Below are 398,627 nucleotides of genomic sequence, written 5' to 3'. Positions count from 1 at the left end.
GTGATGCTGATAATCTTTTTGACTATCAGTCCGTACTCACAAGCACCCACACGAATTGCTTGATTCGATTTGTTAAAGAGCGTTTGGTTAAGAGCTTTTCGTCTCAACCGAGGCGCGCATTCTACGCTTTCCTCAGAGCCTGTCAAGCGTTTATTTTGAAGTTTTTTGCGAGAAACTCGTTTAGCTTCAAACACTTGGCTCGCTTCGATCTCTCGTAGCGGGAGGCGAATAATACAGCGTTTAGAAGCGCTGTCAACCACCATTTCAACCGCTATCGATCAGATGACCGAAGCACCTCCAGCACTACCTGGATTAAGCAACTCATTGAATTTCAAGGAGTTTCTCGTTCCGACTACGCTGGAAGTGGGGCGCATTATAAGGGGATTCGAGAGGGCGTCAACCTTTAATTACAAGAAAATGACACATAGACGGTAGTGGCTAGATAAAGCGTAAGGATGGTTTGACGTGATCTTCTAGCACCTAAGAAGCCACCCTTCCCCGCCGCCCCATGATTCGAGGCACGCGCCGCGCCACCGCTGGCACCCGCAGCACCATCAACAAGACCCCGATGGCTGCATAGATCGCCCACTCACGGAGATCGGAGCGCACGATCCACAGGAAATGCAGCAGGCCCAACCCGAGAATCACATAAACCAGCTTGTGCAGTTGCTTCCAGCGTGCGCCCAAGCGCCGCTGGCTGTAACGATTGGAAGTCACCGCCAGCGCCAGCAAACCCAGGAAGCCGAGGGCACCCACAATAATGTACGGCCGCTTGCGCAGCTCGACGGCAAACTGCCCCCAATCCAGCCCCAGGATAAAGAACAGGTAGCAAAGGAGGTGCAAGACGATATAGGCAAAACACCACAATCCCAGCTGCCGACGCACAACGATCCAACCCGACCACCCCGTCAGCTTCTGCAGCGGCGTCATGCTCAGCGTGATCAAAAGGAAGATCAACGCCCCCAGCCCAAGCCGATCCATAAGGATCTTCCCCGGGTCCGGTCCAAGCAGGTTCATGGCCGCTTCATACAACCACCACAGCGGAAACAGGCATCCGACGATAAAGATCGCCAGGCGCAGCCAGGGATAACGCATCAATAGTTCTTCCGCAGGTCGAGGCCAGCGTACAGCGACGCCACTTCATCGGCGTAGCCATTGAACATCTGTGTCTGTCGCACATTGGGGCTGAACAGGCCGCTGGGCAAGCGCCGCTCGCGCGCCTGGCTCCAACGCGGGTGATCGACCTCAGGGTTCACGTTGGCATAGAAACCATATTCATCAGGCGCAAGGCTCTCCCAAGTGGTGCGCGGCCGTTCGGTCACCAGGCTGATTCGCACGATCGACTTGATGCTCTTGAACCCATACTTCCACGGCACCACCAGCCGCAGGGGCGCACCGTTCTGGTTGGGCAGCTCCCGCCCATACATGCCGACCGCCAGGATCGCCAGGGGATTCATCGCCTCGTCCAGGCGCAAGCCCTCCTCATAAGGCCAATCGATCAAGGCGAAGCCCGAACGCTGCCCCGGCATGTTTTGCGGATCCTGCAGGGTCTCGAACCGCACATAGCGCGCCTTCGAAGTCGGCTCAACCTGCTTGAGCACCTGGGCCAGGGGAAAGCCCAGCCAGGGGATGACCATTGACCAGGCCTCCACGCAGCGCAACCGATAGATACGCTCTTCAAGCGCGTAGGGTTTGACAAAATCTTCCAGCGCATAGCGCCCGGGCTTGCCAACCTCGCCATCGACCACCACCGACCAGGGCTCGGTCTTCAGGCTCCCGCCATTGGCGGCTGGGTCGCCTTTATCAGGCCCGAACTCATAGAAGTTGTTGTAATGCGTGGCATCCTTGAAGGGCGTTATCGCCTCGTCTTTTACCGTCACGGCTTGCCAACGCGTTTCAGCCAGCTTGCTGGTGAACCAGGCCGGCGCGTTGCCTGCCTCGACATCTGCGTAACGCGACGCTTGGGCCGCGCGCGCGGCAAAGGGCATCGCCCCCAGCGCAACGGCGGCCATGGAGCCACCCAGCAGGGTACGACGGGAAAGGTAGATGCTTTCGGGCGTGATCTCCGATGCCTTGCAATCGGAAGACCTGGGAAGCTTTATAAGCATGACGGCTCCACAGCACTGGTTAGCGGATGTACCAGTAAGACTATGGAGCCGCAGGGTTATTCCATCATTAAATCATTCAAGATTTACGATGGCGGCCTTTGAGCAGGAACTGGATCGGGCCGGAAGCGGCGTAGGCGAGGAAGATCAGCAGCAGGATGCGCGGCGGATCGCTGAATACCACGGCAAACACCAGCACCACCGCCAGGATCGCCACGAACGGCACACGCCCCTTGAGGTCGAGCTCCTTGAAGCTGTTGTACTTGATGTTGCTGACCATCAGCATACCGGCAGCGGCAACCAGCAGTGCCACCAGGAACGACAACTTGGACCCCTGGATGCCATAGTCGCTGAAGGCCCACACGGTGCCGGCCACCACCCCAGCGGCAGCCGGGCTGGCCAGGCCGATGAAGTAGCGCTTGTCAGCAGTCCCGACCTGGGTATTGAAACGCGCCAGGCGCAGCGCGGCGCCAGCGACATAGATGAAGGCGACCATCCAGCCGACCTTGCCCATATCGCCCAGCGCCCAGCCGAAGGCCAGCAGGGCCGGGGCCACGCCGAAGGCGACCATGTCCGACAACGAATCGTACTCTGCCCCAAAGGCGCTCTGGGTGTTGGTCATGCGGGCGACGCGGCCATCGAGGCCGTCGAGCACCATGGCCACGAAGATGGCGATGGCGGCAAAGGCAAAGTACTTGCTCGCCTCGCGCGGGTCGCCAGCACTGAGGGCGCTCTGCGCGCTCATCGAGTTGATGATGGAGTAGAAACCGGCAAACAGGTTGGCGGTGGTGAACAGGTTGGGCAACAGATAGATACCGCGATGGCGCACCTTGCGCCCTTCGGCATCATGCCCTTCTTCAACGTGCTCATCGACAGGTAGCAGGCTTTCGGCGTCGGAGGGCTTGTTCGGCTCTTCGGGACGTTCGCTCATGGAGGGTACCTTGCAACAGGATGGAAAATGTTCGACACGGGCCCGCGAAACAGGTTCTGACGGCAGGCCACTGGTCTGCTTTATACCAGAAGCTGAATGCCAGAACGAAAAAACGCGGCCGAAGCCGCGTTTTTCATCATTCGATAAGACTCAGTTCTTGGTCTTGTCGACGATTTTGTTAGCCGAGATCCACGGCATCATCGAACGCAGTTGCTCGCCGATGACTTCGATACCGTGAGCGGCGTTGTTGCGACGCTTGGCGGTCATCGATGGGTAGTTGGTGGCGCCTTCGGAGATGAACATCTTCGCGTACTCGCCGTCCTGGATGCGCTTCAGAGCGTTGCGCATGGCCTTGCGGGATTCTTCGTTGATGACTTCGGGACCGGTGACGTACTCACCGTACTCGGCGTTGTTGGAGATCGAGTAGTTCATGTTGGCGATACCGCCTTCGTACATGAGGTCGACGATCAGTTTCAGCTCGTGCAGGCACTCGAAGTAGGCCATTTCCGGCGCGTAGCCAGCTTCGACCAGGGTTTCGAAACCGGCTTTGACCAGCTCGACGGTACCGCCGCACAGAACGGCCTGCTCACCGAACAGGTCGGTTTCGGTCTCGTCCTTGAAGGTGGTTTCGATGATGCCGGTACGGCCGCCACCAACGCCCGAAGCGTAGGACAGGGCGACGTTCTTGGCGTTGCCGGAGGCGTCCTGGTAGATAGCGATCAGGTCAGGGATACCGCCGCCTTTGACGAACTCGGAACGCACGGTGTGGCCCGGGGCCTTCGGCGCGATCATGATCACGTCGAGGTCGGCACGTGGAACGACCTGGTTGTAATGGATCGAGAAACCGTGGGAGAAGGCCAGGGTGGCGCCCTTCTTGATGTTCGGCTCGATTTCGTTCTTGTACAGAGTGCCCTGGAACTCGTCCGGGGTCAGGATCATGACCAGGTCGGCAGCAGCGACGGCGGTGGCAACATCGGCCACTTTCAGGCCGTGGGCTTCAGCCTTGGCAACGGTAGCCGAACCTTTACGCAGACCGACGGTAACGTCTACACCGGAGTCTTTCAGGTTGCACGCTTGAGCGTGGCCCTGAGAACCGTAACCGATGATGGCGACTTTCTTGCCCTGGATGATGGAAAGGTCGCAGTCTTTATCGTAGAAAACTTTCATGAAATACCCCTGGTTATATCTCGGCCCCTATGGAGCCATCGCTAATTTTTGAATTCAGATGCTGAGCACTTTGTCGCCACGGGCAATGCCGGTGACGCCACTGCGCACGGTTTCGAGAATCGATGCAGTGCCGATGGCCTGGATGAAGCTGTCCAGTTTGTCGCTGGTACCGCTGAGCTGCACGGTGTACACGCTGGCGGTAACGTCGACGATCTGGCCACGGAAGATGTCCGTGGTGCGCTTGATCTCGGCACGCTGGGCACCGGTGGCCTTGACCTTGACCAGCATCAGTTCACGCTCGATGTGAGCGCTTTCCGACAGGTCGACAAGCTTGACCACTTCTACCAGCTTGTTGAGGTTCTTGGTGATCTGTTCGATCACTTCATCATGGCCAACGGTGGTCAGCGTCAGACGCGACAAGGTCGGGTCTTCGGTAGGCGCCACGGTCAGGCTTTCAATGTTGTAGTTGCGCTGGGAGAACAGGCCGACCACGCGGGACAGAGCTCCGGGTTCGTTTTCCAGCAGCAGGGAAATGATGTGCCGCATATCAGGTACGCTCCGTCTTGCTCAGCCACATGTCACGCATCGAGCCATCCTTGATCTGCATCGGATAGACGTGCTCGGTACGGTCGACCGCGATGTCGATGAACACCAGGCGGTCCTTCATCGCGAAGGCTTCCTCGAGCTTGGGCTTGAGGTCCTTCAGGCTGGTGATGCGGATACCCACATGGCCATAGGCCTCGGCCAGCTTGATGAAGTCAGGCAGCGACTCGACATAGGAGTGCGAGTGGCGGCCGTTGTAGGCCATGTCCTGCCACTGACGGACCATGCCCAGCACGCCGTTGTTCAGGTTGACGATCTTCACCGGCAGGCCGTACTGCATGCAGGTGGACAGCTCCTGGATGTTCATCTGGATGCTGCCTTCGCCCGTCACGCAGGCCACGTCCTGATCCGGGAAATTGAGCTTGATGCCCATGGCCGCGGGGAAACCGAAGCCCATGGTGCCCAGGCCACCGGAGTTGATCCAGCGGTTCGGCTTGTTGAAGCGGTAGTACTGCGCCGCGAACATCTGGTGCTGGCCAACGTCGGAGGTGACGAAGGCATCGCCGTTGGTCACTTCGCACAAGGTCTCAATGACGGTCTGCGGCTTGATGACGCTGCCGTCGCCCTTGTTGTACGGGAACAGGTCGCCATTACCGCGCCATTCGTCGATCTGCTTCCACCAGGCTTCGGCCGCGGCCTTGTCTGGCTGCTCGCCGATTTCCTTGAGGATGCCCGGCATCTCGCTCAAAACGCTGTCGACCGGGCCCACGATCGGCACGTCGGCCTTGATCATCTTGGAGATCGACGCAGGGTCGATGTCGATGTGAATGATCTTGGCATTCGGGCAGAACTTGGCCGGGCCATTGACCACGCGGTCATCGAAGCGCGCGCCGACTGCGAAAATCACATCGGCATTGTGCATGGCCATGTTGGCGGTGTAGCTGCCGTGCATGCCGAGCATGCCCAGGAACTGGCGGTCGGTACCCGGGAAGCCGCCAAGGCCCATCAGGGTATTGGTGACTGGCAGGTTCAGCGACTTGGCGATTTCGGTCAGCGCTTCGGAGCCGCCACCGAGAATCACACCGCCACCGGCATAAACGATCGGACGCTTGGCAGCCAGCAGCATCTCGGCAGCCTTGCGGATCTGGCCGGAGTGGCCACGCACTGCCGGGCTGTAGGAGCGCAGCTTGACCTTCTTCGGATATACGTATTCGAACTTCTCGGCCGGGTTGGTCATATCTTTTGGAATGTCGACCACGACCGGGCCTGGACGGCCGGATTGCGCCAGGTAGAAGGCTTTTTTCAGGATTTCAGGGATCTCGGTGGCATGTTTGATCATGAAGCTGTGCTTCACGATCGGTCGCGAGATGCCGATCATATCGGTTTCCTGGAAGGCATCGGTACCCACCATGGTGCTAGGCACCTGGCCGGACAGGATGACCATCGGAATCGAGTCCATGTAAGCGGTGGCAATACCGGTGATGGCATTGGTCGCGCCCGGGCCGGAGGTTACCAGCACCACACCGGCCTTGCCGGTGGCGCGGGCGTAGCCATCCGCCATATGGGTAGCGGCCTGCTCGTGACGAACCAGGATGTGCTCGACTTCCGGTTCTTTGAACAGGGCGTCGTAAACATGCAGGAGAGCACCACCAGGGTACCCGTAGATGTGCTTAACGCCTTCGTCACGCAAGAAGCGGACGACCATCTCAGCGCCAGATAAAAGCTCCACGTTGTTCACCTCTAAAACGCCAGAATACCGTCCCTAGTGGACGGGTCTTAATAGGTTTACTGCCAAGCAGAGCATGAGCGAACGTCAGCACTGACTGAGCAAGTATTGGGAGCGCCCCAGAGTGTTGCGGGGTTATCCCACCCAGCGCGAGGTAACGCGTTGCGGGGTGTAACAGGTCGGCGCGGGTGTGCGCCTCATGATCTGCTTAGCGGGTCTGCTTCTGGCAGTCCCTCTAAAGCGGAATCTGGATTCTTGTGATTTGGCGGCTACAAGTCAAGAAAAATTATTGCCAATTTTTCCTAAAGATGAATTCCAGCCACCACTAAAAACCGACACTGCAGCAGAAAAAATAACATTTACACAAAAAAGGGCCACAATCTGCGGCCCTTGAAGGAAAAATAGAAGAAATCAGGCTCAACTCGCGATCAATCGATCGAACTCTGCCAGCAGGCGCCGCAACTCACGACTCTGCTCCGGCCTGTCGACGAACACCGTCTCGGCCATCACCAGAATGCCCGAGGCGTTGGGCAGCGGTTGACCCAGCTCGATGATGATCTTCATGCGCGGCAGGAAGATCCACTGCAACCACTGCTCGAAGCTCATGCTGTCGACCGCAAAAGGCACCGTGCTGGCCAGCGCCTCATCGCTTGGCGGCTCGTCAGCCCACCACCCCTGCACGATCAACTCACGCTCGATGAGCAGCAGGTGGTCAGCGACATCCAGAATGCGCTGCTCGATCATCACGAGTTGACCCGCGCTTTCTGCCGGGCCAACGCGGCGCCAGCGCTGTCGCCCTGCTTCTCACGAGCCTGGGCGATGGTGTTCCACAGCTCGGCCTGAAGGTCAGGACGGCCATTGGCGTAAGTCAGGGCACGGCGCGCCAACTGCTCGGCCTGTGCTGCATCGCCTTGGGACAGGCGCACCTGCGCCAAACGGAACAGTACCTGCGGCTCGCGCGGGGCGATGCGTTGGGCGCGCTCCAGGCTCGAGGCTGCACCGTTGAAGTCGCCGCTGCCCTGTTGCGACTGGGCAGTGGTCAACAGGGCCAGCACCGGACCATCGAGCTGCTCGTCAGCCGACAGCCCACCGGATGCCGCACTGCTGCGCGGAATGCCGGTTGGCGCGCTGGCAGCGGCCGAGGCACTGTTCATCGACGCGATGTCGAACGGTTCGTCGGCGATCGGGTTGGGGTTGGTCTCCATCGGCGCAGAGGTGCCGGGGCCAGGGGTAATCGGCGTGGTGCTGATCGGTGCCACGCCACTGCCTGCTGGGAACGTCTGGATGCCCGTGGCACCGGCGCCTTGCGGAATCATCACGGTCACGCCGGAGTCCTCGGGCAGGGTTTGCGCTTGCGACGTGCCGTTGTTGATGCCGGCCGCCGAGCGGTTGGCCGTCACCCGTTCGCTGTTGGACACTCGTGTGCTCGAGTCCACGACCGGGATGTTGCCACGCTGAACGCTGGAACAGCCCTGCAGCACCACCAGTGCCGTCACGGCAGGAAACCACCACTTTTTCACTTCACACCTCATCAATGCTGCCAGGGCTTAATTCATCCAGCCTTTGACCCAGTCCATGACCGATTCTGCCGGATTTTGCTCGCCACCGCAGATTGCGCCGGCGGGCGGTTCGCTGCCGCGAATATACGGCATCTGCACCGCTCCCGGACAGCTTGCGTCGGAGCCCTGCCCGCTGTAGGGGTCGATCCAGGCCTGTACCACGTTGTCTGGTTGCGGCATGTCCAGCGGCAGCGGGTCAGCCTTCTTCATGAAGCTGGTCCACACCTGCAGGGCACCGGTGGCACCGGTGAACGGCGTCTTGCCGTTATCGTCACGGCCCATCCACACCACCGCCAGCAGGTCCTGGCTGAAGCCAGAGAACCAGCTGTCACGCGAGTCGTTACTGGTACCGGTCTTGCCCGCCAGCGTCAGCGACCTGGGCAACACGTTGTACACGGAGCGGCCGGTACCTTCGCGCATCACCCGCTGCATCGCGTTCTGCACCAGGTAGATAGAGCCCGGGTCGAAGGTCTGCTGGATCTGGAACGGGTAACGCTTGAGCGGCTCACCTTCGGCGGTAAGCACACTGCGGATGCCGCGCATCGGCGTATTGAAGCCGCCGTTGGCGATGGTCTGGTACATCGTAGCCACCTGCATCGGCGACATGCCACCGGCCCCCAGCAGCATTGCCGGGAACGGCTGCCAATCGACATTGACCCCGAGCCGGCCGATGGTCTTGATGACGTTGGGCACACCTACTTCCAGGCCGATCTTGGCGGTCGACAGGTTGTAGGAGTTGGCCAGCCCCTGGTACAGGTAAATGGTGCCATGCGGGCGGCGATCGTAGTTCTGCGGGCGCCACACTTGGCCATTGGCGCCCTTGACCGAAAACGCCTCGTCCTGCACCCAACTGGTCAGGGTGTACTTGCTCGGCTGCTCCAGCGCGGTGAGGTACACCGCAGGCTTGACCAGCGAGCCAATCGGCCGCACGGCATCGATGGCACGGTTGAAGCCGGCGAATCCGGCCTGACGACTGCCGATGAGTGCCTGCACCTCACCGGTTTCCGGGTTGGTCACGACCATCGCCGATTCGACCTCGTCCGCGCCTTTGCGCCCTGCCAGACGCTTGAAGGTCTCATTCATCGAGGTTTCGGCCTTCATCTGCAGGATCGGGTCGAAACTGGTGAAGATGCGCAGGCCTTCTTCAGTAAGGTCCTCGTCGCGATAGTCCTGGCGCAGCTGACGCTTGACCAGGTCGAGGAAGGCCGGGAACGAACTGTCGGCCAGGCTGCCCCGCTTGGTCACGCCCAGCGGCATCTTCTTGGCCGCATCGACCGCCTCCTGGCTGGCAACGCCCTGCTCGGCCACAAGGTCCAGGACCAGGTTACGCCGCGCCAGGGCCCGTTCGGGGTGGCGACGCGGGTTGTAGTAGGACGGCCCCTTGACCATGCCCACCAGCAAGGCGATCTGGTGCAACTTGAGTTCCGACAGCGGTTGGCTGAAGAAGAACTGGCTGGCCAGGCCAAAGCCATGCACGGCGCGCTGGCCATCCTGGCCGACGAAGACCTCGTTGAGGTAGGCCTCGAGAATTTCGCGTTTGTCGTAGTGCAGCTCCAGCAGTACGGCCATCATCGCTTCGGTCAGCTTGCGGCTGAGGGTGCGCTCGCTGGTCAGGTAGAAGTTCTTCACCAACTGCTGGGTCAGGGTACTGCCACCCTGGCGCATGGTACCGGCGGAGGTGTTGACCCACAAAGCACGCGCGATGGACTTGGGCGACACGCCGAAGTGGCTGTAAAAGTCTCGGTCTTCGGTTGCCACCAGGGTTTCGAGCAAGTACGGGGGCACCTGATCGATCTTGATCAGGATGCGGTCCTCAAGGTTCTTCGGGTAGATGCCGCCGATCATCAACGGCTCGAGGCGCACCACATCCAGCTTGGCATTGTTGGCGCCGGACAGCCCGGCAACGTAGTCGCCGGAGAAGCGCACACGCACGAACTGCGCGGGTTCCATCCCCTCATAGAACTGGAAGCCGCGGGTGTTGAGGTCGACGGTATTACCGTTGACAGCCGCAGCGCCCGGGCCATTGGCCGCGCTTTCTCGACGGTAGCCGAGGGCATCGAGTTCGGTGAGGAAGTCGTTCTTGCTCAGCTTCTGGCCGACGAACAGCTCCAGCGGCCGGGCGTATACCTTGGCCGGGATGGTCCAGCGCTTGCCGGAGAACTTCTCCTGGACGACAGCATCGAGGTAAACCGCGAAGCCGGCAACGATCACCAGGCCGACCAGGCTGAGCTTGAACGCCCAGCCCAGCCAGGCGCGCGAGCGGCCGGTCGGGCGTTTCTTAGGGGTACGGGAATTTCGGGTTCGAGTCATGGCGGCGGATTATACGCACTTTGTAAAGGCTGGGCAGGCGCCCTCTGGCGGTATGCAGGGACGGCACCATTGACCATAATGGCGCCTTCGAATTCCCTGCCCCCGGAAGGATTTCCCGTGAGCCAAGCCTTGATCACAGCGTTGCAGAACCCCGCCCTTTACCCTCACCCCGTGGACGGGTTCCAACTCATCGAGACGCACATCTCCTGGGTCCTGCTTACTGGCGAATACGCCTACAAGATCAAGAAGCCGATGAATTTCGGCTTCCTCGACTTCACCGGGCTCGATCAGCGCCAGCATTTCTGTAACGAAGAGTTGCGCCTGAACCAGCGCCTGACGGACGGCCTGTACCTGGAAGTGCTGCCGATCACTGGCAGCGCCGAAGCCCCGCAGCTTAGCGGTGAAGGCGCTGCGATCGAGTACGTACTGAAAATGCGCCAGTTCCCGCAGGGGCAGATGCTCAACACCCTGCAGGCCAACGGCGAACTCAATGCTGGCCACATCGACCAGATGGCCCGACAGATCGCAGAATTCCACCTGCAGACTCCGAAAGTGCCCGCCGAGCAGCCATATGGCTCACCTGAAAGTGTCATGGCCCCGGTCGAGCAGAACTTCGAGCAGATCCGCCCGTTCCTCAGTGACAAGGCCGACCTGCAGCAGCTGGACAACCTGCAAGCTTGGGCGCGCAGCAGTTTCGAGCGCCTTGAGGGCCTGTTCGCGGCGCGCAAGGCCAATGGCTTCACCCGCGAATGCCACGGCGACATTCACTTGGGTAATGCCACCGTGATCGATGGCAAGGTGGTGATCTTCGACTGCATCGAGTTCAACGAACCGTTCCGCATGACCGACGTCTGGGCCGACACCAGCTTCCTCGCCATGGACCTGGAAGACCGCGGCCTGAAATGCCTGGCGCGGCGCTTCGTCAGCCAGTATCTGGAGCTGACCGGCGACTATGAAGGCCTGGAAGTGTTGAACTTCTACAAAGCCTACCGAGCCCTGGTCCGCGCCAAGATCGCCCTGTTCAGCATGCCGGCCAATGCCGATGGCGTGCAGCGTGCCACCAGCCTGCGCACCTACCGCAACTACGCCAACCTGGCAGAAAGCTACAGCGCCATCCCTTCGCGCCTACTGGCCATCACCCATGGCGTGTCGGCCGTAGGCAAGAGCCACGTCGCCATGCGCCTGGTCGAAGCCTTGGGCGCTGTGCGCGTGCGCTCGGATGTGGAGCGCAAGCGCTTGTACGGTGAACAGCAACAAGCCCAAGCAGGCCAACTGCAAGCGGGCATCTACGACAACGATGCCAGCACCGCCACCTACCAGCGCCTGCACCAGCTTGCCGCGACCATCCTGCGCGCAGGTTTCCCGGTAGTGCTCGATGCTACCTACCTCAAGCGCGAACACCGCAAAGCTGCCGCCGAAGTCGCGACCGATACCGGCGTGCCATTGCTGATCCTCGATTGCCAGGCACCTGAGGCGGTCATCGCCAGTTGGCTGGAGCAGCGCCTGGCGGACAACAACGACCCGTCGGACGCCACCCTGGAAGTGGTCAAGGCGCAGCAGGCCAGCCGTGAGCCGCTGGATGAAGTGGAACGGCAGCAGAGCACGCGCGTTGATACTCAGGATGCCAGCAGCATGGACCAGGTGATCGATCAGATCCGCCAGCGTTTGCCAGGCCTCTAAAATCAGCTCGATTCGGGCCGGCTGGTGGTCGGCCCGAACACCTCCCCCCGGCGCAAACCGGGCATCTCGTCGCCCCCGATGGCAAAAGGCCGCGCATTTTCCAACCCCCGCTACACTCCTCTCTGACCTGCTCGCGATTTATCCCCTAATACCCGTTCAGCCATCGCCAGGAGGCTCGATGAACGATGAATTGCAGCATCTGAAGAATCTTGGAAAGACCTCCGCGCAGTGGTTACATGCGGCCGGTATCCACAGTGCATCGGATTTGCGTCGGCTCGGCGCGGTAGGTGCTTACCAGGCCGTGAAAACCCGAGGGTTCCGGGCGTCGAAGGTGTTGCTGTACGCCATTGAAGGCGCACTGCTGGACATGCACTGGAACGATTTGCCGGCCGAGCGCAAGCAAGCGCTCAATCAACAACTCGATGCGAAATGCCCTACGCAAAAAAATGCGAAATAAACATCAGATGGGGATTGACTCGATAATGAGAATCGTTATGATTATCACAACTAGTCGCGAGACTGGTTGGATAAGCTGAAAGCCCCTGGTTCGGACTCTCAGATTATCTCCTCATCAGGCTAATCACGGTTATTGACCCGGCATTTTTTGCCGGGTCTTTTTTTTGCGGCTTGCCACTGCCTCCGAACCGCCCGCACGCCTACTTACGCAACGGTGCGCAATAATCCTGCTCCGGCATCGCCGCCGTGTACCAGACGTAGTCTGCCATCCCCGCGTCGACCTGCTGACCAATCTCGGCCAACAACAGCACCTTGCTCTGCCCCTCTGCCCCCAGGTCGGCGAGGTGCAACGGCACGCCCAAGTCCTTGCGTACGTGGAATGCACCGGCCAGCAACAGGGCAGGCTGCGGCGCCGAGAGCAGCCGCTGGGCAATGCGCCGGTCACGTTGTTGCTGAACGGCCAGCATGGCCGGCAACTGGCTCACGGGGAGCAAATCACAGTGCCCGGCCCTCACCTGCTCGAGCAATGCTGCCGTCACCTGTGGCGCATTGGACTGCGCCCCCGGCACCGGCGTCGCCAGGCGATAGGCCTGGCGCATTTCGCCAACCGACAGGTTGGCGGCCAGAAGGGGAACATGGCTGCCCAATGCTTCACGTACGATCGGCCCGTACAGCTGCCAGTCCCAGCCCTCCTGCCACGCCAGGGCCTTGGGCAGCTCTTGCGGCAATGTGGCCTGGGCTTGAACCGCATCGACCCGAGCCTGCTGCTCCGGTTGCAGCATTTCCAGAAGCAGGCTGCCCTGGGGGCGCCGGGCCTGCATGGCGCGGATCAACCAAAGTTGCAAGGCGTGATGGTCTGCGTTGTCATGCTTTTCGCCTACCAGCACTCGCGGTACGCCAGCCAGGTCCTCCACCAGCTGTTCAGGGCTGATGACCTTGCCGCTGGCCAGATCGTGGATTTGCCCCAGTTCTGCGCGGTCACGCCCTTCGCTACTCTGCCAGGCGGGTAGCGGCGGCACGCTGGCTTGGCAGCCTCCCAGCGCAAACAACACGCCCAGCAGCGCGCCAGACAGTAAGCAATGATGCATGAGCAACGCCTCCTAGCGGGTGATGATCAGCGGATGCCCCCGTTCCGGATGGGCCTGTACCAATACGTCTATGCCGAACACGGCCTTGAGCGCCGCGGGGGTCAACACCTCCTGCGGCGAGGCCAGAGCATGGGCACGGCCCCCTTCGAGCAACAGAATACGATCACAGTAGCGCGCCGCCAGGTTCAGGTCATGCAGGATCACCAATACCGCTGCGCCGCGGTCGGCAAAACTGCGCACAGCTTGCAAGGTGGTGTGCTGGTGCAAGGGATCGAGCATCGAGGTCGGCTCGTCAAGCAGCAGCGTAGCCCCCTCCTCACCCGGCCACAGCTGCGCCAGTACGCGGGCCAGATGCACACGTTGCCGCTCCCCGCCCGACAACGCCAGGTAACTGCGCCCCAGCAGGTGGCAGGCATCTGCTGCATGCAGCGCTGCCTCAACGATCTCAGCGTCACGCACTTGGCCGCTGTCATGCGGCATTCGCCCCATGCCGACCACTTCCTCGACCCTGAACGCAAAGCCCAGGCTGGACACCTGCGGCAACACCGCCAGGCACCTGGCCCGCGCCTGCCCGTCCCAGCTGGCCAACGGCCGGCCCTGCAACGTCACGCGCCCTTGCCCGGGCGCCAGTTCGCCACACAGCACGCCCAGCAGGCTGCTCTTGCCTGCACCATTCGGGCCGAGCACACCCACCACCTGGCCCGGATGCATTTGCAGATTGAGGTCATGCAGTACTTCATTCCCACCACGGCGCAGGTAAAGGCCCTCGACTTGCAACATCAACTGCGCCCTCTGATCAACAAAACCAGGAAAAACGGCGCACCGATAAAGGCCGTGACGATACCGATCGGCAACTCGGCCGGCGCCAGCGCCAAGCGCGCCACCAGGTCGGCAAGCAGCATCAGCACGCCGCCAGCCAATAGCGATGCGGGCAACACCACGCGGTGATCAGGCCCGGCCAGCAAGCGCACCAGGTGCGGTACCACCAGGCCGATGAAGCCGATAAGCCCCGCCGCCGCCACGGCCGCGCCCACACCCAGGGCCGTGCAGAACACCATCTCGCGCTTGAGCCGCTCCACCTCGATACCCAGGTGCCGCGCCTCGGACTCGCCCAGCAGCAAGGCATTGAGCGCCCGCGCCCGGCGCGGCAACCACAGCGCGACGCCTGCGGCCACGATCAGCAACGGCCACAGCCGGTCGTAGCTGGCACCGTTGAGGCTGCCCAGGTTCCAGAAGGTCAGCGTACGCAGGGTGGCGTCGTCGGCCAGATAAGAAAACAGGCCGACCGCCGCGCCCCCCAGCGCGGTCATGGCTACACCGGCCAGCAACATTGTGGCCACATTGGTCTGCCCATCGCGCCGCCCTAGGCGATAGACCAGCGCGGTGACCGCCAGGCCGCCGATAAAGGCGCACAGTGACAATAAGTAAGGCGCAAAAGCCTCAGGCAGGCCGCCAAACCAACTGCCGCCAACGATAGCCACTGCAGCGCCCATGGCTGCACCGGCGGATACGCCCACAAGCCCAGGGTCGGCCAGCGGATTGCGAAACAACCCCTGCATGGCCACACCGCACAGCGCCAGCACCGCCCCCACTGCCAAGCCCAGCAGCGTGCGTGGCAGGCGAATCTGGCCCAGGATCATTTCGGCCTGCTGCAGGCCTTCGCCGTCGATGCGCAGCCCCACTAACCGCAGGCCCGCGCGCAAGGTATCGAACAGCGGCAAGCTCACAGGGCCCAGGGCGAGGGACAGCCATACCGCCAACAGGCACAGCAGGCTCAGGCAGATAATCAGTGTACGTGGCTGCACGCGCTGCTTCATTGCGTGAGGCTGACCTTTGCCGCCGGGTAGAAGGCGGCCGCCAGGTCTTGCAGGGCCTGCGGCAAGCGCGGGCCAAGGCCGCCGACCAACAGGGTCGGGTCAAGTTGCACCAGGCGCTGGTCGCGTACCGCTCGGGAGGCGGTCAACGCCGGGTTTTCCTTGAGCAGTGCCTGCAGGGCCTGGTCGCCGACCAAAGCGCGATCGGAGAACACCACGACATCGGGGTCCAGGGCCGCCAATGCTTCATTGGAGAAGTTCTTGTATCCCTGATGCTCGGCCAGGTTTCGCCCACCTGCCTGACGCAGCAGCCAGTCACCTGCGGTGCCCTGCCCGGCAATCAGCGGTTTCGCCCCCGCGTGGCCGACCAGCAACAGCACACCCGGCGCTTTGTGGCTGGCCTGTGCCTGCTTGACCTGCATCTGCAACAGCTCAAGCTGCTGATGATAATCAGCGGCGAGTTGCGCGGCCTTCTGCTCGGCGCCGAGCAAAACACCCAGCTGCTTGAGGTTTGCATCCACGGCGGCGAGGTCCGCCTTGCTGGAGAGCAGCTCCACCCGAACGCCGGCTTTGCGGATTTGCGCAAGCACAGGTGGCGGCCCCATCTCTTCTGTGCCGACCAGCACATCCGGGCGCAGGCTGAGAATGCCCTCGGCGGACAACTGGCGCTGGTAACCGATACTTGGCAGGGCCTTGAGCGACTCAGGATGCTGGCTGGTGGTATCCACACCCACCAGGCGCGGCTCGCCGCCCAGGGCGCTGACCCACTCGCTCAATGCGCCGCCAGCACTGACCCAGCGCTGTGGCAAATCGGCGGCCAGCGCCTGGGTGGAAGCGACCAGGGCTGCGCACAAGGCAAACAAGGCAGCGGGACGACGCATCATCGGATTCCTTCTGAAGGCGAGCCACACGCCTTGTGGCGAACGGCGGAACTGCGCACCATAGACAACCGGGCGCAGCGATTGCGCGCAATTTGATAATTATTCGCATTGGCACGTCAAGCCATCACATGTCTCACGAGTTTTCCTGCACATGCACTTCCTTTGTACTTCCGCAGCGCTGGCCGAGGGCCATAGCCGCGCCTTCAGGGTAGACGGCATCGAACTGTTCGGCGTGCGTCGCCAGGGCCAAGTGCATCTGTATCGCAACCGCTGCCCGCACCGGGGGATCCCCTTGAACTGGCAGGCGGACGCATTTCTCGATGACAGTGCAAGCCTCATTCACTGCGCCCATCACGGTGCGCTGTTCCTGATCGAAAATGGCGAATGCGTGGCGGGCCCCTGCGAGGGTGACGCGCTGCAGGCCCTGGACTGCCTGGAAGACAGCCAGGGGATCTGGCTCAGGGGTTGACCAACACCGGTAGCGGGCGGTCGATGACGATGTGCCCGGCATCCAGGCGCACGCCATAGGCCAGCACCTCTACCCCATCCGCCACGGCGGCGCGCAGCGCCCGGGCATAGGCTGCATCGATCTCGTCGGCCGGACGCACCGCCTCGATGCCCGTCAGGTTCACGCAGTACAGCTGCACCGCACGTATACCTTGCCGGGCCAGCGCCGCAAGTTCGCGCAGGTGCTTGGCACCGCGCTGGGTGACAGCATCCGGGAAAGCGGCCACTGCCGTATCCGGGTACCCCAGTGTCACGCTCTTGACCTCGACATAAGCCGGCCCGTGGTCGAACTCCAGGCGAAAGTCCACGCGGCTGCCCTCTTCACCGTAGGCCACCTCACGCTTGAGTGCAGTGAAGCCCGCCAGCTCTTGGATCACGCCCGCGCGAAGCGCTTCCTCGACCAGCGCGTTGGCCCGCCCCGTATTGATACAAGCCAGCCGCCCCTGAGGCGTCTCGCTGATTTCCCAGGTGCCCGGCAACTTGCGCTTGGGGTCGTTGGAGCGACTGAACCAGACCTGCCCGCCCTCACGCATGCAATTGAGCATGGAGCCCGTGTTGGGGCAGTGGATGGTCAACTGCTCGCCATTGGCCAGCTGGATGTCCGCCAGGAACCGCTTGTAGCGGCGCAGCAGCCGCCCTTGTTCGAGTGGAGGAAAGAACACCATCAGCCCTGCCAGCTCCGCAAGCCACGGGCGATGCGCTGGACCGCCTCCTCCAGCCGCGGCAGGCTCTGGGTATAGGCAAAGCGCACATGATGGCCTGCCAGGTGGCGGCCGAAGTCCAGGCCCGGCGTGAACGCCAGGTGCTCGGTTTCCAGAAAATGCTGGCAGAAAGCAAAGGCATCGCCGCCAAAGGCACTGATGTCGGCATATAGATAGAACGCGCCCTGCGGCTCCACGGCAATGCCAAAGCCCAGTTCGCGCAGGGCGGGCAACAGGTAGTCGCGACGGCGGGCAAACTCGGCGCGGCGCGCTTCGAAAATTGCCAGGGTTTCAGGCTGGAAACAGGCCAGTGCGGCGTGCTGGGCCATGCTTGGTGCGCTGATGTACAGATTTTGCGCAAGCTTTTCCAGATCGGCCACGGCCTCAGGCGGTGCAACCAGCCAGCCAAGCCGCCACCCGGTCATGCCGAAATACTTGGAAAAACTATTCAGGACGAATGCCGAATCATCCACTTCCAAGACGCTTGGCGCGTCCATGCCGTATGTCAGCCCGTGGTAGATCTCGTCCACTACCAAGTGGCCATTTCGTTCGCGGGTGGCCCTGGACAAGCTGGCCAGCTCATCACGCTCCAGCACGGTACCGGTGGGATTGGCTGGCGAGGCGACCAGGGCACCGACAGTGTCCTGGTTCCAGTGCCGGTCAACCAGATCGGCGGTCAGTTGATAGTTCACCTCAGGCCCGACAGGTACCAGTTGCGCCCCCCCTTCGACCAGTCGCAAGAAGTGGCGGTTGCAGGGGTAGCCGGGGTCTGCCAACAGCCAGTGCTTGCCGGGGTCGACCAGCAGGCTGCTGGCCAGCAGCAGCGCGCCAGAGCCCCCCGGGGTGATCAGAATGCGTTCGGGGTCTATCGCGACGCCATAACGCTGGTCGTAAAAGCCGGCAATCGCCTCACGCAGGGCCGGCAGGCCACGCGCGGCGGTGTAGCGGGTATGCCCGGCGGCCAGCGCCGCCTGGCCTGCTTCGACGATAGGCGCGGCGGTGGTGAAGTCCGGCTCACCGATTTCCAGGTGAATCACATCATGACCGGCCGCTTGCAGCTCGTTGGCCCGCGCCAGCAACGCCATGACATGGAAGGGTTCAATGGCGCGGCTGCGCGCACTGTAGTGGTGGGCCATTACCTTCTCTCAATTGGGTCTAAACTGGTGATTCTACCTTTGCACAGCACCGAACGTACGCCCCATGGCGCTGTCAACACGTAGGATCGGGCGGGCTAGCGCACCCCCGATCTATCTGGTAAGTTCGGCGGCTCGCAGTCGCAGGGCCGGCGGGTGCCGGAGATGGAGCATCCTGCGCATTGGATCAGATGAGTAAGAGGCGGTCTATTCATGTCCACCGTAGAAAAGCAAAAAACCGGTCAAACCATGTACGGTGTCGCGCCCTATAATGAGACCAAGGGCGAAGAGTACATGGGTGAGCCCATGAAGAAGCACTTCACCACGCTTCTCAACGCCTGGAAAGGCGAGCTCATGCAGAGTGTGGATCGCACCGTAGACCACATGAAAGATGAAGCTGCGAACTTCCCGGACCCGGCCGACCGTGCCAGCCAGGAAGAAGAATTTGCTCTTGAGCTGCGCAACCGTGACCGCGAGCGCAAGCTGATCAAGAAAATCGACAAGACCCTGCAGAAGATCCAGGACGAAGAGTACGGCTGGTGCGAATCGTGCGGCATCGAAATCGGCCTGCGTCGCCTGGAAGCCCGCCCCACCGCGGACCTGTGCTTCGACTGCAAGGAAATCGCCGAGAAAAAGGAAAAGACAGTCGGCAAAGGCTGATCCTTCTCTCCTCCGAACGGGGCGCATCATGCGCCCCGTTTTATTTTCAGAAACACCACTGCCCATGAACGACTCGCGCTACATCGGACGCTTCGCCCCCACCCCCAGCGGTTTTCTGCACTTCGGCTCGCTGGTGGCCGCCCTGGCCTCCTGGCTTGACGCCCGCGCGGTCAATGGCCGTTGGCTGCTACGCGTGGAAGACACCGACCCGCCACGGGAAATGCCCGGCGCCCGTGATGCAATCCTGCAGACCCTGGAGCGCTATGGGCTGGAATGGGATGGCGAGGTGGTCTTCCAGAGCCAGCGCCACGACGCTTACGGCGCGGTGGTAGACCGCCTGTTCAACATGGGCCTGGCCTACGCCTGCACCTGTTCGCGCAAACAGCTCGAAGGCTACAACGGCATCTATCCAGGGTTTTGCCGCAACGCCGGGCACGCGCGCGAAGGCGCCGCCATCCGCCTGCGGGTGCCTGAGCTGATCTACCGCTTCAAAGACCGTGTGCAAGGGGAGTTCCAGCAACACCTTGGCCGCGAGGTGGGCGACTTCGTGATTCAGCGCCGCGACGGGTTGTATGCGTACCAGCTGGCAGTCGTACTGGACGACGCCTGGCAAGGTGTTACCGACATCGTGCGCGGGGCCGACCTGCTCGACAACACGCCGCGCCAGCTGTACTTGCAGGAATTGCTGGGCTTTTCCCAACCGCGTTACCTGCACATTCCATTGATCGTGCAACCTGATGGGCACAAGCTGGGCAAGTCATACCGTTCACCGCCGCTTGAGGCTGATCAGGCAACGCCGTTGCTGTTGCGGGCGTTGCGCGCATTGGGCCAGGAAGCCGACCCTCAGTTGCTGACGGCAACGCCCGCTGAAGTATTGGCCGTGGCGCGCCAGCGCTGGCAGCCAGAAGCCATTGCACAGCGAACAACGGTGCCCGAGGCTGATTTGAAGTGAAGCGTCACCGGCCCTAGCGCCGGCAAGCCGGCTCAACCGTTACTGTGCGCTACCTCGCGGCCAGCTGGCGCCAGGGCGAAATCGGGCAACCCACGTCTCAAAAACAAAAGCCCAATAATTTCAAACCCTTGGCGAACACCACCGATTCCCGCTAGCATCGCTCCAACCATTTGCGCCAATAATAAGTCCAAGCCCGCAGCGCCCAACCATCGAGGCCAGCATGTACATCTATCGTTTGGTCCTGCTTCTGGTCGTGGGGATCTACCTGTTCTCCCCGGCCATCATGGACTGGTGGATCGAACCGACCGGCGCCTGGTATCGCCCTTACCTGCTCTGGCTGATCCTGATCGTCGTCACTTTCATCCTGCAGAGCCAACGAGATGCCGATGAGCTTTAGCCTGACCCAGATGATCCTGATCAGCGCCGGGTACCTGATGGTGCTGTTCGGTGTGGCCTGGATCAGCGAGCGTGGGTTGATACCCCGTTCGATCATTCGCCACCCGCTGACCTACACCCTGTCGCTGGGCGTCTACGCCAGTGCCTGGGCTTTCTACGGCTCGGTGGGCCTGGCCTATCAGTATGGCTACGGCTTCCTCGCCTGTTACCTGGGCGTCTCCGGCGCCTTCCTGCTGGCGCCTGTGCTGCTTTATCCGATCCTCAAGATCACCCGCACCTACCAATTGTCGTCATTGGCCGACTTGCTGGCCTTTCGCTTTCGCAGCACCTGGGCCGGTGCGCTGACGACCATTTTCATGCTGATCGGTGTGCTTCCCTTGCTGGCCCTGCAAATTCAGGCAGTGGCCGACTCGATCAGCATTCTCACCGGCGAACCGGTCAAGGCACGCGTGGCCTTTGCCTTCTGCGCACTGATCATCCTGTTCACCATCTTCTTCGGCTCGCGCCACATCGCCACGCGCGAAAAGCATGAAGGGCTGGTGTTCGCCATCGCCTTCGAGTCGGTGATCAAGCTGCTGGCGCTGGGCGGCATTGGCCTGTACGCCCTGTACGGCGTGTTCGGCGGCCCGCACGGGCTGGAAGTCTGGCTGCTGCAGAACCAGACCGCCCTGGCCGCGCTGCACACCCCGCTGCAGGAGGGCCCATGGCGCACCCTGCTGCTGGTGTTCTTCGCCTCGGCCATCGTCATGCCGCACATGTACCACATGGCCTTCACCGAAAACCTCAACCCGCGCTCCCTGGTCAGCGCCAGCTGGGGCCTGCCGCTGTTCCTGCTACTGATGAGCCTGGCCGTGCCGCTGGTGCTGTGGGCGGGCCTGCGCCTGGGCGCCAGCACCAACCCCGAGTACTTCACCCTGGGACTTGGGATCGCCGCCAACAACAAGGCGCTGGCACTGCTGGCCTATGTCGGCGGGCTGTCCGCCGCCAGCGGCCTGATCATCGTCACCACCCTGGCCCTGTCGGGCATGGCGCTCAACCACCTGGTGCTGCCGCTGTACCAGCCGCCGGCCGAAGGCAACATCTACCGCTGGCTGAAATGGACCCGCCGCGCACTGATCGTCGCCATCATCACCGCCGGCTTCATGTTCTACCTGAACCAGAACACCCACCAGAGCCTGGCCAACCTGGGCATCGTCGCCTTCGTCGCCACGTTGCAGTTCCTGCCGGGGGTGCTGTCGGTGCTGTACTGGCCAACCGCGAACCGCCGCGGCTTCGTCGCCGGCCTGCTGGCCGGCACCCTGGTCTGGATGGTGACCATGCTGCTGCCCCTGCTGGGCAACCTGCAGGGCTTCTACATCCCACTGCTGGACATGATCTATGTGCTCGACGACACCAGCTGGCACATGGCAGCGATCGCCTCCCTGGCAGCCAACGTACTGTTGTTCACGCTGATTTCACTGTTCACCAACGCCAGCAGCGAGGAAGTCAGTGCCGCCGAAGCATGCGCGGTGGACAACGTGCGCCGGCCCCAGCGCCGCGAGCTGCATGCAGCCTCACCGCAGGAATTTGCCACCCAACTGGCCAAGCCACTGGGTGCCAAGGCTGCACAGAAGGAAGTCGAACAAGCCCTGCGCGACCTCTACCTGCCGTTCGACGAGCGCCGCCCCTATGCTCTGCGCCGCCTGCGTGACCGCATCGAGGCCAACCTCTCGGGCCTGATGGGGCCGAGCGTGGCCCAGGACATGGTCGAAACCTTCCTGCCCTACAAGTCTGGCAACGAGAACTACGTCACCGAAGACATCCACTTCATCGAAAGCCGCCTGGAAGATTACCACTCGCGCCTGACGGGCCTGGCTGCCGAACTCGATGCCTTGCGCCGCTACCACCGTCAGACCCTGCAGGAGCTGCCCATGGGCGTCTGCTCGCTGGCCAAGGACAAAGAAATCCTGATGTGGAACAAGGCCATGGAGGAGCTGACCGGCATCGCCGCCAAGCACGTGGTCGGGTCGCGCCTGGTAACCATCGATGAACCTTGGCGCGGCCTGCTGCTGGGTTTCATCAACGTACCCGATGAGCACTTGCACAAGCAGCGCCTGGCACTGGACGGCCAGCCGCGCTGGCTCAACCTGCACAAAGCGGCCATCGATGAGCCCCTGGCACCTGGCAACAGCGGGCTGGTGTTGCTGGTCGAAGACCTCACCGAGACACAGGCCCTGGAAGACAAGCTGGTGCACTCCGAACGCTTGGCCAGCATCGGCCGCCTCGCTGCGGGCGTGGCCCACGAGATCGGCAACCCGATCACCGGCATCGCCTGCCTGGCGCAAAACCTGCGCGAGGAGCGCGAAGGCGACGGCGAGATCATCGAATTGTCGAGCCAGATCCTCGAACAGACCAAACGGGTGTCGCGCATCGTGCAGTCGCTGATGAGCTTTGCCCATGCCGGCGGTAGCCACCAGAACAGCGAAGAGCCGGTGTGCCTGGCCGAAGTGGCCCAGGATGCCATCGGTCTGCTGGCGTTGAACCGGCGCAATTTCGAAGTACAGTTCTTCAACCTCTGCGACCCCGACCACTGGGCAGAGGGGGATCCTCAGCGCCTGGCCCAGGTGCTGATCAACCTGCTCTCCAACGCGCGCGACGCGTCGCCGCCCGGCAGCGCCGTGCGGGTACGCACCGAGGTCAGCGAGCACACCGTCGACCTGATCGTCGAGGACGAAGGCAGTGGGATTCCGAAGAACATCATGGACCGCCTGTTCGAACCTTTCTTCACCACCAAGGACCCTGGCGAGGGAACCGGACTAGGGCTCGCTCTGGTCTATTCCATCGTGGAAGAGCATTATGGGCAAATCACCATCGACAGCCCGGCCGACATCGAACGGCAACGTGGCACCCGGATCCGCGTGACCCTGCCCCGGCATGTCGTAGCGACGTCCCCTGAAATTCGAGACCGTCGAGAGAATTGAATCAATGCCGCATATTCTGATCGTCGAAGACGAAACCATCATCCGCTCGGCCTTGCGTCGCCTGCTCGAGCGGAACCAGTACCAGGTCAGCGAAGCCGGCTCGGTGCAGGAAGCCCAGGAACGCTTCAGCATTGCCACCTTCGACCTGATCGTCAGCGACCTGCGCCTGCCCGGCGCGCCGGGTACCGAGTTGATCAAGCTTGGCCAAGGCACCCCAGTGCTGATCATGACCAGTTACGCCAGCCTGCGCTCGGCGGTGGACTCGATGAAGATGGGCGCGGTGGACTACATCGCCAAGCCTTTCGACCACGACGAAATGCTCCAGGCGGTGGCGCGTATTCTGCGCGACCGGCAGAGTGCACCGGCACCCGCCCCAGTGGCCGAGCCACGCAGCAACGGCAAGGCAGCCCCTGCCGACAAAGGCGCTCCGGCATCGGCCAACGGCGAGATCGGCATCATTGGCTCGTGCCCTCCCATGCAGGACATGTACAGCAAGATCCGCAAGGTGGCGCCGACCGATTCCAATGTGCTTATCCAGGGCGAGTCCGGTACCGGTAAGGAACTGGTAGCCCGTGCCCTGCACAACCTGTCACGGCGCGCCAAAGCGCCGATGATCTCGGTGAACTGCGCGGCCATCCCCGAAACCTTGATCGAGTCGGAACTGTTCGGCCACGAAAAAGGGGCATTCACTGGTGCCAGCGCAGGGCGTGCCGGCTTGGTGGAAGCGGCAGACGGCGGCACCCTGTTCCTCGATGAGATCGGTGAACTGCCGCTGGAAGCCCAGGCCCGTCTGCTGCGGGTGTTGCAGGAGGGCGAAATCCGCCGGGTGGGTTCGGTACAGTCGCAAAAAGTCGACGTGCGCCTGATTGCCGCGACCCACCGCGACCTGAAAAACCTGGCCAAGGCTGGGCAATTCCGTGAAGACCTTTATTACCGCCTGCACGTGATCGCCCTCAAGTTGCCAGCGCTGCGTGAGCGCGGCAGTGACGTCAACGAGATCGCCAGCGCCTTCCTCGCCAGGCAGAGCGCGCGCATCGGTCGGGACGATTTGCACTTCTCGTCTGAAGCCGAGCAAGCCATTCGTCATTACAGCTGGCCGGGCAACGTGCGCGAACTGGAGAACGCCGTAGAGCGTGCGGTGATTCTAAGCGAGAGCGCGGAGATATCGGCCGAACTGCTGGGTATCGACATCGAGCTGAGCGACATGGACGATGACGACGCGCTCGACAACGCGATGGCCGCGGGCGCTGCCAACAACGCCAGCCATGAGCCGACCGAGGACCTGTCGCTGGAAGACTACTTCCAGCATTTCGTGCTCGAGCACCAGGACCATATGACCGAAACCGAACTGGCCCGCAAGCTCGGCGTCAGCCGCAAGTGCCTGTGGGAACGCCGCCAACGCCTGGGCATACCGCGCCGCAAGAGCAACGCTACCAGCGAATGAGCGACTCCTATGGAGCGCCGCCCGCGCGGCGCTCCATTGCATGGACGCGCAACAGCCTCTGTGCCCCTGGTAACAATCGGCCCCCGCAAAAATCTGTTACCTAACCTTTTCGCCGTAACAGTTCCCGAGGCGTACGGTAACGAAATCTCGTCATTCCCCACCGGCCAGCCTCTCGTCAAACCCGTCAAACCATTGATTTCATTGGGTTTCTCAAAGTTGGCACGCCACCTGCTATATGTTCAGTACAAGAACAATAACAAGCACTGCAACTCAGAATAAGAACAAGACGAAACGGCTCACGCACAATAAAAACAAGACGGCGGAGGCGCAGCTAACTGATTCTTTTGGAGAGGATGCGTGTTTGGGGCTTGCCCCACGACCAGGCAGAGAACAACAAAAACTGCACTAAAAAGCAGCGCCTGAACTGGTTGGATCGATTGATCAGCATGACATCAGCGGCCAAAGCAATCCGTTTGCTCTTAACCCCTGGATTGGGGGTCGTCCACAAGCTTTGAGATTTGTGGGCAGGGCACTCAACAAAAACAAGAAGCCCGGCATAACAACAATAAGAGCACGCAACGACTTCTTGGGGAGCTTAGGCTCCCCTTGTCGTTTCTCCCCTTCTGGCAGTCCATCCTGCTACCGCCTACACCATCCCCCGAGTAAATGCTAGAATCCCCGCCCATCATGCGGCCATTCTCCTATTCTTGGCCGAACATTCCTTCACACAGTGCATCCCATGCTGAAGAAGCTGTTCCAGTCTTTCCGCCCTCCCGTACCGGGCCAGCACCACAAGCGCACCACGCCTGAGGTGATCAACAAGAGCCAACACTCGCTGCAGCGCCACCAGTTCAGCCGCCATGCGGTGAATATCGTCGAGCGCCTGCAAGGCGCGGGCTACCAGGCCTACCTGGTCGGTGGTTGCGTGCGCGACCTGATGCTGGGCATCACGCCCAAGGACTTCGACGTCGCCACCAGCGCAACACCTGAGCAGGTACGTGCCGAGTTCCGCAATGCGCGCATCATCGGCCGTCGCTTCAAGCTGGTTCACGTGCATTTCGGCCGTGAAATCATCGAAGTCGCGACCTTCCGTGCCCCTCACTCCGAAGACGACCAAGGTGACAGCCACCGCTCGTCGCACAATGCCAGTGGCCGCATTCTGCGCGACAACGTATACGGCAGCCTGGAAGAGGACGCGCAACGCCGCGACTTCACCATCAACGCCCTGTACTACGACCCGGTCAGCGAACGCATCCTCGATTACGCCAACGGCGTGCATGACGTACGCAACCGTCTGCTGCGCCTGATTGGTGACCCGACTCATCGCTACCAGGAAGACCCGGTACGCATGCTGCGCGCGGTGCGTTTCGCCGCCAAGCTCGACTTCGGCATCGAAAAGCACACTTACCAGCCGATCCGCAGCCTGGCGCCGCTACTGCGCGAAATCCCGCCTGCGCGGCTGTTCGAGGAGTGCCTCAAGCTATTCCTGTCCGGGCAAGGCGCCATCGTCTTCGAGATGCTGGTAGACCTGGCGTTGTTCGAGCCGCTGTTCCCGGCCAGTGCGCATGCACTGGAAGAGCGCCCGACCTACACCCATACCCTGATCAGCCAGGCCCTGAGCAACACTGACCTGCGTATCAAGCAAGGCAAACCGGTGACCCCGGCCTTCCTGTTCGCCGCCCTGCTCTGGCCAGCACTGCCAAGCCGCGTTCTGCACCTGCAAAACCAGGGCGTGCCGCCGATCCCGGCGATGAATGGCGCAGCCCACGACCTGATTGCCGAACAGTGTGCACGCATTGCCATTCCAAAGCGTTTCACCCTGCCTATCCGCGAGATCTGGGACATGCAGGAGCGCCTGCCGCGCCGCAGCGGCAAACGCGCCGACGTGCTGCTCGACAACCCACGCTTCCGCGCCGGCTACGATTTCCTCCTGCTGCGTGAGAGCGCAGGCGAAGAAACCGATGACCTCGGCCAGTGGTGGACCGATTACCAGGACGCCAACGACGCCGAGCGCCGCGAGATGATCCGCGAGCTGGGCAGCCGCGATGAAGGCACCGGCGCCGGCCCACGCAAGCGCAAGCGCAGCTCCAGCAAGCGTAAACGTGGTGGCGATGAGGCGTTCGAGTGACCACTCGCGCCTACATCGGCCTTGGCAGTAACCTGGATGCGCCTGCCGAGCAACTGGGCAACGCCCTGCAGGCGCTGGACCGGGTGGCGAACACCCGCCTGGTGGCAGCGTCTGCCCTGTACACCAGTGACTCCCTGCTGCCTGGCCAGCCGCGTTACACCAACGCCGTCGCTGCCCTGGACACCTCACTCGCCCCCCTGGACCTGCTGGACGCCCTGCAAGCCATCGAGAACGAACAGGGCCGTGTACGCAAGGAACGCTGGGGCCCACGCACGCTCGACCTGGACATCTTGCTGTTCGGCGACCATGTCATCGATGTGCCACGCCTGCAGGTGCCGCACTACCACATGCATGCCCGCCCCTTCGTGCTATACCCACTGGCCGAGCTGGTGGCAGACGATTTTCACCTGGCCGACGGGCGCCCGCTTGCCCAGTTGCTCCAAGCCTGCCCGTTCGTTGGCCTGGAACGCCTGTAGCCCAGGCGCTGCGGCCTTTCTCCAAGGGCGGTAACGCCAGTAACACCCTGTTAGTAACAATGCGGTAACAGGGTGATTGACTTCCCCCACCTCGCTCACGACTATAGGCGTCCCGTGTGGCACCAAAGTGCCGCATACCCGTATTTAGGCCCGGACGGACCTGTGCCCCGAACATCACGCGCGATGATGTGCCGCTCCGGAAGATGACTACACGCGTTGTTGGCGGTCGTTTTTCACAGCGCCTGAACGAGGATTTTCCTACATGCCTGACGTAACCCTGACCACCCTGCACGGCCTCAAGGCCAAGGGTGAAAAGATCACCATGCTGACCTGCTACGACGCCACCTTTGCCAAGGCTGCCAGCCAGGCCGGGGTCGAAGTGTTGCTGGTGGGCGACTCCTTGGGGATGGTCCTGCAGGGCCATGACAGCACGCTGCCCGTCACCACGGCGGAAATGGCCTACCACACCGCCTGCGTCAAACGCGGCAACGAGGGTGCGCTGATTCTTGCCGACCTGCCGTTCATGGCCCACGCCACCCCCGAGCAGGCCTTCGCCAACTGCGCCATGCTGATGCAGGCTGGCGCCCACATGATCAAGCTTGAAGGCGCTGCATGGTTGGCCGAGACCATTCGCCTGCTGGCCGAGCGCGGCGTGCCGGTGTGCGCCCACATGGGCCTGACCCCGCAAACCGTCAACGTTCTGGGCGGTTATAAAGTGCAGGGGCGCCAGGAAGCCCAGGCCCGGCAGATGCGCGCTGATGCCATCGCGCTGGAACAGGCCGGCGCCGCCATGCTGCTGCTCGAATGCGTACCTGGCGAACTGGCCGCCGAGATTACCCAGGCCGTGAGTATCCCGGTGATCGGCATCGGTGCCGGCAGCGCCACCGACGGCCAGGTGCTGGTCCTGCACGACATGCTGGGCTTGTCCCTGAGCGGCCGGGTGCCGAAGTTCGTGAAAAACTTCATGGTCGGCCAGCCAGACATCGCGAGCGCACTTGCCGCCTACGTCAAGGCGGTCAAAGACGTGAGCTTCCCAGCGACTGAGCACGGATTCAGCGCATGAACACAGTCAATACCGTCGGTGAACTGCGCGCGGCCATCGCCCGCGCCCGTGGCGAGGGCAAGCGTATCGGCTTCGTGCCAACCATGGGCAACCTGCACAGCGGCCATGCTGCGCTGGTGACCAAAGCGGCCCAACGTGCCGACTTCGTCGTTGCCAGCATCTTCGTCAACCCGCTTCAGTTCGGCGCCAACGAAGACCTCGACAAGTACCCTCGCACCCTTGCCGCCGACCAAGAGCGCCTGCTCCAGGCGGGTTGCGATCTGCTGTTCGCGCCTACTGTGCAAGAGATGTACCCAGACGGCATGGCCGTGCAGACCCGCGTCAGCGTGCCGAACCTCTCCGAAGGCCTGTGTGGCGCAAGCCGTCCGGGGCATTTCGAGGGCGTAGCGACCGTGGTCAGCAAGCTGTTCAACATGGTGCAGCCTGATCTCGCGGTATTCGGCGAAAAGGACTACCAGCAACTGGCGGTGATCCGCGCCATGGTGCGCGACCTGAACATGCCGATCCAGATCATCGGCGAGCCGACCGTGCGCGCCGAAGATGGCCTGGCGCTGTCGTCACGCAATGGTTACCTGACGGCCGAGCAGCGGGCTACCGCGCCGGTGGTCTACCGCACGCTCAAGCACATCGGGGACGCCATCAGCCGTGGCCAACGCGACTTTGCCGCGCTGGTTGCCGAGGGCCAGGATCAGCTGGCAGCAGCCGGCCTGCGCCCGGACTACCTGCAGGTACGCCATGCGCTGACCCTTCGCCCAGCGATGATCGATGACCGTGACCTGGTGATTCTGGTTGCCGCCTACCTGGGGAACACGCGGCTTATCGACAACCTTTATGTGCACCTTGACGAACCGACCGCGTGACGCCGAGGGGCTGCACTGCAGCCCCAAATTCCCCTCCCCGCCCCATTCCCTGCGCGCAACCAATGCCTATAATGATGGCCTGCCTGAACCTGGCCGTGACGCCCCTGTCCAAGGCCACACCTACGCAACAAGGAATTCTGCGCAATGGCGTATTACCGGACACCCCATGATGTTACGGCCCTGCCAGCCTGGCAGGCCCTTCAGCAGCACCGCGACGCCATGCAGGATTTCAGCATGCGCGAAGCCTTCGCCGCCGACCCCAAGCGCTTCGATGAATTCTCCCTGAGCTGCTGCGGCCTGTTCCTCGACTACTCGAAAAACCTGATCAACGAACAAAGCCGCGACCTGCTGGTGCAGTTGGCCGAACAAGTCGGCCTGCAGGATGCGATCAAGTCGATGTTCAGCGGCGAAATCATCAACGCCTCCGAAGGCCGCCCGGTGCTGCACACCGCCCTGCGCCGCCCGGTGGGTGACAAGCTCAGCGTCAACGGCGTCAACGTGATGCCCGAGGTGCACAAGGTACTCAACCAGATCACCGAGCTGGTGGGGCGTATCCATGACGGGCTATGGCGTGGCTACAGTGAGAAGCCGATCACCGACGTGGTCAACATTGGCATCGGCGGCTCTTTCCTGGGCCCAGAGCTGGTTTCCGAGGCGCTGCTGCCCTACGCCCAGCGAGGCGTGCGCTGCCACTACCTGGCCAACATCGACGGCAGTGAATTCCATGAACTGTCGGCCAACCTGCGCGCCGAAACCACCTTGTTCATCGTCTCGTCCAAGTCGTTCAACACCCTCGAGACCCTGAAGAACGCCATGGCCGCACGTACCTGGTACCTGGCCCAGGGCGGTTCCGAAGCAGAGCTGTATCGCCACTTCATCGCCGTTTCCAGCAACAAGGCTGCCGCCGTGGCCTTCGGTATCCGCGAAGAAAACATCTTCCCCATGTGGGACTGGGTCGGCGGGCGCTATTCGCTGTGGTCGGCCATCGGCCTGCCGATTGCCCTGGCCATCGGGACCGCCAACTTCAAGGAACTGCTGTCGGGTGCCTACACCATGGATCAGCACTTCCAGACCGCGCCGTTCGAGAAGAACATGCCGGTGCTGCTGGCCCTGCTGGGCGTCTGGTACGGTAATTTCTGGGGTGCCCGCAGCCACGCGATCCTCCCCTACGATCACTACCTGCGCAACATCACCAAACACCTGCAGCAGTTGGACATGGAATCCAACGGCAAGAGCGTGCTGACCGACGGTACGCCAGTGAAGACCGATACCGGCCCGGTCATCTGGGGTGGCGTCGGCTGTAATGGCCAGCACGCCTACCACCAGTTGCTGCACCAGGGCACCCAGCTGATCCCGGCCGACTTCATCGTCCCGGTGGTGAGCTTCAACCCGGTCGCCGACCACCATCAGTGGCTGTACGCCAACTGCCTGTCGCAAAGCCAGGCGCTGATGCTGGGCAAGACACGTGAAGAGGCAGAGGCCGAATTACGTCAAAAAGGCCTGAATGAAGCCGACATCGAAAAACTCGCGCCGCACAAGGTGATCCCGGGCAACCGCCCGAGCAACACCCTTGTGGTCGAACGCATCAGCCCGCGTCGCCTTGGCGCGCTGGTGGCGATGTATGAGCACAAGGTGTTCGTGCAGAGCGTGATCTGGGGCATCAACGCCTTCGACCAGTGGGGCGTGGAACTGGGCAAGGAGCTGGGCAAGGGTGTCTACCAGCGTATCGTCGGCAGCCTGGAAGACAGCGCCGAAGACGGTTCCACCCAGGGCCTGATCAACTACTTCCGCGGCCGTCACCGCGGCTGACCGATGCCGGCGTCTTCGTGGCCCGCCCGCGAAGACGCCGGCACAGGTTGAACACCTGTTCCAGCTACACTGTCCAATCGAATAGCCGTTGCAGTCCACCGCCCCGACAAGCGCAAAGGACCACCTGCCATGTTCGATATCCGCGACTATCCCCAGGCCCTGGCCGTCAGCCAGTCCGCCAGCCTCTCTTCCGACGACTACAGCCGCCTCTACCGCCAGTCGGTCGAAGACCCCGACACCTTCTGGGCAGAACAGGCCAAGCGCCTGGACTGGATCAGACCGTGGTCCAGCGTACAGCACTGCGACCTCAAGACCGGCGAAGCCCGTTGGTTCGAAGGTGGCCAACTGAACGTCAGCTACAACTGCATCGATCGCCACCTGGCCCAGCGCGGCGCGCAGACCGCCCTGTTGTGGGAAGGCGACGACCCCGCGGACTCCAAGGCCATCACCTATCACGAGCTGCACCGCCAGGTCTGCCGCTTGGCCAATGCGCTCAAGGCACGTGGCGTGCAGAAAGGCGACCGGGTATGCATCTATATGCCGATGATCCCCGAGGCCGCCTACGCCATGCTTGCCTGCACGCGCATTGGCGCGATTCACTCGGTGGTGTTCGGCGGCTTCTCGCCGGATGCGTTGCGCGACCGCATTCTCGATGCTGACTGCCGCACCGTGATCACCGCCGATGAGGGCGTGCGCGGCGGCAAACGCATCCCGCTCAAGCAGAATGTCGACAAGGCATTGGCCAGTTGCCCAGACGTCAGCAGCGTATTGGTAGTACGCCGTACGGGCACCGACGTCGCCTGGAGCGAAGGCCGCGACCTCTGGTACGACCAGGCGACGGAAAACGCGGGTGACGACTGCCCACCTGAACCCATGGAGGCCGAAGACCCGCTGTTCATCCTTTACACCTCCGGCAGCACCGGTAAGCCCAAGGGCGTGCTGCACACCACTGCCGGTTACCTGCTGCAGGCCGCCATGACCTTCAAGGTGGTGTTCGACTACCGTGACGGCGAGGTGTTCTGGTGCACCGCCGACGTGGGCTGGGTCACCGGCCACAGTTACATCGTCTATGGCCCGCTGGCCAACGGCGCGGTTTCACTGATGTTCGAGGGCGTTCCCAACTACCCTGACAGCTCCCGGTTCTGGCAGGTGGTGGACAAGCACAAGGTCAATATCTTCTATACCGCACCCACCGCCCTGCGGGCACTGATGCGTGAAGGCTCTGGCCCGTTGCAGGGTACGTCGCGCAAGAGCCTGCGCCTGCTCGGTAGCGTCGGCGAGCCGATCAACCCAGAGGCGTGGGAATGGTACTTCGAGCAAGTCGGCCAAAAACGCTGCCCTATCGTCGACACCTGGTGGCAGACCGAAACCGGCGGCATCATGCTCACCCCGCTGCCCGGCACGCAGAAGCTAAAGCCCGGTTGTGCGACCCAACCCATGTTCGGTGTGCAACCGGTGCTGCTGGATGACAAAGGCAAGCTGATCGAAGGCCCCGGCGCCGGCCTGCTGGCGATAAAGGCCAGTTGGCCGGGGCAGATCCGCAGCGTCTACGGCGACCACCAACGCATGGTAGACACCTACTTCAAACCCATGCCCGGCTATTACTTCACCGGCGACGGCGCCCGCCGCGACGCCGATGGCGACTACTGGATCACTGGCCGCATCGATGATGTGATCAACGTTTCCGGTCACCGCATCGGCACCGCCGAAGTGGAAAGCGCCTTGGTGTTGCACGAAAGCGTCGCCGAGGCCGCAGTGGTCGGTTACCCCCATGACCTCAAGGGTCAGGGGGTGTATGCCTTCGTGACGACCATGAATGGCGTGACGCCGGACGATGCCCTGCAGGCCGAACTGCTGGCACTGGTCAGCAAAGAGATCGGCAGTTTCGCCAAACCCGAGCTGATCCAGTGGGCGCCGGCCTTGCCCAAGACCCGCTCGGGCAAGATCATGCGGCGTATACTGCGCAAGATTGCCTGCAACGAGCTCGACACCCTGGGCGATACCTCGACCCTGGCTGACCCGAGCGTGGTGCAGGGGTTGATCGACAAACGCCTCAACCAATAGCCGGCGGCAGCTGTTCATGGCCGCCCTGAACGACAGGTCACCATGGAAGCCCTACGCCGCCGCATCGAAACCCAGGTCATGAGCCTCACCGGGCTGGCCCTCGGCCAGCTCGACCTGGAATCCCCCAAAGGTGACCCTGGCCTGTTCGGCCCGCACAGCATGAGCTGGCGGGTGCACGGCGACTTCCCCAGCATGCTGGTTGGCGGTATCAGCGCCCTGATGCTGCAACTGCTGCACCCGCTGGCACTGGCGGGGGTGTGGGATCACTCCAACTTTCGCCAGGACCTGCTCGGCCGCCTGCGCCGCACCAGCCAGTTCATTTCGGGCACGACATTCGGCTCGACCCGTGATGCCGAATGGCTGATCGACAAGGTCCGCACCATTCACCTGCAGGTCACCGGGACATCGCCCGATGGCCGTCCATACGCTGCCAGCGACCCCGACCTGCTGACCTGGGTCCACGTGGCCGAAGTCAGCAGCTTCCTCGCCGCCCACCTGCGCTATCGCGACCCGCAGCTGTCGCGCGCCGAGCAGGATGGCTATTACGATGAGATCGCCCTGATCGCCGAACGCCTCGGCGCCCGCAATGTACCCCGCTCATGCCAGCAGGTTGACGAGTACCTGCAGCGTATGCGGCCTCAATTGCACTGCGACGCGCGCAGCCTGGAAGTGGTCGAGATCCTGCTTCAGGCCCCAGCCCCGAGCCGACTTGCCGAGCCGGTTGGCAGGTTGATGCTGCAAGCGGGTATCGACCTGTTGCCGGACTGGGCCCAGGCCATGCTCGGCCTGCATCAGAGCCCGTTGCAGCGGCGCATGATCCGTATGGGACTCAACCGCACCGCCCCCGTGCTGCGTTGGGCCATGCGTGACGGTTCGGCGCATCGCGCCAGAAGGCGTATGGGGATCGAGTGAGCGCAAATGCCCTCGCCCCGGCGGAACCGATTTAACCTGCCATACTCCAAGCTCTCCTGCCTGGACAGACGAAGCGACACATGTACAAAGGATTGACTCGCGCCCTCGGCGCCCTGTTGGCTCTGGTGGCCCTCTACAGCCTGCTTGGCTTTCTAATCGCGCCTGGCGTTGCCCTGCGCATCGCCAACCAGCAGCTGGCGCAATACGCCACGCTGCCGGCGCACATTGAGCGCATAGAACTCAACCCGTTCAGCCTCGAACTGACGCTGTGGGGCCTGCAGATCGGCGAACCGGGCAAGGAACAGGTAGGCTTCGAGCGGCTGTATGCCAACCTGGCGCTCGACAGCCTGTGGAGCGGCGCCCTGCACCTGCAGGCGGTCGAACTCGACAAGCCCCGCAACGAAGTGCTCTTCGCCAAGGACGGTACGCTCAACCTCACCCAGCTTTTCAAGCTGCCGGCCAGCGAACCCAAAGCTGACGAGCCTGCATCGGATCCGTTCCCCTTGCGCATCGGCAGCATCAAGCTCAACGCTGGCTACCTGCATTTTGCCGACCAACGCCCAAGCGAGCCGATCGAATTCGTCTACGACGACATGAACCTGGAGCTGAAAAACCTCAGCACGCTGCCGAACGACAACGCCGACATGACGTTGGTGGCACTGGGCCCTAACGGCGGGCGCATCGACTGGAACGGCACCTTGAGCCTGGCGCCTATAGCGTCCGAAGGCACACTGAAAATCACCGACGGCAAAATGAAGCTGTTCTGGCCCTACGTTCGCGACGCCGTGCCGCTGGTGCTGGAGGACGGCGTGGTCAACTTCGACACGCACTACAGGCTCAACCTGTCCAAGCAAACCGAGCTGTTGCTGGACAACACCTCGGTACGTGTCGCGCCATTCGCCATAAAGGCGCCGGATGGCCGTCCATTGGTCCGCCTGGTGAGCCTCGATGTCAGCGAAACCCGCATCGACCTGGCCAAGCAGCTGGTGACCGTGGGCAAGATCCGCAGTGAAAAACTGGAAACCTGGGCCGCCCTGGAGCCGGACGGCCAACTCGACTGGCAAAAACTCTTCGCCAGCCAGCCGGCCAAGCCCACGCCCAAGGAAAAGGCAGAGCCGGCCGCCGCAGCACCGGCCCCCAACGACGAGGCAGCAAAGCAGCCGAGCAAGCCATGGCAAGTGCTACTCAAGGACGTTCAGCTGCGCAATTATCAGGTGCACCTGGCCGACCGCAGCCAGAAAGAGCCGGTTGCGCTGGACGTTGGGCCGCTGAACGTCGACATGCAGGGCTTCGACAGCCTCAACCAGTCGCCCTTCACCCTCAAGCTCGACACCGGCATTGGCAAGCAGGGCAAGCTGCAGGCCAGTGGCGAGGTCAACCTGGCGCCGGTCAGCGCCAGGCTCGACGTCAGCACACGCGACATCGATCTGCGTATTGCGCAGGCCTACATCAACCCGTTCATCCGCCTGGAGCTGCGTAGCGGCATGCTCGCCAGCGACCTCAAGGTCGACCTCAAAGGCACCGAGCCACTGGCCTTCACCGTGGCCGGCAAGGCGCAGGTCAACCAGTTGCACACCCTGGACACCATCAAGAACCGCGACTTCGTCAAATGGCAGCAGGTGAATGTCGACGGCCTGGCCTATGTGCACGGCGATACCCTGTCGATCGATAAGGTAACCCTCCTGCAGCCCTATGCCCGCTTCATCATCAACGAAGATCGCAGCACCAACGTGGATGACCTGCTCATCCCGCAGCCTGCCGATGCCCCCGCGCCAAACGAAGCCAAGCCGGCCAGCCCCGCAGGCAGCAAGCCGCTGGGCATCCGCATCGGGCAGATCAGCATCAACGATGGCTCAGCCAACTTCGCCGACCTCACCCTCACACCTAACTTCGCCACGGCCGTCCAGCAAATGAACGGCCAGATCGGCACCATCGACAACCGTAAGCCGGCGCCAGCCAAGGTGGACATCAAGGGTAAAGTCGACCGTTACGCACCCGTTACCATCAAAGGCGCGCTCAACCCGTTCAACCCGCTGGCCAGCCTTGATATCGCCACCAGCTTCAAGCGCGTCGAGTTGACCACGCTGACGCCCTACTCCGGCAAGTTTGCAGGCTTTCGCATTCGCAAGGGCCGCCTCAACCTCGACCTGCACTACCTGATCACCAACGGCCAGCTCAAAGCCGAGAACAAAGTGGTGGTCGAACAGCTGCAACTGGGGGAAAAAGTCGATAGCCCGGATGCGGTCGACCTGCCCATCCGCTTGGCGGTTGCGCTACTCAAGGACACCGAAGGCAAGATCTCGATCGAACTGCCAGTGACCGGCGACCTCAACAACCCGCAGTTCAGCGTCATGCCAATCGTCTGGCAGACCTTGCGTAACCTTGTACTGCGGGCGGCTCAGGCACCGTTCAAATTCATCGGCGGGCTGATCGCTGGCGGCGGCTCACAAGACCTCGGCAATGTATCGTTCGCCCCAGGTTCCAGCGAGCTCAATGGCGATGCGCAATCGGCCCTGAACAAACTCGCCTCGGCGCTCAAGGAGCGCCCTGAACTGCGCCTGGAAATCGAAGGCACCAGTGCCCAGAGCAGCGATGGCCCACTGCTCGCTCAGCAGCGCCTGGAGCGGGAGTATCAGGCCATTTGGTACAAGATTCTGCAACGCCGTGGCGACAAGGTCCCGGCCAACGCGTCCATGCTGGTGGTCGACGACAGCGACAAACCTGCCATGCTCGAAGGCATCTACCGTAGCCGCCTGAAACAGCAACCGCCGGCCGACTGGGAACAACTCAGCCGCGAGGAGCGCACCACCAAGCTGCGCGAGGCGGTACTCAAGTCATGGGCCGAAAGTGCCGCATTGCTGCGGACCCTGGGCCAGGAGCGGGCCAGCAGTATCAAGGACTACCTGGTCGACAAGGGCAAGCTTGAGGATGACCGGGTCTACTTCATCGATACCACGCTGGGGCAGGCTGAATCAGATGGTCGGGTGATTACGCCGTTGCACCTTGATGCTGAGTAATCCCTGCCAGCTGCACCGGCCCCAAAACATCCACAACCTGAATTCAGACCAACCGCTGCCCCGACACCGTCGGGTGGTACAGCGGCTGCACCTTGTTGCCTGCCGGGTCCAGCAAGTGGAAGCTGCGCGCGCCATCCCCATGATTGAAGGGCCGGTCCAGCAGCGTCACCCCGCAGGCCTTGAAGTACTGATACCAGGCCTCCAATTCCTCTACGCTGTCGACGATGAACCCATAGTGATCCAGCGTCTGCAGGCCATTGGCAGCGCCTGCCCCCCGCCCCAGCGACAGGTTGTCGTTACCGCAGGTCAAGTAGACCAGATCCTCGTTGGCCCGATTCAATACCTCCATGCCGAGCACATCGACATAGAAGCGCTCGCATTCTTCAAGGTTGGGCACCAACAGGGCGATATGGCGCAGGCCATTGAGGCGACCGGGGCGTGCAGGTAAATCAGACATTGGCTGGCTCCATTTTTGTATACAATTCAGAGTTGAATTTAAAACAAAAGGAGCCTCATGTGTACAGTCTGTTCATCAAGACACGGGTCAAGCCGGGTTGTGCCGAACTATTTCTCACTGCCATCAAGGTAAACGCTGCCGCTTCCGTTGCCACAGAACCCGGCTGCCTGGTATTCGATGTGTTACAGGATCGAGTCGACCCCGAGGTGATCTACCTCTACGAAATCTACCGCGATGACAAGGCGTACGAAGCGCATACCCAGACCCCGCACTTTCGTGAGAGCCGGCCGCTTGTGGAGCCACTGATCGCTGAGCAGGTGTGTTTCGAAGGCGATGTCGTCGCGCGCAATCCGGTGAATTGAGCGCTAATGAAAAGCCCCGGCCGAGGCCGGGGCTTTTTTTAAAGGTGGCCAGGTCCTTCTGGCCGACGGGACATTCCTTATTCGGACTTCAGGCCATCAGCCATGACGCTCTTGACGCCCTCGATGTTCTTGGTAATGCGTACTGCTTCTTCTTTCTGAGAGTCGGTGACCTTCACGTCAGAAGACAGCGAAACCACACCTTGGCTGGTTTCGACTTTGATGTCAGAGCCTGGCACGCCTTTTTCAGTCATCAGGTCAGCTTTGACTTTGGTAGTGATCCAAGTGTCGGAGCCTTCCTGTTGCATGTTGTCCACAGTATCGTTGGCAGCCAACATGACTGGAGCCTGAACTGGCTCTGCGGCGAACGCGCCACCAGCCATGGTCAGGGTCAGAGCGGTAGCAGTAGCGGCAGCAATGGCGAACTTCTTCATGTGAGTCACTCCTGTTTTTCGAAAGGTCTGCGCCGTATGTCCTGGCGGCAGATATGAAGGTAGTTGCACGGGCTGTGCCAGGTTCTGAGATTTATTTTTTCCCTTGAATATCAACAACTTATACAAATCGCGAAAAGCGGCTGATCGTGCAAATTGCAACCTGCGAGGTAAATCTGCGTGCAAGATGCAAGTGTGCAAAAGGTTCCCGGCAGGCCATAAAAAAAGGGCCCGCTAGGGGCCCTTTTCATACAGCGTTGCTGGTCGCTTAGACGCCCGAGGCCTTGGCCGCGGCAACGTCTTTGATCGACAGTTTGATACGGCCGCGGTTATCCACGTCCAGTACCAGTACTTCGACTTCCTGACCTTCTTTGAGGATATCGGTCACTTTCTCTACGCGTGCATCGCTGAGCATGGAGATGTGCACCAGACCATCCTTGCCAGGCAGGATGTTGACGAAGGCGCCGAAGTCGACGATACGCTCGACCTTGCCCACGTAGATCTTGCCAATCTCGGCCTCGGCGGTGATGCCCAGAACGCGCTGACGCGCTGCTTCTGCAGCTTCTTTGGTTTCGCCGAAGATCTTGATCGAGCCATCGTCTTCGATATCGATCGAAGCCTTGGTCTCTTCGCAGATGGCGCGAATGGTGGCGCCGCCTTTACCGATGACGTCACGGATCTTGTCGGTGTCGATCTTCATCGCGATCATGGTCGGCGCGTTGGCCGACAGCTCGGTACGCGACTGGCCAATGATCTGGTTCATCTGGCCGAGGATGTTCAGGCGCGCTTCCAGGGCTTGGCCCAGGGCGATTTCCATGATCTCTTCGGTGATGCCGTTGATCTTGATGTCCATCTGCAGTGCGGTAACGCCTTTGGCAGTACCGGCAACCTTGAAGTCCATGTCGCCCAGGTGGTCTTCGTCACCCAGGATGTCGGTCAGGACAGCGAACTTCTCGCCTTCCTTGACCAGGCCCATGGCGATACCGGCCACAGGTGCCTTCATCGGTACACCAGCGTCCATCAGTGCCAGGGAAGCACCGCAGACCGATGCCATGGAGCTGGAACCGTTGGATTCGGTGATTTCCGACACGACACGGATGGTGTACGGGAACACGTCAGCGGCAGGCAGCATGGCCTGTACAGAACGGCGGGCCAGGCGGCCGTGGCCGATTTCACGACGGCCAGCACCGCCCATGCGGCCACACTCACCCACCGAGAACGGCGGGAAGTTGTAGTGCAGCATGAAGGGGTCTTTCTTCTCGCCTTCCAGGGTGTCCAGCAGCTGGGCGTCACGGGCAGTACCCAGGGTCGCGACGACCAGGGCCTGGGTTTCACCACGGGTGAACAGTGCCGAACCGTGCGTCTTCGGCAGAACGCCCACTTCGATGTTCAGCGGGCGTACGGTCTTGGTGTCACGACCATCGATACGCGGCTTGCCGTTAACGATGTTTTCGCGAACGGTGCGGTATTCGATCTCGCCGAAGATTTCTTTGACTTCGCTGGCCGAAGGCTGGCCTTCTTCGCCGGAGAACTTGGCGATCGCCTGGTCACGCAGCTCGCCCAGGCGCGCATAGCGGTCGGCCTTGACGGTGATGGTGTAGCCCTGGGAAACCGCTTCGCCGAACTCAGCGCGAATGGCGTTGAACAGCTCGGTGTTGGCAACGGCAGGTTTCCAGTCCCAGGTCGGCTTGCCGGCTTCGGCAGCCAGCTCTTTGACAGCCTGGATAACGGCCTGGAATTCGTCGTGGGCGAACAGTACAGCGCCCAGCATCTGGTCTTCGGTCAGCTCTTGAGCTTCCGATTCAACCATCAGTACGGCGTCGGAGGTACCGGCAACGACCATGTCCAGGCTCGAGGCAGCCAGTTGCTCGTAAGTCGGGTTCAGCAGGTAGCCAGTGCTTTCGTGGAAGGCAACACGGGCAGCGCCGATCGGGCCTTCGAACGGGATACCGGAGATGGCCAGGGCAGCCGAGGTACCGATCATCGCAGCGATGTCCGGATCGGTCTTCTTGCTGGTCGACACCACGGTGCAGACGACCTGGACTTCGTTCATGAAGCCTTCAGGGAACAGCGGGCGGATCGGACGGTCGATCAGGCGCGAGGTCAGCGTCTCTTTCTCGGAAGGACGGCCTTCACGCTTGAAGAAGCCACCCGGGATCTTGCCGGCGGCGTAGGTCTTTTCCTGGTAGTGGACCGACAGAGGGAAGAAGCCCTTGCCTGGATCGGCCTGCTTGGCACCGACTACGGTCACCAGCACGGTGACATCGTTGTCGACGGTAACCAGCACGGCGCCGGTTGCCTGACGGGCAATGCGGCCCGTTTCGAGAGTAACGGTCGATTGACCGAACTGGAATTTCTTGATTACCGGGTTCACGGTTTCCTACCTTTTTTCAGTGGCTCTGGGGGAACTGGTTTCTTGCGAATTCTTGGGCAGAACAGGGAATCGGCCCCATTGACCGTCCAGATACAACACGAGGCTGGGAGCCTGGCGCCGGGCGGAAAAACCGCTCAGCGTTGCCAGGCTGCCAACCTCGAAGATACGCGTGACGTGTCCGACGCAAACGCTGCCAAGCAGCGCTGGCGAAGCATGCAACACGCCATGCACACCACTGACCAGGCCGCTATTAGCGACGCAGGCCCAGGCGACCGATCAGGGCGCTGTAACGAGTGGTGTCTTTGCCCTTCAGGTAGTCCAGCAGCTTACGACGCTGGTTAACCATACGGATCAGGCCACGACGCGAGTGGTGGTCTTTACCGTTGGCCTTGAAGTGGCCTTGCAGCTTGTTGATGTTCGCGGTCAGCAGAGCGACCTGAACTTCCGGGCTACCAGTGTCACCAGCAGCTTGCTGGAAGTCGGTAACGATTTGAGCTTTTTCTTCAACGCTGAGGGCCATTTGGCTTCTCCTGATAACGGAACCCGCAAGCGGGTCCAATAGGCCAGGGACAAATCCCTGTATTAATAAAAAAGGTGTGACCGTGCCTACTGACAGCCACCCTTGTATCCGCGGGCCACAGCAAAAGCCGAAGCCCCCGGTTTCGATCATTCCGATCGAATCAGTCGACGCGGCGCAATACGCCCGTCTTCGCTCACCTCACCGATACCGATGAAACGACCATTGTGATCCTGTACCCGGACCATGCCAAATTGCGGCGCGTCCGGCGCACGTACCGCCTGGCCATGCAGCCAGTAGAACGCGCTGTGTTCGGACAGGCCAATCAGCGGCCAGTCCTGCAGGCCACTGTCCGAAGGCATGAGGAAGCGATCGAGCGCTTCCTTACCGCCATCGGCGTGGGCCTGTTCAAGTTCTTCGAGGGTCACGGTCTGGGCCAGCTCGAAGGGCCCGGCGTGGGTCCTGCGCAGCTCGGCAACATAGGCGCCACAGCCAAGGGCCTCGCCGATATCCTCCACCAGGGTGCGAATATAGGTGCCTTTGCTGCATCCTACGCTCAGCCGTGCTCGTGTACCTTCGCACTCGAGCAACTCCAAGCGGTTAATAGTAACAGAACGCGCCTCGCGCTCCACTACCTCTCCTGCACGCGCCAGCTTGTAAAGCGGCTGACCATCACGCTTGAGCGCCGAGTACATCGGCGGTATCTGGCTGATCGGGCCGCGAAAACGTGGCAGCAGCGCCTCGATGTCGGCACGACCAACGGTCACCTCACGGGTTTGCAGGACCTCGCCTTCCGCATCGGCAGTATTGGTAGTCTGCCCCAGCTGCATGACGGTTTCGTAGCCCTTGTCGGAATCGAGCAGGTACTGCGAAAACTTGGTCGCTTCGCCGAAGCACAGCGGCAGCACGCCAGTAGCCAACGGGTCGAGGCTGCCAGTGTGGCCGGCCTTTTCCGCGTTGAGCAACCAGCGCACTTTCTGCAGTGCGGCGTTGGAAGTGAAGCCAAGTGGCTTGTCCAGCAGGATGATGCCGCTGACGTTGCGGCGGATACGTTTGACCTGGGCCACCGGTTACTCCTTGGTGTCCTGCTCGTCGCTATCCTTGTGCAGGCGGTCTTCGGCCACTGCACGCTCGATCAGCGCCGACAGATGCACACCGCGGCTGACGCTTTCATCGAAATGGAAGTGCAACTGCGGCACGCTGCGCAGCTGCATGGAGCGGCCCAGGTGCAGGCGCAGGAAGCTGGCTGCGCTGTTCAGCGCCTTCAGCGACTGCTGAACGGCGTCCGGGGTTTCTTCACCCATGACAGTGATGTAGACCTTGGCGTGGCCCAGGTCGCGACTGACGTCCACGGCAGTGATCGTCACCAGGCCCACGCGTGGGTCCTTGACTTCACGGCGGATCAGCTCTGCCAGCTCACGCTGCATCTGATCACCGATACGTTGGGTACGGCTGTATTCTTTGGCCATTCTTGCTACCTGTAACTTAAAGCGGCAAACGCCCGGTCAGGCTGAAGCCTGACCGGGCGCTACCTACTGAGGGGCTGCCCACCGCCCTGGGGCGGGGGCTGAGACCCTGCTCGCCCTTAAAGGGTACGAGCAACCTGGACTTTCTCGAAGACTTCGATCTTGTCGCCGACCTTGACGTCGTTGTAGCTCTTGACGCCAATACCGCACTCCATGCCCGAACGGACTTCTGCAGCGTCGTCCTTGAAGCGACGCAGCGATTCCAGCTCGCCTTCGAAGATGACCACGTCGTCGCGCAGTACGCGGATCGGACGGTTGCGGTACACGGTACCTTCGATGACCATACAGCCAGCGATGGCGCCGAACTTCGGCGAACGGAACACGTCACGCACTTCGGCAACGCCCAGGATGTTCTCGCGGACATCGCTGCCGAGCATGCCGGTCAGGGCCTTCTTGACGTCTTCGATGATGTCGTAGATCACGTTGTAGTAACGCATATCCAGACCTTCCTGCTCGACGATCTTGCGCGCACCGGCATCGGCACGCACGTTGAAGCCGAACAGCACCGCATTGGACGCCAGCGCCAGGTTGGCATCGCTCTCGGTGATACCACCGACGCCGCCACCGATCACGCGAACCTGAACTTCGTCGTTGCCCAAGCCGCCGAGCGAACCCTGCAGTGCTTCCAGGGAACCGCGCACGTCGGTCTTGAGGACGATGTTGAGGGTCTTCTTCTCTTCCTGACCCATGGTCTCGAAGATGTTTTCCAGCTTGCCGGCGTGAGCACGAGCCAGCTTGACCTCGCGGTACTTGCCCTGACGGAACAGAGCAACTTCGCGGGCTTTCTTCTCGTCGGCGACCACGGACAGCTCGTCACCGGCTTCCGGGGTGCCATCCAGGCCAAGAATCTCGACCGGGATAGACGGGCCGGCTTCCTTAACAGGCTTGCCGTTCTCGTCCAGCATGGCACGCACGCGGCCATAGTTGGAGCCGCACAGGACCATGTCGCCCTGACGCAGGGTACCGTCCTGAACCAGGATGGTAGCCACCGGGCCGCGGCCCTTGTCCAGGCGCGATTCAACCACCACACCACGACCAGGCGCGGTCGGAGTGGCCGTCAACTCGAGCACTTCGGCCTGCAGCAGTACGGCTTCGAGCAGTTCGTCGACACCGGTACCCATCTTCGCCGAAACCTTGACGAACGGCGTGTCACCACCCCATTCCTCGGAGGTCACGCCTTCGACGGACAGTTCGTTACGGATGCGATCGAGGTCTGCACCAGGCTTGTCGATCTTGTTCACCGCAACCACCAGCGGGACGCCAGCTGCCTTGGCATGCTGAACGGCTTCACGGGTCTGTGGCATCACGCCGTCGTCCGCCGCCACCACCAGGATGACGATGTCGGTCGCCTTGGCACCACGGGCACGCATCTGAGTGAACGCAGCGTGGCCTGGGGTATCGAGGAAGGTGACCATGCCGCGGTCGGTTTCCACGTGGTAGGCACCGATGTGCTGGGTGATACCACCGGCTTCGCCAGCGGCAACCTTGGCACGACGGATATAGTCGAGCAGCGAGGTCTTGCCATGGTCAACGTGACCCATGACGGTAACCACCGGTGCACGCGACTCGGCCTGGCCTTCGAACTTCAGCGATTCGGCCAGGGAATCTTCCAGGGCGGTATCGCTGACCAGGGTGACCTTGTGGCCCAGCTCTTCTGCGATCAGCTGAGCGGTTTCCTGGTCGAGCACCTGGTTGATGGTGACCGGAGTACCCATCTTGAACATGAACTTGACGACTTCAGCGGCCTTGACCGACATCTGCTGCGCAAGCTCCGAGACCGTGATGGTCTCGCCGATGGTCACGTCACGGATGACCGGACCAGTCGGGTTCTGGAAGCCATGCTGGTTGCGCTTCTTCAGCTTGCCCTTGCCACCACGACCACGGCGAGCGCCATCGCTCTCTTCGTCGGTGGTGCGCGGAGCGGCACGAGGGGTCGGAGCCTTTTCCTTCTCCTTCACCTTGACCTTGATCGACACACGTGGCGCCTCGCCACGGCGACGATCGTCATCGCGAGTGCGGCTTTCGTTGCGACGGGTCTCGTCCTTCTTGCGCTCGGCAGCACGGGCTGCAGCGTCTTCGGAAGCAGGCGCGTCAGCGACGACCGGTGCGGGTGCCGGAGCTGCAGCTGGAGCGGCGGGTGCCGGCTCGGCCTTGGCAGCTGGAGCAGCGGCAGCAGTGGCGTTCGCGTGGCGACGAGCCTGCTCTTCGTTGCGCTGGCGCACGTCGGCGTCGACCTTGTCACGCGCGGCGTTTTCAGCCGCACGGCGCTCGTCCTGCTCACGTTTCTGCTCAGCCTGAATCTCTTCAGGGCTGCGCTGAACGAATACTTTCTTCTTGCGTACTTCTACGCTGATGCTTTTGCTACCGGCGACACGCAGGGTGCTGGTGGTCTTGCGCTGCAAGGTAATCTTGCGCGGCTCTTCCGCCTTGCTCTTGTGGCTGCTCTTCAAATGGGTCAGCAGAGTCTGCTTCTCATTGTCGGTCACTACCTGACCGGCGTCGGTGTGCGGCAGACCTGCCTCACGCATCTGCTGCAGCAGGCGCTCTACCGGTGCCTCGACCTCTTGGGCCAGTTCTTTCACCGTGACTTGCGTCATGCACTTCTCTCCTCAGGCCGCGCCTAATTACTCGAACCAGTGGGCTCGGGCGGCCATGATCAACTTGCCGGCACGCTCTTCGTCGATGCCGTCGATGTCGAGCAGGTCGTCAATCGACTGCTCGGCCAGGTCTTCGCGGTTAACCACGCCGCGCACCGCCAGTTCCGCCGCCAGGTCCTTGTCCATGCCCTCAAGGGAGAGCAGGTCTTCGGCCGGATGGGCGTCTGCCAGTTTTTCTTCGGTAGCGATGGCCTTGGTCAACAAACGGTCCTTGGCTCGAGCGCGGAGCTCATTGACGATTTCCTCGTCAAAGCCATCGATGTTGAGCATTTCTTCCAACGGTACGTAGGCAATTTCTTCGAGGCTGGTAAAGCCTTCGTCGACCAGCACTTGGGCCAGCTCCTCGTCGACTTCCAGTTCCTCGATGAAGTTGCGCAGGATGTCACCGGTTTCCGCCTGCTGCTTGGCCTGGATATCCTTCTCGGTCATCACGTTCAGGGTCCAGCCGGTCAACTGACTGGCCAGGCGAACGTTCTGACCACCACGGCCAATGGCCTGGGCCAGGTTGTCCTCGGCAACGGCGATGTCCATGGCATGGGCATCTTCGTCAACGATGATCGCCGCGACTTCAGCCGGCGACATGGCGTTGATGACAAATTGCGCCGGGTTCTCGTCCCACAGGACGATATCCACACGCTCGCCACCCAGCTCGCCGGATACGGCCTGGACGCGCGAACCGCGCATGCCGATACAGGCACCCTGCGGGTCGATGCGCTTGTCCTTGGAGCGGACGGCGATCTTGGCACGCGAACCCGGATCACGGGAAGCGGCCATGACTTCGATGAGGCCTTCGGCGATTTCCGGCACTTCGATGCGGAACAGTTCGATCAGCATCTGTGGCGCGGTGCGCGACAGGATCAGCTGCGGACCGCGGTTCTCGGTGCGGATTTCCTTGAGCAGCGCACGCAAGCGCACGCTGACCCGGAAGGTCTCACGTGGAATGATGTCTTCGCGAGCCAGCAGCGCCTCGGCGTTGTTGCCCAGGTCGACGATGACGTTGTCGCGGGTAACCTTTTTGACAGTGCCGGAGATGATCTCGCCAACGCGTTCGCGGTAGGCATCGACCACCTGGGCGCGCTCGGCCTCACGGACCTTCTGCACGATGACCTGCTTGGCGGTCTGGGCGGCGATACGACCGAATTCGATGGACTCGATCTTCTCCTCGATCACGTCACCCACTTTGGCTTCAGGGTGAGTTTCGTGAATCTTGGCCAGCCAGGTCTCGATCGCCGGATCGTCCAGATCGGCTTCGTCGACCACGGTCCAGCGACGGAAGGTCTCGTAGCTACCGGTGTGGCGGTTGATTTCCACACGCAGATCGACTTCGTCTTCAAAACGTTTTTTGGTTGCAGTGGCCAGAGCCACTTCCAGCGCTTCGAAAATGACGCCGGGCGGTACACCTTTTTCGTTGGATACCGATTCAACAACCAGCAGTACTTCTTTGCTCATCGTACGCCTCGCCTTGCGCAAGCCATTGGGCCCGGATAGTCCGCCGGGCCCGGCACGTCTCAGTCAAAACTGGGAATAATATTGGCCTTGTCGATCGAATCGATCGGCAACAGAAACTCGTGAGTGTCCACCTGGACCACCACATCCTGCTCCTCCACACCGCGGAGAAGGCCCTGGAAGTTACGACGACCTTCGAAGGGCGTACGCAGCTTGATCTTCACTTGTTCGCCGGCATGCGAGGCAAACTGTTCCAGCGTGAACAGCGGGCGATCCATGCCTGGAGAGGACACCTCAAGGGTATATTCACTGCTGATCGGATCTTCCACATCAAGAATGGCGCTGGCCTGACGGCTGACCGCTTCACAGTCCTCCACCAGGATGCCGCCTTCCTTGTCGATATAGATGCGCAGTACCGAATGCTTACCCTGGGAAACGTACTCGATCCCCCAGCATTGATAGCCCAGACCCTCGACCACCGGGGCCAACAAGGCCTGCAACTGTTCTAGCTTGCTCGACACCTGAACCCCCTCGTGCATGCTGTGCAAATAAAAAATGGGCGAAGCGCCCATCCCTGAAAGCGCCGTTGGACAACGACGCCGTAAACTGTTCGGCTAGCAAAAAGCCCCTGAAAAGGGGCTCCGCTGAAGCTGGTTGCGGGGGCTGGATTTGAACCAACGACCTTCGGGTTATGAGCCCGACGAGCTACCAAGCTGCTCCACCCCGCGACAAAGCTGGGGCGAAAGTATAAGACTGAACCCGTCGCTGGGTCAATCTAACCTCCACCTGCAAGAAAGCCCGCTAAAGCGGGCTCTCAAGCTTTAATTGGTACCGAGAAGGGGACTCGAACCCCTACACCCTATGGGCACAACCACCTCAAGGTTGCGTGTCTACCAATTCCACCACCTCGGCAATATTACTTCTTGAAACCCGTTACTTCTGCTCTTCGGCTGGAGGAGGTACGTCACCCGCTGGGGTGGTTTCGCTCTTCTGCTCCTGGAGCACCGGTACATCATCATTTACTGCCGGCTTTGGCTGTTGCACTTCCAAGACCGCTGGATCCGGAAGTCCCGCCTGACCAAGCTGGTGAGCTTGTTGCTTGGCGAAGTATCCTAACCCAAGTGCTGTCAAAAAGAAAGTGGCAGCAAGTATAGCAGTGAATTTACTCAGGAAGGTAGCAGAACCTTGGCTTCCGAACACAGTATTTGAAGCACCTGCGCCGAAAGATGCACCTGCTTCCGCACCCTTACCCTGTTGCAACAGTACCAGCACTACAAGCGACAGCGCTGCCAACAGATGAAAAACAACGATAACTGTTTCCAGCATTTGTTCAGTTTCCTGCGGCGCGACAAATTGCACCGAATTCGTCTGCGTTCAGGGATGCTCCACCAATGAGCCCCCCATCAATATCCGGCATGCCGAACAGTTCGGCCGCATTGGCCGCCTTCACGCTACCGCCGTAGAGAAGCTGCACATTCTGCGCAACTTCGGCGTCCTTCGCTGCCAACTGCCTACGGATGGCGGCATGCACATCCTGAGCTTGTTGCGGCGAGGCCGTCAAACCTGTACCGATGGCCCATACAGGCTCATAGGCAATTACTGCATTGGCAAAAGCGGCAATACCGAACGCGTCGATAACACTGCTTAGTTGACGCCCAACAACTTCTAGCGTCTGGCCCGCTTCGCGCTCTTCGAGAGTTTCCCCTATACAGAGCACCGGCGTCAAACCACTTTTCTGAGCAGCTGCAAACTTGCGATTAAGCACTTCTTCACTTTCACCGATAACCTGGCGACGTTCGGAGTGGCCAATCAACACCAACTTGCAACCCGCTTCAGCCAACTGACTCGGTGCAACTTCACCGGTCAGCGCACCCTGTTCGGGCTGTACTGCAGAATTCTGTGCTCCGACGATGATTCCTTTGCCTTGCAGGCCATCAACGACTTGATTGATGAACAGGGCCGGAGGAAAAACCGCGACTTCGATACCGTCGGGGATGAGCATATTGCCCAAGCCCTGAGTCAGCTCAGCGACGCTGGCGCGGGTACCGTGCATCTTCCAGTTACCAGCTACCATGGGGCGACGCATGCTTTACCTCGTCGGTCAAAGTGGGCGCAGATCTTACCCAACCAGATCTGCGCTGGCAAGCCCAATTCAGACACAAACTTCAGCGACCAGCTTGGCCAGGGCTTCGGCATGCGTGCGCACCTGGCTTTCGTCGTCACCTTCAACCATCACCCGCACCAACGGCTCGGTGCCCGACTTGCGCAACAGCACACGCCCACGCCCCGCCATGTCGTCAGTGACCTTGGCACTGGCCTCCTTGACGGCCGGATGCTCCAGGGGGTCGACCTTGCTCGCGCCAAAGCGCACATTGATCAGCACCTGCGGGCACTTGCGCAAGGCCTGGCGAGCCTGCGCCAAGGTCTCGCCGCGGCGCTTGAGCGCCAGCAGTACCTGCAGTGCGGCAATGATCGCATCACCGGTGGTGGTGTGGTTGCAGCACACGACATGCCCAGAGTTTTCACCCCCCACCAGCCAGCCGCGCTCGAGCAGCTCGGCCATGACGTAGCGGTCGCCAACCTTGGCCCGCACGAAGGGTATGTCCAGGTCCTTGAGCGCAAGCTCCAGGCCCAGGTTACTCATCAGCGTACCGACCACACCACCCTGCAACTTGCCCCGCTCGTGCAGGTCCCGGGCAATGATGAACAGCAGCTCGTCGCCATCGACGATCGCGCCGGTATGGTCGACCATCAACACCCGGTCACCGTCACCATCGAAGGCGATACCCAAGTCGGCGTGGCCGACCAGTACTGCCGCCTGCAGCGACTCGATATGGGTCGAACCGCAGTTTTCATTGATGTTCAGGCCGTCAGGCTGCGCATGCAGCACCGTCACGTCGGCACCCAGCTCACGGAACACGCTCGGCGCGACTTTGTAGGTCGCCCCATGGGCGCAGTCCACCACCAGCTTGAGGCCTTCGAAACCGGTGCTGGTCGGCACACTGCTCTTGCAAAACTCTATGTAGCGGCCAGCGGCATCGTTGATGCGCGAAACCTTGCCCAGCTTGCTGGAGTCGACCACCGTCATCGGCTGGTCAAGAAGCTCCTCGATCATCAGCTCGATTTCGTCGGGCAGCTTGGTGCCCTGGCCCGAGAAGAACTTGATACCGTTGTCATCGTGCGGGTTGTGCGAAGCACTGATGACAATACCCGCTTCAGCATGGAAGGTACGGGTCAGGTAGGCGATGGCCGGGGTCGGCATCGGCCCGAGCAGCAAGACGTCAGCACCTGCAGCAGAAAGGCCCGCCTCGAGCGCGGACTCGAACATGTAACCGGAAATACGCGTGTCTTTGCCCACCAGCACGCGGCAGTTACCTTGCTTGCGGAAGGCCATGCCCGCCGCCCAGCCCAGCTTGAGCATGAAGTCGGGGGTGATCGGGTATTCGCCGACGCGGCCACGGATGCCGTCGGTACCAAAGTATTTTCTGCTCATAGGGACTCCAATGTTCTTATTCGGCGTTCTGTACCGCAGCGATCATGCGCACCACATCGGCGGTCTCGGCCACATCATGGACGCGCAGAATGCTGGCACCCTTGGTCATGGCCAATGCCGCAAGCGCGAGGCTGCCGTACAGCCGCTCGCCGACCGGACGATCCAGCGTCAGGCCGATCATGCTCTTGCGTGAAACCCCCACCAGCAACGGGCGACCGAGGCTGTAGAGCGCTTCCATATGTTTGAACAGGCTCAGGTTATGCGCCAGTGTCTTGGCGAAGCCGAAACCTGGGTCCAGGATGATGCGTTCGGCACCGATTCCCGCCGCTGCGCAAGCCGCCATCCGCTGTTCAAGATAGCGCGTTACGTCAGCAGTCACATCCTCGTAATGCGGGTCGTCCTGCATGTTCCCCGGCTCACCGCGCATGTGCATCAGGCACACCGGCAGCCCGGTATCTGCCGCGGCATCGAGGGCACCATCACGTTCCAGTGCACGCACGTCGTTGATCAGGCCAGCACCGAGGCGGGCCGACTCACGCATGACGGCAGGCGTGGAGGTATCGACCGAAATGACCACATCAAGGCGACTGTTGATCGCCTCGACCATAGGTGCCACACGCTCGAGCTCCTCGGTGACCGACACCGCACGGGCACCCGGGCGAGTCGACTCGCCGCCGATGTCGATCAGCGTCGCGCCTGCCGCAACCATGGCTTCTGCATGACGCAGGGCCTCGTCGCGCTGACTGAAGCGCCCGCCATCAGAGAAGGAATCAGGGGTGATATTGAGGATACCCATGACATGGGTACGGGACAAATCAAGAACCCGGTTGCCGCAAGGCAACCGGGTCGGGTACAGCTTAGAGCTCATAGATGCCCTTAGTGTTGAGCCGCTGGGCCGCCGATCGGCGATTCAGGGCGATCATTCTGGGCAGCAGGCGTGCCCGAAGTCTTATCGTCGTCCCAGTCACGCGGTTCGCGAGGCGTACGACCGGACATGATGTCGTCGATCTGGTCGGCGTCGATGGTCTCGTACTTCATCAGTGCTTCGGCCATGGCGTCGAGCTTGTCGCGGTTGTCGGTCAGCAGCTGCTTGGCAGTGGCATAGCACTGGTCGATGATGCTGCGCACCTCCGAATCGATCAGCTTGGCAGTTTCACCGGAAACACTGGCGTGCTGGCTACCGGCGCTGCGGCCGAGGAAGACCTCGCCCTCTTCTTCGGCATACATCAGCGGGCCGAGCTTCTCGGACAGGCCCCACTTGGTGACCATGTTCCGGGCAATCTGGCTGGCGCGCATGATGTCGTTCGAGGCACCGGTGGTGACGCCGTCGAAGCCCAAGGTCATTTCCTCGGCGATACGGCCACCGTACAGCGAGCAGATCTGGCTGATCAGCGCACGCTTGGACAGGCTGTAGCGGTCTTCTTCGGGCAGGAACATGGTCACACCCAGGGCGCGACCGCGCGGAATGATCGAGACCTTGTAGACCGGGTCATGCTCAGGCACCAGACGACCGACAATGGCGTGACCGGCCTCGTGGTAAGCGGTGTTCTGTTTTTCCTTCTCGGACATGACCATGGTCTTGCGCTCGGCGCCCATCATGATCTTGTCTTTGGCCAACTCGAACTCTTTCATCTCGACCAGGCGCTTGTTGGAGCGGGCCGCGAACAGCGAAGCTTCGTTGACCAGGTTGGCAAGGTCAGCACCGGAGAAGCCTGGCGTACCGCGGGCAATGACCGCCGGGTTGACGTTTTCGCCGATCGGCACCTTGCGCATGTGGACCTTGAGGATCTGCTCACGACCACGGATGTCCGGCAGGCCGACCACCACCTGGCGGTCGAAACGGCCAGGACGCAGCAAGGCCGGGTCCAGTACATCCGGACGGTTGGTGGCGGCGATGACGATGATGCCATCGTTCATTTCAAAGCCGTCCATCTCGACCAGCAACTGGTTGAGGGTCTGCTCACGCTCGTCGTGACCACCGCCCATGCCGGCGCCACGGTGGCGACCAACGGCGTCGATCTCGTCGATGAAGATGATGCATGGGGCGTGCTTTTTGGCCTGCTCGAACATGTCGCGCACACGGCTGGCGCCCACACCGACGAACATCTCGACGAAGTCCGAACCGGAGATGGTGAAGAAAGGCACCTTGGCTTCGCCGGCAATGGCCTTGGCCAGCAAGGTCTTACCGGTACCCGGTGGGCCAACCATCAACACGCCACGCGGGATGCGCCCGCCCAGACGCTGGAACTTGCCCGGGTCGCGCAGGAACTCGACCAGCTCGCCGACTTCTTCCTTGGCCTCGTCGCAACCTGCGACGTCGGCCAGGGTGGTCTTGACCTGGTCTTCGGACAACAGGCGCGCCTTGCTCTTGCCGAAGCTCATCGGCCCGCCCTTGCCGCCTGCACCGCCCTGCATCTGGCGCATGAAGAACATGAACACGGCGATGATCACCAGGATCGGGAAGCTCGCCACCAAAAGCTGAGTCCAGATGCTCTGCTGCTCAGGCTGCTTGCCTTCGACGACCACATTATTGTCGACCAGGTCGCCGATCAGGCCGTTATCGGTAATGGCCGGGCGAACGGTCTTGAAGCTGTCGCCATCGGAGCGCTTGCCGGTAATGATGTAGCCATCGACGGTAACACGCTCGACCTTGCCATCCTTGACCTGCTGGATGAAGTCGGAGTAGTTGAGGGTCTGCGGCTCGTTAGGGCTGGAGAAGTTGTTCATCACCGTCACCAGGACAGCTGCGATGATCAACCACAGGATCAGATTCTTTGCCATGTCGTTCAATTCGCTACCCTCTGAGGCCGGCGCACGACGCAGCCGTGCCTCGCATGATATTCATCGCCCTAACTTACTACATTACCTACGCAACCGCAGGCACCGTCTGTAACCCTTTGTGAAATCTAGACTACACGAAGTTCGGACAATCCAGACGGGGCGGCCGATTGGAAATAACTATCGACCACCCCGCAGCACGCCATTCAAGCGCCCTTGAAACCCCTACCCAGCAGGTACTGTTCACGCGAGCGGTCCCGCGAAGACGACGGCTTGCGCATCTGCACCTTGTCGAACTTGGTGCGAACATCCTTCAGGTACATGTCAAAGCCTTCGCCCTGGAAAATCTTGATGAGAAAATCACCACCGGGCTTGAGTACACGTGTTGCCAGGTCCAGGGCCAACTCACAGAGGAACATCGCACGTGGCATGTCCACTTCAGGCGTACCACTCATATTGGGGGCCATGTCGGAAATCACAAGGTCTACGTGCGAATCACCGACCGCGTCGAGAATCTGTTGCAGCACTTCATCCTGGGTGAAGTCGCCCTGAATGAAGGTAACGTCAGGGATCGAGTCCATTTCCAGAATGTCGGAAGCGATCAGGCGGCCTTGGCCACCAATCAGACGACTGGTCACCTGCGACCAACCGCCAGGGGCTGCGCCGAGGTCGATCACGCTCATGCCGGGACGGATCAGGCGGTCCTTCTCCTGGATCTCCAGCAGTTTGTAGCTTGCGCGCGAACGGTAGCCATCCTTCTGCGCCTGCTTAACAAAAGGGTCGTTAAAATGCTCTCGCAGCCAGTTGGCGCTGCTTTTGGAACGTTGTACCACGGGGCACCTCGATGATATGCGTCGTGTTTGACTGGGCGGAGCCACAGGCCCTCGGGTAAAATGCCCGTCAATTTTACAGAATCAGACGGAAAGGGTCAGATTATGCCGCTCAATAACGAGCAGAAGAAGCAATACAAATCCATTGGTCATGACCTGAAACCGGTCCTGATCGTTGCTGGCAACGGTTTGAATGAAGGCGTGATCGCTGAACTGGACCGCGCCCTGGCCGACCATGAGCTGATCAAGGTCGAAATTCGCTCGGAAGATCGCGAAGAGCGCGCCGAGACCATCGCAGAGCTGTGCAAGCAAGGCCGCGCCGAGCTGGTGCAGACCATCGGCAAGAAAGCGCTGATCTACCGCAAGAACCCGCAGCCGAACAAGCAGCTGTCCAACATCCACCGTTACAAGTAACGGTGGCGCCGCTCAGTGGCGCGCTTGACGCGCCCTGACCGGTACCGGTTGAGCGACCAGCACGATGCCGGAAAACCCCAGCACCAGGAAACAGAACATCTGCCAGCGCTCGCCGACCGAGATACCGTAGCGCAAGGTGTAGTACCCCACGCAGGCCGCAAAGCCCAGCAACAGCATCTGGCCACGGAATTGCCGCCACCAGGCAGCCAGGCCATCGACCCTCGCCAGCACCGCCAGCTGCGTCAGCAGCCCGAGCATCGCCACACCTATCAACCAACGGTCGATCTGCCCGGCGATGTCCTGTACCAGCAAGGGCGCCAGGCCACTGACCTTGAGCGCAGGCACCAGCCCCACATGGAACACCCAAAGGCCACCGACCCAGAAAACCTGGGCCAGCTGCCAGAGGATCCCCTCAAGGGATGGCGCCCGCTGGCGCCGGTCAGATGTGCTTGACTTCGACAATCTCGTACTCGACCGAGCCGCTTGGCGTCTTGACGACGACAGTATCACCTTCTTCCTTGCCGATGATGGCACGGGCGATCGGTGCGCCACTCGAGAGCTTGCCTTGCTTCACGTCGGCTTCATCCTCGCCAACGATCTGGTAGCTCACCTCTTCATCGGTTTCAGTGTTGGCCAGCACCACAGTAGTACCGAAAATCACCTTGCCGGTGTGAGGAATAGTGGTCACATCGATCACTACCGAGTTCTGCAGACGGCCTTCGATGTCGCGGATACGCGCCTCGACCATGCCCTGCTCCTCACGGGCGGCATGGTATTCGGCATTTTCCTTGAGGTCGCCCAGTTCGCGCGCTTCGCCAATGGCCTGACTCAGGCGCGGGCGCTCGGTCTTGCTCAGGAACAGATGTTCCTCTTCCAGGGCGCGAGCGCCCTGAACGGTCATCGGATACTTGGTAATGCTCATGCTTTAAGTCCTGCATGCAGATCCTGCAAGCGACGAACGGTCTTTTCAGGGCCGAATTTCAGCGCTTCGCAGATGGCTTCACCAGCCGCAATGGTCGTGGTGCAGTAGATCTTGTGCTGCAACGCATTGCGGCGAATCGAATAGGAGTCGGCAATCGACTGACGGCCTTCGGTGGTGTTGATGATCAACGACACTTCGTCGTTCTTGATCATGTCGACCACGTGCGGACGACCTTCGGTCACCTTGTTCACGCGGCGCACTTTCAGGCCCGCCGCCTCGATGACCTTGGCAGTACCTGCAGTAGCGACCACTTCAAAGCCCAGGGCGATCAGGTCGCGGGCAACGCCAGCCACTTGCGGCTTGTCGTCGTCACGTACGCTGATGAACGCGGTACCGCCCGTTGGCAGCACTTCGCTGGCACCCATCTGGGCCTTGGCGAACGCTTCACCGAAGCTGTCACCGACACCCATGACTTCACCCGTCGATTTCATCTCAGGGCCGAGGATCGGGTCAACCCCCGGGAACTTGGCGAACGGGAAGACGGCTTCCTTGACGCTGTAGAAGTTCGGGATGATTTCCTGGGTGAAGCCCAGCTCTTTCAGGGTTTTGCCAGCCATGACGCGGGCAGCGATCATCGCCAGGGAGGTGCCGATGCACTTGGACACGAACGGCACGGTACGCGAGGCGCGCGGGTTGACTTCGATCACGTAGATCTTGTCGCCCTGCAAGGCCAGCTGCACGTTCATCAGGCCAACCACGCCCAGCTCCAGTGCCATCTTGCGCACCTGGTCGCGAACCTGGTCCTGCACGTCCTTGCTCAGCGAGTAAGGCGGCAGCGAGCACGCCGAGTCACCGGAGTGAACACCGGCCTGTTCGATGTGCTGCATGATCGCGCCGATGACAACGTCGGTGCCGTCGCAGACCGCATCCACATCCATCTCGATGGCGCAGTTGAGGAAGTGGTCGAGCAGTACCGGGCTGTCGTTGGACACCTGCACCGCTTCACGCAGGTAGCGCTTGAGCTCGTCCAGTTCGTAGACGATCTCCATCGCGCGGCCGCCCAGTACGTAGGACGGGCGCACCACCAGCGGGTAACCGATACCGCCCGCGGCACGGATGGCTTCTTCTTCGCTGCGCACGGTGGCGTTTGGCGGCTGCAGCAGGTTCAGGCGCTGAACCATCTGCTGGAAGCGCTCACGGTCTTCGGCACGGTCGATGGCGTCCGGGCTGGTACCGATGATCGGTACGCCGGCCTCTTCCAGGGCGCGCGCCAGTTTCAGCGGGGTCTGGCCGCCGTAGTGGACGATGACGCCCTTGGGCTTCTCGACGCGGCAGACTTCCAGCACGTCTTCCAGGGTCAATGGCTCGAAGTACAGACGGTCGGAGGTGTCGTAGTCGGTGGAGACGGTTTCCGGGTTGCAGTTGACCATGATGGTCTCGTAACCGTCTTCACGCAGTGCCAGTGCCGCGTGCACGCAGCAATAGTCGAACTCGATGCCTTGGCCGATACGGTTCGGGCCGCCACCCAGGATCATGATCTTGTCGCGGGTCGACGGGTTGGCCTCGCACTCTTCCTCATAGGTGGAGTACAGGTAGGCGGTATCGGTGGCGAACTCGGCAGCGCAGGTGTCGACGCGCTTGTAAACCGGGAACACTTCCAGCTTGTGGCGGTGACGGCGCAGGTTCTTGTCGGTGATGCCGAGCAGCTTGGCCAGACGCTGGTCCGAGAAGCCCTTGCGCTTGAGGCGCAGCATGTAGTCCTTGTCGATCGCCGACAGGGCCAGGGTCTTGACCTTCTCTTCTTCCTTGATCAGGTCTTCCATCTGCACCAGGAACCACATGTCGATGCCGGTCAGGGCAAAGATCTCTTCGCAGGTCATACCCGAACGCATGGCGTCAGCCACGTACCAGATACGCTCGGCGCCCGGCACGGTCAGCTCGCGCTTGAGGATGCTGGCGGCTTCAGGGCTGGCCAGGTCGACTTTCGGGTCCAGGCCGCAAGCACCGACTTCCAGGCCGCGCAGGGCTTTCTGCAGGGACTCCTGGAAGGTACGGCCGATGGCCATGACTTCACCCACGGACTTCATCTGGGTGGTCAGGCGGGCGTCGGCTTTCGGGAATTTCTCGAAGGCGAAGCGTGGCAGCTTGGTGACGACGTAGTCGATCGACGGCTCGAAGGACGCCGGGGTACGGCCGCCCGTGATGTCGTTCTGCAGTTCGTCGAGGGTGTAACCAATGGCCAGCTTGGCGGCGATCTTGGCGATCGGGAAGCCCGTTGCCTTGGAAGCCAGCGCCGAGGAACGCGAAACACGCGGGTTCATTTCGATCACGACCATGCGGCCAGTGTTCGGGCAGATACCGAACTGCACGTTGGAACCACCGGTTTCAACGCCAATTTCACGCAGCACCGCCAGCGAGGCGTTGCGCATGATCTGGTATTCCTTGTCGGTCAGGGTCTGCGCTGGCGCCACGGTGATGGAGTCACCGGTGTGCACGCCCATCGGGTCGAAGTTTTCGATCGAGCAGACGATGATGCAGTTGTCCTTTTTGTCGCGGACCACTTCCATCTCGTACTCTTTCCAGCCGATCAGCGATTCGTCGATCAGCAGCTCTTTGGTCGGCGACAGGTCCAGACCACGGGTGCAGATTTCTTCGAACTCTTCACGGTTGTAAGCGATACCACCGCCGGTGCCACCCATGGTGAACGACGGGCGGATGATGCAGGGGAAGCCAAGCTTCTCAAGGACCGCATTGGCCTCTTCCATGCTGTGGGCGATACCGGAGCGCGGGCACTCCAGGCCGATGTCCTTCATGGCCTTGTCGAAGCGCGAACGGTCTTCGGCCTTGTCGATGGTGTCGGCGTTGGCACCGATCATCTCTACGCCGAACTTCTCCAGCACGCCGTGGCGCTCCAGGTCCAGGGCGCAGTTCAGTGCGGTCTGGCCACCCATGGTCGGCAATACGGCGTCCGGGCGCTCTTTTTCGATGATCTTGGCCACCGACTGCCACTTGATCGGCTCGATGTAGGTGGCGTCGGCCATGGCCGGGTCGGTCATGATGGTGGCTGGGTTGGAGTTCACCAGGATGACGCGGAAACCTTCCTCGCGCAGGGCTTTACAAGCCTGGGCGCCGGAGTAGTCAAATTCGCAGGCCTGGCCGATCACGATCGGGCCAGCGCCGAGAATCAGGATGCTTTTGATGTCTGTACGTTTTGGCATGGTGGTCACTCAAATCCGGGGTCAGTCGGCAAGCCGCTTTGAACAATCTGGGTCAGGCGCGGCCGGGCGCGGCAGGTGCCGGCCCGGGGCCTTGAAGCAGGATGCTCAGCGGCGCTTGGCCATGGCATCGGTGAAACGATCGAACAGTGGCGCGACGTCGGTCGGGCCCGGGCTCGCTTCAGGGTGGCCCTGGAAGCTGAACGCGCTCTTGTCGGTACGCTCGATACCCTGCAGGGTGCCGTCGAACAGCGACTTGTGGATGGCGCGGACGTTACCCGGCAGGGTGGCTTCGTCTACGGCGAAACCGTGGTTCTGGCTGGTGATCATGACCACGCCGGTGTCCAGGTCCTGGACCGGGTGGTTGGCACCGTGGTGGCCGTGGCCCATTTTCACGGTCTTGGCGCCGGAGGCCAGGGCCAGCAGCTGGTGGCCGAGGCAGATGCCAAACACCGGGATCTCGGTTTCGAGGATCTCTTTGATCGCCTGGATGGCGTAGTCGCATGGCTCCGGATCACCAGGGCCGTTGGACAGGAACACGCCGTCCGGGTTGAGCGCGAGCACTTCGCTGGCCGGGGTCTGGGCAGGCACCACGGTCACGCGGCAGCCGCGGGCGACCAACATGCGCAGGATGTTCAGCTTGACGCCGTAGTCGAAGGCGACAACGTGGTACGGCAGCTCGGAGGCTTCGAGGGTCGGGTGGCTGTCGGTTTTCAGCTCCCACACGCTGGAGCGCCACTCGTAACGCTCCTTGGTGGAAACGACCTTGGCCAGGTCCATGCCCTTGAGGCCGGGGAAGGCGCGGGCCGCGGCGATGGCGGCTTCTTCGCTGATGTTGTCACCAGCCAGAATGCAGCCGTTCTGAGCGCCCTTTTCACGCAGGATACGGGTCAGGCGACGGGTGTCGATGCCGGCGATGGCAACGACATTGTTGGCCTTGAGGTAGTCAGGCAGCGACTGGGTGTTACGCCAGTTGCTGGCCAGCAGCGGCAGGTCACGGATGACCAGGCCGGCGGACCAGACGCGGTTCGACTCGGCATCTTCCGGCGTGGTACCGGTGTTGCCAATGTGCGGGTAAGTCAGGGTAACGATTTGCTGCGCGTAGGAAGGGTCTGTAAGGATTTCCTGGTAGCCGGTCATAGCGGTGTTGAATACCACCTCACCAACGGTCTGACCGTCGGCTCCGATGGCTTCACCGCGAAAAATACTGCCGTCGGCAAGGGCGAGTATGGCTGGCTTTGTCAAGAAGACCTCCCGTAAATCAAGCATGAAAGGGCGATCGCAGGTTGCAAAAAAGCGGAGTGACGTATGGACACGTCACCCCGCTTTTATGTGCTGAATTCAATTCGCTGCGCGCTTTTAGTGGACACACTAAAGCTGTAGCTTACAGAAAAGTGCTTTTTTGGTCTACCGCAAATGTGCCTCTAAAACACATGATTGCGACAGGGGGTGCCTTGCACCCCATCGCCGGCAAGCCGGCTCCCACATGTTGGACTGCACCAACCGGAAGGTTTGCAATCCCCTGCGGGAGCAGCTGCGTCGCTCAATTTCCAAAAGCCAACGCAACCCCTCGTGGTGGCAGCTGCCTTGCTCAACCCTAAAAGCCCACACAATCCCTTGTGGGAGCCGGCTTGCCGGCGATAGGGCCATCACAGTCGCTGCAAGACTCAGCGCAATTCCAGCACATCCTGCATGTCGTACAAGCCCGCCTCACGCCCATCCAGCCACAGCGCGGCACGCACCGCACCCTTGGCGAAGGTCATGCGGCTGGAAGCCTTGTGGGTGATTTCCAGGCGCTCACCTTCTGCGGCGAACAGCACGGTGTGATCACCGACCACATCGCCGGCACGCACGGTGGCGAAGCCGATGGTCTTGCGATCACGCGCCCCCGTCTGGCCCTCACGGCCATACACCGCCACTTCCTGAAGGTCACGGCCCAGTGCGTTGGCCACCACCTCACCCATGCGCAGCGCAGTGCCTGACGGCGCATCGACCTTGTGCCGGTGGTGCGCCTCGATGATCTCGATGTCGACATCATCGCCCAGCACCCGCGCGGCCATGTCCAGCAACTTCAGGCTGAGGTTGACGCCTACGCTGAAGTTGGCGGCGAAGACGATCGGGATGTCCTTGCCCGCCTCGGCCAACAGCAGCTTCTCGTCGCTGGTGAAACCAGTGGTGCCGATGATCATGGCCTTGCCATGCTTACGGCAGAACGCCAGGTTCTTCAGGGTCACCGAAGGGTGAGTGAAGTCGATCAGCACATCGAAATCGTCGGCAACCTTGGCCAGGTCATCCGACAGCGGCACACCGATACGGCCAAGGGCCGCCAACTCACCGGCATCCGCCCCGACCAGCGAGCTGTCTGGGCGATCGATCGCCGCGGTCAGCCCGGCACCTGGGGTTTGCTGCACAGCTTCGATCAGGGTTTTGCCCATCCGCCCTGCCGCGCCCATCACTGCAATACGTCGCATAGCCTGTTCCTTGTCAGAGATCGCCGAAGAAGCGCTTCACGCCATCGAACCAGCCATTGGCCTTGGGCGAGTGGGAGCTGTCGCCTTCGAGCGAGTCGCGCAGCTCTTCGAGCAGTTCACGCTGGCGACGGCTGAGGTTGACCGGGGTCTCGACCGCAACGCGGCACAGCAGGTCACCCGCACCACCACCACGCACCGGTGCCACACCCTTGCCACGCAGGCGGAACTGCTTGCCGGTCTGAGTGCCTTCCGGGATCTTGAGCTTCACACGACCATCGAGGGTCGGCACTTCCAGCTCGCCACCCAGAGCGGCATCGGTATAGCTGATGGGCACTTCGCAGTAGAGGTGCTTGCCGTCACGCTGGAAAATCTCGTGCTCACGCACGTTGATCACCACGTAAAGGTCGCCAGTCGGGCCACCGTGAGTGCCCGCTTCGCCTTCGCCGGACAGGCGGATACGGTCACCCGTGTCGACGCCGGCTGGCACCTTGACCGACAGGGTCTTGTATTCCTCGACGCGGCCTTCACCGTGGCAAGCATTGCAAGGGTCGGTGATGATCTTGCCCTGGCCATGGCAGCGTGGACAGGTCTGCTGCACAGAGAAGAAGCCCTGCTGCATGCGCACTTGGCCAATGCCGCCGCACGTCGGGCAGGTCGATGGCGTAGAACCCTTCTTCGCACCGCTGCCGTCACAGGACTGGCAATTGACCAGCGTCGGCACACGAATACTGACCGTGGTGCCGCGCACGGCTTCTTCCAGGTTCAGCTCCAGGGTGTAGCGCAGGTCGCTGCCGCGCGCAGCGCCACCACGACCACCGCCACGCCCACCACCGAAGAAGTCACTGAACACATCGCCAAAGATGTCGGAGAAGTTGGCGCCACCAAAGCCTGCACCGCCGCCACCCATGCTCGGGTCGACACCGGCGTGGCCATACTGGTCGAACGCGGCCCGCTTGCTCGCATCAGACAGCACTTCGTAGGCCTCGTTGGCCTCCTTGAACTTGTCTTCGGACTCTTTGTCGCCCGGGTTGCGGTCCGGGTGGTACTTCATCGCCAGGCGGCGATAAGCCTTTTTCAGGTCTGCTTCACTGGCGCCGCGCTCGACACCCAGGACCTCATAATAATCACGCTTGGACATAGGTCATTTGCACCTTGTTGGGCGTTCGGCATCCGCGCCGCGCCGTCAGCACCCGCCTGAAGACCCGATGCGGCCCAGACAAATGCTGTAAAAAATTCTCGAATTCCAGATACGCCAACGCGGGAGCAAGCCCCCGCGCGGCGACATCCTACCAGCTCACCGCCAAACGACGGTGAGCTGGCCGACAACATGCAACGATTACTTCTTGTCGTCGCCTTTCACTTCTTCGAACTCGGCGTCAACCACGTCATCGTGCTTGGCTTCCGGTTCGGCCTGCTGCTGAGCGCCGCCCTGAGGCTGTTCGGCCGACTGCTCGGCGTACATCTTCTGCGCTACCGGCGCGGAGACCTTGGACAGCTCCTCGACCTTGGCATCGATGGCAGCCTTGTCGTCGCCTTTGACAGCGGCTTCCAGGGCAACCACGGCCGCTTCGATGGCAGTCTTCTCTTCGGCAGTGACCTTGTCACCGGCGTCAGCGACCATCTTGCGGGTCGAGTGAACCAGCGCGTCACCCTGGTTACGGGCAGCGGCCAGCTCTTCGAACTTGCGGTCTTCCTCGGCATTGGCCTCGGCGTCACGCACCATTTTTTCGATCTCTTCGTCGGACAGACCGGAGTTGGCCTTGATCACGATCGACTGGGTCTTGCCGGTGGCCTTGTCTTTGGCGCCGACGTGCAGGATGCCGTTGGCGTCAATGTCGAAGGTCACTTCGATCTGCGGAACACCACGCGGTGCTGGCGGGATGTCAGCCAGGTCGAACTTGCCCAGCGACTTGTTCTGCGAGGCTTGCTTGCGCTCACCCTGCAGCACGTGAATGGTCACTGCGCCCTGGTTGTCGTCAGCAGTCGAGAACACCTGCGACTTCTTGGTCGGAATGGTAGTGTTCTTCTCGATCAGCGGGGTCATCACGCCGCCCATGGTTTCGATACCCAGGGTCAGCGGGCTGACGTCCAGCAGCAGCACGTCTTTCACGTCACCGGCCAGTACGGCACCCTGGATGGCAGCGCCCATGGCGACTGCTTCGTCCGGGTTGACGTCCTTGCGAGCTTCCTTACCGAAGAAGTCGGCTACGGCCTTCTGAACCAGCGGCATACGGGTCTGGCCACCGACCAGGATCACGTCGTCGATCTTGCTGGCGTCGATGCCTGCGTCTTTCAGGGCGATGCGGCAAGGCTCGATGGTACGGTTGACCAAGTCTTCGACCAGCGACTCCAGCTTGGCGCGGGAGATTTTCACGTTCAGGTGTTTCGGACCGGTCGCGTCTGCAGTGATGTACGGCAGGTTAACGTCGGTCGACTGGGCCGAGGACAGTTCGATCTTGGCCTTTTCCGCGGCTTCTTTCAGACGCTGCAGGGCCAGAGGGTCGTTCTTCAGGTCCATGCCCGACTCTTTCTTGAACTCGTCGACGAGGTAGTCGATCAGGCGCATGTCGAAGTCTTCGCCACCCAGGAAGGTGTCGCCGTTGGTGGCCAGTACTTCGAACTGGTGCTCACCGTCGACTTCGGCGATTTCGATGACCGATACGTCGAAGGTACCACCACCCAGGTCATAAACGATGACGGTGTGGTCGCCCTTGGCTTTGTCCATGCCATAGGCCAGCGCAGCAGCGGTCGGCTCGTTGATGATGCGTTTTACGTCCAGGCCCGCGATGCGGCCGGCGTCTTTGGTGGCCTGACGCTGGCTGTCGTTGAAGTAGGCCGGAACGGTGATGACCGCTTCGGTGACTGGCTCGCCGAGGTAGTCTTCGGCAGTCTTCTTCATCTTTTTCAGGACTTCGGCGCTGATCTGCGGCGGCGCCATTTCCTTGCCGGAAGCTTCGACCCAGGCGTCACCGTTGTTAGCCTTGACGATCTTGTACGGCACCAGCTTGATGTCTTTCTGCACGACATCTTCTTCGAAGCGGCGGCCAATGAGGCGCTTCACTGCGAACAGGGTGTTGTGCGGGTTGGTGACGGCCTGGCGCTTGGCCGACTGGCCAACCAGGATTTCGCCGTCATTGGCGTAGGCCACGATCGAAGGGGTGGTACGCGCACCTTCGGCGTTTTCGATGACCTTGACGTTACCGTTTTCCAGAATGGAGACGCACGAGTTGGTGGTCCCCAGGTCGATACCGATGATTTTGCCCATGTTTACTCTCCCGAAACTTGAATTTGGTTGCAGCGACTACTTTGGCCAACTGCGGTAATACTTGAAGGCTTGACACCTAGATGGGGATGCCCCGACGGATTTCAAGCCTTTTCATCGATCGAAGGCTGCGGCGCGCTCGGCGCCTTGCTGACCACTACCATGGCAGGGCGCAGCAGGCGGCCATTGAGCAGGTAGCCCTTCTGGAACACGTTCAGCACGCTGTTGGGCTCTACCTCGGCGCTTTCCTGCATGGCCATGGCCTGATGGTGCTCGGCGTTGAACGGCTGGCCGTGCGGGTCGATGGCTTCGAGGTTGTAACGCTTGAGGGTGTCCTGGAACATCTTGAGGGTCAGTTCGACGCCTTCACGGATCTTCTTGACCTGTTCATCCTCAGCGCTGGAGTGCGCCAGGGCCAGCTCAAGGCTGTCGATCACAGGCAGCAGGTCGCCGGCGAATTTTTCCAGGGCGAACTTGTGCGCCTTCTCGACATCCTGCTCGGCGCGGCGGCGCACGTTCTGCAGGTCGGCGACGGCACGCAGGGACTGATCCTTGGCGGCGGCCAGCTGCTCCTCGAGCTCTTGAACGCGGGCGCCGTTATCCACTGCACCTGCCTCTTCGGCGTTAAGGTCTTTCTCATTCAGCTGTTCGTCAGCCATGGGGTCTCTCCTCCGCAATCTCTGTAGTACGAGCAAAGCTCGCCGTGTCTGCCGGCTATATGGGGCCGGAAAAATCAGCTTCAAGGGGCAAAGCGGTTTTGGGTCGACGATGGAAACTGCGAGCAGGCATTGGCAGGGCCGAAAAAAGTACTGTATAAATAACCAGACCTGACTTTTCGGGAGCCGCCCCATGCTGGTGCACCTGTCCATTCACAACTACGCCATCGTCGAACACCTCGATCTCGAACTCGCCCGCGGCATGTCCGTCATCACCGGCGAAACCGGCGCAGGCAAATCGATCATGCTCGACGCCCTCGGCCTGGCCCTGGGTGATCGTGCCGACAGCGGCGTGGTGCGCCCTGGCGCAGACAAGGCGGACATCCTGGCCACCTTCGACCTGGTGGATATCCCCGAAGCGCACACCTGGCTGGCCGATCGCGACCTGGACGACGGCGGCCCGTGCATCCTGCGCCGCGTGATCACGGCCGAAGGCCGCAGCCGCGGCTACATAAACGGTACGCCCTGCCCGCTGGGTGACCTGAAGGCGCTCGGTGAACTGCTGATCGACATCCACAGCCAGCATGAGCACCAGTCGCTGCTCAAGACCGACACCCACCGCCGCCTGCTCGACGAATATGCCGGTGCCATCGACCTGTCCCGTCAGGTTCAGCTGGCCGCCAAGCGCTGGAACCAGACCCGCCTGGAGCTGGAGCACCTGTCCAACTCCGGCGATGAGCAGCGCGCCCGCCACCAGCTGCTCAGCTATCAGCTCGAAGAGCTCGACAACCTTGGCCTGGGTGAGAACGAACTGGAGCAGTTGGAACAGGAACACAAGAACCTCACCAACGCCGAGGCCCTGTTCGGCATCTGCCGCCAGGTCATCGACCAGTGCAGCGAAAGCGACTCGGGCAATGTGCTCGGCGCCCTCACCTCCAGCCTCAACCGCCTGGGCGCCGCAGCCAATACGCCCAAGGCACTGGGTGAAGCCGCCAACCTCATCGCCAGCGCACAGATCCAGATAGAAGAAGCCGTAGGCGAACTCAACCGCTTCCTCGACAACTTCGACGCCGACCCCATGCGCCTGCAGGCCCTGGAAGAGCGCCTCGACACCATCTACACCCTGGCACGCAAACACCGTGTGCACCCGACCGAACTGCCCCACCTGCAGCAGCAACTGCTTGAGGAGCTCGAAGGCCTGAATGCCAGCGACGAATCCATAGAGCGCCTGGGTGAGGAACTGTCCGCCTATGCCAAGCATTATCAGGAAAAGGCAACCGAGCTGAGCGCCTTGCGCCAACAGGCCGCCAAACAGCTCGCCGTCGCGGTCGAACAAGAGATCCAGCGCCTGGGCATGCCTGGCGGGCGGTTCTGCATCGAACTCACACCCAACCAAAGCAACGACCTGTCGCCACACGGCCTTGAGCAGATAGAACTGCTGGTCAGCGCCAACCCCGGGCAGCCGCTCAAAGCGTTGGCCAAAGTGGCCTCGGGCGGTGAACTGTCACGGATCAGCCTGGCGATTCAGGTCATCACGGCGCAAACCTCACGCATCCCGACGCTGGTCTTCGACGAAGTTGATGTGGGTATCGGTGGGCCGACGGCCGAGATCGTCGGCCAGCTGTTGCGCCGCCTCGGTGAACGCGGCCAGGTGCTGACCGTCACCCACCTGCCTCAGGTCGCGGCGCAAGGGCATCATCATTTGTTCGTGCACAAGGTGCGCAACAGCGACACAACGCACACTGCCGTGGCCAACCTTGGCAAGCGCGAGCGGGTCGAGGAGGTGGCGCGGATGCTGGGCGGTATCGACCTGACCAAGGAATCGCTGGCGCATGCACGCAAGATGGTGGTGTCCGGCAAGGCGTGAGGCTGCCTGCAGCCGGCTCCAGCAGTTATCCCTGCGGCACAAAGCACAAAGGCGACCCTAGGGTCGCCTTTGCTGTCCATAACGACCGAAATCGTTACTTTTTCTTACGCACGTAGAGGACCAGGTTGTGGTCCACCAGCTCGTAGCCATGCTCGGCCACGATCTCTTTTTGGCGCCGCTCGATTTCGGCATCCATGAATTCGATGACTTCACTGGTCTCCACGTTGACCATATGGTCGTGGTGACCGCCGTCCGCCAGCTCGAAAACTGCGTGACCGCCATCGAAGTTGTGACGCACCACCAGCCCAGCAGCCTCGAACTGGGTGAGTACGCGATAAACGGTTGCAAGACCGACGTCCTCGCCAGCCTCCATCAGCGCCTTGTAGACATCCTCGGCGCTCATGTGACGTTGCTCGGTCGAATCGAGCATCTGAAGGATCTTGACTCGAGGCAGTGTCACCTTGAGACCGGCTTTGCGCAGTTCGCTATTTTCAACCATGGTCAGCTTTCTCGCCGATGCTGCTTCGCAGCTTCTCTTAATACGGGTATGATCGGGGTTTACGTTGTCCAGCCAAGATAGTGGAAGTCGCCCACCGATGCAAAACAACACCAAGCACTTGCTAACCAGCCTCACCTTCGTGGGACTGCTCGCACTCGCCGGTTGCTCGTTTCCCGGGGTTTACAAAATCGACATCCAGCAGGGCAATGTCGTTACGCAAGACATGATAGACCAATTACGCCCCGGAATGACCCGCCGGCAAGTAAGGTTTATCATGGGCAACCCTCTGCTCCAGGATACTTTCAACACCAATCGTTGGGACTACCTGTACAGCCTGCAGCCTGGTGGCGGCCAACGCCAACAGGAACGCATGAGCATCTTCTTCAATGACAGCGACCAGCTGGTCAGCCTGTCTGGCGACTTCATGCCAGGGGTGAGCCGCGACCAGGAAATCCTGGGCGGCAGCAGCGATACCACTGTCAGCCCGGCCACCGAGCCAGGCCAGCCAGCATCGCAGCCGGAAGAGAAGCCGGCCAAGCCTGGCTCTGTGGAAGAATCCATCCAGCGCGAGATCGACACCATCCAGACCACACCGGTGCCGACACCCGCCCCACTGGATACTTCGCCACAATAAATTGCAGGCGAAAAAAAGCCCGGATCATTCCGGGCTTTTTTGTGCCTGGTGGCTTGGCAGCATCAGCTATTGAGCTGCTTGGCACGCTGGCAGAACGCATCCACCAATGTATTGGCAGCCTGATTGAAAAGCGGCCCCAAGGTGGCCCGCACGATCGGCCCGGCGTAATCGAAGGACAGGTCCAGGCTGATCTTGCAGGCTTTTTCGCCCAGCGCCTTGAACACCCAGACGCCATGCAGCTGGGTGAACGGCCCTTCCTCCAGGTTCATCTCGATGGACTGCCCCGGCACCAGCACATTGCTGGTCACGAACTGCTGGCTCATCCCCCCTTTGGCCACCTCAAGCTTGGCCCGCATATGCGTGTCACTGGCTTCGAGCACCGTCGAGGCCGAGCACCAGGGCAAAAACTGCGGGTAGCTGGCTACATCATTGACCAGGTCGTACAGCGCCTGGGCAGGGTACGGCAGCAGGGCGGAGCGTTGAATATGGGTAGTCATCCAGGCGTCACTTCCAAGGCTGGGTGGCGGGCTTCGCAGCGTGCCAAAAACAGAACCTGTGCGTAAGACAGGGCCTGTATTGTCCGGTATTCATTGCGGTGGCTCAAGCGCACCGAAATCCCGTAGCCGACCACGTGGTGACTTGCCTATAATGCCGCCCCTATGGCTAAACAAAAGAAACATCCGACCGGGACCATCGCGCAAAACAAAAAAGCGCGACACGATTACTTCATCGAACACAAGTTCGAGGCCGGGCTGGTCCTGTCCGGTTGGGAAGTAAAAAGCCTGCGGGCCGGCAAGGCGCACCTGACCGACAGCTACGTGCTGCTCAAGGATGGCGAAGCCTGGCTGTTCGGCAGCCACATCACCCCGCTGACCACTGCCAGCACCCACGTCATCGCCGACCCTATCCGCTCGCGCAAGCTGCTGCTGAACAAGCGCGAGCTGGAGCGTGTGGAAGCTGCGGTGGCGCAGAAGGGCTACACCTGTGTGGCCCTGGCGCTGTACTGGAGCAAGCACCTGATCAAGTGCGAGATTGCGCTTGGCAAGGGCAAGAAGGAATTCGACAAGCGCGACACCGTGCGCGAACGCGATTCCAACCGCGAGCTGCAGCGTGCGGTGCGCAACAAGGGCAAGGAAGACTAAAGGCTTCTTCGCTTTGTAGCGCCTCTATCGCCGGAAAGCCGGCTTTCACAGGCAGCCCACTGGCTTCAGGTCAGTGACGCGCCTGTGGAAGCAACTGTCTTGCTCGACTGCTAAAAGCTGGCGCAACCCCTGTGGAAGCCGGCTTGCCGGCGATGGGGGCCACGAACTTCAGCGCCCGCTGCGCCGCTCTGCCCGCGCTACGCGCTGGGCTTCGTTCTGCGCCTCTTCCAGCACCTCCTGCACATACAGAATGTGCCGGCTGGACACCTCCCGCGCATCGTCCGCCCTGCCTTCGACAATCGCCTGATACAACTCACGGTGCTGGCTGATCAGCATGTCCCGCGTCTCGGTGCGCTGCTGGTACATGCCCCCGATATTGGTCACCACATTGCGCTTGAGCAGGTCGAACAGCCCGCGAATGGTATGCAGCAGCACAGCATTGTGGCTGGCCTCGGCAATCGCCAGGTGGAAGCGCGCATCCGCTGCCCCCTCCTCTGCCCGGGTAACCTGGTCAGCCCGGGCATAACAGTCCTGCAGGGTGTCGAATGCAGCCTTGAGCCGGGCGCGATCAGGCTCGGTGGCGCGCTGGGCAGCGTAATAGGCGCATGACGCCTCCAGGGTATGACGGAACTCCAGCAAATCGCGCTGCGCTTCGGCGCTGTGCTCCAGCAGTTGCAGCAACGGGTCGCTGAAGGTTGAGCCGAGCGATTCGGCCACATAGTTACCACCCCCCTGCCGGCTGACCAACAATCCCTTGGCCACCAGCTTCTGGATCGCCTCGCGCAGTGAGGGGCGCGACACACCGAACTGCTCGGCCAGGGCGCGCTCGGCCGGCAGCCGCTGGCCCGAGGTCAGCGTGCCTTCGAGAATCATCCCTTCCAACCGGTCGACGATGTCGTCGGACAGGCGCCGCTGGCGGACCTGATCAAAAACCATCACATGCTCTCCACAAACCCCCGGCAAAATTCAGGGGGCGTCTATTCTCGCCGATCCACGCCACGCCGACACCCATCAGGCGACGTTTTTCAAACCCCATCAGCCGCCCGCTCATCGGCACACGACCAAAGTTTTGCACAGGACAAATTGACACACCCATCACAGCGCTTTTAACCTAGCGTCCAGCCATTGTAAATTGGTCTTACCAATTATCCAATGCCAGTGCCTGACCAACAACAATTAGGGGCCACCCCATATGCAAACCTGGCAACAACTCTATTCCCCGCTCGGTAGCCTTGGCCTGTCCGCATTGGCGGCGGTCATACCCATCGTGTTCTTCTTCCTGGCCCTCGCCGTGTTCCGCCTCAAAGGCCACGTCGCCGGCAGCATCACCCTGGGATTAGCCATGCTGGTAGCGATCTTCGCCTTCCAGATGCCGGTCGACATGGCCCTCGCTGCCGCAGGCTATGGCTTCCTCTACGGCCTCTGGCCAATCGCCTGGATCATCGTTGCCGCGGTGTTCCTGTACAAGCTCACCGTCAAGAGCGGCCAGTTCGAGGTCATCCGCAGCTCGGTACTGTCGATCACCGACGACCAGCGCCTGCAGGTGCTGCTGATCGGCTTCTGCTTCGGGGCCTTCCTCGAAGGCGCGGCCGGCTTCGGCGCCCCCGTGGCAATCACTGCCGCCCTGCTGGTGGGCCTGGGCTTCAACCCGCTGTACGCAGCCGGCCTGTGCCTGATCGCCAACACCGCCCCAGTGGCGTTCGGCGCCCTGGGCATCCCGATCATCGTCGCCGGCCAGGTGACCGGCATCGACGCCTTCCACATCGGCGCCATGACCGGCCGCCAGCTGCCGCTGCTGTCGTTGTTCGTGCCGTTCTGGCTGGTGTTCATGATGGACGGCCTGCGCGGCGTCAAAGAAACCTGGCCTGCAGCCCTGGTGGCCGGCCTGAGCTTCGCCGTCACCCAGTACTTCACCTCCAACTTCATCGGCCCGGAACTGCCAGACATCACCTCGGCCCTGGCCAGCCTGGTGGCCCTGACCCTGTTCCTGAAAGTCTGGCAACCCAAGCGCTCGTTCGCCGAAGCCAAAGGCAGCGTCGGCGCCGCCGTGGTCAGCAGCGGCGGCAGCCAGCCGAGCCCTTACAGTTTTGGTGAAATTTTCAAGGCCTGGTCGCCATTCCTGATCCTCACCGTACTGGTCACCATCTGGACCCTGAAACCGTTCAAGGCAGCATTCGCCCCGGGCGGAGCGATGTACAACTTCGTGTTCAACTTCGCCATCCCGCACCTCGACCAACTGGTGATCAAGACCGCGCCGATCGTCGCCGCGCCGACCGCCATGCCAGCGGTGTTCAAGCTCGACCCGATCTCCGCCACCGGCACAGCGATCTTCCTGTCTGCACTGATCTCCATGGCCGTGCTGAAGATCAACTTCAAAACTGGTCTTACCACTTTCAAAGAGACCTTCTGGGAACTGCGCTGGCCGATCCTTTCCATCGGCATGGTCCTGGCCTTCGCCTTCGTCACCAACTATTCGGGCATGTCTTCGACCATGGCCCTGGTCCTGGCCGGCACTGGCGCTGCGTTCCCATTCTTCTCGCCGTTCCTGGGCTGGCTGGGTGTGTTCCTCACCGGCTCGGACACCTCGTCCAACGCCCTGTTCGGTTCGCTGCAGGCCACCACCGCCCACCAGATCGGCGTCAACGACACCCTGCTGGTAGCGGCCAACACCAGCGGCGGCGTGACCGGCAAGATGATCTCGCCGCAGTCGATCGCCGTGGCCTGCGCAGCCACCGGCCTGGTTGGCAAGGAGTCCGACCTGTTCCGCTTCACCGTCAAGCACAGCCTGTTCTTCGCCACCATCGTCGGCCTGATCACCCTGGTCCAGGCCTACTGGCTGACCGGCATGCTGGTTCATCACTAAAGTGAAAGGGGCCGGGCGCCAGCGAGCGCCCGGCGTCTCCTTCAACCCACGCTGCGAGAATCCATGATCATTTCCGCCTCCACCGACTATCGCGCCGCGGCCCAACGCAAGCTGCCCCCCTTCCTCTTCCACTATGCCGACGGCGGCGCGTACGCCGAGCACACCCTGCGCCACAATGTGTCGGACCTTGCCGGCATCGCCTTGCGCCAGCGGGTGCTCAAGAACATGTCCGAACTGAGCCTGGAAACCCGGCTGTTCGACGAAACTCTGAGCATGCCCGTGGCCCTGGCCCCGGTCGGCCTCACCGGTATGTACGCCCGCCGCGGCGAAGTGCAGGCAGCCCGCGCGGCAGCCGCCCACGGCATCCCGTTCACCATGTCTACCGTGTCGGTCTGCCCGATCGAGGAAGTGGCGCCGGCGATCGACCGGCCGATGTGGTTCCAGCTGTATGTGCTCAAAGACCGCGGCTTCATGCGCAACGCGCTGGAGCGGGCCAAGGCTGCCGGGGTCAAGACCCTGGTGTTCACCGTCGACATGCCGGTGCCAGGTGCCCGCTACCGTGATGCCCACTCCGGCATGAGCGGCGCCAATGGGCCCATGCGCCGCGTGTTGCAGGCCATGACCCACCCCGAATGGGCCTGGGACGTTGGCGTGATGGGCCGCCCGCACGACCTGGGCAACATCTCCAAATACCGCGGCAACCCCACCGGCCTTGCTGACTACATCGGCTGGCTGGGTAACAACTTCGACCCGTCCATTTCCTGGAAGGACCTGGAATGGATCCGCGAGTTCTGGGACGGCCCGATGATCATCAAAGGCATCCTCGACGCCGACGACGCACGGGACGCGGTCAAGTTCGGGGCCGACGGCATCGTCGTCTCCAACCACGGCGGCCGCCAACTCGACGGCGTGCAGTCCAGCGCCCGCGCGTTGCCGGCGATTGCCGACGCCGTCAAAGGCAACCTGAAAATCCTCGCCGACTCCGGCATCCGCAGTGGCCTGGACGTGGTGCGCATGATCGCCCTGGGTGCAGACACCGTGCTGATCGGCCGCGCCTTCCTCTGGGCCCTTGCCGTGCACGGCCAGGCCGGGGTGAAGAACCTGCTCGAACTGTTCGAAAAGGAAATGCGCGTGGCCATGGTACTCACGGGCGCCAAGTCGATCAGCGATATCAGCCGCGACTCGCTGGTACGCGAACTGGGCGCTTGAGCGCCTGCACAAACACCGCCTGTATGACCGGGGCACGCGGCGCGCCAGACGCCGTGGCCCCGTGAGGAGATAGCATGAGCCTGCCCGCCGCGTTCCTGCGTGATGCCGAGCGCCTGATACCCGCCGACCGCCGTTTCGACGACCCTACGTCCACCCTGGCCTTTGGCACCGACGCCAGTTTCTACCGCTTGATCCCCAAGCTGGTGGTGCGTGTGGAGTCGGAAGACGAAGTGGTCGGGCTGCTGCAGCTGGCCCAGCGCGAGCGCGTGCCGGTAACCTTCCGCGCCGCGGGCACCAGCCTGTCCGGCCAGGCCATCAGTGACTCGGTGCTGATCGTGCTCGGCGATAACTGGGGCAGCAAAGAGATCCGCGGCCAGGGCGAACAGATCCGCCTGCAACCCGGGGTCATCGGTGCCCAGGCCAACGCCTGGCTGGCCCCTTACGGGCGCAAGATCGGCCCGGACCCGGCCTCGATCAATGCCTGCAAGATCGGCGGTATCGTTGCCAACAACGCCAGCGGCATGTGCTGCGGCACCGCGCAAAACACCTACCACACCCTGGCCGGCCTGCGCCTGGTGCTGGCAGACGGCACGCGCCTGGACAGCGAAGACCCGGCCAGCGTTGCCGCCTTTGAAAGCAGCCACGCCGAACTGCTCGAAGCGCTGGCCCGGCTTGGCCGCGAAACCCGCGCCAACACCGAACTGGCAGACCGCATCCGGCACAAATACCGGCTGAAGAACACCACCGGCCTGTCGCTCAACGCCCTGGTGGACTACGACGAGCCGCTGGATATCCTCCAGCATTTGCTGGTGGGCTCTGAAGGCACGCTGGGCTTCATCAGCGCTGTCACCTACGACACCGTGCCCGACCACCCGCACAAGGCCAGCGCGCTGCTGGTGTTCCCCAGCGTAGAAAGCTGCTGCCGCGCGGTGACCGTGCTCAAGCGCCAGCCAGTGTCCGCCGTGGAGCTGCTCGACCGCCGCAGCCTGCGTTCGGTGCAGAACATGCCGGGCATGCCGCTGTGGGTAAAAGGCCTGTCGGACAATGCCTGCGCGCTGTTGATCGAGTCCCGCGCTGCCAGCCAGAGCCTGCTGCACGAACAACTGCAACAGGTCATGGCCTCCATCGCCGAATACCCGCTGGAACAGCAAGTGGACTTCAGCGAAGACCCGGCGGTGTACAACCAGCTGTGGAAGATCCGCAAAGACACCTTCCCCGCCGTCGGCGCCGTGCGCCAGACCGGCACCACGGTGATCATCGAAGACGTCACCTTCCCCGTCGAGCAACTGGCCGAAGGCGTCAACCGCCTGATCCAGCTGTTCGACAAGCACCACTATGACGAAGCGATCATCTTCGGCCATGCGCTGGAGGGCAACCTGCACTTTGTCTTCACCCAGGGCTTCAACAGCGCGCAGGAAGTGGCGCGCTACCAGGCCTTCATGGATGACGTGGCGCAACTGGTGGCCGTAGAGTTCGGCGGCTCGCTCAAGGCCGAGCACGGCACCGGCCGCAACATGGCGCCGTTCGTGGAGCTGGAGTGGGGGCATGACGCCTATCAACTGATGTGGACGCTCAAACGCCTGCTCGACCCCAACGGCATTCTCAACCCCGATGTGGTGTTGAGCGAAGACCCGGACATCCACCTGAAAAACCTCAAGCCGCTGCCTGCCGCTGACGAGATCGTCGACAAATGCATCGAGTGCGGCTTCTGCGAACCGGTCTGCCCATCCAAAGGCCTGACCCTCAGCCCACGCCAGCGCATCGTCATGTGGCGTGACATTCAGGCGAAAAAACGCGCCGGCATCGATACCCGCGCCCTGCTGCAGACATACCAGTACCAAGGCATCGACACCTGCGCCGCCACCGGCCTGTGCGCCCAGCGCTGCCCGGTCGGCATCAACACCGGCGAGCTGGTGAAGAAGTTGCGCAGCCAGGCCGCCGAGCATGCAAAGGCCGCCGACTGGCTGGCCGAACACTTCCACACCACCTTGGCCGGCGCCCGCCTGACCCTGACCGCCGCCAACACTGCGCGCAAGCTGCTCGGCGCCCCGCGCCTGGGCCGCCTGAGCGCCTCGTTGAGCAAAGCCAGCAAAGGCCGCCTGCCGCAATGGTCCCCGGCCATGCCGCAACCGCTGCGCAGCGTAAGTTTTGGCCCAGCGAGCAACGATGCCCGGCCACGGGTGGTGTACCTGGCGGCGTGCGTGTCGCGGGTGATGGGCCCGGCCTATGCCGACCGCGAGCAAAGTTCACTGCTGGACAAAACCCGCGCCCTGCTGGAAAAGGCCGGTTACCAGGTGGTGTTCCCCGGCAACGCCGACAGCCTGTGCTGCGGCCAGCCGTTCGCCTCCAAAGGTTACCCCGAGCAAGCGGAGCACAAGCGCCAAGAGCTGATCAACGCACTGCTGCACGCCAGCCGCGGCGGCCTGGACCCCATCTACTGTGACACCAGCCCCTGCACCCTGCGCCTGGTACAGGACCTGGGCGACACCCGCCTGGACCTGTACGACCCGGTGCGTTTCATCCGCACTCACTTGCTGGACAAGCTCGAGTTCACCCCACAGGACGAGCCGGTGGCCGTGCACGTGACCTGCAGCACCCAGCACCTGGGTGAAAGCCAGGCACTGATCGACCTGGCACGGCGCTGCAGCACGCAGGTGGTAATCCCGGAAGGGATTCACTGTTGCGGCTTTGCCGGTGACAAAGGCTTTACCACACCCGAGCTGAATGCCCACTCACTGCGCAGCCTGAAGGACGCGGTGCAGCATTGCAGCGAAGGGATTTCCACCAGCCGAACCTGCGAGATCGGGCTGTCCAGCCACAGCGGCATCGATTACCACGGGCTGGTCTACCTGGTAGACCGCGTCACCCGCCCCCGCACCCTCTGACCTGCCCGCTGATTCGCCGGCAAACCCCACCCCGGTTGTAGCAACTGTCTTGCTCAACCTCTAAAAGCCGGCGCGATCCAGGTGGTGGGCTTGCCGGCGATCGAGGGCGCAGCCCTCGCCCAAGCCCTCCAGAAGTAAGACATTTCCTAACCTGCAACCAAATGCTTCTGGATTAAATGCCTTGGGATTTATCCTACGACCGCCGCTGCCGTTTCGCCGTTGTTGCTCACCACCATCGGGGCTAACTTCCCTGGGTCGTTTTCGAACGACAGGGTGTGAGAACCCCGTAAACATGACAGCAGCCTCGTAATGGCGGCCCTGCGTGGGCAGACTTCGGTCTGGCCGGATTTCCCATGTTTACCGGTTTCTCACCCCACGCATGGCTGCCACCCAATCCCGTGAGAAAGGATCGCGTAGCAGCGCCTGTTGAGTAATCAAACTGGGATCTGCACCATGAAAAAAATCGTACCCGACCCACCTCGCTCCAAACTCCTCACCAACCCATACTTCTCCATCCACACCGACATGCCCCCTCCAGACGCCCTGGCCCACGCCAGCGAACTGCTGCGCGGCGTCGCCGAAACCATCGATGAACACTGCCGCACCCACGCCGGCGAACCGGGCCTGTGCATGCTCAGCAACGCCGAGCACGCCTGCGAAACATCCAGAGCCCTGATCGAGCATGCCTTGACTGGCCTCTACAACGCGCAAAGGCCGAGGTGATTCAATGAATGACGCATTGAAAGATGTCACCACCGCCGGCAGGGAAACCTTCGACCTGTTTCGCCTGCAACCGGGCGTGCCTTTCGAGCACGCCTTCAGCCAGCTCTCAGTACTGCTCGGCTGCATCCGCCACCTCACCACCGAGGCCGAGATGGAAAACGACCGCAAGGCCGGCAGCGCCGCCCGCATCCTGAGCGAAATGGCCAAGGCCCTGATCGACGACATCGAGCTTGGCCTGAACAAATCCCACTGATACCACCGGGCCGCTCCGCGGCCCATTCAGCGGAAACACCCCGCCACACACCATCATGTCGCCAAGCCAGCACACCGATTGAACCCTCGGCAAACCCCAGTAGTCCATCCTTACAGGCCCACCTCCCAGAGGCCTTCAAGGAGACACCCATGAAAGGTACCGCGCTTTCGGCCCTCTTCGCGGCCGCTACCCTCCTGGCTTCACCGGTGTTCGCTGCTGACGACCTCTGCGCCCTCAACATGCAGAAGATCGATGACGCCATGGCTACAGCTGGCGCCACTTCCGAAGGCCTGGACAAGGCCCTTAACGAAGACGTCGACAAGGCCAAGGCCGCGCAGGCAGCGGGCGACACCAAAGAATGCATCGCCATTTCCACCAAAGTGCTGCAGCGCCTGGAGAAAACCGACAAGGGCAGCGGCACGGCCGGTGGCAGCGGTAGCTAAGCTTTGAGCGGGCGGCAAGAAGCCGTTGTCGACGCCGCCCGCGCAAAGGCGTATACTCAGCGGCACGTGCCGAAAGGTACGTCAGCTAGAGCTGAGTGTGGGGCCGATTAGGATTCGACGCCGGTAGCGAAACTCTAGGTGCATGCCGAGTTGGTAACAGAACTCGTAAATCCACTGTTGCAACTTTCTATAGTTGCCAATGACGAAAACTACGAGGGTTACGCTCTCGCTGCGTAAGCAGCTGAGCCCGCTCTCCTGGTAGCTTCGGCTCCAGCAATCATCAGGGGATGCCTGTAAACCCGAAATGATTGTCATACAGAACAGGATCGTCGTGTAGCACGTTGGGGGCAAAGCGACTAAAACTTACCCAACTCGTCCAAAGCACCCTGCCCGTCGGGCGGCTGCGGATTAACTCAATAGACACGGCTAAGCATGTAGTACCGACAGCGGAGTACTGGCGGACGGGGGTTCAAATCCCCCCGGCTCCACCAAATCCTAAAAAAGAAGACGCCTTTGGGCGTCTTTTTTTGTGCCTGAATTAATCAGATCACACCTGCTTGACGTTACAGATCGTTTCGAAATGCAGCGAAAAACTCAGATTTATCCCCTTTCCTGTAGTCCATTTCCCAAAGATACTCTCCAACCCTGTTTTCCGTTGCGGACGCTTTTTCAGGGTCTTAGTCTCGGTGCGTCGTTGCACATCAACGGCATGACTTTGACAGGTCGCGACGGTAAACAACAAAACGGCTCGTCGTTATGGCAGCTGTACGTGCGGGCACGCTTGCGTGCGCCGGAACTTGTTGTTTCCGCCGGTCTGTCAACCCGCGTACAGCTGCCACCCTCTGTTTGACAGCAGACGGTGACGGCCCTGAAATGGAAGCAATCATGTTGAAGATAGTTCCCGATCCACCCCACCTCCTCCACTCCCTGGAAGACACGCTGATGATGGCCGCCGACTACGCCCTGTGCGCCGAAGTCGTCGCCCAGCAGGCAATGCTGATGCAGCCCAAGTCACCAGTATCGTTGTTAATCATGACCTCAATGCACGAGCTCGAGACGCTACGCAAATTGCTCGAAGCGGCGCTGATCCAGATCCAGAAACCCGCCGATCCGCAAACGCTGCACTGATCCGCATCATGACCTGCCTGGCCTGACTCTCCCGCACGGCGATGCACTTGTAGGAGTCCGGCTTGCCGGCGATAGGGCCAGGCCAGGCAACTACGACTTCAGGGAGATCAAACAGTGACCACCGAAGAAACCAAATTCACCGTCGGCAAAACCACCTTCTTCCAAGGCGAAAACCAGACCCACGCCCTTTTCCGCATCGAAGCCGGCATCCCATGCCAGGCCGCCCGCGAACAGGCCTCGGAACTGATGGGCTATGCGCGCGACCTGAGTATCGACGGGCTGATGGAAGACAAACCACAGCTGCTCTGGGCCTCGCACTACCTCTGCGCCCTGGCAAAGGCCCTGCTCGATGATGCCGAGCTGGGCATGATGAAAACTTGAATGCAATCCTAAGTAGGTTAAGCGTAAGCGCTCCATGAACCCTACATTCAAAGCGCTTACCTGATCCCCGATGCTGTGCTCCCCATTTCTTTCTGGAGCTCGCCGACCATGATGCGACCCGACGCCAAAGTCGAAAACGTGTACCTCTACCCCAAGCCCGTCGACTTTCGAAAATCCATCGATGGCTTGGCCGCGCTGGTCGAACTCGATATCAAGGTGGCGGTGTTCGACTCAGTGCTTTTCGTCTTCCTCAACAAGCCGCGCAATCGCGGGAAAATCCTGTATTGGGAGCGCAACGGCTTCTGCCTCTGGCTCAAGCGCCTGGACTCCGAACGGTTCAAAACCTCACCCGATCCGACTGACGTCGCCATTGTCCTGACCGTTCAGGAACCTGTTCTGCTCAAGCAACTGCTTGAGCAGATGATCAACGAGCGCGCGTCCGACAAGGGCAAGATCGTTCATCTCGAAGAGGAAGTTGCGCTGTTGCGCCAGCGCTTGTTCGGGCGCAAGACCGAGCAGACTGGCGATGCAGCGACACCACAGTTGCCACTCTTCGACGAAGCGGAAAGCCTGGCCGAGCCCTTGGATGAGGCTGACGACGAAGAAGTCGTTGCGCCAACCAAACGCCGTGGCAAGCGCAAGCCGCTGCCAACTGATTTGCCGCGTATCGAAGTTGTCCACGAACTGCCCGAGCATGAACTGACCTGCGCTTGTGGCTGCCGTAAACATGCCATCGGTGAAGAAGTCAGCGAACAGCTTGAAATCGTCCCGATGCAGATTCGCGTCATCAAACATGTTCGCAAGGTGTACGGCTGCCGGGACTGCGAGTCAGCGCCCGTGACGGCGGACAAACCCGCCCAGATGATCGAGAAAAGCATGGCCAGCCCTTGTGTGCTGGCCATGCTGCTGACCACCAAATACGTAGACGGCTTGCCGCTTCACCGCTTCGAAAAAGTGCTGGGGCGTCACGGTATCGATATCCCGCGTCAAACCCTGGCACGCTGGGTGATTCAATGCAGCGAGCACTTTCAGCCGCTGCTGAATCTGATGCGCGAAAGCCTGTTGAACAGTCGGATCATCCACTGTGATGAAACACGTGTGCAGGTGTTGAAAGAGCCGGGGCGTGAGCCCAGCAGCCAATCCTGGATGTGGGTACAAACCGGCGGCCCACCTGATCGACCGGTGATCCTTTTCGACCACGCCACCAGCCGAGCGCAGGAGGTGCCGGTGCGCCTGCTGGACGGCTATCGCGTCTATGTCATGACCGACGACTACGCCGGTTACAACGCGCTGGCTGCACAGGACGGACTGGAGCGATTGGGCTGCTGGGCGCACGCGCGCTGCAAGTTCGTCGAAGCGCAGAAAGTACAGCCCAAGGGCAAAACAGGACGCGCTGACATCGCATTGAATCTGATCAATAAGCTCTATGGCGTGACGACGAAGATCGTAAGGTTGCCCGCATGGAGCGCAGCCTACCATTGCTGACTCAGCTGAAAAACTGGGTAGAGAAAACGCAACCTCAGGTCACGACGCAGAATGCCTTTGGCAAGGCCATCGGTTACTTGCCCAGCAACTGGAGCAAATTGGAACGCTACGTCGAGCACGGCTACTTGCCGATGGACAACAACGCAGCCGAGCGTGCGATCCGCCCGTTTGTCATCGGAAGAAAGAACTGGTTGTTCAGTGACACGTCCAAAGGTGCCACTGCCAGCGCACAACTTTACAGCTTGGTAGAAACGGCCAAAGCCAACGGCCAAGAACCCTATGCGTGGCTGCGCCACGCACTGGAACGCCTGCCGCAGGCGTGCTCAGTAGAAGACTACGAAGCGCTACTGCCATGGAATTGCACACCTCAAATACACAGCTAGGTGCGCTGCCCATCTTTGGTTATGCGGGGTTCATGGAGCGCTTACAATTCGGTGATCGGCTGAGACATGCGCCCCGACCGCTCCCGTGACACGGTGCGCTGCAGATCAATCTGGCCAAGTGCTTTTTGGAAATGGGTGCCGCTCAGCGCGGGCGTGTAATGGGACGGAGCCTGCATGACAGGCAAGTCCGTGAACGTTAACCAGGGTATAGCCGTGAATGAACTCCAAATAATGTCCCTGCTTGTGGGTAAATGTTTATGCCGTTTGAATGGTGAGACCCGTTGTTGCAGCTCCACCATGAAAGCCCCGCTTTGCGAGGCTTTTTTAATGTTCGCCAACTGAGAGAGGGTCTACCTGGTAGGCTCAAGAAGTTGAGACACCACCCCAGCCTACGATGCAACTCTTAGTATTAGAGCAACACTCGGAAATGCCTCTTGTCGGCGTCCGACGATTTGAGGATACGGTATTCCATGCCACTGGCAACGGCGATCTGCTGGGCGAAGTCCTTTTTGGCCTGCACCACAGCATCTTCGATCTGGTTGTCGGCCTTCACCTCGACGATGACGTACTTCAGGCTGCCATCCGGCTCTTCGCGCTGGAAGATGAAGTCCGGGTAATAGCTACGCACGGTGCGCGAATCGGGGTCGATGTACTGGATGAAGAAATCGGACTGGCCATGGGTCAGCATCCCGGTGAAGTAGATCTTCTTCACCTGCTGCTCCCGCAGCAGATCCCAGAACAACCAATTCTCTGAACCGGAATCGAAGCAGTAGGTGTCGAGGTGGAAGCTCTTGGCGCGCTCCTCGTCTTTGATCTGTGCGTCGTGCATCCGCACAATCTTGTCCTTGGACGCTGACATTTCGTAGTAGCCGTTGGCAGGGATCTTGATCAGATCGACCTCGTAATCGTCCTTCTTTTCGTACTCGTCAAGATCGAAGAGCAGACGAAACAGACGAGGGATGATTTCGTCATATAGCAACTCGTTAAACTCGTTAGTGATAGCCACCAGTTCGGAGATTCCTTCTTTCGTCGTCTCTAGCAGCTCCTCGATCTCCAGTGGGCTTCGGTTGAGATAACGCGACACCTCGGCCACCAACGTCATAGGCGAGAAAGCGCGCTTATCACGGCGAGCAGTAAGGTCGAAGGTTCGACCACCGGACGCACGCATAGCATCGGTGGCAGTAAGACCGTCTTGCTGAGTTTCAATAAGTCGGTATTTTTCGATCAACTCGTTCCATTTCTGTCGGCTGGAACGCTCAGGCATCAACTCCTGCCCCTTAACCAGTTGCTTCTCACGCATCTGATAGAGCTTGCGCACGCGTGCTAGCTTGATCTTGACCGAGGGTTCCACGACACGCACTTCCACGCGTTCCTTGTCCTTACCGACCTTTTGCAACTCGTCAGCGCTGATGCGGAAGTTCTGCTGCAGTTCGTTATTGAGCGTGTTGAGGTTGTCGTCTGAAAGGAAGACGTGACCTGTGTGCTGGGCCTCGCCGATGGCACGCAAACAACGCATGGTTGCCTGCAGCACGAACACCTTGGACTTAGGCTCACGGAAAAGCCCGACCCCGAACAACGAGCGACAGTTCCAGCCTTCACGGCCTTTGTTGACCAGAAGAATAAACTGCTTTTCCGAGCCTTCAGTGTCCAATCGATTGAACTCACGGATGTCGTCGTTGGTAGTGATTTTGCTATCACCCACGTTGACCAAGATGCGCGAGGTTGGGATGCCATGTTTGAGCAGAACACGCTCGACGGCTGGCTTCAGCTCTCTTGTTAGTTCTTCCACTGTAGCAGCGAAGAATGCCAGCTTGGGCAGCAAGCCTTCCGGACGCAGCTCGCCAGACTCCTTCAGGAAGCTCTCGATGGCGATGTCGACAAATTCGTCGGTGCGAGTATTGGAATAGCCGTGAAGTGTCACCTTCTTGAGGAATCCCTTGTCGATGGCCTCCTTCAGGCCATAGGCGTAGACAACCTCAGGCAGCACTTCGCGCCCCACATAAGGCGTACCAGTGTAATTATAGCAAGCCACCACTCGCGTACCCGCCGCATTCAGACTGGCTGCCAGGATGTCGATGGTGGTGCGTAGGCTAGTGTCCGTTTCCTTTGCGCCAACTCCCATATCCTTCGCAAGCGTCTTGCCGAAGGCGTGGTGGGCCTCGTCAACGTAAATACCAAGCTGTTCCAGGCGGCGCAATTTTTCGAAGCGCTGGTTGGTGGTCAGCTCGCCCTCCTCCTCCGGCTGATCAAAGTTGTAGAGATCGGCGGCATCTGCATAGACGCCGTTTGCAGATAGCGTTTCCCCCGTGGCACCAAACAGCTTATCAACTGAGGTTTTTTCCTTATGCTTACGCTTGAGGATGATCTTCTGCGTGTTGGAAACGATGATGTTGAAGCGCGAGCGATCCAGCGTGTCCAGCGAGGTGCCCGCTTCTTCGAGATAGTGGAAGCGCAGGTGGGTAGTCAGGAAGTGTACGTACTCCGGCGGCACCACGCGGGTGAGGTCGAAGGCTTCGATTTCCTTGAGCGACTGCAGCACCGTCTTGTCCGGCGCGAATACCAGAGCGTTATGGCAGTAGTGCGCGTCCTTAGGAAATTTATTTGCCAGCAAGAACTCGTAGAATACACAGGTGGCCATCAGAATGGTTTTACCGGTGCCCATCGTCAGCGCGAAGATGTAGTTAGGGTAGGTGCGCGAGTTCTTGCGCATCTTCTCGAACAGCACCTTGTACGAGTTCAGCTCGAGCTCGTCGGACTCACCAAACGAAAACATCTCCTGCCCGGCAGTGCCGTGGAAGGAGCCAAACTTGCGGCCCTCGAACTTACCGCTGCGCTCGTACCACGCCTTGAAGATTTCCTCGACCTTGGCATTGCCGAGAAACTCCTTCAAGAAGACGTAGGTTTCTAACGCCTCGAATTGCGGCTGACGTAGGAAGGCCTTGGGGTTCTTCTCCGGGTTGTTGAAGTCGAGGTACTTGCGCGTCAGCTCGCGGTAGCTCTGACGCAGCTTGCCGCGATTGTCCCGATGGAACTGCCAGAGAAAGCGGAAGAAGGCAAAATCTAGCGACGTACTGGTGCTGCTGGCCGACTTACTGCTGGCTTTGGTGGCTGAGTGTTTAGTCGCCATAGCTCACACTCCCTTCCCACGATTCCGACAACAGGTCGGAGATCTTCACACGGATGGTACCTGCATCCTCCGGCACCTTGTACGTACCCTTGACCAGATCGTTCTTGCCAGGAATGTCTACCACTGCCGGTTGGAGTACTGCGCCATCAAAATTCCAATCGATCAGCACCGATTCGACCAACTCTTTCCAGTCATCGGCAGCCTCCTTCTGTAGCGAGAGCTTTTGCAGCAGATTCATCGGGTAGAAGCGCTCAATCACCAGCTCGCCGTTCTTGATGGCCAGTTTGGCCTGTGAGTCGCGCTTGAACTCCAAGTCGGCCTTGTCGCGCAGGATATCCACCACCTCGACGTCGATCTTGAAGGGACGGGCGGCCAGCTCCAGTTGCGCGGACAGGTCTGGCTCGTGGCCCATGCATACAAGGGTGATCTTCTCTACAGGTCGATTCGGCGACTCGTTCTGCTTTCGCTCCCAGGCCTTGTAGTCAAAGCCCGCGATCAGCTCGTTCAGGTCGGCGCGGGTGGCGATGCGGTTGACCGGCATGATCTTGACCATGCGCCCGTCCTTTTCTCCGTCGAACACAGTACTGAACTCCAGCTTCTGAACTTCCAGAGCATCGATCAGCAGTTCCTTGGCCTGAACGGGGTTGCGGAAAACGTCGTAATGATTGACGTTGTAAAACTCAAACCCAGTAAAAAATTTGGCCTCGCCGTTATGGTCTTTCTGACGCAGCTTATCCGCCACTCCAATTAGGCGTTTAGTCGTCGTCTGGATCGCACCGAGGTTGATGTCCGCGCCAATGAAGCGGCGACCAAGTCTCAATGAAACTGCTTGCGTTGTTCCCGACCCCATAAAGCAGTCAAACACAAGGGAGTTTGGGTTTGAGGACGATTTGATTATGCGCTCTAGTAGTTCCTCAGGCTTCTGAGTCGGATAATCCTCAGATTCCAATGAGTTGCTAGACAATGCGACAAAATCAGTCCAAATGGACTGCAACTCAACGCCGGGCATGTCATCAACGTATTGGATGGCATTGGGTCGTCCTTCACCATCTCTTGCCCAGCGGATTCGCCCCTTAGCTTCAAGTTCATCGAGCGCCTTCAAAGGGCTTTTCTTGGCTTCGTCGCTCAGAAGATGCTCAAGAAACGATGGCACAGCCCAGTGCCTACCCTTGCCAACGGTACTAGGGTTTAAGCCCTTCCAGGTTGCACCTGACTCACCGCTGCGCAAGCCGGGGGCGGTAATAGGACTTTCACGATACAACTTGCCCGCTTCATCTGGCTTGAAGTTGGACTCAAGATATTCCTTGCTATACGCGGTGTATTGCTGATTCCAAACGTACTTGGGCGTCTTTGTGTAAAAAAGGACTGAATCGTGAATGTGGTTGTATGCGCCGCTACCCGAGCGTGCAGTTGTTCTTCGCCAGACAATTTCATTCTGGAAATTTGACGCTCCGAATATTTCATCCAGGGTCAATTTCAAGGCATGGGAGCGACGATAGTCGCAGTGGACGTATATCGAGCCATTCTCAGCAAGAAGTTCTCGAAGAATCGCGAACCTCTCGTACATGAATTGCAAATACTCGTCGTTTGTCCATATATCTCCGTATTGTTTTTCCTCAAAGGAGTTCTGATCGTTCTCGACCGTCTGCCCCTTGAGTTTAATCTTTTTCTTGTAGTCTGCCCTTGAGTCAAACGGCGGATCGATATAGATCAGGTCAACTTTTCCACGGAACTCCTTCAACAGGTGACTCATCACCTGCAGGTTGTCACCCCAAAAAACTTTGTTGCGCCAGCCGTCCACTTCTTCGCCGTGGACTTCCTTCAGTTGCGCCGGGTAATACTGCGTCGAGGTGAATGGGCGCTTACCGCGCCAGTTGAGCATCGGGTAACCTTTGATCGGCTCGAACTCGTACTTCTCGACATTGGTGGTGTCTCCATCTGGCGTGGCCAGTCGCAGGCTTTCCTGCGCAGGTGTGGTTTTACTCACTTCTCGTTATCCCTGAATTTCCAACTCTTGTTGTCGCAGTAGGCACGCATGTCGCAGCTCTGACACAGCTTGGCTGGGCGTTCGGCGATGGCGTAGTCCTGCCGCTCAATGCGCGCGACGATGTTGTCGAAGCGCGCGATGGTCTTCCCGATGGAGTGGTCGTCCTTGTTGAACGACACATATGGATTCCCGCCACCTTCACCGGTGTAGTACAGATGCATCCGGCTGACCTTCTGACCTGTGCGCTCTTCCACCAGGTGGGCGTATACCTCCAGCTGATGCTGGTACTGGCGCAGGCGCTTCCGATCCTTCTCCATGTCAGGCTTCTTCTCCGACTTGAAGTCAATGATCTCGACCGTGTCATGCTCGCCTCGGATCAGATCGACGCTACCTTTCAAGATGTACTGATCCTTGATGAGAGAGATCTCGACCTCGGCCTCCTTGATACGATCCCAGTTGCCGTGTTCTCGCTCGTAGTAGCTCAAGACGTGCAACAACGCCGCCTGTTGCGAACTGGGCCCAAGGTAGACTCGCTCCTTCTTGGATAGCATCGCATAGTTGGTTGAGAACCAGCCTTTGATGGCGTCGAAAGAAACGGAGCCTTCCTCGCCGCGCAGCACGGCTTTGTGAATGTCCTCGATGGTCTGGTGCACCAGTGTACCGAAGAGCATCGGGCTCTCGCGGATGGGTGTGAATTCTAGTTCTTTGAAGAAGCGGTACTGTTCGGCGCAGTTCTCGAACACAGTAATGTGCGAGGTGAACGAGTATTCGCGCTTGAGGCTAATCTGCTTCACTGCCTCGTAAGTCAGTGCCGCGAGATCAACGTCACGCCAGCTGGGCAGCTCGTAGAACAGCCGCTCGAAGTATTTGGACGGCGACTTGCCGCGTCCTTGTTTCTCCTGCGCGGCCAGCACCAGCAGGTTCTGGGCACGTGAGAAGGCGGTATAGAATAGCCGCCAGAAGTCGAACTTCTTGATGTGGTCGAGCGGCTCGAAGCGTTCCTTGGACAGGTAGCCGCCGTCTTCCAGCAATACATCGAGCGCGCTGTACTGTTTGCGCGGCACCGCCTCCAGCGAGCCACAAACCACCACCGGAAATTCCAGGCCCTTGGATTGATGGATGGTGAGGAAGGAGACGCAGCCCTTGGGCGCGTACTCGGCTTCGTCCTCGTATTCGCCGATGCCGCCATCCTGTAGGAAGCGCAAGAACTGGTTGAACAGATCACGTAGGTTCTTCTCCAGCCACTCGGGATTAAGCACGCTGACAAAGTGCAGGTACTCGAACTTGGTGAGCAGCTTGGAGAACGTGCCGAGGTTGCGCGCCGCGCGCCCCTTGTCCACGCCTTGCACGGCCCCATCCGTGAGGAAGCGCGAGAAGAGCGGGAACTGCAGCAGTTGGTAGAACAAGCCGGAGAAGGCATAGTCGGTGTTCTGCGTGAGTACGGCGTGGCGCTTGGCCAGCGGGCGCGCCCAGTCCAGCAGCGCTTTGTTCTCAGGCTTGCGCAGCTCGTCAATGAAGGGCTTGAAGCACTGGTGGTCGTAGTAGTCCCAGATGGGCAGCGTAACGCCTTCGGCCCACGCCCGCACCTTAGGGAACTGTGGGAACAGAAATATCAGCGCGCCAATCATCAGGCGGATTTCCTCGCGCTCGAAGAACATGTTCGAGCGGGGCGAAAACACGGGGAGGCCTTGCGCTTCGAGAAAGCGCGCCAGCGCCACCACCTTGTCGTTCTTGACCGAGCGGAACAGAAAGGCCACCTGATTCCAGTCCGCAAGCTGGCCGGAACCCTTGAGGCCGTTGAGGAAGGCCAGTACCTCGGCGTGCCAATTGGTGGTGTCGCCGCTGTCATCCTTGGCGGCCAACCGCACCGCCGTGGCCATCTCAGGGAAATCGTCCTCGCGCGGGATAATCTGCTTGGCGAAGCGGAACACCCGAGTGCCGTCGTCCCAAACCTGCTCCTTCATCCACTCATTGTAAAAACGGATAATGTCCGGGTGCGAGCGGTAGTTGACGGTGAGCTTGACCTGCTTACACTGGCCGTCGTTGAACAGCGCAGGGAACTCCAGAATGTTGCGGATGGTGGCCCCGCGAAAGCGATACAAGCCCTGGTCATCGTCCCCCACCACGCACAGATTACGACGCTCGCCCGCCAGCAACAGAAGGATGCGTTCCTGAATGGTGTTGGTGTCCTGGTACTCGTCCACCATCAGGTGAGTGAGCTTGTCGCGCAGTTGCGCCAGCACCTCGGGGCGCTTTTCCAGCAGTTGCAGAGCCTCGTACTGGATGCCGGAAAAGTCCAGCGAGTTGTGCTCGTTGAGCAGCTCCTGATACTTGGCAAAACAGGTGGCCAAGGCGCGGATTTCCAATTCCGGTGCCACCGCCAGCGTGGCTCCATCGAGCGCCTCCTCGCTGACCTTGTTGAGCCACTTGAGCAGACTCTCCGATTGCGCCCAGCGGCCCGTCTGGTCATGGCCCATGACAAGCTGAGCGCCTGGTAGCTCGCGGAAGTCTTTGATGTGCTGGTAGAGGAAGTACTGCTGATCGAACTGGTCGAACAGTGTGAAGCTGCGCTTGAGCCGGGTGAACTCGCGGTAGTCTTCCAAGAGCCGTAGGCAAATGGAGTGGAAGGTGCCGAGATACATCTCGTTCAGGTTGAACTGGATGTTCAGCTCGGCCAGCCGATTGGAGATGCGAGTAGTGAGCTCGCGCGCGGCCTTGTCGGTGAAGGTGACAACCAACAGCGACTCGGGGGCGACTCCCTTGTGGGTGATGAGATAGACGATACGCTCTACCAGCGTGAAGGTCTTGCCAGCCCCAGGCCCGGCAATGATGAGCACCGGACCATCGGTAGCCAGAATGGCTTCAAGCTGCTGGGGATTGGCCTTGGACTGGAGGGCGGTGGCGTTGGAGGTCATTCAGCCCCCTCGTCATACTCCACTGTCGATTTGCCGATGCGGTTGGCAATCCACTTGTCCAGGTCACTGCGCCGAAAGCGCCACGTACCACCGAGTTTAAAGGCCGGGAGCTTACCGCTCGCGGCCAGGCGATAGACCGTGCGCTTACCTGCCTTCAAAAAGGCAGCAACCTCGTCAATCGTGAGGATCTCGTCTGGCTGGTCGCTCATCGGCTTTCCCATTTCATTTGCAGAGTGTTTGGTTTCTACCACATCTTGTCATTTTATTCCCAGATTGTGCAGACTTGTGCAAACTTGGCATCGGAAAGATGCCTGACCGAGAGGGAACAGCGGTGGCATCGAACTACGAGGCAATTTGCGAGGAAAACCGGGAGAGCTACGGCACCAAAGGCGCTCAAAAATCCGGGAGGCTAGCCGCTGGGCTTTACGACGACCGCACGCACTTCATCTTCGAATTGCTGCAAAACGCCGAAGACGCCCTCGGCAGGCGCAGAGACTGGCACGGGTCGCGCAAGGTTGCCTTCACTCTAGATTCGACCCGCCTATCGCTCTCCCACTTCGGCAAGCCGTTCGACGAGGCTGACGTCCGAAGCGTCTGCGACATAGCTGAGAGCACTAAGAACGAGTCCTCGATTGGCCGCTTCGGCCTTGGCTTCAAGTCCGTCTATACCGTCACCGATCTTCCGGAGATCCACTCTGGCGATGAGGATTTCGCTATTGAGAACTACGTCTTTCCCAAGCGAATGCCACGGTTGGCGCGCGCGGCGGATGAAACTCAGATCGTCCTGCCCCTGAAACCCGAGGACACGAGCGCAGCCCAGGACATCACAGCAGGGTTTCGCCACTTGGGCCCAGGCGCGCTGCTGTTCCTGCGTCACATCGACGAAATCAACTGGAGCGTCGAAGGCGGCGCCTCCGGGTTCTACCTGCGCAACAGCCCAGAAACGCTTGGACCCAATGTTCAGCGCATCACGGTAATCGGCAACGAGGATGATCGCTCCGAAGTCGATCAGAACTGGCTGGTGTTCCACCGCGACGTGTTTTCTGCCGAACAGCAAAAGATCGGACGGGTAGAAATCGCCTTCTCGCTGATCGCAGTGAAGGACGCTCCCGGCCGCTGGGCAGTGCAGCCACTGGCCAAGTCACCATTGGTGGTGTTCTTCCCGACCGTGGTTGAAAGCCACCTTGGCTTTCTTGTGCAAGGCCCGTACCGCACCACGCCCAGCCGCGACAACATCCCACCCGGCGAGCCGTGGAACCAACATCTGGTCAAGGAAACATCCAGCTTGCTGGTGGAAGCAATGCGCTGGATGCGGGACAAGGCCATGCTGGATGTCTCGGCGCTTCGGTGTCTTCCACTTGACCGCGAGAAGTTCCCACAAGATTCGCGGTTCGCGCCGATGTTCGATGCCGTCCAGCAGGCATTTCAGAAGGAGGCGCTGCTTCCCACATTCGACGGCGGGCACGTTAGCGCCGATCAGGCCAAGCTGGCGCGCACACAAGATCTGCGCGAGCTGTTCAGCCCCGAGCAGGTTGCAGCACTGTTCGACTCGGAGGTCGCCGCTTGGTTGTCTGGCGACATCACTCAGGACAAGGCACCCGAGATTCGCCATTACCTGATGCGTGAACTCGACATCGACGAAATCACGCCAACAAAGCTGGTGCCAAGCCTAAGCAAGTCATTCCTTGAGGCTCAACCTGATGAGTGGGTATTGCGGCTGTACGAATTCCTGAGCGGCCAGGAGAAGGCTCTGCGTCGCAATCTCGACACTGTACCACTCATCCGCCTTGATGATGGCAGCCACGTTGTCGCCCGCGAGAACGGGAAAAGCAAGGCATTCTTGCCAAGCGCTATTGCCACCAGCTTCCCGACGATGCGCCGCGCTGTGTGCGCGACACCCGAGGTGCGATTGTTCCTAATTTCCCTGGGCATCACCGAACCCGATCCAGTGGATGACGTGATCTGGAACCTCCTGCCGAAGTACCAGCAAGACGAAGTGGATGTAGACGACGATGCCTACGCTGCAGACATCGAGCGCATCTGTACTGCCTTCAGCACTGACTCGGCCAGTCAGAAGGAAAAACTCCGTTCAGCCTTGCGCGATACCAACTTTGTAATGGCGGTCGACACCGGCGATGGTAAAGCGTATGTCGCCAAGCCCGGAGAAATCTACATCGCCACCGACCGCCTGCAGCAGTTATTCGCCGGCGTGCTGGACATCCTGATCGTCGACAACGCATACGACTGCTTGCGCGGTGAAGACATCCGCGACCTGCTGGTGTCGTGTGGCGCAAGCCGCTACCTCATTTCGCAAGCAATACCATCGGGGCTGGGGCATGCCGAGAAAGTGCAGATTCGCCGTGAAGCAGGCCTTGAGCGCGCAAGCTGGGAAGACCAACCAGAAGACTTCACTCTTCGCGGGCTGACGCAGTTGCTGGAGTTCTTGCCCTCTCTGAGGCCAGAGGAGGCATCAGCCAGAGTGAAGGTGCTGTGGGAGGCGTTAGCTGACCTTGAGGCGCGCGGCACTGCTGCCTTCTACGGATCCTATAAATGGGGCTATTTTCACGAGACAAAGACCGTCCGATTCGACGCCACCTTCATCCGGACGCTCAATCAGGTCGCCTGGGTGCCAGACGTCGACGGGAAGCTCTTACCTCCGGGGCTCGTAGTGTTCGATACCCTTGGCTGGAAGCCCAATCCCTTCCTACTGACTAAGATCGCCTTCAAGCCGCCGATCATCGATCAGTTGGCCAAAGAGGTGGGCATCGACCCGGCGATTCTCGATCTACTACGAAGAGATCCCGCTATCGTTGCTGAGCTGGCAAATCGATTGAGCACCACACCAATACCAGAGCGCGAACCATCAACAGTCCCCGAGCCCGAGGCCGACGAACCATCCGACGGCGACGTGTACGACGATGCGAAAGACCTGTACGGCGACGATATGCCAGATATCCCACCCGGCACATCTGATCCCGATGGTGACGACGGCGTGGGCAGTGGTGCGGGACGCGGCGGCCAAGGCCGTACTGGTAGCGGTACACGGCGCGGCAACGACCAAGGCAATGGAGGCGCAAACGGTGGCTCAGGTGACCACGGCGCGCCTGGCGGTAAAGGAAGTGGAAATGGCGGTGGCTATGGTAAAAGGACGCCCGGCCAGCCCGGGGCACGTCCCTTCATTTCCTACATCGGCGCACATCCGGATGACGATGGCCCAGATCCCGATGACCTCGATCAGGTGGCGCGAATGCAGATCGAAGGGCACGCCATCGACCTAATCATTCGCCTTGAGCCGAAATTGTGCCGCACACAGGACGGCAACCCCGGTTTTGACCTTTTTGAGGCCGACAGCAGTGGCAGGCAGATTCGATGGGTAGAAGTGAAGTCGATGACCGGCAGCCTACGAGATCGGCCCGTGGGGTTGTCACACACGCAATTCGACTGTGCCCGTGAAAAAGGCGATGCGTATTGGTTGTACGTGGTCGAACACGCGACCGATACAGGACAAGCGCGCGTGCTCCGAATTCAGAACCCCGTCGGTCACGCCAAGACGTTCACGTTCGATCGGGGGTGGAGCGAAATCGCTCAAACGAGACTTCCAACTTAAACGATTCGAGATGGGGTTTGCGGAGCAGGCGACTGAGCTTAAGTGCACTTTCTGTTCAGTTGCCCCTCAAACCCCATTTTCTGAAGCTACGGCGTCCACCTCTAAGACCTCAACCTGACAGACAGAGCGCTTAGCGTACGAAAATTTCCATTTTCTCTTTTCGCCCCACAAAGGTTATATCGGTACTGGATGAAAACAACAGTCGATGGGGTCGCGGCACTCTACGGGTGGCAAGTGTCCCATCGAGTCCAGAATGGGCCATGCGGTGCAGCCTCATGAGCCAGAGTTACACGATTCAATCCATATTTTTGTCCGAGCTACAGCCTTTGGCGTATCCCGCACCCCATCCCCAACTATTCTAACAATCCAAGCCACCAACCCCGCCCTCCCCCCTTGGAGAACCAACCGTGCCCAACGCAGGAAGCGCTCCCCACCACCCCGGCGCAGTAATCTGGCTAACCGGCCTCTCCGGCGCAGGCAAATCCTCCCTAGCAAACGCCCTAGCCCTACGCCTAAACCAACTAGGCCACCCCTCCTACGTTCTCGACGGCGACGCCCTGCGCCACGGCCTAAACGCCGACCTCGGCTTCTCCCCCGCTGACCGCCATGAAAACAACCGCCGTACCGCCGAGGTAGCAGCACTATTCGCCGATGCCGGCCTAATCTGCATCACCGCGCTCATTTCCCCCTACCGCGCCGACCGCGCTGCGGCGCGCCGGGCGTGCAAAACCGGGTTCCATGAAGTGCATGTCAAAGCAGACCTAGCCACCTGCGAAGCGCGCGACCCGAAGGGCCTGTACCGCCGGGCACGGGCGGGGGAGCTGAAGGATTTCACAGGCATCGATGCCCCCTATGAAGCACCGCAGCACCCCGAGCTGGTATTGGATACCGCTGGCACCACGCTGCAAAGGGCGCAGGACCTGCTGCTGGATTATGTCCTCGAGCAGGTCCTAGCCCCCCAAGGGCTCACGACCCCGGCGTGATCTCGCCTCGCTGCCAGCGGGCTTCGCTGTTGCCCAGGGCCTGGGCGATGTCGGACAGTTTGTCGGACGGCAAAGTTGCCGGCAGCGGGTCAAGGCCGGCGCTGGCGAACAGCTGGCCGTAGCTGTTGCGCAGCTCGGCGTAGGCCAGGTCGCGGCGCAGGTCTGCCTGCAAGGCGTTGAGCTCACCCTGGATCAGTTCCAGCTCGCCAATACCTTGGGCCTGATGGCGGTTGCGCAGCTGTTCGACGATCTGTTGATCGAGGGCGACCATCTGCTGGCTGGTGGCGAACTGGCGACGTGCTTCGCTGTAGTTGGCGTTGGCCACGTACAGCTGGGCCAGGATGGCCATCGACATGGCTTGGCGGCGTGCCTCGACCACCTGCTCCCCTGCCTTGGCCACATCGATCGACGCTGGGCCGGACAGCACGTTGAACAGGTTCCAGGTGACCTTCACGCCGTAGTCGGCCCAGTGCTGGTTGGTCAGGAAGCTGTTGCTGTCGTAATGGCCGCCAGCGGAGAACTCCAGGCCCGGCAACATGCGCAGCATCGACTTGCGCACCTCGGCGGCGCTGATGCGTGCCTGGTAGTCCTGCTCGCGCAGTTCCGGGCGGGAGGCCAGGGCCTGCTGCTCAAGGCTGTCCAGCCCGACCTTGAGTTCGGGCACGCTGTAGTCGTCGCTGGCGGCCAAGGTCAGGTCGGTGCCCGGCGGCAGGTTGATCAACGCGCCGAGCTCGGTCTTGGCCAGCGACAGGGCACGGCGTTGTTCCTCCAGCTGGCGGGTGGCTTCGATCAGCGAGCGCTGGTAGTTGAGCGCCTGGATCTGGTCGCCGATGCGCTGTTCGCCCATGCGCTGGCTGTTGTCACGCGCCTGGTCCACCCGCACCATCAAGGCGTCGATCTGCTTGAGCAGGCGCTCGGCAGCCACCGCCCGCCAGTAGGCCGAGCGCACGTCCTGGATGATGGTCTGCACCACCTTGCGCCGGCGTTCCTGCACGATCAGGCGCTGGTCGCCCTGCTGTTTGGCGCTGACATAGCTGACGCCGAAGTCCAGCACGTTCCACACCATGGTCAGGTCCGCCACGTCGCGGTCGCGGTCCTGGGAGGTGGAGGGTTCCAGCGACTGGGTGTTGGTCAGCACGCTGCGGCTGCTGGCGGCGCTGGTGTTGCTGCGCCCGGCATAGCCTGCCGACATCGCCATGCGTGGCAGCATGTCGAATGTGGCCAAGTCGACCTGGCGCTGGGCCAGGGCTTCTTCCATCACCTTCAGCCGCGCTTCCAGGTTGTACTTGACCGCGCGGGCCATTGCCTGGTGCAGGGTCAGCGGACCTTGCAGTGCCTCCTGGCCCTTGAACATGCTGGCCAGGTCGTCACGCGCGCGCTGTTCGCTGACGCTGCGCTCGATCGGCTGGGTCTTCACGGCACAACCTGTCACCGCCAGTGCCAACATGCTGATCGCAAATATCCTTGATGCCTTGCTCATCCCCACCGCCCCCTGGTACTGCTTTTTGATATCCATTGTGTTGTTATCCGCCATGGCTCCGGCTCACGCCTCGGGCATGGGTGCCTTGATCTGTCCGAGCGCCAGCGCCAGCTCCCTGACCTGGCGCTGCTCGCCCTCCTTGAAAGCTTGCAACTGCTGCCCCAGCGTCGGCGCGCCTGCCTGGCCCTCGCCGCCCTGGCGCCAAGGGTTGCCGCCACTGAGCTCATACTGGCCGCCGTCGTCCGGCAGCGTCTTGTCGAAAATATTGGCCAGGCTGCTGGCGCCGAACACGCTGGCATCTCCACCGCCAAAGCCGAGGAAACCGCTGCCGCTGCCGTTGCCGATGGCGGAGCCGCCCTGCTGCCCTGCGAACACCTGGGCAAGGTAGCTGGGCGCCAGGGCACCCTCGCGGATAAAGATGCTGCCCAGCGGCGGCAGCCCACCGCCAACACTCGGCACTTCGAACAACGGTACTGGCAGCAGAGGTGACTGGAACGCCGAGAACGCTGGCGCCGCTGTGCCGGGCAGGGGCAGTGGCTGGCCGCCGAGGCTTGGCGGCGTGGTCGGGTAGGCCAGGAACTGCGTGTCAGCGCCCGTGCTCTGCAGCGCACTGCCCTGGCCGACGAAACCGCCCTCCAGCCCGTTGCCCGCCATGTCACTGATACCCGTGCCGCTGTTGTTCAAGGCCAAGGCCAGGCTGCCACTGCCGGCAACCCCCACGGCATTCACCTGCCAGGTGCGGCTGTCGATCTGCACCAGTGATTGCAGGGTGCCGCTGGCGTTGCCGCTCGCTACCAGTTGGAAGTCGCTCAAATCGACGCCGCGAACCGCTTCACTGAAGGTCACCATAAAGCCCTGGCTACCGCTGCCATTGACAGGCATTGGCACGATCGACTCGACGCTCGGCAAGCGGGTATCGACGATGACGCCCGTGCTGTCGCCAACCGCCCCCAGCCCTGGCTGCAAGGCATTGCCGGCAGCGTCGTGCAAGGTCGCGCCATTGGCGGCCAGCCCCACAACCTGGATGCCGTCGGCATCGTTGTCGCCAGCCTGGATGCGGTACTGGAACACCAGCGTCGGCGTGCCGGAGCCAGCGACAAAATCGGCATACACCGTACGCCCGCCCACATCCAGTGCCAGCTGCGGTGTGCCGTCGACAATCACCGCTTCGCTGGTATCCACCACGAAGGTCAGGGTATCGCCGGTGTTGTAATGCACGCCCACCGGCACGCTGACGCTAGTCACCGTGGGGGCGTCATTGTCGACGGTGTACACCGCGCCGGTCAGGCCGCCCGTGAGCACGTTGCCGGCCACATCGCTGATGGCGGTGCCAGATGCCTTAAGGTTCAAGCCCAGGGTACCGCTGCCGCTGACACCGCTGGCGGTGATCTCGTAGACGCCATCGCTTATCTGCCGCAGGCCGCTGAGCGTCGCGCTGGCGGTACCGCTGGCGATCAGACTGAAGTCTGCCAGGTCAACGCCGTTGACGCGTTCGCTGAAGGTGACGGTGAAGCGAACGCTCTGGGCGTTGCTCGGGGATGGGTCGAGGGTGACGATGCCGACGGCTGCCGGTGCCAGTGTATCGACCAGCACCGTGCTCGTGTCGGCGATGCCATTCAAGGCCAGGTTCATGGCATTACCCTGGGCATCGCTCAGGGTGGCGCCGTTGGCCGACAGGCCGGTCACGCGGATGCCATCGCTGTCATTGTCGCCGGCCTGGACGATGTACTGGAACACCAGGGTCGGCGTACCAGCGCCGGCTATCAATTCGGCGAACACCGTGCGCCCGCCAACGTCCAGCGCCAGGCGTGGCGAACCGGCCACCTGCACTGCTTCACTGGCATTGACCACGAACACCAGCGCGTCGCCGGCGTTGTAGGAAACGCCGGCCGGCCCACCGACACTGGTCACGCTGGGGACGCGGGTGTCGATGGCGTAGTTGTTGGAAATGCTGCTGCCCACACCGGCGTTGCCAGAGGCCGTGGCAACTACGCCACTGTTGTCCAGAGACACGAGGTTGCTGGTGTCTTCGACATTGCTGGTCGGTGTCAGGGTCGCGGTCCAAGTGATGCCACCGTCCTGGCTGCTCAGGTTGCTCAGCACGCCATTGGCCGCGCTCATGTCAGCCAAGGTAAACCCGCTGACCGCTTCGCTGAACGTGATGGTCACCAGGCTGGACTCGCCCGCCCGCAACGCATTGTCGGCCACCACGATGGTGGCGGTGGGCACAATGGTGTCGACCGCGTAGTTGCCCGAGGACGTGGTGCCGCTGCCAAGGTTGCCGGCCAGGTCGGCGATGCCTGTGTTGGCCAGGGTGATGACATTGGTGGCGTCCCGCACACCCACGGCCGGGGTGAAGGTGGCTGTCCAGGTGATGCCGCCGTCGGTGCTGGAAACCGCGCTCAAGGTGCCATTGGCAACCGTCAGGTCGGCATTGGTGAAGCCTGTCACCGCTTCGCTGAAGGTGATGGTCACCTGGCTGGTTTCGCCGAGGGTCAGGTTACTGTCGGCAACCACGATGGTGGCGGTCGGGCGCAGGCTGTCGATGGCGTAATTGTTCGAATCGGTGGTGCCGGTACCTGCGTTGCCCGCCAGGTCCGCCACGCCGGTGTTGTCCAGGGTGATCAGGTTGCTGGTGTCGCTGATGCCGGCTGAGGGTGTCAAGGTCGCCGTCCAGGTCAAGCCACCGTCGCTGCTGGCGAGCCCGCTGAGGGTACCGTTGGCCACGCTCAGGTCGGCCAGGCTGAAGCCGACCACCGCCTCGCTGAAGGTGATGGTCACCAGCGACGTCTCGCCAAGCGCCAGTTGGCTGTCGGCCAACACGATGGTTGCCGTCGGGCGCTGGGTGTCGATGGCGTAGTTGTTCGAATCGGTAGTGCCGACACCGGCGTTGCCGCTCTGGCCGGCCACGCCGGTATTGTCCAGGCTGATCAGGTTGCTGGTGTCGGTGACATTGCTGGCGGGGGTGAAGGTGGCGGTCCAGGTGATGCCGCCATCGCTGCTGCTCACCGCACTCAGGGTACCGTTGGCCACGGTCAGGTCGGCATTGCTGAAGCCGCTCACCGCCTCGCTGAAGGTGATCGTCACCAAGCTGGTTTCGCCAATGCTCAATGCAGTCTCGGCCACCACGATGGTGGCGGTAGGGACGATGGTGTCGACCGAGTAGTTGCTCGAAGAAGTGGTGCCGGTGCCAAGGTTGCCGGCCAGGTCGGCGATGCCCGTGTTGGCCAGGGTGATGACATTGGTGGCGTCCCGTACACCCACGGCCGGGGTGAAGGTGGCTGTCCAGGTGATGCCGCCGTCGGTGCTGGAAACCGCGCTCAAGTTGCCATTGGCAACCGTCAGGTCGGCATTGGTGAAGCCTGTCACCGCTTCGCTGAAGGTGATGGTCACCTGGCTGGTTTCGCCGAGGGTCAGGTTGCTGTCGGCAACCACGATGGTGGCCGTCGGGCGCAGGCTGTCGATGGCGTAATTGTTCGAGTCGGTGGTGCCGGACCCTGCGTTGCCCGCCAGGTCCGCCACGCCGGTGTTGTCCAGGGTGATCAGGTTGCTGGTATCGCTGATGCCGGCTGAGGGTGTCAATGTCGCCGTCCAGGTCAGGCCACCGTCGCTGCTGGCGAGCCCGCTGAGGGTACCGTTGGCCACGCTCAGGTCGGCCAGGCTGAAGCCGACCACCGGCTCGCTGAAGGTGATGGTCACCAGCGACGTCTCGCCAATCGCCAGTTGGCTGTCGGCCACCACGATGGTTGCTGTCGGGCGCTGGGTGTCGATGGCGTAGTTGTTCGAATCGGTGGTGCCTACACCGGCGTTGCCGCTCTGGCCGGCCACGCCGGTATTGTCCAGGCTGATCAGGTTGCTGGTGTCGGTGACATTGCTGGCGGGGGTGAAGGTGGCAGTCCAGGTGATGCCGCCATCGCTGCTGCTCACTGTGCTCAGGGTACCGTTGGCCACGGTCAGGTCGGCATTGTTGAAGCCGCTCACCGCCTCGCTGAAGGTGATCGTCACCAGGCTGGTTTCGCCAATGCTCAATGCAGTGTCGGCCACCACGATGGTGGCGGTAGGGACGATGGTGTCGACCGAGTAGTTGCTCGAAGAAGTGGTGCCGGTGCCAAGGTTGCCGGCGAGGTCGGCGATGCCCGTGTTGGCCAGGGTGATGACATTGGTGGCGTCCCGTACCCCCACGGCCGGGGTGAAGGTGGCTGTCCAGGTGATGCCGCCGTCGGCACTGGAAACCGCGCTCAAGGTGCCATTGGCAACCGTCAGGTCGGCATTGGTGAAGCCCGTCACCGCTTCGCTGAAGGTAATGGTCACCTGGCTGGTTTCGCCCAGGGTCAGGTTACTGTCGGCAACCACGATGGTGGCGGTCGGGCGCAGGCTGTCGATGGCGTAATTGTTCGAGTCGGTGCTACCGGACCCTGCGTTGCCCGCCAGGTCCGCCACGCCGGTGTTGTCCAGGGTGATCAGGTTGCTGGCGTCGGTGACATTGCTGGTGGGCGTGAAGAGGGCGGTCCAGGTGATGCCACCGTCTGAACTGGCAACCGCGCTCAGGGTGCCGTTGCTCACCGTCAGGTCGGCATTGCTGAGGCCGACCACCGCCTCGCTGAAGGTGATGGTCACCAGCGATGTCTCGCCAATCGCCAGTTGGCTTTCGGCCACTACGATGGTTGCGGTCGGGCGCAGGGTGTCGATGGCGTAGTTGTTCGAATCGGTGGTGCCGAAGCCCGCGTTGCCACTGCTCTGGCCCACCACACCGCTGTTGTCGAGGGTGATCAGGTTGGAGGTATCGGTGACATTGCTGGCGGGCGTGAAGGTGGCGGTCCAGGTGATGCCGCCGTCGCTGCTGGAGAGCCCGCTCAGGGTGCCGTTGGCCACGGTCAGGTCAGCAGTGGTGAAGTCGTCTACCGCCTCACTGAAGGTGATGGTGACCAGGCTGGTCTCACCGATACGCAGGGCCGAATCGCTGACCACGATCGTCGCCGTGGGTTGCAGGGTGCTGACCGTGTAGTTACTCGAGTCGGTGGTGCCGCTGCCAGCATTGCCGGCCAGGTCGGTCACGCCGTTGTTGGCCAGGGTGATGACATTGGTGGCGTCCTGCACGTTGATCGACGGCGTGAAGGTGGCCGTCCAGGTGATGCCGCCGTCGCTGCTGGACAGCCCGCTCAGGGTGCCGTTCGGCGCCGACAGGTCGGCCAGGGTCAAGCCGGACACCGCCTCGCTGAAGGTGATGGTCACCGTGGTGCTTTCACCTACGTTCAGCGCAGTGTCGGCCATCACGATGGCTGCAGTTGGGCGCTGGGTGTCGATGGCGTAGTTGTTCGAGCCGGTACTGCCAGTGCCGGCGTTGCCAGCCGTGTCGACCACGCCGGTATTGTCCAAGGTGATCAGGTTGCTGGTGTCGGTGACATTGGCAGCGGGCGTGAAGGTGGCGGTCCAGGTGATGTTGTCGCTGGTGCTCAGGCCGCTGAGCGTGCCGTTCTGTACTGTGAAGTCGGCCAGGGACAGCCCGGAGACGGGTTCATTGAAAGTGATGGTGACGGTGCTGGTGTCGCCAATGGCCAGGTTGCTGTCGGCGACCACGATGGCCGCGACCGGCCGCACGGTGTCGATCGCGTAATTATTGGAGTCGGTGGTGCCGCTACCGGTGTTGCCGGCAGCGTCGGTCACGCCGGTGTTATCCAGGCTGATCAGGTTAGTGGCGTCGGTGACATTGCTGGTGGGCGTGAAGGTGGCGGTCCAGGTGATGCCGCCATCGCTGGTGCTCACCGCACTCAGGGTGCCGTTGGCCACGGTCAGGTCGGCATTGCTGAAGCCGCTCACCGCCTCGCTGAAGGTGATGGTCACCAGGCTGGTTTCGCCAATGCTCAAGGCAGTGTCGGCAACCACGATCGTCGCTACCGGGCGTTGGGTATCGACGCTGTAGTTGTTCGAGTTGGTGGTGCCGGTGCCGGCGTTGCCAGCACTGTCAGTGACCCCGGTGTTGTTCAGGGTAATGAGGTTGGTGGCATCGGTAACGTTGCTGGTCGGCGTGAAAGTCGCCGTCCAGGTGATGCCGCCATCGCTGCTGCTTACCGCGCTCAAAGTACCGTTGGCCACGCTCAGGTCAGCAGTGGTGAAGCCGCTTACCGCCTCGCTGAAGGTGATCGTCACCAGGCTGGTCTCGCCCGCGCGCAAGGCATTGTCTGCGACGACGAGGGTGGCGGTAGGGCGCTGGGTATCGATGCTGTAGCTCGGCGACACGGTGGTGCCACTGCCAGCATTGCCCGCCAGGTCAGCGACGCCGGCATTGTTCAGGGTGACCGCCGCACTGGCGACCGTGATGTTGGTGCTCGGGGTGAAGGTAGCCGTCCAAGTGAGGCCACCATCACTGCTGCTCACTGCCGACAGGGTACCGCCCACCACCGTGAGGTCAGCATTGCTGAAACCCGTCACGGCTTCGCTGAAGGTGAAGGTCACGGTCGCTGTATCGCCGACTCTCAGTGCGGTGTCACTGAGGCTGATGGTAGCGGTGGGCGGCACGGTCTCGCGGACAGTTACCTGCACCGTGGCGGTACCGGAGGTAGCCCCATCGCCGTCGCTGACGGTTAGCGAAACCGCCCGGCTGGCCTGGCCGATGCCATTGCCGGCATTGCCGTTGTCATACGTGATACTGCGCACCAGCGCCTGTACCGCCGCGGCGGTGGCATTGGCGTTGAAGGTCACCACCAGGCTGGCGCCGCCTGTGCCGCCGGCCACGGTGCCGATGGCCACGCCGCCGTAACTCACGGTATTGCCACTGAGGCCGATCTGCCCGGCGCCGTTACCCACGCTGCGGATACCCAGGGTGTCTTCGCCGGCTACGCCATTGGCGCTGACCGAGGCGGTAAGGTTGCCACCGCCAAAATCAGCCGAGTCGCTGTCGCTGACCGTGGCATTGCTACCCGCGTCGAGCAGTATCGCGCCGTTGCCTTGGGTGAATTCCGCGCTGTCGCCATTGAGGTTACCGATTACCGGGGCGCTGTTCTGCGGCAGCACGGCCACCGAAGCGGTACGCGTGGTACTGCCCATGTCATCGTTGACGCTGACGGTCACGGTGCGGGTGCCCGTGGTATAGGCCGCCGCCGCGTTGCCATAGGCCACCGATGCCAGCACTGCCCGGTACTGGGCCAGGGTGGCGACACCGCTGAGGGTCAGCACGGCGCTGCCCGAGCCGCTGACAGTGATGCCGAACCCGGCAGCCGTGGCGATCTGCGCTGCGCTGAGCGACAAGGTTTCGTTGGCGCCATCGGCCACACCGCTCAGCGACAGGGAGGCCCCGCTCACCTGGGTGTCGCCGTCAGTCTGGGTGAGGGAGATGTTCGGCACGATCGCCACTGCGGTGCCGGTGAAGTTCACCGTGCTGTCGTTGCCGCCAGTATTGGTGTCCAGGTCGACCACCGGTGGCGCCGAGTACAGTACCTCGTAGGCACCGATATCCACACCGCCCCCGCGAGGCCGCTCGAAACCGCGCAAGTCGGTGGCCGGCGCACCGCTGCTGGTGCCTTGGTCAATGGCATTGCTGGCCGTGGAGGCCAGGCGGTAATCACCCCCGGCAGCATTGACGAAGTTGACCGTGGTGCCGATCAGGTTGGTGATGCTGGTGTAGCTGCTGCCGGTGACGGCATCGGCCGCAGCGCCGTTGACGGTGTTGCCGGTGAGGATGGAGTTCTGCACCGTGATAGTGCCGCCCTGGCCATTGACCCAGCCAAGGCCCGCGGAGGTGATGCTACCGGTACTGGTATTGAGAAATACGTTATTGGCAATGGTGCTGTTGACGATGTTGACCGAACCACCCGCGTTGTTCAGGACGATCACTGCCCCCCCGGCGACGGTGCCGGTCGCAGCGTAGGTGCCGGTGTTGTTGTAGATCGCCACGTTTTCCAACACATGGTTGTTGGCGCCACCCAAGCGCACCAGCGATGACATCCCGGTGGCCCCGACAATACTGCCGCTGTTGTCATGAATGGTGGTGTTGCGCACCACTACCGCGGAGCCGACAGTGGTCGCCGAGTTGATCACTGCACCGGCGTTGTTCTGGAAGTTCGAATCTTCAATGGTGATCGAACCACTGTTGGCACGGATCGCGCCACCGACGAGGTTGCCCGAGAACTCACGAAAATCAAGGTTGCGCACCGTCAGCACGCCGCCGCTGTTGCTCTGCAGCCCCGACGCCTCGGTCGCATCACGCACGCCGTTGTTGTTGACGTCGCCACTGAGGATGATGTCGCCTCGGCCGTCGCCATCCACATCACCGTTGATGGTGATGTTGCTGGTGACCAGCAACGCCGAAGCGGTGGACCAGCGGATGGTCTGGCCACTCAGCGATTGATGGAACACGATGATGTCGCTGCCACTGCCAGCGGCAGAGCCGTCCACCGAGGCGTCGGTGTTGGCGGCCTGGATCGCTTCGGCCAGCGAGACCAAGCCGTTGGCCTGAACGGACGAGGCATCGGTGTCGGTTACCGTGATGGTCGCCAGCGACGTATTGAACGCCGTCAGGTCACCACGTTGCACGCCAACGCCCGTAGCGACCACGCCGGAGACGGTTTCCAGTTCCCAATCCTCGCCGGCGCGGTTGCCGGTCGAGTCGGCAGACGCGCCTACATCGGCGCCGCTCAGCCTTGCCACTTCATCGACGAACAGCTGGCCATCACTGCCCTGGCCGGTGTTGCAGGCGAAAAAGCGGATGTCGCCACCCTCGGCCAGGCTGGCACCGATGCGCGCCAGGTCGGCCTGATGGCTGGCCAGCTGGTTGGCCCAGATGGCGTTGCCGGCCAGGTACACATAGCCGCTGTCGCCGTGGCTGATGATGTCGATGGACGTGACATCGGTACGGCCGTCGAGGTAATCAGCGATCTGCTTGAAACCGTCCTTGCCGTTCTCCAGCACCACCACCTCGACCCCGGCGGGCAGGCCGGCGATGAGCTTTTGGTAGTCACTGACGGCGGAGTCGACGAACACCACTTCGTGGCGCTCGGCGGCCAGGGTAGCCGGCGCCGTCGCGGGTGCGGCCTGCTGCGCGCTTTCGTGGCTGGCGCTGTCCTTTGTGCTGGCCGTATCGCTGGCGGTGGCGGTGTCCTTGCTGGTGGCCGTGGCAGTGGCTGCCTCTGCGGCCTGGGCGCCCTGGTCGGCGACCACGGCCACCGAAGCATCGAACATCATGCGGGGTTCCAAGGCCTGAATCAGGCTCGGCCGGCTCATGGAAACGCTGGGGTTTTGGTTCTTCTTGTTTCGCTTCCAGAATGTCATGCCGACCTCATTCAGCCCTTGGGCTGGTTGATCCTGTCACTGCGCCAGGCAATGGCGCATCCTTGTTGAAAACCCTGTTGCACCGCGGGGCGCCGAGATGCCCCCGCAGTGCACTGCACTGCCTTGACTCAGTTACGGCTCGGGAAGATGCCTTCCAGGGCGATGATGAAGTTCATGCCCAGGTAGGGGTTCTGCACAGACACCGGCAGCGAGCCACCACCGAGGTTGACGGTGGTTTGAGGCACCGTGACGTTGAACGGCTTGAGGCTGGTGTTGGGCGTGTCACTGGAATAGATATCCGCCGCCGTCCCTGCACCCGAACTGTCAAAAGACTTGGCCAGCACGTTGCCAGACGAAGGTGCCGAAGCGTTGGCATCGCCTTCCACCGCCGGTATGGCCACCGAGACGGTCTGCGCAGGGATCATCGCCTGCTGCATCGGCATGTTCGGCTGCAACAGCGTGACCTCGTTGGCACCGGCAGCTTCACCCTGCACCACGTTGTCCAGGCCTGGCCCGGTGCCGAAACCGATTGGCCCGCGGCCGCGCAGGTCGGGCAGGGCGAAGGTGGTGCGGCCATCACCGCCATACGTGGTGCCCAGCAATGAGAATAACGCGGTGTTCTGGGCAATGCTCATCAACTGGCCTTGGCAGAATGCCCAGCCGCGTGGCGCGAAATTGCCTGCGAACATCTTGATCTCACCGAGAAACGGATCCATTTGCTGCTCTCCTATGACTATCTGCAAGGCGGACCGGGCGGCCCGTTAAAGGGGTTCAGGAACGATGCATCTTCAGGTACAGGCCATTGTCCTCGACCACTTCGAAGCCACCGCGCTGGTACAGGCGCACGGCCGGGCTGTGGGCAATGACGTGCAAACCGGCGCTCTGGCCCTGGCGGTCAGCCTGTGCCAGCCACTGGCGCAGCAGACGTGTGCCGATACCCTGGCCCTGCCAGGCGGGCAACAGGGCCATATCGATGATCTGCAGGTGGCTGTCGGCCCAGTGCAGGGATGCACGGCCGATACGTTCGTGGGCGGTTTCGATGATCAGAAAGCAGGCGTCGGGGTACTGCGCCTGGTAATGAAGGTGCTGGGCACGCCACTGCTGGTCGAGAAAATGCTCGATCGTTGCCTGGTCCCACGCCAGCGCGGCCATTTCGGCGGCCCGGGTGGTAGCGTACAAGGCACGCAGAAACACTTGGTCAGCGTCCACCACGGGGCGCAGAAGCACTTCAGATGTCGACATCGAGTCACGCTTCCCTGCTGTAGTTACCCCTTGGTGGGGGGCACATCCAAGTGAATTGTCCTACACGATGGCGTTGAGCGTAGTCGATTGTCGGGGCAAATCGCCACTACCGAACAGGGCGATTTACACACTTTTCTCAAACAGCTGTTCCAAACCTTTTGACGCCAGTTTTCAGGCGTTATGCAAGCGTATGAATTCCAAGCAGTTATAGGGTTCCAACGCCCATTGACGCACACCTTCAAGCACGTGCTCGCTGGCTTGCGCTCGCTTGCGCTGGCTGTCAGCACTGAAGTTCATGCCCGGTTGCTTGGCGTCGAATGCGGCCACTTCACGCAACGACGGCACATCGCCCGGCATCACGCCGACCACTGGGGCCAGGCGCCCCCAGATGGCCTCAGGCAGTTCACTGTAGTTGACGGCAATGCCGCCATGCTCCCGGCATAGCTGCAGGCCGGCCTTGAGGATCTCGCCCACTACCCGGCAGGTGTATTGCACCGTGTCCATGCCCTCGGCGCTGCCCAGCAAGGTGTCCAGCGCCGACGTGCCAAGCAGGCCCGGCACCCGGTGCATGCCGGCCTGGCGCAACTGCGAGACAACGATCTCCAGCGGGTCGCGATAGAGGAAGATCCGCGGCACGTCGGGGTAAAGTTCGGCCAGCAAGGGCGCCTCGAACACGTTCCAGGCATCGAGCTTGATCACCAACCGGCGCTCCTCACCTTGGCGCCGCTGGCCGTAGGCTGAAAGCAGCGCGCGCACGCCTTCGGCCTGCCAGTGCCTGGCCTCTGGGTCCTGCAGCGGTGCCCTGAGCAGGTTGTCCAACGGTGGCGGCTCGCTGAGCACGATGTTGTGCGCCTGGCTGGCCATCAGTTGTGCGATCAAGGTGGAGCCACAGCGCGAGGCATGGAACACCAGCACCGAAGGCGCCAGGCCTGGGCTGCTCTCCTGCCAGTCCAACAATGCTTGCAAGTTAGTGTTGCGGCGCAGGGCCTGGTTGAACGGCAGGCGCAAGGCCTGATCGACGTCGTCTCGGAAAAACGGCCTGGTCAGCGGCTGCTGGCCAAACCAGCACCAGTCCAGGCGCCACTCACCCTGCTCACGCCACAGGCGAATGGGCATCCAGCCGTGAAAACTGCCCGAGGCATTCAGATTCGCCATTGATCGCTCCATGCTTGCTTGCCTTGGCGCATGGCACTGAGCACCTCGGCTTCGGAAAACACCAGGCCCAGGGGTGCGCCAAGGGCAATGGCCGCTGCCACGAAGGCCCGTGGGTCGTCCAATACCTGCAGCTTGGCTGCCAGGGCAGGGTCATGCGCCACGTGCTCACGGAAGCGCTCGAATGCCTGTGCTGCCCGCCCCGGGCTCAAAGCCGGGGTCAGCGCCCGCCCTTGGGCGATCAACCCGAGCAGCCAGGTGTCGGGCAAGCAGTCGAGCACCAGGTGGATACGCTCACCGGGGCCGGGGTTGTGCACCCGATGCGCACGTGACAGGTCGACGAACCAGCACTCGCCCGCCTGCATGGGGACCTGCAGGCCGTCGACGATAAACTCAACGCCAGGTGGGCTCAGCAGTGGCACATGCAGGCGCAGGCAGCCGCCAGGGCGCCCCAGGTCTGGGTCGCGGTGCTCGTGAATTCGCGCGCCCTCCCCCAGGCGCAGCAGGCGTGCGGCCTGCAGTGTCGCGCGAAATGGCGCCAGCGCGGCCTGCCACGCCGTCTCCTGGTGCCACCAGGCCAGCTTCACTGGCGCGCCGCGGCCGGGTGCGAGCGGCACAGGGGCATCCTCGGCACTGACCAGCGCCACACCGCTCCAGTCGCCCTCGTGATAACCACGGTTGAAATGCGCCTGCCAGGCCCCTGCCTGCACCCGTGCCAGCGCCTGCAGCAATGCCGGCAGGTCGATGGCAAGCGGCAGCCGGGAACATAGCGGCAGCGAGACTTCGCTCATGACTGCTCCTTGCGGTGAATTCGCCCTAGAAACCACTTTCGCGCACGCCCAAGGCCGCCAACCGGCGCCAGGCCGCGCCCAGCAGCGACTCGCGGGCGCCTTCGAGCACCACCACCCCACGCAACGGCTGGGCCACATCAGCCACGTCCACCCGCGGGCTCAGGCGCACCCCGTACTGCGCCTGCAGCGGCTGGGCACGTTGTTGCCCATCGCGGCGCACGGCCACCGGGCCATGCCGGTCAGACGCCAGCGCCTGCAGTTCCAGCGCGGCAACGCCGGTAGCGTCTACCTGCTCCACGCGCACGGGCAAGGCCGCCCGCGCCGGGTCATCGGCAATGAAGCGCCCTTCACTGCCAGCGGCCACGCGCCACAAATCGGCCTCGCCCAGGTAACCACGCAGGCGCACCCCCGGTTCGACCACCCGCCCCAGGGGCTGGCCGGTATTGACCCACTGCCCCGCCTGCAAGTCCCTGGGCATGTCGCGCCACACGCCCGCCGCCGGCGCGCGCAACTGCAAGCGTTCACGCTGGGCAGCCAGGCCCCGGTACTCGGCCACTGCCTCGGCCAGTTGCTGCTCGAGCACCCCGGCATCACTGGCGGTGGCGCTGCGCCCGGACTGACGGCGCAACAGCAACTGCAGAATGTCTATTTCGCGGCGCACGATCTTCAGGCGCGAATCCAGGTCAGGCGATTCCAGCTCCAGCAGCAACTGCCCCTGGGCGACCGTCTGGCCATCGTGCACCTGCAACTGCTTCACCCGCGCCGCCACCGGCGCATGCAAGGCGCTCACCCGCGATGCCTCAAGCATCGCTGGCACCTCCACGGCACCGCGCCAGGGCACGGCCAGCAGCGCCAACAGCAGCATCAACCCCAGGCCCAGCGCCAGCGTCTTGCGCGGCTGGGCCTGGTCACGGCGCAGCCACCACTGCTGCAGCTCTTTGAATACCGGCAAGCCGATGAACCACACCAGTTCCACCAGCATCAGGAAAATACCCAGCACCTTGAAGAACAGGTGATACACCGCCAGGGCGATACCAAAGAACAACAGTGCACGCCATATCCAGGCGCCATAGCCCCAGATCAGCAGGCGCTTGCGCATCCGCGGTGGCCACGGCTCCGGCATCGTCTCGCCATAGCCGAACAACGCCTCACGCAGGCGCCACCGGCACAGGGCGAAGGCGCGTTGCTGCAGGTTTTCCACCCCTAACAGGTCACTGACCAGAAAGTACCCGTCAAAGCGCATGAACGGGTTCAGGTTGACCAGCAAGGTGGTGATCCACGTGGCACTGGCCAGCATGAACGCTGCGGTGCGCAGCGGCCCATCGGGCAGCAGCGACCAGGCCAGCAGCGCCAACACCGCCAGCACCAGTTCAGCGAACACCCCACCTGCATCGATCAGCAGCCGTGAGCGCCGGTCGCTGACGCGCCAGGCATCGCTGACATCGGTGTAGAACATCGGCAGCAGCACCATGAACGCCAGCCCCATGCTCTGCACACGGCAGCCGGCGCGCTTGGCCATGTAGGCATGGCCGAACTCGTGGCAAAGCTTGGCCAACGCCAGGGCCAGGCCAAAGGCGAGCATGCCGCCGAGGCTGAACAGGTGCGGGAACGTGGCGATGAAGCGCGACCAGTCGCGAATCACCAGGAACAGGCCAAGCACCAGCAGCGCCGGCAGGCCAAAGCGCAACAGCCAGCCACCATGGCGTTCGAGCAGCGGCCAGGTACGGTTGAGAAAGGCATCCGGGCGCCACAGCGGGATGCGGAAGAACAGGTACTGGTGCAACGCTTTCTGCCACAGGCCCTGTTGGCTGGCGGCTGCCTTCACGGCATAACTCTGGCGCTGCTTGGGGTCGTTGGCGCTGAGCAGGTCGTGGTGGCCGAGAAACGCCAATAGGTCCTCCACCTCCTGGGCCTCCAGAGGCAGGCCCGGCTCGGCATTGGCAGCTGCCAGCACCCGTTGCGGCTCACCCAGCGGCCAGTGGCGAAGCAAGCGCACCGCGGCCGCGCCTAGCTTGAAATAACGGCCGCGCAATGGGTCGGCCAAGGTCCATTGCGGGGCACCGTCAAACGCCGGTGCCGCAGGCGAGAGCTGCAGGTCCGCACGCAGCGCCGGCAACATTACAGGCCCAGCCCTTGGCGCAGGGCCGCCAGAGGCCGGCGCAGCAGGTAATAGGCCAACGGCGCGCGTTCGCCGTACAGTTTGGCAGTACCGCGCAGGCCGATGCGTGGTGAGGCCTCGACGAATGACGCATCCAGCCGGTAGGCAAGCTGCCCGGCGGCGGTGGTCTGGGCCTCGTAGGCGGCACGTTCGAGCTTCGCCACGTGCCGGTGCAGGGGGTCGCTGTCGAGGAACAGCGCCACCTCGGCCCCCGGCTGCAGGGCGATGGCATCGCCGACCGGCAACTCCAGGCGCAGCTCGGCCTGCTCGGGGTCGGCCAGTTGCATCAGGCGCTCGCCGGTCTGTACCGGTTTGCCGGTCCAGCGCTCTACATCGGCGAACACCGCAATGCCGTCACGTTCGGCGCGGATTTCGCTGCGCGCCAGCAACTGGCGGGCATAGTCGAGCTCGGCGCGTTTCTGTTCGACGCGAGCGGCCAGCAAATCCAGGCGCGCGCTGGAGTCGGCATCGGTAAAGGCGCGCTGGGTACTGACCTTGAGTTCGGCCTCCGCCACGCCCAAGGTACGTGCGGCCACATCGGCCTGGGCCTTGAGGGCGGTGGCATCGAAGCGCACCAGCAAATCCCCGGCCGCCACACGCTGGTTAGGCTTGACCAGGAACTCAGCCACCACACCCTCCAGCGGCGCCGCCACCACCCAGCCACCACGCGGCACCACCTCGGCCGGCGCCAGCACCGACTGGCGCACCGGCAGCAACAGCACCAGCAGGGCGACCGCCAGCACGGCCAGCAAGCGCCGCCGCGGCCAGCGCAGGCGCCATGGGCGCACCGGGTTCAGGGCCTGCCAGGCATGCGCATAGGTTTCCCCCAGCTGCACCAGCAAGGCCTGCTCGGCGGCGTTGAACGCTTGCTCGCGGGCCAGCCACAAGCCGCCGAAGGCTTCACCCTTGCGGTCGTGCAACGGCAACCAGAAGGCTTGCCCTGCCGACAACGCCTGCCAGTCGGCGAGTATCTGGGCATCCAGCACGCTGGGGTCGACTTCACCGGCCTGCCCGGCGACACCGGCAGCCTGCAGCTTGCCCACGGCACGTTCGACAAAGGCCACGAACGGCGCATTGGCTTCCACCACGCTGATGCCGGTCAGCGCCTGCACCTTGCCGGCGATCAGTAACGCAGCATGGCGAAAAGCAAACATCGGCTGGCCGTCGTTGACCATGGCATAGGCCAACTGCTCGCTACTGCTGGCCTGGCGCGCCTGGCGCTGGAGCCCCAGAAACAAGGCAAAGGCGCGCTCCGCCGTACCATGGGCAGCGGCGGTCATGGCTGCTGCGCAAAGTGGGCCGTACCGCTCATGCCCGCCAGCAAACCGTGGGTGTCGGTGGGCAGTTCGCCGATCAGCAGCAGCGTCTGGCTGCCTTCATCGATTCGCGCGCCCACACGCTTGACCGTGGCCCCCAACGGCTGGCCGGTTTCATCCGGGGTGAACTGAAAGCTTTGCCCGGGCTTGAGCCTGGCCAGCCAGCGCGAAGGCACCAGCAACTGGATTTCCAGCGAACGGTTGTCCACCACCTCCAGCAGCGGGGCGCCGTTGGCGACGCTTTCGTGGGGCTGTGCACGGCGCTGTACCACTCGCCCGTCGAACGGGGCGGTGACCACACAGCGTTTGACCTGCACCTGGTAGACCTGGGCTTCGGCCTGGGCCTGGGCTTGCTTGGCCTCAGCCAGCGACACCTCGAACTGCCCCACCGATTTCAGTGCGGCGAGTTGCCGGTTGTGGTTGAGCTCTTCGCGGCTTGCGCGCACCGCCGCCTGGGCGGCATTGAGCTGGGCCTGGTAGGCCGAGCAGTCGAAGCGCGCCAGGGTGCTGCCCTTCTTGAAAGCCTCGCCATCGGCATATGGCATCTCGACGATGCGCCCGGCCAGCTCACTGGCCAGCACGGCCTGATGACGCGCACGCAACACGCCACGGGCGCTTTGCTCGGCGCCTGCATCGCTGGCGCTCGGCGCATCCAGCAGCGGGTCGGCGGGCGCCTGCGCGGCCAGTGCCAATGGCAGGTGCAACATACTCAAGGCCAAAGCCAGTCGAATCCCACGACACATGTTGCACACTCCCTTGCGAGCTGGATGAGCGGAGTGTACGAAAAAACTGATGGCACGGATACATCACACCGATGGAGCCCCCAGCGGCCGGTCGACCCGGCCACTGGGGCGGTGTGGAAGCCGTTGCTCAACCGAGCGAGCGCGCTCCGGCCAGTTGCCGCTGGTGCCCGCGCGTGGTGACGATGCCAAGGAAGGAAATGAAGATCGCCAGGCCCAAGGTCGAACTCACCTCCGCCCGATGCTCGGGCGTATACATCATCACCGCCAACGCCCCGGCAATGAAAATGATCACCGCCCAGGTCAGCCAAGGGAACAGCCACATACGGAACTTCAGTTCCGCGTTTTCACGCTCCAGGCGGCGGCGCATGCGCAGCTGGGAGATGGCGATGACCATGTACACCAGCAGCGCAATCGCGCCAGAGCTGGCCAGCAGAAACTCGAACACACCCTTGGGTGCGAAATAGTTGAGGATGGCGATGGCCGCGCCGATCAGGGTGCTACCGAACACGGCAGCGCGTGGCACGCCGACCTTGGAGGTCTTGTTGAGGAAGGCCGGTGCATCACCGCGCTTGGCCAGCGAGTACATCATCCGCGAAGCGATATAGATCGACGAGTTCATGCAACTGGTCACGGCCACCAGCACCACCAAATCGACCATGAAGGCGGCATTGGGGATGTTCATGATTTCCAGCGCACGCTGGTAGGAACCCACCACCGCAAGCTGCGGGTCGTTCCACGGCACGATCGAGATGATCACGAAGATCGACAGGATGTAGAAGGTGCTGATGCGCCAGATCACCGAACGCGTGGCCTTGGCGATGTTGCGCGACGGGTCGCTGGATTCGGAGGCGGCAATGGTCACCGCTTCGGTGCCGATGAAGCTGAACATCACCGTGATGAACGCACCGATCACGGCAGACCAGCCGTTGGGCGCAAAGCCGCCGTAGGCGCTCATCAAGCCGCTCAAGCCGCTGACTTCGCGGTTGGGCAACCAGCCCATCAGGGCGGCAAAGCCCAAGCCGATGAAACAAAGGATGGCCGTGACTTTGAGAATGGCGAACCAGAACTCGAACTCACCGTACTTGGCCACGCTGAACAGGTTGGTGCACGCCAGCAGCAGCACGGACGCGAGGGCGAAGATCCAGCTGTCCACCTGGGGGAACCAGGCGTTGAGCACATGCCCGGCGGCCAGTGCTTCGATCGGGATCACCAGCACCCAGAACCACCAGTACAGCCAGCCGATGGTGTAGCCGGCCCAGCGGCCGATGGCCTGGTCGGCATAGGTGGAGAACGAACCGGTATCGGGATGCGCGACGGCCATTTCGCCGAGCATGCGCATGACCAGCACCACCAGGGTCCCGGCCACGAAGTAAGAAATAATGGTAGCTGGCCCGGCCGCCGCGATGGCGTGCCCGGAACCGACGAAAAGACCGGCACCGATGATGCCCGCGATGGACAGCATCGTTACATGACGTGGCTTGAAACCTTGAGCAAGGTTGCCATCAGTTCCCACGGTGTTCATTGATGTTGTTCTCTTTTTGCTGACACAAGGAAGGACGGGCAGGCGTAGGCGAAAATATCTCCTTTGGATTCAATGAGTCGACACCACTGTTGTTGATTTTTGGGGCGCATCACAGCGCTGGGCGTCAGTGCGGTTCGGGGTTCATTTAAGCCGCCTGAGGCTGCGGCAAATTACACGAGAACGCCCCGCAACTGTTCGATCACGACAGCGCTTTCCCCTAGGCGTCAGATGTCGTGAATGGCATGCCCAGACACGCCTGATGGCCATTTGAGGGTTTTGTTTTTCATCTGAATATGCGTAGCCGGCGCACAAAAAAAAGGCCCCGGTCGCCCGGGGCCTCTGCTGCTCAGGCGTCTGCCTACGCCTGCCCCGTCCGTTCAAAGCGGCGGGCCAGCAACAGGTAAGCGAGGATCCCCAGCACGCCATGGGCGGCTACGAACCAGAGTGCGTTGTGGAAGGAGCCGGTGCTGGCCACCACATAGCCGATCACCAGCGGGGTGACGATGCCGGCAATGTTGCCGATGCCGTTGAACACGCCACCGCACAGGCCAACCATTTTCTTCGGCGCCACATCCGACAGCACCGCCCAACCGACGGCCGCCAGGCCCTTGCCGAAGAACGCCAAGGTCATCAGGGCGATGACTGCCGTTACCCTCGCCGTAATTGGCCAGCACCAGGGTGGTGGACAACGCCATGCCTCGAAAGCAGTGGGGTCCTTGTGGGGCCGGCTTGCCGGCGATGGGGCCCTGAGCCTTAGCGCACCAGGCACGGCCGCTTGTTATCGAACGTCCAGCCCGGAATCAAGAACTGCATCGCCACGCCATCATCCCGCGCGCCCAGGCCCATGCTGCGGTAGCACTCATGGGCCTTGGCCAGTTGGTCTTCATCCAGCTCAACACCCAGCCCTGGCCGCTCCGGCACGCGCACATGGCCGTCGACGATGCGCAGCGGGTCGCGGGTAAGGCGCTGGCCGTCCTGCCAGATCCAGTGGGTATCGATAGCTGTGATCTCGCCCGGCGCCGCCGCGGCCACCTGGGTGAACATCGCCAGTGAAATGTCGAAGTGGTTGTTCGAGTGCGAACCCCAGGTCAGGCCCCAGTCATTACACATCTGCGCCACCCGTACCGAACCCTGCAAGGTCCAGAAGTGCGGGTCGGCCAAGGGGATGTCCACCGATTGCAACTGGATCGCGTGGCCCATCTGGCGCCAGTCGGTGGCGATCATGTTGGTGGCGGTAGGCAAACCGGTGGCACGGCGGAACTCAGCCATCACCTCACGCCCCGAATAGCCGTTCTCGGCGCCGCACGGGTCTTCGGCATAGGCCAGCACGTGGTGCTTGTCACGGCACAGCGCGATTGCCTCTTTCAAGGACCAGGCGCCATTGGGGTCTAGCGTGATACGCGCTTCGGGGAAGCGCTCGGCCAGCGCAGTCACCGCCTCCATTTCCTCTTCACCACGCAGCACGCCGCCCTTGAGCTTGAAGTCGCTGAAGCCATAGCGCTGCTTGGCAGCCTCAGCCAGGCGCACCACGGCGTCAGGGGTCAGTGCCTTGTCGTGACGCAGGCGGAACCAATCATCATCGGCCTCGGCCTCGTTGCGGTACGCCAGATCGGTCTGCTGGCGGTCACCGATGTAGAACAGGTAGCCGAGCATCTTCACCGCCTCGCGCTGCTGGCCTTCGCCGAGCAGCGCGGCCATGGGCACATCGAGGTGCTGGCCGAGCAAGTCGAGCAGCGCCGATTCGATGGCGGTCACCGCATGCACGGTGATGCGCAGGTCGAAGGTCTGCAGCCCGCGCCCGCCCGCATCGCGGTTGGCGAAAGTCTGGCGCATGGCATTGAGCACACGCTGGTAGTGGCCGATGGGCTGGCCGACCACCAGGCTACGGGCATCTTCCAGGGTCTGGCGGATCTTCTCGCCGCCGGGCACTTCGCCAAGGCCGGTGTTGCCGGCGCTGTCACGCAGCACCACCACGTTACGGGTGAAGAACGGGCCATGGGCGCCACTGAGGTTGAGCAGCATGCTGTCATGGCCGGCAACCGGGATCACGCGCAGGTCGGTGACCACTGGGGTGCTGGTGTGGAGAGCGGGAGTCTTCTGCATGTTCATGGTTGTTGTCTCGCAGTCATCAGTGGGTCTGGCCCAAGGCCGAAGGGGCCTTGAGGTCATGTGAGGGGATACCCTTTGGGCGGGTGCGCACGAAGAACACTGCAATGGCCGCCAGCACCGAGGTCACGGCCAGGCCGTAAAGGCCGCCCTGGATCGACCCGGTCTGCTGCTCGAGCAAGCCGAAGGTGGTGGGCGCGACGAAGCCGCCCATGTTGCCCACCGAGTTGATAAGGGCGATCACCGCCGCAGCGATGCGCGCGTCCAGATAGCCTTGGGGGATCGGCCAGAACAGCGACGAGGCCGACTTGAAACCGATAGCGGCAAAGCACACCGCGACAAAGGCGAACACCGGCCCGCCCGTGGTCGACATGAACATGCCGATGGCGGCGATCACCAGGGCAGCAGCCACCCAGGCCTGCTGGAACTTCCAGCGTGAGGAGCCAGCGGCGAAGGCGTACATGGCCAGGATCGAGATCAGCCACGGGATGGAGTTGAAGAAGCCGACCTGCAGGTCGCTCAGGTCGCCCATGCGCTTGATGATGCTGGGCAACCAGAAGGTCGCAGCGTAGATGGTCAGCTGGATGCAGAAGTAGATCAGGCAGAACAGCACGATCTGGCGGTCCTTGAGCAGGCTCCAGGACGATACCTTGACGGTGCCGATGGCCTCGCGCTCACGTTGCTCGCGGTCGATGGTATCGACCAGCGCGTCCTGCTCGACCTTGCTCAGCCACTTGGCGTCGTGCGGTTTGGAGTCGAGCCAGAAGAACACGAAGAAGCACAGCGTGACCGAAGCCATGCCCTCGATGAACAACATCCACTGCCAGCCATGCATGCCCAGGCCCTGGATCTGCATCAACGCCCCGGCCAGGGGGCCGGAGATCAGCGAGGCCAGCGCCGAGCCGCTGAGGAAGATGGCAATCGCCTTGCCGCGTTCGGCGTCTGGCAGCCAGCGGGTGAAGTAATAGATCACCCCAGGGAAGAAACCGGCCTCGGCAACACCGAGCAAAAAGCGCAGCACGTAGAACTGGGTTTCGTTCTGCACGAAGGCCATGGCCGTGGCCACCAGCCCCCAGGTGAACATGATGCGGGTCAGCCACAGGCGGGCGCCGACGCGCTGCAACAGCATGTTCGAGGGCACTTCGAACAGCGCATAGCCGATGAAGAACAGCCCGGCACCAAAGCCATAGGCCGCAGCGCTGATGCCCAGGTCGCTTTCCAGGTGAGGCCGGACGAAGCCGATGTTGACGCGGTCGAGGTAGTTGACGATGAACATGATCACGAACAGCGGCAGCACATGGCGCTTGACCTTGGCCACGGCACTGGCCAGCACGTCGTTGCCGTTACGGGCAGACGGATCGAGGGTGTCGTTCACTTGTGTATCTCCCACTAATTGTTTTTGTGCGGGTCGAGGTGGTCTGACATGACAGTGGGCAGAGCATAGGCGCGGCGAAGTTGTACGACAAGATGGTGATTGTCGTTAAAAACGCAAAATACAAGCTGATAAAACCAGCAAAAGCATCGATTCAACATCGAAAATCAATTTCGAGCTGACTCCTGGCCGCGAAAAAACCGGCAGAAAAAAAATTTATCCGCTAACTTGTCGTACAAGCTAACTCGATAACCGGATCAGCCTATGCCCCAGCAACCCCGCAAAACTGGCCACAGCCGGGCCCACGACCTGGTCTCCAGCCTGACCCAGCAGATCCTGCTGGGCACCATCAAGCCGGGCGACAAGCTGCCGTCGGAAAACACCCTGGTGCGCGAGCACGGGGTCAGCCGCACCGTCGTGCGTGAAGCCCTGTCGAAGCTACAGGCCTCGGGCCTGGTGGAGCCGCGCCACGGGATTGGTACGTTCGTGATGGCGCGCCCGGCGCAGGCCGGGTTGCGGGTGGGCGTGGAGAATGCTGCCAGCGTGCGCGACCTACTGGAACTGCGCATCGGCCTCGAAGGCCAGGCAGCCGCCCTCGCCGCCGTGCGCCGTAACGACCAACACCTGGCACGCATGCGCCAGGCGCTGGACGATTACCAGGACCTCGCCGCGGCCGGTGACAGCTGCATCGAAGCGGACCGCCGCTTTCACCTGCTGATCGCCGAAGCCACCGGCAACCTGTATTTCAGCGAGATGATGGCGCAGCTGGGCAATGGCCTGATTCCACGCAACCGCATGGCCATCGCCGAGCGCGCCGGGGCCAACCTGGCGCGCCATGCCTACCTGGCCAACCTGGAACATGAGGCAATTCTCAACGCCATCGGCCGGCAAGACCCGGATGCGGCGCGGGCGGCGATCTGCCTGCATCTGTCCAACAGCCGGGACCGCTTGTTGCCGGACTGAGGCCGGCGGTTACCAGGTCAGGCAGATCTTGCCGAAGTGGCGGTTGCTCTCCTGGTAGCGGAACGCTTCGACGATCTGTTCCAGCTCGAAATGCTTGTCCACAACAGGCAGCAAGCCGTTGGCGTCGATCGCCCGAACCATCGCCTGCTGCTGCGCGCGGCTACCCACCAGCACACCCTGCAGCCGGATCTGCCGAACCAGCGCCTGAACCAGCGGCAGCTGCCCGGCGACACCGGTAAGAATGCCGATCAATGACACATGGCCGCCGATCCGTGCGGCAATCATCGACTGCTCCAGCGTCGCCGGCCCGCCCACCTCGATCACATGATCGACGCCACGGTTGCCGGTAAGCTCACGTACCTTCTCACCCCAGGCCGGGGTGCTCTTGTAGTTGATCAGGTGGTCGGCGCCGAGGGCCTTGAGGCGTTCGAGCTTGGCATCGCTGGATGAGGTGGCGATGACCGTGGCGCCTGCCAGCTTGGCGAACTGCAGGGCGAAGATCGATACGCCGCCGGTGCCCTGCACCAGCACGGTGTCACCTGGCTTGAGGTGGTCGTCGCTCATCAGCGCACGCCAGGCCGTGAGGCCGGCGGTCGTCAGGGTGGCGGCCTCGGCGTGGCTGTAGCCCTTGGGCGCGAGGGTGAAGGCGGTCGCGCGGGCGGTGACCTGTTCACGAGCGTAGCCGTCGATGCCGTCGCCCGGCACGCTGGCGAAGCCTTCGACCAGTGCCTGGCCATCGAGCCAGTCCGGGAAGAAGGTGCTGACCACGCTGTCGCCTACCTTGAACTCACTGACGCCCGCCCCGACAGCGGTCACTTCGCCGGCGCCATCGGCCATGGGGATGCGCCGCTCGTTTGGCCCCCACATGCCGCTGACCACGGCAAAGTCGTGGTAGTTGAGGGAGCTGGCGTGCAGGCGCACGGTGATCTCGCCGGGCTTGGGCGCAGCTGCCTCGCAAGTGCCGACTTCGACCTTGTCGTAGCCGCCGCCGGGTTGCACGTAAATGGCTTTATGGGTCATGGCTGGTTCTCCATTTGAGGAAAAGACTGGGGGTGAGCATAGTCAGTAACGGCACCATCGCCGGCAAAGCTGTGCCATGCACCGCAGCGCTCAGCAGCAGTGCTCGACCGACCGCAAACTCAGCCCAGCAACGCCCGCAACGCCCGGCAGTCCGCCGCATGCCAGTCCGCCAGTTCCGGCCAGGGGTTATCCGGCAGGTTCACCAGCACCGTGCGCGCCCCGGCCGCTCGCCCGCAATCCAGGTCGAAGCGGTAGTCACCCACCATCACCAGCTCGCTCGGCGCCACACCCCAGGCACTGGCGATCTTCAGCAAACCATCTGGGCTGGGCTTGGGCGCCGCCTCGTCACGACCGAGCACGTGCTCGACGGCAAAGCAATCCGCCAGGCCTATCGCCTCGAGCGTGACATGCGCCAGCTCACGCGCATTACGGGTAAGAATGCCCAACCGGCACCCACGCCCGGCCAGCTCCCGCACCAGCTCCACGGCACCGGTCGCTGCAGTCGAGGCAACCGCCAGGTCGCGCTCGTGCTCCAGCAGCCAGGCGTGCTTGGCGGCCGCTTGTGCCGCAGGCAATGCCGCCAGGTGGGTGAGGATGTCATCCTCGGCCGGTATCTCCAGCGCCTCCCGAATCGCGGCAAAATCGTGCACCGCCACGGTGAGGGTGCCGTCCATGTCGAACACCCAGTGGCGGATATCGGCCAGGCTCATGCCCAGTCCTTGCGATGACGGATCAAACCTTCCTGCGAAGACGACGCCACCAACTGCCCCGCACGGTTGTAGATACTGCCCCGGCAGAACCCACGGGCATTGCCGGCCCAGGGGCTGTCGGTGGCGTACAGCAGCCACTCATCGGCGCGCAGGTTGGCATGGAACCACAACGAGTGGTCGAGGCTGGCGATCTGCATGTCGCGCTGCCACACCGATTTGCCATGGGGCTGCAGCGAGGTGGTCAGCAGGCCGAAGTCCGAGGCATAGGCCAGCAGGTACTTGTGCAGCGCCGGCACGTCCGGCAGGTTGCCGTCGGCGCGGAACCAGGCGTACTTCACCGGGTCGCCGGGCTTGGGGTTGAACGGGTCACGCTCGGTGACCGGGCGTATCTCGATCGGCTTGGCGCACAGCACCTTGTCACGAATGCGCTCAGGCAGGTGGTCAGCCATGGCGCGGGCCAGTTCGACCTCGCTCGGCAGGTTCTCTGGCCCGACCACATCAGGCATCTGCGCCTGGTGCTCGAAACCTTCCTCGTCGTACTGGAACGACGCACTGCAGGTGAAAATGGTCTGGCCCTTCTGGATGGCCGTCACGCGCCGGGTGCTGAAGCTGCCGCCATCGCGCACACGGTCGACCGAATAGACCACCGGCAGGCTGGCATCGCCCGGGCGCAGGAAGTAGCCGTGCAGCGAATGCACATGACGCGCGTCCTCGACCGTCTGGCTAGCCGCCGACAGTGACTGGCCCAGCACCTGGCCACCGTACAGCTGGCGGAAGCCCAGGTCCTGGCTGCGTCCACGGAACAGGTTCTCCTCGATCGATTCGAGGCTCAACAGGTCGACCAGGTCGTCCAACACATGACTCATCGGGGGTTCTCCTAGCAAGGCATCACAGCTCTACGGCGCTTTCATGAAGGCAAATGATACAGGGTTTGTCATCGGCACCGCGCATGACCGCTCATTCAGCGCGCAGGGTCTGCTCCCAGCGGGGCCGGTCGATGCGGTAGAGCACGTGGGGCCGCAGCGGGTGCCCCTCGGGCAGGCGTGGGTGGTCGAAGCTGCCTTGCAGGTCCTGCACCATGCCGATGGCCTGCATGACCTTCTGCGACGGCAGGTTGGCCTCGGTCGTGAACGACACCACCTCCTCCAGGCGCAACTGGGCGAACGCACACCGCAGGCAGGTCCACGCCGCCTCGCTGGCAAAGCCCAGGCCCCAGTGCCGCCGGGCAAGGCGCCAGCCGATTTCCACGGCCGGGGTGAACGGCGCATCGAAGTTGACGTTGAGCAGGCCGGTCATGCCAATGAAGGCGCCACTGTCCTTGCGCTCCAGGGCCCACAGGCCGAAGCCGTATTCGTTGAAATGGCCGCGGATCCTGCCGATCAGTGCCGCCGCCTCCAGCCGCGTCATGGGCGCTGGAAAATAACGCATCACCTGCGGGTCGGCGCTCATGGCGGCGAACTCGCGCAGGTCGTCGTCATGCCATTGGCGCAACGCCAGGCGGGCGCTTTCCAGTTCAAGGATGGGGGTCATGGGGCGTGCTCCGGTTTTGCCGTGCTACAGGTTCAAGCGTAGGCGCGGCACAGCACTTTTACCCACAACCCAACAACTGGCAAGATCAGCACTGGCCCCGATTGCGAACCCACCATGCCGTTGCCGCTGATCTACCACGATGACTACAGCCCGGAGTTTCCACCCGAGCATCGCTTCCCCATGGACAAGTTCCGCCTGCTGCGCGACCACCTGGTCGAGAGCGGGCTGACCACCGACCAGGCGTTGCTGCGCCCGGAAATCTGCCCCAACGACATCCTCGCCCTGGCCCACGACCGCGACTACATCGAGCGTTACATGCACGGCGAGCTGTCGCGCGAGGACCAGCGCCGCCTGGGCTTGCCTTGGAGCGAGGCCTTGGCGCGGCGCACCGTGCGTGCGGTGGGCGGCTCGCTGCTGGCCGCTGAAATGGCGCTGCAGCATGGCCTTGCCTGCCACCTGGCCGGCGGTACCCACCACGCCCACCATGACCACCCTGCCGGTTTTTGCATCTTCAATGACCTGGCCGTGATCAGCCACTACCTGCTCGAGGCCGGGCGGGTGCACCGGGTACTGATCTTCGATTGCGATGTGCATCAGGGCGACGGCACCGCGCGCATCCTGCAAGACACCCCGGACGCCATCACCGTGTCGTTGCACTGCGAGCAAAACTTCCCGGCGCGCAAGGCCCAAAGCGACTGGGACATTCCGCTGCCGCGGGGCATGGGCGATGCCGCCTACCTGAAGGTGGTGGAAGACGCGCTCAACTACCTGCTGCCGCTGTATCAACCCGACCTGGTGCTGTATGACGCCGGGGTGGACGTGCACAAAGACGATGCCCTTGGTTACCTGCAGCTGACCGATGCTGGCTTGGCTGCGCGCGACGAACATGTCATGCGCCACTGCCTGGGGCGGGATATCCCGGTAGTCGGGGTGATCGGCGGTGGCTACAGCAAGGACCGGCAAGCGCTGGCGCGGCGCCACGGCATCCTTCACCACAGCGCGGCCAAGGTCATCAGTTGTTCACAATGACTGTGGAACCGCTTGTGGATAAGCTGAGTGAAAGCGGCTGCAGCCCAATGCCCGCGTGGCCTGCAGCAGGCTGATCATTTTTTGTTCAGTGCTTCCCTATGCCCTGCTGCGCTAGAATGGGCAACTTTTCCACAGCCCGTCACCCACCATGCCCGATCTACACCCCGCATCCCCTCCCCTCGCCGTTGTCATCGGCGCGGGCCCTGCCGGTTTGATGGCCGCCGAAGCGCTGGCCCAGCAAGGCCTAGCCGTGCAGGTGTTCGACGCCATGCCATCGGTGGGTCGCAAGTTTCTGCTGGCAGGTGTCGGCGGCATGAACATCACCCACTCGGAACCTTATCCACAGTTCGTTGCTCGGTATGCCGAGCGCCAGGACGCGATTGGCCGGCTGCTGCAGGACTTCGATGCCGATGCCCTGCGCCAGTGGATTCACGGCCTGGGCATCGAAACCTTCGTCGGCACCTCGGGACGGGTGTTCCCCACCGACATGAAGGCCGCGCCGTTGCTGCGCGCCTGGCTCAAGCGCCTGCGCGACCGTGGGGTAGTTATCCACACCCGCCACCGCTGGCTAGGGTGGAATCTCGATGGCACCCTGCGGCTCGGTTATCCACAGGGTGAATTGAACATCAAGGCCGACGTGCTGGTACTGGCGTTGGGTGGTGGCAGCTGGGCCAGGCTTGGCTCGGATGGCGCCTGGCAGCCCCTGCTGGCCGAGCGGGCTGTGGATATCTCACCGCTGCAGGCGAGCAACTGCGGTTTTGAAGTGGCAGGCTGGAGTGCGCTGCTCAAGGACAAGTTCGCCGGCGCGCCGCTAAAGAACATTGCCCTGAGCGTACCCGGTAAGGCGCCGCGCAAAGGCGAGTTCATCCTCACCGCACAGGGGGTCGAAGGCAGCCTGGTGTATGCCTGGTCGGCACCGCTGCGCGAAGCCATCAACCAGAAAGGCCAGGCAACGCTGCTGCTCGACCTGCTGCCGGACAAGCCTGTGGACAAAATTGCCCAGGCCCTGGCCAAACCGCGCGGTTCACGGTCGATGGCCAAGCACCTGCATAGCCAGCTGGGCATCGACGGGGTGAAGGCGGCACTGCTGCGTGAACTGACCGATCAGGCGACGTTTGCCGATATGGCTGCGCTGGCGCGAGCGATCAAGGCACTGCCGATCACGCTGGTACGCACCCGGCCGCTGGACGAGGCGATCAGCAGTGCCGGTGGCGTGCGCTTCGAGGGGCTGGATGAGGGTTTGATGCTCAAGGGTATGCCCGGGGTGTTCTGCGCCGGCGAGATGCTGGACTGGGAAGCGCCGACCGGGGGGTACCTGTTGACGGCGTGCTTTGCCAGTGGGTTGCGGGCCGGGCGGGCGGCGGCCGAGTGGCTGGCGCGTTCTGCCTGACAGGGTGCGGGGCCGCTTGGCGGCCCCAATACCTCAGGGCTTGCGCTTTTTCGGGCCGGTGTTGAAGCTCGGCACTTTGCGCACCGCCTTGACCGGAGCCTCGTCGCCACTGTCCATCCAGCGCCCCAGCCCGCGCTTGGCACTGTTCTCTTTCGGCTTCTTGGGCTTTTTCGGCTTCTTGATCACCTGGCCACTGGCATCGGTCATCGGCACCCGGTGATCGGGGATGAAGTCCGGTTCTTCGTGGCGCGGCAAGGTCTGGCGAATCAGCGTCTCGATCGTAGCCAACTGCTGCACTTCATCAGCGCACACCAGCGAGATTGCCTCGCCCTTGTTACCCGCACGCCCGGTGCGGCCAATACGGTGCACATAATCCTCGGCGACGATCGGCAGGTCGAGGTTGACCACCAACGGCAGGTCGTCGATGTCCAGGCCGCGGGCGGCGACGTCGGTGGCGACCAGTACCTGGACCTCACGGGCCTTGAAGCTGTCCAGCGCGCGCTGGCGCGTAGCTTGCGGGCGGTCGCCGTGAATGCCGTCGGCGTTCACCCCCTCGCCCAGCAGCCGTTCCACCAGTTGGTCAACGCCGTTGCGCGTCTTGGCGAACACCAGTACCTGTGTCCAGCGCTGCTTGCGCAGCAGATGGCAGAACAGGTCGACCTTGCGCTTCTTGTCCACCGGCACCAGCCATTGCTTGACCGTGGTGGCAGCAGCGTTGCGGGGGCTGACCTCGATGCTCAGCGGGTCATTGAGCGCCAGCCCTGCCAGCATGCGGATCTGGTCGGAGAAGGTGGCGGAGAACAGCAGCGTCTGGCGCTTGCGCGGCAGTGCCGCGTACACCGACTGCAGCTCTTCGGCAAAACCCAGGTCGAGCATGCGGTCAGCTTCGTCCAGCACCAGGGTTTGCACCTGGTTGAACTTCACCGCGTTCTGGCGGAACAGGTCGAGCAGGCGCCCCGGGGTAGCCACCAGCAGGTCGACGCCACGACGCAGGCGCATCATCTGCGGGTTGATGCTGACCCCGCCATACACAGCGTAGGTGCTCAGCGGCAGGTTTTCGGCATATTCGCGCACGTTGTTGTGCACCTGCTCGGCCAGTTCGCGGGTCGGGACCAACACCAGCGCACGGATCGAGTTGCTGGCGACCTTTTCCCCTTCCAGGGCCAGGCGCTGCAGCACAGGCAGTGCAAAGCCTGCGGTCTTGCCGGTGCCGGTCTGCGCCGCGGCCATCAGGTCGCGGCCGGCCAGCACGGCGGGGATGGCCTGGGCCTGGACCGGGGTTGGGGTGGTGTAGTCCAGTTGCTGCAGGGTGCGCAGCAACGGTTCGATCAGGCCGAGTTTGGCGAAATTCATGGCAATACCGTCAGGGGGTTCAGCGAAGGCGGCAAGTTTACCGCAACACCCCGGCCTACTTGCAGGTTTCGCCTTCAAGCGATGCAGCAGGCAGCGCGGGCTTGCGCCACTGCGGCAGGCCGATCAGCACCACGGCGCTGATGATCACCGCCATCGCCAGGCATTCCTCTGCGCCGATCTGCTCACCGGCAAAGACGATACCAAGCAACACCGCCACCGCCGGGTTGACATAGGCATAGCTGGTGGCCGCCGCCGGGCGCACATGCTTGAGCAGGTACATGTAGGCGCTGAATGCCAGGATCGAGCCGAACAACACCAGATAAGCCAATGCTCCCCAGCCTGCGGCTGTGGGCATCTGGGTCATGCGCTCGCCCGACAGGGCGCTGCCCAGCAACAATACCGCGCCACCGACCAGCATCTCGGCCGCACTGGCCATGGGGCCCTGGGGCAGCGGCAGGCTCTTGCTCCAGACCGACCCGAACGCCCAGGCGGCAGCCGCAAACAGGATCAGCGCCGCCCCGATGGGGCTGGCCTGCAGGTTAGAGCCCAGGTTGAGCAGGCCGATGCCAACCAGCCCCAGGACGATGCCCGCCCACTCCAGGCGCGAATTGCGATGGCCGAACAGCAGGCCAAACACCAAGGTAAACAGCGGCACCGTGGCCACGGCCAGCGCAGCGACGCCAGAGGCAACGCCAGCATGCTCTGCAACCGTTACGCCACCATTGCCGCAACTGAGCAGCAGAAAACCCACCGCACCTGCCGCACGCCATTGCGGCCAGGTCGGCGCCGGCACCCCGCGCCAGCGCAAAAACCCATAGAGCAGGCCCCCGGCGATAAGGAATCGCACCCCGGCCATCAGCATCGGCGGCCAGGACGCCACACCGATGCGGATGAAAAGGTAGGTGGAGCCCCAGACCAGGTACAAGGCCAGGAAGGCACCAATCAGCACTATCGGGAAGCGGCGGAAGGCAGGCATGGCAAAACTCGAAATCCGTTTACGGGGGAATGAGTTTAGGGAGCCTCGCCGCCAAGATTAAGTTACAAAACAGGATTAATTGGGCGGCACAATTTGCGTCATGGCAGGGGCATGCGGCGCATGGCGCTCAGGCGCCAGCAACCCTCAATGCTTCAACAGCAAACGCCCTTCGATCGGCACATAGCGGCTGGCCGCTCTTATCAGCGACATGGCGGTCAAACCCGGCACGCCGTAGACCACCGCCTCGGCGCCATGGCGCTGAATCACTCGCTCCAGCAGCAGGTCGAAATCACCATCACCCGAAGCCAGCACCACCTGGTCGACACGGCTGGCGGCATCGATCACATCCAGGGTAATCCCCACATCCCAGTCACCCTTGGCCGAGCCATCGCTGCGCTGGATGAACGGCTTGAGGCGCACGTCGAAACCAAGGTTGCGCAGGATCTGCTGGAACTGCTGCTGTTTGCTGTCCCCGCGGTCGATGGCATAGGCCACCGCCTCGACGATCTCACCCTCGCGGCTGACTTCAGACCACAGCGCGGTGTAGTTGAAGTGGCAGCCATGGGCCTGGCGCACGGTGTAGTAGAGGTTCTGCACATCGGCGAACAGTGCGATTTTCTTCACTACATACCCTCGGCTGAGGAGGCGCAGTGCGCCCCCGGAAATGCCAGCAGTATGCCAGAGCGATCAGACGAAGGTGTCGTCGTCCGAGAAAAAGCCGCCATCATCGCTGCCGTAATCGGTATCGGCGTACCCACCTTGATCAGCGCCCCAGCCACCGTTGTCGGCCACCTGCTGCTGCGCGTCCTGGTCATTCCAGCCACCGGTATCACTGGCCGGCGCCGGCTCTTCCTTGATCACCTCGACCACCTCTTCAGGCTGCGAATGGTGGTTGAACAGGCTGCTGATGCCTTGTGCCAGCAACACACCACCGGCCACCCCGGCAGCGGTCTGCACCGCACCGCCAAGGAAGCTGCTGGCACCACCCCGAGCCGGCGCGGCGCCAAAACCCGGTTGCGCAGCCTGCGGCTGGGAGAAACCCGGTGCATTCGGCTCACGCCAACCGCCTGCCGAAGCGACCGGCGCGGCAGGCCGCTGGGGCTGCTGCGATGCTTGGGCAGGCTGGGGGTTACGCCCGCTGTTGCCAAAGATGCTGGAGAGGAAGCCACCACTGCTGGCGCTGCTGTTGCGAGAAGCCTCTGCCTGGGCACGAGCCTGCTTGAGCTCGGCTTCCAGTTGCTTGTTCTGCTCATCCAGGCGCTTGAGCGCAGCCTCCTGAACCAAAATCGCCTGGGCCATGTAGTAAGGCGCCGCCGGCTGCTCGCGCAGGTGTTCCTCGATGCGCGCCTGGGCCTGGGCATCACGCGGCTGGCTGGGGTCTTCGGCTTGTTTGATGCGGCCAAACAGGCCATCGATCAGGGTTTGCTCTTCAGTGTTCATTGGCTACCTCATGGGAAGCGGGACATCGGACATGTCAAAGATGGGGCGCGCAGGCAGCGGATTCAATCACTGGCACGGTGAAACTTTTTTCAGCAACTGGCTGCTCTGGGCTAAAGTTAGGCCCCTGCTTTTACTGCCATGCGATGTTGACCGATGAATCCGCTGAGCGTTTTTCGCGACTCCCTGTACTTCTTCCGCCGCCACCTGGCAAACATCATTGCGCTGTGCTTGCCGCTGATCGTACTCGAAGCCCTGGTGACCCAACTGATGATGCGGCAACTGGGCGACCAGGCCTCACTGTCCTACAGCATGCTGGTGAGCCTGCTGTTCTATCCGCTTTACAGTGCAGCGCTGATTCTTTACCTCGATACCCGCAGCAACGGCCAGGACATCCCCAAGCGTGAGCTGTTTGCCCGCGCCATGCAGCTATGGCCGCAGATGGCACTGCTGATCATGATCAGCTCGCTACTGATCTTGGCGGGGCTGATGCTGCTGGTCTTCCCGGGGGTCTGGATCATGATCAACCTGGTGTTCGCCGAGTACCTGCTAGTGCTGCGCGGCCTGCCGGTGGTGCAATCGATGCGCGAAAGCGCACGCATGACCACTGGGCATTTCATGCGCATCATGCTCTGCGTGTTTGGGGTGCTGGCACCGATCTGGCTGATCGACGGGCTGCTGCTGATTGCCTTCCCCGAGCCGGCTCCCGCCTTGGAGCTGGCCACGGCCAGCCTGCTCGGCTTCCTGCAGTTGTTCAGCACCGTGGTGCTGTACCGCCTGTTCATGCTGCTGGAGAGCAAGAGCGACACCTGAAGGAAAGCGTTCAGACTCCAGCGTGGCCTGCCCGGGAGATTAAGGTGCCGATCCCACCCACCTTGGAGGTTCGCACATGGACCCGGAAATTCAGAGCAGGTACGCCAGGTCGTTCAGTGGCCATCTGTACGCAATGGCCACCGACAGGTATGTCCCCCTTCGCTTGAGCACCCGCCGCGACAAATGGCACTGGGGGATCACACCGCAGGACGACTGGCTCATGGCTGGGGGCGACCAGGCCTCCATACGCCTGGACTTCACCTTCGACTCGAGCACGCAAGACCGTCTGCACCATCACATCAGCCTCAGCGGCCCGGCACAGCCCCCCAAAAAGCTTGGCCTGAGCCTGAACGGATACCTGGGCTTCTACCAGCGGGCAGAAGTCACCGATTACTGGAAGATCGAACCGCTGGAGCTCACGGAACATGGCTTGATCTGCTACCTGCGTGATCACCAGGGCTACCGTGCCGGCGCGATCGCGGACACCCCTCATCACAGCAGGCATCCCATGTACCTGATCAACACGAAAGAGGGCGAAACGCTCACGTTCCTCCTCCAGCAGGCTGCCTGAGCCTTGGTCGTCAGCTACCAGGGGGCGTCCGGTCCAGTAGGTTCATCACCGTGGCGGGCGGCTCTGTTGGGCCTGCCCGTAGCGGCGTAGCAGTTGGTTGATGCGCGTCTGGTAGCCCGCGCCCTGGCCCCTTGAACCACTCCAGCACATCGGTATCCAGGCAGAATTGGCGGCACCGGCAAGGTGCGTATGGTGTAGCAAAATGGCTGGGGTTTAAGGGCCGGCAAACAGCGTGAAAACCGCACCGATTTAAGGGGAGCCGCCGGCCAGAGGGTCAAGTCCTTCGCCAGCGGCCTGAGCGCTGGCAGCATTAGCCGAGAAGTAGCAGAAAGATAGCAGCCCGATAGTTGAGAGATAGCAACAGATAGCCGATAGATAGCAGCCAGATAGCACAAAAGAAAGCAGTTCGGACGGCGTGATGCAGGCATGAGGCAAGAATAATGCGCCGATGATGCAAAACGGCTGCTGCCAGCCTGACTGGAACAGTCATCGGGGCTAATTAACTAAATCTGTCCCCTTTTTCGCTGCAGGACTGAACGTTTCGCCACCGTCGCCGCCGATTACTACCCGCCATTGGCGGAACGATCCCACGCCAGCGACCGCACCATCCCCGGCATCACGCTGCGCGGCCTGTGGCTGCAACGGGCTGGGTTCGAGGTCAACGAGAAGATACGGAATCGGGTTATGCAGGGCTGTTTGGTGATTACGGCGGAGTGAAATAAATAGCCCCGGCACTGCTGGGGCTATTTTTGTATATGCAGAGTCTATCAAGAGATTAGACGAGATAAGGATAATCGCGTCCCTACCACCCGCCTTTAGAATAAAGAAAAAACCTGCCACCTCTTTATTAACTTATCCAAGAAATCTGATCTTCATCTAAATAATATAGCCCCTCAAGCCTCCCTGAAACTTGAGGCAGTTCGAGAAGAGGATCTGAAATATATGAAATAGGTAAAACTACCCTCAGCTCTTGAGCCCTTGCAGAATAGTCCCCCCAAGAGGGCTTAACCATCCCGTTCCAGAATGTAACAGAGGAGCCATCTTCAAGAAGAATAACGGGCTTTAAGTACTCAACTTTCCCACTATCATCCCAGTACAGATAGCCTAAGTAACCAGAACCATCCGCCCCAACAAAACTAGCCCGAACAATTATTTGAGCGTCAACACAAGCCTCCTTCTCAAGGAGAGGGCGGACTGTCAGCTCATCTTCTACAGACTCATCCATGGGAAAGTACCAAATACCAAAATAAGCAAGGTCATCAATAGCCAATTCATAAACTTGTTTATCAGCCATATTCATATACCTATTTAATCAGATGTTTGATTGAATCAAACAATTCGGGCCGTCCTATATCGCCGTAGGCTTTCTGCAACCCGGAGCTTATTTGCTCAGGAGTATACGTAGCCGGCTTACCCCCCTACCATGGGAGGCAAATACTTACTTATAGCCTTATGCATCGCATCAGGGTTCACCTTCCCAGTATGGGAGTACTGGGTAATTAGAGTCGCAGGATGATCCAGCATGTCATTCTTCGTATACCCCAGCATCTTGCCTAAATATTGAGGCAAGGTGTGATGCGCTTGGAATCCTTTATTTAACCCCTGTAGCTCTCGATAAGTAGGGCTAATTACGTCAGGTATAACCTGACCAGTTGCTTTTGGACCACTAGCAACCTTACCTAAAATCAAAGCCGTCGCTAACTGTACGACATTCTCACGCGTAGCACCTTCATCGACAAGCTTGATGATCCCTGGCACATCCACTGGCGCCAACGTCGAGCCGAGCAACCCATCCTGACGGGCCCGCTCATTGATTTGCTCTTCACTTAACCCTTGCTGCGTCCATTGCGCAATCAGCTCACTCGATCTGATCGCCTTCACATACTGGTTCGCGAGCACGCCCATCGGCGACCAATCCGCGCCCGACAGCGCATACACATCAAGGAAGCTCGCGTCCGGGTCGCTCTTCTGCGCATCCACGGCCCCTTTCATCATCGCAAGGGCGTAATCCGTTACCAGAAGGTCGTATTCCGCTTTGCTCAGCCTGCCGCTCTGGTACAGCTCAACGAGCTTTTCCCCAGCCTGTTTATCCTGCTGCCGGTACGCATCACGAATACCAGTCTCGCAGTCGCCATTGCCTCCACAGGCTTTGAACCGCTCATGCAGCTCATCAACACTGCCAATGCCAGCAGCCTTGAGCTTTTCATACAGCGCCCGGCTGGCTGTATCCAGGCGTTCAATGCCGTACTTGTTCGCCAACAGGTTGTTTTCAACCGCATTGCGGCCCGCGCCAGCACCTGCAATGGCCGCCGCGCTGTTGCCTTCCACCAGCCCACCGGAAAGCCCGGCAGCCAGCGTCGACAGCGCTGAGACGGTCTGCTTCTGCTCCTCACTGAGAGCGTTGCTGTCGCTGGTGCCATACAATTGCTGGGTGATCAGGCGTGCAGCCAGTTCTCCTCCAGCCGCACCAGCTGCGCCGGCTACCGCCGAATTGCCCTGCGTTTGGGCGACGACGGCACCCAGCACGGCGTGGGCCATGACGTTGAGTGCCTCATTGTCGCCAGTGGATTTCTTGATCACCTGCGCAAGGTAAGGCGCCGATGCGCCTGCCAGCGCCGAACCAATATCACCACCTGCCAGCCCTTGCAGTGCCGCTGTCACCGCCTGAGTCACGCGCTGGTAATCACCACTGGTGCCGTACTTGCCCATGATCCGCTGGTAAGCATCGGTAGCGACCAGCTTCTCTTGATAGTTCTTGCGGTCCTGTTCGCTCGCCCCTTCACCCGGTGCTTGGATCCCGCCCGCCTCAAGTTCCGCACGCGCCTCTTTGTCGGCCTTGAGCTGGCCCTCGGTGCGGACGATGTCCGAAACCTGGGTGCCAATCTCGCCAATCAGCTGCACTTGCTGCAAGCGCCGTCGCTCTTTCTCTTTATCGAAGATCGGGCTGATGCTGCCATTGGCATGCTCGGCGTCATGACTGAGGCTAGCGACATCCTGCTTCTGCTGGCCCGGGTCGCGGATTTCCAGAGTGCCTTCGGAAATGGCCGAGGATGTGGTACCGCTGGCACTGCCATCGTGGTTGTAGGCGATCAGCGTGCCGCTTGGCATGTTGCTGGTGAAACCCGACGAAGCACCGTTGCCGCTACTGACGCTGGCACTGGCCATCTGGCTTTTGAACTGGGCCTGGTTCTCGATATCGCTCCAGCCCAAGGTACCGGTGCTCAGGCGATTTTTGTCGGCCTGCGCGGTGCTCGCAATGACACTGCCATCGAGCTGCGTGTGCTTGCCAACATCGATCTGGTAACCACCCTTACCGGCGAACAGCCCGGTCTGTTCCTGCACGCTCTGATAATTGGAGTCGAGTTTATTCTTGCTGACGCTGAGACTGCCGCTCGCTCCGCCCGCACCGATGATGGTGACGCTCAAGCCACCGCTGACATTGGTTTGCTTGGACTTGTAATTGTCGGTGTCCTGCAGGCTTTGCAGCGTCAGGTCACGCCCCACGTCGCCGGTGATCTTCGCGGCGTTGACTTGCGCGCCTTTGAGCGCAGTATCACGCCCGCTGAGGAGGGTCGCCTCATTGCCGGCGTCCAGCGTGGTTTCGGTCCAGGTCGTGCCATTGCCTTTCTCGTTACCAACACCCTTGTTGCCACTGGCGAAGATGCTGAGACCCGCGTTGCTGGAACCCACACCGATACTGATACCAACGGCCCCACCGCCGCTGCTGTTCTTGCCATCCGTCGCCTGGGGTGCTGAGCGGCGCCGCACTGGCCACGTGGACACAGGTGACGAGCCAGGCACACAGCAGCCAGCCAAAGACACGCTGAGCCACAGAGGGGGAAAACATGCTCGATCCTTCGAAAGCAAGACGGCGATGCGAAAAAGCTGGCGACACTAAAGAGCCATCATCCTGACGTTAAACAAACGGCGACATGCGGTACCTGTTTCGCCAGCAGGGCACCTGAAAGCAGGGCGTTCAGGTACCGCGCGGTTTGGCCCGCGCGGTTGCCTCAGCCACAAGCGGGTCGTCGGGCCAGTAATGCTTGGGGTATCTACCCTTGAGGTCCTTCTTCACCTCTGCATAGGTGGTGCGCCAGAAGTTGGCCAGGTCCTGTGTAACCTGCACCGGCCGCCGTGCTGGCGACAGCAGGTGCAGCTTGACCTGCTGGCGACCTTGGGCGATGCGCGGCGTGTCAGCCAGGCCGAACAGCTCTTGCAGGCGCACGGCGAGGATTGGCGGGTTTTCACTGTAGTCGAGGCGGATACTCGACCCTGATGGCACAGCCAGGTGCGCTGGCGCCCATTCGTCCAGGCGCTGGGGCAGCGGCCAGGGCAACAGGTTACGCAAGATCGACGGCAGGTCCAGAGCGGCGAAATGGCTCAGCCGCGACACCTTGCCCAGATAAGGCTGCAGCCAGTGCTCCAGGCTGGCCAGCAGCGCCTCGTCGCTTAGGTCCGGCCACTCGCTATGGCCGTCTTTTTCCAGGTCAAGCTGGCGCAACAGCGCTATGCGCGCCTGCCACTGGCGCAACTCTGGCGTCCAGCTCAGCAGGTTCAGGCCTTTGCGCCGCACCAGGCCCAGCAGTGCCTTGGCGCGGGCCTCATCATTGAGCCCAGGCAGCGGTTCACGGCTAAGTACCAATTCGCCGACCTTGGTCTGACGCTCGGCACGCAACACCTGCTCGCGCTCGTCCCAGTCGAGAATGTCGACACGCTCGACCTGCTCGGCCAGCACCTCGTCGAGCAGTGCCGGGTCGAATTCGGCAGCCAGGTAAATCCGCTCCTCCCGCTGCCCCTGGCGGCTGCCCAGGTCGGCGATGACCAACCACGGGCATTTCATCAGTGCATCGGCCTCGGCGAACAAGGCAGCACGGCCGTTGGCCAGGCGATACTCGGCCCCGCCTTCGCGACGTTGCTGGGCAACACGGTCGGGATAAGCCAACGCCAGCAGGGCGCCGAGCCAGCGTGGATGCTCGGGATCGGCAACCGCTGAGCTGGCCTTGCCGCGCAGCAGCCCCCGGTACTGGCGGGCCAACTGTCGGGCACGCTGCACACTGCCCTGGCCGTCACGGCTGACCTTGCTGTCACCGCTGATCAGTGCCAGCCGGCTATGCAGGTCGGCGCCACCTGCGCGCTGGATGTCGCGCTCGCCCAACAAGGCGGCGACATCGCAGGCCATCGCGGCCAAGCCCAGGTCATGGCCGCGCAGCAGCAGATGAGCGATACGCGGGTGGGCCGGAAGCTCGGCCATGGCCTGGCCGTGTTCACTGAGGTTTTCGCGGGTGCCCATCTTGAAAGCGCCAAGCCGCGCGAGCAGGTCTTGCGCCTGGGAATAGGCCGCCGCTGGCGGCTGGTCCAGCCAGCGCAACTGGTCAGGCGTAACCCCCCATCGACCAAGCTGCAACGCCAGGCCAGCAAGGTCTGCCTGGAGGATTTCGGCACTGCCATGTGCTGCCAACTGATCGTGCTGGGCCTCTGACCACAGGCGGTAGCACACGCCCGGTTCAAGGCGCCCGGCACGGCCAGCCCGTTGGGTCGCACTGGCGCGGGAGATACGCTGGGTGTCCAGGCGCGTCATGCTGCTGCCAGGGTCGAAACGCGGTACCCGGGCAAGGCCGGCATCGATCACCACGCGTACGCCGTCGATGGTCAGGCTGGTCTCGGCGATGTTCGTGGCCAGCACGACCTTGCGCAGGCCCTGGGGCGCCGGATCGATGGCGGCACGCTGGGCATTGAGGTCGAGTTCGCCATGCAAGGGGCAAAGCAGAATGTCCGGGCGCTCGGCCAATGACGCCTGCAAACGTTGGTGAACCCTGCGGATCTCAGCCTGGCCGGGCAGGAACACCAACACACTGCCAGGCTGATCGGCCAAGGCCTCTAGCACACAGTCCACCACACGTGGCTCGATGAATTCCCCAGGCTGGGACGGCCGCCCCCAACGAATATCAACCGGGTGCATGCGGCCTTCGCTGCTGATCACCGGCGCGTCGTCGAGCAGCCGGGACAGGCGCTCGCCCTCCAGGGTTGCGGACATCAGCAGAATTTTCAGCGGCGGATCATCGCGCAGCAGTTCACGGCCATTGAGACTCAGCGCCAGGGCCAGGTCGGCATCCAGGCTGCGTTCGTGAAACTCATCGAAGATCAGCAGCCCGACACCCTCCAGCGCAGGGTCTGCCTGCAACCGGCGGGTCAGGATACCTTCGGTGACCACCTCGATACGCGTACCGGGCCCGACCTTGCTGTCCAGGCGAATGCGGTAGCCCACGGTTTCGCCGACTTTTTCACCCAGCTCGCTGGCCAGCCGTTCGGCCGCCGCGCGTGCGGCCAGGCGGCGGGGTTCCAGCATCACGATGGTCTGCCCGGCCAGCCAGGTTTCATTCAACAGCGCCAGCGGCACACGGGTGGTCTTGCCGGCGCCGGGCGGGGCCTCGAGCACCGCTTCGTGACGGTTTTCCAGGGCGTGGCGCAAAGCTGGCAGGGCAGCATCGATTGGTAAAGAAATCATGGTGGTCCTCGAACAGTCTGGCGAGTATAACGGCGAACCCAGCCTGCTCTATCATGGTCTTAGCATCAGGTGCCGGCGTATCGTCCACCTTGTGGCAACTTTCTTCGGAGATTCAAATGCGCATCCCATCCCGCGTCATCGGTGGCGCCCTCATCGCCACCTTGCTGACCCAGCTGACGGCCTGTGGCACGCTGTTCTACCCTGATCGCCGCGGGCAGATCGAAGGCAAGGTCGACCCGGTAATCGTCGCCCTCGATGCCATCGGTATTCTGTTCTACGTGATCCCAGGCCTGATTGCCTTCGGTGTCGACTTCGCCACCGGCGCCATCTACTACCCCGGGGGCACCACGGCACAGGTAGCGCCAGAGAAACTGCGCGAGGCCATCAAGCCCGATGGCAAGGTCGACAACCTCAAGCTGCAAGCCATTCTCGAAAGCGAACTGGGCCAGCGCCTGCCGCTGGACGACCCACGGTTGATCCAGCATCGCGGCAGCGTCGAGCAACTGGCAGCGTTCGGCCTGGTGCCGGCAGCCTGAAACCTGCAAGGAAGCCCCCCACGGCATGATCACCTCGGCTGAAAACGAGCGCCTGCTACGCCTGGTCACCCGCGCGTCGCTCGCGGTGGCCAGCATCCTGGTGCTGAGCAAGGCCGTGGCCTGGTGGTTGAGTGGCTCGGTCAGCTTGCTGGCCGGGCTGACCGATTCGGCGCTGGACGCGGTCGCCTCGTTCCTCAACCTGCTCGCGGTGCACTATGCGCTGCGCCCGGCTGACGATGACCATCGCTTCGGCCACGGCAAGGCAGAGGCCTTGGCAGGCATGGCCCAGGCCGTGTTCATCGGTGTGAGTGCGGTACTGATCGGGGTTCAGGCCGCCGAGCGTCTGCAATCGCCACAACCCTTGGGTGATACCGCCATCGGCATCGGCGTGATGCTGCTGTCGTTGGTACTGACGCTCGCTTTGCTGGCGCTGCAACGCAAGGTCATTCGCTTGACAGGCTCAACGGCGGTGCGTGCTGACTCGCTGCATTATCGCTCTGACCTGCTGCTCAATGGCAGCATCCTGCTGGCCTTGCTGCTGGCGCGTTACGGCTGGCCGCAACTGGACGCGCTGTTTGGCCTGGGTATCGCGCTGTACATCTTGTGGAGTGCACTGCAGATCGCCCGGGAAAGCACGGCAATCCTGATGGACAAGGAACTGCCCGGCGACATCGGCGAGGGCATGGTCGAACTGGTGCTGGGCATTGCCGGGGTCAAGGGTGTGCATGACCTGCGCACCAGGGTGTCGGGCAATCAGTGGTTCGTGCAACTGCATCTGGAACTACCAGGGCAGTTGCCGTTGCACGAAGCACATGCCCTGTGCGTACAGGCTTCTGAGGTCATCCGCCAGGGTTATCCACAGGCGGATGTGATGGTGCATGCCGACCCCGTCTGAAGGTCAATTGATGCTGTAGCCCCGGCCACTGAAACAGGCCCCCAGCGCCCGCCGATAGTGGTCTGCAACGTTGGCCGGGGGTGCGCTGGGTGCGGTGGCGGGGTCGAAGTTGGACTCGCTCACCGCCCACCGGTGACACTGGTAGCGGTCCTGGTCCTGTTGCTCCTGGCCTTGCCCGTGCATTGGGTAGGCCACCACATCGTATGCAGTGCTTGAAGGGGCTTGCGCCACCGGGGCCGGTGCGACGGCAGGGGGGCTGACCACCACGTACTCGCGGCTGTCTGCCAGGTACTGGTAATACGTATCGGCAACCAGGAAAAGCAGGGCACCCCCGACCCACACTTCACGTGCATAGGAGGGCAGGTAGCCGACCCGCACCCCGTAAGGCGGGGCGACCACGATGTAGCTGCCGCCCTGCGGTCGGTACCAGTAACCGCCCGAGTAGAAATAGTCCTGCCCACGGTACGGCACTTTCCAGTAGCGGTCCGGGAAACGCTCGACTCTGTGCCCTGGGCGATACTGCGGCCCCGGCCCCCAACCATTGCCATGGCCATCCGGCCGCCCCTGCCAGTCGCCACCCGGCCGTTGCCCAGGGCCGCCGGCCTCCCAGTGCCGGTAATCGGCATTGCGCCGGGGAATATCCTGATAGTAGCCCTGGCGGGCGGGCTGGGTCTGATGCACTTCATCGCGCGAGTTGAGCGGCGAGCGGCCTTCGTAACTGCCGTTGGGGTCCTGCCGGCCATTGCCACCATGCCCATCGTCAGGGCCTTGAGCCATGGCCCCCAGACAGATGCTCACGCCAAGCAAACCAACACCTGCCAACTGCCAGATGCGCGACTTCATGTTGTTCCTCACGGTAAAGATAACGGCACGCTGCCAGTCTACCGCGCCTGTAACGGACAAACAGATGAAATCGCGGCCATGAAAAAAGGGAGGCCTTGTGGCCTCCCTTTGAGAATTGTCGTCCGTGCTCGGCACTTGTGGCGCCGGCTCACCTCATACGCTCTTGTGGAGGTACGTAGCCCGGGGGCCTGGCGGATCCTGTTGGATGGCTGGCCGCGACCGCCCGCCTAGGGCGCGTCGCCGTGGACTGATGTCCGGGCAGTGATTCTGTTGATAAAGATACGTGACAGGGGGCGGCAGCGGATTGCGAAGATTGCTCAGATAAATAGCACTTGCGCAATTTTTAACCCTGGATCGATAATTCACCGCAATACGATCAGAAAAGGCCTTTTCCATGAGCAAGCTTGACCGCTACGACCTGAGCATCCTCGCCGAATTGCAGCGCGATGCGCGCATTTCCAACCAGGAGCTGGCCGAGCGTATTGGCCTGTCGCCCTCCCCCTGCTCGCGTCGGGTCAAGCAACTGGAAGACGACGGCTATATCTCGCGGCAAGTCGCCCTGCTAGACCGGAAAAAGCTCGGCCTGAGCCTGACGGCTTACGTGCTGATCGGCATGGACCGGCACACCCCGGAGCGTTTCGAGGCCTTCGAGGCGGCCATCCGCAACTTGCCACAGGTGCTCGAATGCAGCCTTGTCACCGGCATGGACGCCGACTATCAGCTAAAGGTGGTGGTACCGGACATGGATCACTACCAGAAGCTGCTCCTGGGCAGCCTGACCCGCATCGAAGGCGTCACAAGCGTGCGCTCGAGCTTCGTGCTCAATCAGGTGCTGGCGAGCACCGAACTGCCCCTGACCCACCTTCGTTGATTGGCTGCTGAGCCTGCCTGGAGAACACTGATGGATCCGGCCGTATTCGAAGAGTGGATGATGATCACCCTGGTCACCGTGTTGATCGGTTTCATGGGTTTCATCGTTTGGGACCTGGCAAAAAAATCCAAGGCCGGGCGGTTTGGCACGATGATCCTGTTCTTCGTGCTGGGGCTGGGGGTGCTGGCCTTTATCATCAAGACCGTGGTCGTGGGGATTCTGGAAGGGGTGTAGCGCCCTCCCAAGCCTGATCACCGGCAAGCTGGCGCCCATGGATGCCAAGGCCTGCGCATGTTCTGCAGGGCCCTCTTGCCGGCGATGATGCCAGCGAGCATTAAAGCTTGGCCGGCACCTCGCGCCAACACCCCTGCTCCAGCCCATCCAGCGCCCAGTCACCGATCCGCACACGCACCAGGCGCAAAGTCGGCAAGCCGACCGCCGCAGTCATGCGCCGCACCTGGCGGTTACGCCCCTCGCGAATCACCAGCTCCAGCCAACTTGTGGGCACGCTCTTGCGAAAGCGGACCGGCGGGTTGCGCGGCCACAGTTCGGGTTCCTCCAGGCGCCGAGCTTCGGCCGGCAAGGTCGGCCCGTCATTGAGCTCTACACCCTCGCGCAACCGCTTTAGCTGCTCATCGCTGGGCTCGCCTTCCACCTGCACCCAGTACGTCTTGGCCAGCTTGTGCTTGGGGTCAGCGATGCGGGCCTGCAAACCGCCGTCGTTGGTCAGCAGCAGCAAACCTTCACTGTCACGGTCCAGCCGACCGGCCGGGTAAATGCCAGGGATATCGATGTAATCCTTGAGCGTGGCACGGCCATCGCCGTCGCTGAACTGGGTCAGCACATCGAACGGCTTGTTGAACAGCACCAGGCGCGGCTCGGCCGGCGGTGCCTTGGGCTGGCGCCTTGGGCCGGCGGGCCGCGCCTTGGGGTGGCGCGGCTTGGAACGGGGTGGCAGTGGCATGGATCCTCAGCGGAACGGCGGCTCATCGAAGCTGCGCAGTTTACGCGAGTGCAGCGAGTTGAGCTCGGTGCGCAGCAGGTCGAGGGCGGCAATGCCGATCTTCAAGTGCTGGCTGACCGCGCGGTTATAGAAGGCATTGGCCGAACCGGGCAGCTTGATTTCGCTGTGCAGCGGTTTGTCGGACACGCACAGCAAGGTGCCGTATGGCACCCGCAGGCGATACCCCTGGGCGGCGATGGTACCGCTCTCCATGTCTACCGCCACCGCTCGCGACAGGTTGATCAGTGGCCGTTCCTGGGCCCAGCGCAGCTCCCAGTTGCGATCGTCGTAGGTCAGTACGGTGCCGGTGCGCAGGCGCTTCTTCAACTCCTCGCCACGCTCGCCGGTCACCTGGGCTGCCGCCTCCTGCAGCGCCAGCTGCACCTCGGCCAGGGCCGGGATGGGGATGTTCGGCGGCACCACCCGGTCAAGAATACCGTCGCGGCGCATGTAAGCGTGCGCCAGCACATAGTCACCGATGGTCTGCGACTGGCGCAGGCCCCCGCAGTGGCCGATCATCAGCCAGCAGTGCGGACGCAGCACGGCCAGGTGGTCGGTGATGTTCTTGGCGTTGGACGGGCCGACACCGATGTTGACCAGGGTGACGCCGTCACCGTCAGCGGCGATCAGGTGATACGCCGGCATCTGATAGCGGTGCCAGACCACGCTGGCCACCAGGGCCTGCGCCTCACCGTGGTCCATGCCTTTTTCGATCGACACATTGCCCGGCAGCACCATGCGCACGAAGCGCGGGTCGTCACGCAGCTGTTCAAGGCCGTGACTGATGAACTGGTCGACATAGCGGTGGTAGTTGGTCAGCAGGATCCAAGGCTGCACATGGCGCCAGTCGCTGCCGGTGTAGTGCACCAGGCGGCGCAGCGAGAAGTCCACGCGGGCAGCGTCGAACAGCGCCAGCGGCAGGGTTTCGGCACTGCCCCAGTCGCACAGGCCGTCGGCGATGTCGTCAGTGGCGGCAGACAGGTCGGTGCTGGGGAATACCCGCGCCAGCTCGGCGGCAGTGATGCCGCTGCCCGCCAGCTCATCGCCCTGGTCGACCACATAGGGGTACGGGATGTTCTGTTCGCTGACACCGACCTCGACGGTGACGGTGTAGTCCTGCATCAAGGGGCGCAGCTGCTCGAGCAGATAGCCCCGAAATGCCGCAGGCTGGGTGACCGTGACGCTGTAGGTGCCCGCCACCTGCACCTTGGCATAGGCACGGGTGGTGGCGGCGACTTCGCCGTGGCTGTAGTAGGTCAGGCGCAACGCCGGGTAGCGGTAGACGGCGCGCTCGTCGGCGTCCGGCTCGGTGCGGTCTTTCAGGTAACGCTTGAGGGCCTGGCTGAGGGCCCCGGTGGCCTGTTCATGCAAGGCCGCCAGACGGTCGACGGCCTGTTCGGGGGTATCAACGACTACAAAGGCTTGGCTCACACTGTGCTTCCTGTCTGGACATGCATGTCAGCCATCTTGCCTGCCTTCGCCAGTAAAAACATCCCCTGTCAGCCGGGCCAGCCAGGCGTGGCCCGTGCAACCAGTGCCTGAACATCGGCGCCCCGCGGCAACGCCCCGTAAACGCGGCCGCCGCCGGCCAGCCGGCTGCCGATGAAGGCATCGCTGACAGAGCTGTTGCCCGCCTCCAGCAACAGCTTGGCCTGCAGCGCCAGGGCGATGTCCTCGGTCAGCTGCCGGGCACGATACTGGATGTCACTCGTATCGGTGAACGCACCCTTGAGGTTGCCGATGTGCGCGGCCAGCCGTGGATCGCCATGGCCATCGCCCAGTTCAGCGAACAGCGCATCGAGCACACCCGGCTCCTTGGACAGTGCCCGCAGCACATCCAGGCACTGGACGTTGCCTGAGCCCTCCCAGGTGGAATTGACCGGTGCTTCGCGGTACAGGCGCGGCAGGATGCTGTCCTCGACATAACCGGCACCGCCCAGGCACTCGGCAGCTTCGTTGATCATCGCCGGCGCGCGCTTGCAGATCCAGTACTTGCCCACCGCCGTGACCAACCGGGCGAAGTGCGCCTGCTGCGGGTCATCGAGTTGCTCCAGCGCTTGCCCCATGCGCAGGCTCAGGGCCAGGGCCGCTTCGCTTTCCAGCGCCAGGTCGGCAAGCACGTTCTGCATCAGCGGCTGCTCGCTCAGCACCCGGCCGCCGACCTTGCGGTGTGCGCAGTGGTGGGTGGCCTGGGTCAAGGCCTGGCGCATCAGGGCGCTTGAGCCGACCATGCAGTCGAAGCGGGTCATGGCCACCATCTCGATGATGGTCGGCACGCCCCGCCCCTCCTCACCGACCATCCAGGCCAGCGCGCCACGGAACTCCACTTCGCTGGAAGCATTGGAGCTGTTGCCAAGCTTGTTCTTCAGGCGCTGGATGTAGAACTGGTTGCGGCTGTCATCCGGGCGATGGCGTGGCAACAGGAAACAGCTCAAGCCTTTGTCGGTCTGCGCCAGTGTCAGGAAGGCGTCGCACATTGGCGCCGAGCAGAACCATTTATGCCCAACCAGCTCGTAGGCCTGACCCGGCCCCGGGCTGCCGACAGGATAGGCGCGGGTGGTGTTGGCGCGCACATCGGTACCGCCCTGCTTTTCTGTCATGGCCATGCCGATGGTCACGCCCGCCTTGTGGCGATCGCCGACGTTGCGCGGGTCGTATTCGCGGGCGAGAACCTTCGGCAACCAGTACTCGGCCAGCTCAGGCTGCAGCCTGAGCGCCGGCACAGCGGCAAAGGTCATGGTCAGCGGGCAACCGGTACCGGCTTCTGCCTGGCTGTGCAGGTAAGTCATCGATGCCCGGGCTACATGGGCACCGGGGCGCGGCTCGGCCCAGGGTAACGCGGGCAGGCCGTGCTCGACGGCCGTGCGCATCAGCTCGTGGTAGGCGGGGTGGAACTCCACCAGGTCGATGCGGTGACCATAGCGGTCATGGCTGCTGAACACCGGTTTGTTCGCGTTGGCCAGAAAGCCCGCGGCCATCAGCGGCCCACCGGCCAAGGCACCATAGGCATCGATCCGCGATTCGGCCCAGCCGGCCCCGAAACGCCGCGACCACTCCTGCAGGGGCAGGTCCAGGCGGTACAGGTTGGCACCGTCGAGCGATGGCGGCTGGTTGGTGACTTCGTGGGTTTCAGCGTACTGGTGCAGGTTCATGGGGAGCTCCTGGAGGCCGTGTAGGGCTGAGAAGTCCAGTGAAGCACTCACTGCTGGGCAGACAAAGTGACAATAGTGACTAAACGTGTGATTTGAATTGCCCGGAGGGGTCACCCGGTCAACTGTGGGCGGGCCGAGCAGAGGGCGCAGTGCAACCCCTGGCAGGGGCTACACCGTTGTGCCATCAGAGCCTTGAACTGCCCGACACCGCCCTCCCCGCCGGGATCTGCACCTGCGCTATCGCCACTTCCAGGCTCAACTCGAACCGGCTACCCAGCCCCCGCGTAGACTCATGCACCAGCTGGCCGCCCAGCACCTCGCCCATCTGCCGGCAGATCGACAGGCCAATGCCCAACCCGCCATATCGACGGGTCATCGAGCCATCGACCTGGAAGAAGCGCTGATACAGGATCGCCTGGTCCAGGTCATCGAAGCCGATGCCGCTGTCACTGACGGTGAAGGTCAGCGCTAGGCTGCCTGGCCCAAGACGACGGCCACGCACCTGGATCATCACCCCACCCTGGTGGGTGAACTTGAGGCCGTTGTCCACCAGGCACCCCAGGCAACGCGACAGTTTGTGCGCATCGCCCAGCAGTTCGTCCGGCAGCTCGGCGGGGATGTCCAGGCTCAGGTACAGCCCCTTGCCCAGCGCCGTTCCGGCATAGCCGGCCCGCAGCTCCTGGAGCATGCGCCGCAAGCTGAACGGCGCCGCCTGCACGCGCAGGCGGCCGGCCTGCAACTCGGTGAGGGTGAGAATATCGTCGACCATGTCCATCATGTTCTGCGCAGAGCCCACCGCCGTGCGGTGGTACTGGGCCATCTCGGCGCTCAGCGGCAAGGTGTGCATCAGCTCCAGCGAGCCGATCACACCGTTCATCGGGGTGCGCAGTTCGTGGGTGATCGTGGCGAGGAACTCATCCTTCAGATGGTTGCTCCTGGCCAACTGCTGGTTCAATTGTTCCAGCGTGCGCCCGGTATCACGCAGGGTCTGTGCCTGCTGCTCGCGCATGCTGTTGATACGATCGGCCAGCGCCAGGGACAGCAACGCCACTTCCAGCGCCGCACCGAGCTGGCTGGCATACATGGTCAGGAACACATTGGGCAGGTAACCCAGCACCATCAGGGTATTGACCAGCCCGCCCAGCAGGAACGCCGTCCAGGCAATGATGAACCAGCGCGCCACCCGCAGGCCGCGCACCCAGGCATAGAGCCCAGCGGCGAAAATGCTGACGGTGAACAGCAGGGCCAGTACCGTGGCCATACGCAAGGCGATGCCATAGGGCATGCTCACCGCCAGCAGCATCACCAGCACTGCCCCGAGCATCAATAACTGCAGCAGGCGGTCGAACCCTCGGCTGATCGTGCCCAGGCGCAGGAAGTGGCGGGCGAACTGGCAACCGAACAAGCCGGCCGCACCGATGAACAGCGGCGTGGCGGCATTCGCCCACCAGGGGCTGTCCGGCCAGAAGTACGCCACCCCTGCGCCGTTGACCGACACCTGGTAGAGGCCGAACGAGGCAATATAGAGGATGTAATAGAGGTAGCTGACGTCCCGCACGCTGAGGAAGATGAACAGGTTGTACACCAGCATCACCAGCAAGACCCCGTAGATCATCCCCAGCATATACAGGCGAGTGGGCTGCTCTTCCATGTAGGCCTCGGCAGACCACAACGCCAATGGCGCCTGTACCGAGCCCTGGCTGTGCAGGCGCAGGTACACGATGGTCGCCTGGTTGGGCTGCAGCGGCAGTTCGAACAGGTAGTTGTTCTGGAGGATCTGACGGCTGGCGTAGGGCAAGGCATCGCCGGTACGCTGTGCCAGGCGGTAGGTACCATCGGCACCCGGCAGATAGAGCTCGAGGTGATCCAGCGGCGGGTACGCCAGCTCCAGCAACCATTGGCGCGGTGCGGCGTTCGCCGAGGCCAGGTAACGCAAATCGACCTTGAGCCAGAACACCGAAGTCGAATAGCCGGCGTTCAGCACGTGTTCATGGTGTGGGCGAAAACGGTTGGCGAAGGTGGGCGCGGTAACCTGAGCGATGCTGGCGCTGCCATTGCGGTCTTCATAGACCTGCATGGTGCTGCCCAGCGACAGGTACCGGGTGGAGTCGTCGAAATCGACCGCAGTGGCCATCACGGGCAAGCAGCCCAGAAGCAAAATCAGCAAATAGCGCATACGGCCCCAGCATGGCGTGTGCGGACACGTCGCAATGGCCCCCTATCCCTATGAGACGACGAATTCCGGCAAAGCCCGTTTATCGAGTTATCCGAGCACTCTAGCATAGCTTTGAAGGCTGGCAACGGGCCATCTTGATTTAGGCTAAAAAGGCTCTAGATCGATACTTTCAGGCCATGAAGAAGCCAAAAGCTGACCAATCGATCAACAAAAACCGTTTGTAGGACGATCCGTACAAATGGGTTTGGTGGTAAGCTCGCCGACCATGAATACCTACAGCTCCCGCCCCGTTGTCCTCTGTCTCTCCGGCCACGACCCAAGTGGCGGTGCCGGCTTGCAGGCAGATATCGAAGCCCTGATCGCCCAAGGCTGTCATGCCGCACCCGCGGTGACCGCCCTGACCGTACAGGATACCGTCAACGTTTCCGACTTCCGCGTGCTCGACCGTGAGTGGGTGCTGGCCCAGGCCAATGCCGTACTGGCCGACTCCACGGTCGCCGCGGTCAAGCTGGGCATGCTCGGCTCGATCGAAATGGTCGATACCGTCGCCGAACTGCTCATTGCCCACCCACACCTGCCGGTGGTCTGCGACCCGGTGCTGCGCGCCGGTGGCGGTGGCCGGCTGGGCAAGGACGAGGTCGGCTATGCCGTGCGCGAGCGCCTGTTGCCGCTGGCCGCCATTGCCACACCGAACCTGCCCGAGGCACGCATCCTTGCCGAGCTGCCTGACGGTAGCGCAGACGAGTGCGCCGAAAAATTGCTGCCGTTCTGTAAACACCTGCTGATCACCGGTGGCCACGGCGACGAAGAAGAAATCCACAACCGCCTGTACAGCCGCGATGGCCAGCGTCATACCTGGACCTGCCAGCGCCTGCCTGGCAGCTACCACGGCTCGGGCTGTACCCTGGCCAGCACGTTGGCCGGCCGCCTGGCCTTGGGCGAACACCTGCAAAGCGCAGTGCGCAGTGCCCTCGACTACACCTGGCGCACCCTGCGTGACGCCGAGCAGCTGGGCAAGGGCCAGTTCGTCCCGCGCCGCCTGCCCCTGGATTTCTGCTCCTGATACGAGGCTTTCTGATGAAGCTACGCGGTCTGTATGCAATCACCGACAGCCAGCTGCTCGCCGGCCGTTTCCTGTCCCATGTCGAGGCGGCACTGGAAGGCGGCGTGCGCCTGCTGCAGTACCGCGATAAAAGCGATGATGACGGCCGCCGACTGCGCGAAGCCCAAGCATTGCTCAAGCTCTGCGAACGCTACGGCACCGAGCTGGTCATCAACGACGATGCCGAACTGGCGGCGCGCCTGGGCGTCGGTGTGCACCTGGGGCAGACTGACGGCCCCTTGACCCCGGCCCGTGCCCTGCTGGGCCGCCAGGCCATCATTGGCTCGACCTGCCACGCCAGCCTCGACCTGGCCACCCAGGCCGCCAGCGAAGGCGCCAGTTACGTTGCCTTTGGCCGTTTCTTCAATTCCGTGACCAAGCCCGGTGCACCCGCCGCCGATGTTGGCCTGCTGGCGCAGGCCCGGGCCCAGGTCAAACTGCCGATCGCCGTGATCGGCGGCATCACCCTCGACAACGCCGCCCCTCTGGTCGCCCACGGTGCCGACCTGCTGGCGGTGATCCATGGCCTGTTCGGTGCCGACAGCGCGCAGGAAGTCACTCGCCGCGCCCGCGCCTTCAACGCCCTGTTCGCTTCCTGATTTCAAGAGAAGATCCCATGTCCCGTTCCGAATCCCTGTTCGCCCAAGCCCAGAAGCACATCCCAGGTGGCGTCAATTCGCCGGTCCGCGCCTTCAAGAGCGTCGGCGGCACCCCGCTGTTCTTCAAGCATGCCGAAGGCGCCTATGTCGTCGACGAAGACGACAAGCGCTATGTTGACTACGTGGGTTCGTGGGGGCCGATGATCCTCGGCCACGGCCACCCACAGGTGCTCGACGCGGTGCGCAACCAGTTGCAGCACGGCTTGTCCTACGGCGCGCCGACCGCCATGGAAACCGAGATGGCAGACCTTGTCTGCTCGCTGGTGCCCTCCATGGAAATGGTGCGCATGGTCAGCTCCGGCACCGAAGCCACCATGAGCGCGATCCGCCTGGCCCGTGGTTACACCGGCCGCGACGCCATCATCAAGTTCGAAGGCTGCTACCACGGCCACTCCGACAGCTTGCTGGTCAAGGCCGGCTCCGGCTTGCTGACCCAGGGCGTGCCAAGCTCGGCAGGCGTGCCAGCGGACTTCGCCAAGCACACCCTGACCCTGCCGTTCAACGACATCGCTGCTGTCGAGAAGACCCTGGCCGAGGTCGGCCAGACCGTAGCCTGCATCATCGTCGAGCCCGTGGCCGGCAACATGAATTGCGTACCGCCAGCGCCTGGCTTCCTCGAAGGCCTGCGCGAGCAGTGCGACAAGCACGGCGTGGTGTTGATCTTCGACGAAGTGATGACGGGCTTCCGGGTCTCGCTGGGCGGCGCCCAAGGCTACTACGGCATCACCCCGGACCTGTCGACCTTCGGCAAGATCGTCGGCGGTGGCATGCCGGTCGGCTGCTTCGGCGGCAAGCGCGAGATCATGGGCTGCATCGCCCCGCTGGGCCCCGTGTATCAGGCCGGTACCCTGTCGGGTAACCCGCTGGCCATGGCCGCAGGCCTGACCACGCTGAAACTGATCAGCCGCCCAGGCTTCCACGACGAGCTGAGCGACTTCACCAGCCGCATGCTCGACGGCCTGCAGCAGCGTGCAGATGCCGCTGGCGTGCCGTTCGTGACGACCCAGGCAGGTGCCATGTTCGGCCTGTACTTCAGCGGCGCCGACGACATCGTCACCTTCGATGACGTGATGGCCAGCGATGCCGAGCGCTTCAAGCGCTTCTTCCACCTGATGCTCGACGGTGGCGTCTACCTGGCACCTAGCGCCTTCGAGGCCGGCTTCACCTCCATCGCACACGGTGACAAGGAGCTGCAGATCACCCTGGACGCGGCTGAGCGGGCATTTGCCGCACTGAAGTAAAGCGCGGCCAGAGCGCTTCGCCGGGCAATCGGGCGAAGCGCTCTGGCAATAAATGCCCGGCCACACCCGCAACTTTCCCCACCGGCACATAAATTCGAGTAAAACTTTGTAAGGTTGGCGCTGCTTATCCCATAATGTGCCACCAGAGACATTGGCCGTAGCTTTGCAGAGGTATGTCGATCCCCATGAACCGCACCGGCCGCGCCCTTGCCCTGGGCTGCCTGTTGCTTCTTCAGCCCCTGCTGGCACTGGCGGAGGGCGGTAACTCGTTGCTGATTCCTGCAACGGGGCGCTGCACGCTCAATGTCCAGCCAGAGGACCAGCAAAACGCCCTCAAGGCTTGCGAGCAGATGGCGGCGACCGGGGACGCCCAGGCGCAGTACGAACTGGGTGAGTACTACTACACGCAAACCCCCAAAGACCTGAAACTGGCCCTGGACTGGTTCGAAAAAGCCTCGCTGCAAGGCCATGCACAGGCCCAGTACCGCCTTGGCGGCATGTTCTTTCATGGCGAAGGGGTCGAGGCTAACAACGTACAGGCCTACATCCTGCTGAAAATGGCGGCGGTCAACGGTGCAGAGGATGCGCTGGACATGGCCGACGAAGTCACCGAGCAGATGCCCCGCGATGAACTGGAGCATGCCACCCAGGTACTCGGCCAGATCTTCCGCAAATACCTGCTGGAACTGCAAAGCGCCGAAGGGCGCACGCCGTTCTCGCCACTCCCCTGATCCGCGTTACTTCTCTGGCATCGGCACAGGGAACGGCATCACATTGCCAGTTCCTTTGGCTTCGCTGATCTTGGCCGTGCCCAGGCGCTCCACCTCGTCGATGCGCACGATCGAGTGCATCGGCACGAAGCTGCGGATCACACCTTCGAACTGGTTCTTGAGCTTTTCTTCACTCGGGTCGACGACGATCTGGGTGCGCTCACCAAAAACGAATTCCTCGATTTCCAGGAAGCCCCACAGGTCGCTCTGATAGATCTGTTTGGCATACATCTCGAAGACCTGCCCCTGGTTGAGGAAGATCACTTTATAGATGGCGGGTTCGCGTTTGCTCATGTTTGCCGGGATAACACATGCGTAAGAAAAGGCGCGCATCATAACAGACAGGCCCGTTGATCTGTGCTGCCGATACCGTTGAACGTTTCAGTGCTTTCGCCCCTGCCCTTCAAGGGTTATTCTTGGGTTCACCATCATTGCCGTCGAGCGGCCAAAAACGACCTTGAACGCACCCATACAACCTCATCGCTTCATCCTCGAACCCTTCGAGGCCCACCGTTTCGCCAACCTGTGCGGCCAGTTCGACGAGCACTTGCGCCTGATCGAACAACGCCTGGCCATCGAGATCCGTAACCGCGGCAATCAATTCGAGCTGATCGGCGAACCCAAGACCACCTCTGCTGCCGAGCAACTGCTGCGCCGCCTCTATCGCGAGGCCAAGGCCACCGAGCTGTCGCCGGAAACCGTGCACCTGTACCTGCAGGAATCGACCGTCGAGAACATCGAAAACCCGGCAGTCAACGAGGTCAGCGTTTCCCTGCGCACGCGCAAGGGCAACATTCGCCCGCGCGGCGTCAACCAGCAGCGTTACGTCAAGGAAATCCTGGGCAACGACATCAACTTCGGCGTAGGCCCGGCCGGTACCGGCAAGACCTACCTGGCCGTGGCCTGCGCCGTCGATGCGCTGGAGCGCGAGCAGGTGCGCCGCATCCTGCTGGTGCGCCCGGCGGTCGAGGCCGGCGAAAAGCTCGGCTTCCTGCCTGGCGACCTGGCCCAGAAGATCGACCCGTACCTGCGCCCGCTGTACGACGCCCTGTACGAAATGCTCGGCTTCGAGCACGTGGCCAAGCTGATCGAGCGCCAGGTGATCGAGATCGCCCCGCTGGCCTACATGCGCGGCCGTACCCTGAACAACAGTTTCATCATCCTCGACGAGAGCCAGAACACCACGCTCGAACAGATGAAAATGTTCCTGACCCGCATCGGCTTCGGCTCCACTGCGGTGATCACCGGCGACATCACTCAGGTCGACCTGCCACGTGGCACCAAGTCGGGCCTGGCGCATGTGATCGAGGTGCTCAAGGACGTTCCGGGTATCAGCTTTACCCACTTCCAACCCAAAGATGTGGTTCGTCACCCACTGGTGCAGCGCATTGTCGAGGCCTATGACCGCTTCGATGCCCGCCAGGCCAAGCCCGAGGCGCCCGGCAAAGATGCTTGAACTTGACCTGCAACGCGCCACGGATGCCGCCACGCCTGACGATGCCGCTTTGCGCGCCTGGTGCGAACTGGCCTTGCGCCAGCGCAGCGCCGACTCGGAAATGACCATCCGTCTGGTCGACGAAGCCGAAGGCCGCGAGCTCAACCATACCTACCGGCACAAAGACTACGCGACCAACGTGCTGTCGTTCCCGGCCGATGTGCCCGATGAACTGCTCGATATCCCGCTTTTGGGCGACCTGGTGATCTGCGTGCCAGTGGTCGAGCGTGAGGCTGCCGAACAGGGCAAGTCGCTGCAAGCGCATTGGGCGCACCTGGTCATCCACGGCTGCCTGCATCTGCTGGGCTACGACCACATCGAAGACGATGAAGCCGAGGAAATGGAAGCGCTGGAACGGGAATTGCTGGCAGATCTGGGTCACCCCGACCCGTATGCCGACGATGAAAACGATTCAATCACACACTGATACTGCAAGGATCACGAGAACCGCCATGAGCGAAGATCGATCGAGCAACGGGCAGAAGTCCTGGCTGGGTAAACTGACCCAGGCTTTTGCCCATGAGCCGAAAAACCGCCAGGAGCTCCTTGAGCTGCTGCGCGAAGCCCATCAGAACAAGCTGCTCGACAGCGAAGCGCTGACCATCGTCGAAGGCGCCATTCAGGTCGCCGACCTGCAGGTACGCGACATCATGGTGCCGCGTTCGCAGATGATCAGCATCAAGGCTACCCAGTCGCCTCGCGAATTCCTGCCCGCCGTCATCGACGCCGCGCACTCGCGTTACCCGGTGATCGGCGAAAGCCATGACGATGTGCTCGGGATCCTGCTGGCCAAGGACCTGCTGCCGCTGATCCTCAAGGAGAACGGCGACAGCTTCAACATCAAGGACCTGCTGCGCCCGGCCACGTTCGTGCCCGAGTCCAAGCGCCTGAACGTACTGCTGCGCGAGTTCCGCGCCAACCACAACCACATGGCCGTCGTCATCGACGAATACGGCGGCGTGGCGGGCCTGGTCACCATCGAGGACGTGCTCGAACAGATCGTCGGCGACATCGAAGACGAGCATGACGTCGAAGAAGACAGCTACATCAAGCCCCTGCCCAGCGGCGACTTCCTGGTCAAGGCGCTGACCCCGATCGAGAACTTCAACGAGTTCTTCGACAGCGAGTTCTCCGATGATGAGTTCGACACGGTTGGCGGCCTGGTGATGAGCGCTTTCGGCCACCTGCCCAAGCGCAACGAGACCACCGAGATCGGTACCTACAAGTTCCGTATTCTCAATGCCGACAGCCGGCGGATACACTTGCTGCGCCTGACCCCGATCACCCGCTAAGGACAAACATGCGTTGGATCACCCGCCCCGGCTGGCCCGGTAACCTGCTGGCCTTGGCGGCCGGCGCCTCTACCCTTCTGGCCCTGGCGCCATTCGACATCTGGCCGCTGGCGCTGCTGTCCATCGCGGTGCTCTACCTCGGCCTGCGCGAGTTGACTCCGCGCCAGGCCATGTGGCGCGGCTGGTGGTTCGGGTTCGGCCTGTACGGCGCCGGCACCTGGTGGATCTACGTCAGCATGAACACCTACGGCGGTGCCTCGCCGCTGCTGGCGATCGTGCTGCTGCTGGCGTTCTTCGCCGCCCTCGCCTGGTTCTTTGCCCTGCCCACCTGGCTGTGGGCCCGCTGGCTGCGCCGCAATGAAGCCCCCTTGGCCGATGCGCTGTGCTTTGCCGCCCTATGGCTGCTGCAAGAGGCCTTCCGTGGCTGGTTCCTGACCGGCTTCCCTTGGCTGTATGCCGGTTACAGCCAACTGGACGGGCCGTTGGCCGGCCTGGCGCCGCTGGGCGGCGTGTGGCTGATTTCGTTCGCCCTGGCCCTGAGCGCGGCGCTGCTGTGCAACCTGCCACGTCTGCGGGCGCGCCCTTCGTTCCTCGCTGTCGGCGTCGTGTTGCTGCTGGCGCCTTGGGTCGTCGGCATGGCCCTCAAAGGCCACGCGTGGACCAAGCCTGCGGGTGACCCACTCAAGGTCGCGGCCTTGCAGGGCAACGTCGAACAAGAGCTGAAATGGGACCCGGCCCACATCGACGCCCAGCTGGCGCTGTACCGCGACATGAGCTTCAGCTCCAAGCCGGTGGATCTGCTGGTTTGGCCAGAGACAGCGGTGCCGATCCTCAAGGACCAGGCCCAAGGCTACATCGACGTGATGGGGCGTTTTGCAGCCGACCGGCATTCGGCGCTCATCACCGGCGTGCCTGTGCGCGAGGTGGTGCATCAGCAGCGCCGCTACTACAACGGCGTGACCGTGACGGGCGAAGGCGACGGCACCTACCTCAAGCAGAAGCTGGTGCCTTTCGGCGAGTACGTGCCACTGCAGGACATGCTGCGCGGGCTGATCGAGTTCTTCAACCTGCCCATGTCGGACTTCGCCCGCGGCCCAGAAGACCAGCCACTGCTCCAGGCCAAGGGTTACCAGATTGCCCCGTACATCTGCTACGAGGTGGTCTACCCCGAATTCGCGGCGGGCTTGGCCGCGCGCAGTGACCTGTTGCTGACCATCAGTAACGACACCTGGTTCGGCACCTCGATCGGCCCGCTGCAGCACCTGCAGATGGCGCAGATGCGCGCGCTGGAAGCAGGCCGCTGGATGATCCGCGCCACCAACAACGGCGTCACCGCCCTGATCGACCCGTTTGGCAGAATCACGGCCCAGGTTCCGCAGTTCCAACGGGCTGTGCTGTATGGCGAAGTGGTGCCGATGCAGCAACTGACGCCATATCTGCAGTGGCGTTCGTGGCCGCTGGCGATTGTCTGCGCCTTGCTGCTGGGTTGGGCACTGCTGGCCGGGCGCATAGCCAAAACCGTCTGATCAGCTGATACAAGGCCGCTCCCGGAAATGGCCGGGAGCGCCTTGATTCAATAGAACAACCGGTACCCCGCCAAGCCTGCCACTTCATTGAGCAACTGCCCGCTCTGCCACATTGCCCGGCTTTCCGGCAGCAACCCGGCGAACGGCCGCGCATGGTCCCGCCCCAGGAACCCCACCGGTGCCGGCACCACCTCGAACCCCGCCTGCTCGAAGCTCCAGCGCGAACGCTGCATGTGCCACGCCTGGGTCACCAGCACCACACGCTCAATACCCAGAGGCTTGAGTAATTGCGCGCTGAATTGGGCATTTTCCCAGGTGGTCCGGCTGGCCTCTTCCTTCCATTTGACCTCGACAGCAAAATCTTCACGTAGCCGATCTGCCATCAACCGCGCCTCACTCGGCGGCGTACCGTAGTGCAAACCGCCGCTGGTCAGCACCGGCAGTCCCGACGCCTTGGCCAGCCGCGCGGCAAAACGCATGCGCTCGAGCGCCGTTGCCGAGGGCTGGTCCTCACCGCCCCACGCCGGATCGCCACGTTCACGCCCCGCGCCCAGCACGACGATGGCATCGGCCCGCTGCGCCAGGCGGGCCCAATCGCCGGGTGCCAGCGCAGGCTCGGTTTCCAGCAGGCGCGCACCTTGCTGCACCACCAGTGGCAGGCTCATCAGCCACAACCCACCCAGCCCCAGCACGAAGCACAGCGCGGCCAACCGCGGGCGCCTGGCGCGCAGCCACCAGGCGGCGAGCAACAGCAGGAACAGGACGCCCGGCGGCATCAACCATTGTTTGATGAAAAATCGAATCGGCATTGGCTACACCTCCTTGGCAGGCGTGCAGCCTATGAGGATCGGCGCCGGTCAACAAGTGCGCTGCCGGCGTCGATCAGGTGGAGTGTTTATTGAATTACCGGGGCGCGATGGCCTGCGCCGGGCGTCCTGAACGGCTAGCGATGTGGCAGCGTCCGGGGTGTCGCCGTCTTGGCGGGGCGTTTCTTGTCCTTGAGCCAGATGATCTTCGCCGATGTCGGCTCCGCCTGCGGGTAACTACCGGCGCAGGCATTACGGCGTCCCGGGACTGAGTCCAGGTAAGCCTTGATCACTTCGAACTCTGCATGGCTCAGGCCACGCAACTCCAGTTCGGCTGGCATCTCGTCGCGCAATCGTACCGATGTTCTGGCCACTTCCAGGGCCAGGCCAAGACGGTCGATCAGGCGTTCGTAAAGCTCCGGTTTGGTTGCGGGTAGCTGCGTTTCTCCCATCCGTTCACCTCATTGAAGGTAAGAATATCTCCCCCCACACCTGAGCTTAGCGCTGCTTCCAAAAGCAGCCGGGTGCAGCGACCAGCGGCCATTCTCAATCAGGGTTTCCCACGATGCGCGGCGCTACTGTATGCTACGGCGTTCACTCTCACGACACCGGAGTGCCGGACGCAGCGAGGTTCCGCTGCCTGGAACAAGGTCTCTTCTCTCTCAGCCAAAAGTAGCCATGCACGAACAATACACGCCCCGTGATATCGAAGCCGCCGCCCAACATTTCTGGGACGAGCAACAGTCGTTCGCTGTTACCGAACAGCCAGGCAAAGACACCTACTATTGCCTATCGATGTTCCCGTACCCGAGCGGCAAGCTACACATGGGCCACGTGCGCAACTACACCATCGGCGACGTGATTGCCCGCTACCAGCGCATGCTGGGCAAGAACGTCCTGCAGCCAATGGGCTGGGACGCTTTCGGCATGCCCGCGGAAAACGCGGCGATGAAAAACAATGTCGCCCCGGCCAAGTGGACATACGAAAACATCGACTACATGAAGACCCAGCTCAAAAGCCTGGGCCTTGCCATCGACTGGGCACGTGAAGTCACCACCTGCAAGCCGGACTACTACCGCTGGGAACAGTGGCTGTTCACCCGCCTGTTCGAAAAAGGCATCATCTACCGCAAGAACGGCACCGTGAACTGGGACCCGGCCGACCAGACCGTGCTCGCTAACGAGCAGGTCATCGACGGCCGCGGCTGGCGTTCGGGCGCGCTGATCGAAAAGCGCGAAATCCCCATGTACTACTTCCGCATCACCGACTACGCCGACGAGTTGCTCGAAAGCCTCGACGAACTGCCGGGCTGGCCTGAACAGGTCAAGACCATGCAGCGCAACTGGATCGGCAAGTCGCGCGGCATGGAGGTACAGTTCCCCTACGATCAGGCCAGCATCGGCCACGAAGGTGCGCTGAAGGTCTTCACCACCCGTCCGGACACCCTGATGGGCGCCACTTACGTCGCCGTTGCCGCCGAGCACCCGCTGGCTACCCAGGCCGCCCAGGGCAACCCGGCGCTGCAGGCATTCATCGACGAGTGCAAGAGCGGCAGCGTTGCCGAGGCCGACATGGCCACCCAGGAGAAGAAGGGCATGCCCACTTCCCTGCTGGTCGAGCACCCCCTGACCGGTGAAAAACTGCCGGTTTGGGTCGCCAACTACGTGCTGATGCATTACGGCGACGGTGCCGTGATGGCCGTGCCGGCCCACGACGAGCGCGACTTCGAGTTCGCCCACAAGTACAACCTGCCGGTCAAGGCGGTGGTGCGCACCAGCGCCGGCGATGAAGTCGGCAGCGAATGGCAGGCTGCCTACGGCGAGCACGGGCAACTGATCAACTCCGGCGAGTTCGACGGCCTGGACTTCGCCGGTGCCTTCGACGCCATCGAGGCGGCCCTGATCCGCAAGGAACTGGGCAAATCCCGCACCCAGTTCCGCCTGCGCGACTGGGGCATCAGCCGCCAGCGTTACTGGGGCTGCCCGATCCCGATCATCCACTGCCCGTCCTGCGGCGATGTGCCGGTGCCGGAAGACCAGTTGCCGGTCACCCTGCCAGAGAACGTGGTACCGGACGGCGCTGGCTCGCCGCTGGCGCGCATGCCTGAGTTCTACGAGTGTAGCTGCCCGAAATGCGGTACCGCGGCAAAGCGTGAAACCGACACCATGGACACTTTCGTCGAGTCGTCCTGGTACTTCGCCCGCTACGCCTCGCCGAACTACGACAAGGGCATGGTCGATCCGAAAGCCGCCAACCACTGGTTGCCGGTCGACCAGTACATTGGTGGTATCGAACACGCCATCCTGCACCTGCTTTATGCGCGCTTCTTCCACAAGCTGATGCGTGACGAAGGCCTGGTCACCTCCAATGAACCGTTCAAGAACCTGCTGACCCAGGGCATGGTGGTCGCCGAGACCTACTACCGCGTGGCCAGCAACGGTGGCAAAGACTGGTTCAACCCGGCCGACGTCGAAATCGAGCGCGATGCCAAGGCCAAGATCATTGGCGCACGCCTGAAGACCGACGGCCTGCCGGTAGAAATCGGCGGCACCGAGAAGATGTCGAAGTCGAAGAACAACGGCGTCGACCCGCAATCGATGATCGACGCCTACGGCGCCGACACCTGCCGCCTGTTCATGATGTTCGCCTCGCCGCCTGACATGAGCCTGGAATGGTCGGACTCCGGCGTCGAAGGTGCAAGCCGCTTCCTGCGCCGTGTCTGGCGCCTGGCCCAGGGCCACGTCAACCAGGGCCTGCCGGGTAAACTGGACCTCGCTGCGCTGAACGACGAGCAGAAGGTCATCCGCCGTGCCATCCACGCCGCGATCAAGCAGGCCAGCACCGATGTGGGCCAGTACCACAAGTTCAACACCGCCATCGCCCAGGTGATGACCGTGATGAACGTTCTGGAGAAGGCCCCCCAGGGCACCGAGCAAGACCGTGCGCTGCTGCAGGAAGGCCTGGAGGCCGTCACCTTGCTGCTGGCCCCGATCACTCCGCACATTTCCCACGCGCTGTGGAACGCGCTGGGCCATGAGCAAGCCGTGATCGATGCTGGCTGGCCGGTTGTCGATGAAAGCGCTCTGGTACAGGACACCGTAACCCTGGTGGTCCAGGTCAACGGCAAACTGCGTGGCCAGGTAGAAATGCCTGCGGCCGCCAGCCGCGAAGAAATCGAAACCGCCGCCCGCAACAACGAAAATGTCCTGCGCTTCATCGATGGCCTGACCATCCGCAAGGTCATCGTAGTGCCAGGCAAGCTGGTCAACATCGTCGCCAACTGATGGCAACGCTCACCTGCAGCCAGTGCGGGTGGGCGGTATCAGCCCACAAGGGAGCAACAACATGATCAAACGCAATCTGCTGGTATTGGGCCTGGCCATCATGCTCAGCGCCTGCGGTTTCCAGCTGCGCGGCACCGGCACCTCCGAGCTCAGCGTCAAGGAAATGGACGTCAGCGCACGTGATGCCTACGGCCCGACCGTGACGCAACTGCGCGACGTTCTGGAGCGCAGCGGCGTCAACCTGCACACCGGCGCGCCGTATCGCCTGGTACTGACCAACGAACAGCAGACCCAGCGCGCAGCGTCCTACGCCAGCAGCAACCAATCTGCCGAGTACGAACTGACCACCGTGCTCAGCTACAGCATCCTGGGCCTGAACAACCTGGAGCTGATGAGCGACAAGCTGGAAGTGCGCAAAATTTATGTGCGCGACGGCGGCAACATCACCGGCTCCGACCAGGAAGCCTCCATTGCCCGCGAAGAAATGCGCCGCGAGCTGGTCAACGCCATGGTCGTGCGCCTGCAAATGCTGACGCCGACGCAGCTGGACCAGTTGCAGCGCGATGCCGACGAACGTGCCAAGGCCGAAGCCGCTGCGCTGGAGGCCGCGCGCAGCCAGCAGGCAGAAACGCCGCAGCAATCGCCTCTGGAAATTCCGGGCAACTAAGCCCGTGCGGGGCACCCCGGTGCCCCGCCTGTTTCCGATGAAACTCGCCCCCGCCCAACTCAACAAGCACCTGCAAGGCGCACTGGCCCCGGTCTATGTCGTCAGTGGCGATGATCCGCTGCTGTGTCAGGAAGCTGCCGACGCCATACGCAATGCCGCGCGTCAGCAGGGTTTTGACGAGCGCCAGGTGTTCAGCGCCGACGCCAGTTTCGACTGGGGCACCTTGCTTCAGGCCGGTGCCAGCCTGTCCCTGTTCGCCCAACGCCGGCTGCTGGAGCTGCGCCTGCCCTCGGGCAAGCCTGGTGACAAAGGCGCTGCGGCGTTGATGGAATACTGCGCCAACCCTGCCGAGGACACGCTGCTGCTGGTCAGCCTGCCCAAACTCGATGGCAGTGCGCAGAAGACCAAGTGGGGCAAGGCCCTGATCGAGGGCAACCATTGCCAGTTCATCCAGATCTGGCCGGTGGATGCCCAGCAGTTGCCGCAATGGATCAACCAGCGTTTGGCACAGGCCGGCCTTTCGGCCCAGCGTGATGCGGTCGACCTTATCGCGGCACGTGTCGAGGGCAACCTGCTGGCTGCCGCTCAAGAAATCGAAAAGCTCAAATTGCTCGCCGACGGCAGCCAGGTCACCGTCGAGACGGTGCAGGCAGCCGTTGCCGACAGCGCGCGTTTCGACGTGTTCGGCCTGGTCGATGCCATTCTCAATGGCGACGCTGTGCATGCCCTGCGGATGCTCGAAGGCCTGCGCGGCGAAGGGGTAGAGCCACCCGTGATTCTCTGGGCGCTGGCGCGCGAACTGCGTCTGCTGGTAGGGCTTTCGCAGCAGTTCAGCCAAGGCGTGCCCTTGGACAAGGCCTTCAGCCAAGCCCGCCCACCTGTGTGGGACAAACGCCGGCCACTGGTCAGCAAAGCCCTGCAGCGCCTGTCGGCGCAGCGCTGGGCGCAGCTGCTGCAAGATGCCCAGCGCATCGATGCGCAGATCAAGGGCCAAGCCGAGGGTTCACCCTGGACCGGGCTGTCACGCTTGTCATTGCTCATGGCCGGGCAGCGATTGGCTCTACCGCCTGAGTGACGCCAGGGTTGGGGCTGCTTTGCAGGCCCGAATCTCAAACCATTGACACAATCAATTGGCCCCGGCTGCTGCACAGGCCTAGAGTCCGCCCGAAACCCAACCGGCCCGGGAACCCCGCCATGAGCAAAAAGCCGAAGAAACAAGGCCACAACAAGGCCAAATCCATCGTTGCCCAACCCTTGTTCCGCTGCCGCCAGGAACGACCAGACAAGGGTAAAGGCAGCTACCGCCGCGAAGCCTTCCAGTCGAAAGATTGGGAGGCTTCTTACTTTTTGGCCGCATGAAAGCATCGAAAGCGCAGGCATGATATGGTCGACACCTGACCTGAAATTCTGGATCTGTGCATGCCCTTCAGTCTTACCCCCCGCCGGAAATCCCGCCAACTGCTCGCGGCCTCCAGCTTGATCCTGCTCGTCGCCTGCGCGGAAAAACCCACCGCCGCCGACGCCCTGCCGCTGGCCCCCGCCCAGCCTGCGCCGGTAGTGACTTTGCCCAGCGCTACGCCCGACGTCAGCACTGAAATTCAGCCGCTGCAAACATTTGCCCAGTGGCAGGCCGGCTTCCGCCAGCAAGCCCTGCAGGCTGGCATCTCGGCAAGCACCTTCGATCGTGCGTTTCTTGGCGTGACGCCTGACATGGATGTGATCAAGGCAGACCGCAGCCAGCCCGAATTCACCCGCCCAGTGTGGGAATACCTGGAAGGTGCGCTGTCGCCACTGCGAGTACGCAATGGCAAGAAACTGCTTGAGCAGAATGCCGAACTACTGGCCAGCCTCGAACAGCGCTATGGCGTAGACCGTCAGGTCCTGGTCTCGGTCTGGGGCATGGAGAGCAACTTTGGCCAGTTCCAGGGCAGCAAGTCGGTCATCCGCTCGCTGGCTACCCTGGCGTATGAAGGCCGTCGCCCGCAATTTGCCCAGGATCAGCTGATTGCCGCGCTGCAGATCATCCAGCACGGCGACATCCAGCCGGAGGCCATGCGTGGCTCCTGGGCCGGCGCCATGGGCCAGACCCAGTTCATCCCCACCACCTACAACACCCATGCGGTGGACTTCGACGGTGACGGCCGCCGCGATATCTGGAACAGCACTCCGGATGCCTTGGCATCGACTGCGCATTACCTGCAGAGCTCCGGCTGGAAACGCGGTCAGCCATGGGGCTTCGAGGTTCAGGTACCGGCAGGCTTCGACTTCTGGTTAGCCGATGGCGCGTTGCGCAAACCCGTCAGTGAGTGGTTGCAATTGGGTGTGAAACTGCCGGCGGGCACAAAACTGCCGATGGGCAGCAACGACCTTTCCGCGGCCCTGCTGCTGCCGGCCGGCGCCCGTGGCCCGGCCTTCCTGGTGCTGGATAACTTCCGCGCCATTCTCAAGTACAACAACTCATCGTCCTATGCGTTGGCCGTGAGCTTGCTGGGCGATCGCTTCTCGGGCTGGGGCTTCATCGCTGGCAGCTGGCCGAAGGATGATCTGCCGCTGAGCCGTAGCGAGCGCATGGAATTGCAGAACCTGCTGAACGCCAACGGGCATGATGCGGGCAACCCCGATGGCATCATCGGCGCCAATACCCGCAAGGCCATTCGCAATGCGCAGCAGGGTTTTGGCTGGCCAGCGGATGGGTACCCGACGCATAAGTTGCTCGATAGCCTGCGTCAACGCTGATAAACCAGGGGGCGCTTTGCGCCCCTGCAACCTCACGCTTTGAACAGGTCCTGCGCCAATACCAGGCGCTGCGCCTCGCTGTCCAGCACCACCTCTGCCCCCAGCGGTAAGCACACATTCGGATCACAATGCCCGCTGCGCCACCCTGCCAGCACCGGCACGCCCAATGGCCGGAAAATATCTTGCAACAGGGGCGTCAGCGCCGCCACGGTGATCCCGGCGAAATCCCCTACCAGCACCCCTTTGACCCCATCCAGCTTGCCTGCCAGGCGCAATTGGGTCAGCAGGCGGTCCACCCGGTAAAGTGGCTCGTTGACATCCTCGATGAACAGGATGCAGCCGTTCGTATCGATCTGCGCCAGCGTTCCCAGGGTCGCGCCCAGAATCGACAGGTTGCCGCCCAGCAGACGCCCACTGGCAACACCAGGTACCACGCAACTCAAGGCAAATTCGGCCGGGTGCACGATGGCGTCGCCCTCCCCTAACGCGCCACTCAGTTGCGCGATCAGCGACGACTCGGTCGGCGCCAGCTTCGCGCCGAGCAGGTCAGCGTTGAGCATCGCCCCATGAAAGCTGATCAAGCCGCTATGGCGGTAGATAGCTGTGTGCAGCGCGGTGATATCGCTGTAGCCGATCAGCGGCTTGGGGTTGCGCCGGATCAGATCGAAGTCGAGCTGATCGAGCAGGCGCATGCTGCCATAGCCACCGCGCATGCACAGGACCGCGTCGATGTTCGGGTCAGCGAAGGCATCGTGCAGATCCTGTAACCGCTGCTGATCAGTGCCCGCCAGATAGCCCTCGGCCTGCCCCACTCCAGGGTAGATACGGCAGCGATAGCCGCGCTCGGCAAACCACTGGCCAGCCTTTTGCGCATCCAGCCTTGCCGGCCCGGCCGGAGCGACAATGGCAAAGCAGGCGTTGCCCGGCAATGCGGCGGGCAGGCGGTGTTCAGACGTTTCGGCGCAATTCATCGCAACTCCTTGCAGCGCTGGGCACAAAAACAAAAATGCCGATGCCGCCTTTCAGCGTGCATCGGCATGTACGGCTCAAACCAGGATCAGAGCTTGATCTTGGCTTCGTGAGCCTGCTGGTCGGCATGGTAGGACGAACGCACCAACGGGCCCGATGCAACGTTCTTGAAGCCCATCTTGTAGCCTTCCTCGGCAAACCAGGCAAAGGCGTCTGGGTGCACGAAACGCTGCACTGGCAGGTGGCTGCGCGACGGCTGCAGGTACTGGCCGAGGGTGAGCATGTCGATGTCATGCTCACGCATGCGGTGCATCACTTCGATCACTTCTTCGTCTGTCTCGCCCAGGCCGAGCATCAGCCCCGACTTGGTCGGTACGTGCGGCACCATCTGCTTGAACTTCTGCAGCAGGTCCAGCGACCAGTCGTAGTCCGAACCAGGGCGTGCGGCCTTGTACAGGCGCGGAACGGTTTCAAGGTTGTGGTTGAACACATCAGGCGGCTCTTGCGCGGTGATCTCCAGCGCCACATCCATCCGGCCACGGTAATCCGGCACCAGGGTTTCCAGCTGTACGCCCGGCGACAGCGCGCGGATCTCGCGGATGCAGTCGGCGAAATGCTGAGCACCACCGTCACGCAGGTCATCGCGGTCCACCGAGGTGATCACGACGTACTTCAGGCGCAGGTCGGCGATGGCAACAGCCAGGTTTTTCGGCTCGTCGAGGTCCAGCGGTTTCGGCCGGCCATGGCCGACATCGCAGAACGGGCAGCGCCGGGTGCAGATGTCGCCCATGATCATGAAGGTGGCAGTACCACCGGAGAAGCACTCACCCAGGTTCGGGCAGGAGGCCTCTTCGCAGACGCTGTGCAGCTTGTGCTTGCGCAGCAGTTGCTTGATGCGGTCTACCTCGGGGGAAACCGGGATGCGCACGCGGATCCAGTCGGGTTTCTTCGGCAGCTCATCGGTAGGGATGATCTTCACCGGGATGCGCGCCACCTTGTCGGCACCACGCAGCTTGACCCCAGCTTCCACCTTCTTCGGCGCGGGGCGCGGGGTGGCATCCTGGGTAGGTATCAGGTTCGGCACGGCTTCTTGCACAGTTGTCATATTCAGTCGATTCCGCCCGTCAGGGTCGTCTGCTCAGCATAGTCGAGGTGCTTGACCAGCTGTCCGCGCAGCCTTGTCCTGACCTCGTCGAGTTCGATCGGGCCTGCCAGGTCACGCAGCTGGGTCATGGCCAGCCCCGCATACCCGCAGGGGTTGATTCGGCGGAATGGCGCAAGGTCCATGTCCACGTTCAGAGCAAGGCCGTGAAAAGAACGGCCATTGCGGATTCGCAGGCCGAGGGAGGCGATTTTCGCTCCGTCGACATAGACACCCGGCGCATCGGGCTTTGCCGCCGCGTTGACACCGTAACTGGCAAGCAGCTCGATCAGCGTCTGCTCTATACGGCTGACCAGTTCGCGTACACCAAAGCCCAGGCGGCGCACATCAAGCAGCAGGTAGGCAACCAATTGCCCGGGGCCATGGTAAGTCACCTGGCCCCCTCGATCGGTCTGCACCACCGGAATATCGCCCGGTACCAGCAGGTGCTCGGCCTTGCCGGCCTGGCCCTGGGTGAAAACAGCGGGGTGCTCTACCAGCCAGACTTCGTCCTGGCTGTCTGGGCTACGCTGCTCGGTGAAGCGACGCATGGCTTGCAGCACCGGTTCATAGGGCTGCAGGCCAAGCTCGCGAAAACCGAGGCGAAGGGACATCAGAGCACCATTTTCACAATGCCGGTCGCACGCAGGGCGCTGTTTATATCGTGCAGCTGATTTTCGCTCTCGGCAACGATATGCAACTGCACCGTGGTGTACTTGCCTTCCTTGCTCTGGCGCTCGGCCAGCGTGGCAAGGTCGACTTTGGCATGCTTGCTCAGTACCTCGATCACCATGTCCTTGAAGCCGACAACGGTGTCGCCGATGACCTTGATCGGGTAATCGGCGCAGGGGAATTCGATCTTGTGCGACTTGACGTCAGGTTCGCTCATGGCGGAAACGGCCTCGTAAGCCGTGGCAACAACAACGCCCCCGCTGGATTACAGGGGCGTGCAGGTCACGTATCAGTTGAACAACCCGTAGAAGAATAGACGGATGCTATCCCACATACGACGGATGAAACCACCTTCCTCGACGCCATCGAGGGCGATCAGGTCGGCGCTGTGAACCACGTTATCGTCCAGTTTGACTTCCACTTTGCCGATCACGTCACCTTTGGCGATCGGTGCAGTGAGTTGTGGGTTCATGGTCATCGAAGCCTGCAGACGCTTCATCTGGCCTTTAGGCATGGTCAGAGTCAGGTCGTCGGCCAGCCCGGCTTTGACGATGCTGGTGGCGCCTTTCCAGACCGGGGCCTGGGTCAGTTCGGTGCCTTTCTGATAGAAGGTCTGGGTTTCGAAGAAGCGGAAGCCGTAAGTCAGCAGCTTCTGGGTTTCGGCAGCACGGGACTGCTCGCTGTTGGTGCCGAACACGACCGCAATCAAACGCTGACCGTCGCGTACAGCCGAAGCCACCATGCAGTAGCCGGCTTCTTCGGTGTGGCCAGTCTTCAGGCCATCGACCGTCTTGTCACGCCACAGCAGCAGGTTGCGGTTTGGCTGCTTGATGTTGTTCCAGAGGAACTCTTTCTGCGAATAGATGGCGTAGTGAGCCGGGTCGACGTTGATGATCGCGCGCGCCAGGATGGCCATGTCGTGGGCCGAGGAGTAGTGGTCCGGGTGCGGCAGGCCGGTCGGGTTCATGAAGTGGCTGTTGGACATGCCCAACTCGGCGCCAGTCTTGTTCATCATGTCGGCGAAGGCATCTTCGCTGCCCGCGATGTGCTCGGCCAAGGCGACCGATGCGTCGTTGCCCGACTGGATGATGATGCCATGCAGCAGGTCACTGACGGTGACCTGGCTACCGACCTTGATGAACATGCGCGAACCACCGGTACGCCAGGCGTTCTCGCTGACGGTGACCGGGTCGTTCTCGCCGATCTGGCCACGGCGGATGTCCAGGGTGGCGATGTAGGCGGTCATCAGCTTGGTCAGGCTGGCCGGCGGCAGGCGCTCGTCGCCGTTGTTTTCGACCAGCACATTGCCGCTGGACGCGTCCATGAGTACATAGGACTTGGCTGCCAGTTGCGGTGGTGCCGGCATCATCTGCTCTGCCGCAAAGGCAACAGGCGTGATCATCAGCAGTACGGGCAGGCAAAGTCGTTTGGCAAGGTTGGTGATGTTCATCCGTCTCTCGAAAATCGCTAATGGTCTGAGATGTTCCCTGGGCCACGTCGTGTGCCCAGCGCCAGTCAGTCTAGTTTTTGCGGCTCGGGGCCGAGCCCACGAAGTGCGGCTTTGTGTCGCTGCGGGCAAAAGCCGACATTGTACATGGCCGCGCGCGGCAATTCATGACAAAACAGACAGCTCGAGCTGCAAGCTGCAAGCTGTAAGCTGTAAGCTGTAAGCCAAGGCGACGCGCACCGGGCTTCTTCTTGCAGCTTGAAGCTTGAAGCTTGCAGCTCGAAGCTTGCAGCTCGCACCCGCGGTCAGTCTGTGACCAGCTTGGCCTGGCCAAGGTTCGCCAGGCGAATGCTGTCCTGCGCCTGTTGGATTTCGCCCTGGCTGCTGATCGGCCCAAGGCGCACGCGGTGCAGGGTCTGCTGGTTACGCACGATGGAGCTGATAAACACCGGTGCGCTGACCATGGTGCTCAGCTTCGCACGCAACAGCTCGGCCGCATCCGGGTTGGCGAAAGCGCCCACCTGCAAGAAGCTGCCACCGTTGCCTGCCGGCACATTGTTGCCACCCACCTGCACAGGCACTACCGGCGCCGCGTGTTGCTGCGCCGGCGGCGACCATTGCTCGACACGCCCGGTGCTGGCCGCAATCGCCTGAGTCTGGGCTACCTGAGGCTCTTTGAGCATCAAGGGCGGCTGCTGGCCACGCTCGGCCCACCATTTCTGGGGATCGATGCCTTCGACCCGCACGTGCGCGGTGCCGTTCTCGGCATAGCCGAGCTTCTTGGCAGCGGCATAGGACAGGTCGATGATGCGGTCGGAGTAGAACGGGCCACGGTCATTGACCCGCAAGATCACGCTGCGCCCGTTGGCAAGGTTGGTCACCCGTACATAGGCAGGCAGCGGCAGGGTCTTGTGGGCTGCGCTCATGCCATACAGGTCATAAAGCTCACCGTTGGCGGTGTTCTGCCCGTGGAACTTGGTGCCGTACCACGAGGCGGTACCTTCGGCACGGTAGTTGCGGAAGTCCTGCATCGGGTAGTAGGTCTTGCCCAGCACCGTGTAAGGGTTAGCCTTGTAGTTGCCGGTGTGCACGGTCGGCGTCGCGTCCGGGATCTTGTTCACATCCACGTCCCACCACGGCGCACCGTCCTTGTGAGCACGGTTGATATCCAGGCCGGGCTGCGCACGAACCACATTGCCGCTTTTCTGTGGGGTCGGCCGGCTGGAGGAACAACTGACCAGCAGCATGCCGACGGCCATGCAGGCCAGCAACTTGAAGGTATTGGCAGATTTCATTGCGCGCATTACTTGACGCCCCGTGCTTGGACCAGCTGTTCCGAAAGCTGATGCACCGCCATGGCATACATCACGCTGCGGTTGTAGCGAGTGATCGCGTAGAAATTCTTCAGGCCCATCCAGTATTCAGGCCCGTTTGCGCCTTCCAGCCGGAAGGCGGTCACTGGCAGATCACCGCGCAACGCATCATGACTCGACCAGCCAAGCGCCTGCAACTGTGCGACGGTCTTCACTGGCTCGATGCCCGTGGTCAGGCCTTCGTCTGCACGCGCGCCACTGACCTGGGCCCGGCTGACCACGCCCTGCCCGGCCACCCAGCCGTGCTCTTTGAAGTAGCTGGCGACACTGCCGATGGCATCGTCGGGGTTGTTCCAGATATTGATGTGGCCATCGCCATCGAAGTCCACCGCGTAGTTGCGAAAGCTGCTCGGCATGAACTGCGGCAAGCCCATGGCACCGGCGTACGAACCTTTGAGAGTCAGCGGGTCGAGCTGCTCTTCGCGCGCCAGCAGCAGGTATTCACGCAGCTCCTTGCGGAAGAACTCGGCGCGCGGCGGGTAATCGAAGCCCAGGGTCGACAAGGCATCGATCACACGGTAGTTACCAGTGTTGCGGCCAAAAAAGGTTTCCACGCCGATGATCGCGACGATGTACTGCGCCGGCACGCCGTACACCTGCTCCGCCCGGGCCAGCACCGCTTCATGCTGGCGCCAGAAGTCCACACCGCGGGCGATGCGCGCGTCGGTGATGAACATCGGCCGGTAATCCTTCCACGGCTTTACCCGCTCGGCCGGCCGCGATATGGCGTCGAGGATCGATTGCTTGCGCTGCACCTCGCGGAACACGCCCATCAACTGCTCGCTGGCAAAGCCGTAGTCGCGGCTCATCTGGCCGACGAATTCGGCCACCTCAGGCGAGCCGTCGTAATCGCCGGCATGGGCCTGCTGGACAGCGGCGAACAGGCCCACCGCGCCGACCCACGGCGCAAAACGGGCAGCCCAGTTACGCACTGCTTGCATCAAATTCTTCACCTTTTTCAAACCTGTGCGATCCATTTACGGTGCGTATGGATCGACATCAAAACGCCAAACGCTGACAGCAGCGTCACCAACGAAGTTCCGCCATAGCTGATAAAGGGCAGCGGCACGCCCACCACGGGCAAAAGGCCGCTGACCATACCGATATTGACGAACACATAGACAAAGAAGGTCATGGTCAGGCTGCCTGCCAGCAGCTTGCCGAACAGGGTCTGCGCCTGAGCGGTGATCATCAGGCCACGGCCGATCAACAAGAGGTAAACGACCAGCAGCAGGCAGATGCCGATCAGCCCGAATTCTTCGCCGAGCACGGCGATGATGAAGTCGGTATGGCTCTCTGGAAGGAAGTCCAGATGCGACTGGGTGCCCAGTAGCCACCCCTTGCCGAACACACCACCCGAGCCGATGGCGGCCTTGGACTGGATGATGTTCCAGCCGGTGCCCAGCGGGTCGCTTTCAGGGTCGAGGAACGTCAACACGCGCTGTTTCTGGTAGTCGTGCATGACGAAGAACCACATGGCCACCGCCACAGGCACGGTCGCCGCCAGCACGCTCAGGATCCAGCGCCAGCGCAGGCCGCCCATGAACAACACGAAGGCGCCGGAGGCAAGGATCAGCAACGCCGTACCCAGGTCGGGCTGGCGGACGATGAGAATGAACGGTACGCCAATCAGCACCAGGCTGATGGCCACGTGTTTCAGATGAGGCGGCAGGGTGCGTTTGGACAGGTACCAGGCGATGGTCGCGGGCATGATGATCTTCATGAACTCCGAGGGCTGGAAGCGGATTACCCCGGGTATGTTGATCCAGCGCGTGGCGCCCATGGCGTTATGGCCCATGACGTCCACCACGACCAACAGCAGCACCCCCGTGAGATAGGCAAGAGGCACCCAGCGCGCCATGAAGCGTGGTTCAAGCTGGGCGATGACGAACATCGACACCAGCCCGATACCGAATGAAGTGGCCTGTTTGAGCAGCAAGTCCCAGTTTTTGCCACTGGCAGAATAGAGCACGAACAGGCTGCCCGCGGCGAGGATCAACAGGATGACCAGCAAGGGGCCGTCGATGTGGATGCGCTGCAGGAAGCTGGCGCGTCGACGCATTACGTCCTCGCTGGAGAGCATGCGGTCGAAATTGTTCTTCACGGGGCCGTTTCCTGGGCGACAGTGGCAGGAGCGAACTCGGACTTGAGCCGACCGTTCTCGTCGAGCAGCCAGGCGTCCATGATCTGCCGCACCACGGGTGCGGCGACACCGGAGCCGGACTCGCCGTTCTCGACCATCACCGAAACCACGATCTTAGGATCGTCGGCCGGGGCGAAGGCGACGAACAACGCGTGGTCGCGGTGGCGCTCCTGAATTTTGTTGCGGTCGTATTTCTCGCCCTGCCTGATCGCGACCACCTGCGCGGTACCGCTCTTGCCGGCAATGCGGTACTGGGCACCGGCCGCAGCCTTGCGCGCAGTACCGCGGGCGTTGTGCATCACCTGCTCCATGCCGTGGGTGACCTTGGCCCAGTCGGACTTGTCACGCAGGATGATGTTTTCCATCGGGTTCGGGTCCACGGGCGGCTGACCTTCGATGGTCTTGGCCAGGTGCGGACGGTTCCAGACGCCCTTGTTGGCGATCAGCGCGGTGGCCTGGGCCAGTTGCAGCGGCGTTGCCTGCATATAGCCCTGGCCGATGCCCAGAATCAGGGTTTCACCGGGGAACCAGGCTTGGCGGCGGGTGGCGCGCTTCCATTCCCGCGACGGCATCAGCCCGGCCGACTCCTCGAACATGTCCAGGGCAACCTTCTGCCCGATGCCGAACTTGTTCATGTAGGTAGAGAGCCGATCGATGCCCATCTTGTGGGCAAGATCGTAGAAATAGGTGTCATTGGAGCGCATGATTGCGGTATCCAGGTCGACCCAGCCATCACCACTGCGGTTCCAGTTACGGTATTTGTGGTCGTAGTTGGGCAGTTGGTAGTAGCCCGGGTCGAACACCCGACTGCCGGCATTGACCACACCGCTGTCCAGGCCGGCGATGGCAACCGCCGGCTTGATGGTCGAGCCAGGCGGGTACAGGCCGCGCAGTACGCGGTTGAACAGCGGCCGGTCGATCGAGTCGCGCAACTCGGCGTAGGCCTTGAAACTGATGCCGGTGACGAACAGGTTCGGGTCGAAGCTCGGCTGGCTGACCATTGCCAGCACTTCGCCGCTACGCGGGTCGAGCGCTACCACCGCACCACGGCGCCCACCCAGGGCGGCTTCGGCAGCTTCCTGCAACTTGATGTCCAGGCTCAGGACGATGTCCTTGCCAGGTTTCGGGTCGGTACGCTTGAGCACCCGCAGCACGCGCCCGCGGGCGTTGGTCTCGACTTCCTCGTAACCGACCTGGCCATGCAGGTCGTCTTCGTAAAAGCGCTCGATGCCGGTCTTGCCGATATGGTGGGTGCCGCTGTAGTTCACCGGGTCAAGGCTTTTGAGCTCTTTCTCGTTGATCCGCCCGACATACCCTACCGAATGGGCGAAATGCGCCCCTTGCGGATAATGCCGCACCAACTGGGCGACCACTTCGACGCCAGGCAAGCGGAACTGGTTGACCGCCACGCGGGCGATCTGCTCTTCGTTCAGCTCGAACAGGATCGGCACTGGCTCGAAGGGCCGTCGCCCCTGCCTCATGCGCTTTTCGAACAGCGCACGATCGTCGGCTGTCAGCTCCAGCACTTCGACGATCGTATCCAGCACTTGCTGCCAATTGCCGGCACGTTCGCGGGTCATCGACAAGCTGAAGCTGGGCCTGTTATCGGCGATGATCACCCCGTTGCGATCGAAAATCAGCCCGCGAGTCGGCGGGATCGGTTGCACGTGCACCCGGTTGTTTTCCGACAGCGTCGAGTGGTAGTCGTACTGGATGATCTGCAGGTAGTACAGGCGTGCGATCAACACGCAGACAAGCAGCATGACCGCCACGGCGCCGACCACGACGCGGTTACGCACCAGGCGGGCGTCTTTCTCGTGGTCCTTGAGGCGGATCGGCTGCGACATCGGACTGCTTAATGGCTCATTTGTGGTAAGGGTGCCCGGACAACACGGTCCAGGCGCGGTAGATCTGCTCGCCGATGAGTATCCTTACCAACGGGTGCGGCAAGGTCAGCGGCGACAGCGACCAGCGTTGCTCGGCGCGCGCACAAACCTCAGGCGCCAGCCCTTCCGGGCCGCCCACCATCAAATTCACCGTACGCGAGTCCAGCCGCCAGCGGTCCAGCTCGGTAGCCAATTGCTCGGTACTCCAGGGCTTGCCGTGAACCTCGAGGGTAACGATGCGCTCCCCCGGCTGCACCTTGCTCAGCATGGCCTCACCCTCCTGACGAATCAGGCGGGCGACGTCGGCATTCTTGCCTCGGGTATTGAGCGGAATTTCCACCAGCTCCAGCGACAGCTCCTGGGGCAGGCGCTTGGCATATTCATGCCAGCCTTCCTCGACCCACTTGGGCATGCGCGAGCCGACCGCGATCAGGCGCAGACGCACGACGCTTCCTTATTCCCGGTCTTTGAGCTTGTCGGTGAAGTAGTCGCTGGCGTTTTCCGGGCTGTGGTGCTTGGCATCGGCGGCACGGCTCTGCTCGGCACCCAGCCACAGGCGCTCCAGGTCGTAGAACTGGCGGGCAGCGGCGGTCATCATATGCACGATGACGTCGTTCAGGTCCAGCAGTACCCAGTCGCTGTCGCCCTTGCCTTCTTCGCCCAGCGGCTGTGCACCTTCTTTCTTGACCGTTTCACGGACCTTTTCCAGCATCGCGTTGATCTGGCGATTGGAGGTACCCGTGGCAATGATCATGTAGTCGGTCAGGCTGTGTTTGTCGCGAACGTCGATGACCTGGATATCCTGGGCCTTGACGTCTTCCAGCGCGCTGATGGTCAGCTTGACCAGTTCTTCGCCGTTGATTTTCTGCTTGCTCATATAAAACTCGTTCAACTCGTTGGATGAGGCGCCCACAGGGCACCGTCAGTTAGGCGCACGATACAGTTCATGCGCCTCGATGTAGGCCAGTACGGCGTCCGGCACCAGGAACCTCACCGACCTGCCGCTGGCCAGCAGCTGTCGGATCTGTGTAGCCGACACCGCAAGCGGTGTCTGCCAGACGAACGAAATACTACCCGCCGGGCCGGACATGGCGGTGGGATCGCTCTCCGAGCGCGCGGCCAACAGGTTGCGCAGCTCGTCAGGGGGTTCAACGTCAGCATCCGGGCGTTGCAGTACCAGGATGTGACAGTGTTGCAGCAGCTCTTCCCAGCGGTGCCAGCCAGGCAAGCCGCAGAAGGCATCCCAGCCCAGCACCAGAAACAGCTGGTCATCCGCGCCCAGTTCGGCGCGGACCGACTCCAGCGTGTCGATGGTATAGGACGGTTTGTCGCGCTCAAGCTCACGGGCATCGACGCTCAGGCGCTCGACACCTTGCACGGCCTCACGCACCATCGCCAGGCGGTCTTGGGCGGCCACTTGCGGGGTGTCGCGGTGCGGCGGCCGGGCATTGGGCAACAGGCGCAGTTCTTCCAGCCCCATGAACTCGGCGACCTCGAGCGCGCTGCGCAGGTGGCCGATGTGCACGGGGTCGAAAGTACCGCCAAGAATGCCGATGCGCCGGACTGCCTGGGCCTTGCTCAACTCAGCAGGACTCCTGGCCGCGCAGCTGGCCATCGCCGATCACTACGTACTTCTCGCACGTCAGGCCTTCCAGGCCGACCGGCCCGCGGGCATGCAGCTTGTCGGTGGAAATGCCGATTTCCGCGCCCAAACCGTACTCGAAGCCGTCGGCAAAGCAGGTCGGGGTGTTGAGCATCACCGAAGCCGAGTCCACCTCGGCCATGAACTGGCGGGCCTGGCCCTGGTGTTCGGTAATGATCGAATCTGTGTGGTGCGAGCCATAGTGGTTGATGTGCTCGATCGCCTGCTCCAGCCCGTCGACCACCCGAATCGACAACACGGCGTCAAGGTACTCGGTGTGCCAGTCGTCTTCGCTGGCCGGCTTGGCCGCGATCAGCTCACAGGTACGCGCGCAGCCGCGCAGTTCGACGCCTTTTTCCTGGAAGCGGCGGGCCATTTCCGGCAGGAAACCTTCAGCCACACGCTGGTCGACCAGCAAGGTTTCCATCGCACCGCAAATACCGTAACGGTACGTCTTGGCGTTGAAAGCGACACGCCAGCCCTTGTCCAGGTCGGCATGCTCGCCGACGTAGACGTGGCAGATACCGTCCAGGTGCTTGATCACGGGCACGCGGGCATCGTGGCTGATGCGTTCAATCAGGCCGCGGCCACCCCGGGGCACGATGACATCGACGAACTCAGGCATGCTGATCAACGCGCCAACCGCCTCACGGTCGGTGGTCTCGACCACCTGCACCACTGCGGCCGGCAGGCCGGCCTCTGCCAGGCCACGCTGAATGCAGGTGGCGATGGCGCGGTTGGAGTGAATGGCCTCGGAGCCGCCGCGCAGGATGGTGGCGTTGCCAGACTTCAGGCACAGGCTGGCGGCGTCGATGGTCACATTGGGGCGCGACTCGTAGATGATTCCGATCACCCCCAGTGGCACGCGCATCTTGCCGACCTGGATACCCGACGGGCGATAGCTCATGTCGCGGATGGCGCCGACCGGGTCCGGCAGGCTGGCCACCTGGCGCAGGCCGGTGATCATGCCGTCGATACGCGCAGGGGTCAGGGCCAGGCGGTCGAGCAGGGCAGGCTCCAGACCATTGGCACGGCCGGCGGCCAGGTCCTGTTCGTTGGCTGCGGCAAGCTCGGCACGCGCAGCGTCCAGTGCATCGGCAGCAGCCTGCAGGGCGCGGTTTTTCTGCGCAGTGCTGGCGCGGGCGATCACCCGGGAGGCCTGGCGAGCGGCGCGACCCAAACGGGTCATGTAGTCAAGAACGGACTCAGTCATGGGTTCGGTGTCTTGGCGAAGGGGAAATCGGCTGATTATAACTGCCGCGCAGGTATACGCCCAGCGGCGGGTGGCGGATGGTAGAAAATGGCAGACAAGAATCTGTAGGAAAGATGTAACCGCTCTTATCGAACTGTCTTGGTTCAGCCTCGATTAAGCCAATCATTGCTATCATCCGCGCCCACACCACCACGAATCGCCAGCATGCCAGACACGCCCTCCTGCCCTGCCCGCGCCTTGCCCGACAGCTTCTTCGACCGGGACGCCCAGGTCTTGGCCAAAGCCCTGCTCGGCAAGGTCATCCGCCATCGGCACGGCGACCTGTGGCTGGCCGCTCGGATCATTGAAACCGAGGCCTATTACCTGACGGACAAGGGCAGCCATGCCTCGCTTGGCTACACAGAGAAACGCCGGGCGCTGTTTCTCGATGGCGGGCATATCTACATGTATTACGCCCGCGGAGGCGACTCGCTCAATTTCAGCGCACACGGCCCGGGCAATGCAGTGCTCATCAAGTCGGCCTACCCCTGGGTGGACGCCCTTTCCGATGCCAACAGCCTGGCGCAAATGCAGTTGAACAACCCCGACGCCAGCGGCAAGCTGCGCCCAGCCGAACGCCTGTGCGCCGGCCAGACATTGCTGTGCCGGGCCTTGGGCCTGAAGGTGCCGCAGTGGGATGGCCAGCGCTTCGACCCTGAACGCCTGTACGTGGAGGATTGTGCGATCGCCGTACCCAAAGTGGTCCAGGCCGCGCGCCTGGGTATCCCCCATGGCCGCGATGAGCACCTGCCGTACCGTTTCATCGACGCCGAATACGCCCGCTTCTGCACCCGGAACCCGCTGCGCCGGGGCCAAGTCGAAGGGCAAGACTATTTCATTCTCGAACAAGGAAGCTGAACCATGGGCCAATGGCTCGACAGCCTGACCGGCTGGCTCAGCGCCAACCCGCAGTGGCTTGGCGTGGCAATTTTCCTGGTGGCCTGCATCGAATGCCTGGCCATCGCGGGCATCATCGTGCCGGGTACGGTACTGCTGTTTGCCGTCGCAGTATTGGCCGGCAGCGGGACTTTCAGCCTGGGCGAAACATTGCTGCTGGGGTTCCTCGGTGGCCTGCTCGGTGACGCCCTGTCGTACACGATCGGCAAGTACTTCCACCAGAACATCCGCCGCCTACCCCTGTTACGCCACCACCCGGAATGGATCGGCAGCGCTGAAACCTACTTCCAGCGCTACGGCATCGCCAGCTTGCTGGTTGGCCGTTTCATCGGCCCGCTGCGGCCGATGCTGCCGATGGTCGCGGGCATGTTCGACATGCCGTTGCCGCGTTTCATCGCGGTCAGCGTGCTGGCCGGTGCCGGCTGGTCGGTCGCCTACCTGTTGCCGGGCTGGGCTACCGGGGCGGCCATGCGCCTGCCATTGCCGGAAGGGTTCTGGCTGGATGCAGGCATCATCGCAGGCTCGTTGGCAGTGCTGATCGGGCTGAGCCTGAACAGCAGCGTGCGCGACCAGCGCCACGGGACGCGGCTGATCGCCGGCTTGAGCTTTTTGGCGTTGGCCGGCGTGTTTCTGGGGTGGCCGTATTTTCACGAGTTCGACCAGGGCGTGATGACCCTGGTGCAGGAGCATCGCAGCCAAGCGGTGGACGGCACCGTGGTGCTGGTGACCCGCTTGGGCGATTTCCGCACCCAATTTTTCCTGGGCGGGCTGCTCACCGGCCTGCTGCTGCTCGCCCGGCAGTGGCGGCACGCACTGTTCGCCGGGGGCGCCTTGATGGGTACGGCCATTGCCAATGGCTCGCTGAAATGGCTGTTCGCGCGGGCGCGACCGGAGGTACTGACCGATCCCTTGACCAGTTACAGCATGCCCAGCGGGCACAGCTCGGCCTCGTTTGCGTTCTTTCTGGTAATGGCCGTGCTGGCCGGGCGGGGCCAGCCGCCACGCTTGCGCCTGACCTGGGTGATGCTTGGGTGCATTCCGGCGCTGGCGATTGCCCTGTCGCGCGTGTACCTGGGAGCGCATTGGCCGACCGACATTCTGGCCGGGGCCTTGCTGGCCTGCTGCGTCTGCGCGCTCAGCCTGACGCTGGTGCAACATCGCCAGCCGCTCAATGCATTGCCACAGCGGGTATGGTGGCTGGTATTACCGGCGTGTATCGCGCTGTTGGCTTTTTTTGCCCTACACGCGTTGCCGCTGGCCCTGGAGCGTTATCAATACTGACATTGGCTGGACGGCCCTATCGCCGGCAAGCCGGCTCCCACCGGGATCGCGCCAGCTCTTGGAAGTTGAGCAAGCCAGTCGCTGCCACAGGTAAAGCGCAGGCCCCAAGAGCAGCGCGGTCGTGGTGGGAGCCGGCTTGCCGGCGATAGGGCCATGAAAGCAACCCGCCTCGATCAGGCAAACAACTCCCCCTGAATCCGCTCCAGCAGCCTCTGGATTTCCGCCAGCCGCTCCGACGGCGAGTCGATCGCCAGCAAGTCCAGCTTGTCCTCCTCCATGAACGGCAGCAGATAAGCCAGCTGATTGGCCAGTGCCTGGCGCCCCGCGACATCACGAGGCATGTCCAGTGCCTCGACCATCGGGTGCTCACCCAACGCCACCAGCAGGGCCAGCAGGTCATCGTCCTGATCGGTCAGCGGGCTATCCGCCTGCTCCGCCAGCCAATTCACCTCGCCCAGCAACAGCTGGTCTTTCTGCACTTCGGTCTGGCTCAGTTCGAAGCGCCGCACACCTTCGACCCGAATACCCAGCAGACCATTGTCCTGCTGAACAAAATCACGGATCAGCGCCTCGCACCCGATCGATGCCACCACAGGTGGCGCCTTGCCGACCTGCTCGCCTTCGACGATGCACACCACACCAAAGCCTGTGCCCTGCTTCATGCAGCGGCCAATCATGTCCAGGTAGCGGGCTTCGAATATCTGCAAATCCAGCAGGCAACCGGGAAACAACACAGTATTGAGGGGAAACAGCGGTAGCGTCATCACAACTCCTCAAGCCACCAGGCTGACCGCCAACGGCAGGAACACCGCCGTGGCCACCCCCATCAGGCTCATCGCCAGTGCGGCAAACGCGCCACACTCGTCACTTTCCTGCAAGGCCACCGAGGTACCCACGGCATGCGCGGTCACGCCCAGGGACATGCCACGCGCCTCGGGGCTATGCACGCCAAAACGGCTCAACAACGCCGGGCCGAAGATGGCCCCGATCACCCCGGTGATCAACACGAACACCGCCGCCAGCGCCGCCACACCACCAATTTGCTCGGCCACGAGCATGGCAATCGGTGAGGTCACCGATTTCGGCGCCATGGTCATCAGGATCATATGTTCAGCGCCGAACCACCAGCCCAGCAACAGGCAGCAGAGCGTAGCGAACAGGCCTCCGATTACCAGCGTAGTAAATGTCGGCCAGAACAGCTGACGGATACGCCGCAGGTTGAGGTAGAGCGGCACGGCCAACGCCACCGTGGCCGGCCCCAGCAGGATGTTCATGATCTCGGTGCTCTTGCGGTACTCGCGGTAGTCGATACCACAGACCAGCAACACACCGATCACCAAGACCATCGACACGAGTACCGGCTGCAGGAAAATCCAGCGTGTTTTCTCGTAGGCGGCCAGTACGAGCTGGTAGGCCCCCAGCGTGATACCAATGCCAAACAGCGGATGGTGGACAACCGCATCGAGCGCGCCCTGCCAGTCGAGGATCATGGCTGCTCCCCGCGCTTGCCCTGGCGATGCATGAGTTTCTGCATCAATACACCAACAAACACCAAGGTGGCCAGGCAGGAGATCAGAAGAGCGCCGGCGATGGCCCAGAAGTCTGCAGCGATAGCCTTGGCATACACCATCACACCGACTGCTGGCGGTACCAACAGTAGCGGCAGGTAGCGCAACAGGCTGCTCGCCGCCTCGTTCAAGGGTTTGCCGACCTCACCGCGGGCCATGAGGAACAACAACAAGAGCAACAGACCAATGATCGGCCCGGGCAGTATCGGCACCAACAGATGATTGAGCGCCGTACCCAGCAGCTGGAACAGCACCAGCCAGGTCAAACCACGCAGCAGCATAAGGATCTCCTTTGGGCATGCCGGCCATTATAAGCACGCGCAAGCCTATGGGCAGGCATTCGCCACGATGCTGGCAACTTGACTGTCATTGCGCACCGTGCTGATCTTGCACTCTCGTACCAAATGACAACCTGGAGAGTCGCGATGCCCTATGTACCGGTTACCGAGCTTTCGCAGTACGTTGGAAAGGAACTGGGACGTTCCGACTGGCTGAAGATCGACCAGCAACGCATCAACCTGTTCGCCGAAGCCACGGGCGATTTTCAATTCATCCATGTCGACCCTGACAAAGCGGCCAAGACACCGTTCGGCTGCACCATTGCCCACGGTTTCCTGACCTTGTCGCTGATCCCGAAGCTGATGGAAGACATTCTGGTGCTGCCTGAAGGCCTGAAGATGGTGGTCAACTACGGGCTCGACAGCGTGCGGTTCATTCAGCCGGTGAAAGTCGACAGCAAGGTGCGCCTGAAGGTGGACCTGGGTGAGGTGATCGAGAAGAAACCTGGGCAGTGGTTGCTCAAGGCCACCGCGACACTGGAGATCGAAGGTGAGGACAAGCCGGCCTATATCGCCGAGCCGCTTTCGCTCTGCTTCGTCTGATCGTTTTCGGGGCCGCCACGCGGCCCCTGCCATGGCTGTCTCATCCGCCCCATTGTGCGGCATACTCGGCATAACTTTTGCCCGGATTCGGCCATGCGTGCTCTGTTACCTCTCACCCTTACCCTGATGCTCGCTGCCTGTGGCGATGGCGAATCGCTGTTGCCACCGGACGCGCGCCTGCCCGACGGCGGTCGCTACAGGGGCCAGGTGGTCGACGGCCTGCTGCAAGGCGAAGGGCGCATCGACTACCCCAACGGCAGCTGGTACGCCGGCGGCTTCAAGGATGGCCAGTGGCAGGGTCAAGGCGAGTGGCATGGCAGCAATGGCGAAATCTATCGTGGCCAGTTCGCTGCCGGCCTGTTCCAGGGCATGGGCGATCTGACCACCCCCGGCAGCCATTACGCCGGCACCTTCAGCCACGGCCGACGCGACGGCGAAGGCACGCTCAAGCAGGCCGACCAGACCTACCGCGGCCAATTCAAGGACGATCAGTACCATGGCGCGGGCGAACTCGAACTCGCCGATGGCAGCCGTTATCAGGGCGAGTTCGCCAGAGGCAAGCCCAACGGTGCCGGCGTACGCAGCGATGCCAGCGGCAATCAGTTCAGCGGCCGCTTCGTCGACGGTCTGTTGCAGGGCAGCGGCACCTACGAAAGCGTCGATGGCGAGCAATATATCGGCGAGTTCAAGGACAATCGCCTGGAAGGTCGTGGCCGCTATGAAAACGCCGAAGGCGATGTGTGGATTGGCGAGTTCAAGGACGGCTCGCTGCTTGGCGAAGGGGAAATGCTCGGCAGCGATGGCAGCCACTACAAGGGCAGCTTCGTCGACTGGCGCCTGGCCGGCCAGGGCAGCCTGCAACTGCCCGATGGCAGCCACTATGTCGGCGGCTTCGAAAACGATGCCTACCAGGGCCGGGGCAAACTGACCCTGGCCAGTGGCAAGGTGCAAAGCGGTTACTGGGTCAATGGTGTGCGTGTTCGCGACCACAACGGCAAATTGCTTCCCGACCCGCTGGAACTGGCGCTGCTCAATCAGGGCAAGCTGCTGGAGCAGGCGCTGGCCCGCGTACCGCGCTCCACGCCGCCGATTGAGCTGTATAGCCTGGTGGTCGCGGGTGACGGCCAACAGAGTGTGTTTCTGCGCGAGGCCGATTACGTCAGCAATCTGTTGAAGGTGCGGTTCGGCGCCCATGGCCAGATCACCCTGGTCAACCACCGCGACCAGATGTCCTCAAGGCCCATGGCAACCCGCGAGAACCTTACCCGCGCCGCCCGCACACTGGCCGAGCGCACCGGCCCGCAGGACCTGGTGTTCATCTACCTGACCAGCCATGGCAGCCAGGACCACCAGTTGGTATTCGACCAGCCACGCCTGCAGCTTGCCGACCTGTCCGCCGACGAACTGGCCAGCGCCCTGGCGCCGCTCAAGGAACGCGACAAGGTAATCGTCATCTCCGCCTGCTATTCCGGGGGTTACATCGCCCCGCTCAAAGATGAGCGGACAATCATCATGACGGCCGCTCGGGCCGACAGGGTGTCATTCGGCTGCTCGGAAGAGGCTGATTTCACCTATTTCGGCGAGGCTCTGTTCGCCCAGGCGCTGAACCAGACCGACGATCTCGAACAAGCGTTTGAACTGGCGCGCAGCAGTGTTGCCGAACGGGAGAAGCGGGAAGGTTTCGAAGCCTCCGAGCCACAGATCTGGGCACCGCCAACCGTACTGGCACATTGGCAACGCCTGCGCCAGCAGCAAGCTGAAAAAGCCTTACGCAATGCCGCACAAGCGACTTCGCAGGGGCAGGAAAAAAGGCCCACCCCGCACTAGACTTGTGTGTAACACAGGAGAGACATCATGTACTTGACGCCTCAGCATGTCCTGCTTGCCGGAGCCACGGGCCTGACGGGTGAACACCTGCTTGACCGCCTGCTCAACGAGCCCACCATCAGCCGCGTTCTGGCACCCACCCGCCGCCCCTTGGCCGAACATCCACACCTGGAAAACCCGGTCGGCGACCCTGCGGTGTTTTTACCGCAGTTGGCCGGGCGCGTGGACATCGCTTACTGCTGCCTGGGGACTACCCTCAAGCAGGCCGGCTCCGAACAGGCGTTTCGCGCCGTCGACCTGGACATGGTGGTGGCCTTCAGCAAGCGGGCCCGGGAGATGGGGGCGCGCCACCTGCTGGTGGTCAGCGCGATCGGCGCCGACCCCAAATCGTCGATCTTCTACAACCGGGTCAAAGGCGAGATGGAAGAGGCACTCAAAGCGCAGGATTGGCCACAACTGACGATTGTCAGGCCTTCGCTGTTGCTGGGCGAGCGTATCGCACCGCGCCTGGGAGAGCGCCTGGCGTCGCCGTTTGCGCGGTTGATGCCGGGCAAGTATCGGGGGATCGAAGCCTGCACATTGGCGCGAGCGCTGTGGCGCCTGGCGCTGGAAGAAGAGGACGGGATTCGGGTTGTCGAGTCGGATGAGCTGCGTAGATTGGGCAAGAAATAGCGCCCGCCTGTAAGGCCCTGTCACCGGCAAGCCGGCAATGGGGCCATTACAGACCGCCAGTGGCCTGGAAACCGATCCCGGCAGCCGTCAGCAACGATAATGGCAGGAGCAGGGTATCGAGCAGCATGCTGCCTGGCAGGTCCAACCGTGGATACGCCGGCGCCTGAGCCCCGAAATGGTCCTCTGGGCAGCACCCGCCATTGATCACGTACAAGTCCAGCCGGGTGCCGGCATACACCACTGGGGCGCCCGGCTTGTTGGCATCCAGCGTCCGCACCGTGGCACAGCCGTCGAGCAGCAGGACGGCCAGCACGGCAGGCAAAGCCCGCCTCAATCATCCGCCCCAAGATGATGTTCGCCCCAGCGCGGCAACATGTCCTGTGGGATGTTCAGCAGGTTGAGAATGCGCGCCACGACGAAGTCGACCAGGTCATCGATGGTTTGTGGCTGGTGATAGAAGCCCGGCGCCGCCGGCAAGATCACTGCCCCCATCTGCGAGAGTTTGAGCATGTTCTCCAGATGGATGGTCGAAAATGGCGCCTCCCGCGGCACCAGGATCAGTTGGCGACGTTCCTTGAGGGTTACGTCGGCGGCACGTTCGATCAGGTTGTTGCAGGCCCCGGTGGCGATGGCCGACAGGGTGCCGGTCGAGCACGGCACCACTACCATGGCCGCCGGTGCGCCGGAGCCCGAGGCCACCGGCGACATCCAGTCCTCCTTGCCATACACGCGGATCTGCCCATCGGCAGCGCCGGTGTACTCGGTGAGAAAGGCCTGCATGGCCTGCGGCTTGGGTGGCAGCAGTACGTCGGTCTCGGTGGACATCACCAATTGCGCGGCCTTGGAGATGAGAAAATGCACCTCACGGTCTTCGCGCACCAGGCAATCGAGCAGGCGCAAGCCATACTGCGCACCGGAGGCGCCGGTCATGGCCAGGGTGATGCGTTCCGGCCCGCTCATTTCAGGGCCTCGGCCAGCTTGCCGTGCAGGCCGCCAAAGCCGCCGTTGCTCATGATCACCACATGTGTGCCCGGCCGCGCCTGGCCCTTGACCCGCTCGATGATCGCCTCGAGGCTGTCGGCGACCACGCTTGGCACCTTGCACTGCGCTGCGGTCGCTGCCAGGTCCCAGCCCAGGTTGGCGGGCGCATACCAGACTACCTGGTCGGCATCATTGACGCTTTCTGGCAGGCCGTCACGGTGCGCGCCGAGCTTCATGGAGTTGGAACGAGGCTCGATGATGGCGATTACCGGCGCCTCGCCCACCCGCTTGCGCAGCCCGTCCAGGGTAGTGGCGATGGCCGTCGGATGATGAGCGAAGTCGTCGTAGATGGTCACGCCCTGCACTTCTGCGACCTTCTCCATGCGCCGCTTGACGCTCTTGAACGCGCTCAGGCCATCGATGCCCATGGCCGGCACGACCCCCACATGACGGGCAGCGGCCAAGGTTGCCAACGCGTTGGCAACGTTGTGCTGGCCAGTCAGGGCCCAGTCCACGATGCCTTGCGCCTGGCCCTCGAACAGCACTTCGAAGCGCGAGCCGTCGGCACTGAGCAGGCGCGCCTGCCATTGGCCACCCTCGCCGGTGGTCTGCACTGGCGTCCAGCAGCCCATGCCGATTACCCGCTCCAGCGCCTGCTCTGTGGTCGGGTGGATCACCAAGCCTTCGCTCGGGATGGTGCGCACCAGGTGATGGAACTGCCGCTCGATGGAGGCCAGGTCCGGGAAAATGTCCGCGTGGTCGAACTCTAGGTTGTTGAGAATGGCTGTGCGCGGATGGTAGTGCACGAATTTCGAGCGTTTGTCGAAGAAGGCGCTGTCGTATTCGTCGGCTTCCACCACGAAGAACGGCGTATCGCCCAAACGTGCCGAGACCGAGAAGTTCTGCGGCACGCCGCCGATCAGGAAGCCAGGGCTCATGCCGGCATGCTCCAGGACCCAGGCCAGCATGCTGCTGGTGGTGGTCTTGCCGTGAGTACCGGCCACGGCCAGCACCCAACGCCCCTGCAGCACATGGTCGGCCAGCCACTGGGGGCCAGAGACGTAAGGCAGGCCTTTGTTGAGCACATACTCCACTGCAGGGTTGCCCCGCGACATGGCGTTGCCGATCACTACCAGGTCAGGTGCCGGGTCCAGCTGGGCCGGGTCGTAGCCCTGAGTCAGCTCGATGCCCTGGGCCTGGAGCTGGGTACTCATCGGTGGATAGACGTTGGCGTCCGAACCGGTCACACGGTGGCCAAGCTCCTTGGCCAGCACCGCCAGCGAACCCATGAAAGTGCCGCAAATACCGAGAATATGAATGTGCATGGTCGACCTCGCAAAACTTCGAGGCAGGGTAGCCCAGGGCGCGGGAAATCGCACCCGCTGTTTCGCTCAGACGCCCCTGGCGATGCCGTGTTTGCGCAGTTTTCGATACAAGGTATTGCGGCTGATATTCAATTGCTCGGCGACACGGGTCAGGTGCCAGCGGTTTGCCTCCAGTGTGGATAACAGGGCTTGGCGTTCGGCATCCTCCAACCGTCCCGGCCTCATCGCCGGCAAGCCGGCTCCCACAGGGGGAGTGCAAGCCTCTTGGGTGGTGCCAGCCTCTTGGGGGGTGCCAACCTTGTGGGTGGTGCCAGACTCTTGGGGGGCGCTGCAGCTTTTGCCTGCTTTTTTGAGGATGACGGCGGGAAGCTCGCCACACTCGATACGCCCGTGCTCACACAATGCCACCAGCGTACGCAGCACATTGCGCATCTGGCGCACATTGCCCGGCCAAGCATAATCCAGCAGCGCCTGGCGGGCGCTTGGGTCGATTTCGATGGCCTGGCCTTGCGCTTCCTGGCGCAACAGGAAATCCAGCAACTGAGCCTTGTCACTGCGCTCACGCACCGCCGGCATTGCCACTTCCAGTCCGTTGAGCCGGTAATACAAGTCCTCGCGGAAGGTGCCTTGCTCCACCCGCTCCAGCAAATCTCGGTGGGTAGCACTGACGATGCGCACATCGACCGCTTGCGGCTCACCACCGATCGGCACCACCTGACGTTCTTCCAGCACCCGTAGCAGACGGGTCTGCAGCGCCAGCGGCATGTCACCGATCTCGTCGAGCAACAAGGTGCCGCCATCGGCCTGCAGCAGCTTGCCGCGCATGCCTTCCTTGCGCGCTCCGGTAAAACTGCCGCCGCGGTAACCGAACAGCTCACTCTCTATCAGGCTTTCGGGAATCGATGCGCAGTTGACTGCCACGAACGGTTTGCCGCGCCGTTGGCTAGCCTGGTGCACGGCCTGGGCAAAGGCTTCCTTGCCACAACCGGTTTCGCCCGACACCAGCAGTGGCACATCACGCTCGAACACCCGCAGCGCCCGCTGGAAATCACCCTGCAGCGCCGGGTCCATCAGGCAAATGCCCGGGGCCGCCTCAGGCCGGGCTTCGGGCAAACCAGCCGGCACCGCCCACACCGGCGCCTTAGCCTGCCCGCGCAAGCTGGCAAATACCTGACGACCATCTCGTGTATACAGCGGCCAGGCCGGGCTGCCCGTGGGCATGGCGCGGCTGAAGAGCTCATCAGGGTTACAGGCAAAGAACATGTCCAACGGCTTGCCCAGTACCCCGCCCCGGACAGTGCCCAACAGGTTGAGGGCGCTCTGGTTGGCCGCGCAGATACGGCCATCGGCGCCGAACGCCAGCAGCCCTTCGCTGAACAACCCCACCGACTCGGCCTGCAGGTGAAAGCGCAGCAGCCATTGCTGCTCGAAGTGGCGCAGGAAGTAACAGCTCTCGATCATCTTTGCCGAAAGGTTGACCAGCGCCATGGTATGAAACTGGCTTTGGCGCGAAACATCCGGCCTCGCCGAGGACACATCGAGCACTGCCAGCAGTTCGCCGTGAGGGTCGAACACCGGGCTGGCCGAACAGGTCAGCCCGGTGTGCCGGCCGCGAAAATGTTCGTTCTGATGGATGGTCAGGGCTTGGCGCTCCACCAGGCAGGTGCCGATGCCGTTGGTGCCCTCGCGCGCTTCGCTCCAGTCAGCGCCCAACCACAACCCTGCACGTTCGAAGATGCGCCGCTCGCTGGGTGCAGTGACACAGTTGAGGATGACACCGCGCGCATCGGTCAGCAGCACCGCATGCCCGGCACCGGATAACTGCTGGTGCAGGCTGTTCATTTCACTGTCGGCGATTTTCAGCACCTGGTTCAGGCGCTCACGGCTTTCGAGCAAGCGGCCGTGCTCCAGCACAACCGGCGCGGCAAGCACCTCGGGATCCAGATGGTAGTCCTCCAGGCATCGCAGCCAGGAGCGGGCAATGGACGGATCGCTGCCGGCCCCCCCGGCTTCGCCGTGGGCAACGGTATGCACTTGCTGGGCATGACGACTGAGGTGGTGGCTCTGCATTGGTTTTTGTTCTCCGCAGATAGAGCGTCCTGCCAGCATCCTCCACCCGCCCGGGCTTTGCAATGTGCCGCAATCAAGCGTGTCGCAAACGGTACAAAGTGTCACCCAGCGCGTGCCGTTCCCGGTACAGCGCCCGCTGCAGGCCCCTCAAGAAATCGCGCAAGCCATTGATTCAACTAGCCCTCCCCACGCTGGCCCAACCTTTGCTCTACGCTTTCCAACTCCTCAACAAACACAATTAACCAGGAGACACACCATGCGTTATGCACATCCCGGTACCGAGGGCGCGAAGGTTTCCTTCAAGAGCCGCTACGGCAACTACATCGGTGGTGAATTCGTAGCTCCGGTCAAGGGGCAGTATTTCGACAACACCTCCCCGGTCAATGGCAAGCTGATCGCTGAATTCCCCCGCTCCACTGCCGAAGACATCGACAAGGCCCTCGACGCCGCCCACGCTGCCGCCGATGCCTGGGGCCGCACGTCGGTACAGGACCGCTCCAACATTCTGCTGAAGATCGCCGACCGCATCGAGCAAAACCTTGAAGTGCTGGCCATCACCGAAACCTGGGACAACGGCAAGCCGGTCCGCGAAACCCTCAACGCCGACATCCCGCTGGCGGTCGATCATTTCCGCTATTTCGCCGGCTGCATACGCGCCCAGGAGGGCGGTGCCGCCGAGATCAACGAAAACACCGTGGCCTATCACATTCATGAGCCACTGGGCGTGGTCGGGCAGATCATCCCGTGGAACTTCCCGATCCTGATGGCCGCCTGGAAACTGGCACCGGCCCTGGCCGCTGGCAACTGCGTGGTGCTCAAACCAGCCGAACAGACGCCGCTGGGCATCACCGTGCTGGTCGAGCTGATTGGCGACCTGCTGCCGCCCGGCGTGCTCAACGTAGTCCAGGGCTATGGCCGCGAGGCCGGCGAGGCGCTGGCCACCAGCAAGCGCATCGCCAAGATCGCCTTCACCGGCTCTACCCCGGTTGGCTCGCACATCATGAAATGCGCCGCCGAGAACATCATTCCGTCTACTGTCGAGCTGGGCGGCAAATCGCCGAACGTGTACTTCGAAGACATCATGCAGGCTGAGCCGAGCTTCATCGACAAGGCCGCCGAAGGCATGGTGCTGGCGTTCTTCAACCAGGGCGAGGTCTGCACCTGCCCGTCACGCGCACTGGTGCAAGAGTCGATTTACCCGCAGTTCATGGAAGTGGTGATGAAGAAGGTGCTGCAGATCAAACGCGGCGACCCGCTCGACACCGACACCATGGTCGGCGCCCAGGCGTCGCAACAGCAGTTCGAAAAAATCCTGTCGTACCTGCAGATTGCCCAGGACGAGGGCGCCGAGCTGCTGACCGGCGGCAAGGTGGAGAAGCTGGAGGGGGCGCTGGCCACGGGTTACTACATCCAGCCGACACTGCTCAAAGGTACCAACAAGATGCGGGTGTTCCAGGAAGAAATCTTCGGCCCGGTGGTGAGCGTCACCACTTTCAAGGACGAAGCTGAAGCACTGGCCATCGCCAACGACACCGAGTTCGGCCTTGGCGCCGGTGTATGGACCCGCGACATCAACCGCGCCTACCGCATGGGCCGCGGCATCAAGGCGGGCCGCGTATGGACCAATTGCTACCACCTGTACCCGGCACACGCCGCGTTCGGCGGGTACAAGAAGTCCGGCGTAGGCCGTGAAACCCACAAAATGATGCTCGACCACTACCAGCAAACCAAGAACCTGCTGGTGAGCTACGACATCAACCCGCTGGGCTTCTTCTAAGCGGCAAGCGGCAAGCTGCAAGCTGCAAGCTGCAAGAAAAAGCGAGTACACCGCCGACCTGCTTTTTCTTGAGGCTTGCAGCTTGAAGCTTGAAGCTGCTTGAAGCAGCTTGCAGCCCCATGGCTCGCTTCCTGCAGTACCCATCACCAAGGGCCGGAACCCTTCCGGCCACCAAGAAAAAGAACAGGTGAAACTATGCCAAGCGATCAATCTTCCGGCACACCGGCAGGTGCTTCCGTCGATTTTGAAAAAGTCGGTTCGGACTACTTCCAGCAGCGTGAACTGAAAAAAGGGGCTGCCGGCTGGGTCCTGCTGGTGGGCCTGGGCGTCGCTTACGTGATCTCCGGCGACTATGCCGGCTGGAACTTCGGCCTGGCCCAAGGCGGCTGGGGCGGCATGTTCCTGGCCACCCTGCTGATGGCCACCATGTACTTGTGCATGTGCTTCTCGCTCGCCGAACTGTCCTCGATGATCCCAACCGCCGGAGGCGGCTACGGCTTTGCCCGTAGCGCCTTCGGCCCGTGGGGCGGCTTTCTGACAGGCACGGCGATCCTCATCGAGTACGCCATCGCGCCGGCAGCCATCGCGGTGTTCATCGGCGCCTACTGCCAGTCCCTGTTCGGCATTGGCGGCTGGATGATCTACCTGGCGTTCTACATCGTCTTTATCGGCATCCACATCTTCGGTGTGGGTGAAGCGCTGAAACTGATGTTCATCATCACCGCCATCGCCGCCATCGCCCTGGCTGTCTTCCTTGTGGGCATGGTGCCCCATTTTGATGCAGCCAACCTGTTCGACATCGCCCAGACCGACGCGGTCGGCGCCAGCAGCTTCCTGCCGTTCGGTTATGTCGGCGTGTGGGCGGCAATCCCTTACGCGATCTGGTTCTTCCTGGCGGTAGAAGGCGTGCCGCTGGCAGCCGAGGAAACCAAGAACCCGAAACGTGACCTGCCCCGTGGCCTGATTGGCGCCATGCTGGTGTTGCTGGCCTTTGCCCTGCTGATCCTCGTGGTCGGCCCGGGCGGTGCGGGCTCCGAAGCGCTCAAAGCCTCCGGTAACCCACTGGTAGAAGCGCTGTCCAAGGCGTATGGCGGCTCCACCTGGATGGGCGGCTTCGTCAACCTGGTTGGCCTGGCCGGCCTGATTGCCAGCTTCTTCTCGATTATCTATGCCTATTCGCGGCAGATCTTCGCCCTTTCCCGCGCGGGCTACCTGCCGCGCAAACTGTCTGAAACCAACAAGAGCAAGGCACCGGTACTGGCCCTGATCATCCCCGGCATCATTGGCTTCGCCCTGTCACTGACCGGCCAGGGCGACCTGCTGATCCTGGTTGCGGTGTTCGGCGCGACGCTGTCTTATGTACTGATGATGGCCGCGCACATCACCCTGCGCATCCGCCGGCCCAAGATGGAACGCCCCTATCGCACCCCGGGTGGCATCTTCACCTCAGGCGTAGCCCTGGTGCTGGCCTGTATCGCCGTGGTTGCAGGGTTCCTGGTCGACCCACGGGTGGTGATTGGCGCTGCAGTGATCTATGCAGTATTGATTGCCTACTTTGCGTTCTACAGCCGCCACCACCTGGTGGCGGGCACACCGGAAGAGGAATTCGCCGCGATCCAGAAGGCCGAAGAGGCCCTGCACTGATCGCCGACACCTGCCGCGGGCACGCCCGCGGCACTCTGGAGATTCTGTATGGCAAGTTTCGTACACACGGTAGGCCACCTGGTCTACCGTTTCGACAGCCTCAAGGACGTGATGGCCAAAGCCAGCCCCGCACGCTCCGGGGATTACCTGGCTGGCGTTGCCGCCACCAACGACGGCGAGCGGGTGGCGGCGCAGATGGCACTGGCCAATATCCCACTCAGCCACTTCCTCAGCGAAGCGCTGATCCCTTACGAGCAGGATGAAGTGACCCGTCTGATCATCGACACTCACGACGCCCAGGCCTTCGCCCCGGTCAGCCACCTCACCGTCGGTGGCCTGCGTGACTGGCTGCTCAGCGACGAAGCCAACGAAGACAGCCTGCGCGCCCTGGCGCCAGGCCTGACCCCGGAAATGGCCGCTGCAGTCTCGAAGATCATGCGCGTACAGGACCTGGTGCTGGTGGCGCAGAAAATCCGTGTGGTCACCCGTTTTCGCGGCACCATGGGCTTGCGCGGGCGCCTGTCGACCCGCTTGCAGCCCAACCACCCTACCGACGAGCCGGCCGGGATTGCCGCCAGCATTCTCGATGGCTTGCTGTACGGCAACGGCGACGCCATGATCGGCATCAACCCGGCCACCGACAGCACCGCCTCGATCTGCGCGATGCTGGAAATGCTCGACGCCATCATCCAGCGCTATGACATTCCCACCCAGGCCTGTGTACTGACCCACGTCACCACCTCCATAGAGGCAATCAACCGCGGCGTGCCGCTGGACCTGGTGTTCCAGTCGATTGCCGGCACCGAGGCAGCTAACGCCGGCTTTGGCATCAACCTCAACGTGCTTCAGGAAGGTTACGAAGCCGGGCTGTCGCTCAAGCGCGGCACCCTCGGGCAGAACCTCATGTATTTCGAAACCGGCCAGGGCAGCGCCCTGTCGGCCAACGCTCACCACGGCGTCGATCAGCAAACCTGTGAAACCCGCGCCTATGCCGTGGCCCGTCACTTCAAGCCGTTTCTGGTCAACACCGTGGTCGGTTTCATCGGCCCCGAGTACCTGTACAACGGCAAGCAGATCATCCGTGCCGGCCTGGAGGACCACTTCTGCGGCAAACTGCTGGGCGTGCCGATGGGGTGCGACATCTGCTACACCAACCATGCCGAGGCCGATCAGGACGACATGGACACCCTGCTGACCCTGCTGGGTGTGGCCGGGATCAACTTCATCATGGGCATCCCCGGTTCCGACGACATCATGCTCAACTACCAGACCACCTCGTTCCATGACGCGCTGTATGCGCGCCAGACCCTGGGCCTCAAACCTGGGCCTGAGTTCGAGGCATGGTTGCAGCGCACCGGCATCTTCACCCAGGCCGATGGCCGAGTGCGCTTTGGTGACAACCTGCCACCGGCGTTCCGCCAGGCCTTGGCGCAACTGTCATAGAGGTGACCATGGATCAGACACCCACCCCCGAAAACCCTTGGCTGGCCCTGCGCAACCTGACCCCGGCGCGTATCGCCCTGGGCCGCAGCGGCATCAGCCTGCCAACCGGCGCCCAGCTGGACTTCCAGTTCGCCCACGCCCAGGCCCGCGATGCCGTGCACCTGGCGTTCGACCACTGTTCCCTGGCCGAACAATTGAAGCAGCGCGGCCGTGACAGCCTGGTTCTGCACAGCGCTGCCAGCGACCGCCACCAGTACCTGCAACGCCCCGACCTGGGGCGGCGCCTGAACGAGCACTCGGTGGAGCAGCTGCGCCAGCACGCCCAGGCCAACCCTGGCGGCTGCGACCTTGCCATCGTGGTGGCCGACGGCCTCTCGGCACTGGCCGTGCATCGCCATACCTTGCCGTTCCTGGCCCGTTTCGAGGAACAGGCCGCCGCCGATGGCTGGACCAGCGCACCGGTGGTGCTGGTGGAGCAAGGCCGGGTGGCCGTGGCCGACGAAGTGGGCCAACTGCTGGGGGCGCGCATGACCGTGGTGCTGATCGGTGAGCGCCCCGGGCTCAGTTCACCCGACAGCCTGGGCTTGTATTTCACCTACGCGCCAAAGGTGGGCCTGACCGACGCTTACCGCAACTGCATCTCCAACGTTCGCCTCGAAGGCCTGAGCTACGGCATGGCCGCCCACCGCCTGCTATACCTGATGCGCGAGGCCTGCCGCCGACAGCTGTCTGGTGTGAATTTAAAGGACGAAGCGCAGGTCCATACCCTCGACAGTGAAAACACCCCTGGCCAAAAAGGTAATTTCCTACTCGGTGAAGGGTAAAAAACATGTCACGGACGGCGGATTGCGCTTCTAGCCTGCATTGGGCAGCATGCTATTGAAAGCTGCTGGCATTTCGCTGTTTCCCAAATGGACTCTGAGGGCCGCACATGCGCATCATCAAGGCAACCCTGGAACACCTCGACCTGCTCACCCCGCTGTTCGTCCGATACCGTGAGTTCTATGGGCAACTGCCCTACCCGGACAGCTCGCGCAAATTCCTGGAAACGCGCCTCAAACGCGACGAATCGGTCATCTATCTGGCACTGCCGGACGATGACGATGCCAAACTGCTGGGCTTCTGCCAGTTGTACCCGAGCTTCTCGTCGCTGTCGCTCAAGCGGGTGTGGATTCTCAACGACATCTATGTGGCCGAAGACTCACGGCGCATGCTGGTGGCCGACCATCTGATCCGTGAGGCCAAGAAGATGGCCAAGGACACCCAGGCCGTGCGCATGCGGGTTTCGACCAGCGCCAACAACGAGGTAGCGCAGAGGACCTATGAATCCATCGGTTTTCGCAAAGATACCGAGTTCGAAAGCTACATTTTGCCGATCAGCCAAGACTGACCCGTGCTGGCCCGAGCGCCGGCTGGCCGGCGATCGGGCCAGTAAAGGCCGCCTCAGTAACCCCCCGCTACAAACTCTCCGGGCATCCTCGCCACTTGGCCGTATAATGCCCGCTCCTGGCATGTCTGAAAATTTACCCTACCGCTAGTCCGCTCGCCCGTCGCTGCGGGTCAAGAACACAGGTGCTGTACATGGATTTCAACCCGCTGGACCTCATCCTGCATCTCGATGCCTACCTTGATCTGCTGGTCACCAATTACGGCCCCTGGATCTACGCGATCCTGTTCACCGTGATTTTCTGCGAGACCGGGCTGGTGGTGATGCCCTTCCTGCCGGGTGATTCCCTGCTGTTCATCGCCGGCGCCGTGGCCGCCGGTGGCGGCATGGACCCGGTACTGCTGGCCGGCCTGCTGATGGCCGCGGCAATCATGGGTGACAGTACCAACTACGTGATCGGGCGAACGGCAGGTGAACGGCTGTTCAACAAACCCAATTCGAAAATCTTCCGCCGCGACTACCTGCAGCGCACCCATGAGTTCTATGAACGCCATGGTGGCAAGACCGTGACCCTCGCACGCTTCTTGCCAATCCTGCGTACCTTCGCACCGTTCGTCGCTGGCATCGCCCACATGCACTACCCGCGTTTCCTGGCCTTCAGCGTTGCAGGCTCGCTGCTGTGGGTCGGCGGCCTGGTGACCCTCGGCTACTTCTTCGGCAACGTGCCGTTCATCAAGCAGCACCTCTCGCTGATGGTGGTCGGCATCATCTTCCTGTCGCTGGTGCCGATGGTCCTGGGCCTGCTGCGCGGCCGCCTGGGCCGCACCGCCAAGGCACACTGACCAACGCCATGTGGTCCTTCAGCGCCTGGCGGCGCAAGCGAACCCTGGCGCGCTACCCGGTCGACCCACAGCAATGGCAGGCGATCCGTGAACGCCTGCCGATGCTCGATGGCATCAGCGACGACGAAGACCGTCGGCTCCGTGATGCGTGCATCCTGTTCCTGCTCGACAAGCACCTGACCACCCTGCCCGGCGTCGAGCTGGATGATCAGCAACGCCTGTTCCTGGCTGCCCAGGCTCAACTACCGCTGTTGCACCTGGGGGACCTCAACTGGTACCAGGGCTTTCACGAGATCATCCTCTACCCGGACGACTTCAAAAGCCCCCAGCGCCACCGCGACGCCAGTGGCGTGGAGCATGTCTGGGATGGTGAACACAGCGGCGAGGCGTGGCAGCAGGGCCCGGTGATCATGGCCTGGGCCGGGGTGCTGGCCAGCGGCGGCTGGGAAGCCTACAACCTGGTGATCCACGAGCTGGCGCACAAGCTCGACATGCTCAATGGCGATGCCAATGGCCTGCCACCGCTGCACAGCGACATGCAGGTCGAAGCCTGGGCCACGGCCATGCAGCAGGCGTATGACGACCTCAACCGCCAGCTGGACGCCGACCCTGAAGCGCAAACGGCCATCGACCCTTATGCGGCCGAAAACCCGGCAGAGTTCTTCGCCGTCACCAGCGAGTACTTCTTCAGCGCGCCCGACCTCTTGCAGCAAGCTTATCCACAGGTGTACCGGCAACTGTCGCTGTTCTACCGCCAGGACCCTCTGGCGCGCCTGACGCGGTTGCAGGACGAACACCCTGACTACCGCCAAAGCCCCACCTGATGCGCCCGCGCATCAGGTGGGGCGTGGCATGCCCTGGCCGAATGTGCCTATAATCGCCGCCACTTTTTTGATCAAACACGGGGGCACTGCCCAATGAGCTACAGCAAGATTCCGGCTGGCAAAGACCTGCCGAACGACATCTACGTCGCCATCGAGATCCCGGCCAACCACGCGCCGATCAAGTACGAAATCGACAAGGACAGCGATACCCTGTTCGTCGATCGCTTCATGGCGACCCCGATGTTCTACCCGGCCAACTACGGCTTCATTCCAAACACCCTGGCCGACGACGGTGATCCGCTGGACGTGCTGGTGGTTACCCCTTACCCGGTCGCCCCTGGTTCGGTCATCCGTGCCCGCCCGGTCGGCGTTCTGAACATGACCGACGACGGCGGCGGCGACGCCAAGGTCATCGCTGTGCCGCACGACAAGCTGTCGCAGCTGTATGTCGACGTCAAGGAATACACCGACCTGCCAGCGCTGCTGATCCAGCAGATCGAGCACTTCTTCGCGAACTACAAAGATCTCGAGAAGGGCAAGTGGGTCAAGATCGAGGGCTGGGAAGGCGCCGACGCCGCCCGCGCCGCGATCACCAAATCGGTTGCTGCCTACAAGGGCTGATACCGTTTGCATCAAGCCCCGCTTCGGCGGGGTTTTTTGTGCGTGCCGCAGTGGCAAAAAATCCTACAAGGTCCTAATCCAGGGTCCTACACCTAGGCGCTTTTCGTACACGTCACGTCAACACCTGGTTCGTATCCCTACTGGCACACCGCCGGTACACTCCGGTGCATGAAAACCTCCGGTGACCGCCTCAAGGCCCTCCTCCACGAGTGTGGCTTGACCCCTGCCGATCTCGCCGCCCAGCGTGGTTTGACGGCCCAGCACGTGAACAACTGGTTCAAGCGCGGCATTCCCCTGGCTCGCCTGGACGAACTTGCCGACCTGTTCTGCGTACATCGGCGCTGGCTGCGCTGTGGCGAAGGCCCCAAACACCCCAGTTCGATCCTGCGCAGCCGCGCCCTGCAGCCCGCCTCTGATACTGGTAATGCGCTCTCCTTGCTGTCGACCCAGGCTACCCGGCTCTTGCAGGTGCCATTTCAGCAAGTGCACGACGGCAAGCTCGTCGCGCTGGAGGGCAAGTACCTGCAACTGCCGCTTGAAGCGCTGCAGGCCTTGGGCGTTGGAATGGATAGTGTCGTTTGCCTGGCCATGCCAAGCCAAAACATGGCGCCGTGGGTTCCATCCGACGCGATAGTGGCCATTGACGTCAGCCAGACCCGGGTCAAGGACGGTGAAACCTATGCCCTGCTGCACAATGGCACCCTCCGGGTGAACAGCCTCAGCCTCGGCCACAACGGCACCTTGTGCCTGCACAGCCACGACAGGCGCAACTACACCGTGGAACGCTTCACCCCGGCCCAGCGCCAGGCACAGCACTTGGAGATACTCGGCTGGGTGTTCCACTGGTCGCATTTTTGCCGGCAACGCCCTGAATGAAACACCCTGTGCCATTTTTTGCTGGGCATCCTGAGCAGGCCCTTGTATGCTACGCGCCACATTCAGCCCCGACCGGCGCAAGCCGCAGGCCAGAGGGCTCGGCAACGTTTCACACGAACGTTCGCCATCTTTTTCAGGCCTTTGATGGCCATCCAGTTAAGGCGGTTGCGGCTTACCATAAATTAGCCGGAAGCGTCCCCAAGAAGCCGGCCACAAGCCGGCTTTTTAATGCCTGCTCTTAATGCTTCATGCCCAGCTCGGCACCATCCATCAGCGCCTTGGCCATGGCACTGAGGTAATGCGAAGCCCAGATCATCATGGGTTTTTCATCCATCAGGCCGTTTATGGTCGAACCTGGTTGTGTCAGTGGTCATTCTTCAATCTCCTTAAAATTTGCGCTGGCCGGCCCGGCCTCATCGCCGGCAAGCCGGCGATGAGGCCGGTGCAAGCGGCAAATCTTCCAAGCCCTAATGCAAGGTCCGAGGGCCTGTAGGCATCTGCACCTGGATCAGCGCCGACTCGAGCAAAACCCGTAACGCCTCCATTTCATGCAGCGAGGTCATCATCAAAACCGATGCCGGTGACTTGGGATGCAGCAGCAGTGCCTGGTGCACAACGGTCGTGGCGCACAGCGCATAGTCCGTGGCCTGGATCAGGGTGTCTTCAAGGGAATGGGAATCGCGGGGCGGATCGGGGACAATTTTTAGCATGATGTAATCTCGTCTGTGTCCTCATGGACCACCACGACATCACTTGCATTTGATGGGTGGTGGCTGCGTGCAGGCTGCAAGACCGGACAGACGAAAACCGGCAGATCCGAAGATCTCCAGCACGCAGCCACCATTGGCCGAAGCTGCCGACACGCGGCACTCCGGATAGCGCTGAATTCGTCTGCGGGCTTGCAGGCCCGGTCGCTGATTTGGCAACGACGGGCCCAGACTAGGCCGCAGAGAAAAGCACCGCAATGCCGAAAAGGCGGGAACAAGCTATTTCAGAAATGGACTACAAGCAACGGTAAAAATCTGACAATTTCCTGGAAAGTACGTCAGAAATCATAACGCGCGCCAACCATCATGCTGCGCGAAGGCCCATAGAAGTTGAACGTCGACGTCGACCCCACCCGCGACAGGTAATCACGGTCCAACAGGTTGTTGACGTTAAAAGTGGCCGTCAGCTGCGAGGTAACCGGGTACGACAGCATCGCATCCACCGTGGCGTACCCCGGCGCATCGATGCGCACGCCGCCGTTCTCGGAATGGAAGTTGCTCATCGCCGAGACGCCACCACCAATGGCCAGCCCGGTCAACGGCCCTTGGCTGATGGTGTACTTGCTCCACAGCGACGCCTGGTTGCGCGGCATGATGAAGAAGGTGGTTTCGGCATCACCGTCGAGGGTTTCGGTTTCCATCCAGGTGTAGCCCGCCAGCAGCTCCCAGTTCGGCGTCAGCTTGCCGCTGACTTCCACTTCGGCACCCTTCACGCGCGTCTTGCCCGATGCAACAGAAAACCCGGTGTCTACGCCATCCTCGTCATAGTCGGTGCTGGCGCGGTTCTCGTCGGTCAAACGGAATACCGAGACACGGGTATTGAGGTCGCCGCCAAAGTAACTGCTCTTGAGGCCAAACTCATACTGCTCGCCTTCACGCGGCTTGAGCACCCGGCCATTGCTGTCGGTGTCTGACTGCGGCTTGAATACCTGCGAATAGCTGGCATACAGCGCATGGGTATCGGTCAGGTCGTAGACGACGCCACCGTATGGCGTGAAGCGCCCATCCACGCGCTTGTTGTCATCGACAGTCGAACCCGTGCTCAGGGCGGTGGTGTAGAAATCACCGCGATACCAGCTGAAGCGGCCACCAGCAATCAGCGCCAAACGCTCGACCGGGCGGAAGGTAACCTTGGAGTACAGCCCGTACTCTTCCTCCTGCATGCCGGTTTCGGTGCTGTAGTTCGGCGACGGTTTGGCGAACTGGGTCGGCGAGTAGCTGCCGACGTTGATGCCCCCCAGGTTGGTGGTGCCGTTGAGGTACTCGGTGTCGTAGTTCTTGTAGTCGGTACCCACCACGAATTCGCTGACCTGGCCGAAGGTTTCGAACGGCTGGCTGTAGCTGGCGTCCAGCGAGTAGGTGTCTTGGGTGAAGTCCCGGGCACTGGCACGCTCGGAGTTGGCACCGGTGGTGGCATTGGTGGCGGTAAAGGCATAGAGGTAGTCGGTGTCGCGGTGCGAGCCACGGGCGGCGATACGGCCATAACCACCGTTGTCGAAGCGGTGCGTCAACTCGGCAACCAGGTCGGTGGTCTTGCCGTCGAAGTAGTTCCAATCAGCGCCGAGGAACTTCGAATGGCTGAAGTCCGGCACCTCACCAGCCAGGGTTGCCGGGTAGCCGTTGTGCGGGGTGATGTTCTTCACTTCGTGAATCAGGCCGAATGACAGCTGGGTGTCGTCATCAAGGTCGATATCCAGCGCGCCGTAGTAGCTGTTGCTGGTGTTGGCGTTGTAGTCCACCTCGCCATTGGTGTCATCCCGCGAGGCCACGAAGCGCCCACGCACCCGGCCTGCATCATCCAGCGGCCCGCCCAGGTCGATTTCTTCGTGGTTGGTGTCCCAGGTGCCGTAGCTGGCCTCGACGTGGCCCTGGAATTCGGCGGTCGGGCGCTTGCGCACCATGTTGACGATACCGCCAAGCTCGCTGGTGCTGCTGAACAACCCCGCCGGGCCGCGCATGATCTCCACACGATCGAAGGCCGCCAGCGACGGCACGGTGCCGAAAATACTGGCCATGGGCGCCGGCAGGCCATCGATGTTGAACTCGCTGTACTCGTAGCCACGGGCATAGATCGACGAGCGCCCGCTGTCGTTTGTCAGGGTGCGCAGCCCAGCGGTGTACTTGGCCAAGTCATCGAGGTGCACGAACTGGCGGTCTTTGACGTAGTCCTGGGTGTAGACGGTGACCGACTGCGGTATTTCCTTGAGTGACGCGGGGGTCTTGGTGCCGACGGTGGCAGCGTCGACGCTGTAACCGCCGGTTTCTTCCGAAGGCAGCATGTCGTACAGGCGGTTGCCTTCGATAGTCAACGCCGGCAGGTCGAGCGAGCTGACCGCAGCGACCTCATTGGCTACCGTTTCGGCCAATGCCGAGAATGAAAACGGCGCCAACAACCCCAGCATCAGCCAGCCCCGCGCCCGTCGCGGGCTCCCCACACCTTTGAAACTGCTCATGGCACACCTTCGCCCAAATGATATTGAATCGCAAACGACATACGTTGCTTTTTGCGAACGATACCGGACGAAAACGGGGGGTGCAGCAGGATTAACCTTCTTAACACATGCGCCCGCCACGGGGTGATTGCCCTTAGCCTGCATGCAATGGGATGATCGCCAACTGATACGAATTCTCATTAAAGACCGCCCATGCCAACCTCACTCCTGCTCGTCGAAGATGACCCACGCCTGCGTGAGGACCTCCAGCGCCACTTCCTGAAGCGGGGCTTTCTGGTCAACGCCTGCGCCACGGGCCCGCAGGCGTTGAACGCGGTGCAACACGATGGCTTCGATCTGGTATTGCTGGACATCATGCTGCCTGGCCTCGACGGCCTTAGCCTGCTCGACGAATTGCGCCGCCAGCAGGCAGTGCCGGTGATGCTGATGTCGGCACTGGGGGCCGAGCAGGACCGCATCAGTGGCTTTACCCGGGGCGCGGACGACTACCTGCCCAAGCCCTTCAGCCTGGCGGAACTGGACGCGCGGGTCGATGCCCTGATGCGCCGGGTGGCCTTTGACCGCAGGCCGGTAGCAGCAACCGACGCCGGCGAGGTGATGCTCGACCATGACCATCAGGATGTCGTTCACCACGGCAAGGCTGCCGGGCTCACGGGCTCTGAGTTTCGCTTGCTGGCCACCTTGAGCGCCCACCCCGGCGAGGCGTTGAGCAAAGCCTTTCTCTACCAGACCGTACTGCACCGCGCCTACACCCGCCTGGACCGCGGGCTGGACGTGCATGTATGCAACCTGCGCCGCAAGCTGGCAGATATCGGTGCCCAGCATGTCCAGATACAGGCCGTACGTGGCCAAGGGTACATCCTGGTCGACACGGAACGCCTGTGATGCGCCGCCACCCCTTGCTGTGGAAACTGGCCGCGCTGCAAGTCAGCTTCTGCCTGTTACTGACCTGGCTTATCTGGACCTGGGGCCTGTCGGTGGAGCGCAGCAGTTATTTTCTGTCCCAGGCCGACCAGGATTATCTGGCGCGCTATGCGCAGCAGGCTGAACAGGCCTGGCAGCAAGGGGGGGCGAGCGGGGCCGAGGCCTTTCGCAAACACCTGCAGCACGCCGAGAACACCTGGGCAGCACTGATCGGGCCGCACCTGCAAAGCCTCGGCACCACGCCGTTGAATGCCGACGAGGCCAGCCGCCTGACCTTCATGCGCAAGCCTGACTGGCCGATGAGCCGGCGCCTGCAGGATGAGCTGCCCTACGTCAGCATCGAGTTCCCGCTGCATCCAGAGCGCGGCCGCCTGGTAATGCAACTGCCCGAGCGCCTGTTACCCACCGGCCTGACCCCCTGGACCCACGTCATCACTCACGGCGTAGCACCCACACTGCTGGCGCTGTTACTGGGCCTGGCGATCTATCGGCATCTGGTGGCACCGCTCAACCGCTTGCGCGACCGCGCCGACGCCTTGCGCGCAGACGACCTGGACAGCCCTGGCCTGCCCCTGCAGGATCGCCGCGATGAATTAGGCGAACTGGCGCAGGCCTTTGAACACATGGCCGGGCGCCTGCGCCAAAGCCTGGAGCAGCAACGCTTGCTGCTGCGTACCCTGTCGCACGAACTCCGTACGCCCCTGGCGCGGCTGCGCATCGCCCACGACAGCGATCTGTCACCCGCGCAGTTGCGGGCGCGCCTGGGGCACGAGGTCAACGACATGCAGAAGCTGCTCGAGGACACCCTGGACCTCGCCTGGATGGACACTGAGCAACCACAGTTACGCACCGAACCGGTACTGATGCTTTCCGTGTGGGAAGCCTTATGCCAGGACGCCTGCTTCGAGAGCGGCTGGGACCGTGCTCGGCTACCCTGCTCGCTCGGCGTCGAATGCGTGGTGCAGGCCCATCTGGACAGCCTGGCCCAGGCACTGGAAAACCTCATGCGCAATGCCATCCGCCATTCGCCTGCCGATGGCCGGGTCAGCCTCGATGGCTGGCGTGAGGGCGACTGCTGGCACCTGCGCCTGAGTGACCAAGGCCCGGGCGTGCCTCACGCTGAACTCGAACGCATCTTCAAGCCTTACCAGCGCTTGCCCGACAGCGGCGCAGGGTTCGGCCTGGGGCTTGCCATCGCCCGCCGCGCGGTCGAACTGCAAGGCGGCAGGCTGTGGGCCAGCAATGGTCACCCCGGGCTTTGCCTGCACCTGTTGCTGCCGGCTGCTTCGCAATGTTTAGAAAGTTAATGCGCTTTACGCTCAATCAGGACTGATTATCATCTGAGCCCTTCCGCCTTGCGCTCCTTGCAAAGCATTGATGAGGCGCCTGATGAGCAAGATCACCCTGTCCCTGGCATTGGCGCTGGCCCTTACCGCCCCGGTTGCCCTGGCACAGCCGCAACGCGAGCAGCAGATGGACACTTCACTGCTGCAGCGCCAAGACCTGGCCTACCGCTTCAGCCACCTGGACCTGGACTCGGCCGATGGCCAGCGCCATTACCGCTTATGGATCGGCAAGCCGCAGCGCCCGGCACCCGCCGCAGGTTACCCGGTGTTGTGGATGCTCGACGGCAATGCCGCACTCGGTGCGCTGGACAGTGCGTTACTGGGCAGACTCGCAGCGGGCCAGGCACCGCTACTGGTGGCGGTTGGGTACCAGACCGAGCAGCGCATCGAGCGAACAGGCCGCACCTACGACTACACACCGGCAATCCCCGGGCTTGCAGAACAGCGCGACCCGCTGACCCACCTGCCCAGCGGTGGCGCGGATGCATTCCTGGATTTGCTTACCGAACGCATGCGCCCGATGGTGGCCGGCGTGGCGCCCATCGACCTGCAACGGCAGACCCTGTGGGGGCACTCGTATGGCGGCCTGGCAGTGTTGCATGCAGTGTTCACCCGGCCTGGAGCGTTCAGCCACTATGTGGCAGCCAGCCCATCGTTATGGTGGCACGACGGGGCGATCGTTCGCCAAGCGCAGACATTGCAGGAGCGCATGGGTGATAACCACCCGACGCTCTTGCTGATGCGCGGCAGCGAGGAGCCGGTGAGCCCGCGGGCACCGCTGCAAGGCGATGTGGAGCGGCCGATGCGAGAGCTGGCGGCGGACCTGGCCAAGGTGCCGGGGTTGCAGGTGCGTTTCGAGCGATTGACGGGGGTTGGGCATGGGCCGATGCTGCCGGCTTCATTGCAACGCGTAATCGAGGATATGTCTCGCTAAGCTTCGCCGCATCAGTAATGGCGGGCTTGCCGCCGGCAATCTGGGGCATATCCTCGAAGCCGTTGCATGAGCCGATCACCCCTGATACGCCGAAGGTCGCAGATCATCGGCTTGTCAGCAGGGTGGCACTGTGCGGTATGCTTGCCCGGTCTTCAGGGCGGGGTGAAAGTCCCCACCGGCGGTAAATCGAAAGATGAGCCCGCGAGCGCCCCGGCCATGCCGGGGGTCAGCAGATCTGGTGCAACTCCAGAGCCGACGGTCATAGTCCGGATGAAAGAAGGCGTCAGGCAAGGGCCATCAGGGCGCCCTTGCGCGCGCATTTTGTTCGCCCCGAGACGTTCATCGATCATTCACGAGGAGCGTTTCATGTCCCCCAAGCATCACCAGCAATTCCCCAATGTGTCCGCTGCCGTCGCCGCCTTCCAGGCCGGCCGTCCCGTACTGCTGCTCGACGATGACGACCGCGAGGACGAAGCGGACATCGTTGCCGCCGCCGAAAACCTGTCGCTGCAGACCATGGCCATGATGATTCGCGATTGCAGCGGCATCGTCTGCCTGTGCCTGGACGAAGCCACCGTCGATGCCCTGCAACTGGCACCGATGGTGCCGAACAACCAGGCTCGCCACGGTACTGGCTTCACCGTGACCATCGAAGCGGCTGAGGGTGTGAGCACCGGCGTTAGCGCGCAGGACCGTATCACCACCATCGAAGCAGCCTTGCGCTCGACGGCCGAGCAACGGCATATCGTCAGCCCCGGCCATGTATTCCCGCTGCGGGCGCGTGATGGCGGGGTGCTGACCCGTCGCGGCCATACCGAGGGCTCGGTGGACCTGGCTCGCCTGGCGGGCCTGCGCCCGGCAGCGGTGCTGTGCGAGCTGATGAACCCCGACGGCAGCATGGCCCGCGGCGAGCAGGTGGCGGTGTATGCCCGCCAGTACAACCTGCCAGTGCTGACCATCGCAGAGCTGGCCCGTTGCCGCGAGGCGATGCTGGAGCGGGAAGCTGTGCCAGCCTGATCGATCGACGGGGCCGCTTCGCGGCCCAATCGCCGGCAAGCCGGCTCCCACTGGGCCGCGGCAGTTCTTGAGGCTTGCGCCGTATTTGTGGGAGCCGGCTTGCCGGCGATTGGGCCGGGAAATTCACCCTCAAGTTTGCTCCCCCCGCCCCGCTCTGCTAGTGTCGCGCCGTTCTGTACAGCCTCCGAGACCCGTCGCCATGGCCCGCAAAAAAGCCTCCATCGATTTCGAGCAATCCCTCGCCGACCTGCAAACCCTGGTCGAACGCTTGGAGAACGGCGAGCTGTCGCTGGAAGACTCGCTGGCCGCCTTCGAGCAAGGTATCGCCCTGACCCGCGATTGCCAGGGCGCCCTGGCCCAGGCCGAGCAGAAAGTACAGATACTGCTCGAACGAGACGGCGAGCTCGCCGCTCAGCCCTTCGATGCGGAGCCTGAGGCATGATCGGTGCCTACCAGGCCAGTAGCCAGGCGCGCGTCGATGCGGCCCTCGAACCCCTGTTCATCGCGCCCACCAAGGAGCTTGAGCGGCTATACGCCGCGATGCGCTACAGCGTGATGAACGGCGGCAAGCGCGTGCGCCCGCTGCTCGCCTATGCCGCCTGCCAAGCGCTGGGGGCAGCGGCCGAGCAGGCCAACGGCGCCGCCTGCGCAGTGGAGCTGATACACGCTTATTCGCTGGTGCATGACGACCTGCCCGCCATGGACGATGACGACCTGCGCCGCGGCCAGCCGACCACCCATAAAGCATTCGATGAAGCCTGCGCGATCCTCGCCGGCGACGGCCTGCAGAGCCTGGCCTTCAGTGCACTGCTCGACCCACGGCTGAGCCCGCAGCCCGACGCCATCCGCCTGGCCATGGTCCAGGCCCTGGCCAAGGCTGCAGGCCCTGCCGGCATGGTCGGAGGCCAGGCCATCGACCTTGGCTCCGTAGGCGTGAAGCTGGACCAGCAGGCCCTCGAGTTCATGCATCGGCACAAGACCGGCGCACTGATCGAAGCCAGCGTGCGCCTGGGTGCCTTGGCCAGCGGCCGCGCCGAGCAGGCGCAACTGGACGCCTTGCAGGTTTATGCACAGGCCATTGGCCTGGCATTCCAGGTGCAGGACGACATCCTCGACGTGGAAAGCGACACCGCCACCCTCGGCAAGCGCCAGGGTGCCGACATCGCCCGTGACAAACCGACCTACCCGGCCCTGCTTGGCCTGGAAGCGGCCAAGGCCTATGCGATCGAACTGCGCGACCAGGCGCTGGTCGCACTTGAAGGGTTTGGTGAAAACGCAGAACCCCTGCGAGCGTTGGCGCGCTACATCGTCGAACGCCGCCATTAAGCACGGCTTCGAACCCGCACACAGGGGGCGCGCCACCTCTGGTTGAATGGGCACTTTACCCACAATGGGGTAAACTGCCGCGTCTTAACATCTATAACGACTCGCCTGATGCCCACGACGTTTCAAGAGATCCCCCGCGAACGCCCGGTCACGCCGTTGCTCGACCGCGCTGACACGCCTGCCGGCCTGCGCCGGCTGGCCGAAGCCGACCTCGAGCACCTGGCCGACGAGTTGCGCCAGGAGCTGCTCTACACCGTGGGTCAGACCGGTGGGCATTTTGGCGCCGGCCTGGGCGTGATCGAACTGACGATCGCCCTGCACTACGTCTTCGACACCCCGGATGACCGGCTGGTGTGGGACGTCGGCCATCAAGCCTACCCGCACAAGATCCTCACCGGCCGGCGTAACCGCATGCTGAGCCTGCGCCAGAAGGACGGTATCGCCGCCTTCCCGCGCCGCAGCGAGAGTGAGTACGACACCTTTGGCGTCGGCCACTCCAGCACCTCGATCAGCGCCGCACTGGGCATGGCCATTGCCGCCCGCCTGCAGAACAGCGCGCGCAAGTCGATTGCCGTGATCGGCGACGGTGCCCTGACGGCCGGTATGGCGTTCGAGGCGTTGAACCATGCCCAGGAAGTCGACGCCGACATGCTGGTCATCCTCAACGACAACGACATGTCGATCTCGCGCAACGTTGGCGGGCTGTCCAACTACCTGGCCAAGATTCTTTCCAGCCGCACCTACGCAAGCATGCGCGAGGGCAGCAAGAAGGTGCTGTCGCGCCTGCCGGGTGCCTGGGAGATTGCCCGTCGCACCGAGGAATACGCCAAAGGCATGCTGGTGCCCGGCACCCTGTTCGAAGAGCTGGGCTGGAACTACATCGGCCCGATCGATGGCCACGACCTGCCGACCATGATCGCCACCCTGCGTAACATGCGTGACCTCAAAGGCCCGCAGTTCCTGCACGTGGTGACCAAAAAAGGCAAAGGCTTCGCGCCGGCCGAGATCGACCCGATCGGCTACCACGCCATCACCAAGCTCGAGCCTGCCGACAAGCCGGCCGCACCGAAGAAGGCCAGCGGGCCGAAGTACTCGGCGGTGTTCGGCCAATGGCTGTGCGACATGGCCGCTGCCGACAACCGCCTGGTGGGCATCACCCCGGCAATGAAGGAAGGCTCGGACCTGGTGGCCTTCAGTGAACGGTATCCCGAGCGCTACTTCGATGTGGCCATCGCCGAGCAGCACGCCGTCACGCTGGCGGCGGGCATGGCCTGCGAAGGCAGCAAGCCGGTGGTCGCGATCTACTCGACCTTCCTGCAGCGCGCCTACGACCAGTTGATCCACGACGTGGCGGTACAGAACCTCGACGTGCTGTTCGCCATCGACCGCGCCGGCCTGGTCGGCGAAGACGGCCCGACCCACGCAGGCAGCTACGACCTGTCGTACCTGCGCTGCATCCCGGGCATGCTGGTAATGACCCCCAGCGACGAAAACGAACTGCGCAAGATGCTCAGCACCGGCCACCTGTACAACGGCCCGGCCGCCGTACGCTACCCACGCGGCACCGGCCCCAACTCGCCGATCAGTGGCGACCTGGACCCGCTGGAAATCGGCAAGGGTGTCGTCCGTCGTCAGGGCGAGAAGGTCGCTTTGCTGGTGTTTGGCGTGCAATTGGCCGAAGCCCTGCAGGTCGCCGAGCAAATCAACGCCACCGTGGTCGACATGCGCTTCGTCAAGCCGCTGGACGAAGCGCTGGTGCTGGAGATGGCAGGCAGTCATGACCTGCTGGTAACCCTCGAAGAGAACGCCATCATGGGCGGCGCCGGGGCTGCCGTGGGTGAGTTCCTGGCCAGCCAGGGGGTGGTAAAGCCGCTGCTGCACCTGGGCCTGCCGGATATCTATGTCGAGCACGCCAAGCCTGCGCAGATGCTGGCTGAATGTGGGCTGGATGCAGCCGGCATCGAGGCGTCTGTGAAGGCGCGCATGGCCAGGCTCGGCCTGTAATTCCCGCGGCCGCCTTGCGGCCCATCGCCGGCAAGCCAGCTCCACAGGTATTGCGCTGAACCGAAGAACAGCGGGGTACGCGTGGCAGCCGGCTTGCCGGCGATTGCTATGGTAATGCCAATGAAAATCCCAACCCTTACCGCTACCCTGCTCTGTCTTCCGGTCCAGCTGCTGGCCGCCGAACGCGACGACGCCCTGAAGCTCCCCGACATGCTGATCAGCGCCAACCGCCAGGCCGAATCACGCACCGCCACCAGCGCAGCCAATACCGTCTTCACCCGCAGCGACATCGACCGCCTGCAACCGACCAGTGTCACCGACCTGCTCGCCCGCGTGCCCGGCGTGCAAGTCGCGCCCACCGGTGGCCGTGGCAGCCTGCCGGGTATTTTCATCCGCGGCACCAAAACCGCGCAGAGCCTGGTACTGGTCGACGGTGTGCGTATCGCCAATGCCACCTCCGGCGACAGCGGCCTGCAGTTTATCGACGTCGACCAGATCGAACGTGTCGAAGTACTGCGCGGCTCACGCTCGGCGATCTACGGCAGCGATGCCATCGGCGGCGTGATTCAGATCTTCACCCGCCGCAGCAACGGCCAGGGCCTGCAGCCGCGCCTGCGCATGGCGGCAGGCACCGACCAGACCTGGCAACGCAGCCTGGGCCTGTCCGGCGGCGACGGCGCGACCCGGTTCAACCTGGGCGCCAGCCTGGACGAAACGGCAGGCATCGACTCGACCGGCCCATCCTTCGCCAGCGACGGCGATCATGACGCCTACCGCAACACGTCGTTCAACCTGAGCCTGAGCCACACGTTTGGCGAACGTTTCGAAGCCGGCTTGAACCTGCTCGACAGCCGAGGCCGCAGCGAGTACGACAATCCATTCGGCGGCTTCGACCCGGTCACCTTCGAAAGCTTCGGGCAAAAGCCCTACACCGAATTCAGCGTCAGCAGCTTGGGCACGTACTTCGACGCTCAGCTCAATGACCTGTGGCATTCGCGCCTGGAGCTGGGCCATAGCGAAAATCGCGACGACAAGCGCGACAAACTCAGTGATGAGCGCTCGGTGTTCAACACCTATCGCGATCAGGTCACTTGGCAGAACGACCTGTCCCTGAGCGAGCGGCAGAACCTGTTGATCGGTGGCGACTGGTACGAAGACCGCGTGCACGCCAGCACCGATTTCAGTGAAGACAGCCGCTGGAACCGCGCCGCCTTCATCCAGCATCGCTTCCACGGCGAGCACCTGTCTACCGAACTGGGCGTGCGCCGCGACCAGAACCAGCAGTTTGGCGGCCAGACCACGTGGAGCGGTAGCCTTACCGTGCCGCTGAATACCCACAACGATGTGCTGCTGTCTTACAGCGAAGGCTTTCGGGCCCCGACCTTCAACGACCTGTACTACCCACAGTACAGCAACCCGCAGCTGGACCCGGAGCACTCCAGAAGCTACGAGCTGCAATGGCGCAGCCAGCTCAGCCGCGACAGCCGCCTGGAAACGTCGCTGTACCGTACTGACCTGCGTGATGCGATTATCTTTGGCCAGGACTCGATCCCGCGTAATGTCGCCTCGGCGCGCATCAACGGCGTGGAAATGGCGTTGGAGCAACAGTGGGGCGAATGGCGCAGCCAGCTGGGCCTGGCATTGATCGATCCGCGTGATCGCGACAGCGGCCACACCCTCGCCCGCCGCGCACGGCGCACCTTGAGCCTGGACCTGGACCGTCAATTCGAGCGCTTCACGGTAGGGGGCAGCTGGCAGGCTGTCAGCGCCAGTTACGACGATGAGGCCAACCGCAACCGCCTCGGCGGCTATGGCCTGCTGGGCCTGCGCGGCAGCTGGGCAGCGACCGACGAGCTCAAGCTGGAAATCAAGCTGGATAACGTGCTGGACAAGGGCTACAGCCGTGCGCTGTATAGCTACGACGGCGCCAGCTACGGCTACCGCGAAGAGGGCCGCACGGCACTGTTCAGCGTCACCTGGACGCCGGCGCTTTAGCTTCGAGCAGCGCACACAAGCGGGCGGTGGCTTCGATCATCTGCCCGCTGGGCCGCTCCAGGCCCTTGTCTGGCACCACCAGCAGACGGCCATCGGCCACAGCGCTCAAACCTGGCCAAGCCTTCCAGCTCGCCAACTGCCCCTGGTCGCCAGCCAGGATCACCTGCGGATCGCGCAGCAGCACTGATTCCACATTCACTTGCGGTGCCGGCTGGCTCAGGTCGGCAAAGATATTGCGCGCCCCACACACCGCCAAGGCATCACTCACCACCTGTCGCCCACCCAAGGTGTACAGGGGCCGGTCCCAGACCTGATAGAACACCCGTAGCGGCTGTTCACGCCGATAGTGCTGACGCAGGTGCTGCAAGCGTTCACGCAGGCCGCCCACATACTGCCGCCCCTGTTCTGCCCGCCCTACACGCACGGCAATGGCCTCGATCTGTTCGAGCAGTTGCTCAAGGTCGTGAGGTTCAGCACTGAAGGTGGCGATACCCAGGCGCGTGAGCTGGTCGCGCTGGGCCGCTGCCACGCTGCCGGGCCAGAGCAACAGCAGGTCGGGCCTGAGGCTGAGCAGGCGTTCCATGTCCAGTTGCCCCTGGCGCCCCACCGAAGGCAGGTTACGCAGCGCCGCCGGGCGCTCGCCGCCGTCGAGCACGCCCACCAGCAGGTCGTCGGCCTGCAGCTCGAGCATGATTTCGCTCATCGATGGGGCAAGGCTCACCACGCGCAGGGGCTCGCCAGCCTGGACAGTGCAGGCCAGCAGCGCCAGCAGGCAGAGCAGGCCCCGCATCACCCCAGCTGACGCGGGATGCGGTAGAGGTAAAGCACCACCACGGTGGATAACGCCAGAAGGATTTGCGGCACTGCTTCGAGCCCTACCAGCACCGACAGTGCGGCGACCCAGGCAGGGAAGCAGGCGAACAGCATGGCCATGCGCCGCACCCGAGCCAGCTCGATCCAGGCGGCCGGCTCTTCAGCCGTGCCAAGTGACTTGGAAGTGGCGATCAAGGCACGCTTGTAGGCGCCAAAACGCGGCAGGCTGAGGAACATGGTTGCCGCACCGGCGATGAACAGCGGCATGGCCAGCACCGGGATCAGCGCATCGCCACCGCCAAAGGCCCAGGCCATCACCGGCAGCGGCACCAGGCCGACCGCCAGGTATTGCCACCAGGCCAGCGCCAGGCGCCGCTTCACCTCGCTGCGGGTCACGCCTGGGGAACCTCACCCTGGTGTTCGTTACCCAGCATGTGGCCAAGCTTGTCGGCCTTGGTCGCCAGGTAGTAGCGGTTGTGCGGGTTATGCCCGGTATGCAGTGGCACACGCTCGGCAACCTTGATGCTCATATCGGTCAGCGCCTTGACCTTGCGCGGGTTGTTGGTCATCAGGCGCAGCGATTTCACGCCCAGGTGCTCGAGCATCGGCAGGCAGATCGCGTAATCACGCTGGTCGGCAGCGAAGCCCAAGCGCTCGTTGGCCTCTACAGTGTCGGCACCGCCGTCCTGCAGCTCATAGGCGCGGATCTTGTTCAGCAGGCCAATGCCACGGCCCTCCTGACGCAGGTACAGCAGCACGCCACGGCCTTCACGGGCAATGGCCTGCAGGGCCGCTTCCAGCTGCGAGCCACAGTCGCAACGCTGGCTGAACAGGGCATCGCCAGTCAGGCACTCGGAATGCAGGCGCCCCAACACCGGCTCACCGTCGGCGATGTCACCCAGGCTGAGCACCACGTGCTCACGGCCGGTGGCTTCGTCGAGGAAACCATGCATGGTGAAAGTCGCGAAGGGAGTCGGGAGTTTAGAGGCGGCAACAAAGACGACGGGCACGTTGTGCTCCTGGATAAGTAGGAAAATTCTCGTGCAGCGATTGTATCAGCAGGTCAGCGCCTGTGCGCTGGCTGAATACCGTGGGTTAAGATCGAAAAGTTCGATATTCGGTTAGCCTGTGACAGCCCTGGGTGCTATTGGGGCTTGCTGTCGGCAGTAAAGGGATACGGCTGCTTCCAGTGCTGGAAGATAGGCTTCAACTCGCCGCTGCGTACCAGTTCAGCCATGCGTCGGTCGAACAGCTCACTCAGGGCCTTGCCGTGTTCGTTGCGGGCAAAGGCCAGGTACAACGGCAGTTCGGCGACATGGGTGCGACGGAACCGCTCTGGCTGGGAGGTTTGGCCAAGAACGTAGTCAACCTCGGTCAGCGCATCGATGTAGAAGTCCACGCGATCATGTTCAAGCATTGGCAGGATGCCTTCGCGCCGCTGGATCTCACGCGCCGCCTTCACGTTCGGCAGGTAGCTGCCGTAGTCGTAGCCACGCACCCAGGCCAGGCGATACTGACCCACGGTGTCCAAGGTCGGCACCGGCTTGCTGGCAAGCCCCAGCGCATAGATGTGGTCCATGTCGAAGTGCCAGCGCGGGTAGAGGTTGTCCTCGTTCTCATCCTTGTAGGAACCGACCCAGGCATCGGCCTCGCCGCGTTTGACCAGCCCGACGGCCCGGCTGTAAGGGGCACTTTTTGCCACGACCTTGACGCCGGCAGGCTCGAACACCTTGCGCAAGACATCCCAGGCCACGCCGGTACCATCGGCATTGGTGTAATCCAGCCACTCTTCACTGACCAGATGGACCTGTTTCGGTACGCCTTCGGCTGCCAGCGCCCCATGGGCACAGCAGAGCAGTATTGCCAGCAGCACAGTCCGAATGGCCATCAAAGCGCTCCCTGTCTCAGCCAACCGCCCACACCAGAACCTGCATACCCAACCAGGCGAACGCCCCAGCCAGGACATCATCGAGCATGATACCGACACCGCCGTGCACATGACGGTCGATCCAGCGAATCGGCCATGGCTTGAGGATGTCGAAGAAGCGGAACATCAGGAACCCCGCCAGAATCCACTGCCACCCTTCCGGCACCAGCCAGAGGGTGATCCACATGCCGACCATTTCATCCCAGACAATGCCTTCATGGTCGTGCACGCGCAAGTCATTGGCGACTTTACCGCACAGCCAGAAACCGAACAGCATGGTGATGCCCAGCAGCAGCCAGTACCCCCAATCGGGCAGCATCTGCCACAGAGGGATGAACGGAATGGCCACCATCGAGCCCCAGGTACCGGGCGCCTTGGGCAGCGTGCCCGAACCGAAGCCGAACGCGATGAAGTGCCATGGGTTGCGCCAGACCGAGGGCGGAACGAACTCCGCAGGCACCTGGTTGGGGTGGTCGGTCACGGTGTCTCCCTAAAGTGTTGATAGCCCCGCTGTACGGGGGTGATGTCCTGGCCTTGGCGGTCACGCAGGGTCACACCCTGCCCTTGGAGCACCCGGCCGATGACATGTATGCCGGCGTCCGCCAGGGATGAAAGCGCCTCAGGCGGCAGGGTGAACGCCAATACGTAGTCGTCGCCACCGGTGAGCGCCGCGTGCACCGCCGCATCGTGCCCGAGAAAGGCCTCTAGTGCAGGAGACACTGGCACCTGCGCCAGGTTCACCTCAAGGGCGACGCCGGAGGCCTTGGCGATATGCCCGCAATCGGCGAGCAGGCCGTCGGAAATATCCAGCGCCGCCGTCGCTCGCCCGCGCAAGCGACGGCCCAGCCCCAATTGAGGCAGCGGCGACCAGTAGTGGGCCAGCAGGGGCTCGCTCTGCTCGGCAGGTGCCTCTCGCTCGCCCAGCACCAACGGTAGCGCACCGGCTGCCTTGCCCAACACGCCACCCACACACAGCAGGTCACCCGGCCGGGCACCGCTGCGGCACAGGGCCTGCCCAGCCGGGACGCTGCCGAAAACCGTGACAGTGATGCTCAAAGGGCCGCGCGTGGTGTCGCCACCGATCAGGCTCATGCGGCAACGCTGGGCCATGCGGCTGAGCCCGTCGGCAAAGGCGGCAAGCCAGTCGGGGCCAACGTCGGGCAGGGTGAGGGCAAGGGTGAAGCCGATGGCATTGGCGCCCATGGCTGCAAGGTCGCTGGCCGCCACGGCCAGTGAGCGCTGCCCGAGCAGACGCGGGTCACAGACCGTCGGGAAGTGCACCCCGGCAACCAGGGTGTCGGTAGACACCGCCAACTGCTCGCCCGGGGCAAGCTCGAGCAAGGCGCAGTCGTCGCCAATGCCCAGTGCCACGCCCTCACCGCCCTGCGCACAGGGCGCGGCGGCGAAGTAATGGTTGATCAGCTCGAACTCACCCATGGCTCGACAGCGCCAGGATCAGCGCTTGTTCGCCTTGACTTCTGCTTCGCGCAGCGAAGGTGCCAGCTTGTCCAGCACGCCGTTGACGAACTTGTGGCCGTCAGTGGCGCCGAAGACCTTGGCCAGCTCTACGCCTTCGTTGATCACCACGCGATACGGTACATCGACGCGCTTGATGAACTCCCAGGTGGACAGGCGCAATACGGCCAGTTCGACCGGGTCGAGCTCTTCCAGGGCGATGTCCATGCACGGTTTCAGCGCGCTGTCGATTTCGTTCTTGATTGCCGGGACCCCATGCAGGATCTCGCGGAAATAGGCGCCATCGACATCGGTAAAATCGTTATCGACCCGGAACTGCGCTTCGATCTCGTTCAGCGAATGTTGAGCCATGTGCCATTGGTACAGGGCCTGGGTCGCGAGCTTGCGGGCTTCGCGGCGCTTGGCGCTCTTCGATGGCTTGCCGGCATCCGCAGGTTTGGGATCGCGCGGGTTGAAACGATCGCTTTCGTCGCTAATCACTTGGCCTCCAACTGCGCCAGCAGGCTGACCATTTCCAGAGCGGACAGGGCAGCTTCAGCACCTTTGTTACCGGCCTTGGTGCCGGAACGCTCGATGGCTTGCTCGATGGAGTCGACGGTCAGGACACCGAAGGCCACCGGCACACCGAACTCCATGGACACCTGGGCCAGGCCCTTGGTGCATTCGCCCGCCACGTATTCGAAGTGCGGGGTACCGCCACGGATCACTGCACCCAGGGCGATGATCGCGTCGTATTCACCTTGCTGGGCGACCTTCTGGGCAACCAGCGGGATTTCGAACGCGCCAGGGGCACGAATGATGGTGATGTCGCTTTCGCTGACACCGTGGCGTACCAGGGCATCAACGGCACCGCTTACCAGGCTTTCTACGACGAAGCTGTTGAAGCGGCCAACCACCAAAGCATAGCGACCTTTGGGGGCAATGAAGGTACCTTCGATGGTCTTCAGGGTCATTCCGATGTTCTCATCTTCAAGAGCGAGGCCGCGCACTGGCGGCCTCGGGAGGGTTTGGACTCGAGCGTGAGGGCGCAGGCGCCGCCTCAAGTCACTCGGAGGGCACGTATTCTACAACTTCCAGATCGAATCCGGATATCGCATTGAATTTCATCGGCGAACTCATCAGGCGCATCTTGCGCACGCCAAGGTCACGCAGGATCTGCGAACCGGCACCCACGGTGCTGTAGGTGGTCGGTGCCTTGGTCGGTGCATCGCCTGCGCTTTCGCGGATATGCGCCAGCAGCACGTCGCCATCCAGCGGGTGGCCCAGCAACAGCACCACGCCGCTACCGGCCTCGGCAACTGCGGCCATGGCGGCGCGAAGGCTCCAGCGGCCAGGCTGCTTGACCAGCAGCAGGTCGCGCAGCGGGTCCATGTTGTGCACACGCACCAGGGTCGGTTCTTCGGCGCAGACCTTGCCCAGGGTCAGGGCCATGTGCACATCGCCTTCCACTGCGTCGCGGTAGGTGACCAGGTTGAACTCACCCAGCTCACTTTCGATCAGCTGCTCGGAAACGCGCTGCACGGTGCGCTCGTGGATCATGCGGTAGTGGATCAGGTCAGCGATGGTGCCGATCTTCAGGCCATGCTCGGCGGCGAACACTTCGAGTTCGGCGCGACGCGACATGGTGCCGTCATCGTTCATCACCTCACAGATCACGCCGCTAGGCTCGAAACCGGCCATGCGCGCCAGGTCGCAGGCGGCCTCGGTGTGGCCGGCCCTTGCCAGGGTACCGCCAGGCTGCGCCATCAGCGGGAAAATGTGGCCCGGGCTGACGATGTCTTCGGCCTTGGCATCCTTGGCGGCTGCGGCCTGCACGGTGCGCGCGCGGTCGGCCGCCGAGATGCCGGTGGTAACGCCTTCGGCCGCTTCGATCGAAACGGTGAACTTGGTACCGAAGCCTGAACCGTTGCGCGGTGCCATCAGCGGCAGCTTGAGCGTTTCGCAACGTTCGCGGGTCATCGGCATGCAGATCAGGCCACGGGCGTGCTTGGCCATGAAGTTGATGTGCTCAGGCAGGCAGCACTCGGCCGCCATGATGATGTCGCCTTCGTTTTCACGGTCTTCGTCATCCATGAGGATGACCATTTTGCCCTGGCGGATGTCTTCGACCAGTTCTTCGATGCTGTTGAGCGCCACGCGGCACCCCCTTCTCAATCAGGATTTCAAGAAGCCGTTGGCGGCCAGGAAGCTTTCGGTAATGCCACTGCCCTTGCTCGGTTCGGCAGCCTTGTCGCCCAGCAGCAAGCGCTCCAGGTAACGGGCCAGCAAATCGACCTCAAGGTTTACCCGACGCCCTGCGCGGTAGTCGGCCATGATGGTTTCGGACAGGGTGTGCGGGACGATGGTCAGCTCGAACTCGGCGCCATTGACCTCGTTGACCGTCAGGCTGGTGCCGTCGACGGTGATCGAACCCTTGTGGGCGATGTACTTGGCCAGTTCCTTGGGTGCACGCACGCGGAACTGGATGGCGCGAGCGCTATCGCTGCGCGAGATGATTTCACCGACACCGTCGACGTGGCCGCTGACCAGGTGGCCGCCCAAGCGGGTGGTCGGGGTCAGGGCCTTCTCCAGGTTGACCTTGCTGCCACTCTTGAAGTCGATGAAAGCGGTGCGCTTGAGGGTTTCGACGCTGACGTCGGCCCAGAAACCATCACCTGGCAGCTCAACGGCGGTCAGGCACACACCGTTGACGGCGATGCTGTCGCCGAGCTTGACGTCACCCAGGTCGAGCTTGCCGGTCTCGACGTAGACGCGCACGTCACCGCCCTTTGGGGTCAGGCTGCGGATGGTGCCGATGGATTCGATGATGCCGGTGAACATGGGGTCTTCCTCAAAAACGGGTTGCGCGGGGCAAGCCCGACATTATACGCCGGGCGCCGGCAGAGGGATGGCCGTGACCCGCCAGTCATCGCCCACTGCACGCATTTCGGTGATTTTCAGCCGTGGCGCTTCGCTCATCTTCGACAGGGGCCAGTCCAGCAACGGGCGGGCCTGGGAGCCAAGGAAAGTGCCGGCGACGAACAGCTGGTACTCGTCGATCAGGCCACGTTGGGCAAAAGCGCCGACCAGGCCAGGGCCAGCTTCCAGCAGGATGTCGTTGACGCCCCGCGCAGCCAGCGTTTGCATCAAGGCGAGCAGGTCGACCTGGCCATTGCTGCCCGGCAGGCTGAGCAGCTCATGGCCCGCCTGGGCGTAACGCGGGTCGTCACCCAGGGCGGTTACCACCAGCGCAGGGCCGGCCTGGAAGAACGGCGCGTCCAGTGGCAGGCGCAGGCGGCCATCGATCAGTACGCGCAAGGGGGGGCGGCTGAGCGCCAGCGCGGTGGTGTCGGGGTCCAGGCCCAGCTCGGCAGCGCGCACGGTCATCCGTGCGTTGTCGGCCAGCACGCTGGCGGCGCTGGTCAGCACCACACTGGCACGGGCGCGCAGGCGCTGCACCGCAGAGCGGGCGGCAGGCCCGGTGATCCATTGGCTTTCGCCGCTGGCCATGGCGGTGCGGCCATCCAGGCTCATGGCCAGCTTGGCCCGCACGAACGGCAAGCCGTGCTCCATGCGCTTGAGGAACCCGGGGTTCAGGGCACGGGCCTGGGCTTCGAGCACGCCGCTGGCGACTTCGATGCCTGCTTCGGCCAGGCGGCGCAGGCCCTGCCCGGCGACTTGCGGGTTGGGGTCCTGCATGGCTGCCACCACCCGCGCCACGCCTGCCTGTACCAGCGCCTCGGCACACGGTGGGGTGCGGCCATGGTGGCTGCACGGCTCCAGCGTCACGTATGCACAGGCACCGCGGGCACGCTCACCGGCCTGGCGCAGGGCATGCACTTCGGCATGGGGTTCACCGGCACGCACATGCCACCCCTCACCCACCACTTCACCGTCACGGACGATCACACAACCCACACGCGGGTTGGGGTGAGTGGTGTAGATACCCTTGCGGGCAAGCTCCAGGGCACGGGCCATGTAATGGGCGTCGAGGATCGCGGTCTGGCTCGGCATGCTCACTCTTTAGCCGGCTCGCGGGCCAGGCGGTCGATTTCTTCACGGAACTCATCGAGGTCCTGGAAGCGCCGGTACACCGAAGCGAAGCGGATGTAGGCCACTTCATCGAGCTTGCGCAATTCGGCCATCACCAGCTCACCCACCACCAGCGACTTGACCTCGCGCTCACCCGTAGCCCGCAGGCGGCTCTTGATATGCGCCAGGGCCGCCTCGAGGCGTTCGACGCTGACCGGGCGTTTCTCCAACGCACGCTGCATGCCGGCACGCAGCTTTTCTTCGTCGAAAGGCTGGCGTGTGCCGTCCTGCTTGATCAGCCGGGGCAATACCAACTCGGCGGTTTCGAAGGTGGTGAAACGCTCGCCGCAGGCCACGCATTCGCGACGGCGGCGCACTTGTTCGCCCTCGGCGACCAGGCGCGAGTCGATGACCTTGGTGTCGTTGGCACCGCAAAAGGGACAGTGCATGGTGGCAGGCAACAAAAAAAGGGAGGGCCATGGTAGCGCATCCCACTGGCAAGACAAGCCAAAGGGGTTAACATCCAAGGTAAATCTGCCCCTGAAGGATTACCCCATGCATTATCGAGCGCTCGTCGTGCTGGGCTGCGCCGCCCTGCTCGCCGCCTGTGGCAGCGACCGGCCGAAGACCGAGCCAGCCCCGGCACCTGCGCCCGCCAAGGTGGCGAAAAAGGCCGAACCGCTGGGCCCGCTGCCCGCCTATCAACGCGAACTGAGCGGTACCTTGCTGGAAATCCCCCGCGGTGCCGACGTGGAACTGGCCTTGCTGGTCATCGACGAGCGCGACCGGCCGCAACAGCTTCTGGCCAGCAGTACCCTGACCGGCACCGGCCAGGCGCTGCCCTACCGCCTGCGCTTCAACCCCGAGGTCTTCCCGGCCGGCGGTCGGGTCGAGCTGCGTGGGCGCGCCAGCCAATCGGGCCAACTGATCATGCACCTGCCGCCCGTGCGCATCACCCAGGCCCAGACTCAGGCCACTGGCCCGCTGCGTTTCAAAAAGGCGCCTTAGGTGGCGCCGTTTGCCCTGCAACAGGCCCTCAGCGGCCTGATCGGCGAAGCGCGGCTGGTCGTCACTGAACTGCCGGGGTGCGCGCTCAAACTCTGGTTGATCGACGATCAGAACATGGACCGCGCCTTCAGCAGCGAAGAAACCCGGCGCATTCTCGAAGACCCTCCGTACTGGAGCTTTTGCTGGGCCAGCGGCCTGGCCATGGCCCGTTACCTGGCAGCGCACCCGCAGTGGGTGGCCGGCAAGCGCGTGCTGGACTTCGGCGCCGGTTCCGGTATCGCCGGCATTGCCGCGGCGCGCGCCGGCGCATCGGAAGTGGTGGCCTGCGATCTCGACCCGCTGGCACTCGATGCCAGCCGCGCCAACGCCGAGCTGAACGGGGTCGAGCTCAGCTACAGCAACGACTTCTTTGCCGAAGACGACCGCTTCGACCTGATTCTGGTTGCGGATGTGCTCTACGACCGCGCCAATCTGCCGCTGCTGGATGCCTTCCTCGGCCGTGGCCGTCAGGCCCTGGTGGCCGATTCCCGAGTACGCGACTTCAGCCACCCGCTTTACCAGCAGCTGGGCGTGCTTGAAGCACTGACCCTCCCGGACCTGGCCGAGCCGCACGAATTCCGCCGGGTCAGCCTGTACCACGCCAGCCGCGAGCCTTTATAGTGGTGCCATTCACGGATTTGCGAGAGTCACGATGAGCCAGGAAACACCGTTTATCTTCGATGCCACCGACGCCAACTTCCAGCAACTGGTGATCGAGAATTCCTTTCACAAGCCGGTCCTCGTGGACTTCTGGGCAGAGTGGTGCGCGCCCTGCAAGGCGCTGATGCCACTGCTGGCGAAGATCGCCGAGGGTTATCAGGGCGAGCTGCTGCTGGCCAAGATCAACTGCGACGTTGAGCAGCAAGTCGTTGCCCAGTTCGGCATTCGCAGCCTGCCCACGGTGGTGCTGTTCAAGGATGGCCAGCCAGTCGACGGCTTTGCCGGCGCGCAGCCGGAGTCAGCGATCCGCGCCATGCTTGAGCCGCATGTGCAGATGCCTGCCGCGCCGGCAGCATCCCCCTTGGAACAGGCCAAAGCCTTGTTCGCCGAGAGCCGTTTCGCCGAAGCTGAGGCACTGCTGCAGGCGCTGCTGGGGGAAGACAACAGCAATGCCGAGGCGCTGATCCTGTATGCCCGCTGCCTGGCCGAGCGCGGCGAGCTGGGCGAAGCGCAGGTCGTGCTGGACGCGGTCACGACCGATGAGCACAAGGCTGCCCTGGCCGGGGCCAAAGCGCAGCTGACCTTCCTGCGCCAGGCCGCCAGCCTGCCGGAAGTCGCCGACCTGAAAAGCCGCCTGGCGCAGAACCCCCAGGATGATGAGGCGGCCTACCAACTGTGCATCCAGCAGTTGGCACGCCAGCAGTATGAAGCGGCGCTGGATGGACTGCTGAAACTGTTCCAGCGTAACCGCGCCTATGAAAACGGCTTGCCGCAGAAGGCGATGCTGCAGGTGTTCGACTTGCTCGGTGGCGACCATCCGTTGGTCGCGGTTTACCGCCGCAGGCTGTCTTCGGCCATGTTCTGATTCGCACAACAGGCGAGGGCTATGCCCTCGCTTGCGCGGCCGCACAGGGCAATCGCCTCAACCGATCCAGTGATACACCGGCGCATCCGCGCCACTTTCCACCTTCACCTCACTGCTGTGGCGCAACCGCACCAACAGCCGCTTACCCGCCGCCGTACTGCCCGCCAGCCCTTCCAACCGGTCCAGCAATTCAGGCCCGTTCATCTGCCCCGCCTTACGAAGCACCTCGCGGGCGGCCGTCCACTGCCCGTCATCCTGGCGCGGCGCTGCCGCCATGGCCTGCGGCGTGGCGTCGGCCGCCACAGGCACCTCAAGCTGCCGCCCCAACTGCGCCCACTCCGCGGGCTCCAGTTCGATGGTCAGGTCCACCGGCCAGTCCCCAATCTGTCCCCGAATTCTCACGATGCATTCCTTCAAGCGCTCCAATGCCCCCATGCTACAACAACATGAAACCTGCAGAACGCAGGCTGGCGGCACAGATAGAAGCTGTTATAACATCACCAATTCATTCCCAGCCCACTTCTGGAGTCGTCCATGCGTCGCCTGCTGCTCGCCCTGCCCTTCGCCCTGCTGCCCCTGGCCGTGGCTCATGCCCACGACGAACACGACCATGACCATGATCACGCCCACGGCACGCTCGGCGCGCATGAGCACGGGGTGGCCAAGCTCAACGTGGTACTCGACGGCAACACCCTCGAGCTGGAGCTCGACAGCCCGGCAATGAACCTCGTGGGCTTTGAACACAGTGCCAGCAGCGACGCCGACAAAGCCAAGGTCGCCGCAGTGCGCCAACAGCTCGAGCAACCCCTGAAGCTGTTTGGTCTGCCAGCGGCTGCTGGCTGCACGGAAGAGGCTCAGGAACTGGAGAGCCCACTGTTCGGTGATGCGGCAAAAGATGACGACGGTGATGACCATGAGCATGAGCATGAGCATGGCCACCAGCACAGCGATATCGAAGCGCACTATCAGCTCAAATGCTCCGCCCCGGAGAAAATCGCTGAGCTCGACCTCGCACCGCTGTTCAAGGCCTTCCCTGCTACGCAAAAAATCAATGTGCAGCTGATCGGCCCGAACGGCCAGAAAGGCCTGGAAACCTCGCCTGCCAATGCCGTGGTTCGGTTCTGAATGAGCCTGCCGCTGATCGCGCTGCAAGACCTGGTGTTTGCCTGGCCAGGGCAGCCGCCATTGCTGGATATCCCCGCGTTTCGTCTGGAAGCAGGCGAAGCCCTGTTCCTCAAGGGCCCCAGCGGCAGTGGCAAGACCACGCTACTGGGGCTGTTGGGCGGGGTGAACGTGCCGGCCCAGGGCCGCATCCAGTTGCTCGGCCAGGATCTCGGCGGCTTGGGCCAGAGCGCTCGCGACCGCTTTCGGGTCGATCACACCGGCTATATCTTCCAGCAGTTCAACCTGCTGCCATTCCTTTCGGTACGGGAAAACGTCGAACTGCCATGTCGCTTCTCCAGCAGCCGCAAGGCTCGGGCCGAGCAGCGTCATGGCAGTGTCCACCAGGCGGCCAGCGCACTGCTGGCCCACCTCGGCCTGGACGAGCCCGCACTGCTTGCCCGCCGCGCCGACAGCCTATCGATTGGCCAGCAACAACGGGTCGCCGCGGCCCGTGCATTGATCGGCCAACCCGAGCTGGTCATCGCCGACGAACCCACCTCGGCACTGGATGCCGACACCCGGGAAGCGTTCATCCGCCTGCTGTTCGATGAATGCCGTGCTGCCGGCGCCAGCCTGCTGTTCGTCAGCCATGACCAGAGCCTTGCACCGCTGTTCGACCGTCATCTGTCACTGGCCGAGCTGAACCGCGCAGCCAAGCCCCGGGAGGCCTGATGTACCTGCTTCGCCTTGCCCTGGCCAGCCTGGCCAATCGCCGTTTCACCGCGTTCCTCACCGCCTTCGCCATCGCCTTGTCGGTGTGCCTGCTGCTGGCGGTCGAGCGCGTGCGCACCGAAGCCCGTGCCAGTTTCGCCAGCACCATCAGCGGCACCGACCTGATCGTTGGCGCCCGCTCGGGCTCGGTAAACCTGCTGCTGTATTCCGTATTCCGCATTGGCAATGCCACCAACAATATCCGTTGGGACAGTTACCAGCATTACGCCCAGGATCCACGGGTGAAGTGGGCGATCCCTATTTCCTTGGGCGACTCGCACCGCGGGTATCGGGTGATGGGCACCACCGGTGAGTACTTCAGCCATTACCAGTATGGTCGCCGGCAGCATCTGGAGCTGAGCCAGGGGCGTGAGTTTGCCAGTGATCCATTCGAGGTGGTGCTGGGCGCCGAGGTGGCCGAGGCCCTGCACTACAGGCTTGGCGACAAGCTGGTGCTGGCTCACGGCGTGGCGGCGATAAGCCTGGTCAAGCATGACGACAAGCCGTTCACCGTGGTCGGCGTGCTGAAACGCACCGGCACGCCGGTCGACCGCACACTGCACATCAGCCTGGCGGGGATGGAAGCGATCCATATCGACTGGCATAACGGCGTGCCTGCACGTGGCGCCGGGCGCATCAGCGCCGAGCAGGCCCGAACCATGGACTTGCAGCCGACCGCCATCACCGCGTTCATGCTGGGCCTGAACAGCAAGATCGCCACCTTCAGCCTGCAGCGCGAGATCAATGAATACCGCAGCGAGCCGCTGCTGGCGATCTTGCCCGGGGTAGCGCTGCAGGAGCTGTGGAGCCTGATGGGCACGGCCGAACAAGCCTTGTTCGTGGTCTCGCTGTTTGTCGTACTGACCGGTTTGATCGGCATGCTCACGGCGATTCTCACCAGCCTCAACGAACGTCGCCGGGAGATGGCGATTCTGCGCTCGGTGGGCGCCCGGCCTTGGCACATTGCCGGGTTGCTGGTGCTTGAAGCGCTGGCGCTGGCCAGTGCGGGTATCGTTGCCGGGCTAGGCCTGCTGTATGCCGGCATCGCGCTGGCCCAAGGCTACGTTCAGGCCAATTACGGCCTGTACCTGCCGCTGGCCTGGCCCAGCACCCACGAGTGGACGCTGCTTGCTATCATCCTCGGCGCAGCGCTGCTGATGGGCAGCGTGCCGGCCTGGCGCGCCTATCGGCAGTCGCTGGCCGATGGCCTGTCGATTCACCTTTGAGAAAACGCCATGCTTCGCGCGCTGTTGTTATCCCTACTGATGCTCGCCGCCCCCACCTGGGCGGCCGAGCCCCGCGAACTCGATTGGCCTGCACTGATCCCCGAAGGCGCGCCGATCATCCCGCCGCAGCTGGCCCCACTGCACGACATGTCGCAGCTGAGCAATGCCCTGTCCGCGGAATCAGCCCCAGCGGCGCGCCAGCAAGCGCCCGATGCGCCGGTGGTGCAGGAACTGGACGGCCAGCAAATCAAACTTCCCGGCTATATCGTGCCGCTGGAGGTCAGCGAAGAAGGTCGCACTACCGAGTTCCTGTTAGTGCCCTACTACGGCGCCTGCATCCATGTTCCGCCACCGCCTTCCAACCAGATTGTGCATATTTTCAGCGAAATGGGGGTACGCGTCGAAGACCTGTACCAGCCTTACTGGATCGAAGGAAAGCTGCATGTCAAAGCCTCCAGCAGCGAGCTGGCCGACGCCGGTTACCAGATGGACGCCGAGAAAATATACGCTTATGAGCTGAAGTGAGAACTGTTTCTAATTCATGAATGCAGTTCTTTGAGCTGGGTCAAACATTACGTTTAGACGGCTCCGTACCATTGGACAACTCGATTACTCACGTCCTTTCGGAGCTTCCATGAACAAGTCCTTGCTCGGCGCCTCACTTGTGGCCCTTGCGCTCGCCGCCCCTGCCGCCCACGCCTACCAGGCGGGAGACATGATCCTTCGTGCAGGCGCGATCACCACCGCGCCGAACGAAAGCAGCGGCGACCTGAAGTTCGACGGCAACAAGGTGTCGGGCACCAAGGCGACACTGGACAGCGACACCCAGCTGGGGCTGACCTTCGCCTACATGCTCACCGACCACATCGGCCTCGAACTGCTGGCCGCCACGCCGTTCCAGCACACCGTTGGTGTCAAAGGCCTGGGCGGCGGCCTGGACGGCAAGCTGGCCGACATCAAGCAGCTGCCACCGACCCTGTCGCTGCAGTACTACCCGATGGCGCCCAACTCGCGCTTCCAGCCCTACGCTGGCATCGGTATCAACTACACCCTGTTCTTCGACGAAGACCTGAGCAGCGAGCGCAAGCAACAAGGCTTCAGCAACCTCGAGCTGCAGGACTCGGTCGGTATCGCCGGCCAACTGGGCATGGACTACATGCTCACGGACAACCTGCTGGTCAACGCCTCGGTGTGGTACGTCGATATCGACACCAAGGCCAGCGTCGACGGCCCGAGCGCGCTGGGCTACAGCAAGACCAAGGTCAACGTGGAAGTCGACCCATGGGTCTACATGGTCGGCCTTGGCTACAAGTTCTGACCACTGCGGTGCAAGCCGGTCAAGGCTTGATGGCAGTCAGTTAGCGTTATCAGGGCTGCTACGCAGCCCATCGCCGGCAAGCCGGCTCCCACCGGTACCGCGCAAGCCTCAAGAACTGCCAGCCCTGGGAGCCGGCTTGCCGGCGATAGGGCCGGCACAGACGCCGGAACTCCAGCGCCCGAGCGCGCTAGCAAGTCAACTTCCACAGATACGGCGCAAGCCACAAGAACTGCCCCAGCCCTGTGGAAGCCGGCTAGCCGGCGATGGGCCTCAAAGCCCCCAGAGTCAGGCCTTGCCGAGCAAACGAGCCAGGCCTTCTTCCATCGAGGTCGGCTGCGGGAAGTCGAACCGGGCCAGCAAGCGCTGGTTATCCGCGCGCGAATGGCGGATATCACCCGAGCGCGCGGGGCCATGGCTGATCGCCGGCAGGCTGCCCACCACCGTTTCCAGTGCCTTGAGCAACTGGTTGAGCGAGGTTGCCTGGTTCAGACCGATGTTCACCGCGCCCTCTTCCACCTGCGCCATTTCCAGCGCTTGCACCATCACCTGCACCAGATCGCCGACATAAAGGAAATCGCGGGTCTGCTCGCCGTCGCCAAACACGGTGATCGGCAACCCCTGGCTCGCTCGCTCGCTGAAGATGCTGATCACCCCGGAGTACGGCGAGGATGGGTCCTGGCGCGGCCCGAAGATGTTGAAGAAGCGGAACACCACCGGCTCCAGCCCATGCTGGCGACGGTAGAAGTCCAGGTACTGCTCACTGGCCAGCTTGTCCACCGCATAGGGGGTCAGCGGCGCCTTGGGCGTCTCCTCGGCAATCGACTGGCCTTCGCCGTTGTTGCCATACACGGCCGCGCTGGAGGCGAACAGCACCCGGCGCACACCCTGCAGGCGCATGGCCTCACAGATATTCAGGGTGCCGATGAAATTGCTCTGGTGGGTCTTTACCGGGTCTTCGACCGAGGCCTGCACCGAAGCCACCGCAGCCAAGTGGACCACTGCGCTGCAACCGGTCGCGGCGCGCTGAACCAGTGCGGCATCGGCAACATCGCCTTCGACCAGCTCGAGGCGCGGGTTGCCCAGTTGCAGGTTGTCGCGCTTGCCAGTGGACAGGTCGTCGAGCACACGCACCGCGTAGCCTTTAGCCAGCAACGCATCGCACAGGTGGGAGCCAATGAAGCCGGCACCGCCGGTGATCAGGATGGGGGCGTCAGCCATGGCGGTAGAATCGGTCCAGTAAAGGCGGCAGGCCGGCGCGCCAGGCACGCGGCTTGATGCCGAAGGTATGAAGGATTTTCTTGCAGGCCAGCACTGCGTTCTGTGGTTCTTCACTGGCATCCGGGCGGGCGGCATGGGCCTGCGCGGTCGGCGCCTGCACGGCCAGCTGGCGGTGCTGCCCGGCCTCGGCCAGGATCGCCTGGCCCAGCGCCAGCGGCGTGGTCGCCTCGTTACCGGCGTAGTGGTATGTGCCCCACAGCGGCGCGGTGCAATCGAGCTGCTTGAGCACCGACAGGATCACCCGTGCGGCATCGTCGACCGGCGTCGGGTTACCGCGACGGTCATCGGCCAGCAGCAGTTCCTGTGGCTGCTCGGCGCGGGTCAGGAAGCGGCCCAAGGCACCGTCGATGCTCTCGTCCAGCAGCCAGCCAAAGCGCAGCAACACATGCTGCGGGCACGCCGCACGCACGCTCTGCTCGATGCGCCATAACGCCTGACCACGCAGGCCCAACGGCACCGGCTCATCCTTTTCGCTATAGGCTGTAGCACGCGAGCCATCGAACACCCGGTAGCTGGAAGGCTGCACCAGGGTGATCTGGTGGTGCTGGCACAGCTCCGCCAGCCGCTCCACCGCCCGCTCCTGCTGAGCCAGGCGCTGTTCGCTGACCGACTCGGCCTGGAACCAGTCGAAGTAGTACGCCAGGTTGACCAAGGCGTCGGGGCGATGATCGTCGAGCAGCTGAGTCAGGCTGGCCGGCGTCCAGCCGTCTTCCGGCGGGCGCGGCGCCAGAAATGCGATGTCCTCCTCGGCCCCGAGACGAATCAGCGCTTGCCCAAGGGCATTGCCACCACCCAACAGCATCAGGCGCATACGCATAGAGTCAGCAGATCCGAACAGGTTGATGAGGGAAAGGCGTCATTTTGCGGTTTCCAGGCGGGGAAGTCCAACCCTGAGGCTGACAGCACTGCCTGCGTAAGACGATTCCTACCATAGCAACGGACATTCCCCACGAATCACAAGAGCGCGGCCCTACATCCGCGGTAAAAAATATCGAGTTAGATAGTCAGCACCCTAAAAACAAGTTCCACCTTCCCCTACATACAAAGAAATAACAATGACAGGGTTAAACTCAAAGTCCAGATCTCAGATCCTCAACCTCACACTCAACAAACTGCCAGCCAGCATCAACTTCTTACCAAGCCCTGACTCCGCACTATTGATCAACAATAGCCAGGCACCTCATGCTCGCGACATTTTCAAGGACAACCGAAGATTGCTGGTTCGAGTATTCGGGTATTCAACGGATGCAAGGCCAGTGACTTTACAACAAGATCCACTGCTCGTACGCGGCTAAAGCGGGGGAGATATAAATGGAGATTGAAGTTTCATTACTCTTACCGCTGGCCTCGATCGCATTGCTCGCCGGTTTTTTTGATGCGATAGCAGGAGGCGGAGGGTTACTCACGTTGCCGGCCTTTTTCATCGCAGGTGTCGATCCGGTGGCGGCAATGGCTACCAATAAATTTCAGGCCTCTTCAGCCAGTGTTTCAGCCGTATGGGCGTTCGCGCGCAAGCGAATGATCGAATGGCGAACTGGCTGGTCCATGGCCGCTTTGTCGTTCGTCGGTGGCGCTACAGGCGCATTGTCGATCAGCATGCTCGACAAAGCCCTCCTGGAATCAGTTGTACCCATCTTGCTGATTACAGTGGCCCTCTATTTCGCGCTCAGCCCCAAGCTTGATACCAAGGCGCGCAGGCAAAGGGTCTCGTATCTGGTCTTCACGCTGGCAGTTGCTCCAGTCATTGGGTTCTACGACGGTATATTCGGGCCAGGCACGGGGTCATTTTTCATGGTCGCCTTCACGTTACTCTTGGGGCAACACCTGATGCAGGCGATCTGCAGCAGCAAATTGCTCAATGCATCCTGCAACCTCGGCGCCCTTTCGGTGTTTGCTTTCAGCGGCGCAATCATCTGGCCCCTGGCACTGGCCATGGCAGTTTGCGCCATTGTCGGTGCGCAACTCGGCGCACGTTGTGCACTGTACTTCGGGCCACGGCTGATCAAGCCATTGCTGATCACTATTTGCTGCCTGATGTCGTTGAAGCTGCTACTCAGCGAGGGGCATCCGGTTGGGGAGTGGTTGCGACAACTTTGAGCCTTCATTGAACTGGCAATGAGCCGGGAGTCCGGCCCCTTCCCAACCGGTGCGGCCCCGGCAAAGTTGGCCCACCAACTGGCCATTTACTTCTCAGAGGTCACCGGCGGCAATACCTGTACAAGCGCTCATCTATTCGATTTCGAACAACCCGTTACTGAGCGGGCCCACACTCAACCGCTCACGCACATCGTCATCGATGCGCGGATCATCCGGTCGATACAGCTTCACCTGCCGGTAGGCATTGATGCGATTGATCTCCTCACCCAGGTACTCCCACACCACGCGGGTGCAGGCCGGGTTGCGCCGGTCGCCGCTGGAGACGCCGGTCTTCAGGCCATTCAAGCGGGTGATGCGGCTTTTGAAGCTGGGGATGAGGATGGTCTGGCTCATCTCGTTCAGGGTCAGCGACTCGTAGTCGATGAGAAACATCCGGTCCTGCAGCTGAAACGCCGCGCCCAGGTAGCGGCAACGCACCTCGGCATGCAGGTCAGTAGCGCTTGAGCGCTCCTGGCGCTCCTGGCGTTCGAACAGGAAGCGGCCGCGCTCCTCGCGCAGGTGCACCAGCGACACCAGGATCGTGCCGGGTACCGACATGCAGTTGGAGTACTCGAAGTAGTAGCCGCAATAGCGCGACAGGTTGCCGGCGTGCTCGTGCAGCGGGCGGAACAGCTCGCTGATCGGGTCGCAGGGCTGGTCGGCCAAAGCCGATACCCGGGCGCCGATCAAGCGGGCGAACTGCTCGGGTGGCAAATTCAGCTCGTAATCCTCGACACCGAAGAAATCACCGATGCGTTTGAGATTGAACGCTGTCGGACGGCTCTGCCCGCTCAGGTACTTGTTGAACTGCGCGCGGTTGATCGACAGCTGGCGGCAAACTTCGGAGATAGAGCGGTAGTGGCTGCAGGCCAATTTGAGATTGCTAGCGAAATGATCGCTCATTTTAGGAATCCAGGGTGACGCGAATGGCGCAAGTGTAGCATCAAGTCGCATCAACTCAGAGCAACCAGCGAAATTGTAACCACTCTTGTCATGGCCAACCATGCGCCCCAACGATAGCGGTGCGCCTGCCGTCCGCTGGTCTTTCATGCGAAGAATAAGAATCGAGGTCATTTTCCAATGCTCGAAGCACTCAACGATTTCCTTTCGGGGAAGCTTCTCATCGTGCTGATCGTCGGTCTCGGCGGTTACTTCACCATCCGCTCGCGGTTCGTACAGTTCCGCCATTTCGCCCACATGTTCAGTGTGTTCAAGGAATCGCTGCGCGGCCAGGCAGGCCAGCTGAGCTCCTTCCAGGCCCTGATGCTGAGCCTGGCCGGCCGCGTCGGCGCCGGTAACATCGCCGGTGTCGGCATCGCCGTGACCCTGGGTGGCCCGGGCGCCGTGTTCTGGATGTGGGTCACCGCATTGGTGGGCATGGCCAGCAGCTTCTTCGAATGCACCCTGGCCCAGGTATACAAGCGCGCCGATGGCGATGGCCTGTACCGTGGTGGCCCGGCCTACTACATCCTGCACGGCCTGAAGCTCAGGAGCATGGCCATCGTGTTCTCGATCCTGCTGCTGGTCACCTACGGCTTCGCCTTCATGGGCCTGCAGTCGTACACCGTGACACACTCGCTACAGAACGCTTTCGGCTTTGACCCAAGCCACACCGGTATCGCCCTGGCGGTGCTGCTGGCCATCGTGTTCCTGGGCGGCATCAAGCGTATCGCTGCGGTCTCCGACCTGCTGGTACCGGTCAAGACCCTGGCCTACATCGCCGTAACCCTGTACGTGATCGGCACCCAGATCGAACACGTGCCGGCCATGCTGGAAACCATCTTCAAGAGCGCCTTCGGTCTGGACCCTGCATTCGCCGGCCTGCTCGGCAGCGCCATCGTCATGGGCGTGAAGCGCGGCGTGTTCGCCAACGAAGCAGGCTTGGGCAGTGCGCCCAACGTTGCTGCCGTGGCAGCCGTGAAACACCCGGGCGCACAAGGCGTGGTCCAGGCATTCAGCGTGTTCCTCGACACCTTCCTGATCTGCACCTGCACCGCCCTGCTGATCCTGCTGTCTGGCTTCTATACCCCGGGCTTCGAAGGTGACGGTATCGTCCTGACCCAGAACTCGCTGGCCGCGGTGGTCGGTGACTGGGGCCGCCTGTTCGTCAGCGTCGCGCTGTCGCTGTTCGTCTTTACCTGCATCCTCTACAACTACTACCTGGGTGAGAACAGCCTGCAGTTCCTCAGCCGCAACCGCGTGGTATTGCTGGTGTTCCGTGGCCTGGTGCTGGCGCTGGTGGTATGGGGCTCGGTACAGGACCTGACGACCGTGTTCGCATTCGCCGACATCACCATGACCTGCCTGGCCTTCGTCAACCTGGTCGCCCTGGCCCTGCTGTTCAAGGTCGGCTTGCGCGTGATGCGCGATTACGATGACCAGCGCAAAGCCGGCATCAAGCAGCCTGTGTTCGACTCGAGCAAATTCGCCGACCTGGACCTGGACCGCGACGCCTGGCCGGCCAATCCTCAGGCCGAAACTGCCGCTGACACGACCGTCGGCCAAGTTCAGCCGCAGCGCTGATATCCTCGCCTGCCCAGCCGCCCCATTCGCGGGCGGCTGCCTACTCTCCGCTCACCGCTACGGATGCTTTCCATGCGTGCAGTCAAGAATCTTCTCGTCCTCTACACCGGGGGCACCATCGGCATGCTCGAAACCGCCGAAGGGCTGGCACCGGCCGGTGGTTTCGATGCGCGAATGCGCGAACACTTCGCCCAACTGAGCGATGCACCCCAGCTGCAGTGGACGCTGCAGGAAATGAACCCACTGCTCGACAGTGCCAACATGCAGCAGCACAACTGGCTGGCAATGCGTGATGCCATCGTCGATGCAGTGGACAATGACGGCCACGATGGCGTGCTGGTGCTGCATGGCACCGATACCCTCGCCCACAGCGCGGCGGCGCTGTCGTTCCTGCTGCTGGGCCTGCCGGTACCCGTACTGCTGACCGGGTCTATGTTGCCGGCCGGTGCACCGGGCAGTGATGCCTGGGACAACCTGTGCGGTGCCCTGCACCAGTTCGAACAAGGCCTTGAGGATGGCGTACAGCTGTACTTCCATGGCCAGCTGCTGCCGGGCTGCCGCGCCTCGAAGCTTCGCAGCGAAGCGTTCGACGCCTTCGCCGCGTTGCCGCGTCATCGTGAAGGCGAGCGGGCGAGCGACGTACCGGCCAAGTTGGGTTATCGCCAGCAGCGCCAGCCAGTGAACCTCGCGGTGATGCCGGTATTCCCGGGGTTGCAGGCCGAACACCTGCGTGCGCTGCTCGACACCGGGGTGCAAGGGCTGCTGCTGGAGTGTTACGGCAGCGGCACCGGGCCGTCGGATGACCAGGCCCTGCTCGACGTGCTGCGCTCTGCGCGCCAACGTGGGGTGATGCTGGTTGCCATCAGCCAGTGCCCAGAGGGTTCGGTGGTGTTCGATACCTATGCAGCGGGCAACCGCCTGCGTGGTGCCGGCCTGGTCAGTGGCGGTGGCATGACCCGTGAGGCGGCACTCGGTAAGCTGTTTGCGCTGCTGGGCGCGGGGCTGGATGCAGAGGCTGCAGAGCCGTGGTTTGCGCTGGACCTGTGCGGCGAGCGCGCGTGACCAGGAAATTGGCGGAAGGCAGCGGGAGTCGAACCTGCCCGGGAACGGCTGCCGTCCCCAACCGGGTTTGAAGCCCGGCCGCGCCACCGGGCGCGATTGCCTTCCTTGAACTCAGTGCCTGGCCTGCTGCTGGGCCAGGGCGCTGTCGGCGCGGATGTGACGCTGATCGGCAACCCTGCGGGTCAGGCCGATACGGTCGAAGTATTCCAGAATTTGCACACTGCGCTTGCGACCGATGCCCAACATATCGCGAAATGCGGCCACCTGCACTACCGGTGTTTCATTCGCTTGCCCAAGCAGCAGCTCTGCCATGCGCTGTAGCGTCGTCTCGGGGTAGAACAGGTCACGTACCACCTGATGCACGACGCCAAGCCTGGCCAACTTTCGGAGCAACAGGCGCACATCCGCCTCGGCACATTGTTCTTCGCTGGCCAGCGTCCGCACCCATGGCGGATCGAACTGCCCTTCCAGCAACCTTGGCTGCAGCCGCGACCATAGCGCGCTGTCGGCGTCGCTCAACTGCACCTTGTGATCGGGCAGATGCAACCACGGCCCGCTGCTGGCAATGACGCCTTCGCCGAGCATCTCCTCGAGCAGGCTGACGAAGGCGGGACGCTCGATGGGCAAAGCGGCGAAGCGGCGCAGGCGGTCACGGTCCGGGCCGAGCTGATCGGGCTCCTGCTCATGGAACGACACCAGTTGTTCGCGCAGCTGATGTTTGAGCGCCTGCCACTGGGTCTTGGCGAACAACAACTGGCCCTGCCTTGTGGCGACCACCTGCACATCAGCAGGCAACTGCCAGCCCTCACGCAAGCGGTTGAACTGGCGCTCCAGCCGCTGCGGGTCCAGCCCGCCCGGCGCGTTGTGAAGCAAGGCCATCAGGGCCTGCTCCAGCCCCTCGGCATCACGCAGCACCTTCAACTGGCGCAAGCGCGCCTCGCTGCGACGCTGCCGGCTCGGGGCGAACGGGTCCAGCACCGTACCGCCGCCAAGCGTACGTTGGGCACGCTGGTCGCGCAGCACCAGGCGGTCGCCGTGCACGGCTTGCAGCGGCGCATTGAGCAACAATTGGGCGAACATACGCTGGCCTGCAGGCAGGCGCTCGCCTTCGAGCAGGGCGACCCGCGCGGTGACGTCCTGGGTGCCCAGATGTACGTGCACGGCACTGAAATGTTCGAAGGGACGGGCTTCCCCGGCGAGCAGTTGCAGTTCGATGTCCACCCGTGCGCTGGGCGCGGGCAGCCACTGCGATACCAGCCAGTCGCCACGGCGCACCTGCTCCATGGCGAGCCGCTCGGCTGCAATGTTCAGTGCCACACGCTGCCCGGCTTCAGCCACCAGCGCGGCCTGGTTCTGCGCATGCAGACCGCGTACGCGCACGGCTTTACCGGCCTTGCCCAGCGACAACGTATCACCCGCGCTGACCCGCCCGGCCAGCGCCGTACCGGTGACCACCAGGCCAGCCCCGGTGACCGCGAAGACGCGGTCGATAGCCAAGCGAAACCCCCCACGCACGCTGCGCCGCTTCAAGCGCTCGCCCGCCGCCAGCACAGCATCACGCAGCGCCTCGACCCCCTCGCCGGTGACACTCGACAGCGGGAACTGCGCCGCCCCGGCATAAGGCCCGGGCGCCAGCAGTTGCGCAATCTGCGCCTGTACCTCGGCCACGCGCGCCGGCGCGACCCGGTCGCACTTGCTGATTGCCACCAGTGCCTGGGGAATGCCCAGCAACTCGATGATCGCCAGGTGCTCACGGGTCTGCGGCATGACGCCGTCATCGGCAGCCACCACCAGCAACACCAGATCGATACCATGGGCGCCGGCAAGCATGTTGTGGATGAAACGCTCGTGGCCGGGCACATCGATGAAGCCCGTCAGTGGCGCGCCTTCAGCGAGGGCGGCATAGCGATAGCCCAGGTCGATGGTCATGCCGCGCTCGCGTTCTTCCTGGCGGTGATCGCCGGCCTGCCCGGTCAGGGCCTGGAGCAATGCAGTCTTGCCGTGGTCGATGTGGCCGGCAGTCCCAACGATCACTGCACCGGCCCCAGCTGCAGGGCCGGTAACTGCGCCAACCACTGGGCTTCGTCGTCCAGTTGGCGCAGGTCGAGCCACAACGCATCATCGTCGATACGGCCAAGTACCGGCACCGCAAGATCGCGCAAGGCGCGTTCCAGCACATGCAGGCTGCGCCCGCGCAATTTCTTCGACACCTGTGGGCGCAGGCACAGCGCGGCGCTGGGCAGGCGGGCGACCGGCTGGCTGCCGCTGCCGATCATGCCGAGCGCGGGCTCGACGCTGACCGCCCATTGCCCCCCTAGACGGGCTTTGAGCTCGGGTGCCAGGCGCTCGGCCTGGGCGTGGATCTCAGCCTGGGTGCGGGTCAACAGGCGCAGGCTGGGCAAGCGCTCGGCCAGCCTGTCCGGGTTGCGGTACAACGCCAGCACGGCTTCGAGGGCCGCGAGGGTGATCTTGTCGACGCGCAGGGCACGTTTGAGCGGGTTTTTCTTGATCCTGGCGATCAGGTCCTTGCGCCCGACGATGATCCCGGCCTGCGGGCCGCCCAGCAGCTTGTCACCGCTGAAGGTCACGATATCCGCGCCATCGGCCAGGGCCTGGCGCACAGTCGGTTCGGCGGGCAGGCCCCAGCGGGTCAGGTCGAGCAGACTGCCGCTGCCCAAATCTTCGAGCAGTGGCAGCTCATGCAGATGGGCGATACGTGCAAGCTCTGCGGTGGGCACCTGGGTGGTGAAGCCCTGGATGCTGTAGTTGCTGCAATGCACCCGCATCAACAGGCCGGTACGCGGGCCGATGGCAGCTTCGTAGTCGCGGGCATGGGTGCGGTTGGTGGTGCCGACCTCGTGCAGGCGTACACCGGCACGGGCCATGATGTCGGGAATGCGAAAGGCGCCACCGATCTCGATCAGCTCCCCGCGGGAGATGATGCCCTCCTTGCGCGCGCCCAGGCTGTTGAGTGCAAGCAGCACGGCGGCAGCATTGTTGTTGACCACGGTGACCGCTTCGGCGCCGGTCAGCTCGCGGATCAGCCCTTCGATGAGATCGTCTCGGTCGCCACGCTTGCCGGTGGCAAGGTCGAACTCCAGGTTGAGCGGATGGCGGGCGGCGGTCTGCATGGCTGCAACGGCTTCTTCCGGCAACAGCGCACGCCCCAGGTTGGTGTGCAGTACCGTGCCGGTAAGGTTGAAGACGCGGCGTACCTGGCTGCGCTGCTGGGCCGCCAGGCGCTCGCCGCTGCGGCCCAGGAGGATTTCAGCGCCCAGTTCGGCAGTGCCGAGTTGGCCGTTGCGAACAGGTTCGCGTAGGTCGTCGAGCAGTTGGCGCAGGGTGGCAAGCACGGCGTCGCGGCCATGGCGCTCGATCAGCGGGAGGCAGGCCGGGTGGCGTAGCAGGGTGTCGATGGAAGGGAGCCGTGGCGTGTTGCTGGCGAGGCTTGAAGACATCAGGTACTACCTTATCCATTGTCTGTTCGGCCCTCATCGCCGACAAGCCGGCGCTTGGTGGGAGCCGGCTTGCGGGCGATGAGAGCAACTCAATTGTGCAGTGTAGACACTCAGCCACCACCCGGCGCCAGCATCAAGTTGGGCGCCAGCCGATGAAAGCCCTCCTCGTCCAAGCGGATATCCAGTGCCAGGCTGGCCAGATCATCGGCCAACGGCTCGGCAGCAGCGTCGTTCTCAAGATAATTCTGCTTCAGGTAGGTATTGCACCCCGGGCAGCATTCAGCCCGCAGCGGCGCCTTGCCCGGCGCATGGCGGTCATCCTCCAGGCTGGTGTAGCGCAAACCCTTGCTCGCCTCGCAGTACACGCACTTGACCCGCACCACATGCCACTCGCAGGCACACAACGAGCACGCCAGATAACGCAGGCCGTTGTGCTTGCCACGGTTACGTACCACCCCGGCCATGGCCGGCGAACCACAGGCCGGGCACTGGGCCTGGCTGCCCGATGGCTTGAGCTCAGGTGACGGTAGCCCCAGCAACCAGCTGGACCACGCCGCCTGCAGCGCGGCCCCCAGAAACGGCACCAGGGCTACGGGCACAGCGTCGTACTGCCCTGCCAGTAATGCGGCACCCCAGCCTTTGCGCTGGCTGTCGTCACTGCCGCGCAGTGCCTGCAAGGCTGCCGCCAAAGGGCCACCGGCCTCATCGTCGAACCGGTCGAGCAGCGCCTGCAACCACACCAGCCACGCCCCCTCGCGCACCAGGCCATCGGCTGCCAGGGGTGGCAAGCCATGACTTATGCACAGGAGCTGCCGGTCATCGGCCACTGGCAAACCACCAGGCGGGTTATCCACAAGCTGCTGCTGAATGCGACACAGCCGTGCGACCAGACGCAAATAGTCGCCAAGGGCATGCCCTGCAGCGAGCTGCTCGAGGCGCACGGCGCGCAGTTCGAACAGGTTGGCGGGCGGCAGGTGCAAGAACGGCGGCATCACCGCCGACGCTTCGATCTGCCCCGGTTCGAGTATCGTGCTCAAGCCTTCATCCTTCTTTACGTCCATGATCACTCGGCGTCTTGTCGCCGGTCACTTCGCGGTACCACAACTGATGGTGCTTGCGTGCCCAGGCGCGGCTGACCCAGCCATGCAGCATGGCGCCGATCGAGCCCTTGATCCAGATACCGGCGTAGATGTGCACGATGATGCTGAGTATCAGCACGAAGCCCGCCAGCGCATGGGCCAACGACGCCAGGCGGATCGAACCGATGTCGAAGAAATGGCTGAAATACGCGCGCCAGATCACCAGGCCGCTGAGCAGCAACACCAGCATGCACACCAACAGCGTCCAGAACAGCAGCTTCTGGCCAGCGTTGTACTTGCCGATCGGTGGCACACCCTCCTCTTTGTTGAGCATCACCCGGTCGATGCGGCGCAGCCACAGGCGGTCGTTGGCAGTGATGAAGTTGGCGCGCCAGAAACGCACCACCAGGAACAGAAAGAACACGAACATGGCCACCCCGATGAAGGGGTGCAAGATCCGTGTCCACGGCCCCCCGCCGAACAGATGGCTGAGCCAGAACAGCGCCGGATGGAACAGCGCCAGCCCAGAAAGCCCGGCCAGCACGAACAGGATGGCGACGATCCAGTGGTTGGTACGTTCGTTGGCGTTGTAACGCAATATGGGTTTTTCGTCGTTCATGGCCGCTGCTCCCCTTGCCCACCGGGCTGCTTCGGATCATAGACATGCACCGCGGGGTCCACCTGGTGCACGCTGTCATCAGGTGGCGCGGGGTTGCGGTGTTCGTCCTCCTCGACCCGCTGCGGGCCAACCCGCACATAGTGGAAGAACCCGGCCAGCACCGCCGCGCCCATCGCCAGCAGCGCCAGGGGCTTGGTGATGCCCTTCCACAAGCCCACCAGCGGGCTGATCACCGGCTGGTCCGGCAGGCCGGCATACAGCCTGGGCGTATCGGCATGGTGCAAGACATACATCACGTGCGTGCCGCCGACGCCGTCCGGGTCGTAGAGCCCGGCGTTGTCGTAGCCACGCGATTTGAGGTCGACGATGCGTTCGGCAGCATGCACCTTCATTTCGTCCTTGCTGCCGAAGACGATCGCGCCGGTCGGGCAGGTTTTCACGCAGGCAGGCTCCAGGCCCACGCTCACGCGGTCGGAACACAGCGAGCACTTGTAGGCCTTGTGGTCTTTTTGCGAGATGCGCGGAATGTTGAACGGGCAGCCAGTGATGCAATAGCCACAGCCGATGCAATGGTCCTGGTTGAAATCGACGATGCCGTTGGCGTGCTTGATGATCGCTCCCGGGCTGGGGCAAGCCTTCAGGCAACCTGGCTCGGCGCAGTGCATGCAGCCGTCCTTGCGGATCAGCCACTCCAGGTTGCCATCGTCGCGCTCGTGTTCGGTGAAGCGCATCAGGGTCCAGGTCTCGGCCGTCAGGTCCTGGGGGTTGTCGTAGGTGCCGTGGTTATGGCCCACCTCGTCACGCAGCTCATTCCACTCCGAACACGCCACCTGGCACGCTTTGCAGCCGATGCATTTGGTGGTGTCGATCAGCTTGGCGACTTCCTCTTGCTGGCGTACCGAAGGGGGTACGGTGGTGGTGGCCGAGCGGGCAATGATGTCTTGGCTGGCCATCAGATTTTCTCCACTTTGACGAGGAACGACTTGGACTCCGGCGTCTGCGTGTTGCCGTCACCAAGGAAGGGCACCAAGGTGTTGGTCAGGTAACCGTGCCGCGTCGCGCCGGTGAAGCCCCAGTGCAAGGGGATGCCGACCTGGTGCACGGTCTGGTTGTTGACCTGCAGCGGGCGAATCCGCTTGGTCACCACCGCCACCGCTTCGATATGCCCGCGCTTGCTCGACACCCGCACGCGGTCCCCTGCCTTGATGCCCTTCTCGTTGGCCAGCACCTCACCGATCTCGACGAACTGCTCGGGCTGGGCAATGGCGTTGAGCCGGCAGTGTTTGCTCCAGAAGTGGAAGTGCTCGGTCAAACGGTAGGTCGTCGCCGCATAGGGGAATTCGTCGTGCTTGCCGAGGGTGTCCCACACCGAATCGAAGATCCGCCCGGCCGGGTTGCTGGTGGCCTTGTTGTTCTTCGGGTGCAGTGGGTTGATGCCGATCGGCGTCTCGAACGGCTCATAGTGCTCGGGGAATGGCCCTTCGGCCATCTTGTCGATGGCAAAGAACCGTGCGACGCCCTCGGGGTTCATGATGAACGGGTTCATGCCCGCTTCCGGTGGCGAATCGACCTTGAAGTCGGGCACGTCGGTGCCGGTCCAGGCCTTGCCGTTCCACCATACCAGGCGCTTTTTCTCCGGGTCCCATGGCTTGCCTTGCAGGTCGCTGGAGGCACGGTTGTACAGGATGCGGCGGTTGGCCGGCCAGGCCCAGGCCCAGTTCTGCGCCTGATGCATGCCGTACGGGTCACTGTTGTCACGCCGGGCCATCTGGTTGCCCTGCTCGGTCCAGCAGCCGGCGAAGATCCAGCAGCCGGACGCTGTGCTGCCGTCGTCCTTGAGCTGGCCGAAGCCTGCCAACTGTTGTCCGGCCTTGATCAGCGTACCGGTCGGATCGGTCACATCAGTGACCGCCCAGCCGTTCATTTCCTTGGCCAGTTCCTCCGGTGACGGCTCGTCTGCCAGCTTGTAGGGCCAACTGATGTTCAGGATCGGGTCAGGGTAAGTGCCGCCATCGGTCTGGTAGCGCTGGCGCATGCGCAGGAACAACTCGCTCATGATCTGCACGTCGGTGCGGGTCTCGCCCGGGCCGTCGGCGCCCTTCCAGTGCCACTGCAGCCAGCGGCTGCTGTTGACCAGCGACCCATCTTCCTCGGCGAAACAGGTGGTGGGCAGGCGGATCACTTCGGTCTGGATAGTGGCCGTGTCGACGTCATTGAAGGGCCCGGCATTACGCCAGAACTCCGAGGTCTCGGTGGCCAGCGGGTCCATGACCACCAGCCACTTGAGCTTGCCCAAGGCCGCTGTCACGCGGTTCTTGTCGGGCAATGCGGCGATAGGGTTGAAACCTTGGCAGATGTAACCGTTGACCTTGCCTTGGCCCATCATTTCGAACATGCGCAGCACGTCATAGGCCGGCACATCGAGCTTGGGCAACCAGTCGTAACCCCAGTTGTTGTCTGCCGTGGCATTGGCGCCATACCAGGCCTTCATCAGGCTGACATGGAACTTGCCGTAGTTCTGCCAATAGGACAGCTGCCCAGGGCGCAGCGGCTTGGAAGCCCGCTTGTCAATGTAGGCGGCATAGTCCTGCTCGGCATCGCCAGGCAGGCTCAAGTAGCCCGGTAGCGAGTTGGAGAGCAAGCCAAGGTCGGTCAACCCCTGGATGTTGGAATGCCCGCGCAAGGCATTGACCCCGCCACCCGGCATGCCGACGTTGCCCAGCAGCAACTGGACCATGGCCGCACTGCGGATGATCTGAGCGCCGATCGAATGCTGCGTCCAGCCCAGTGCATAGAGAATCGTCATGGTCTTGCCCGGTGCCGAGCAGGTGGCGATTTCTTCCCAGATCTTCATCATGGCGTCCTGCGGCATGCCACAGGTCATGCTCGCCAGCTCCGGGGTATAGCGGCTGTAATGCTGCTTCATCAACTGGAACACGCAACGCGGGTGCTGCAGGGTCGGGTCGACCTTGGCGAAACCGTCTTCGCCCAGTTCGTAACCCCAGCCGGACTTGTCGGCATACACACGCTTGGCCGCGTCGTAGCCACTGAACAGCCCGTCTTCGAAGCCATAGCTTTCTTTGACGATGAACGACACGTCGGTGTAGTTGCGCACGTACTCGTGCTGAATCTTGTCAGTGCTCAGCAGGTAATTGATCAGCCCGCCCATGAAGGCGATATCGCTGCCGGTACGAATTGGCGCGTAGTAGTCCGCCACCGAGGCGGTACGGGTAAACCGCGGGTCGACCACGATCAGCCGCGCCTTGTTGTGCGCCTTGGCCTCGGTCACCCACTTGAAGCCGCACGGGTGCGCTTCTGCTGCGTTGCCACCCATCACCAGGACCAGATTCGCGTTGGCGATATCTGACCAGTGGTTGGTCATGGCGCCACGGCCGTACGTCGGGGCAAGACTTGCCACCGTCGGGCCATGTCAGACACGTGCCTGGTTATCGAACCCCAGCATGCCGGTTGCGCGGATGACCTTGTGGGTCAGGTAGCCGGCCTCGCTGGAGGCGGCGGAGGCAGCGAGAAAACCGGTGGTAACCCAGCGGTTGACGGTTTGCCCTTGGTCGTTCTTTTCGATGAAGTTGGCGTCGCGGTCCTGCTTCATCAGTTCGGCAACGCGGTCGAGTGCCTCGTCCCAGCTCACCCGCACCCACTCCTTGCTACCCGCCTTGCGCACTTCGGGGTACTTGAGGCGGCTCTCACTGTGGATGAAGTCCAGCAGACCGGCGCCTTTCGGGCACAGGGTGCCGCGGTTGACCGGATGGTCGGCGTCGCCTTCGATATGGATGATGTTCTGTTTGACGTTCTTGCCCGCATCGCCCTGGCTGTAAAGGATCAGGCCGCAGCCGACCGAGCAGTAGGGGCAGGTGTTGCGGGTTTCCTTGGTGTGCGCCAGCTTGAAGTGGCGCACCTGCTCGGCGAAGGCCGGCGTCGGGGCCATGCCCAACGCCGCCAGGCTCGAGCCTCCAAGGCCGACAGCGGCGACCTTGAAGAACTGCCGACGGTTGAGGTCCATCGTGCACTCCTGATCAGGTTTCGGGCGCTCGGGGCTTTGCCGGCGCCTCGGGTCATCACGGTAGCGGCAAAGTGATGCCGCCAACCGTTAAGACTAGCCAAGAATGCCAAAAGTGCGATTGACCGTAATCAGCAAGGCGGCAGATTGCGCGCCACGTTCAAGGCCGCACTGCTCTGCGCCACCGGCATGATTTCGAGGGTGTTGATGTTCACGTGTGGCGGCTGCTCAGCGATCCACGCAACCGTGGCGGCAATGTCTTCGGGCAGGATCGCCTGCACGTCACGGTACAAGGCATCCACCGCATTGAGGTCGCCGTTCAGGCGCACCACGGAAAAATCGGTCCCGGAACACAGCCCTGGCTCGATGTTGCTGACCCGCACGCGGGTCCCTGCCAGGTCGGCGCGCAGGTTCAGGCTGAACTGCCGCACGAACGCCTTGCTCGCACCATAGACGTTACCGCCCGGGTAGGGATAAGTGCCGGCAATCGAACCGATGTTGATGATCATGCCGCTGTCGGCCTGCACCATCTGCGGCAGTACCGCATGGGTGACCATGGCCAGGCCGGTGATGTTGGTGTCGATCATGCGCTGCCAGTTCTCGGCGCTGCAGGCCTGGGCCCGCTCGATACCCAGCGCCAATCCCGCGTTGTTGACCAGCACATCGATGCCCGGTGCAGCTTCGTTGATCTGCGCCACCGCTGCGCTGATCGACTGCCCATCAGTCACATCAAGCGCCAGTGGAATGAAGTTGTCGCCAAGTTCTTGCTCCAGCGCCTGCAGCTTTTCCATACGGCGGGCGCCCCCGATCACGCGGTAGCCCTTGGCAACCAGGGTGGCGCATATGGCCCGGCCAAAGCCTGAGGAGGCGCCGGTTACGAATGCAGTTTTCATCAGGTTTGTCTCCCAGAAGGTAATGTCAGACCAGGTATTTCACGCCAAGGCTGGTGAACAGGCACAACATCGAAAACACCAGCGCCTTGCGCACCACGTCGTTGCCTTTGCGCAGCGCCAGAGCACTGCCCATGTGATTGCCGAGGATGTTGCAAGCCACCAGGGGCAGCGCCAGCAGGTAGACCACCTTGCCGGCCATGATGAATGCGACCAGTGCACCGATGTTGGAGGCGAAGTTGAACGTCTTGGAGTTGGCCGAACTGGAAACCAGGTCCATACGCAGCAGGTAGTGGAAAGCGATGATGAACATGCTGCCCGTGCCTGGGCCGAAGAAGCCGTCGTAGAAGCCGATGGCCAGGCAGGTCAATGGCACGACGGTGTAGAGCATCCGCGTCGACAGCGCCCGCTCCTCTATCGGGCGGTCCTTGGGGGTGAGGAAGATCAGGATGCCGAAAGGGATCAACGCCAGAATGATCTTGCCCACGGTTTCCTGAGAGATCGACACGATCAGGTGCGCCCCCAGGTAGGCGCCGAGCAGTGAGAAAGGCACGCCGACCAGTGCCACCTGCCAGACCATCTTGCTGTTGGCCAGGAAGTTGCGGATGGCCGCCAGCGTGCCCAGCGTACTGACCAGTTTCTCCTGCCCCAGCGCTACCTGAGGCGGCATGCCCACCAGCAGAAACCCTGGTACCAGAAACAACCCGCCGCCCCCGGCAATGCTGTCCACGAAGCCCGCGACAAAGGCAATGGCGCCCAGCAGCAGGATCGCCAGCAGCCAGTGTTCCGCCCAGTAAGCGCCTAACAGTTCCATAGCAGTAATTCCGTCGATGAATGAAGAGAAATCAGGAGAGCACTTCGTAAAGGTGGTCGGCCCGGGCGAAGCGCACCCGGTTCAGGTCGTTGACCGCGAACACCCGCAGCAGCCAACGGTCAGCGCCGTCGTTCTGGGGTTCGAAACCATCGCGGGCATGCAGCACACGCTGGTTCTTGAAGATCATGAAATCGCCTGGCAGCAGCAGGTGTGGCTCATCGAAACGCCGGGTCTCCAACAAACCGCGCAGGGTGGCCAGGGCCTGCTCGGCGCGCAGGTTCAGGCCGTGGGTGTTCTCGCTGTCGAAGCGGCACAACCACTCGCCTGAATGGCCACGCACCAGCACCGGCAGCTCGGCAGTGCAGCGGCGGTTGCCGGTGAACGAGTCAGGGCGGCGGATTTCGAATTGCGCGTCGCAAAGTTCGCGCACGGTCGCCAAGGGCAGCGCTGCGATCACGGCATCAAGGTTGACCAAGGTGGTGCTGATACGTGGGTCGCAGCGCATGCCGAAGAACGACAGGTATTCCGGGCAGCAGGACACGGTCCCCAGCGGCTCGGAAGACAATGGCAGGTCGGGATTGTCGACATGGTAGGAAAACCGCAGCCGCGAGCCATGCGAGCTCTTGTGGCTGGAGGAGGTACGGGCCGGGATTACGTGGCGAAACAGCCGACCGTCATTTTCACCCTCGTAGACAACCGGGTGAATACCCATCAGGTGCTGCATGGTCAGGCTGACCAGGCAGGCAATTGGCGTGCTGCGTGGGCTGAGCACACCGGAGTAAGGGGTAGGCGGTACATCGCGATCGCGTGGGCAGTTGCGCACGATCATGCTGGTCAGTTGCGGATCTTCAACGAAACCCCGTATCTGCTGGCACAGCGCTTTGCCCAATACCTCTTGCGCCTGCTCCTTGAGTTGCGGGTAAAGCTCTTTGCTGGTTTCGAAGTCGAGCGGGGTGTTGTTGAGCAAGGTTTGCCAGGCGCTGGAGACAACCCAGGGCAGGCGGATTTCCAGTGACGTCTGAGGCTCGGCTGCTTGTTGCAGGTGTGCGCTTTCCATTTCGGGTGCTATTCCATTGACCATTCGGTGTCGTGCCAAGCCGGGCAGAGGCGGCAGTCTTTGTTTTTTTTGAATCCGTTCACAGCTGGGCGATGTGAAAGGGCGATACCGCTCCAGGCATCGCCGCATTGCATCGACTCAATCATTGTAATTACAAAAATAGAATCGATTCAATTTATTTCATTGGCCGATTGCCACCATGATTGATTCGATCCAATCAACTCATTGATTTCAAAAGATTTCTTCGTAGCACCCATTGATCACACTCACGCCAGTGCTCAAGCGGGGCCTGGTGGACCGACCGAGACGACCCTCGAAGTCATATCAATAGAGGCAATTTACAGCGTAAAAACCCGATTACTCCGATCCTGACTTTCGTGCTAGGCTTCCGCGCTCTTGCAGATTCTGGTGCCATTTCCATGTGGGTTCCTCACTACAGCGACCTGGCGCAGCCGGTCTACCTGATGATTGCCGATGCGCTTGAGCAGGACATAGGCAACGGCCGGCTGACGCCGGGCGACCGCCTGCCAACACTCAAGGACCTCGCCGAGGCACTGCACGTGACCCCTGGCACCATTGGCCGAGCCTATGACGAAGCGGCCAAGCGGGGCCTGGTGGTGGGTGAGGTTGGTCGCGGGACTTTCGTCCTGCAGCAACGGCCGGCGCCTGCCCCCACCGCCACCTCGCGGCCCGCACCGTTCAAGCAGGAAAACGGCCAGATCGACCTGTCGATCATCAAGCCCAACGATGCGCACATGGCCGACTGGCTGCGCGGAGCAATCACCGAGCTGGCGGCATCCCCCGACCTGGACCAGGTGCTCGACTACGTTACCGACGGTGGCCATGCAACGCACAAGCAGGCTGGCGCCACATGGATCCAGCGCTGGTTGCCCGAAGCTCGCCCGCAACAGGTGGTGCTGACCTCCGGCGCCCAGCACGGCCTGTTGGTGGCCATCAGCAGCCTGTCAAAAAGCGATGATGTGATCCTGTGCGAGTCGCTTTGCTACCCCGGCATCATTTCCCTGGCCCACAGCATGGGCCGCCGCTTGCGCGGGGTAGCCATGGACGAGCACGGCCTGATTCCCGAGGCTTTGCGGGCTGCCTGCCTGGAGCACCGCCCTTCGCTGCTGGTATGTGTGACCACCCACCAGAACCCTACCAACTCGGTAATGCCCCTCGCGCGTCGCGAGGCTATCGCCCAGATTGCCCGCGAATTCGACCTGTTCATCGTGGATGACGATATCTACGGTTTCCTCGAACCGGCACCTGACTACAAACCCTTGGCCGCCTACGCACCTGAGCGCTCGGTGTACCTGACCAGCCTGTCCAAGAGCGTGCTGCCGGCCCTGCGTATCGGCTACCTCTACGCGCCGCCACAAACGCTTTCACGGTTGTCGTCGATGGTGCGCAGCAGCGTCTGGATGCCGTCCCCGCTGATGGCCCAGTTGGCCAGCAACCTGATCAACAGCGGTATGGCTGAACAACTGGTGCGAGTGCAGCAGGAAGAAGCCGCCGCACGCCAGTTGATGGCGCTGGAAATCCTCGGCAGGTACAAGGTGCGCAGCCAGCCGAACAGTTTTCATATCTGGCTGGAACTGCCGGAGCCATGGACCAGCGATGAGTTCGCCAACCTGGCGCGCAACAATGGGGTAACCGTGGTCAGCGGCAGCCAGTTCCAGCCTGAGCGCAGCCCAGCCAGCAGTGGCGTGCGCATCGCCCTGATGACGCCAAGCCGTGCCGAGTTGAGTTTCGCCTTGACCAAACTCGCAAGCTTACTGGACTCCTCCGAACCGCGGCTGTTCTACTAGAGAAACACCAGGCGCGGTTCAGCGGATCAACCGCCCCAGCCCCTCCAGCAACCGCTGCAAGGCGCCCTGATTGGCCTGCATCACCGCCCTGCCCGCCTCACCCATGCGCCGGGCCTCCTGCGGCAGCTCGATCAACTGCCGCACGACCACCGCCAACCCTTGGGCATCGTCCACCTGCTGCAGCGCCCCGGCATCGCGCAACATCGCGCTGATTTCGAGGAAGTTGAACACATGCGGCCCCATGATCACTGGCAGCGCCAGCGCTGCCGGCTCCAGTGGGTTGTGGCCGCCAGTGGCGACCAGGCTGCCGCCGACGAAAGCGATGTCGGCCAATGCGTAGAGGAACAGCAGCTCACCCATGGTATCGCCAAGCAACACGCGGGTCTGGGCATCGACCGCAGTCGCGGCAGAACGGCGAACGGTAGCGAACTGCGCGCTGCACAAGGCGTGCACTGCATCGAAACGCTCGGGGTGGCGCGGCACCAGGACCAGCAGCGCGTCGCCATGCACCTGCAGCAACTGTTGATGAGCCTGCAGGATCAATGCGTCCTCACCCTCATGGGTACTGGCCGCAATCCACACCGGCCGCTCGCCCGCGCCCCATTGCTGACGCAGTGCCCTGGCACGCGGCAACAGCTGGTCATCGACCTTCAGGTCGAACTTGATCGAACCTGTGACCTGCACGCACTCAGGGCGGGCACCCAAGTCGCGAAAGCGTTGCGCCTCGGTTTCGGTCTGCACCGCAATCAGGCTCATCTCGGCGAGCATCGGCCGGGTAAGGCTGGCAAACCGCGCATAGCCACGGGCGGAACGCTCGGACAACCGAGCATTGGCCAGCGCGACCGGAATGCCCCGCTTGGCACACTGGTGAATATGGTTGGGCCATAGCTCGGTTTCCATGATGATGCCCAGCTGCGGGCGCACATGGTCGAGAAAACGCCCCGCCGCCCACGGCAGGTCATAAGGCAGGTAGCAATGCTGGATGCGTGGCTCATCGGCGAAGAGCGCGCGAATGCGCTCGGAGCCGGTGGGGGTCATGCAGGTGACGGTGACCGGCAGGTCCGGGTAGGCCTTGAGCAACGCGCGCACCATAGGCGCGGCGGCAATGCTTTCACCGACCGAAACGGCATGAACCCAGATGCCACCCTGGCGCATCGCCGGCAGGTTGCGGGCGAAGCGTTCGCCGATACGCTGGCGGTAGGCCGGAGCCTTGCGTGCACGCAGGTAAAGGCGCAGCGCGACCAGCGGCAGGCCCAGGTGGAACAACAGGGTATAGAGAGTTCTGTTCATGGCGGCGAAGTTTACCCGATCGCGCGCAAGTGCACCGCAAAGCGCTCGGCCAGCCACTGCGCGGCGGGCCCCAGTGGTTCGTCACGGCGCCAGGCCAGTTCGACGACCAAGGCCGGTGGCCGCCATTCGCTGGCGAGCTCGACCATATGCGCCTGGTAGGTCGGGTATTGCACCACATGGCGCGGCAGCCACGCCCAGCCCAGCCCTCGCATCAGCAGCTCGGCCATGGCGTAGAAGCTGTCGGCGCGCCATACCTGCGGGCTGATCGCTTCGCCGCCGGGGTAACCACTTTGCTGTGGGGTGATCAGCAACTGGCGGTAACGTGCCAGCTGCTGGCGTGTCACGCGGCTTTCCCGCGCCAATGGATGGTCCACCGCGCACACCGTGACCATCTCCACGCTGCCCAGGGCACGCCGCTCCAGTGAGGCAGGCATGCTTTCATGGTGGAAAAACAAACCCAGGTCTGCACGCCGCTCCACCAGCTTGCGCGCCACATCACCTTGGGCACCGCTGGCCAGTTGAACTTCCAGGAAAGGGTAATGGCTGGCCAGTTCGTCGAGGCTGTCGATCACCGGTTGATACGGCATGGCTTCATCCTGCGCCACCCGCAGCAACGCTTCCTGGCCACGCATCAGGGCCAGCGCGCGGCCATCGAGCCGTTCGCACTGGCGCAGCAGTTCGCGGGCATCCTCCAGCAGCGCAGTGCCGTTTTCGGTCAGCCTGGGCTGGCGGCCGCTGCTGCGCTCGAACAACGTGACGCCCAGGTCCGCTTCGAGCATGGCAATGGCAGTGCTGACGGCGGATTGCGCTTTGCCCTGCTCGCGGGCAACGGCAGAAAAGGAGCGCAGTTCGACGACACGCGCAAAGGTTCGCAACTGCTCGAGGTTCCACTGCTCGGCCATCAACCTATCTCCTGGGGTGATAGGTAATGACTTTACCGCATCCTGGGACACTCTAGAATGCCGGACCAGAACCGGAGGATCGAACCATGAACGCCTACACCTACCTCGCCATCGCCATCGTTGCCGAAGTCATCGCCACAGCCTCCATGAAGGCTGTGAAAGGCCTGAGCACGCCATTGCCACTGCTGCTGATGGTGGTCGGCTACGCAATCGCCTTCTGGATGCTGACCCTGGTGGTGCGCAGCATTCCGGTAGGCATCGCCTATGCGGTCTGGTCGGGGCTGGGGATCGTGCTGATCAGCGTGGCGGCGCTGGTGATCTATGGCCAGAAACTCGATGTGCCGGCGATGCTGGGGATGGCAATGATCGTCGGCGGCGTGGTGGTGATCCAGTTGTTCTCCAAGACTGCCGGGCATTGATGGGGCCGGTCGGCGATGAGCCAACCCAGGCATAGCCTGTATACTTGCCAGCTGTCCCAGAATTCGAGGTACCGCCATGCCATCTGCCATTTCCACTGACGTGCTCATCGTCGGCGCCGGGGTCGCAGGCCTGTGGCTCAACGCCCGCCTGCGCAGCCTGGGCTATTCGACAGTGCTGGTGGAGCGCGCCAGCCTTGGCGGCGAACAGACCATCAAATCCCAGGGCATCATCCATGGTGGCACCAAGTACGCCCTGCACGGTGCGTTGACGGGCGCCTCGGAGGCCATCGCCGACATGCCACGGCGCTGGCGCGAGGCCCTGGCCGGCAGCGGCGAACTGGACCTGAGCCGCACCCGCCTGCTTTCCGATGCCCACTACCTGTGGTCGCCGGGTACCCTGGCCGGCAACCTCACCAGCTTCTTCGCCAGCAAGGCCGTGCGCGGCCGGGTTGACCAGGTCAAGGGCGACCAGTTGCCCCCCGCACTGCAGGACCGCGCCTTCAAAGGCAAGGTGTATCGCCTGGCCGAACTGGTGGTCGACGTTCCCAGCCTGCTGGCCAACCTGGCTGAACTGGCAGGCGACTCCTTGCTCGCCGGTGAGCACATCGCCCCCCTGCATGAAGGTGAAACGCTGGCCGGCTTGCGCGTGGACGGCCGTGAAATCCGCGCCCAGCGCATCGTGCTCAGCGCTGGTGCAGGCACCGAAGGGCTGCTGCACGCCTTGGGCCTTGAGCAACCCGCCATGCAGACACGGCCGCTGCATATGGTCATGGCCAAAGGCCCCAACCTCAAACCACTGTATGCCCACTGCCTGGGCGGCGGGCCCAAGCCGCGCGTCACCATTACCACCCACCCCGCGGCCGATGGCCAGTGGGTCTGGTACCTCGGTGGCGACCTGGCTGAAGCCGATGGCGTAGCCCGCGACACGGCGGCGCAGATTGCTGCAGCCCAGAAGGAGGTCAGCCAGCTCTTGCCATGGGTAGATCAAAGCCAGGTGCGCTGGGCCACCCTGCGCGTGGACCGCGCAGAACCTGCGCAATCGGGCCTGGTACGGCCTGACAACGCGTTCCTCGCCGACCAGCAACGGCTGATGGTCGGCTGGCCGACCAAGCTCGCCCTGGCCCCCGACTTCAGTGACCGCGTGCTGGCCAGCCTGCAGCGCGACGGCATCCGCCCCAGCGCCCAGGCCGAGCTCGCCGGGCTGCCACGCCCACCACTGGGCATCCCCGCCTGGGAGCGACTGCTGCCATGACCCTGCCAACCCTGCACGACTTCCACCGCCCGCTGGGCAGCACAGGCTTCAAGGTTTCCCCCCTGGGCCTGGGTACAGTCAAGCTTGGCCGCGACCAAGGCGTGAAGTACCCCACCGGGTTCACGATCCCCGGGGATGACGAAGCGCGCCTGCTGCTGGCCCAGGCCCGCGAGCTGGGTATCAACCTGATCGACACGGCTCCGGCCTATGGCCGCAGCGAAGAGCGCCTGGGGCCGCTGCTGCGCGGCCAGCGCGATGAATGGGTGATCGTCAGCAAGGTTGGCGAAGAGTTCGAAGGCGGCCAATCGCGTTTCGACTTCAGCGCAGCCCACACCCGTATGTCAGTAGAGCGCAGCCTGCGCCGGCTGGAGACCGACCGCATCGAACTGGTGCTGGTGCACTCCGATGGCAACGACCTGGAGATTCTCGAGCAGCAAGAGGTCTACCAGACCCTCGCAGCCCTCAAGCAGGAGGGCAAGATCCTCGGCTACGGCCTGTCGGGCAAGACCGTCGCCGGCGGGCTGAAGGCCCTCGAACAAGGCGACTGCGCCATGGTCACCTTCAACCTCAACGAGCAGGCAGAACGACCGGTACTGGACTACGCTGCCGAACACGGCAAAGCCATTCTGGTGAAGAAGGCCTTGGCCAGTGGGCATGTCTGCCTTGCACCCGGTGTCGACCCGGTACACGCCAGCTTCGAACTGTTGTTCGCCCACCCTGGCGTCAGCAGTGCTATCGTCGGCACTATCAACCCGTTGCACCTGGCCCACAACGTGGCCACCGTCGCCCGCATCCTGGGCCAGCATTGAGTTGTCCCCACCCCCGGGCCTGGACACTGACCCGACGCAAGGAGGAGCCTCGTGCCGCGTACGCTGATCCGCAAGAACCCGAGCAACTTCAAAACACTGCCACTGCATGTCGAAGCCACCCCCGAGAGCCTGGTTTACCAGAGCATCGGCATGCCGCTGAACTTCGCCCAGACGCAACAACGGCGTCGGGCCATCGAGCTGCCCGATAACCAGCGCTTCGTCGCAGAGCTTGCCAACCTCGGCGTTTCGGTACGCCTGACCCTGCACTGGCAGCACCGTGACTACTGGGTACTGGTGCGCCAGCGCCGCCAGGACCGGGGCGATGTGGTGCTTAAATTGATTTCAGGGTATGTCCCGGCTCAGGAGCTCAATCTGCCGCTGCACACTGCGGTCCAGGAAGTGGCGGAAGAGTGCCTGCTGGAAACCCCGGAAGGCTGGCTGGGTGGTCGCTTCAACGACACCTGGCTACCTGCACCTTACGCTGCCGCGCTGCACTACCGGGAAGCGCTGCCGTTCGTGCTGACCCCCGAATCAGGTGCCGCCCGGTCGGTGTATTGCGGCAACCTGATGTTGTTGGAGCGCCCACGGGCTTACGTGCACCTGCCTACGGCATCACTGCAACTGATCTACGACATGCGCCTGCAAGTGCCCAAGGACGCGAAAAAGCTGAGCCTGTTCCATGTCGATGAACGCTTGGAGGGCGATCAGCTGGTCGCGCGGCTCAACCGTAAGCGGCCGGACTTGTACCTGATGCCCGTCCAGGATGGTCAGCCACTGGCCGAGCTGTATACCTTGAAGAAAGATGAACTGGTACCGGCCAGTACCCGCGGGCTTTACCTGGCGGAGAGCTTTGCCCAGCAGGACGGGTGGGTGGTCGCGGACGAGCGGATACGCTGGAAGGATTGGGTGAAGCAGCAGGGGCTGGTGGAGCGCAAAGCTGCGAAGGCTTCACACCTGCGCCGCTTTGGCGACAAGGCGCGGGCACTGCTGGAGCGCGCGCGCACCTCGCTGAACAAATGAGTATCCGGGGCCGCCGCGCGGCCCCGGGCACGTCAGTTCTTGCGGATTTTTTCGACGATTGCAGTGGTCGAGCTGTTCTCGACCAACCCCAGCACCTTCACTGTGCCGCCGTAGGCCTTGACGATATCGGCACCCACCACCTGGTCGATACCGTAGTCACCGCCCTTGACCAGCACATCCGGTTTCACCTGGCTCAGCAGATTTTCCGGCGTGCCTTCAGGGAAGCTGATGACCCAGTCCACCGCGCCCAGCCCAGCCAGCACGGCCATACGCCGATCGACACTGTTGATCGGGCGGCCAGGGCCCTTCAGACGGCTTACCGAGGCATCGTCGTTGACCGCGACGATAAGACGATCACCCTGGGCACGCGCCTGCTCAAGGTACGTCACATGCCCTGCATGCAGGATGTCGAAGCAACCATTGGTGAACACGATCTTCTCTTTGTGCGCACGCGCATCGTCGATGGCCAGCAGCAGTTGCTCCAGGCCCAGCACGCCACGTTCGGAACCTTCCTCGCGCTGGATCGCGCGACGCAGCTCAGGTGCACTGATCGCTGCAGTACCCAGTTTGCCGACCACGATGCCGGCCGCCAGGTTGGCCAGGGCGACCGCGTGGGGCAGGTCTTCACCGGCTGCGATGGCTGCAGCCAGGGTGGAAATCACGGTATCGCCAGCGCCGGTCACATCGAACACTTCGCGGGCACGGGCCGGCAGGTGCAGCGCCGGGTGGCCGGTGCGCAGCAGGGTCATGCCGTGCTCGCCACGGGTAACCAGCAACGCCCCCAGGTCGAGGTCCAGCAGCAGCTGCAGGCCTTTGGCGACCAGCTCGGCCTCATCGGCGCAGCGGCCCACGATGGTCTCGAACTCGCTGAGGTTCGGCGTGATCAGACTGGCACCGCGGTAGATCGAGAAGTCCTTGCCCTTGGGGTCGGCCAGTACCGGTATGCCCTTGGCACGGGCGGCCTCGATCAGGCTCTGATGATTTTTCAGCGCGCCTTTGCCGTAGTCGGACAACACCAGCACTTTGACACCGTCGAGCAGGCTTTCGACTTCGGCACCCAGCGACAGCGGGTCAGTGGCGAACGGCTCTTCGAAATCGATGCGCAGCAACTGCTGGTGCCGGCTCATGACCCGCAGCTTGACGATAGTCGGCTGGTGCGCAATGCGCTGGAAAACCGAACGCACACCCGCCGCCTGCAGGCTGTTGGCCAGGCTGTCGGCGGCCTCATCCTGGCCGGTAACGCCGATCAGTGCCGCCGGAGCGCCGAGGGCGGCAATGTTCAAGGCAACGTTGGCCGCGCCGCCGGGGCGATCCTCGATCTGATCGACCTTCACCACCGGCACTGGCGCTTCTGGCGAGATACGTGAAGTACCGCCATGCCAGTAGCGGTCCAGCATGACATCGCCGACCACCAATACCGGGGCTTGATCGAAACGCGGCAGGGACAACTTCATGGGCAACCCATATGGAAATAATGAACAGGGGCAGGATATTAGCACAGGGTAAGCGACGGCTTTATGGCCAGATCGGGCCCTGGAAAATTCCGGTGACAATCGGGGCCATACGGCCCCGATCAACGACAACTCAGGTGATATCGGCCTTCGCTGGCTCGTCCAAGCCCATGGCATGCAAGCGGGCATAATATCCATTGGCTGCCAACAGCTCGCTATGGGTGCCGCGCTCCACCAGGCGGCCCTGGTCCATCACCAGGATCTGGTCGGCCTTCTCGATGGTCGACAGGCGGTGCGCGATCACCAGCGTGGTGCGCCCCTGCATGACATGGTCCAGCGCAGCCTGGATATGCCGCTCGGACTCCGTGTCCAGTGCCGAAGTCGCTTCGTCGAGGATCAGCAGCGGCGCGTTCTTCAACAGGGCCCGGGCAATCGCCAGGCGCTGGCGCTGGCCACCGGACAGCAGCACGCCGTTTTCACCCACGTCGGTGTCGAAGCCCTTGGGCAGCTTGTCGACGAACTCCTTGGCATAGGCATCGGCAGCCGCCGCTTCGATGTCCGCACGCGGCGCGCCGGCCAGGTCGCCGTAGGCGATGTTGTTGGCCACGGTGTCGTTGAACAGGGTCACATGTTGGGTCACCTGCGACACGTGCCGGCGCAGGTTGCGCAGGCGGTAGTCTTCGATCTCTACGCCATCGAGCAGGATCTGCCCTTGGTCATGGTGATAGAAGCGCGGAATCAGCGCCGCCAGCGTGGACTTGCCGCTACCAGAGCGCCCGACCAGCGCGATCATCTGCCCAGGCTCGGCGGTGAAGCTGATGTCGCTCAGCACTTCGCGATCAGTGCCCGGATAGGTGAAGCTCAGGTTGCGTACTTCGAGGCGACCTGCCACGCGCTCCTTCTCGATCGTACCGCGGTCGATCTCAGGCTGCTCGTCCAGTTGCTCGAAGATGCTTTCAGCACCGGCCAGGCCTTTCTGGATGGTCGAGCTGACTTCTGAAAGCTGGCGGATCGGCTTTGGCAGCAGGCCCGCGGCGGTGATGTAGGCCACCAGATCGCCCGCGGTCGAGTCGCCCCGCAGGAACAGCACCAGGAACATCAACGCGGCCATGGCGCTGTAGATCACCAGCTGCAACATGGGCGTGTACAGGGCGCCCGTCTTGGTCATGCGCAACTGTTTGTCGGTGTTGCTCTGGCTGGCACGGCTGAAGCGCTGCTGCTCGTAAGCCTCGCCGCCGAAGCTGCGCACCACACGGTAGCCCTGGATGGTTTCGGAAGCGACGTGGGTCACGTCGCCCATCGCCACCTGGATCTTCTTGCTCTGTTTACGGAATTTCTTGCTGGCGACGCTGACCATCACCGCGATCACCGGCAGGATGGCGACCATCACCAGGGTCAAGTGCCAGTTCATCCAAAGCAGGTAGGCAAACAGGAAGACCACCGTCAGGCCTTCACGGATCACGACCTTGATTGCATCGGTGGCGGCCCCCGTCACCATGGTCACGTTGAAGGTGATGCGTGAGATCAGGTGCCCGGAGTTGTGGTTGTCGAAATAGCGGTTGGGCAGTACCAGCAGCTTGTTGAACAACTCCACGCGCAGGTCATGCACCAGGGAGAGGGAAACCTTGGCCAGGAAATAGTTGCCGAGGAACGAACCCAGGCCCTGCCATGCCGCGATCAGGATGATCAGCAGCGGTACCGCCTGCAGCAATTGCAGGTCGCGCAAGTAGGGGACGTTGGGGAACAACACCGCTTCGGGGTTGCTCAGGCCATCGACAAAGTACTTGAGGATCCCGCCCAGCATTGGCTGGGTAGAGGCAAAGATCACGAAACCGATGATACTCAGCAGGAAAATGCCGATATAGGGTTTCACGTAGCTCAGCAACCGGAAGTAGATCTTCAGGCTGGAGGTGTGCTCCGCCGGTAGCGGTGTTTCGGCCATCATCGAGCTCGCTGTTCAGGTTGAACCGGAAATTTTACCACAGGCGTCATTTTCGGCACGCCTGCGGTGCAACAACAGCCGGGCCGACGGCCCACACGACCTGCGCCCGGTTTTTTCATACGGCTTAAGCCCCCTGGTCGGTCGAAAAAGACCAACATGGTGCTGGAGGATTATTTTCGGCATTATTGCCGGTCATTTTGCTCGCCAGACGACAAGGCTCAACTCATGCAATGCTCTCGGCTCACCCAGGTCGACTTCGATCAGCTGACACTTGGCGCCCAGATACTGGAGGCAGACAGCCATGGCGCCAAAGTCTACCTGCTTGAGGATGGTAACTTCCTCAAGGTTTTTCGGCGCAAGCGTCTGATTTCATCTGCGCTGCTGCGCCCCTACTCCCAGCGCTTTGTGGACAACGCTGCGCGCCTTGCACAGCTGGGCATCCCTACGCTCGAGGTCATCAGCCAGCACAAGCTGGACCTGCCGGGCAGAACCGCAGTGCTGTACAGGCCGTTGCCGGGGCGCACGCTGCTGCAGATGTCGCGGGACCAAGGCTTCAGCTGGGACATCTACCTGCCCCGCCTGATCACCTTGATCCGCCAGTTGCACCGCAACGGCGTGTACTTCCGCTCGCTGCACCTGGGCAATGTGGTGGTCACGCCCGACCAGCACCTGGGCCTGATCGACGTTGCCGACATGCGCTTTCTGCGCCCACCACTGTCTGCCCGTATGGTTCGACGCAACGTGCAACACATGGTGAGTTACATCGCACGGGAGAAACTGGGCGACCGCTTCCCCCTCGCCGATTTCCAAGCGGCCCTGCTGGCACGCTGAACCTCAGCCCCAGCGCCTGGCAGGGCGTTACAAACCCCGGCCAGGTGCTGCGCCGAGCGCGGTATCAGTGCACGAAGATGGATATACCCATGCCTGCCAAGGCGCCGATCACCAGGGTCAGTGCCAGCTTGATCCGGTCGCGATTACGCCGTTTGGCCTTGCGGTGAACTTCTTCAGGCACGGTGACGTGGCTGCCAAAGCCGGTGTGCAGGACGGCGTCTCCCTCCAGGGTGACCGCTGTCAGGTTCAATTGCGCGTAACGCCGCGACAGCGCCTTCTCGCCCGCATAGCCGGCAAAGGGCGCACAGCGCTGATAATCGCTCAGCCGACGCAACCCCGGATTCAGGGAAAAGGCCTGCCACTCGGCTTTCTCGGAGTGCAGTGGATAGCAGGGCACCCCAGCGATGACCTGCCGGTCCCCCAGATGGATATAGGGGCTGTGGATCGACAGGTCATGGGCATGGCTGCGCAACCAGACTTGCAGCACCTGGGGGCTGGCCTCAAGGATCGCCCTGGAGTCTTCGACGAAGGCCTGGCGGTAGAAGCGCCAGTCGTCCTCGCAATGAAAGATGTAAGGCGTCTTGACATGGCTGTAGGCCAGGTCGATCGAGGCCAACTGCCCAAGCTTGGGGCGGTTGACGAATACCGTGCAGTGGGGCTTCCAGTGCTCGGGTACGGCACCGTGAACAGCGTCGTCACCGGAGTCCTCGGTAATGAAGACCTCGCGAATGGGCGCTGTGTTGTAGCGATCGAAGCTCTCAAGGGTTTCCTTGAGCAGATCGAACCGACCGCAGCTGGTCACGACAAGCGTGACATCACTATCATTTGAAAAGCGCACCGGACTCCCTCCGCGTTGCGACAACAGACTTTACGCAGCCACTCCCTGGTCACGAAAGCTCTTTTAGTTAAATGCCCAGCGTCAACCGCAGCCTCTGCCAGACGGACAAGGGCGGGTGCGGCCTGAGTGCCGGGCGCATATGGTCGACGATGCTACGGCCAACTTCAGCGAAACTGAAGCGGGAAACCGCCAGATGCCGACCATTTTCTGCAATTTGCCGGGCCAGGCCCGGATCGGCGCGCAGGGTACGCAGCTTCGCCTGGAGCGTCGGGATGCTGTCGTACAACACCACGTTGTGCATATCCTGCAGGCCCAAGGCGCTATTTTCTTCAGCCCCCTGGTCGAACGCCAGCAACACGCAGCCGCAGGCCATGGCCTCGAAATTCTTGATCATGTACTCGCCCATGCCCACATCGGCACTGACAAAGAAGCGGATCCGGTTGAGCGTGTTGCAATAGTCTTCGCCAGATTTGGTGCGGGTCACCACCAGGTTTTCCACCCGCCCCAATTCATCCAGCAACGCCTTGCGCCCGCTGTAGGCAACACTGTTGGTACTGCCGACGAACGCCAGTTCGATATCGCGCTCAAGCCCTTGGTCCGTGAGCAGGCGCTCGTCGTACCCCTTGGGCACGAACACAGCATCGAACCCTTCCTGACGCAAGCGCTCGCTGACCATGTAGCCGGAACTGATCACCCGTGCCCACGGCAGCTTGCGGTAATGCGCGCTGAACTTGCCGGTGTACTTGCAGGGGATGTAGTTCTGGTAGGCATCATGCTCGAGGATCACCAGGTTCGGCACGGTACGGATGAACGCGGCCTGACGTATCTCCTGCTTGAAGCGCAGGAAGAACACGATGCGGTCGTAGCGCTCGACCTGCACTTCGCGCTTGAAATAACGGCGCAGGTTGCGCTGGTCATCGCTGGTCAACCAGCGCAGGTCGCACTCACAGTTGGCCGCGACGCCGTCGTACAGGCGATCGAGGATGGCCCGCTGTTCTTTCTGCACCAGAAATAAGACTTTCATTGCTTTCCTTGGGCGCTCTGCGCCTTCGCGGTCAACCATGGGCATTGTCTACAGCTCACGGCGCCAGAACAGTTCATGCCGGCGCACGGCCTTGCGGAAGAACTCATTCTCACCGTAAGGCGATGGCCGGCGCCCGGCCAGCCAGCGCTGCAACAGCCGACGCAAGCGGCGCTTGAACGGCGCGGCAGGCTGCAGGTCATGCATCATGCCCAGGGCCATCGCCTTGTCGCGCTGCGTTGGCAGGTCCAGCACCAGGCTGCACGGTGCCCACGGCTGGCCGGCACTCAGTTGCGGTGGCAAGGCCACGCCATCGCCGCTATCGCCCATGGGCCAGCGGTCGTTGTCGTGCAGATGGTTGGCATAGCACAGCAGCGTCTGCGGCTGCCACGCCAAGCCCTCAAGCGCCTGCATGACGGCCACATGGGCGCAGATGTGATCAGGGTGCGGGTCCAGCTGCGGGTGCGGCAGAACCAGCACTTCAGGCCGGGCCATCTCCAGCAGCGCACGCACGTCAGCCAGCAGGTTGTTCCAGGTTGGCGCGCCATCGCTGTCAGCCGGCAACGACAACGGGTTGAAGCGACGGAACGGGCGGATATCGGCCATCTCGGCTTCACGGGAAACAGCCGGCACATCGGGCGCTGCCTGCATGGCCGGCAGTTGCAGGCAGAAGTAGCCTAATTGCACGCAACGTGCCTCTGGCACCCCAGCCCAGCGCGGCACGGCAATACTGTCCCAGGCGCGCAGGCGGCCCTTGAGCCGCGCCGCCTCGGCCTTGCCCATGCCCATCTGCTGGTAGTGTTCTGCTTCGATTTCGCCAGCGGTCAAGGTCACCACCCAGGCTTCGTCGGCCTGGCTGTAAAGGCCATAGGCCGCCAGCTCGGCATCATCGGCATGGGGTGCGATCACCATCAGGCGACGGCGCTGCATGTCGACGCCGGGGGTTATCCACAGGCGCGGCTGGCCCTGCACGCGACAGTGACGGCCGCGCACGCGCAGCGTACCCGCCTGCAGCGGTGCAGCCAGCCCGGTCAGGTTCAGGAAGCGAACGCCGTCGACACCACGCTCGAACGTCTGCCGGTCAGCGCGCTCATCGCCCAGCAGCTCGACACAGGGGTCGAGAAAACGCCCCAGCCACCTGCTTTTTACCCGCACCTCGACGATCAGCGTTTCATTACCCTGCAGCGCCGTATCGACCTTGAGCACGCCGTCACGCAAGGTGACAGGCGCTTCGCGGGTCTGCTCGCCGAAGTCGTAGGCGTAGTCTTCGTTCGGGGCATAGAAAAGATGATCGGCGAACCAGGCTTCGTGGCCCGCCCAGAGCAGTGGCAGCAGCAACAACGGCAGCCACCACCAGGTGAATGTGCCCAGGGCAACCAGCACCGCCAGGCCAGCCAGCAGCCCCAGGCGCTTGTTGCGCCGATGGCGCTTGAGCAACTGCTGTTTGCGGCTCACGCCTGGAACACCGGCACAGGGTTGCACCAACGGTCTTTGTACTCGCGGTCGGCACGGCCGAACGAGAAGCGCAGAGGCTTGTTGCGTGCGCGAGCCTCTTCCCAGGCAGCCTGGGTGTTGAGGAAGCTCAGTACGCTGCCAGGGCTGAAGGCCTTGGTCTCAGGGTCGACGCCGCCATTGACGTACTCGACACTGATCCACTGCGGCGCTTCCACCCGGTAGACCAGCTGGATGGCGATAGGCTTGTCGTCGAGCAACAGCACCGAGCCGATCAGCAACTCACGCAGACGCTCGAGCACATCGGCCATACGCTCGGCACCGGTGGCCGGGAACCCCCAGCGGCGCTGGAACAGGTCGCAGTACATGGCAGCGATCTGCTGAGCACTGAAATCGGCAATCGGGCGCACCACACCACCCGCCTCTTCCAGCAGGCGCAACTCGCGGCGCTGGTTGTAGCGGAATTTCTTCGACAGGTCTTCATGGGCGCGGGCCATCGCCAGCTGCTCTTTCTGAGCCTTCAGGCCGCTGAAGCGCCCCTGGTTCAGCTCGGACAGGTAGCGCGCGGTATGGCGCAAGGGTGCGGCGGCGTCGCCCGCGGCTGGCAGAATGATCTCGGCATTGCCCAGGTCGAACAGGCCTTTCTTGCCGGCACGCTTGAGCACGTCCTTGGACAGCGCCAAATGACGCCCCCAAGTGGCAATGCCAGCCTTCAGCTCGCCTGCCTGATGCCAACCCAGGTAACGCACGGGGATCTGCGCCAGGTCCGCCAATCGTTCGATCACCAGCGGGTGCGTGGCAACGCTACCACCGAACCGCTCCCACGCCTCGGCGTAGGCGGCGGCGTCGATTACCTGCCAGCCACGCTCACGCACAGCCTGAATATGATTGAGCATCACTTGCGCACCGCCAGCGCACTGACTTGCGGCAGCTGCCAGAAGGTTTCACGCACGGCCTGATCGGAGAAACGCTCGTGCAGGCGCTGCAGCATGTGCGAGGCGCATGCTTCGCGCTGCTGCTCATCCAGCAACGCCATGTGCTTCAAGCCCTGGGCCAGCTGCGAGGCATCGCCGAGGGGGAACAACACACCCACGCCTTCGACCACTTCACGAGCCCCACCGCAGGCCGTTGCCAGCACCGGTACGCCGGCCACCATGGCTTCGAGCAGGACCATCCCGAACGGCTCATGATCGGAACTGAGTGCGAACACGTCGAACGCCTGGAAGTAGCGGCGCGCATCCGCGACCTGGCCGAGGAAGTCGACCTGCCCGGCAATGCCCAGCTCGCCAGCCAACGCCTTGAGCTTGCCTTCCAGCCGCCCCGTGCCGAGGATCGTCAGACGAGCGCCGGCCGGCAGCTCTGGCAGGGCTTGGGCAAAACCGCGCAGCAAGGTCGCCTGGTCCTTGTCCGGGTGCAGGCGCCCGACATTGCCGACGACCCACGCCTGCGCATCCAGGCCAAGGGCCTGACGCGCTTGCGCGCGCGGCACCAGCGAAGCCTGCAGGGCCTCGATGTCGATACGGTTGTACAGCGTCTGGATCCGCTCGGCCGGCCACCCAGGCAGGCAGCGGCGCATGTCGTCGCGCACCGCGTCCGACACGCCAAGCAGGCTCAGCCGCTTGCTGAACAGGTTGGCGAACAGGCGCCGCCCCTTGCGTTCATAGTCGCCGAACGCATGGTGCACCCCGATCACCGGCAGGCCGGTCGCCAACAAAGCCACGTAGATCGGCTTGAAGCGGTGGGCGATGCAGAAGCTGAAATTGCGCTCGGCCGCGATACGGCGCAGGGCGCGTATGGCGCCGAGCTTCAGGCCGCGAACGGCCTTGGAGCTGAATTGCAGGAACAGCACTTCGTCCGACGCGCAGCCAGCCGCAACCTGCGGGTCGGCGGCGCCGGTGAGAAAGACCGTGGTGACCTTGTAGCCACTGCCTTGGAACAGGCTGGCGTACTGACGGGCACAGTCCAGGAACGGCCCGTCATAACCATGGCAGAACTGCAGGATGCGCGGCTCAGAGCGGCTGGTCATACGCGGCGGCGCCGTCCTTCACAACGAGAATGTCTTCCATGATCAGGTACTGCAGGTCCGAGCCGAAGAACATGTTCAGCGCATCGGTCGGCGAGCAGATCATCGGCTCGCCGCGGCGGTTGAGCGACGTGTTCAGCGACACGCCATTGCCGGTCAGGTCTTCCAGCGCCTTCATCATGTCGTAGTAACGCGGGTTGTACTCACGCTTGAGCACCTGGGCGCGGGAAGTGCCGTCCTCGTGCACCACTTCCGGCACGCGGGTCTTCCACTCTTCAGCCACTTCGAAGGTGAAGGTCATGAACGGCGCCGGGTGATCGATCTTGATCATTTGCGGGGCGACGGTGTCGAGCATCGACGGGCAGAAAGGCCTCCAGCGTTCGCGGAACTTGATCTGGTGGTTGATACGGTCAGCCACCCCTTCGACGCTCGGGCAGCCGATGATCGAACGGCCACCCAACGCGCGCGGGCCGAATTCCATGCGGCCCTGGAACCAGGCCACCGGGTTGCCGTCGACCATGATCCTGGCGATCTGCTGAGGCATGTCGTCGAGCTTGCGCCATTTCGGCTGGTTCGGGTGACGGGCACAGGCGGCGATCACGTCTTCGTTGGAGTACGAAGGGCCGAGGTAGACGTGCTCCATCTTCTCGACCGGTACGCCACGGGCGTGGGACACATAGGCGGCAGCACCGACCGCAGTACCGGCGTCACCGGAAGCCGGCTGGACGAACAGCTCTTTGACGTCCGGGCGGGCGATGATCTTCTGGTTGAGCTTGACGTTCAGCGCGCAGCCGCCGGCAAAGGCCAGCTTGCCGGTTTCACGCAGGGTGTCGCCCAGGTAGTGGTCGATCATCTGCAGGGCCAGCTTCTCGAACAACGCCTGCATGCTCGCTGCGTAATGGATATAGGGCTCGTCGGCAATGTCGCCTTCGCGCTTGGGGCCCAGCCATTCGATCAGTTTCGGCGAGAAGTAGAAGCCCTTGCCCTTCTCTTTATAGCGGCGCAGGCCGATGACGTTGGCGTACTCGGTGTTGATCACCAGTTCGCCGTTCTCGAAGCTGGCCAGGCGGGAGAAGTCGTATTTGCTCGCATCGCCATAGGGCGCCATGCCCATGACCTTGAACTCGCCATCGAGCATTTCGAAGCCGAGGAACTCGGTGATCGCACCGTACAGGCCGCCCAGCGAATCCGGGTCGAAGAACTCTTTGATCTTGTGGATCTTGCCGTTTTCGCCATAGCCGAAGAACGTGGTGGCGTACTCACCCTTGCCGTCGATACCGAGGATCGCAGTCTTTTCCTTGAAGCCCGAGCAGTGATAGGCACTGGAGGCATGCGCCAGGTGGTGCTCGACCGGCTCGATCTTGACTTTTTTCGGGTCGAAGCCCAGTTGCTCCAGGCACCAGACGATCTTCTTGCGGTAGCGCTTGTAGCGACGGTTGCCCATCAGAATCGCGTCCAGGGCCCGGTCCGGTGCGTACCAGTAGCGCTTGGCATAGTGCCAGCGAGCCTTGCCGAACAGGCTGATCGGGGCGAACGGGATAGCGACCACGTCGACATCGGACGGCTTGATGCCAGCCTGTTCCAGGCAGAACTTCGCCGACTCGTAAGGCATGCGGTTCTTCGCATGCTTGTCACGCACGAAGCGCTCTTCTTCGGCGGCGGCAATCAGTTTGCCGTCGATGTACAGGGCCGCGGAAGGGTCATGGCTAAGGGCGCCGGACAGGCCAAGAATCGTCAATGCCAAGGGATCAGCCTCTTCATTCGGTAGAGATGCGCCAGCGGCCTCAGGGGCGGGTGACGGCTAAAAGGCGGGATTATAACGCAAACACTTGCAACTGGCCCTATCGCCGGCAAGGCGGCTCCGACAGGCGCGGCGCGGCGTTAAGCGCGTGCCGCGCCGGCGACAGGGGCAGACTGGGCAACCGCTCTATTCAGCGATCAACCAGTCCATGCGGTAGCTGCCGGCAGTCTGCGCCAGCTCTCTGGCCAGCCAGGGCAGCAGCGCCTTGAGTTCGTCTTCCAGCCCCCATGGCGGGTTGGCAATGGCCAGGCCCGAACCATTGAGGCCTTGTGGGCTGTCCTGGTGGTGAACATACAGCTCGACCCGCAGCAGCTTGGGCGCGCCAGTGCTGGTCAGGTCCTGATAGAACCGTGTGAGCGAGCGCTGGTCCTTGATCGGGTACCAGATGGCCGCGACGGTCTGGCGCATGCGGCCGATCGCCTCTTTCAGCGACGTGGTGCAGCGCTTGAGCTCATCGGCTTGCTCGAACGGCGGATCGATCAGCATGATCGCGCGTTTTTCCGCCACTGGCAGCAATGCCCGCGGCACGTGCCAGCCCTCGCCCAGGTGCACCACCACGCGCGGGTCTTTCTTCATGTTTTCTTTGAGCAGCGGCCCGTCTTCAGGGTGCTTTTCGTTGAGCAGGGCACGGTCCTGCTGGCGCATCAGCCGGCGGGCAAGCTCCGGCGAACCGGGGTAGTAGCGCAGCTCGCCATCGCTGTTCAGGCGCTTGATGACGCGAAGGTAATCGGCGGCGATGGCCGGCAGATCATCGCGATTCCACAAGCGCCCGACCCCTTCCAGGTACTCACCGGTACGGGTGGCCTGGTCGCCTTGCAGGTCATAGAGACCCAGGCCGGCGTGGGTGTCGATATAGGCGAACGGCTGTTCTTTGCGCGACATCAGGGCGATGAGGCGGGTCAGCACGATGTGCTTGAGGACGTCGGCATGGTTGCCGGCGTGGAAGGCGTGACGATAGTTCATGGCAACTCCTGCGCGGGCAGCAAGTTTACCTTGCCTTGCCGGCGGAGTCAGGCCTGGCTGCCGTTCGACAGCGCCCCGACCGCCAGTTACCGGCGATCAGGGCACCTCGACCCGACAGGTGTCAGGTATTACTTTTCAGAGTGATACGCAGCATCAGCGGTTTCAAAGCGCGAAACCATGCTGTTCGTCGGGCTGCCGAGCTTGCTCACCACGACGATGGCGATGCTGGCGAACAGGAAGCCTGGGATGATTTCGTACAACCCGATGGTGTCGAACTGCTTCCACAGGATCACGGTCAGCGCACCGACCACGATACCGGCCAGCGCACCGTTACGGGTCATGCCTTTCCACAGTACCGAGATCAGCACGACCGGACCGAAGGCGGCACCGAAGCCGGCCCAGGCATAGGCCACCAGACCTAGCACGCGGTTTTCCGGGTTGGCAGCCATGGCGATGGCGATCAGCGCCACGGCCAGTACCATCAGGCGCCCCACCCAGACCAGCTCACGCTGCGAGGCGCTCTTGCGCAGGAAGGCTTTGTAGAAGTCCTCGGTCAAAGCACTGGAGCACACCAGCAACTGGCAGCTCAAGGTGCTCATGACCGCAGCCAGGATGGCCGACAGCAGCACACCGGCCACCCATGGATTGAACAGGATCTTCGCCAGCTCGATGAACACACGCTCGCGGTTCTCGGTGACCGGGCCGGCCAGGTCAGGATTGGCCGAGAAATAGGCGATACCGAAGAAGCCCACGGCGCAGGTACCGGCCAGGCACAGGATCATCCAGGTCATGGAAATGCGGCGCGCCTTGGCGATGGATTTCACCGAGTCGGCGGCCATGAAGCGCGCCAGGATGTGCGGCTGACCGAAGTAGCCCAGGCCCCAGCCCATCAGCGAAATGATGCCGATGAAGGTCGCACCCTTGAGCATGTCGAAGTTCGCCGGGTTCTGCGCTTCGATTGCCAGGATGGTCGTGTCGAATCCGCCGGTGGAGATCAGCACGATGATCGGGGTCAGGATCAGCGCGAAGATCATCAGCGTAGCCTGCACGGTGTCTGTCCAGCTAACCGCCAGGAAGCCACCGATGAAGGTGTAGGCGATGGTCGCCGCAGCGCCGGCCCACAGCGCAGTCTCGTAGGACATGCCGAAAGTGCTTTCGAACAGGCGGGCGCCAGCGACGATACCGGAGGCGCAATAGATGGTGAAGAACACCAGGATGACGATGGCGGAAATGATCCGCAGCAGGCCACTGCTGTCTTCGAAGCGGCTGGAGAAGTAGTCCGGCAGGGTCAGCGCATCGCCATTGTGCTCGGTCTGCACCCGCAGACGGCCAGCGACGAACAACCAGTTGAGGTAAGCGCCGACGGTCAGGCCGATGGCGATCCAGGCCTCGGACAGGCCTGAGAAGTAGATGGCGCCCGGCAGGCCCATCAACAGCCAGCCGCTCATGTCGGAAGCACCAGCGGAAAGCGCGGTGACCACGCTACCCAGGCTGCGACCGCCCAGAATGTAGTCGGAAAGGTTGTTGGTGGAGCGATAGGCGGCGAAGCCGATCAGTACCATTACCGCGATATAGATCACGAAAGTGATCGTTAGTGGATTGCCCATGCTTGTGCCCTGGCGTTTGTTTTTATGTCATGTACAACCGAATCGGGACGGTTGCACCCAGGCGGCGAATCCTATGCAACAACGTTAATGGGGTGCAACCACTTTTCATCGGCCAGTTGCACCTTCTCGTGCATTTTCAGGTCATGCCGCTTTTTTGCTCCTTTCTGGAGCAAAACCTGCTTTTTTCAGAACAAAATGCATCAGAAAGAGGCAGCTTTAGCGCGTAGGATTATTCATCAGACGAGTTGCACCTCTTCCGCCAAAAAATAGGGTTGCACCTGGTTGCACCTGAAATGTCCTACGGCTACTCTTGGCGTTAGCTTAGGCCACAACCGTGGCAATAACGAGGATAAGAAATGGCGACGACCACCCTTGGGGTCAAACTCGATGACCCTACCCGTGAACGACTCAAGGCAGCTGCGCAGTCTATCGACCGCACGCCGCACTGGTTGATCAAGCAAGCGATCTTCAACTACCTGGAGAAGCTGGAGGGTGGCGCCACCCTGACCGAACTCAACGGTCAGGCCAACAACCCGGCCGACGATGCCGGTGAAGTACAGCCCGACCACGCGCACCAGTGTTTCCTGGAGTTCGCTGAGAGCATCCTGCCACAGTCGGTGCTGCGCTCGGCCATTACAGCCGCCTACCGCCGCCCCGAGCAGGAAGTGGTGCCGATGTTGCTGGAACAGGCGCGCCTGAGCGCGCCACTGGCCGAGGCGACCAACAAGATGGCCGCCGGGATCGCCGAGAAGCTGCGCAACCAGAAGAGCGCTGGCGGCCGCGCCGGCATCGTCCAGGGCCTGCTGCAGGAATTCTCCCTGTCATCCCAGGAAGGCGTGGCGCTGATGTGCCTGGCCGAAGCCCTGCTGCGCATCCCCGACAAAGGCACCCGTGATGCGCTGATCCGCGACAAGATCAGCAGTGGCAACTGGCATCCGCACCTGGGCAACAGCCCGTCGCTGTTCGTCAACGCGGCCACCTGGGGCTTGCTGCTCACCGGCAAGCTGGTCTCCACCCACAACGAAGCCGGCCTCACCACCTCGCTCACCCGCATCATCGGCAAGAGCGGCGAACCGATGATCCGCAAGGGCGTCGACATGGCCATGCGCCTGATGGGCGAACAGTTCGTCACCGGCGAGACCATCGCCGAGGCGCTGGCCAACGCCAGCCGCTTCGAATCCAAAGGCTTCCGCTACTCCTACGACATGCTCGGCGAAGCCGCGCTGACCGAGCACGACGCGCAGAAATACCTGGCGTCTTACGAGCAGGCGATCCACTCGATCGGCAAGGCCTCCCACGGCCGTGGCATCTATGAAGGCCCTGGCATCTCGATCAAGCTCTCGGCACTGCACCCACGCTACAGCCGCGCTCAATACGAGCGGGTGATGGAAGAGTTGTACCCGCGCCTGCTGTCGCTGACCCTGCTGGCCAAGCAATATGACATCGGCCTGAACATCGACGCTGAAGAGGCCGACCGCCTGGAGCTGTCGCTCGACCTGCTCGAGCGCCTGTGCTTCGAGCCATCGCTGGCCGGCTGGAACGGCATCGGCTTCGTCATCCAGGCCTACCAGAAGCGCTGCCCGTATGTGATCGACTATGTCATCGACCTGGCCAAACGCAGCCGCCACCGTCTGATGATCCGCCTGGTGAAAGGCGCCTACTGGGACAGCGAAATCAAGCGCGCCCAGGTCGAGGGCCTGGAAGGCTATCCGGTCTACACCCGCAAGGTGTACACCGACGTTTCCTACGTCGCTTGCGCCCGCAAGCTGCTGTCAGTACCGGAAGCCATCTACCCGCAGTTCGCCACCCACAACGCCCATACCTTGTCGGCCATCTACCACATCGCCGGCCAGAACTATTACCCGGGGCAGTACGAGTTCCAATGCCTGCACGGCATGGGCGAACCGCTGTACGAGCAGGTTGTCGGTAAAGTCTCGGAAGGCAAGCTGAACCGCCCGTGCCGCGTTTACGCGCCGGTCGGCACCCACGAAACCCTGCTCGCCTACCTGGTGCGCCGCCTGCTGGAAAACGGCGCGAACACCTCGTTCGTCAACCGCATTGCCGACCACTCGATCTCCATCCAGGAACTGGTCGCCGACCCGGTCGCCAGCATCGAGCGCATGGCCACCCAGGAAGGCAGCATCGGCCTGCCGCACCCGCGCATCCCGTTGCCGCGTGACCTTTATGGCAGTGAGCGGGCCAACTCGGCCGGTATCGACATGGCCAACGAACACCGCCTGGCGTCGCTGTCCTGCGCCATGCTGGCCACGGCACACAATGACTGGAAAGCCACCCCATTGCTCGCCTGCGCCACCAGCGAAGGCGCTGCCACCGCGGTACTGAACCCGGCGGACCATCGCGATGTGGTCGGCCACGTGCAGGAAGCCACCGTTGCCGACGTCGACAACGCCATCCAGTGCGCGCTCAATGCGGCACCGATCTGGCAGGCCACGCCGCCCGCCGAGCGTGCAGCGATTCTGGAGCGCACCGCTGACCTGATGGAAGCCGAGATCCAGCCGCTGATGGGCCTGCTCATCCGCGAGGCCGGCAAGACCTTCGCCAACGCCATCGCCGAAGTGCGCGAGGCCGTCGACTTCCTGCGCTACTACGCCGTGCAGGCGCGCAACGATTTCAGCAACGACGCCCACCGCCCGCTGGGCCCGGTGGTGTGCATCAGCCCATGGAACTTCCCGCTGGCCATCTTCACCGGCCAGGTCGCCGCAGCCTTGGCTGCCGGTAACCCAGTGCTGGCCAAACCAGCGGAGCAGACGCCACTGATCGCGGCCCAGGCGGTGCGCCTGCTGCTCGAAGCCGGCATTCCGGAAGGCGTGCTGCAACTGCTGCCAGGGCGCGGCGAAACCGTGGGTGCCGGCCTGGTCGGCGACGAACGCGTCAAGGGCGTGATGTTCACCGGGTCCACCGAAGTGGCGCGCCTGCTGCAGCGCAACGTTGCCGGCCGCCTGGACAACCAGGGCCGCCCGATCCCGCTGATCGCCGAAACCGGTGGCCAGAACGCGATGATCGTCGACTCCTCGGCATTGACCGAGCAAGTGGTGATCGACGTGGTGTCCTCGGCCTTCGACAGTGCCGGCCAGCGCTGCTCGGCCCTGCGCGTGCTGTGCCTGCAGGAAGACTCGGCTGACCGCGTGATCGAGATGCTCAAAGGTGCCATGGCCGAAAGCCGCCTGGGCAACCCGGACCGCCTGGCGGTAGACATTGGCCCGGTGATCGATGCCGAAGCCAAGGCCGGTATCGAGAAGCACATCCAGGGCATGCGTGAAAAAGGCCGCCCGGTTTATCAGGTGGCGATCGCAGAGGCTGCTGAAACCAAGCGTGGCACCTTCGTGATGCCGACCCTGATCGAGCTGGAGAGCTTCGATGAGCTCAAGCGCGAGATCTTCGGCCCAGTACTGCACGTGGTGCGTTACAACCGCCGCAACCTCGATCAGTTGATCGAGCAGATCAACAACTCCGGCTACGGCCTGACCCTCGGCGTGCATACCCGCATCGACGAGACCATCGCCAAGGTGGTGGAGAACGCCAACGCCGGCAACATGTACGTCAACCGCAACATCGTGGGTGCGGTGGTGGGCGTGCAGCCGTTCGGTGGTGAAGGCCTGTCCGGTACCGGCCCGAAAGCGGGTGGCCCTCTGTACCTGTACCGCCTGCTGTCGACCCGCCCGACCGACGCCATCGGCCGGCACTTCCAGCAACAGGACGGCGAAGGCAAACCGGACCGCACCCTGCACGAACAGCTGATCAAACCGCTGCACAGCCTCAAAGCCTGGGCCCAGAACAACCAGCAAGCGGAGCTGGCCACGCTGTGCGACCAGTTCGCCAGCCAGTCGCAGAGCGGCATCGCCCGCCTGCTGCCAGGCCCGACCGGCGAGCGCAACACCTACACCATCCTGCCGCGAGAGCACGTGCTGTGCCTGGCAGACAACGAAGCCGACCTGCTGGCACAGTTCGCTGCAGTCCTGGCGGTGGGCAGCTCGGCAGTGTGGGTGGATGGCGAGCCAGGCAAAGCCCTGCGCGGTCGCCTGCCAAAAGAGCTGCAGGCCAAGGTCAAGCTGGTGGCGGACTGGAGCAAGGATGAGGTGGCGTTCGACGCGGTGATCCATCACGGCGACTCCGACCAACTGCGTGGCGTGTGCCAGCAAGTGGCCAAACGCGCCGGTGCGATCGTCGGCGTGCACGGCTTGTCCAGCGGCGACCATCAGATTGCCTTGGAGCGGCTGGTGATCGAGCGGGCGGTGAGTGTGAATACCGCTGCAGCGGGGGGTAATGCCAGCTTGATGACCATTGGCTGAACAGGCTGAGGTAACGAAAAGGAGAGCTTCGGCTCTCCTTTTTTTGCCTGTCTCGAAACAGAGGAATGTGGTGGGAAATTTCTCTCAGCGTATAAAGTTGAAATGCTCCACACGCACGCCAAACACGCGTCCCATTCCTCGTTTTGAACCCATATCACCCAAACTTATCAATCTCCCCCCTCACCAGCCGATTCCCTACACTCGCAGCATCCCGCCTCAGGACCGCCACCATGCCCGAGACCCTGCTCAGCCCCCGCAACCTCGCCTTCGAACTCTTTGAGGTGCTCGACGCAGAAGCCCTGACCCAGCGCCCGCGCTTCGCCGAGCACAGCCGCGAAACGTTCGACGCCGCGCTGACCACCGCCCGCACCATCGCCGAAAAGTACTTCGCCCCGCACAACCGCAAGGCCGATGAAAACGAGCCGCGCTATGTGGATGGCCGCGCCGAACTGATCCCCGAGGTGAAACCGGCGGTCGATGCCTTTCTCGAAGCAGGCTTCCTCAATGCCAACCGCGACTTCGAAGTCGGCGGCATGCAGCTGCCCAGCCTGGTCTCGCAAGCCTGCTTTGCCCACTTCCAGGCCGCCAACGCCGGCACCACGGCCTACCCGTTCCTGACCATGGGCGCGGCCAACCTGATCGAAAGCTTCGGCAACGATGAGCAGAAACGTCTGTTCCTGCAGCCGATGATCGAGGGGCGCTACTTCGGCACCATGGCGCTGACCGAACCCCACGCCGGCTCGTCGCTGGCCGATATCCGCACCCGTGCCGAAGCTGTCGGCGATGGCAGCTACCGGATCAAAGGCAACAAGATCTTCATTTCCGGCGGCGACCACGAACTGTCGGAAAACATCGTGCACATGGTCCTGGCCAAGCTGCCGGATGCACCAGCCGGGGTGAAAGGCATTTCGCTGTTCATCGTCCCGAAATTCCTGGTCAATCAGGACGGCAGCCGTGGCGAACGCAACGACGTGCTGCTGGCCGGGTTGTTCCACAAGATGGGCTGGCGCGGCACCACGTCCACCGCGCTGAACTTCGGCGATAACGGGCAGTGTGTCGGCTATCTGGTGGGCCAGCCGCACCAGGGCCTGGCCTGCATGTTCCAGATGATGAACGAGGCACGTATCGGTGTCGGCATGGGCGCGGTCATGCTCGGTTACGCCGGCTACCTGTACGCGTTGGAATACGCGCGCCAACGGCCCCAGGGTCGGTTGCCGGACAACAAGGATCCTCGAAGCGCTGCGGTTCCAATCATCAGCCACACCGACGTCAAGCGCATGCTGCTGGCGCAGAAGGCCTACGTGGAAGGTGCCTTCGACCTGGGCCTGTACGCCGCGCGGCTGTTCGACGACACCCACACCGCCAGCGACGAAAACGGCCGCGCTCAAGCCCAGCAACTGCTCGACCTGCTGACCCCGATCGTCAAGTCCTGGCCATCGACCTTCTGCCTCAAGGCCAACGAACTGGCGATTCAGATCCTCGGCGGCCACGGCTACACCCGCGAATACCCGGTGGAGCAGTACTACCGCGACAATCGCCTGAACCCGATCCACGAAGGCACCGAGGGCATCCAGTCGCTAGACCTGCTCGGACGCAAGCTGGCGCAAAACAATGGCGCCGGCCTCAAGCAACTGATTCGGTTGATCGCCAGCACCGCGGAGCGCGCCAGCCACCACCCCAATCTTGATACCTTGCGCCAACCCCTCGAGCAACTGGTCAGTCGCCTGCAAGCCGTGACCCTTGCCCTGCTGGGTGATCTTGCCCAAGGCCAGATTGCCGACGCCCTTGCCAACTCGGCGCTGTACCTCAAGGCCTTTGGCCATTGCGTGATCGGCTGGCGCTGGCTGGAGCAAGCGATCCATGCCGAACTTGGCCTGCTCAAGGGCAATGCCGCAGACCGCGACTTCTACCTGGGCAAACTGCAGGCAGCCCGTTATTTCCTGACTTGGGAAGTACCAGGCTGCCATAATGACCTGGCATTGCTCGAGGCGCGCGACAACACTTGCCTCGGCATGCAGGACGAGTGGTTCTAAGGGGGAGCCACCGTGTACACGGAGGCTTGCGCATGTTCGATTCCAGCGCCCTGCTGCGCCAGCGCTTTGCTGCGCTGCGCAGTACGGCCGAGTTGTTTTCCCTACGCCATGTAAAACAGTCGCACCAAGCGCTGTCGGTTCGCCGCAATGTCGCCGAACCGCCATGCTTCAGCCTGGACGAAGGCGCCATGCTCACCGTGCGGGTCAATGGCGTGGAGGCCTATGCGGCGACTGCCGACCTGTCCCAGGCTGGGCTGCAGCGCGCCCTGGAGCAAGCCGAGACGCTGGCCCGGCAGATCGCCCGGCACAGCCTGCTGGACCTGCGCGACCAGCCCGTGGCCAGCGCACGCCACGATCATGTCTCGCCCAACTTCGACCAGCCCGTCCCCAGCCTTGCCGATTGCCTGGGCCTGCTCGCCGCCGAATCGGCCAGCGTGCCCAAGGACAGCCGCCTGGTGGACTGGCAGGCCAGCCTGGGCTTGAGCCTGGTCGAGCAAACCTACCTCAACTCCGCCGGCGCCGAACTGCGCCATGCCCAACGTTTTCTGTTCCCAGGCCTTGGCGTAACGGCCAGCGATGGCCAGGACAGCCAAAGCCGCAGCCTTGGCCGTGACAACTTCGGCCAGCAGGGTGGTTTCGAAATCATCGAGCGCTGTGGCCTGGTCGGCGCGGCCAGCCGGGTAGCCGACGAGGCACTGCAATTGCTGCTGGCCCCGAACACCCCCAGCGGCCCGCGCGACCTGCTGTTGATGCCCGACCAGATGATGCTGCAGATCCACGAATCCATTGGCCACCCACTGGAGATGGACCGCATCCTCGGCGACGAACGCAACTACGCCGGCACCAGCTTCGTCAACGCCAGCGACTTCGGCCACCTGCAGTACGGTTCCAGCCTGCTCAACGTGACCTTCGACCCAACCATCGGCGAAGAGCTGGCCAGTTACAGCTTCGATGACGACGGCAGTGCCGCCAGCAAGCAGTTCCTGATCCGCGACGGCCTGCTGCTGCGCCCGCTGGGCGGGGCGCTGTCGCAGTTCCGCTCCGGCCTGGACGGCGTGGCCAACAGCCGCGCCTGCGGCTGGAACCGGGCCCCCATCGACCGCATGGCCAACCTCAACATCGAGCCGGGCGACCAGTCTCTCGAGCAACTGATCGGAGGCATCGAGCACGGCATCCTGATGCGTACCAACCGTTCCTGGTCCATCGACGATGCGCGCAACAAATTCCAGTTCGGCTGCGAATGGGGCCAACTGATCGAGAACGGCCAGCTCAAGGGCATCGTCAAGAACCCGAGTTACCGCGGCATCTCTGCGCAGTTCTGGCGCAACCTGTCGGCAGTCGGCGACCGCAGCACCTTCCAGGTGCTGGGCACGCCCAACTGCGGCAAGGGCGAGCCCAACCAGGTGGTGCGCGTAGGGCACGCCTCGCCGGCCTGCGTGTTCCGCCAGATCGACGTATTCGGAGGAGACGCGTGATGAAACAGGCTTTCGAAACCCTGGTCGGGGACGTGCGCGCCGCCCTGCACGCGGGCGAGCAGTTCACCCTGAGCTACAGCGCCGAGCAGTCGCAATTCGTGCGTTTCAACCACGCCAAGGTCCGCCAGGCCGGCGAAGTGAGCCAGGCCAGCGCGCAACTGCGGCTGATCCGCGATGGCCGCCAGGCCGAACAGCACGTGACCTTGAGCGGCGATGCGCAGCTGGATCGCCAACGCCTGGCGGATGCGCTGCAGCAGCTGCGCCAGACACTGCCACTGCTCGCCGTCGACCCTTACCTGCGCCTGGACGAGAGCGCCTGGCACAGCCACAGCCAACAAGCGCAGGCGCTGCCAGACCTGAGCGAAGTGCTGGCGCTGCTGGAGCATGAAGCCGGTGACCTCGACCTGGTCGGTATATACGCCGCGGGCCCGATCTGCCGAGGCTTCGCCAGCTCGTTCGGCGCCTTCGGCTGGCACCAGGCCAACAGCTTCAACTTCGATTGGAGCCTGTTCCACCCAAACGGCGAGGCGGTGAAGGCCAACTATGCCGGCCAGCGGTGGAGCGCCGACGACTTCAGCGCACGCCTGCGCCAGGCGCGGGAGCAGTTGGGCTTTCTCGGGCGCCCGGCGGTCACCCTCAAGCCGGGCAACTACCGCGCTTTCCTGGCGCCGGCAGCGATGGACGAGATCGCCGGCATGCTGTGTTGGGGCGGTTTTTCCGCGCAGGCCCTGGCGACTGGCAACAGTGCCTTGCAGCGCCTGTACAACGGCGATGTGCGGCTTAGCCCGCTGGTGAGCTTCTCCGAGCAAGTCAGCGGTTCGTTGAGCCCGGCGTTTTCCGATGAAGGCTCACCGCGCCTGGATGTGCCGCTGATTCAGCAAGGACAGGCGCAGCAACGGCTGATCAGTGCCCGCAGCGCTGCTGAGTTCGAGTTGCTGGCCAATGGCGCAGACAGCTACGAATCGCCCTGCGCCCTCAGCCTGGCAGCGGGAAATCTTGCCAACGCAGACATCCTGGCGCGGTTGGGTACTGGCCTGTACATCAGCAACCTGTGGTACCTGAACTACTCGGACCTGCCGGCAGCGCGCATGACCGGGCTCACCCGCTTCGCGACCTTCTGGGTGGAAAACGGTCAGATCCAGGGGCCGGTAAGCACCATGCGTTTCGATGACAGCCTGTACAACTTGCTGGGCAGCCAGCTGGAAGACCTGACCTGTGAGCGGGAAATGATCCTGTCGACCAGCACCTATGGACAACGCAGCACTGGGTCGAGTCATTTGCCCGGGGCACTGGTCAAAGGCCTGACATTGACACTATAGGAGGGCAATACCAACCTCTTCGCAGGCCTGACCAGACTGTGAAGAGGAGTATAATGCAGAGCATGCTACGGATACCCTGTGCTAGGGAACCATGTCAATGCTACCCAGCCCTATTATCGAACCCCTACGTGCTTCGAATACTGTTGGTTTCATTCCACAAGGCCATGACTTCAACAGACTTCCGGACCGGAATGGGCTGATAATTTCTAGCGGGCAGTTTAGGTTGGCTAATACGACTCTCGTACGGCCCAAGAGCCGCTTTTAGCCTGACTGCATGCACCTCCGTCATACCCGTATAACTAATGTTGATTTTTGGAGCATCCCGTGCTGACGGAGGTAAAGTCTGTGAGATGTGAATGTGTTTAGAGTCCAACCCTCTCTCGATGGAGTTAATGACATCTCTCACAGCTGTGGCTGATACCTTATCCGTCATTGGAAGATAGCTCTTCATATACTTGGCAAAACCCTTCGGGTCGTAAGCAGCAGTATCCTGCACCATTCGATTTATTCCAATCCCATCGTCCAGCCCAGCCATCGACTGCGGCGCTAGAACCTCTGCCGCCGGGCCGTAGCTAATTATTTTATTATGCGCGGGCGTCCCCCTACTAAAGAAGTCTACAAAAGGCCCGCGCCCCACTTCCCGACCTGCCAAAAATTGAAGAGTAGGAATGCCAGCACGCCCGCTCGGGTCGATAAAGTTGACGGGATCTCCTCGACAATAGGCATAATCATTAATACCCGCCGATGTAAAGGGGCCAGACTTATCAGGAGAGCAGAAGCGCCGGAGTCTGGGACTGTAAAAACGCTCGCCATTGCCCAGCGCATACACCGTCTGCCGCGGAAGGTAAAGTTCACCATTGAAACCCAAACTAAGTTTGGCCCTTCCAGGCACACCGTCGCAGCCGTACGCGTCGTAACAAAGCGCGTGATCGCCTGTGCTGCCAGTGATCGCCCTGAGCACCGATGAAGAGACGTCAGTCGCTATCAATCGCCTACAATCAGCCTGGCCCAGGACCAGCGGTAGCCGACCAGACCGCATCAGGCGTTCAGCCCCTGCGGCATCCATCAGCATGGCCAAACATCCTTTTTCGTAGAAAAACAGCATTTCCTGCTTCCTCGCCCAGGTAAGGCCCACCTCGACCCACAGCAATCGTGAGGCGAGAAACCTGCATGCCGTCACGCCTCCCTCTACAATCACCCTGTATCGTCGAATGCTCAACTGGTAAAAGTGATAGGACCGTCAAATATCTGGCTCTGCATCAAGCGGTTGAATCCGCAGGAACTCGGCAGGTCTCTGAGGTAACGCACCGGCTTTCCCCCTCCACATGAAACTGCCCGTGCCTGTCCAGCCCATGATTTGAGGATAAAATGCCCGAACGCACCCCGTTGGACCCCACCACCGCCCGCTGGATCCCCTGGGTGGTGGCCATCGCTTTCTTCATGCAGTCCCTGGACGGCACCATCCTCAACACCGCGCTGCCAGCCATGGCCCGCTCGCTGGCCGAAGACCCGCTGCGCATGCAGGGTGTGATCATCGCCTACATGCTCACCGTGGCCCTGCTGATCCCCGCCTCGGGCTGGATCGCCGACCGCTTCGGCACCAAGCGCATCTTCTTCAGTGCCATCCTGCTGTTCAGCTTCGGCTCGCTGCTGTGTGCCGCCGCCAATAGCCTCGGTTTCCTGATCTTTGCCCGTGTGGTGCAGGGCCTGGGCGGCGCCCTGATGCTGCCGGTCGGGCGGCTGGTGGTGCTGCGCGCCTACCCGCGCACCGAGTTGGTGCGCATCATGAGTTTCATCACCATCCCCGGCCTGCTGGGGCCGCTGCTGGGCCCGACGGTTGGCGGCTGGCTGGTGGAAATTCTCAGCTGGCACTGGATCTTCCTGCTCAACCTGCCGGTCGGCCTGATCGGCTGCTACGCCGTGTGGAAGTTCATCCCCGACCTGCGCGGCGCCGAACGGACCCGTTTCGACACGCCGGGCTTCCTGCTGTTCGGCGCCGCGATGGTGCTGATCACCATCGCCATGGAAGGCCTGGGCGAGCTGCACCTGCCGCACCTGCGGGTGATGCTGCTGTTGTTCGCCGGCATGGCATGCCTGGCGGCTTACTGGCTGCGCGCCGGGCGCGATCCCGAGCCGCTGTTCTCGCCCAGCCTGTTCCGGGTGCGCACCTTCGCCATCGGTATTCTGGGCAACCTGTTCGCCCGCCTGGGCAGCGGCGCCCTGCCGTTCCTGGTGCCGTTACTGTTGCAGGTGGCGCTGGGCTATTCGCCAGCGCAGGCCGGCATGAGCATGATCCCGCTGGCGGCGGCCGCGATGGTCGCCAAGTCCGTTGCCCGGCCGCTGATCGAGCGGCTCGGCTACCGTATCGTCCTCACTGGCAACACCGTGCTGCTCGGCCTGCTGCTGGCCAGCCTGGGGCTGGTCGACGGGCAAACCCCGTATGCCGTACTGCTGGTGCAACTGGCCCTGCTGGGCGCGGTGAACTCCATGCAGTTCACCGCCATGAACACGGTAACCCTGATCGACCTCGACGATGCCAGCGCCAGCAGCGGCAACAGCCTGCTATCGGTGGTCGCGCAGCTGTCGCTGAGCCTGGGCGTGGCCTGCGCAGGCGCACTGCTTGGCGGTTTCACCGCAGCTGGCAATGCCGATGGCGTGGACACCACCTTGGGCGCCTTCCAGCTGACCTTCGTGACCATCGGTATCATGGCCATGCTGGCGGCGGCGATCTTCCTGCAGCTGTCGCCGACGGACGGAAGGCGTGCCCGTCGTCCGGAACAGCACATGGAGTCTTAGGGCGAATGGCCATGAGGCTGGTAGACTGCGTGGCATTTTTCGCTTCGCAACGCAGGCCCGCCTCGTGACCACCGAAACCACCGCTTTTGCCACTTTGCCGCTGTCCGCCGCCATGCTGGCCAACCTGGACGCCCTCGGCTATGCCGCGATGACGCCGATCCAGGCCCAGAGCCTGCCCGTCATCCTCAGAGGCCAGGACCTGATTGCCCAGGCCAAGACCGGCAGCGGCAAGACCGCTGCCTTCGGCATCGGCCTGCTCAACCCGATCAACCCGCGTTACTTCGGTTGCCAGGCACTGGTTCTGTGCCCCACCCGCGAGCTTGCCGACCAGGTTGCCAAAGAGCTGCGCCGCCTGGCCCGCGCTGAAGACAACATCAAGATCCTCACCCTGTGCGGTGGGGTGTCGCTGGGCCCGCAGATCGCTTCGCTGGAGCATGGCGCGCACATCATCGTCGGCACCCCAGGGCGCATCCAGCAGCACCTGGACAAGGGTACCCTGGTGCTCGACGGGCTCAATACCCTGGTGCTGGACGAAGCCGACCGTATGCTCGACATGGGCTTTTTCGACGCCATCGCCAGCATCATCGGCAAGACCCCGTCGCGCCGCCAGACCCTGCTGTTCTCCGCCACTTACCCGGCCGGTATCGAGCAATTGGCCGCCGACTTCATGCGCAAGCCGCAGCAGGTCAAGGTCGAGAGCCTGCACACCGATAACCAGATCGAACAGCGCTTCATCGAGATCGACCCGCAACAGCGCCTGGAGGCCGTCACCCGCGTGCTCGGCCACTACCGCCCGCAGTCTTGCGTGGCGTTCTGCTTCACCAAGCAGCAGTGCGAAGATGTGGTCGCCCACCTCACCGCCAAGGGCATCGTGGCCCAGGCCCTGCACGGCGACCTCGAGCAGCGCGACCGTGACCAAGTGCTGACGATGTTCGCCAACCGCAGCACTTCGGTGCTGGTAGCCACCGATGTGGCTGCACGCGGTCTGGATATCGATGGCCTGGACATGGTCATCAACGTGGAGCTGGCGCGCGATGCCGAAATCCACGTGCACCGCGTCGGCCGTACCGGTCGCGCCGGCGAGAAAGGCATTGCCGTGAGCCTGGTGGCACCGGCCGAAGGCCATCGCGCCCAGGCCATCGAGGCACTGCAAAAGAGCCCGCTGCGCTGGGACCAGCTGGACAGCTTGAAGAACAAAGGTGGCGAACCGCTGTTGCCGGTCATGACCACGCTGTGTATCGCCGCAGGCCGCAAGGACAAGCTGCGCCCGGGTGACATCCTGGGTGCGCTGACCGGTGATGCCGGCATCCCGGGCAAGCAGGTGGGCAAGATCGCCATCTTTGACTTCCAGGCCTTCGTGGCCGTGGAGCGGGCCTTGGCCAAGCAGGCGATGCAGCGGCTGAACAGCGGCAAGATCAAGGGCCGCGCCCTGAAAGTCCGCATTCTCTGACATTTTTGCGGCTGCTTTGCAGCCCATCGCCGGCAAGCCAGTTCCCACAGGACCACCACAGGCCTCAGGCATTGTGCGATGCCCGTGGCTGCTGGCTTGCCGGCAATGGCCGCGCAGCGGTCCAGAACCAGCAATGAGGTAACACCGTGCACACCACCGACGTGATCATCCTCGGCGCCGGCGCCGCCGGCCTGATGTGCGCCCAGCTCAGCGCCCGCCGTGGCCGCCGGGTGCTGCTGCTCGACCATGCCAACAAGCCCGGCAAGAAGATCCTCATGTCGGGTGGCGGGCGTTGCAACTTCACCAATATGTACACCGAGCCGGCCAACTTCCTTTCGCAGAACGCACATTTCTGCAAGTCGGCCCTGGCCCGCTACACCCAATGGGACTTCATCGAGCTGGTGGCCAAGCATGGCGTGCCCTACCACGAGAAGAAGCTCGGCCAGCTGTTCTGTGACAACAAGGCCAGCGACATCCTCGACATGTTGCTGGCCGAATGCGACGAAGCCGGTGCCGAGCTGCGCATGAACACCAGCATCGAGCAGATCGAGAAGACCGAAAACGGCTATCTCCTGCAAACCAGCGCCGGCCAGTTCGCCTGCCAATCGCTGGTGATCGCCACCGGAGGCCTGTCGATCCCAACGTTGGGCGCGACCGGCTTCGGCTATCAGGTAGCCCGCCAGTTCGGCCATACCTTGCTACCGACCCGCGCAGGCCTGGTGCCGTTCACCATCACCGAGCCTCAACTCAAGGCATTGTGCACCGAACTGTCGGGCACCTCGCTCGATTGCACAGCCAGCTGCAACGGCACCCGCTTCCGCGAGAACCTGTTGTTCACCCACCGCGGCCTCAGCGGCCCGGCGATCCTGCAGATTTCCTCGTTCTGGGAGGCCGGCGACACCGTTGAAATCAACCTGCTGCCCGACCGTGATGCACTGGCCTGGCTGCAACAGCAGCAGGCCGAGCGCGCCAACGCGGAACTCAAGACCGTCTTGGGCGAGGTGTTCACCCGCAAGCTGGCGAACCTGCTGGCCGAACAGTGGTTCGAATCAAAACCCATGAAGCAGTACACCCCGGCGGAGCTGGCGCAGATCGCCGACAAACTGGCCGCCTGGCAGCTGGTACCGGCAGGCACCGAAGGCTATCGCACCGCCGAAGTCACCTTGGGCGGCGTCGATACCCGCGAGGTGTCGTCGAAAACCATGGAATCGCTGAAATCCCCCAACCTCTATTTCATTGGCGAGGTGCTGGATGTCACCGGCCATCTGGGCGGTTTCAATTTCCAATGGGCATGGGCATCAGCCAACGCTGCAGCACAGTTCGTGTAGAGTAGAATCCATTCAGCAGCACGGAACGCTTCTTGCTGGTCCGTGCCGTAATGCATTCATTCGATCACTGCCAGCAGGCCATCATGTCATCGAGTTCGTTCCGTCAGTCATTGCGTCGCCTGTGGGGTCAAGACAAATTCAGCTACGCCATCCGGGTGACCATCGCCCTCACCGGCAGCATGGCCTGGTGCTGGTACCAAAACGAGATGAGCCTGCTCATCCCGTTGTTCCTCGGCATCATCGCCAGCGCGCTGGCCGAGACCGACGATAGCTGGCAAGGCCGCCTCAGCGCGTTGCTCGTCACCCTGGTGTGTTTCGCCATCGCTGCAATTTCGGTGGAACTGCTGTTCCCCTACCCTTGGATCTTCGCCATCTCCATGGCCTTGGCCGCCTTCTCCCTGACCATGCTTGGCGCACTGGGTGAACGCTACGGAGCGATTGCGTCGGCAACGCTGATTCTGTCGGTGTACACCATGATCGGCGTGGACCAGCGCGGCGGCGAAGTCAGCGACTTCTGGCATGAACCAATGCTGCTGGTGGCCGGTGCCGCCTGGTATGGCCTGCTCTCGGTACTGTGGCAGGCATTGTTCTCCAACCAACCGGTACAGCAGAGCCTGGCCAAACTGTTCTTCGAACTGGGCACCTACCTCAAGCTCAAGGCCAGCTTGTTCGAGCCGATTCGCACACTCGATGTCGAAGCCCAGCGCCTGGCATTGGCCCGGCAAAACGGCAAGGTGGTCGCCGCGCTGAACGCCGCCAAGGAAATCATTCTGCACCGGGTCGGCAACAGCCAACCCAACTCCAAGGTCAGCCGCTACTTGAAGCTGTACTTCCTGGCCCAGGACATCCACGAACGGGTGAGCGCCTCGCACTACCCTTACAACGCCCTGACCGAGGCGTTCTTCCACAGCGACGTGATGTTCCGCTGCCAGCGCCTGCTGCGCAAACAAGGGGCATCCTGCCAGGAACTGGCACGCTCGATCCGGCTGCGCCAGCCGTTCGTTCTGGCCACCGGCTTCGCCGAGGCCCTCGATGACCTCAACGCCTCGCTGGAGCACCTGCGCAACCAGAACAACCCCGCCTGGCGCGGGCTGTTGCGCTCACTACGCGCCCTGGCGGCAAACCTGGCCACGCTGGACCGCCTGCTTGGCGCCGCCAGCAACCCGGACAGCCTGGCCGACGCCAGCGACAGCAGCCTGCTCGACCGTTCGCCACGCAACCTCAAGGATGTGTGGAAGCGATTGCGCACCCAGCTCACACCAACCTCACTGCTGTTCCGCCATGCCCTGCGCCTGTCGTTGGCGCTGTCGGTGGGCTACGGCATGGTGCACTTGATCCACCCGACCCAAGGCTACTGGATCATCCTCACCACCCTGTTCGTCTGCCAGCCCAACTATGGCGCGACCCGGCGCAAGCTCGTGCAGCGGATCTTCGGCACAGCCATCGGCCTGACCGTTGGCTGGGCGCTGTTCGACCTGTTCCCGAATCAGCTGATCCAATCGGCGTTCGCAGTGGTGGCCGGGGTGGTGTTCTTCGTCAACCGGACCACCCGCTACACCCTGGCCACGGCGGCGATCACACTGATGATCCTGTTCTGCTTCAACCAGATCGGCGATGGCTACGGCCTGTTCCTGCCACGGCTGTTCGATACCTTGGTCGGTAGCCTGATCGCCATCGTCGCGGTGTTCCTGTTCCTCCCCGACTGGCAGGGCCGGCGCCTGAACAAGGCACTGGCCAACACCCTGGCCTGCGCCAGTGTGTACCTGCGTCAAATCATGCAGCAGTATGCCCACGGCAAGCGCGATGACCTGGCCTACCGTCTGGCCCGACGCAACGCACACAACGCCGACGCAGCGCTGTCCACCACACTGGCCAACATGCTCATGGAGCCGGGGCACTTCCGTAAGGAGGCCGATGTGGGCTTCCGCTTCCTGGTGCTGTCGCACACCTTGCTCAGCTACCTCTCAGGGCTGGGGGCGCACCGTGATACGGCGCTGCCGGCAGAAGTCCATGAGCAGCTGATCGAGGGCGCGGGGCAGGCATTGGCCGCCAGCCTCGACGAAATCGCCAACGGCCTGGCAGCGCGGTTACCCGTGGCGATCCACAGCGATGCAGAGGAAGCCTTGGCCAATACGCTGGAGCAGATGCCCGAAGAACTGGATGAACATCAACGATTGGTGCAAACCCAATTGGCGCTGATCTGCCGGCAGTTGGGGCCGTTGCGCACCTTGGCAGCGCACTTGATCAAAGAGAGCTCACCGGCCTGATCGTTCTTGCCTGCGCCGCAGATCAAAAGCCATGCTGGCGCAGAAGCCGTGCATAGCTGCCATCTGCCTTCATCGCTTCGATGCTGCGCTCGAATCGCTCGACGATCTGCCGATGCTCCGGGTGCTTGAGGCTGACCAGGATATGTAGGGTGTTCTCGCCCAGCGCGGGTTCGACCAACACCACCACATTGCGCACCGACTCGGGTTCGCGCTGCAGGTTGTAGCGCGCCACGAACTCATCTTCCACCGCCAGGTTTACCCGCCCAGCAGCCAGCATGCGCACGGCGGAGGAAAAGTTGCGTACCGGCACCTTGTGCAAGCGGATGTCGCTATCGAATGCCGGTGAGTAGGCATAATCACGCACCACGGCAATGCTGTAGGGGTACAGATCGGCCAGGCGGCTGTAACGGAAGCTGTCGCCCTTGCGCTTGAGCAGACGGATGCGGTTGGTCAGGTAGGCCTTGGAAAACTGGCCGATGCGGGTGCGCGAATCGTTGTACCAGGCATTGATCAGTACGTCGTAGCGGCCTTCGCTCACCCCGAGCAGCGCCCGCGCCCACGGTACTTCCTCGTACTCGCTGGGGTAACCTGCACGCGCCAGCGCCGTGGTGACGATGCTGGTGGCAAGGCCACCACCGGGCATACCGGCATCGGTGAACGGCGGCCAGGTATCGGCCACCAGCCGCAGCTTGGCCTGGCCCAGGGCTGGCGCCGCCAGCATTACGGCCAACACTCCCAGAACGCAAAACAGTGGCCGCATGCTCAAGTCCTTTTGCAGTAGGGGGCACAGGCTGTTGATGGCGGTCTTCGATCACGCTGGTAGAGAGACTACACAAAGCCGCCGTGCAGGGCAGCGGCCAATAGTGTCAATTAGCCTCTATTTTGGCCGAGGCATACAGGCCCACGGACTTACGGGTAGCCGAGCACTTCTCTGATCTGGCGTAGGTGGCGGATGATCCACTGCTTGTCGATCGCTCCCCAGTCACGGATCCGATAATGCCCGGCGTGGTTGCGCGCCCCGTCCTGCTGCTCGAAATCGCAGACAATGTCCAGGTCGGCCAGCGCAGCGATGGTGTCCTGCGCGGTGCGGCGCGGCATGCCGGTGGCTTCCATCAAGGCGGGCACGCTGGTAGCGGTCTGGCTGTCGATCAGCCAGGCCACGTACAGGCGGCGATAGAAACTGCTCTTGGTCTTGCTCACATCCATGCTGCGTGATCCTTACAGGTTACCCGGCAGCTCCCGATAGGTCAGGTAGACGCGCAGGTCGAATTCCAGTTGGTGGTAGTCCGGCTCCATATGCTGACAAAGCTGATAGAAGGCTTTGCTGTGGTCACGCTCGCGCAGGTGCGCCAGTTCGTGTACCACGATCATGCGCAGGAACTGCGGCGCGGCCTCCTTGAACAGCGAGGCGATGCGGATTTCCTTCTTCGCCTTGAGCTTGCCCCCCTGCACCCGCGATACCGCAGTATTGAGCCCGAGCGCACGGTGGGTGAGGTCCAGACGGTTGTCGAACAATACCTTGTCCAGGCTGGGCGCACTGCGCAGGTACTGCTGGCGCAATTCCTGGGCGTAGCCGTACAGCGCCTTGTCGCTCTGCACGTCATGGCGACCGGGATAGCGGCGCTGCAGGTAGTCACCCAGGCGGTCGCTGTCGATCATCAACTGCACCTGCTCCTGCAGGTGCGGCGGGTAAGCTTGCAAATAGCGTAAGACGGTCATGGCATGGCATTCGGCGTAACGAATGCCGATTCTAGCCAATCAGCACCCCGGCCAGGGAAAAATTGCCGGAAAGCCGCTGGCATCGGCGGCGGTCATCGGGCGAGCGACAAGGAAGCCCTGCACGTAGGCGCAACCGTTTGCCTTGAGCCAAGTGGCCTGGGCCGCGGTTTCCACGCCCTCGGCGATGACAGTGACGTTGTAATCGGCGCACAGGCCGATGACGCTGCGCACCAGGGCGGCATCCGCCGCCGAATCGGGCAGGCGCGCCACCAGGTGGCGGTCCAACTTCAAGGTGTCGATAGGCAGGTCGCGCAGCATGCGCAGCGAGCAGTCGCCAGCACCAAAGTCGTCCAGCGCCACGCGCACGCCCAACTCGCGCAGGCGGTGGATCTGCTTGATCGCCGCGTCGATGTTGTACATCAGTGAGGTCTCGGCGACTTCCACTTCCAGCTGCGCCGGGTTGAGTTGGTAATCCTCTATCACCCGCTGCAACTCATCGACAAGCCCAGGCATGGCGAACTGAGCGCGGCTCAGGCTGATACCCAGCACCAGATCCGGCGCAAAACGCTCACACCAGGCCTGGCGCTGCGCCGCGCCTTGGCGGTAGATCCAGCTGGCCAGGCGCGTTATCAGTCGCGCCTCCTCCAGCAAGGGGATGAACAAGCCCGGCGGTACATCGCCAACACTGGGGTGCTGCCAGCGCAGCAGGGCTTCGAAACCGCGCAGATGCCCGTCGGCGAATGCGACCTGGGGTTGGTACACCATGTTGAAACCTTGCGACTCGACCGCGTCGCGCACACTGTCCTCGAGCATCAACCGTGAACGCGCCCGGCCATTGAGCTCCTGGTCGTAGAAACGGTACTGCCCGCGCCCAGCTTGCTTGGCCGCATACATCGCCGCATCGGCGGCACGCAACAGGCCTTCGACCGTGGCACCGCAGTCCGGGTAGGTGGCAATGCCGATGCTGACACCCAGGGATACATCCAGGCCGGCCACCTGCCGCTGAACGGACACACGCTCAAGCAGTTGCTCGGCAAAGCGGCCGGCTTGTTCCGGATACGGCAGGCCATCGAACAGCGCAGTGAACTCGTCTCCGCCCATGCGTGCCAGCAGCGCCTCACTGCCCAGGCAGTCCTTGAGTTGCTCGGCAACCCAACCCAGTACCCGGTCCCCGGCATCGTGGCCGAGCGAATCATTGATCCGTTTGAAGCCATCCAGGTCCATGTACATCAAAGCCTGCGTCTTGTCCGAGCGTTCATTGCGCAGCAGCACACTTTCAGCTGCCTGATAGAACCCTCGGCGGTTGAGCAGGCCGGTGAGCGGGTCGGTGACCGCCTGGTATTCGAGCTGCTGGTGCAAATTACGCACTACCGACATGTCCAGCACCGTCACCACCATCGCCTGCTGATCAGCCGGCAGCGGCGCGCAGGACAAGGCTACCGGCACCAGGTGGCCGCCTGACGTGCGCAGGTGAGCATCGTGTATACGGAAAATCTGCCGCGACTGGTAGGCGTGATGAAAATCCGATTCGCTCCATAGGGTGGCATTGGGCAGTTGCAGCAAGCCAAGCAACTGCGCGCCCTGCAATTGCTCGACCGGGGCATCGAGCAAGCGCGAGATCGCCGGGTTGGCAAAGCTGATGCTGCCGTGAGCGTCGACCACCAGAATACCTTCGGCGGCATTTTCCAGGATGGACGCATTGAACGCCCTGGCTGCCTCCAGTTCGCGCGTCAAGCGTTGCAGCATGCGCCGGTTGCGCTGCTGGTCCAGCTGCGCCTGCACCTTGGGCTTGAGGATCTGCGGGTCGAACGGCTTGAACAGGTAGTCCACCGCACCGCTGGCATAGCCCTTGAGCACGGCTGCATCGGACTGCTCGTTGGCGGTGAGGAAAATGATCGGAGTCAGCTTGGTCCGGTGGCTGCCACGCATCAGCCGGGCAACCTCGAAACCGTCCATTTCCGGCATCTGCACGTCGAGCAGCACAAGGTCGACTTCGTGCTCCAGCAAGGCGCTCAAGGCTTCCATCCCTGAACCTGCGGTCAGCACCTGCCAATCTGTGCGGGCCAGCAAGGCGCGCATGCTTATGAGGTTCTCAGGGTAATCGTCCACCACCAGGAGAACCGAGTTGCCATCCGGTGGTTGAGGGTAAGCGCCATCCATGCTGCTTTCTCTTTTATGACCGACTTCGACTTGCAATTGGATCCGATTAAACACTCTAGACGCGAGTGCGTAACGCGCAATGCAGTCAGAACGCTATCAATGACTAAATGTAATGGTAGTCGACTAACGGTTGTTTGCTGGCCATTGGCCCATAAAAAAACCCGCATTTCTGCGGGTTTTTTCGTGGCGGCCTGTGATCAGTTGACCTTGGCGGCCAACTCACCTTTCAGGTAACGCTGGAACATGCCTTCCAGGGAGATCGGCTTGATCTTCGAGGCATTGCCGGCGGTGCCGAAGGCTTCGTAACGAGCGATACAGACATCGCGCATGGCTTTGACGGTTTCGCCGAAGAACTTGCGCGGGTCGAACTCGCTTGGGTTCTGCGCCATCAGGCGGCGCATGGCACCGGTGGAAGCCAGACGCAGGTCGGTATCGATGTTGACCTTGCGCACGCCGTGCTTGATGCCTTCAACGATTTCTTCGACCGGTACGCCGTAGGTTTCTTTGATGTCGCCGCCGTACTGGTTGATGATCGCCAGCCACTCCTGCGGTACCGAGGAAGAACCGTGCATCACCAGGTGAGTGTTGGGGATGCGCTTGTGGATTTCCTTGATGCGGTCGATCGCCAGCACGTCACCGGTCGGCGGCTTGGTGAACTTGTAGGCACCGTGGCTGGTGCCGATGGCGATGGCCAGGGCATCCACCTGGGTTTTCTTGACGAAATCCGCGGCTTCTTCAGGGTCGGTGAGCATTTGGCTGTGGTCCAGCACACCTTCGGCGCCGATGCCGTCTTCTTCACCGGCCATGCCGGTTTCCAGCGAACCCAGGCAGCCCAGCTCGCCTTCGACCGAAACGCCGCAGGCGTGCGCCATGGCGACAGTCTGCTGCGTGACACGGACGTTGTACTCGTAGTCGGTCGGGGTCTTGCCGTCTTCACCCAGCGAGCCGTCCATCATGACCGAGCTGAAGCCCAGCTGGATCGAACGCTGGCACACGTCAGGGCTGGTGCCGTGGTCCTGGTGCATGCACACAGGGATGTGCGGGAATTCTTCGATGGCGGCCAGGATCAGGTGACGCAGGAATGGCGCGCCAGCGTATTTGCGGGCACCGGCAGAAGCCTGGACGATCACTGGGGAGTCGGTCTTGTCGGCCGCTTCCATGATGGCGCGCATCTGCTCGAGGTTGTTGACGTTGAAAGCTGGAACGCCGTAACCGAACTCGGCGGCGTGGTCCAGCATCTGGCGCATGCTAATGAGTGCCATTGTGTATCTCTCTCCCGACAAGCGTCGTTTTGTTTCGTGCAAGCCTGCCGCAGGGGCGGTTGCTGTTCAAGTAGTGTGGGCCACCCGTGCGGCCCGGCCAGTCACGGTGCCTTGCAGCCCCGCCCAATCAGATCGTTGGTTGCCACCCAGTACACCAGGCCTTCCTCGCCCTTGGTATGGAAGGCCAGCACACCATCGCTGTATATCGCACCCGAGGCACTCGGCTCGGCCTTGAGCCGGTAGACCTGGTCGCCGCCGCCAAGGCGCACGTCGACCGAATCCTGTTGTGCATCAGCGAAGCGCCATAGCACTTCGTTCTGGCTGTCACAGACCCAGCGGGTCCAGGTAGCTGCCGGGGCGGGTTGCGCCGGCTGCAGCAGCGAGCATCCTGCCAGTGTCGCCAGGGCCATCAAGGCCATCAGCGCTTTCATTGCATATCCTCTAGATGACCACACAACGGTCACTTGGTTGCCTGCACCGACGAAGCGCATCGGTTCATGGGCAGCCAGGCGCCTTGCGCTGGTGGTCTTCGTCATACTTTTCCAGGCCTTCCGGGCCCACGCGCTTGCTGATTACCGGCACGGTCTCGGCCTGCCACTCAGACTGGTAGCACCCGCCTTTGGGCGGCTGCGCCGGGTCGTTGTCCGAGGGCGGGCTGCTGGAGCATGCGCTCAGCAAACCCGCCAGCAAGATCACAGGCAATTGCTTGACCATCAGGTCGCTCCCTTTGCCAGGCGCCGCCATTGTCAGGCTTTTGCCCGCTCTTCCAGAATCGCCACCGCCGGCAGTACCTTGCCTTCGACGAATTCGAGGAATGCACCGCCACCGGTAGAAATGTAGGAGATCTCGGCGCTGACGCCATATTTGTCGATGGCAGCCAGGGTATCGCCACCACCGGCGATGGAGAATGCGGCGCTTTCGGCGATGGCCTTGGCCAGTACCTGGGTGCCGTTGCCGAACTGGTCGAACTCGAACACACCGACCGGGCCGTTCCACAGGATGGTTTTCGACGATTTCAGCAGTTCGGCGAAGTTGGCCGCAGTCTGTGGCCCGATGTCCAGGATCATGTCGTCAGCAGCCACGTCAGCGATGGCCTTGACGGTGGCCTCGGCGCTCTCGGCAAACGCCTTGGCAACCACCACGTCGACTGGCAGCGGTACGCTGACCTTGGCGGCGATGGCCTTGGCGGTGTCCACCAGATCAGGCTCATACAGCGACTTGCCCACCGGGTGGCCGGCGGCGGCCAGGAAGGTGTTGGCGATGCCGCCACCCACGATCAACTGGTCGCAAACCGAGCTCAGGCTGTTCAGAACGTCCAGTTTGGTGGACACCTTGGAGCCGGCAACGATGGCGGCCATGGGTTTGGCCGGTGCCTTCAGGGCCTTGCCCAGGGCGTCCAGCTCGGCGGCCAGCAGCGGGCCAGCCGCAGCGACCTTGGCGAACTTGGCCACGCCATGGGTGGAGCCTTCGGCACGGTGAGCGGTACCGAAGGCGTCCATGACGAAAACGTCGCACAGGGCCGCGTACTTCTGCGCCAGTTCATCGGCGTTCTTCTTCTCACCCTTGTTGAAGCGAACGTTCTCGAACAGCACCAGGTCACCAGCCTTGACCTCGATGCCATCGAGGTAGTCGGCGACCAGCGTAACGTCGCGGCCCAGGGCCTTGCTCAGGTAGTCGGCAACCGGCTTGAGGCTGTTTTCGGCCGAGAACTCACCTTCGGTAGGGCGGCCCAGGTGCGAGCAGACCATCACCGCCGCGCCCTTCTCCAAGGCCAGCTTGATGGTCGGCAGCGCAGCCAGGATACGCGCGTCGCTGGTTACCACACCGTCCTTCACAGGCACGTTGAGGTCTTCGCGGATCAGTACGCGTTTACCTTGCAGGTCGAGGTCGGTCATCTTCAACACGGTCATGAATGCAGTCCTTCAGGGCTGTTTGGTGCGGGTTGGGTGGACGACGTGCAGATAATGTTCGGCAACGTCGAGCATACGGTTGGCAAAACCCCATTCGTTGTCGAACCAGGCCAGCAGGTTCACCAGGCGGGGGCCCGAGACGCGTGTCTGGCTGGCATCGACGATCGCCGAATGCGGGTCATGGTTGAAATCACAGCTGGCGTGGGGCAATTCGGTGTAAGCCAGCAAGCCTTTGAGCGGGCCATCCAGCGCCGCCTCGCGCAGCACCCGGTTGACCTCGGTCGCAGTGGTGTCACGGCCGGTCTGCAGGGTGATGTCAAGGCACGACACGTTGACGGTCGGCACGCGTACCGCTTTGGCCTGTATTCGCCCGGCAAGTTCCGGCAGCAAGCGCTCGATACCACGCGCCAGCCCCGTGGACACCGGGATCACCGACTGGAAAGCCGAGCGCGTGCGGCGCAGATCCTCATGATGGTAGGCGTCGATCACCGGCTGGTCGTTCATCGCCGAGTGAATGGTGGTGATCTGCACGTACTCGATGCCGAACGCCTGGTCCAGCACCCGCAGCAGCGGTACGCCACAGTTGGTGGTACAGGAGGCGTTGGACACAAGCCGCTCGGCGCCGGTCAGGCAAGCCTGGTTGATGCCGTAGACCACCGTTGCATCCACATCGGCCTCGCTGGCCATGGGCTGCGAAAAAAGCACCCGCGGCGCACCGGCATCGAGAAAGCGCTGACCATCGGCACGGGTGTGATAGGCGCCGGAACACTCCAGCACCAGGTCGATGTCCAGGGCGGCCCAGTCGACGCCCTCGGGGGTGGCGCTGCGCAGGACCTTCACGCAGTCGCCATTGATATGCAGACAGTCGCCGTCGACCTTCACATCGCCGGGGAATCGGCCGTGAGTGGAGTCGAAGCGTGTCAGGTATTCCACGCTGGCCTGGTCGGCCAGGTCGTTCAACGCAACGATTTCGAAGCCCGCCTTTGCCCCACGCTCAAACAGTGCGCGCAGGACACAGCGGCCGATGCGGCCGTAACCGTTGAGTGCAACTTTGAAGGGACGCGGGTGAGGCATGGGTGGGCTCGCTAACGCAGGGTGGCTGTTGGGGCGGCGTTGCGGCCCATCGCGGCACAAGGCCGCTTCTGCAGTGACCTCGCCAGCATCGAGTCTGCGCGGTAACTGTAGAAGCGGCCTTGCATCGCGATGGAGGGCAAGGCCCTCCCCTACACGACCTGGAGGGCGTCACCGCCCTCCTTGGTTACATCAGTCTTCCAGCAGCTCTTCGGCAGTACCCAGGATATTTTCCAGGGTGAAGCCGAACTCTTCGAACAGTGCGCTGGCCGGAGCCGACTCGCCGTAAGTGGTCATGCCGATGACACGGCCTTCGAGGCCGACGTACTTGTACCAGAAGTCGGCGTGAGCCGCTTCGATGGCGATACGTGCACCCACTTCCAGCGGCAGTACCGACTGCTTGTAGGCCGCATCCTGGGCGTCGAACACGCTGGTGCTCGGCATCGACACGACACGCACCTTGCGGCCCTGCTCGCTCAGCTTGTCGAACGCCTGAACAGCCAGGCCCACTTCCGAGCCGGTGGCGATCAGGATCAGCTCAGGCTCGCCGGCGCAGTCCTTGAGCACGTAACCGCCGCGGGCGATATCGGCGATCTGCTGGGCGTCGCGCGCCTGATGCTGCAGGTTCTGGCGCGAGAAGATCAGCGCCGAAGGGCCGTCCTTGCGCTCCAGGGCGTGCTTCCAGGACACAGCCGACTCGACTGCGTCGGCCGGGCGCCAGGTGTCCAGGTTCGGCGTGCTGCGCAGGCTGGTCAGTTGCTCGATCGGTTGGTGGGTCGGGCCGTCTTCGCCCAGGCCGATGGAGTCGTGGGTGTACACATGGATGACGCGCTGTTTCATCAGGGCGGACATGCGCACAGCGTTGCGGGCGTACTCCATGAACATCAGGAACGTTGCGCCGTAAGGCACCAGGCCGCCGTGCAGGGCGACGCCGTTCATGATCGCGGTCATGCCGAATTCGCGCACGCCGTAGAACACGTAGTTGCCGCTGGCGTCGTTGGCGTCCACACCCTTGCAACCCTTCCACAGGGTCAGGTTGGAGCCGGCGAGGTCGGCCGAGCCGCCAAGGAATTCCGGCAGCAGTGGGCCGAAGGCGTTCAGGGTGTTCTGGCTGGCCTTGCGGCTGGCGATGGTCTCGCCCTTGGCAGCGACTTCAGCGATGTAGGCAGCGGCCTTTTCGGAGAAGTCGGCCGGCAGGTCACCGCTCAGACGGCGCTTGAGTTCGCTGGCCAGCTCCGGGAAGGCGGCGGCATAGGCATCGAAACGCTTGTTCCACTCGGCTTCAGCCTTGGCGCCTGCTTCTTTGGCGTCCCATTCGGCGTAGATGTCGGCAGGAACTTCGAACGGCGCGTGGTTCCAGTTCAGTTCCTTGCGGGCCAGGGCGATTTCGTCGTTGCCCAGCGGAGCACCGTGGCAGTCTTCCTTGCCCTGCTTGTTGGGCGAGCCGAAACCGATGATGGTCTTGCAGCAGATCAGGGTCGGACGGTCGCTCTTGCGCGCAGTCTCGATGGCGGTGCGGATCTCGTCGGCGTCGTGGCCGTTGACGTTGCGGATCACCAGCCAGTTGTAGGCCTCGAAGCGCTTGGGCGTGTCGTCGGTGAACCAGCCTTCCACTTCACCGTCGATGGAGATGCCGTTGTCGTCATAGAAGGCGACCAGCTTGTTCAGGCCCAGGGTGCCGGCCAGCGAGGCGACTTCGTGGGAGATGCCTTCCATCATGCAGCCGTCGCCGAGGAACACGTAGGTGTTGTGGTCGACGATGTTGTGGCCTTCACGGTTGAACTGGGCACCCAGCACTTTCTCAGCCAAGGCAAAGCCCACGGCATTGGCCAAACCCTGGCCCAGCGGGCCGGTGGTGGTTTCCACACCCGGGGTGTAGCCGAACTCGGGGTGGCCCGGGGTACGGCTATGCAGCTGACGGAACGACTTGAGGTCGTCAATGGTGACGTCGTAGCCGGTCAGGTGCAGCAACGAATAGATCAGCATCGAGCCGTGGCCGTTGGACAGCACGAAGCGGTCACGGTCGGCGAAGCTCGGGTTGCTCGGGTTGTGCTTCAGATAGTCGCGCCAAAGCACTTCGGCGATATCCGCCATGCCCATGGGGGCACCTGGGTGGCCGCTGTTGGCCTTTTGCACGGCATCCATGCTGAGGGCACGAATGGCGTTGGCACGTTCACGACGGCTGGGCATCGCTTATCTCCTGGGGCTTGAATAGGTGGTGTAACGAAAAAGGCGGCCATTTTCCCCCACTGGGGGGCTGGGGGCAAACATTTAAGCGGCCAGCGGCACGCTTTAATCAGTGAGAGAAAGCGGACCCGAGCGCGCAAGGCTCTATTTCCTGCAGCTCATCGCCAATATCAAAACTTTTTGATATTGGCCTTGCTAGGGCAACGATGCCTGTCTAGACTGCCGCGTCATGAACCTGCGTACGCGACCGATCCCTCAGCGAAGCGACACATTGGCAGCCCTGTGCAAAGCCAGTGGCGACGAACTGCGCCTGAATGTCCTGCGCGCCCTGGCCAGCGATTCGTTCGGCGTCCTGGAGCTGGCACAGATCTTCGACATCGGGCAGTCGGGCATGAGCCACCACCTCAAGGTTCTGGCCCAGGCCGAGCTGGTGGCTACACGCCGCGAAGGCAATGCGATTTTCTACCGCAGGGCCCTGCCCGACAGCCAACGGCTGGGCGGCCGCCTGCATACCGCGCTGCTCGAAGAGGTCGACGACCTGACACTGCCGCTGGACGTGCAGGCGCGCATCGCCCAGGTGCAGCAACGCCGCGCCGCCACCAGCCAGGACTTTTTCCTGCGCGTGGAAGAAAAGTTCCGCGCCCAGCAGGACCTGATCGCCGGCCTGCCGCAGTATCGCGAAAGCCTGCTGGCGCTGCTCGACACACTGAATTTCCAGCCGACGGCCAGCGCGCTGGAAGTCGGCCCCGGCGACGGCGGCTTCCTGCCCGACCTGGCCCGGCGCTTTGCCTGCGTCACAGCCATGGACAACAGCCCGACCATGCTCGAGCTGGCGCGCCAGGTCTGCGAACGCGAACGTCTGGATAATGTAAACCTGCAGTTGGCCGATGCACTGGGTGCAACGGATGTGGAAGCCGACTGCGTTGTGCTGAACATGGTCCTGCACCATTTCAGCGACCCGGCCCTGGCCCTGCGCCTTTTGGCCAAACGGGTGAAGGCAGGCGGCAGCCTGCTGGTCACCGAACTGTGCAGCCATGATCAGGGTTGGGCGCGGGAAGCCTGCGGCGATCTCTGGCTTGGTTTTGAACAGGACGACCTGGCCCGTTGGGCCAACGCTGCCGGGCTGGCCCCGGGGGACAGCCTCTATGTGGGCTTGCGTAACGGTTTCCAGATACAGGTCCGCCATTTTCAGCGGACGGCTGGCGACACACACCATCGGTAAATTTTAGGAACCCGTCGAGATGAGCGAATACTCCCTTTTCACCTCCGAGTCCGTGTCCGAAGGGCATCCGGACAAGATCGCCGACCAGATTTCGGATGCGGTCCTGGATGCCATCATCACCCAGGACAAATACGCCCGCGTGGCGTGTGAAACCCTGGTCAAGACCGGTGTCGCCATCATCGCCGGCGAAGTCACCACGTCGGCCTGGGTCGACCTGGAAGAGCTGGTGCGCAAAGTCATCATCGACATCGGCTACAACAGCTCCGACGTCGGCTTCGACGGCGCTACCTGCGCCGTGATGAACATCATCGGCAAACAGTCGGTGGACATCGCCCAGGGCGTGGACCGCTCCAAGCCGGAAGACCAGGGCGCCGGTGACCAGGGCCTGATGTTCGGCTACGCCAGCAACGAAACCGACGTGCTGATGCCGGCACCGATCTGCTTCTCGCACCGCCTGGTCGAGCGCCAGGCCGAAGCGCGCAAATCCGGGCTGCTGCCTTGGCTGCGCCCGGACGCCAAGTCCCAGGTCACCTGCCGCTATGAAAACGGTAAGGTAGTGGGCATCGACGCGGTGGTGCTGTCGACCCAGCACAACCCTGAGGTCTCGCAAAAAGACCTGCAGGAAGCCGTGATGGAGCTGATCGTCAAGCACACCCTGCCTGCCGAACTGCTGCACAAGGACACCCAGTACCACATCAACCCGACCGGTAACTTCATCATCGGTGGCCCGGTAGGTGACTGTGGCCTGACCGGCCGCAAGATCATCGTTGACTCCTACGGCGGCATGGCCCGCCACGGTGGTGGCGCGTTCTCCGGCAAGGACCCGTCCAAGGTCGACCGTTCTGCTGCCTACGCCGGCCGTTACGTGGCCAAGAACATCGTCGCCGCCGGCCTGGCCGAACGTTGCGAGATCCAGGTGTCCTACGCCATCGGCGTAGCCCAGCCGACCTCCATCTCGATCAACACCTTCGGTACCGGCAAGGTCTCGGACGACAAGATCATCCAGCTGGTGCGTGAGTGCTTCGACCTGCGCCCGTATGCCATCACCAAGATGCTCGACCTGCTGCATCCGATGTACCAGGAAACCGCTGCCTACGGCCACTTCGGCCGTACCCCGCAGCAGAAGACTGTCGGCGACGACACCTTCACCACCTTCACCTGGGAACGCACCGACCGCGCCCAGTCGCTGCGTGACGCTGCCGGCCTGTAATCAGCCTGCCGCGGTGAATCGAAGCCCTTGCCGAGTGATCGGCAGGGGCTTTTTTTGTACCCCATGCCATCGCCCCCGCGACACATCACCTGACAACTGAACCCGCCGACCTGCGCCCCGCTTGCCTAGCCTGAGCACTCCACTCCGCCACGCAAGGATGCTGGCCATGTCACTGCTCCCGCGCCTCGCAGCCCTGTTGCTGCTGCACACGTCCATCGCTCAAGCCGGCCACTGTCCGGACTGGAGTGCCCAGCAAGCCAGAACCGAAATGGCACAACTTCGCGCAACCCTGGCCAACTGGGACGACCACTACCACCGCCAGGGTAAAGCGCTGGTGGCCGATGAGCTCTACGACCAGGCCCGGCACCACCTGCTGCACCTGCAACAGTGCTTTGGCCAGCCATCCACAGGCCCAAGCCCGCTGGCCAGCGCACGCGGCCCCATTGCCCACCCCGTGGCCCACACCGGCGTCGAAAAGCTCCCCGACGAGGCTGCCGTTGCACGCTGGATGGCCGGTAAGAAGGGCGTGTGGGTGCAGCCGAAGGTCGATGGCGTGGCGGTTACACTGGTCTACCGCCAAGGCCGGCTGGTACAGCTGCTCAGCCGTGGTGATGGCCTGCAGGGGCATGACTGGAGCCGCCACATCAAGGACCTGGGCAATATCACTGGGCAATTGCCAGAGCCACGGGACGTCGTACTGCAAGGCGAGTTGTACCTGCGCCTGCAAGCGCACGTGCAAGCTCAAGCAGGCAGCAGCAACGCGCGTGGGACCGTGGCCGGGATGCTGGCGCGCAAGCAGCTTGGCCCTGAACGGGGTGCGAGCGTCGGCCTGTTCGTCTGGGACTGGCCGCACGGGCCGGACAACCAGGGCGAGCGCCTCACACAGCTTGCGGCCTGGGGGTTCACCGACAGTCAGCATTTCAGCACCGCTATCGCCACCCCCGAGGAGGCTAGCCACTGGCGCCTGCACTGGTATCGCTCACCGCTGCCCTTCGCCACCGACGGCGTGATTCTGCGACAGGACTCCCGCCCCCCAGCCGATCGCTGGCAGGCCAACGCCCCCTATTGGATCGCCGCCTGGAAATACCCCTTCGCCCAAGCGCTGGCAGAGGTACGAGAGGTGCGCTTTCTGATCGGCCGCACGGGCAAAGTCACGCCGTTGCTCAGGCTCAAACCGGTCACATTGGATGATCGCCGGATCAGCCAGGTCAGCCTTGGGTCCCTTGCTCGCTGGCAGGCACTCGACATTCGCCCAGGCGATCAGGTTGCGATCAGCCTCGCCGGCCTGACCATTCCACGCTTCGAGCAAGTGGTCCACCGCGCCGTCGAGCGCCAGGCATTGCCTGTACCTGAAGCACAGCAGTACGGCCCACACAGTTGCTGGCAAGCCAGCGATGGCTGCCACGAGCAGTTCATCGCCCGCCTCGTCTGGCTCACTGGCAAGCAGGGGCTGGCCATGCCAGGCACCGGCAAGGGCACCTGGACGCGGCTGGTGCAGGCAGGGCTGGTGACATCGCTGACGGACTGGTTGACGCTCGATGCCCAGCAACTGCTCTCGGTGCCGGGCATCAGCGGGAAAACCGCCGTGCAGCTTCAACGCCGTTTCGACAGTGGTCGCGACAGGCCTTTCGCTCAGTGGCGCAAAGGGTTGGGCGTACCGGCGCCGGGCCAGGTGCCACAGGACGAGAACTGGCAAAGGCTGGCCAGCCGGTCTGCCCGCGATTGGCAAGCCCTGCCGGGCATTGGCGCAACACGGGCCAATCAGCTCGCGAACTTTTTCAACCACGAACAGGTACAACGGATAGCCGCTGTACTGGGGGCACGTGGGATCGATGGTTTTGACGGGGCAGCGGACCTTGGTTCGCAATAGTTCATGGGCAAGGCGTACGGGTAATGTTCCCCAATCCCAGCCTGAAAAAACCAACAAGGGTTTAAAAATAGGCAAAACCAAGGCAGGATTTCCCCACTTTTTGCTGCCCCGCCCCGTTCAGGAGGCTTTTTGATGAAGCGTATTTCTACCCTTTTCCTGCTGGTAACGTTCGCTCTGTCGGCTCACGCCGCGCAGCCCACCGAAGAACAAACAGGCCTGACCGGCTGCGCCGCCAAGCGTAAGGCAATCAGCGAACAGATCGAGCAGGCCAAGGCTGACAACAACAGCGAGCAGCAAGCCGGCCTGGAAAAAGCCCTGAGCGAAGTTGACGCGAACTGCACCGAAGCCGGCTTGCGTAAAGAGCGCGAGCAGAAAGTGCTCGAGGCCCGGCACGAGGTCAACCAGCGCACCAAGGACCTGGACAAGGCCATGAAGAAGGGCGACCCGGAGCGCATCAACAAGCGCAAAGACAAACTTGCCGAGGCGAAAAAGGAGTTGCAAGAGGCCGTCGACGATCTGGAGCGTTGACAGCCAGTTTCCAGTCAACTTGGCTTGTAGGACTTTTCTGAAGTTACCAACCGAAGGGTTCACTAGGTATTGGGGAATGGGCACCATTGCAGCGCTTACTGCCATATGCCCCTACAAGGAGGCTCCCATGAAAGTCGTTTCTTCCGTAGTCATGCTGGCTGTTCTGGGCTTGAGCGCAGCCGCCGCCCAAGCAGCACAGCCGACGCCTGGCCTGACCGGATGCGCCGCCAAGCGCAGCGCTATCGAAAACCAGCTGCAATATGCCCGGGCGCACAATAACTCGGGTGAGATTCGCGGCCTGGAAAAGGCCCTGCAGGAGAACACCGAGCACTGCACCGATGCTGGCTTGAAAGAAGAGCGTGAACAGAAAGTGCGCAAAGCCGAAGCAGAAGTCCAGGAGCGCGAAGCAGACCTGAAGCAGGCACAGGCGAAAGGCGATCCCAGCAAAATCGCCAAGCGTGAGCAGAAACTGGCCGAATCCAAAGCAGAACTCGAAGACGCCAAAGCCGAATTGGCCAAGTGATCTGAGGCTTCAGTTTCGTGCGTCAGCCAGCAGCCTGCAGCCCCCTGGCTGGCGCATCAATGATTACGGAACTCTGTATGGCAGGCCTTGCAGGCTGCCTCGACCTTGTCCATAGGTGCCTTGAGCATCGCGGCATCCAGCGGCTGCTTGCGTGTTACCGCCAGCAACTCGCCCGTCACCCCTTCCAACGCTTGCGCCAAGTCATGAAAGCGCGCCTGGCGCTCCCAGACCTCGGGCCGCGCACTGCTGTCGCCAGCATCCTTCACCTGCGGAAAATGCTGCCATGGCGCATGGGCCAGGCTATCGAGCTTCACCGCACCCGCTGAAAATTTCTCGCCATCGAACGGCAACCGCCCGCGCAGCATGCCCCCCATGTCCTCGCTGGTCTTGAGCATCTGCTTGAAGATCGCCTTGCGCTGCCCCAGGGGTGAGTTAGGATCGACACGGTCGCAGGCTACCAGGGACAGGCTGACCAGCAGGATGGCGGTGAAACATTTGAACATCACGGTCACATTGGCAGAGGAAAGGGCCAACAGTATCCTCGCCTGCCGTGCAAAGACCAATACCCTTACGAACACTATGGGCAGCAACCACGTGCTGCCCTCCAAGGATGCAACCATGAAATCTGCTCTGCGCCATCTCGCCTGGGCGCTGCCGGCCCTGGCCTTGCTGGCCGGCTGCAACGGCGGCGAAACCGCCAAGCCCGAACCCCACGCCGTCGCTACCTACACCCCTGCGGCCTGGGATGACCTGCCCAGCGTCAGCGACAGCGACCTGCTCGCAGGTTTCAACGCCTGGCGCACTGGTTGTGAAAAACTCAAGCGGGACCCGGTATGGGCCGCCACGTGCGAAGCAGCACAGCCCATTGCCCTGGAGGCGACCCAAGTGCGCGCGTTCCTGCAGGCGCAATTGCAGGTCTATGGCCTGCGCTCGGCCGAGAACAATGCCAATGGCTTGATCACCGGTTACTACGAACCGGTCTACCCCGGCAGCCTGACGCGCACCGACGCGGCTCAGGTACCGGTGTACGGCATCCCGGATGACATGATCGTGGTCGACCTGGCCAGCGTTTACCCGGAACTGAAGGGCAAGCGCCTGCGAGGTCGCCTCGATGGCCGCGTACTCAAGCCCTATGACACCGCTGAAGTGATCTACCGGGACGGCGTCAAGGCACCGGTACTGGCATGGCTGACCGACCCGATGGACCTGCAGTTTCTGCAGATCCAGGGCTCAGGCCGGGTACAGCTGGAAGATGGCAGTCAATTGCGCCTGGGCTACGCCGACCAGAACGGGCACCCGTACCGGCCGATCGGTCGCTGGCTGATCGAGCAAGGCCAATTGAAGAAGGAAGACGTGAGCATGGGCGCCATCCATGCCTGGGCTGAGGCCAATCCGCAGCGGGTGCCTGAATTGCTGGCGAGCAACCCCAGTTATGTGTTCTTCAGCACCCGCCCCGCCAGCAACGAAGGCCCGCGCGGTTCATTGAACGTACCCCTCACCGCGGGCTACAGCGTGGCCATCGATCGCAAGGTCATTCCACTGGGCAGCCTGCTTTGGCTGTCCACCACGCGCCCGGACGGCACACCGGTGGTTCGGCCGGTGGGCGCTCAGGATACGGGTGGCGCGATTACAGGCGAAGTCCGTGCCGATCTATTCTGGGGCACCGGGCCTGAGGCCGGCGAACTGGCAGGGAACATGAAGCAGCAGGGGCAGATATGGATGCTCTGGCCAAAAGGCAAGCCGCTGCCTGACGTGCCTAAAGTCCTTTGACCGATGGCTGCACTGCTCGCGGTTTAGCCGCGAGCAGTGCCGCCGGCTTCAGGCTGAGACAACGAAGAACGACACGATCAGCGCCACCCCGGTGAACCACACCAGCGAGCGCAATGCCGCCCAGTCGGCCAGATAGCAGATGATGTAGAGCAGCCGGCTGGTGATATACAAGACCCCAAGCACGTCCTGCGTCACCTGCTCGGCATTGCCGACGATATCGGCCACCAGCACCGCCGCGGCAAACGCCGGGAACGCTTCATAGCTGTTCTGCTGCGCGGCATGGGCACGCCGTGGCAGGCCCGACAGCGTGTCGAGGAAGGCGCGCGGGTCGTGATTGTCCTTCAAGCCGAAGCGGCCACTGCTGACCTTGGCGATCAAGGCGCAGAGCGGTGGTAGGAACAATGCGATCAGGATGCACCACAGGGCAACGGTCATGGACAGGACTCCTTCAGTCGTCAGGTTAGAGCTTCATCACCAGCATGCCTGCCAGTACCAGCCCGCAAGCTAGGAGTCTCGGGCCGCCAAAAGGTTCTTTCAAATAGCGCATGCCCAGCAGCACCACCAAGATGACGCTCAGCTCGCGCAAGGCCGCCGCCTCGGCCACCGACCCCAGATGCATGGCCCACAAGACCAGCGCATAGCTGAACAGCACGCAAAAGCCCACGGCCAACCCCAAGCGCCACTGGGTGCGCCAGAACAGCACGAACGGCCCCCGCCGTGCCACACCGGCCAGCAGCGGAAACGGCCAGGCGCTGAGCAGGGTCAGCCATACCAGGTAGTCCCAGGGCTTGCCCCACAACCGCACGGCCTGCCCGTCGAACCAGGTGTAGCAACCGATGCACAGGCCGATCAGCGCCACTACCGGCAGCATCGACCAGGGCAGACGGTCCCCGCCACCTCCCTGCCACAGCAGGCACGCCATGCCACAGGGGATCAGCAATATGCCGATGATCTGCCGTTCGCTGAGCGACTCGCCGGCGAACGCCAGGGTCAGCCCCAGTACCACCAGCGGTGACAAGCCACGCATCAGAGGATAGACCAGCCCCAGATCGCCCACTCGATAAGCCTGAATCAACAGAAATCGGTACAACTGCTCTGCCAATGCCGAAGCGATCAGCCAAGGCCAGACCTGGGCAGGCGGCAGGTCGACGAAAGCCACTGCGAGCACGGCAAAGGCCAGGGCTACCGAGTCCATGCTGGCGATCACCAGCAAGCGCTCGCCACTGAATTTGATCAGGGTGTTCCAGGTCGCGTGCAGTAAGGCCGCGATCAATACCAGGGAAGTTGCCAGCACGCCTTCAGGTCCTTGTGACGTTATCAGCCTGTGAATATATAGCGTTGATGGGAGCGTGGGGTGCGAAGCAGTTCTGTATCGAAAGTGGAACGAATCCAGCCAATCAGGTCGAAAACTGTGTCCCGAGTCCCTCGCCAGGTCATCAAAGAACTGCCCGAGCCATTCGGGTTACGACTTGGAAGCCACTGTTACAGGATTTGGGATGCTTGAATTAGTCGCTGCGTTTATCTGCCTCACCACACTCCTCACCTACGTCAATTACCGCTTTATCGGCCTGCCACCTGCCATCGGCGTGATGGTCACGGCATTGCTGTTCTCGCTGATACTGCAGGGCCTGAGCCTGATCGGCTTCCCTGGCCTTGAAGAACGCGTCGAAGGGCTGATGAACCAGATCGACTTCAATGACCTGTTGATGCACTGGATGCTGGCGTTTCTGCTGTTCGCCGGTGCCCTGCACGTCAACCTCACCGATCTGCGCAGCTACCGCTGGCCGATCGGGCTGCTGGCAACGCTCGGCGTACTGATCGCCACCGTGATGATCGGCTTTCTGGCGCACTGGGTGTTCGCGATGTTCGGCTGGCAGGTGCCACTGATCTACTGCCTGCTGTTCGGTGCACTGATCTCGCCCACCGACCCGATCGCGGTGCTGGGGGCCCTGCGCACCGCCAACGCCTCCAAACCACTGAAGACCACCATCGTCGGCGAATCACTGTTCAACGACGGCACCGCCGTGGTGGTGTTCACCGTGCTGCTGGGCATCATCGAACTGGGTGAAACGCCAGGCATGACGGACACGGCGATCCTGTTCGCCCGCGAAGCCATTGGCGGCGCGGTGTTTGGCGGGCTGCTCGGTTACGCCACCTACCGCATGATCAAGAGCGTCGAGCAGTACCAGGTCGAGGTCATGCTGACCCTGGCGTTGGTCATCGGTGGTTCGGCCATGTGCTACGAGCTGCATGTTTCGGCACCGATCGCGATGGTGGTGGCCGGGCTGATCATCGGCAACCTGGGGCGCAACCTGGCGATGAACGACATGACCCGTCGCTACATGGACGGTTTCTGGGAGTTGATCGACGACATGCTCAACGCCCTGCTCTTCGCCCTGATCGGCCTGGAGCTGTTGCTGCTGCCGTTCAACTGGCTACACCTGGCGGCTGGCGGTGTGCTGGCGCTGGCGGTGCTGCTGTCGCGGCTGCTGACCGTGGCCCCTGCGATCCTGTTGCTGCGCCGCTGGCGTAGTGTGCCCAAGGGCACCATACGGGTCCTGACCTGGGGCGGCTTGCGCGGGGGGGTATCGGTGGCGCTGGCATTGTCGCTGCCGTTGGGCGAGGAGCGTGACCTGCTGCTTTCGATCACCTACATCGTGGTGCTGTCGTCGATCCTGGTACAAGGCTTGAGCATCGGGCGGGTGGTGCGCAAGGTCAGCGCACAACCCTGAAAACCCGGGCTCGCCGTACGGCCCTTTCGCCGGCAAGCCCCACATGGGTTGCGCCGGCTTTTAGAGATTGAGCAAGTTGCTGCCACAGGCACAGCGCAGGCCTGAAGAACTACGCGGTCGCGGTGGGAGCCGGCTTGCCGGCGATGGGCTGCGCAGCAGCCCTAGCACGTCACTCTACGGCGCTGTCCGGAAACTGGTCCTGAACATACTTGATCTCGGTCCGCCCATGGGCCGCCGGCTGGCCATCCTCGCCCAGGTTGACGAAGACCATCTTGTCGACGGTCAGGATGCTCTTGCGGGTGATCTTGTTGCGTACTTCACACTTGAGGGTGATCGAGGTGCGGCCGAACTCGGTGGCAGTGATGCCCAGCTCGATGATGTCGCCCTGGCGCGAGGCACTGACGAAGTTGATCTCCGACATGTACTTGGTCACCACGCGCTGGTTGCCCAATTGGACAATGGCGTAGATCGCCGCCTCTTCGTCGATCCAGCGCAACAGGCTGCCGCCGAACAGCGTGCCGTTGGGGTTGAGGTCTTCGGGTTTTACCCATTTGCGGGTGTGAAAGTTCATCTGTACTCCTGACCTGCTTGGCTAACGTACGGTAATGATGGCAGAGCGGCCCGCGCCGCTCCATTGATCATCGACTATCGTCGCGATTAATCGACAGAAAACCTTGGGCGAAGACTCCCGCCAAGGCTATAATCTGCGCCGATTCACATGGCCACCCGCCGCGGTGCCATGCCCGCCACCTGTCCGAGGGGCGCTGCAGCAGGGTCATCCTGTCAGGCTCGGATGGGGCGTTGTCCGCTCCCGCGGACGCTGAACGCACAACGGCGCCCATTCGCACACTACGAATGGAGGCTCTCATGAGCGCTGTAAACACGCCTGCAGGTTTTACCGATTTCAAAGTCGCAGACATCTCCCTGGCCGCCTGGGGTCGTCGCGAAACCATCATCGCCGAATCGGAAATGCCTGCCCTGATGGGCCTGCGTCGCAAATACCTCGCTGAGCAGCCGCTCAAAGGTGCGAAGATTCTGGGCTGCATCCACATGACCATTCAGACCGCCGTGCTGATCGAAACCCTGGTTGCCCTGGGTGCCGAAGTGCGCTGGTCGTCGTGCAACATCTTCTCCACCCAGGACCAGGCCGCTGCCTCCATCGCTGCTGCCGGCATCCCGGTGTTCGCCTGGAAAGGTGAAACCGAGGAAGAGTACGAGTGGTGCCTGGAGCAGACCATCCTCAAGGATGGCCAGCCATGGGACGCCAACATGATCCTCGACGACGGCGGCGACCTGACCGAGCTGCTGCACAAGAAGTACCCGGCCGTGCTGGACCGCGTCCACGGTGTCACCGAAGAAACCACCACCGGCGTGCACCGCCTGCTGGACATGCTGGCCAAAGGCGAGCTGAAGGTCCCGGCCATCAACGTCAACGACTCGGTCACCAAGAGCAAGAACGACAACAAGTATGGCTGCCGTCACAGCCTGAACGATGCCATCAAGCGCGGTACCGACCACCTGCTGTCGGGCAAGCAGGCCCTGGTCATCGGCTACGGTGACGTGGGCAAGGGTTCTGCGCAGTCGCTGCGCCAGGAAGGCATGATCGTCAAGGTCACCGAAGTTGACCCGATCTGTGCCATGCAGGCATGCATGGACGGCTTCGAGCTGGTCTCGCCGTTCATCGACGGTATCAACGACGGCACCGAAGCCAGCATCGACAAGGCCCTGCTGGGCAAGATCGACCTGATCGTCACCACCACCGGTAACGTCAACGTCTGCGACGCCAACATGCTCAAGGCCCTGAAGAAGCGCGCCGTAGTCTGCAACATCGGCCACTTCGACAACGAGATCGACACCGCCTTCATGCGCAAGCACTGGGCATGGGAAGAGGTCAAACCGCAGGTCCACAAGATCCACCGCACCGGCGCTGGCGACTTCGACCCACAGAACGATGACTACCTGATCCTGCTGGCCGAAGGCCGCCTGGTGAACCTGGGCAATGCCACCGGCCACCCAAGCCGCATCATGGACGGTTCGTTCGCCAACCAGGTACTGGCCCAGATCTTCCTGTTCGAGCAGAAGTTCGCTGACCTGTCGGCCGAGAAGAAAGCTGAGCGCCTGACCGTTGAAGTGCTGCCCAAGAAGCTCGACGAAGAAGTGGCCCTGGAAATGGTCCGCGGCTTCGGCGGCGTGGTCACCAAGCTGACCCAGCAGCAGGCCGACTACATCGGCGTGACTGTCGAAGGCCCGTTCAAGCCGCACGCTTACCGCTACTAAGCGGCAAGCTTGAAGCGGCAAGCGGCAAGAAAAGGCAGACAGTGCCATTGCCGCTTGCAGCTCCAGCACCCACGATCTTGAACGATGCCAAGCCAGATCGGCCATCACCGATCTGGCTTTTACTTGCAGCTTGCCGCTAGCAGCTTGCTGCTTGAGGAACGAGTGATGTCACAAGAACGCCGCTACAGTTTCGAATTTTTCCCGACCAAGACCGATGCCGGTCATGAAAAGCTGATGGGCGTCGCCCGCCAACTGGCCACCTACAATCCGGACTTCTTCTCCTGCACCTACGGTGCCGGGGGCTCGACGCGCGACCGCACGCTGAACACCGTGCTGCAGCTGGAGAACGAAGTGAAGGTGCCTGCCGCACCGCATCTGTCGTGCGTCGGCGATACCAAAGACGAGCTGCGCGCCCTGCTGGCCGAATACAAGACGGCAGGCATCAAGCGTATCGTCGCCCTGCGTGGTGACCTGCCCTCTGGCATGGGCATGGCCAGCGGCGAGCTGCGCTACGCCAGCGACCTCGTCGAGTTCATCCGCCAGGAAACCGGTGATCACTTCCACCTGGAAGTGGCTGCCTATCCGGAAATGCACCCGCAGGCACGCCACTTCGAAGCCGACCTTGCCAACTTCGTCCACAAGGTCAAGGCCGGTGCCGACAGCGCCATCACCCAGTACTTCTTCAATGCCGACAGCTATTTTTACTTTGTCGAGCGCGCACAGAAGCTGGGCGTGGATATTCCGGTAGTGCCCGGCATCATGCCGATCACCAACTACAGCAAGCTGGCGCGTTTCTCTGACGCCTGCGGCGCTGAAATCCCGCGCTGGATCCGCAAACAGCTGGAAGCCTATGCCGACGATGCCGCCAGCATTCAGGCCTTCGGTGAAGAAGTCATCAGCCACATGTGCGAACAACTGCTGCAAGGCGGTGCACCGGGCCTGCATTTCTACACCCTGAACCAGGCAGAGCCGAGCCTGGCGATCTGGAACAACCTGAAGCTGCCTCGCTGAAATTTTTTGGCAAGATCTCGTTCAGAAATGCTTAAGGCTCTAGTCATAGACTAAAGCCTTAACTTTTTCTGGTTCAATCGAGTCTTGCCAGCCATGCAACCTCTCACGCCCTCGCGCCCTCAGCTGGTCTATCTGGCCTTCGGCCCTGCCACCTATCACCAGGAAGCCTGCTTCAGCATCGTCAGCGCACTGGCCCACCTGGGCACGTCCGCAGGCCAAGCCATGGACATTCAGGTCTATACCGATAATCCGCAGCCCTATGCCCAGCTGCCGGTCACGGTCCATCTGCTCGATGAGGCAACCCGCAAGGCCTGGAACGAACCTCACGGGTACCATTTCCGCAGCAAGCACGTCGTGTTGCGCCAAGTACTCCAGCAACATCCGCGGGCCGTCCTGATCGACACCGACACATTTTTCCGCAAGTCGCCGCTGACACTGTTCCAGCGGGTCAAACCCGGCAGCCTGCTGTGCAACGCGATCGGCGGGCGCTACGGCGAGAATCGCACGTGCCTGCTCTACCAGAACCTGCAGCCCCTCCTTCAAGCGCGTGGCTTGGCAGACTGCCAGATGCCTATGGTCAACTCCGGCGTGATTGGCCTGGCCGCCGAAGATGCGGGGATCCTGGACCACTCGATTGCGATGATGGACGAATTCCACCCCCTGGTTCCCACGGCCTATACGCTGGAAGAGTTCTGCCTGGCGGTTGCTGCCTACCGCACGTTGGCGCTGGCTGAATGCACCGATGTAATCCACCACTACTGGAGCCGCAAAGCCCAGTTCCGGGCCAAGATCCAGGCTTGGCTGCGCAAGCACGAAGCCCAGCCACTGAGCGCTGCCGCCTTGGCCGACGTGCTGTTGGTGAACGACCAGCTGCCGCGCCCGCCAACCTTGCAACGCCTGGGTTACAAGGCCATGAGCTTGACCCTGCCCAGCCGCGAACGCCAGTTTGCCCGCGAATTGTTGTATGGCAGCTACGCCTACCCCAACGAATTCGACCGCGCCTGTGCGCCTGCCTGGTGGGACAAGGCACTGCAGAATCTCAACGACCGCTATGGGCCGATGGAGCCGGAACAGTTACGCCAATGCCTGCGTCATCCATGCCTGCGCCTCTCGCTCGGAGCCCAGCGCAAGGACATCGAAGCGTATCTGCTGCAGTCCACAAAACTTTGAGCGTGCGATTTCCCCTAAGGTGCTGTCTCAGCGCCTGCAACTGGCCTTACCAGAGCCGAGCGCGTAATCTCGCGTTATGCCGTTCATCGTCCGTTTCTACTGCATCCTGCTGCTCGCCTGCCTGAGCCCCATGGCGCAGGCCGAACGCCTGCGCCTGGTTACCGACGACTGGGCACCTTATGTGTACCAGCACAACGGCCAGCCCCAAGGCATAGATTACGAAGTGACCACTGAAGTATTCCGGCGCCTGGGTATCGAGCTGGAGTGGGAGTTCATGCCCTGGAAGCGATGCCTGAGCATGATCGAACATGGCCAGGCCGATGGGGTCATGGACATCTTCAAAGTGGACTCGCGCCAGGCCTACATGGTCTACCCGCTGGAGCCCATGTCGGATGTCGAATTCGTGCTGTATCAATCCAGCCATCGTCGCCATACCGTCAACCAAATGAGCGACCTCACCGACCTGACGGTCGGCACCTCACCGGGCTATGCCTATGGCGCGCAGTTCAACGACGCATCAGGCTTTCGCCGTGAAGCGGCGCCAAGCCACGAAGCCAATTTTGGCAAGCTGGTGCTCGGGCGCATCGATCTGCTGATCACCGATCGCCTGGTCGGGCGCTACCTGCGCCGCCATCTCGGCCTCGAGCAGCAGGTAGAAGAACTGCCACTGGTCATCAGCCGTCAAGCGCAATACCTGGGGCTGGCGCGCAAGCCTGGCCGCGATGCCTTGGCACTGGCGTTTTCCGAAGAGCTGCGGCGCTTCAAGGAGGAGCCCGCCTACCTAGCGATAATCGAACGCTATATCGGCAGCACCGGCCACCTTCCTCACACCGTTGAGCAGCAGGAAAGCAGCACACAGCGATAGCTCTGTTATACTCGGGCCTTCCCGCCCGGCTCACGCCCGGACGCTCGGCCTCGCAACAGGCATCCCGATCGGCACCGACGCAGCTTGCGTCCTCACGCCGTTTTCCGGATGCGCAGTGAAAGCCCAGCTGGACCGGACGCGATCGCATCCCACCGATGCCCGTCGCGCCAGGCAGAATATCCCTACGGGCCCAGCCCCCACAGAACAGGATTGCCCATGTCCTTTGCTTCCCTCGGTCTCTCCGAGGCACTCGTCCGCGCTATCGAGGCTGCGGGCTATACCCAGCCGACTCCGGTGCAACAGCGGGCGATTCCCGCCGTGTTGCAAGGCCGCGACCTGATGGTCGCCGCACAGACAGGTACAGGTAAAACCGGCGGTTTCGCCCTGCCGATCCTTGAGCGCCTGTTCCCGGCAGGTCACCCGGACAAATCACAGCGCCATGGCCCTCGCCAACCGCGCGTGCTGGTCCTGACCCCGACCCGCGAACTGGCGGCTCAGGTTCACGACAGCTTCAAGGTTTACGCTCGCGACCTGCCACTGGTCAGTGCCTGCATTTTCGGCGGCGTTGGCATGAACCCTCAGATCCAGGCCATCGCCAAGGGTGTCGATGTGCTGGTGGCCTGCCCGGGCCGCCTGCTGGACCTGGCAGGCCAAGGCCGCGTCGACCTGGCCCACGTGGAAATCCTGGTCCTCGACGAAGCCGACCGCATGCTCGACATGGGCTTCATCCACGACGTCAAGAAGGTCCTTGCCCGCCTGCCGAGCAAGCGGCAGAACCTGCTGTTCTCGGCGACGTTCTCCAAAGACATCACTGACCTGGCCGACAAGCTCCTGCACAACCCGGAGCGCATCGAGGTCACCCCGCCGAACACGACCGTCGAGCGTATCGAACAGCGGGTCTACCGCCTGCCCGCCAGCCACAAGCGCGCGCTGCTGGCCCACCTGATCACGCTCGGCGCCTGGGAGCAGGTGCTGGTGTTCACCCGTACCAAGCACGGTGCCAACCGCCTGGCCGAGTACCTGGAAAAGCACGGCCTGAGCGCCGCCGCCATCCACGGCAACAAGAGCCAGAACGCTCGGACCAAGGCCCTGGCCGACTTCAAGGCCAACACCGTACGCGTACTGGTCGCCACCGACATTGCCGCCCGTGGCCTGGACATCGACCAGCTGCCACATGTGGTCAACTTCGAGCTGCCCAATGTCGAGGAAGACTACGTTCACCGTATCGGCCGCACCGGCCGTGCCGGCCGCTCGGGCGAGGCTATCTCCCTGGTCGCGCCGGATGAAGAAAAGCTGCTCAAGAGCATCGAGCGCGTTACCCGGCAGAAAATCGCTGATGGCGACCTGATGGGCTTTGACTCAAGCCAGGTAGAAGCCGAGAAACCTGAGGTGCGTGAACGGCCGCAGAACAACGGTCGCGGCGGCCGTAACCAGCAGGCCCGTGGTGACGGTAGCAAAGACGGCAGCAGCGGTCGCAAGGACAAGGGCAAGGATAAAGGCAAGGCCAAGCAGCCGGCTGCCGACAAGGAGAAGTCCGCCGACAAGCAACAGCCGCGCAAGCCGCGCGACAAGAAGCCGCGCCAACAGCAGGCCAGCCAGAACAGTGTGCCGAAAGTACCGGCCGACCGTGCACCGGATGAATTCCTGGACGACGAAATCGACAATTTCGGTAACCGTGCCGACTACGTCAGCCCCTACCAGAATGCCAAGAATCAGGGCCGCAACCGTCGCCCTGGTGCTGGTGCCGGAGCGGGTCAGGCCCAGCCCAACCCTGGGCGCAGCAACAGTGGTGGTGGCCAAGGGCGTAACGGCAGCCAGCCGCGCAGCGCCAGTGGTGAGAAACGCCCGCCGCGCAATAACAAGGGTGGTGAGGCGCGCCGCGACAGCAAAGGTGCTGGCCGCAACCGTTCGAGCGGCCGTGACGACGCATCCCGTCAGGAACCTGCCGTACGTAGCTCGCGAGAGCCGCAAAACCAGCCTGTGATCATCCGCAAGGAGTCCAAGCTCGACCGTTTCCCAACGCCTGAGCAACTGGACGACCTGCCAAGCCGCCCACGTGGTGAGCGGCCTGCGTTGTTGACCCGCAAAGGCGGCTAACGCTGCTGGCAAATAACAACGCCGCGCCATGGAGCGAATGCTGTTCACTTGAGCATTTGGGTCCAAGCCGGGGTTTCTAGAGAATCCGATACCAGCCCCCTGGTATCGGATTTTTTATGCCCATTGAGCAGCAGTCGCTCGACCTCGGCGATCTCTTCAACTTCTCCGACCTCAGCACTTTCACCCAGAATATTCCTGTGGGTGGGTTGCCAGTGCCTCAACCTCTCGGCGCAAGCCACCATCCAGCGGCGGCGCCTGCCAAGCGAGCACTGGGAGGTGCGGGAGCCACGGCGTGTTTCATGGGGCCATCGCAGGCAGGATGACCAGGCATGGGTAGGCAAACGCAGGGAACGGAAAACCTGGGTAATCGGTAAAAGACGCTCACACGCCGGCCTCTGGATCAGCCTTTAGGCGGGGAGCAGCAGGCTGACCCGTAACCCGCCACCGGCTCGGTTCGACAGCATCAGCTCACCCCCATGGCTGGCTGCGATCCGCTGGGCAATGCTCAGCCCTAGCCCATATCCCCCGGATGCCTGGCTACGCGACCCCTCACCGCGCACGAACGGGTCGGTAATGGTCGGCAGCAGCGCTGGCGAAATCCCTGGCCCGCGGTCGTCGATGTGGATAAATACCCCTGTGGTGGTTCGCTCCAGCGTGACAGAAACATCCTTGGCATAACGCAACGCATTGACCAACAAGTTCTGCAGGCAGCGCTGCAGCAGCAGGGCATCACCCCGCAGGCTGTTCACCCGGCCGTGCACGGGCAGTGGTTCCTGGTCAGTCGCCAGGTCCGCACACTGGCGCGTCACCAGCCGGTCCAGATCCACCTGCTGCAAGTTCTGCTGCTCTCCGGCACGCAGGTAATCCAGAACCTGACCGATCATATCGTCCATCTGCGTGATGTTCTGCCGCAGGCGCTGGCGGTGTTCGTCATCGGGTAAGCGTTCCAGTCGCAGGCGCATGCGAGTCAGTGGGGTGCGCAGGTCGTGAGACACGGCGGCCAGGAAGTAGGCCTTGTCGTTGACCATGGCAATCAGCCGCTGCTGCATGGCGTTGAACGCCTGCGCCGCCTGGCGCACTTCCTCCGGGCCATCCAGTGCCAGGGGAGGCTGTTCGAGGTTACTGCCCAGGCCGCGTGCAGCATCGGCCAGGCGCCGCAACGGGCGCAGGCACAGGCGCACGGCAACCAGGCACACCAGCAATACGGCGACGATACGCAGCGCATACACCCGCAGCAGATAATCGCTGATCAGCAACCACGCCGACTCGCCGCTCCAGCCCTGCAGTTCCTGGCCCGCAATGGTCAGCCAGTGCCCATCGGCCAGCGGCACCGCGAACTGGATATGCGCCTGGGCCGTGCGCAGGCCGAACAGGCTGCGCCAGACGATCGGTTGGCCCAGTTCGTCGGTGAGTTGCACGTTCATCAGGCGCACGTCCTGGGCATGCCCCAGTTCGTACTTCAGGGCCTGCTGCAGCAACAGCTCGACCCGCCTGCGCCCAGGGCGCTCGTCATGCTCTTGCGCAGGCAGGCTTTCGACGCAGCGAAGCTGGTAGTGGGCTGGCGCCTGCAATGTACCGCCCTGACAGTCGGCTTGGGCAATTAGGGCGGCGCTGCGTGCAGCAACCAGTCGCACGGGCACCTCTAGCGCCTGGGCGAAACGCACATCGAACCAGATGCTGCTCGACATCAACTGGATCACCAGCGTGCCACTGACCATGATCAGCAGCAGCTGACCAAACAAGGTGCGTGGCCACAGCCGGTGAAACCAGCGCATGTCAGGCACCGGCCGCGAGGGTGGCGATACTCAGCAGGTAGCCTTCGTTGCGGATGGTCAGGATTTGCGCGGCCCCCGCCGGCGCCCGGCGCAGCTGCTGGCGCAGGCGGCTGACGCACATGTCCACCGAGCGGTCGTCGGGCAGGTGGTCGCGGCCGAACGCGCTACGGGTCAGTTGGTCACGGGAGACCACACGGTTGTTGGCTTCCAGCAGTTCGCGCAGCACGCGGTAGTCGGAGCGCGGCAGGGTCAGGGTCTCGCCATCCGGGCCGGCGAGCAGGCGCTTGGCGTGTTCCAGGCGAAAGCCTGCGAACAGCTGGGCCTCCACCACGGGTTCTTCGGCACAGGTGCCCAGGCGTTGCGGACGACGTAGTACGGCTTTGATCCGGGCGATCAGTTCGCGTGGTTCGAAGGGCTTGGCCAGATAGTCGTCGGCGCCCACTTCCAGGCCGATGATGCGGTCCAGCGTGCTGCCCTTGGCTGACAGCATGATCACCGCCACCCCGGGGGTGGCCTGCAGCTGCCTGCACAGGCTAAGGCCATCTTCACCCGGCAGCATCAGGTCGAGCACCACCAGTTCCACTTTGTGCTGGGCCAGCTGGTCGCGCATCTGTTCACCGTCGGCTGCGGACAGCACGTTGTAGCCGGCATCGGTCAGGTAATCAGAAAGAAGTTCACGGATCTCGTCGTCATCATCGACAACCAGCAGGGTCGTGCTCATGCAGAAAAACACCTGTTCGGTGAGGGCCGGTGGCGCTCGTTACGTTCAATTACATCCCCGTACATGTCGGGTCTGGAGCCCGGAGGGCTGATCCCTAGAATCCTAACAAAAAATCATCTGCAAATACGAAGCCTTCCCAAATGAATCCCAAGAGCATCCCGACAGCGTTCACTCCCTCCAGTCAAAGTGGCAGTCGCTTCAAGCCGCTGGCCTTCTGCGTTGCCGTCGCCATCAGCGGTGGGGCAATGGCTGCCGACGGCAAGCCCCTTGTACTGGAGGCCACGCAAATCGAAGACAGCGCATTGATGCCTGCCGACGACGCCGGCCAGTTGGGCTACACGGTCGAGAGCACCCGTAGCTCCACAGGCCTGGCACTGACGCCACGGCAGACACCGCAATCGGTTACCACCATCACCCGCCAGCAGATGGATGACCGCGATATCCACACTATCGAGCAGGCACTGGAAACCGCCCCAGGTGTAACGGCCAACAAGTCCGAGGTGGGTGGGCGCACCGACTACCGCGCGCGTGGTTACTCGATCAGCAACTGGAAGGTCGATGGCCTGCAGACCCAGGGCGGCTCCGATTTCAGTGGCAGCGGTAATGCGCTGAACATGGACCTGTATGAACGCATCGACATCGTGCGCGGCGCCAACGGCCTGCTGGGCGGCACCGGCGACCCCTCGGCCACCGTCAACCTGATCCGCAAGGCACCGACCAAAACCTTCGGCGGCAGCGCCTATGCCACCTACGGCAGCTGGGACAAGCGTCGTCTGGGTGCTGACTTGAACCTGCCGCTATCCGAAGATGGCCGCCTGCGCTCGCGTTTCGTGATGACCCAGCAGGATGCCAACTCCTTCCGTGACAACCAGTCAGAGCGCTTGCGCGCCGCGTTGGCCAATTTCGAGTTCGACCTGGACGACGCCACTACCCTGGGCGCCGGTTACCAGTATGAATACAGCAAGGTCGTGGGCGGCGGCTGGGGGGCGAATATCCCGATCTGGTACCGCGATGGCAGCAAGACCGACTTGCCGCGCAGCACCAACGTGGTGCCCAGCTGGAGCTTTGGCGAATACACCACCCGCACTGCGTTCGGCTCGCTAGAGCACCGCTTCGACAACGACTGGACCCTGGACCTGAAAGCCGCCCAGGCCACCACCGAAGCCCTGAACCACCGGGGCCTTGCCAAGGTGAACTCGGCAGGACGCGGCAGCTACGGTGGCTATTGGGACCAGGACGGCAGCGGCGCCGTACTGAACGGTTTGCACAGCTCCAGCGACACCACTCAGCAGTCGGCGCAGATCGACCTGTCTGGCCCGTTCCAGCTGCTCGGCCGCACCCACCAGGCCATGGTCGGCTACAACGACAGCCGCACCGTCGGCTGGTCACCCCAGTACTCCTGCACCATGGTCGGTGACAGCATGACCAGCGCGCCTGCACTGGGCTGCCAGTTCCGCGCCAACAACGGCTTTCCAGTGACCGACTGGCACAATGGCGTGGATGACGACTATGACCTCGTCGCCTCGCGCACCGGCCTTCACAGCAAGACCACCACCCGCCTGCAGGGCATGTACGCCGCCACCCGCCTGAGCATTACCGACCCGTTGTCGGTGATCGTTGGCGTGCGCACCAGCAACTATTCTTCGGTCACCCGCAGCGTGGCCGGCGAGCGCACCAGCCAGGAAGAAAACGGCATCGTCACCCCCTACCTGGGCGCGGTTTATGACCTCAGCGACAACTACTCGGTGTATGCCAGCTACACCGATATCTTCACGCCGCAAACCTCTGAAACCAGCAGCGGCAGCAAGGTCGAGCCGATTCGTGGGCAAAGCTACGAAACAGGTATCAAGGGTGAGTGGTTCGATGGTCGCCTGAACGCCTCGGCGGCCTACTTTCGCACCAAGCAGGAAAACAAGGCCGTGCTGGACGGCGACCTGACCACCCCGACCGGCGACAGCGCCTACAAGGCCGGTTCCGGGCAGGAAACCGACGGTATCGATCTGGAAGTCGCAGGCGCCCTGACCCCGAACTGGAACGTCTACGCCGGTTACACCTACCTACACTTGCGCCGCGTCGACAGCGACGGCCGCAGCGACCCGTCGCACCTGTTCAAGGCCTCCACCACGTACCGCCTGAGCGGCCCGCTCGACCGCCTGACACTGGGTGCCGGCGTGACTGCGCAGACCAACATCCGCGCCATCTCCAGCCCGGCTGGCCAGCCCACCAACGGTGTGAGTAATGGTGCCACCGACGTGAACTGGTCCGGGTATGCCATCTGGAATGCCATGGCCAAGTACCAGCTGACCGACGACACCAGCGTCAGCCTCAACGCCAACAACCTGTTCGACAAACACTACTACACCCAATACGGGTTCTATGCCGGGGCCATCTACGGCGACCCGCGTAATCTGTCGCTGACGGTAAGCACCGCGTTCTGATCAAGCCCAGCTTGCCCTGGATCAATCGGCTTCTCCAACGGGCTCTCAAAGCTGTTGCAATCCTCGCCCAGCCCGTCGTTTGACGGGCATCAATCCATTGGCGATCGCCAGGTCAACGTGCATCGCGACCCAGATATCTGGTTGGCAGATATATGGATCCGAGATTTTTTCCACCCAATGTGGGTGCGCCGGGACAACACAATACGGGTCATAATGAAAGCGGCGGTTACCAGGGCGATTGAAGCCCACGGCCAGTGGAAAGCGCCCCTTAGCCTGTGGCTGACGACCTTTGACAGGGCGACGTTGCGGTTTGAATCTTTTGAACAATTGAGGCAGACGTGGGCCACTGTGTCTGGCTGGAATGTTGATCGCATCCCCCACTCAAGACTCAGGCCCGCCAGCCGCAAAGGGCCGCTTGATATCTACGTGTTCGATATCAAGAAAAACGAATGCCGCCTGATCGCGTGGCTCAATGCGCGAACGGGCACTCTCTACATCAAGGCCATTCTGTCGCACGCCGAGTACGACAAATGGTGCAGAAGCGATATCAGGTAGCAACCTGGGCCGCGCCCTATTTCAATTCGACAGGTGACAACATGAAGCGGGATAAAGTCGAAGCCAATGGACTAGATGCCTTCATCGCTAATATTTCACCCATGCTCGATGGCCTGAACACTCAGATGGCAACCATGGCCCAGCTTCTGGCCGCCTGCCATGACCCCATCAAGGACGATGCCGAGCTTGAGGCACGCATGGCATTGATCGACGAGCTCTACTCCCACGCGGACAGCGAAGGCCACGCTGCGGCACGTTTTGCGGAGATGGTAGCGGACCGCGTCTACGCGTATGAAAGTGACTCTGTATTGGTGCCGTTCGCGAGCCAGGCCGAAGCGTTGGCCTTTCTGCTAGCGGACAGGGGCGTGAAGCAGAAGGACCTGTCGGCGATAGCGACCCAGAGCGCAGTATCCGAGATTCTGAACAACAAGCGAAAGATGACGGTCGCGCAGATAAAGGGCTTTGCTGAGTTTTTCAGCGTACCGGTCGAGTTCTTCATGCATGGGGTGGTGTGACAGAGAAGAAAGGGTGGTGCCGCTCAGTAAAAGCCAAACCCAAAAGGCCAACCTTTCGGTGTAATGCTGTTCACTGCCGGCTTACAACATCATCCGCCGGGAGGCCAGCCAAGCCGCAATCGCCTTTGGTCGAACACCATCGGACATACGCTCAAACCCGCCTTCCAGTACATCGCTATCGGCTACGGGCAAGAGGTTGGCTGAGTTACGGGGAGGTGATGCGGGGATGTTTCTGGATCACCGCCCAAGCCCAGGAAGGCCTGGGACGGTGAAGATTTTTCAAACCCCGGTATCAGGTGGAGCGCAAGGCTGCTCCGCTTAAGTGAACAGCATTACGCCCCATAGGGTGGCGTTTTCATTGCTCAGGCAATGATCACTTCAGCTTCACGCCTTCGACGCTGATGTCCAGGTCGAGGGTCTGCGAGGTTGGGCCTGGGCCCTTGATGCCGAAGTCGTTCAGGTTCAGCGTGGTGGTGGCGTTGAAGCCAGCACGCTCACCGCCCCACGGGTCCTTGCCTTCACCGTTGAAGGTGGCCTTGAAGGTCACCGGCTTGGTCACACCGTGCAGTGTCAGGTCACCGGTCACGTCTGCGGTTTTTTCGCCGGTGGACTTGACGGCGGTGGAAACGAATTTGGCTTCTGGGTACTTCTTCACATCCAGGAAGTCAGCGCTGGCGATATGCTTGTCACGCTCGGCGTGATTCGACCACAGGCTGGCGGTTTTCAGGTCGACGCTGATCTTGCTGGCTTCAGGCTTGTCGCTATCCCACGTGAAGTTACCGTCGAAGTCCTTGAAGGTACCGTGAATGAAGCTGTAGCCCAGGTGGCTGATTTTCCAGTCGACGAACGCGTGCTGGCCTTCCTTGTCGATCTTGTACTCGGCGGCCATGGCCTGACCAGCACTGAGCAGAGCGGTACCGAGCGCCAAAGCGGCAAAAGTCTTTTTCAACATCCTTTAAGTTCCTTGCAATTGAGGTTGAGAGTCAAGCTTTGCGGCCCAGCATGCGAACCAGGGTCGCGTCACGGTCAATGTAATGGTGCTTCAGGGCAGCCACGGCATGCAGCGCGGCGAAAATCACCAGGCCCCACGCCAGCCACAGATGAACCACGCCAGCCAGGTCTGCCTGGTCAGGCAGGTCACTGACAAGGGCAGGTACTTCAAACAAGCCAAACACTGGAATACCGACACCATCGGCAGTGGAGATCAGGTAGCCGGCGATCATCACCGCGAACAGGCCCACGTACAGCGCCAAATGCCCCAACTTGGCGGCCAGCCGGGTGAATGCACCGTGGCTGGCAGGCGCCGGCGGCGGTGGGCTGATGAAGCGCCACAGCACACGCACGAGCATGACGGCCATGAGCACCAGGCCGATGCTCTTGTGCAGGTCCGGGCCAGCCTTGCGCCAAGGGCTGTAATAATCGAGACCGACCATCCACAGACCAAGACCGAACAGGCCAAAGACCGCCAGCGCAACCCCCCAGTGCAAGAGGATGCTGACAACGCCATAGCGAGAAGGTGAATTGCGCAGTTGCATGATGCCGTGTTTCCCCGTGGAAGCTGTGCACAGACTAACGCGTAACGTATCGAATAAAAGCACAAAAAATTGCTTTGGATTATCGATAAATCCGATGTTAATTGTCCGAGTCGGCTATTAAGGAAACATTAACGATAGTGGGTAATGCCAAGTTGTCAGCCCTGGCCCTGACATCCGCTTGGCGGTGACAGGGCCAGGCGATCACCCCTCAGCCAGCCTTGGCCTGGGCCGGTTGTGGAGCTGAAGCTGGAGCTGGAGAAGCCTTGGCTTCAGGCTTGTCGGCGCTGCCGAACAACCGCGAGAAGAAACCAGGCTTGTCCACCTTCGCCTCCTCGGCCTTCACCGGTTCTGCTTTGGCGGGTGCCTTCTCGGCGTCGTCCGCCTTGTCGGATGAACCACCGAACAGGTTGGAGAAGAACCCACCGTTGTCCTGCCTTGCCGCACCTGTCGCCGCCACAGGGGCAGCTTTGGCGGGGTCGAACGACTTGCCGGCCAGCAGGTCCTGCACTTGGCTGGCGGCACGCTGGCCACTGCGCAGGGCACCTTCAAGGGTGCCTGGGTACAGCGCGTCGGTATGCTCACCGGCAAACGCAATGCGTTGCACCGGGCGCTCCCACAGGCGCCAGTACTTGCTGATCTGCCCTGGGCCATAGGCCAGGTAAGCACCGCCTGTGCCGGCATCGGCGCTGTAGCGCTTGACCTCATAACCGGTGAACGCACCACGGGCCTTTGGATAGAAGGCATGCAGGCGGATCAATACCTGGTCGACCATCTGTTTGTCGCCGAACGCCTGCAGCAGACGGGCGTTGTCACCCGACAGGTTGATCACCACGTTGGCGCCGCCTTTGAGTGCTGGCTCGATCCACAGCATGCCAAGGCCTGCGTTGCTGAAGATTTCGCCAGACATGCGAGCGCGGCTTTCCCAGACTGGCTGCTTGAATTTGAGCAGCAACTGATCGCGCCAACCATAGTTGGTGCCCCTCAGCGCCGCGATGTGCTGGGTGTCCAGGGCTGGAGTGATCTGGATCTTGGCCAGGGCACGTAGCGGCACCGCCATGACCACATAATCGGCCTGATAGCTGGCGCTGCCGACTTTGACGGTGACCCCGCTGCTGTCCTGAACGATGGAGGTGACTGGCGAGCTGGTCTTGATGGTTTTCAGCTGCTTGACGAACGCCTGGGCCAGCACCGGGCTGCCGCCAGGCAAGCGTGCGGCACGCAGGTCACGGTCGCTGACGCCGCGGTAGACACGGCTCTGCTGGGCGAAGTACAGCAGCGAGAGACGCGATGGCTCGTCATAGCGGGTACGGATCTGCTGGTTGATCAGCTGCCGTGCAGTGCTGGGCAACTGCAGCTTGTCGAGCCAGGTGGATACGTTCATCTGGTCGAGGGCGAACAGCGTACTGGTGGCCTGCGGTTTGAGCGGGTCATCGATCGAACGGGCCAGGTCATCGAGGGTCTTCTCGTAGCGCTTGAGCGCTTCGGCGGTAGCTGGCTGGCGGGTAGTCAGGTCGCTGGCGCTGAAGTACTCCCCGTCGATCAGATACCCCGGAGTACGGACGAACTCGGGCGCGGGCAGTGTCTCGAGCTTGAAACGCTCAAGGTACTGGTTGAGTACCGGCTGAGCCTTGCTGTTGCCGACCCACTCACTGGTGGCCAGGCCCGAGCGGCCGCCCATGCCGGCCTTGGCCTCCAGCAAGGTTACCTGCCAACCCTTGTTCTGCAGCTCGTAGGCCGCAGTCAGGCCTGCCAGGCCGCCACCCACCACGATTGCCGAAGGTGTCTTGTCCTTGGCCAGCGCGGCGCCGCTGGACACACCGATCAATACCAACGCGCACAGGCGCACCCAAGCAGCAGCCATGATGGCGAACTCCGAGTTGACGTTACAGAAATGGGAAGAGGCAAATGCCCCGAGATGATGCGTTAAGAATACGTCAGGTATGGCGACCCTGCCACCACAGCGCCATCAAGTGCCTTTGGCAACTGGCATTTTTGTCAGTAGACAGGCCTGCTGCCGTTGCGCAACGCTGGTCTGGGTAGCCGGAAAACCGACAAAAGGAGCTGCGCATGATCTACGAGGAGCACTTTGCCCAGGTCAAAAGGCAGCTCCTGTGGCACAAACAAACGTTACAGACGCCATCGGGCTTGCGTATCCGCAGCAATGGCACTTCCTGGGCCGGTGTTCACGAAGCGTGCAAAGGTGAGGACGGCACCGAACTGGTGATAGGCGAGCAGTGTGAGGTGGAAATCAGCTTCAGCCAGGAGGTCGAGAGCCTTCGCCTGGAATGCTACGTCGTCAGCGACCAGCACTTCGAAGATGTAACGATGCTCCTGGATACAGAGAGCCTGGATTGGGGCGTGTTTGCCCCGCCCCCGCACAACTTCTACTGGTTGACGCTTTCAGGCAGCGGCTATACCGAGTTCATGCCTGGGCATTTTTCCACTCAACCTTGCTATCAGCACCTCCCCGGGCCCTTTCGCTGCCTGACCATCTCCACCTCCAGAGCCGGCACCGTGCATATCCGCAAGTTCGAATGGACCCACACCAGTCGCCATTGACCCGCAGCGGTTGTCCTGCCTCCTGGCATTGCTTAGGCTTACGCGGTCAAACATGCCGTAACGCCAGGAGAAGTGCCAATGGGCCTCAATGATCAATGGATGCAGCGTGACCTGAAGGTCTTGTGGCACCCCTGCACCCAGATGAAAGACCACGAGCAGTTGCCGCTGATCCCGATCAAGCGCGGGGAAGGCGTGTGGCTCGAGGACTTCGAAGGCAAACGCTACCTGGATGCGGTCAGCAGCTGGTGGGTGAATGTGTTTGGCCACGCCAACCCGCGCATCAATCAGCGCATCAAGGACCAGGTCGATCAACTCGAGCATGTGATCCTGGCAGGTTTCAGCCACCAGCCGGTGATCGAACTGTCCGAGCGCCTGGTGGCGATGACCCCTGCCGGCCTGGACCGGGTGTTCTATGCCGACAATGGCTCGTCGTGCATCGAAGTGGCGCTGAAAATGAGCTTCCATTACTGGCAGAACATCGGCAAACCGGCGAAAAAGCGCTTCGTCACCCTGACCAACAGCTACCACGGCGAGACCATCGCTGCGATGTCGGTGGGCGATGTGCCGCTGTTCACCGAAACCTACAAAGCGCTGCTGCTCGACACCATCAAGGTACCTAGCCCGGATTGCTACCTGCGCCCCGAAGGCATGGGATGGGAAGAGCACTCGCGCAACATGTTCAGCGCCATGGAACAGACGCTGGCCGAACACCACGAAACGATCTCGGCGGTCATCATCGAGCCGCTGATCCAGGGTGCAGGCGGCATGCGCATGTACCACCCGGTCTATCTCAAGCTGCTGCGCGAGGCGTGCGACCGCTATGGCGTGCACTTGATCCACGACGAGATTGCCGTGGGCTTTGGGCGCACCGGCACGATGTTCGCTTGTGAGCAGGCTGGCATCCGCCCTGATTTCCTGTGCCTGTCCAAGGCGCTGACCGGTGGCTACCTGCCGCTGGCCGCATGCCTGACCACCGACACGGTGTACCAGGCGTTCTACGACGACTACCCGACCCTGCGCGCATTCCTGCATTCGCACAGCTACACCGGCAACCCGCTGGCCTGCGCCGCGGCCCTGGCGACCCTGGACATCTTCGAACAGGACAACGTCATCGAGGCCAACAAGGCGTTGGCCTCACGCATGGCCAGTGCCACTGCGCACCTGGCCGATCATGCCCATGTTGCCGAAATCCGCCAGACCGGCATGGCCCTGGCGATCGAAATGGTCCAGGAGAAGGCGGGCAAGGTCGCCTACCCGTGGCAGCAGCGCCGTGGCCTGAAAGTGTTCGAGCATGCCCTGACCCGCGGCGCCCTGCTGCGCCCGCTGGGCAGCGTGGTGTACTTCCTGCCGCCGTACGTGATCACGCCCGAGCAGATCGACTTCCTTGCCGAGGTTGCCAGTGAAGGCATCGATATCGCCACGCGAGAAAGCGTCAGCGTGGCAGTGCCAGCGAACCTCCACCCCGATTTCCGCGACCCGGGCTAACCGACCAGCAATCGCACTGCCATGCAGGTGGGCCTTGTGTCGCGCCTGCAAGGCCGACGTCCAACCTTCTTCCTGAGCAAAACCATGAGACTGTCCCGTTTCTTCATCGACGCCCCCCTGAGCCTCGGCGAGCACGACCTGCCCGAAGCCCAGGCCCACTATATCGGCCGCGTACTGCGTATGGCCCCTGGCGACGCCGTGCAATTGTTCGATGGCAGCGGCCAGGAATACCTGGGCCAATTGCTCGAAGTGGGCAAGAAGAGCGTGCGCGTGAGCCTCGACCAGGCCGTCGCCGGCCAGGCCGAGTCGCCCTTGCACATACACCTGGGCCAGGGGCTTTCCCGTGGCGAGCGCATGGACTGGGCGATCCAGAAGGCCACTGAACTGGGCGCCAATGAAATCACCCCGATCGTCAGCGAACGCTGTGAAGTGCGCCTCAAAGACGAGCGCGCCGACAAGCGCCTCGCCCACTGGCGCCAGGTGGCGATCAGCGCCTGCGAACAATGCGGCCGCTCGACCTTGCCGATCATCCATGCGCCCGTGACCTTGGCAGACTGGATCAAGGGCAGCGATGCTGACCTGAAACTGGTCTTGCACCCTGTCGCCGAGCCGTTGACCAGTCATGACAAACCGGCACGCCTGGCGTTTCTGATCGGCCCTGAGGGTGGTTTGAGCGAAGCGGAAGTCGACCAGGCAAAGGGCGCGGGCTTCCACGCCGCCCGCCTCGGCCCGCGGGTGCTGCGCACCGAAACAGCACCGGTGGTGGCCCTGTCGGTGGCGCAACAGCTGTGGGGCGACTTCTAACGCACGTAGAAGGACACTGCCACGAAGTGCATCAGGCTGCCAGCGATCACGAACAGGTGCCAGATGCCATGCCAGTGTCGGAATCGGCTGTCGAAGGCGAAGAAGATGATGCCCACGGTATAAAACACGCCGCCCGCCGCCAGCCAGGCAAAGCCGGCGGTGCCCAGGCTTTGCAGCAGCGGGTTGACCGCCACCAGCACGATCCAGCCCATCACTGCATAGATGATGATGGACAGGACCCGAGCCTCTGAGCGTGGCTTGATTTCCTGCAGCATGCCGATCACCGCCAGCCCCCAGACCACCCCGAACAGGCTCCAGCCCCATGGCCCGCGCAGGCTCACCAGGCAGAACGGTGTGTAGCTGCCGGCGATGAGCAGGTAGATGGACAGGTGATCGAGCTTGCGCATGATCACCTTGGCCCGCCCGCGGGTGCTGTGGTAGAGGGTGGAGATACTGTAGAGCAGCAGCAGTGTGCCGCCGTAGATCGAGAAGCTGACGATCTTCCAGGGATCGCGCTGCAGCCCTGCGCTGACGATCAGCCAGATGGCGCCAGTGCAGGCCAGCACGGCACCGACCAAATGGGTCCAAGCGTTGAAGCGTTCACCGTAATACATGCAAAAACAGACCTCCCAAACGTCTGCAAGTTGCTTCGAGCTGCAAGCTGCAAGCTGCAAGCTGCAAGCTGCAAGCTACAAGCTACAAGCAAGAGCAAGAGCAAGAGCAAGAGCAAGAGCAAGAGCAAGAGCAAGAGCAAGAGCGATACTCTCCCACTCAACGCGATCAGCTTGAAACTTGAAGCTTGCCGCTTGCAGCTGCTGTCATGGCAGGTGCGCGTCACGCACGAGCCTTTCCAGCCCAACCAGGTCGGGCACCCGTGCCACCTGCTCGCCCACCTGCACCGCCGCCAACTCCAGGCTGGCCAACGCCACATCCACATAATTCAGCTGGCTGTCGAGCTTGCACGAGCGTGGGATGTCCTGCAGCAACACCGCCAGATATCGCAGGCCGGTGTCGCCCAAAGCGTTCAGCACCACGATACGCGCCCGCTCGCCACACGGGGTTTCACCACCGCACGCTGCCTCGAAGCCGATCAGCGGCAAGTGCTGCTGGCGCCAGTCGATCCACCCCAGGTGCCAGGACGGTTGGCCACGCTGGCACACCAGGTTGCGCTGGCCGATAAGCTCGGCCACAGCCACATTGGGCAACACCAGGGTTCGGTCGCCCAACGGCAACAACAGGCCGGTCAGGCTGCTGCGCTGGCCTGCGATCAACTCAAGCATGGGTTTGGCTCCAATGGGCGATACTCTGCAGCAGCACCGACTCCTGATACGGCTTGCCCAGATAGTCGTTGACACCGATGGCCATGGCCCGGTCGCGGTGCTTCTGCCCGGTGCGTGAGGTGATCATGATGATCGGCAGGTCCTTCAGGCGCTCATCGCGACGAATGCGGGTGGCCACTTCAAAGCCATCCATGCGCGGCATTTCGATATCCAGCAGCAACACATCCGGGCGGTGCTCTTCCAGCAGTGCCATGGCATCCACACCGTCCTTGGCCGTCAGCACGCTCATGCCATGGCGCTCCAGCAGGCGGCTGGTCACCTTGCGCACGGTCACCGAATCATCCACCACCATCACCAGCAATGCCCGCCGCGGCGCCGGGCCGAACAGCGTGCGCTGCACCCCGCTACCACCCGGCAGCCGCGCCAGGCGGCGCTGCTGGCCGCGCAACTGGCCAAGCAGATCAAGAATCAGCACCACCCGACCATCACCGAGCAAGGTCGCGCCGGACAACCCTGGCACGGCAGCGAACTGCGGGCCCAAGCTCTTCACCACGATCTCGCGGCTCGGCGACAGGCTGTCGACCTGGATCGCGAACGACTGTTGCTGGGAATGCACCAGCAACACCGGCAATGGCACGCTCTGGCCCAGAAGGCTCGGCCGCGGCAGGCCTTGCAGCAGCTCGCCCAGGTAACGCAAATCGTATTCATGGCCAGCATAGGCGTAGCGCGGCACATCCCGCTGGTAACAGATAGCCAGCTCGGCCGGCGGCACCCGCACGATGCCTTCGATGGTATTGAGCGGGATGGCGTACTGCTCCTCACCCAGGTGAACCATCACGGCACGGTTGATCGACACCGTGAACGGCAGGCGAATCAGAAAGCGTGCGCCCTTGCCCTGCGCCGACTCGATACTCATCGAGCCACCCAGTTGCTTGACCTCTTCGTGCACCACGTCCATGCCCAGGCCACGCCCGGAAATCTGGGTGATCTTCTCTGCGGTGGAAAACCCCGGGCGCAAGATGAACTGCAGGATTTCGTGGTCACTCAGGTGGGCCTGGGGGTCCAGCAGGCCACGCTTGATCGCCTTGCGCCGCACCGCGTCCAGCGGCACGCCGGCGCCGTCGTCGGTCATCTCGATGACAATATCGGCCCCCTCATGGAGCAAATTGAGATGGATGGTGCCTTGCTCAGGTTTACCGGCAGCCAGGCGCGCTTCCCGGGTCTCGAGGCCATGATCCACAGCATTGCGCAGCATGTGCTCCAAGGGCGCGACCATACGTTCCAGAACACTGCGATCAAGCTCGCCTTCGGCGTTGCCGACCACCAGTTCCACCTGCTTGCCCAACTCGCTGGCCACTTGGCGCACCACCCGTTGCAAGCGCGGCACCAGGCGTTCGAATGGCACCATCAACGTCGCGGTGAGGCCTTCCTGCAACTGGCTGTTCACCCTCGCCTGCTGCTGCAGCAGGGCCTGCGCCTCCTGCGCGCGGTGGGCCAGCGTCTCTTTCAGGTCAAGCAGGTCAGAGGCCGATTCGAACAACGCCCGTGATAATTGTTGCAGTTGGGAATGGCGGTCCATTTCCAGCGGGTCGAAATCCTCGTAGGCGTCACCTTCGAACGGCTGACGGCTGCTGATTCGACCTTGGGTTTCCATGTCCAGGCGCAGCAACTGGTCGCGCATGCGCTCCAGCGTGGTTTCCATCTCGCTCAAGGCGAATTGGGCGTCATTGACCTGTTGCTCGATACGCCCACGAATCACCGAGTGCTCACCTGCCAGATTGCCCAGGTCATCGAGCAGTTCGGCATCCACCTTGACCAGGTCACCGGGGGGCCGCTCGGGCGAAGCGGCAGGTGCGTCGGCAGGTGCTGCCCCGGCCGGGGCCTGCCCGGCAACGCTGTCGGTCAGGGCGGCGCTGCTGAAGTTGCGGATGTAGTCGATCAACGCAGTCGCCGCATGCAGCGGCTGCCCCAGGCGCACTGCGTCGAGCATGTGCGCCAGGCGGTCATGGCAGTTCTGCAACAGGGCGAACAACGGCGCACCCGGTGGCAAGCGCCCGGCAGCCAGCAGTTCGTACAGGAATTCCAGTTCGTGGGCCAGGTCACCGATAGCGGCGATTTCCACCATGCGCGCCCCGCCCTTGAGCGTGTGCAAATCACGCAGCAGGTTGTCCACCTCGGCGCTGTTGCGCGGGTCGGCCTGCCAACGCGCAAGCGCGGCGGCGGCGCTTTCAACAATGTCGGAGCTTTCTTCGAGGAAGACTTCAAGCAGCTCCTTGTCGCCCGGGTTTTCCGCCTCCTCAGCCGGCGCCGAGGGGCCATCGAGGCGTGTGACCGAGCCTGGTGCCACCAGGCCAGTGGCCTCGGGCGCCAGGGCGTCGTCCAGCAAGCTCCGCAAGCCCTCGACGCAGGCTGGGCGGGCGGTCGGCTCCTGGCCGGCAGCGACTTCGTCGAGCATGTCGAGCAGCGCCTCGTGCGCCTGCCGTGCCAGGACAAAAAAGCGCCCATCGGCGGCCAGGCTGCCCTCTTCCACCGCGCCGTACAGGTCCAGCAGCGCTTCACAGACATCGTCCATCTGCCACAGGTCGGCCAGGTGTGCACCGTGGCAGAGGGTGGTCAGCCCGTCGAGCAAGCTGTCCAGCGACTGACGTTGGCCGGGCTGCTCCTGCCAGCGCGACAACAGGGCCTCGGCATCCAGCAGGATGTCCATCGACTGGGCGAGGAAGCTGGCGATCAACTGCGGGTCACGCTTGCCCCGGCGTCCATGCGGCGGCTCCTCATGCAAGCTGGCCAAGCGCAGGTCCACCGCTTCACCGACCTGTTCGATCAGTTGCGCGGCGCCGCAAATGGGTGCCAGCGGAGTGCTGGTCAATTGCGCCAGGCCCAGCTGGAACAAGCCGCGTGCCTCTTCAAGCCATTGGAGTTCTGCCGCTTGCAAAGGCAGGTGGTGCCCCCGGTACTCGCGCACCAGCCGGTCGAGCGCGGTGGCAAGCTCGGCGATTGGCAATACGCCGGCCATCGCGGCGCTGCCCTTCAAGGTGTGCAAGGCGCGTTGCAAGGTGTCGCTGACCTCGGTGCCCTGACCGTCTGTGCCCTGCAGAAATGCCTCCAGGCTGGCCAGATGGCCCTGGGCTTCATTGCGGAAGATGTCCAGCAGCAGCGGATCGAGGCCATCGATTTCGGCACCCGCGGGCGAATCCCTCTCCGCCAGCGCATGCAGGTGGCTCGCCAACTGCTCGATTTCGGTCACCTGCGGCATCTGGCCGGCGGCAAAATCGGCCAGCAGGTCGGGCAAATGAACCACGACCTGCTGCAGCGCCACCACACCCTCGGGGGCCAGTGTCGTGCGCCCTTCGAGTACCCGGTTGAGCAGGTGCTCACCGCCCCAGGCCAATTCGGCGACCGCCTGGGCATGGACCATGCGGCCACTGCCTTTGAGCGTATGCAAGTCGCGGCGCACCTCCAGCAAGGCATCCCGCAGGCTGTTATCGGCGCGCCAGCGCAACCAATGCCGCTCGATCTGCGGCAGCAGCTCGCCGGCCTCTTCCAGGAAGACCTCGCGCAACTCGTCATCGACCCCGTCGGTACTGCCGTCCTGGGCCATGGCGTCTTCGCCGAGCGTGCACTGCACACCGAGCGCCGCCAGGCTGGCGCGCGCCCTGGCGAGGAAAGGCTGGGCATCGGCCAGAGGGTCGGCTACCCGCCATTGCAGGTAACACTCACTGGCGCTGAGGGCATCGGCCAGGTGGTCAAGCTCAACCGCCGGCGGCTCGACGTCCAGGTGCTGCAACCAACCGTGCACGTAACCCGCGCAACCAGCCAAGACTTCCGCCGCGTCCGGCAGCATCAGCATCGCCAACGCCCCTCGTACCTGCTGCAGCAACCCCGGCAATGGTTGCAGGCGCTGGCGCGGCCAACCGGATTCCAGGCAATCGCCGATCAGGTCCTTGGCCTGCTGCAACACGTTCAGCGATTCGTTCAACACCAGCTGGCGAATCTCGGCCAGGTCCGAACCGGGCAAGCCGCCCTGCCCGCCCTCTTCCAGCGGGCCGACCATGCCATTGAGGCTCGCCTCCACATACAACAAGGCGCCCGCAACATCCATGAGTACCGCGTCATCCGCCGCGTGTTGGCCTTGAGCCAACGCCTGCAGGGTCATTACCTGATCGATGATGACCCGCCGAGGTTGCTGAAAGCCCAGGACCGCCAGGGTATCGGCCACATGACGCAAGGGCGCCAACAGGCTGTCCAGCTGTTCGCTGTGCTGACGGTCCCCGCGAACGAACTGGTCCAGGCGTTCCTTGATGCGCATCAGGTCGTCGCACAACGCGCTGATCACCGAACGCAGCGCGTCACGCCCAGGCCCTGCCTGAACCTGCTCCCGCCAATTGCCCAGCGACAGGTCGAGGTTGGCCAGGTCGTCCGAGCCGGCGAAGCGCTGCGCCGCTGCGCTGATCAGGCTGCCCTGGGCCAACGGTTCGACACCCCGGCAAGCCCGCAACTGGTTGAGCAGCGGCAGCATGACCAGAGGCAGGTCATGGCGCGCGCCGCGCAGCCGCTCCAGGTACGAGGGCAGTTGCTCAAGGCCGCGGAACAGCGGGCCCAGGCAGTCGCCGCGGGGGCTCACCTGGCCCTCGGCAAAGGCCCTGGCCAGCAGCTCCAGCTCTTCGGCCAGGCGCGTGGCACCGCGCAGTTCGAGCATGCGCAGGCAGCCGTGAACCTGGTGCAGGTTATCCACCACGAACGCCAGGATGGACAGATCGCCGGTATCCCCGGCAAAGCGCTCAAGGGCCTGGCGCGCCTGCCCCAGGCAATCGAGGATGGACGCCTTGGTCCAGGCCAGAGCGACGGTATCGTGGCGCTCGGGGCTTGTTGCTGCAGCCATCATGACTCCTCAGCGCCGCTCGGCGGGTGCCGGCAGGGTGAAACCGGACACGGAGCGGCGCATCTCGCTGGCCATCCGCGCCAGGTGGCGGATACTGTCGGCGGTGGCGCCGGAGCCCGCGGAGGTCTGCGCGGTAATCTGCTGGATGACCGACATGGTGTGGGAAATTTGCCCGGCCGACGAGGTCTGCAACTGGGCGGCGTCGGAGATGCTGTGGATAAGTTCGGCCAGGGTCTGCGACACCCCTTCGATTTCGGCCAGCGCCACCCCGGCGTCCTGCGCCAGGCGTGCGCCGCGCACGACCTCGGCGGTGGTCTGCTCCATGGAGATCACCGCCTCGTTGGTATCGGCCTGAATGGTGCGTACCAGTGCCTCGATCTGCCGCGTTGCCGAGGATGAACGCTCAGCCAGACGCTGAACTTCATCGGCCACCACGGCAAAGCCACGACCGGCCTCTCCCGCCAACGAAGCCTGGATGGCGGCATTGAGCGCGAGAATGTTGGTCTGGTCGGCAATGTCGTCGATCAGGCTGACGATGTCGCCGATTTCCTGGGAAGACTCACCCAGGCGCTTGATCCGCTTGGCGGTGTCCTGGATCTGCTCGCGGATGTTGTCCATGCCATTGATGGTGTTGTGCACCACTTCGTTGCCTTTGTTGGCGATCGCCACCGAACGCTCGGCTACCTTGGCCGACTCGTAGGCATGCGCGGAAACCCGGTCGATCGATTCGACCATGTCGCCCACAGCCTCGGACGCCTCACTGATTTGCTCGGCCTGATGCTCGGAGGCCTTGGCCAACTGGCGGGCGGTGTTCTGCGTGTCTTGTACCGCCGCTGCCACCTGCTCGGCGCTGTGGTTGATGGTGGCTACCAGGTCGCGCAGTTGGTCAACGGAATAGTTGATCGAGTCGGCGATCGCGCCGGTGAAATCTTCGGTCACCGAGACCGTCACCGTCAGGTCGCCGTCGGCGAGTTCTTCTATTTCGTCGAGCAGGCGCATGATCGCCTGCTGGTTGCGCTCGTTCTTCTCGGCGGTTTCTTGCAACTGGCGGTGGGTAGTGCGGACCATCACCAGGCCGATCAGGATGATCGAGGCCAGCGCCAGCAGGCCCAGTACATACCCACCGACGGTATCGAGGGTGCGTCCGGCGGCCAGGTTTTCGAAGCCGTTGGCGAGGTGCGAGGCCTCGTCGAGCAGCGTTTGCGAGAGGCTGAAGATGTTGCCGGCCGCTTCACGCACGCGGAACAGCTCTGGCGACGTTTCGAGGATTTCGTCGACGGATCCGGCGACGAACTGGAACAGCTCGGCGATTTCCGTCAGGCGCGCCCGTGCGTCGGCATCTTCGACGCGGGTCACCTGAATCGCCGGATTGCCCGCCAGCATGCCTTCGAGTACCTGACCAAAGCGGCTGGCATCGCGGCCGAAGGTATCGGCAGCCTGCGCCGCCGTATCGTCGCCTGCCAGCACGGTGTTGACCGAACCCAGAATGCGCTCGGCGAGCAGCAGCTGGCGCTGGGCAACCACCACCTGGCTGGCCGGGGCGCCGCTCTGCAACAGTATCTCCACCACCTTCTCGTATTCGACCTGCAGTTGCGGCACGGTTTCGGCCAGGGTCGCCGCCACCTGGTGCAGCGAGAGCACGGTCTGCTCACTGGCAAGGATGGTATCGGTGTTCTTGCGCAGGTTTTCCCAGTCCTGAAGCACCGCCTCCATTTCATCCTTCACCGTGACCGGCGCGGCTGGCAGGCCGGTGGACGGGTCGCCCTCTCGCAGGTAGCTCCAGCGCCGCTCGAAGTCGTTGCGCGCATCCGACAGCAGCTTGAAGGCCAAAGCCTTGCCCGCTGCTGCCTCGGTGGCATTCTTGGCGATGCGTTGCGACAGCACGCGCAGCTCACCCGCATGGCCGATGTACTGCTTGTCGTGGTTGGACTGGGTGTTGAGGTAGGCGAAATTGGCGAACAGCAGAATGATCGACAGAATCAGCACCACGAACAGCACGGTGATCTGAACGATGCTGCGCGTGCGCGGTGTCATGCTGCTGGGGGCGACATTGGTGGCCGGCTTGTTCACGTTCGAATGTCCTATAGCGCCACGTCGAGAAAGCCCGGCGCCTGGGCCAGGGCGAAGGGGCTGAAGATGGCCCAGTTGCGCTCACGCGGGAAATGCCCCTGAACGAACCGTGCAGCGGCGCGGATCAGCGGCTGGGGGGGCGAAAGCTCCAAGGTATCCAGGGCAAAATGCTGCAGGCCGAGCACTTCGTCCACCAGCAGGCCGACGAACAGGTCTTCATGGTCCAGCACCAGCACCCGACGCTGCTTGCCCGGTGCCGCAGGGCCAAGGCCGAAAAAGCTGCTCAGGTCCATCACCGGCAACAACCTGCCGCGCAGGTTGGCTACCCCGCACACCCAAGGCTGTACGCCCGGCACCCGACTGCTGCGCGGCTCGCGCGTGACTTCGGCCACCTCGCCCATCGGCGCGACGAACCACTGCCCGGCAATGCGAAAACCGATACCGCTCCATTGCTGCAGACGCATGTCCTGGGGCGGCTGGTCGGCCACCAGCAGGCGGCAGCGCCGGTCTATGTCCAGCAACAGCTCGAAGGCGGTCAGCGACGCGCCTTGGGGGCGGGTGGTCAAGCGCCCAGCACTTCGTTGAGCTTGGCGATCAGGGCATGTTCTTCCACCGGCTTGGTGACGAAGCCGCGCGCGCCCTGGCGCTGCGCCCAGATACGGTCGGTTTCCTGGTCCTTGGTGGTAACGATGAGCACGGGAATGGCGCTGGTTTCCGGGTCCTTGGTCAATTGCCGGGTGGCCTGGAAGCCGTTCATGCCAGGCATGACGATGTCCATCAGCACCGCGTCGGGCTTTTCCTGGCGGGCCAGGGCCACAGCGTCAGCGCCGTTGTTGGCCTTGAGCACTTGGTGGCCATGCTTTTCCAGCCACTCGGTCAACCTGTACATCTCTGTCGGCGAATCGTCGACAATCAGAACTCGGGCCATGCTGTTTCCCCATCAGGAAAATAAAGGCCACACCGCCTCGGGCGTGGTCAGGGTGCGTGTTGTTCGTGCGCCGCGAACCCGGGCACGTGGGCCCTGATCGCGTCGAGCAGCTCTTCTTTGCTGAATGGCTTGGTCAGGAACTGGTCGGAGCCGACCACCCGCCCGCGCGCCTTGTCGAACAGGCCATCGCGCGACGACAGCAGGATCACCGGGATGTCCTTGAAGGCGCTGTTGTGCTTGATCACGGCGCAGGTCTGGTAGCCATCCAGGCGCGGCATAAGCACGTCGACGAAGATGATCTGCGGCTGGTGGTCGATGATCTTGGCCAGGGCATCGAAACCGTCGCTGGCGGTGATCACCTCGCAGCCTGCTTCACCGAGCAACATCTGCGCGGTGCGGCGGATCGTGCGTGAATCGTCGATCACCATCACCTTCAGGGGTTGTTCCATAGATGCCTACCAGAAGAAATTGAGCTGCAAGGTGCAAGCGTCAAGCGGCAAGAAAAGCTGCACCGGCACAAGGCCAGGTTTTTCTTGAGGCTTGTAGCTTAAGGCTTGCAGCTCATTTTTAGCACACTCCGGGTGGCCATTCCATCCACCGTCCCCCTTGACCCGCGGCGTTGGCGGCGCCACCCTGAGCCACTTTTCTTTCGATTCGTTGCGGCTACCGGCCGCCAAGAGGAACCACCCCCATGAGCGTTCGCCTCGGCATTGTCATGGACCCAATCGCGTCCATCTCCTACAAGAAGGACAGCTCGCTGGCCATGCTGCTGGCCGCCCAGGCCCGTGGCTGGAGCCTGTTCTACATGGAACAGCGCGACCTGTACCAGGCCGAAGGCAAGGCCCGCGCGCGGATGCGCCCACTCACCGTGTTCGCCGACCCTGAGCGCTGGTTCGAGCTGGACGAGGAGCAGGATAGCCCGCTGGCCGAACTGGACGTGATCCTGATGCGCAAGGACCCGCCGTTCGACATGGAATTCGTCTACAGCACCTACCTGCTGGAGCAGGCCGAAGTCGAAGGCGTGCTGGTGGTCAACCGCCCGCAGAGCCTGCGCGACTGTAACGAAAAACTGTTCGCCACCCTGTTCCCGCAGTGCACGCCGCCGACCCTGGTCAGCCGCCGCCCGGACATCATTCGGGCCTTCGCCGCCCAGCATGGCGATGTGATTCTCAAGCCCCTGGACGGCATGGGTGGCACCTCGATCTTCCGCCACCGGGCGGGTGACCCCAACCTGTCGGTCATTCTCGAAACCCTGACGGCGCTCGGCGCCCAGCAAATCATGGCCCAGGCCTACCTGCCGGCTATCAAGGACGGCGACAAGCGGATCCTGATGATCGACGGCGAACCGGTCGACTACTGCCTGGCGCGCATCCCGGCCAGCGGTGAGACACGCGGTAACCTGGCGGCCGGCGGGCGTGGGGAAGCACGCCCGCTGAGCGAACGTGACCGCTGGATTGCCGCCCAGGTCGGCCCGACCCTGCGTGCGAAAGGCCTGCTGTTCGTCGGCCTTGACGTGATCGGCGACTACCTCACCGAGATCAACGTCACCAGCCCGACCTGCATCCGCGAGATCGACGCGGCCTACAACACCGACATCGGTGGCAAGCTGATGGATGCCATTGATCGCCAGTTGAAGGCGCGCTGACCGCCGACGCGGAGCAAAAGCGCAGAGTGGGGTATGATGCGCAGCCGCAAGCTTCAAGCTGCAAGCCGCAATAAGAAGTTGGCCTGCACCAGTCTGCTGTTACTTGCAGCTTGCGGCTTGTAGCTTGAAGCTGACTGTGGATACCTGATGACGCTGCCCGCCGACATCCCCTCCGACCTGCTTCCACCGCGCGTTCGCCCGGTGGACCGGCTTGGTTTTACCCTGTTCCTGGCTGCCTTGGTGCACCTGGCGCTGATCCTCGGCGTGGGCTTTACCGTGGTCAAGCCGGCTGAAATCCGCCAGACCATGGACATCACCCTGGCCACCTTCAAAAGCGAGAAGCCGCCCGAGAAGGCCGATTTCCAGGCCCAGGCCAACCAGCAAGGCAGCGGCACCCTGGAGAAGAAGGCGGTGCCCACCACCACCGAGATCGCGCCGTTCCAGGACAGCAAGATCAACAAGGTCACCCCGCCGCCGGCGGCTAAGCCTGAGGTGAAACCGCCGCCTGTACCGCAAAAGTCCGCGGTGGCCACCCAAGCGCCCAAGGCGCAGAAGGTCGAGCCCAAGCCGAAGGAAAGCAAGCCGCAGCCCAAACCGGCAGCTACGCCGGATTTTGACAGTTCGCAGTTGTCGAGCCAGATCGCCAGCCTCGAGGCGGAGCTGTCCAACGAGCAGCAGATGTACGCCAAGCGCCCGCGCATCCACCGCCTGAACGCTGCCTCGACCATGCGCGACAAGGGTGCCTGGTACAAGGAGGAGTGGCGCAAGAAGGTCGAGCGGGTGGGCAACCTCAATTACCCCGACGAAGCACGCCGCCAGCAGATCTACGGCAACCTGCGGATGATGGTGTCGATCAACCGCGATGGGTCGTTGTATGAAGTGCTGGTATTGGAGTCGTCCGGCCAGCCAGTGCTGGACCAGGCCGCGCAGCGCATCGTGCGGCTGGCAGCGCCATTTGCGCCGTTTACCGGAGACCTGGCGGAATACGACAGGCTGGAAATCATCCGCACCTGGCGGTTCGCCCGTGGCGACAGGCTTTCCAGCAATTGAGCGGGAAGCTGCAAGCTGCAAGCTACAAGCTGCAAGCTACAAGCTGCAAGAAAAGGCCGATCGGTGAGCACCCTGCTTTTTCTTGTAGCTTGTAGCTTGTAGCTTGTAGCTTGCAGCTCGTAGCTCGAATGCCTTGTCAGCCTCGCCACCTGGCGCCACACTATCCCTCATGAAAACCCTCGCCCCGAGCTATCTCAAGCATCAGTTCCTGATCGCCATGCCGCACATGGCCGATCCGAACTTCGCCCAGACCCTCACGTATATCGTCGAGCACAACGCCAATGGCGCCATGGGCCTGGTGGTCAATCGACCTCAGGAGCTGAACCTGGCGGACATTCTCGAGCAGTTGCGCCCGGACGAGGAACCGCCGGCCAGCACCCTGCAGGTGCCGATCTACCAAGGTGGCCCTGTGCAGACCGACCGCGGGTTCGTACTGCACAGCAGCGAATGCAGCTACCAGGCCACTGTCGAACTGCAGGGGCTGTCGCTGTCCACCTCGCAGGATGTGCTGTTCGCCATCGCCGAAGGTGTTGGGCCAGAAAAGAGCCTGATCACCCTGGGCTATGCCGGCTGGGAAGCGGGGCAACTGGAGGCGGAGCTCGCCGACAACGCCTGGCTCAACTGCCCGTTCGACCCGGACATCATCTTTGGCCTGGGCAGTGAACAGCGCCTGGCTGCCGCAGCCGCCAGCCTGGGCATCAACCTCAGCCTGCTGACCAGCCAGGCGGGGCACGCCTGATGGCCGAGCTGCGCCTGCTGCTGGGCTTCGACTACGGCAGCAAACAGATTGGCGTGGCCGTCGGCCAGGTAGTGACCGGTCAGGCACGTGAGCTGTGCACGCTCAAGGCGCAAAATGGCGTACCGGACTGGGCCCAGGTGGAAAAACTGATCAATGAGTGGAAGCCCGATGCTATCGTCGTCGGCCTGCCATTGAACATGGACGGCACGCCAAGCGAAATGAGCGCCCGCGCCGAAAAGTTCGCCCGACGCCTCAACGGCCGCTTCAACCTGCCAGTGCACACCCACGATGAACGCCTCACCACCTTCGAGGCCAAGGGTGAGCGCATGGCCCGCGGCGGCCAGCGCGGCAGCTACCGTGACAACCCGGTCGATGCCATCGCCGCGGCCCTGCTGCTGCAAGGCTGGCTGGAGGCCAACACCTAATTTTCCGCTTTGCCGTCGGGCCAACCCGGCGCCCTCCTGGAGACACGCAATGAGCCTACCCAATCCCGCCGACCTGATCCGGCAGATGGCTGTCGACCTTCGCGCCCATCTCGCCCGCCGCAGCATTACCGAGCCGCGCTACATCGGTATCCGCACCGGCGGCGTCTGGGTAGCCCAGGCCCTGCAGCAGGAGCTGGCCGATACCAGCCCACTGGGCACCCTGGACGTGTCCTTCTACCGCGACGACTTCAGCCAGAACGGCCTGCACCCGCAAGTGCGCCCGTCCGAGCTGCCGTTCGAGGTCGAAGGCCAGCACCTGGTGCTGATCGACGACGTGCTGATGAGCGGCCGCACCATCCGCGCCGCGCTCAACGAACTGTTCGATTACGGCCGCCCGGCCAGCGTGACCCTGGTCTGCCTGCTTGACCTGGATGCTGGCGAACTGCCAATCCGCCCCAACGTGCTGGGCGCCACCCTGTCGCTGGCGGCCCATGAACGGGTAAAATTGACCGGCCCCACACCGCTCGCACTCGAGCGCCAGGACCTCGCCACCGCTTCCGCCCTTTAAGAGTCCACCCGCGATGACGCCAATCGACGCCAAGCGCCCGCTGCAGCTCAATGATCAGGGCCAGCTGCGCCACTTCCTCTCGCTCGACGGTTTGCCCCGCGAACTGCTCACCGAGATCCTCGACACCGCTGACTCGTTCCTCGAAGTCGGCGCACGGGCCGTCAAGAAAGTCCCGTTGCTGCGCGGCAAGACCGTGTGCAACGTGTTCTTCGAAAACTCGACCCGCACCCGCACCACCTTCGAACTGGCCGCCCAGCGCCTGTCGGCCGACGTGATCAGCCTGAATGTGTCGACCTCCTCGACCAGCAAGGGCGAAACCCTGTTCGACACCCTGCGCAACCTCGAAGCCATGGCCGCCGACATGTTCGTCGTGCGCCACTCCGACTCCGGTGCCGCGCACTTCATCGCCGAGCATGTATGCCCGGATGTCGCGGTCATCAATGGCGGTGACGGCCGCCATGCGCACCCGACCCAAGGCATGCTCGACATGCTGACCATCCGCCGCCACAAAGGCAGCTTCGAGAACCTGTCCGTGGCGATCGTCGGCGATATCCTGCACTCGCGTGTAGCCCGCTCCGACATGCTCGCGCTCAAGGCCCTGGGTTGCCCGGATATCCGCGTGATCGGCCCGAAAACCCTGATCCCGATCGGTATCGAGCAGTACGGCGTGAAGGTCTACACCGACCTCACCGAAGGCCTGAAGGACGTCGACGTGGTGATCATGCTGCGCCTGCAGCGTGAGCGCATGGCTGGCGGCCTGCTGCCCAGCGAGGGTGAGTTCTACCGCCTGTTCGGCCTGACCACCGCGCGCCTCGCCGGCGCCAAGCCGGATGCCATCGTCATGCACCCGGGGCCGATCAACCGCGGCGTGGAGATCGAGTCGGCAGTGGCTGATGGTAAACATTCGGTGATCCTCAACCAGGTCACCTACGGCATCGCCGTGCGCATGGCGGTGCTGTCCATGGCCATGAGCGGGCAGAACACGCAACGTCAACTCGACCAGGAGAACGCCCAGTGACCCTCAGCATTCTTGGCGCCCGGGTCATCGACCCCAAGAGTGGCCTGGACCAAGTCACCGACCTGCACCTGGACGGTGGCCGAATTGCCGCCATCGGCGCGGCCCCGGCCGGCTTCAGTGCCAGCCGTACGATCCAGGCCGACGGCCTGATCGCCGCACCCGGCCTGGTCGACCTCGGCGTATCGCTGCGCGAGCCGGGCTACAGCCGCAAGGGCACCATCGCCAGTGAAACCCGCGCCGCCGTAGCCGGTGGCGTCACCAGCCTGTGCTGCCCGCCGCAGACCAAGCCGGTGCTCGATACCTCTGCAGTGGCCGAGCTGATCCTCGACCGCGCCCGTGAAGCCGGCAACAGCAAGGTCTACCCCATCGGCGCCCTGACCAAGGGCCTGGAAGGCGAGCAACTGGCCGAACTGGTCGCCCTGCGTGACACCGGCTGCGTGGCCTTCGGCAACGGCCTGAAAGAAATCCCCAACAACCGTACCCTGGCCCGCGCCCTGGAATACGCCGCCACCTTCGACCTGACCGTGGTCTTCCACTCCCAGGACCGCGACCTGGCACAAGGCGGCCTGGCCCATGAAGGCGCGATGGCCAGTTTCCTCGGCCTGCCCGGCATCCCGGAAACCGCCGAGACCGTGGCCCTGGCGCGCAATCTGCTGCTGGCGGAACAGGCCGGCGTACGTGCGCACTTCACACAGATCACCAGCGCCCGTGGCGCGCAGCTGATCGCCCAGGCCCAACAACTTGGCCTGCCGGTGACCGCCGATGTGGCGCTGTACCAGCTGATCCTCACCGACGAGTCGCTGCGCGAGTTCTCAAGCCTTTACCACGTGCAACCGCCACTGCGTAGCGCCGCCGACCGCGATGGCCTGCGCGAAGCGGTCAGATCGGGCGTGATCCAAGCCATCGCCAGCCATCACCAGCCCCACGAGCGCGATGCCAAGCTGGCCCCGTTCGGTGCCACAGAGCCAGGTATCAGCAGTGTCGAACTGCTGCTGCCACTGGCCATGACGCTGGTCGACGATGGCCTGCTCGACCTGCCGACCCTGCTCGCCCGCCTGAGCAGCGGCCCCGCGGCCGCCATGCGCCTGCCGGCGGGCGAACTGAAGGTGGGTGGTGCGGCAGACCTGGTGCTGTTCGATGCCAAGGCCTCGACGGTTGCCGGCGAGCAGTGGTACTCGCGCGGCGACAACTGCCCGTTCATCGGCCACTGCCTGCCCGGCGCGGTGCGTTACACCGTGGTCGACGGGCATGTCTGCCACGAGGGCTGAGCCCGCGTAGCACGCCGCAAGCTGCAAGCTGCAAGAAAAGCAGGCCCGCTGGTTTTTCTTGCCGCTTGCAGCTTGCAGCTCGTCGCCAATGGTTGAAATCCTTCCCCCCACCCCCATATGAGTCTGCATCAGGCAATTTTGCCCCGCTGCGTGGAGACTCTCCCTTGACCACCATCGTTTCTGTCCGCCGTCACGGCAAAGTCGTCATGGGCGGCGACGGCCAAGTATCCCTCGGCAACACCGTCATGAAAGGCAACGCCAAAAAGGTACGTCGCCTGTACAACGGTGAGGTCATCGCCGGTTTCGCCGGCGCCACCGCCGACGCGTTCACCCTCTTCGAGCGCTTCGAAGCCCAACTGCAGAAACACTCTGGCCATTTGGTACGTGCCGCCGTCGAGCTGGCCAAGGAATGGCGTACCGACCGTTCCCTGAGCCGCCTGGAGGCCATGCTGGCCGTGGCCAACAAGGACGCATCGCTGATCATCACCGGCAACGGTGACGTGGTCGAGCCAGAAGACGGCCTGATCGCCATGGGCTCCGGCGGCGCCTACGCCCAGGCCGCAGCCCGTGCCCTGCTGAACAAGACTGACCTCTCGGCCCGCGAAATCGCCGAGACCGCACTGAACATCGCCGGTGACATTTGCGTGTTCACCAACCACAACCTGACCATCGAGGAGCAGGACCTGGCCGAGTGATCAGCTGTTCTGGCGCCCCATCCCGGTGACGGGGCTTTTCCACGCTGACTCATTCTGCTCGAGGACCATTTTCATCATGTCCATGACCCCCCGCGAGATCGTCCACGAACTCAACCGCCACATCATCGGCCAGGACGACGCAAAGCGCGCCGTGGCCATCGCCCTGCGCAACCGCTGGCGCCGTATGCAGCTGCCTGCCGAGCTGCGCGCCGAGGTGACGCCCAAGAACATCCTGATGATCGGCCCCACCGGCGTTGGCAAGACCGAAATTGCCCGTCGCCTGGCCAAGCTGGCCAACGCACCGTTCCTCAAGGTCGAAGCGACCAAGTTCACCGAGGTGGGGTATGTTGGCCGCGATGTCGAATCGATCATCCGCGACCTGGCTGACGCGGCCATGAAGATGCTGCGTGAGCAGGAGATCATCCGCGTGCGCCACCGCGCCGAAGATGCCGCTGAAGACCGCATTCTCGACGCCCTGCTGCCGCAGGCCCGGGTCACCAGCTTCAGCGAAGAAGCCGCGCAGACCAGCAGCGACTCCAATACCCGCCAGCTGTTCCGCAAGCGCCTGCGTGAAGGCCAGCTGGACGACAAGGAAATCGAAATCGAGGTGGCCGACGCTGTAGGCGTCGAAATCGCCGCGCCGCCCGGCATGGAAGAGATGACCAACCAGCTGCAGAGCCTGTTCGCCAACATGGGCAAGGGCAAGCGCAAGGCGCGCAAGCTCAAGGTCAAGGAAGCGTTGAAGATGGTTCGCGACGAAGAAGCGAGCCGCCTGGTCAACGATGATGACTTGAAGGCGAAGGCCCTGGAAGCGGTGGAGCAGCACGGCATCGTGTTCATCGACGAAATCGACAAGGTGGCCAAGCGTGGCAACGTCGGTGGTGCTGATGTGTCCCGTGAAGGCGTGCAGCGCGACCTGCTGCCGCTGATCGAAGGCTGCACGGTCAACACCAAGCTGGGCATGGTCAAGACCGACCACATTCTGTTCATCGCCTCTGGCGCGTTCCACCTGAGCAAGCCGAGCGACCTGGTCCCTGAACTGCAAGGCCGCCTGCCGATCCGTGTCGAGCTCAAGGCACTGACCCCAGAGGACTTCGAGCGCATCCTGCAAGAGCCGCACGCTTCGCTGACTGAGCAGTACCGCGAGTTGCTCAAGACCGAAGGGCTGAACATCGAGTTCAAGGCCGACGGTATCAAGCGCCTGGCCGAGATCGCCTACCAGGTCAACGAGAAGACCGAAAACATCGGTGCCCGCCGCCTGCACACCCTGCTCGAGCGCCTGCTCGAAGAGCTGTCGTTCAGTGCTGGCGACCTGGCCAGCGCCCATGATGAAGCGCCGATCCAGATCGACGCAGCCTATGTGAGCGGCCATCTGGGTGAGCTGGCGCAGAACGAAGACCTGTCGCGCTACATCCTCTAAGCGGCAAGCTTCAAGCCGCAAGCTGTAAGCTGCAAGCGACAAGCTGTTTGGCGTCGCTTGCGGCACTGCGTTCAGATGGTCTTTGCGGGGTGGTTCTACTATCACTTCTTGAAGCTTGAAGCTTGAAGCTTGAAGCTTGCAACTTGTCGCTCAGAAGAGATTCAGACCATGGCCCGCATGCCCACCGCCATCAACCTGCACAAAGCCTCCAGGACACTCAGCCTCACCTACGGCCCCGACGAGGTCTACCACCTGCCCGCCGAATTCCTGCGCGTGCACTCACCCTCCGCCGAGGTCCAGGGCCACGGCAACCCCATCCTGCAATTCGGCAAACTCAATGTCGGCCTCAGCGGCCTCGAGCCCGCTGGCCAATATGCACTGAAATTGACCTTCGACGACGGCCATGACAGCGGGCTGTTCACTTGGGAGTATCTGGAGCAACTGTGCCTGCGCCAGGAACAACTCTGGGCCGAGTACCTCGATGAACTGCACAAGGCCGGCAAATCCCGCGATCCTGCCGAAACAGTGGTCAAACTGATGCTCTAGCTCAAGCCTTCCACGGTTTAGAGCGCATTTTCTAATCTCATCTGCTTGAATGCCCTACAGACAGCTCATTCATGGGCTGTCTTGCGCATTACATGAAAGTCGGGTAACCAATGGAGCTGGCAAGTTCCCTGCATTGCTTTGAAGGCAGTCAGGGCATGGCTGGTATGTAGAGGTCGCGAGCGAAAGCAGGCTGTCTTCACACGCAGACTCCCCCGCAGCTCATCGCCGATAGCATCCGGCCCGCAGCACCGCTGTTCCTTATCACTGGTCACCCGAGTAGCAGTACCGGGCTGTCGACTGTGCATGCGCCACAGCAAACCGGTACTCGTCTCAGGACAACGGAGCGTCGTAGATGAGTAACAAGAACAACGATGAGTTGCAGCGGCAAGCCTCGGACAACACCCTGGGCCTGAACCCGGTCATCGGCATTCGCCGCAAAGACCTGCTGAGCTCTGCGCGTACCGTGCTGCGCCAGGCCGTGCGCCAGCCGCTGCACAGCGCCAAACACGTGGCACATTTCGGCCTGGAGCTGAAAAACGTGCTGCTGGGCAAGTCCAGCCTGGCCCCCGAAGGCGACGACCGCCGCTTCCAGGACCCGGCCTGGAGCAAGAACCCGCTGTACCGCCGCTACTTGCAAACCTATCTGGCCTGGCGCAAGGAGCTGCAGGACTGGATCGGCAGCAGCGACCTGTCGCCCCAGGACATCAGCCGCGGGCAGTTCGTCATCAACCTGATGACCGAAGCCATGGCACCGACCAACACCCTGTCCAACCCGGCGGCGGTCAAACGGTTCTTCGAAACCGGCGGCAAGAGCCTGCTCGACGGCCTGTCCAACCTGGCCAAGGACGTGGTCAACAACGGCGGCATGCCCAGCCAGGTCAACATGGACGCCTTTGAAGTGGGCAAGAACCTCGGCACCAGCGAAGGCGCCGTGGTGTACCGCAATGACGTGCTGGAACTGATCCAGTACAGCCCCATCACCGAACAGGTGCACAGCCGCCCTTTGCTGGTGGTGCCGCCCCAGATCAACAAGTTCTACGTCTTCGACCTGAGCCCGGAAAAAAGCCTGGCGCGCTTCTGCCTGCGCTCGCATCAGCAGACCTTCATCATCAGCTGGCGCAACCCGACCAAAGCCCAGCGTGAGTGGGGCCTGTCGACCTACATCGACGCACTCAAGGAAGCGGTCGACGCGGTCCTGGCGATTACCGGCAGCAAGGACCTGAACATGCTCGGCGCCTGCTCCGGCGGCATCACCTGCACCGCGCTGGTCGGCCACTACGCCGCGCTGGGCGAGAAGAAGGTGAATGCGCTCACCCTGCTGGTCAGCGTGCTGGACACCACTCTGGATACCCAGGTCGCATTGTTCGTCGACGAGCAGACCCTCGAGTCGGCCAAGCGCCACTCCTACCAGGCCGGCGTGCTCGAAGGCAGCGACATGGCCAAAGTGTTCGCCTGGATGCGCCCCAACGACCTGATCTGGAACTACTGGGTCAACAATTACCTGCTCGGCAACGAGCCGCCGGTGTTCGACATCCTGTTCTGGAACAACGACACCACCCGCCTGCCCGCGGCCTTCCACGGCGACCTGATCGAGATGTTCAAGAACAACCCGCTGACCCGCGCCGATGCACTGGAAGTGTGCGGGACCGCCATCGACCTGAAAAAGGTCAAGTGCGACATCTTCAGCGTGGCCGGCACCGCCGACCACATTACCCCGTGGCAGTCGTGCTACCGCTCGGCGCACCTGTTTGGCGGCAAGATCGAATTTGTCCTGTCCAACAGCGGCCACATCCAGAGCATCCTCAACCCGCCAGGCAACCCCAAGGCACGCTTCCTGACCGGTGTGGACCGCCCCGGGGACCCTTTGGCCTGGCAAGAGAACGCAGACAAACATGCCGACTCCTGGTGGCTGTATTGGCAGACATGGCTGAGCGAGCGCGCCGGCGAGCTGAAAAAGGCGCCGACCCGCCTGGGCAACCGTGCCTACACCGCAGGTGAAGCCGCACCGGGAACTTACGTTCACGAACGTTGAGTTGTAACGCCGTGGCAGCCCACGGGCAGGCCACGGCGCTTCATTCACCACAGAGTCATGCGCATGTCGTCACACTACATATTCCGGACCGTCGAGCTGGACGACCAGTCCATCCGCACTGCCGTGCGCCCAGGCAAGCCGCACCTGACGCCGCTATTGATCTTCAATGGCATCGGCGCCAACCTGGAGCTGGTTTTCCCGTTCATCGAAGCGCTGGACCCGGACCTCGAAGTCATTGCCTTCGACGTGCCGGGCGTGGGCGGCTCCTCCACCCCTCGCCGCCCCTATCGCTTCCCCGGCCTGGCCAAGCTGACCGCACGCATGCTCGACTACCTGGACTACGGCCAGGTCAACGCGATCGGGGTGTCCTGGGGCGGCGCCCTGGCCCAGCAGTTCGCCCATGACTACCCAGAGCGTTGCAAGAAGCTGGTGCTGGCCGCCACCGCCGCCGGTGCATTCATGGTACCGGGTAAGCCCCGGGTGCTGTGGAACATGGCCAGCCCCCGGCGCTACATCCAGCCCTCGCATGTGATCCGTATCGCGCCGCTGATCTATGGCGGCGCCTTTCGCCGTGACCCTGACCTTGCCATGCACCATGCATCCAAAGTGCGCTCCGGCGGCAAGATGGGCTACTACTGGCAGTTGTTCGCCGGGCTGGGCTGGACCAGCATCCACTGGCTGCACAGGATCCAGCAGCCCACGTTGGTGCTGGCCGGCGACGACGATCCGCTGATCCCGCTGATCAACATGCGCTTGCTGGCCTGGCGAATTCCCAATGCCCAGCTACATATTATCGACGACGGTCATTTGTTCCTGATCACCCGGGCCGAAGCCGTCGCCCCGATCATCATGAAGTTCCTCGAGCAAGAACGTCAGCGCGCGGTCATGCACCCCCGCCCGGCCTCCGGCGGCTAGGGTGCTGTTTGCTGTTGTTCTGTCCCGACCGTGGCCTGACGAAGGAGTGCTGCCATGAAAGACAAACCGGCCAAAGGAACGACAACGCTCCCAGCCATCAGCATGAACGCACAGAACGCGATCGTCGGCCTGCGCGGCCGCGACCTGATTTCCACGCTGCGCAATGTTGGCCGCCATGGTTTGCTCAACCCCATGCACACCGCACGCCACCTGCTTGCCCTGAGCGGCCAGCTGGGTCGCGTCATGCTCGGCGACACACCCTACTCGCCAAGCCCGCGGGATGCGCGCTTCAGCGATCCGACATGGAGCCAGAACCCGTTTTACCGCCGTGGCCTGCAGGCCTACCTGGCCTGGCAGAAGCAGACCCGCCTGTGGATAGATGAAAGCCACCTGGACGACGATGACCGGGCCCGGGCGCATTTCCTGTTCAACCAGATCAACGACGCCCTGGCACCGAGCAACTCGTTGCTCAATCCGTTGGCGGTCAAGGAACTGCTCAATACCGGCGGGCAGAGCCTGGTGCGCGGCGTGGCCCACCTGCTCGACGACCTGCGCCACAACGACGGCCTGCCGCGCCAGGTGGACGAGCGGGCCTTCGAAGTGGGCGGCAACCTGGCGGCAACCCCGGGCGCGGTGGTGTTTCGCAACGAGATGCTGGAACTGATCCAGTACAAGCCGATGAGTGAAAAACAGCACGCTCGGCCTTTGCTGGTGGTGCCACCGCAGATCAACAAGTTCTATATCTTCGACATGCAGGCGAACAACAGTTTCGTCCAGTTCATGCTCAAGAACGGTTTGCAGGTGTTCATGGTCAGCTGGCGCAACCCCGACCCGCGCCACCGCGAATGGGGCCTGTCCAGCTATGTAGAGGCGCTTGAAGAAGCACTCAACGCCTGCCGCAGCATCAGCGGCAACCGCGACCCCAACCTGATGGGCGCCTGCGCCGGCGGCCTGACCATGGCCGCGCTGCAGGGCCACCTGCAAGCCAAGCACCAACTGCGCCGGGTGCGCAGCGCCACCTACCTGGTCAGCTTGCTCGACAGCAAGTTCGACAGCCCCGCGAGCCTGTTCGCCGACGAGCAGACCATCGAAGCGGCCAAGCGCCGCTCCTACCAGCGCGGGGTACTGGATGGCAGCGAAGTGGCGCGGATCTTCGCCTGGATGCGGCCCAACGACCTGATCTGGAACTACTGGGTCAACAATTACCTGCTGGGCAAGACGCCGCCTGCTTTCGACATTCTCTACTGGAATGCCGACAGCACGCGGCTGCCCGCTGCACTGCATGGCGAACTGTTGGACTTCTTCAAGCTCAACCCGCTCACCCACCCCGCCGGGCTGGAGGTCTGCGGCACGCCTATCGACCTCAAGCAGGTCAACCTCGACAGCTTTACCGTGGCCGGCAGCAACGACCACATCACGCCATGGGATGCCGTGTACCGTTCGGCCTTGTTGCTGGGCGGCGAGCGGCGGTTCGTGCTGGCCAACAGCGGGCACATCCAGAGCATCATCAACCCGCCCGGCAACCCCAAGGCCTATTACCTGGACAACCCCAGGCTATCGAGTGACCCACGTGCCTGGTTCCACGATGCCAAGCGCAACGACGGCAGCTGGTGGCCCCTGTGGCTGGAGTGGATCACCCCCCGTTCCGGCCCGCTCAAGGCGCCGCGAGTGGAGCTGGGCAACGCGACCTATCCACCGCTGGGCCCCGCGCCAGGCACCTATGTCCTGACCCGATGAGTACAACGACTGGATGAAGACCCGCGACCGTATTCTCGAATGCGCCCTGCAGCTGTTCAACCAGCAGGGCGAGCCCAACGTTTCGACGCTTGAGATTGCCAACGAGCTGGGCATCAGCCCAGGCAACCTGTATTACCACTTCCACGGTAAGGAGCCTTTGATAATCGGCCTGTTCGAGCGCTTCGAAGAAGCGCTGATGCCGCTGCTGGACCCGCCCTTGGAAGTACGCCTGGATGCCGAGGACTACTGGCTTTTTCTTCACTTGATCGTCGAACGCATGGCCCAGTACCGCTTCCTGTTCCAGGACCTGTCGAACCTGACCGGGCGCCTGCCCAAGCTGGCACGGGGCATGCGCAGCCTGATCAATGCACTTAAACGCACACTGGCGGCACTGCTGGCCAGCCTCAAAGGCCAGGGCCAGGTGGTCAGTGAAACGCAGGCGCTGGGACAGCTGGTGGAGCAGATCACCCTGACGCTCATGTTCTCGCTGGATTACCAGCGGGTACTGGGGCGCGAGGGGGATGTAGGAATCGTGGTGTATCAGGTGATGATGCTGGTGGCGCCGCATCTGCAGGCGCCAGCGCGTGAAGCGGCGGAGCAGTTGGCGGTGCGCTACCTGGAGGAGTAGGGGTAAAGATTTCCGGGGGCGCGCCTGGCCCCATCGCCGGCAAGCCGGCCCCCAAGTACTGCGCGGGTTTCAAAGCTTGCGCAGTACCTGTGGGAGCCGGCTTGCCGGCGATGACGGCGACGCAGTATCAGGCCTCGGTAGCGCTCACCGGTGCCGACGCAGCGCTGCTGGCGGGAGCTGCGCTGGGTGCTGGCGCTGCAGTAGCGGCCGGTGCGGCGCTGGCTGTGGGTGCTGCCGGCTTGGCAGCGGCCGGCTTGGCCGGTGCCTTTTTCACCGCAGGTTTTTTCGCAGCAGCAGGCTTTGCCGCAGGCTTGGCAGCAACGGGTTTGGCTGCAGGTTTCGCCGCGGGTTTGGCCGCCGCAGTCTTGGCCGCGGGTTTGGCCGCCGCCGTTTTTGCTGCAGGCTTGGCAGCTGCCTTGGCCAGCGGTTTGGCTGCAGTCTTGCTGGCTGCTGGCTTGGCTGCAGCGGCGCGCGACGAGATCGGCGTGACCGAAGCCCCGGTCAGTTTCTCGATCTGCTTGGTCAGGCTATCGACCTGCTGGTGCAGGGCCTTGATTTCGTTCCTGCTTGGCACGCCAAGGCGCGAGATAGCGCTGTTCAGGCGCTTGTCGAAGGCTTCTTCGAGCTCGCTCCACTTGCCCAGTGCACGGTCCTTCACGCCAGAAACACGCGAAGTGGTCGAGGCCTTGGCGTTATCGGCCACATCCTCAGCGGTTTTCTTCGCCTGCTTCTCGGCCTTCTCGCCATCTTTGACCAACGAGTCGAACAGCTTCGGGCCGTCCTGGTCGATCTTCGAATAGATACCCAGCCCTGCCAGCCAGATCTTGCGGGAGTACTTCTCGATCCCGCCGACCCAGGAGCTGCCGTCTTTATCGGAATTCTTCTTGCCAGCCATCCTGCTCTCCTTATGGTTTGTGCGCGACGCGCTCGAGCAGCTCATGCAGCTGTTCAAGCTTGATGGACAACGCCTCAACGTCATGTTTAGACGGAATGCCGAGGCGATTCAAGGCGCGACCGACCCGCGCGTCGAAAGCCTTCTCGATCTTGTCGAGTTGTACTTCGACCTTGCCACGTACGCGGCTGACTTCTTCGGCCGCTTCGTCGATCTGGTTGTTGGCGGCATCGAGTTCTTTGTCGATGCGCTTCTTGCCACGCTTCTCGACCCCTTCACCGGCCTTTACCAGCTCCTGAAAGTAGTCCGAACCCTCCTGGCCAACCCGGGCATAAGCGCCGATGCCTGCCAGCCAGATCTTGCGCGCATAGCCGCGCACTTCGCCCAGCGTGCTTTGGGCGTCTTCCTTTTTCTTCACTGTTACTTTAGCCATGTTCTGTACCTCATGCTCACGAGTGGAGAGGAACCGCCCATGGAGGTGGGCTTGAGCATAAGTTAGAGACAGAAATTAGAATCTTCACCCTAAGCAGAGGCAGTACATGACTGCCCGTTGCAACCGATCTCCATATCCTGCGCGCTTCGTCCAATGTACCCGGGCGTGCGACGTATTTACCTCACCCGGTAACCTCGCCGCCTCTAGTGTTCGCGCTCATTTGCAAACTGGAGCTCGACTTGCATGGCGGTATCGCCCTCGAACATCACCTATCGGCAGCTGGTGGCCAGCCGCTTCGCCGAACGCCCGACACTACGCCGCCTGCTGGCTGACGAAGGTTTCAGCGTGCTTGCCGACCGCTACCCGTGGATCGTTCGCAACTATCCGCACCTTGAAAGCCTGGAGCGGTTCACCGTACTCAGAGCAGAACCATCCTTGCCGCCAGAGCAGCCGCTGGTGCCACTGCTGCTGGAGCACTACCTGAGCGGCCGCCCCATGGACCTGGGCGCAGGGGATCAACTCAGCATCGCCCCACCGCAGCCCTTCTACCCCCAGGAGCAAGGCGCCAACCCTGCCGACCAGCCCAGAATCACGCTTGATATGGCGATGCTCAACCGCGATTTCGACACAGTGCTCGGCGCCCTGGGCGATGCCTTCGAGCAGGCCCAGATCAGCTTCTGGGCTGGCACCGCCGGCGCTTACGAGCGCTCCAACCTGCGCTGGCTGTCGCATGTGCTGAAAGCTTCACTGCTGAACAACGTGGAACGCCAGGGGCTCAATGCCACCGCCAGAGCCAGGCTATATCGCCTGCTGTCGAACGGCACCGACACACCGGTCGTCAGCGCCCTGCAGATATCGCTGGGCCTGCCGGGCAACATCCTGTCGTTCACGCTGGCGGACTTTGTACTGTTCTGGCCCGACCTGGTGCTGTGGTGCAGCCCTTCGGGCAGAGTACGCAGCTATAGGGATGCGACCACATTCGCCAATGCCCTGCGCGATCAGTTGGCCCAAACGTATCGCTTCGACACCTTGCGCTGGGCGCAGCGTCCCTTGCCCGGCGACCCGTTCGAACACCAGGCTACGGCCATGCTCAATGGCATCGTCGAGCGCCTCGGCCACCTGAGGGTGGCGCCCATCAGCTCTGTAGAGGCGCTGGAACACACGCTCGACACCGTTACCAACCCCGCCGCTGGCATTTCCGGCCAGCCAGTGCTGGATCAAGACCAACCGGCAATCGCCTTACCAGGCTGGCTGGCTTCGGCAGACGCCAGCGACCGCCTGCTGTACAGCGCCGCCTTGCTGCAGTTGGGCGCCCGCCAGGCGCAGGCAGGCAGCAAAGGGTCACTGGACGATGTCGAAACGCTTCACGCTTATGCCAGGCGACGCCTGCGCGAACAAATGCAACTCGACCACCCCGACCAGCCACTGCCCGACCCCAACGCGCTGATGATAGAGATCTCCGTTGTCGTGCCTGTGTCATCGACAGGGCCAGCCCAGCTGCCTTACCTCAAAAGCATGTCCCTCACCGAACTGGCCATAGAACGCCTGCACACCGCGTCGAACGAAGTGGCATCGGGCCTGACCTACCAAGGGCGCATACCGGAGCAAGCCTGGATCACCCTCGATTACGTTCAGGCCCTGATCGCTGCGGTCGACATCGGCGGCCAGTATCCGCTGCATGTGGCCGCTCAGCTTCAGGCATTCGAGCATGACCCCGGGCAAGTCCAACGCTTTGCCCAGGAATGGCGCAGTAATCTGGCGTTTTCGGCCCTCAAGGCGAAAATTGCCGGCCAGCTTGGCGAGACGGCCTACCGGGCGATTGCCGAATTTTGCCTGGGCAAAGCACTGCCCTCGACGCCATTGACGGTCTCGGCACTGCTGCTGCGACCGTTCGCAGGCGCCCGCAAGGGCGACACCGTGCATGGCATGTTCCTGCTGCATGTCCAGGCCAGCGCCAGCTATGTACTCTACCGCCCGTTTTTTGCCCAACGCCCTTTGATGGAACAGGCCAGCCTGGATGCGCTGATGGCGCTTATCCGCACGGATGTGCAGTTGCAGCAGGACGTGCTCGACTGGATAGACGATGAAAACCGGCCCGTGTATCAGCACGGTGGCTTCATCCGCCCTCACCTGCACCCGGGCATGTCCAGCCTGGCGCACTGGCTGGGCGGTGGCACCGCGTGGACCGATGACGCGCTGGAATCGCTGCGTACCCCGGTAACGCTGATGCATGAGCCTTGGCGGGGCGACCTGGACATCAAGGTGCACAACGCCAGGGTGCAGGCACTGTTACTGCTTGCCTCGCGTCAGGCGGTCTCGAACTCGCAACAGCGCTGGGCGCTGGCCAGGCAGCTTGGCTGGATGCTGTTCAACGCCACCACGCCATTACTGCGCGGCCCGGCAGCGGTCGTGGCCTGGGTGGTGGCTGCAGTGGCTGCATTGAAAGACGATCTGTCGGCACTCACTCAAGGCACACCCGAGGAAAAGGCCCTGGCAGTCACCGACCTGCTGGCGAATGTCGCCATGTTGCTGATCCATGATGTCGGCAGTGTCACCCCAGAACCCCCTGCGGCCCGGCTGCAAGGCCCGCTGCCATGGCTTGAAGGCCTGGAAGCCCGGCCGGCTGCCGCTGCGCCCTGGCGGGAGGCGCCGGACGAAGGCGCCTGGCAATCGCCGGTTCAGCCCCAACGCCACGTCGCGCTGCTGAACTGGGGCGACAACCAACGCCTGGGCAACCTCCCAGCGCCCACCCGACACGCGCTGGGGCAACTGCAGGCCAACATTTCCCTGGACGGGCTCAAGGTGCAGCGCCAAGGCCGGCTTCGCGGGTTGTATACCCTCGATGACCGCTACTTCGTCAACTTGCACGGGGCTGCCTACGAGGTGCAGGAAAGCGAAACAGGCCTGCGAATCATCGGCCCGCCGCAAAACATGGATGAATGGCAAAGCCGGTGGGGTGGCAACCCGGACGGCTACCATATCGTTGGCCGCCAACGCCGTTACGGCCCCTGGCTGACACGCTGGAACGATACCTGGGTACTGGACCTCGCCCTGGCTGGCGGCATGCCCAGAACCCGGCAGCAAGTCGTCGCGCAGAATCAGCAGCAGTTCGACAGCCTGAACCAGGCGGTGGCTACCCACCACGCCGCGCTGAAGAAGATCAAACCGCTGCTGGAGTCGAACCAGCGATTGATGGCCGACTACGATGCCGATGCCAATGCCTTCGGGCACGCCTTGGCCAGGGCAGGGGGCCCGGCAGCCATGGACGAACAGCTGCAGCAACGAAACCAGGCCCTGACTGCCCAGCGCCAGGCGCTTATGCCGCAGATCCGCACGATATCGCTGTGCCTGGAAAAACAGGCGTCATTGCTGCAAACCAGTGCCTCCCTCCTGCGCCAACTGATCGAGCCGCGGTTCGCCAGGCTGGACCGGCACGGCAGCGCCAGGCGCAGCCTGGGTGTACTTTGCGAAACATTCGTCGAGAACGACATACTGTTGCTTCGCCGTCTGCTGGAACAAACGGACCACAACAGCATCGAGCAACGCTCCGTCGGCCTGAGCAAACTGCCCGTGACCGACGAACAAATACAACGCCATGTTTCGCTTCGCCAGGCCATGCAGGACACGCTGGGCATCGTCAACCGCCTGCTCACGGTCAGTGAGCGGCTAGACAACCTCTTGCCGCAGATACTGGATGACCCGCTGATCACCTTCCAGAACAAGGACAAGAAAGCCAGGATCGAAGAGGCCGTGGCGCTGCGCCCCTATTCAACCTTGATCATTCGCGCGCAGAAGCTGAGCGACATGGCAAACCTGTTGCTGGACAAGACGCGCCTGACCGAGCAAGCGGCCGTCGATCTTCTGCCCTTGCAGCAAGCGCTGGACAGCAAGCAGTTCTCACAGACCATCTGGACACATGATGGCATCGCCACGGCAAACCTGCCCCAGGAAGAGCAGGCAGGCTTGCTCGGCGATGCATTACGCGAGTATCAGACCACGCTCGGCAAGGCCCAGTACCTGCAGTCGTTCGATCACCCGGCCATCGACCAGGCCATGCTGCAAGGGTACATCGAGGAATTGTCGACACTGGTGCACATCACTGAAGCGCAGCTTGCCAGTGCCCTGGTGAACGTGGACAGCGGCGCAAGCCCCGCCCCCGCTCCAGTGCTGCACCGTGTACACCCTCGCAAGAACACGGTCATCAGGACGGCGCAAGGTCGCCGGCTGCTGGTCGACCGTGCACAAGGCAGCAACCGAGCGGTGCAACACGACCCCGTCACTCAGCAACCTGCCAGCACGTTCGAACAGCGCGACGGCGAGTGGTATGAGCTGCCGCCGGAGCAGCCTTCGGTGGCCCTTAACACCTCCGAACTGCGCCAACGCGCCACCAGCCTCCTCGCCAGCCGTGACGAGCGCATCGCCAAGGCCGCACGTCACATCAACGAGCCGAATGCCCTGTCCAACCTCATGGACTGGCATATCGAAGACATGCTTGAGATCGCCGTCAAACTCAAGGCCATCAAGGGCGATCCCCGGCTGGCCGCATTGAGCAGCGAACTGCAGGAAGCGATAACCTACGTGCGGGCAGAGAAACAACGGCTGCTGACCCAGTCCTACCTCACCACGCAACACCCCGATGCCGCTGCATTGCGCTACCTGCATGAACGGCAGCGCCTGCAGATCACGCCAACGGTGGCGAGAAAACCGACGCGCCGTGCGAGTGACTTCCTGGACGTGTATGAAATCCGAGACACCCATGCGCCCGCCAAAGTGCTGTGGGAGGCGCACTTTCATTACCGCAGCCAGCAGGCCAGCGCCCGCGACTTCGCCAAGGGCCACTTGAAATTCTGGGAGCCCCGGAGCCTGGAGCGAGAGGAACAACTCAAGCACGCCACCACCGCCGAACGGATCAAGATCTACCGCGGCGATCTGAAGCTCGAAGATGTGGTCGGCATCGTACCGTTTCCGGCCGATTGAGCGTGCCACGGGCCGACCTCGGTCGGCCCGTCAGGCTCAGGCCAGCGCCTTGTCCAGCGCCCGCTCGATTTCACCCTTGATGGTGCCGCTCATCATCGACAGCATCATGCCCAGTTTCAGGTCCACACGGATGCTGTCTTCGCCAATGTGCACACTGCCGTTGGCGCCGCTGCGGGCGACGTCCACCCGGTCACCGTTCCAGGTGGCCTTGAGGTCGTATTCACGGCTCAGTTTTTCCACCAGCGTTTGAGCCTTGGCACGGGCCGCCTCGCGACCGAGGGTGTGTTTGCGTTCGACGCTGATCTGAGTCATACGGGTGTTCCTGGATATGAAGACATAATTGGCATTATGCCCGCCCCCGCCGCACGGTACACCCTGCCAAGACAAATGCGCCCATTCGCCCTAGAATGGCGATAATTTTTTCCGGTGAAGCGATATGAACGACCAGCGCAAAGGCGAACACGCCGAACCCACCACCCATTTCGGTTACCAGGATGTGCCCGAGAGCCAGAAGGCGAAGAAAGTCGCCGAAGTGTTCCACTCGGTGGCTGCCAAGTACGACCTGATGAACGATGTGCTTTCCGGCGGCATGCACCGCCTGTGGAAGCGCTTCACCATCGAGCTGTCAGGTGTGCGTAGCGGCAATCGGGTGCTGGACATCGCCGGCGGCACGGGTGATCTGGCTGCCAAGTTTTCGCGCCTGGTCGGCCCTACCGGCCAGGTGGTGCTCGCCGACATCAACGACTCGATGCTCAAGGTCGGCCGCGACCGCCTGCTCGACCGCGGTGTTGCCGGCAACATCGAGTTCGTCCAGGCCGACGCCGAGAAGCTGCCATTCCCGGACAACCACTTCGACTGTGTGACCATCGCCTTCGGCCTGCGCAACGTCACCCACAAGGACGAGGCCATCCGCTCGATGCTGCGTGTGCTCAAGCCGGGCGGGCGCCTGTTGATCCTGGAGTTCTCCAAGCCGACCAACAAACTGATGTCCAAGGCCTACGACGCCTACTCGTTCGCCTTCATGCCCCTGGCCGGCAAGCTGATCACCAATGACTCCGAGAGCTATCGTTACCTCGCCGAGTCGATCCGCATGCACCCCGACCAGGAAACCCTGAAGGCCATGATGGTCGATGCCGGTTTCGACCGGGTCACCTACCACAACATGACCAGCGGCATCGTCGCCGTGCACCGGGGAATCAAGCCCTGATGTTGCTGGCAGGGCTGCTCGCCAGCGTCGAACATGGCCTGAACCGCGTCCTGCGCCTGGACAGCACGGCATTGCCGCGGCTGGGTGCGCTGGAAGGCAAGGTCATCGAAATCGATTGTCGCCAGCCGGCCCTGCAAGTGTTCATCCTGCCCGATGAACAGGGCCTGATGCTTGCCGCACACTGGCAAGGCGAGGTCGACTGCAGCCTGCGCGCGCCGGCCGGTAGCCTGCTGCAACTGGCCGTGGCCAAGGACAAGACCGCTGTGCTGCATAGCCCTCAGGTCGAACTGCATGGCGACACTGCCGTGCTGCTCGACCTGTTCGGCATACTGCAGGACCTGGAACTGGACTGGGAGCACGAACTGCAGCGCTGGCTCGGCCCGGTCCCCACTTCGCTGTTCGCCGGCCACGTGCGCCTGCGTGCACGCTGGACCCGCCAAGGGCTGGCACGCTTCAGCCAGAACCTGTCCGAGTACCTGGCCGAAGAGTCGCGCACCCTGGTAGGCAAGCGCGAAGCTGAAGCTGCCTTCATCGAGCTAGACACCCTGAAGGTCGATACAGAACGCCTCGAGGCGCGCCTGCAGCGCCTCTCCCGATCCCTTGATACCAGCGATAACGCATGAAGCTGCTCGCCGTCCGTCGTCTCTTTCGCATCCAGCGCGTGGTGATCCGCTACCGCCTCGATGACTTGCTCTTCGACCTACCACTGCCGTGGTGGCTGCGCAGCCTGCGCCTGCTGATGCCGTGGCGTTGGTTGCGTCGCGGGCACTCCGAACTCAGCCGGGGGGCCCGTCTGCGCCTGGCGCTACAGGACCTGGGGCCGATATTCATCAAATTCGGCCAGTTGCTGTCCACCCGCCGCGACCTGCTGCCCACCGACATCGCCGATGAGCTGATGCTGCTGCAGGACCGTGTACCCCCGTTCGACCCGAAACAAGCCGTGGCGCTTATCGAAAGCCAGCTTGGCGCCAAGGTGGGTGAAGTGTTCAGCCGCTTCGACGTCGAACCGCTGGCCTCCGCCTCGGTGGCCCAGGTGCATGCCGCGCGCCTGAAGACCGGCGAGGAAGTGGTGGTCAAGGTCGTGCGCCCTGGCCTCAAGCCGGTGATCGCCCAGGACCTTGCCTGGCTGTTCCTGATCGCCAAAGGCGCCGAGCGGGCTTCGGCCGATGCCCGTCGCCTGCACCCGGTGGAAATCGTCGGCGACTACGAAAAAACCATCTACGACGAGCTCGACCTGCTCCGCGAGGCGGCCAACGCCAGCCAGCTGCGGCGCAACTTCGAAGGCTCGGAGCTGATGTACGTGCCCCAGGTCTACTGGGACCTGTGCCGCCCCAAGGTGCTGGTGATGGAGCGCATCTACGGCGTGCCAGTGACCGACATGGCCACCCTGGCAGACCAGCGCACCGACATGAAACTGCTGGCCGAGCGCGGAGTGGAGGTGTTTTTCACCCAGGTGTTCCGCCACAGTTTCTTCCATGCCGACATGCACCCCGGCAATATCTTCGTCAGCACCGTCAAACCGTGGAGCCCTCAGTACATCGCCATCGACTGCGGGATCGTCGGCAGCCTCACCGCCGAAGACCAGGACTACCTGGCGCGCAACCTGATCGCCTTCTTCAAGCGCGACTACCGCCGCGTCGCCGAGCTGCACATCGACTCGGGCTGGGTACCGGCGCATACCAAGGCCAATGAATTCGAAGCGGCCATCCGTACCGTGTGCGAGCCGATCTTCGAAAAACCGCTCAAGGACATTTCCTTCGGCCAAGTGCTGATGCGCCTGTTCCAGACAGCCCGGCGCTTCAACATGGAAGTCCAGCCGCAGTTGGTGCTGCTGCAGAAGACGCTGCTCAACATCGAGGGCCTGGGCCGCCAGCTGTACCCTGACCTTGACCTGTGGAGCACCGCCAAACCGTTCCTGGAACGCTGGATGCGCGAGCGCTACAGCCCCAAGGCCATGTTCGGCAACCTGTACAGCCAGGCCGAACAGCTGCCGCACCTGGCCGGCATGACCCGCGACCTGCTCGAACGTCTTTCCCAGCCGCACCTGCACGACCCGCAGCTGCCCGAGCGGCGTCGCCAGGGCGACCGCTGGGCGCTGCGCCTGCTCGGGGCCGGCCTGCTGGGCGGCGGTGCGGTGCTGGCCGCAGGCGCCGCCGAGGCCGCCAGCCTGGCCGCCCCGGCCGCCTGGCCGGCGTGGCTGATGCTGGCAGCCGGCCTTTACCTGATCGTGCGCCAATAGCCAGCCGCGCTGCTGGCTGGCACACTAGCGCAAAGGGCCCGGCACAGAAGCGGGCCCGGTTTTGGAGTCGACGATGAAAGAGTGGCTGGACGAGATCAAGTGGAACAGCGATGGCCTGGTACCGGCGATCGCTCAGGACCACAAGACCGGACGCGTACTGATGATGGCCTGGATGAACCGCGAATCGCTGGTACTCACTGCCGCCGAGCAACGCGCCATCTACTGGTCGCGCTCGCGTGGCAAGCTATGGCGCAAGGGCGAGGAATCGGGGCATGTGCAGAAGCTGCACGAAATGCGCCTGGACTGTGATGCCGACGTGATCATCCTGATGGTCGAGCAACTGGGCCATATCGCCTGCCATACCGGCCGTGAAAGCTGCTTCTACCGCGTCTTCGAAGACGGCCAGTGGAAAACCGTCGATCCGGTGTTGAAAGACCCGGATGCCATCTACAACGCAGGACACTGACATGAGCGACACCCTCAACCGCCTGGCCGAAGTGCTCGAAGAACGCAAGCAAGCGGCCCCCGACAGCTCCTACGTCGCCAGCCTGTACCACAAGGGCCTGAACAAGATTCTCGAAAAGCTCGGCGAAGAGTCGGTCGAGACCATCATTGCTGCCAAGGACGCTGCGGTCAGCAAGGATTACAGTGATGTCATCTATGAAACCGCCGACCTGTGGTTTCATAGCCTGGTCATGCTCAGTGCATTGGGCCAGCATCCACAAGCCGTGCTCGATGAGCTGGAGCGCCGCTTCGGCCTGTCCGGGCACGATGAAAAGGCCGCTCGCGGGCCTTCGGCCTGACTCAATAGCATTCTAGGAGAGCACCATGGGTATTTTTGACTGGAAACACTGGATCGTCCTGCTGGTCGTCGTCGTCCTGGTGTTCGGCACCAAGAAGCTGAAGAACTTCGGCAGTGACCTTGGCGAATCGATCAAGGGCTTCCGCAAAGCCATGAACGAAGAAGAAAGCAAACCCGCCGAGCAGACCCCACCGCCTGCCCAGCCGGTACCGCCCGTGCAGAACACCGCACAACAACCACAGGGCCAGACCATCGAGGGCCAGGCCCAGCCGGTCCAAGAGCCGCAGCGGAAAGACTGAGCCATGTTCGGCATGAGTTTCAGCGAGTTACTGCTCGTCGGCCTGGTAGCGCTGCTGGTGCTCGGCCCCGAGCGCCTGCCCGGTGCCGCGCGTACTGCGGGGCTGTGGATCGGCCGGCTCAAACGAAGCTTCAATTCGATCAAGATGGAAGTCGAGCGCGAAATTGGCGCCGATGACATCCGCCGCCAGTTGCACAACGAGCACATCATGCAGATGGAACAGGAAGCCAAGCGCATCCTCAACCCGCTGACGCCGCCTGCCCCGCCACCCGCTGCAGGGGCCACCGAGCAGCCCGTTGCCACGCCAACGTCGGCACCGGTAGCGCCTGCCCCTGCACCTGGGCAGCCCGAACAGTCTCAACCGCCGCGAGCCCCATGAGCGAAAAACCGCAAGACGACCAGCCCATGCCGCTGGTCTCGCACCTGACCGAACTGCGCACCCGCCTGCTGCGCTGCGTGGCTGCCATCTTCCTGATCTTTGCCGGGCTGTTCTCCTTTGCCCAGCAGATCTACACCTTGGTCTCGGCACCACTGCGCGAACACCTGCCGGCCAACGCAACGATGATCGCCACCGACGTGGCCTCGCCGTTCTTGACGCCGTTCAAGCTGACCATGATCGTTTCGCTGTTCCTGGCGATCCCGTTCATCCTGCAGCAGATCTGGGGTTTCATCGCCCCGGGCCTGTATCGCCACGAAAAGCGCATCGCCATCCCCCTGCTGGTGTCGAGCATCTTCCTGTTCTACGCCGGCATGGCCTTCGCCTACTTCCTGGTGTTCCCGTTGATCTTCGGCTTCTTCGCCAGCGCCACGCCGGAAGGCGTTTCGATGATGACCGACATTTCCAGCTATCTGGACTTCGTCATGACGTTGTTCTTCGCCTTCGGCGTTGCCTTCGAGATCCCGGTCGCGGTGGTGCTGCTGGTGTGGATCGGCGTGGTCGACGTGCAATACCTGAAGAAAATCCGCCCCTACGTGATCATCGGCTGTTTCGTGGTCGGCATGATCCTGACCCCGCCCGACATCTTCTCGCAGACCTTGCTCGCCGTGCCGATGTGGCTGCTGTTCGAGATCGGCGTGCTGTGCGGCAGCCTGATCCGCAAGCGCAGCCATGCCGAAGACGAAGCGGCAAACGACCATAACGACCAGCCGCCAGCGACCCAGCCGTGAATCTTTTGCTTCTTGAAGAGGCCGACTTCGTGTCGGCCGACCGCGTCGTCCTTGCCGATCGGCGCTTCACCCATATGCAGGAAATTCACCGCGTGGTGGTCGGCGACAGCCTGCGCGTAGGCCGCATCAATGGCCTGATGGGCACCGCTACCGTGGTACGCCTGGCACAGCACGAAGCCGAGCTTGAAGTCGGCTTCGACCAGCCGCCGCCGGCCAAGCTGCCGCTGACGCTGGTGCTTGCCGTGCCGCGGCCGAAAATGCTGCGCCGGCTGTTCCAGACCGTCGCCACGCTGGGCGTACAGCGGTTGATCCTGGTCAACAGCTACAAGGTCGAGAAAAGCTTCTGGCAGACGCCGTTCCTGAGCCCCGAGAGCATCCGCGACAACCTGATACTGGGCCTGGAACAGGCCCGCGACACGGTGCTGCCCGAGGTGCTCATCGAAAAACGCTTCAAACCGTTCGTCGAAGACCGCCTGCCCGCGATCGCCGACGGCACCTTAGGCCTGGTCGGCCACCCCGGCCCCTACCCCGCCTGCCCGCGCGCCGTCGAAGGCCCGGTAACACTGGCTATTGGCCCCGAAGGTGGCTGGATCCCGTACGAAGTCGAGCTGCTGGACAAGGCAGGGCTCGCGCCAGTACAGCTCGGTGACCGCATCCTGCGTGTGGAAACCGCCGTAACAGCCTTGCTCTCAAGGATTTTCTGACAAACGGGTCAGGTTTTTCCCATCAAGTTTCCCCGGCGCAGGCCGATGCCTAGGCAACACAACAATAATCCGTGCTGCCAAGTTTACCGGGGAGTCGAACATGTTCCGATGGATTACCGAAACGCTGGGAAATGTGAGCGTCAATCGCAAGTTGGGGCTGGGCTTTGGCCTGGTACTGTTACTGACCCTGGCCATCACCTTCACAGGCTGGCAAGGCATGGACAGCATCATCGACCGTGGTGACAAGCTGGGCAATATCTCGGTCATCAGCCAAGGCACCCAGGAACTGCGCATCGCGCGCCAGCACTACCAGCGCGAACGCAGCGAAGCGGCGATCGGCGAACTGGAAAAAACCCTCGCTGGCCTCGACCGCCAGATCAGCCTGATGCTCGGCCAGATCGAACAGCCCGTCGATCATCAGCGCCTGCAGCGACAGCAGGAGGCGGTGCGCAAATACCAGCAAGCTTTCGCCGACCTCAAGCAGGCCGGGCAACGCCGCGAAGCCAGCCGAAGCGTACTGGGTGACAGCGCCGACAAGGCAGCCGCACTCATCAGCAAGGTGCAGGAACGCCTGCTGCAAGCCGGCGACATCACGCCCTATCAGAGCACGGTAGAGGTCAGTGCCCTGCTCCAGCAAGCACGCTTCCAGGTGCGCGGCTACACCTACAGTGGCGATGCGAACTACCAGCAGACTGCGCTCAACGCCATCGACCAGGCCATGACCAACCTCAAGGCGCTACCCGCCAAGCTGCCCGCCGAATATGCCGCCAGCCTCGACGACTCGTTGTCGGCCCTCGCCGCCTACCGCGATGCGGTCAACCAGTTCGGTAGCGCGCAATTGGCCAGTGATCAGGCCCTGCAGGTGATGACTGATCAAGGCACCGTGCTGATGGATAACAGCCAGAAGATGACGGTTTCACAGACCGAAGTCCGCGATGCAGGCTCGCGCAAGGCAAAGGCCCTGCTTGTCTCAGCCACGGCACTGGCGTTGGTGCTGGGCCTGATCGCGGCCTGGGCCATCACTCGGCAGATCATCGTGCCACTGCGCCAGACACTGGCCGCCGCCGAGCGCGTGGCCAACGGCGACCTGCGCCAGGACCTGCTGGCAACCCGTCGTGACGAGCTGGGGCAGTTGCAGGCCAGCATGCAGCGCATGACCCAAGGCCTGCGTGAACTGATAGGGGGTATCGGTGACGGTGTCACGCAGATCGCCAGCGCCGCCGAAGAGCTTTCGGCGGTAACCGAGCAAACCAGCGCCGGGGTCAGCAACCAGAAGGTCGAAACCGACCAGGTGGCCACCGCCATGAACGAAATGGCGGCCACCGTGCATGAAGTGGCACGCAACGCTGAGCAAGCCTCGGAAGCGGCCCTGATGGCCGACCAACAGGCGCGTGAAGGTGATCGGGTGGTCAGCGAAGCCGTGGCGCAAATCGAGCGCCTGGCCGGTGAAGTGGTCAACTCCAGCGAGGCGATGAACCAGCTCAAGGCCGAAAGCGACAAGATCGGCAGCGTGCTGGATGTGATCAAGTCGGTGGCCCAGCAGACCAACCTGCTGGCGCTGAATGCGGCTATCGAAGCGGCGCGGGCCGGTGAGGCCGGACGCGGCTTTGCCGTGGTCGCCGACGAAGTGCGCAGCCTGGCGCAGCGTACCCAGCAGTCCACCGAAGAGATCGAAGAGCTGATTGCCGGCTTGCAAAGCGGGACCCAGCGAGTGGCCAGCGTGATGGACGCCAGCCGCCAGCTCACCGACAGCAGCGTCGAGCTGACCCGCCGCGCGGGCACTTCGCTGGAGACCATCACCCGGACCGTATCGTCGATCCAGGCGATGAACCAGCAGATTGCCACCGCCGCTGAACAGCAAAGTGCAACCGCTGAGGAGATCAACCGCAGCGTGATCAATGTGCGGGATATCTCCGACCAGACGTCGGCGGCGAGCGAGGAGACGGCCAGCTCCAGTGTCGAGCTCGCGCGGCTGGGCACCCACCTGCAAGACCTGGTAAGGCGCTTCAGGCTGTAAGCCCGTACTGGCCCCATCGCCGGCGATTTGGCCGTGGGGCCAGTGTGAATTCCCAAGCGCGCTGCTGAAATTTCCTACCCAATTCTCAGGTCAAGTCCTACAAGCCTTCCGCCGATGGGCAGGGGTGTCATGCCAGTAAAACGCCGGCATGGCTCCCCTACTCAACTGGATGGAGACTTGCCATGTTCGGCTACCTCAACCGCAGGATTGGCAACATCAGCGTCGGCGCCAAACTCGCTCTGGGTTTTGCCGTGGTACTGCTGCTCACCGTGGCCACTGCCGTCAGCGGCTGGCGCGCCCTGGACGGCGCAATTACGCGCTCCGAGCAGCTCAGCGAAATTGGCCAGATCAATGATCTGGTCAAGGACCTGCGCGCCGAGCGCATCACCTACAGGGTGTTGGCCGATGATGCCAGCAAGGCGCAGATCAGCCGCATCCTGCAACAGCTCGACGCCGGGCTGAGCGCGCTGCAGCAACGCAGCAGCGTCGATGAATCACGCCAGATGCTGACTCAGAAGCTGCAATTGCTGCAGCGCCTTCAGGACAATTTCGCCACCTTGCAACGCACCGTTGAAAGCCGGCGTGGCTTGCGCGAGGCCATGCAGGCGCAAGAGCAGAAGCTCAACGCTGTGATCGACGAACTGGAAACCCAGGCCTTGCTGAAGATGCCTGCCGACAGCCAGCAAAGTGGCCTGCTGGGCCTGATGGACAGCCTCACCCGGCATGTGGACGGCGCCAACCAGCAAAGCCTGGTGCCGGCGTACACCTTCTCGCCGCTGGAGGATTTCAGCAAGGTCGGCCAGGCGGCGCTGGATGCTGCTGACAAAAGCCTCGCTCAACTGATCCAAGCCCTCGCCCCCTTGGGCCTTGCGCGGGCAGTCATGGACCAGCCCGGCGTGGAGCTGGGGAAATACCGCACCAGCCTGGAGCAGTACCGCCGCGCCGCCTTGCGTGTCGAACAATTGCAAAACGACATGGAGCAGATGGGTAACGAACTGCGTGCCGTGAGCCTGGAGCTGGGTCAGAGGAAGGTCGAGCAACGCGACAGCGAAGCACTGGCCGCCCGCTCGCTGCTGACCAGCGTTGCGCTGCTGGCGTTGCTGGTGGGTGTAGCGGCGGGCTGGCTGATCACCTTGCAGATCACCCAGCCGCTACGCCAGACCCTGGCGTTGGCAGCGCGCATTGCCCGGGGCGACCTGAGCCAGGTGGAGCCTGTAGATCGTCGTGACGAAATGGGCCAGTTGCAGGCCAGCATGCAGGGAATGACCTTGAGCCTGCGCGAGCTGATCGGCGGTATCGATCAGGGGGTCGGCCATCTGTCACAGGCCGCCACGCAACTGGCCGCCAGCAGCGAGGACACCAAGCTGCGCATCAGCCAGCAACGCGAGGAAACCGATCAGGTTGCCACGGCCATGAATCAGATGAGCGCCACGGTGCAGGACGTGGCACAGAACGCCGAACAAGCCTCGTTGGCGGCAACCAACGCCGACCAGCAGGCCCAGCAGGGTGATCAGGTGGTGACTGAAGCCATAGGCCGTATCGAGCAACTGGCCAGGCAGATGGACGATTGCCTGGCTGCGATGCAACACCTGGCGGGCGAAAGCCAGCGCATCGGCAGCATTCTCGACGTGATCAAATCGGTCTCCGAGCAAACCAACCTGTTGGCGCTGAACGCCGCCATCGAGGCGGCGCGAGCAGGCGAGGCCGGGCGTGGCTTTGCCGTGGTGGCTGACGAAGTGCGCGGCTTGGCCCAGCGTACGCAGCAGTCGACGGAGGAGATCGAGCAGTTGATCGAAAGCTTGCACAACGGCACCGACGAGGTGACGAGCCTGCTCGACAACAGCAAGCGCCTGACCGAGCAGAGTGTCGAGCTGAGCCGCAAGGCGGGGGATGCGTTGAGCCAGATCACTGATACGGTGTCGAGCATCCAAGGCATGAACCAGCAGATTGCCACGGCGAGCGAGGAGCAGAGTGTGGTGGCCGAGCAGATAAACCGCAGCGTCATCAGCGTGCGCGACGCGTCGGACCAGACCAGTGCAGCCAGTGAACAAACGGCAGCCTCAAGCGGCGAGCTCGAGCAGCTAGGGCAGCAGCTGCGAGGCATGGTCGGCCGTTTCAGCCTTTGAAAGCGGCAAGCTTTAAGCTGCAAGCTGCAAGCTGCAAGCTAAAGCCGAACGCGGTGAACCAGCCATCACCGCTCGGCTTGTAGCTTGTAGCTGCTTCTAGAGCTCTTGGCGCAGGAAGGCCTGGGCCGCGGGAACAAACGGCAGCTTCAAGCTTCAAGCTTCAAGCTAAAGCCGAACGCGGTGAACCGGCCATCACAGCTCAGCTTGTAGCTTGCAGCTTGCAGCTTGTGGCTTATAGCTCGCAGCTTGCAGCTGCCCTCAGAGCACTTGGCGCAGGAAGGTCTGGGCGCGGGGATCCTTAGGTGAGGCAAAGAACGCCGCGGGCGGCGAGTCTTCCAGCAGTTTGCCGTGATCGAAGAACAGTACGCGGTCAGCCACTTCCCTGGCAAAGCCCATCTCATGCGTCACGCAGACCATGGTCATGCCTTCCTGGGCCAAAGTCTTCATCACGTCCAGCACCTCACCGACCATCTCCGGGTCCAGCGCCGAGGTTGGCTCGTCGAACAGCATCACCTTCGGCTCCATCGCCAGCGCACGGGCAATCGCCACCCGTTGCTGCTGACCACCAGAAAGCCGCGAAGGGAACTCATTGGCCTTCTCCGAGATGCCCACCTTTTCCAGCAACGCCCGCGCCTTGGCCTCACGCTCGGCCTTGCCACGCTTGCGCACGACCTTCTGCGCCAGGCACAGGTTTTCCAGCACCGTCATGTGCGGGAACAGGTTGAAATGCTGAAACACCATGCCGACTTCGCGGCGGTAGGCGTTGATGTCGGTCTTCGGGTCTTCCAAGCGCAGCCCGTTGATGGCCACATGGCCCTCGTCGAAATGCTCCAGCCCGTTGAGGCAGCGCAGGAAGGTCGACTTGCCGGACCCCGACGGGCCCAGCACCACCACCACTTCACCCTTCGCCACCTGGGTGGTGACGTTGTCCACCGCACGCACTACCTGGCCTCGGGTGTCGAATACCTTCAAAAGGTCACGGACTTCAATCACTTTGCGCAAGCCTCCGCTCGAGCCGGCTGGCCAAATGCGACAGCGGCAGGTTGATCAGCAGGTACAGGCCTGCCACGCAGAACCAGATCTCGAATGTCGAGAACGACGTGGTGATGGCCTCACGGCCGCTCTTGGTCAGTTCGGTGATAGCAATCACCGAGACCAGCGAGGTGTCCTTGACCAGGCTGATGAACTGCCCGGCCAGGGGAGGCAGCACGCGCTTGAAGGCCTGCGGCAGGATCACATGGCGCATCGACTGGCTGGCGTTCAGGCCCAGCGAGCGGGCGGCCTCGTTCTGCCCTTTGGCGATCGACTGCACGCCAGCACGCACGATCTCGGCCACGTAAGCACCGGTGAACAGCGCCAGCGCCGCCACCCCAGCGAACTCACGGGACAGGTTGAGCACGGTACCGATGAAGAAGTAGAAGATGAAAATCTGCACCAGCAGCGGCGTGCCGCGCACCAGTTCGACATACACGGTCGACAGGTCCCGCAGGGTCGGGTTGTTCGACAACCGGCACAACCCGGCAAACAGGCCGATCACCAAGCCGAGCGCGCCGGACACCACCGAGATCCACAAGGTGGTCCACAGGCCCCAGGCCAGTGGGCCTGCAGCCCAGTGACGGGTGACGCCGACCTGATCACCTTCGGCCACATCGTCACCGCGGCTCAGTTGCAGGCTGTCCTTGGCCACCTCGAGCACCTGCTCACCGCCGCGCTCATCCTTGAGGGTAACGCGGGCGCTATCGCCGGAGACGACAATGTCCTGCACCGTGCCGTAATCGCTGGCACGCTGCACGTCCTCGGCCTGGTAGGCAAAGTATTGGGGTACGCGGTTCCAGCGCCACTCGTAGGAAATCATCGAGGTGGCCAGGTACAGGCTGATCGCCAAGCCCCCAAGGACCAGCGCAGTCAGCGCATGCCAGGGCCATTGGGCTTTCTTGTGTTTGATCACGTGGTTACTCCAGAAAGCGGCAAGCCGCAAGCCACAAGCTGCAAGAGCAAGCAGACCGCGGATGGGCCGACCTCCTCCTGCAGCTTGCAGCTTGCGGCTTGAAGCTGCTTCTTATTCCATTTCCTTCAGCCAGTCCTTGTTCTTGAACCACTTGTCGTGGATACGATCGTAGGTCCCGTCATGCTTGATCTGGTGCAGGAAGTTATTGATGAAGTTGATGCTGTCGTAGTCGCCTTTCTTCAAGCCGAAAGCCAGGGGCTCGTAGGTGAAGGGCTCGTCGAGGAACAGCAGCTTGCCGGCACCGGCCTTGTCGACCGCCACTACGTTGTACGGCGCATCGTAGACGAAGGCATCGGCCTTGCCGCTGACCACGTCCATCACGGCTTCCTGCTCGTTGTCGTAGCCGTGGTACTTGGCCTTGGCGATCAGTTTCTTGGCGACCATCTCGCCGGTGGTGCCGAGCTTGGAAGTGATGCGGTACTTCTCATTGTTCAGGTCTTTGTACGACTTGATCTCGCCAGCCAGCTCCTTGCGGATCAGCAGGGTCTGGCCAACCACGATGAAGGGTTCGCTGAAGTTCAGGCGCAGGTTGCGCTCCTGGGTCAGGGTCATGCCGCTGCCGATCATGTCGAACTTGTCGGTCAGCAGGGCCGGGATGATGCCGTCATAGGCGGTGGAGACGGTCTCCAGCTTCACGCCCATGGATTTGGCCATGGCCTTGAGCAGATCCACTTCGAAGCCAATGATTTCGCCGCGCTTGTTGGTCATCTGGAACGGCATGTAGGTCGGGTCCATGCCCACCCGCAAGGTACCGCGCTTGACGGCATCGTCGATGGCACCGGCCTGGGCCGAGGCCACCGCGACCAGCGCCGTGACGCCGACCAGCAGCCGCGAAAGGTATTTCTTCATCATCACCAAGTCCCCTAGCAAGAAAAGTAGCGAATCTTATTGTTGGCACGGCCGTACCGGCCGGCATGGCTTTTCGGAGAGGGATGCTAACGCATGGCGGCCCTGGGACCTAGAGCCGGGGGGGACTTTGTTGGCCAAAATCCGAGGGGGTGAGGAAGATAGGAAAACCCTTTCGCCGGCAAGCCGGCGAAAGGGCCGCATGGCGGCCCCAGGGTCGGTCAGGCGCCAACCAGGCTAGGTTGAGCCTCGTTCGCCGGGTGCAAGGGCAGCAACGGCGAATGCGGGTCGTTGTTGATCGATGCACGCCACGCGTCGATCCAGGCCGCATTGTGCTCTGCCCACACCTGAGCATGCAGGCGCGCCAAGGCGACCGGGTCGCTCAGCAAGGCGAGGCGAGTAGCCAGGTCCAGGCCTTTGGGCCCAGCCTCTATCGCCTTGGCAAGGCGCTCGGCACGCATCGCTTCGATCGCTGCCGACTGGCCATGACGAGCAGTAGCCATGGCACAGGCCAGGGCGTTCTGCCGCGGGTCGACCACAGCGCGGACGAAGCCGTCGTGCAGGGCATGCCAGCGATTCTCGTGGGTGTACTGGTCGGTGGCGAGCAGCTCCTGGGGCGTTGCGTACTCCTCAGGGATCAGGAACAGCTTCTCGTCCTTGGCTGCCAGGCCCAGGCGTGTACGGCTGGAGATCACCGAAACGGGGATCGACAGCACCAGCGAACCGACGATCGGCGCCAGCCACCACAGGAAGCTGGGGTTCAGCCATGCCACCAGCGCCGCCCAGGCAATACCCAGCAGGGTTTGCGGGCCATGGCGACGTACCGCCTCGCTCCACGGGGTCGAATCGTCGTCGCGCTGCGGCGAGTTCCAGGTCGCAGCCCAGCCAAGGAATGCGGCCAACACGAACCGGGTGTGGAAGATCATCCGCACTGGCGCCAGCAGCATGGAGAACAGCATCTCCATCAGCATCGACAAGGTGACCTTGACCCGCCCACCGAACTCGACCGCGCCCTTGGCCCAGATCAGGATGATACTGAGCAGCTTGGGCAGGAACAGCAGCACGATGGTGGTGGAGAACAGCGCCACGGCCTTCTCCGGGTGCCACTGCGGCCACAGCGGATACAGCTGGTACGGCTCGATGAAGTATTGCGGCTCCATCAGCGTGTTGGTGGCCAGCAGCGCGGTCGACAGCACCAGGAAGAAGAACCACAGCGGCGCCGACAGGTAAGACATCACGCCGGTGAGGAACACCGCACGGTGCACCGGGTGCATGCCCTTGACCAGGAACAGGCGGAAGTTCATCAGGTTGCCATGGCACCAGCGGCGGTCCCGCTTGAGCTCGTCAAGCAGGTTCGGCGGCAGCTCTTCATAGCTGCCCGGCAGATCATAGGCAATCCACACGCCCCAGCCCGCACGGCGCATCAGCGCCGCTTCGACGAAGTCGTGGGAGAGGATCGCGCCGGCGAAGGCGCCCTTGCCGGGCAACGGCGCCAAGGCGCAGTGCTCGATGAACGGCTTCATGCGGATGATCGCGTTATGGCCCCAGTAGTGCGACTCGCCCAGCTGCCAGAAGTGCAGGCCGGCGGTGAACAGCGGGCCGTACACACGGGTGGCGAACTGCTGCATGCGCGCGTACAGCGTGTCCATGCCCGACGCCTTCGGCGCGGTCTGGATGATGCCGGCGTCCGGATTGGCCTCCATCAGGCGTACCAGGCTGCTCAGGCACTCGCCACTCATGACGCTGTCGGCGTCGAGCACGACCATGTACTTGTATTCGCCCCCCCAGCGACGGCAGAAGTCGTCGAGGTTACCGCTCTTGCGCTTCACACGGCGGCGGCGGCGGCGGTAGAAGATGCGGCCGAAACCTTTGGTCTCGCGGCAAACGTCCAGCCAGGCCTGTTGCTCGGCCACGGCGATGTCCGTGTCGTTGGTATCGCTGAGCACGAAGAAATCGAAACGGTCGAGGTTGCCGCTGGCTGCGACCGATTCAAAGGTCGCCCGCAGCCCTGCAAACACCCGCGGCACGTCTTCGTTGCAAATGGGCATCACCAACGCCGTACGTGCTTCAGGAGCGATCGGCTCACTGCCGGCACTGCTGCCGGAGATACGGTATTTGTCACGCCCGGTGAGCAGCTCGAGGAAGCCCATCAGCGCGGTCCAGAAGCCCGCCGACACCCAGCAGAAGAGGATGCCGAAGAGGATCAGGATGGAGGTCTGCAAGGCATAGGGCCAGACCTGCACGACGGTGTCCCACAGCGGCTGGTTGACCACTTCGTCGAGGTCGACGAACGACCAGCCCTGGTACGGCAGGATGCCCTTCATGTACCAGCCGGCGACGAGGGTCTGGCCGATCATGAGGGTCAGCAGGATATAGCGGCGGATCGAGCCGACCGTGCGCCAGCGCGCCGGAGGCAGCTCGCGCTTGGGCGGCTGCGGCGCATTGGTGCGGCCGGTCATGCGCCGCCACATGCGGATCAGCACATTGGTACGCCAAGGCTCGGGCACAACCCGGGTGCGCTTGATCGGCGGTGCGATCTTCAGGCACAGCCGGCCGCTGCCGTCGACGCCGAGCATCTCGGCGTCTTCCAGTTCGGCGGCGCTGCCCACCGTCAGGCGCGGGCCCACCGAGGCCTGCACGGCCTCGTGGGTGGTGGCGGGCGCATTGCCCGCCAGGCGTTGGTGCAGCTCACTGAACGAGGTACAGCTGGCGAGTTCCGCGCGCTGCTCATCGCTCAGTGGGAGGTGGGCCAGGTACTCGCCAAGCGATTCCGGCCTTGCGCTTGAGTTACTCATCGGCAGGCAACTGATAGCTCCAGGTCTCGGTCAGCACTTGTTCAGTGGTGGCCGGGGCCCCGTTGGTGGATGCCGCGTCGGCGGCAGGTTGTTCAGCCTTGGCAGGTTGCTCGGCCTTGGCGGTTTTTTCAGCCTTGCCATGCTTGGTCGCAGCCTTGTCCTGCTTGGCTTCTTCGGCAGGCTTGGCCGCCTCGACCGGAACGTCACGAACCAGTGCGGCACGCATCTCGGTAGCCTTGTTGGCCTCCTTGATCTTCATCCGCAGGGTCAGGCGCCAGCCCTTGGTCTCTGGGTTATAGCGCAGATTGTTCTCGACCACCTCAGCGTTGTCGCCGACGCTGATCTGGCTGCGTACCGCAGCGTCTTCTGGCAGGGCGGCCAAGGCCGGGCCGGCGAAGTCGACCAGAAACGCCACGCTGCCGTCTGGTTGACGGATCAGGTTGGACTGCTTGACGTCACCGGTTGACCGCATGGTCTGGGTAACCGAACCCAGCTCCTGGGCCTGGAAACGCGCTTCGTCGATGGTCCAGTGCAGGCGGTAGGCGTACTCGAACGGCTTGCCTGGTTCTGGCAAGGTTTCCGGGCTCCAGAAGGCAACGATATTGTCGTTGGTTTCGTCGGCGGTCGGGATCTCGACCAGATCGACGGTGCCCTTGCCCCAATCGCCCTTAGGCTCGATCCAGGCGCTCGGACGCTTCTGGTAGTTGTCGTCGAGGTCTTCGTAATCCTTGAACTCGCGATGACGCTGCATCAGGCCGAAACCGCGCGGGTTCTCGACGCTGAAGTTGCTTACCGACAGGTGTTTGGGGTTGTTCAGCGGGCGCCACAGCCACTCGCCGTTACCGGCGTGGATCGACAGGCCTTCGGAGTCATGCAGGGCCGGGCGATAGTTCATGACCTTGGACGGCTGGTTTGGGCCGAACAGGAACATGCTGGTCAGCGGCGCGATGCCCAGACGGCTGACGTGGTCACGCAGGAACACGCGGGACTGCACATCGACCACGGTATCGCTGCCCGGGCGCAGGATCAGCTTGTAGGCACCGGTCGAGCGCGGCGAATCCAGCAGGGCGTAGATCACCAGGTGCTTGTCGGCCGGCTTGGGTTTTTCGACCCAGAATTCGGTGAAACGCGGGAACTCTTCGCCCGAAGGCAACGCGGTGTCGATGGCCAGGCCACGGGCCGACAGGCCGTACACATGCCCTTTGCCGACCACACGGAAATAACTGGCCCCCAGCAGGGTCATGATTTCGTCCTGCTTGTCGGCCTTGTTGATCGGGTAAAGCACGCGGAAACCGGCGTAGCCAAGGTTCTTGGTGGTTTCAGGGTCGTGCGGCACGTCACCGAACTCGAAACGGCTCGGGTCGTACTTGATTTCCTCGACGGTGGTGGCGGTGACTTCGTTGATTTTCACCGGTGTGTCGAAGTGCATGCCCTGGTGGTAGAAGGACAGCTTGAACGGCGTCTTGTCCTTGGCCCACTCGGCCTTTTCCTGCAGGAAGTGAATCTTCTGGTAGTCCGCGAATTTCATGTCGCGGAACACTGCCGGCAGATTGCTTTTCGGTGCTTCGTACTTCTGGCCGGCGAGATCCTTTGCCTTGGCTGCAACATCGTCAAGATTGAATGCCCACAGCTGGCCCGCGCTCATCAGGCCGACCAGTGCCGCACTGGCCATCAGGGCCTTGCGCAGCCGATTGCCGGGGATTCTAGATGCTTTATGGGGACTAACAATCACGAGCAACCCTCGCCGAAAACAGATCATGAAACCAACGGCCAGCGACAAATGCCGGGTTGGCGAGCACTGTTCGGACCCCGTGAGGGCGTAATGATTCCCCAAACGGATCCAGACAATGCTCGAGTCAGAGTGAAACGAACCTGCGAACGCAGGCCCTAACAGCGCGCGATTATCCAGCAGGATGCGTTACAACGCATCAGGCTGGATCAACTATTTATCGTACAAAACCCCTTGTTTCGCACAACCTAGGCCGTTTTTTCCTTCATATTTGTAACAGAAAAGTCACAGGGCCATCATTGACCAGATGTACCTGCATGTCGGCACCGAATCGGCCGCTCGCCACATCTGCATGCTGGCCCTGGGCTTGCTGCAAAAGATAGTCGAACAGTTCGGCACCGAGCGCTGGCGGTGCAGCTGTCGAAAAGCTCGGACGCATGCCGCTGCGGGTGTCCGCCGCCAACGTGAACTGCGACACCAGCAGCAAACCGCCGCCCACATCCTTGAGGGACAGGTTCATCTTGCCCTGCTCATCGCTGAACACGCGGTAGTTGAGCAACTTGTGCAACAGTTTATCGGCCTGTTCACGGGTATCTTCAGGCTCTACCGCCACCAGCACCAGCAAGCCTTGGTCGATGGCGCCGACAATTTCACCCGCCACCTCTACCCGCGCGCCGCGCACACGCTGCAGCAGCCCCTTCATGCTTCTTCCAGAGGCAGGTCGAGCAGGCGACGTGCCATCTGATCGGCGGCCCGCACCAGCGCATCGGTGATCCCCGGCTCGGACGCCGCATGGCCGGCGTCGCGGATCACCTTCAGCTCGCTGTTGGGCCATGCCTGGTGCAATGCCCAGGCGTTGTCCAGCGGGCAAATCACATCATAGCGGCCATGCACGATCACGGCCGGCAGGTGGGCGATCTTGGGCATGTCACGGATCAACTGGTCGGGTGCGAGGAACGCGTTGTTCATGAAGTAGTGGCATTCGATCCGGGCAATCGACAAGGCGCGCTGCGGCTCGGAGAAGCGGTCGATCACCAGCGGGTTGGGGCGCAGGGTGGCAGTGCGGCCCTCCCAGGTGGACCACGCCTTGGCGGCATGCATCTGGGCGATCTGGTCGTTGCCGGTCAGGCGCTTGTGGAATGCCTTGACCAGGTCATTACGCTCATCCGGCGGAATCGGCGCGATGTAGTCCTGCCAGTAATCGGGGAACAGGCGGCTGGCGCCCTCCTGATAGAACCACTCGATCTCTTGCGGGCGGCACAGAAAGATACCGCGCAGGATCAGGCCGTGAACCCGCTCGGGGTGGGTCTGGGCATAGGCCAGGGCCAAGGTAGAGCCCCAGGAGCCGCCGAACAGTACCCACTTGTCGATGCCCAGATGCTCGCGAATGCGCTCCAGGTCTTCGACCAGGTGCCAGGTGGTGTTGTTCTCCAGGCTTGCATGCGGGGTGGAACGGCCACAGCCGCGCTGGTCGAACGTGATGATGCGGTACAGGTTGGGGTCGAAGTAGCAACGGCTCTGGGCATCGCAACCCGCGCCCGGGCCACCGTGGATGAACACCACCGGCAGACCTTCAGGCGAGCCGCTTTCATCGACATAAAGCACATGCGGCGCTTCCACGGCCAGATCGTGCCGGGCGTAGGGTTTGATCTGCGGGTAGAGGGTCTGCATTGCGCACTCCGTGTGAGGATTTAGTCTGCCGTTGGGCATCATAAACCTGAATTGCGCTTTGAGCATGTATCTGAAGACAACTCCCCCGCACAAGCCTGCCATGCCTTTGCCACTGCGCTGACACCCCACCAGATTTATCTACCCCATCGAGGCTTTTCCACTCGCCATAGTCCCTTGTCCCGTTTCCTGCAATGGACCTCACGATGCCTAGCCCAACCGGCAAGACCACCCCCCCACCGCGTACCCCATACGCCACCATCGAGCAGAAAATCCCCACGTGGCTGAAATCAGCCTCCCCCGACACCCTGCGCGCAATGCGCAACGGGGAGCAGGCCCCCACCTGGCTGGCCACGGCGATCCTGCAGATGCCGGACATCGGCAACGCCTGGCGTGACGAACATGCGCGCCACCGCGACCACGCGGCACAGGTGCGCAGGCTGTTTGAAGCGCTTCCCGAACTGCAGTCCTACGCCAGCCAGCAACTGTCAGAGGCGATCAGCGAACGGTTTGGCCTGACCGTCGATGTGCAGAACTGCTACCTGGTGGATGCACGCCTTATCGACATGGCCAACGCCATCGACAGCCGTCAGGCCATCGACCGCGCCACCCGCTCGCTGCTGCACTGCGCCCTGCACAACTTCGATGCCGCCGCCGTCAAGCATGGGATGGATGCAGAGGGCGGGCCGCTGAAGAAATCCGTCATCGTCGATCACCGGCGTTTCATGGGCACAGTGCCCATCACCAATACCCTGAACATCGAAGCGGAGGCGTTTGCCGAGCTGTGCCGTGACCTGGACCTGGGCCGCAAATACCACGACAAGGTTCACGCCATCTACTATCCCCAAGCTACAGCACAGCTGAGCGCCGACGAAGCTGCGCTGAACGTGTATCAAACCCTGGGCCGCGCCGAGGTATCGGCATTCAGGCAATCCCTGCATTTCGCCCGCCTCAAGGGCGACATCAGCGAGGTGCTGTACACCACCGCCCTTGCCACCCCCCTCGACAGGCTCCCAGCCGAATCTGAAAGACCGGCGATCGCTTTCAGCCTGCTCACACTGTGGGAAGCCGAACTCACCGGCGTCGCGCTCATCACCTTGCGAACGTCGGCCCAAGACACCGTGGCGCTGTACATCCCTGATGACAACGAAACGCCGCTCAAGGAATTCGCCTCCCTGGGAGCCTTGAAGGCCGACCTGAGCGGTCGACTGAGGGCGAACATCGCTTACCTGGACAGGCATATAGCCGACCGCGACAAAGGCCCGGTGATCGCGCGCCTCAAGGACCGCCTGACCCCCATCGGCTGGAGTGTCCGCGGCCTGCATGAGCGGGTGCCGGACCCGCATGCAACGCTGTACCCGGTCGCACAGCCGTTTCGTCATGCATTCGAGGGTGTGATGGCCTTCCAGAAAGCCGAGCGCCACGAAAAGGATGTGCTTTTCCACGCGATACCAACAGCGATCGTCGATCGACGTACCGCTCTCGCCCACCGGCAGTTGATTGCCGGGCGCGTACTGACGGGCTTGAACATCGCAGGCTTTTTCGTCCCGGGCCTGGGCGAGGCGATGCTGGCTGTATGCCTGACACAGCTGGCCTGCGAGGTGTACGAAGGCATCGATGCGTGGAAAAACGACGAACGTGATGCGGCCTACGGGTATCTGGTCGATGTTGTCGAGAACGTGGCGCTCATGGTGGCGCTCTCTGCCGCAGCCAAGGCACTGAAGAACCCAGGGGAAGGTGCTGCAGGCGGGCCGGGAGAGGAACAGGAGGTGGAACGGATTCCCGTGGAAACGCCCTCCTTCATCGAAGCGCTGGAAACTGTCGAATTACCCAATGGCGAGGCCCGCCTGTGGAAGCCCGACCTGACGCCGTACCGCAGCCCCCAGGTGCTGCCCGCAAACCTGGAACCCGACGAACATGGCTTGCTTCACTATCAAGGCAAGCGCTGGCTTGTCGTGCAGGGTAACCAGTACATCGTCAGGCCCACTGCGGCCACTGACCAATACCGCCTGGTGCACCCGGCCAGGCCTGTTGCGCACGAGCCTGCGCTTCGCCATAACGGCGCCGGCGCCTGGTTGTTGCCCCTGGAGCACCCTCTGCAATGGCCAATGACGACCCTGGTGCAACGCATGGGTCTTGCGAGCGAGCAATTCTCAGAAGAAACAGCCTTGCAGATACTGCGTGTCTGCGATGTACATGAAAACGTGCTGCGCCATGTCCTGACCGAAAACCAGCGGTTGCCTGCCCTGCTTGAGGACACCCTGACCCGCTTCAGGCTGGACCAGGCTGTCCGTCAGTTGCCTGACAGGAGCCGATGGCCCACCGAGCTCGAACGTGCCTACGCGCGCCTCCCCGCCAGCCAGGCTAGCGGCGCGGCAGTCATTCAGCGGGTCTATCCGAACTTGCCCGCAACAATCACCGATGAGGTGTTGCGAAACGCCACCAGCGGCGAACTGGCAGCACTCGGCACGGGCAAGCTGCCTCTGCGCCTGGCTGAAGAGATACGCGTCTTCCAGCAGCAGGTACGCCTGGCCCGGGCCTACGAAGGGCTGTTCCTCGCCAGCGTTCGCAACGGCGACACCGACCGGCTGATCATGCATTCACTCGAACGGCTGCCTGGCTGGCCCGCTGATATCAACCTCGAACTTCGCCAGCACCGCTTCTGGCCTGCTCATCGCGAAAGCGTGGGGCCAACGGATGCACGGTCTTTCACGGTGATTACCAGCGCCGAGGCAGGTTACATCGTCCACGCTGAGGCAGAGGCGCAAACTCCGGTCACCGTTTATGGCGATCTGTGTACGGCGTTATATGCCGCGCTGCCCCAGGCGATGGCCCAAGTGGGTATCGTAGACGGGGCTGAGTTACGCCTGCGGTTGCAGGAAGGCCCACTGTTGTCACGTGCCTCGCTCAGGCAGGTGCTGGGCATGCAACCTGTGCGGCCGGGTTACCGCTCCCCCATGCGGCTCGCCAACGGACGTATTGGCTACCCGTTGAGTGGTGGCCTGCCGACAGCCCCCATTGTCAGCCGCCAGGCCCTGCTTGAGGCGGTCAACGCCACAGGGCTCGCCGAAAACACCCCCAGATCGGCGGATCAGATTCTGATGATCATCGCCGGCGGTGGCCGTAACCCACAGCAAGTGCTTGGACGGCTGCAGCAACTGGTGGATCAACGCATAGAGATGCAAAGCCGGCTGGACGACTGGAATGAGGGGATTTCAACAGCGTCCGATCAGGCCGCGCAACAATACAGTGCCCTGCGGCAAGCCATCATGCAGCACTGGTACGACACGGCATTGGTCGAGGGGGACAGCCACACCAGCGAGCTGAGCCTGGAGCAGGTGCCCCTGGCCGATATCCCCATGACCCTGCCGGCATTCTTCACCTCGAATATTCGCAGGTTGCGGCTTTACGACCTGCCATCAGGCACCCTCGCCGGGTGGGCGCAGAACGAACGCTTGCTGCAACGCCTGCTCAGGCAGGTACCGCAACTTGAATCGCTGGAGATCAGCCGGGCCTACGACCCCAGCATTACACCGTCCTCTTTCATTTTCAGTATCCCCACCATCACCGAGCACTTGCCCGGCCTGCGGGCGCTGAGGTTCATCAACCAGAACGTCGCACTCACCTCCAACGACATGAACCAACTGGCCCAGTTGCCACTGCTCAGGTACCTGGACCTGAGCGGCAATCGTTTCGCGCAGCGCGACAGCCCCAGCTTCCATGAGTTTTCGCTGGACTACCTCGGCCTGAACGCCATGCAACTGCATCAATGGCCGATCGGGCTGGGCAGTGACGCCCTGGAGCGAATCGCGCACGTTTCGCTGCGTGACAACAACCTCCGGTCGCTGCCCTCGTTCCTGCTCAACGAGGCAGAAGCGATCCAGCGCCCATCGAGCCTTTCGCTGGAGGGTAACGAGATCAACGAAACCCACCTGCAGCGCCTGCTACTGAGCGAGAACCGGATGAATGTGCAGGTCAATGTGGATCACTCCCCCGAGCTGACCCAACGGCTCGAACGCATCCAGAATGAGCGCCAGCAACTGCGCGAGGCGATCGAAGGCTGGGCGCAAGCCTCCAGTTCCAATGCCCCGCTGACCCAAGCGGTGCTCGAAGACCGGCAACGCATCGAAGTGGCGATCACCGAATTCTGGTCCCGGCAGGAGCAGGGTTTGCAGTACCTTCGGCTGCAGCTTGAAAATGTGGCACTGGAGCACTTCCCGAGACGGCTGCCGGCCTTCTTCGGAGAACGCGTGACTGCCTTGACGCTGACCCGCGTCAGTGGCTCAACCGCCCAGCTCAACGAACTGCTGGGGCGCTTCCCCAATATCACCCGGCTGACCGTCGAAGCGCACGTAGCGCCAATGCCCTCGCTGCCGTCGGCCCTGGTACGGTTGCAGCGACTCGCGCACTTGGAATTTCGCAACATGGGCCTGGAAATCGACCAGGCCATGATCGAAGCCTTCGCCCGTTTGCCGCAACTTTCGTCGCTGGACCTGTCGGGTAACCAGATCGGTGCCATTACCCAGGTACCCGCCAACCTCTCAGCGAACCTGACATCACTGAGCCTGACCAACATGAACCTGCAGGCCTGGCCAGCCTGGTGCGACGCCCTGCTGCCATTGGAGCTGCTGGATTTGAGCTCCAACCATATCTCGGAGCTGCCCAACCATATTCTGGAAAACATCCACAACCCGATGCCGATCTCGTCGATTTCGATGTTCGACAACCCATTGTCAGAAGACACGATCCAACGGGTGCGCACGTTCTCCGACAGCCAGCACAGCCTGTCCTTCGCCCTCGACATTCCCGACAACCTGATCCTGATTGAATCGTCCGATGAGGGCTCACTCCTCGATCATCCTCACTTCCCAGTGCCCTTCGCTGGCGATGACTCACCAAGGCTGGAGGATTGGGCGCTTGGCAACCAAGCGCAGAACGAAGCCCTGAGCGACTGCTGGCAAAGGCTGCAGACGCTCGAAAATGGCCAGAACCTGTTGGCCCTCGCGGGCCGCTTGCGCAATGCGGCGCCGTACCTCGACCCTACCTCGCAAGCCGCGTTCTGCGAGCGCGTGCGCATCATGCTGGTGATTGCGGCAACCCATGAGCATGAGCTGCCCACCATGAGCAGCATCGCTGCGGCGGCCTTGCCCGACCCGGTAACCGGCTCACAGACCTGCCATGACGGCGCACTTCAGGAATTCAACAATATCGAGCTGTACATGATGTCCAACCGCATCCTCACCGACGCGGGCGACTCCTTGCCGGCCTTGTACCGGCGCCTGCTGCAACTGTACCGGATCGGCCAGCTGGAACTGCTGGCCAACAGCCGGACCGGGCAAGGTGACCGGGTCTCGGTACGCCTGGCCTACCGCCGGGAGCTGGCCCGGGAGCTGGACCTGCCGATTGCCGACAGTATGCGTTTTCGCGGCGCGGCCATGCTGGCACCGGGCGAGATCTCCAGTGTCCTGGAGCGCGTCAGGCAAAAGGAAAACAGTGATGCGTTCATCCAGTACATGCTGGCGAACGATGACTGGACCCGCCGATTGCGCGCTGAATACCCCGGCCGTTTTGCCGAAATAGAGCAACGCTATGGCGAGCAGGTGCTCGAACTGGCTGCACTCGACCTGCCGCTGGCGGAGGAGCTGGCACTGCAGCAAAACCTGCAAGACGCTAAAGAACATCAGGAGCTGGAGCTGCTTCAGGAACTGACCCGGATGCAGGGCCGGCCCGAATGATCACCCCCTGAAACGAACTGCGAGGGCCTTTCCACCCGGCCAGGCCCTCGTCGGTCACTGCGCGTAGTGCCCCTGCCCCCACGCCAACATGGCCGTCAACAGCTGGTGCAGAACCACTTGCGTCGGTTGAGCCAGGTCTTCGCGATAGTCGAACGGTAGGGTCTCTTCCATGTAGGTACTTTGCGCCAGCTCCAGCTGCACGGCATGGATATGGCCGCCAGGGTCACCATAATGCCGAGTGATGTGCCCCCCCTTGAAGCGGCCATTGAGCACGTGGCTGTAGCCGTGCGCTTGGGCACATACGCTTTGCAACCGTTCGACCAGCCCCGGGGCACAACTGGCACCGTTGAAGGTGCCCAGGTTGAAGTCTGGCAACCTGCCTTCGAACAGGTGGGGGATAAAAGAGCGGATCGAGTGGGCATCCCAGAGGAGTGCGTAGCCGAACTCGCTGCGCAAGCGTGCCAGCTCCTGCTCGATGACCTGGTGATACGGCCGCCAGATTTGCTCGAGATAAACCTTGCGCTCCTCGGCAGAAGGCTCGCAGCCTTCCTTGAACAGCGGCTGCCCCTCGAACAATGCAGCCGGAAACAGGCCTGTGGTAGCCCCTGCATACAACGGTTTGTCGTCATCCGGGCGGTTGAGGTCGATGACGAAGCGCGAATACTCTGCCGCCACCACACTGGCCCCAAGCTCACGGGCGAAATCGTACAGACGCGGGATATGCCAGTCGGTGTCGGGCAGGCTGCGCGCCTGGTCGACCAAGCCGTCGCGCACGGCCGGGGTCAGCCTGAGCCCCGCGTGAGGCATGCTGATCAGCAGGGGCACACGGCCCTGGTGGAAACTCAGTACCTTGTCCATTTCGCCTCGCTCAGTGGGATATTTCATGGCCTTTGCGCACCACGCGCTTGGGCAGGTCGCCACCCAGCCAATAAGCCAGGTCGGCGGGGCGTTCGATCTGCCAGGCGACAAAGTCCGCCACCTTGCCGATTTCCAGCGTGCCATGGGTGTCGCCCATGCCCAGTGCCGTGGCGGCATGGAGGGTAACCCCCGCCAGGGCTTCTTCCGGGGTCATGCGAAACAGCGTGCACCCCATGTTCAGCATCAGCCGCAGCGACAGGCCTGGCGCTGTGCCGGGGTTGAGGTCGCTGGCAAGGGCAATCTTCACGCCGTGACGACGCAAGGCGTCCATGGGAGGCAGCCGGGTTTCGCGCAGGAAGTAGAACGCGCCCGGTAGCAGCACCGCGACGGTGCCCGCCTCGGCCATTGCCACGGCGTCTTCCTCGGTCATGAATTCCAGGTGGTCGGCCGACAGCGCCTGGTAGCGCGCGGCCAGGCTGGAGCCGTGCAGCGACGAGAGCTGCTCGGCGTGCAGCTTGACCGGCAAACCCAGTTCGCGCGCCCTGATGAACACCTGCTCGACCTGGGCCGGGGAAAACGCCAGGTGCTCGCAGAACGCGTCCACGGCGTCCACCAACCCCTCGGCGGCGAGTGCAGGCAGCATCTGGTCGCAGATGTGCGCAATGTAGTCGTCGGGGCGCCCGGCGTATTCCGGCGGCAAGGCGTGGGCGGCCAGGCAGGTAGCGCGCACGGCAACCGGCAATTCGTCGGCCAGACGCCGCGCCACACGCAGCATCTTGCGCTCGTTGGCCAAGTCCAGGCCGTAGCCGGACTTGATCTCCAGGGTAGTCACACCGTCACGCATCAGCGCCTGGACCCGCTGGCGGGCACTGGCGAACAGCTCATCCTCGCTGGCCGCACGGGTGGCCCGCACGGTACTGGCGATGCCGCCGCCTTGCGCGGCGATTTCGGCATAACTCACGCCCTGCAGGCGCCGCTCGAACTCGTCGCTACGGTTGCCACCGAATACGGCGTGGGTGTGGCAGTCGATCAGCCCGGGGGTAACCCAGGCGCCGTCAAGGCTCACTGTGCGAGCGAGGCCCTGCACCGGCGCTTCAGTCCGTGGCCCGATCCACTCGATCAAGCCCGCGTTGCTGACGATGGCCGCGTCCTCGATGATCGAGTAGCTGCCCTGGGCCATGGTTGCCGCCTGGCAGTTCTGCCAGAGAGTTCTCATATTCAGTCTCCGTTACTAGCGATAGTGCGCGAGGCAACTGGCCGGTGTCACAAGCTCGGCAACACGCCACGCGGCAACAGCCCCGTCAGTTTGCCTTCTGCCAGCAGCGCGCTGGCGGCCTCGATATCCGGCGAAAAGAAGCGGTCACGGTCATAGTGCGGCACTTCACGGCGCAGCACCTGGCGCGCCTGCTCCAGTTTCACCGAGGTCTTGAGCCCTTCGCGCAGATCGAGCCCCTGGCATGCACCCAGCCACTCGATGGCCAGCACACCGCGGGTATTTTCGGCCATTTCCCACAGCCGTTTGCCAGCCGCCGGGGCCATGGACACGTGGTCCTCCTGGTTGGCCGAGGTCGGCAGGCTGTCGACGCTGTGCGGGTGTGACAGCGCCTTGTTCTCACTGGCCAGGGCCGCCGCAGTCACCTGGGCGATCATGAAGCCGGAGTTGACCCCGCCGTTTTCCACCAGGAACGGCGGCAACTGCGACATGTGCTTGTCCATCATCAACGAGATACGGCGCTCGCTCAGTGCGCCGATTTCAGCGATAGCCAGCGCCAGGTTGTCGGCGGCCATGGCCACCGGCTCGGCGTGGAAGTTACCGCCCGAGACCACATCGCCTTCGACGGCGAACACCAATGGGTTGTCCGACACCGCGTTGGATTCGATCGCCAGCACCTCCGCCGCCTGGCGCAGCTGGGTGAGGCACGCGCCCATGACCTGGGGTTGGCAGCGCAGCGAGTACGGATCCTGGACCTTGCCACAGTGTTTGTGCGACAGCGAAACCTCGCTGGACTCGCCCAGCAGGTCCCGGAAACAGGCGGCTGTATCGATCTGCCCGGGCTGGCCGCGCGCGTCGTGGATGCGCGGGTCGAACGGCGAACGCGAACCGAGCACCGCTTCGACCGTGAGGCCGCCGCAAGCGATAGCTGCAGCGAACAGGTCTTCGGCCTGGAACAGGCCACGCAAGGCATAGGCAGTGGACGCTTGGGTGCCGTTGAGCAACGCCAGGCCTTCCTTGGCGGCCAGGGTCAGCGGTTGCAACCCGGCAACGGCAAGCGCCTCGACAGCAGGCAGCCATTGGCCCTGGTAACGCGCCTTGCCTTCGCCCAACAGCACCAGGGACATGTGCGCCAGCGGCGCCAGGTCACCGGAAGCCCCCACCGACCCCTTGAGCGGAATGTGCGGGTAGACTTCGGCGTTCACCAATGCGATCAAGGCGTCGATGACCTTGCGGCGAATGCCGGAAAAACCACGGCTGAGGCTGTTGATCTTCAGCACCATGATCAGCCGGACCATCGCATCGTCCAGCGGCGCGCCAATGCCCGCGGCATGCGATAGCACCAGCGAGCGCTGCAGGTTTTCCAGATCGTGGCTGGCAATACGGGTCGAGGCCAAAAGGCCGAACCCGGTGTTGATGCCGTAAGCGGTGCGATCTTCAGCGATGATCTGCTCGACAACGGCAACGCTGGCATCGATGGCCGCAGCTGCGCTGGCATCCAGGCTCAGGCGCAGTGGCGCCAAGTGGATCTGGCGCAGTTGGGCCAGCGTCAGCCGGCCAGGGATGAGATTCAGGGCTTCCATGTACAGGCTCCTTTGTTATTGTTCAGTGCAGTGCCGCGAGAACAGGCAGCGGCCCTGGCGAAGCTTTGAGCAGCGCGGCGGTGCGGGCGATGTCCGGCGCCAGCCAACGGTCTTCCAGGTAAGCCGGAACCTGCTCACGGAGCAGGCGCCAGGCGGCATCGGTACCTGCGCCAAAACGCTGATGCTTGAGAAATTCGAACGCCTGGCTCGCCAACAGATACTCGATGGCAAGTATCTGGGTGCAGTTCTCCAGCACCTGGTGCAGTTTCAGCGCGGCGTTGGTGCCAAGGCTCAGGTGGTCTTCCTGCAGACCGGAGGTGACGTAATTGTCGAGCACTGCCGGTTGCGCCAGCTGGCGGTTCTGCGCGCACAGCGAGGCGGCCACGTACTGGGCGATCATCATCCCCGAGTTGACCCCTGGGTTGCTGACCAGAAATGCCGGCAGCCCACTGACGTGGGGGTTGACCAGGCGATCCAGGCGGCGCTCGGCAATCGAACCGATCTCGGCCATGGCAATCGCCAGCAGGTCGGCGGCCATTGCCACCGACTGGCCGTGTGGGTTGGCTTGGGACACCACACGGAAGTCATCCGGGGTGCCCAGCAGCAACGGGTTGTCGTTGGCGCCGTTGAGTTCGGCCTCGATCTGCCGCACAGCATGGGCGAACTGATCACGGGCCGCGCCGTGCACCTGCGGGATCGAGCGGATGCTCAGCGCATCCTGGGTGCGGATCCCCTTGCTGGCAGCGATCACTTCGCTCCCCGCGAGCAACGCGCGCAGGTTCTCGCCCACCACTTGCATGCCAGGGTGCGGCTTGAGGGCGATGATCTCGGGGTCGAACGCAGTGATCTGCCCCCGCAGTGCCTCGAAGCTCATGGCACCGGTCACGTCGGCCCATTGCAACAGCCGGCTGGCGTCGTCCAGGGCGAGGCTGGCCAGGCCGGTCATGCACGGCGTGCCGTTGACCAGGCACAGCCCATCCTTGGCCCCCAGCAGCACCGGCTGCAGGCCCTCCTCGGCCAGGGCCTGGGCGGCGTCGACGACGTGCCCACGGTAGCTGACCTTGCCGATCCCCAGCAGGCACACGCCAACGTGCGCCATGTGCGTCAGGTAACCGACCGACCCCTGCGAGGGTACCTGCGGCGTGATGCCATGGTTGAGCAGCGCCAGCAACGCTTCGACCACACACCGGGCGATACCCGATTTGCCGTGGCTGTAGTTGGCGATTGCAGCGCAGATGATCGCCCGCGTCTGTTCCTCGGCGAGCGCTGGCCCAACGCCACAGGCGTGGCTGAGCAAGGTATTGCGCGATAGCTGGCTGAGCTGTTCGCCTTGCAGCGACACGTTGCACAGTGCGCCCAGGCCCGTGTTCACGCCATAGGCACGCTCACCGCTCTCGACGATATGGCGGACGATGGCTTGGGCGTTGTCGATACGCGCCCATACCTGCGGTGCCAGTTCCAATGGCGCGCCATGGCGGGAAACGGCGGCTATGTCCTGCCAACGCAACGGGGCATCTTCGAAGACAACGGTCTCAACGTGCGACATGCTGCCCCTCATACCGCGACCGCGCGGCGCTGGACGAAGCGGTCGACATACTCATCGGCCGGGTTGTGGAGGATCTGGTGCGGCGTTCCCACCTGGATCAGGCGGCCGTCCTTGAGGATGGCGATGCGGTTGCCGATGCGTACCGCTTCGTCCAGGTCATGGGTGATGAACACGATGGTCTTGTGCAGGGTCTTCTGCAGTTCGAGCAATTGGTCCTGCATCTCGGCGCGGATCAAGGGGTCGAGCGCACTGAAGGCCTCGTCCATGAGGATGATATCGGTGTCCGCTGCCAGTGCCCGGGCCAGGCCGACACGCTGGCGCATGCCACCGGACAGCTGGTGCGGGTATTTCTTCTCGTAGCCCTTCAGGCCTACGGTCTCGATCCATTGCTGGGCGCGCTCGGCGCACAGCTGCTTGCTTTCGCCGCGCACCTTCAGGCCATAGGCGACGTTTTCCATCACATTGCGGTGCGGCAACAGGCCGAAGCTCTGGAACACCATGCTGATCTTGCGTCGGCGAAAATCGCGCAGAGCCTCCATGTCGTACTGCAGGATGTCTTCGCCATCGACCAGGATCTGCCCGCTGGTAGGGTCTATCAGGCGGTTGAAATGGCGTACCAAGGTCGATTTTCCTGAGCCCGACAGGCCCATGATGACGAAAATTTCGCCGCTGGCGATGGACAGCGACAGGTCGTTGACCCCGACCACGCAGCCGGTCTGCGCCAGCACTTGCTCTTTGCCCTGGGCGCTGCGGATCAGGCGCATGGCTTCGTCGGCCCGGTCGCCGAAGATCTTGAAGACGTTCTTCACCTCGATCTTGCTGATCGGCTGCGTGCTCATTTGCTCACCTCGTGGCGTGGCCGGCCATAGGCCTGGGTAATGCGGTCGATGACCACCGCGAGAATGACGATGGCCAGGCCCGCTTCCAGGCCGCGGCCAACGTTGAGGGTCTGGATGCCGACCAGCACGTCTTCACCAAGGCCACGTGCCCCGATCATCGAAGCGATCACGACCATCGACAGGGCCATCATGGTGGTCTGGTTGATACCGGCCATGATGCTCGGCAGCGCCAGTGGCAACTGCACACCGAACAGCTGCTGCCAGCGGTTGGCACCGAAGGCGTTGATCGCCTCCATCACCTCCCCATCGACCTGGCGGATACCCAGGTCAGTCAGGCGGATCAGCGGCGGCGCGGCATAGATCACCGTAGCGAAGATGGCCGGCACCTTGCCCAGGCCGAACAGCATCAGCACCGGAATCAGGTACACGAAGCTGGGCATGGTCTGCATGATGTCGAGCAGTGGCATCAGTACCGCCCGCAGGCGGTTGCTGCGCGCCGACAGGATGCCAAGCGGGATGCCCACCAGCACCGAGATCAGCGTAGCTACCAGCATCAGTGCCAAGGTCTGCATCAGCTTGTCCCACAGGCCAACGGCACCGACCAGGAACAACAGGCCGGTGATCAGCAGGGCCGGCAGGATGCGCCGGGTCGCGTGCCAGGCGACCACTGCCACCACACCGAGCATCAGCCACCATGGGGTAGCGCGCAACAAGCCCTCAAGGCCGACGATGGCCCATAGCAGCGTATCGGAGATGTGCCGGAACACATCGCCATAGTTGGTCACCAGGGCGTCGACCCAGCCGTTGACCCAGTCGGCGATGGAAAATGTCAGGTTGTCAGGAAACATAAATTCCACTCATCGGCAGAGGACGCTCAAAGCGCCGCGTTGATCTTCTTGGCAGCCTCTTCGCTGACCCATGCCTGCCAGACTTCAGGATGTTCCTTGAGGAATGCCTTGGCCAGTGCCGGCGACTCGATCCGCTCCTTGGTCATGCGCGCCAGGTTCTGGTTCAGCAGGTCGATCGGGATGTTGACCTTCTCCAGCACAGCGACCAGCTCGGGCGCTTGTTCGTGGAAAACCTTGGACAGCCCGACCTTGATCGAGACGGTCTTGTCCACACCCTGCTTTTCCTGCAGCTTGACCAGATCGACCTGGCCCATCAGCGGCGTGGGGGTCCAGTAATAGAAGAGAATGGGTTCCCCGCGCTTGTAGCTGGACAACACCGCAGCATCCAATGCCGGGCCGGTGCCGGGGCGGAAGTTGGTATAGCTGCTTTCCAGGCCGTACTCCTTGAGCATCTTGCTGTTGTCCAGCTCGCAGGTCCAACCGGCCGGGCAATTGTAGAAGCGGCCCTTGGCGGGCTCTTCCTGGTCTTTGAAGACACTGGCATATCTGGTCAGATCGGCCACGTTCTCGAGGCCTGGCGCCTTGGCCTGGAGCTTGCGTTTGGCGTCACCCTCGATCACATAGCGCGGCACATACCAACCCTCTTGCGCGCCCACCACCGGGGCGCCGACGCCCACCACCTTGCCGGCTGCCTCGGCCTTCTTCCACACCTCGCTACGGCCGACCCACTCCTCGGCGAACACCTGGATGTCATTGGTGCCCAGCGCGTTCTCCATGGTGATGGAGTTGCCGGGCAGACTGTCGGTTGCACAGCCGTAGCCGTTCTTCAGCACGAACTGCATCACGTCAGTCAGCAGCATGCCGCTTTCCCAGTTCAGGCCGGCGAATTTGACCGGCTTGCCGGACTCACACCAACCAGCAGCCTGGCTGCTGCCGGTGGCGCCGAGCAGGCCAAGGGTGAACAGCGAGGCAAGCAAGGTCTTGTTGGTTTTCATTGCATGACGCTCCAAACTTGAAAGTGGAAATCGGCAGTCCTTACAACAAAAATCACCGATTGGGGGCCGCCGTGCGGCCCACCGGGGCTGTCAGCCAGTGATCATCGGCAGGTTCAGACCCTGCTCTTTGGCGCAATCGATCGCAATCTGATAGCCGGCATCGGCGTGGCGCATCACACCGGTGGCCGGGTCGTTGGTCAGCACGCGAGCGATACGCTCAGCCGCTTCGTCGCTACCGTCGCACACAATCACCATGCCAGAGTGCTGGGAGAAGCCCATGCCCACGCCACCACCATGGTGCAGCGAGACCCAGGTGGCACCGCTGGCGGTGTTCAACAGTGCATTGAGCAGTGGCCAGTCGGACACCGCATCCGAGCCATCCTGCATGGCCTCGGTCTCGCGATTGGGGCTGGACACCGAGCCCGAGTCCAGGTGGTCACGGCCGATGACGATCGGCGCCGACAGTTCACCGCTGCGCACCATCTCGTTGAACGCCAGGCCCAACTTGGCGCGCAGGCCCAGGCCGACCCAACAGATGCGGGCTGGCAGCCCCTGGAAGCTGATGCGTTCGCGGGCCATGTCCAACCAGCGGTGCAGGTGGGCGTCGTCCGGGATCAGCGCCTTGACCTTGGCGTCGGTCTTGTAGATGTCCTCGGCATCACCCGACAGCGCCGCCCAGCGGAACGGGCCGATACCGCGGCAGAACAGCGGGCGGATATAGGCAGGGACGAAGCCTGGGAAGTCAAAAGCGTTGGCGACCCCTTCTTCCTTGGCCATCTGGCGGATGTTGTTGCCGTAATCGAAGGTCGGAATACCCTGGCTCTGGAAGTCGAGCATGGCTTGCACATGCACGGCCATGGACTGCTTGGCGGCCTTGACCACAGCCGCCGGTTCGGTCTGGGCGCGGTCACGATACTGCTCCCAGGTCCAACCCGCTGGCAGGTAGCCATTGAGCGGGTCATGGGCACTGGTCTGGTCAGTGACCATGTCCGGGCGCACGCCACGCTTGACCAACTCAGGCAGGATTTCGGCTGCGTTGCCATGCAGGGCGATGGAGATGGCCTTGCCTTCGCCAGTGTACTTGGCGATGCGCGCCAAGGCGTCATCGAGATCGCTAGCCTGCTCATCGACGTACCGCGTCTGCAGGCGGAAGTCGATGCGGCTCTGTTGGCACTCGATGTTCAGCGAGCAGGCACCCGCCAGAGTTGCAGCCAGTGGCTGGGCGCCGCCCATGCCGCCCAGGCCTGCCGTCAGTACCCACTTGCCCTTGAGGCTGCCGCCGTAGTGCTGGCGACCGGCTTCGACGAAGGTTTCGTAGGTGCCCTGCACGATGCCCTGGCTGCCGATGTAGATCCAACTGCCGGCGGTCATCTGCCCGTACATGGCAAGGCCCTTGGCATCCAGTTCGTTGAAGTGCTCCCAGTTGGCCCAGTGCGGTACCAGGTTGGAGTTGGCGATCAGCACGCGCGGGGCGTTAGCGTGGGTCTTGAATACGCCGACCGGCTTGCCCGACTGAACCAGCAGGGTTTCATCGTCGTTCAGGTTGGTCAGGCTCTCGACGATCTTGTCGTAGCAGGCCCAGTTGCGCGCGGCGCGGCCAATGCCGCCATACACCACCAGCTCTTTCGGATTTTCGGCAACCTGTGGATCGAGGTTGTTCATCAACATGCGCAGCGGCGCTTCGGTCAGCCAGCTTTTGGCCGTCAGCTTGTTGCCGCGCGGGGCGCGGATTTCGACATCACGAAATTTGTTCAGCTTGTTGTCAGTCACGAAAGTGCTCCTCGGATGCTTACAGCGCGAAGGGGACGGCCTATCCACGATCGCGCACTTGGCTTTACTTGTACATACAAGCATATGCAATTGAATTGCCAAGTTGCCTGACAGCGCCTCGACGAGGACGCTGAAAACAGGTTGCAGCCCATGCACGTCAAGGGCTCAGAGCAAGAAGAAAAGCTGTGGTGGGGTAAAAACCAGACGTTTTTCACACTGGACGGCATTGCGCCATCCTGGGGCGTTCGGTAACAGACTGCTCCGTTTGGAAGCGTTACCAGGTTACTCTCGACCGATTGCAATGGCCCTGTCGCCTGCAAGCCGGCGGATCAGGGCCACTACATCCACTTATAGAGGGGACAGCTCGATCACGCAGCAGCGCCCGAGCACATCAATCTCCTGCAGGCGGGTGTTTTCGCTCACCTGCAAGCAGTCGTACAACCCCAGTGGCGGCTGCAGTTGCCCATCGATGCTCGCCTGCAATTGCGCCTGGCCACTGAACACGAGCACGGTGCTGGCCGCACTGAGCAGCCGGCTGCCACCGTTGAACCATTGCAGCCGGGCGCGGTAACGCCCAGGCGCATAGATCAGGTTGAAATCGCGAATCGGCCCGCCCAGCAGACTACAGTTCACCTGGCTTTCACCACTGAAGGCATAGGCATCGAAGGGCAACAGCGGCCGGCTGGATTCGCCGTCCACCGTCAAACGCATGCCATCGCCCTGCAGCACGGTGATGATGCGTTGGTAGCCGGCAAAGCTCGAAAAACCGCCGGACGCCTCAATGTCGGCAATCGACAGCCGCCAACCGAAGCCATCAAGCCCATCGCCGGTATCGCGGGTGATTTCTTCGGTAAACCCGCCACCGTTCTTCCACGGCATGCGCGGGTACTCTTCGGCATGCAACCAGTGTATCTGCCTCATTTGCTGAATCGCCCTTCCAGACGATGACGAGACCCCGGATGGATCAGGCGCGCTGCGGTCACCGGCTGACGCCCGGACCAGGTACGGCGACGGATCAGCAGGCAAGGCTCGCCACGCTCGATCGTCAACAGTTGGCATTCGTCAGGCTCGGCAAGGATGGCCTCGACCACATGCTCGCCCTCCGTCAGCGGCGCCACCTGCGACAGGTAGGCGTAGGGCGTCTGCAGGGTAAAGTCCTGCTTGAGGTAGTCTGGAGCGATCTGCGCGTTGACGTAGCGATCCTCGATCTGCACCGGCACGCCGTTTTCGTAATGCACGATCAGCGAATGGAACACTCGCTGACCTTCACGCATGTCCAGGGCCAGCGCGCGCTCGGAACCGGCCATCTCCTCGGCCAAGGTGATCACCTGGCAGCTATGCTGGTGGCCACGCGCGGCGATTTCGTCGGCAATGTTGTGAACTTCGAACAGCGCTGACTGGGTCTTGGGTTCGGCAACGAAAGTGCCGACGCCCTGCATCCGCACCAGCAGCCCATCAGCCGTGAGCTCGCGCAACGCACGGTTGATGGTCATGCGGCTGAAGCCAAGCTGGCTGACCAGTTCGCTCTCGGACGGCACCCGGTGGTGCGGGGGCCAGCTGCCACTTTCGATCTGCTGGATGATCATCTGCTTGACCCGGGCGTACAACGGCGCCGGGCCCTCGCCCATCGGGGCGACCAGCGCGGGGACAGGAGGTGTCGGCACGGCGTGGATCCTTGTGCGGAATGAATGAACGGTAGCTTGCCGCAGTTTACCCGGCAGGCAAACGGCTGTATATGTATATACAAGCTGAACACTCACAGGATAGCGCAATGCCCGCCTACTACGCCGAACGTGCCCTGCTGCCCACCGGTTGGGCCCACAATGTCCGCCTGGAGGTGGCCGCCGATGGTCATCTGGTGGGGGTCCAGGCCGATGCTACGGCCGAGGGCGCCGAACACCTCAAAGGGCCGGTACTGCCCGGCATGCCCAACCTGCACTCGCACGCGTTCCAGCGCGCGATGGCCGGCCTGGCCGAAGTGGCGGGCAATCCCAACGACAGCTTCTGGACCTGGCGCGAACTGATGTATCGCCTGGTCGGCAAAATCACCCCCGAGCAACTGCAGGTCATCGCCCGTCAGCTCTACATCGAGATGCTCAAGGCCGGCTACACCTCGGTGGCCGAGTTTCACTACGTGCACCATGACCCGGCGGGCAAGGCCTATGCCGACCCAACCGAGCTGTCCCGGCGCATCAGCGCGGCGGCGGCCAGCAGCGGTATCGGCCTGACCCTGCTGCCGGTGCTGTACAGCCATGCCGGCTTCGGTGGCCAGCCGCCCAACCAGGGGCAGCGGCGCTTCATCAATTCCACCGAGCAGTACCTGCAACTGCACGCGCAACTCGCAGCGACGATCGCCGCACAACCCGCGCAGCAGCTGGGCTTGTGCTTCCACTCACTGCGGGCGGTGACGCCAGGGCAGATCGCCCAGGTGTTGGCAGCAGGCGATCAGCAATGTCCAATCCACATTCATATCGCCGAGCAGCAGAAGGAAGTCGACGACTGCCTGGCCTGGAGCGGCCTGCGCCCATTGCAGTGGCTGTATGAGCATGTGCAGGTCGATGCGCGCTGGTGCCTGGTGCACGCCACCCACGCGCAGGCTGACGAAGTGGCAGCCATGGCCAGCAGTGGCGCGGTGGCCGGGTTGTGCCTGACCACCGAAGCCAACCTGGGTGACGGGATTTTCCCGGCGGTGGACTACCTGAGCCAGGGTGGGCGGATCGGTATCGGCTCTGACAGCCATGTCTCACTGAGCGTGGTCGAAGAGCTGCGCTGGCTGGAATATGGCCAGCGCCTTCGTGACCAACGGCGCAACCGGCTTTATCGCGACGATCAGCCGAGGGTCGGCCGTACGCTGTATGGCGCGGCGCTGATGGGTGGGGCTCAGGCAGTCGGGCAGCCTGTGGGGGCGCTGGCCGTGGGCAAACGTGCCGACTGGCTGGTGCTCGATGGGCAAGACCCGTATATCGCCACGGCCGACGAAGATGCAATTCTCAACCGCTGGCTGTTTGCCGGTGGCGACCGCCAGGTGCGCGATGTGATGGTCAACGGGCAGTGGGTGGTGCGCCAGGGGCGGCACGGGCAGGAGGAAGAAAGCGCTCGGGCGTTTGTCGAGGTGTTGCGACAGCTGTTGGGCTGACGACAGAGGGCCGCAAAGCGGCCTCTATGCCCTCAATGCATCTGCACGATCTGCTTGTCCGCCATTCGCCAGATCAGCCGGCTGGTGTCGTAGCCCTGCTGACGGGCCTTGGCCAGCAGGCTCTCGCGCTCCCATGCCGGCAGCGTCGGTGTACGCGACAGGATCCACAGGTACCTGCGGTCGGGGCTGCCGACGATCGCCGAGCGGTAGTGGTCGTCCACGTACAGGATCCAGTACTCCCCCTTGGTCAGGCCAGGGACCAGGCGGGTGAACCAGTTGTCGAACTCCACCCACAGCCTGTCGGTATGCCCCGGCTGCTGGATGTTGGCATGCCCCTCGGCGCGCAGCCACTCGTCACCCATCGTGCGGCAGCGGCTCAGCACCCCGTACGAACCGTCAGGCTTGAGGTTGTAATGCGCTTCGGACTGAGCGCATTCGCTCTGGTACGGCATCGGCAAGCGCGCCAGCTCGTACCATTTGCCTTGATAGCGCTTGAGGTCGACATTGCCGGCGGTCTTGGGCGCCAGCGGGTCATTGGCCGACGTGGCGCAGCCACCCAACAGCATCACCAGGCACAACCCCAGCAGCAGGTGCAGACGCGTCATTTGAGGCCCTGCCCTGAATACATCAGTACCTTGTCGGCCGCGTATTGCACGCTGATGAAGCTCTTTTCGTCCCCCCAGGTACAGCTGCTCATGCCCAGTGCGCCGGAGCACTCGGTGGGCGTGCCGAGCAGTTGCTCGACCTCGGCCTTGTTCATGCCGGCCTTGAGCTTGGAATAGTTTTCCTGGTTGATCTTGCTGCACGCAGTCAGGATGACGCACAGGGACAACAGGGCGAGGGAACGCAACGACATGAAGGAACACTCCTGAATGGTGGGCGCAGGCGAGAGGCCTGCAGGGACCTTCGACGGGAAAAACGGTCCCTGGTTCCCTGCCATGCCCTTTTCGTTCCACACCATTGGTCGGCGGGCGCTGCGCAAACGATTAATGTTTTGCCATGGCGAGTCGACACAGCGAGCACGCTGTGACGCGTGATCGCAGCACTCCTTTGCCTTGCCTTGTGCAGACCCCAAAAAAATGACCAAGAATCTCAAGTTCAGCCACAAGATCCTGCTGGCCGCCGCCCTGGTGGTGGCCGTCGCCTTTACCTGTTTCGTGCTGTTCAACGACTACCGCCAACGCCAGTCCCTGCGCAGCGATACCCAGGCCAACCTGCAGGACCTCGGCCGCCTCACCGCAGGCAACATCCGCACCTGGCTCGACAGCCGCGTTCAGCTGCTGGCCTCGCTGGCCCAGCAGATTGCCGTCGATGGCCCGGGCAAGAGCAGCCTCGACAGAAGCCTGGCGCTGCCGGTGTACGCCAGCAATTTCCAGCTCACCTATTTCGGCGGCCAGGACGGCAGCATGCTGTCGGTGCCGGCCGGCAACCGCGCCGCCGACTACGACCCTCGTGCGCGCGGCTGGTACAAGGCAGCCAGTGCAGGCAGCCAGACCATCGTGACCGAACCGTACATTTCGGCTTCTGCCGGCAAGCTGGTCATCACCCTGGCCGCTCCCGTGCAGCAAGGGGGCCGGCTGATAGGCGTCAGCGGCGTGGACACCGACCTGCAAACCATCAGCAACCTGATCAACACGCTCGACTTCGATGGCCACGGCCACGCCTTCATCGTCAACGGCGAAGGCAAGATCCTGATCCACCCCAAGGCCGACCTGGCGCTCAAGACCTTGGCGGATGTCTACCCGGACAACACGCCGCACATCACTGGCGGCCTTGAAGAAGTGGTGCTCGATGGACGCAAGCAGTTCATCAGCTTCACCCACGTCGACGGCGTGCCCTCGGCGGACTGGTATGTGGCGCTGGTGGTCGACCAGGACGCGGCCTTCGCCATGCTCGGCGAGCTGCGAACCTCGGCCATCGTCGCGACGATGATCGCGATACTGGTCATCATCGCCCTGCTCGGCCTGCTGATCCGCGTGCTGATGGAGCCGTTGCACCTGATGGGCCGGGCCATGCATGACATTGCCGAAGGCGAAGGTGACCTGACCCGGCGCCTGGCCATCCACGCGCAGGACGAGTTCGGCAGCCTTGCCCAGTCATTCAACCGTTTCGTCGAGCGCATTCATGAGTCGATCCGCGAAGTGGCCTCGGCCACTGGCCAGGTCAATGCGGTAGCCACGCAGGTAGTGAGCGCCTCGAATGCCTCCATCTGCAACGCCGACCAGCAGTCCAGCCGCACCAACAGCGTGGCCGCGGCCATCAACCAGCTGGGTGCCGCAGCCCAGGAGATCGCCCAGAACGCAGCGCTGGCCTCGCAACACTCCAGTGAGGCACGCGGCCTGGCCGAGGACGGCCAGCAGGTGGTCGGGCGCACCATCGACGTGATGAACCAGCTGTCGGCGCGCATCAGCGATTCATGCGGCAACATTGAAACGCTCAATGCCCACACCGCCAACATCGGGCAGATTCTCGATGTAATCAGCGGCATTTCCCAACAGACCAACCTGCTGGCACTCAACGCCGCGATCGAGGCGGCCCGTGCCGGTGAAGCCGGGCGAGGTTTTGCCGTGGTCGCCGACGAGGTCCGCAACCTGGCGCACCGCACCCAAGAGTCGGCGCAGCAGGTTCAGCGCCTGATCGAAGAATTGCAGGCCGGTGCACAGATGGCCGTCAGCACCATGAACCAGAGCCGTGAACACAGCGACCAGAGCGTCGGGATCGCCAACCAGGCGGGTGCGCGCCTGGGCAGCGTGACCCAGCGCATTGGCGAAATCGATGGCATGAACCAGTCAGTGGCTACCGCTACCGAGGAGCAGACGGCGGTGGTCGAGTCGATCAATGTCGACATCACCGAGATCAATACGCTGAATCAGGAAGGGGTGCAGAACCTGCAGAGCACGTTGCGTGCCTGCACCGACCTTGAACACCAGGTCGAGCGGTTGAAGCATCTGGTGGGTAGTTTCAGGATCTGAAACGAATGGGGGCCGCGTTGCGGCCCCATTCGTTACTCAAAACCTGGAGCCTGGCTCCAGCAAAAAGTCCATCTCTTCACTGGTGCTTGGCCGCTCCAGCAGCAGATTGCGATGCGGGAAGCGCCCGAACCGGGCAATCACCCGCTGGTGCTGCTCGGCATAATCCAGGAACCCCTCGAACAACCGCCGGTTGGCCTCGGGCTGCTCATCCAGCAGCATCTGGTAACGTTCCACGCACAGGTTCTGCCAGTCCAGCACCTCGGCATGCTCGAGCACCAGCAGCACGAATACCCGCTGGATCGGCAACAGCTGGTAATCCCAGCCCTTCTGCAACCCCTGCAGGGCCACTACTTGGGCACGCCGGTCGCCCTCGAAGGCACGCGGCGTGTCGCGGTAGATCATGCGCGGCAGCTGGTCCAGCAGTATCAGCAGGCCGAGCCACCCCTGCGGGCTTTGCTGCCACTCCTCGAGCCCGCCCGCCAGGGCATGCTCGACAAGCTCGCCAAACAGCGCATGCGCTTCGGCATCATGATGCTTGCCGAACCACAGCGTGCTCTTCTCGTCAGCCACGGCCTGGGGACTGGAGCCCCAACCGAACCACCACTCCAGCAACGGCTGCCAAGGTGCGAGCATGATTTACTCCTTGTGATAGGCGGTGACGCGCTCGACCTCTTCCTTCGAGCCGAGAATCACCGATACACGCTGGTGCAGGCTCTCTGGCTTGATGTCGAGGATGCGTTCGTAACCGTTGGTGGAGGCGCCGCCGGCCTGCTCGATGATGAACGACATCGGGTTGGCTTCGTACATCAGGCGCAGCTTGCCCGGCTTGCTCGGCTCGCGGGCGTCGCGCGGGTACATGAACAGACCGCCACGGGTCAGGATACGGTGCACGTCGGCCACCATCGAGGCGATCCAGCGCATGTTGTAGTTCTTTTTCAGCGGCCCGGTCTCACCGGCCAGCAGTTCGCCCACGTAGCGCTGAACCGGGGCTTCCCAGTGGCGCTGGTTGGACATGTTGATGGCGAACTCGGCGGTGGTTGCCGGGACCTGGATGTTTTCGTGGGTCAGGACGAAGCTGCCCAGCTCACGGTCCAGGGTGAAGCCCTTGACGCCGTTGCCCAGGGTCAGGATCAGCATGGTCTGCGGGCCATAGATGGCATAACCGGCGGCGACCTGCTCGGTACCTGGCTGCAGGAAGGCGTTTTCGTTCAGGGTTTCGTTCTGGCTCAGGTATTCATTGGGGCAACGCAGTACCGAGAAGATGGTACCGACCGAAACGTTGACGTCGATGTTCGACGAGCCGTCCAGCGGGTCGAAGACCAGCAGGTAGGCACCTTTGGGGTATCTGCCCGGGATCTGGTAGGCGTTGTCCATTTCCTCGGACGCCATGCCGGCCAGGTGGCCACCCCACTCGTTGGCCTCGAGCAGGATATCGTTGGAAATAACGTCGAGCTTCTTCTGCACTTCGCCCTGTACGTTTTCAGTGCCCATGCTGCCCAGCACGCCGCCGAGGGCGCCCTTGGACACGTGATGGCTGATTTCCTTGCACGCACGCGCCACCACTTCGATCAGGAAGCGCAGATCGGCAGGGGTATTGTTGCTGCGGGTCTGCTCAATCAGATAGCGACTCAGGGTAACGCGGGACATGTATGGCTCCGAAAGGATGGGGGAGAAAAACCCCCGCAGTTTACAGGGAGAGTTCAATGCTAGCGAGTAAAGAGACACGCCTGGGCAGTCAGACGGCACATCGGGTCGGTAGTTCAGCGCTCGCCAGGCCAGTGGTCAGGTGGGGCCGCTGTGCGGCCCCCAGGCTCAATCCAGCACCTTCCAGATCTCGGTCGCATACTCGCGAATGGTCCGGTCCGAAGAGAACCACCCCATCCGTGCGGTATTGAGCACCGCCATCCGCCACCACTCCTGGGGCGTATGCCACAACTCCTCCACCCGCTGCTGGGCATCCCAGTAGGCATCGAAGTCGGCACAGACCAGGAAGCGGTCGTAAGCCACCAGCCCGTCGATCAGCCCGGTATAGCGTGACGGGTCATCGGGAGAGAACACGCCACTGCGAACCGCCTGCAGCACATCGTTCAAGCGGTTGGAGGCGGCGATCGCGGCCACGGCGCCAAAATCGCCGGCACGCTTGCGCGCCTCCACCTGCTGCGCGGTCAGGCCGAAAATGAACATGTTGTCGGCACCCACCTGTTCGCACATCTCCACGTTGGCGCCATCGAGGGTACCGATGGTGAGCGCACCGTTGAGCCCGAACTTCATGTTGCTGGTGCCCGACGCTTCGTAGCCGGCCGTGGAAATCTGTTCCGACAGGTCCGCCGCCGGGATGATGCTCTCGGCCAGGCTGACGTTGTAGTTGGGCAGGAACACCACCTTGAGCAGGCCGCGCACGGTGGGGTCGTTGTTGACCACCCGGGCGATGTCATTGGCCAGCTTGATGATCAGCTTGGCCTGGTGATAGCTGGCTGCAGCCTTGCCGGCAAAGATCTTCACCCGCGGCACCCAGTTGGTGCCCGGGTCGTTACGAATGGCCTGGTACAGCGCCACGGTGTGCAGCAGGTTGAGCAGCTGGCGCTTGTACTCGTGGATGCGCTTGACCTGCACATCGAACAGCGCCTCTGGGTTGACCGTGACGCCCACGCGGTCCTGGATGATGCTGGCCAACGCGCGCTTGCTGTGCAGGCGCTGCTCGGCGAACTGCTTGAGGAAGACGCCCTTGTCGGCGAACGGTACCAGGTTGGCCAGGCGCCCTTGCGGGTCGTCGAGCAACTCTGGCCCCAGGGCTTCCACCAGCATCGACGTCAACTTCGGGTTGGACTGGTACAGCCAGCGGCGGAAGGTAATGCCGTTGGTCTTGTTGTTGATCCGCTGGGGGTACAGCTTGTGCAACTCGGCGAACACCGTGCTTTTCATCAGCTTGCTGTGCAGCGCCGATACCCCGTTGACGCTGTGCGAGCCCAGAAACGCAAGGTTGCCCATGCGCACCCGGCGGCCGTTGTCTTCCTCGATCAGCGACACCGCCCGCAGCACATCGAAGTCATGCAGGCCCTTCGCGCGCAGGGCATCGATATGGTAGGCATTGATCAGGTAGATGATCTGCATGTGCCGCGGCAGCATGCGCTCCATCAAGGCCACCGGCCACGTCTCCAGCGCCTCGGGCAGCAGGGTGTGGTTTGTGTAGGCCAGGGTGCCGACGGTCAGCTCCCAGGCTTTCTCCCACGGAATTTCATGCTGGTCCACCAACAGCCGCATCAATTCGGCGACGGCGATCGACGGGTGCGTGTCGTTGAGCTGGATGGCCGCAGCATCCGGCAGGTTGAGCAAGTCCTTGTGCATGTTCAGATGGCGTCGCAGCAGGTCCTGCAGCGATGCCGACACGAAGAAGTATTCCTGGCGCAGGCGCAATTCCTGCCCCGCTTCGGTGCTGTCGGCCGGGTATAGCACGCGGGAGATGCTCTCGGCGCGAGCCACTTCGGCCACCGCGCCAAGGTGGTCACCGGCATTGAAGCGCTCCAGGTGCAGCTCTTCCAGCGCCCGTGCGCGCCAGAGGCGCAAGGTGTTGACGCTGGAGCCGCGCCAGCCGACCACCGGCGTGTCGTAGGCGACCGCCCGCACCGTCTCGCCCGGCGACCACACCTGACGCTGCTGGCCATGGGTATCGTGCACCGTTTCGACGCTGCCGCCGAAGCTGATCGGGTAGATCACCTCGGCGCGCTCGAACTCCCAAGGGTTACCGAAATCCAGCCAGTTTTCGGTCTGTTCCTGCTGCCATCCGTCGACCATGGCCTGGCGGAACAGCCCGTGTTCATAGCGGATGCCGTAACCGTGGGCGGCGATGCCCAGCGTCGACATGCTCTCCATGAAACAGGCAGCCAGACGGCCCAGGCCACCGTTGCCCAGCGCGGCGTCCGGCTCCAGCAGGCGGATGCGCTCCAGGTCCACGTCCAGCCCCTCCAGCGCATCACGGGCGATGTCCAGCAGGCCTAGGTTGCTCAGGCTGTCGTAGAGCAGGCGCCCGATGAGAAATTCCAGAGAGAGGTAATAGACCCGCTTCTGGCTGCGCCGATAGGCCTGACGGGTGTGATCCATCCAGTGATCGACCATGTGATCGCGCGCAGCCAGGGCTATGGCCTCGAACCAGTCGTGGTCAAAGGCGTGCTCCGGGTCCTTGCCGACCGCGTAGGTCAGTTTGTCCAGTACAGCGGCGCGAAAGTCGGCCACCTCGGCGTCACGTGCTTTGGGTTCCTGGGACATGTGGCATCCTCGGGCAAATTGGCGAAAGTGGCGGGAGAGTGTTGAGACTAGACCCTTCGACAGGGAGTGACAGTCTCCGTTCGCAGTTTTCATGCCGGCTTGGCCAATCCGGCAAAAGGTTGTTCACAAATTGAACAACTCCGGTATCATCGCGCGCCCCAAGACCGTGATCCACCCCTTATAACGATGAAAACGACCCTGATTGCCGCAGCCGAAGTCGACCGCCTGGAAACCTGGCAACGCTATGCCAGCCACATGTGCGGGGGCTGTCATTCGACCTGCTGCACCCTGCCTGTGGAAGTGAAGATCAAAGACCTGATCCGCATCGGCGTGGTGGACGAGTTCGAAAAGGACGAACCGCCGAAGAACGTGGCCAAACGCCTGCAAAAGGAAGGCATCATCGAGCGATTCAACCAGAAGTCGGGGATCTTCACCCTGACCCGGATGAGCAACGATGACTGCATGTACCTGGATCGTAAGAGCCGGCTGTGCACCATTTATGACAAGCGGCCCGATACCTGCCGCAACCACCCGAAGGTCGGGCCGCGGCCGGGGTATTGTGCTTACAAGCCGAAAGCACCCGGACGTTGACGAGCCATCTGAGACCCAATAGACTTTTAACCGTCTTGATGTACACGGAGCTTCCTTCGGGAAGTGTCTAGACGCCGCCATCTGGTTCCGGCCGTGCCGGTTGATGGGATTAGTCCCTAAGGGCATCCGCGATACGACCCCCTTCATTGGGGGTTTCGTATTTTTACAGGTTGCTATCGCCTTACAGGCCGTCGAATCGGCTCATTTCTCAGTTTCTTCAGCATCAGCAACCAGCCTTTAATCTTCTCGTGCCGCTTCTGCGCCGTAGGCCGATTCGAAGGATGGCCAGGGTCACGCACATAAGCACTTTCCACATGGAGTTTCAGGCTACGGGGCGAGTCTCGACGCAAGTTGAAATACACCTCATATCGACTGCCCTCCGGATACCCGAACTGATTACCCTCGATGGTCAACCAGTTGCTATGCCCAGTAAATAGGCACTGTCGCTCAGGCAACGAAGCAATAACCGAAGGCAACTGAACTGACAGCTTGTGACGACCAGGGCAGAAGGCACGGCGAATTCCCCGATGATCGATCAAGAGGTGATCGTGCCCCATATGTTCGAAGTCCAGTTCAGTACCTTGCTTGGGACCCTAGCTGACGCAGTGACTTGAGTACTCGACCGCCAGTGCTACTTCCCCCATGCCCCGATCAGCCAGGCCCGGGATCTTCAACTGATGTGAGATTGGACGCAAATGAAGCAGACTCCATGAACTGCCTGCGACCTCGATCTGGCCACGAGCCAAGTGTTCCTTCCACCCCTTTGCCCTTCATTTTCAGCCTTCAATCAATTGCCAACAGGCAGCGTACTGAGGCCATCGGCTATTGCCAAAGACAGCTTGGTAAGTAATTGAGTAGAAAGAAACATGCTGTAACCGACACTGGAAATATCGGTTTCCAGTTTGCCCAAAATCAAGTCTTCACACCTCCGACCCAAGGCAACTCAACACTGTGCATCTATTCCACTAAGAAAATTTCCCACTATTGATACAGATAGTTCCTACAGGTTTGGGCTGGCGACATCAGCCCTCGCGAAATACCCTACAAACCCTGTCGACTCGCGTCTGATTGTTACTGGAAAGCTGTCCCCCTAGGCTTTCCAGGTCGCTGAACAGTTCAGCGATCGAGGTGTGGAAACCTCGGCAATTCAACATGGAGGCTGTCGTCATGACAGCTGTACGCGGGAGGCTTCCGAGCCTACCGGGTTTTCCATGTGCCTGGTTTTCCACCCCGTGTGCAGCTGTCACCCCAATGTGTGGAAACGGACGGGTGGCACATGAATGACATGGAGCCGATATGAAAAAGCTAGTCCCTGACCCACCCCACCACTTCGACCTCCCAGACGGCACGACCCTCACCCACGCCATCTGCGAAAACCTCGTCCCCCTCGACCACGTCGTGGTCAACATCACCCATTACCTGATGATCGCCTACAACCACAGCCACCGCGCCCTCGACTGCATCGAGGATGACCGCACGCGGGAGACGCTGGTGAATGGCTTGCGGGCCATGCAGTTGGCCTGGGGACAGGCGGATGCCTTATCGCTCGCCTTGGAACGTGCCGGCAGCACGCGCCTTTTCGCGGGCATGCCCGCCCCCACAGGGACTGTGCAATGCCCGAGGCCTGCGCCGTACCTGTGGGAGCGGGCGAGCCCGCGGAACCGGCGAAGCCGGTGCCATCCACAACAACACTCCGGGTGAAAAACCAATGACCGAAAACAACCAGACCACCCTCGGCAAAACCTGCTTCTACCAGGGCGATGAGCACAAACGACCCCTGTTCCAGGTCTGCGCAGGCATCCCCTGCCAGGACGCCCGAGACCAAGCCTCCGAACTGCTGGGATGCGTGCGCGACCTGACCCTTACCGCCGTCATGGACAACGACCCGCAACTGATCTGGGCCGCACACTACCTCAGTGCATTGGCCAAGGCCCTGCTGGACGATGCCGAACTGGGCATGCGGCACTGAGCCAGCGCTTCACGCGCTTTCTGCCGGGAAGCTGCGGCAAGCACCGCCGTGATCCGTCGGCGGATGCGCGGGATATGTCTGCGGCAGCACGCTGACCGGGCTGGTGGCGATGAAGCCATCAGCGAACTTCGCTTCGACGAACTGCGCCTGCCACCCCGTTGCTGGCGCCGTGCGTTGCAGGGTGAAGTGTTGCTGAGGGTCCAGCGTCTCGGACTGGTAGCGAACCGCGCAGGCATAGCGGAAATCGCGATCCTGGCTGTTGTTTGCCGTCCATACCCTCACTGCCACGGGCGGCTCGGACAAGTCGACAGCCATCAGCCCAGGTTGCCCGCCCTCTGACACCTGCACGCTCGGCAGCGCTTTGCCATCGCGCAGGCGTGTCACCGCCGGCACCAAGGTGCTGACCACCTGCTGACGCACCCCACCGTGGTCCGAGTTCGGCAACACTCTCAGGCTGGTCTGGCCTGGCAGGCGTTGCTGATAATCGGTGACGGGGTCGGGCGCGAAGAAATCATCGCCGCTGGCAGACACCAGATACTTGGGAATCGCCAGGCGCTGCCCCTCCTCGCTCAGGTACTGCATCGGGTCCATCATCGCCATGAGCCGCTCGAATGCCGGGGTGCCCAGTTGTTGCAGCACACCGGCCTGCTGGTAGGAGCCCAGTGCCAAGGGCCAGTGACCGCCATAGCGCTTGCGCAATCCAGCCAGCATGTCCGAGGTGTCCGCCACGTCGATTACGGCAGGCACGATGGCGATCACCCGCTCATCGGCCAGCGCCGTGAGCCACGCGCTCCAGCCACGCTTGGAGGCACCTGTGATGATGAAACTGTCCACCGTGAGCCCTTGCTTACCCAGTTCCAGTTCGGCCAGGTCCATCGCCCGGCTCGCCGCCGCAGCCATCGGCACATGCAGGGGTAGTTCCGGCGCGGCACCGCGCAGCGAATGTGCCCAGGTATGCGCCACGGCGTCATCCTCGCGCAGGGGCTTCTCGACATCACTGAAGGTCACGTACTGGTTGGGCGCATCGCTGATCATGACCACGGCCATCTGCGACTTGAGAGCCACTTCGCGCAATGCTTCACGGGTATAGTCCGGGCTCTGCGCCGGCCCGTGCCGCACGCCGTTGTTCACCACCAGCAAGGCTTTGCCGGGCACTGCATTGCGCGGCACATGCAGCTCGACGTCGTGCTCCCAGCGACGCGGTTCAACCACCGGCACTGGGTCCCACACCTGCGAAACCATCTGCAAGCGACGGAAATCGTAGCCAGGTTCAGAGGCCTGTTCGAGCAGCACGGCCTCCAGAGGCTTCTGCCGCACATCGCCGATGTGGCAGTGAACGACTTCCTGCGGGCGCAGGCCGCTACAGTCCTGCAGAGCGCTGGCATGGAAACTGGCCATCAGGCAGGGGATGGCAAGCGCAAATCGGTACTTCATGGGCGTGCTTCCTCTGGAGAAAGCACGTCACGCTAGGCGGCCCTACAACCGTACACAAGGCGTGAACACGCCTGAAAGAAGTTCCCTACACCAGCTTGAGACATAGACTACAACTCGCATCTCCAGACAATCGAGTAGGAGGCGGGTTCACACCCGCCGTCCTCTCACACCACCGTGCGTACGGTTCCGTACACGGCGGTTCAGGCTATGCGGCTAAGCCGG

At 62.6% G+C, this 398,627-nt stretch carries 338 protein-coding genes, 3 tRNA genes, 1 other RNA gene, 12 pseudogenes and 2 riboswitches; of the genes and pseudogenes, 158 read left to right on the top strand and 196 right to left on the bottom strand.

The genetic code is table 11. The features are described 5' to 3' along the window. The 10 genes from ACIPZH_RS08300 to mrcB all read right to left on the bottom strand — a co-directional run. On the bottom strand, positions 1-263 hold a 263-nt coding region (locus ACIPZH_RS08300), incomplete at its 3' end, for a hypothetical protein (RefSeq protein ID WP_400635880.1). 217 nt (positions 264-480) lie between these two features. Further along, positions 481-1,095 carry a protein-methionine-sulfoxide reductase heme-binding subunit MsrQ gene (msrQ, locus tag ACIPZH_RS08295; protein ID WP_400635878.1) on the bottom strand — a complete coding sequence of 205 codons (615 nt, stop codon included), beginning with the start codon at positions 1,093-1,095 and terminating at the stop codon, positions 481-483. Beyond that, positions 1,095-2,108: a protein-methionine-sulfoxide reductase catalytic subunit MsrP gene (gene msrP, locus ACIPZH_RS08290; RefSeq protein WP_400635877.1), complete on the bottom strand. Its 1,014-nt coding sequence runs from the start codon at positions 2,106-2,108 to the stop codon at positions 1,095-1,097. Before msrP ends, msrQ begins: the two co-directional genes overlap by 1 nt. Positions 2,109-2,184: 76 nt before the next feature. Beyond that, positions 2,185-3,036 carry a CDP-diacylglycerol--serine O-phosphatidyltransferase gene (gene pssA / locus ACIPZH_RS08285; RefSeq protein WP_012312687.1) on the bottom strand — a complete coding sequence of 284 codons (852 nt, stop codon included), beginning with the start codon at positions 3,034-3,036 and terminating at the stop codon, positions 2,185-2,187. A 150-nt stretch (positions 3,037-3,186) separates the two neighbouring features. Next, positions 3,187-4,203 carry a ketol-acid reductoisomerase gene (gene ilvC, locus ACIPZH_RS08280; RefSeq protein WP_241803815.1) on the bottom strand — a complete coding sequence of 339 codons (1,017 nt, stop codon included), beginning with the start codon at positions 4,201-4,203 and terminating at the stop codon, positions 3,187-3,189. A 54-nt stretch (positions 4,204-4,257) separates the two neighbouring features. Next, positions 4,258-4,749, bottom strand: coding sequence for an acetolactate synthase small subunit (ilvN, locus tag ACIPZH_RS08275; protein ID WP_003250040.1), 492 nt, complete (start codon positions 4,747-4,749; stop codon positions 4,258-4,260). A gap of 1 nt (position 4,750) precedes the next feature. After that, positions 4,751-6,475: an acetolactate synthase 3 large subunit gene (locus ACIPZH_RS08270; protein ID WP_400635875.1), complete on the bottom strand. Its 1,725-nt coding sequence runs from the start codon at positions 6,473-6,475 to the stop codon at positions 4,751-4,753. 414 nt (positions 6,476-6,889) lie between these two features. After that, the gene (locus ACIPZH_RS08265; protein ID WP_400635873.1) at positions 6,890-7,216 is read right to left on the bottom strand and encodes a YqcC family protein; all 327 of its coding nucleotides are present in this window, start codon (positions 7,214-7,216) and stop codon (positions 6,890-6,892) included. Then, complete coding sequence (locus ACIPZH_RS08260; RefSeq protein WP_277818053.1) at positions 7,216-8,004, bottom strand: tetratricopeptide repeat protein; 789 nt, start codon at positions 8,002-8,004, stop codon at positions 7,216-7,218. The genes ACIPZH_RS08265 and ACIPZH_RS08260 overlap by 1 nt, the downstream gene beginning before the upstream one ends. A 15-nt stretch (positions 8,005-8,019) precedes the next feature. Beyond that, on the bottom strand, positions 8,020-10,341 hold the full coding sequence (gene mrcB / locus ACIPZH_RS08255) for a penicillin-binding protein 1B (protein ID WP_400629919.1): 2,322 nt from the start codon (positions 10,339-10,341) through the stop codon (positions 8,020-8,022). A gap of 117 nt (positions 10,342-10,458) precedes the next feature. Between mrcB and ACIPZH_RS08250 the strand changes: the two genes are divergently transcribed. After that, a complete protein-coding gene (locus tag ACIPZH_RS08250) occupies positions 10,459-12,021 on the top strand; it encodes an AAA family ATPase (protein WP_400635872.1) in 1,563 nt (520 codons plus the stop codon). A 178-nt stretch (positions 12,022-12,199) separates the two neighbouring features. Continuing rightward, positions 12,200-12,478 (top strand): TfoX/Sxy family protein, encoded by a 279-nt coding sequence (locus ACIPZH_RS08245; RefSeq protein ID WP_241803821.1) that lies wholly within the window; start codon positions 12,200-12,202, stop codon positions 12,476-12,478. A 199-nt stretch (positions 12,479-12,677) separates the two neighbouring features. Here the strand turns inward: ACIPZH_RS08245 and ACIPZH_RS08240 are convergent, their stop codons facing one another. The 4 genes from ACIPZH_RS08240 to ACIPZH_RS08225 are packed head-to-tail and all read right to left on the bottom strand — an operon-like array spanning position 12,678 to position 16,263. Continuing rightward, positions 12,678-13,565, bottom strand: a complete 888-nt coding sequence (locus tag ACIPZH_RS08240) for a ChaN family lipoprotein (protein WP_400635870.1) — start codon at positions 13,563-13,565, stop codon at positions 12,678-12,680. 12 nt (positions 13,566-13,577) lie between these two features. Next, complete coding sequence (locus tag ACIPZH_RS08235; RefSeq protein WP_400629912.1) at positions 13,578-14,345, bottom strand: heme ABC transporter ATP-binding protein; 768 nt, start codon at positions 14,343-14,345, stop codon at positions 13,578-13,580. Further along, complete coding sequence (locus ACIPZH_RS08230) at positions 14,345-15,328, bottom strand: FecCD family ABC transporter permease (protein WP_400635888.1); 984 nt, start codon at positions 15,326-15,328, stop codon at positions 14,345-14,347. Before ACIPZH_RS08230 ends, ACIPZH_RS08235 begins: the two co-directional genes overlap by 1 nt. Positions 15,329-15,378: 50 nt before the next feature. After that, positions 15,379-16,263 carry a hemin ABC transporter substrate-binding protein gene (locus ACIPZH_RS08225; RefSeq protein ID WP_400635869.1) on the bottom strand — a complete coding sequence of 295 codons (885 nt, stop codon included), beginning with the start codon at positions 16,261-16,263 and terminating at the stop codon, positions 15,379-15,381. 148 nt (positions 16,264-16,411) lie between these two features. Here ACIPZH_RS08225 and ACIPZH_RS08220 point away from each other — a divergent pair, with 148 nt between their 5' ends. Continuing rightward, the gene (locus ACIPZH_RS08220) at positions 16,412-16,729 is read left to right on the top strand and encodes a Rieske (2Fe-2S) protein (RefSeq protein WP_267820877.1); all 318 of its coding nucleotides are present in this window, start codon (positions 16,412-16,414) and stop codon (positions 16,727-16,729) included. Here the strand turns inward: ACIPZH_RS08220 and sfsA are convergent. Together sfsA and ACIPZH_RS08210 are read right to left on the bottom strand one after the other, a co-directional pair. Continuing rightward, a complete protein-coding gene (gene sfsA / locus ACIPZH_RS08215; RefSeq protein ID WP_267820875.1) occupies positions 16,719-17,432 on the bottom strand; it encodes a DNA/RNA nuclease SfsA in 714 nt (237 codons plus the stop codon). The two genes, ACIPZH_RS08220 and sfsA, sit on opposite strands and share 11 nt — an antisense overlap. After that, positions 17,432-18,604 (bottom strand): pyridoxal phosphate-dependent aminotransferase, encoded by a 1,173-nt coding sequence (locus ACIPZH_RS08210; protein WP_400635866.1) that lies wholly within the window; start codon positions 18,602-18,604, stop codon positions 17,432-17,434. Before ACIPZH_RS08210 ends, sfsA begins: the two co-directional genes overlap by 1 nt. Positions 18,605-18,814: 210 nt before the next feature. On the opposite strand from ACIPZH_RS08210, the gene dksA reads away from it, so the two are divergent. The 13 genes from dksA (at position 18,815) to ACIPZH_RS08145 (ending at position 37,342) form a co-directional block, all read left to right on the top strand. Next, a complete protein-coding gene (gene dksA, locus ACIPZH_RS08205) occupies positions 18,815-19,261 on the top strand; it encodes an RNA polymerase-binding protein DksA (RefSeq protein ID WP_241803828.1) in 447 nt (148 codons plus the stop codon). A 64-nt stretch (positions 19,262-19,325) separates the two neighbouring features. Further along, positions 19,326-20,213 (top strand): tRNA glutamyl-Q(34) synthetase GluQRS, encoded by an 888-nt coding sequence (gene gluQRS / locus ACIPZH_RS08200; protein ID WP_400635864.1) that lies wholly within the window; start codon positions 19,326-19,328, stop codon positions 20,211-20,213. Positions 20,214-20,433: 220 nt separating this feature from the next. After that, complete coding sequence (locus ACIPZH_RS08195) at positions 20,434-20,610, top strand: hypothetical protein (RefSeq protein WP_003250005.1); 177 nt, start codon at positions 20,434-20,436, stop codon at positions 20,608-20,610. After that, complete coding sequence (locus tag ACIPZH_RS08190; RefSeq protein ID WP_400635862.1) at positions 20,594-23,569, top strand: sensor histidine kinase; 2,976 nt, start codon at positions 20,594-20,596, stop codon at positions 23,567-23,569. The genes ACIPZH_RS08195 and ACIPZH_RS08190 overlap by 17 nt, the downstream gene beginning before the upstream one ends. 4 nt (positions 23,570-23,573) lie before the next feature. Beyond that, entirely contained in the window at positions 23,574-25,013 is a 1,440-nt protein-coding gene (locus ACIPZH_RS08185; protein ID WP_241803831.1) for a sigma-54 dependent transcriptional regulator, read from the top strand. 739 nt (positions 25,014-25,752) lie between these two features. After that, positions 25,753-27,141, top strand: a complete 1,389-nt coding sequence (locus ACIPZH_RS08180) for a polynucleotide adenylyltransferase PcnB (protein WP_400635860.1) — start codon at positions 25,753-25,755, stop codon at positions 27,139-27,141. Further along, entirely contained in the window at positions 27,138-27,617 is a 480-nt protein-coding gene (gene folK, locus ACIPZH_RS08175; protein WP_241803833.1) for a 2-amino-4-hydroxy-6-hydroxymethyldihydropteridine diphosphokinase, read from the top strand. Before ACIPZH_RS08180 ends, folK begins: the two co-directional genes overlap by 4 nt. 262 nt (positions 27,618-27,879) lie before the next feature. After that, entirely contained in the window at positions 27,880-28,680 is an 801-nt protein-coding gene (panB, locus tag ACIPZH_RS08170; protein WP_400635858.1) for a 3-methyl-2-oxobutanoate hydroxymethyltransferase, read from the top strand. Continuing rightward, positions 28,677-29,540, top strand: coding sequence for a pantoate--beta-alanine ligase (panC, locus tag ACIPZH_RS08165; protein ID WP_349975272.1), 864 nt, complete (start codon positions 28,677-28,679; stop codon positions 29,538-29,540). The genes panB and panC overlap by 4 nt, the downstream gene beginning before the upstream one ends. A gap of 144 nt (positions 29,541-29,684) precedes the next feature. Next, positions 29,685-31,349 (top strand): glucose-6-phosphate isomerase, encoded by a 1,665-nt coding sequence (gene pgi / locus ACIPZH_RS08160; RefSeq protein WP_241803836.1) that lies wholly within the window; start codon positions 29,685-29,687, stop codon positions 31,347-31,349. Positions 31,350-31,478: 129 nt separating this feature from the next. Next, positions 31,479-33,413, top strand: coding sequence for an acetate--CoA ligase (gene acs / locus ACIPZH_RS08155; RefSeq protein WP_400635856.1), 1,935 nt, complete (start codon positions 31,479-31,481; stop codon positions 33,411-33,413). A 42-nt stretch (positions 33,414-33,455) separates the two neighbouring features. Beyond that, positions 33,456-34,325, top strand: a complete 870-nt coding sequence (locus ACIPZH_RS08150) for an oxygenase MpaB family protein (RefSeq protein WP_400629897.1) — start codon at positions 33,456-33,458, stop codon at positions 34,323-34,325. Positions 34,326-34,405: 80 nt separating this feature from the next. After that, positions 34,406-37,342 (top strand): DUF748 domain-containing protein, encoded by a 2,937-nt coding sequence (locus ACIPZH_RS08145; protein WP_400635854.1) that lies wholly within the window; start codon positions 34,406-34,408, stop codon positions 37,340-37,342. 43 nt (positions 37,343-37,385) lie between these two features. Here ACIPZH_RS08145 and ACIPZH_RS08140 read toward each other — a convergent pair whose 3' ends face one another. Continuing rightward, complete coding sequence (locus ACIPZH_RS08140; protein WP_241803839.1) at positions 37,386-37,799, bottom strand: VOC family protein; 414 nt, start codon at positions 37,797-37,799, stop codon at positions 37,386-37,388. A gap of 59 nt (positions 37,800-37,858) precedes the next feature. On the opposite strand from ACIPZH_RS08140, the gene ACIPZH_RS08135 reads away from it, so the two are divergent. Beyond that, positions 37,859-38,161, top strand: a complete 303-nt coding sequence (locus ACIPZH_RS08135) for a putative quinol monooxygenase (protein ID WP_400635852.1) — start codon at positions 37,859-37,861, stop codon at positions 38,159-38,161. A gap of 77 nt (positions 38,162-38,238) precedes the next feature. Here ACIPZH_RS08135 and ACIPZH_RS08130 read toward each other — a convergent pair whose 3' ends face one another. From ACIPZH_RS08130 to rlmE, 16 genes are all read right to left on the bottom strand, one after another. Continuing rightward, on the bottom strand, positions 38,239-38,592 hold the full coding sequence (locus ACIPZH_RS08130) for a BON domain-containing protein (RefSeq protein WP_400635850.1): 354 nt from the start codon (positions 38,590-38,592) through the stop codon (positions 38,239-38,241). Positions 38,593-38,857: 265 nt separating this feature from the next. Then, positions 38,858-40,963 carry a polyribonucleotide nucleotidyltransferase gene (gene pnp, locus ACIPZH_RS08125; protein ID WP_012312657.1) on the bottom strand — a complete coding sequence of 702 codons (2,106 nt, stop codon included), beginning with the start codon at positions 40,961-40,963 and terminating at the stop codon, positions 38,858-38,860. Positions 40,964-41,213: 250 nt separating this feature from the next. Next, complete coding sequence (gene rpsO, locus ACIPZH_RS08120; RefSeq protein WP_012274241.1) at positions 41,214-41,483, bottom strand: 30S ribosomal protein S15; 270 nt, start codon at positions 41,481-41,483, stop codon at positions 41,214-41,216. A gap of 146 nt (positions 41,484-41,629) precedes the next feature. Further along, entirely contained in the window at positions 41,630-42,547 is a 918-nt protein-coding gene (gene truB / locus ACIPZH_RS08115; protein WP_400635849.1) for a tRNA pseudouridine(55) synthase TruB, read from the bottom strand. Positions 42,548-42,550: 3 nt separating this feature from the next. Next, complete coding sequence (rbfA, locus tag ACIPZH_RS08110) at positions 42,551-42,949, bottom strand: 30S ribosome-binding factor RbfA (RefSeq protein ID WP_400635848.1); 399 nt, start codon at positions 42,947-42,949, stop codon at positions 42,551-42,553. Between the two features lie 116 nt (positions 42,950-43,065). After that, entirely contained in the window at positions 43,066-45,603 is a 2,538-nt protein-coding gene (gene infB / locus ACIPZH_RS08105) for a translation initiation factor IF-2 (RefSeq protein ID WP_241803843.1), read from the bottom strand. A gap of 27 nt (positions 45,604-45,630) precedes the next feature. Further along, on the bottom strand, positions 45,631-47,112 hold the full coding sequence (gene nusA, locus ACIPZH_RS08100; protein ID WP_241803844.1) for a transcription termination factor NusA: 1,482 nt from the start codon (positions 47,110-47,112) through the stop codon (positions 45,631-45,633). Positions 47,113-47,171: 59 nt separating this feature from the next. Beyond that, positions 47,172-47,630 (bottom strand): ribosome maturation factor RimP, encoded by a 459-nt coding sequence (rimP, locus tag ACIPZH_RS08095; protein ID WP_241803845.1) that lies wholly within the window; start codon positions 47,628-47,630, stop codon positions 47,172-47,174. Between the two features lie 130 nt (positions 47,631-47,760). Then, positions 47,761-47,837, bottom strand: a tRNA-Met gene (locus ACIPZH_RS08090). Positions 47,838-47,935: 98 nt separating this feature from the next. Next, positions 47,936-48,021 (bottom strand) — tRNA-Leu (locus ACIPZH_RS08085). Positions 48,022-48,042: 21 nt separating this feature from the next. Continuing rightward, positions 48,043-48,435: a preprotein translocase subunit SecG gene (secG, locus tag ACIPZH_RS08080; RefSeq protein ID WP_241803846.1), complete on the bottom strand. Its 393-nt coding sequence runs from the start codon at positions 48,433-48,435 to the stop codon at positions 48,043-48,045. Positions 48,436-48,439: 4 nt separating this feature from the next. Continuing rightward, positions 48,440-49,195, bottom strand: a complete 756-nt coding sequence (tpiA, locus tag ACIPZH_RS08075) for a triose-phosphate isomerase (RefSeq protein ID WP_400635846.1) — start codon at positions 49,193-49,195, stop codon at positions 48,440-48,442. 66 nt (positions 49,196-49,261) lie between these two features. Then, positions 49,262-50,602, bottom strand: a complete 1,341-nt coding sequence (gene glmM, locus ACIPZH_RS08070; RefSeq protein ID WP_241803848.1) for a phosphoglucosamine mutase — start codon at positions 50,600-50,602, stop codon at positions 49,262-49,264. A 16-nt stretch (positions 50,603-50,618) separates the two neighbouring features. Continuing rightward, positions 50,619-51,470: a dihydropteroate synthase gene (gene folP, locus ACIPZH_RS08065; protein WP_046788151.1), complete on the bottom strand. Its 852-nt coding sequence runs from the start codon at positions 51,468-51,470 to the stop codon at positions 50,619-50,621. 8 nt (positions 51,471-51,478) lie between these two features. Further along, positions 51,479-53,383: an ATP-dependent zinc metalloprotease FtsH gene (gene ftsH / locus ACIPZH_RS08060; RefSeq protein ID WP_241803850.1), complete on the bottom strand. Its 1,905-nt coding sequence runs from the start codon at positions 53,381-53,383 to the stop codon at positions 51,479-51,481. Between the two features lie 203 nt (positions 53,384-53,586). Beyond that, on the bottom strand, positions 53,587-54,213 hold the full coding sequence (gene rlmE / locus ACIPZH_RS08055) for a 23S rRNA (uridine(2552)-2'-O)-methyltransferase RlmE (RefSeq protein WP_241803851.1): 627 nt from the start codon (positions 54,211-54,213) through the stop codon (positions 53,587-53,589). Positions 54,214-54,315: 102 nt separating this feature from the next. On the opposite strand from rlmE, the gene yhbY reads away from it, so the two are divergent. Further along, complete coding sequence (gene yhbY / locus ACIPZH_RS08050; protein ID WP_241803852.1) at positions 54,316-54,624, top strand: ribosome assembly RNA-binding protein YhbY; 309 nt, start codon at positions 54,316-54,318, stop codon at positions 54,622-54,624. 12 nt (positions 54,625-54,636) lie between these two features. On the opposite strand, the gene ACIPZH_RS08045 is transcribed toward yhbY, so the two are convergent. The 8 genes from ACIPZH_RS08045 to grpE all read right to left on the bottom strand — a co-directional run bounded on the left by ACIPZH_RS08045 (position 54,637) and on the right by grpE (position 65,153). Continuing rightward, on the bottom strand, positions 54,637-55,086 hold the full coding sequence (locus ACIPZH_RS08045) for an MFS transporter (protein ID WP_241803853.1): 450 nt from the start codon (positions 55,084-55,086) through the stop codon (positions 54,637-54,639). Next, a complete protein-coding gene (greA, locus tag ACIPZH_RS08040; RefSeq protein ID WP_012312644.1) occupies positions 55,064-55,546 on the bottom strand; it encodes a transcription elongation factor GreA in 483 nt (160 codons plus the stop codon). Before greA ends, ACIPZH_RS08045 begins: the two co-directional genes overlap by 23 nt. Next, positions 55,543-58,764 carry a carbamoyl-phosphate synthase large subunit gene (carB, locus tag ACIPZH_RS08035; RefSeq protein ID WP_241803854.1) on the bottom strand — a complete coding sequence of 1,074 codons (3,222 nt, stop codon included), beginning with the start codon at positions 58,762-58,764 and terminating at the stop codon, positions 55,543-55,545. The genes greA and carB overlap by 4 nt, the downstream gene beginning before the upstream one ends. A 105-nt stretch (positions 58,765-58,869) precedes the next feature. Next, positions 58,870-60,006 (bottom strand): glutamine-hydrolyzing carbamoyl-phosphate synthase small subunit, encoded by a 1,137-nt coding sequence (carA, locus tag ACIPZH_RS08030; protein WP_241803855.1) that lies wholly within the window; start codon positions 60,004-60,006, stop codon positions 58,870-58,872. Between the two features lie 422 nt (positions 60,007-60,428). After that, positions 60,429-61,232, bottom strand: coding sequence for a 4-hydroxy-tetrahydrodipicolinate reductase (gene dapB, locus ACIPZH_RS08025; RefSeq protein WP_241803856.1), 804 nt, complete (start codon positions 61,230-61,232; stop codon positions 60,429-60,431). A gap of 13 nt (positions 61,233-61,245) precedes the next feature. Beyond that, the gene (gene dnaJ, locus ACIPZH_RS08020) at positions 61,246-62,370 is read right to left on the bottom strand and encodes a molecular chaperone DnaJ (RefSeq protein WP_400629881.1); all 1,125 of its coding nucleotides are present in this window, start codon (positions 62,368-62,370) and stop codon (positions 61,246-61,248) included. 198 nt (positions 62,371-62,568) lie between these two features. Beyond that, entirely contained in the window at positions 62,569-64,497 is a 1,929-nt protein-coding gene (gene dnaK, locus ACIPZH_RS08015) for a molecular chaperone DnaK (protein WP_012312639.1), read from the bottom strand. 101 nt (positions 64,498-64,598) lie between these two features. Further along, complete coding sequence (gene grpE / locus ACIPZH_RS08010) at positions 64,599-65,153, bottom strand: nucleotide exchange factor GrpE (protein WP_012312638.1); 555 nt, start codon at positions 65,151-65,153, stop codon at positions 64,599-64,601. A 190-nt stretch (positions 65,154-65,343) separates the two neighbouring features. Between grpE and recN the strand changes: the two genes are divergently transcribed. Next, positions 65,344-67,017 carry a DNA repair protein RecN gene (recN, locus tag ACIPZH_RS08005; protein ID WP_349975268.1) on the top strand — a complete coding sequence of 558 codons (1,674 nt, stop codon included), beginning with the start codon at positions 65,344-65,346 and terminating at the stop codon, positions 67,015-67,017. 94 nt (positions 67,018-67,111) lie between these two features. Here recN and fur read toward each other — a convergent pair whose 3' ends face one another. Continuing rightward, positions 67,112-67,516 carry a ferric iron uptake transcriptional regulator gene (gene fur, locus ACIPZH_RS08000; RefSeq protein WP_008096237.1) on the bottom strand — a complete coding sequence of 135 codons (405 nt, stop codon included), beginning with the start codon at positions 67,514-67,516 and terminating at the stop codon, positions 67,112-67,114. A 97-nt stretch (positions 67,517-67,613) separates the two neighbouring features. Here fur and ACIPZH_RS07995 point away from each other — a divergent pair, with 97 nt between their 5' ends. After that, on the top strand, positions 67,614-68,150 hold the full coding sequence (locus ACIPZH_RS07995) for an outer membrane protein assembly factor BamE (RefSeq protein WP_241803860.1): 537 nt from the start codon (positions 67,614-67,616) through the stop codon (positions 68,148-68,150). Between the two features lie 62 nt (positions 68,151-68,212). On the opposite strand, the gene ACIPZH_RS07990 is transcribed toward ACIPZH_RS07995, so the two are convergent. Next, positions 68,213-68,647, bottom strand: a complete 435-nt coding sequence (locus ACIPZH_RS07990; protein WP_241803861.1) for a type II toxin-antitoxin system RatA family toxin — start codon at positions 68,645-68,647, stop codon at positions 68,213-68,215. A gap of 162 nt (positions 68,648-68,809) precedes the next feature. Between ACIPZH_RS07990 and smpB the strand changes: the two genes are divergently transcribed. Continuing rightward, a complete protein-coding gene (gene smpB / locus ACIPZH_RS07985; RefSeq protein WP_012312633.1) occupies positions 68,810-69,292 on the top strand; it encodes an SsrA-binding protein SmpB in 483 nt (160 codons plus the stop codon). Between the two features lie 168 nt (positions 69,293-69,460). On the opposite strand, the gene ACIPZH_RS07980 is transcribed toward smpB, so the two are convergent. Beyond that, entirely contained in the window at positions 69,461-70,228 is a 768-nt protein-coding gene (locus ACIPZH_RS07980; protein WP_012312632.1) for an FCD domain-containing protein, read from the bottom strand. A gap of 256 nt (positions 70,229-70,484) precedes the next feature. Between ACIPZH_RS07980 and ACIPZH_RS07975 the strand changes: the two genes are divergently transcribed. The 11 genes and pseudogenes from ACIPZH_RS07975 (at position 70,485) to tnpC (ending at position 81,045) form a co-directional block, all read left to right on the top strand. After that, on the top strand, positions 70,485-72,155 hold the full coding sequence (locus tag ACIPZH_RS07975; protein ID WP_400635844.1) for a lactate permease LctP family transporter: 1,671 nt from the start codon (positions 70,485-70,487) through the stop codon (positions 72,153-72,155). A gap of 63 nt (positions 72,156-72,218) precedes the next feature. Continuing rightward, entirely contained in the window at positions 72,219-73,364 is a 1,146-nt protein-coding gene (gene lldD, locus ACIPZH_RS07970; protein ID WP_400635842.1) for an FMN-dependent L-lactate dehydrogenase LldD, read from the top strand. Between the two features lie 74 nt (positions 73,365-73,438). After that, positions 73,439-76,249: an FAD-binding and (Fe-S)-binding domain-containing protein gene (locus ACIPZH_RS07965; RefSeq protein ID WP_400635840.1), complete on the top strand. Its 2,811-nt coding sequence runs from the start codon at positions 73,439-73,441 to the stop codon at positions 76,247-76,249. A 453-nt stretch (positions 76,250-76,702) separates the two neighbouring features. Continuing rightward, on the top strand, positions 76,703-76,972 hold the full coding sequence (locus tag ACIPZH_RS07960) for a hypothetical protein (RefSeq protein ID WP_241803866.1): 270 nt from the start codon (positions 76,703-76,705) through the stop codon (positions 76,970-76,972). Between the two features lie 4 nt (positions 76,973-76,976). Further along, the gene (locus ACIPZH_RS07955; RefSeq protein WP_241803867.1) at positions 76,977-77,225 is read left to right on the top strand and encodes a DUF3077 domain-containing protein; all 249 of its coding nucleotides are present in this window, start codon (positions 76,977-76,979) and stop codon (positions 77,223-77,225) included. Between the two features lie 149 nt (positions 77,226-77,374). Next, positions 77,375-77,668 carry a hypothetical protein gene (locus ACIPZH_RS07950; protein WP_400635837.1) on the top strand — a complete coding sequence of 98 codons (294 nt, stop codon included), beginning with the start codon at positions 77,375-77,377 and terminating at the stop codon, positions 77,666-77,668. A gap of 99 nt (positions 77,669-77,767) precedes the next feature. Further along, positions 77,768-78,159, top strand: a transfer-messenger RNA (tmRNA) gene (gene ssrA / locus ACIPZH_RS07945). A 394-nt stretch (positions 78,160-78,553) separates the two neighbouring features. Beyond that, a complete protein-coding gene (locus ACIPZH_RS07940) occupies positions 78,554-78,796 on the top strand; it encodes a hypothetical protein (RefSeq protein WP_012312624.1) in 243 nt (80 codons plus the stop codon). Between the two features lie 114 nt (positions 78,797-78,910). Beyond that, positions 78,911-79,177, top strand: a complete 267-nt coding sequence (locus ACIPZH_RS07935) for a DUF3077 domain-containing protein (RefSeq protein ID WP_012312623.1) — start codon at positions 78,911-78,913, stop codon at positions 79,175-79,177. 108 nt (positions 79,178-79,285) lie between these two features. Continuing rightward, a pseudogene (gene tnpB, locus ACIPZH_RS07930) lies at positions 79,286-79,513 on the top strand (IS66 family insertion sequence element accessory protein TnpB); the annotation flags it as partial. Positions 79,514-79,597: 84 nt separating this feature from the next. Next, a pseudogene (gene tnpC, locus ACIPZH_RS07925) lies at positions 79,598-81,045 on the top strand (IS66 family transposase). 409 nt (positions 81,046-81,454) lie between these two features. Here tnpC and ACIPZH_RS07920 read toward each other — a convergent pair. The 4 genes from ACIPZH_RS07920 to ACIPZH_RS07905 are packed head-to-tail and all read right to left on the bottom strand — an operon-like array spanning position 81,455 to position 89,283. Further along, positions 81,455-84,172, bottom strand: coding sequence for a TnsA endonuclease N-terminal domain-containing protein (locus ACIPZH_RS07920; protein WP_400635835.1), 2,718 nt, complete (start codon positions 84,170-84,172; stop codon positions 81,455-81,457). Continuing rightward, the gene (locus ACIPZH_RS07915) at positions 84,162-86,159 is read right to left on the bottom strand and encodes a DNA methyltransferase (protein WP_400635833.1); all 1,998 of its coding nucleotides are present in this window, start codon (positions 86,157-86,159) and stop codon (positions 84,162-84,164) included. The genes ACIPZH_RS07920 and ACIPZH_RS07915 overlap by 11 nt, the downstream gene beginning before the upstream one ends. Then, a complete protein-coding gene (locus ACIPZH_RS07910; protein ID WP_400635831.1) occupies positions 86,156-89,074 on the bottom strand; it encodes an ATP-dependent helicase in 2,919 nt (972 codons plus the stop codon). Before ACIPZH_RS07910 ends, ACIPZH_RS07915 begins: the two co-directional genes overlap by 4 nt. Then, positions 89,071-89,283 carry a helix-turn-helix transcriptional regulator gene (locus tag ACIPZH_RS07905; RefSeq protein WP_400635829.1) on the bottom strand — a complete coding sequence of 71 codons (213 nt, stop codon included), beginning with the start codon at positions 89,281-89,283 and terminating at the stop codon, positions 89,071-89,073. Before ACIPZH_RS07905 ends, ACIPZH_RS07910 begins: the two co-directional genes overlap by 4 nt. 122 nt (positions 89,284-89,405) lie before the next feature. Here ACIPZH_RS07905 and ACIPZH_RS07900 point away from each other — a divergent pair, with 122 nt between their 5' ends. From ACIPZH_RS07900 to cysC, 3 genes and pseudogenes are all read left to right on the top strand, one after another. Continuing rightward, positions 89,406-92,681 carry a sacsin N-terminal ATP-binding-like domain-containing protein gene (locus ACIPZH_RS07900; RefSeq protein ID WP_400635827.1) on the top strand — a complete coding sequence of 1,092 codons (3,276 nt, stop codon included), beginning with the start codon at positions 89,406-89,408 and terminating at the stop codon, positions 92,679-92,681. 170 nt (positions 92,682-92,851) lie between these two features. Further along, a pseudogene (locus tag ACIPZH_RS07895) lies at positions 92,852-93,043 on the top strand (DUF4113 domain-containing protein); the annotation flags it as partial. A gap of 45 nt (positions 93,044-93,088) precedes the next feature. Further along, positions 93,089-93,664, top strand: coding sequence for an adenylyl-sulfate kinase (gene cysC, locus ACIPZH_RS07890; protein WP_400635825.1), 576 nt, complete (start codon positions 93,089-93,091; stop codon positions 93,662-93,664). On the opposite strand, the gene ACIPZH_RS07885 is transcribed toward cysC, so the two are convergent. The 13 genes from ACIPZH_RS07885 to ACIPZH_RS07825 form a co-directional block, all read right to left on the bottom strand. Further along, entirely contained in the window at positions 93,648-95,144 is a 1,497-nt protein-coding gene (locus ACIPZH_RS07885) for a TolC family protein (protein WP_241804119.1), read from the bottom strand. The genes cysC and ACIPZH_RS07885 overlap by 17 nt on opposite strands. 63 nt (positions 95,145-95,207) lie before the next feature. Beyond that, positions 95,208-104,408 (bottom strand): Ig-like domain-containing protein, encoded by a 9,201-nt coding sequence (locus ACIPZH_RS07880; RefSeq protein WP_400635823.1) that lies wholly within the window; start codon positions 104,406-104,408, stop codon positions 95,208-95,210. A 128-nt stretch (positions 104,409-104,536) separates the two neighbouring features. Then, on the bottom strand, positions 104,537-105,124 hold the full coding sequence (locus ACIPZH_RS07875; RefSeq protein WP_400635821.1) for a phage tail protein: 588 nt from the start codon (positions 105,122-105,124) through the stop codon (positions 104,537-104,539). A 55-nt stretch (positions 105,125-105,179) separates the two neighbouring features. Beyond that, entirely contained in the window at positions 105,180-105,650 is a 471-nt protein-coding gene (locus ACIPZH_RS07870; RefSeq protein ID WP_400635819.1) for a GNAT family N-acetyltransferase, read from the bottom strand. Positions 105,651-105,821: 171 nt separating this feature from the next. After that, positions 105,822-106,805 carry a sulfotransferase family protein gene (locus ACIPZH_RS07865; RefSeq protein ID WP_400635817.1) on the bottom strand — a complete coding sequence of 328 codons (984 nt, stop codon included), beginning with the start codon at positions 106,803-106,805 and terminating at the stop codon, positions 105,822-105,824. Next, positions 106,793-107,593: an aspartyl/asparaginyl beta-hydroxylase domain-containing protein gene (locus tag ACIPZH_RS07860; protein ID WP_400635815.1), complete on the bottom strand. Its 801-nt coding sequence runs from the start codon at positions 107,591-107,593 to the stop codon at positions 106,793-106,795. The genes ACIPZH_RS07865 and ACIPZH_RS07860 overlap by 13 nt, the downstream gene beginning before the upstream one ends. Positions 107,594-107,618: 25 nt before the next feature. After that, a complete protein-coding gene (locus ACIPZH_RS07855) occupies positions 107,619-109,712 on the bottom strand; it encodes a biotin/lipoyl-binding protein (protein WP_400635813.1) in 2,094 nt (697 codons plus the stop codon). Next, positions 109,712-111,031 (bottom strand): efflux RND transporter periplasmic adaptor subunit, encoded by a 1,320-nt coding sequence (locus ACIPZH_RS07850; RefSeq protein WP_400635811.1) that lies wholly within the window; start codon positions 111,029-111,031, stop codon positions 109,712-109,714. The genes ACIPZH_RS07855 and ACIPZH_RS07850 overlap by 1 nt, the downstream gene beginning before the upstream one ends. Further along, positions 111,028-111,774, bottom strand: coding sequence for an efflux RND transporter periplasmic adaptor subunit (locus ACIPZH_RS07845; RefSeq protein WP_241804120.1), 747 nt, complete (start codon positions 111,772-111,774; stop codon positions 111,028-111,030). Before ACIPZH_RS07845 ends, ACIPZH_RS07850 begins: the two co-directional genes overlap by 4 nt. A 163-nt stretch (positions 111,775-111,937) precedes the next feature. Next, positions 111,938-113,332, bottom strand: coding sequence for a GABA permease (gene gabP / locus ACIPZH_RS07840; protein ID WP_241803880.1), 1,395 nt, complete (start codon positions 113,330-113,332; stop codon positions 111,938-111,940). A 358-nt stretch (positions 113,333-113,690) separates the two neighbouring features. Beyond that, complete coding sequence (locus ACIPZH_RS07835; protein WP_400635809.1) at positions 113,691-113,963, bottom strand: hypothetical protein; 273 nt, start codon at positions 113,961-113,963, stop codon at positions 113,691-113,693. A 122-nt stretch (positions 113,964-114,085) separates the two neighbouring features. Continuing rightward, positions 114,086-115,441, bottom strand: coding sequence for a glucarate dehydratase (gene gudD, locus ACIPZH_RS07830; protein WP_400635807.1), 1,356 nt, complete (start codon positions 115,439-115,441; stop codon positions 114,086-114,088). A gap of 19 nt (positions 115,442-115,460) precedes the next feature. Then, a complete protein-coding gene (locus ACIPZH_RS07825; RefSeq protein WP_400635805.1) occupies positions 115,461-116,813 on the bottom strand; it encodes an MFS transporter in 1,353 nt (450 codons plus the stop codon). A 261-nt stretch (positions 116,814-117,074) separates the two neighbouring features. Here ACIPZH_RS07825 and ACIPZH_RS07820 point away from each other — a divergent pair, with 261 nt between their 5' ends. After that, positions 117,075-117,773, top strand: coding sequence for a FadR/GntR family transcriptional regulator (locus tag ACIPZH_RS07820; protein ID WP_400628914.1), 699 nt, complete (start codon positions 117,075-117,077; stop codon positions 117,771-117,773). A gap of 9 nt (positions 117,774-117,782) precedes the next feature. Here ACIPZH_RS07820 and ACIPZH_RS07815 read toward each other — a convergent pair whose 3' ends face one another. The 4 genes from ACIPZH_RS07815 to ACIPZH_RS07800 form a co-directional block, all read right to left on the bottom strand. After that, entirely contained in the window at positions 117,783-118,793 is a 1,011-nt protein-coding gene (locus ACIPZH_RS07815) for an NAD(P)-dependent alcohol dehydrogenase (protein ID WP_400635803.1), read from the bottom strand. 119 nt (positions 118,794-118,912) lie between these two features. Beyond that, positions 118,913-119,503: an HAD family hydrolase gene (locus ACIPZH_RS07810; RefSeq protein ID WP_400635802.1), complete on the bottom strand. Its 591-nt coding sequence runs from the start codon at positions 119,501-119,503 to the stop codon at positions 118,913-118,915. Further along, the gene (gene tesB, locus ACIPZH_RS07805; protein WP_241803887.1) at positions 119,500-120,369 is read right to left on the bottom strand and encodes an acyl-CoA thioesterase II; all 870 of its coding nucleotides are present in this window, start codon (positions 120,367-120,369) and stop codon (positions 119,500-119,502) included. The genes ACIPZH_RS07810 and tesB overlap by 4 nt, the downstream gene beginning before the upstream one ends. A gap of 91 nt (positions 120,370-120,460) precedes the next feature. Continuing rightward, complete coding sequence (locus ACIPZH_RS07800) at positions 120,461-121,033, bottom strand: GNAT family N-acetyltransferase (RefSeq protein WP_400635801.1); 573 nt, start codon at positions 121,031-121,033, stop codon at positions 120,461-120,463. Between the two features lie 114 nt (positions 121,034-121,147). Between ACIPZH_RS07800 and ACIPZH_RS07795 the strand changes: the two genes are divergently transcribed. Together ACIPZH_RS07795 and ACIPZH_RS07790 are read left to right on the top strand one after the other, a co-directional pair. Further along, positions 121,148-122,062 carry a histone deacetylase gene (locus ACIPZH_RS07795; RefSeq protein ID WP_400628909.1) on the top strand — a complete coding sequence of 305 codons (915 nt, stop codon included), beginning with the start codon at positions 121,148-121,150 and terminating at the stop codon, positions 122,060-122,062. Between the two features lie 148 nt (positions 122,063-122,210). After that, complete coding sequence (locus tag ACIPZH_RS07790; RefSeq protein ID WP_400635800.1) at positions 122,211-123,452, top strand: TIGR03862 family flavoprotein; 1,242 nt, start codon at positions 122,211-122,213, stop codon at positions 123,450-123,452. Positions 123,453-123,485: 33 nt separating this feature from the next. Here ACIPZH_RS07790 and ACIPZH_RS07785 read toward each other — a convergent pair whose 3' ends face one another. From ACIPZH_RS07785 to ACIPZH_RS07770, 4 genes are all read right to left on the bottom strand, one after another. Beyond that, on the bottom strand, positions 123,486-124,805 hold the full coding sequence (locus ACIPZH_RS07785) for a DEAD/DEAH box helicase (protein ID WP_241803891.1): 1,320 nt from the start codon (positions 124,803-124,805) through the stop codon (positions 123,486-123,488). 55 nt (positions 124,806-124,860) lie between these two features. Beyond that, positions 124,861-125,781: a drug/metabolite exporter YedA gene (yedA, locus tag ACIPZH_RS07780; protein ID WP_400635798.1), complete on the bottom strand. Its 921-nt coding sequence runs from the start codon at positions 125,779-125,781 to the stop codon at positions 124,861-124,863. Between the two features lie 144 nt (positions 125,782-125,925). Next, complete coding sequence (locus ACIPZH_RS07775) at positions 125,926-126,405, bottom strand: NYN domain-containing protein (protein WP_012312588.1); 480 nt, start codon at positions 126,403-126,405, stop codon at positions 125,926-125,928. A gap of 63 nt (positions 126,406-126,468) precedes the next feature. Continuing rightward, the gene (locus tag ACIPZH_RS07770; protein ID WP_400635796.1) at positions 126,469-127,221 is read right to left on the bottom strand and encodes a DUF2076 domain-containing protein; all 753 of its coding nucleotides are present in this window, start codon (positions 127,219-127,221) and stop codon (positions 126,469-126,471) included. 153 nt (positions 127,222-127,374) lie between these two features. Between ACIPZH_RS07770 and ACIPZH_RS07765 the strand changes: the two genes are divergently transcribed. Together ACIPZH_RS07765 and ACIPZH_RS07760 are read left to right on the top strand one after the other, a co-directional pair. Continuing rightward, a complete protein-coding gene (locus ACIPZH_RS07765) occupies positions 127,375-128,031 on the top strand; it encodes a YciC family protein (protein WP_267820761.1) in 657 nt (218 codons plus the stop codon). Between the two features lie 76 nt (positions 128,032-128,107). Then, complete coding sequence (locus ACIPZH_RS07760; RefSeq protein WP_400635794.1) at positions 128,108-128,602, top strand: hypothetical protein; 495 nt, start codon at positions 128,108-128,110, stop codon at positions 128,600-128,602. Between the two features lie 45 nt (positions 128,603-128,647). Here the strand turns inward: ACIPZH_RS07760 and ACIPZH_RS07755 are convergent. After that, a pseudogene (locus ACIPZH_RS07755) lies at positions 128,648-128,762 on the bottom strand (BrnA antitoxin family protein); the annotation flags it as partial. Positions 128,763-129,175: 413 nt separating this feature from the next. Between ACIPZH_RS07755 and ACIPZH_RS07750 the strand changes: the two are divergent. Continuing rightward, positions 129,176-129,319 (top strand): SymE family type I addiction module toxin, encoded by a 144-nt coding sequence (locus tag ACIPZH_RS07750; protein ID WP_400635792.1) that lies wholly within the window; start codon positions 129,176-129,178, stop codon positions 129,317-129,319. A 130-nt stretch (positions 129,320-129,449) separates the two neighbouring features. Here ACIPZH_RS07750 and ACIPZH_RS07745 read toward each other — a convergent pair whose 3' ends face one another. The 3 genes and pseudogenes from ACIPZH_RS07745 to hrpB all read right to left on the bottom strand — a co-directional run bounded on the left by ACIPZH_RS07745 (position 129,450) and on the right by hrpB (position 135,107). After that, complete coding sequence (locus ACIPZH_RS07745) at positions 129,450-129,896, bottom strand: hypothetical protein (RefSeq protein ID WP_400635790.1); 447 nt, start codon at positions 129,894-129,896, stop codon at positions 129,450-129,452. Between the two features lie 116 nt (positions 129,897-130,012). Beyond that, a pseudogene (locus tag ACIPZH_RS07740) lies at positions 130,013-132,349 on the bottom strand (hemagglutinin repeat-containing protein); the annotation flags it as partial. 229 nt (positions 132,350-132,578) lie between these two features. Next, the gene (gene hrpB, locus ACIPZH_RS07735) at positions 132,579-135,107 is read right to left on the bottom strand and encodes an ATP-dependent helicase HrpB (RefSeq protein WP_400635788.1); all 2,529 of its coding nucleotides are present in this window, start codon (positions 135,105-135,107) and stop codon (positions 132,579-132,581) included. 116 nt (positions 135,108-135,223) lie between these two features. Between hrpB and ACIPZH_RS07730 the strand changes: the two genes are divergently transcribed. Both ACIPZH_RS07730 and ACIPZH_RS07725 read left to right on the top strand, forming a co-directional pair. Then, on the top strand, positions 135,224-135,643 hold the full coding sequence (locus tag ACIPZH_RS07730; RefSeq protein WP_241803920.1) for a polyribonucleotide nucleotidyltransferase: 420 nt from the start codon (positions 135,224-135,226) through the stop codon (positions 135,641-135,643). 25 nt (positions 135,644-135,668) lie between these two features. Next, positions 135,669-136,538, top strand: a complete 870-nt coding sequence (locus ACIPZH_RS07725; protein ID WP_400635786.1) for a cation diffusion facilitator family transporter — start codon at positions 135,669-135,671, stop codon at positions 136,536-136,538. Positions 136,539-136,541: 3 nt separating this feature from the next. Here ACIPZH_RS07725 and ACIPZH_RS07720 read toward each other — a convergent pair whose 3' ends face one another. After that, positions 136,542-137,381: a DUF6515 family protein gene (locus tag ACIPZH_RS07720; protein WP_400635784.1), complete on the bottom strand. Its 840-nt coding sequence runs from the start codon at positions 137,379-137,381 to the stop codon at positions 136,542-136,544. 394 nt (positions 137,382-137,775) lie between these two features. Between ACIPZH_RS07720 and ACIPZH_RS07715 the strand changes: the two genes are divergently transcribed. Next, the gene (locus tag ACIPZH_RS07715; protein ID WP_241803923.1) at positions 137,776-138,252 is read left to right on the top strand and encodes an Lrp/AsnC family transcriptional regulator; all 477 of its coding nucleotides are present in this window, start codon (positions 137,776-137,778) and stop codon (positions 138,250-138,252) included. A gap of 30 nt (positions 138,253-138,282) precedes the next feature. Further along, positions 138,283-138,486: a DUF2788 domain-containing protein gene (locus ACIPZH_RS07710; RefSeq protein ID WP_241803924.1), complete on the top strand. Its 204-nt coding sequence runs from the start codon at positions 138,283-138,285 to the stop codon at positions 138,484-138,486. Positions 138,487-138,586: 100 nt separating this feature from the next. Here the strand turns inward: ACIPZH_RS07710 and ACIPZH_RS07705 are convergent, their stop codons facing one another. The 4 genes from ACIPZH_RS07705 to ACIPZH_RS07690 all read right to left on the bottom strand — a co-directional run bounded on the left by ACIPZH_RS07705 (position 138,587) and on the right by ACIPZH_RS07690 (position 144,583). Then, on the bottom strand, positions 138,587-139,216 hold the full coding sequence (locus tag ACIPZH_RS07705) for a pseudouridine synthase (RefSeq protein WP_400628876.1): 630 nt from the start codon (positions 139,214-139,216) through the stop codon (positions 138,587-138,589). Between the two features lie 6 nt (positions 139,217-139,222). After that, the gene (gene amn, locus ACIPZH_RS07700; RefSeq protein ID WP_267820745.1) at positions 139,223-140,686 is read right to left on the bottom strand and encodes an AMP nucleosidase; all 1,464 of its coding nucleotides are present in this window, start codon (positions 140,684-140,686) and stop codon (positions 139,223-139,225) included. A gap of 68 nt (positions 140,687-140,754) precedes the next feature. Beyond that, positions 140,755-142,407: an acyl-CoA dehydrogenase family protein gene (locus ACIPZH_RS07695; protein WP_400628873.1), complete on the bottom strand. Its 1,653-nt coding sequence runs from the start codon at positions 142,405-142,407 to the stop codon at positions 140,755-140,757. A gap of 184 nt (positions 142,408-142,591) precedes the next feature. Next, the gene (locus tag ACIPZH_RS07690; protein WP_400635782.1) at positions 142,592-144,583 is read right to left on the bottom strand and encodes a 7TM diverse intracellular signaling domain-containing protein; all 1,992 of its coding nucleotides are present in this window, start codon (positions 144,581-144,583) and stop codon (positions 142,592-142,594) included. Positions 144,584-144,848: 265 nt separating this feature from the next. On the opposite strand from ACIPZH_RS07690, the gene ACIPZH_RS07685 reads away from it, so the two are divergent. From ACIPZH_RS07685 to ACIPZH_RS07670, 4 genes are all read left to right on the top strand, one after another. After that, the gene (locus tag ACIPZH_RS07685; protein ID WP_241804121.1) at positions 144,849-145,646 is read left to right on the top strand and encodes a hydroxymethylpyrimidine/phosphomethylpyrimidine kinase; all 798 of its coding nucleotides are present in this window, start codon (positions 144,849-144,851) and stop codon (positions 145,644-145,646) included. A 14-nt stretch (positions 145,647-145,660) separates the two neighbouring features. Beyond that, positions 145,661-146,284, top strand: a complete 624-nt coding sequence (gene thiE, locus ACIPZH_RS07680) for a thiamine phosphate synthase (protein WP_267820739.1) — start codon at positions 145,661-145,663, stop codon at positions 146,282-146,284. A gap of 17 nt (positions 146,285-146,301) precedes the next feature. Further along, positions 146,302-147,585, top strand: coding sequence for a glutamate-1-semialdehyde 2,1-aminomutase (gene hemL, locus ACIPZH_RS07675; RefSeq protein ID WP_012312573.1), 1,284 nt, complete (start codon positions 146,302-146,304; stop codon positions 147,583-147,585). A gap of 185 nt (positions 147,586-147,770) precedes the next feature. After that, positions 147,771-148,316 carry a tetratricopeptide repeat protein gene (locus tag ACIPZH_RS07670; RefSeq protein ID WP_241803930.1) on the top strand — a complete coding sequence of 182 codons (546 nt, stop codon included), beginning with the start codon at positions 147,771-147,773 and terminating at the stop codon, positions 148,314-148,316. Between the two features lie 6 nt (positions 148,317-148,322). Here the strand turns inward: ACIPZH_RS07670 and ACIPZH_RS07665 are convergent, their stop codons facing one another. Next, a complete protein-coding gene (locus tag ACIPZH_RS07665) occupies positions 148,323-148,649 on the bottom strand; it encodes a DUF1820 family protein (protein ID WP_241803931.1) in 327 nt (108 codons plus the stop codon). 163 nt (positions 148,650-148,812) lie between these two features. Between ACIPZH_RS07665 and ACIPZH_RS07660 the strand changes: the two genes are divergently transcribed. Genes ACIPZH_RS07660 through lnt form a run of 4 tightly spaced genes read left to right on the top strand, consistent with a single transcriptional unit; the run spans position 148,813 to position 152,668 of the window. After that, complete coding sequence (locus ACIPZH_RS07660; RefSeq protein ID WP_241803932.1) at positions 148,813-149,811, top strand: PhoH family protein; 999 nt, start codon at positions 148,813-148,815, stop codon at positions 149,809-149,811. Beyond that, complete coding sequence (gene ybeY, locus ACIPZH_RS07655; RefSeq protein WP_400635779.1) at positions 149,804-150,277, top strand: rRNA maturation RNase YbeY; 474 nt, start codon at positions 149,804-149,806, stop codon at positions 150,275-150,277. The genes ACIPZH_RS07660 and ybeY overlap by 8 nt, the downstream gene beginning before the upstream one ends. 25 nt (positions 150,278-150,302) lie before the next feature. Next, positions 150,303-151,142, top strand: a complete 840-nt coding sequence (locus ACIPZH_RS07650) for an HlyC/CorC family transporter (protein WP_241803934.1) — start codon at positions 150,303-150,305, stop codon at positions 151,140-151,142. 8 nt (positions 151,143-151,150) lie between these two features. Further along, the gene (lnt, locus tag ACIPZH_RS07645; RefSeq protein WP_400635777.1) at positions 151,151-152,668 is read left to right on the top strand and encodes an apolipoprotein N-acyltransferase; all 1,518 of its coding nucleotides are present in this window, start codon (positions 151,151-151,153) and stop codon (positions 152,666-152,668) included. A 47-nt stretch (positions 152,669-152,715) separates the two neighbouring features. Here the strand turns inward: lnt and ACIPZH_RS07640 are convergent, their stop codons facing one another. Then, a complete protein-coding gene (locus ACIPZH_RS07640; protein ID WP_241803936.1) occupies positions 152,716-153,477 on the bottom strand; it encodes a YdcF family protein in 762 nt (253 codons plus the stop codon). Positions 153,478-153,611: 134 nt separating this feature from the next. After that, positions 153,612-153,926 (bottom strand): hypothetical protein, encoded by a 315-nt coding sequence (locus ACIPZH_RS07635; RefSeq protein ID WP_241803937.1) that lies wholly within the window; start codon positions 153,924-153,926, stop codon positions 153,612-153,614. A gap of 226 nt (positions 153,927-154,152) precedes the next feature. On the opposite strand from ACIPZH_RS07635, the gene leuS reads away from it, so the two are divergent. The 5 genes from leuS (at position 154,153) to ACIPZH_RS07610 (ending at position 160,162) form a co-directional block, all read left to right on the top strand. Further along, positions 154,153-156,759, top strand: coding sequence for a leucine--tRNA ligase (gene leuS / locus ACIPZH_RS07630; RefSeq protein ID WP_400628861.1), 2,607 nt, complete (start codon positions 154,153-154,155; stop codon positions 156,757-156,759). 61 nt (positions 156,760-156,820) lie between these two features. Then, complete coding sequence (lptE, locus tag ACIPZH_RS07625) at positions 156,821-157,426, top strand: LPS assembly lipoprotein LptE (protein WP_400635775.1); 606 nt, start codon at positions 156,821-156,823, stop codon at positions 157,424-157,426. Positions 157,427-157,463: 37 nt separating this feature from the next. Continuing rightward, positions 157,464-158,501: a DNA polymerase III subunit delta gene (holA, locus tag ACIPZH_RS07620; RefSeq protein ID WP_241803940.1), complete on the top strand. Its 1,038-nt coding sequence runs from the start codon at positions 157,464-157,466 to the stop codon at positions 158,499-158,501. A gap of 119 nt (positions 158,502-158,620) precedes the next feature. After that, positions 158,621-158,785 carry an alternative ribosome rescue factor ArfA gene (gene arfA, locus ACIPZH_RS07615; RefSeq protein ID WP_241803941.1) on the top strand — a complete coding sequence of 55 codons (165 nt, stop codon included), beginning with the start codon at positions 158,621-158,623 and terminating at the stop codon, positions 158,783-158,785. 60 nt (positions 158,786-158,845) lie between these two features. Further along, entirely contained in the window at positions 158,846-160,162 is a 1,317-nt protein-coding gene (locus tag ACIPZH_RS07610) for a lytic murein transglycosylase (protein ID WP_241803942.1), read from the top strand. Between the two features lie 32 nt (positions 160,163-160,194). Here the strand turns inward: ACIPZH_RS07610 and ACIPZH_RS07605 are convergent, their stop codons facing one another. From ACIPZH_RS07605 to ACIPZH_RS07545, 13 genes are all read right to left on the bottom strand, one after another. Next, positions 160,195-161,133, bottom strand: coding sequence for an LD-carboxypeptidase (locus ACIPZH_RS07605; RefSeq protein ID WP_400635772.1), 939 nt, complete (start codon positions 161,131-161,133; stop codon positions 160,195-160,197). An 86-nt stretch (positions 161,134-161,219) separates the two neighbouring features. Continuing rightward, positions 161,220-162,236, bottom strand: a complete 1,017-nt coding sequence (gene lipA / locus ACIPZH_RS07600) for a lipoyl synthase (protein ID WP_400635770.1) — start codon at positions 162,234-162,236, stop codon at positions 161,220-161,222. A 2-nt stretch (positions 162,237-162,238) separates the two neighbouring features. Further along, entirely contained in the window at positions 162,239-162,886 is a 648-nt protein-coding gene (lipB, locus tag ACIPZH_RS07595) for a lipoyl(octanoyl) transferase LipB (protein WP_241803944.1), read from the bottom strand. Next, positions 162,886-163,161, bottom strand: coding sequence for a DUF493 domain-containing protein (locus tag ACIPZH_RS07590; RefSeq protein ID WP_012312556.1), 276 nt, complete (start codon positions 163,159-163,161; stop codon positions 162,886-162,888). The genes lipB and ACIPZH_RS07590 overlap by 1 nt, the downstream gene beginning before the upstream one ends. 72 nt (positions 163,162-163,233) lie before the next feature. Then, complete coding sequence (locus ACIPZH_RS07585; RefSeq protein ID WP_241803946.1) at positions 163,234-164,394, bottom strand: D-alanyl-D-alanine carboxypeptidase family protein; 1,161 nt, start codon at positions 164,392-164,394, stop codon at positions 163,234-163,236. A 302-nt stretch (positions 164,395-164,696) separates the two neighbouring features. After that, positions 164,697-165,695, bottom strand: coding sequence for a septal ring lytic transglycosylase RlpA family protein (locus ACIPZH_RS07580; RefSeq protein ID WP_241803947.1), 999 nt, complete (start codon positions 165,693-165,695; stop codon positions 164,697-164,699). Then, positions 165,695-166,705: a lytic murein transglycosylase B gene (mltB, locus tag ACIPZH_RS07575; protein ID WP_267820713.1), complete on the bottom strand. Its 1,011-nt coding sequence runs from the start codon at positions 166,703-166,705 to the stop codon at positions 165,695-165,697. Before mltB ends, ACIPZH_RS07580 begins: the two co-directional genes overlap by 1 nt. A 17-nt stretch (positions 166,706-166,722) precedes the next feature. Further along, on the bottom strand, positions 166,723-167,826 hold the full coding sequence (rodA, locus tag ACIPZH_RS07570) for a rod shape-determining protein RodA (protein ID WP_400628956.1): 1,104 nt from the start codon (positions 167,824-167,826) through the stop codon (positions 166,723-166,725). A gap of 38 nt (positions 167,827-167,864) precedes the next feature. Beyond that, positions 167,865-169,754 carry a penicillin-binding protein 2 gene (gene mrdA, locus ACIPZH_RS07565; RefSeq protein ID WP_400628849.1) on the bottom strand — a complete coding sequence of 630 codons (1,890 nt, stop codon included), beginning with the start codon at positions 169,752-169,754 and terminating at the stop codon, positions 167,865-167,867. A 16-nt stretch (positions 169,755-169,770) separates the two neighbouring features. Beyond that, on the bottom strand, positions 169,771-170,238 hold the full coding sequence (rlmH, locus tag ACIPZH_RS07560; RefSeq protein ID WP_008090421.1) for a 23S rRNA (pseudouridine(1915)-N(3))-methyltransferase RlmH: 468 nt from the start codon (positions 170,236-170,238) through the stop codon (positions 169,771-169,773). A 9-nt stretch (positions 170,239-170,247) separates the two neighbouring features. Beyond that, on the bottom strand, positions 170,248-170,670 hold the full coding sequence (gene rsfS / locus ACIPZH_RS07555) for a ribosome silencing factor (protein WP_241803950.1): 423 nt from the start codon (positions 170,668-170,670) through the stop codon (positions 170,248-170,250). A 45-nt stretch (positions 170,671-170,715) separates the two neighbouring features. Next, a complete protein-coding gene (gene nadD, locus ACIPZH_RS07550) occupies positions 170,716-171,408 on the bottom strand; it encodes a nicotinate-nucleotide adenylyltransferase (protein WP_400635769.1) in 693 nt (230 codons plus the stop codon). After that, positions 171,377-172,648, bottom strand: coding sequence for a glutamate-5-semialdehyde dehydrogenase (locus ACIPZH_RS07545; protein ID WP_400635766.1), 1,272 nt, complete (start codon positions 172,646-172,648; stop codon positions 171,377-171,379). Before ACIPZH_RS07545 ends, nadD begins: the two co-directional genes overlap by 32 nt. 204 nt (positions 172,649-172,852) lie before the next feature. Between ACIPZH_RS07545 and ACIPZH_RS07540 the strand changes: the two genes are divergently transcribed. Both ACIPZH_RS07540 and ACIPZH_RS07535 read left to right on the top strand, forming a co-directional pair. Further along, the gene (locus ACIPZH_RS07540) at positions 172,853-173,545 is read left to right on the top strand and encodes a DNA-3-methyladenine glycosylase (RefSeq protein WP_241803953.1); all 693 of its coding nucleotides are present in this window, start codon (positions 172,853-172,855) and stop codon (positions 173,543-173,545) included. 3 nt (positions 173,546-173,548) lie between these two features. Further along, on the top strand, positions 173,549-174,865 hold the full coding sequence (locus ACIPZH_RS07535; RefSeq protein ID WP_241803954.1) for a bifunctional DedA family/phosphatase PAP2 family protein: 1,317 nt from the start codon (positions 173,549-173,551) through the stop codon (positions 174,863-174,865). Positions 174,866-175,038: 173 nt separating this feature from the next. Here ACIPZH_RS07535 and ACIPZH_RS07530 read toward each other — a convergent pair whose 3' ends face one another. The 3 genes from ACIPZH_RS07530 to ACIPZH_RS07520 are packed head-to-tail and all read right to left on the bottom strand — an operon-like array spanning position 175,039 to position 176,714. Then, positions 175,039-175,629 (bottom strand): LON peptidase substrate-binding domain-containing protein, encoded by a 591-nt coding sequence (locus ACIPZH_RS07530; RefSeq protein WP_241803955.1) that lies wholly within the window; start codon positions 175,627-175,629, stop codon positions 175,039-175,041. Between the two features lie 9 nt (positions 175,630-175,638). Further along, entirely contained in the window at positions 175,639-176,355 is a 717-nt protein-coding gene (locus ACIPZH_RS07525; protein WP_400635765.1) for an LrgB family protein, read from the bottom strand. Then, on the bottom strand, positions 176,352-176,714 hold the full coding sequence (locus ACIPZH_RS07520; RefSeq protein ID WP_241803957.1) for a CidA/LrgA family protein: 363 nt from the start codon (positions 176,712-176,714) through the stop codon (positions 176,352-176,354). The genes ACIPZH_RS07525 and ACIPZH_RS07520 overlap by 4 nt, the downstream gene beginning before the upstream one ends. A 144-nt stretch (positions 176,715-176,858) precedes the next feature. Between ACIPZH_RS07520 and ACIPZH_RS07515 the strand changes: the two genes are divergently transcribed. The 3 genes from ACIPZH_RS07515 (at position 176,859) to ACIPZH_RS07505 (ending at position 179,813) form a co-directional block, all read left to right on the top strand. Further along, positions 176,859-177,314 carry a MaoC family dehydratase gene (locus ACIPZH_RS07515; RefSeq protein ID WP_241803958.1) on the top strand — a complete coding sequence of 152 codons (456 nt, stop codon included), beginning with the start codon at positions 176,859-176,861 and terminating at the stop codon, positions 177,312-177,314. Positions 177,315-177,407: 93 nt separating this feature from the next. Further along, entirely contained in the window at positions 177,408-179,141 is a 1,734-nt protein-coding gene (locus ACIPZH_RS07510) for a C13 family peptidase (protein WP_400635763.1), read from the top strand. Between the two features lie 27 nt (positions 179,142-179,168). Next, positions 179,169-179,813 (top strand): oxidoreductase, encoded by a 645-nt coding sequence (locus ACIPZH_RS07505; protein ID WP_012312540.1) that lies wholly within the window; start codon positions 179,169-179,171, stop codon positions 179,811-179,813. Between the two features lie 46 nt (positions 179,814-179,859). On the opposite strand, the gene ACIPZH_RS07500 is transcribed toward ACIPZH_RS07505, so the two are convergent. The 4 genes from ACIPZH_RS07500 to ACIPZH_RS07485 all read right to left on the bottom strand — a co-directional run bounded on the left by ACIPZH_RS07500 (position 179,860) and on the right by ACIPZH_RS07485 (position 184,189). Continuing rightward, on the bottom strand, positions 179,860-180,147 hold the full coding sequence (locus tag ACIPZH_RS07500) for a YceK/YidQ family lipoprotein (protein ID WP_241803960.1): 288 nt from the start codon (positions 180,145-180,147) through the stop codon (positions 179,860-179,862). Continuing rightward, positions 180,144-180,773, bottom strand: coding sequence for a flavin prenyltransferase UbiX (gene ubiX / locus ACIPZH_RS07495; RefSeq protein WP_039603651.1), 630 nt, complete (start codon positions 180,771-180,773; stop codon positions 180,144-180,146). The genes ACIPZH_RS07500 and ubiX overlap by 4 nt, the downstream gene beginning before the upstream one ends. Next, positions 180,770-182,119 carry a UDP-N-acetylmuramate:L-alanyl-gamma-D-glutamyl-meso-diaminopimelate ligase gene (mpl, locus tag ACIPZH_RS07490; protein WP_241803961.1) on the bottom strand — a complete coding sequence of 450 codons (1,350 nt, stop codon included), beginning with the start codon at positions 182,117-182,119 and terminating at the stop codon, positions 180,770-180,772. Before mpl ends, ubiX begins: the two co-directional genes overlap by 4 nt. Positions 182,120-182,185: 66 nt before the next feature. Beyond that, on the bottom strand, positions 182,186-184,189 hold the full coding sequence (locus tag ACIPZH_RS07485) for a sigma-54-dependent Fis family transcriptional regulator (protein ID WP_400635760.1): 2,004 nt from the start codon (positions 184,187-184,189) through the stop codon (positions 182,186-182,188). A gap of 256 nt (positions 184,190-184,445) precedes the next feature. Between ACIPZH_RS07485 and ACIPZH_RS07480 the strand changes: the two genes are divergently transcribed. The 9 genes from ACIPZH_RS07480 (at position 184,446) to ACIPZH_RS07440 (ending at position 193,603) form a co-directional block, all read left to right on the top strand. Next, positions 184,446-185,966, top strand: coding sequence for an aldehyde dehydrogenase family protein (locus ACIPZH_RS07480; protein ID WP_400635758.1), 1,521 nt, complete (start codon positions 184,446-184,448; stop codon positions 185,964-185,966). A 195-nt stretch (positions 185,967-186,161) separates the two neighbouring features. Beyond that, positions 186,162-187,610, top strand: coding sequence for an ethanolamine permease (gene eat / locus ACIPZH_RS07475; RefSeq protein ID WP_241803964.1), 1,449 nt, complete (start codon positions 186,162-186,164; stop codon positions 187,608-187,610). 48 nt (positions 187,611-187,658) lie between these two features. Then, positions 187,659-189,053: an ethanolamine ammonia-lyase subunit EutB gene (locus ACIPZH_RS07470; RefSeq protein ID WP_400635756.1), complete on the top strand. Its 1,395-nt coding sequence runs from the start codon at positions 187,659-187,661 to the stop codon at positions 189,051-189,053. Positions 189,054-189,061: 8 nt separating this feature from the next. Further along, a complete protein-coding gene (eutC, locus tag ACIPZH_RS07465) occupies positions 189,062-189,877 on the top strand; it encodes an ethanolamine ammonia-lyase subunit EutC (RefSeq protein WP_400635754.1) in 816 nt (271 codons plus the stop codon). A 107-nt stretch (positions 189,878-189,984) separates the two neighbouring features. Then, complete coding sequence (locus tag ACIPZH_RS07460) at positions 189,985-190,443, top strand: N-acetyltransferase (RefSeq protein ID WP_012312531.1); 459 nt, start codon at positions 189,985-189,987, stop codon at positions 190,441-190,443. Positions 190,444-190,634: 191 nt separating this feature from the next. Continuing rightward, a complete protein-coding gene (locus ACIPZH_RS07455) occupies positions 190,635-191,282 on the top strand; it encodes a DedA family protein (protein WP_267820676.1) in 648 nt (215 codons plus the stop codon). Positions 191,283-191,290: 8 nt separating this feature from the next. Further along, a complete protein-coding gene (locus ACIPZH_RS07450; protein ID WP_267820674.1) occupies positions 191,291-192,106 on the top strand; it encodes a zinc-dependent peptidase in 816 nt (271 codons plus the stop codon). A 93-nt stretch (positions 192,107-192,199) separates the two neighbouring features. Continuing rightward, a complete protein-coding gene (ppa, locus tag ACIPZH_RS07445; RefSeq protein WP_003255365.1) occupies positions 192,200-192,727 on the top strand; it encodes an inorganic diphosphatase in 528 nt (175 codons plus the stop codon). 168 nt (positions 192,728-192,895) lie between these two features. Continuing rightward, positions 192,896-193,603 carry a helix-turn-helix transcriptional regulator gene (locus tag ACIPZH_RS07440; protein ID WP_400635752.1) on the top strand — a complete coding sequence of 236 codons (708 nt, stop codon included), beginning with the start codon at positions 192,896-192,898 and terminating at the stop codon, positions 193,601-193,603. A 238-nt stretch (positions 193,604-193,841) separates the two neighbouring features. Here ACIPZH_RS07440 and ACIPZH_RS07435 read toward each other — a convergent pair. The 3 genes and pseudogenes from ACIPZH_RS07435 to ACIPZH_RS07425 form a co-directional block, all read right to left on the bottom strand. Next, positions 193,842-193,952, bottom strand: a pseudogene (locus ACIPZH_RS07435) (DUF3077 domain-containing protein); the annotation flags it as partial. 118 nt (positions 193,953-194,070) lie between these two features. After that, positions 194,071-194,313 (bottom strand): hypothetical protein, encoded by a 243-nt coding sequence (locus tag ACIPZH_RS07430; RefSeq protein ID WP_241803970.1) that lies wholly within the window; start codon positions 194,311-194,313, stop codon positions 194,071-194,073. A 335-nt stretch (positions 194,314-194,648) separates the two neighbouring features. Next, positions 194,649-196,823: a TonB-dependent siderophore receptor gene (locus ACIPZH_RS07425; protein WP_400635750.1), complete on the bottom strand. Its 2,175-nt coding sequence runs from the start codon at positions 196,821-196,823 to the stop codon at positions 194,649-194,651. 192 nt (positions 196,824-197,015) lie between these two features. Here ACIPZH_RS07425 and ACIPZH_RS07420 point away from each other — a divergent pair, with 192 nt between their 5' ends. From ACIPZH_RS07420 to ACIPZH_RS07385, 8 genes are all read left to right on the top strand, one after another. After that, positions 197,016-197,708: a response regulator transcription factor gene (locus tag ACIPZH_RS07420; RefSeq protein ID WP_241803972.1), complete on the top strand. Its 693-nt coding sequence runs from the start codon at positions 197,016-197,018 to the stop codon at positions 197,706-197,708. Then, positions 197,708-199,054, top strand: coding sequence for a histidine kinase sensor domain-containing protein (locus ACIPZH_RS07415; protein ID WP_400635748.1), 1,347 nt, complete (start codon positions 197,708-197,710; stop codon positions 199,052-199,054). The genes ACIPZH_RS07420 and ACIPZH_RS07415 overlap by 1 nt, the downstream gene beginning before the upstream one ends. 82 nt (positions 199,055-199,136) lie before the next feature. Beyond that, entirely contained in the window at positions 199,137-200,027 is an 891-nt protein-coding gene (locus ACIPZH_RS07410) for an alpha/beta hydrolase (protein ID WP_400635746.1), read from the top strand. A gap of 144 nt (positions 200,028-200,171) precedes the next feature. After that, a riboswitch (FMN riboswitch) is annotated at positions 200,172-200,313 on the top strand. 80 nt (positions 200,314-200,393) lie between these two features. Then, positions 200,394-201,044 carry a 3,4-dihydroxy-2-butanone-4-phosphate synthase gene (gene ribB, locus ACIPZH_RS07405; RefSeq protein ID WP_267820662.1) on the top strand — a complete coding sequence of 217 codons (651 nt, stop codon included), beginning with the start codon at positions 200,394-200,396 and terminating at the stop codon, positions 201,042-201,044. 199 nt (positions 201,045-201,243) lie between these two features. Continuing rightward, on the top strand, positions 201,244-201,486 hold the full coding sequence (locus ACIPZH_RS07400) for an exodeoxyribonuclease VII small subunit (RefSeq protein WP_054900824.1): 243 nt from the start codon (positions 201,244-201,246) through the stop codon (positions 201,484-201,486). Further along, the gene (ispA, locus tag ACIPZH_RS07395; protein ID WP_241803976.1) at positions 201,483-202,370 is read left to right on the top strand and encodes a (2E,6E)-farnesyl diphosphate synthase; all 888 of its coding nucleotides are present in this window, start codon (positions 201,483-201,485) and stop codon (positions 202,368-202,370) included. Before ACIPZH_RS07400 ends, ispA begins: the two co-directional genes overlap by 4 nt. A gap of 108 nt (positions 202,371-202,478) precedes the next feature. Then, the gene (gene dxs / locus ACIPZH_RS07390) at positions 202,479-204,374 is read left to right on the top strand and encodes a 1-deoxy-D-xylulose-5-phosphate synthase (protein ID WP_400635744.1); all 1,896 of its coding nucleotides are present in this window, start codon (positions 202,479-202,481) and stop codon (positions 204,372-204,374) included. Between the two features lie 120 nt (positions 204,375-204,494). Beyond that, the gene (locus ACIPZH_RS07385; protein ID WP_400635742.1) at positions 204,495-206,369 is read left to right on the top strand and encodes a TonB-dependent receptor domain-containing protein; all 1,875 of its coding nucleotides are present in this window, start codon (positions 204,495-204,497) and stop codon (positions 206,367-206,369) included. Here the strand turns inward: ACIPZH_RS07385 and ACIPZH_RS07380 are convergent. The 12 genes from ACIPZH_RS07380 to nrdR all read right to left on the bottom strand — a co-directional run bounded on the left by ACIPZH_RS07380 (position 206,347) and on the right by nrdR (position 215,045). Next, positions 206,347-207,159 carry a cobalamin-binding protein gene (locus tag ACIPZH_RS07380; protein ID WP_400635740.1) on the bottom strand — a complete coding sequence of 271 codons (813 nt, stop codon included), beginning with the start codon at positions 207,157-207,159 and terminating at the stop codon, positions 206,347-206,349. The two genes, ACIPZH_RS07385 and ACIPZH_RS07380, sit on opposite strands and share 23 nt — an antisense overlap. Continuing rightward, the gene (locus ACIPZH_RS07375; protein WP_241803980.1) at positions 207,159-207,578 is read right to left on the bottom strand and encodes an MFS transporter; all 420 of its coding nucleotides are present in this window, start codon (positions 207,576-207,578) and stop codon (positions 207,159-207,161) included. The genes ACIPZH_RS07380 and ACIPZH_RS07375 overlap by 1 nt, the downstream gene beginning before the upstream one ends. Next, entirely contained in the window at positions 207,575-208,192 is a 618-nt protein-coding gene (gene ribA / locus ACIPZH_RS07370; protein ID WP_241803981.1) for a GTP cyclohydrolase II, read from the bottom strand. The genes ACIPZH_RS07375 and ribA overlap by 4 nt, the downstream gene beginning before the upstream one ends. Before the next feature lie 134 nt (positions 208,193-208,326). Then, entirely contained in the window at positions 208,327-209,070 is a 744-nt protein-coding gene (locus tag ACIPZH_RS07365; RefSeq protein ID WP_400624798.1) for a substrate-binding periplasmic protein, read from the bottom strand. A 16-nt stretch (positions 209,071-209,086) separates the two neighbouring features. Further along, positions 209,087-209,590 carry a phosphatidylglycerophosphatase A gene (locus ACIPZH_RS07360; protein ID WP_241803983.1) on the bottom strand — a complete coding sequence of 168 codons (504 nt, stop codon included), beginning with the start codon at positions 209,588-209,590 and terminating at the stop codon, positions 209,087-209,089. Next, the gene (thiL, locus tag ACIPZH_RS07355) at positions 209,587-210,546 is read right to left on the bottom strand and encodes a thiamine-phosphate kinase (RefSeq protein WP_241803984.1); all 960 of its coding nucleotides are present in this window, start codon (positions 210,544-210,546) and stop codon (positions 209,587-209,589) included. The genes ACIPZH_RS07360 and thiL overlap by 4 nt, the downstream gene beginning before the upstream one ends. 18 nt (positions 210,547-210,564) lie before the next feature. Beyond that, positions 210,565-211,065, bottom strand: a complete 501-nt coding sequence (nusB, locus tag ACIPZH_RS07350) for a transcription antitermination factor NusB (protein ID WP_400635738.1) — start codon at positions 211,063-211,065, stop codon at positions 210,565-210,567. Continuing rightward, positions 211,062-211,538 carry a 6,7-dimethyl-8-ribityllumazine synthase gene (ribE, locus tag ACIPZH_RS07345; protein ID WP_008092356.1) on the bottom strand — a complete coding sequence of 159 codons (477 nt, stop codon included), beginning with the start codon at positions 211,536-211,538 and terminating at the stop codon, positions 211,062-211,064. The genes nusB and ribE overlap by 4 nt, the downstream gene beginning before the upstream one ends. A 91-nt stretch (positions 211,539-211,629) precedes the next feature. Beyond that, a complete protein-coding gene (ribBA, locus tag ACIPZH_RS07340) occupies positions 211,630-212,721 on the bottom strand; it encodes a bifunctional 3,4-dihydroxy-2-butanone-4-phosphate synthase/GTP cyclohydrolase II (protein ID WP_241803985.1) in 1,092 nt (363 codons plus the stop codon). Between the two features lie 18 nt (positions 212,722-212,739). Further along, on the bottom strand, positions 212,740-213,405 hold the full coding sequence (locus tag ACIPZH_RS07335) for a riboflavin synthase (protein WP_400624794.1): 666 nt from the start codon (positions 213,403-213,405) through the stop codon (positions 212,740-212,742). 42 nt (positions 213,406-213,447) lie between these two features. Next, entirely contained in the window at positions 213,448-214,578 is a 1,131-nt protein-coding gene (gene ribD / locus ACIPZH_RS07330) for a bifunctional diaminohydroxyphosphoribosylaminopyrimidine deaminase/5-amino-6-(5-phosphoribosylamino)uracil reductase RibD (RefSeq protein WP_400635736.1), read from the bottom strand. 2 nt (positions 214,579-214,580) lie between these two features. Then, a complete protein-coding gene (nrdR, locus tag ACIPZH_RS07325) occupies positions 214,581-215,045 on the bottom strand; it encodes a transcriptional regulator NrdR (protein WP_008092351.1) in 465 nt (154 codons plus the stop codon). A 106-nt stretch (positions 215,046-215,151) separates the two neighbouring features. On the opposite strand from nrdR, the gene ACIPZH_RS07320 reads away from it, so the two are divergent. From ACIPZH_RS07320 to trxA, 3 genes are read left to right on the top strand one after another with little or no spacing between them, the layout of a single operon-like run. Then, the gene (locus ACIPZH_RS07320) at positions 215,152-215,604 is read left to right on the top strand and encodes a YbaY family lipoprotein (RefSeq protein WP_267820639.1); all 453 of its coding nucleotides are present in this window, start codon (positions 215,152-215,154) and stop codon (positions 215,602-215,604) included. Further along, on the top strand, positions 215,605-216,264 hold the full coding sequence (locus tag ACIPZH_RS07315; protein ID WP_400635734.1) for a class I SAM-dependent methyltransferase: 660 nt from the start codon (positions 215,605-215,607) through the stop codon (positions 216,262-216,264). It begins immediately after the preceding gene. 31 nt (positions 216,265-216,295) lie between these two features. Further along, positions 216,296-217,168, top strand: coding sequence for a thioredoxin (trxA, locus tag ACIPZH_RS07310; RefSeq protein ID WP_400635732.1), 873 nt, complete (start codon positions 216,296-216,298; stop codon positions 217,166-217,168). Positions 217,169-217,225: 57 nt separating this feature from the next. Here trxA and ACIPZH_RS07305 read toward each other — a convergent pair whose 3' ends face one another. After that, on the bottom strand, positions 217,226-217,570 hold the full coding sequence (locus ACIPZH_RS07305; RefSeq protein ID WP_400624785.1) for a hypothetical protein: 345 nt from the start codon (positions 217,568-217,570) through the stop codon (positions 217,226-217,228). Positions 217,571-217,702: 132 nt separating this feature from the next. On the opposite strand from ACIPZH_RS07305, the gene ACIPZH_RS07300 reads away from it, so the two are divergent. From ACIPZH_RS07300 to ACIPZH_RS07280, 5 genes are all read left to right on the top strand, one after another. After that, the gene (locus tag ACIPZH_RS07300; protein ID WP_400635730.1) at positions 217,703-218,293 is read left to right on the top strand and encodes a DUF2796 domain-containing protein; all 591 of its coding nucleotides are present in this window, start codon (positions 217,703-217,705) and stop codon (positions 218,291-218,293) included. Next, positions 218,294-219,004 (top strand): ABC transporter ATP-binding protein, encoded by a 711-nt coding sequence (locus ACIPZH_RS07295; RefSeq protein WP_241803993.1) that lies wholly within the window; start codon positions 218,294-218,296, stop codon positions 219,002-219,004. It begins immediately after the preceding gene. Beyond that, complete coding sequence (locus ACIPZH_RS07290; RefSeq protein ID WP_400635728.1) at positions 219,004-220,269, top strand: ABC transporter permease; 1,266 nt, start codon at positions 219,004-219,006, stop codon at positions 220,267-220,269. The genes ACIPZH_RS07295 and ACIPZH_RS07290 overlap by 1 nt, the downstream gene beginning before the upstream one ends. 9 nt (positions 220,270-220,278) lie before the next feature. Then, positions 220,279-220,794, top strand: a complete 516-nt coding sequence (locus ACIPZH_RS07285; RefSeq protein WP_400635726.1) for a DUF3299 domain-containing protein — start codon at positions 220,279-220,281, stop codon at positions 220,792-220,794. A gap of 109 nt (positions 220,795-220,903) precedes the next feature. Beyond that, on the top strand, positions 220,904-221,587 hold the full coding sequence (locus ACIPZH_RS07280) for an OmpW family protein (RefSeq protein WP_241803996.1): 684 nt from the start codon (positions 220,904-220,906) through the stop codon (positions 221,585-221,587). Between the two features lie 285 nt (positions 221,588-221,872). Here the strand turns inward: ACIPZH_RS07280 and ACIPZH_RS07275 are convergent, their stop codons facing one another. Both ACIPZH_RS07275 and ACIPZH_RS07270 read right to left on the bottom strand, forming a co-directional pair. After that, positions 221,873-222,805 carry an NAD-dependent epimerase/dehydratase family protein gene (locus ACIPZH_RS07275; protein WP_400635724.1) on the bottom strand — a complete coding sequence of 311 codons (933 nt, stop codon included), beginning with the start codon at positions 222,803-222,805 and terminating at the stop codon, positions 221,873-221,875. Next, a complete protein-coding gene (locus ACIPZH_RS07270; protein WP_267820626.1) occupies positions 222,798-223,682 on the bottom strand; it encodes a sugar nucleotide-binding protein in 885 nt (294 codons plus the stop codon). The genes ACIPZH_RS07275 and ACIPZH_RS07270 overlap by 8 nt, the downstream gene beginning before the upstream one ends. A gap of 494 nt (positions 223,683-224,176) precedes the next feature. On the opposite strand from ACIPZH_RS07270, the gene ACIPZH_RS07265 reads away from it, so the two are divergent. Then, positions 224,177-224,962, top strand: a complete 786-nt coding sequence (locus tag ACIPZH_RS07265; protein WP_400624774.1) for a TSUP family transporter — start codon at positions 224,177-224,179, stop codon at positions 224,960-224,962. Between the two features lie 132 nt (positions 224,963-225,094). Here ACIPZH_RS07265 and ACIPZH_RS07260 read toward each other — a convergent pair whose 3' ends face one another. After that, entirely contained in the window at positions 225,095-225,904 is an 810-nt protein-coding gene (locus tag ACIPZH_RS07260; protein WP_400635723.1) for an XRE family transcriptional regulator, read from the bottom strand. A 177-nt stretch (positions 225,905-226,081) separates the two neighbouring features. Between ACIPZH_RS07260 and ACIPZH_RS07255 the strand changes: the two genes are divergently transcribed. Both ACIPZH_RS07255 and ACIPZH_RS07250 read left to right on the top strand, forming a co-directional pair. Then, a complete protein-coding gene (locus tag ACIPZH_RS07255) occupies positions 226,082-227,524 on the top strand; it encodes a sodium:alanine symporter family protein (protein ID WP_241804000.1) in 1,443 nt (480 codons plus the stop codon). Positions 227,525-227,596: 72 nt separating this feature from the next. Continuing rightward, complete coding sequence (locus ACIPZH_RS07250; RefSeq protein ID WP_349975220.1) at positions 227,597-228,586, top strand: asparaginase; 990 nt, start codon at positions 227,597-227,599, stop codon at positions 228,584-228,586. Positions 228,587-228,595: 9 nt separating this feature from the next. On the opposite strand, the gene ACIPZH_RS07245 is transcribed toward ACIPZH_RS07250, so the two are convergent. The 10 genes from ACIPZH_RS07245 to ACIPZH_RS07200 all read right to left on the bottom strand — a co-directional run bounded on the left by ACIPZH_RS07245 (position 228,596) and on the right by ACIPZH_RS07200 (position 240,521). Then, a tRNA-Sec gene (locus ACIPZH_RS07245) sits at positions 228,596-228,691 on the bottom strand. Between the two features lie 6 nt (positions 228,692-228,697). Beyond that, positions 228,698-230,620, bottom strand: a complete 1,923-nt coding sequence (gene selB / locus ACIPZH_RS07240) for a selenocysteine-specific translation elongation factor (protein ID WP_400635722.1) — start codon at positions 230,618-230,620, stop codon at positions 228,698-228,700. Then, complete coding sequence (selA, locus tag ACIPZH_RS07235) at positions 230,617-232,044, bottom strand: L-seryl-tRNA(Sec) selenium transferase (RefSeq protein ID WP_241804003.1); 1,428 nt, start codon at positions 232,042-232,044, stop codon at positions 230,617-230,619. Before selA ends, selB begins: the two co-directional genes overlap by 4 nt. 110 nt (positions 232,045-232,154) lie before the next feature. Then, the gene (gene fdhE, locus ACIPZH_RS07230) at positions 232,155-233,081 is read right to left on the bottom strand and encodes a formate dehydrogenase accessory protein FdhE (RefSeq protein WP_400635885.1); all 927 of its coding nucleotides are present in this window, start codon (positions 233,079-233,081) and stop codon (positions 232,155-232,157) included. A gap of 4 nt (positions 233,082-233,085) precedes the next feature. Beyond that, entirely contained in the window at positions 233,086-233,742 is a 657-nt protein-coding gene (locus ACIPZH_RS07225) for a formate dehydrogenase subunit gamma (RefSeq protein WP_349975217.1), read from the bottom strand. Next, positions 233,739-234,695, bottom strand: coding sequence for a formate dehydrogenase subunit beta (gene fdxH / locus ACIPZH_RS07220; protein WP_267820611.1), 957 nt, complete (start codon positions 234,693-234,695; stop codon positions 233,739-233,741). Before fdxH ends, ACIPZH_RS07225 begins: the two co-directional genes overlap by 4 nt. Next, positions 234,695-237,763 carry a formate dehydrogenase-N subunit alpha gene (fdnG, locus tag ACIPZH_RS07215; RefSeq protein ID WP_400635721.1) on the bottom strand — a complete coding sequence of 1,023 codons (3,069 nt, stop codon included), beginning with the start codon at positions 237,761-237,763 and terminating at the stop codon, positions 234,695-234,697. The genes fdxH and fdnG overlap by 1 nt, the downstream gene beginning before the upstream one ends. Before the next feature lie 128 nt (positions 237,764-237,891). Further along, entirely contained in the window at positions 237,892-238,653 is a 762-nt protein-coding gene (locus tag ACIPZH_RS07210) for an SDR family NAD(P)-dependent oxidoreductase (protein WP_267820607.1), read from the bottom strand. Between the two features lie 25 nt (positions 238,654-238,678). Beyond that, positions 238,679-239,464, bottom strand: coding sequence for a TSUP family transporter (locus ACIPZH_RS07205; protein WP_241804008.1), 786 nt, complete (start codon positions 239,462-239,464; stop codon positions 238,679-238,681). 31 nt (positions 239,465-239,495) lie between these two features. Then, positions 239,496-240,521 carry a TauD/TfdA family dioxygenase gene (locus ACIPZH_RS07200; protein ID WP_241804009.1) on the bottom strand — a complete coding sequence of 342 codons (1,026 nt, stop codon included), beginning with the start codon at positions 240,519-240,521 and terminating at the stop codon, positions 239,496-239,498. A 419-nt stretch (positions 240,522-240,940) separates the two neighbouring features. On the opposite strand from ACIPZH_RS07200, the gene ACIPZH_RS07195 reads away from it, so the two are divergent. Continuing rightward, positions 240,941-242,329 (top strand): PLP-dependent aminotransferase family protein, encoded by a 1,389-nt coding sequence (locus tag ACIPZH_RS07195; RefSeq protein WP_400635719.1) that lies wholly within the window; start codon positions 240,941-240,943, stop codon positions 242,327-242,329. An 18-nt stretch (positions 242,330-242,347) separates the two neighbouring features. Here ACIPZH_RS07195 and waaA read toward each other — a convergent pair whose 3' ends face one another. Beyond that, positions 242,348-243,619 carry a lipid IV(A) 3-deoxy-D-manno-octulosonic acid transferase gene (gene waaA, locus ACIPZH_RS07190; protein ID WP_400635717.1) on the bottom strand — a complete coding sequence of 424 codons (1,272 nt, stop codon included), beginning with the start codon at positions 243,617-243,619 and terminating at the stop codon, positions 242,348-242,350. 11 nt (positions 243,620-243,630) lie between these two features. Then, complete coding sequence (locus tag ACIPZH_RS07185; RefSeq protein WP_267820598.1) at positions 243,631-244,521, bottom strand: LysR family transcriptional regulator; 891 nt, start codon at positions 244,519-244,521, stop codon at positions 243,631-243,633. Between the two features lie 86 nt (positions 244,522-244,607). On the opposite strand from ACIPZH_RS07185, the gene ACIPZH_RS07180 reads away from it, so the two are divergent. The 4 genes from ACIPZH_RS07180 (at position 244,608) to ACIPZH_RS07165 (ending at position 248,021) form a co-directional block, all read left to right on the top strand. After that, complete coding sequence (locus tag ACIPZH_RS07180) at positions 244,608-244,940, top strand: multidrug efflux SMR transporter (RefSeq protein ID WP_241804013.1); 333 nt, start codon at positions 244,608-244,610, stop codon at positions 244,938-244,940. A gap of 76 nt (positions 244,941-245,016) precedes the next feature. Then, positions 245,017-246,192 (top strand): NAD(P)/FAD-dependent oxidoreductase, encoded by a 1,176-nt coding sequence (locus ACIPZH_RS07175; protein WP_400635715.1) that lies wholly within the window; start codon positions 245,017-245,019, stop codon positions 246,190-246,192. Next, complete coding sequence (locus tag ACIPZH_RS07170; protein ID WP_400635714.1) at positions 246,189-247,001, top strand: aldo/keto reductase; 813 nt, start codon at positions 246,189-246,191, stop codon at positions 246,999-247,001. The genes ACIPZH_RS07175 and ACIPZH_RS07170 overlap by 4 nt, the downstream gene beginning before the upstream one ends. Positions 247,002-247,052: 51 nt before the next feature. After that, positions 247,053-248,021: a metal ABC transporter ATPase gene (locus tag ACIPZH_RS07165; RefSeq protein WP_241804016.1), complete on the top strand. Its 969-nt coding sequence runs from the start codon at positions 247,053-247,055 to the stop codon at positions 248,019-248,021. A gap of 32 nt (positions 248,022-248,053) precedes the next feature. On the opposite strand, the gene hldE is transcribed toward ACIPZH_RS07165, so the two are convergent. After that, positions 248,054-249,475 carry a bifunctional D-glycero-beta-D-manno-heptose-7-phosphate kinase/D-glycero-beta-D-manno-heptose 1-phosphate adenylyltransferase HldE gene (hldE, locus tag ACIPZH_RS07160; protein ID WP_241804017.1) on the bottom strand — a complete coding sequence of 474 codons (1,422 nt, stop codon included), beginning with the start codon at positions 249,473-249,475 and terminating at the stop codon, positions 248,054-248,056. Between the two features lie 130 nt (positions 249,476-249,605). Continuing rightward, entirely contained in the window at positions 249,606-251,414 is a 1,809-nt protein-coding gene (msbA, locus tag ACIPZH_RS07155) for a lipid A export permease/ATP-binding protein MsbA (RefSeq protein ID WP_400635713.1), read from the bottom strand. A 225-nt stretch (positions 251,415-251,639) separates the two neighbouring features. On the opposite strand from msbA, the gene ACIPZH_RS07150 reads away from it, so the two are divergent. Continuing rightward, entirely contained in the window at positions 251,640-252,245 is a 606-nt protein-coding gene (locus tag ACIPZH_RS07150; protein WP_400635712.1) for a toluene tolerance protein, read from the top strand. Positions 252,246-252,309: 64 nt separating this feature from the next. Here ACIPZH_RS07150 and ACIPZH_RS07145 read toward each other — a convergent pair whose 3' ends face one another. The 8 genes from ACIPZH_RS07145 to putP all read right to left on the bottom strand — a co-directional run bounded on the left by ACIPZH_RS07145 (position 252,310) and on the right by putP (position 261,950). Continuing rightward, a complete protein-coding gene (locus tag ACIPZH_RS07145) occupies positions 252,310-253,083 on the bottom strand; it encodes a glycosyltransferase family 2 protein (protein WP_241804020.1) in 774 nt (257 codons plus the stop codon). A gap of 67 nt (positions 253,084-253,150) precedes the next feature. Continuing rightward, positions 253,151-254,107, bottom strand: coding sequence for a glycosyltransferase (locus ACIPZH_RS07140; protein ID WP_400635711.1), 957 nt, complete (start codon positions 254,105-254,107; stop codon positions 253,151-253,153). 48 nt (positions 254,108-254,155) lie between these two features. After that, the gene (locus ACIPZH_RS07135) at positions 254,156-255,559 is read right to left on the bottom strand and encodes a PIG-L deacetylase family protein (RefSeq protein ID WP_400635709.1); all 1,404 of its coding nucleotides are present in this window, start codon (positions 255,557-255,559) and stop codon (positions 254,156-254,158) included. Then, positions 255,556-256,452 carry an antimicrobial resistance protein Mig-14 gene (locus ACIPZH_RS07130; protein WP_241804023.1) on the bottom strand — a complete coding sequence of 299 codons (897 nt, stop codon included), beginning with the start codon at positions 256,450-256,452 and terminating at the stop codon, positions 255,556-255,558. The genes ACIPZH_RS07135 and ACIPZH_RS07130 overlap by 4 nt, the downstream gene beginning before the upstream one ends. Beyond that, complete coding sequence (locus ACIPZH_RS07125; protein WP_400635707.1) at positions 256,452-257,582, bottom strand: glycosyltransferase; 1,131 nt, start codon at positions 257,580-257,582, stop codon at positions 256,452-256,454. Before ACIPZH_RS07125 ends, ACIPZH_RS07130 begins: the two co-directional genes overlap by 1 nt. Beyond that, entirely contained in the window at positions 257,566-259,323 is a 1,758-nt protein-coding gene (locus tag ACIPZH_RS07120; RefSeq protein WP_115273446.1) for a carbamoyltransferase, read from the bottom strand. The genes ACIPZH_RS07125 and ACIPZH_RS07120 overlap by 17 nt, the downstream gene beginning before the upstream one ends. A gap of 183 nt (positions 259,324-259,506) precedes the next feature. Then, on the bottom strand, positions 259,507-260,343 hold the full coding sequence (locus tag ACIPZH_RS07115) for a 23S rRNA (adenine(2030)-N(6))-methyltransferase RlmJ (RefSeq protein WP_400635706.1): 837 nt from the start codon (positions 260,341-260,343) through the stop codon (positions 259,507-259,509). 128 nt (positions 260,344-260,471) lie between these two features. Beyond that, positions 260,472-261,950, bottom strand: coding sequence for a sodium/proline symporter PutP (putP, locus tag ACIPZH_RS07110; RefSeq protein ID WP_400635704.1), 1,479 nt, complete (start codon positions 261,948-261,950; stop codon positions 260,472-260,474). Positions 261,951-262,306: 356 nt separating this feature from the next. On the opposite strand from putP, the gene putA reads away from it, so the two are divergent. From putA to ACIPZH_RS07090, 4 genes are all read left to right on the top strand, one after another. Next, positions 262,307-266,260, top strand: coding sequence for a trifunctional transcriptional regulator/proline dehydrogenase/L-glutamate gamma-semialdehyde dehydrogenase (gene putA, locus ACIPZH_RS07105; protein WP_400635702.1), 3,954 nt, complete (start codon positions 262,307-262,309; stop codon positions 266,258-266,260). A gap of 230 nt (positions 266,261-266,490) precedes the next feature. Beyond that, complete coding sequence (locus ACIPZH_RS07100) at positions 266,491-268,293, top strand: acyl-CoA dehydrogenase (RefSeq protein WP_400635700.1); 1,803 nt, start codon at positions 266,491-266,493, stop codon at positions 268,291-268,293. 32 nt (positions 268,294-268,325) lie between these two features. Continuing rightward, complete coding sequence (locus ACIPZH_RS07095) at positions 268,326-269,768, top strand: TldD/PmbA family protein (RefSeq protein WP_400635698.1); 1,443 nt, start codon at positions 268,326-268,328, stop codon at positions 269,766-269,768. Further along, positions 269,768-271,087, top strand: a complete 1,320-nt coding sequence (locus tag ACIPZH_RS07090) for a TldD/PmbA family protein (protein WP_400635696.1) — start codon at positions 269,768-269,770, stop codon at positions 271,085-271,087. Before ACIPZH_RS07095 ends, ACIPZH_RS07090 begins: the two co-directional genes overlap by 1 nt. A gap of 124 nt (positions 271,088-271,211) precedes the next feature. Here ACIPZH_RS07090 and ACIPZH_RS07085 read toward each other — a convergent pair whose 3' ends face one another. Next, complete coding sequence (locus tag ACIPZH_RS07085; protein ID WP_400635694.1) at positions 271,212-272,192, bottom strand: RHS repeat-associated core domain-containing protein; 981 nt, start codon at positions 272,190-272,192, stop codon at positions 271,212-271,214. Between the two features lie 263 nt (positions 272,193-272,455). On the opposite strand from ACIPZH_RS07085, the gene mdtD reads away from it, so the two are divergent. The 4 genes from mdtD to yccS all read left to right on the top strand — a co-directional run bounded on the left by mdtD (position 272,456) and on the right by yccS (position 278,928). Beyond that, on the top strand, positions 272,456-273,883 hold the full coding sequence (gene mdtD / locus ACIPZH_RS07080; RefSeq protein WP_241804032.1) for a multidrug transporter subunit MdtD: 1,428 nt from the start codon (positions 272,456-272,458) through the stop codon (positions 273,881-273,883). 112 nt (positions 273,884-273,995) lie between these two features. Next, positions 273,996-275,333, top strand: coding sequence for an ATP-dependent RNA helicase DbpA (gene dbpA, locus ACIPZH_RS07075; protein WP_267823863.1), 1,338 nt, complete (start codon positions 273,996-273,998; stop codon positions 275,331-275,333). Between the two features lie 146 nt (positions 275,334-275,479). Further along, a complete protein-coding gene (locus ACIPZH_RS07070) occupies positions 275,480-276,661 on the top strand; it encodes an NAD(P)/FAD-dependent oxidoreductase (RefSeq protein WP_400624738.1) in 1,182 nt (393 codons plus the stop codon). Positions 276,662-276,744: 83 nt separating this feature from the next. Then, positions 276,745-278,928 (top strand): YccS family putative transporter, encoded by a 2,184-nt coding sequence (yccS, locus tag ACIPZH_RS07065; RefSeq protein WP_267820561.1) that lies wholly within the window; start codon positions 276,745-276,747, stop codon positions 278,926-278,928. Positions 278,929-278,950: 22 nt separating this feature from the next. Here the strand turns inward: yccS and ACIPZH_RS07060 are convergent, their stop codons facing one another. The 10 genes from ACIPZH_RS07060 to tkt form a co-directional block, all read right to left on the bottom strand. Continuing rightward, complete coding sequence (locus tag ACIPZH_RS07060; RefSeq protein ID WP_400635692.1) at positions 278,951-279,688, bottom strand: substrate-binding periplasmic protein; 738 nt, start codon at positions 279,686-279,688, stop codon at positions 278,951-278,953. Between the two features lie 149 nt (positions 279,689-279,837). Next, positions 279,838-280,134 carry a helix-turn-helix domain-containing protein gene (locus tag ACIPZH_RS07055; protein ID WP_400635690.1) on the bottom strand — a complete coding sequence of 99 codons (297 nt, stop codon included), beginning with the start codon at positions 280,132-280,134 and terminating at the stop codon, positions 279,838-279,840. A gap of 12 nt (positions 280,135-280,146) precedes the next feature. Then, positions 280,147-280,647, bottom strand: a complete 501-nt coding sequence (locus tag ACIPZH_RS07050) for a M48 family metallopeptidase (RefSeq protein ID WP_400635688.1) — start codon at positions 280,645-280,647, stop codon at positions 280,147-280,149. Positions 280,648-280,686: 39 nt separating this feature from the next. Next, positions 280,687-282,807, bottom strand: a complete 2,121-nt coding sequence (locus ACIPZH_RS07045; protein WP_400635686.1) for a putative bifunctional diguanylate cyclase/phosphodiesterase — start codon at positions 282,805-282,807, stop codon at positions 280,687-280,689. A 197-nt stretch (positions 282,808-283,004) separates the two neighbouring features. Further along, positions 283,005-284,069, bottom strand: coding sequence for a class II fructose-bisphosphate aldolase (gene fba / locus ACIPZH_RS07040; RefSeq protein WP_008093958.1), 1,065 nt, complete (start codon positions 284,067-284,069; stop codon positions 283,005-283,007). A gap of 101 nt (positions 284,070-284,170) precedes the next feature. After that, complete coding sequence (locus ACIPZH_RS07035; RefSeq protein ID WP_400635684.1) at positions 284,171-284,500, bottom strand: MliC family protein; 330 nt, start codon at positions 284,498-284,500, stop codon at positions 284,171-284,173. 64 nt (positions 284,501-284,564) lie between these two features. Continuing rightward, the gene (locus ACIPZH_RS07030; protein WP_241804039.1) at positions 284,565-284,783 is read right to left on the bottom strand and encodes a hypothetical protein; all 219 of its coding nucleotides are present in this window, start codon (positions 284,781-284,783) and stop codon (positions 284,565-284,567) included. Between the two features lie 32 nt (positions 284,784-284,815). Next, complete coding sequence (locus tag ACIPZH_RS07025) at positions 284,816-285,979, bottom strand: phosphoglycerate kinase (protein ID WP_400635682.1); 1,164 nt, start codon at positions 285,977-285,979, stop codon at positions 284,816-284,818. Between the two features lie 12 nt (positions 285,980-285,991). Continuing rightward, positions 285,992-287,053 carry an erythrose-4-phosphate dehydrogenase gene (gene epd, locus ACIPZH_RS07020; RefSeq protein ID WP_400635681.1) on the bottom strand — a complete coding sequence of 354 codons (1,062 nt, stop codon included), beginning with the start codon at positions 287,051-287,053 and terminating at the stop codon, positions 285,992-285,994. A gap of 189 nt (positions 287,054-287,242) precedes the next feature. After that, positions 287,243-289,240, bottom strand: coding sequence for a transketolase (tkt, locus tag ACIPZH_RS07015; RefSeq protein ID WP_267820551.1), 1,998 nt, complete (start codon positions 289,238-289,240; stop codon positions 287,243-287,245). A gap of 226 nt (positions 289,241-289,466) precedes the next feature. Here tkt and ACIPZH_RS07010 point away from each other — a divergent pair, with 226 nt between their 5' ends. The 5 genes from ACIPZH_RS07010 (at position 289,467) to ACIPZH_RS06990 (ending at position 294,590) form a co-directional block, all read left to right on the top strand. Continuing rightward, the gene (locus ACIPZH_RS07010) at positions 289,467-290,459 is read left to right on the top strand and encodes a metalloregulator ArsR/SmtB family transcription factor (protein WP_241804043.1); all 993 of its coding nucleotides are present in this window, start codon (positions 289,467-289,469) and stop codon (positions 290,457-290,459) included. A 19-nt stretch (positions 290,460-290,478) separates the two neighbouring features. Continuing rightward, positions 290,479-291,669 (top strand): methionine adenosyltransferase, encoded by a 1,191-nt coding sequence (gene metK / locus ACIPZH_RS07005; RefSeq protein ID WP_012312441.1) that lies wholly within the window; start codon positions 290,479-290,481, stop codon positions 291,667-291,669. Between the two features lie 166 nt (positions 291,670-291,835). Next, the gene (gene ligB, locus ACIPZH_RS07000; protein WP_400635679.1) at positions 291,836-293,539 is read left to right on the top strand and encodes an NAD-dependent DNA ligase LigB; all 1,704 of its coding nucleotides are present in this window, start codon (positions 291,836-291,838) and stop codon (positions 293,537-293,539) included. A gap of 132 nt (positions 293,540-293,671) precedes the next feature. Continuing rightward, positions 293,672-294,067 carry a DUF1090 domain-containing protein gene (locus tag ACIPZH_RS06995; protein ID WP_241804045.1) on the top strand — a complete coding sequence of 132 codons (396 nt, stop codon included), beginning with the start codon at positions 293,672-293,674 and terminating at the stop codon, positions 294,065-294,067. Positions 294,068-294,194: 127 nt separating this feature from the next. Then, positions 294,195-294,590, top strand: a complete 396-nt coding sequence (locus ACIPZH_RS06990) for a DUF1090 domain-containing protein (protein ID WP_241804046.1) — start codon at positions 294,195-294,197, stop codon at positions 294,588-294,590. 56 nt (positions 294,591-294,646) lie between these two features. Here ACIPZH_RS06990 and ACIPZH_RS06985 read toward each other — a convergent pair whose 3' ends face one another. Continuing rightward, positions 294,647-295,093, bottom strand: coding sequence for a cytochrome c (locus ACIPZH_RS06985; protein ID WP_241804047.1), 447 nt, complete (start codon positions 295,091-295,093; stop codon positions 294,647-294,649). A gap of 115 nt (positions 295,094-295,208) precedes the next feature. On the opposite strand from ACIPZH_RS06985, the gene ACIPZH_RS06980 reads away from it, so the two are divergent. Further along, the gene (locus ACIPZH_RS06980; RefSeq protein ID WP_241804048.1) at positions 295,209-296,360 is read left to right on the top strand and encodes a murein transglycosylase A; all 1,152 of its coding nucleotides are present in this window, start codon (positions 295,209-295,211) and stop codon (positions 296,358-296,360) included. A gap of 48 nt (positions 296,361-296,408) precedes the next feature. Here ACIPZH_RS06980 and ACIPZH_RS06975 read toward each other — a convergent pair whose 3' ends face one another. Both ACIPZH_RS06975 and ACIPZH_RS06970 read right to left on the bottom strand, forming a co-directional pair. Next, positions 296,409-296,795, bottom strand: a complete 387-nt coding sequence (locus ACIPZH_RS06975; RefSeq protein ID WP_241804049.1) for an MAPEG family protein — start codon at positions 296,793-296,795, stop codon at positions 296,409-296,411. A gap of 25 nt (positions 296,796-296,820) precedes the next feature. Then, entirely contained in the window at positions 296,821-297,654 is an 834-nt protein-coding gene (locus ACIPZH_RS06970; protein ID WP_267820538.1) for an EamA family transporter, read from the bottom strand. 202 nt (positions 297,655-297,856) lie between these two features. Here ACIPZH_RS06970 and ACIPZH_RS06965 point away from each other — a divergent pair, with 202 nt between their 5' ends. After that, positions 297,857-299,092 (top strand): sodium:proton antiporter, encoded by a 1,236-nt coding sequence (locus tag ACIPZH_RS06965; RefSeq protein WP_267820536.1) that lies wholly within the window; start codon positions 297,857-297,859, stop codon positions 299,090-299,092. Positions 299,093-299,261: 169 nt separating this feature from the next. Here the strand turns inward: ACIPZH_RS06965 and ACIPZH_RS06960 are convergent, their stop codons facing one another. Then, the gene (locus ACIPZH_RS06960; protein WP_012312432.1) at positions 299,262-299,663 is read right to left on the bottom strand and encodes an acyl-CoA thioesterase; all 402 of its coding nucleotides are present in this window, start codon (positions 299,661-299,663) and stop codon (positions 299,262-299,264) included. Positions 299,664-299,842: 179 nt separating this feature from the next. Then, positions 299,843-299,939: riboswitch (S-adenosyl-L-homocysteine riboswitch) on the top strand. Between the two features lie 20 nt (positions 299,940-299,959). Here ACIPZH_RS06960 and ahcY point away from each other — a divergent pair. The 6 genes and pseudogenes from ahcY to ACIPZH_RS06930 form a co-directional block, all read left to right on the top strand. Then, positions 299,960-301,369, top strand: coding sequence for an adenosylhomocysteinase (ahcY, locus tag ACIPZH_RS06955; protein WP_046785039.1), 1,410 nt, complete (start codon positions 299,960-299,962; stop codon positions 301,367-301,369). A 165-nt stretch (positions 301,370-301,534) separates the two neighbouring features. Continuing rightward, on the top strand, positions 301,535-302,380 hold the full coding sequence (gene metF, locus ACIPZH_RS06950; protein ID WP_241804052.1) for a methylenetetrahydrofolate reductase [NAD(P)H]: 846 nt from the start codon (positions 301,535-301,537) through the stop codon (positions 302,378-302,380). A gap of 93 nt (positions 302,381-302,473) precedes the next feature. Then, positions 302,474-303,550 (top strand): hypothetical protein, encoded by a 1,077-nt coding sequence (locus ACIPZH_RS06945; RefSeq protein ID WP_400635676.1) that lies wholly within the window; start codon positions 302,474-302,476, stop codon positions 303,548-303,550. Between the two features lie 76 nt (positions 303,551-303,626). Beyond that, positions 303,627-304,415, top strand: a complete 789-nt coding sequence (locus tag ACIPZH_RS06940; protein ID WP_267820528.1) for an ABC transporter substrate-binding protein — start codon at positions 303,627-303,629, stop codon at positions 304,413-304,415. Between the two features lie 216 nt (positions 304,416-304,631). Beyond that, positions 304,632-306,512 carry a DEAD/DEAH box helicase gene (locus ACIPZH_RS06935; protein ID WP_400635675.1) on the top strand — a complete coding sequence of 627 codons (1,881 nt, stop codon included), beginning with the start codon at positions 304,632-304,634 and terminating at the stop codon, positions 306,510-306,512. A 122-nt stretch (positions 306,513-306,634) separates the two neighbouring features. Continuing rightward, positions 306,635-306,779 (top strand): annotated as a pseudogene (locus tag ACIPZH_RS06930) (IS4 family transposase); the annotation flags it as partial. Between the two features lie 140 nt (positions 306,780-306,919). Here ACIPZH_RS06930 and ACIPZH_RS06925 read toward each other — a convergent pair. Further along, positions 306,920-308,287, bottom strand: a complete 1,368-nt coding sequence (locus ACIPZH_RS06925) for an ATP-binding protein (protein WP_400635674.1) — start codon at positions 308,285-308,287, stop codon at positions 306,920-306,922. Position 308,288: 1 nt separating this feature from the next. Continuing rightward, positions 308,289-309,008, bottom strand: a complete 720-nt coding sequence (locus tag ACIPZH_RS06920; protein ID WP_400635673.1) for a response regulator — start codon at positions 309,006-309,008, stop codon at positions 308,289-308,291. A gap of 140 nt (positions 309,009-309,148) precedes the next feature. Here ACIPZH_RS06920 and ACIPZH_RS06915 point away from each other — a divergent pair, with 140 nt between their 5' ends. The 4 genes and pseudogenes from ACIPZH_RS06915 to ACIPZH_RS06900 form a co-directional block, all read left to right on the top strand. Continuing rightward, positions 309,149-311,446 carry a TonB-dependent siderophore receptor gene (locus tag ACIPZH_RS06915; protein WP_400635671.1) on the top strand — a complete coding sequence of 766 codons (2,298 nt, stop codon included), beginning with the start codon at positions 309,149-309,151 and terminating at the stop codon, positions 311,444-311,446. Between the two features lie 54 nt (positions 311,447-311,500). After that, positions 311,501-312,001: a type II toxin-antitoxin system HigB family toxin gene (locus tag ACIPZH_RS06910; RefSeq protein ID WP_400635670.1), complete on the top strand. Its 501-nt coding sequence runs from the start codon at positions 311,501-311,503 to the stop codon at positions 311,999-312,001. A 41-nt stretch (positions 312,002-312,042) separates the two neighbouring features. Next, on the top strand, positions 312,043-312,516 hold the full coding sequence (locus ACIPZH_RS06905; RefSeq protein ID WP_400624709.1) for a type II toxin-antitoxin system HigA family antitoxin: 474 nt from the start codon (positions 312,043-312,045) through the stop codon (positions 312,514-312,516). Positions 312,517-312,589: 73 nt separating this feature from the next. Beyond that, positions 312,590-312,842 (top strand): annotated as a pseudogene (locus tag ACIPZH_RS06900) (IS4 family transposase); the annotation flags it as partial. A gap of 47 nt (positions 312,843-312,889) precedes the next feature. On the opposite strand, the gene ACIPZH_RS06895 reads toward ACIPZH_RS06900, so the two are convergent. The 3 genes from ACIPZH_RS06895 to ACIPZH_RS06885 all read right to left on the bottom strand — a co-directional run bounded on the left by ACIPZH_RS06895 (position 312,890) and on the right by ACIPZH_RS06885 (position 315,912). Next, entirely contained in the window at positions 312,890-313,468 is a 579-nt protein-coding gene (locus ACIPZH_RS06895) for a YceI family protein (RefSeq protein ID WP_400624707.1), read from the bottom strand. Between the two features lie 31 nt (positions 313,469-313,499). Next, positions 313,500-314,051 carry a cytochrome b gene (locus ACIPZH_RS06890; protein ID WP_267820518.1) on the bottom strand — a complete coding sequence of 184 codons (552 nt, stop codon included), beginning with the start codon at positions 314,049-314,051 and terminating at the stop codon, positions 313,500-313,502. A 208-nt stretch (positions 314,052-314,259) separates the two neighbouring features. After that, on the bottom strand, positions 314,260-315,912 hold the full coding sequence (locus ACIPZH_RS06885) for a flavin monoamine oxidase family protein (protein ID WP_400635669.1): 1,653 nt from the start codon (positions 315,910-315,912) through the stop codon (positions 314,260-314,262). Positions 315,913-316,118: 206 nt separating this feature from the next. Between ACIPZH_RS06885 and ACIPZH_RS06880 the strand changes: the two genes are divergently transcribed. From ACIPZH_RS06880 to ACIPZH_RS06870, 3 genes are all read left to right on the top strand, one after another. Next, positions 316,119-316,610: a hypothetical protein gene (locus ACIPZH_RS06880; protein WP_267820514.1), complete on the top strand. Its 492-nt coding sequence runs from the start codon at positions 316,119-316,121 to the stop codon at positions 316,608-316,610. Between the two features lie 78 nt (positions 316,611-316,688). Then, complete coding sequence (locus ACIPZH_RS06875; protein ID WP_400635668.1) at positions 316,689-318,095, top strand: adenosylmethionine--8-amino-7-oxononanoate transaminase; 1,407 nt, start codon at positions 316,689-316,691, stop codon at positions 318,093-318,095. A gap of 84 nt (positions 318,096-318,179) precedes the next feature. After that, a complete protein-coding gene (locus ACIPZH_RS06870) occupies positions 318,180-318,899 on the top strand; it encodes a 16S rRNA (uracil(1498)-N(3))-methyltransferase (RefSeq protein ID WP_400635667.1) in 720 nt (239 codons plus the stop codon). On the opposite strand, the gene ACIPZH_RS06865 is transcribed toward ACIPZH_RS06870, so the two are convergent. The 7 genes from ACIPZH_RS06865 to ACIPZH_RS06835 form a co-directional block, all read right to left on the bottom strand. After that, the gene (locus ACIPZH_RS06865; RefSeq protein ID WP_400635666.1) at positions 318,896-319,513 is read right to left on the bottom strand and encodes a hemolysin III family protein; all 618 of its coding nucleotides are present in this window, start codon (positions 319,511-319,513) and stop codon (positions 318,896-318,898) included. The two genes, ACIPZH_RS06870 and ACIPZH_RS06865, sit on opposite strands and share 4 nt — an antisense overlap. A gap of 204 nt (positions 319,514-319,717) precedes the next feature. After that, positions 319,718-320,179 carry a chemotaxis protein CheW gene (locus tag ACIPZH_RS06860; RefSeq protein ID WP_400635665.1) on the bottom strand — a complete coding sequence of 154 codons (462 nt, stop codon included), beginning with the start codon at positions 320,177-320,179 and terminating at the stop codon, positions 319,718-319,720. Beyond that, positions 320,172-325,061 carry an Hpt domain-containing protein gene (locus ACIPZH_RS06855; RefSeq protein WP_400635663.1) on the bottom strand — a complete coding sequence of 1,630 codons (4,890 nt, stop codon included), beginning with the start codon at positions 325,059-325,061 and terminating at the stop codon, positions 320,172-320,174. The genes ACIPZH_RS06860 and ACIPZH_RS06855 overlap by 8 nt, the downstream gene beginning before the upstream one ends. Positions 325,062-325,070: 9 nt before the next feature. Next, a complete protein-coding gene (locus tag ACIPZH_RS06850; protein ID WP_349975278.1) occupies positions 325,071-327,095 on the bottom strand; it encodes a methyl-accepting chemotaxis protein in 2,025 nt (674 codons plus the stop codon). 47 nt (positions 327,096-327,142) lie between these two features. Further along, positions 327,143-327,697, bottom strand: coding sequence for a chemotaxis protein CheW (locus tag ACIPZH_RS06845; RefSeq protein WP_241804069.1), 555 nt, complete (start codon positions 327,695-327,697; stop codon positions 327,143-327,145). After that, the gene (gene pilH / locus ACIPZH_RS06840) at positions 327,694-328,059 is read right to left on the bottom strand and encodes a twitching motility response regulator PilH (RefSeq protein WP_241804070.1); all 366 of its coding nucleotides are present in this window, start codon (positions 328,057-328,059) and stop codon (positions 327,694-327,696) included. Before pilH ends, ACIPZH_RS06845 begins: the two co-directional genes overlap by 4 nt. A gap of 47 nt (positions 328,060-328,106) precedes the next feature. After that, on the bottom strand, positions 328,107-328,508 hold the full coding sequence (locus ACIPZH_RS06835; RefSeq protein WP_241804071.1) for a PleD family two-component system response regulator: 402 nt from the start codon (positions 328,506-328,508) through the stop codon (positions 328,107-328,109). Positions 328,509-328,750: 242 nt separating this feature from the next. On the opposite strand from ACIPZH_RS06835, the gene gshB reads away from it, so the two are divergent. From gshB to ACIPZH_RS06765, 14 genes are all read left to right on the top strand, one after another. Beyond that, positions 328,751-329,704, top strand: a complete 954-nt coding sequence (gshB, locus tag ACIPZH_RS06830) for a glutathione synthase (RefSeq protein ID WP_400635661.1) — start codon at positions 328,751-328,753, stop codon at positions 329,702-329,704. 147 nt (positions 329,705-329,851) lie between these two features. Further along, positions 329,852-330,754, top strand: coding sequence for an energy transducer TonB (locus ACIPZH_RS06825; RefSeq protein ID WP_241804073.1), 903 nt, complete (start codon positions 329,852-329,854; stop codon positions 330,752-330,754). Positions 330,755-330,923: 169 nt separating this feature from the next. Beyond that, positions 330,924-331,493 carry a YqgE/AlgH family protein gene (locus ACIPZH_RS06820; protein WP_241804074.1) on the top strand — a complete coding sequence of 190 codons (570 nt, stop codon included), beginning with the start codon at positions 330,924-330,926 and terminating at the stop codon, positions 331,491-331,493. Continuing rightward, complete coding sequence (gene ruvX / locus ACIPZH_RS06815; RefSeq protein ID WP_012312410.1) at positions 331,493-331,918, top strand: Holliday junction resolvase RuvX; 426 nt, start codon at positions 331,493-331,495, stop codon at positions 331,916-331,918. Before ACIPZH_RS06820 ends, ruvX begins: the two co-directional genes overlap by 1 nt. Before the next feature lie 49 nt (positions 331,919-331,967). Further along, positions 331,968-332,486, top strand: coding sequence for a bifunctional pyr operon transcriptional regulator/uracil phosphoribosyltransferase PyrR (gene pyrR, locus ACIPZH_RS06810; RefSeq protein ID WP_241804075.1), 519 nt, complete (start codon positions 331,968-331,970; stop codon positions 332,484-332,486). Between the two features lie 13 nt (positions 332,487-332,499). Beyond that, positions 332,500-333,504 carry an aspartate carbamoyltransferase catalytic subunit gene (locus ACIPZH_RS06805; RefSeq protein WP_012312408.1) on the top strand — a complete coding sequence of 335 codons (1,005 nt, stop codon included), beginning with the start codon at positions 332,500-332,502 and terminating at the stop codon, positions 333,502-333,504. Then, the gene (locus tag ACIPZH_RS06800) at positions 333,501-334,772 is read left to right on the top strand and encodes a dihydroorotase (RefSeq protein ID WP_400635659.1); all 1,272 of its coding nucleotides are present in this window, start codon (positions 333,501-333,503) and stop codon (positions 334,770-334,772) included. Before ACIPZH_RS06805 ends, ACIPZH_RS06800 begins: the two co-directional genes overlap by 4 nt. Before the next feature lie 164 nt (positions 334,773-334,936). Then, on the top strand, positions 334,937-335,467 hold the full coding sequence (gene hslV / locus ACIPZH_RS06795; protein WP_012312406.1) for an ATP-dependent protease subunit HslV: 531 nt from the start codon (positions 334,937-334,939) through the stop codon (positions 335,465-335,467). Positions 335,468-335,543: 76 nt separating this feature from the next. Then, positions 335,544-336,887: an ATP-dependent protease ATPase subunit HslU gene (hslU, locus tag ACIPZH_RS06790; RefSeq protein ID WP_400635657.1), complete on the top strand. Its 1,344-nt coding sequence runs from the start codon at positions 335,544-335,546 to the stop codon at positions 336,885-336,887. 168 nt (positions 336,888-337,055) lie between these two features. Beyond that, positions 337,056-337,433 (top strand): DUF971 domain-containing protein, encoded by a 378-nt coding sequence (locus tag ACIPZH_RS06785; protein ID WP_267820491.1) that lies wholly within the window; start codon positions 337,056-337,058, stop codon positions 337,431-337,433. 352 nt (positions 337,434-337,785) lie between these two features. Further along, complete coding sequence (gene phaC, locus ACIPZH_RS06780) at positions 337,786-339,465, top strand: class II poly(R)-hydroxyalkanoic acid synthase (RefSeq protein ID WP_400635655.1); 1,680 nt, start codon at positions 337,786-337,788, stop codon at positions 339,463-339,465. 63 nt (positions 339,466-339,528) lie between these two features. Beyond that, entirely contained in the window at positions 339,529-340,380 is an 852-nt protein-coding gene (phaZ, locus tag ACIPZH_RS06775; protein ID WP_241804081.1) for a poly(3-hydroxyalkanoate) depolymerase, read from the top strand. 54 nt (positions 340,381-340,434) lie between these two features. Next, positions 340,435-342,117: a class II poly(R)-hydroxyalkanoic acid synthase gene (phaC, locus tag ACIPZH_RS06770; RefSeq protein ID WP_241804082.1), complete on the top strand. Its 1,683-nt coding sequence runs from the start codon at positions 340,435-340,437 to the stop codon at positions 342,115-342,117. Positions 342,118-342,130: 13 nt separating this feature from the next. After that, a complete protein-coding gene (locus ACIPZH_RS06765) occupies positions 342,131-342,745 on the top strand; it encodes a TetR/AcrR family transcriptional regulator (RefSeq protein ID WP_267820484.1) in 615 nt (204 codons plus the stop codon). Between the two features lie 127 nt (positions 342,746-342,872). Here ACIPZH_RS06765 and ACIPZH_RS06760 read toward each other — a convergent pair. From ACIPZH_RS06760 to ACIPZH_RS06750, 3 genes and pseudogenes are all read right to left on the bottom strand, one after another. Then, positions 342,873-343,223, bottom strand: a pseudogene (locus ACIPZH_RS06760) (hypothetical protein); the annotation flags it as partial. Positions 343,224-343,253: 30 nt separating this feature from the next. Next, positions 343,254-343,640: pseudogene (locus ACIPZH_RS06755) on the bottom strand (phasin family protein); the annotation flags it as partial. Between the two features lie 10 nt (positions 343,641-343,650). Continuing rightward, positions 343,651-344,070 (bottom strand): phasin family protein, encoded by a 420-nt coding sequence (locus ACIPZH_RS06750; RefSeq protein ID WP_241804085.1) that lies wholly within the window; start codon positions 344,068-344,070, stop codon positions 343,651-343,653. Between the two features lie 243 nt (positions 344,071-344,313). Here ACIPZH_RS06750 and ACIPZH_RS06745 point away from each other — a divergent pair, with 243 nt between their 5' ends. Further along, entirely contained in the window at positions 344,314-349,047 is a 4,734-nt protein-coding gene (locus ACIPZH_RS06745; protein WP_400635653.1) for a hypothetical protein, read from the top strand. A gap of 36 nt (positions 349,048-349,083) precedes the next feature. Here ACIPZH_RS06745 and ACIPZH_RS06740 read toward each other — a convergent pair whose 3' ends face one another. Continuing rightward, positions 349,084-349,359, bottom strand: a complete 276-nt coding sequence (locus ACIPZH_RS06740; RefSeq protein ID WP_241804087.1) for a polyhydroxyalkanoic acid system family protein — start codon at positions 349,357-349,359, stop codon at positions 349,084-349,086. Positions 349,360-349,483: 124 nt separating this feature from the next. Between ACIPZH_RS06740 and ubiE the strand changes: the two genes are divergently transcribed. The 11 genes from ubiE (at position 349,484) to ACIPZH_RS06685 (ending at position 359,607) form a co-directional block, all read left to right on the top strand. Beyond that, positions 349,484-350,254 (top strand): bifunctional demethylmenaquinone methyltransferase/2-methoxy-6-polyprenyl-1,4-benzoquinol methylase UbiE, encoded by a 771-nt coding sequence (gene ubiE / locus ACIPZH_RS06735; RefSeq protein WP_012312396.1) that lies wholly within the window; start codon positions 349,484-349,486, stop codon positions 350,252-350,254. Continuing rightward, a complete protein-coding gene (locus tag ACIPZH_RS06730; RefSeq protein ID WP_400635651.1) occupies positions 350,254-350,877 on the top strand; it encodes an SCP2 domain-containing protein in 624 nt (207 codons plus the stop codon). The genes ubiE and ACIPZH_RS06730 overlap by 1 nt, the downstream gene beginning before the upstream one ends. Beyond that, complete coding sequence (gene ubiB, locus ACIPZH_RS06725; protein ID WP_400635649.1) at positions 350,874-352,493, top strand: ubiquinone biosynthesis regulatory protein kinase UbiB; 1,620 nt, start codon at positions 350,874-350,876, stop codon at positions 352,491-352,493. Before ACIPZH_RS06730 ends, ubiB begins: the two co-directional genes overlap by 4 nt. A gap of 73 nt (positions 352,494-352,566) precedes the next feature. Then, positions 352,567-352,959: a phosphoribosyl-AMP cyclohydrolase gene (gene hisI / locus ACIPZH_RS06720; protein ID WP_400624680.1), complete on the top strand. Its 393-nt coding sequence runs from the start codon at positions 352,567-352,569 to the stop codon at positions 352,957-352,959. A 1-nt stretch (position 352,960) separates the two neighbouring features. Next, positions 352,961-353,296, top strand: coding sequence for a phosphoribosyl-ATP diphosphatase (locus ACIPZH_RS06715; protein WP_241804091.1), 336 nt, complete (start codon positions 352,961-352,963; stop codon positions 353,294-353,296). Between the two features lie 25 nt (positions 353,297-353,321). After that, the gene (locus ACIPZH_RS06710) at positions 353,322-353,594 is read left to right on the top strand and encodes a twin-arginine translocase TatA/TatE family subunit (RefSeq protein ID WP_241804092.1); all 273 of its coding nucleotides are present in this window, start codon (positions 353,322-353,324) and stop codon (positions 353,592-353,594) included. Positions 353,595-353,597: 3 nt separating this feature from the next. Then, positions 353,598-353,972, top strand: coding sequence for a Sec-independent protein translocase protein TatB (gene tatB / locus ACIPZH_RS06705; RefSeq protein WP_267820469.1), 375 nt, complete (start codon positions 353,598-353,600; stop codon positions 353,970-353,972). Beyond that, the gene (tatC, locus tag ACIPZH_RS06700; RefSeq protein WP_241804094.1) at positions 353,969-354,760 is read left to right on the top strand and encodes a twin-arginine translocase subunit TatC; all 792 of its coding nucleotides are present in this window, start codon (positions 353,969-353,971) and stop codon (positions 354,758-354,760) included. The genes tatB and tatC overlap by 4 nt, the downstream gene beginning before the upstream one ends. Beyond that, the gene (locus ACIPZH_RS06695) at positions 354,757-355,464 is read left to right on the top strand and encodes a 16S rRNA (uracil(1498)-N(3))-methyltransferase (RefSeq protein WP_400635647.1); all 708 of its coding nucleotides are present in this window, start codon (positions 354,757-354,759) and stop codon (positions 355,462-355,464) included. The genes tatC and ACIPZH_RS06695 overlap by 4 nt, the downstream gene beginning before the upstream one ends. Before the next feature lie 100 nt (positions 355,465-355,564). Continuing rightward, positions 355,565-357,481, top strand: a complete 1,917-nt coding sequence (locus ACIPZH_RS06690; RefSeq protein WP_400635645.1) for a methyl-accepting chemotaxis protein — start codon at positions 355,565-355,567, stop codon at positions 357,479-357,481. Positions 357,482-357,663: 182 nt separating this feature from the next. Continuing rightward, complete coding sequence (locus ACIPZH_RS06685; protein ID WP_400635643.1) at positions 357,664-359,607, top strand: methyl-accepting chemotaxis protein; 1,944 nt, start codon at positions 357,664-357,666, stop codon at positions 359,605-359,607. A 258-nt stretch (positions 359,608-359,865) separates the two neighbouring features. Here ACIPZH_RS06685 and ACIPZH_RS06680 read toward each other — a convergent pair whose 3' ends face one another. The 7 genes from ACIPZH_RS06680 to pip form a co-directional block, all read right to left on the bottom strand. Beyond that, a complete protein-coding gene (locus ACIPZH_RS06680) occupies positions 359,866-360,600 on the bottom strand; it encodes an amino acid ABC transporter ATP-binding protein (protein ID WP_241804127.1) in 735 nt (244 codons plus the stop codon). After that, entirely contained in the window at positions 360,593-361,555 is a 963-nt protein-coding gene (locus ACIPZH_RS06675) for an amino acid ABC transporter permease (protein ID WP_241804098.1), read from the bottom strand. The genes ACIPZH_RS06680 and ACIPZH_RS06675 overlap by 8 nt, the downstream gene beginning before the upstream one ends. A gap of 111 nt (positions 361,556-361,666) precedes the next feature. Continuing rightward, positions 361,667-362,464, bottom strand: a complete 798-nt coding sequence (locus tag ACIPZH_RS06670; protein WP_241804128.1) for a transporter substrate-binding domain-containing protein — start codon at positions 362,462-362,464, stop codon at positions 361,667-361,669. Positions 362,465-362,682: 218 nt separating this feature from the next. Beyond that, positions 362,683-365,256, bottom strand: a complete 2,574-nt coding sequence (mdoH, locus tag ACIPZH_RS06665; protein WP_400635641.1) for a glucans biosynthesis glucosyltransferase MdoH — start codon at positions 365,254-365,256, stop codon at positions 362,683-362,685. Continuing rightward, on the bottom strand, positions 365,249-366,928 hold the full coding sequence (locus tag ACIPZH_RS06660) for a glucan biosynthesis protein G (protein WP_241804129.1): 1,680 nt from the start codon (positions 366,926-366,928) through the stop codon (positions 365,249-365,251). Before ACIPZH_RS06660 ends, mdoH begins: the two co-directional genes overlap by 8 nt. Positions 366,929-367,250: 322 nt before the next feature. Continuing rightward, the gene (gene dtd / locus ACIPZH_RS06655) at positions 367,251-367,688 is read right to left on the bottom strand and encodes a D-aminoacyl-tRNA deacylase (RefSeq protein WP_012312380.1); all 438 of its coding nucleotides are present in this window, start codon (positions 367,686-367,688) and stop codon (positions 367,251-367,253) included. After that, the gene (pip, locus tag ACIPZH_RS06650) at positions 367,685-368,656 is read right to left on the bottom strand and encodes a prolyl aminopeptidase (protein WP_012312379.1); all 972 of its coding nucleotides are present in this window, start codon (positions 368,654-368,656) and stop codon (positions 367,685-367,687) included. The genes dtd and pip overlap by 4 nt, the downstream gene beginning before the upstream one ends. 203 nt (positions 368,657-368,859) lie before the next feature. Here pip and ACIPZH_RS06645 point away from each other — a divergent pair, with 203 nt between their 5' ends. Further along, positions 368,860-374,388: a dermonecrotic toxin domain-containing protein gene (locus tag ACIPZH_RS06645; protein ID WP_400635638.1), complete on the top strand. Its 5,529-nt coding sequence runs from the start codon at positions 368,860-368,862 to the stop codon at positions 374,386-374,388. A gap of 54 nt (positions 374,389-374,442) precedes the next feature. On the opposite strand, the gene hutG is transcribed toward ACIPZH_RS06645, so the two are convergent. From hutG to hutC, 10 genes are all read right to left on the bottom strand, one after another. After that, complete coding sequence (gene hutG, locus ACIPZH_RS06640; protein WP_400624659.1) at positions 374,443-375,246, bottom strand: N-formylglutamate deformylase; 804 nt, start codon at positions 375,244-375,246, stop codon at positions 374,443-374,445. A gap of 10 nt (positions 375,247-375,256) precedes the next feature. Beyond that, a complete protein-coding gene (gene hutI / locus ACIPZH_RS06635; protein ID WP_400635636.1) occupies positions 375,257-376,462 on the bottom strand; it encodes an imidazolonepropionase in 1,206 nt (401 codons plus the stop codon). Positions 376,463-376,509: 47 nt separating this feature from the next. Further along, entirely contained in the window at positions 376,510-378,042 is a 1,533-nt protein-coding gene (gene hutH, locus ACIPZH_RS06630; RefSeq protein WP_267820446.1) for a histidine ammonia-lyase, read from the bottom strand. A 22-nt stretch (positions 378,043-378,064) separates the two neighbouring features. Continuing rightward, complete coding sequence (gene hutH / locus ACIPZH_RS06625; protein WP_400635634.1) at positions 378,065-379,588, bottom strand: histidine ammonia-lyase; 1,524 nt, start codon at positions 379,586-379,588, stop codon at positions 378,065-378,067. A gap of 8 nt (positions 379,589-379,596) precedes the next feature. Beyond that, a complete protein-coding gene (locus ACIPZH_RS06620; RefSeq protein WP_241804105.1) occupies positions 379,597-380,427 on the bottom strand; it encodes a glycine betaine/L-proline ABC transporter ATP-binding protein in 831 nt (276 codons plus the stop codon). Next, positions 380,424-381,275, bottom strand: a complete 852-nt coding sequence (locus ACIPZH_RS06615; RefSeq protein ID WP_241804106.1) for a proline/glycine betaine ABC transporter permease — start codon at positions 381,273-381,275, stop codon at positions 380,424-380,426. The genes ACIPZH_RS06620 and ACIPZH_RS06615 overlap by 4 nt, the downstream gene beginning before the upstream one ends. A 26-nt stretch (positions 381,276-381,301) precedes the next feature. After that, positions 381,302-382,270: an ABC transporter substrate-binding protein gene (locus ACIPZH_RS06610; RefSeq protein ID WP_400635633.1), complete on the bottom strand. Its 969-nt coding sequence runs from the start codon at positions 382,268-382,270 to the stop codon at positions 381,302-381,304. 90 nt (positions 382,271-382,360) lie between these two features. Continuing rightward, complete coding sequence (gene hutU / locus ACIPZH_RS06605) at positions 382,361-384,040, bottom strand: urocanate hydratase (protein ID WP_400635631.1); 1,680 nt, start codon at positions 384,038-384,040, stop codon at positions 382,361-382,363. 348 nt (positions 384,041-384,388) lie between these two features. Next, entirely contained in the window at positions 384,389-384,961 is a 573-nt protein-coding gene (locus ACIPZH_RS06600; RefSeq protein WP_241804109.1) for a HutD family protein, read from the bottom strand. Then, the gene (gene hutC, locus ACIPZH_RS06595) at positions 384,958-385,668 is read right to left on the bottom strand and encodes a histidine utilization repressor (RefSeq protein WP_400635882.1); all 711 of its coding nucleotides are present in this window, start codon (positions 385,666-385,668) and stop codon (positions 384,958-384,960) included. The genes ACIPZH_RS06600 and hutC overlap by 4 nt, the downstream gene beginning before the upstream one ends. 143 nt (positions 385,669-385,811) lie before the next feature. On the opposite strand from hutC, the gene ACIPZH_RS06590 reads away from it, so the two are divergent. Then, entirely contained in the window at positions 385,812-387,176 is a 1,365-nt protein-coding gene (locus ACIPZH_RS06590) for a formimidoylglutamate deiminase (protein ID WP_400635629.1), read from the top strand. A gap of 32 nt (positions 387,177-387,208) precedes the next feature. Here ACIPZH_RS06590 and ACIPZH_RS06585 read toward each other — a convergent pair whose 3' ends face one another. Beyond that, on the bottom strand, positions 387,209-387,781 hold the full coding sequence (locus ACIPZH_RS06585) for a lipocalin family protein (RefSeq protein WP_241804111.1): 573 nt from the start codon (positions 387,779-387,781) through the stop codon (positions 387,209-387,211). Continuing rightward, positions 387,778-388,032 (bottom strand): outer membrane protein assembly factor BamE, encoded by a 255-nt coding sequence (gene bamE, locus ACIPZH_RS06580; RefSeq protein WP_012312368.1) that lies wholly within the window; start codon positions 388,030-388,032, stop codon positions 387,778-387,780. Before bamE ends, ACIPZH_RS06585 begins: the two co-directional genes overlap by 4 nt. 223 nt (positions 388,033-388,255) lie before the next feature. Here bamE and ACIPZH_RS06575 point away from each other — a divergent pair. Both ACIPZH_RS06575 and ACIPZH_RS06570 read left to right on the top strand, forming a co-directional pair. Further along, a pseudogene (locus tag ACIPZH_RS06575) lies at positions 388,256-389,293 on the top strand (cache domain-containing protein); the annotation flags it as partial. Between the two features lie 24 nt (positions 389,294-389,317). Next, positions 389,318-390,148, top strand: coding sequence for a methyl-accepting chemotaxis protein (locus ACIPZH_RS06570; RefSeq protein ID WP_372490520.1), 831 nt, complete (start codon positions 389,318-389,320; stop codon positions 390,146-390,148). A gap of 36 nt (positions 390,149-390,184) precedes the next feature. Here the strand turns inward: ACIPZH_RS06570 and ACIPZH_RS06565 are convergent, their stop codons facing one another. The 3 genes from ACIPZH_RS06565 to ACIPZH_RS06555 form a co-directional block, all read right to left on the bottom strand. Continuing rightward, positions 390,185-390,781: a DUF924 family protein gene (locus ACIPZH_RS06565; protein WP_400624644.1), complete on the bottom strand. Its 597-nt coding sequence runs from the start codon at positions 390,779-390,781 to the stop codon at positions 390,185-390,187. A gap of 3 nt (positions 390,782-390,784) precedes the next feature. Continuing rightward, on the bottom strand, positions 390,785-391,795 hold the full coding sequence (locus ACIPZH_RS06560) for a class 1 fructose-bisphosphatase (RefSeq protein ID WP_012312365.1): 1,011 nt from the start codon (positions 391,793-391,795) through the stop codon (positions 390,785-390,787). Positions 391,796-391,960: 165 nt separating this feature from the next. Continuing rightward, a complete protein-coding gene (locus ACIPZH_RS06555) occupies positions 391,961-394,411 on the bottom strand; it encodes a glycogen/starch/alpha-glucan phosphorylase (RefSeq protein ID WP_400635627.1) in 2,451 nt (816 codons plus the stop codon). A gap of 186 nt (positions 394,412-394,597) precedes the next feature. Between ACIPZH_RS06555 and ACIPZH_RS06550 the strand changes: the two genes are divergently transcribed. The 3 genes and pseudogenes from ACIPZH_RS06550 to ACIPZH_RS06540 all read left to right on the top strand — a co-directional run bounded on the left by ACIPZH_RS06550 (position 394,598) and on the right by ACIPZH_RS06540 (position 396,971). Then, the gene (locus tag ACIPZH_RS06550; protein WP_241804115.1) at positions 394,598-395,002 is read left to right on the top strand and encodes a YkgJ family cysteine cluster protein; all 405 of its coding nucleotides are present in this window, start codon (positions 394,598-394,600) and stop codon (positions 395,000-395,002) included. A 1,296-nt stretch (positions 395,003-396,298) separates the two neighbouring features. Then, a pseudogene (locus ACIPZH_RS06545) lies at positions 396,299-396,571 on the top strand (hypothetical protein); the annotation flags it as partial. A 139-nt stretch (positions 396,572-396,710) separates the two neighbouring features. Next, the gene (locus tag ACIPZH_RS06540) at positions 396,711-396,971 is read left to right on the top strand and encodes a DUF3077 domain-containing protein (RefSeq protein ID WP_400635625.1); all 261 of its coding nucleotides are present in this window, start codon (positions 396,711-396,713) and stop codon (positions 396,969-396,971) included. Positions 396,972-396,980: 9 nt separating this feature from the next. Here the strand turns inward: ACIPZH_RS06540 and ACIPZH_RS06535 are convergent, their stop codons facing one another. Then, entirely contained in the window at positions 396,981-398,405 is a 1,425-nt protein-coding gene (locus ACIPZH_RS06535) for a PhoPQ-activated protein PqaA family protein (RefSeq protein WP_400624637.1), read from the bottom strand. Between the last annotated feature and the right edge of the window lie 222 nt (positions 398,406-398,627).

It is taken from the genome of Pseudomonas sp. NPDC089758 (assembly GCF_044748705.1).
Classification (GTDB): domain Bacteria; phylum Pseudomonadota; class Gammaproteobacteria; order Pseudomonadales; family Pseudomonadaceae; genus Aquipseudomonas; species Aquipseudomonas putida_X.
Note: the sequence above shows the minus strand (reverse complement) of the source record. Positions and strands in the feature narration are given on the sequence as shown.

Bases quoted from the DNA above. Each gene is read 5' to 3' on its own strand.
- ACIPZH_RS06985 (WP_241804047.1), bottom strand. From the start codon at position 295,093: ATGTTCAAATGTTTCACCGCCATCCTGCTGGTCAGCCTGTCCCTGGTA.
- ACIPZH_RS07295 (WP_241803993.1), top strand. From the start codon at position 218,294: ATGAGCCTGCCGCTGATCGCGCTGCAAGACCTGGTGTTTGCCTGGCCA.
- ACIPZH_RS08240 (WP_400635870.1), bottom strand. From the start codon at position 13,565: ATGCATCATTGCTTACTGTCTGGCGCGCTGCTGGGCGTGTTGTTTGCG.
- ACIPZH_RS06820 (WP_241804074.1), top strand. From the start codon at position 330,924: ATGAAAACCCTCGCCCCGAGCTATCTCAAGCATCAGTTCCTGATCGCC.
- dxs (WP_400635744.1), top strand. From the start codon at position 202,479: ATGCCCACGACGTTTCAAGAGATCCCCCGCGAACGCCCGGTCACGCCG.
- ACIPZH_RS07650 (WP_241803934.1), top strand. From the start codon at position 150,303: ATGAGCGAAGATCGATCGAGCAACGGGCAGAAGTCCTGGCTGGGTAAA.
- ACIPZH_RS07195 (WP_400635719.1), top strand. From the start codon at position 240,941: ATGTGGGTTCCTCACTACAGCGACCTGGCGCAGCCGGTCTACCTGATG.
- ACIPZH_RS07140 (WP_400635711.1), bottom strand. From the start codon at position 254,107: ATGAAAGTCTTATTTCTGGTGCAGAAAGAACAGCGGGCCATCCTCGAT.
- ACIPZH_RS07030 (WP_241804039.1), bottom strand. From the start codon at position 284,783: ATGGTCAAGCAATTGCCTGTGATCTTGCTGGCGGGTTTGCTGAGCGCA.
- carB (WP_241803854.1), bottom strand. From the start codon at position 58,764: ATGCCAAAACGTACAGACATCAAAAGCATCCTGATTCTCGGCGCTGGC.
- gudD (WP_400635807.1), bottom strand. From the start codon at position 115,441: ATGAACATGCAGAAGACTCCCGCTCTCCACACCAGCACCCCAGTGGTC.
- ACIPZH_RS07400 (WP_054900824.1), top strand. From the start codon at position 201,244: ATGGCCCGCAAAAAAGCCTCCATCGATTTCGAGCAATCCCTCGCCGAC.
- folP (WP_046788151.1), bottom strand. From the start codon at position 51,470: ATGAGCTCTAAGCTGTACCCGACCCGGTTGCCTTGCGGCAACCGGGTT.
- ACIPZH_RS07710 (WP_241803924.1), top strand. From the start codon at position 138,283: ATGGATCCGGCCGTATTCGAAGAGTGGATGATGATCACCCTGGTCACC.
- hutH (WP_267820446.1), bottom strand. From the start codon at position 378,042: ATGGAAGCCCTGAATCTCATCCCTGGCCGGCTGACGCTGGCCCAACTG.
- nusA (WP_241803844.1), bottom strand. From the start codon at position 47,112: ATGAGCAAAGAAGTACTGCTGGTTGTTGAATCGGTATCCAACGAAAAA.
- lipA (WP_400635770.1), bottom strand. From the start codon at position 162,236: ATGACAACTGTGCAAGAAGCCGTGCCGAACCTGATACCTACCCAGGAT.
- thiL (WP_241803984.1), bottom strand. From the start codon at position 210,546: ATGGGTGAGTTCGAGCTGATCAACCATTACTTCGCCGCCGCGCCCTGT.
- ACIPZH_RS07980 (WP_012312632.1), bottom strand. From the start codon at position 70,228: ATGGTTTTTGATCAGGTCCGCCAGCGGCGCCTGTCCGACGACATCGTC.
- gluQRS (WP_400635864.1), top strand. From the start codon at position 19,326: ATGAACGACTCGCGCTACATCGGACGCTTCGCCCCCACCCCCAGCGGT.
- ACIPZH_RS08260 (WP_277818053.1), bottom strand. From the start codon at position 8,004: ATGAGGTGTGAAGTGAAAAAGTGGTGGTTTCCTGCCGTGACGGCACTG.
- secG (WP_241803846.1), bottom strand. From the start codon at position 48,435: ATGCTGGAAACAGTTATCGTTGTTTTTCATCTGTTGGCAGCGCTGTCG.
- ACIPZH_RS07365 (WP_400624798.1), bottom strand. From the start codon at position 209,070: ATGGCCATTCGGACTGTGCTGCTGGCAATACTGCTCTGCTGTGCCCAT.
- ACIPZH_RS07170 (WP_400635714.1), top strand. From the start codon at position 246,189: ATGACCCTGCCAACCCTGCACGACTTCCACCGCCCGCTGGGCAGCACA.
- ACIPZH_RS06550 (WP_241804115.1), top strand. From the start codon at position 394,598: ATGAAAACGACCCTGATTGCCGCAGCCGAAGTCGACCGCCTGGAAACC.
- tpiA (WP_400635846.1), bottom strand. From the start codon at position 49,195: ATGCGTCGCCCCATGGTAGCTGGTAACTGGAAGATGCACGGTACCCGC.
- ACIPZH_RS08220 (WP_267820877.1), top strand. From the start codon at position 16,412: ATGCACTTCCTTTGTACTTCCGCAGCGCTGGCCGAGGGCCATAGCCGC.
- glmM (WP_241803848.1), bottom strand. From the start codon at position 50,602: ATGAGCAGAAAATACTTTGGTACCGACGGCATCCGTGGCCGCGTCGGC.
- ACIPZH_RS06825 (WP_241804073.1), top strand. From the start codon at position 329,852: ATGACGCTGCCCGCCGACATCCCCTCCGACCTGCTTCCACCGCGCGTT.
- ACIPZH_RS07990 (WP_241803861.1), bottom strand. From the start codon at position 68,647: ATGACTACCCATATTCAACGCTCCGCCCTGCTGCCGTACCCTGCCCAG.
- epd (WP_400635681.1), bottom strand. From the start codon at position 287,053: ATGCCTCACCCGCGTCCCTTCAAAGTTGCACTCAACGGTTACGGCCGC.
- ACIPZH_RS07320 (WP_267820639.1), top strand. From the start codon at position 215,152: ATGCATTATCGAGCGCTCGTCGTGCTGGGCTGCGCCGCCCTGCTCGCC.
- ACIPZH_RS06645 (WP_400635638.1), top strand. From the start codon at position 368,860: ATGCCTAGCCCAACCGGCAAGACCACCCCCCCACCGCGTACCCCATAC.
- ACIPZH_RS06915 (WP_400635671.1), top strand. From the start codon at position 309,149: ATGAATCCCAAGAGCATCCCGACAGCGTTCACTCCCTCCAGTCAAAGT.
- ahcY (WP_046785039.1), top strand. From the start codon at position 299,960: ATGAGCGCTGTAAACACGCCTGCAGGTTTTACCGATTTCAAAGTCGCA.
- lipB (WP_241803944.1), bottom strand. From the start codon at position 162,886: ATGTCCCTTCGCCTCGGTTTTCGCGAGCTTGGCCTGCAGCCCTATGAA.
- phaC (WP_241804082.1), top strand. From the start codon at position 340,435: ATGAAAGACAAACCGGCCAAAGGAACGACAACGCTCCCAGCCATCAGC.
- putP (WP_400635704.1), bottom strand. From the start codon at position 261,950: ATGGGCAATCCACTAACGATCACTTTCGTGATCTATATCGCGGTAATG.
- ACIPZH_RS07960 (WP_241803866.1), top strand. From the start codon at position 76,703: ATGAAAAAAATCGTACCCGACCCACCTCGCTCCAAACTCCTCACCAAC.
- ACIPZH_RS06670 (WP_241804128.1), bottom strand. From the start codon at position 362,464: ATGAAGAAATACCTTTCGCGGCTGCTGGTCGGCGTCACGGCGCTGGTC.
- ftsH (WP_241803850.1), bottom strand. From the start codon at position 53,383: ATGGCAAAGAATCTGATCCTGTGGTTGATCATCGCAGCTGTCCTGGTG.
- ACIPZH_RS06975 (WP_241804049.1), bottom strand. From the start codon at position 296,795: ATGACCGTTGCCCTGTGGTGCATCCTGATCGCATTGTTCCTACCACCG.
- thiE (WP_267820739.1), top strand. From the start codon at position 145,661: ATGAAGCTACGCGGTCTGTATGCAATCACCGACAGCCAGCTGCTCGCC.
- dnaK (WP_012312639.1), bottom strand. From the start codon at position 64,497: ATGGGCAAAATCATCGGTATCGACCTGGGGACCACCAACTCGTGCGTC.
- ACIPZH_RS06685 (WP_400635643.1), top strand. From the start codon at position 357,664: ATGTTCGGCTACCTCAACCGCAGGATTGGCAACATCAGCGTCGGCGCC.
- ACIPZH_RS07695 (WP_400628873.1), bottom strand. From the start codon at position 142,407: ATGAACCTGCACCAGTACGCTGAAACCCACGAAGTCACCAACCAGCCG.
- ACIPZH_RS06865 (WP_400635666.1), bottom strand. From the start codon at position 319,513: ATGTATTACGGTGAACGCTTCAACGCTTGGACCCATTTGGTCGGTGCC.
- ACIPZH_RS07455 (WP_267820676.1), top strand. From the start codon at position 190,635: ATGGATTTCAACCCGCTGGACCTCATCCTGCATCTCGATGCCTACCTT.
- ACIPZH_RS06765 (WP_267820484.1), top strand. From the start codon at position 342,131: ATGAAGACCCGCGACCGTATTCTCGAATGCGCCCTGCAGCTGTTCAAC.
- lldD (WP_400635842.1), top strand. From the start codon at position 72,219: ATGATCATTTCCGCCTCCACCGACTATCGCGCCGCGGCCCAACGCAAG.
- pilH (WP_241804070.1), bottom strand. From the start codon at position 328,059: ATGGCCCGAGTTCTGATTGTCGACGATTCGCCGACAGAGATGTACAGG.
- ACIPZH_RS07770 (WP_400635796.1), bottom strand. From the start codon at position 127,221: ATGAACACTGAAGAGCAAACCCTGATCGATGGCCTGTTTGGCCGCATC.
- dapB (WP_241803856.1), bottom strand. From the start codon at position 61,232: ATGCGACGTATTGCAGTGATGGGCGCGGCAGGGCGGATGGGCAAAACC.
- ACIPZH_RS07125 (WP_400635707.1), bottom strand. From the start codon at position 257,582: ATGACCAGCCGCTCTGAGCCGCGCATCCTGCAGTTCTGCCATGGTTAT.
- ACIPZH_RS07635 (WP_241803937.1), bottom strand. From the start codon at position 153,926: ATGGGAGAAACGCAGCTACCCGCAACCAAACCGGAGCTTTACGAACGC.
- ACIPZH_RS07820 (WP_400628914.1), top strand. From the start codon at position 117,075: ATGCCCCAGCAACCCCGCAAAACTGGCCACAGCCGGGCCCACGACCTG.
- hutH (WP_400635634.1), bottom strand. From the start codon at position 379,588: ATGTCGCACGTTGAGACCGTTGTCTTCGAAGATGCCCCGTTGCGTTGG.
- ACIPZH_RS07905 (WP_400635829.1), bottom strand. From the start codon at position 89,283: ATGAGCGACCAGCCAGACGAGATCCTCACGATTGACGAGGTTGCTGCC.
- ACIPZH_RS06920 (WP_400635673.1), bottom strand. From the start codon at position 309,008: ATGAGCACGACCCTGCTGGTTGTCGATGATGACGACGAGATCCGTGAA.
- ACIPZH_RS07185 (WP_267820598.1), bottom strand. From the start codon at position 244,521: ATGGCCGAGCAGTGGAACCTCGAGCAGTTGCGAACCTTTGCGCGTGTC.
- ACIPZH_RS06785 (WP_267820491.1), top strand. From the start codon at position 337,056: ATGGCCCGCATGCCCACCGCCATCAACCTGCACAAAGCCTCCAGGACA.
- ACIPZH_RS07090 (WP_400635696.1), top strand. From the start codon at position 269,768: ATGAAACAGGCTTTCGAAACCCTGGTCGGGGACGTGCGCGCCGCCCTG.
- ACIPZH_RS06610 (WP_400635633.1), bottom strand. From the start codon at position 382,270: ATGAAAACCAACAAGACCTTGCTTGCCTCGCTGTTCACCCTTGGCCTG.
- hslU (WP_400635657.1), top strand. From the start codon at position 335,544: ATGTCCATGACCCCCCGCGAGATCGTCCACGAACTCAACCGCCACATC.
- recN (WP_349975268.1), top strand. From the start codon at position 65,344: ATGCTGGTGCACCTGTCCATTCACAACTACGCCATCGTCGAACACCTC.
- ACIPZH_RS07940 (WP_012312624.1), top strand. From the start codon at position 78,554: ATGTTGAAGATAGTTCCCGATCCACCCCACCTCCTCCACTCCCTGGAA.
- ACIPZH_RS06730 (WP_400635651.1), top strand. From the start codon at position 350,254: ATGTTGCTGGCAGGGCTGCTCGCCAGCGTCGAACATGGCCTGAACCGC.
- ACIPZH_RS07885 (WP_241804119.1), bottom strand. From the start codon at position 95,144: ATGAGCAAGGCATCAAGGATATTTGCGATCAGCATGTTGGCACTGGCG.
- ribB (WP_267820662.1), top strand. From the start codon at position 200,394: ATGTCCCCCAAGCATCACCAGCAATTCCCCAATGTGTCCGCTGCCGTC.
- pssA (WP_012312687.1), bottom strand. From the start codon at position 3,036: ATGAGCGAACGTCCCGAAGAGCCGAACAAGCCCTCCGACGCCGAAAGC.
- ubiE (WP_012312396.1), top strand. From the start codon at position 349,484: ATGAACGACCAGCGCAAAGGCGAACACGCCGAACCCACCACCCATTTC.
- ACIPZH_RS06560 (WP_012312365.1), bottom strand. From the start codon at position 391,795: ATGTCCCGCGTTACCCTGAGTCGCTATCTGATTGAGCAGACCCGCAGC.
- ACIPZH_RS07845 (WP_241804120.1), bottom strand. From the start codon at position 111,774: ATGTTGCACCTGCCATTGGCACTGGCCGCGCAGGCGCCCGCCGACCCG.
- ribD (WP_400635736.1), bottom strand. From the start codon at position 214,578: ATGCCGAGCCAGACCGCGATCCTCGACGCCCATTACATGGCCCGTGCC.
- ACIPZH_RS06740 (WP_241804087.1), bottom strand. From the start codon at position 349,359: ATGACTCAGATCAGCGTCGAACGCAAACACACCCTCGGTCGCGAGGCG.
- greA (WP_012312644.1), bottom strand. From the start codon at position 55,546: ATGAGCATTACCAAGTATCCGATGACCGTTCAGGGCGCTCGCGCCCTG.
- ACIPZH_RS08150 (WP_400629897.1), top strand. From the start codon at position 33,456: ATGGAAGCCCTACGCCGCCGCATCGAAACCCAGGTCATGAGCCTCACC.
- ACIPZH_RS08190 (WP_400635862.1), top strand. From the start codon at position 20,594: ATGCCGATGAGCTTTAGCCTGACCCAGATGATCCTGATCAGCGCCGGG.
- ACIPZH_RS07280 (WP_241803996.1), top strand. From the start codon at position 220,904: ATGAACAAGTCCTTGCTCGGCGCCTCACTTGTGGCCCTTGCGCTCGCC.
- yedA (WP_400635798.1), bottom strand. From the start codon at position 125,781: ATGCCTGCCTTCCGCCGCTTCCCGATAGTGCTGATTGGTGCCTTCCTG.
- ACIPZH_RS07415 (WP_400635748.1), top strand. From the start codon at position 197,708: ATGCGCCGCCACCCCTTGCTGTGGAAACTGGCCGCGCTGCAAGTCAGC.
- ACIPZH_RS07250 (WP_349975220.1), top strand. From the start codon at position 227,597: ATGCGTGCAGTCAAGAATCTTCTCGTCCTCTACACCGGGGGCACCATC.
- ACIPZH_RS07175 (WP_400635715.1), top strand. From the start codon at position 245,017: ATGCCATCTGCCATTTCCACTGACGTGCTCATCGTCGGCGCCGGGGTC.
- rsfS (WP_241803950.1), bottom strand. From the start codon at position 170,670: ATGAGCAAGCAGAAAATCAACGGCGAAGAACTGGTCAAGCTGACCATC.
- ACIPZH_RS07870 (WP_400635819.1), bottom strand. From the start codon at position 105,650: ATGTCGACATCTGAAGTGCTTCTGCGCCCCGTGGTGGACGCTGACCAA.
- ACIPZH_RS06850 (WP_349975278.1), bottom strand. From the start codon at position 327,095: ATGACACCGCGCACGCGCAGCATCGTTCAGATCACCGTGCTGTTCGTG.
- ACIPZH_RS07180 (WP_241804013.1), top strand. From the start codon at position 244,608: ATGAACGCCTACACCTACCTCGCCATCGCCATCGTTGCCGAAGTCATC.
- ACIPZH_RS07485 (WP_400635760.1), bottom strand. From the start codon at position 184,189: ATGCAGAGCCACCACCTCAGTCGTCATGCCCAGCAAGTGCATACCGTT.
- acs (WP_400635856.1), top strand. From the start codon at position 31,479: ATGTTCGATATCCGCGACTATCCCCAGGCCCTGGCCGTCAGCCAGTCC.
- ACIPZH_RS07705 (WP_400628876.1), bottom strand. From the start codon at position 139,216: ATGCCACTGCCACCCCGTTCCAAGCCGCGCCACCCCAAGGCGCGGCCC.
- ACIPZH_RS06745 (WP_400635653.1), top strand. From the start codon at position 344,314: ATGGCGGTATCGCCCTCGAACATCACCTATCGGCAGCTGGTGGCCAGC.
- ACIPZH_RS07720 (WP_400635784.1), bottom strand. From the start codon at position 137,381: ATGAAGTCGCGCATCTGGCAGTTGGCAGGTGTTGGTTTGCTTGGCGTG.
- ACIPZH_RS07505 (WP_012312540.1), top strand. From the start codon at position 179,169: ATGTACTTGACGCCTCAGCATGTCCTGCTTGCCGGAGCCACGGGCCTG.
- ACIPZH_RS06870 (WP_400635667.1), top strand. From the start codon at position 318,180: ATGAGACTGTCCCGTTTCTTCATCGACGCCCCCCTGAGCCTCGGCGAG.
- dksA (WP_241803828.1), top strand. From the start codon at position 18,815: ATGTCCACCGTAGAAAAGCAAAAAACCGGTCAAACCATGTACGGTGTC.
- tatC (WP_241804094.1), top strand. From the start codon at position 353,969: ATGAGCGAAAAACCGCAAGACGACCAGCCCATGCCGCTGGTCTCGCAC.
- ACIPZH_RS07035 (WP_400635684.1), bottom strand. From the start codon at position 284,500: ATGAAAGCGCTGATGGCCTTGATGGCCCTGGCGACACTGGCAGGATGC.
- sfsA (WP_267820875.1), bottom strand. From the start codon at position 17,432: ATGGTGTTCTTTCCTCCACTCGAACAAGGGCGGCTGCTGCGCCGCTAC.
- smpB (WP_012312633.1), top strand. From the start codon at position 68,810: ATGGCTAAACAAAAGAAACATCCGACCGGGACCATCGCGCAAAACAAA.
- ACIPZH_RS06590 (WP_400635629.1), top strand. From the start codon at position 385,812: ATGCCCGCCTACTACGCCGAACGTGCCCTGCTGCCCACCGGTTGGGCC.
- ACIPZH_RS07510 (WP_400635763.1), top strand. From the start codon at position 177,408: ATGCGTGCTCTGTTACCTCTCACCCTTACCCTGATGCTCGCTGCCTGT.
- infB (WP_241803843.1), bottom strand. From the start codon at position 45,603: ATGACGCAAGTCACGGTGAAAGAACTGGCCCAAGAGGTCGAGGCACCG.
- grpE (WP_012312638.1), bottom strand. From the start codon at position 65,153: ATGGCTGACGAACAGCTGAATGAGAAAGACCTTAACGCCGAAGAGGCA.
- ACIPZH_RS07285 (WP_400635726.1), top strand. From the start codon at position 220,279: ATGCTTCGCGCGCTGTTGTTATCCCTACTGATGCTCGCCGCCCCCACC.
- ACIPZH_RS07095 (WP_400635698.1), top strand. From the start codon at position 268,326: ATGTTCGATTCCAGCGCCCTGCTGCGCCAGCGCTTTGCTGCGCTGCGC.
- ACIPZH_RS07690 (WP_400635782.1), bottom strand. From the start codon at position 144,583: ATGCGCTATTTGCTGATTTTGCTTCTGGGCTGCTTGCCCGTGATGGCC.
- ACIPZH_RS06960 (WP_012312432.1), bottom strand. From the start codon at position 299,663: ATGAACTTTCACACCCGCAAATGGGTAAAACCCGAAGACCTCAACCCC.
- rodA (WP_400628956.1), bottom strand. From the start codon at position 167,826: ATGCGTCGACGCGCCAGCTTCCTGCAGCGCATCCACATCGACGGCCCC.
- ACIPZH_RS07430 (WP_241803970.1), bottom strand. From the start codon at position 194,313: ATGCTAAAAATTGTCCCCGATCCGCCCCGCGATTCCCATTCCCTTGAA.
- ribE (WP_008092356.1), bottom strand. From the start codon at position 211,538: ATGACCCTGAAGACCATCGAAGGTACCTTCATTGCCCCCAAAGGTCGC.
- ACIPZH_RS07025 (WP_400635682.1), bottom strand. From the start codon at position 285,979: ATGACCGTGTTGAAGATGACCGACCTCGACCTGCAAGGTAAACGCGTA.
- ACIPZH_RS07955 (WP_241803867.1), top strand. From the start codon at position 76,977: ATGAATGACGCATTGAAAGATGTCACCACCGCCGGCAGGGAAACCTTC.
- arfA (WP_241803941.1), top strand. From the start codon at position 158,621: ATGAGCAAAAAGCCGAAGAAACAAGGCCACAACAAGGCCAAATCCATC.
- ACIPZH_RS07910 (WP_400635831.1), bottom strand. From the start codon at position 89,074: ATGACCTCCAACGCCACCGCCCTCCAGTCCAAGGCCAATCCCCAGCAG.
- hisI (WP_400624680.1), top strand. From the start codon at position 352,567: ATGAAAGAGTGGCTGGACGAGATCAAGTGGAACAGCGATGGCCTGGTA.
- ACIPZH_RS06940 (WP_267820528.1), top strand. From the start codon at position 303,627: ATGCCGTTCATCGTCCGTTTCTACTGCATCCTGCTGCTCGCCTGCCTG.
- ACIPZH_RS07590 (WP_012312556.1), bottom strand. From the start codon at position 163,161: ATGAGCGAACCTGACGTCAAGTCGCACAAGATCGAATTCCCCTGCGCC.
- ACIPZH_RS07875 (WP_400635821.1), bottom strand. From the start codon at position 105,124: ATGGATCCGTTTCTCGGTGAGATCAAGATGTTCGCAGGCAATTTCGCG.
- ACIPZH_RS07115 (WP_400635706.1), bottom strand. From the start codon at position 260,343: ATGAACTATCGTCACGCCTTCCACGCCGGCAACCATGCCGACGTCCTC.
- yccS (WP_267820561.1), top strand. From the start codon at position 276,745: ATGTCATCGAGTTCGTTCCGTCAGTCATTGCGTCGCCTGTGGGGTCAA.
- ACIPZH_RS07605 (WP_400635772.1), bottom strand. From the start codon at position 161,133: ATGAATTGCGCCGAAACGTCTGAACACCGCCTGCCCGCCGCATTGCCG.
- ACIPZH_RS07520 (WP_241803957.1), bottom strand. From the start codon at position 176,714: ATGCTGCTGCGTGGTTTGACCTGGCTGGTGCTGTTCCAGCTGCTGGGT.
- ACIPZH_RS07010 (WP_241804043.1), top strand. From the start codon at position 289,467: ATGAACCTGCGTACGCGACCGATCCCTCAGCGAAGCGACACATTGGCA.
- holA (WP_241803940.1), top strand. From the start codon at position 157,464: ATGAAACTCGCCCCCGCCCAACTCAACAAGCACCTGCAAGGCGCACTG.
- ACIPZH_RS06660 (WP_241804129.1), bottom strand. From the start codon at position 366,928: ATGGCCAGTGCGGCACTGGTCGGCCTGATGAGCGCGGGCCAGCTGTGG.
- ACIPZH_RS06980 (WP_241804048.1), top strand. From the start codon at position 295,209: ATGAAATCTGCTCTGCGCCATCTCGCCTGGGCGCTGCCGGCCCTGGCC.
- ACIPZH_RS06905 (WP_400624709.1), top strand. From the start codon at position 312,043: ATGAAGCGGGATAAAGTCGAAGCCAATGGACTAGATGCCTTCATCGCT.
- ACIPZH_RS07785 (WP_241803891.1), bottom strand. From the start codon at position 124,805: ATGAATTTCGCCAAACTCGGCCTGATCGAACCGTTGCTGCGCACCCTG.
- ACIPZH_RS07290 (WP_400635728.1), top strand. From the start codon at position 219,004: ATGTACCTGCTTCGCCTTGCCCTGGCCAGCCTGGCCAATCGCCGTTTC.
- mrdA (WP_400628849.1), bottom strand. From the start codon at position 169,754: ATGTCGCAGCCGATCCGCCTCAAGGACCACGAGAAAGACGCCCGCCTG.
- ACIPZH_RS07815 (WP_400635803.1), bottom strand. From the start codon at position 118,793: ATGACCCATAAAGCCATTTACGTGCAACCCGGCGGCGGCTACGACAAG.
- ACIPZH_RS06875 (WP_400635668.1), top strand. From the start codon at position 316,689: ATGGGCCTCAATGATCAATGGATGCAGCGTGACCTGAAGGTCTTGTGG.
- ubiB (WP_400635649.1), top strand. From the start codon at position 350,874: ATGAAGCTGCTCGCCGTCCGTCGTCTCTTTCGCATCCAGCGCGTGGTG.
- ACIPZH_RS06585 (WP_241804111.1), bottom strand. From the start codon at position 387,781: ATGACGCGTCTGCACCTGCTGCTGGGGTTGTGCCTGGTGATGCTGTTG.
- ACIPZH_RS07865 (WP_400635817.1), bottom strand. From the start codon at position 106,805: ATGGCGAATCTGAATGCCTCGGGCAGTTTTCACGGCTGGATGCCCATT.
- ACIPZH_RS07480 (WP_400635758.1), top strand. From the start codon at position 184,446: ATGCGTTATGCACATCCCGGTACCGAGGGCGCGAAGGTTTCCTTCAAG.
- msrP (WP_400635877.1), bottom strand. From the start codon at position 2,108: ATGCTTATAAAGCTTCCCAGGTCTTCCGATTGCAAGGCATCGGAGATC.
- ACIPZH_RS06965 (WP_267820536.1), top strand. From the start codon at position 297,857: ATGCTTGAATTAGTCGCTGCGTTTATCTGCCTCACCACACTCCTCACC.
- hutG (WP_400624659.1), bottom strand. From the start codon at position 375,246: ATGGACAAGGTACTGAGTTTCCACCAGGGCCGTGTGCCCCTGCTGATC.
- ACIPZH_RS07200 (WP_241804009.1), bottom strand. From the start codon at position 240,521: ATGGAAAGCGCACACCTGCAACAAGCAGCCGAGCCTCAGACGTCACTG.
- ACIPZH_RS06935 (WP_400635675.1), top strand. From the start codon at position 304,632: ATGTCCTTTGCTTCCCTCGGTCTCTCCGAGGCACTCGTCCGCGCTATC.
- ACIPZH_RS08210 (WP_400635866.1), bottom strand. From the start codon at position 18,604: ATGGCCCACCACTACAGTGCGCGCAGCCGCGCCATTGAACCCTTCCAT.
- dnaJ (WP_400629881.1), bottom strand. From the start codon at position 62,370: ATGTCCAAGCGTGATTATTATGAGGTCCTGGGTGTCGAGCGCGGCGCC.
- ACIPZH_RS07665 (WP_241803931.1), bottom strand. From the start codon at position 148,649: ATGAGCAAACGCGAACCCGCCATCTATAAAGTGATCTTCCTCAACCAG.
- ACIPZH_RS07335 (WP_400624794.1), bottom strand. From the start codon at position 213,405: ATGTTCACCGGCATCATCGAATCCATCGGCACCATCCGCAGCCTGACC.
- ACIPZH_RS06620 (WP_241804105.1), bottom strand. From the start codon at position 380,427: ATGAGCACGCAGCCGATCAGCAAGATCGAGGTGAAGAACGTCTTCAAG.
- pip (WP_012312379.1), bottom strand. From the start codon at position 368,656: ATGCAGACCCTCTACCCGCAGATCAAACCCTACGCCCGGCACGATCTG.
- ACIPZH_RS06690 (WP_400635645.1), top strand. From the start codon at position 355,565: ATGTTCCGATGGATTACCGAAACGCTGGGAAATGTGAGCGTCAATCGC.
- ACIPZH_RS07685 (WP_241804121.1), top strand. From the start codon at position 144,849: ATGAATACCTACAGCTCCCGCCCCGTTGTCCTCTGTCTCTCCGGCCAC.
- ACIPZH_RS07530 (WP_241803955.1), bottom strand. From the start codon at position 175,629: ATGACGCTACCGCTGTTTCCCCTCAATACTGTGTTGTTTCCCGGTTGC.
- bamE (WP_012312368.1), bottom strand. From the start codon at position 388,032: ATGTCGTTGCGTTCCCTCGCCCTGTTGTCCCTGTGCGTCATCCTGACT.
- mdoH (WP_400635641.1), bottom strand. From the start codon at position 365,256: ATGAGTAACTCAAGCGCAAGGCCGGAATCGCTTGGCGAGTACCTGGCC.
- trxA (WP_400635732.1), top strand. From the start codon at position 216,296: ATGAGCCAGGAAACACCGTTTATCTTCGATGCCACCGACGCCAACTTC.
- ACIPZH_RS07800 (WP_400635801.1), bottom strand. From the start codon at position 121,033: ATGACCCCCATCCTTGAACTGGAAAGCGCCCGCCTGGCGTTGCGCCAA.
- metK (WP_012312441.1), top strand. From the start codon at position 290,479: ATGAGCGAATACTCCCTTTTCACCTCCGAGTCCGTGTCCGAAGGGCAT.
- ACIPZH_RS07745 (WP_400635790.1), bottom strand. From the start codon at position 129,896: ATGGCTGATAAACAAGTTTATGAATTGGCTATTGATGACCTTGCTTAT.
- hrpB (WP_400635788.1), bottom strand. From the start codon at position 135,107: ATGATTTCTTTACCAATCGATGCTGCCCTGCCAGCTTTGCGCCACGCC.
- ligB (WP_400635679.1), top strand. From the start codon at position 291,836: ATGTCACTGCTCCCGCGCCTCGCAGCCCTGTTGCTGCTGCACACGTCC.
- ACIPZH_RS07535 (WP_241803954.1), top strand. From the start codon at position 173,549: ATGGGCCAATGGCTCGACAGCCTGACCGGCTGGCTCAGCGCCAACCCG.
- ACIPZH_RS06945 (WP_400635676.1), top strand. From the start codon at position 302,474: ATGCAACCTCTCACGCCCTCGCGCCCTCAGCTGGTCTATCTGGCCTTC.
- ACIPZH_RS07440 (WP_400635752.1), top strand. From the start codon at position 192,896: ATGAAAACCTCCGGTGACCGCCTCAAGGCCCTCCTCCACGAGTGTGGC.
- ACIPZH_RS08130 (WP_400635850.1), bottom strand. From the start codon at position 38,592: ATGAAGAAGTTCGCCATTGCTGCCGCTACTGCTACCGCTCTGACCCTG.
- ACIPZH_RS06565 (WP_400624644.1), bottom strand. From the start codon at position 390,781: ATGCTCGCACCTTGGCAGCCGTTGCTGGAGTGGTGGTTCGGTTGGGGC.
- phaC (WP_400635655.1), top strand. From the start codon at position 337,786: ATGAGTAACAAGAACAACGATGAGTTGCAGCGGCAAGCCTCGGACAAC.
- ACIPZH_RS06890 (WP_267820518.1), bottom strand. From the start codon at position 314,051: ATGCAACTGCGCAATTCACCTTCTCGCTATGGCGTTGTCAGCATCCTC.
- tesB (WP_241803887.1), bottom strand. From the start codon at position 120,369: ATGAGTCATGTGTTGGACGACCTGGTCGACCTGTTGAGCCTCGAATCG.
- ACIPZH_RS07255 (WP_241804000.1), top strand. From the start codon at position 226,082: ATGCTCGAAGCACTCAACGATTTCCTTTCGGGGAAGCTTCTCATCGTG.
- ACIPZH_RS06710 (WP_241804092.1), top strand. From the start codon at position 353,322: ATGGGTATTTTTGACTGGAAACACTGGATCGTCCTGCTGGTCGTCGTC.
- ACIPZH_RS07275 (WP_400635724.1), bottom strand. From the start codon at position 222,805: ATGGCTGACGCCCCCATCCTGATCACCGGCGGTGCCGGCTTCATTGGC.
- tatB (WP_267820469.1), top strand. From the start codon at position 353,598: ATGTTCGGCATGAGTTTCAGCGAGTTACTGCTCGTCGGCCTGGTAGCG.
- ubiX (WP_039603651.1), bottom strand. From the start codon at position 180,773: ATGAGCGGGCCGGAACGCATCACCCTGGCCATGACCGGCGCCTCCGGT.
- ACIPZH_RS07450 (WP_267820674.1), top strand. From the start codon at position 191,291: ATGTGGTCCTTCAGCGCCTGGCGGCGCAAGCGAACCCTGGCGCGCTAC.
- ACIPZH_RS06715 (WP_241804091.1), top strand. From the start codon at position 352,961: ATGAGCGACACCCTCAACCGCCTGGCCGAAGTGCTCGAAGAACGCAAG.
- ACIPZH_RS07210 (WP_267820607.1), bottom strand. From the start codon at position 238,653: ATGAAAACTGCATTCGTAACCGGCGCCTCCTCAGGCTTTGGCCGGGCC.
- ACIPZH_RS07580 (WP_241803947.1), bottom strand. From the start codon at position 165,695: ATGCGCGCAATGAAATCTGCCAATACCTTCAAGTTGCTGGCCTGCATG.
- gabP (WP_241803880.1), bottom strand. From the start codon at position 113,332: ATGAACACCGTGGGAACTGATGGCAACCTTGCTCAAGGTTTCAAGCCA.
- lptE (WP_400635775.1), top strand. From the start codon at position 156,821: ATGATCAAACGCAATCTGCTGGTATTGGGCCTGGCCATCATGCTCAGC.
- ruvX (WP_012312410.1), top strand. From the start codon at position 331,493: ATGGCCGAGCTGCGCCTGCTGCTGGGCTTCGACTACGGCAGCAAACAG.
- ACIPZH_RS08195 (WP_003250005.1), top strand. From the start codon at position 20,434: ATGTACATCTATCGTTTGGTCCTGCTTCTGGTCGTGGGGATCTACCTG.
- selA (WP_241804003.1), bottom strand. From the start codon at position 232,044: ATGTCTTCAAGCCTCGCCAGCAACACGCCACGGCTCCCTTCCATCGAC.
- ybeY (WP_400635779.1), top strand. From the start codon at position 149,804: ATGCTTGAACTTGACCTGCAACGCGCCACGGATGCCGCCACGCCTGAC.
- ACIPZH_RS06555 (WP_400635627.1), bottom strand. From the start codon at position 394,411: ATGTCCCAGGAACCCAAAGCACGTGACGCCGAGGTGGCCGACTTTCGC.
- rpsO (WP_012274241.1), bottom strand. From the start codon at position 41,483: ATGGCCCTCAGCGTTGAAGAAAAAGCTCAAATCGTTACCGACTTCCAG.
- nadD (WP_400635769.1), bottom strand. From the start codon at position 171,408: ATGGCCAGCTGCGCGGCCAGGAGTCCTGCTGAGTTGAGCAAGGCCCAG.
- ACIPZH_RS07460 (WP_012312531.1), top strand. From the start codon at position 189,985: ATGCGCATCATCAAGGCAACCCTGGAACACCTCGACCTGCTCACCCCG.
- ACIPZH_RS07410 (WP_400635746.1), top strand. From the start codon at position 199,137: ATGAGCAAGATCACCCTGTCCCTGGCATTGGCGCTGGCCCTTACCGCC.
- ACIPZH_RS07920 (WP_400635835.1), bottom strand. From the start codon at position 84,172: ATGGCGACTAAACACTCAGCCACCAAAGCCAGCAGTAAGTCGGCCAGC.
- ppa (WP_003255365.1), top strand. From the start codon at position 192,200: ATGAGCTACAGCAAGATTCCGGCTGGCAAAGACCTGCCGAACGACATC.
- mrcB (WP_400629919.1), bottom strand. From the start codon at position 10,341: ATGACTCGAACCCGAAATTCCCGTACCCCTAAGAAACGCCCGACCGGC.
- ACIPZH_RS07425 (WP_400635750.1), bottom strand. From the start codon at position 196,823: ATGAGCAGTTTCAAAGGTGTGGGGAGCCCGCGACGGGCGCGGGGCTGG.
- ACIPZH_RS07525 (WP_400635765.1), bottom strand. From the start codon at position 176,355: ATGATCCTCGACTGGCAGGGCGCGCTCGATGCGGTTGTCCACCATCCG.
- ACIPZH_RS08180 (WP_400635860.1), top strand. From the start codon at position 25,753: ATGCTGAAGAAGCTGTTCCAGTCTTTCCGCCCTCCCGTACCGGGCCAG.
- ACIPZH_RS06835 (WP_241804071.1), bottom strand. From the start codon at position 328,508: ATGGAACAACCCCTGAAGGTGATGGTGATCGACGATTCACGCACGATC.
- ACIPZH_RS08265 (WP_400635873.1), bottom strand. From the start codon at position 7,216: ATGATCGAGCAGCGCATTCTGGATGTCGCTGACCACCTGCTGCTCATC.
- panB (WP_400635858.1), top strand. From the start codon at position 27,880: ATGCCTGACGTAACCCTGACCACCCTGCACGGCCTCAAGGCCAAGGGT.
- ACIPZH_RS07950 (WP_400635837.1), top strand. From the start codon at position 77,375: ATGAAAGGTACCGCGCTTTCGGCCCTCTTCGCGGCCGCTACCCTCCTG.
- ACIPZH_RS07260 (WP_400635723.1), bottom strand. From the start codon at position 225,904: ATGAGCGATCATTTCGCTAGCAATCTCAAATTGGCCTGCAGCCACTAC.
- ACIPZH_RS07855 (WP_400635813.1), bottom strand. From the start codon at position 109,712: ATGTTGCCGGCGCTGCGTGCGGACCTGCAGCTCTCGCCTGCGGCACCG.
- ACIPZH_RS06995 (WP_241804045.1), top strand. From the start codon at position 293,672: ATGAAGCGTATTTCTACCCTTTTCCTGCTGGTAACGTTCGCTCTGTCG.
- ilvC (WP_241803815.1), bottom strand. From the start codon at position 4,203: ATGAAAGTTTTCTACGATAAAGACTGCGACCTTTCCATCATCCAGGGC.
- metF (WP_241804052.1), top strand. From the start codon at position 301,535: ATGTCACAAGAACGCCGCTACAGTTTCGAATTTTTCCCGACCAAGACC.
- ACIPZH_RS07995 (WP_241803860.1), top strand. From the start codon at position 67,614: ATGCAAAACAACACCAAGCACTTGCTAACCAGCCTCACCTTCGTGGGA.
- mpl (WP_241803961.1), bottom strand. From the start codon at position 182,119: ATGCACATTCATATTCTCGGTATTTGCGGCACTTTCATGGGTTCGCTG.
- ACIPZH_RS07270 (WP_267820626.1), bottom strand. From the start codon at position 223,682: ATGCGTATGCGCCTGATGCTGTTGGGTGGTGGCAATGCCCTTGGGCAA.
- panC (WP_349975272.1), top strand. From the start codon at position 28,677: ATGAACACAGTCAATACCGTCGGTGAACTGCGCGCGGCCATCGCCCGC.
- ACIPZH_RS07150 (WP_400635712.1), top strand. From the start codon at position 251,640: ATGCAATGCTCTCGGCTCACCCAGGTCGACTTCGATCAGCTGACACTT.
- hldE (WP_241804017.1), bottom strand. From the start codon at position 249,475: ATGAAGTTGTCCCTGCCGCGTTTCGATCAAGCCCCGGTATTGGTGGTC.
- eat (WP_241803964.1), top strand. From the start codon at position 186,162: ATGCCAAGCGATCAATCTTCCGGCACACCGGCAGGTGCTTCCGTCGAT.
- ACIPZH_RS06990 (WP_241804046.1), top strand. From the start codon at position 294,195: ATGAAAGTCGTTTCTTCCGTAGTCATGCTGGCTGTTCTGGGCTTGAGC.
- ACIPZH_RS07730 (WP_241803920.1), top strand. From the start codon at position 135,224: ATGCGCATCCCATCCCGCGTCATCGGTGGCGCCCTCATCGCCACCTTG.
- ACIPZH_RS06615 (WP_241804106.1), bottom strand. From the start codon at position 381,275: ATGTTTCCTGACAACCTGACATTTTCCATCGCCGACTGGGTCAACGGC.
- dtd (WP_012312380.1), bottom strand. From the start codon at position 367,688: ATGAAGGGGCTGCTGCAGCGTGTGCGCGGCGCGCGGGTAGAGGTGGCG.
- pyrR (WP_241804075.1), top strand. From the start codon at position 331,968: ATGAGCCTACCCAATCCCGCCGACCTGATCCGGCAGATGGCTGTCGAC.
- fba (WP_008093958.1), bottom strand. From the start codon at position 284,069: ATGGCACTCATTAGCATGCGCCAGATGCTGGACCACGCCGCCGAGTTC.
- putA (WP_400635702.1), top strand. From the start codon at position 262,307: ATGGCGACGACCACCCTTGGGGTCAAACTCGATGACCCTACCCGTGAA.
- ACIPZH_RS07850 (WP_400635811.1), bottom strand. From the start codon at position 111,031: ATGACCGCCGCTGCCCATGGTACGGCGGAGCGCGCCTTTGCCTTGTTT.
- ACIPZH_RS08235 (WP_400629912.1), bottom strand. From the start codon at position 14,345: ATGTTGCAAGTCGAGGGCCTTTACCTGCGCCGTGGTGGGAATGAAGTA.
- gshB (WP_400635661.1), top strand. From the start codon at position 328,751: ATGAGCGTTCGCCTCGGCATTGTCATGGACCCAATCGCGTCCATCTCC.
- ACIPZH_RS06925 (WP_400635674.1), bottom strand. From the start codon at position 308,287: ATGCGCTGGTTTCACCGGCTGTGGCCACGCACCTTGTTTGGTCAGCTG.
- ACIPZH_RS07975 (WP_400635844.1), top strand. From the start codon at position 70,485: ATGCAAACCTGGCAACAACTCTATTCCCCGCTCGGTAGCCTTGGCCTG.
- waaA (WP_400635717.1), bottom strand. From the start codon at position 243,619: ATGAACAGAACTCTCTATACCCTGTTGTTCCACCTGGGCCTGCCGCTG.
- ACIPZH_RS07965 (WP_400635840.1), top strand. From the start codon at position 73,439: ATGAGCCTGCCCGCCGCGTTCCTGCGTGATGCCGAGCGCCTGATACCC.
- ACIPZH_RS07765 (WP_267820761.1), top strand. From the start codon at position 127,375: ATGAATCCGCTGAGCGTTTTTCGCGACTCCCTGTACTTCTTCCGCCGC.
- ACIPZH_RS07585 (WP_241803946.1), bottom strand. From the start codon at position 164,394: ATGAACATCACCAACCTTGCCAAACGACTTTGCCTGCCCGTACTGCTG.
- mdtD (WP_241804032.1), top strand. From the start codon at position 272,456: ATGCCCGAACGCACCCCGTTGGACCCCACCACCGCCCGCTGGATCCCC.
- phaZ (WP_241804081.1), top strand. From the start codon at position 339,529: ATGTCGTCACACTACATATTCCGGACCGTCGAGCTGGACGACCAGTCC.
- ACIPZH_RS07265 (WP_400624774.1), top strand. From the start codon at position 224,177: ATGGAGATTGAAGTTTCATTACTCTTACCGCTGGCCTCGATCGCATTG.
- ACIPZH_RS06860 (WP_400635665.1), bottom strand. From the start codon at position 320,179: ATGCTTGAGTTGATCGCAGGCCAGCGCAGCAGCCTGACCGGCCTGTTG.
- mltB (WP_267820713.1), bottom strand. From the start codon at position 166,705: ATGCAAGCAGTGCGTAACTGGGCTGCCCGTTTTGCGCCGTGGGTCGGC.
- ACIPZH_RS06885 (WP_400635669.1), bottom strand. From the start codon at position 315,912: ATGGCTGCTGCTTGGGTGCGCCTGTGCGCGTTGGTATTGATCGGTGTG.
- ACIPZH_RS08245 (WP_241803821.1), top strand. From the start codon at position 12,200: ATGAACGATGAATTGCAGCATCTGAAGAATCTTGGAAAGACCTCCGCG.
- ACIPZH_RS07385 (WP_400635742.1), top strand. From the start codon at position 204,495: ATGAAAATCCCAACCCTTACCGCTACCCTGCTCTGTCTTCCGGTCCAG.
- ACIPZH_RS07810 (WP_400635802.1), bottom strand. From the start codon at position 119,503: ATGAGCCTGGCCGATATCCGCCACTGGGTGTTCGACATGGACGGCACC.
- ACIPZH_RS07790 (WP_400635800.1), top strand. From the start codon at position 122,211: ATGCCCGATCTACACCCCGCATCCCCTCCCCTCGCCGTTGTCATCGGC.
- ACIPZH_RS07545 (WP_400635766.1), bottom strand. From the start codon at position 172,648: ATGACTGAGTCCGTTCTTGACTACATGACCCGTTTGGGTCGCGCCGCT.
- ACIPZH_RS07880 (WP_400635823.1), bottom strand. From the start codon at position 104,408: ATGACATTCTGGAAGCGAAACAAGAAGAACCAAAACCCCAGCGTTTCC.
- fdxH (WP_267820611.1), bottom strand. From the start codon at position 234,695: ATGGCCAGCCAAGACATCATTGCCCGCTCGGCCACCACCACCGTACCC.
- ACIPZH_RS07380 (WP_400635740.1), bottom strand. From the start codon at position 207,159: ATGCGGGGCCTGCTCTGCCTGCTGGCGCTGCTGGCCTGCACTGTCCAG.
- ACIPZH_RS07640 (WP_241803936.1), bottom strand. From the start codon at position 153,477: ATGCCGATTCGATTTTTCATCAAACAATGGTTGATGCCGCCGGGCGTC.
- ACIPZH_RS06535 (WP_400624637.1), bottom strand. From the start codon at position 398,405: ATGAAGTACCGATTTGCGCTTGCCATCCCCTGCCTGATGGCCAGTTTC.
- ACIPZH_RS07300 (WP_400635730.1), top strand. From the start codon at position 217,703: ATGCGTCGCCTGCTGCTCGCCCTGCCCTTCGCCCTGCTGCCCCTGGCC.
- ACIPZH_RS07795 (WP_400628909.1), top strand. From the start codon at position 121,148: ATGCCGTTGCCGCTGATCTACCACGATGACTACAGCCCGGAGTTTCCA.
- tkt (WP_267820551.1), bottom strand. From the start codon at position 289,240: ATGCCCAGCCGTCGTGAACGTGCCAACGCCATTCGTGCCCTCAGCATG.
- ACIPZH_RS07835 (WP_400635809.1), bottom strand. From the start codon at position 113,963: ATGACCTTGGCGTTCTTCGGCAAGGGCCTGGCGGCCGTCGGTTGGGCG.
- ACIPZH_RS08225 (WP_400635869.1), bottom strand. From the start codon at position 16,263: ATGATGCGTCGTCCCGCTGCCTTGTTTGCCTTGTGCGCAGCCCTGGTC.
- ACIPZH_RS06855 (WP_400635663.1), bottom strand. From the start codon at position 325,061: ATGGCTGCAGCAACAAGCCCCGAGCGCCACGATACCGTCGCTCTGGCC.
- ACIPZH_RS07670 (WP_241803930.1), top strand. From the start codon at position 147,771: ATGAACCGCACCGGCCGCGCCCTTGCCCTGGGCTGCCTGTTGCTTCTT.
- pgi (WP_241803836.1), top strand. From the start codon at position 29,685: ATGGCGTATTACCGGACACCCCATGATGTTACGGCCCTGCCAGCCTGG.
- leuS (WP_400628861.1), top strand. From the start codon at position 154,153: ATGCACGAACAATACACGCCCCGTGATATCGAAGCCGCCGCCCAACAT.
- ACIPZH_RS07760 (WP_400635794.1), top strand. From the start codon at position 128,108: ATGGACCCGGAAATTCAGAGCAGGTACGCCAGGTCGTTCAGTGGCCAT.
- ACIPZH_RS07205 (WP_241804008.1), bottom strand. From the start codon at position 239,464: ATGGAACTGTTAGGCGCTTACTGGGCGGAACACTGGCTGCTGGCGATC.
- ispA (WP_241803976.1), top strand. From the start codon at position 201,483: ATGATCGGTGCCTACCAGGCCAGTAGCCAGGCGCGCGTCGATGCGGCC.
- ACIPZH_RS07085 (WP_400635694.1), bottom strand. From the start codon at position 272,192: ATGCTGTTTTTCTACGAAAAAGGATGTTTGGCCATGCTGATGGATGCC.
- hutI (WP_400635636.1), bottom strand. From the start codon at position 376,462: ATGAGAACTCTCTGGCAGAACTGCCAGGCGGCAACCATGGCCCAGGGC.
- ACIPZH_RS08140 (WP_241803839.1), bottom strand. From the start codon at position 37,799: ATGTCTGATTTACCTGCACGCCCCGGTCGCCTCAATGGCCTGCGCCAT.
- rbfA (WP_400635848.1), bottom strand. From the start codon at position 42,949: ATGGCCAAAGAATACAGCCGTACCCAACGTATCGGTGATCAGATGCAG.
- ACIPZH_RS07420 (WP_241803972.1), top strand. From the start codon at position 197,016: ATGCCAACCTCACTCCTGCTCGTCGAAGATGACCCACGCCTGCGTGAG.
- eutC (WP_400635754.1), top strand. From the start codon at position 189,062: ATGGATCAGACACCCACCCCCGAAAACCCTTGGCTGGCCCTGCGCAAC.
- hemL (WP_012312573.1), top strand. From the start codon at position 146,302: ATGTCCCGTTCCGAATCCCTGTTCGCCCAAGCCCAGAAGCACATCCCA.
- ACIPZH_RS08185 (WP_241803831.1), top strand. From the start codon at position 23,574: ATGCCGCATATTCTGATCGTCGAAGACGAAACCATCATCCGCTCGGCC.
- ACIPZH_RS07470 (WP_400635756.1), top strand. From the start codon at position 187,659: ATGGCAAGTTTCGTACACACGGTAGGCCACCTGGTCTACCGTTTCGAC.
- ACIPZH_RS06895 (WP_400624707.1), bottom strand. From the start codon at position 313,468: ATGTTGAAAAAGACTTTTGCCGCTTTGGCGCTCGGTACCGCTCTGCTC.
- ACIPZH_RS06750 (WP_241804085.1), bottom strand. From the start codon at position 344,070: ATGGCTAAAGTAACAGTGAAGAAAAAGGAAGACGCCCAAAGCACGCTG.
- ACIPZH_RS07725 (WP_400635786.1), top strand. From the start codon at position 135,669: ATGATCACCTCGGCTGAAAACGAGCGCCTGCTACGCCTGGTCACCCGC.
- ACIPZH_RS07540 (WP_241803953.1), top strand. From the start codon at position 172,853: ATGCCAGACACGCCCTCCTGCCCTGCCCGCGCCTTGCCCGACAGCTTC.
- ACIPZH_RS07715 (WP_241803923.1), top strand. From the start codon at position 137,776: ATGAGCAAGCTTGACCGCTACGACCTGAGCATCCTCGCCGAATTGCAG.
- msbA (WP_400635713.1), bottom strand. From the start codon at position 251,414: ATGGCCGAAACACCGCTACCGGCGGAGCACACCTCCAGCCTGAAGATC.
- ACIPZH_RS06805 (WP_012312408.1), top strand. From the start codon at position 332,500: ATGACGCCAATCGACGCCAAGCGCCCGCTGCAGCTCAATGATCAGGGC.
- hutC (WP_400635882.1), bottom strand. From the start codon at position 385,668: ATGGGCGAGGGCCCGGCGCCGTTGTACGCCCGGGTCAAGCAGATGATC.
- ACIPZH_RS07515 (WP_241803958.1), top strand. From the start codon at position 176,859: ATGCCCTATGTACCGGTTACCGAGCTTTCGCAGTACGTTGGAAAGGAA.
- ACIPZH_RS07225 (WP_349975217.1), bottom strand. From the start codon at position 233,742: ATGAACGACGAAAAACCCATATTGCGTTACAACGCCAACGAACGTACC.
- lnt (WP_400635777.1), top strand. From the start codon at position 151,151: ATGCGTTGGATCACCCGCCCCGGCTGGCCCGGTAACCTGCTGGCCTTG.
- ACIPZH_RS07100 (WP_400635700.1), top strand. From the start codon at position 266,491: ATGCCCGAGACCCTGCTCAGCCCCCGCAACCTCGCCTTCGAACTCTTT.
- ACIPZH_RS06880 (WP_267820514.1), top strand. From the start codon at position 316,119: ATGATCTACGAGGAGCACTTTGCCCAGGTCAAAAGGCAGCTCCTGTGG.
- ACIPZH_RS07130 (WP_241804023.1), bottom strand. From the start codon at position 256,452: ATGCTCAATCATATTCAGGCTGTGCGTGAGCGTGGCTGGCAGGTAATC.
- ACIPZH_RS07860 (WP_400635815.1), bottom strand. From the start codon at position 107,593: ATGAGCGAAGTCTCGCTGCCGCTATGTTCCCGGCTGCCGCTTGCCATC.
- nrdR (WP_008092351.1), bottom strand. From the start codon at position 215,045: ATGCACTGTCCCTTTTGCGGTGCCAACGACACCAAGGTCATCGACTCG.
- ACIPZH_RS06540 (WP_400635625.1), top strand. From the start codon at position 396,711: ATGACCGAAAACAACCAGACCACCCTCGGCAAAACCTGCTTCTACCAG.
- msrQ (WP_400635878.1), bottom strand. From the start codon at position 1,095: ATGCGTTATCCCTGGCTGCGCCTGGCGATCTTTATCGTCGGATGCCTG.
- yhbY (WP_241803852.1), top strand. From the start codon at position 54,316: ATGCCGCTCAATAACGAGCAGAAGAAGCAATACAAATCCATTGGTCAT.
- fur (WP_008096237.1), bottom strand. From the start codon at position 67,516: ATGGTTGAAAATAGCGAACTGCGCAAAGCCGGTCTCAAGGTGACACTG.
- ACIPZH_RS07060 (WP_400635692.1), bottom strand. From the start codon at position 279,688: ATGCGGCCACTGTTTTGCGTTCTGGGAGTGTTGGCCGTAATGCTGGCG.
- ACIPZH_RS07610 (WP_241803942.1), top strand. From the start codon at position 158,846: ATGCCCTTCAGTCTTACCCCCCGCCGGAAATCCCGCCAACTGCTCGCG.
- ACIPZH_RS08145 (WP_400635854.1), top strand. From the start codon at position 34,406: ATGTACAAAGGATTGACTCGCGCCCTCGGCGCCCTGTTGGCTCTGGTG.
- ACIPZH_RS07045 (WP_400635686.1), bottom strand. From the start codon at position 282,807: ATGGATGGCGCTTACCCTCAACCACCGGATGGCAACTCGGTTCTCCTG.
- ACIPZH_RS07050 (WP_400635688.1), bottom strand. From the start codon at position 280,647: ATGACCGTCTTACGCTATTTGCAAGCTTACCCGCCGCACCTGCAGGAG.
- ACIPZH_RS06600 (WP_241804109.1), bottom strand. From the start codon at position 384,961: ATGAGGCAGATACACTGGTTGCATGCCGAAGAGTACCCGCGCATGCCG.
- ACIPZH_RS07055 (WP_400635690.1), bottom strand. From the start codon at position 280,134: ATGGATGTGAGCAAGACCAAGAGCAGTTTCTATCGCCGCCTGTACGTG.
- ilvN (WP_003250040.1), bottom strand. From the start codon at position 4,749: ATGCGGCACATCATTTCCCTGCTGCTGGAAAACGAACCCGGAGCTCTG.
- dbpA (WP_267823863.1), top strand. From the start codon at position 273,996: ATGCTGGCCAACCTGGACGCCCTCGGCTATGCCGCGATGACGCCGATC.